This window comes from Marinobacterium aestuariivivens (assembly GCF_042661465.1).
Lineage (GTDB): Bacteria > Pseudomonadota > Gammaproteobacteria > Pseudomonadales > Balneatricaceae > Marinobacterium_A > Marinobacterium_A aestuariivivens.
Genome location: NZ_JBHSWE010000001.1, coordinates 4,980,264 through 5,434,578 on the forward strand (window position 1 = coordinate 4,980,264; position 454,315 = coordinate 5,434,578).

Here is a 454,315-nt window from a genome sequence, read left to right on the forward strand (position 1 = left end):
CCGGAATTCCGCAACCGCCTCGACGGCATCATTCAGTTCAAGTCGTTGACGCCCGATATCATCCGCGGTGTGGTCGACAAGTTCCTCACGGAGCTGCAGGCGCAGCTCGACGAGAAGAAGGTCGTGCTGCATGTCGATGATGCGGCCTGCGCCTGGCTGGCCGAGAAGGGTTATGACGACACCATGGGCGCCCGCCCGATGAAGCGTCTGATCCAGGAGCACCTGAAGAAGCCGCTGGCCGAGATGATCCTGTTCGGTGAACTGGCCGAAGAGGAGGTACCGTGGAAATCGGTGTTGGCGAAAGCGGCGAGCTGGAGCTGAATGTGGTAACGGAGCAGCCGGAAGGCTGTCACTGAACCTGGGTTGGGTGGAGGCCTGTAAGGCCGAAGCCCAACGCAACGAATCCGGCGCCGGTCTCCAAGGGTGCTGTACTAAGGTGACGCGTTACGCGTGACAGTTCGTAGGCTGGGTGAAACGGCGCCTGGGCACGGAATATTCGATCATGGTTCGGCCTGGGCGTCATGCAACCCATCCTGGGAAGGCGGATCAGGTCGCAGTCGCTTGAGTCGGCGATGGGTTCCGCCGCATCCAGTCCCTTGCGCTCCGACAGCGAAAGGTCATTGCGGCTCCACCCATCCTGCGGATTTCAGAGCAGCGACACTCGGCTGTCGCTGCATCGGAAGATAGCCTGAAGGAAGGGCGTATTAACGGGCGCGGTAAACAATACGACCCTTGGTGAGATCGTACGGAGTCAGTTCCACTTTGACCTTGTCGCCGGTGAGGATGCGGATGTAGTTCTTGCGCATCTTGCCGGAAATGTGCGCTGTCACGATGTGACCGTTTTCGAGTTCTACCCGGAACATGGTGTTCGGCAGCGTGTCGATAACGGTGCCTTCCATTTCTAAGCTGTCTTCTTTGGCCATTCAATACCTACCTTGTTACTAACCCGGTCTTTAGGGAGTCGCCGACCTCAGGTTTGTCGAGTGTCTGTCAGCGGTTTCCCGACGAAGCGCAGTATTTTGCCCTAAAACCGGCGCTATATCAAAGACATTCCGCGTTGTGGCACCTTTATCGCAGTGAAACCCAGTGGCCGTCCAGTAGCAGCTGCAGCGGGCGGTAGGCGATCTTGTAGTTCATCTTTCTGCACTGTTTGACCCAGTAGCCGAGATACAGGTAGGGCAGGCCGAGCTGGCGGGTCTGATCGATCTGGCTGAGGATGCAGTAGGTGCCGAGGCTGCGTTTGGCGGCGTCGGGATCAAAAAAGGTGTAGATGGCCGAAAGGCCCTGGCGCAGCTCGTCGGTCACGGCAACCGCCAGCAGGCGGTCATGTTCTCGGACCTCGAAGAAGAAGCTGCAGTCGTGTCCCTCGACGAGGAAGGCCTTGAACTGCTCCAGCGATGGCGGAAACATGTCGCCGTCCGAGTGGCGGGAATGGATGTAGCGCGAATAGAGGTCGTAGTGCTCGTCGGTGAGAATTGGATCGATGCGCTCGACGCTCAGGTCGCGGTTGCGGTTCAGGATGCGCTTCTGGCTCTTGCTGGGCCTGAACTCGCCCACCGGTATGCGTACCGAGACACAGGCCTGGCAGTCTTCGCAGTGGGGGCGATAGATATGCCGGCCGCTGCGGCGAAAACCCAGATCCGACAGTTGGCTGTAGGCATCGGTCGTGATGATCGCCTGGGGGTCGACAAAGAGCGTACGCGCCATCCGGCCCGAGATGTAGCTGCACTCGTGCTCAGGTGTCGAATAGAAATGCAGCTGTCGCAGCGTGGTCACGGCGCTTCTCCTCCAAACACACCGACATCGATGTCGAATCTCCAGCTCGGACTGCAGGGGGCGTCTACAAGTCTGTCGAGTTCCCGCAGAAAAGTTTCCCGCGCAATCTCCTCGGCTCCCAGGGTGACGAGATGCCGACTGTGGACCTGGCAATCTATTAAAGGATAGCCCCAGATTCTGAGTTGTTCGACCAGCCAGGCAAAGGCTATCTTCGAGCCGTCGGGCGCGCGGCTGAACATCGATTCGCCGTAGAACATTCGCCCGATCGATACTCCATATAGACCGCCGATCAGCGAATTTTCTCGCCAGACTTCAACGGAATGGGCATGACCCAGTCGATGCAGCTGCGAATAGGCCAGTCGCATCTCGTGACTGATCCAGGTGCCGCTTTCCCGGGCGCGGGGGCGGCGCAGGCATCGAGCACGGCATTGAAGGCCGTGTCGAAACTGACGCGGTAATCGGCCCGCTTCAGCCGCTTGCGCAGGCTGCGGGAGATGTGCAGGCGGTCGGTATAGAGGACGCAGCGCGGATCGGGGCTCCACCAGAGTATGGGGTCGCCCGGGCTGTACCAGGGGAAGATGCCGTTGCGATAGGCCTGTAGCAGGCGCTGCGGGCTCAGGTCGCCGCCGGCTGCCAGCAGGCCATTGGGGTCCTGAAGCGCCGCCGATGCGGGCGGGAACCGGTCGGAGTCCCGGGAGAGCCAGGCAATCATCGAGGTCCCCTGCGTCGGAAAGGGGGCGGCAGATAGCGCCGCCCCGCAGTGATGTTACTGGTCGAGGTCGTCCAGGTAGCGCTCGGCGTCGAGGGCTGCCATGCAGCCGAAACCGGCCGAGGTGACGGCCTGGCGATAGACGTGGTCGCAAACGTCGCCGGCGGCGAAGACGCCCGGCACGGTGGTGGCGGTGGCGTTGCCGTCGAGACCGGAGCGGATGCGGATATAGCCGTCCTTCATCTCCAGCTGGCCTTCGAAGATATCGGTGTTGGGCTTGTGGCCGATGGCGATAAAGACGCCGGCCAGGTCGATATCCCGGGTGCTGTCGTCCTGGGTGCTGCGCACGCGCATGCCGGTGACGCCGCTGTCGTCGCCCAGAACCTCGTCGAGGGTGTGGTTCCAGAGGATGCGGATGTTGCCGTTCTCGGCGCGCTCGAACAGCTTGTCCTGCAGGATCTTCTCGGCGCGAAGGCTGTCGCGACGGTGCACCAGGGTCACCTCGGAGGCGATGTTGGAGAGGTAGAGTGCCTCCTCGACCGCAGTGTTGCCGCCGCCGACGACCGCGACCTTCTGACCGCGGTAGAAGAAGCCGTCGCAGGTCGCGCAGGCCGAAACGCCCTTGCCGGCGAAAGCTTCTTCGGACGGCAGGCCCAGGTACTGGGCCGAGGCGCCGGTGGCGATGATCAGGGCATCGCAGCTGTACTCGCCCATATCGCCCTTGAGGCGGAACGGGCGGCTGCGCACGTCGGTTTCGTTGATGTGATCGAAGATGATCTCGGTGTTGAAGCGCTCGGCATGGGCCTGCATGCGCTGCATGAGCTCGGGGCCCTGAACGCCCTCGGCGTCGCCCGGCCAGTTGTCGACGTCGGTCGTGGTGGTCAGCTGGCCGCCGGCCTGCATGCCGGTGATGATGACCGGGTTCAGGTTGGCGCGCGCGGCATAGACGGCGGCGGTATAACCGGCGGGGCCGGAGCCGAGGATAATAAGACGGTGATGTTTGACTTCGCTCATGATCGATCCATGTCGGTGATTCGGTTGACTGCAATTAGCGGGCATCGGTCCAGCCGGGTCCGAAGCGGCCTGGTTCGCAGCGGGCGGTGCGTGTTTCGGTGCGGCGGATCCGGTTTGTCACCCTGGATGGGGGCGTCGCAGTTCCTTTTCAACCCCGTGCAAGACCCGGTCGCGTACCCGGGTGGTGGTATTCAGCCGGGCGTCATCGTCGGTCTGTATCCTCAAGGGAGCCTGCGAGAGGGGTTGCAGAAGCTGCCGCAACAATGCGGCTAACTATCTCGCATTCGCTTTCGGGCATCAATAGCGGGAGGGATGATGACTGCAATCTGCATCAAAAGAGGATCGGTTTATGGTATGTTGTCTGGCGCAAAAAGCGAGACGCATCAGACCTTTGCCGGCGGTTTGGACGGCGGCGGTATTGCGAGTGGCAAGCTGTTTGTTTTCAATAGATTAGGTTAAGTTTTAAATCCAGATGGTAGCGGGATCCGTTGCCGTCCGGTTTCAGGTGGCGGTTGGTGCCGCATCTGTCGCGATCTGCGGCGAACCTCAGGGGTTGCCGGAGTTCTGCCGTGAAGGGTGCCGCCAGTCCCTGGATACCAGTCTCCAATGAATAATCCGGGCTAAGGGTTTGTTGTTTGAGTGAACAGAAGTTGAAAGCGTCACTGTCGTTTGTCGAGTTGCTGACGCGAATTGCCAAGGAGTCGGCCCTGGTTCTGGTGCTGGGGGCTGTCTTTATCTGATGCTGGCGGTCTTCGGCTACGATAGCCGGGACCCCGGCTGGTCGCATCTGGGCTACCACCCCGAGGTGGCGAATCTGGCCGGTGCCGCCGGTGCCTGGGTGGCGGATCTGCTGTTTTCCGTTGCCGGGCTGGCCGCCTACATGGTGCCGCCGCTACTGGCCTGGCCGACACTGCGTTTTCTGATGCGCCGCTCGGTGTCCCTGCTCGACGGCATTCCCTATCTGATTCTGCGGGCCAGCGGCGCCCTGGCTTTCCTGTCCGGGTTCTGTGCCCTGGCGTCGTTGCACCAGTCCAACGACTCTCTGGACTATCCCTTTACCGCCGGCGGCCTGATCGGTCAGGCGCTGTCCGACTGGACGGTCTCCTGGTTCAGCATTCCGGGCAGTTCGGTACTGCTCTGGACGCTGATGCTGCTCGGGTTGACCTGGTATCTGGAGGTTTCCTGGCGTCAGGCACTGGAATGGCTCGGTGGCGCGCTTTTGAACGGCTGGCGTCGGATACCGGCGTTTTTCGCCGCCATCGGTGCCCGCCTGCGACGGCAACGCGAGCCGCGCAGTCGTGCCGCCGTCGCGTCGCCACCGCCGGTTGCGTCCTCGAGCCTTTCCAGGGCGCGTCTGCAGCGTCCGGAGCCCGAGACCGAAAGCCGGGAGCCCGCGGCGCTGTTCCTTACCGATGCACCGGAGCCGGTGCGGGATGAACGTACGGAACCGCGCTTCGCATTCGAGCAGCAGGCGGCTGCGGTCGAGCCGGACGATATCCCGCCCTGGGCCGAGGAGACGTCCGTGCCGCCGGCCCCGGAAGAGGGGCCCCGCGCCGTTACCGGGCTGGTCGACGAGGTGGTGAGCCGGGTCGAGGCGCCTGCGCCGGTCATTGACGAGGTCGTGATGCCGGCCGGGGAGGCGGTGCGCAAGGGTGTTCGTATCGTGCCGCTGGCCGAAGCCCACCGTCCGATGCAGGACAGTGACCTGGGGCTGGATCACGATCTGGCGCCGGCTCGCAGGCAGCCGCCCCGTCAGGCTATACCGTCGCTGGATCTGCTGGATCCGCCGGAGCTGCACCAGGAGGCGGGTTACAGCGAGGATCAGCTCGAACAGATGTCGCGGCTGCTGGAGGACAAGCTCAAGGACTTCGGCGTCGTGGCGGAGGTCGTCGAAGTGAATCCGGGGCCGGTCATCACCCGTTTTGAACTGCAGCCGGCGCCGGGCGTCAAGGCCAGCAAGATCACCAACCTGGCCAAGGACCTGGCGCGCTCGATGGCGGTCCTGAGCGTGCGCGTGGTCGAGGTGATACCGGCAAGTCGGTGGTCGGCATCGAGATCCCCAACGAATACCGCCAGATGGTGCGCCTGAGCGAGGTCCTCAATTCCAAGCCCTACAAGGAGGCCTCGTCCAAGCTCACCCTGGGGCTTGGCAACGATATCGCCGGCAACCCTGTGGTGGCGAACCTTGCCAAGATGCCCCATCTGCTGGTGGCCGGTACCACCGGCTCCGGCAAGTCCGTCGGCGTCAATGCGATGCTGCTGAGCCTGCTGTTCAAGGCGACGCCGGACGAGGTGAGGCTGATGATGGTCGATCCCAAGATGCTCGAGCTGTCGATCTACGAGGGCATTCCGCACCTGCTGACCCCCGTGATCACCGACATGAAGGAGGCCGCCGGCGGTCTGCGCTGGTGTGTCGCCGAAATGGAGCGCCGTTATCGCCTGATGGCGAAGATGGGCGTGCGCAACATCACCGGTTTCAACGACAAGGTGGTCAAGGCGCGCGAGCAGGGGCAGGCGTTGCGCGACCCGCTGTGGAATCCGGAGCAGGAGGGGCTGGCGCAGGACGCGCCGGCACCCGAACTCGAAACCATGCCCTATATCGTCGTGGTGATCGACGAGTTCGCCGACATGATGATGATCGTCGGCAAGAAGGTCGAGGAGCTGATCGCCCGTATCGCCCAGAAGGCGCGGGCCGCCGGTATCCACCTGATCCTGGCGACACAGCGTCCGTCGGTCGACGTGATCACCGGCCTGATCAAGGCCAACGTACCGACCCGCATCGCCTTCCAGGTCTCGTCGAAGATCGATTCGCGTACCATTCTCGACCAGTCCGGCGCCGAGAACCTGCTCGGCAACGGCGATATGCTGTACCTGCCGGCGGGTGTCAGCGTGCCGAACCGCGTCCATGGCGCCTTTGTCAGCGACGATGAGGTCCATCGCATCGTCGAGGCCTGGAAGCAGTACGGATCACCCCAGTACATCGACGATATTCTCGACGAACCGGGCGCCGAGGGCGGCGGCGGTGGCGGTGGCGGCGGTCTGTTCGACGACGAGCAGGACCCGCTCTACGACGAGGCGGTCGCTTTTGTCACCGAGAGCCGCAAGGCGTCGATCTCCAGTGTGCAGCGCAAGCTGAAGATCGGTTACAACCGCGCCGCCAGGATGATCGAAACCATGGAAGCCGCCGGCGTCGTAACGCCGGCCGGCAGCAACGGTCAGCGCGAGGTCATGGCACCTCCGCCACCCAGAGACTGATTATGAAACAGTTGCTTAGCGCATGTATCTTAAGTTTTTTCTTCGTGCTGTCGACGCTCTCGGAGGCGGCCGATGCCGGTGAAAATCTGCAGCAGCGGCTGCAGGGCTACCGGACCTTCAGCGCAGAGTTCGAGCAGTACTCGGTAACCGACGGGCGACGCACCGAAGCCTCGCGCGGCACCCTGGCGCTGCGCAAGCCCAACCTCTTCCGCTGGACCAGCGAGGAGCCGTTTCCGCAGACGATCGTCAACGATGGCACCTATCTCTGGATCTACGACCCCGATCTGCTGCAGGTCACCCGCAAGCCGTTCGACCGCAACAACAACAGTGCGCCGGCACTGATCCTCAACGGCCAGATCGACCGCCTGGGCGAGGACTTCAGCATCAGCCTGCTGCACGAGAACGAGTCCGAAGCGCTGTTCGAGCTGCTGCCCCGGCGTGCGGAGCAGAGCGCCTTCACCCGTATCCGGCTGTTTTTCCAGCAGGAGCGGGTATCGGAGCTGATGCTCGAGGATTCCCTGGGACAGCGTACGACGATCCGTTTCTTCAACCAGCAGCTGAACCCGGAACTGCCGGGGGACCTGTTCAGCTTCGAGGTGCCGGAAGACGCCGATCTGATCGTTGACCCGGGGGTGTAATGGACGACCTTTTCGCCGACAGCTCGCCGGGTTATCAGCCGCTGGCCGCCCGGATGCGGCCCCGTACCCTGGACGAATACGCTGGCCAGCAGCATCTGCTGGCACCCGGCAAGGCCCTGCGCCTGGCGCTGGAGCAGGGGCTGGCCCACTCGATGATCTTCTGGGGGCCGCCGGGCGTGGGCAAGACCACGCTCGCGAAACTGATGGCCCACCAGGTCGATGCGCATTTTCTGACGATCTCGGCGGTGTTGTCCGGGGTCAAGGAGATCCGTGCCGCGATCGACGAGGCCCGGGTGGTCAAGGCCCAGTCCGGGCGCAAGAGCATCCTGTTCGTCGACGAGGTGCACCGCTTCAACAAGTCGCAGCAGGACGCTTTCCTGCCCTATATCGAGGACGGCACCGTCATCTTCGTCGGCGCCACGACCGAGAATCCGTCGTTCGAGCTCAACAATGCGCTGCTGTCCCGGGCCCGGGTCTACCTGCTGCGCGGTCTCGAAACCGCGGACCTGCTGGGCCTGTTGCAGCGCGCCCTGAACGATCCTGACCGGGGACTCGGACAGCGTCCGCTGAAATTCGCCGACGGCATCCTCGAACATCTGGCGCAGGCAGCCGATGGCGACGCGCGCCGGGCACTGAACCTGCTGGAGATCGCCTCGGACCTGGCGCAGCCCGACGGCGGGGTCGAGGTGGTCGATGCGGCCGTCATGACCGAGGTGCTGGGCGCGGGCGGCCGGCGTTTCGACAAGCAGGGCGATCTCTTCTACGACATGCTGTCGGCCTTCCACAAGTCGGTGCGCGGCTCGTCGCCCGATGGCGCCCTGTACTGGTACTGCCGCATGCTCGACGGCGGCTGCGACCCGCTTGTGGTGGCGCGCCGGCTGGTGGCGATCGCCTCCGAGGATATTGGCAATGCCGACCCGCGGGCGATGCAGGTGGTACTCTCGGCCTGGGATGCGTTCGAGAGGGTCGGGCCCGCCGAAGGCGAAAGGGCCATCGCCCAGGCGGCGATCTACTGCGCCTGCGCACCGAAGAGCAATGCGGTTTACCGCGCCTTCAATCAGTGCCGGGCCGATGTGGCGAAAGAGTCCGGTTACGAGGTGCCGGCGCACCTGCGCAATGCCCCGACCAGTCTGATGAAGGATCTCGGCTATGGCGCCGGGTACCGCTATGCACACGACGAGGAGGGGGCCTATGCGGCCGGCGAGGCCTACCTCCCCGAGGAGATCGCCGGGCGGCGCTATTACGCACCGAACCGTCGCGGTCTCGAGCAGAAAATTGCGGACAAGCTGGACTATCTCGCGTCCCTCGACGCCCGGAGCCCCAACCGTCGTTACCTGAAAAAGGACCGCTGATGCTGCATCTGGTATCCGTTGCGCTGGGAGGCGCCCTCGGGGCCCTGGCCCGCTACTGGGTCAGCGGCGTGCTCAACAACGCCGCCTGGCGCCTGCCGCTCGGGACCCTGGCCTGCAATGTCGCGGGGTCGCTGCTGATGGGGGTGCTGTTCGTGCTGGTGCTGGAGCGGGCGCGCTTAAGTCCCGAGCTGCGGCCGCTGCTGATGGTCGGCTTCCTGGGGGCCTTTACCACCTTCTCGACGTTCTCGCTGGAAACGGTGGCGATGTTGATGGAGGGGCATGTCATGTCCGCCCTAATCTATGTATTATTGAGCGTTATTCTGTGCCTTGCCGCCCTGTATGCCGGCATATGCATAACCCGCCTGTTCTGATCTGTAAGGTGCTTTGAGAACCCATGCTAGACCCCAAATACGTCCGCTCCAATCCTGAAGAAGTTGCCCTGCTGCTGAAGAAGAAGGGCTTCGAATTTCCGGTCGAGCGTTTCAGCGAACTGGAACATGAGCGCAAGGAAGTGCAGGTCCTCACCGAAAACCTGCAAAACGAACGCAACAGCCGCTCCAAGCAGATCGGCAAGGCGATTGGCGCCGGCGAGGATCCCGAGCCGCTGAAGGCTGAGGTGAAGGCGCTGGGCGAACAGCTCGATGGCGCCAAGCATCGTCTGGGCGAACTCCAGGAAGCCCTCGACGAACTGCTGCTGGGCGTGCCCAACCTGCCCGACGCCAGCGTGCCGGAAGGCGCCGACGAGGACGACAATGTCGAAGTGCGTCGCTGGGGGCAGCCGCGGGCGTTCGACTTCGAGCCGCAGGATCACGTCGCCATCGGCGAGCGCCATGGCGAGCTGGACTTCGAGACCGCGGCGAAACTGACCGGTTCGCGCTTCGCGGTGATGAAGGGCAAGATCGCGCGGCTGCACCGTGCGCTGATCCAGCTGATGCTCGATACCCACACCGGCCAGCACGGCTACAACGAGATCTACGTGCCCTACATGGTCAACGCCGACTCGCTGTACGGCACCGGCCAGTTGCCGAAGTTCGAGGCGGACCTGTTCAAGGTGCCGTTCGGCGACCGCGACTACTACCTGATTCCGACCTCGGAGGTGCCGGTCACCAACGTGGTGCGCGACGAGATCGTGCCGGCCGAGCAGATGCCGCTGAAATTCACCTGCCATACCCCCTGTTTCCGTTCCGAGGCCGGCGCCTCGGGCAAGGACACCCGCGGCATGATCCGCCAGCACCAGTTCGAGAAGGTCGAGCTGCTGCAGCTGGTCGAGCCGTCCAAGTCCTGGGACGCGCTGGAGGAACTGACCGGCCATGCCGAGAAGATCCTGCAGCTGCTGAACCTGCCGTACCGGGTCGTGACCCTGTGCGGCGGCGACCTCGGGTTCGGTGCCGCCAAGACCTACGATATCGAGGTCTGGCTGCCGGGGCAGGGCAAATACCGCGAGATCTCTTCCTGCTCCAACATGCTCGATTTCCAGGCCCGCCGCATGAAGGCGCGCTGGCGCAACCCGGAAACCGGCAAGCCCGAACTGCTGCATACCCTCAACGGTTCGGGCCTGGCGGTCGGCCGCACTCTGCTGGCGATCCTGGAAAACTACCAGCGTGCCGACGGCAGTGTCGAGGTGCCCGAGGTGCTGCATCCCTACATGGGCGGCGTCACCGAAATCTGAGGGTGACAGCCCGCTGCACAGGCGGTGGGCTGGAATTCGATTCGCCCGGAGGCCGGGCGCCTACAGGGAATGAGTGGAACCTGGATGAAACCTCGCTATGACATCCTGATCGTTGGTGGTGGCATGGTGGGCGCGGCCCTGGCCTGCGCCCTGGGCAACAGTGCGCTGTCGGTGGCGGTGCTGGAGCGGGACTTTCCGCCCGCCTTCGAACCCGAACAGCCCTGGGACCTGCGGGTCTCGGCACTGAGCGCCGCGTCGCGCAACATTCTCGAAGCGGTGGGCGCCTGGGACGGCATTCGCAGCCGGCGCCTCTGTCCCTACCGGCGCATGAAGGTGTGGGAGACCAGCGAGGTCCAGGCGGCGACCGAATTCCGGGCTGAAGAGATCGGCCGCGAGGCGCTGGGTCATATCGTCGAGAACCGTATCGTGCAGCTGGCGCTGATCGAGCGGCTCAAGGCGTTCGCCAATATCGATCTGATCTGCCCGGCGCGTACCGAAATGATCGAGTACGCCCCCGGCAGCAGCCTGGTGCGGCTCGACGACGGCCGCGAGATCGTCGGCCGGCTGCTGGTGGCGGCCGACGGCGGCCAGTCCCGGGTGCGAGAGGCGGCCGGTATCGGCGTGCACCAGTGGGATTACGATCAGCACGCCCTGGTGGCCACGGTCGAGACCGGCTACGGCCAGCAGGACATCACCTGGCAGCAGTTCACCCCGACCGGCCCGCTGGCCTTCCTGCCGCTGGCCGGCGCCAATGCCTCGCTGGTCTGGTACGAGCGGCCCGATGCGGTCAAGCGCCTGATGGCGCTGAACGAGGATGCTTTCCTCGACGAGCTGCACCGGACCTTTCCGGAATGTCTCGGCAGGATCACCCGGGTGGTGGCTCGAGGCTCCTTCCCGCTGCGTCGTCAGCATGCCCAGCAGTACGTCGCCGAAGGCGTGGCGCTGGTCGGCGATGCAGCGCACATGATTCACCCGCTGGCCGGGCAGGGCGTCAATATCGGCCTGCTCGATGCTGCCTCTCTGGCCGAAGTGCTGCTCGAGGCCGAGGCTGCGGGCCAGCGCGTCGACGCCCTCGACGTGCTGCAGCGCTACGAAAGCTCGAGGCGCCGGCACAATCTGATGATGATGCAGCTGATGGATACCTTCTACCGGGTCTTCGGCAACGACAGCCTGCCGCTCAAGCTGCTGCGCAACCTCGGTCTGGGCCTGGCCGAGCACTCCGGCCCACTCAAGCGCCGGGTGGTCCGCATGGCCATGGGGCTGGAGGGAGACCTGCCACGGCTGGCCAGAGGCGAGGGGATCCTCAAGACCTGAGTCATCGCAAGACCGGAACCCCTGTAGGGTGGATTAAGGGCCGAAGGCCCGCATTCCACCGGTGCTTTCCGGTTTGTCCGTGGCCTGTGTCGGGTGCCCGCGCCGCTGTGATAAAGGGCCCCCATCAAATCGATTGCAGGATGCAGGCTGGACCAGGCAATCGACGCCCGGCCTGTCTTTCCATTCCCCGGCAAAGCACTTATACGGTTTACCCCGCCGCATTTCGCCGCTAGTCTGTTCAGACAGTGGCTGTCGTGCAAATGGAGTGCATTCCCCCAAAGGACTGAAAGCGCGCTGTCGAAGTGACGCCGGTATCAGGCGTTATTCACCGTATCGGTCCTGCCGGGCCAAACCCGCCCCGGCCCGTGAAGCCCTTTATGCACGATCGCCCGATCGTCACGGCGCAAATCCGCGTCCACACTCGAGATCGGCTTTCCGCACCACCGCACGGACGGGCGGTAGCGTGCCCGCCTGGCGCCGTCGCGATTGTAGGGGGCCGGTCCCCTGCGAACCCGCTGCCTGCAGGCACTATGGTTTACAGGCTGCTCAATGGGCTTTTCACATCCTCTCCTTGACCCGCAGGCGTACCCGTTCGATGCGGAACCAGGAGCCGTACAGCAGCGCAGCCATCAGGTAGTGAACGCCTTTCAACTCGGCGAGCAACGCCGCGACCTCGTTGCCGGTCAAGACCACCGGCAGTTTGCGCTGTCGCTGGGAGCGGTTGAAGCCCGACAGGTCGCCCGGGGTCTGACCCGGAAACCTGGTCTTGAGGAATACGATCGCGTTAAGTGTCAGGCCCCGGGTGCCTGCCGAGACATTCCGCTCCGCCGCCAGGAACGTAAGAAAGCGCTTGATCGCGTCACCATCGAGAATTGATGGATGCTGTTTACCGCTGAACAGGATGAAGAACTTGATCCAGTACAGGTAGGAGTCAATCGTTCGGCGACTATAGCGCTGAACCCGCATGAAGTCCTCGACGGACTGGAGAAAAGGAGACTTCGCCATCTTCGACACTTCGTCCTTGAAATGTTCAGAAGAGCCTATACTAATACCTTTTGGTCGAGATGGTGTCGAGGTGAAATACCTTTTCACGATCATGCAGGCTTCTTAAAGAAGCGATATTTTAAAGGAAATCAACGTGTTGCGCATGCGTGCTGTTTTGTGACAAAAAATTAAAGGTATACCTTCTTATAATTATTATGAGGCCGGAGGCCTCATTAACAGACTGTTAGAGCCTTCAATGGAGTGTCCGCAAGACATGTCTGAACTCGGTAACCTATCGACAATTGCCGGCATTATTGCCGCGTTTGGTATCGCAATGCTGTATTTCCGAATCCAGCGCGAACTCCAAATGGATAGCAGTGACGAGCCGATTTGGATTCCTTATGCGGAACGGTTGTTGATCGGGGCGACTCTCCTCTGTTTGGTCCTTGTGTTGCTGCCGGTAGCATCTCAGCTACCTCTTTCAGGAAGTCTCGGTCGGCTTCCGTTTGCCGCCGCAACCGCGGCGCTGATCTTGGTGATCGGGTATGTGCCCGCCATTTTTGCACATTACAGACTTCTTCCTGGTACGCGAAGGGAGGGTCTCTATGAGAATCCCGAGCCGGCCGAGTCTGTAATAACATGGAGCACGGTCTTTCTTGCGGGCGCTGGTTTCTTGGTTGTCATGATGAGGCTATGGTGATTCACAGCTCTAACAACCACATGAAATTCGCTCCCTACGGTCGCCGGACCTCCGCTTCGCTGCGGCCGTTTATGTGAAACGTTATGTGAAGCAAGAAAGGTGGTGTTTTTAGGCCGATAGGGGTAATAGGTGGGGGACTGGCAATCCCCATGACGATTGTTGCTTCTGTAGCCCTGCTGTTGTTTTTGTTGCGTTACGTAAGTATTAGTAAGCGTTGACTGCTTACACCCTAGATGGCCTCAGCAACCTGCGAGTCGTCGAGGTTGATGTTCCAGGGGAGCAGGCTTTCGACGTCTGATGCCCTGGTATTGTTGATCCGTTTCAGTACGGCTGTCAGGTAAGCTTTCGGATCGATACCGTTCAACTTCGCTGTACCCATGATGCTGTAGAGCGCCGCACCGTAATGCCCGCCATCCTCAGATCCAGCAAAAAGATGATTTTTCCGCCCCAAGGCCAAGGGACGGATGGCACGTTCAGCGGCATTGTTATCGATCTCGACTCGACCATCGTTGAGATACAGCGTCAGGCTATCCCACTGCTTACGGGCATAGTTGATCGCTCTCCCCAGGGCAGAGCCTTTAGAGCATTGCCGAAGCGTCTGATCCAGCCAGGCATGCAGATCATCCATTAACGGTTTGGCCTGTCCTGCTCGATAAGCTTGCCGTTCATCGGGTGGCCGGCCATTGATCTGTTTCTCTACGCTATACAGCGCGTTGATTCGATCAACGGCCTCCTGTGCTACAGGACTTTGTGTGGATTCTGCCAGTTCAAAGAACTTTCTTCTCACATGCGCCCAACAACCGGCTCTCGTGATGCCTGATTGAACCGCCAGGTTGTAACCCGCATAGGCATCTGCCTGGATAATGCCGCAATACCCTTTCAGGTGAGCGGCTGGCTCTTTCCCAGATCGCGTTGTGCTGTATTGGAACCAGACCGCCGGTGCGGCATCACCAGCCCAGGGACGATCATCACGCACATAGTTCCAGTAGCGTCCCGTCAGGGTTTTACTGTTCCCAGGCTTGAGCGTGGGCGCTGTGGTGTCGTCGGCATGGAGCTTGTCCGCATCCATGACATGGCTGCGGATTGCCTGGACCAGGGGTTCCAACAGTGCACCGGCACGACCCACCCAGCCCGCCAGCGTGGAGCGATCCAGATCGATACCCGCACGCCTGAAGCGCTCTTCCTGACGGTAGAGAGGTAGATGATCAGCGTATTTATCAACGATCACTTGCGCGATCAGCGCCGCCGAAGCGATCCCCTTATCGATCACACGCTCCTGTGCAGGTGCCTGGGCGATTCGATCGCAGGCACTACAGCTATATTTAGGCCGAACCTGCCGGATAACGACATACTGTTCTGGAACCACATGCAGCATTTCAGAGGTATCTTCTCCGATCAGCTTCATATCCCCACCACAGTCGGGGCAGTTACAACTGGAGGGTTCGTAACGACGCTCCTCGCGGGGAAGCGATTCGCTGAAGCGTTTGCGGCTGCGCGAGGTAGACGGCAGCGTTGCCGAGATGTTGGAACTCGGTGATATTTGCGCGAGGGCCGTTTCGGTATCTTCGATCAGAAGATCGAGCTGGTCTGAGCTTCCAGATCGTTCGCTGGAGCGACCAAAGCGATTCCGAAGCAATGCAGCCAGGCGGAGTTCGAGGCGCTCTGTCCGAGTCTTCTCTGCGGTGAGGTCCTGCTGCAAACTGGCCATGTCCTGCTGCATAGCAAGTACCATCTGCTTAAGCAGTTCTGGATCACTTGGCAGGGAGTCAGCGGTCAATTTCATGGCGTTAATTTTACCATGAACCTGCCTGGAGACCCCGTATTTATTGGGTTTTATGCTGATAGAACAGGGCGTTCAGTGCGCCTCGGCGTCCGCCAGTCGATCCCTTCGAGTAGCATGGACAGCTGTGCAGACGACAGGTGAATGACACCGTTCTGTGCCTGCGGCCAGACAAAACGTCCCTGCTCAAGACGCTTGTAAAACATGCAGAGCCCCTGACCATCCCACCAGAGCACTTTGATGCGATCACCTCGCCGACCTCGGAACACGAAGAGATGCCCTGAGAAGGGATCTTTATCGATCTGGTACTGAACATGGGCGGCAAGACCGTCAAAGCCCTTTCGCATATCCGTATAGCCTGCGACCAGCCAGACGTGCGTTCCGGAGGGTAAACCGATCATGCCAGTGTACTCAGTATTTGGCGGACCAGGGTCTCGCTCGGATTGCTGACGGTTATTTGATGGCCTGAGGTGAATTGGATCGTCAGGGTCGCTTCGATTGGCCGGATCGGTTCCGGTACATGAACCTGTGTTGCTGGTGTTAATGCTGTGGGATCAGCCGTGGCCGCATCATCCACGACAATAGGCAATATCGGTGCCTTCGCTTTTTTGACCCAGCGCGCCTCGTCGCGATACTCACGAATCCAGTTCGACACCATATTGGCATTGATGTTGTATTTGCGGGCAACAGCGGCCTTGGACAGAGGCCCATCCAGCGCTTCGCGGACGATTTTCAGTTTGAGTTCTGGCAGGTATCGACGGCGAGGCGGTAGTGTGGATTCAGGCATGTTACGTTCCCATCTATTTTTAAATGGGAACTTCACATCTCACGTATTCTGAAACAACGTGTAACCAGTCAACGCTTACAAGTATTAGATTGATTCCATCGGATCAAGACAACATTAAGGAGGTGTCTATGGTTAAAACATTAAAAGCTCGTACTCGTATTTTTTCTAGCTCAGTGGTTGAAAGTATATGGGCTACAGGAGTCGGGGTCGTTGCAGGACACCTATCGACCTAAGTGCATCAATCACATAACAAGCAAAGGCACTGGACGGCTACGCCGCCCGTGCTTTGAGCGTTACAAGGCAAGGGAGAGAAATCACTATGATCGCTAGGGAATGGAAATGTCGTGTACCGTTAACTCATAGTGAGAGCTTCACGAAATACCTCTATGAAACCGGAATTAAGGATTCATCCGCAACACCCGGTTATCTCGGTGCACAGATATTCCGACGTTCTGTTTTTAAAAATATTGAACTTACCCTCATCACTTACTGGGATAAACTCGAATCAATTAGTACATTTGCCGGTGAGGATATTTCACAAGCACGGTTGTATCCAGAGGATGAGGTTTATGAGCTGGAACCCGACTTGTCAGTGCAGCACTATGAAGTTATCGAGCATCAGTTTAATGTTGGAATTCCTGGGGCGCAGGGTGACGTTGCCTTGTAACAAAGTGGTGTTGTTCGCCGCTATCGCGGCTGGGACCTCCACTGCGCTGCGCTTCGTTCCGGCCCCAAACCACGGCGTTAAGCATGCAATCAAAATCTGAGGCTTTATGAGTAATTCTAAGCACCCATTACGACCTGATGAGACAATTCATAAGATACTTATCTCAACTACTAGTAGAATGGTTGGAGAGTTTGTAAGTGATGAAATTCTTATCTGTCATGCTTGGCAGAATTTCACAAACTCATCTGGCACAATCAGGATGGAGGAAAATCCGGTATCTAGGTCAGGTTTTATTATTGCTTTTCAAACTGAGCCACATAATAAAGAATCTGGTATCGTAATTCCTGATTACTCTCCCGTTGGAGAAGTTGTGTGTTCTTATCTATCGGTGTTATTTGGAAAACGATTTGACTGTCACGGGTTGGTAGAAGGCAGTGGTTTCTACAATACTCCTGACTTATTGGCATACAGCAGCATATGTAACCCTAAGCTGCCATTTAATACCCACAAGCAACGAGGCTGCTTTAAAATCCCTTTAAATCTATCTAGCTTTTCTCCTTTGTCGAAAATTTTAACAGGTTCAGATATTGATCCCGCTTTTCAATCAAAATTGAATGCCGCGTGTAAGTTCTACATGCAAGCACTTCAGAATGTAGAGTATGAGCCAGAAGTGGCGTATCTTCACTTAATCACATCAGGGGAAATCCTAGCAGGATTTTTTGAATATAAAAAAGAAGAAGTATTAGACCAACAGATATTGGATGTCTTAAATATAATTGAGGGTGGACTTGAAAACGGACAAAAGATATCTAGGCAGCTTTCGAATAGACTTTTGGGTATTAAGAGGAGCTTTGTGAAGTCTCTCTGTTCATTAGTTGATCAGAGATTTTTTGAGTCCAGGGAGTCTGAAGTCGAATTTGGATGCTTTAAACCTGATTTTATAGAGCGAAATATTGGTGCAGCATATGATTTACGTAGCAAGTATGTTCACACTGGAGTCCCTTTTGGCAACTGGATTCAGCCTAGAGGTCATCATACCGATCTCCAGTGCGGTCGTCCTGTAGTTAGCGATAAAGACTTCTCAAAAATACTAGAGAAAGCTCCAACCTTTCTAGGTTTAGAGCGTTTTATTCGATATTGTTTATTAAATTTCATGGCGTCAAATGGTTTTCCTGAGATCATGGAGTGCCGAGACAGTGCTTAACAAGAGCCTGATGTTCGCCGCTATCGCGGCTGGGACCTCTACTTCGCTGGCGCTACGTTACGGCCCCATAGGCTGGCGTTAGCTATATGGAGTACTCATGATGTCTGGATATTCGCTTCTTGCTCCGGTTCCGATCATGCATATCCAAGGCGCTATCGATATCCTCAAGGACAAGGATTTTGTACTGTTCGGATCGGAGGCGTTTGATGTGTTCGAGAAGACCGATATCGGGGCAAAAGTCCTGATTTATGCCTCCCACGACGAATCAGAACCAGTAGTTAGCTACGTTGGGATTTTCGAGGGGATCATCGGGGATCCGATGGAGATGCGCCGCCTAGAGAAGCGGGGCTATCGGCCCAAGTCGACCGCGGGTGAGAAATGGGGGTTTTACTGGAAGGTTAAGGGAATAGAGCCCTTGGATCAGCCAGTCCGTTTGTCGGAGGTACAGCTTGCCTCTGGTAAATATCTAGATGGTTACCCGAGAGGGCCGCTTCATGTTCTCAGCTAACAAGGCCAAGCAATTCGCAGCCATAGGCTGCCGGACTCGCTACGCTCGCCGTTGTTAGCGGCGTTAGCTGTCTAAAGGAGTAAATTTGAGCAACAAGGAATCTCACCCAATCCGTAATGGTGCAATTGCGTCTGTAATCGGCGGAATAATTCTCTCCTTCTGGGCACCGTTTAGAGCGCTTCTGGTCAAGGCAGCGTTGTTGTGCTGGGGGCTGCTGACCGCAGTATGGGAATGGCTTTCGTCCTCACACGAAATATACGGATGGGTTTTAGTGCTACTAATTGTCCTATCAGTTCCAGTATTAATTGATTTGGTTTCCTTAATTTCAAGAAAGAAAGAGCACGGTGTAGAAGACCTATATAAATCAGATAGCTTATTTGGGGCTAATTGGCACTGGCATTACGTAAACGGCTCAATTAAAAACCTTTGGTGTTTGTGCCCGTCCTGTAAGAACGAACTCGTATACTCTGAATTCGTACCAGACAGATACAACTACATGCATGATGGTTTGGAGCCAAAAATAGATTTTATTTGTGAGCGGTGCAATACGACAAGGTGTTCACTGAAGGGAGATAAGCGATATGCTCTCGGTACTGTTGAGAGAGAAATCCGCAGAAAGATTAGAAACAATGAATGGTAAAACAGATAGAGCAGCTAACAAAGTGGTGTTGTTCGCCGCTATCGCGGCTGGGACCTCCACTACGCTGGCGCTTCGTTCCGGCCCCAAACCACGGCGTTAGTGCGTCAAGCGAAGCTTGATGCATCTTGCAGGGTGAAAGTCCCTGTCTGGTAAGGGCTAACCACCCACCAGTATCGAGTGTTGCGCGTTGTGCGGAATCTGAAATCAGGAATATTTGTGTAGCAGGAAGCACGGATGAACAAGCAGCGTGAAGCGTACACAGAGAATCATGTAGGCCACAGGGAGTGCGTGCTCCTGAAGTGCTGGTATCGCCTCGATAATAAAGTGAGTTCTGACTGACGAGGTTCGTAACGCCATCGAAGTCCATGCAAAGCAGCCGTTCTGGTAAGGCTGTGGCGAGTCAGCGGGGTTATCAAGCCGTGGCATGTATGAAGAGATGCATCAGGAACTTGAGAGAGCCAGGCGCGTTCCACCGGGACGTGGTAGGGAAGCCGAGCGTAACAGCAGGCCAACGATGACGCCCTGGCAGTCGGATCAGCTCATAGTAGTCCGGGAGCGGGAAAGCCGTTCACATGGCGAAGGGGCTGACAGTTATAACAGGCATGTAGCCGATACATAGGCCGGACGAAGTAGGGCTGGAACCACTATGACAACTGCACTGCATGCCATCGCATTTAAAGCACAGACCCACCCCGGACACAGGTTTCAGAATTTGAACGGACTGCTGAATTCGGATCTCCTGTACCAAAGCTGGGGTCAGCTGAACAAGCAAGCTGCTGCCGGTGTGGACGGGAAGCGATTCCCGGAATACCGGCAGCAGTTGCCGCAACACATCGCACGGCTGAGCCGAGACCTGAAGCAGAAACGCTACCGGGCGTCGGCGATCAAGCGCGTCTACATTCCCAAGGGTAATGGCAAACAGCGACCGCTGGGATTGCCGACGATAGACGACAAGCTGGTGCAACAGGGCGTCAGCCAGATCCTGCAAAGCATCTGGGAGCAGGACTTCCTGCCGAACAGTTACGGCTATCGGCCCAATAAGAGTGCCCACCAGGCGGTCCACAGCCTGGGGCTGAACCTGCAGTTCAAAGGCTATGGCTACATCGTAGAGGCCGATATCAAAGGCTTTTTCGACAACATGGATCACGACTGGCTGATGCGTATGCTGGCCCAGCGGATCGATGATGACGCCCTCCTGAGCCTGATCAGACAGTGGCTGAAAGCGCGGATCAAATCGCCGGAAGGAGATTACACCAAGCCCACCAGTGGCAGCCCACAGGGCGGGGTGATCAGTCCGATCCTGGCGAACATCTATCTGCATTACGCCCTGGATCTCTGGTTCGAGAAGGTGGTGAAGCCACGCATGGAAGGCCGGGCGATGCTCATCCGCTATGCGGATGATTTTGTCTGCGCCTTCCAACTCGCCGGCGACGCGGAACGGTTCTACCGGGTACTGCCGCAACGGCTGAAGAAGTTCGGCCTGGACACGGCGGCGGAGAAGACCAGCTTACAGCGATTCAGTCGCTTCCACCCCGGACGTAAACGACAGTTCCAGTTTCTGGGATTCGAGTTTTACTGGGGCAAGGATGTCAACGGCAAGCCTCGACTCAGACGGCGGACTGCGTCAAAGAAGCAGCACGCGACGATGAGCGAGTACTGCCGCTGGATCAAATATAAGCGGTTTACCGCGCTGAGGGCGTGGCTCCCCGAACTGAAGCGGAAGCTGATGGGGTTCAGGAATTACTTCGGCCTGCCGGACAACAGCAGGAGTTTGCATCGCCTGTATGGTCATGTGCTGAAAAGCCTCTATAAATGGCTGAACAGACGTAGCCAGCGACGGAGCTACAACTGGAGTAGTCTGAAGATGATGCTGGGGTGTTTCGGTATTGAGCAGTTGAGAGTCAGCAAACGGACGATCCATGTTGACTGGTATTAGGGTCGTGTTCTACACGAGCGAGCGTATAACTGAGGAGCCGGATGCGGTAGTTCCGCACGTCCGGATCTGTGTGGGGGCGGTCTGGTAACAGGCCGTTCTACCACGACGCGATTTATAGAACTATCGGAGATAGAAATGAAATACCCGATCGAAGGTTCCTGCCAATGTGGAGGAGTAAAATATCAATTGTTTTCGGCGCCTCTGATGATTGTTGCGTGTCACTGCAAAGAATGCCAGAAACTCTCTACAAGCGCGTTTAGCATCACCGCGGTTGTAGGTGCTGACGTGGTTGAGTTTCAAGGCGAGATGGTTGAGTGGAGCAGAGTTGCGGACAGCGGCAACACAAATGGAGCAAAGTTTTGCCCAACCTGTGGAAATCGAATATATCATTTTGATCCGAAGGAACCTGAAAAAATCAAGCTCAAACCGTCAAACCTTTCAGATACCAGCATCATTCAGCCGACCGCTCATGTTTGGGTGAGCGAGAAGCAAGACTGGTACCCTATACCAGAAGGCGTAGCGGTGTATGACAAACAGCCATAACTCAGCTGTCGCTAACAAGGTTAGGCACGGCGACGGCTTTTCCGTTGCGGCTTCGCCTACACTACAAAGCCGTGTTTACTGGCAGCGTTAATTTTTTCTAGCAGGAAACAGCTATTCGAATGGAAAGTATAAAATTATTAGCTTTGTCCGGGAGCTTGAGAAAGGCTTCGTACAATACCGCCGTTATTGAGGCGTTACAAATTTTGGCGCCTGCCAATATAAAAGTTGTGATCGGTTCCATAGGTGATTTGCCTTTATTTAATCCCGATCGGGAGGAAGAATACATTCCGGCTTTAGCAGAGTTGACTCAGTCTTTGAAACTGTCTGATGGATTGATATTGGCAAGTCCGGAATACGCGCATGGAATTAGTGGTCCCATGAAAAACGCTCTTGATTGGTTGGTAAGCGGAGTAGATTTTCCAGATAAACCTGTCATGCTTATAAATACATCATCACGAGCATCGCATGCACTGGAAGCCTTGAGGGAAGTTGTTAAGACTATGTCAGGGATAGTAGTTGAAAAGGCGTATGTATCTATACCTCTCTTGAGTAGTGGGTTAGATGTTGGCGGAATAGTCGATAATCGAGAAATTTCTGGCGCTTTAAAAGCCGGACTCAATCAGTTTTGCCGTGAAATTGAAGTTCAGAAACTTAACAATCGCGTCAATTAGGGCGCTCAAAAGCTAGTGACTATTACGCGAGCGTTAGCTGTAAGAAAAATATATCGAGGTGGCAAATGACGCACCATGAAGTACATAGGTCACATCGCGTAGGCTGGTTACGTGCAGCTGTTTTAGGTGCGAATGATGGCATTGTCTCTACTGCCAGTCTTATTATTGGTGTTGCAGCCGCAAGCACTACTCAAGAAAACATACTTCTAGCAGGCGTTGCTGGCTTGGTTGCAGGTGCCATGTCTATGGCGGCTGGTGAGTACGTGTCTGTCAGTTCTCAGTCCGATACAGAGAATGCGGATTTAGCGCTCGAAAAGATATCATTAGAGAACAATATTGAGTTTGAAAAAGATGAACTCGCAAAAATATACCAAAATAGGGGGCTTGAGCCGGGTTTAGCAAAACAAGTTGCTGAACAGCTAATGGCTCACGACGCGCTAGGAGCGCACGCCCGAGATGAAATTGGTATATCGGAGAGTATCAGTACCAAGCCAGTTCAAGCAGCTTTCTACTCAGCCGGTACATTTACAGTCGGTGCAGCACTTCCGTTAATTGTGGCATGGGTCACGTCATATGATTATATAATATCCGCCGTTGCAGTTTTATCCCTTGTATTTTTAGCCCTTCTTGGTGGCGTAGCGGCGCGCGCTGGCGGCGCCACGATTACTGTCGGTGCAATCAGAGTGACTTTTTGGGGTGCTATTGCCATGGCATTAACGGCAGGAGTTGGTCGTATTTTTGGAGTGGTTATATGACGAAGCATCTATCAATTGCGCAAACGTAATTCATTAAATGAAGCTAACGATTAGATCAAGTTGACGCCAAAAAGCGGCCCAGCTTACTTAGATATTTGGAGGCATCTTGAAAACGGCTTTTTTGATTATGTGTGCGGCTTTACTTAGTGGCTGTCTGGGAATGCCGGAATCAGTAAAGCCAGTATCGGGGTTTGAGCTGAACAACTATTTGGGTAAATGGTATGAGGTGGCTTGCCTTGACCATTCATTCGAAAGAGGCCTAAGTCAGGTTACTGCTGAATATAGCATGCGAAATGATGGTGGCATTTCGGTACTCAATCGTGGTTACTCCGAGGCTGAAAATGAGTGGGAAGAGGCGGAAGGTAAAGCCTACTTTGTTAATAGTATGACGCACGGTTATCTCAAAGTCTCATTTTTTGGTCCTTTTTATGGCTCTTACGTGATTTTTGAATTAGATCGTAAAAATTACAGCTACGCCTTTGTTTCAGGGCCTAATACAGACTATCTGTGGTTACTATCGCGAACTCCGTCAGTTGAACCAGAAGTAATGGAAAAATTTATTCAAATGTCGGCAGAACGTGGTTTTGATACGAATCGGCTGATTTACGTTCAGCACCCATAAATACCTAACACCTATGAGCCGTCACCATGTCAATAGGCATTAAAATATTCCAGGCTTTTCGCCCTTAGTTGCTCTTTAACAACGCCAACGGGGTCACCTATTAGCACGGCCGCCTGACGCTCGTATACACAACGCCGCTGTGCTTTGTATTAGGCCTTTGCCGAACGCATTAGCACCCGTAAGGACATTTACGCAATGGACATCCCACGCATATTCAACATCATGGAAAGTGCGCACCGCATCCATAACCCGTTCACACCCGATAAGTTTGCTGCTCTCGGCGCGGCGTTGCGTCTGGAGCCGGGAGCGCGAGTGCTTGATCTCGGCAGCGGGTCGGGAGAGATGCTGTGTACATGGGCACGTGATCACGGTGTTGTTGGCATCGGTGTCGACATGAGCCAATTGTTCAGTGAGCAGGCCAGGCTTCGTGCCGAAGAACTGGGCGTGGTAGATCAAGTCAAATTCATCCACGACGATGCCACAGGCTATGTCTCTGACGAAAAGGTCGATGTCGCGGCCTGCGTGGGTGCTACCTGGATCGGTGGGGGAGTTGCCGGGACGATTGAGCTTCTGGCACGGAGCCTGCGCACTGACGGAATCATCCTCATCGGCGAGCCTTACTGGCGGCGATTGCCACCAACGGAAGATATTGCCAAGGGGTGTCTGGCCAACGCAACCTCTGACTTCCTTGTGTTGCCGGAACTGGTGGCGTCTTTCGGCCGCCTGGGTTACGACGTTGTTGAAATGGTTCTGGCTAACCAGGACGGTTGGGACCGATACGAAGCGGCCAAATGGCTCACCATGCGCCGATGGCTTGAAGCCAATCCCGACGATGAGTTAGTGGAAGAGGTTCGATCTAAGCTGGCCTCGGAACCTGTGCGCCACACTGCTTACACGCGCGAGTATTTGGGCTGGGGAGTGTTCGCGTTGATGCCGCGGCTCTGCCTCAAGCAGGCCTAATATTGCATTTCACGTGACAAACCGGTGATTGCCGGCGTCAGGCGTCAACAAAAAATGGAGGATGAAAATGTTGCTCGAAGGTTCATGTCATTGCGGTACCGTACGCTTCTCGGTTCATTCCTCTCATCCTTATCCATTCAATCTGTGTTACTGCTCGATCTGTCGGAAGACTGCGGGCGGTGGTGGTTATGCCATTAATCTGGGTGGCGATTACGAGACACTGAAGATTCGCGGGAAAGAATATATCAGAGTCTACCAGGCCAGAATCAAGGATCCCGCGACCGGTAAAATCAAGGAGAGTCCCGGGCAGAGGTCTTTCTGTAAAAAGTGCGGAAGTGCCCTCTGGGTTTGGGACCCGAGATGGCCGGATCTCGTACATCCATTCGCCTCTGCTATCGATACCGATCTGCCGGTACCTCCAGAGCATACGCATATGATGTTGAATTCGAAGGCCAGGTGGGTTGAGCTCCATATCGGTCCAAAGGACCAGAAGTTTGACGAGTACCCGCAAGAGTCTCTTGCGGATTGGCACCGGAGACTGGGGCTTGTCTCCGACTCAGCCCCTCGCTGATCAGGGGATTTACCGTCGTCCCTGTTTTTGACTACTACAATTGGTTCGCTTGGATCGAGGGCGAGACTCGTCCCGCAACGAGAGGATATTTGCGATGACCTACTATACCGGCTCGATCGCGGCCGTCCCGACCGCGAATAAACAGCAATACGTCGAACACGCGACGGCCGCCTGGCCGCTGTTCAAATCCTATGGTGCCATCCGCATGGTCGAGACCTGGGGCGTCGACGTGCCAAAAGGCAAGGTCACCGACTTCTATGGTGCGGTGAGCGCGACGGATACGGAATCCATAGTGTTCTCGTGGATCGCATGGCCTGACAGGGCGACGGCGGATGCTGCGTGGAAGAGGATGGAAAACGATACGGCGATGAAAACGTTGCCGGAAATGCCATTTGACGGCGGTCGCATGATCTTTGGCGGCTTCTCCCCCGTCTTCGAGCAGGGCAGCCACACCGGTGCGGGCTATTATCAGGGCTTCACGCTGGCGGTGCCGGAAAAGAACAAGGCCGCCTATGTCGAGATGGCAAGCCAAGGCTGGCAGCTGTTCAAAAAGGGAGGCGCACTGGGGATGATCGAGACCTGGGGAGAGGATGTACCGCACGGCAAGCAAACCGACTTCTACCGCGCCACCAAGGCCGAGGAAGGTGAGATCGCGGTCTTCAGCTGGATTGCCTGGCCCGACCGCGACACCTGCGACGCCGCCGCCAGGGCGATGGAGGCCGGGATGGGCGACATGGACATGTCAGAGATGCCGTTCGACGGCATGCGCATGATGTGGGCCGGATTCGAACCCGTTTTCGACTCGGGTGCAACGTCATGACGCTCCCACGCTATATCGATGACCACGCCGCTAGCGGCGCGGCTGAATCCGCCGAAGTATAAGAAGCCAACACCGGAGGAACGGTACGATGACCAAGCGCTTTCATGGCAATCCCTGCTGGTACGAACTGGCGACCAGCAAGGGCAGTCTGCAATCCGCCGGGGACTTCTACGGCAAGATCCTTGGCTGGACGGTCGAAGACGCCGGGATGCAGGGGTTCGATTATCACCTTGCCAAATCCGCTGGCGACAATGTCGCAGGCCTGATGGTCATGCCCGAGGACGTGGCCGATATGCCCCCTTCTGGATGATCTATTTCTCCGTCGATGACGCCGACCGGTTCGTCGCCGATGCCAGGGCGGCCGGGGCCAGCGTCCACCGCGAACCCGCCGACATTCCGCAGACCGGACGCTTTGCCCTGCTGGCCGATCCCCAGGGCGCCGGTTTCGGCGTCCTTCAGCCGGATATGAGCACGATGTCCGACGCGGACATCGCCAGGGCCGAGGCCGGCGAGGGTGCGTTCAACCAGAACAAGGCCGGCCATGGCCACTGGAACGAACTGATGTCGAGCGACCCGGAAGCGGGTTTCGCCTTTTATTCCAGGCTGTTCGGCTGGACCAGGGGGACGCGGTCGATATGGGCGCGATGGGCACCTACCAGCTCTTCCGTCACAATGGTATCGATATCGGCGGCATGATGGGTCTTGGCGATGCGCCGATCTCCAACTGGTTACCCTATTTCGGCGTGGATGGCGGTGTCTCGGAGAGGATCGAGGTGATCAGGGCCGCAGGCGGCAACGTCCATCACGGACCCGTCGAGGTGCCGGGCGGCGCCTATATCGCCGTCGCCCAGGACCCGCAAGGCGCCTGGTTTGCCGTGGTCGGCGCCAGCAAGTGACTCGGCAAGCCGGGGCCCATAAGGGCCCGGCTATCCAGGCTGCATGCCTGGCTACCGTCAGGATTTGCAGGATCCGAACGGCCATGGCGTCTACTGCGAAGTGCATGGCGAACTCGCGCAGATGATCGAGCGTCATACGAAAAAAGGCAGGCCGTTGGGCGCCACGGGCTTCGTTGAGAATCTTGGGGTGTGACTGGAAAGGTAATTGGCCCGGGGCGCCCGGGACGAAAGGCAAAGGCGTAGATGGAAATAGGTCTACTGTCCCTGGTGATCGCTGGGACAGCCAAAACGCTGCGCTTATTTGCCCAGGGCACTATGCTCGAGAATGTAGGGGAGAACGCTATGACAGAATCGCAAACTCCGCAAATCGTTACACGTGACGAGTGGGAGCGGGCTCGTGCTGAGCTACTGGTCCGCGAGAAAGCGCACACGCGCGCTGGTGACGAACTGGCCGCGGCTCGGCGGCGCTTGCCAATGACGCGGATGGAGCCGCTTACGGTGGTGGGTGCGGACGGCCCCGTCGCTCTGCACGATGTGTTTGCAGGCCGGCGCATGTTGATCGTGTACCACTTCATGTGGAAGAGGAAGGGCATGCCCCACCAGCAGTGCGAGGGCTGCACGCATACTCAGGCAGCGATGAGCTCCGCTGTCTGCGCCTATCTGGCCGAGCGTGACGTGACCTATGCCGTCTTCAGCAGCGGTCCGTGGGACGAGATCGCCGCCTACCGGGACTTCATGGGCTGGACGATGCCGTGGTACTCGACCGCCGGTTCGACGGACGTGCTTGCGACCCGAGACGGTGGCGACGTGCGCTGCTACCTGCGGGACGGCGATCAGGTGTTCCAGACGTATGAAACGAAGTTACGAGGGGTCGAGGCTATGATGCCCACACTGCAGTTGCTCGATCTCACGCCCTACGGCCGGCAGGAGACTTGGGAGGACTCGCCCGACGGCTGGCCGCAGCAGGACCAGGCCGGATCCTGGTGGCGGCGTGACGGCCGGCCATTGGCTCAGTGGACGCGTACCGACGTGCCGGTCGAAAGAGAAACCAGTTGTTGCACTGAAAAGAAGCAATGACGCCTAACCAAACAGATCACGTCGCCCGCAAAAGGCGCGATCTGGTTCGGCTTCTACTTCGTCCCAGCCGCCGCATATCATGGGCGTTAGGCGTCATTTGGGGGAATCGTGGGAATTTCCGACGAACACCTGATTGAACTGCAGCAGGCGAAGTTCATGCTCGAAAACCCGAGCATCGCTGCCAGGTTTGCCAATGTTCTGGCTACGCCAATCGGGAAGGGTATGGCGCTTTTACCGCAAGGTGCGCAAGATCAGATATTGGCGATCTCAGAAAAATCCCTGAGTAGTGCATTGAAGCTGGCGTTATTCACACTAGGCGACGAAGTCAAGTCAGCTGCCAATTTCACTCATAAGGCTGGCAGCGCATTCACGGGGGCCATAGGTGGTGCCTTTGGGCTTCCTGCGTTGGCTGCCGAACTTCCAATCTCCACAACAATCATGCTCCGCTCAATCGCGGACATTGCGCGTAGTGAGGGCGAGAACCTCGGAACCCCGGAAGCTAAACTGGCCTGCATGGAAGTCTTTGCGCTGGGAGGAACCTCCCCGGAGATGACGCTGCGGAGTCTGGCTACTTTGGAGTTCGCACAGCACTAGCTGCGGCAGTTACCGAAGCCCTGGGTTACGCAGCATCCGCCGGCGCGGTAAAAGAGACCGCGCCAGCCATGATCCGGCTAATTGGCCAGATCGCTGCTCGTTTCAGCATACCCGTAACCGAGAAGGCTGCTGCCCAGGCGGTTCCGGTGGTTGGGGCGGCCGGTGGTGCAATCATAAACATTCTCTTCATCGACCATTTCCAGGATGCAGCTAAGGGCCACTTCGTAATCCGCCGCCTTGAGCGCATCTATGGTCAGGGACCGGTTTTGGAAGCCTATCGTGCTTGTACCTGTACCGTCGGCTAATGGGCGACCCCATTAGCAGCAGTGGTTTCACTCATTTGTCAAGGATGAACAATACTTTTCTCCGGGACTAAAGGGAAAGGCGTAGATGGAAATAGGTATACTGTCCCCGGAATTGGCCCAGGATGCAGCTAAGGGTCACTTCGTAATCCGCCGCCTTGAGCGCATCTATGGTCAGGGACCGGTTTTGGAAGCCTATCGTGCTTGTACCTGTACCGTCGGCTAATGGGCGACCCCATTAGCAGCGGTGGTTTCACTCATTTGTCAAGGATGAACAATACTTTTCTCCGGGACTAAAGGGAAAGGCGTAGATGGAAATAGGTATACTGTCCCCGGAATTGGCCATGATTGACATTCGACGACCGAGGGATCTGACGCGATTGCGTCGCCTTGCCTTGGGCGCTCAGGGGTTGTTGCAGGCTCAAGCCTTTGGGCGTGGTCTGGCAGGGGCACGGAGAGCCATCAAGCACATGGGGTATGTGCAGATCGACACCATCTCGGTGGTGGAGAGAGCGCACCATCATGTTCTTCACTCGCGAGTACCCGGATTCGAGCCGGCGATGATCGACCGGATGTTGCGCGATCGCGATATCTTTGAGTACTGGTCGCACGCTGCCGCTTTCCTGCCGATCGACGATTTTCGTTTCTCCTTACCCTACAAGCACGCTATTAAAAGCGGGCAAACCCATTGGTTCCGCACCCGGGATAAAAAGCTGATGGCCGAGTTGCTGGCCCGCATAGGTTCAGATGGCCCGCTAAGGTCCCGGGATCTCGAATCTGGCACCAGAAAACAGGCCGGTTGGTGGGACTGGAAGCCCGCCAAAAGGGCCCTCGAACAGTTGTACATGGAAGGCGACCTGATGGTCAGCGACCGCGAGGGTTTCCAGAAAGCGTACGATCTGACCGAGCGGGTGCTGCCAGCGCACGTCGACACACGGATGCCCACCATGGCTGAATTTGCCACGCACCTTGTCGATCAACAGCTGCGCTGCCATGGCCTGGTGTCACTCAAAGGGCTGACTTACCTGCGTCGCAACACGGGGCTGCGCAATGCCGTGAAAGCCTTGGTCAACGAACGGCTGGCGCAGCGTACCTTGGAGCAGGTTCAAGTGAGCGGTGGCGAGGTTTTCCTGTTGGAAACGGGCGCGCTCGACGGTCCTCTTCCGCGGCTGAACAACCGGTTACGGATTCTGTCTCCGTTCGACAACAGCGTCATTCAGCGCGACCGGCTCAAGGCCCTGTTTCAGTATGACTATCAGATTGAATGTTACGTGCCCGAAGCCAAGCGGCAGTACGGCTACTTTTGCCTGCCGTTGTTGTACCGCGATGAATTTATTGGCCGGATGGATTGCAAGGCTCACCGAAAAATCAGACAGTTGGAAGTAAAATCGCTTCATCTGGAGTCGCACTGCTTTGACGACGATGCGGTCATCCGGGCCCTGGTAGATGCCATCGCGCATTTCTGCCGGTTTCAAAGCTGTGATTCCGTGTCGCTGACCCGGGTTTATCCGAAGCCGCTAACCGAAGGGTTGCGCAGTGCCCTGACTTCCGGGGACAGTATGCCTAATTCTGGGAGTTGATCGAATTTTCTTGTAGCAGAGAGCCATCGTTGAACAAGGAGGTTGTATATGCCCGGGATGGCTCGAGTTGTTGTACCAGGGTAACCACATCATGTAACGAAACGCGGTAATCAGATGATAATCAGGCAAATAACCGAGAAGGATCTCGATATCGCAAGCGCCATTTGCATGGCCGCCTTCAATGAATCGGTTGCAGGGTCTTTGTCCGAAGAGGGCATTTCGACCTTCGAGAAAATAGCTTCGCCGGATGCTTTCCTGAAACGAATGCAGGAAGATAATGTCATTCTTGTTTCAGAGGAGCAGGGCGAAGTAAAGGGTATTGTCGAGTTGAAGGAAGGACGTCATGTTGCGATGTTCTTTGTCGACCCCCGTTGCCAGCGTCGAGGTGTTGGGAAAAGGCTGTTGTCATCGGCTTTGGAACATGCGCGAGCCGATGTTATATCGGTAAGCGCGTCGCTATCGTCGGTGCCGGTTTATATCAGTTGCGGTTTCGAGTGCAAAGGCGGTGTGGCCGAGCTGTCGGGCCTGATTTATCAGCCGATGGAACTGAAAATGTCAACGCCGCCGGGCGCTGAGCTGTCGGGTGATTGAAGCGCGTATTGTAAAAAAGGCTGCCGGGAGGCAGCCTCGAAATAGATTCGGCGGGGCCGAACCTGAGTGGTTGGGGGCGGGAGCCCCCAGAGAGCATCGTTACGCAGCGGTGCTGGCGGAAGCAGCCGGTGCTGCCTTGCGCGGAGCGACCTTGGCCGGAGCCTGCGGCTCTGCCTTGGCGGCTTCGAAGAAGGACGGCACGGACGATACGTATTTGCCAAAATCCGGGAAATAGGTGGTCGGCAGTTCGGCGATGTCGAAGAAGTTCTTCTCGAAGATTTCGGTCAGCTGGTCGCGGGCTTCGGTCAGCGCGGCGATTTCCTGCTCGGCCACGTCGGTCAGCTTGGCTTCGACTTCCTTGTAGAACTGAACCTGCAGTTCGACGGCAGCCTTCGGCTCGCGGATCTCGGTCAGGGCCTTGGCCTGGGAGAGGCCGAAGTTGAACAGTTCGGTGACGCAGGAGGTCTGCAGCGCAATCAGCTTCTCGGCGGCTTTCTTGTTGATCTCGGTGATCTCGACGACCGGCTGCATTTTGTCTTTCAGATCCTTCATCATATCTTCGTACATGCTCTTTACCTCAAATTGATATAGCGGCGGTGAAATTCGTTCGATTTGTGCGCTGCAACATTAGGGTTGACTATAGTAGCGCCGCAGGGGGCTGTCAACCGGTAAATGATGCACTGCACAATCTTTTTTGGCGTCGCATAATGCGTGCCGAAATTCCTGACTTTTCCGGATATGCGGGCTCGCAATCGAGCCCCGCTACCCAGCGACTTTGATACCATAACGCAGTTGCAGAAACCATGTCGTGAATCAATTTCACATTTGTGCATCAGCACTGTCCCAGGGCATTCGCGAGCTAAGGATAGCAGCCAAATGCAACAGTTTTTTGAAACCGCCGGCCAACCCGATAGAATGGGGCATCAAGTCAACGACGGCCGGCATACGGCCACGGACAGGTTGAGGCACAGGCGCTCCATGCAGACACATTCCAGCTTTCGTTTTCTCCGCAGCGAGACCATCGAGTCCCTGAACATCGAGATGCACGAATTCGAGCATCTCAAGACCGGTGCCCGGCACTACCACATCGCGGCCGACAACGAGGAAAATGTTTTCCTGGTGGCGTTTCGCACCGTGCCGATGGACTCCACCGGGGTGGCCCACATTCTCGAACACACGGCCCTGTGCGGCAGTGAGCGCTATCCGGTGCGCGATCCCTTCTTCATGATGACGCGCCGTTCGCTGAACACCTTCATGAATGCGTTCACCAGTTCCGACTGGACCGCCTATCCCTTCGCCAGTCAGAACCGCAAGGACTACTTCAACCTGCTCGACGTCTATCTCGATGCCACCTTCTTTTCGCGTCTGGATCCGCTGGATTTCGCCCAGGAAGGCCACCGTCTGGAGTTCAGCGAGGACGGCAACCCGGATTCGCCGCTGGTATACAAGGGGGTTGTGCTCAACGAAATGAAGGGTGCGATGAGCTCGGCGGTCTCGACGCTGTACCAGACCCTGGGCAAGCACCTGTTTCCGACCACCACCTACCATTACAACAGCGGCGGCGATCCCGAGTGCATCACCGATCTCAGCTACGAGCAGCTGCTCGAGTTCTATCGCAGTCACTATCATCCGAGCAATGCGGTCTTCATGACCTTCGGCGACATTCCGGCCCAGGAGCTGCAGCAGCGGTTCGACGAGCAGGCGCTGCAGCGTTTCGAGCGTCTTGACAGCCATATCGAGGTGACGGACGAAAAACGGCTGCACGCCCCGATCCGGGTCGAGGAGGCCTACGCCCTGGACGAGCCGGAATTGAGCGGCAAGACCCACCATGTACTGGGCTGGCTGCTGGGTCATTCCATCGATCTGGAAGCCCAGCTCAAGGCGCACCTGCTGTCCCGGGTGCTGCTCGACAACAGCGCGTCGCCGCTGCGCTATGCGCTCGAATCCAGCGACCTGGGCAGCGCCCCGTCGCCGCTGTGCGGGCTCGAGGATTCGAACCGCGAAATGAGCTTCATGTGCGGTCTGGAAGGCAGCGAGCCGGAGCATGCCGCCGCGTTCGAGCAACTGGTGCTGGAGACCCTCGGCGAGGTGGCCGAGAAGGGCGTGCCCCAGGAAATGCTCGAGGCCCAGCTGCATCAGCTCGAGCTGACCCAGCGCGAGATCAGCGGCGATGGCTATCCCTACGGCCTCAACCTGATCATGTCGTCGATGTCGGCCGCCATGCACCGTGGCGATCCCATCGCCGTGCTCAATCTGGATCCGGTGCTGGAAAAGCTGCGCGAAGAGATCGAGCAGCCCGACTTCATCCAGACCCTGGTGCGCGAGCTGCTGCTGGACAACGCCCATCGGGTGCGCCTGACGCTGCGCCCCGACAATCAGATCACCGCGCGGGCCGAACAGGCCGAGGCCGCACGTCTCGAGGCGATCCGGCAGGGCCTGAGCGACAGTGAAAAGCTGCAGTTGATCGAACAGACCAGTGCCCTCGAAGCGCGCCAGATGCAGCAGGACGATGAAAGCATCCTGCCGAAGGTCGGGATCCCCGACGTACCGTCCGACATGAAAATTCCGCAGGCCGACGCTCGGCGCGAGATGCCGCTGCGGCTCGACAGCTACACCCAGGGGACCAACGGTCTGGTCTATCAGCAGCTGATCCTCGATATGCCGGAACTCGATGCCGACGAGCGCCGCCTGCTGCCGCTGTTCAGCCACTGCCTCACGGAGCTGGGCTGCGGCGAGCGCGATTACCAGCAGAACCAGCAGTACCAGTCCCAGGTCTGCGGCAGCCTCAGCGCCTACACCGAGGTGCGCGGTGCCATCGACAACGAACAGCAGGTCAGCGGTTACCTGGTGTTGTCGGGCAAGGCGCTGGCGGCCAGGAGGCGCTGGCCGATCTGATGCACGAAACCCTGCACCGTGCGCGTTTCGACGAGCTCAAGCGCCTGCGCGAGATCGTCTCGCAGCAGCGTACCCGCAAGGAGCAGAGCATCACCGGTCATGGTCATGCCCTGGCGATGAACGCCGCGACGGCCCGCATGAGTCCGGCGGCGCAGCTGGCCCACGAGTCCCGCGGACTCGAGAGCATCCGCTTCGTCAAAACCCTGGATGCGGCACTGAAAGAGGAGCCGGCGCTGCAGCGTCTGGCCGATCAGCTGGCGACGATGCGGGACAAGTTCCTCGCCGCGCCACGGCGTTTCCTGCTGGTGGGCGAAGCCGAACAGCAGCAGCCGATGCAGCAGGCCGTGACCGCGCGCTGGCAGCAGGAGGCGTTTGCCGCCGACTTCGCGGCTTTTGCCCTGGAACCCGTGCGCGAGGCGGTACGCCAGCTCTGGACAACCAGCACCCAGGTGAACTTCTGCGCCAAGGCCTACCCGACCGTGCCGGTCGAGCATCCGGATTCGGCCCCGCTGACGGTACTCGGAGACTATCTGCGCAACGGCTTCCTGCACCGGGCGATCCGCGAGAAGGGCGGTGCCTACGGCTCCGGCGCCGGTCAGGACTCCGGCGATGCGGTGTTCCGCTTCTTCTCCTATCGCGACCCGCGCCTGACCGAAACCCTCGACGATTTCGATGCCTCGGTGCGCTGGCTGCTCGACAGCGAGCAGGATCCCCAGAAACTCGAGGAGGCCATTCTTGGCGTGGTCAGTTCGATCGACAAGCCGGGGTCGCCGGCGGGCGAGGCCAAGCAGGCCTACCATAGCGCGCTCTTCGGCCGCACGGCGGAACAGCGCAAGGCGTTCCGCCGTCGCATCCTCGAGGTCGGACTGGACGACCTGAAGCGGGTGGCGCAGAAATATCTGACCGGTGACAACGCCAGCATCGCGGTGGTGACCAACCCGAACCGCGCGACCAAGCTGGCCGACGACTTCGAGATCGTCGCGATCTGATGGCACTCCCGGGGTCGTCCGGGCGCCGAACGACAAGGAGGCCGGGGCGCCATCGCGGCTCGGCATCGCTGCTGGCGCTGGTGCCGGTCGTGCTGGCGGTCCTGCTGCTGGCGCTGTTCGCGGCCTACCGGGCCCGCGACTGGACGCTGCAGCAGCTGCAGCAGCAGGGCTCGGAGGCGCTGCTCGAACGCGTGGGCGAGATACGCCAGTGGCTCGACGGTTACGACTACCTGCCGTTTCTGCTGACCCAGAACCGCGACGTGCCGCGCCTGCTGCTCTATCCGAATCAGGAAATGGGCGTCCGGGTCAGCCGTTACCTCGAACAGACCAATCTGGTCGCGGGCTCCACGGCGCTCTTCATTCTCGATGCCGATGGCCGCGCCGTGGCCTACAGTCACTGGCGCGACCAGCAGGACTTTTACCTGCGCAATCACGGCCGCCGGGACTATTTTCTCGATGCCCGGCGCGGCGAGCAGGGACGGCGCTTCGCGCTGGCGGAAGGCAGCCTCAGCCCGGCATTCTACCTGTCGGCACCGATCTATGATCAGCAGCGTTTTATCGGCGCCGCGGTGGTCAGGCTTAACCTGCAGCTGCTGCAGCACCGCCTCGGCCCGGGTTTGCCCTGGCTGCTCGGCAGCGGGGACGGCAGCCTCATCGCGGCGTCCGAGCCGGACTGGGTGGGGCGCGAGCGGGCGGAACTTGCGCAGGACGAGCAGGTGCGCACGCTGCTCAACGGCACCGAGATCCATATCTGGCCGCAACTGTTCGAGGGCCACCGTCTGGCGCAGACCGTGGCCCTCGACGATCTCGGCTGGAGCCTGACGGTGTTTCAGGACCGTCGCGCCGCCGCGCGCAATGCACGCGCCGTCGGTCTGGTAACGCTCGGTGGCGGCATCGCCCTGGGCCTGTTGCTGCTGCTGCTGCGTGAACGGCGTCTCAAGCAGCGTTCGCAGCAGGAGACCCGGCGCGCGCTGGAGCGCAGCGAACAGCAGCAGCGCGATATCATCGATACGGCTCAGGTGGGGCTGATCACCGTCGATGCCGGCGGCCTGATGGGCTTTCTCAACGGTACCGCGCTGAAACAGTTCGGCCTGTCCTCCAGCCTGGCGCTGCAGCAGCCGCTGCGTCGGCTGTTCCTCGAGCCGGAGGCGGACGGACCCTGCAACTGGCGCTGACCCGCCTGGGCAGCCGGGCCTTCGCCCCGCTGATCGGCCAGGAGGCCCTGGGCCAGCGTGCCGACGGCTCCTGTTTTCCGCTGATGTTTTCGATTCGTCAGATGCGCGAAAGCCTGGCGCCGCGCTACCTGGTCACGGTCATCGACATCACCCGGCGCAAGCGCCTGGAGCAGGCACTGCGCGAAGCGCGGGATTCGCTCGAGGACAAGGTGGTGGAACGGACCCGCGAGCTCGAGGCGATGCAGCAGGAGCTGGTGCAGGCCGAAAAACTGGCGGCGCTCGGAAGGATGTCCAGTGCCGTGGTGCATGAGCTCAACCAGCCGCTGACGGCGATGCGGACCTATCTCGCGATCTGTCGCCAGCAACTCGATCAGCCACTGTTGCTCGGTGAAAGTCTCGGCCAGGTGAATTCGCTGGTCGATCGCATGGCGCTTATTACCCGGCAGCTGAAAACCTTCGCTTTCCGCAAGCCGGAGCGGATGGAGCCGGTGGCCCTGGGCGCCTGCATCGATCAGGCGCTGTCGCTGTTCCGCGGGCGCCTGCAGGAACAGGGCATCGAACTTCAGGTCGAGCGCAACTGCGACGACGACAGGGTCGCCGGGGACAGTGCCCGTCTCGAACAGGTGCTGGTCAATCTGATCCGGAATGGCTGTGATGCGATGGCGGACCGGGGCGGGCCCCGGATCCTGAGTCTGAGGCTGGCCGCCGAGGGGGACTGGTTGCAGCTGGAGGTCGGCGACAGCGGTGGCGGGATCGACCCGAGCGCACGGGAGAAGCTGTTCGAGCCGTTCTTCACCACCAAGTCGATCGGCAACGGTCTCGGTCTCGGGCTGTCGATCGTGCGTTCGATCGTCCGTGACCTCGGGGGCGAGATCCGTGCCGACAACCGACCGCAAGGCGGCGCCGTCTTCAGCCTGCGGTTGCCGAAGTATGTCGAAACAGCCTGAAGTACAAAGAGGAGACAGGATGGGTGCGAAGGGGCGGGTGCTGCTGGTCGATGACGAAGCCATGGTGCGCGATGCCACGCAACAGTGGCTGTCGATGGCGGGCTTCGAGGTCGAGGCGTTCAGCCAGGCCCAGGGGCGCTGGCACGGCTGCAGCCGGGGTTCGACGGCATCCTGGTGACCGACGTGCGGATGCCGGGCATGGATGGCCTCGAGCTGATGCACGAAGCGCTGACCCGGCTGCCGGGGCTGCCGGTGGTGCTGGTCACGGCCCATGGCGATATCGACATGGCGACCCGGGCGATGCGCGACGGCGCCTACGATTTCATCGAAAAGCCCTTCGTGCCGGAGCGGCTGGTCGAGACCCTGCAGCGCGCCTGTGACAAGTGGCGGCTGCTGCTGGAAAACCACCGTCTGCAACAGGACCTGGCCTCCAGGTCCGGCATCGATGCCCGGCTCATAGGGCTGTCGCCGCCGATGCAGCGGCTGAAACAGGAGCTGCAGACGCTGGCGGCGATCGATACCAGCGTCATCATCTACGGCGAGACCGGCACCGGCAAGGAACTGGTGGCCCAGTGCCTGCACGATTTCGGACCGCGCCACCGGCGCCATTTCGTGCCGATCAATTGCGGTGCCATTCCCGAGTCGCTGATCGAGAGCGAGCTGTTCGGTCACGAGGCCGGTGCCTTTACCGGCGCGACGAAAAGGCGCATCGGCAAGCTCGAATATGCCGATGGCGGCACCCTGTTCCTCGACGAGATCGAGAGCATGCCGCCCCATCTGCAGATTCGCCTGCTGCGCGCGCTGCAGGAAGGAGTGATCGAGCGTCTCGGCGGCAACGAGCCGATCAGGGTCGATTTGCGGGTCGTGGCGGCGGCCAAGACCGATCTGCGCACCGAGGAGCAGTTTCGCGAGGACCTCTACTACCGCCTCAACGTCTCCCAGCTGCATATCCCGGCACTGAGGAGCGCCTTGACGATGTGCCGCTGCTGTTCGATTACTATGTCGGTCGCTGTGCCGCCCAGCACGGACGCGAACCGCGCCGGCTGTCGGAGCTGGACCTCAAGACGCTGCAAAGCTACGGCTGGCCCGGCAATGTCCGTGAACTGCGCAATATCGCGATGCGTTTCGCCCTCGACGACCGCGTTCAGCTCAGCGAGCTGCTGTTTCCCCGCCAGACGCCATTGCAGCAGCGCCGGCCCGCCGATACGGTCATCCAGCCGCTGGCGGTGCAGGTCGGTGCCTTCGAGGCGGATCTTATCCGCGCGTCCCTGCAGCGGCATCAGGGCAATATCAAGGCCGTGCTGGAAGAGCTCGACCTGCCGCGTCGCACCCTGAATCAGAAGATGATCCGCTACGGCATCAACCGTGCCGAATTCACCGGCGATATGAACGCCTGATACCGCTTTTCGGCCATTTATTGCCTATGGTTGATGCTGAGAGCCGTAGCCGGAGGCGAAATACCCCGGTAAAGCGGCTTTTCGAGCCGTATCGGCCATATTTGGCCCAAGCGTTGGCGTCCCGATAAGCCAAAAATGGCCTATCGGTCCGTCGTTGTTCGATGATTGGGAAAATAATCCTTACAAATCAATCGTTAAGGATTTTCTTAAATATTGGCATTCGGCTTGCTTTATCCGCTGTCGAGTTTCACCTCGATGACAACAACAGCAATAAGCAGGTAACAGCATGAAAAAACGCACGCTTCTGAAAGGCATCGCGATGGCCCTGACCGCGGGTACCCTGGGCGCGACGGCCTCCCTGGGTCAGGCGGCCGAGAACCGCTCCTATATCCTGGCGACCGCCTCGACCGGCGGCACCTATTATCCGGTCGGCGTCGCGCTGGCAACTCTGGCCAAGGTCAAGCTCGAACCGACCCAGGGGCTCGCCATGTCGGCGATCAACTCCGCCGGCTCCGGCGAAAACATCAAGCTGATGCGCGAGAACGAAGCCCAGTTCGCGATTCTGCAGGGGCTCTACGGCGCCTGGGCCTGGGACGGAGAAGGGGATTTCGCGACCTCGGGGCCGCAGAAGCAGCTGCGCTCCGTGACCATGCTGTGGCAGAACGTCGAACAGTTCGTGGTGCGCAGCGAGTATGCCAAGACCGGCACCATCCAGGACCTCGAGAACCTGGCCGGCAAGAAGTTCTCGATCGGGCCGAAAAATTCCGGTACCGAGGGGTCCGGGCGCACCATCCTCGGCAACCTGGGCATCGATGCCGAGCAGTTCGATATGGCCTACATGGGGTACGGCCCCTCGGCCGATGCGCTGCAGAACGGCACCGTCGAGGGCATGAACATTCCGTCCGGGGTACCGACCTCGGCGATCACCCGGGCCTTCGCGGCGCTGGGCAGCGATATCCGCATTCTCGATTTCACCGACGAGGAGATCGAGAAGGCCAACGGCCGCTACAAGCTCTGGACCCGTTTCACCATCCCGGCCAACACCTATCCGGGACAGACGAAGGACGTCCAGACGATGGCGCAGCCGAACTTTCTCGCGGTGCGCGACGACATACCGGAAGAGGATGTCTACCAGCTGACCAGGACGATCTACGAAAACCTGGCGTTCCTCAACGGCATCCACAAGGCCACCCAGGCGATGGCGCTGGAGAAGGCGATTGCGGGCATGCCGGTACCGCTGCATCCGGGTGCGGCGCGTTACTATCGTGAAGCCGGGATCGAGATTCCCGAACATCTGATCGCCGAGTAAACAAAGAACGTAGGATGGGTGAAGCCGCAATGGCACACCGCTGACGTAATGCAGCGCAGTTTACGCGGCGCAACCCATCATCGGCGCCTCAGGCGTCTGTCTCGTTCGGCACGAGTGTCGATAGGCCGCACCCTGAATCCATCGATGGGTTACGGTGCGCGTCCAGGGCACGCAGGGCCGGTAATCGCGAGCTGAGCGCACCTCCACCCATCCTACGAAGTGTCAAAAACTTCCAGCCGGTACCTTCGGTTACCGGTTGCCTCTCCCGTTCCAAGATTACGGATAGACCTATGAGTACCGAACCCCAAGTCAGCGATCAGGAAACGGCGGACAAGCTAAAGAGTCTGGAGTTGACCCGACGCCCCGAAAAGTCCGTCACGGGACGCTTTATCTACTGGATCGGCGTGCTGTTTTCGCTGGCCCACATCTATTTCAACACTCTCGGTACCTGGTCCGAGCTCTATGTCTCGGCCGTTCATTTCGGCGGTTTCGCGCTGATCTGTGCGTTGATGGTGCCGGGCATCGGCAGTGCGACGCCGGCCGGCCAGAAAGCGGTGCTGCTGCTGGATATCCTGGTGGGACTGGCCGCCATCCTCTGTGCCCTCTATCTGATCGGTTTCGAGGATGCGCTCTATGACCGCGGCGTCGATTTCGTGGCCTCGGACTGGGTGTTCTCGCTGCTGGCGATCCTGGTGGCGCTGGAGATGGCACGCCGTACTACGGGCTGGTTCATTCCCTGCCTGATTGTCGTGGCCCTGACCTACGTGTTCTGGTGGGGGCCTCTTGTCGGGGGCATGTTCGGCTTTGCCGGCCTCAGCCTCGAGACGCTGCTGTACCGGTCCTATTTCGGTTCCGACGGCATGTTCGGCTCCATCGCCCGGATCTCCTGGACCTATGTCTTCATGTTTATCCTGTTCGGCGCCTTCCTGGTGCGCTCCGGTGCCGGCGATTTCATCATCGAGCTGTCGCGCTGCGCCGCCGGGCGCTTCGTCGGCGGACCCGGTTTCGTCGCGGTGCTGGGCTCCGGACTGATGGGCTCGGTGTCCGGCTCCTCGGTCGCCAATACGGTGTCCACCGGCGTCATCACCATTCCGCTGATGCGCCGCGCCGGCTTTCCGGCCCGCTTCTCGGCCGGCGTCGAGGCGGCCGCCTCCACCGGCGGACAGCTGATGCCTCCGGTGATGGGGGCCGGTGCCTTTATCATGGCCTCCTATACCCAGATTCCCTATGTCGACATCATCGCCATCTCGGCGCTGCCGGCGCTGATGTACTTCCTCTCGGTCGGTTTTTATGTCCGCGTCGAGGCGATGCGCAGTCATGCCCATGCCGTCGAGCTGGATACCCGCCCGCTGAAGGAGGTGCTGAAGGAGGGCTGGCACTTCCTGCTGCCCCTCGGCGTGCTGGTCGCGCTGCTGATCTACGGCTTCACACCGACCTATGCCGCCGGCATTTCGATTATCGCGGTGGTGGTGTCGTCCTGGCTGTCGAAGAGTCCGATGGGGCCGCGGGCGGTGTTCGATGCGCTGGCCCAGGAGCCCGCAACATGGCCACCACCGCGATGCTGCTGGTGGCCGTGGGACTGGTGGTCAATGTCGTCGCGATGACCGGTATCGGCAATACCTTCTCGCTGATGATCAGCGACTGGGCCGGCGGCAGTCTGCTGATCACCATCCTGCTGGTGGGGCTGGCATCGCTGGTGCTGGGCATGGGGCTGCCGGTGACGGCGGCCTATATCGTGCTGGCGACCCTGTCGGCACCGGCGCTGTACAACCTTATCGCCGAAACCCGGCTGGTCGAACTGATGATGAGCGGCGGGCTGCCGGAGGCGGCACGGATGATCTTCATGCTGGTGGATCCGGAGAAAGTCACGGCGCTGGCGTCGCCGATGTCCGAGGCCGATGCGCGGGCGCTGCTGGCCCAGGTGCCGCAGGACTTCACCGGTCAGTTGCTGTCCCAGGCACTGGATCCGACGGTGTTGTCGATGACCCTGCTGTCGGCCCATATGATCATCTTCTGGCTGTCCCAGGACTCCAACGTCACGCCACCGGTCTGCCTGACCGCCTTCGCCGCGGCCGCCATCGCCAAGACGCCGCCGATGGCCACCGGCTTTACCGCCTGGAAGATCGCCAAGGGGCTCTATGTGGTGCCGCTGCTGTTCGGCTATACCAACCTGATCGGCGGCAGTGCCGACGAGGTGCTGCGGGTCTTCGTCTTCGGTGTCTTCGGGCTCTATGCCTTCGTCGGTTTCATGGAAGGCTACCTGGAAGGCCGGCTGAACCTGGTGGCCCGTCTGGTCAGTGGCCTGTCCGCCCTGGCCATGCTCTGGCCCCATGACAATCTGCTGATCGACCTGGCCGGGCTTGCGGTCTTCATTGCCCTGTTCGTCTACAGCCGCCGCGGTATCGGGTCTGCAGCTGCGGCCGCCTGAAGTGAAGGAGTCTTCCATGGACAAACACTACGACTTTATCGTGATCGGCGGCGGCATCCTCGGGATGTCGACCGCCTGGCAGCTGCAGCAGGCCTGGCCCGGGCGTTCTGTGCTGGTGCTGGAAAAGGAAGAGGGGCCTGCGCGACACCAGACCGGACACAACTCCGGCGTGATCCATGCGGGCGTCTATTACAAGCCCGGCAGCCTCAAGGCGCGCTTCTGCAAGGAGGGTAACGCGGCGACCACGGCGTTTTGCGACGAACATGGCATCCGCTACGATCGCTGCGGCAAGTTGCTGGTGGCGACCAGCGATATCGAGTACCAGCGCATGATGAATCTGGTCGCGCGCTGCGAGCAGAACGGCATCGCGATCGAGGTGCTGTCGCAGCAGCAACTGCACGCGCGCGAGCCCAACATCAGCGGTGTCGGTGCCATCTTCGTGCCCTCGACGGGCATCGTGAGCTTCACCGAAATCACCGCCAGGATGGCCGAACTGGTGCAGCAGCAGGGGGCGAGATTCGCTACTCAACCGAGGTCACCGCCATCGACGAACAGGAGAGCGGGGTCGAGGTCATCACCGCCGGGGCCGCGTCGGCGGCGATTACCTGGTGGCCTGTGCCGGTCTGATGGCGGATCGGGTGGTACGCATGCTGGGGCAGGAGCCGGCGTTTCGCATCATTCCGTTTCGCGGCGAATATTTCCTGTTGCCGCCGCAGCACAACCGCATCGTCAACCACCTGATCTACCCGATCCCGGATCCCGAGCTGCCGTTCCTCGGCGTGCACCTGACGCGGATGATCGACGGCACCGTGACCGTCGGACCCAATGCGGTGCTGGCGTTCAAGCGCGAAGGCTATCGCAAGCGCGATATCAGCCTCTCCGATACCCTCGAAATGCTGCGTTATCCGGGTCTTCGCAAAGTGGTGATGAAGAACTTCAGGGCGAGCCTGACGGAACTGAAGAACTCCCTCAGCAAGCGCGGCTATCTCAAGCTCGTGCAGAAATACTGCCCGCAGCTGAGGGTCGAGGACCTGAGGCCCTATCCGGCCGGCATCCGCGCCCAGGCCGTGAGGCCGGACGGCAGCCTGGTCGACGACTTCCTCTTCGTCAGTACCGGGCGGGCGCTGGTGGTCTGCAATGCGCCGTCGCCAGCGGCCACATCGGCGATTCCGATCGGCAGGCATATCGTCGAGCAGGTAAAAGCGCTGGTTTCGTCGGTTGGGTCAATCGGTAGGGTGGAATGAGCCTAAGGCGAATTCCACCGGGATTGTCGGGTTCTGCGTGAAACACCCGGTGGAGCGCCGCCCGGAGCGCGACCCACCGGAGTGCGACCCACCGATGCAATTCCGCCGGGGTTGTCGGAATTCCTGCGGCGACTCGATCTGTGATGCGATCGATATGACGGGTTCCGCGATGCCCGAATCCGGCGAGAAACGGTCAATTGCTGCAGACGCATCGCTGCACCCATCCTACGCTATTAGGCAGAACGGGAGGGGCCGACAGTGAGTGAGAGCACCATAATCCAATGGCGGCGGCGCTATCTGAGCGCACCGCTGCTGCGCAGGATCCGCAGGCTATTGCCGCCGATCTCCGATACCGAACGCGAGGCGCTGGAAGCCGGCGGGCTCTGGTGGGATGCCGAACTGCTCAGCGGCAAGCCCGACTGGGACAGCCTCCTCGCCGCCGGTCCGCCGCGGCTGAGCGACGAGGAGCAGGCCTTCCTCGACGGGCCGGTCGACGAGCTGTGCCGGATGATCGACGACTGGGCCATCAATGCCGAGCTCAGGACACTGCCCGAAGCCATCTGGTCCTTCCTCGCCGGGCAGGGCTTTTTCGGCATGATCATCCCGAAGGACCAGGGCGGTCTGGGCTTTTCCGCCTTCGCCCATTCCGAGGTGGTGATGCGGCTGTCGTCGCGCAGCATCGCGGTGGCCGTCACAGTGATGGTGCCGAACTCCCTGGGGCCCGGCGAGCTGTTGCTGGAGTACGGCACCCAGGCGCAGAAGGACTGGTACCTGCCGCGTCTGGCCGATGGCCGTGAGATTCCCTGTTTTGCCCTGACCAGTCCCGAGGCTGGTTCCGATGCGGCGTCGATGGTGGATCGTGGTGACGTCTGCTATGCCGAGCACGAGGGCAGGCGAACACTGGGCATGAGGGTCAACTGGCGCAAGCGCTATATCACGCTTGGTCCCCGCGCCACCCTGATGGGGCTGGCATTCAAGCTCTACGACCCGGACCATTTGCTTGGTGAGCGCGACGCTCTCGGCATTACCCTGGCGCTGGTGCCGACCGGCACGCCGGGCGTCGAGATCGGCGACCGTCACTATCCGGCGCTGCAGGCGTTTCTCAATGGTCCCAACGAAGGCCATGACGTCTTTGTCCCGATGGACTGGGTGATCGGCGGTCAGGCGCGCATCGGCCAGGGCTGGATGATGCTGATGAGCGCGCTGGCGGCCGGGCGCAGCATCTCGCTGCCGTCGCTGAGTACCGGTTCGGCGAAATTGGCCTGCAGGAGCAGCGGCGCCTATGCCCGCATCCGGCAGCAGTTCGGCGTGCCTGTCGGTCAGTTCGAAGGGATTCAGGAAGCCCTCGGGCAGATGGCGGCCGAGCTTTATCTGATCGATGCCGCGCGTCGGGCAACGGCCCAGGCACTGGATCAGGGACAGATTCCCGCGGTGATATCGGCCATCCTCAAGGTCCAGGCCACCAGCCGGATGCGGCGGATCGTCTTCGACGCCATGGATATCCATGGCGGCAAGGCGATCTGTGACGGTCCCGGCAATTATCTCGGCAACCTGTTTCGCGCCATACCGATTGCCATTACCGTCGAAGGGGCCAACATTCTGACCCGCAGTCTGATCGTCTTCGGCCAGGGAGCCGTGCGCTGTCACCCCTTTCTGCTCGGGGAGATGGAGGCGGCCGGGGAGGCGGACGAGACGGCCGGCATCGAGGCATTCGACCGGCTGCTGTTCGGCCACTTGCGGCACCTGCTGGCCGCACTGGGCCGCAGCCTGGGGCATGGCCTCAGTCTCGGGCGCCTGGCCGCCGCGCCGCGGGGCGCCGGGGGACTCGCCGGCCACTACCGGGCGCTCAGCCGCTATGCGGCCACGCTGACCTGGACCACGGAGGTCGCCCTGCTGGTGCTGGGGGGCGCGCTCAAACGCCGGGAGATGCTCTCGGCCCGTCTCGGCGATGTGCTTGGCGAGCTGTTTCTGCTCAGCATGATGCTCAAGCACCACCGGGATGGCGGCAGTCCCCTCGAGGAGCGGCCGCTGGTGGATTACTGCATGCAGAGTGGCTGCCACCTGGTTGAGCAGCGTCTGGGCGAGGTGTTCGACAACTTTCCGTCGCCGGTCTGGCGCTGGTTGCTGCGGCTGACCGCCTTTCCGCTGGGGCGCTGGCGGCGGCGTCCGGATGACGACCTGACCCGTACCTGTGCCGGGCTGCTGACGCGGCCCTGTGCCACCCGCGAGCGGCTGACCGGCGGCATCTGCCTCGGCAATACCGGCGACGGTATCGATCTGGTGGAAGACGCCTTCAATCGTGTCGTGGCGTGCGAACCGCTGCGCCGGCGCATGACGGAGGCGGGGCTCGAGGATCCGGACGAGGCGCAGCGCCAGGGCCTGCTGTCGCCACAGGAGGCCGGACAACTGAAACAGGCCGATGAGGCCGTTGCCCGGGCGATCGAGGTCGATGTGTTCAGCTCTCTGGATCCGGTGCGGCAAAAATGAGGAAACAACGCCGCATCGCTGATGCCTAAAAAGGAAGCAAGACGTGAGTTCGTAGGATGGGTGAAACGACGCAGTGCAACCAGATACGTGATACTTACGCAGCCTGGGCGTCGTGTAACCCATCTTAAGGTGTCGGTTTAGTAACGCGGACGCCGGAGTTATTGATGGGTTACGCCGCAAACGATCTCCTGCGCGCGGACAGTAAAGTGCTGTTGCGGCTCCATCCATCCTACAGACTGTTAAATCAACGTGGAGCCCTTCCGCTCACGGCCGACGGCTTGCAGCGTTCGGGCGGAGGTGAATCATGCGGCAGAATCTTGCCCGTAAATTGATAGCAACACACCTGCTGGACGGCGATATGACGCCCGGCGAGTCGATCGCGCTGCGTTTCGATCAGACCCTCTGCCAGGACGCCACCGGTACCCTGGTGATGCTGACGCTCGAGGCGATGGGGCTCGATCGGGTCCAGACCGACCTCTCGGTGCAGTACGTCGATCACAACCTCATCCAGGAGGACAGCAGGAATCCGGACGACCACCGCTTTCTCGAAAGCGCGGCGCGGCGCTTCGGACTCTGGTTCAGTCGCCCGGGCAACGGCATCAGCCATCCGCTGCACATGCTCAATTTCGGCGTGCCGGGCGCGACGCTGATCGGCTCCGACAGCCATACCCCCGCCTGTGGTGCGATCGGCATGCTGGCGATCGGCGCCGGCGGTGCCGATGTCGCCACGGCCATGGCCGGCGAGCCTGTCTGGCTGCAGATGCCGGAAATCTGGGGCGTCGAGCTGACCGGCCGGCTGCCCGACTGGGTCAGCGCCAAGGACGTCATTCTGGAAATGCTGCGCCGCCACGGTGTCTCGGGCGGGGTCAACCGCATCATCGAATACCGGGGCCCGGGACTACAGAGCCTGAGCGCCATGGACCGTCATGTGATCGCCAATATGGGGGCGGAACTGGGCGCGACCACTTCTGTATTCCCGTCCGATGCCGAAGTACGGCGGTTCCTCGAAAGCGAGGGGCGGGGCCATGAATGGCGCGAATTGTGCGCCGATGAAGGCTGCGACTACGATCATCACGACAGTATCGATCTCGGCAGTCTCGAGCCGCTGATCGCGAGGCCCTCGAGTCCGGGCAATGTCGTGCCGGTGACCGAGGTGGCCGGCGAGCCGATCTATCAGGCCTATATCGGTTCGTCGGCGAATCCGGGCTTTCGGGACTTTGCGATTGCCGCCGAGATGGTAAAAGGGCGGCAGGTCGCCGATGGGGTCTCGTTCGATATCAACCCGACGTCGCGGCAACTGCTGCAGCGACTGATCCGCTCCGGGTACCTGGATGTGCTGATCGCGGCCGGCGCGCGCCTGCATCAGGCCGGCTGCAACGGCTGTATCGGCATGGGGCAGGCACCGGCGACCGACCAGAACAGCCTGCGTACCACGCCGCGCAATTTTCCCGGCCGCTCCGGCACGGCCGAGGACCGGGTCTGGCTGTGCAGCCCCGAAACCGCAACGGCCTCGGCCCTCGAAGGGGTCATTACCGACCCGCGCGGCCTCGGCCTCGACTATCCGGCCTTGGCGCCGCCCGAAGGCTGCGAACTGGACGCCCGGCTGTTCGAAGCGCCGCCCGTGGACGGGCGCGGCATCGAGCTGATCAAGGGACCCAATATCGTTTCGCTGCCGGTATTCGAACCGTTGCCGCAACGGCTGGAACTGCCGCTGCTGCTGAAGCTCGGGGATGACGTCTCGACCGACGAAATCATGCCGGCCGGCGCCCGGGTGCTGCCGTATCGCAGCAATATCCCGAAGATCGCCGAGTTCGTATTCGAAAAGCTGGCGCCGGAATATGTCGAAGAGGCCGGCAGACTGAAGGAGCAGGGCGGGCATGCACTGCTGGCCGGGCGCAACTACGGCCAGGGCTCGAGCCGCGAACATGCCGCCATCGCGCCACGTCATCTCGGCCTTCGACTGGTGATCGCGAAAAGCTTCGCCCGCATCCACTGGCAGAACCTGGTCAACTACGGCGTCCTGCCGCTGACGCTGAAAGACGAAGCCGATTACGAGCGGCTGCAGCCGGGCGATGTGCTGGTGCTGGAGGAGCTGCAGAACCTGGCTCCGGGGCTGAGGCTACAGGCCCGGATCAAGGACAGGGAGGGGCAGCTGGCGCTCGAGCATCAGCTGTCGGAGCGCCAGTGCGCGCTGATCCAGGCCGGCGGCCTGGTCAACTGGTTGCGAAACAAGGCTTCGTAGGCGGGCCGCCGCGGTGCGAATGACCGCGGTGCCAAATCTATTCGCCTCGGGGCGAGGCTCCTACGATCAGGTGTTACGGCTTTGGCTGTAGGCGCGCTGCCGCGTTGCGAATGACCGCGGTGCCGACTGTGTTCGCCTCGGGGCGAGGCTCCTACAATTATTCCTCCGGCTCGTAGCCGAGGTTCGGCGCCAGCCAGCGTTCCGCCTCGGTCATCTCCATGCCGGTGCGCTGGGCATAACTCTCGACCTGGTCCTCGCCGATCTTGGCAACGCCGAAATACTGCGCCTGCGGATGACTGAAATACCAGCCGCTGACCGCGGCCGTCGGCAGCATCGCATAGGACTCGGTGATGGTGATGCCGGCGTTCCGCTCGACCTCGAGCAGCTGCCACAGCAGTCCCTTTTCGGTATGGTCCGGGCAGGCCGGGTAACCGGGCGCCGGACGGATGCCGGCGTATTTCTCCCGAATCAGGTCCTCGTTGTCGAGCTGCTCGTCGGCCGCGTAGCCCCAGAACTCGCGGCGCACGCGGGCGTGCATGCGCTCGGCGAAGGCTTCGGCCAGACGGTCCGCCAGCGCCTTGACCATGATGCTGTGGTAGTCGTCGTGGTCGGCCTCGTATTTGGCCACCAGTTCGTCGACGCCGATGCCGGCGGTGACGGCGAAGGCGCCGTAGTAGTCCTTTTTGCCCGATGCTTTCGGCGCGATGAAGTCGGTCAGGCACATATTGGCCTTGCCGGCGACCTTCTCGGTCTGCTGGCGCAGGTGATGCAGGCGCATCAGTACTTCGCTGCGGGAATCGTCGGTGTAAAGCTCGATATCGTCGTCATCGACGCTGTTGGCCGGGAAAATGCCGATCACCGCGCGGGCCCTGAGCAGCTTCTCGTCGACCAGTTGCTTGAGCATCGCGCGGGCATCGTTATAGAGCTTGGTGGCTTCCTCGCCGACCACCTCGTCGCTGAGGATGCGCGGAAAGCGGCCGGCCAGCTCCCAGGACTGGAAGAACGGTGTCCAGTCGATGTAGTCGACCAGTTCCGACAGGTCGTAGTCGTCGAACACCTGGATGCCGAGCTGTTTCGGTACCGGCGGGGTGTAGCTGTCCCAGTCGATGGCGAACTTGTTGGCGCGCGCGGCCTGCAGCGAGACGCGGCGCTTGTCGTTCTGGCGCGCGGCGTGGCGCTCGCGGATCGCGGCGTACTCTTCCTGCACTTCCCTGACGAAGGCCGCCTTGCGGGTCTTCGACAGCAGGGCGGAGGCGACGCCGACGGCGCGCGAGGCATTGGTGACATGGACCACCTGGTCGCGCTTGTAGCCTTTCTCGATCTTCACCGCGGTGTGGGCCTTGGAGGTGGTGGCACCGCCGATCAGCAAGGGAATCTCGAAGCCCTGGCGTTCCATCTCCTGGCGACGTGAACCATCTCGTCGAGGGACGGCGTGATCAGGCCGGACAGGCCGATCAGGTCGGCATTTTCCTCGCGGGCGGTCGTCAGGATCTTCTCGGCGGCCACCATCACGCCAAGGTCGATCACCTCGAAGTTGTTGCACTGCAGCACGACGCCGACGATATTCTTGCCGATATCGTGGACATCGCCCTTGACCGTCGCCATCACCACCTTGCCGGCGGAGCTGCTGACGTTGTCGGCCTTTTCCGCCTCGATAAAGGGCATCAGGTAGGCGACCGCCTTTTTCATCACCCGGGCGGATTTCACCACCTGCGGCAGGAACATCTTGCCCGAACCGAAGAGGTCGCCGACCACGCCCATGCCGTTCATCAGCGGACCTTCGATCACCTCGATGGGGCGGTCGTGGTTGCAGCGGGCCTCTTCGACATCCTCGTCGATGAATTCGGTAATGCCTTTCACCAGGCTGTGGCTGAGGCGCTGGTTCACCTCCCAGGAACGCCACTCCTGGGCTTCGGGGCTTCGGCCGCGGCACCATCGCCGCGGTATTTCTCGGCGATCTCGAGCAGCCGCTCGGTGCCGTCGTTGCGGCGGTTGAGGATGACGTCCTCGACGCGCTCGCGCAGTTCCTCGGGCAGGTCGTCGTAGATCGCCAGCTGGCCGGCGTTGACGATGCCCATGTCCATGCCTTTCTGGATGGCGTGGTAGAGAAAGACGCAGTGGATCGCCTCGCGCACCGGGTTGTTGCCGCGGAACGAGAAGGACACGTTGGAGACGCCGCCGGAGATCTTGGCGTAGGGCAGGTGCTGCTTGATCCAGCCGGTGGCCTCGATGAAGTCGACGGCGTAGTTGTTGTGTTCGTCGATACCGGTGGCGACGGCGAAGATGTTGGGGTCGAAGATGATGTCTTCCGGCGGGAAGCCGACCTTGTCGACCAGCACCCGGTAGGAGCGCTCGCAGATCTCCTTCTTGCGCGCGAAGGTGTCGGCCTGGCCGGTTTCGTCGAACGCCATGACGATGACGGCGGCACCGTAGCGGCGCACCAGCCGCGCCTGTTCGATGAACTTGTCTTCGCCTTCCTTGAGGGAGATGGAGTTGACCACACCCTTGCCCTGGATGCATTTGAGGCCGGCTTCGATCACCTCCCATTTCGACGAGTCGATCATGATCGGCACCCGGGAAATATCGGGCTCCGACGCGATCAGGTTGAGGAAACGCACCATCGCCGCCTCGGCGTCGAGCATGCCCTCGTCCATGTTGATGTCGATGATCTGGGCGCCGTTCTCGACCTGCTGGCGCGCCACGTCGAGCGCCGTTTCGTAGTCGCCTTCCTTGATCAGGCGCTTGAACACCGCGGAGCCGGTGACGTTGGTGCGCTCGCCGACATTGACGAACAGGGTATCCTCGCCGATGTTCATCGGCTCGAGCCCGGCCAGCCGGCATTCCGGCTTGATCCCGGGCAGGGCCCGGGGCGCCTGCGGTTCGACGGCCTCGCGGATGGCGCGGATATGTTCGGGGGTGGTACCGCAGCAGCCGCCGACCAGATTGAGGAAGCCGGAGCGGGCCCACTCGGCGATCTCCCCGGCCATCTCCTCCGGCGTCTCGTCGTACTCGCCAAAGGCGTTGGGGAGGCCCGCATTGGGGTGTACCGAAACATGGGTTTCGGCGATGCGTGCCAGCTCCTCGACGTACTGGCGCAGCTCCTTCGGCCCCAGGGCGCAGTTGAGGCCCACCGAGATCGGCCGGGCGTGACGCACCGAATTCCAGAAGGCTTCGGTGGTCTGGCCCGACAGGGTGCGGCCCGAGGCGTCGGTAATGGTGCCGGAGATCATCACCGGCAGGCGGAGGCCGTTGTCGTCGAAATACTTCTCGACCGCGAAGATCGCCGCCTTGGCGTTGAGGGTATCGAAGATGGTTTCGATCAGGATGATATCGGAGCCGCCCTGCACCAGGCCGTCGATCGATTCCAGGTAGGCCTCGACCAGTTCGTCGAAACTGACGTTGCGGTAGCCCGGGTCGTTGACGTCCGGCGAGATCGAGCAGGTGCGGTTGGTCGGCCCCAGCACCCCGGCCACATAGCGCGCCTCGCCGGTTTTCGCTTCGACCTCGTCGCAGATGCGGCGTGCCAGGCGGGCGGCTTCGACGTTGATCTCGTGGCTCAGCGACTCCATGTCGTAGTCGGCCATCGCGATGCGGGTGGCGTTGAAGGTGTTGGTTTCGACGATATCGGCCCCGGCAAGCAGGTAGTCCCGATGTATATCGGCAATCAGTTTCGGCTGGGTCAGCACCAGCAGATCGTTGTTGCCCTTGACGTCGGTATGCCAGTCGGCGAAACGCTCGCCGCGATAGTCCTGCTCTTCAAGCCGGTGCTGCTGGATCATGGTGCCCATGCCGCCATCGATGATCATGATGCGGTTGTTGAGCGTGTCCTGCAGTGTCTTGAAACGATTTACTTCTGTCACCTGTTCGGCCCCGGTCGAATATCAATCCATAAGGTTCGCTATTGTAAATCAAAAGCTTGCCGCTTTTCCTGAGTGCTGTTCAAGGTGAGTTGAAAAAAATTGCAAACAGACAGGCACAAAAGGGCCTCATTCTGCGCCCGGCAGGGGCGCCGTGATCGTGCCGGGGCCCGTTGTCGAGCCGGCAGCTGCAGGCATGACGGCCCGGCAACCCTTTCCGGTTTCGGTGTCGCAATGCAAAAAAATGAGCACGTCCGGCCAATTTGAGTGTAAAAAAGGTAGAATTCGATCGCCCGCCGCGGCAGTCAAGGTATGGCAGAAGGTAGCGAACATCCATGAACAGAAAATCGAAGCCAGCGGAGGTCAGCATGGAAAACCTGCTGCGGATCTTCACCGTTCCCGAAGCCCCGGGGTCGACACTGAGCCGGCTGGAGAACCATATTTCCGCCAACCTTGCCGGGTTCCTGCAGGATCATATCGTTGCCGAAGAGACCGATCTGGTAAAGATCGAGCGCGATTTCAACGACACCGAGATCCCGGAGCAGCCGGTGTACGTGTCCGATCAGGCCCAGTTCCTGCTCGAGAAGGTGGTCGCCCAGTCCGTGCATACCTCCTCGCCGAGTTTCGTCGGGCACATGACCTCGGCGTTGCCCTATTTCATGATCCCGCTGTCCAAGATCATGATCGCCCTGAACCAGAACCTGGTGAAAACGGAGACCTCGAAGGCCTTCACGCCGCTCGAGCGCCAGGTGCTGGGCATGCTGCACCGTCTTGTCTACGGCGAGCCGGAGGCGTTTTACGACCGCTGGCTGCACGACAGCCACAGACACCTGGGGCTTTCTGCTCCGGGGGCACCGTCGCCAATATCACCGCGCTCTGGGCGGCCCGTAACCGGGCCTTCGGTCCCGATGGCGACTTCCCGGGCATTACGCGCAGCGGGGTATTTGCCGCGATGCGTCATTACGGCTGTGAAGGCACTGCGGTGCTGGTATCGGAGCGTGGCCACTATTCGCTGTCCAAGTCCGCCGACGTGCTCGGGATCGGGCGCGATCAGATCGTCACCGTCGAGACGGATGGTCACAACCGGATCCGTCCGGATGCCCTCGAGGCGAAGCTGAAACAGCTGCAGCGGCAGAATATCCGCCCCTTCGCGCTGGTCGGCGTGGCCGGCACCACCGAGACCGGCAATATCGACCCCTGGACAGGCTGGCCGATATCGCCCAGGAACGGGGAATCCATTTCCATGTCGACGGCGCCTGGGGGCCGACGCTGTTCTCCGACCGTTACCGCGGCCGCCTGAAGGGCATCGAGCGCGCCGACTCGGTGACCATCGACGCGCACAAGCAGCTCTATGTGCCCATGGGCGTCGGGCTGGTGCTGTTCCGCGATCCCTCCGCGCTCGGCAGTATCGAGCACCACGCCCAGTACATCATCCGCCAGGGCTCGAAGGATCTGGGCAGTGCCACCCTTGAAGGGTCCCGTCCGGGAATGGCGATGCTGGTGCATTCGGCGCTGAAGATCATCGGTCGCCGCGGCTACGGCCTGCTGATCGACAACGGCATCGAAATGGCCCGGCGCTTCGCCAGCCGGGTCGACACGCTCGAGGACTTCGAACTGGTCTCCGAGCCCGAACTCAATATTCTGACCTACCGCTGGGCGCCGGCCCCGGTGCAGGAAACGCTGCGTGGCGCCGATGCCGATCTGTGCCGGCGGATCAACGAGGTGCTCAGCCGCATCACCCGTACCGTGCAGAAAACCCAGCGCGAGCACGGCAAGGCGTTCGTCTCCCGCACCCGCCTGACGCCCGAACGCTACGGGCGCCAGCTGATCACGGTGTTTCGCGTCGTGCTGGCCAACCCCTGACCACCGACCAGGTGCTGCAGGACGTTATCGAGGAGCAGCGCGAGATCGTCCGGGGCATGGCCGGGGATGCCGACATTGCCGAACTGAACCGGCTGGTCAGCTGCCCGGTCGCCTGAGTTCCAGTTTACAGACCCATCGCATCAATAACTGTCGACAGTTTGTGATGGCCCGAAATCGCAGTTATGCACCGATACTTGCCCAGGATCAACAAACCAAGGGCCTTTAGCCTTTCGTCTAGGTTAAAATTCAGCCGTTTTTCAGTATGGTTGAGCCTAGATGCGGGGCTAACTGTCAACAATCATAACAAGGCCCCTGAAACCTCAGGTGATAACAATAAAGGGGCCGGACAATGTCCTACCAAGCAGAGTACGCACAATCGATCGCGAATCCCGAAGACTTCTGGGCCGAAAAGGCCGCCGCGCTTCAGTGGTTCAAGGCACCGCAACGCATCCTCTCGCAGGACGAAAACGGTATCGATCGCTGGTTTGCCGACGGCGAACTCAATACCGCCTACCTGGCGCTGGATGTTCACGTAGAGGAAGGGCGGGGCGACCAGACGGCGCTGATCTACGACTCGCCGGTGACCGCTACCCGGCGCCAGTTCAGCTATCGCGAGCTGCGTGACCAGGTGGCCCGCTTTGCCGGTGTGCTGCAGGCGCAGGGCGTCGCCAAAGGCGATCGGGTGGTGATCTACATGCCGATGATCCCGGAAGCGGTGGTGGCGATGCTGGCGGTCGCCCGTCTCGGTGCCGTCCATTCGGTGGTTTTCGGCGGCTTCGCAGCGCCGGAGCTGGCAATGCGAATCGAGGACGCCGAGCCCAAAGTGATAGTGTCCGCGTCCTGCGGCATCGAAGTCGACAAGGTCATCCCCTACAAGCCGTTGCTGGACGAGGCGATCGAACGTTCCAGTCACAAGCCTGAGCGCTGTGTGGTGTTCCAGCGCAGCATGATCACCGCCTCGATGGTTCCGGGGCGGGACCTGGACTGGGTCGAGGCGATGAAGGATGCCCAGGACGCCGGCTGCGTGCCGGTGAAGGGGACCGATCCGCTCTATATCCTCTATACCTCCGGCACGACCGGCAAGCCCAAGGGGGTCGTGCGCGACAACGGCGGTCATGCGGTGGCGCTGCGCTATTCGATGAAGGCCATCTACAACATGGATCCGGGCGAGGTGTTCTGGGCCGCGTCCGATGTCGGCTGGGTCGTGGGACACTCCTATATCGTCTATGCCCCCTGCTGGCCGGCTGCACCACCCTGGTGTACGAGGGCAAGCCTGTGCGTACCCCTGATGCCGGCGCTTTCTGGCGCGTCTGTGCCGACTACGGTGTCAAGGCGCTGTTCGCTGCGCCGACCGCTTTTCGCGCCATCAAGAAGGAGGATCCCCGGGGCGAACGGCTGCGACAGTATGACCTGTCGAAACTGGAAACCATTTTCATGGCCGGCGAGCGCCTCGATCCACCGACCTACCACTGGACCCTCGAAGTCACCGGCAAGCCGGTCGTGGATCACTGGTGGCAAACCGAGACCGGCTGGGCGATCTGCGGCAATCCGACCGGTATCGAGATGCTGGAGCCCAAACCCGGCTCGGCCACCGTGCCGGTGCCGGGCTTCAACGTGCAGATCCTCGATCCCGCGGGTCAGGAAATGCCGGCCGGGGAGCAGGGCAGTGTGGCACTGAAGCTGCCGTTGCCGCCGGGCTGCCTGCCGACCGTCTGGGGCAATTTCGAACGTTTTCGTGCCGGCTATCTGAGCGATTTCCCCGGCTTTTACTGCTCGGGGGATGGCGGTTACAAGGACGGGGACGGCTATGTCTTCATCATGGGGCGGACGGACGATGTCATTAATGTCGCCGGGCACCGGCTCTCCACCGGTGAAATGGAGGAGATCGTCGCGGCCCATCCGGCGGTAGCCGAATGCGCGGTGATCGGCATCAACGACGAGCTCAAGGGTCAGCAGCCGGTCGGCCTGGTGCTGCTCAAGGATGGCGTCGAGGTCGACGAGGCGGCACTCGAGGCCGAGCTGGTGGCCAGCGTGCGCAAGGAGATCGGAGCGGTCGCCTGTTTCCGGCGTGCGGTGGTGGTGCAGCGCCTGCCCAAGACCCGTTCCGGCAAGATCCTGCGCAAGCTGCTGCGCCAGATCGCCGACGGTCAGGCATACAGCGTGCCGTCGACCATCGATGACCCGACCAGCCTGTCGGAAATCGAGGCGGCGCTCGACAGTCGCGGGCTGGTGGCCCGAAGCTGAGGACCGGCGCCGACAGAGGCCCGTCCCGGGCCTTTGTCGCCATGTGGAGACAATTAAATATCTTTGTAAATCAGTTAATTAAATTAACTTATTCAGAAAATACAACTTTTCCGTATCGATATTCCATATTCATCTAATTATTGAACGACCGTTTTTGCTAGCATCCATCCGACAGAGTTGAATCTGTCCTGAATGACGTGGGCCAGCCGCCGACGACCGTTCCGGGCGCCAAGGATCAACTCAGAAAGATCCTCTCCCGAAATGGCAAAATCCGGGCAACCGGATGACGCAAAGTCACGGGTCCCTCGCTGGATAGCCGGACTACCGAACGAGAGTCACGCCTCTTCAGCCGGTAGCTGTGGGTCTTTCGCGCAAGCGTTGTTCAGGATTCACAGGTTGCCGGTATTTGCCTGCCGTATGCCGCCGATCCGCAGCCGGGTCGATTATCCGTTATCGCTTGCGGAAATTTCCGATTTGTCACGCTACCCTTTGCAGGGGCGGTCTCCGGCCGCACCGAGGATGCGAAGGACAGAAATACACTCGAAAAGCGAGCCCCGCACACCGGCTTTCGGGGCGAGCAGGGAGACTAAGGATGAATATCATACGCACAGGCTCTCTTGCCGGATGCCTGCTATCCGTTTTCGTCAGTTGCAGCACCCTGGCCGCACCGGGTCAGGGCGGCGCCGCCGCCTTCTCCGGTGATCCGGACCGGCTGCCGCCGGGACGGCTCAAATCCCAGATCGAGAAACTGCCGCCGGCCGCGCAGCAGCGTGCGCTGGAATGGCTCGAGCGCTTCGATATACCGGTCGAGGATTACGAATTTCTGCACGTCGACGGTGACGGGGCCATCTTCTATGCCGATACGGTGCTGCCCGACGAGGCCGACGGCACCACGGAACCGAGCGAGCCGGGCGTCGAGGCGATTGCACCGGAAGACGCCTTCCTGTTGCATAGCCGGCCGGGCGCGAGCCAGGTGGTGTTTCTCGACTTCGACGGTCATGTGATCACGGACACCGCCTGGAACAGCGGCGGCGCTTCGTCCTACTTTGCGCGCCCCTACGATACCGATGGCAATCCCACCGGTTTCAGTGACAGCGAACGCAACCAGATCGCCGAGATCTGGCACCGGGTCGCCGAGGACATGGCGCCCTTCGACATCGATGTCACGACCGAGGACCCGGGCGGTTTCGGCCCGACCACCGGCCATGTGCTGATCACGGACAGTACCGACGAAACCGGCTCGCCGATGCCCCACTCGTCGGCGGGCGGGGTGGCGTATGTCGGAGTCTGGGGGCTTCGTACTATACCTACTATCAGCCGGCGCTGGTCTATTACGACAACCTCGGCGGCGGTTTCCCGCCCTATGTCTCGGAAGCCTCGAGCCACGAGTTCGGGCATAACCTGGGGCTCGGTCACGATGGCACCTCGACGACGGGTTATTACAGCGGCCATGGCTCCGGTTACATCTCCTGGGCCCCGGTGATGGGCGTGGGTTACTACAACAACGTCACCCAGTGGAGCAAAGGCGAGTACGCCGATGCCAACAATACCCAGGACGACGTTGCGATCATCAGCGGCCAGCTCGGCTACCGCAGCGATGATCACGGCAACAGTCCCGGCAGTGCGACGGCGCTGCAGGTCGATGCCGATGGCATCGTGGCGGTGACCTTCCCCGAGATCGATCCCTACAACCAGGATCCGGCCAACAAGGGGGTGATCGAGACGCGTAGCGACGTCGACCTGTTCTGGTTCGACACCGCCGAAGGCTACGTAACCTTCAACCTGCTGCCGGCCTGGAAGCTTTCTACCGCGACAGCCGGCGCGGCGCCAATCTCGATATCGAGGCCAAACTTTATGACGCTCTGGGCAACCCCGTGGCCAGCAGCGACCTGAGCGGCGATACTATGGCTCAGCTCGATCAGTACGTACCGGCTGGCCGCTACTACCTGCAGATCAGCGGCGTCGGCAGTGCCGCGAGCCCCTACAGCGACTATGGCAGCCTCGGTTTCTATTACATCTCTGGCACTGTCCAGCCGGCGGTCACCGACGATACGCCGCCGACGGTGAATTCTGCAGGCTGGTGGGCCACGTTGCCCGCTGCGAGCAGTACCAGCAGTATCGATATGGCCGTCAATGCCGCCTCGGATGACTCCGGCGTCGTCGAATACTGGTTCCAGTGCGTGACCGGCGGCAGCGGCTGCGGTTACAGCGGCTGGCAGGGCAGTACCCAATACAGCGCGACGGGACTGGCGCCGGGGACCCTCTATAGCTTCCAGGTCAAGGCACGGGACGCTTACGGCAACGAAACCGCCTGGTCGTCGATACAGAGTGCGACGACCTACGCCAATCAGGTGCCGGTGGCAAACGACGACAGCGCCTCGACCGACGCGGGGGTGGCCGTTTCGATCCCGGTACTGGCCAACGATACCGATGCCGACGGTGACAGCCTCAACATCGAAACGGTTGGCGCCAGCAGCGATGGTAGCGTCGTCGCCAGCGGGGGCGAGCTGGTCTACACGCCCGCAGCTGGCTTCAGTGGCACCACCAGCTTCACTTATACCGTTACCGACGGGCTGGCGGAGTCCGCTCCGGCGACCGTGACGGTCACCGTCCATGCGGTGAACGGTGCGCCGGTGGCTGCCGATGACAGCGCCTCGGTCGGACTGAACAGCAGTGTCGTGATCGATGTGCTCGCCAATGACAGCGACCCCGACGGCGACAGCCTGACGATCGCCAGCGTCACCGGCGCCAACAAGGGAAGCCTGACCCACGACGGCAGCCAGGTCACCTACAGCAGTGGCAACAGGCGCGGTGGCGACAGTTTCACTTATACCGTTATCGACAGTAACGGCGGTTCTGCAACTGCCACCGTCTCGGTCAACATCAGTCCGGACGGCGGCGGTGACAGCGGGGGAGGTGATGGTGGCGACACCGGCGGTGGCGGCAAATGTCACCCGAAGAAAGGCTGTTGAATCTAACCCGGCATACGAATACTCCGTATGCCGGGTAACCGTAGGAGCCCGGCCTCCGGGCGAACCGAGTGCCTGCCCAGGCCTGTTCGCCCACGGGGCGGGCTCCTACAAAGCTGTCACCGATTCTCCCGATCCGAAATCGCATTCAGGACCCGGTCGAGCATCAGGCTCGACAGCATCCGTTTCAGGCCGCCGAGCAGATAGGTCGGGGTCGTGACGTAGTAGCGCGGCCGCGCGCGCGGCGCTTCCAGTGCCAGGATCACCTTTTCCAGCACGGCCTCCGGCCTTTTGGTGAACCGATCCTTCTTCTGGGTACCTTCGGCGGCCAGGCGCCGTTCGACCGCTTCGTAGGTCTGGCGATGGGCGCTGGCCTCGACATCGATATGCTGCTTGAACATGCGATAGGCGTTTTCACGGAAGCGGCTGAGCACAGGTCCCGTATCGATCAGCGAAACCTGAATGCCGCTACCGTCCAGCTCCTGGCGCAGGGTGTCGGTCAGCCCTTCGAGCGCGAACTTGGAGGCGTTGTAGGCGCCGCGGTACTTCAGCGTGATCAGTCCCAGTACCGAGCTGTGCTGGATGATCCGCCCGTAGCCCTGGCGGCGCATGACCGGCAGCACCCGGCAGGTCAGCTCATGGGTGCCGAAGAGGTTGGTCTCGAACTGGGCGCGCAGCACCTCGCGGCTGAGATCCTCGACCGCGCCCGGCTGTCCATAGGCGCCATTGTTGAACAGCGCATAGAGTGTGCCGCCGGTCTGCGCCAGCACCCGGTCGACCGCCGCGGCGATCGAGGCCGGGTCGTCGAGGTCGAGCCGGCAGGCCTCGAAGCCCTGCTCGCGCAGGTGTTCGACGTCCTCGGGTTTGCGCGCTGTGGCGAAGACACGGTAGCCGCGCTCGCGCAGCGCCAGTGCGACATGGTGTCCGATTCCGCTGGAGCAGCCGGTGATCAGGATGCTCTTTTCCATTTCTTGGTGCCCTGGTGATCCCTGGAGAGCGCATGCTACCAGAACCGGCCGCCGACTTCAGAGGTAGAAGGCGGACAGGAGCATGACGGCGAGCAGCGACAGTGGCATCGAACAGAGGATGACGGCGGCAATCAGGTCCTTGGGCCCCTGGTACTGGCTGGCCAGGATGTAGCTCAGTACCGCGACCGGCATGCAGGCCTGAATCAGCAGCGACTCTGCCAGCAACTCGGGCATCGGCAGCAGTTGCAGGACGATCAGCGCCGCAGCGGCCCCGATCAGCACCCGACCGGCACTGAGCAGCCCGATCAGTCCGAAACCGATGTTGCCTCCGAGGCGGATCGACGCCAGCGAGCGGCCGAGCAGCAGCAGCATGATCGGCACCGTAATGCCGGCCAGCAGGTCCAGGGTATCCATAATCGGCGCCGGTACCGGGATATCGGCGAGCAGCAGCAGGACGCCAACCAGCAGCGCGATCACCGAGCCGTTGGCAAGCAGCGCCCTCGGGTCGAGCCGCCCGGACATCAGCCAGGCGCCGAGGGAGAGATTGCTGAGGCCGACGGTGGTCGATACGACCACCGCATAAGGCAGGGCATCGGGGCCGAGCAGCGCATAAACCACCGGGATGCCGAGGTTGCCGGTGTTGGGGTTTGACAGCACCGGCACCAGAAAACGCAGCGGCTGACGGGCGATCTTCAGCAGCGCAGCCGCCATCAATACCGACAGGGCCAGCATGGCGAGGGTGGCCAGGATTGTCTGCGACAACTGGCTGATACCGGCGTCCATGCGCAGCAGCGAGTTGAGCAGCAGTGCCGGCAGACCGATGACCATGACCAGCTGGGGCAGGTCGGGGTCGTCGAGCAGTCGGGTACGCCGGCTCAGTATCCAGCCAAGGCCGGTGCAGACCAGTACCGGCGTCAGGCTGGCCAGAAAGGGAATCACCATCGTCTATTGCTCCCGCGGGACGCAAAAGGCGTGATGATAACGCTAACGCCTTTCTTGCTGAAGAGGGTCTTGCTGAAGGGGTTCCGGCAGAAGGGGGCCGGCGGCCGGCGGCGGCTGGCGGGCAGTCGTACCTCGAAGCAGCTGCCGGCACCGGGGGCGCTGGTTTCGCTGACGCAGCCGTGATGGGCTTCGGCAATGGCCCGCACCAGGCTGAGCCCAAGCCCGAGCCCCTTGCTGCTGCGGCTGCGATCGCCGCGGAACAGGCGCTGGTAGATATGCGGACGGTCGGCGGCGGCAATACCGATGCCGCTGTCGGAGATCCGGAACAGCACGGCGTCGGTCCCGGCGTGGGCCTCGAGCCGGACCTCACCGCCGGCCGGCGTATATTTGATGGCATTGTCGATCAGGTTGGCGAGCACCTGTCGGAGCCGGTTCGGATCGGCCTCGAGCGGGATCGGACCTTCGGCCCTGAGATGGACCGAGATGCCGGCGTCCTCGGCGCTGTACTGGTAAAGTTCGGCCATTTCCCGCAGCAGGCGGGCGCCGTCCAGCGGCTGGTAGTCCAGTTGCAGCAGGCCGTATTCCGCCTCGGCGATATCCATCAGGGTTTTCAGCATCGATTCGATGCGTCCACATTCCTCGATGCTCTCGCTCAGCGCCTGGATCTGCTGGGCTGTCAGGGTCTCCTGCGGTTGCAGCAGTTGCTGCTCGAGGTTGAGGCGCAGACGCGCCAGCGGAGTGCGCAGGTCGTGGGCGACATGGTCGAGCGATTCCCGCATGCCGTTGACCAGCTGGCCGATGGTCGCGAGCATGGCGTTGACCTGGACCGAGAGGCGCCCGAGTTCCGAGCGGTCATCACGCACCGGCACCCGGGCCGACAGTTCCCGGCTCGAGCGAATGGTCTCGACGGTGTCGATGAGGTCGCGGATCGGTCTCAGGGTGCGCCGGTTGATGTAGACCATCAGCGCCACGGCCAGTATCCAGATCGGCGCGACCAGGGCCGCCATGGCCCAGCGATACTCCACGCGCTGAGACCGTCGCGCCGCCGCATCGAGCCCGATCAGGATCTCCCGGCCGGCGCCGAGCGAAGCCCGTCCGAGCAGCCAGCGGCTGCCATCGCCGGCGCTGGTCTCGACCCAGCCGTCGCCTGGCGCGGCCGGTGGCTCGAGCGTCTGCCAGCGGCCCGCGCCATAGATCGCGCCGGAGGGCATGCGGATAAGCCAGTTGCCGAGCAGGCCTCCTGCTGCTCTTCATCGAGTACGCCGTACAATTTGGCGAGCTCGCCGTGGCCGGCAATGCGCTGATAGTTCTCGAGGCGGGCCTTGAGCAGTTCACGGTCGCGGTCGGCCAGGGAGCGCCCCAGAAGCTGATCGACGATCAGCCCCATGCCGAGTATGGCGATGCCGAGCACGGCACCCAGTCGCAGGCTCAGCAGCCAGCCCGTGGCACGGCGCCGGTCAGTCGGCACGCAGGACATAGCCGACACCCCGGATGGTATGCAGCAGTTTGGGTTCGAAGTCCTTGTCGATCTTGCCTCGCAGCCGGCACACCAGCACATCGACGACGTTGGTCTGGGGGTCGAACTGATAGTCCCACAGCTGTTCCAGAATCATCGTCTTCGACAGAATGCGTCCGGGGTTCTGCAGCAGGTATTCCAGCAGCGCGAACTCCCGCGGCTGCAGCTGGATCGGCGTGCCGGCGCGCTGAACGCTGCGATCGAGGCGGTCCAGCTCGAGATCGGCGAGTTGCAACCGGCTGCAGCCGGCGGCTGGCTGGGTGCGTCTGAGCAGCGCCTGGATGCGGGCCTGCAGCTCGACGAAGGAGAAGGGCTTGACCAGGTAATCGTCACTGCCGCTGCGCAGCCCCGTAACGCGGTCATCCACCGAGTGGCGCGCACTGAGGATCAGGATCGGCATCGTCTGGCCGCGGGCGCGCAGCTCGCGGATCAGGCTGAGGCCGTCGAGGCCCGGCAGCATCAGGTCGATGACGGCGGCGTCGTGGGCCGTCTGCTCGGCGATATCCAGGGCATCGCGGCCATCGGCGACATGGTTGACGGTAAAGCCGTCCTCGCGAAAGCCGTTCTGAATAAAGCGGGCGATGGTCAGGTCATCTTCGACCAGCAGCAGTTTCAATTTGGGTTCGGCTCCGTATCGGTAGAGGCCTTAAGCTAACATCTGCTGCAAACGGGCCCAAGAGCCGGCGGCCAACCTTTCAGAATTGTAATGGGCCGGCAAGGTTCGGGTAAGGCTGTGGGCTTAAGCTCAGGCCATCGACATTACCCAACCAGGAGAACGACGATGAAAAAACTGATGCTCATTCCGCTGCTGCTCGCAGGCTCCCATGCTCTGGCCGACCAGCCCCGTCTGGCGGTCGTCTCCCACGACCAGGCGCGCGAACTGGCCGCTGCGGCGGTTGCCGAGTGCCAGGCCCAGGGCTATGCGGTCTCGGCCGCGGTGGTCGATCGCAGCGGTGTGCTGGCAGGTTTTTCCCGCCACGAGCAGGCCGGTCCCCATACCGTGACCAGCGCCCAGGGCAAGGCCTTCACCGCCGCCAGCATGGGCCGTCCGACCGGTGACATCGCCAAGGCCGTGGCCGGCAACGCCGAGCTGGAAGGTCTGAGAGACATGCATCCGAACCTGCTGATTCTCAACGGTGGCCTGCCGCTGAAGGTGGGCGACGCCAAGATCGGCGGTATCGGTGTCGGTGGCGCGCCCGGCGGCCATCTGGATGCCGCCTGCGCCCAGGCCGCCATCGACAAGGTGCTCGGCGCCTGATCAGGGCAGATCATCGTAGGAGCCTCGCCGCGAGGCGGACAGCGCCTCATTCGGAGATCGTGCCACGTCATTCGCGGCGAGGCGCGCTTCCTACGGGGGACTGGTCAAATACAGTAGGAGCGCCGCCCCGGTGCGAATAACGACCGTGCTCTATTGATTCGCACCGGGGACATGCCCGTTGGGTACGGAGGCGCCCAGGGTGTTATTCCTCGATTTTCAGGATTACCGTTCGACCGGCAGGACGTCCGGATTACGGATTTCGGCGACGAAGTCGTAGGCATCCCCCGGGAACCAGGAGCGGGTGAATTCCACCGGCGTGTCGTCGGCCAGCAGCCCGAGACGCTCGATGTAGAGCACGGCGCTGTTGACCGGTATGCCCAGGTGGTGGGCGCGCGCCTCGTCGATCGAAATCGCCCGCAGCCGCTGCAGCGCCTTGACCGGCCGCAGCCCCTTCTCCGACATCACCTGGTACAGCGAGTCCTCGACCACGAAGGGATTCTCCAGATAGCGGCGGGGAATCGACGCCATCTCCAATCCCATTGGCTGGTCGTCGACCAGCCGCAGCCGGTGGAAACGCACCACCTCGTCGTCCGGCCCGAGCCGCAGCGCCTGCTGCTCCTCCTCGGTGGCCAGGCCGAGCGAGCGGTCCAGCCACTTGGAGCCGGGTGTGCGGCCGCGCTCGCGCATCACCTCGGAAAAACTCTTGAGGAAATTCAGCGGCTGCTCGACACGGTCGCTGACGAAGGTGCCGACCCCTGGCGCTGGATCAGCAGGCCTTCCGTCACCAGATCGTCGATGGCCCGTCGCACCGTGACGCGCGAAACTCCCATGGTGCCGGCGATTTCCCGCTCCGGCGGTATGGCGTCGCCATATCGCAGCACGCCATTGCGAATGGCGTCGCGGATCCGTTGCTGCAGCTGCAGATACAGCGGCCTGGCTTCGCGGGCGCTCTGTACCGGGGTGTCGAAGATCTTGTGTATCAGGCTGTCGTTTCTGTCCATGATGGATTCCGGTTGACGGCTGTGCCGGCACGGCCGGCAGCGGTTTCAGGATTCCTGGCCCACCGTTTTCATCTGTGCCAGTTCCGCGGTGGAATGCACGTTACCGGCTTCGAGGCGCCGCAGCGACCTGCCGTCGGCATCGAACAGGTGGGCATTGCGGGGAGCGAAGGATACCTCGATTCGCTCGCCGGTGGTAACGGTGCTGTCGCCGCTGCCGCGCACCACGATTTCGGAGCCGTCGGCCAGGGTCATGTAGATGTAGCTGGCTTCGCCGAGCCGCTCGACCAGGGTCACGTCGCCGACCAGCACGGTGCCGGCCCCGGCCGACTCGAGCAGGTGCTCAGGCCGTACGCCGAGGGTCACCGGATCGCCGATCTTGAGGGTGCCGGTTTCGACACAGGCACGGCTGCGGCAGCCGTTGCCGAGCTGGATCTCGACATGGCCGTTGCCGATCTCGGCGACCTTGCCGTCGAGGAAGTTCATCTTCGGCGAGCCGATGAAGCCGGCGACGAAGCGGGTGGTCGGATGCTGGTACAGCTCCAGCGGGGTGCCGCACTGCTCGACCCGGCCCTGGTTCATCACCACGATCTTGTCGCCGAGGGTCATCGCCTCGACCTGGTCGTGGGTGACGTAGATGATGGTGGCGCCGAGCTCCTGGTGCAGCTTGCCGATCTCGACCCGCGTCTTGACGCGCAGCGCGGCATCGAGGTTCGACAGCGGCTCGTCGAACAGGAACACATTGGGGTCGCGTACGATGGCCCGACCGATCGCGACGCGCTGGCGCTGACCGCCGGACAGTTCCCGTGGCAGACGGTCGAGCAGATGGTCGATGTGGAGGATCTTCGCCGCTTCGCGCACCTTGGCCTCGATGTCGGCCTTGCTCTTGCCGGCGATCTTGAGGCCATAGGACATGTTTTTGTATACCGACATGTGCGGGTAGAGCGCATAGGACTGGAACACCATGGCGATACCACGCTGCGCCGGCGGCAGCCTGTTCACCACGCGATTGCCGATCTCGAGCGTACCGCTGCTGATCTCCTCGAGACCGGCGATCAGGCGCAGCACCGTCGACTTGCCGCAGCCGGAGGCGCCCACCAGTACCACGAACTCGCCGTGTTTGATATCGAGGTCGATGCCGTGCAGAACCGGCACGTCGCCGTAGCTTTTCTTGATGTTGTCGAGTTTGACGTCAGCCATGATAAATCTCTCGGGTTGTCGTTATTGTTTCGTCGATCCGTCCTACTTCACGGCACCGGAGGTGAGGCCGCGAATCAGCTGACGGGAGAAAATCACGTAGAGCACCAGTACCGGCACGATCGCCAGGGTCAGGGACGACAGCACCGCGTTCCAGTCGGTGACGTACTGGCCGATGAACTGCTGCACGCCCAGGGTGATGGTCTGGGTTTCGTTGCTCGGCGCCAGGATCAGCGGGAACCAGAGGTCGTTCCAGATCGGGATCATGGTGAACACTGCGACCGTCGCCATTGCCGGCCGGATCAGCGGCAGGATGATGGTGAAGAAGATCTTGTATTCGCTGACGTTGTCGCAGCGCGCCGCCTCCTTGAGCTCCTTCGGCACCTGGCGGATGAACTCCGACAGGATGAAAACCGCCAGCGGCAGCCCCTGGGCGATGTAGACCAGCACCAGCGCGGTGCGGGTGTTGACCAGGTGCAGCGTCGACATCAGCTCGAGGATGCTGACGGTGCCGAGGCGGATCGGGATCATGATGCCCATCGCGATCAGGATGGCGATGAAAAGGTTGCCGCGGAAGCGGTACTCGGTCAGTGCCCAGGCCGCCATGGCGCCGAACAGCAGCACGAAGAACAGCGCGGCGACGGTGACGATCAGGCTGTTGCCGAAATAGAGACCGAAATCGGCGCGCCCGAGCACCTCGGCGAAGCCCTCGACGCTGAAGGAATCCGGCGTCGGCAGGGCCAGCGGATCGTTGAAGATCGCACGCCGGCTCTTGAACGAGTTGACGATGATCACCAGGATCGGGAACAGCGCGATGACGGTGTAGGTCAGCAGCACCGCATGGGTCATCAGGGCCTTGCCGGCGCTGTGCGTCAGTCCGAGCCGGTGCATCAGCGAAGGTCTTTCCAGTGCGGGATTGAGCATGTGGGTTCTCCTCAGAGCTGGAAGCGTTTCAGGCGGCGCTGGATCACGAACAGGTAAAGCATCACGCCGACCAGGATCACCAGGAACATCAGGGTCGCGACGGCGGCGCCCATCGTCGTGCTGCCACTTTGCAGCTGGAAGCCGAAGAAGGTGCGGTAGAAGAGGGTGCCCATAATGTCGGTCGAGAAGTTTGGCCCGGCCAAAGCGCCCTTGACGGCATAAATCAGCTCGAAGGCATTGAAGTTGGCCACGAAGGTCAGGATCGACACCATCGCGATGGTGGGCAGGATCAGCGGCAGCTTGATGTTCCAGAAGGTCTGCCAGGCGTTCGATCCGTCAACGACGCTGGCGTCGATCAGGTCGTCGGGAATGCTGAGCATGGCGGCATAGATCAGCATCATCGGGATGCCGACGAACTGCCAGACCGAAATCAGCGCCAGGGTGATCAGCGCGGAACTCTCCTTGCCGAGCCAGGCATCGAAGTACTGTCCGAGGCCGATGCTGTACATGAACTCCTCGCTGATACCCCAGATCGGGCTCAGCAGCAGTTGCCAGACGAAGCCGATGATCACCACCGACAGCATGGTCGGCATGAAGATGAGCGTGCGGTAGGTATTGCGCAGGCGCAGCTTCGGCGAACTGAGCAATGCCGCCAGGAAGAGGCCGATCGGATTCTGTACCAGCATGTGAATCAGGAAGAACTTGGTGTTGTTCCAGAGCGCATTCCAGAACGGCTCGGACCAGACCGCATCGAGCAACAGGGTGCGGTAGTTGTCGAGCCCGGCGAAGACGCGCTGTCCGCCCTCGGTTTCCTGGAAGAAACCGAGCCACAGGGTATCGAGCAGCGGGTAGACGCTGAAAGTCAGGTAGATCAGCAGGCCCGGCCCGAGGAAGACCAGGATGTGCCAGGGAAACTGGCGTGGTTGATAGTCGGACATGGTTGGGTACCGGTTATTAGTCTGTCGAATCGTAGGAGCGCCGCACCCAAAGGGCACTTCCCCGGTGCGAATGAACCCGGGGCAGTGCCAACCCTGTTCGCCGGGAGGCCCGGCTCCTACGTTGAAGCAGGGCCGGCGGCGCCGGCCCGCCTGCCTTACTGGTGCGGTCCGTACCACTGCCTGAGACCGTTCTCGACCTGTTCGGCAGCCTGTGCCGGCTTCAGGGTGCCGTTGAGCACCTGGGCGCTGACGTTCCAGAGTTCGTTCTCCATACTCGGCGTGCCGCGCGAGAGGATCTGGTAGGAGTTGCGAATGGTCTGTTCGCAGTTCTGCCGCCAGCTCAGGAACTGCTGTGCGACCGGGTCGCGAATCTCGATCTGGTGATTCGACAGCGAGAAGAAGCCGGGCAGCTGATTGGAATAGAGTTCGGCGAACTGCTGGCTCGCCATCCAGTCGACGAAGGTGCGTGCGGCGTCCTTGTTCGGGCTGTTGGCGTTGATGCCGATGGCGATATCGGTATGGTCACTGATGTAACAGCTGTCCTGGCCATCGGGTACCGGCGGCGGGAAAGCGCCGAATTCGAAGTCTGCCTGGTCATTGAAGGTCGGAATGTCCCAGGAACCGGCCGGGTAGATGACGCCGCGGCCGAGGGTGAAGAGGTTCTGGGAGTCGGCGTACTTTTGTGCCTGGTAGCCGCGGCCCATGTAGGGGCTCCATTTCGCCATCTGCTCCCAGACCTGGACGTACTGCGGGTCGGTCAGCTTTTCCGTGCCCTCGATCAGCGCCTTGCGGCCGGCCTCGCCCTTCCAGTAATTCGGACCTATGTTCTGGAACCCCATGGTGGCGGCTTCCCACTGGTCGGAGGTGCCCATCACCAGCGGCACGTAGCGGCTCTCGCTCTTGATGGTCTCGAGCACCTTGAAGAATTCCGATTCGGTTTTCGGGATCTCCAGGTTCAGCTCGGCAAACAGCTCCTTGTTGTAAATGAAGCCGTGGATGACCGAGGCCATCGGCAGGCAGAAGCTCGTCTGGCCATCGTCGGTCTGCCAGGCGCTGCGGGCGAATTCGGAAAAATGTTGCATCCCCGGCAGGTCGTCGAGCGCTTCCAGGTGACCCTTGTTATAAAGGTCCAGCGAGACGTCGAAGGGCCTGCAGGTGATCAGGTCGCCGGCGGTTCCCCCTGCAGTTTGGCCTGCAATGCCGAGTTGTAGTCGCTCGGCGGCGTCGGCGAGAACACCAGTTCGATCTCCGGGTGGGCCTGGTTGAAGGCTGGAATAATGACGTCGTTCCAGATTTTGCTGTCGTCGTTGCGCCAGCTTTCGATGACCAGCTTGTCGGCCGAGAGGGCACTGGCCGAAGCGCCGCTCAGTGCGATGCCCAGGGCAAGGGTCGTTGCGAAGCGGTGAGGTGTGGGAATGTTCATTATTGTTCTGTCTCCGTGGCTGTGATGTAAACAGGGGTGGTATGAACCTTTCCTGTCTGTCGCAGGTGTTGATAGGACCAATGTAGACCAGTGGTATGGGTCTATGCAATACCATTGACGCTGTTTTTTTCGCTCCCCATTAGACCCTGTAGCAATAAAGACGCCGAAAACATCACTAAAAAGCCTCTTGTGCTGATGCCGTTAACTGGTATTGTATAGGTATTGTTGTGGCCTGGCCTGGCCTGCTCGCAGCATAAAAACAACACCACAGGTATCGATGACTCAACCAAAAGGTTCCGCAGGGAGCCGGGAGACGACATGCAGGTAATCATTGCCGAATCGGCGCAGGAGGTCGCGACACTGGGTGCCGACCAGGTAGCTGAGCTGGTGCAGAGCCGGGTCGACGCCGTGCTCGGGCTCGCCACCGGCAGTACGCCTATAGCACTCTACCGCGAATTGATCCGTCGCCATCGCCGGGGAGACCTGAGCTTCAGCGGGGTTCGCTCCTTCAATCTCGACGAGTATCTCGGGCTTGGACCCGAACACCCGCAGAGTTACCGCTATTTCATGAACCGCGAACTGTTCGACCATATCGATATCCAGCCGGAGAATACCCGGGTACCCGATGGCCTCGGCGATGCCGGGACGGTGGGGGACGAATACGAGGCGCTGATCGAGGCGGCCGGCGGAATCGACCTGCAGGTTCTGGGTATCGGCCGCAATGGCCATATCGGCTTCAACGAGCCGAGTTCCAGTCTTGGCTCCGGCACCCGCATCAAGACACTGTCGCCGGATACCGTTCGCGACAACAGCCGTTTCTTCGGCCCGGACGAGTTTCAGCCCCGTCTGGCAATCACCATGGGCATCGGTACAATCCTGCGTGCGCGCCGGGCCATGCTGCTGGCCACGGGGGCAGCGAAAGCGGACGCCGTGCGGGCCATGGTGGAAGGTCCGCTGTCGGCCAGCTGTCCGGCGTCGGCACTGCAGTTGCATCCCCGTGCGCTGGTGATCCTGGATCCCGAGGCGGCGTCGGCGCTGGAGCATCACGACTATTACCACTGGGTCCGGCGCGAGACCGACAGGCTTGCAGTCAGGGGTTGAGGAAAGCAATGCGATGAACAATGACCACTCGTTTCTGCTGGGTGTGGACGGTGGCGGGACCTCCTGTCGCGTCCGGCTCTGCGATGCCTCCGGGCGTACCCTCGGTGAAGGCCGCGCCGGCAGCGCCAATGTGCGCCTGGGTGTCGACCAGGCCTATGCCGCCATCCTGGCCGCCACGGACGAGGCGCTCTCCGTTGCCGGGCTGGACCGGTCGGTGCTGGTCCGTACCCGCGCCGGTTTCGGTCTGGCCGGGGCGGTGGATGAGGCACGCAAGAATGCCGTGCGTCAGTACCGCCATCCCTTTGCCGCAGTTGCAGTCGAAACCGACGCCCATACGGCCTGCCTCGGTGCCCACGGGGGCGGCAATGGCGCCATCCTGATCCTTGGAACCGGCTCCTGCGGCGTCTTTCACCAGGATGGCCGCTTCCAGAATGTCGGCGGCTGGGGGTTCATGATATCGGACCAGGGCAGCGGCGCGGCTGGGCCTGAACCTGGTGCGTCAGGCGCTGCTGGCCCATGATGGCGTGATCGGCGCCTCGCCCCTGAGTCGGGCGCTGATGGCACGGTTCGACCACTCGCCGGCGTCGCTGCTGGACTGGTCCGAGACGGCGCGTCCCAGGATTATGCGGCCTTCGCGCCGCTGGTGCTGGAATTCGCGGGCGAGGGCGATGCGCTGGCGGTCAGGCTGTTGCAACAGTCGGCGGCCGAGGCCTCGGCGCTGATCGGACGGCTGACCGACCTGGGTGCCACACGCCTCTGCCTGATGGGCGGTCTCGGCGAACCGCTGCGCCCCTGGCTGCCGGCCTCCGCGCTGCGCCATCTGTGTCAGCCGCTGGGCGACGCCATGGACGGGGCCGTCTTGCTGGCCCGTCAGCAACCGAATTCAATACTGTCATGAGGACTGTCTGATGCTGTTTGCATTGAGCGAAGGCCGCATTTTCGACGGCGATCGGATTCTCGAGGGGCGTGCCGTACTGATTCGCGACGGCCGCATCGAGGCGCTGCTGCGGCCATCGGATCTGCCGGCCAATATCCCGTGTTTCAGCCTCGGGGGCGCCTGCTGGCGCCGGGCTTTATCGACACCCAGGTCAACGGCGGAGGCGGCGTGCTGTTCAATGACCGGCCCGAGCCCGAGGCCATCGCGATCATCGGGCGGGCGCACCGTCGCTACGGTACCACCGGTTTCCTGCCCACCCTGATCAGCGACCGGCCCCAGACGATGGCCCGCGCCATCGATGCCACCCGGGAGGCGATTGCAACGGTACCGGGCGTGCTGGGTATACATCTCGAAGGACCCTATCTCAATCTCGAGCGCAAGGGGATCCATCCGGCCGCGAGTCTGCGGGTGCCGGAGAAAGATGCCTTTTCGCTGCTCACCGGGCTGGGTCAGGCGGGCTGTACCCTGGTAACGCTGGCGCCGGAGCGGGTGCCGCCCGGCTTTATTCGCCAGCTAAGCGAGGCCGGCGTGCTCGTGGCGGCCGGGCATACCGCCGCCCGCTACGAGCAGGTGCGGGAGGCCCTGGGGCAGGGGCTGAGGGCTTTACCCATCTGTTCAACGCGATGTCGCCGCTGACCAGTCGCGAGCCCGGCGCCGTCGGTGCGGCCCTCGAAGATGCCGACAGCTGGTGCGGGCTGATTGTCGACAACCACCATGTGCATCCGGCAACGTTGCGCATTGCGATGCGCGCCAAGGCTGAGGGCAAGATGATGCTGGTGACCGACGCGGTCCAGACGGTCGGTGTCGAAGGCCGCGAGTTCAGGCTGCTGGGGCAGAAGATCATTCGCGAGGCGGGGCGTGTCAGCTCGCCCGAAGGAACCCTGGCGGGCTCCGATCTGGACATGGCATCGGCGGTACGCAACTGCGTCGAGTTGCTCGGCCTGCCGCTGGAGGAGGGATTGCGCATGGCGTCACGCTATCCGGCCCGGTTCCTGCGCCTGGACCGGCGCTACGGGTGCATTGCCCCCGGCTTCAGCGCCGACATGGTACTGCTAGACGATGCACTGCAGGTACACCAGACCTGGATCGCCGGGCAGGCCGACCCCGGTCAGCCGTCACTGTCGTGCGTCGGATCCTGATGACATCGAAATGCTTGAGCACTTTAGGGAACTATCCCAAGTGTCTGATACAGAACGATGTCATGAGTAGCAATAGTATATTTATACCGTTATCTAAAATGTTCGATTCAAGTCAACGCCGGCCTGGGTTGAACAGCAGGTAGGGTGGAATAAACGTCGAAAGCGGGCATTCCACCGGGAGCCACAGGGACGGGTGGTGCATAATACAGATCTTCGTTTCATGGGCAGGGAAGAGGACGCATGACATCGAATGAAACGCCTGCTGAACGGCGCGCTCGCATCCGTCTTTTTATCTTGCTGGGCCTGGCGGCTCTCGCCGGCAGCGCCACCATCCTGCTGCTCGAGTTCAGGCGTGACTGGCTCGAAGCCTGGCTGCTCGACAATGCCGATTTGCTGCTGGAATACCCCACCCGAAGCGCGCTGTTGTTGCTGATTCCGGGGCTTCCGGTGCTATTGGCCAGTGTCTCGCTCTGGCGGCTCGGGCAGCGCTGCTGTCGTGAAAAGCGCTTCCCGCCAAGCGATACCCTGATGTTGCGGCAGCGGGCAGAGGTCAACGGCCGCGCCGCGATCCTTCGCGGGCGGATGCTGCAGTCGATGGCATTGCTGATCGGATTGGCCTGTTTTGGTCTGCCGCTGATGCTGGCCCTGAGTCTCTACCGGATTGCCGGCGGCGCCTGAGCCGCTCAGTGGCGGGTCTTATGGTCGTAAAAGTAATCTTTCAGTTCGGTTTCGGTGGGGTGGTAGCGAAAGGCGAGTTCACCGTCGATCAATATGTTGGGTGAGTGCCGAATATTGTGCCGGCTAACGAGGTCGGGATGGTCCTCTATATATTCCACTTGATATCCGATTCCTAAGTGTCTGAATTCCCTCTCTATATTGGGCACCGAAAAGTCCGTCTTGGTGACCAGCAACTGAACTTTCATGATGCTGTCTCCACTGGATTGACGCTCTGGGTACTTGGGTCTCACTGGTTTGGATTTCCGGATTGTCTCGGGGTTCAGGGATTCGCTGGCGGTTCGACTAAGCTATAAGCGCTTGTCGATGCTCCCGGGAAAGCCGCCATCTTGAAGCACATGGCGCCCGGACAACTCATTCGGGCAGGGATGCCGGTTCTGTTTCAACCGGAGGCTTCAATGTCTCACTATAGCCTGAAACTGCTCGACGGGGGGACTGCCGAGGTTCCTTGCGCAGCCGTCGATGTGCTCGCTGCCGGTTTGCGGGGAGATCTTCTGACCCCGGAGTCGAGCCACTATGACTGGGCCCGGTCGGTCTGGAACGCGATGATCGACCACCGGCCCGGATTGATCGTCCGTTGTATCGTGCCCAGCGATGTACGCAGCGCGGTCGATTTTGCCCGCGAACACCGGCTTCTGGTCTCGGTCCGCGGAGGAGGCCATAACATCGCCGGTCACGCGGTTTGCGAGGGTGGCCTGATGATAGATGTGTCGCCGATGCGCTGGGTGCATGTCGACCCCGAGGCCTCGGTGGCCCTGGTGGGTGCCGGAGCTCTGCTCGGCGATCTCGACCGTGAAACCCTGACGCATGGACTGGTGACGCCGCTCGGTATCAATTCCACTACCGGCATTGCCGGGCTGACCCTTGGTGGCGGTTTTGGCTGGCTGTCGCGGCGTTTTGGCCTGGCGGCGGATAACCTCAGATCCGTCGATTTGGTGGGCGCGGACGGCCAGTTGCTCCATGCCAGTGAAGATGAGAACCCGGAGCTGTTCTGGGCACTGCGCGGCGGCGGCGGCAATTTCGGCATTGTTACCAGTTTCGAGTTCACACTGCACCGGTTCTGGCCCGAGGTGCTGACCGGGTTGCTTGTCTATCCGCTCGATCAGGCTCGCACCGTACTTCGGGCCTACCGTGAATTCGTTGCCACGGCGCCGGACAGTCTCAGCATCTGGGGCGTTCTTCGCAAGGCGCCACCGTTACCCTTTCTCGAAGAAAGGTATCGCGGGCAGGAGGTTCTGATACTGGCCGTATGTTATAGCGGGGACATGAAAAAGGCCCCGCAACTGGTCGAGAGCCTGCATCAGTTCGGAACACCCCTGGGGAACACCTGGGCCGCCAGCTGTACAGCAACTGGCAGACGGCGTTCGATCCGCTGTTGTCGCCGGGGGCGCGCAATTACTGGAAGTCCCACAACCTGAAAGCATTGCCCGATGCCGTGATCGATCCGCTCGTCGATGCCGCCGGCCGGTTGCCGTCGGATCAGTGCGAACTGCTCATCGCCCAGATGGGCGGTGTGACCAACCTTCGGGCGCCCGACGCGACGGCGTATCCGCACCGCGACGTCGAGTTCATCGTCAATATCCATGGCCGGTGGGACAATGCCGGTGACGACCAAAGCTGTATCGGCTGGTCGAGACGGCTGTTCGACAGCCTGAGCCCGCACGCGGCAGGCAGTGTTTACGTCAACTTCATGACCGCCGATGAGGAGGCCCGGGTCGGGGCGGCCTACGGTCCGAATCAGCATCGCCTGACATTGCTCAAGGAGCGGTATGATCCTGACAATCTATTGCGCATGAACCAGAACATCCTGCCGCGGACATAAGCGCGGAAACTGATCTGGCGCAAGGATTTGCCGCGACGGGCTGGTGGGCGTCGAAAAAAGGCGATTCAGATCAATGTTTTGGCACCCGGAAAGCTCTGTAATGTCCCCACATTTTATAGAGACTTTTCAAGGGGAGTCCAAAGTCATGAAAAAATCCGTTATGTCCGTACTGCTTGCGGCCGGCCTCGTATCGGTACCTGCCGTCAGTCAGGCCTATGAGGCCGGCGATGTTGTGCTGCGCGCGGGCATCGCCTCGGTGCAGCCTGATTCAGATCCGCATGGCACCATGGATGCGCTTGGGGTCGATGTCGATGATGGCGAGGCGCTGGGGATTACTGCCGCTTATATGCTGACCGATACGATCGGTGTCGAGCTGTTGGCCGCTACACCCTTCAATCACGACGTGACGGCAGAAGGGCTGGGCAAGATCGGCGATACCGATCAGCTCCCTCCGACGCTGTCTCTGCAGTGGGTGCCGCAGCTGGATATGGGGGCTTTCAGCCCTACGTCGGTGTCGGCGTCAACTACACCACTTTCTTTGACGAGCAGTCGCGTCTCGGCGACCTCAAGCTGGAGGACTCCTGGGGTATCGCCTGGCAGACGGGCGTCGACTTCCAGATCGATCAGAACTGGCTGCTGAATGCCGCGGTCTGGAATATCGATATCGATACCGACGTCAAGCTGAATGGCGCCGATGTAGGCAGTGTCGAAATCGACCCCTGGGTCTACATGCTGGGTCTCGGTTACCGCTTCTGACCGTAGCGGGCGGGGAAAATCGCAACGATGCGCCCCGCCAGGATCAACCAGAGTCTTCCTGGCTGAACTAGACTTGGGTGCGAGGCGTATACGGTTATCACCGGGCGCGTCGCCCCAATCCTGTCAGGGAGCAAAGATCCATGAAACTCCAAAGCTGTGTTCTTTCGTTTGTTCTGGTTTGCGCGAGTCTGGCCGCACCGGCTGGCTGGGCGCAAACCGATGCCACCCGAACGATTGCAACGATACTCTACAATCTGAACCACTTTCCGTCCGAGAGCGAGAAGGCTTCACTCGAGGTGATCACGGCCGACGCCGCCAGCAGCGAGGCGGAAAAGACCGTCGCCAGGGCGCTGATGAATATGCAGCACAAGGTCGGCGAGGAGGATGCTGCCGCATTGGAAAAGGTTCTGGCCGACGAATCGGCATCGCCTGAAACCCGTGAGCTGGCAAGGATTCTGCTGAGCGTCATGCACAAGCCTGCCGAAGCGGATCGTGAAAAACTCGAAACCATGATGTAAGGCCGGCTTCGGCGGCGGTTGGCAGTTACGCTTGCGGTGCAAACAGGGTAATATTTTCAGTCAGTTGCAACCAAAAGTTAACTGCCATCATGTCCCGTTCCGCCACCGTTAGCATCGATTTCGTCGAAAGCCTTCTCCTGCACGCCGAGCAGAAGGGTTATAACGTGAATTCTCTGCTGGGCTCGATCGGCATGTCCCGTAGCGATATCGACGGGCGTGACGACTTTCCCGCCGACCAGTTCAACCAGCTGTACCAGCACATGATGTGGCTGGTGCAGGACGAATCCTTCGGCCTGCTGTCGGGCGGTACCATGCCCAATGGCACCTTCCGCATGATGTGCTTCAGCATGATCACCTGTTCAACCCTCGGCGAGGCGGTGCGCCGCTGCAGCCAGTTCTACGAGATCTGCAAGGGGCCGACCGTCAAGCCGGTGGTCGAGATGGAAGGCGACAGTGCCATCTTTCGCTACATCGCGCTCAATTCGATGCCGGCCGATACGGTCAAGCGGCTGGTGTCGAACGAAACGCCGGCAGTGATCCGTACCTCGATGTCTATCTGGCATCATTTCATGAGCTGGATGGTCGGCTATCGTCTGCCCCTGAGGCATGCCTGTTTTACCTTTGCCGAGCAGCCCAATCTCAGCGATTATCAGAACCTGTTCCAGTGCCCGCTGGCGTTCAACCGGGCGGAGAACTGCCTGATCTTCCCGGCAGAGCAGCTCGAGATGCCGATGATGCAGAACGCCGAATCCCTGCGCAGCTTTCTGCGTACCGCCCCCTATCAGCTGATGGTCATGGTCAATGGCGACCGTTCGGTCAGTGCCCAGGTCAAAGGGCTGATCGGACGCGATTTCAGTCGTCCACCACCGCCGATCCAGAATGTGGCGGCGGCGCTGAACATGTCCTCGCGAACCCTGCGGCGTCATCTGGACAAGGAGGGGACCACTTATCAGGCGCTGAAGGACCAGAGCCGGTTCACGGCGGCCCAGGACTATCTCAGTTGCCCCAACGTCTCGGTTCAGGAGGTCGCCTCATTGCTGGGATTTACCGAGCCCAGTGCTTTCGTGCGCGCCTTTCGCAAATGGAGCGGGATGACGCCGGCCGTCTATCGCGACCGCTATCAAGAGCACGAGGCGCCGCGATAGCACGCAGAGCGGGTGCGGTCAGATGATTTAAATACAGGATACGTATTGAATGATACCTAAGCGTTACGGGGGCGGGTCTATACTGCAGGCCAGTATGTCCAGCGTTGCGAGGGTTTGCCCGTGCCTGCTGCGTTTCTCGTCTGGTTGTTGCTTGTCAGCATTCCAGTTGGCGCCTCTACCTACCGGATCGCGATTATCGATCGCTTTTTTCCGCCGGCCGAGTTCTTCGCCTCGGAGCGGGAGAGGAAGTGCAGCTCTGGATGCATGGACTGCTCGACGCCGATAACGACCGCCGCAAGGAGCCGTATTACCACGGCGATCTTATCCGCCTGATCGCATCTCATCCCGATTTTATCTTTCTACTGTATCCGATCAGCGGCCACGGGCACGCACTGGAGTCGATCCTGCAGAACCTGCGGGAGTTGCGGGCCCGTCTACCGAGTCAGAACGTGGACGCCGTCCTGCTGGCCTGGGAGTCCTCGACCCTCGTCAGCGCCTTCGAGAAACCGCTGCGCCGGGAACGCAAGAGTCAGTACAAGGCGCAGTTGCAGGCCTGGGCCGGGCAGGGTAGCGACTGGAACAACACCCTGGCAATCATCGACCAACTGGAGGCGCTGGCCGAAAGCGGTGTTGCCGTGATCACCATTGCCGGTAACGGTGGGCGTGGCATGGTGAATACGTTTTCCTTCGCCAGGGGCGTGGTGACTGTCGGCGCGATCGAGGACGAACTCGGGGATTTCGTCAGCGACAACGCCCTGGTCGATCGTCACGAACAGGCGGCCTATTTTGCTCTCCGCGTCGACAGCGAGAACGGCGAGCCCAAGGGCTACGATCTCGACGGTGATGGCTGCACCGATATTCCGCTGTCTTCGCTGTCGGGCCATCGTGCCGGGCGGCAAGATTATCCCGCCCGATCCTGGCCGCCGCTCAAGGGATCCTCCTTTGCTGCGCCACGAGCCCTGAAAAAGATACTGCTGGAAGGGCGCAGTCAAAGAGGTTGCCGCTAGAGCGCAAATCCTGTTTCAAGGCCTCAGACCCTCAAAGGTGCCGATAACGCAATTTATCGGCACTTAGGTATAACTATATGATTTAATTGGTTTATAGATCCCAAAAACGGAACCGTCCCGATGTATGAAATGCCGCCGGTCATGCCGCTGTTCGATTCGATACGCCATGTGGAGTTCGGCAACCCCCACGTCAACCAGTACCTGGCGGAAGTCATGCTGGATGCCGTTCCGGATGCCGGTCTCGTCTACGAGTACGCGCTGGAGTGGCTGCTCGAACAGAAACACAGCGAGAACAACTACAAAACCTACCGGAGCGAGCTGACCACCTTTCTGCACTGGTGCTTCGACGTCGAGCGCATATCGGTAACCGATGCCGGCCGACGTCATCTGAGCCGCTATATCGACTACTGCATGCAGCCGCCGGCACAGCTGATCGCATTTCGCAACGTTGCCCAGTTCATCCACTCGAAACATCTCGATGAACGCCTGCCGAACCCGCTGTGGCGGCCTTTCCTGGGCAAGCGGATCGGCGGAGAAGAGCAGCCATACCGCATCACCGAGCGGGCGCTGAAGACCAAGCTGGCAATCCTGTCGTCTTTCTTCAGCTATCTGATTCACGAGGAATACACGGAACGAAATCCGGCGCTGATGCTGATAAAGAACGGCCGTTTCCGGGTCGGCCAGGCAGGCCCGCTGGACGATACCGAGGAGCTCAAGGCATTCACCGACCTGCAGTGGTCCTACGTGATGGCGGCTGCAGACCGCCTGGCGGCCCGAGATCCGGAGGAGCATGAGCGCACCCGGTTCCTGATTTGCCTGATGTACGGCTGCTATCTGCGCATCTCCGAAGTCTCTGCGAGGCCGGGTTTCGCGCCGGTCATGGGACAGTTCCGTCGCGACCGCAAAACCGGTGTCTGGGGGTACTTCGTGCCGATCAGCAAGGGTGGCAAAAAGCGCACCGTAGCGGTTTCCAGGCGTCTGCTGCAGGCGTTGAAGCGCTATCGGAGTCACCTGGGAATGAGCGAACTGCCGGCACCCAACGACAAGACGCCGCTTTTCGTACGCCACCGTGCTGCAGGACGCGGACGCGACGCGGGCATCCTCAACGCCAACCTTGGCATTCGCCAGTTGCGCGACGAGATCTCCAGCGTGATCGCCCAGGCCGCCGACCAGGCCGAACAAGACGGATTCAGCCAGGATGCCCGGGAAATGCGCACCATGACACCGCACAGCATTCGCCATACGGGCATCTCCCACGATATCAATTTCAACGGCCGGCCGCTGTCTCACGTCCAGGCTGACGCCGGACACGACAGTATCGAAACGACATCCCAATACCTCCACACCAGCCGGGCAGAACGACACGAGTCCGCCGCCAACAAGCCTCTGGATCGTCTTTCCGGCGACGAGTGAAAGTCGCGTATAGAAGCTTTGGCTGGTAAGCACCAGCCGGCTGTCAAACCCCTTTATTACGCCAATATCGTATTGCATATAATATATATTATGTTAAATACAGAATATGTCTTTGGAGTTGGCTGCCCCTGTGTTATTTCAAACTAAGGATGAGATCCGATCTCATCGCTATTTGATTTCGTCCAGACCACGCCTGCTCTAGGCTTTAGCGCTATCAGCGCTGCCTGGTCGAAACCCGATAATCAAGCTAACGATGAGATTCTGCGGTTCTGGCGCCTACCCGTGCGGAGAGTCGCGAAGAATTCGTTTTCGTGGGATAAGTACCGCGTAACGCAATGTAGCGCACGTTGCTGCCGACTGACTCGGCTCGACTATGAAGGTCCGTTGGTCCGTTGCCAGACAGCCTACGCTGGAAGCTGCTCGAGCAGCTTCAGCATCTCCTTGTGCGGCCACAGACATTCCGTCTCTTTCATGCCCTTGATGCGGCTCGGCCGTTCGGACAGCTTCGCCGACAACGAGTACGGACCGAGCGCCATGATGTCGCTGCCGTCCCAGGTGAACGATTCCAGGTCCTGTACCGCGACCCTCAGCGTGCCTTGCACGGATCGATCGCACTGGGTATCGAACGCCAGCGGTGTCAGGTATCTGGTCGTTCGTTCCACGAGCTCGCTCGGATACCCGAGCTTCATCATGCTGTTGACCAGCATGTCGTCGAACCAGCGATCGATCTGCTTGAGATCCTTCTGCGTCATGCCGATCAGCGCGACGGCATAGCGTGTCTGGTCATGGATAAAAAGCATGCAGTTGCGGCGCTGAATGACCACCAGGTTGGCATGCCAACCATCCAGCAAGCTGTCTTGTCGCGCTGGGCCATCAACAATCAGATGCCCTGCTTTCTTCAGTTTGTCAGCGAGCTTCCTGGTAACGTGAATTCTCACAAATTCAGCCAACTCATTGGTTATTGGAGACTTTTGACGACTGCATCAGCATGTCGAACACGACCCGAGCGAAGCCCTGGGCGATCTGCGGGCTGCTCAGAATCTGCATCATCTGATTCTGGTGCGCATCCGAACTGCCGAGAACGGCATCATCGATGGCCTGCGGGAACTCGCCCAGGAACGCCTGCTCAGGCGAGTTGTTCCGTATTTGCTGCATGACCCGCTCGTTCTCCCGTACCTTGTCGGTGATCGTTCGGGCGTAGTTGAGCATGTCGTCGTCCGTAAGGTTGTCGGTGACGAACAGCTCGTTGAGCCGTCTCAGGATGGTCGAAAGGAACTCCTCCTTCTTGTCCTTTGCCCTGGCGGTGCCCATCTCGTTGCCAGGCTCCAGCCCATATTCGCCAGCGTCGTCCTTCAGTTTCAGGTCCTGCTGACGAATCTTCGACAAGCGGTAGTGACTCAGCGTCACGTTACCCAGGTCGATCTCGTCGTCCTCGTCGATCTTCTCGCGCAGCATGGGTCTCAGGTGGCGGGCATAGAGACTGAGCTTTTCCAGTTCCTTGTCGTCGTAGTCGACAATCTGGGACATGAATTCGTAGAAGCGCACGTAGCTGCCGAGGTCTTTCTTGAAGATCTCCAGGGCATCCTTTTCCTGCTTGCACTCCCTGAAGCTGTTCTCGGCGTTCGCGATCAGTACGGCATCGCCCGAGGCCTTGCAACGCTCGAACATCTCTTTCGCTGTCTTGTAGGCTTCGGTGGCCGAGGCATAGCGTTTCTGCCAGCGTTCGACGGCGGGTTTGCAGATGTTGGCGATGGCGGCGTTGCTTTTGTTCGGAATGAAGAACGCCGTGCAGAACTGCTCTACTTCGCTCCAGGAGAAGATGCCCTGTGACTTGAGCTTCTCGAACAGGTCGTACACCCGATTGGGGTCGGAGACATCGGTGAGCTCCGCCGTTTGATAGTACGGCTGGAAGGCATCCAGAATGTCCTGCGGATCGTTGAAGAAGTCGAGCACGAAGGTGCCCGATTCCGCTTTACCTTGATAGGTGCGATTCAGCCGCGACAGGGTCTGTACGCACTCGACGCCAGCCAGCTTCTTGTCGACGTACATGGCGCACAGTTTGGGCTGGTCGAACCCCGTCTGGAACTTGTTGGCGACCAGCATCACTTGGTAGTCGTCGGTGTCGAAGGCCTTGCGCATATCGCGGCCCTTGAGGGCAGGATTCATATTGATCTCGGTGAACTTTTCGCCCAGCAGGCCCGCAACGTTCGGGTCGTTGTCGGAGAATTCGACTTCACCCGAGAAAGCGACCATCGCATGTATTTTCTGGTATTTCTTCTCGGCCACGTACTTGTCGAACGCCAGCTTGTAGCGCACGGCTTCCTTGCGCGAACTGGTCACGACCATCGCCTTGGCCTGGCCGCCCAGCAATCCCATGACGTTGTCCTTGAAGTGCTCGACGACCACCTGCACCTTCTGCGCGATGTTGTAGTCATGCAAGCGCACCCACTGGTTCAGTTTGACCTTGGCCTTTTTGGCGTCGACCTCGGCATCCTGCTCCCGCACCTTCTGCGCGAGCTGATAGGCCACCTTGTAGCTGGTGTAGTTCTTCAGCACATCGAGGATAAACCCTTCCTCGATCGCCTGGCGCATGCTGTAGACGTGCCAGGCTTCGGGCTTGTTCGTGCTCGAAGGCGGGCTGTCGGGATCAGGACAGCGACCAAACAGTTGCAGCGTTTTCGGCTTGGGGGTGGCCGTGAACGCAAAGAAGCTCAGGTTCTGCGAACCACGACGTGCCGCCACGGTGGCATCCAGCATATCTTCGGACGTCAGACCTTCCTGGTCTTCGTCGGCTTCCAGCATCAGGACTTCCTTGAGCTGACGTGCCGTGGAGCCTGACTGGGACGAGTGCGCCTCGTCCGCGATCACCGCGTAGTTGCGCTCCCTGAGACTGACGCTGTTCTCAATGGCCTTGAGCACGAACGGAAAGGTCTGGATGGTGACGATAATGATCGGCTGGGCGCTTTCCAGGGCGGTGGCGAGCTTTTCCGACTTGGAGCCTTCGCCCTCTTTGGTGTTGATCCGCCCTACTACACCGTCTGCGTGCTCGAACTGGTAGATGGTGTCCTGAAGCTGGTCATCCAGCACGGTACGGTCGGTGACGACGATGACCGAGTGGAACCGCTTGTCGCCCTGCTCATCATACAGCGACGCCAACTGGTGCGCGGTCCAGGCGATGGAGTTGGACTTGCCCGAGCCCGCGCTGTGCTGAATCAGGTATTTCTGGCCTGGGCCGTTTTCGCGGGCATCGCCCACCAGTTTGCTGACCACGTCCCACTGGTGATAACGGGGGAAGATCAGCGTCTCTTTCTTGGTTTTCTTGCCCTGCCAGTCCTCTTTCTCTTCGATCTGCAGATGAACAAAGCGGGCCAGAATGCGCAGGATATTGTCGGGGGCCAGCACCTCCTGCCAAAGGTAGGCGGTGGCGTATTCGTCAAGGTTCGCGGGCACATCGTTGCCTGCACCTCCCTCTTTCGTGCCCCTGTTGAACGGCAGGAAGAAGGTGTCGTTACCCTCCAGCCGAGTCGCCATATAGACCTCGTACTGGCTGACGGCAAAATGCACCAGCGCACCGCGCTTGAAAGTCAGCAGTGGCTCGGGTTTGTTAGTGGCTGGGTCCTTCGGCAGACGGGTCTGTTTGTACTGCTTAATCGCCCTTTCAACCGCCTGCTTGAATTCCGATTTCAGCTCCAGCGTGGCGATGGGCAGGCCATTCAGAAACAGCACCAGATCAATCCGCCACGCCTTCGCCTGCTTCCCCGTCAGTGCCAGATGTTCTGCTGTCGCGTAAGGACTGTAGACCAGCTCGGGCACCACGCGCAGACGGTTCTGCTGATAGCGGGCCAGCGTCTCGGGGTTCAGGTCGTGATCGGGCTTGAACTGACAGAGACGGAAACGGGTGCCGCGATCCTTCAGCTCATGACGCAGCACACCGAGCGTGCCGAAGGTGCGCAGCTCCTTGTTGGCGGCGTTCGGGTCCGCCTTGCTAACTTGGTTGGTGACCCGCTCCAGAAACGCCTTTTCAGGATCATTCGGATAGAGCTTGCAGTACTTCTGCCACTGCTCGGGCTGGGTCTCCTGCACAAAGCCGAGCAGATCGGGCTCATAGAGCGCCCGTTCGCGGTTGTAACCAGCAGGCTCACCCAGCAGCCAGCCGTTGTCCAGCAACTGCTCGATAATCTCGTTCTGGAAGACCGATTCTTTTGATTTGCTGGCGTAATTGCTCATATCCAACGTCCTTGTGGTTCTGTCAGGGTGTTGCGGCGGCAACTGTTACAGCAGCGGCAATCGGCGGCGCTTCAGGGGCAGATTGGGGTTTCCAATCACGCACGTCAATTTTTCCTGTAACGACTGAAGAAATTAACGCCCTTCTCTTCTCTTCCAAAAGGGTGATTGCCGACTCGCTCTTTCTGGTGGCTTTCTCGTATTTACTTTCAATACTTTGCAAATAACGGATCAGTTTTCTTTGCTCTTCAATGGGGGAGATTATTATTTTTAAATTCCCGATAACTTCGGAGTTCAACCCTGAAAGTATCGCGCCACGACGCTCACGCGATATTTGCTCTTGGATGTAGAAAGAGTTATGTAGCAAAAATGACAAAAGCTCTGGATTTAAAACATTGTTATTTAATCTTATCCTTATTGTATCAGAATCAATAATTCCTTTTATTTTAAGATCTCGAATAATTCTGGCTTTTCCAAGGCTACCCTTCCGCGTTATAACTATATCCCCGTTATGGAGATGATAGTTTTCCAATTGCTGGTATCGTTTTTCAGATATCCATCGGCTGCCTTTAGAGAAGTCGCCTGATATCGTATTCTCTTGACCATACACTTTATAGCCAGTCACTTCGTAGTCTAGATCTTTTAGCATCCCCCCAAATGGCCCCATTTGAATGCCAGTATGGTCAAAGGTGCAATGCTTTAAGGGTATTAGATCCCAATGCTCAGGCACTTCCCCCAACCACTCCACACCTGAATCTTTCATCGGCGCATTAGGGTTGAGGCCCTTGGTGACGGCATGACTGATCACCGCCTGACGCTTCTCTTTCAGCAGCTTGATCAGTTGCTGCTGCATATCGATCAGCGTGTCGATCTTGGCGGTTTCGTAATCGAGGAAGTTAGCGATTTTAGTCTGTTCCTCTTTAGGTGGAACGGGATATTCAATTTCATTAAATTCCTCAGTTGGTAATCGCCAGCGCCCAAGGTGAGCACTACCTTGTCCCAAATGGTAGAAAAGCTTTTGTTTGTACCCCATTTGGAGAAGGTATAAATAGTATTTTTTTCGAAAGCTATTTCATCTTTTATAGTGAAAACACGATAGTCAGGACTTGTGACACCAAGGTGCTTTGAGATATCAACAAAGCCAGTTAAAAGGTCCATGTGATTCATTGCAAAATCACCCACCTCAACCAATTGATATTTTGAGTAGTCCATTGAAAGCTGACCTTCGCCAGTCTCAATATCTTTGACTCGTATACCCTTCTGTGTGATTGATAAAACATCGAAACCAATAGTGCCTGCTATTCTTTTTTTAATATCGAATATCAGCTTAAGGCGATACAAACTCCAATGACTTGGAATAGAACCTAGCCACTCAATATGTGAGGATTTATAGTCTTGGTAGTCTAGATACTTCCTCATTACGAATGGACCTCACTTAGAAGCGCCATAATCTCAGCACTCACCTTATCCAAATCCGCATCAATCTCCTCCAGACTCCTCGGCGGCTGGTACACATAAAAATGCCGATTAAACGGAATCTCGTAACCGACTATACCGATCTCTCCGTCCTTGTCGTCACGCTTGTTGGCGTCGATCCAGGCGTCGGGAACATGGGGTACCACTTCGCGTTCGAAATACTCCTCGATCAGCGTCGCCACCCGTTTAGACGGGTCCAGCGGTACGTTCTCGTTATCACGCAGGTCGCCATCGGACTGGTATTCGACTACAGCGGGCTTGCCGTTGATGATGGTCTCGAACGCGCCGTATTTGGGTTGTGCCTCTTCCTTCAGCACCTTCTTGATGATCCGTTCGGCCTCGGGGTTCTTCCAACTGATGGCGTCCAGAAGCTGTTTTTTCTGTTTGGCATCCAGCTTGATGCCAGTGGCCTTCAACGCCTTTTTCAGCTCGTCTTCGAATCGGTTGAAGTCATCGCACTGGCCCGTAACGATGGCGCCCTCGCACATCTGCTGCACCAGTTGGCAGCGCAGCGCTTTGGCGTCATCGAGGAGAGCTTTCTGCTCGCGCCAGAGTTTGGGGCCGAGCAGGTCTTTGACCTGTTTCTCTTTCAACTCGGGGAAGTTGGCTTTCATCTCCACACGGATTTCTTTCTCCATCGCCGTGAGATCGCCATAGCTTGGGTCTGAGGCATGGTCGTTCCACTGATAGCCGAACTGCTCCCAGATCCACTGCATGGGGGCATTGAACGGTTTGGGCGCAAAACGCAGCGCGGCCAGACGCTCGTCATCCATCTGTACCGACAGGCGCAGGGGGCGCTCGATGGTGAGGCGGCGGTAGCCAAAATCGGTGGTGCTGAAGATCTTGGTCAGCGGCTGCCCATTGGTTGGATCAATTGCGCTGGCCTCATCGAAGGCACCGAATTCACGGGTGATGGTGCGGATATCGTGCTCGGTGAGGTATTTGCGCTTGGAACCCAGCGACTTGCGCATCTTGCTGCCAAGGTTCACCGCATTGATCAACTGTACTTTGCCCTTGCGCTCGGCGGGCTTTTTGTTCGAGAGCACCCAGACATAGGTGGCGATGCCTGTGTTGTAAAACATATCTGTGGGCAGCGCGACGATCGCTTCCAGCAGATCCGCTTCCAAGATGTAGCGACGGATCTCACTCTCGCCGCTGCCAGCGCCGCCTGTAAACAGCGGCGAACCATTAAGGATGATGCCGATACGGCCACCGCCTTCGATAACATCCGCCTGATTCGGGGTGCGGTCACGTAGCTTACTGATCAGGTGCATCAGGAACAGCAGAGAACCATCGGAAACACGGGGCAGGCCTGGGCCAAAGCGTCCATCGAAGCCTTTGATAGCGTGCTCGTCCTTGATCTCCTTCTCGACCTTCTTCCAATCCACACCAAACGGAGGATTGGAGAGCATGTAGTCGAACTTGTCGGCGTAGAGCTGATCGTTGGAGAGGGTGTTGCCGAGCTTGATGTTGTTGACCTCCTGCCCCTTGATCAGCATGTCCGCTTTGCAGATAGCATAGGACTCGGGATTCAGCTCCTGGCCAAACGCCCGAATCACCGCGTTGCTGTTCATCTGCAGCACATACTCCATACCGCTGGAGAGGAATCCGCCCGTGCCTGCCGTCGGATCGTAGATGGTGCGGATAATGCCCTCCTTGGTCAGGGCCTCGTCGTCTTCCATGAACACCAGTGACGTTGTCAGTCGCACGATGTCACGGGGCGTGAAGTGCTCACCTGCAGTATCGTTGGAGCTTTCGGCAAAACGGCGAATCAGTTCTTCGAACACCAGTCCCATTTCATGGTTTGAGATCCGCTGGGGACTGAGATCGGTATTGGCAAACTTCTGCACGACCTTGAACAGCAGGTTGGCATCGCTCAGGAGCCCCACGAACTCATCGAAGTGGAAGTACTCGAAGATCTCCCGTGCATCTTTCGAGAAACACCGAACGTAGTTCTCCAGGTTGTCCTTGATGCCCGACTCGCCCAATTTCGACAGGGACATCGGCGAGGTATTGAAAAAGCTCTGGCTCGTCGCCCTGAGAATTAGCTTCTCGGCGGCGTCTTCAGGCAGACTCATACCTTTGACTCGCTCATGTTCCGACAGAACCGCTTGCTTGTCTGCTTCCAGCGCGCACTCGAGGCGTCGTAGCAGCGTGAACGGCAGGATGACCCGTCCATACTGACTTTGCCTGAAATCCCCACGAAGAAGGTCGGCAACCGACCAGATGAACGCTGCCGTTTGCGAGAAGTTTTCCATTGATGCTTATGCCTTGTCCATGTCGGCAGGAGGATGTTGCGATGATGCGGTCCCTGCCTGATTCTGTTTGAAAATCAGTGTACTACATCAGCCCCGCTCGAAGGCAGAGAATGACGCCTCAACAGCATGATGCGGGCGCCCTGGCAGCAGTGATTCCGCCTGCCTGTGGCACCTGAGCCTCTTGGATGGCTTTCAGCGTTCTACCTGCCTGGTCCGACCATTCGATACGTCCATTGGCTGAGCGTCCCAGAATGATGCACGCTGCTTGTGACGGCGATGAGAAGCTGTAGTCTTGGGTAAACTTCAATGTGCCGTCGACATCTCCGATGACGCCAGCGGCTCTCAACTTTGCCCTGATCTGTGTGATTGTAACGGGGATAGAGGCCACCTCTGTTGGGCTGACATCGCTGCCTTCAAAGACCGTGAAGCCCTGGGACGACTCTGTCCCCGAGCCCTGTATCCCTTTGTTCGGTGCGCTGAGATACAGCCTGGATGCCGCCGAGACCCTCTTCACGGGCGGTTGCTCGAACGCGTGAATCCCCAGTACAGGTAGAATGCCGAGAATGTATTCGAGAAAGACCTCCATATCGGCCTGATCGGCCTCAGCCAGTGTCGGCCTTGAGGGTGTCTGAATGTTGTCCAGCGCCATCCGCTTGGCATCTTTGGCAATCTCGATCAGGCGATGCTCCAGGTACTGGACATGCGCCTTGTTCGGTTGCCCCGCTGACGATACAAAGAAGACTGCTCGAGTCCAAAAATCCTTCTTGGCGAAATGACTCTCCAGACGCGGCAGTACGGGGTCGCCTTCACCGATATAAAGCATATCGCTATCACCCACCTCTTCAGGCCCCAGAAGCAGATAGACGCCTGTTTGCTGAAACTCGTCCCTTTTCTTGACTTGAGGCAGGTGCGAACGCGGGAACAGCGGCGCTTTACCCACCCAGTTGGAGCATTCAACGAGGCGTAGCCCATCGGGATCACCATCGGCAACGAATATTCGGATTGAGAACGGAGATTGGGGCATAACACAGATCCTTGTTGTCTGCAGCGATCACGATTTAGTCGGAATTCCACTAAGGCTCCGTCTGTCACTGTTCTGGTATCGTCTTTTCATTCTGAACTATAACTATTTAGATAAACATATCCATGTTTTTTAAAGCGTTCTCAGCATGGTTTGAAATACGCAAATTAAAACCATAGTTATGATTTAAGACATCGTCTTGAGTAAGCTCATCAGCTATAACCCTAAGGGTAACAAGCTTAACGGAATTTTCATTTAACATCGGTATTGGAGCGGTCTTATATGTTGTTTTCATGCACGCAGTCTGTATTTGTGGTGGATTTTTAAGGTACTTTGATAGATTTTGTTGTAGCTGATCGAAATTATTGTATAGCTCTAACCAAACTAAGTGCTCATAGATCTGATTGCCGCTTATAAGCGGACAAATATTATCTTCAAGATAAAGCGACAAGATTCTTTCATCTACAACAGGAACATCCCCTAAATGTGACCCTACAAACATCCTGCCACTATTAGCAACGAAGCTTATAATTTTATATTCTCGCTCGTTATGATACTCCCAACTCATTATACTAAATACTTCACACAGATTGTTCTTTATGAAGTGAGCCTTTCTTTCCACTTGATCAAATGCTTTCAGCAACGTCTCCTTAGAGCGAAATTTGGAAATTGGGGAGTCTGATGTAACTATTGATTTAGCCTCTCCTACCAAAATCAAATCGCCGATACGTGCTATACAGTCTATTTCTTCTTGGCCACTCTTTACCTTTATTGTTTTGTTAGTGGCTGTTTCATAATCCGTTATTAGTTTGTTGTTTATAATGCTTTCGTTTATGCTTTGTAATATTGTATTTTCATAGATCTCTCCTTTGTCTTGCAAGTCTATATAAAGACTAACCATCCAATGTTCTACAACACGTTCAATAACTGGTGTGATTAATGCGCTTGTTAGTAATATGTATTCTGTTTTGGAGATGGATAGTATAGGATGGCACCAAATATCTTTTTTATCTTTAGTATCAAACTCAATAAAGTCTAATATTTTGATAATTTTTGCAAAGTTGTACCCCGTCGCCTCTTTTAATCCTTGTCGCAACTCAACCTTATTGACAGAAGGACAAAATGACTTGAGCTTGTTTGTAGTAAAAACCTCGTTATTTTCAGGGTAGCTTTCAGAGAGTTGGTATGAAAAAATCATGAGGCATCTAAATACATTAAGTGCCTCCTTAATTGAAAACCCTTTTGGTCTAAGATTTGTTATGATGTCGAACGGATAATGATCCCTCAGAGCTTGTTCGCTCGCCCTCCAATGAGTGTTCGATATTTGTACTTCGTGACTGAGTTTTTCTAAATTTATTTTTTTGATCTTTTTTAGTCTTTTATTCTTTTTTTGGAATATAGCTGTGTCACTTTTCGTTAGGTTATGAAGGTCGCCTTGTAAAATTATTGCAACTGATTGGCTTCCAAGCCTTTGTTTTCGAATACTGCTAGCAAGGTAACCTATTTCAAAGTCTGTCGGCTTTTGTATTATATAATATAATTTTTCATCCTGTTCTGACTCCAGTAATTCATAGTCACCCCATAACATAGCATGCCAATAACTTTCGTATATCCCGTATAACTGAGAGAGGTGTACTTCTCTAGAAATGAATTCGATAAGACTTATTGGTTCTCGTCCAGGAAGGATGTTAATTTCTTTGTTTTTCCGATCTTTACAAAAATATATTGCTTTTTCTATTAGATCAACACATCCGTCGGCTACTTCTTGAAGTGTCATTTCAGATTTGTTTGAATTATTATCTATGGTTACGCTAAAAATATTCTTATTATCATAACTTCCTCTCTTTTTTTCAAGTATAAATCTATCTCGGTTTGACATAGCAAAATAATATTTCATTAGTTCTTCATTGCTGGTTTTAGGCGCATTTTCTTTATATAGCCTCGCCAGCTCATCTCTTATCGATCCTAACGCATCAAATATTATTAATCCCGCTTTATAAAGATTTTTGCATTCCTCCGACTTCGACTCAGAGTTCTCCCAGAATTTAGTCCATTCTGATAACTTAAATCCTTTTTGAGTGGGCTGCTTCACTTTCCCTTTTTGAACAAGCTCTTTAAAACTTCTTTTCATTGGTTTTTAATGCCTATATGATTTATACGTGCAAATGTCGATCAATAGCAAGCACTGATACTCTACGTACGTTATTATGTTTTCGGCTATCGACGTGGGCGATTCAGCGAGAACCCTGCGAGTGCACGGTCTATGAAGTCGCCTCTACTCGGCTTGCGATTGCCATACGGCGTGGTGTCGGCTCTAGTTGAAAGCTCACGCATTAGCTCCTCCCTCGCCGTGGCTGCATAACTCGGTAGTCTTGGATGATAGAGCCATTCAAGGTTGGTTCGGTCACTGAAAATGTACTCATCGAGACGTTCTTTGAACGGCTGCTGACTTCGCTGCTTTTTGTTATAGAAGAGCTTCAATGTCTCTGTCAGATCAACCCGCAGCACACCTACACGTTCACCCTCAAGACCCTCAAGATTTCCGACTTCAATTTCATACTTTCTTTCTGGGTGATGGAACCCGATGATCAGAGGCACGCCGTGCACTAGTCCAAGGACATCGCCCTTCAGAGACTTCCAAGTGGCTTCAAGCTTGACGTCTTCCAGCACTGCGTCGGACGCCAATGTGACGGTCACATCCTTCGACAACCTGCCACCACTGATCGGATGCAACTCTTTCACAGTGTATACAAAGTCAGGCAGCGCTAGATCCAGTTGCTGCTTCTCGGCGAAAAGCTGCTTTGCCATCTGGGTGACGGAAACGTAGAAAGAGAACTTGCAGTCCTGTTTGGTCTCTTCCGATGTTCCCCGAGTGGCGTGAGCAAAGTGCCATTCATTGACATCGCCCTGGCGAGCAGTCAACGGCGTATCACAGGAGGGACAAATGCATTTGCACTTGCGTCCTCTTTCCACGTCGTGGACGTCAACGTACTCCTTTGTCTCGATGTGGAGCGCGAAGGGTACCTTGTTCATCGATGCCTCCTGCTTGACGCTATCCCAATGTCCTGTCGGCATACCATAGCTCGGTCGCTGTCCTTTCAACCTTCACGCGTTATTAAACCGTATTGATCCCGAAAATTACCGCAGCAGTTGGAGGCTCGGCGTAACCCTGCCTGAGAGCAGGCTCTGTCGCTTTACGGAACCGTTCGAATTCGATCGGTTGCTGTTTGAGCTTGCTGAGCAAGTCGCGATACCGCACGAGCTGTTTGTTCCCCATGCGCTTTAATCGCTCCGTCCTCAATGGCTGCAGCAGTGCCTGGAACGCATCAGCGAGACTCTCCAACAATCTGAAGTTACCTGTGTCGGGTGGATCGTCTAACAGACTACCAGGTACCCCTGGCAGCAGCACTTTGATCGAGTGATAGTAGTCGATCTTCTGCTGATCCTGCTCTTTCGCCGAGACTTGGAGCATATGGTTTACATATTGCGCCAGCACCTCAAGGACAGCGAGGCGGTTTCGACTGAGATTGATACCTGGATTGTCCCGTAGTCGCTCAACCAGTCGTTCCATTTGAGCCACGCTTGATTGAGTCGGTTTAAGGTCTCGGGTGTCTGGCCCTAGGTGTCCTTTCAGAAAGGCGACAATCTCATCGAGTTGAGCGGTCATTTTCTCCTCGTCCTCACTGATGAGGAGCCACCGTGCAGGCTGTTGATCTGTACCGCCCTGGCAAACAAACACCCACTGTGCGTCGTCTCTTGTTTCGACCAGGCTGACGCGTGACACCACCATCCCTGTCGCGGCTTTCATTTTATCTACCAGATGTTCTGGGATCAGGGCGCCCTCACCTGCAAACAGTGATCTCACCGCGTGGAACGCATCGCCAGATCCTGCCGAAATCTCGTCCAGTCTGTTACGTGCCAGCTTCTCGATGAGGTCTTGGCTAGTTGCCTCGGTCATCGACTCTAGATCGTCAGCACAATACTCGTCGGGCACTTCGAAGTTGGAACCTATCAGCCGTTTGGCATCTTGCAATCGGGTGATGAATTTCTGGTCGCGTTTAAGACGAAAGGCGTCAGCATCAAGTGGCCAATGCACCTCCGCTTTGCTGTGCGGCGAGTCCAACCGTTCGATACGGCCAATCCGCTGTTCGGCGATGCGAATGACAGAGGGACGATCCAGCATGATGAGACAGGAAGCAGACTGAAGGTTAACGCCCTCCGCCATCACGTTGGAACAGAGGGCGATATGAGCGCCCTCTTTGCCCTTAAGACCCATGATGTCACAGATCTCCGCCTTGCTTTTGGCGGTACTGCCGATTGCCAAGTGTACCTTGTGGCGTGGCTTCATCTTGCTCAGGAGACTACGAATCACTCGGAGTGCGGTAATTCGCTCCTCGAAGACCAGTAGTTTCTCGTGCCTGTGAGCGGCTTGCAGAATCTGTTGTGCTTTGGCTCGCTCTCGCGCAAGACTGAGCTGCTGTGTGAGACCCACAATCGCTTCGTAGAGTTTGATCTCGTTTTCGACTGTCTGTGCATAGACCTCTGGCGCTGTAAGGAATGATGGGAGCAGGTCGGGAGCCACCGCAGGCTCTGGCATTCTGCGGCAGTTTCGGCGGATTTTTTCGATCAATCCGACGTGGTCTGCGTTGTGGTCCAGGGATTCAAGTCGTGCCGCATTGCAGGCGGCATCGTGCCCTTGAATCACTTCCATCAGCACATATTTCGAAGCTCTCAACGCATGCATGACGGTATACGCCGCGAGGAAGCGCGCTGCATCCACGCGCCAGGTGACATAACGTTGCAGCGCTTCCCGATCGCTACCCAGATCAAAATCATCTTTGATGGGCTTGATGAGGTAGTTGATACCTGCAAGCTGGCTGGCGAGCTCGGCGATCTCCCTTGCGATCTGGCAATCAGCATCTGGCTCGTTGAGCGAATACACCAGGTTACTGATTTCAGGGTAGCTACAGTTCTGGTCTAGGGCGTTTTTATACGCATCTGGTTGCGCGGCGATATAGGACTTGAGTTGGCTGATGGTTCGACGCACGGTGAACTGCCTGATCTCGGCCGCCAGCTTGGCAGTCACTTTCGGGTCGAGCTGAGAGATCCGTTTGCGTCCTCCTAGATAGCCTTCAAGCTGCTTCAGCGTGTGATCATGCAGGTTATCCGCCCCCAGCAGATTGACGATGACAAGCAAATCACGGGCAGAACGATTGATAGGCGTCGCGGTGAAGAGCAACAGATCGCTAGCGACGCTCTCCAGCAGCGCCTGAGAACGATTTGACTTCAGGTTGTGATAGTTATGGGCCTCATCGACGAGAAGGATATCCCCCTGGGCCAGTATGCGCTCAATCCGCAGAGCGTCCTTCGATTTGCGCCCCAGCATACCGCTTGACCCAACTCGCACATTGGGCCCTGGCCGATCCACTTCTGCTACCCAGTTGTCGATGACGCTGGGCGGACAGACAATGCCACACATACTGCTGAGACGACCCATAGCGCGAGCACGTGCCGCAATCGCTTGGATCAGAAATGCCCCCATGCGCGTCTTGCCCGATCCCGTCGCATCGGCGATCAACACCGCACCCGTGTTATCCAGGATATAGAGCGCCTGTGCGATACCGTCCCTCTGACTAGGCCAGAGCCTTCCGCTCTCATGTTCCATGCTCAGCAGCAGATCAACCCACTCGCCCGACAATAACTCGTTACAGGCGCGCGCCAAGGCTTCTTGCCAGGTGACGACTTGCATCAGCTTCTCAATCAGGTCGGCAAGCCATTCATTGCAACACTCACCCGTTTCCCAGATGGCTTCGGCAAGATCCCATGTTTCCTGATGACGTTTTTTGTCCTTCGTACGATTGAAAACGACGTTGCCTTCGATCTGGTGATGGAGACCCGCGGCTGTATAGTTCGATGAACCAAGCAAAGTGTTGTCATCAGCACAGTAGAGCTTGGCATGCACGCCACGCTGGCCTCGAGCTGGCATTCGTACTTCTACATCATGAGCACGAAGTCTTCTAACCGCGATCTCGATTAATGGACATTGTTCAATGGACAGGCCCTTCTTGAGCCAGTAGTCACGCATTTCGTCGGGCACGGTACGGGTTTTCCGTTCGCGACTGACCGACTGGGGTTCGTTGCCGAAGTAAATCCGAACCTGTTGTTGATCAGGAAATGTCCTGGCAATCAGGTCGATGACTTTGTCGAGGCTCGCATAGCCAGAGACCAACAACAGGTGGCGAGACTGGTTGAACCAGCCCTTGATAGAGGCGAAGACTGTATGGTGTGTACGGTTTGTGGGAAACCGATCTTGGTCAGGCCACGCCATCGACTCATTCCCTGCTCGTGCTATACCCGTCGGGCAACATCCTGTCCCTGCTCAGCGCGAACTGCCCCTCAACGAGCAGTCATAGCCCGTGGTTGAATAGTTATCCCTTATTTGAATGCCGTCTTCAATCACCGACAGTCAATATATGGGTGATTTCTCGCGATTGTGCAACGATCAAGCAGAAAACGTAGCTTAAAATTCCGAAATTACCGTTTTTTCTACAGGTCTGAGATATGAGCTTGCGGACAGTGGCCGAACCCTCGACGGGGGCTTTTGGTGGATTCGCGACTCGCCTGAACGCTATACTGTATAGATATACAGTTTTATTAGGATTTTCTATGGTCGCCGTACTTCTAGGCCGATTTGGTGAGCCTCAAACACTCAAGATCCCTCTCTTCATGGAACGGGTGGCGGCAGGGTTTCCGTCACCAGCACAGGACTACATCGAGTGTAGCCTGGACCTCAATGAGCTATGCATCAAGCGTCCTGCCGCTACTTTCTTCGTTCGCGCAGAGGGCGAGTCAATGGTTGAGGCGGGAATCTTCTCGGGAGACATCTTGATCGTTGACCGCTCGCTCAACCCAGTGCACGGCGATATCGTCATCGCGAGTGTAGACGGCGAGTTCACGGTGAAACGGCTTTCTCTGCGGCCCTCACTGCGCTTGGAGGCCTCCAATACCTTGTATTCCCCCATCGAATTAAGCGATGAGTCCGAGCTCGAGATTTTCGGCGTCGTCACCAACGTCATTCACTCTCTGAGGTAGCCGATGATGACGCGTGTGTTTGCGCTGGTGGACTGCAACAATTTCTACGCCTCCTGCGAGCGGCTGTTTCGGCCAGACCTCAAGGCGAAGCCGATCGTCGTCCTGTCCAACAATGACGGTTGCGTCGTTGCTCGCTCCGCTGAAGCGAAAGCGCTTGGCATCAAGATGGGCGTGCCGTTCTTCCAGATTCAGGAGCTGGTACGAGTGCATGGTATCCAGGTGTTTTCATCAAACTACGCGCTCTATGGTGACATGTCCGCCCGCGTCATGAGTCTTCTGGAACAGATGGCGCTCAGGGTCGAGGTCTACTCAATCGATGAAGCCTTCCTGGATCTCAGTGGAGTGTCGGCCTGTATTGAGTTTGAGGCTTTCGGTCAACAGGTACGGTCCGAGGTACAGAAATGTACGGGTATCCATGTATGCGTCGGGATCGCGCCGACAAAGACCTTGGCTAAGCTCGCAAACCATGCGGCTAAACGCTATCCGAAAACGGGCGGCGTCGTGGATCTGACGGATCACGAACGACAGCGGAGACTGCTCGCGATCACGCCCGTCGACGAAGTTTGGGGCGTCGGGCGGCGGTTAGCTCCTCGCCTGAATGCCGTAGGGATTCGCACAGCTCTTGACCTGGCTGACGCGAATCCGAAAGGTCTTCGACAACAGTTCAGTGTCGTGCTCGAGCGGACCATTCGGGAGCTCAACGGTATTTCGTGTCTGGAGCTCGACGCCGTGCCTGCGTCAAAGCAACAGATCGTCTGTAGCCGTTCGTTCGGCGAGCGCGTCACTGACTATGACAACATGCATGCAGCGATCTGCAAGTACGTTGAACGCGCATGCGAAAAGCTCCGAGCCCAGCGATCGACCGCCAAGATGCTCAACGTTTTCGTTCGGACCAACCCCTTCAATGCCAACGAGCCGTATTACGCGAACAGCGCTAACATTGGGCTGCCAGAACCTTCCAGCGACACACGTGAATTCATAGAGGCGGCTGTTAGAGGATTACGGTCGATCTGGAAGCCTGGGTACCGCTACATGAAGGCGGGCGTGATGCTGAGCGACTTCTACGAGCCTGGCAACTTTCAGCCGTCCCTGTTTGAAGCGACTGCCCGTCAGCCAACTTCCGAGGCGCTGATGGCGACTTTGGATCAGATCAACCGAAGCGGTTTGGGCCAAGTTCGGTTCGGCGGGCAGAGCCGAGCGAACAACTGGACGATGAAGCGACAGCGGTTATCGCCCAGTTACACAACGCGTTGGCACCACCTACCTATCGTGCATCTTAAGTAAAAACCAGGGTGTGGAGATTTATAAAAAAGTGCTGGCGTTCAACTATATCTCATAGATTCGTGCATCGCGTATGCTAATATAAAATATTCGATATGGCTGTGCTTTACATTAATAATATGAGCGCCAGATGGGAATCCTGTCTCTTGGCGCTCATTCTTGCTTTTTCTTCAGTCCAAAGAACTTAAATACGATATTGCGTTTTCGGATTTCCACTCTTTTGCTATCGCTAGAGCAGTCCGCCCCAAGCTATCAGTCGCTTCGATGCAAGCTCCATGACTAACAAGGAGCTCTAAAGTGGATACATCATCAAGCTCAGCAGCAAGCATCAAAGGTGTAAACTTTTTCAGCTGTCCAATCTCGTATTGAATATTGGGGTTTGCTCCAAACTTCAATAGCTCCTTTAAAATATTTTTAAAAGACTCAATCGAAGTATGCTCCAAAAAGCGTCGAATGCAAAATTCAATGAAGGATTCTCCTATGAACCTCTGTACATCATGATCCGCTTCCTTCCGGCCTTCCTGGGAGTTCGCGAACATCAAACCGTTACCAAAACGTCGCGCAGCCTCAATATTTTCGATACTCGGTGTTTGGTTATAATATTTATCCTTAAGTTTGTAAGGATGGCGAACTAAATCTAGAAGGCTAATGCATTCTACTAACGGAGATGTGCCTTCGACTCCAGATATCTTGTTGACGTCTGCTCCAAGTTCAATAACCTTCTTGACGACTTTATATCGCCCCGTGTTCACGGCACACTTTAGCGGAGATAAGCGCCTTTTAACGGTAAGTGTGTTCAAGGTCTCAGCCTTGTGCGGATAACTTGCAATTGCATTAAAACAAGCATCCGACATTGAATTACTACCACCAAACGGGTCCATCTCATTAATAGCACATAAAATGGCAGAGTCCTCTGAAGAAGACAGTTCATCAACACTCGCGCCTGCGTTCAACAATGCCTCTACTTTTGCTACATCATTAAATTCTGAGAAAAATACCAATTGTGGCCATCGTTTACCTTCTATAATAATATATTTATTAGGTTTTGTAAGATTGAGTTCTCTCTCAATCTGGTCCATAGAAAGAAATATAGGTCCAAAGGAGGCTTTGAATTTTGTGGGCATCGTCTTGAACGAGGGAAGGCGTTTTTCCTCAGGAAATCGCAAATTAAATCCATGCACCCAGTTTTTAATTTCCCAGTCCTCAATTATATCATTATTTGAACGACTCTTTTTATTTACTAAATCGGTATCAGAACGATAACTTGGGGCTTGTACAAAGCCAAACGAAATCAACTGATTTTTGATGGCTTTCATCCAAGGACGATCGCCTAAGTAAGCAGCAAGACAAAGTGCATCTGTCAAGATAACCTTCTGATTCTCGCCAGCACGATATAACGATTTAGTGACTGCTTCTTTATAAAAGGCTGCGCCCTTTTCAAGCTCCCCTTTAAGAACGCTGAAACGACCATCAAGCCAGTCAATATAGTACGTGGTGGTATTATCCCGATCAATCTCCGATGCCATCTGGCGTACAGCAGCCAATTGTTTTTCAAGTACACCTTCATCAATTACAATATCTTTATTGTATAACTGGTGATGGATGAGGATATTGAGATCTTTGTAGTCCTCAAGTCCAAGGCTGTTTTCGTACACGGCGATTGATAAGGCGGCACCTACATCAAACCCTGTTGGATCTTTCAGATGAAAACTGACAGGCCTGATGATATCAACTGTCTTGACCTCTCTAGAAACACGTTTACACCGCTCGACAGAAACGGCAGTAAGAAGCAGCATACAGTAGTGGGAATGATGCTCCTTTTTGTCTGCCTCAGACTCATGATAGGGCCAATTATTGACAAGTTCTGTAGTAAAATTATAGATGCCAGGCGCATCGGGAAGCGCCGCATTCGGCTCTTCGCTTCCGCGCGTCCATCGCTTAAACTTGTCTTTAGTATCTTTGTCTAATTTTTTGAATGCCTCCGTGTATTCTGGAACACACTTGGAGAAAACCGTATCCAGCGTTGCGACAGCAGATGAGCCGCCGTTAAAAACTAGTTCGCAAATTACTGGACTGTCGAACTCTTTGGTGAGATAAGTTACGCAAAAAGCAGCCCAAGCGCCGTAGTAGTTATCTATCAGTAAATCAAGAGCCTTCGCTCTCGACATGCCTTCAAGTGGAATATTTACGACAAGATTTGTATAGTGATTCAAGAGGTTATGCAGGCAGTCAAGCACGATATTGGAAAAGTGATGCCCCAAATACCTATTAAGTTGATTCTGAATATCTTCCAGATAGCGTCGCTCTAGCTTGTAGTTAAAGTCACCCTGAGCGAATCGATCAAGCTCTTTGTCTGGCTTTGAAAGACCCAACATTTTGTAAACGCATCGAATAATTTCGCCTTTCGTTGGGTACGCTGTCTGAAATTTAGAGTCGATGTTAGACATTATTACTTTCCCTGTCTGTTATAGCGCGATACTTCGCTTTTCAGGTTGTACAAGCTTCGACGATCGCTCGGTGTCTTTGGCAAGGTGACGTTACCACCGCGAGGTGACACTAGGCGATTATGCTTTGTAAGGCGTATAAATTGCCACCCTGAGCGCACCATGTGACGAACAAACTTATCAATATCTTTGTTGTTTGAATACTTAGGCATCATCAACGTCCTTCGCAACCCAAAAAGGGGTCGACACTTGGTGGGTTGCTGTTCATTACAGGCTGTTCTTGGAGGCAGCTTTTTGAGCACGGGACGGAAAACTACGCTTTAATACCTTTCCACCGACCTTCTTGGCTTCGATACTCTGAATAGCGGCAGCACGTTCAAGTGTCATAGGCTTCATTTTTTTACGCATTGTGGAACCCTCATATAGGTTATTTGCAGCTCATTCCGTGCTCTGTCGATTTCACTTCATAAGCCGTTCAATGTCGGCGGCGTGAAGACCGCAAAAAATGCGCTGGTGTATAAGTCATTGAAATATCGAGCTTTCGCATACTCACTGGTGCAGTCTGAGCTGATGACAACCACCACAGGACGACACGACCTTGCGAACTTCTATTTGGAGCTGGTCTATACACATCTCGGATAGCGCCAGGCCGTACTGGCCTGGCGACTGCCTGAGTTACTTGCTGTTCTTGGCCGCTGCCCTAGTGGCTCGAGCCGCAAAGCTACCCTTGCTCACCGTCCCACCGCACTTCTTGGCAGTAGCGCTCTGTACGGCGGCTGCACGTGCGGGCGTCATCGGGGTTGATTTCTTAGTCATTACAGTAATCCTCTTGTTGGTCAGATGCGTGTCCTCGGGGGACGAGCCCCATTACAGGAAAACGCTCGTGTAATCGCCACGGCGCAAGTGGCGCAAGAATCTCACGCTGACGTAACCTTTTGAATGTATTGAGTTAATTGATAGGCTGGGTGGTTGCATCGACCTGGCATCAAGTCGTGACTGCGTGGTGCCGTTATAGGTCTATGGGGAAAATGTTGGTTTCACTTTCTCTACGCAGCATAGTCTTCGGAGTTATTGTCAAATCTGGTGTACGGGATCAGGCAGCGTTCCTGTCTGACTGATCCTGTACTTGCTCGCCGTCCTTGAACTTCACGTTGTTGACCACGAGGGTCAGCAGATTAAATCCCTTGATCCGCTTCCAGTTCTTCTGTGCCGATTCCAGCAGCTTGTAGACCATCGCCAGCGTGGTCTCACGTGAGCCGCAGTTCCGGGCTCTCTTGGTCCGCAGCCGGGCGGTCGAGAACGTCGACTCGATCGGGTTGGTCGTCCGGATATGGACCCAGTGCTCTGCTGGGAAGTCGTAGAACGCCAGCAGTTCCTCCCGATCCTTGCGCAGCCGTTCCATGGCGCCGGGATACTTCGATTCGAAGCGCACCAGCGCCCGGTCAAACGCCTTGTACGCCTCGTCCCGCGTCTCTGCCATCCAGATCTCATGCAACGCCGCCTTCACCTTCGGCTGCACTGACTTCGGCAGCGCGGACAGGATGTTCGCGGTCTTGTGCACCCAGCAGCGCTGATGGCGGGTATCCGGATAGCACTTGGCCAGCGCCTTCCAGAAGCCCAGAGCATCGTCACCGATCGCCAGCTTCGGACTGGTCGTCAGGCCTCGGGCGCGCAGCCCCGACAGCAGTTCTGACCAGCTGGCTTCCGACTCTCGGTAGCCGTCCTCAACCGCAACCAACTCCTTGCGCCCGTGCTCCGTCACGCCGATGATCACCAGCAGACAGAGGCGGTCATCCATGCGCACGTTGCTGTACACGCCATCGGCCCACCAGTACACGTACCGGCTGCGGCTCAGGTCACGCTGGCACCAGTCCCGATGCTCATCGACCCAGTGTTGCTTCAACCGGCTGATCGTGTTCGCGGACAAGCCCTTGGCCTGATCACCGAGCAACGCGGCCAGCGCCTCCTGGTAATCGCCGGTGCTGACACCCTTCAGGTACAACCAAGGCAGTAGCTCCTCGACACTCCGGGCCCGTTTCAGGTACGGCGGCAACAAGGTGCTGTTGAAGCGAATCCCGGAACCGCTCCGATCCCGCACCTTCGGCACCTTGATCTCGACATCGCCGATACCGGTCTGGACGGTACGCTCCGGCAAATAGCCATTGCGCACCACAGCCTGACGACCATCCGGGAGCCGGTGTTCGGCATGCTGGGCCAGGAGCAGCTGAAGCTCGGCCTCGACGGCTTGTGCGATCAGCTCGCGCGCAACAGTTCGGTTAGTGGATCGGCTGCCTGTTCCTCTGGTTGTGAAAGAGCCTTCAGGGTAAAATCGGCCATGGCGTATCACCTTCTGTTGATTGAGATCTTGGTCGTGATCAATCAACAGGATACGCCATCCTCCCTATCTCCCCGTACACCAGAAATCACCATAACTCTCAGACGCTTCGGCAATGTTCTAAAGGCTCTGCCCTGGGGAGAGCGATCAACTATGCCCGTAAGCAGTGGGATAGCCTGACGCTGTATCTCAACGATGGTCGAGTCGAGATCGATAACAATGCCGCTGAACGTGCCATCCGTCCCTTGGCCTTGGGGCGGAAAAATCATCTTTTTGCCGGATCTGAGGATGGCGGGCATTACGGTGCGGCGCTCTACAGCATCATGGGTACAGCGAAGTTGAACGGTATCGATCCGAAAGCTTACCTGACAGCCGTACTGAAACGGATCAACAATACCAGGGCATCAGACGTCGAAAGCCTGCTCCCCTGGAACATCAACCTCGACGACTCACAGGTTGCTGAGGCCATCTAGGGTGTAAGCAGTCAACTCTTACCCATATTCGAGTATATCGAGGTGTTTTATAACCGGGTGCGGCTGCACTCCAGCAACGACTACATGAGTCCGGTGGACTATGAATCAGAGCTACGAGCAGCTGCTTGAAAATGTGTCCGGAAAACTGTTGCCAGATCACTTCTTTGTAACGTCAATTCTCACAAATGAAGACAAGGCATTGATTATTCAAATTATTTACGAACGCCTTTGCCGTAGCACACGGACCTTCTGCCTGCAGTTGGTTTTAATGGACCCTGCTGGCATTGTTCATCACCTGGTGTAGTTCATTGCTTGATTTCAGACACAGAAAGCACGGAAATAACCTTCTGGTGATGCCCACTCCAGACGTACCGGAAGTGCTGACCCTGCACCGGGATGGTGACCGCCTTGGGGCGAAACGCCGCAACGCACTCACCGCCATCATGACGGACACTGCGATACAGCAGGCCGTTGCTGCCGCTCTCTCTCAGCACTTTTGCAAAGGCCTGTGGCGCATCATATGAATCCGGATCGTACAGCTCTCCATACCCGACATCCCGTACATCATGCAGCTCCAATGCGACTTTGTTGATGTACTGCCGCATTGTCAGCTCGGTGTCGTGTTCCCGGGTAGCAGACAGGAATCGTTCACGGTGATAGACCGTTTCGGCAATTGCCGTTTCCAGGTCGCGGGCCCCGTAGTACACGCCGTAGCGCCCACCGGTGAAGCGACTGGGCAGACCTGTGTGCGTGAACGCAGCCATTACCGGCGTCGATCCCGGTCCTGCTATGCGCTCATCGGCAGGCACCAGGGTCAGGTCTCCCACTTCATCCCGTAGCCGGTCATTGGTCAGGGCTTCGATCGCATAGATGATTTCGAGGTCTTCGGGATCGGCAACGGTCTCGAACAGACCAATCGGCGGGAAGTGACTGGGAACCAGCCGATGAAGTCGTTCCCAGTCCGGCAATACCTGTTTTGGCTCCAAATCCATCATCAGCCTCGCATGGCATCCAGATAGCGACGTACGTCTGCCAGGTTGATGACACTGCCCTTGAGCATCACGCCCAATGCAGACTCTCCGCCAAAGTCGCGGTTCGGCTTCCTGGGCCAGGCATTTGCCTGATCTTCTGTCGGGAAGAGCAAGCGCAGCGCCTTGTAGATCCCCATCACATAGGAGATCCGCTCCAGCGTGTCCTTGGGGATGACGGGCCCGTCACCATTGCGCCACTTGTAGAAGGTTGAACGCGCAGGATCACCGAGCAAGGTCATCTCATCCTGGGATGAAAGCCCCCACTCCTTTGCGATATTGAAAAAGACCTTGAGGGCCGTGTTGGATACGACCTTCGGGTCTTTTTGATCCAGGATGTCTCTTGCTGCCAGCATGGCACGCCCCTCTTGCATAGCTGTCTACCAATCTTTCCTGATTATAGTCCCCACAGGGACGAAATACAAAACCAATCCACAAGAAAACAGGCAAGGATGTGTAGGTGTTCTAGTTGGTGCTACTTGGACGCTATGGACGGTGCCGCCACAATGCCCCCAAAGCGCACCTGGTTTAAATCGCCGGTGTACAGCTATTTCGCACCGGCTCCGCTAAACCTATTTACCCTGTGTCCGCTCCGGATGTGTCGCCACGAAATGCACCAGTACCTTGCGCAACGCATCCGCATGTTGGTGGTTACCCTGCCTCTGGGCTTTCTTGATGTCATCCAGAATGATGCTCTTGATCCGGCGTTCCTGCCGGTGCGTGATGAGGTACTGCCCCAATGCCATCGCTGCGATGGGTTCCAGGTGTTCGTGTTCGGCGATGGCTTCGATTTCCTCCTCCGACAATCCGCACATGTCGAGGCACTCTTGATAGGTCAACATTGTTTGCCTCCTTCAGCTGCTTCAAGGCGTCCTGAGCCTGACATTTCCCGTCCCTGCTATCAGTCTACGCGATGCAGACGAAGCGGGCCGTATATCTGGATTGACTTGTGTTCAAGAGGCTCGAGGGGTGGCTGCCACGTATCCAAGGTACAGGTTGGGTGGACCTGGCCCGCTTCGGATGGGCTTTGCCCCGCGGGCAGGAGAACAGGACAGTTGGCGATTACCGGTCTTTAAGCTGGTCTGCGAACGGATCCGATGAGGCCAACAACAGGCTCAACTGTTGCGCCTCCACCGGTCGGTGGAAGTAGTATCCCTGAACTAGCGGACACCCGGCTTGTTTCACGAATGCCATCTGCTCCCGGGTTTCCACCCCTTCTGCCACCACCGTCAACCCCAGATGCTGCGCGATTGAGATCACGGATCGAACAATGGCGATACTGTCCTTCCCCTGGGGCAAATCCTCGACAAACTCCCGGTCGATCTTCAAGGCGTCCACCGGAAATCGCTTGAGATAGCTCAGGCTGGAGTAGCCTGTCCCGAAGTCATCGAGGGATATCCGGATACCGGCATCGGAAAGCGTGTGGATGATCCTCCATGTCTCGTCCTGATCGTGCAGCAGTGCGGATTCTGTTATCTCTATTTCCAGGGATGCCGGCGCCATTTCGTGTGCATTCAGCGCGCTGGTGATCAACAGCGGCAGATTCCGCTGCCGGAACTGAAAGGGTGAAACATTGATGGCCATGCGTGGCGTAATTTGCGCCCCCAGGTCGGACACCCAGGCTTTGTGCTGTCGGCATGCTTCCGTTAATGCCCACTGGCCGATCGGCAATATCAGCCCCGACTCCTCCGCGATCGGAATAAACTCCGGAGGAGGGACCGGGCCGAACTCGGGGTCTGTCCAACGTATCAGAGCTTCCACCGCCACGATTTCGCCACTGCGCAGATCGACCTGGGGCTGATAGTGCAAAGCGAACTCCCCATGCTCAGTGGCTCGGCGCAACGCCCTTTCCATCCGAGTGCGCTGATGCATCTTCTCGCGCATCTTGGGGTCGAATAGCTCCAGGGTTTTGCCCCCACCTTGCTTGGCATGATGCATCGCCAGACTGGCACTTCGTTGTAACTGGTCGATATTGTCTCCATGCAGAGGCGAGACACTGACCCCTGCACTTGCGCCAATACAGAGGTCGTATCCCGAAACGGAATATGGCCCCTGGAAACAGGTAAAAATGCTCTGCACCGAATCGTTGAGCGCCTGCTGGTCACCTATGTCAGGTATGACGACAGCGAAATCGTCACCGGCAAGGCGCGCCACCAGGTTATCGGGTCCGGCGCACTCGGTTAGCCGCCGGGCTACGTCTCGCAGTAGCTGGTCACCTGCATCGCTGCCAAAGCCGTGGTTGATCTCGCGGAACCCGTCCAGGTTGATATGCATGATTCCCGTCATACGACCGTTATCTGCTCCACGAGCGATGGCCTGATGCAGATGCCGCATATACAGTGCCCGATTCGGCAATGAGGTCACCTCATCATACTTGGTGAGGTAGTCCAGCTGAGCTTCCACTTCGCGCCGCTTGCGCCTGTTTTCCGACTCCCGCAACTCACGAGGGATCGCCGCATGCAGGCGCTTCAAGCTGCCCTTGACGATATAGTCCTGTGCCCCTTCCTTGACGGCCTGGACCGCCTTGTCTTCCCCCAGGGTGCCGGACACAAAGATGAAGGGAATATCTGCATTGTGTTGCCGGACCAGTTTGAGCGCCTCCAAACCGTCAAAAGCAGGCATCGTGAAATCCGAGAATACAACCTGCCAACCCATCCGCACATCGTTGAGGGCTTCAATCAAGTCGGCCATATTATCGACGCAGCGGTAACACACCTTGTAGCCAATATGCTGAAGCTCGCGCACCAGCATGATCACGTCATCCTCGGTGTCCTCGATGATCAGTGCCACCAATGTCGACTTATCCATACCCATACCAAGTCCCTTTAAATTCACATCTCGGGGTCAACCGCTTTGCATGCACAGGTACCGCTGTGGTGAAGTCGCTATCGGACCGGTCTCAATGCAGACCGGCTGCTTAAATAGCTGCAGGCTATCAATAAACACCTCCCAATATCTAATCTCGCCTTTTTGGCAGACTATTCAATCGTTTCAGTGTATAAGGGTGTCGCCATTTCGCTACCGCAATACACAATTATTTCATGGCTTCGAAATATTGATCGCCGTGTATAAGCGTGAACAGAAACTCGAAGCCTCCCCTCTCCTTCTCCTTCTGCGACAAAGACCGCAACCCCGACCTCCAAGGCCATCGCGCCGGACGGCATTCAGCAAGGCTTGAAAGCCGGGATGGACGCGTGGATGGCACGGAACCGCCGGGCACACACCTCCGAACCCGCCATAGTCTTGAAGCGGTTACGCAGGACAGCATATAGAGCCTGGGTCACGTGCTACATAGCGAACTGGAAGGCGGCTGGTTCCTGCTGCAAGGTTTCGGTCACGCGCTCAGGGGGAAATTGCGTCATTGCCTGACCGACCTGCTGCGCCGGGTCGGTGAAGGCTATCAAACAGGGTGAGTTCCCAAAACCCCATTGTCGTATCATGCCGCAGGATATAGATATTGCCAGCCGGGTCGCTCACCTTAAAATAGGCATGCTCGGGGGCCAGCCATCGGTCGAGAATCTCGTTGACGTCGACAGGGCGCCGTCCGAGATATAAACGGCGCGGTTCCTGTTCTCCCTTATAGCCGGCATAACATTCGACACGAATATGCATGCGCTCCCCCAGTGTGCTCTGAACGTAAGACCGACGGGCGGCTGGAAAAGTGCAGCGGGCAAGTGGAGAGAACCGGAACCCGGTCAAACCCGGCCAGGAAGGCGTCCGCTGCCATTCCCGGTCGGGTACCGCGTCAGAACTGAAAGACCGTATTGCTATTGGTCTGACTGACGTTCTGGCTGTTGACCACAATGTTGAGCTGATTCGACACGTTGGTCAGGCTCTTCTTGTTGAACAGGTGTCCAGGCAGGATCACGGCCGGGCCATGGCCCTTCGGCCCGGGGCCGAAGTGATGTGCCTGCTTGTTGGCAAAGATCGCCATCCCGCCCCGCACCTGGGTCATGGCCTGGGCGTCCAGCTGATCGTTTTTGTCGAGGTCGTTGATGAGAAGTGACATGGTGAAGCTCCTGAGAATGGTGAGTGCCGCGGGGGCTCTCGCCCCTGGTTAATCCGACTGAGTCCGCCGGTTACATCGCCCACATGAGGGGGCGCCCTGGCTCACGGTGTTCGCGTTGCCCTGATATACACCGGCACTGCCGACCGCAATGTTGAGCTGTTCACTGATATTGGTCAGCTCCTTGATGTTGGTGAAGCTCGGACCGAAATAGGCAGGCTTGTACATGTAGCCGCCACGGACGCGGGTCAGGGCCTTGGAATCCAGGGTCTTGCTTTCGTGCAGGTCGTTGATGGCAATAGTCATGGCTGTATCTCCGGTTGTTCAGGTTGGTGAGAGCGGAAGTCACCGTTGTTGTTCGCTCTGACCGGTATACAGCGAACTCTGTGCCAATCTTGTATTTGCCATCCCATAAATCCATTAATGCCTTGTTCTAAATGGAAAAATATTTAGACGACAGCGGAAATGGTGAACCATGATCCCGGGTTTTCTCCCATGAAAGTTCCTTTATGGAAAACGTATTTTTCGACAGCTGTTGGCATATATCGAACAATTATCGATCACTGGCACAGTAATCGTTTTAAACCGGGATACTTTCGGCATTTGCAGCACAAACAAGAAGGTCTAGAACGCTTGTGCCCACTCGGGCAAGGGATCCATATGGAGGGTCCGCAGCCCTCCCCGTATGGTCAAAACAGGCAGAAAAGGCTGGTCCAGCCGGGAGTTGTCCAGGGCACGCACCTGGTCGCAGAGCGGGATGGCCAGGCGGACATGGTCCAGCATACGGGGGATCCGCGCGAGCACTTTCTCGTCGGGTACCCGGTGCCCGCCGTCGATGACGCGCTGCGCGATTCGCGCACGGTTCAGCGCACTATTGCCGACATGAATCACGACGAGGATGACCTGATAGCCGAAAGCTTTGGCCCGGGCAATGAAATCGATCTTGGACGGATGGGAAAATACGGTTTCGAAACAGAAGCTGTCACCGCTTTCCAGGTGCTCATTGCGCAGGTTTTCGGCAAGTTTTGCCGCTTGGTAGCTCATGGCCTCGGGGTTGTCCGGATACAGGTCCCGGGCAATCAGGTCGGCGTTGATGAACGGCATGCCGAGTGGTTTCAGAACCCGATCGTAAAAGGTGCTCTTGCCTGCGCCGTTGCCGCCGACCAGCATCCACAACTGCTTCATGCTTGCCGGGGCTCGAAGCGACCCTCTTTGAACTCACCGACAACGACCCTTCCATCAGGGTGCACCTGTTCCAGAAGACCGGTATGTTCGCGGGATGCCTGATATCGAAGGCTGCCACTGGCAATGGCTTCCTGCAGGGCACCGGACCGGCGCTGCTGATCCAGGGTGGCGAACAGGGCGTCGGGATCGATCGTGACGGGTTGTGTCTTCTCTACCGCCAGTTTCGCCAGACCCGCCTGGACCTCCAGCAGGGTTTCCGGCGTAATGACCCGGGCCACCTTCCGCCCCAGGTCCGCCCAGTACTCTATCTGCTCGGCGGCACTGCGATGCAGGGTGCTGCCCGCCAGGGCGGCCGCTTCCATCAGGCCGCTGTCCAGTCTTACGGGTGAGGACGCTTTAGCCATGGCATGACCTCTTCGGGCTGGTTGAGATGTCCGAAATTGTAGCAGACTGCTACAAAATAGGCATCCTTCTCCAGGCCCTGCTGCCATATCAGGCCTACAGAGTCCCGGTGCCATGCATCTTCTCGGCACTGCGCCGATGTCCTTTATCCGGATGTTCCCCTGTCACGTTCAGGATGCGTCGCGAGGAAGTGTTTCAGCACCTTGCGCAGGGCCTCGGCGTGCCGCTGGTTCCCCTTGTCCTCCGCCCGCTGGATGTCATCCAGTATGATGCGCTTGATCCGACTTTCTTCCTGATGAGTGACCAGGTACTGTCCCAGCGCCATCGCAATGATCGGCTCCAGATGTTCATGTTCGGCGATGGCCTCGATTTCGTCCTCCGAAAGGCCACACAAATCGAGGCATTCCTGATAGGTCAACATGATTGAAGTCCCCTCTCCTTTGCTTGAAAGGGCATCCCGGGCCCGAAGTACGTCTCTCCCTGCTCTTTGAGTGTAACCAAAGGAAATGACGGAGTTTTGAGCCTGATCATTGATTGGGTAACAAGTTGGCGATCCGGCTGCCCTGCGATTCAGGTCCATTGGCCGGCGAACCTGGCCCGCTGCCGTCAGGGCGCCGCCTGGCAGCGTTCGGCAATCTCCTGTGCAGCGGCGCGCAACGTTTCGAGGTGGCGAGCGGCAAAGTCGCTCTCGCTGAGATAGTCCCTGACCCAGAGGAGGTTGAGGCAGGCCTGGACCCGGCCTGCGAAGATGACGGGCACCGCGATCGCCCTCAACCCGTCGTCCGGACGGCTTTCCCCGTAATAGTCGGGATGGCGGACGCCGTACCCCTGCCTTCGGGTCTGTTCGATCATGCGCCTTATGCCTTCCTCGGTCATCACTTCGGGGCTTTGCTCCAGTGCCCGCGCAATCAGCAGCTCCCGCTCATCATCCGGGCAGTAGGCCAGATAGGCCCTGGCAGCGGCCGACAGCAGCATGCTGACCTGGGTACTGAGCTTGCCGCGGTAGAGCGAAATCGGGCTGCAGGAGCGCGAACTTTCGACGATGCGCATGCCCGTACCGACACGCACGAAGAGGTCGGAGGGCCAGCGAACCTGGTCGGTCAGGCGTCGCATCACCGGTGCCGCGATGTCGCACAGGCGCCAGCTGTGGCGCGGGAGTTCGTAGTCGGTTTCGAGGGGCAGCAATACCGCGGAACGGTAAAGACCATCGGCCAGGCTTTTGCGGACCAGCCGCTGCTCGACCAGGGTGGTCAATAGCCTTCTGACCGTCGTTTTCGGCAGGTCGACGGCGCGCGCCAGTTGACTGAGCGTGGCGCCATCGAGCTGGTCGAGGGCTTTCAGCAGCTGGATGCCGCGCTCGAGGGAACGGCTGGTTTCGGCATCCGACATCGGTTACCTCACAGACGTGGATCGGTCGAGGCCGCCGCCGGTTGGACGGCCCTACTCGAAAACATCCAGATCGCTGGCCAATACGACCTTGCCGTCATAGGCGGCCTGCACCTCGGACAGCGCTGTCTCGATCGGCGCACTGTAGTGAAGAATATGGGTCAGCACCAGCAGCCCCGGCTTGGCTTTATTGGCGAGACGCGCCAGTTCGCTGGTGCGGGTATGCGCCGCCGCATGGTATTGCTGCCAGTTCTCCGGCAGTTTAGACCAGCCTGCCTCGCTGATCACCTCGTGCACCAGGATATCGGCGCCCTTCGCCACCTCCGCCAGGGTATCGCTGTAGGTGGTATCGCCGGAAATCACCACCGTCTTGTCCGGGGTGGTCACACGATAGGCGAAGGACGGCTCGATATCGCCATGATTGACGTCGAATGCCTCGATCGTGACCTCGCCGTCCTGAATTTTCCAGCCACCCTTGTCGAACTCGTGGGTCTTGACCTGATAGAAGGTCGGGTTCTTGACCGGCTGCAGGCCGCTGGTACGCAGCTCGATATCGCGCTGCATCATGTCGTAATAGCCCTGCGTCATCGCATCCAGGCCCGAAGGGCCGTAGACACTCAGCTGATCGGTTCGACGCCACCAGTAGGTCGAGGCCAGCACCGGGTAGTCGAGGACATGGTCGCTGTGCAGGTGGGTGATGAAAAGGTGCTTGATGTTGGTCGGATACAGCGCTTCGATGCCCTTTTTCTGCGCGGCTTCAATCGCCCGGCGCACCATCCCGGCTCCGCTGTCGAACACATAGGCCTCGCCGTTGTAGATCACGGCAGTCGAGGGACCCGAGCGGTCCGCATCCGGCACCGGGGTACCGGTGCCGAGCATCACCACCTGCGTATCGGCCTGCACCGAGGCAACGCCAACGGCAATGCCGAGCAGGCCAGCGCGAACAAGGCGTGAAATCAGTTTTTTCGGGTTCATGGCTGTCATTCCTTATTGTTGTTGATGTCACCGGGACGCCCCCGTACTGCCTCTGGCAAGGGTACGAACGCTGTTGGTTTCACAATAAGGAACGCAGGCAGGCGTTAAAACTGTTTACTGCTGTCTGGTGCGCCAGGCGGAACAGATTGGTCGTACGATCGAGTACCGGGGTATTCGTTCCTGCCCCGGCCATGCCAGCCAATCCCCGTAAAATGCAGCCGGACTACCACCGCGTAGCCGCTGTAGCCGGCGGCGGCGCCGATCATGTTGTCGCTGCATCAGCGACCGGGATAGTAGTCGATCTCCCGGCTATCCGGCTGCATGCCGACCTTTTTCCAGTCCGACAGCTTCTCGACTACCCGCACCGGCTGGATCAGGGGCGGGCGGATGCTGCGCGACTCGATCTCCGTCCGCTTCAGCTCACCCGCTTCGACGGCGGCCATCAGGTTTTGCCGTGCAGCGGCCGGCAGTTGTTCGGGCGGTATGTGCGCCAGGCAGGGATTGGCGTGGTCGAGCGCCACGCCATTGACCAGCCCGCGCTGCACCTGCAGCGAATAGTCGAGCGGTCGCATCGGCGGTGACGACACCGGCGGATCGGCCGGCACGCAGAAATCGGGCGGTGTCGTCATCTGGCCGAAGGGCTCGCTGCCGGAGAGGTTCCGGAACCAGTGCTGCTGCTGCAGCGCGCTGCAGCTGTTGTCCGGCAGCAGGCGCGCCGCCGTATAGGCACCGACGGACGAGGTCGCGCCGTCCCGCACCTGGGCCGTCGAATGACAGCTCATGCAGGCGGATTGCGGATTGTCGACCGGTCCGTTCAGGCGTCCATGCAGGCCGACATGATCGTTGAACGGGGCCGGCACGGCGGGGTTGATCCAGGTCTGGTCGAGGTCCGGATCACCCTCGAAGGTCACGTCCGGATCGTTGCCCCAGGCCAGTCCGACCGGCGTCAGGTTGTACCAGCGCTGATCGGGTGTCGCGGCCGGCAGGGACTCGTCGTAGACGAAGGTCGCGAACACCCAACCGGTCTCGGTGGCGCGCGGATCCTTTACGGCCACGTCCATCTGGATCAGCCGCACCTCGAAGGTGCCGTTCGAATTCGACAGCGGATCCTGTATCTGCCAGGCCGGTGCATGGGCCAGCGGGTCCGGCCCGGTGATGGCGGCCGGATCGTATTCGGCGAACAGGATCTTCACCACCAGAGTGCCGTCGATGAACTGGGATGCGGCCGCGTTGGCGTTGCTCGGTTCGGGATCGTCGAAGACCTGGCCGATGGTATAGCCTCCGAGACGGTTGTAGAGGCCGATACCGAAGGCGCCCACATCCGACGTCAGCCAGGGCTGCTCCGAGGCGCGCAGTGACCGTTCCCGGGTAAGGCCATGGCGCGGCTCGCGCGGAAAGAAGCCCGACGTCATCATCGGCACATGGAACCAGTGCTTCTTGCCGAGTGTCTGGTTCTGCGGCACGAAATCGTGCGGCACCAGGTCCGACAGTGCATAGTCCTTCAGCGCCTCGAGGTACTGCAGGCGCTCGGCCGGTTCCTGGAAATCGAAACTGAGCCAGGGCGCACTGCTGAAGGGGCTCGGGGGTTCCAGCCGGTCAGCTCGCCCTCGTCGTTGAACTGGGGCACCCCCAGCGGGTAGCCCTGGGCGAGCTGGAAGGTGGAACTGCCGGCCGGCGGCGCCGCCCGCGCGATCCAGTCCGGAAACCAGCCGGAGCACTGCACCGAATAGTCGTTGCCGGGGCCGCCGTCTTCGCCGGTGGTATCGGTGACGGGCTCGTCGAAGGTGGGTCGGCAGCCCAGAGCCGCCGCGACGGCTGTGCCGAGCGCCAGGCTCAGCAGGGTCCGGTTCATCCTATGGTAATCCATCGTCCCTCCGAAGGTACGCGCTGATCGTTGATGATGAACAGCAGGTAGTGCCCCGGCGGCGCGACATTGCCGTCGGGCGGTGCATCCACCTGCAGGCTGCCGGCGCCGGCACTGAAGGAGCATTCGACGACGCGCTGAGTCATGTTGAAGCCATGGGTCACGGCCCCGGGGAACAGCAGATGCACGGTCAGGATGTCGTCGGCATCGGCGCTGTCGACGCCGAAGGTGCCGCCGTAGGCGACGTTCGCCGGGGCATTGTCGATCACCGGCCGCGGCTGATCGAAGTAGCCGGGCCGGTAGCGCTCGAAGACGCTCGAATTCGGGTCGCCGCCGACCAGCACGCTGCCATCGGCGAGCAGAATCGCCGCCGAGTGGTAGCCCCGGTGGTAGGTCATGACCGGGCCGAGTGTGAAGCCGGCCATCGGGCTTTCGGAATCGAGCAGCTCCACCGGGCCGCCACCGGGAACCGCATTGGCGCCGCCGACGACCAGCACCCGTCCGTCCGGCAGCAGCACGGAGTTGACCTGCTCGGCGCGTTCCTGGTTGAGATTGGGCAGGCTCTGCCAGGCCGGCATCGGCTCGGACAGGTCGATGAGTTCGGCGGTATTCCGAGCCGGTACCGTATTGCCGCCCAGGACCAGGACCCGAGGCGCGTAATCCGGTGGCCGCAGCGGCAGCAGCACCGAGGTCCCCTTCTCTCCGCCGGTGCTGCGGTTGCCGGCGATGGTCGGGAAGGTCTCGAGGCCGCCGATCGGCTCGATAGTGAAGCGATGGGGCGGATCGTGGGGGCCGGCAATGAACAGGCGCCCGTCGGGCAGCAAGTAGGTCCAGGGATAGTACTGGTGATGGTCCATCTGCGGCGGAAACGCCGCCGGTGCGCTCCGGTGCCGGTACCGGCATTCCAGATCTCGAGGGACTTGGACGCCGAGCCGTAGAGGGTGGCGATGCGCCCGTCGGCCAGCGTCAACGTCGAGGCGTAAAAGCGCGCCTCGTCGGTGGAGCCGGTCTGCTGCCACTGTTCGCTTGCGGGATCGAACAGGAAGGCGTTGACGTAGTTGGCGCCGGGACCTGCAAAACCACCGTGGCCGAGCACGCGCCCGTCGGCCACGAACGCATGGGCCGCAGACCAGAGATCCGACAGCGACGCATCCATGCCGGGCAGTGCCGCCGGTTGCGGAGCCGGTGCGGTCACCGCAGGTCCTGCCGGGTCGTAGAGCCGTGACTGGTCGGGCCGGGTGTAGCCCCAGTACAGCACCTTGCCGGTGTTGGGCAGCAGGCAGGCATGCATGAAGGTCACTTCCGGGTCGAGCGCAAGCTCTTCCCAAGTGCCGGGGCCGAGCTTGCTGCAACGACCCATTTCAACCTCGGGAATCGGATTCGAGTCGTCGAACAGCTGAATACGGCCATCGTCCAGCAGGCTCTGCTGCATCGCTTCGGTCAGCCAGACATCCTGGTAGGCGCGAACCACCGCGATCATGCCGTTCTTCATGTGGTGTTGCACATGGCAGTGCACCAGGAAGTCCCCCATCAGGCGCACCTTGTTTGCCTCCGGGGGCCGTTTCGATGGTGGCTGAATGGCCGCGACATCGTCCGGCAACAGCAGCACCGGCGGTGCGACGGCATCGACCGTGAAGGACTCGGCCGGCCCCAGGGAGCGGACGTCGAGATTCTCGCCGGCCAGGCTCCAGCGCATGTCGTGGGGGTGGAAGTTGTGCCACTCGTGGCCGAAATCCAGGTTGAATACGTACCAGCGGATCCGCTGGCCGCTGCGTGCGACGATCGTTGGCGTATTGCCGACGAACCCCCGTCCGTTGATGCAGTGGGTCGCGATCGCGGCCCTCTTTCGAGGTGACGGTGTGGTGCTGCATGCTGAGGTTGTTCCAGGTCAGGGTGCCGCCCGGCGCGATATCGACCGTGTCCGGGTAGAACCCCATGGCCGGGGCATCGAGGATATTGACCGTGGCCACCGCCGGCGCGCCCGAAACCACGTTGACCGTACCGGTCATCATCGGGTGGAAGGCGCAGAAATAGTCGTAGCTGCCGGCATCGTCGAACACCCGGGCGAAGGTGCCGGCCCCGTTCTCCTCCAGGTCGCCGCTGTCGAACAGGGGCTTGGCCTCGTCGCTGACCATCTGGTGCAGGAAAAAGGGAACGTGCAGCGTTTTCCAGTCGGGTCGCGGCCAGAAATGAAGGCGCAGGTCGCGTATCAGCCACTCGCGCAGATCCTCGTACTGGTGCTCGAGGATCAGTGCCTGGCGCCGGGTCAGGCGTGCGCGGGTCGGCCGGCGAACGGCACAGTTCGCGACGGGCCTGGGGCCGGGAAGCGCGAGGCGCCGGTGGACCAGCTCCTCGAAATGATCGGGCAGCGGAATCGGAATCGGGAACCGGAAAGGCCGCTTGCGGATGATGATCGCGCCAAAGAGACCCAGCTTGAAGCCATGGCTGGGGCTGGGCGAGGTGTGGTCGTGAAACGGCCAGGCACCGATCATCTCTTCGCGCACCTCGTAGCGGTAGCTCCAGGACTGCCCCGGGCAGATCTCGTCGGAACGACGCCCGTCCGCCGACTGGGTCCCCATGGGCCAGGCGCCGTCGGAATCGATGCCGTATTCGATTCCGTGGATATGGAACGAATGCGGCCGGATGTCCGCGTTGTGCACATGGATGCGCAGACTGTCGCCGACATAGGCGTAGAGCACGCAGCCCGGTACCCGATGGTTCCAGACCGGCTCGTTGATATCGGCGTTGATGATCTTGGTGGTTTTCGGAATCAGATAGCCGGCATCCAGGTACTCGCGGTAGACGACCGCCCTCAGCGCGCGGGCTTCGCGCTCGGCGTCGGGTATCACGCCCAGCGGGTGGCCCATGTTGTACATGCCGTCACGCTTGTACTGGAGGGTGGTATGGCAAAAGGGTCCGGCTCGACCGGACTGTAGTCCTCGATTGCCTCGATCCGGAGATAGATATTGCGTTCAGCCATGGACGCCTCCCCTGCGAATCATCCTGAGCGTTGGGGATACAATCCCGGCGCCCCGTCCTGAGGGCGGCGTTCCGTCGGGATTCCGGTGGGAAGTAAGGCGGGCTCTTCCTGTGTGCTTAAAGGGTATAGATTCGGAACGCTTCGAATTCAAACAAACGTTTAGTTGAAATCGCTATTACTTCAGTACCCACGATAATATCGGCCAAGGCGGGCAGGGAAGATTGGGCTCGACAGGGGACGACGATCCCTGGCAGGCGGGTGGCTAATCCCCCGCCACCACCGGGTTGCGCAGAATGCCGAGCTTCTCGACCTCGCACTCGACGATATCGCCGGGCTTCAGATACCAGGCATGGGGATCCTCGTGGAAGACGGCGCATCCGCTCGGTGTGCCGGAACTGATCAGGTCGCCGCCAACATAGCCCTGGCCCGAATAGTAAGCGACGATTTCCGGCATGCTGCGGCACAGGCGGGCCGTGGACGAGTGCTGGCGGATTTCACCGTTGACCCTGAGCGTCATCTCGAGGTTGCCGACATCGCCGATCTCGTCGCAGGTGACGATGCAGGGCCCGATCGGGCAGAAAGTGTCCAGTGCCTTGCTGTAGCCGTAGCTGCGGTTCGGAAATTCGGTCGCCTGGATGTCGCGCGCCGTTACATCGTTGAAGATCAGGTAGCCGCCGATCGCCTTTTCCGCCTCTGCCGGCGACAGGTCCCTGTGCCTGACGCCCTTGATCACGGCACAGATCTCCAGCTCGTAATCGAGCTCGCGGGTCAGGTGGTGCGGATAGCGGATCGCCTCGTCCGGCCCGATGCAGGCCGTGGTGTTCTGGTAGAAGCCGATCCAGGGCTTCTCGGCCTCGTATTTGAAACCCGCCTCGCCCATTTCGTCGATATGTTCGAGGAAGTTGCCGGCGGTATGCCAGAGCTTGGCCGGCTGGATCGGCGCCAGCAGTCTGACCTCGTCGCGACCGAACACCAGCTTTTCACCGTTGACGCCCCGCCGTTGCGGATCCCGCCTTTCGATGGCAAAGGCCTCGGCCGCCCGGGCCGCATCCAGGCTGCGGTCGCCGCCGGCGAAGAGTTCGCGCATGTCGGCCGGCACCAGGGCATCCGCCATCGGCTGGGGGCGTGGATCCCCGTTCACCTGGAGTGCGTAAGCCGCGTAGGCGTAGTTCAGGTCCACGACCTTCTCGCCCTCGGTATCCACGAACAGCGAGCCGACGCGCCTGACGCCAACAGGGTTTAGAAAAGTGACGAGCTTCATTCGGGGGCCTCGAATAATGCGGCGTTCCGGTCAGCGCGCCTCGGTGCCGGTTCTGGGACGCCTGTGGTTGTTGTTATTAAGAATAGAATCACGTAATTAGTAATTATTTGTAAGCGCGCTGTCAACCGTCGGACTCAGAATAGGCCCGGCGAAGCGGCCTGTCCCGCCAGGGATGGCAATGGTGTTCGTTCCTTCGCGCTAGCGTGCAGATCCCGGCCTCTGGTTGAAATTTGGCCACAAATCGTGCAAAATATGACCACTTTTTTGGGGAGCAGACATGCCTTATCAATCGATCGAACGAACCGTCGAACAACTTTTTGATCTTCATTTCAAATCCCGTTTTCCAGCTGAATCCCAGAGTGAACCCCCGAATCCTGAAGTTCATCTTCTGCTGGGGGATACCTGTTACGATTTGTCTGAAACCCTCTCATCCGTCCAGGCAAGGCTGGCCAGCAGCACCCGGGAGCCCGGTCTGCTGCCGGATCATCTCGATGCATCCGATGTGGCCCTGGGACTGGCGTCCAACTGGCTCGCCCGGGTTGTCAGTGAAGTTCAACCGGATGCCGTGGCGGTTTTCAGGCACGGCGATACGCCGCGGCAGGTGAGCTATACCCTGCAATGCCGGGGCAACGGGGTCACTACGCGACACACCGAAACGGCCAGCACCAATGCCGCCGGACAGACCGACTTCAGTGCCGGGGTACATGAATCGCTGGAGCACGATCAGGTCGACTGCGCGTTTCGTGATCTCTACGCCATAGATTCCCCGCACCGCCCCTTCCAGCACCGTATCGAGCTGCTGGAGCAGCATGCGCGGTCTGTTACGGCGCACATCCTGCAACAGTCCGCCTAGCTTGCCCGTTTTGCTGCCGTCGAAGTTCCTCGTCCCGGCGCTGCCGGGCTGAGGCCCCCGGCGTGAAAATCTTCCCGGTGTTTGACGACAGATATTTCGGGTATCATTGCGAGCTCGATTAAACTCGTTGAATTTCTGGAGAAAATTGCGTGAACACCGATATCCTCAAAGCTGTTGCCGCCATCAAGCAATCTGTTTTGAGCGACTGGGAGCAATTGAGCGCCGCTGGACAAAATTATGTGTACGATGACTATGTCCAGACAGCCAACGACAAGGTCGAACGGGTTCTGCACGACACCCTGATGCAGATGTACGATGTCTACGGCACCAAATACGTCGTACTCCAGGCCTTCATGCAGCTCGACGGCCTGCTGTCGATGGAACTGGCCGACATCCTGCCCGCCCGCGGCGACCTGGAGCACCTGTGCTTCAATGAACTGCTGCATATCCTGCTGCTGAACTACATCATGGATGACCTCGTTGCGATCGGCGAAGATCGTCGTTATTTCAATGCCGACGACGAAGGCATGGGTAGCAGTCACGGGATGAAACCCGGTCAGCGGCATCACTGAGCCGCGCGGATGGACAAGGCCGCTGTCTTTTGATGCCGGCGCGGCCAAACCGGTCCGAACCGGCACCCTTCGTGCCGGAAAAAATATTAAGTTTTTGTTAAAGCGTTGATTTCGCGTCCAAGCCCGACTATTCCTGTCTGGTGTATATACAAGCGATGTACATTCCGGCCCTTTTGTTTGCTGTATGAGTCGTTGACCGGTTGCCGAAACGCTGGTGCGAAACCATGGAAAAACGCAATAGAGCAAAGAAAAACAGCCAGCTGGTGATTCGTATCAACGACGAAGAGCGCGACCGCTTTGTCGCGCTCTGCGAGGAGATGGACACCAGTGCCGCACGCGAGGTACGTCGGTTTATACGCCTATTTCTGGCAAGGCACGAGTCTGTTACCAGCAAGCAGTAACGGCCAGCGGACCAGCCGCCGGAACCGTCACGAAAACAGCAGGAGCGCATCCGTATGGCCAAGGTCAAGACAATCAAGAAGGATATCAAGGCACGCAAGGCGAAAATCGCCAAGCACGAAGGTAAACTCAAGAAACTGAAAAAGTTGCTCAAGAAAGCGTCCTAGGTACCGCTGGACGGGAGTGGCCCGGAGCCGGTGCCACTCCCCTGCTTCACACCAGGTGCAACCCTCCCCTCACATCTGACCGGTTTGGCTGACCTTTCCATCGATACACGCCTATCTTCATTTAGTTGTCATCTGCGCCGAGATAAACAGCGGTAGAATCTTCTCAGTTTGGACAGCCAGGGCAGACCACAAAATGAAGTTCAGCAAGACACAGAAAGCATTTGTGATCGAGTGGATCGAAAAACAGTTTGCATCCGATCAGTTGTTTCCCTGCGACTGCGCCGCCCAGGTCGATGGTGAACCCCATATCTGCACCGCTCACATGAAGGCCTACAAGGCCTGGAGCCGCACCCCGCACAAGCGCTCTCATATCCGGGACTGGATCGACGACTGGATGAACCCGGCGGAGCAACAGGCGCTGGAGGGTGCGCTGAAGAAACAGGCCCTGCGGTGCGGCGAACAGATCGAGTGAGGCCCCCTACTCCGTTTCCTGTCATCCTCGACCATACTCTAGGGCAACGTTGCGAAAACGGAGCCGGTCGTGAATCTTCTCCTTTATAGATCAACAAGCTTCCGTCTTGCCCTGGCTGTCAAAGGTTTGTCCTGATGAAATCCCGGGCCGAGATCGTCGACGAGAACTTCCGGCACCGCATTCTGGCCGGTGACCTGCCCTCGCCCAGAGTTCAATTGACACTGGACGAGTCGGGCCTCGATGCGGACAGGCTGTTGCAGCTGTTCGACAGCCAGTTGCTCAGTCGCCAGTTGGATCTCTGTTCTCGGCGGCTGCAGGCCCGGGGTGAATCCTTCTATACCATCGGCAGTGCCGGCCACGAGGGCAATGCCGCGGTGGCCGAGGCATTCAGACCCGGCGATATCGCATTTCTGCATTATCGGGATGCCGCCTTTATGATCCAGCGCGCCCGCCAGCTCGAAGGGGAGGATCCGCTGCGGGACCTGCTGCTCTCCTTTACCGCCTCGCGTGACGACCCGATCGCGGGCGGACGGCACAAGGTACTGGGCAGTAAAAGCCTGCTGATCCCGCCCCAGACCAGTACGGTCGCCTCCCATCTGCCCAAGGCGCTGGGCGCGGCCTACAGCATTCCGCTGGCGCGCCGGCTCGGGCTCGGGGGCCCTCTGGCTCACAATAGCGTGGTGATCTGCAGTTTCGGCGATGCCTCTGCCAACCATTCGACGGCACTCGGAGCGATCAACAGCGCCAGCTGGGCCGCGTACCAGCAGGTCCCCCTGCCGCTGGTGATGGTTTGCGAGGACAACGACATCGGCATCTCGACGCCGACACCGCAAGGCTGGATCAGGGCCGCGTTCGGCAACCGTCCGGGCCTCGCCTACCTGTCGTGCGACGGCCTGAACCTGCTCGATAGCTATCGCACGGCACGGGAAGCCGCGAGGCTTGCGCGGGTTCACCACCGTCCGGTCTTTCTGCACCTGAGCTGCGTCCGCCTGCTGGGCCATGCCGGCTCCGATGCCGAAAGCGCCTATCGCACCAGCCAGGAGATCGAGGCGATCGAAGCACGGGATCCGCTGCTGTACTCGGCCCGGTTGCTGATCGACGAAGGCCTGTTGCGCCCGGACCAGGTCCTGGATCGTTACCTTGACTGTGGCGACGAGGTCGAGCGAGTGGCCCGGCAGGTCGTCGAGCGGCCGAAGCTGAAGAGCGCGGTCGAGGTCATGGCCAGCCTGATACCCCCACGCCGCGACGCGGCACCGGTGCAGCCCCTGGATGACGATGCGCGACAGACGCTCTTCGCCCGCGAACAGGTGTTGATGCGCGAACCCCAGCCCATGGCACGGTTGCTGAACTGGACGCTGGCGGAGCTGATGGCGATGCATCCCGAGATCATTTTGATGGGCGAGGACATCGGTCCCAAGGGCGGGGTCTACAACGTCACCGGCAAGCTCAGCGAGAAATTCGGCCGTCACCGCGTGATCAATACGCTGCTCGACGAGCAGAGCATACTGGGGCTCGCGATCGGTGCGGCCCATAACGGTTTCGTGCCGATTCCGGAGATCCAGTTTCTCGCCTATGTCCACAATGCCGAGGACCAGATCCGCGGCGAGGCGGCGACGCTGCCGTTCTTTTCGTGCGGCCAGTACAGCAATCCGATGGTGATCCGCATCGCCGGTCTCGGTTATCAGCGCGGTTTCGGCGGTCATTTCCATAACGACAACAGCCTGGCGGTGTTTCGCGACATTCCCGGTCTGATCCTGGCCTGCCCGAGCAACGGTCGGGATGCGGTTGCGATGCTGCGCGAAAGCATCCGGCTTGCCCGCGAAGAGCAGCGGGTGGTGGTGTTCGTCGAACCGATCGCGCTCTACATGACCCGGGATCTGCACGAGGCCGGCGATGGCCTCTGGAGTTTCGACTACCGCTCCGCCGACCGGCTGCCGGCGCTGTCCTTCGGGCAGCCGGCGGTGGTGGGCGATGGCCGGGAGCTGGCGATCCTGAGCTACGGCAACGGCTATTACCTGAGCTGCCAGGCGGCCCGGGTACTCGAGCGCGAGCATAGCGTCCGGCTGCGGCTGGTCGACCTGCGCTGGCTGGTACCGCTGAACGAGGCCGCCATCCTCGATGCGATCCGCGACTGCAAGCGGGTGCTGATCGTCGACGAATGCCGGCGCAGCGGCTCTGTCAGCGAAGCCCTGATGACACTGGTCGCCGAGCGGATGGCGCCGATGCCGGCCCTGAAACGGCTCTGCGCCGAGGACAGCTTTATCGCGCTGGGACCGGCCTATGCCGCCACCCTGCCGTCGAAGGACGGCATCGTCGCCGCGGCGCTTGAGCTGTTGCAATAGCCAGGCGACGGGGCTTGGCCGTTGCGTAGACGCTGCGGACCCGAAGGGCACTTCCCCGGTGCGAATGCTTTAATTCCGAGCCAAACCTGTTCGCAGCTCCCACAGCGAATCAGGCCTCCAGCAGACCCTCGAGGTGCTGTTCGACCGAACGGCCCAGCGCCTGGAGACTGTAGCCGCCCTCGAGCACCGAGACGATTCGCCCGCCGGCGGAAGGCTTCGATGCATCGACGATCAGGTCGGTGATCCAGCGAAAATCCGCATCCTCCAGCCGCAGCTGCGCCAGCGGGTCCTCGCGGTGGGCGTCGAAGCCGGCGGAAACGAAAATGATGTCCGGCCGGTGACGGCGCAGCGCCGGCAGCCAGTCGGCTTCGACCGCGAGGCGAAATTCATCGCTGGCGGTACCGGCCGGCAATGGCGTATGCACGATATTCGGGCGGCGGATATCCTGGTAGCGGAACGGATAGAAGGGATACTGGAAACTGGAGCAGACCAGCACTTCCGGCCTGTCCTGAAAGATGTCGACGGTACCGTTGCCGTGATGGACATCGAAATCCAGCACCGCGACGCGCTCGGCGCCGCCTTCCCTCAGCGCCCACTCGACGCCGACGGCGACATTGTTGAACAGGCAGAAGCCCATGGCACGTTCCTGTTCGGCATGATGCCCGGGCGGCCGGATGGCACAGAAGGCGTTGTCGACCTGGCCTGCCAGCACCCGTTTCGCGGCCTGCACCACGGCGCCGGCCGCCAGATGAGCCGCGCCGAGGCTGTGGGGGTTCAAAGCCGTGTCGGGATCGGCCCAGGCGAGGCCATGGCTCGGCAGCAGCGCTTCGATCTCGCGCACGAACTCCCGGCCATGCGTCCAATACAGCAGCTCAACCTCGACCGGCGTCGCCAGCTGTATATCGAGGCGCTGGCGCAGATCCGATGCATCGAGTTGCCGCTCTATAGCCTGCAGGCGCTGCGGGCTCTCCGGATGTCCTGCGCCCATTTCATGCAGCTGGCAGTCGGGGTGGCTGATAAAGGCGGTGGTCATAATATCAAGGTTACGGGTTACGGGTTACGGGTTACGGGCAGCTTAACGCCTGTCCTTGAGTCTAGTCGCTTGCCTTTGGTTGGGTGGCCACCAGCAGCCGGCCGTTTTCGACACGGACCTCGAAGCGCAGCAGGTCCTCGAAGGCTGGCGGTTTCAGTACCTCACCGGTCCGGAGGTTGAAGCAGGCGCCGTGACGCGGACAGGTGACCCGGTCACCCTCGATCAGTCCGCCGCCCAGTTCCCCGCCGTCGTGCGGGCAGAGGTTCTCCACGGCATGGAAGGTACCGTCGACATTGACCACCAGCACGCTGTAGTCGGGCAGCCCGGCGACCAGGTGCTCGCCGGGTGCCAGGGTGCGGGCCTCGCCCAGATCCTGCCAGTCCATCTCGCTCATTCCTTACAATAACCCCAGTTTCAACCGTGCGGCCTCCGACATCCGGCTCTGATCCCAGGGCGGATCGAACACCAGATGCACATCGACCTCGCGGACATCGGGCAGCCGTAGCAGTCGCTGCCGCACCTCGGCCACCAGCACCGCCCCCATGCCACACCCCGGTGCGGTCAGGGTCATGTCGATGTCGACCCGAACGTGCCCGTCGGGCAGCGGCTCGACGTCACAGCGATAGACCAGGCCCAGCTCGAGAATATCCACCGGGATCTCCGGATCGTAACAGCTGCGGAGCACCCGCTTCACCGCCGTTCCGCTATCGTCACCGGGCCGGATCCACACCGGGGGCCGGCGGCGATCAGTCCCAGCGCATCGGCGTCGGCGCCGTCGATACGGGCCGTGGCGCCGTCGGCCTCGACGGTGTAATGACCGCCGAGCGACTGCACGATACCGACTTCGGTGCCCTCGGTAAGCCGGATGATACGGCCGGACGGGATCGCTATGGCATCGCAGTCTCGGGTGAGCCTCAGCCTGGTACGTTCCGTCATCCGGGTGCTACTCCGTACTGACCGGGTCGTCGGCTTCGTGCGGCTCCAGTGCCGACAGGAGCGCATGCCAGGACAGGGTCGCGCATTTGACCCGGCTCGGAAACTCCCGCACCCCGGCCAGCACCCGCAGCTTGCCAAGCTGGCTGTCGTCGGCCAGCGCCTCGCCGTGCAGCATGCGCTGGAGGGCATCGACCAGTGCCCGCGCCTCGGGCCCGGTCATGCCCCTGACCGTTTCGGTCAGCAGCGAAGCCGAGGCCATCGAGATGGCGCAGCCCTGGCCCTGAAAGGCGACATCGTCGATCCGGCCATCGTCGGACAGATGGATGCAGAGTTCCAGCTGATCGCCGCAGATGGGATTGTAGCCCTCCCGGCAGCGACCGGCACCGTCAAGCCGGCGGAAATTGCGCGGATGACGGCCATGGTCGATGATCACCTCCTGATAGAGTTCGCGCAGTTCCGGGTCCATCTCAGCGGCCTCCCGCCGGACGGCCAAAGAGCCGCACCACCTCGTGCAGGCCCTCGACCAGGCGGTCGATATCGTCGCCGGTGTTGTAGAGCCCGAGTGAGGCCCGGACGGTACCGGGGATCCGGTAGTGGCTCATCAGCGGCATGGCGCAGTGGTGGCCGGCACGGACCGCGACACCGAAGCGATCGAGCACCGTGGCGATATCGTGGGGATGGGCCTGTTCCATCACGAACGACAGTATGCCGGTCTTGTGCCGCGCCGTGCCGACAAGACGCAGCCCAGGGATCGAGAGCACCGCCTCGGTCGCATGGCCCAGCAGCCGCTGTTCATAAGCCCCGATTGCCGCCAGTCCCGCCGACTCGAGGTAATCGATGGCGGCGCCGAGACCGATGGCGCCGGCGATATGGGGCGTGCCGGCCTCGAAGCGATGGGGCGGCGCCGGAACTCGCTGTCGGTCAAGCTGACCCGGGTGATCATTTCGCCACCGCCCTGCCAGGGATCCATCGCTTCCAGCAGTGCCAGGCGGCCGTAGAGCACGCCGATACCGGTCGGGCCATAGACCTTGTGACCGGAAAAGGCATAGAAGTCGGCGCCGAGCTGCTGTACGTCGATACGCAGATGGGGCGCAGCCTGGGCGCCGTCGATCAGCACCGGGATGCCCTTGGCATGCGCCCTGGCGACCAGGTCCTGTACCGGATTGACGGTCCCCAGGGCATTTGAGACATGGGTCAGGGCCAGCAGTCGCGTACGCGGACCGAGCAGCGCCTCGGCGGCGCCGAGGTCCAGTTCACCGTGCGGCAGCAGTGGAATCGCCTGCAGCCGCGCGCCGGTCTGCCGGCACAGCAGTTGCCAGGGCACAATATTGGAGTGGTGCTCCATGACGCTGATCAGGATCTCGTCGCCGGGCCCGAGGTGCGGCCGGAACCCGGCCTGGGCCACCAGGTTGATCGCCTCGGTGGTGCCGCGCACGAAAACGATCTCCTCGCGCTGCCCGGCATTGATGAAAGCCTTCACCCGGTCCCGCGCCTTCTCGTAAGCGGCCGTTGCCTCTTCGCTGAGGCAATGCACGCCGCGATGGACATTGGCATTGAAGTGGCTGTAGTAGTGCTGCAGGCAGTCGAGCACCGGCTGCGGCTTCTGCGTCGTGGCGGCATTGTCGAGATAGACCAGCGGCCGGCCGTGGACCTGGCGCGCGAGAATCGGGAAGTCGGCCCGCAGGGCCTGCGGGTCGAAGCTCTGGGGCAATTGTAGCTTCATGGCGATCCGCTCCCGCCCGGCAGGCGTTCCAGAGCCTGCTCGATCAGCGTTTGCAGATACTCCTGCAGCGTGCCGGAAGGCACCCGCTGCAGTGACTCCCGGGCGAAAGCGAAGGTCAGCAAACGGGTCGCCAGTTGCGCCGACAGGCCGCGGCTGCGCAGATAGAAGAGCGCATCCTCGTCGAGATAGCCGACGGTGGCGCCATGGGAGCATTTGACGTCATCGGCCTCGATCTGCAGCTCGGGCTTGGTATCCATCTCGGCGCCTTCGGACAGCAGCAGGTTGCGGTTGATCTGGCGGGCATCGCTGCGCTGGGCACCGGGATGCACCACCGCCAGACCGTTGAAGACACCGCGGGCATGGTCCCAGAGGATGCCCTTGTAGAACTGGTCGCTACGCCCCCGGGTGCCAGGTGATCGACCCGGAGATGGTTGTCCAGATGCTGATGCCCGCCCAGCAGGTAGAGCCCGTCGAGCTGTGCTTCGGCCCCCTCGCCGCCCAACCGGACCTGCAGGTCGTTGCGGCACAGGGCGCCGCCGAGGTTGAGGCTGAATGTCCGGTAGCGGCTGCCGGGGGCCTGCTCGACATGGATGCCGGCAAACTGCTGTGCCCTGTCGCCTTCGCGCACCAGGCGGCCATGGAACAGCTTCGCCCCTCGCCCAGGCGAATCTCACAAAGCAAATCGGTGAGATGCGGCGCTTCACCCTGTCCGGTCGACTCCTCGATCAGCAGCGCTTCGCTGCCGGCTTCGAGCACGATCAGCAGGCGCGGGAAAGCGGCCGCGGGCGCCTCTTCCGGAGCGCCTTCGAAGCGGCAATGGATCGGCTGCTCCATGCGGGTACCGGCCGCCAGCCAGAGCAGCAGGCCGTCATCGAAGCGACTGGCATTGAGGGCGGCAAAGGGATGACCGTCGAGCCGGGCGATTTGCCCGAGATGAGATTGCAGCAGCGGGCGCTCCGTGGTCAGGGCCTCATGAAGCGACAGCAGCTTGACACCCGGCGGCAGCGGCATCCGCCGGGACTGCCGGGCGCAGTAACGTCCGCCCCTGAACAGCAGCAGATGACCGCCCAGGGGGTATCCGCCGGCTGCGCCCCCTCATCGGGGACACCGTCCCGTCCGATCATGAAGCCGCGCGCGGGCAGGTCGTCCAGGCGGGTATATTTCCAGGCTTCCACATGGGGCTCCGGCAGGCCGGCCGCTTCGAACAGACGCCAGGCCTGGCGCCGCTGTTCCTGCAGCCAGGGCCAGCCAGCCGCCGGCAGTCGCGACCAGTCCGGACATTCGCCCAGGCGCTCAGTCATGGCCGGTCTCTCCCGGCACGGCCCGCCCGTACCCGGACTGCTCGAGTTCGAGCGCCAGCTCAGGCCCGCCGGAGCGGCCGATGCGACCGTCCTGCAGTACATGAACGAAGTCGGGCCTGACATGGTCGAGCAGGCGCTGATAATGGGTCACCAGGATCAGTGCCCGATCCTCGCGCCTGAAGGCGTTGATGCCCGCCGCGATACGCTTCAGCGCATCGATGTCGAGGCCGGAATCGGTTTCGTCGAGAATCGCCAGTTGCGGCTCCAGCACCAGCATCTGCAGGATCTCGTTGCTCTTCTTCTCGCCGCCGGAAAAGCCCTCGTTGACGCCCCGGTACAGCAGCGCCTCGTCCATCTGCATCTGCTGCATCCGCGCCTTTACCGTATCGAGAAACTCCAGTGCATCGAGTTCGCTTTCTGCGCGCTGCTTGCGCAGACTGTTGAGGGCGCTCTTGAGAAACTGGATATTGCTGACACCCGGAATCTCGACCGGGTACTGGAAGGCGAGAAAGAGCCCCGCCGCGGCGCGCTGCTCCACATCCAGCGCCAGCAGATCCCGGCCGCGATAGCGTACCTCCCCACCCTTGACGTCGTAGCCCGGATGACCCACCAGGACATGGGCAAGGGTGCTCTTGCCGGAGCCGTTGGGCCCCATGATGGTATGCACCTCACCGGCGTCGATCTCGAGATCCAGGCCGCGGAGAATCGATTTGCCCTCGACCTCGACGCAGAGGCCGCGGATCGACAGCAGAGGCTCAGCCATTGCGCACCTCCCGCCGCCGCGCGCTCCAGGGACGGAACTTTTCGAGCCAGCGCAGCAGCCAGCGGATGAACGCCAGCAGCAGTTCCAGCAGGCCGGGCTTTCGCGTCCACAGAGTCATCGCGTTCTCCCTAGCCGATTGCGCCTTCGAGGCTGACTTCCATCAGCGCCCGGGCTTCGACGGCGAACTCCATCGGCAACTTCTGGAACACCTCCCGACAGAATCCGTTGACCAGCAGCGAGACCGCCGCCTCCGCATCGATGCCGCGCTGGCGGCAGTAGTACAGCTGCTCATCACTGATCTTCGACGTGGTGGCCTCGTGTTCGACCCGGGCGTCGGGACGCAGCACTTCGATATAGGGCAGCGTATGGGCGCCGCAGCGATCGCCCAGCAACAGCGAGTCGCACTGGCTGTAGTTACGCGCATCGACCGCCCTGCGCCCGACCTTGACCAGGCCGCGGTAGGTATTCTGGCCCTGGCCGGCCGAGATGCCCTTCGACAGGATCGTGCTGCGGGTATGTTTGCCCAGGTGAACCATCTTGGTGCCGGTGTCGGCCTGCTGGTAGTTGTGGGTCAGCGCCACCGAATGGAACTCGCCCACCGAATAGTCGCCCTTGAGGATCACGCTCGGGTACTTCCAGGTGATCGCCGAGCCGGTCTCGACCTGGGTCCAGGATATCTTGCTGTGATGACCGGCGCAGAGCCCGCGCTTGGTGACGAAGTTGTAGATGCCGCCCCGGCCCTGCTCGTCGCCGGGATACCAGTTCTGCACCGTCGAATACTTGATCTGGGCATTATCCAGCGCGATCAGTTCGACCACCGCCGCATGCAGCTGGTGCTCGTCGCGCATCGGCGCGGTACAGCCCTCGAGGTAGGAGACCGAGGCGCCGTCTTCGGCAACGATCAGGGTGCGCTCGAACTGCCCGGTACCGGCGGCGTTGATGCGAAAATAGGTCGACAGTTCCATCGGGCACCTGACGCCGGCCGGGATGTAACAGAAGGAGCCGTCGCTGAACACCGCCGCATTCAGCGCGGCATAGAAATTGTCGGTCCAGGGCACCACCGTGCCCATGTGGCGGCGCACCAGTTCCGGGTGCTTCTGCACCGCCTCTGAGAAGGAGCAGAAGATGATGCCCAGGGCCTCGAGCTCGTGCTGAAAGGTGGTGGCCACCGAGACGCTGTCGAACACCGCATCGACCGCGACGCCGGCCAGGCGGGCCCGCTCGTGCAAGGGCACGCCGAGGCGCTCGTAGGTGCGCAGCAGTTCGGGATCGACCTCGTCGAGGCTCTTCGGGCCGTCCTCCCGCGCACGGGGCGCCGAATAGTAGCGTATGGCTTCGAAATCGATGGGGTCGTAATGAACCCGCGACCAGGTCGGCGGTTTCAGGGTGCGCCAGTGGCGATAGGCGGCCAGGCGCCATTCGAGCATGAAGTCGGGCTCCTGCTTTTTCGCGACGATCGCCCGGATGACGGACTCGTCGAGCCCCGGTGGCAGGCTGTCCTCGTCGATCTCGGTGACGAAACCCTGGCTGTAGCGGCGCCCGATCATCTGCTCGAGCGAAGATCTGGAATCGGCCATGTTGCCGACCTCCCCCTGCACTAAACAGGTTTTCTGAATACCCCTTATTGCGTCCTTCAGTACCAGTGTAGGGTGGAATGAGCCTGCTGGCGAATTCCGCCGGCGGATCGAAATCGGTCATAGACCTCGCGGTAGTCCGGCAGGCCCGGCGGAATTCGCACGCTCATTCCGCCCTACGGACTATTGTTGAGGTACGGGCAGTACCCGGTCGCCGGATGCAAGACCGGCCAGAACCTCGAATTCACCGGGCGCCACCTCATCGCCCAGGCGCAGAATGCGGCGCTCTGCCCGGCCCCGGACCTCGACCCAGGCAAGGCTCAGTTGACCCATCCGGGCGATGCGGTCCGCGGGAATGCGCAGTTGGGTCTCGGTACCGGCCGGCACCACAAGCCGGGCGTACATGCCCGGCAGCAGCCGACTGTCGTAGTCGATCTGTACCTTGACCAGGAAGCTGCGCGAACCCGGATCGGCGGCCGGCACCCGTTCCTCCAGTGTCGCCGGCAGTTCGATGCCCAGCGCCGGAATCTCGACGACCAGGGGCTGGCCGTTTTCGAGCGACAGTGCCAGTGATTCCCGGACATGGGCCTCGATGCGCAGCGTCAGCGGGTTGTAGATCGACAGCAGCCGGGTGCCGGGCGTTGCGGTATCGCCGGGTTCGGCGAAGCGGTCAACCACCCGCCCCCGTATCGGCGAGACGATGCGGGTGTAACTGACGGCGGTACGGACCTCTTCGAGCGCCTGTTCAGCGGCGGCCTTTTCCGCCACCAGGGCATCGTAATTGGACCGGGCACGGTCCAGATCGGCCCGGGCCAGTACCCCGCGCTGAATCAGGTCCTGTGCCCGGCGCAGGTTCTGTTCCGCTTCCAGCAGCCTGGCGCTGGCCGCCCGCACCTGCTCGGCTGCCTGGGATTCGCGCGAACGCAGGTCCGACTGTTCCAGTTCGATCAGCAGCTGGCCGGGTTCGACGCTGTCACCGGCCCGGACCTGAATGGCGGTGATTCGCGCCAGCAGGCGCGATGAAATGTCCGTCGCCTCCTTCGCCCTGACGCTGGCCGGTACCGACTCGTAGAGCGGCTGTTCAATGGCCCTGACCTGCAGCGACGCCTCCAGCGCCGGAGCCGGCAGCGGCTCGAGGCCGGGCTCGATGCGCGGGCTGAATACCCCGGCCATCCAGGCCACCATCAGAATCAGGAAAACCAGGGCGACCAGCGGTGCCAACACCTTGCGCATCATTTGCGCGCCTCCTCGACAGGCCGGTCGAAGACCAGCAGATAGACAATGGGGATCACCAGCAACGTAAAGAGCGTCGATGCGAGAATGCCGAAAATGATCGCCAGCGCCAGGCCGCTGAACACCGGATCGAGAGTGATCACGAGGTTGCCGAGCAGAGTCGTGCCGGCAGTCAGCAGCACCGGCCGCATACGCACCGCACCGGCCTGTATCAGCGCTTCCTTCAGTTCCAGGCCGCGGTTCAGGGCCTGGCTGATGAATTCCACCAGGATCAGCGAATTGCGCACGACGATGCCGGCCAGGGCAATCATGCCGATCATCGCGGTGGCGGTGAACAGCACCGGCTCCGGCGCGCCGGCAATGGTACGCTCGCCAAACTGGTTGAGCAGCCAGAACCCCGGCATGATGCCGATGACGGTCAGCGGGATCGCCGACATGATGATCAGCGAAAGGCCGGCAGAGCCGGTCTGCACCCGCAGCACGAAGAATATGGCCACCAGCGCGAAGGCGAAGGCCAGTCCCATGTCGCGGAACACCTGCAGCGTGATGCGCCACTCCCCTTCGCCGCTCCAGCGCAGCTCCGTACCCTTCGGCAGCGACCAGCTGTCGCCGCCACCCGGCGCGAAGAAGCTTCGGGCCTGCCAGTCGACCTGCTGCCGCCCGGGACCGGCATTGCGGTCGGCACCGAGGTCGGCGATCACCTCGGCCGGCGTGCGCCCGTTGAGTTCGGCCATGACGTAGACCACCGGCCTCAGGTCCTTGCGAAAAATGGGCGCGTCCGCCGGGACCGGCTCGAACCGCCCCAACTCGCCGAGGGCGACCAGGGTTGCGGTGCGCTGTCGAGACCGGTGGCGCTCTGCTGCTGCACGATACCGGGCCGCCCCTTGAGCTGCAGTCGCTCGAAGTCGTGCAGCGATCCTCGCTGTTCTGGCGCCAGGCGCAGCTCGATCGGCAAGGGGCGCGCTTCGCGGGGCAGGTTCAGGTAGGAGGCGACCAGGCCGTCGTTGGCCATCATCAGGGTCTGGTTGATATCCTCGGTGGCGATGCCGGACAGCGCCGCCTTCTGTTTCTCGGTGACGAAACGCAACCGCGGCTGCGATGCCACCAGCGTCGAGTCGACCTCGACGACATGGGGTTCCCGCCGCAGCCGGGCCATCAGGGTTTCGGCGGCCTGCTGCTGCAGGCTGTAGGGCGCCAGGCCGTCAGCGTAGATCTCGGCGACGAGGGTGCTGAGCACCGGCGGCCCGGGCGGCACCTCGATCACCTTGACCTCTAGCCCGTCGCGGTTCATCGGCGCCAGCAACTGTCTCAGCCGCAGCACCACGGCATGGGACTGGTGCAAGCGCTCCGTCTTGTCGACCAGCGTCAGGCGCAATTCGGCCAGATGGGGTGCCTGGCGCTGGTAGTAACGCCGTACCATGCCGTTGAAGTCGATCGGCGACGGTACCCCGACGAAGGCGGCGATTGCCCGCACTTCGGGCAGTTGCTTGACCTGCTGTGCGATATGTTCCGTGACCGCCGCGCTCCGTTCGAGGCTGGCGCCTTCCGGCAGGTCGATCAGAATCTGCACCTCGTTGCGGTTGTCGAAGGGTAGCAGCTTCAGCGGCACCAGCCGGAACAGCGGAAGTACCGCCGTGGCCAGGAAAAGCCCGAGCAGGGCCCAGAGCAACCACTTCGCACGCCGCCGGTTGCCCAGCAGCGGTTGCAACAGGCCGCGGTAGAAACGCAGCAGACCGGGCGCTGCCGCCACTTCGCCGCCGCCAACGTTCGCGATCGGTTTGAGCAGGCGCGACGCCAGCCAGGGTGTCACCAGGAAGGCCACCAGGGTGCTGACAGCGACGCTGACCGGCACGTTGAAGGCCATCGGCGCCATATAGGGACCCATCATGCCGGTGATGTAGGCCAGCGGGACGAAGGCCAGCACGATGGTCAGGGTTGACATCAGCAGCGGGATGCGGATCTCCGCCATCGAGGCGACGATCCGCTCGGCCGTGCTGCCCTGCCCCTGGCGCAGGAAACGCTCGATATTGTCGACCCCGGTAATGGGGTCATCGACCAGCAGGCCGAGCGAGAGGATCAGGGCGAAAAGGGTAACCCGGTTGATCGTATAACCGAAATACAGGTCCAGCGCCAGGGTGACGCCGTAGCAGATCGGCACCGCCAGGCCGACCACCAGGGCCGCGCGCCAGCCAAGGAAAACGCCGATGAAGACCACGACCGTGAGCACCGCGAAGCCGAGGCTCGAGGTCAGGTTGTCGACCTTTTCGTCGGCCGTCTGGCCATAGTCGCGCAGCACCTCGACGTTCACCTCGGCCGGCAGCAGCTGGCGCTGGAGTTCGGCGATGCGCTGGTGCACCGCTGCGGCGACGGATACCGCGTTGCTGCCGCGCTGCTTGGCGATGCTGATCGCCACCATCGGCCGGTAAGCGCTGCCGGGGTGAAAATCCTCGTGGCCGGGCGCGAAGTCGATCCAGCTGTAGTGTTCGGGTTCGCCGGGGCCGTCGACGAGGGTCGCGACATCGCGCAGGTAAACCGGCACGCCATCGACCACATTGACCACCAGGGTCTCGAGTTCGCTCAGTTGACGCAGAACGTCGCCGCTTTCGAGCAGGATGGCGTCGTTGTTCAGTGTCCAGAGGCCGGCGTTCTGCAGCCGGTTGGACAACTGCAGCGCCCTGACCAGGTCCATCGCCGTGGTCTTGCGAGCCCCCATGCTCTCGGGATCGAAGCGTATCTGAACGGTACGCGGGCTGCCGCCGACCACCTCGATCTGGCTGGTCAGCGGGATGCCCTGCAGATTGGTGGTGATCTCCTCGGCCATGCGGCGCAGTTCGTAGTCGCCGTAACGGCCCGGGTCATCGCTCCAGAGCGCGAGCATCAGGATCGGTACGTCGTCCACTTCGACCGGTTTCACCAGCCAGTTGCTGACGACGGCCGGCACCCGGTCCTGGTTGCTATAGAGCTTGTTGTAGGTATTGAGGATGGACGCTTCGCGGTCCTGGCCGACATGGAAGCGCAGCGTCGCCGCGACAAATCCCTGGGACGTCGTCGAATAGACGTGCTCGACACCGGGTATCTGTGCCAGGAGTTTTTCCAGCGGTACCGTGACCTGACGCTCGACCTGCCCGGCGCCGAGCCCCGGCGCATGCACCAGCACATCGACCATCGGCACCACGATCTGAGGCTCTTCCTCCCGCGGCGTGAACTGCAGGGCGATCATCCCGGCCAGCAGCGACAGTGTCAGGATCAGCAACGGCAGACCGCCTTTGAGCGCGGCGGCAACGACCTTGTCCAGCGGGTGTTCCGACGGCATGTTCCCTTATTCCCCGATAAAACGTTGTCCCCGGCCGCTGCCGGACGTCGTGAGTGCCTGCAAAGGCGAAACGGTTAAGAGATCCTCAGGGCTCGATGCGGGCGTGAAACACAAAACGCCCGTCCTCTACCCGCAGGATGGTGGCACTTTTGACCGGGTCACCGGAGCCAGTATAGGTAACCTCGCCGGTCACGCCCTGATACCGGTCAAGGGTTGCGAGGCTATCGCGGATCGCGCCGGGTTCCAGGCTGCCGGCCGCGCTGACCGCCGCCGCCAGCAGACCCACGCCGTCGTAGGTCAGTGCGGCGATATCGGTCGGTTCCCGCTCGTAGCGTTCTCGGTAGCGGGCGACAAACTCGCGCACTTTGGGCTCGTCGCTGTCGGCAAAGAACAGCGCGCTGAAGTAGGCGCCTTCCATCAGCCGCCGGTGCACCGGCGGAATCTGGGCCCAGGAATCGCTGCCGATCCAGACCGGATCCATGCCCTGTGCCCGCAGCTGCCGTATCTGTTGCGGCACTTCGTTGTAGTAGTTGGGCAGGAAGACGCCTTCGGCGCCGCTGCCGGCGATGCGCGCGAGGGGTTCGCCGATGTCGGGCGCATCGCGGGTATAGGCCTCGAAGGCGACGATCTCGCCGCCCAGGGCCCGAAAGCGGTCGCGAAACTCCTCGGCGAGATTGCGGTTGTAGGCGCTGGCGATATCGAACAGCACCGCAACCCGCTGCATGCCGAGGTATTCGCGACTCAGCCGTGCCAGCACCTGGGCCTGGAAGCTGTCGGTGAAGGCGACCCGGAATACCCAGTCGTGGTGGCGGGTGGTCTCGGGATGGGTCGAGGCGGGGCTGATCAGCGGAATCTTCAGTTCGTTGGCGGCACGGGCGGCGGGAATCGCATTGCGGCTGGCCTGAGGGCCGACAATGACGGCCACGCCCTCCTGATTCACCAGCTTGAGCACGGCGCTGACGGCGGCCTCGCTGCGGTCCTCGTTGTCTTCGGTCACCAGCACCAGGCGCACCTGTCGTCCCTCGACGCGCAGCGTGCCGTTGCGGTTGATTTCGGCCACTGCCAGTTCGGCCCCTTCGAGGGTCGTGCGCCCGGTGTCGGTCAGGGCGCCGCTGATTGGCGCGATCAGGCCGATGCGCAGCTCCAGCGGTTCATCCTTCCCTGCGCCGCAGCCGGTAAGCCAGAGGCCCAGCGCCAGCAGCATCAGGACACGCATTCCGCCTCCGGAATCCTGCGTCCCTTAAGCATGTAGGTGTGCATCTGTCCCTTGCCCTTGATCTTGACCAGCCCGCGGTCCTCGAAGACGTACTGATGCTTGAGGTGCTGGTAAGTGCTTTCGGTCACCTGGATGCAGCCGCCGATACCGTGGGACTCCATGCGAGCCGCGGTATTCACCGCATCGCCCCAGATATCGTAGATGAATTTATGGGTGCCGATGACGCCGGCCACCACCGGTCCGCTATTGATGCCGATGCGCATCTTCAGGTCGGACTGATGGCGCCGGTTGAAGGCGTCGATGGCATCGAGCATGTCCAGGGCAAACTCGGCCACCACCTGGGCGTGGTCCGGCCGGACAACCGGCAGACCGGCGCCGACCATGTAGGCGTCGCCGATGGTCTTGATCTTCTCGAGACCGCGCACCTCGCCGAGACGGTCGAACTCGGAGAAGATCTCGTTCAACCGGCCGACCAGTTCGTGGGCCGGCAGGCCGGCCGACATCGGCGTGAAGTTGACGATATCGGCGAACAGGATGGTCACCTCGGCGAAACTGTCGGCGATATTGCTCTCGCCCTGCTTGAGTCGTTCGGCGATCGGCTGCGGCAGTATGTTGAGCAGCAGGCGTTCCGATTTCTCCTGCTCGGCCGCGAGGTCCTCGAGCGTCTGGCGCAGACGGTCGATCATGCGGTTGAAGTTGCGCGCCAGGATGCCGGTTTCGTCTTCGGTCATCACCGGTGCCCGCTGGCTCAGGTCGCCTTCGGCAATCTGCTCGGTCGTCGCGCTGACCGCCAGGATCGGGCGTGCGATGCGGGCCGTGATCAGATAGATGCCGACGGCCAGCAGTGCAATGGCGATGAATCCGATGCTCAGTATCATCCAGCCCAGTCGCGTGGCCGGCTGCAGCGCCTCGCTGACGCGGATTTCCGTCAGCAGCGCGAGGCCCAGCGCGGGCATCCAGCGATAGCTGCCGATGACCGGCTGACCTGCATAGTTGCGGTAAATGCCGGCGCCGGTCTCGCCCTGCACCGCAGCATCGATCCCCTCGCTGTGCGCACCGCGGGGAAAGGCCTCGTCGCCAAAACGTGCCACCGACAGAAAGCGATTGTGGCTGTCAATCAGATAGGATTCGCCGGTTTCGCCGAGCCCGGTACGGTCGCTGACGATATCGACCAGCACCGGTACCCGCACATGGGCCGCCAGCACGCCCAGGGTTCGCCGTCCAGCCCGGTTAGCGGGGTCGCCACCGTCAGCGTCGGCAGGCCGGTATCCGGTGCCGGATAGACCGGTTGCACATAGGTGCGCTCGCGACCGGCGCGGAAGAATTCGTCGCTGAGGCGGTATCTCTGCTCGTGGTCGGGGTTGGTGGAAAAGAACACCTGGCCGCCGGTCTGGTTGAGCAGCATCAGTTCGGTCAGGTCCGTCGCCGCCGCCGAGCCATAATCGAGAAAGGTCGAGCGAAACAGCCGGTCGGCCATGGCCATGTAAGCGGACTCGTACGCCGGGGTGCCGGGCGTCTGGCGCAACAGTTGGCTGACGGCGTCGCGCAATCCGTCGAGATTGGCAATCTTGCTGATGATATCGGCCTGATCGGCGACGAAACGGTTGATTTCCCGCTGGCGCTGGTCGGCGATGACCTCGAAACGGTCGATCGCCATCTGCTGCAACTGGGCGGCGGACAGCATATAGGAGGCCCCTGCGAGTGCCACGACCACCGGCAGCGACACCAGCAGGAAGTAGGCGGTCATTCGCGCCTTGAGGCTTTTTTCAGCAATGTAAGGCCGGGAAATTGCATCTTTCGGGTTCTGCCGTTTTTCTCCTAACTAGAGGTTAGCGGCTTTTTGCCGTCCGGGCTGAGCTAAGCTTGGGATGGATTGGCCATAAAGAGGTGAAGATGCCGTATTCCAGCCGCCCGCAGGCAAGTGCAGAATACCGGGGTATCGGTCGCCGGCGTCTCCTGCTCGGCTCGGCGCTGGGAACGGCGTCGGTACTGCTCGGCAGGACCGACCCTTCATTCGCCAGCGAACTACCGCTCAGGATCGGCTTCGTGGGACCGTTCACGGGACCGGCGCAGGACACCGGCCTCGAGATTCGCCGGGGGTGCTGATGGCGCTGATGGATGCCCGCGACGAGGGCGAGCTGCCGCTGCAGCGCAATGGCCTGGAGCGACCGGTCGAGCCGGTATGGGTCGACAGTGCCTCGGATCCCGAACGGGCCGTTGCCGCGATGACCGAGGCGGTCACCCGCGACAGGGTCGCGATGCTGGTGGGTGGCTGGCATTCCGATGTGGCGCTGGCGCTGATGGATGCCGAATCGGCATTCAGGATCATGCACCTGGGACACAGTGGCGAGGCCCTAGCCATCGCCGACAAGATCAATCGCGCCTACGGCAAGTACCGTGGCTGGTTCAAGGGCTGGCCGACGCCCTCGATGCTTGGGGCCCGTTACGGAGAACCGCTGCAATACCTGCGCCTGCAGGGTCTCTGGCGACCGCCCAATAATCGCGCCGCCGTCATGGTCGAGAATACCGCCTATGGCCGCGGCTGGGGCAAGGCGTTGCACGACAGCCTGCAGGCAGTGGGCTTCCAGGTCGGCCCTCCGGACCTGACAGCGCTCGAGCAGAACGACTTCCGTGCCCTGTTGGCGCGTTACCGCCGCGACGGCGTTTCGCTGGTGGTCATGACCACGACGGGCATCCAGGCGGCGGCGGCCTTCGTGCGCCAGTTCCAGGAAGAGCAGGTGCCCGCCCTGTTCATAGGCCACGGGCTGCGCTGGAACCGCGACTGGTACGCCCATACCGGCGATGCCTCCAACTACCTGCTGGCGATGGACACGGCCATGCCGATCGCGCTCTGGCAGCAGTGGTGGGTGAGGCGCTACCGCCGGTTGTTCGGCGACATGCCCAGTATCGCCGCCGCCGGCCTGCATTACGACTACACGCGCATGGCGATCCGGGTACTCAATGCCAGCGCCAGCCTGAAGCTCGACGACCTGATCCGAACCGTCTATCGCATGCCCTATCGCGGCGTCTGGAACCGCTACCAGTTCGCCAGCGAACCGACGCCGAACTCGGTATCGGCCAACGAGGTGCAGACGGGCGGCTTCATGGAGGGGTTCTTCTTTCCGATGGCGCAGCTGATGGAGGGCGAGGCGCGGATCATCTGGCCGCCGCGCTATGCCGATCAGCGCTTCATCCCGCCACCCTGGCTGTAACTGGTGATGCGCTTTGCTGGCATTCGCTCCTGCAATGCCAGGCTTTGCACCCTTCATGGTGGTTGTTGCGCTCTACGGCATTCTGCGGTGCTTTTAAGATCTTTTTACGATTTGCTGAGGGAAGTCTTAACAACCGCGATCGCTGGATGCCGGTAGGCTGTAACGGTCATCCACCACTACGAGAGCGATAGCGATGTTCCCGAAAGTCTTCTGCATCACCACCCTGTTGGCCTCCCTCGCGGCAGCGGGCATGGCGGCGGGCGATCCGACCGAGATCGAGCGCGGCCGCTACCTGGTCGCCATCGGAGGCTGCAACGATTGCCATTCCCCCGGTTACGAAACGCTCGGCGAGGCCATGCCGGAGTCGCAGCGGCTACTGGGTGCCGAACTGGGTTTTGCCGGGCCCTGGGGCGTCAGCTATCCGGCCAACCTGCGGCTGTCCGTCGCCGGGCTGTCGGAATCGGCCTGGATGAACCGGGCCCGCGCCGGCGGCCTGCCGCCGATGCCCTGGAACGCGTTGCGGGCAATGAGCGAGAGCGATCTGAGGGCGCTCTACCGTTACCTCGCGATGCTGGGACCAGCCGGACAGACCGCGCCGGCTGCAGTGGCGCCCGGGCGGCCGGTCGAAACGCCCTATCTATCGTTCGAACCGGTGATGCCGGGCGGCGGTCAAACGATCACCAGACATTAGGAAGATGGGAAACGGGGGCGGGTCAGTCCCGTTTCCCGAGGATACAGCCATGCGCAGACTGCGTTGTCGTTACGGCCGTCTCTGGCGTCGCCTGCGACGCTCCGGACCGGCCCGGGAGCAGCAGCCGAAACCCCTCCCGCCGGCCGAGGTGAAGACGCCTCAGGAAGATCGTCTCTGGCATCAGGCCTCATGACCGCCGATGCAACTGGAGCGGGCGCTTCAACGTCAGGCGGAATCGGCCTCGTCCGCTCTTTTCCAGCCGCACGGGCGCCTGGCGTTCTACCAGGCGCCGTGTCAGCAGAATCAGCCGAGCCTCGAGATTGTCGCAGATGTCGGGCAATCCCAGCCGGGGATTCCTGCGTAGCTCGCGGTTGCTGAACTCGGTGCGGCCGCGGTCACGGTATTCGTGCAGCAGCTCCCAGAGAATGGCACCGGCCACGCCCTTGATCAGATAGTCGCCATCCATGAACAGACTGTGGTCGCGGGGGTAGTATTCGATCTGCAGGGCCGGTCCTTGCGGCGCCCGGCGTGTCGAGGCCACCGGGGCTTCGAGCGCCTCTTCCCCCTGCAGTTGCAGCAGGCGCAGCGCATGTCCGGCCTGGGCGCACAGCGTGACCAGTGCGTCCTCGATATCGTAGCCGAAGCGGCATTCCTCGAGGCTTTCGCTGTACAGCACCCCTGCCAACTCCTTGCCGCACAGCAATGGAATCGCGAGCTGGCTCTGTGGATCGGGCAGGCCAGGCAGCGGTATCACCTCCTCGAGCGACCGGACCAGCCCACTGCGAATCGCTTCTTCCCGCACGGCGCGGGTGTAGGCGTACTCGGCGGCCGCATACATGATGCGGATCGGCACGCGTTCGCGCGCGGCGATACCGATCACGCCGACGCCCAGTGGAATTTCTGCGCCGATGCCGGAATGCGGGTAACCGCGGCTGGCCACGACATAGAGGGAGCTGGCCGCAAGATCGGCAATCAGCAGCATCGCGTGCTGCAGGCCGAACTCGCGCAACAGGCAGTCGAGCAGCCCGTCAAAGAGGCTGTCCAGCGTCCTGCAGCCGTTCAGCGCATCGCTGCTGCGGCGCAACGCCGGCAGGATCGCAGGCGCCGGCAGGTTGGCCGGCAGTTCCCGGCCGGGGATCGCCTCGATCCCGAGCACCCGGTAGATATCGGCCCCGCGCAGGCGGAAAACCCCGGTCATTCCCTCATGGGACGCGATACCCGCAAGCCGCGCCTTCATGCCTTCGAACAGGGGGCCGCATGTTTCGGTGCGCAGGTAGCGCAGTCGCAGGCGGTAACGGGCGGCGGTGTCCGGATCCAGCACCAGTGCCGTCGCCTGGGGATTGGCCAGGATATTGGCGCGGGTCTTGTTGAAGAACTGATAGGACAGCGCCACATGTTGGGGGTCGACGTACATCACCTGGGATACATAGGTCACATTGGGCATGCCGTGATCGTCACAGGTTGCCACGCCGGCCGGCACCACGCCCTCGAGGCAGTTGCGCAGCCGGTCGAGACTGAGCAGCGCGTTCATGGCGCCCCTGTCCCCGTCTGGCACCCCGGATGAGAGCCCGGCCTCACGTCCTTGCCGCTCCGGCAGGCAAGGGCTCGCCGGCCTGGGGACCCGGTGTCTGGCCATAGGCTTCGCAGGGGCTGAAACTGACCGCGACGAGATCGTCGTCGGCCAGGCTCAACAACGCCCGGCTGAAGGCTTCTGGGACCTGGAAATGCTGCAGACGGCGGCTGAGGGTATCGACATAGGCCGGCAGCGCGGCCCGGTCCCGCTCCGTCGCCGGTTCGACCTGGGCGTCGCGCCCCTTGAGCTGGACGCTGCGATGACTTTCCGGTTCGTTGAAGAGCACCGCGATACGGCCACTGGCCTCAATATCGCGCAGCAGCGCGTCGGACTGGCTGCAGGCAAGCAGCACCCGGACACGACAACGGTCCGGCGAGACCTGGGCGCCGTAGCCGCGTGCCAGCGTCGCCAGCCCGCGGGCATCGCTGCTGGCCACTTGAATCGACAACCGGCTCTCGATGAAGGCCGCCAGCGCTTCGTCGAGCGGTTCTGTCGCCGCCGTCTTATGGGTCGTCATCGGATCTCCCGGCCGGATTATAAGCCTGATGCTGACTAAGCATCGCCAACGCCCGTCGATTCGGCAATGGCCAGCGGGAAAAATCACTGCTCAGTTAAAAGGTCGGGGGCGTATGGGCGCTGACGATGCGGCAGACCTTGCGGCTGCGGTTGCGGAAACGGTGGGGGATCTTGGTGGAAAAGGAGTAGCTGTCGCCGGCGCCCAGGGTATGGACCTCGCCGCCGATGGTCACCTCGATCGTACCCTCGATGACAGTGCCGGCCTCCTCGCCTTCGTGGGACATCATCTCGGTGCCGGTGTCGGCGCCGGGCTCGTAGGTCTCGATCAGCAGTGCCAGGCTGGATTTGTTCTCGACAGTGCCGACCAGTTTCAGTTCGATGCCGTCACTGCCGATATCGATCAGTTCGTCGGGGCGGTACACCACCTTTTCATGCTCGCTGAAATCCGCGGTAAAAAACTCGGTGACCGACATCGGGATTCCGTCGAGGATCTTTTTCAGCGAGCTGACCGACGGGCTGACCCGGTTCTGCTCGATCATCGAAATGGTGCTGTTGGTCATGCCGACCCGCTTGGCCAGCTCACGCTGCGAAAATCCGTAGATCTGCCGAATTTTTTTCAGTCTGTCTCCAACGTCCACCCTGCGCCTCCCCTGACGATGATTATATTGATCGCTCGCGATGTCCGGTCAGCATCATAGCATGGCAACGGGAGGACGTAGAAATCCCTCGCCGGCATCGCGGCCGCACCGGGCCGATATTCAGCATATCGATCAGATGACCATCGCTACCGGGGAAGCCGCGCGTCACAAAAAACGTGATCACGTATCGTATATAAAATCATAAATACCTATTAGTGGGTATCTGGGCACATTTATGTTGTTTTATTTGATCACAAGCCTATTGACCCCTCCACAAGCGGGCCTCTAAACTGATCGATATAACAAACACTTTTGGGAATCCATTCGGACTCCCGGCCATTGTTGGCCAGACCGCGATCCGGACTTCGCGTCCCGGACGTGATTACAAAAACGAAGGACAGGACCATGTCTTCCCACACGCAATACCAAGAAGCCGCTGATTTTCTGCAACAGCACCCCGGGGTCGAAGCGATCGACCTGTTGATTCCCGACCTCAATGGCGTCATTCGCGGCAAGCGCATCGAGCGCGACAGCCTCGACAAAGTCTACAGTCAGGGGGTCAACCTGCCGGCCTCCATCTTCTCGCTGGACATTACCGGCACCACCGTCGAAAGCTGCGGTCTCGGCCTCGAAATCGGCGAACCGGACCGCCTCTGCAGGCCCGAAACCGGCACCCTCAAGGTCGCGCCCTGGCAGCGCCGGCCGATGGCACAGCTGATGATGCACATGTACGAGGAGGACGGCTCGCCCTTTTTCGGCGACCCGCGCCATGTACTGGCCAGGGTGTTGAAAAATTTGACGCCCTGGGTCTGAAGCCGGTGGTCGCCGTCGAACTGGAGTTCTACCTGATCGATCAGGAGCGGGACGAGGAAGGCCGCCCGCAACCGCCGGTATCGCCTCGCAGCGGCAAGCGCGACGAGCACACCCAGGTGTACTCGATCAACAATCTGGACGATTACGCCAATCTGCTCGAAGAGATCGCCGAGTATACCGCGGCCCAGGACATTCCGGCCGATACCGCGGTGGCGGAGAATGCGCCGGGGCAGTTCGAGATCAACCTCAAGCATCAGGACGATGCGCTGGCCGCCTGTGACAATGCCCTGCTGCTGAAAAGGGTCATCAAGGCGGTGGCCGAAAAGCACGGCATGGAAGCCTCCTTCATGGCCAAGCCCTATGAAGAGGAAGCCGGCAATGGCATGCATATCCATATCAGCCTGCTCGACGGCCAGGGCAACAACGTCTTCGCCCAGCATGCACGGATGCTGGAGCAGGCCGTGGGCGGCCTGCTGACGCTGATGCCCGCCTCGATGGCGCTGTTCTGTCCCAACGTCAATTCCTACCGCCGGCTGCAGCCGGGCTATTACGTACCGATCGCGCCGAACTGGGGTTACGACAACCGTACCGTCGCGGTGCGCATTCCGGCGGGCCCCGAGGACGCGACCCGCATCGAGCACCGGGTGTCCGGTGCCGATGCCAATCCCTATCTGGTAATGAGCGCGCTGCTGGCAGGCATCCATTACGGCCTGCAGAACGAGTGCGCGCCCGGTGCCGAAACCGAAGGTAACGCCTTTGCCGACGAGGAAATCGGACTGCCGATCCGTATGCCCGACGCTCTGGAGGCGTTTCGCGCCAATGAAGCGCTTGCCTGCTACCTGGGTCGCGATTTCGTCGAGCTCTACGACGCCTGCAAGTCGGACGAGCTGAGCCGCTTCGAGCGCCATGTCAGCGAACTCGAGACCCAGTGGTACCTGTCGACGCTCTGAGACCGCCACTGCCCTGATTCCGATCGCGCCCGGCAGGGTGCGTCGGGTCTCCAAAACCGAACCACACCGTAGCGATGGCGCCGTCAGGCGAAGGGTCAGTCGGCCCTGGCCCGGACCGGCGCCGTTCAGAGGTTACTCAAGAAAAAATTAACAAGAGAGTACGAACGCCATGAATACAACCGTCATGAGCCTGCCTGGTGCGACCCGATGGAAACCGCTGCTGTTCTGCGTCCTGGTCGCTCTGGGCTTCGGCTACATCGCGCTGCAGAAACCGGACGACGAGAGTTACGGTGCCCTCAGTCTGTTGCCGTCACTGCTTATTCTGGCCACGGCCGTTGTCAGCAAGCGGCCGCTGGAATCGATCTTTGCCGGCATCGTTTCCGGCCTGCTGCTGCTCGACCCGGCCAACCTGGTCGGTGGCCTCGCCGATCTCTCCCTCGAGGTGATGATGAACGAAACCATCGTCTGGATCGTGCTGGTCTGCGGCATGATGGGAGGGCTGATCAATATGCTCGAGCGTGGCGGCAGCGTGCTCTGCTTCAGCGAGCTGCTGATCCGACGGCTGAAAAACCGGCGCCAGACGCTGCTCTGCACCTGCGCCCTGGGTCTGCTGGTGTTTATCGACGACTATCTCAATTCACTGGCGGTCTCGGCGTCGATGAAGAACCTCACCGACCGTTACCGCATCTCCCGCGAGAAGCTCGCCTACGTGGTGGACTCCACCGCCGCGCCGGTCTGCATTCTGGTGCCGGTGTCGACCTGGGCGGTCTATTTCGCCGCACTGCTGGAGGAAAACCACGCCGTGGCGTCGGGTGGCGGCATGTCGCTCTATATCGAGGCCATTCCCTACATGGCTTATGGATGGGCGGCGCTGCTGATCGTCGGTCTGGTGGTGATGGGCCTGCTGCCGGACCTCGGTCCGATGAAGGCCGCAGAACGACGCGCCCGCAACGGCCAGCCGGTGCCGGACGGTATCGCCCAGGACGGATTCGACACTGACAAGCTGCCCCGCACCTCGGCGCTGCGCGGACTGATGAATTTCCTGCTGCCGATGGCAGTGCTGGTGGCGGCCAGCGTCTGGTACGAGATCGATCTGCTCAAGGGTGCCCTGGTCGCCTCGCTGTTCACCATGGTGCTCTATTTCTGGCAGCGGCTGCTCGATTTCGGTCAGTTGGTCGATGCGATGCTGGACGGCTTCAAGGTGATGCTCTACCCCATCGCCGTCGTCGCCGCCGGCTTCATGGTCAAGGAGATCAACGATCAGCTGGGCATGACGCCCTTTATCATCGATTCCGTGGCGCCCTTCCTTTCCCGCGAAATGCTGCCTGCCATGGTTTTCACCCTGATGGCCGCCGTGGTCTTCGCCACCGGTTCGAGCTGGGGCGTTTTCGTGGTGTCGCTGCCGATCGTGATTCCGCTTGCCCAAAGCCTGGAGCTGTCGATGCCGCTGACGGTCGGCGCCCTGCTGTCGGCGTCCGCCTTCGGCAGCCATGCCTGCTTCTTCAGCGATTCGACGGTGCTGTCGTCCCAGGGGTCGGGCTGCACCACCATGGGCCATGCCATCACCCAGCTGCCCTATGCCCTGCTCGGCGGTGCCCTGGCGATACTGACCTTTCTGGTACTGGGCTTTGCGCTGAACTGAGCGCGGCCGCGATGCAACCCTTTTGCCCCGCAGCCCGTCGGTCGGGCTGCCAGCGAGAACCAAGATGACCAAGCACCATACCACTTCCTATTATGCCGCCTCCGCCAACGACACCCGCCAGCGCCCGGCGCTGGAGGGCCATGAAACGGCCGACGTCTGCGTGATCGGCGCCGGCTTTACCGGGTTGTCGAGCGCCCTTCACCTGGCCGAGAAAGGCTATCGGGTGCGGGTGCTCGAAGCCAGCCGCATCGGCTTCGGCGCCTCCGGACGCAACGGCGGCCAGATCGTCCACAGCTACAGCCGCGACCTGGACTTTATCGAACAGCACTACGGCATGGATACCGCCAACGCCATGGGCCAGATGGCCTTCGAGGGTGGCCGCATCATTCGCGACTTCGTGCAGCGCCATGACATCCGCTGCGACCTCAAGGACGGTGGTATCTTCGCCGCCTGCACCGGCAAGCAGCTGCAGGCACTCGAAAGCAAGAAATCCCTCTGGGAGCGCCACGGCCACGACCGGCTGGAGCTGCTCGATGCCGGTGGAATCCGCGCCCGGGTCGGCAGCCAGCGTTACGTCGGTGGCCTGATCGATCACAGCGGTGGCCATTTCCATCCGCTGAACCTGGTACTCGGCGAAGCGGCGGCGCTGGAATCCCTCGGCGGGGTCATTTACGAGGACTCCGCGGTCGAACGCGTGCAGGAGGGCGACAAGGTCCGGCTGTTCACGGCCCGCGGCAGCGTGACCGCGGACTTTGTCGTCGTGGCGGGCAATGCCTACCTGGGTGGCCTGATACCGCAGCTGGCGCAGAAATCGATGCCCTGCGGCACCCAGGTGATCACCACCGAACCGCTTTCACCGGAAATGCAGCGGGCCCTGCTGCCGCAGGACAACTGTGTCGAGGATTGCAACTATCTGCTCGACTATTTCCGCCTTTCCGGCGACGGGCGCCTGATCTACGGTGGCGGCGTCACCTACGGTGCCCGCGACCCGGGTCGCGTCGAGGCACTGATCCGGCCCAATATGCTGAAGACCTTCCCACAGCTTCGCGATGTCAAAGTCGATTTCGCCTGGACCGGCAATTTCCTGCTCACGCTGATGCGCCTGCCCCAGTTCGGCCGCATCGGCCGTAACATCTATTACGCCCAGGGCTACAGCGGTCATGGCATTGCCAGTTCGCACCTGGCCGGCCGCCTGATCGGTGACGCCATCGGCGGCCAGGCGGAACGCTTCGATGTCTTTGCCGGGTTGCCGCAGTACACCTTCCCGGGCGGACGCCTGTTCCGGGTACCGCTGACGGCGATGGGCGCCTGGTTCTACAGCCTGCGCGACCGTTTCGGCGTTTGACGCGACCTTCAGCCGGAACAGTCGCTTTCGAGGGTCGCCAGCATCTCGCTCCAGGTATCGAGATCGACGTCCAGCACCCGGCTGTCGAAGGCGTCGGCGCGCTGGAACGGCTGACGCTTGAGCCACTCGTTGATACAGGCCTGCTTGCTGCCCTGCTCGGCATCGAGAAAGGCCTGGCGATCGATATGCACCCCCAGCACATCGAGGCGGTCGGTCTTGAAGTTGTAGGACTTGACCAGCTGGCCGGCGCAGGCAGTGGCGCTGTCGGCGACATCGCGGCCCGGCTGCCAGCCGAGGAAGGGGGCGGGTTTGGCGCCCGGATTGGCATCAACGTGGTTCTTGAGATCCAGCAGGTGCCAGCTGTCGTTGCCGGTCGGATTGAGCAGCCGGAACGGCGTTGCGGCGGACAGGTAGACAAGGCGGTCCGAAGCGACTTCGCTGACACGCAGCGCGCCGTCGTTGCAGCGGTCGCCCCCGGCAAATAGAGCAGTGGCTCGACGATCTCCTCCCCGCCCGGCCGCATCAGCAGCCAGATCGAACTGTAAAGCCCGACGCCACCGTAATTGGTGGTCACTTCGAACAGGGTCCACTGGGTGTCGTTGGCGGAGCTGGGCCAGTGCCCGGCCACCGCATAGGCGACGAAGCCCTCTCTCAGCCCGCGGTCACTGACCACTTCGGCGGCATAGGTCAGGTCGGCGGCATCCTGCCCGGGCAGGATCTGCACAGGCTTGCTGCCCGGAAGGCCGTCGCAGGTCACCGGCGCAAAAGGGTTGTCGCTCTGCAGGGCCGCGAAAAGCTCGACGAAGCAGAGCGGATGAATGCCGGCGCCCGGGGGCTGTACCGGAACGTCTGCCTGCGCGAGGCCGAAAAGACCGCTCAATGCCAGAGCGGCAATCAAGGATCGCATGGATCACCTCCCTGACAGCCTGCGCAGTCCTGCCCCAGAGGCGGTCAGTGGTTGGGTCGGTCGGGTGTCCCTGTTTGTACAAGTGTTGTACGAAAGCGCCCAATTGGCCAGAAAACAACCGGCCCATGACATCGCAAACACTTCAAGATACGCATCCATCTCATTGTTTATTGGATGCTTTGTAACCCGTAAAGTTTAACCTATCAGCTCCAGCGGATAGCGATCCCGCAGCAGCTCTGCGACGAAGGGCGAGAGCCGCGACGCATCGCCCAGCAGGTACACCCGCTGCCGCGCCCGGGTCAGGGCCACATAAAACAGCCGCCGCTCCTCCGCCTGCTCGAAATCCTCGCCGGGCGGCAGCAGCGCCTCGAGCAGCGGATGCTCGACCTGGCCTGACGGAAAACCCCAGGGCCCGCCATCGAGCCCGAGCAGCACCACGTAATCCGCTTCCCGCCCCTTGGCGCCATGACAGGTCTGGATTTCGAACGCCAACGATGGAAAGCGCTGCTCCAGCGCCTGCCGCCGCGCCGCGTCCGGAAGACGAAACCGGTGGCGCGCCAGTATCAGCACCCGGCTTCCCGCCTCGGCCCGGCACCGGATAGCGTCGAGCACCCGCTCCAGCGCGCCATCAGCGTCTCCGGAATGACGCAGCAGCGACAGCGCCGGCTCGTCCTGCTGGCGAACCGTGGCAAGCGTTTTGCGCAACTGGTGGGGATTGCGCATCACGAAGCCGGAGGCAACCTCGTTGATGCGGTTGTTGAAGCGGAATGTAAGATCCAGCGCGCTGCAGCGGGCATCGCCGAAATAGTCGGAGAATGCGGTGGTCAGGCGGATATCGCTGCCGTTGAACCGGTAGATCGACTGCCAGTCGTCACCGACGGCGAAGAGCGAGGCACCGGTCACGGCGTTCAGGAGCGCCCTGATCAGACGGGCACGCGGCTCGGAAAGGTCCTGGAATTCATCGACCAGTACAAAGCGCCACCGGGGCCGGTAGCGTCCCTGCTCGACATAGGCCAGGGCCCTCGCGATCATGGCGTCGAAGTCGATTTCACCGCGCGCCTCGAGCTCGGCCTGGTAGGCATTCAGCAGCGGCATCAACAGTTTCAGCGTCGCTTCGAGGCGCGCGGGCTCTTCGCTGCGGTCGATCAGCCCGGGATGGTCGGACGCCTCGAGACCGGATGAGCGATAACGCCGCAGCAACTGAGCCAGAAACGAGACCTGCCGCCCCTGGCGGCGCTGTCGCCCGGGGGCAGTGGCGGCTCTGTGGGGCTCAGACATTGGCTGCTGAGGGCCTGGTGATAGCCCGGGTCGCGCAGCATCACCTCGAGGTGCCCTTCCAGCCAGCGCTCGAGCGCGCGATTCTGGGATGCCAGTGTACTGATCGCGGGGCGAGCCCCTCGACAGCGGCGATAATGCGCTGTCCCAGCGCATGGAAGGTGGTGGCGGTGACCGGGATGCCGAGCCGCTGCTGCAGACGCTGCTGCATCTCCGTCGCCGCTTCGCGGCCATAGGCCAGCAGCAGGATCTCGTGCGGCTGCGCCTGCCGGCTTGCCACCAGATAGGCGACGCGCGCAATGAGGGTACTGGTTTTGCCGGTACCGGCGCCGGCCAGCACCAGGTTGCGGTCGTCGTCGATAATGCAGGCGCGCTGCTGCGCAACCGTCAGGGGCTGGCGCTCGACGCGTGCGAACAGCGAACCGAAAGCACGCTGCTGTTGCGCAATATAGTGTTCGCGATAGCGTTCCAGCAGGCTGTTGTCGGCGGTCGCGATCTGGCGCAGGCGCCGAACCAGCGGGTCTTCCCCGGCCGATGGCGATGAGCCTTCAAAGGGTGCCAGCACCTCGTCTGCCTGCCGAGAGAGCCCCAGCCAGAGGGACTGCCTGGGGTAGCGCGACTTCAGCTGCGCCTCGATCTCCCTGAGGGTGGATTCAACCAGCGGCTGGCGGTGCGCCTGAAGCCGTGCCTCGAAAGCGCGCCAGAAGCCGCGCTTCCAGCCTGGCAGCCAGCCCAGCACGGCTGCGTGCTGCGGCAGCGACAGGCGCCGGAACAGCCAGCCCCTGTGCAGCCGGCCGTCCTGCGCGATAGCCTGCCAGTCGATCGACCGCTCGCCGTCGGACGTGAACAGCCGGAGGCCTTCCATGCCAAGTTCAAGCCGGTGCCAGTCGCAGCCCAGCAGGCGCGCCAGCCTTGGCGGGGAAATACCGGTCGCGTCGGAGCGACCCCGGTCATGGGGGGAATCGAGGTCGTCAAACCGTTGTCGCGCTCCCTGTCGAATGCTGGCGTACCCGGAGTGACAGCCCCGGGCCTGGGCAGACGTTATAGGGTGTCGCGCGACCGAACGCAAGTCAGGCCGCCGCCTGGCTTACCTGACGAATCCAGTCTTCGAGGTTGTAGTAGTTGCTGATGCGCGCGACCTTGCCGTCGCGGATATCGAAGAAGGCTCCGGCCGGCAGCCGGTATTGCTGGCCCCGTGCTTCGGGCAGCCCTTCATCGGACTTCAGGTAGGTACCCAGCACCACGAATTCGGCGGCCGCGCGGCTGCCATCGCCATTGACCATTACCTCGATATCCTCGAGTTCCTCGCGGTAGCTGCCGTTCATCCGCTCCATGAAGGCGGCGAACGCCTCCTTGCCGACTTCACGGCCGCCCTGATTGATGTCGTGAATGACATCATCGGTCAGCAGGTCGAGAAACCGCGCCATATCGCCGGCATTAAAAGCCGCATAGTAATCCTGAATCAGCTTGAGAGTCGCTTCACGCATGGCAGGGTCCTGTTTCTGAAAGGAAAATGCAGAAGCTACCACGGCGAGGAAGCGGGATTGGGCCTGGCTGCGACACCCTGCTTTGTGGAAACGTCAGTTGGCATGCGACTGAAAAAAGATGGAGGACTTAAGGGGGTGACCGGTTACGCGTGACGGAGGCACTGCCACGCCTCACGCCTCACGCCTCACATGATCCTGGCCGGCTCCGGACTGTTGTCATAGCTGCTGACCAGAAACGGATGGACATAAACGAGGTCGCCGGTAACGTCCGACTGGACGACAAAGACCTGATTGCCGGGTGCCAGATCAAGCTTTGCCAGCACCTCGTACGGGTGGTCATGGCGAAGCTGTAGCACGCCATCGTCCTCGAGGTTCGCCTCTAGACTGATGAGGTCGCCGACCCGGATTTCATGCCAGATAAAGTGGCTTTCGAGCAGGATGTCGCTCGAGCCTTCCATTTGTCTCATCGTATTACCCTGTCAAACCGGCTTGTCGGATCCCTGAACTGCGAATCGGCCCGGTCAGGTGAAGGCCTAGTACGGGCCTGGTTACAGTATGGACCAGGCCGTCCCGGGCTGCGCCGCTCAGGGCTCGACCAGCCCGTGGCGCAGTGCCAGATGCACGATTTCGGAATTGGTCTTCAGGTCGAGCTTGCGCTTGATGTTCGAACGATGGGCGTGGACCGTCTTGGGGCTGAGAAACATCTGCTCGGCTACCCGCGAGACCGGATGTCCCTCGGCCAGCAACACGAATATCTGAAGTTCCCGCGGACTCAGCACCTTGATCGGCGACGCATCGCTGCTTTCCGGATGATCCAGCTGTTCCTGGATCGAGGCGGAATAGAAGTTTTCGCCCTTGCTGACCTTCACCACCGCTTCGATCAGCTCCGCCGGGGCGCAGCGTTTGGTCAGGTAGCCCTTGACCCCGGCCCCGATCACCTGGGTCGGATAGGGCTTGGTTTCACAGCTTGTCAGCACCAGCAGCCGGGCCCGGCCATCGAATGCGAGAATGCGCCGGATCGCCTCCATGCCACCGGAGATCGAAGAGCTTTCGCCGCTGCTTTCCTGGCTCGGCATCGTGAGGTCGAGCACCACCACATCCGGCTCCGCGGCACGATACTGCTCAAACGCTTCCTGACCATTGCTGGCGCTGGCAATGATCCGGATACGTTGGTCGGATTCGAGTATACGTTGAAACCCATCCCGGACAACCGCATGATCGTCCACTAGAAGCACCCGAATAAGACTCATATTTTGCCTTTTAAAACATAAACTTGAAGATAATACTTAACGAAATCGGTCACTAAAACCCGCGCCGGATTCGGATAAAAGCGCATCGGCGCCCCGGTATGCGCCCTGGGTATCGATGTCGAGTGCGCAGGCCGAGGCCACCTCTTCGGGTCTGATATGGGCCGGCAGCGCAACCAGTTCGTCACTGTAGCCGATCAGCTGAATACCCTCCTTGCGACAATAGGAGAGTACCTTCTCCAGCGCCCGGATCACGGCTATCTGGCGATCATTGAGCCGGTCACGGGACGCCGACTGGTCGTCGCGGCGCCGACTGGTCACCTGACGCACGGCATAGCCATCGGCGTCGAGCAGCTGGAGGGTGACGCCGGTGATCTTCTCCCGCACCAGCGCACCCTTGGCCAGGGCGAACAGGGCTTCGCTGCGACAGCAGACCGCATCCTCGGCAGTACAGCGCTTGAGCGCCGCGACGACGGTGGCATAGCTGGCATCGTTCTCGAGCGTAATATCCATTTGTCTATCCAGAGAGCAGATTCCAAAATAATGCAGGGCCATCCGGAGTGCGCCGCAACGGCCGCGGCGGACGACCACTGCGCTATCAGCGGGCGAATGCCTCGCGGCGGCTTTCCAGGCGTGCCAGCTCGAGCTCGAGCTGGTGGATACGTGTCACCGAAGCGCGTTCCTGCTCCTGCAGCTGTTGCCGCAGGCGGGCATTCTCATCGGCCAGGCGGTCGTTGCTGGCCTGCACGCGCTTGGCCTCCTCCTCCTGAATGCGCAGCCGGACCCTTGCATCCAGCAGTTCTTCGGTATCCAGACCGCCGGCATCGCGATGCTGCAGCCGCTCATGCTGCTTCAGCAGCCGTGCCTTGTCCTCGTTGTCCGATACCAGCCGAATGATGCGCTCTTCAAGGCGCAGTCTTTCGCCCTGGGACTCGTCCAGCTGAGCCGACAGCTGCTCATTGCGTTCGAGCAAGCGGGCATTCTGCTCCTGCAACTGGCGCACCTCGGCACCGCGACTGCGGTCGTCCCGCTGCAGCTGTTCCAGGCGCTCGCGGTAATCGGCCTCCAGTGTTCTGCACTGTTCGCCGAAGCGCTGCTCGGCATAGGCAAGCGCCTGGTCCCAGAGCTTGCCTGCCGCCGCCAGCACGGGCTCCGGCAGCTCCGGGTGCTGATTGCGACGGCTGACGCGCTCGCCCAGCGATTGCCACCAGTCTCCCAGCGCCTTGTTGATGGTGGTGAGACTACCGCTGCCGATCAGATCGCGCACATTCTGTTGCGTAGGCTTTACCCCCGCTCCAGCAGCTGATCCGCGGCGACGAAGACTTTTTGTCGTGTATCGGAACCCGGCTTCATATCAAAAAATACAGTGTACGTATTATTCGGAACGTTTCCTGACCTGCGATGCCGTAGAGACAGACACAGGGCCAACAGATTCAGCAGGATAACCTAAAGTCGCTGCAGCGTCGCCAGAAGATAACAAAAGACGCAGCGACTGTACCCTGGTCGGTATCAGGCTTGGGGTAAAGGGTAGAAGACAGGCGTCTGGCGCCAGGACATATAGAGCGGGCAGGTGCCGTTGATGGCAGAAACGAAGCTCGAATGGAGGCTGGAGTCGGAATCGAACCGGCGTACACGGAGTTGCAGTCCGCTGCATGACCACTCTGCCATCCAGCCCTCGAGGCGCTGCATAATACAGTATTGGCGGCGCAGGTCAACCGCGATGGCGGCGATCATCTATGCTAACCATGAGCACAGCCAGTCAGGAGAGAGCCTATGGCCATCAGAGCAGCCATCAATGGATACGGACGCATCGGTCGCAACATCCTCAGGGCGCTTTACGAGTCCGGTCGAACTGACCAGATTCAGATTGTCGCCATCAACGATCTCGGCGACACCGCCATCAACGCCCACCTGACGCGCTTCGACTCCGTCCATGGTCCTTTTGGTCATTCGGTATCGATCGAGGATCAGCAGATGGTGATCGCAGGCGACGCTATCGCAATCTACAGCGAGCCGGATCCGCACAGGCTGTCCTGGGGCGATCTGGATATCGACCTGGTATTCGAGTGCACGGGACGCTTCACGAACCGGGGGCTGCCGCCATACACCTCGACCGGGGTGCGCGCAAGGTAATCATCTCGGCACCCGCCGCCGATGCCGACGCCACCATCGTTTACGGGGTCAATCACCGTCGCCTGCAGTCGACGGACCGCATCATATCCAATGCCTCCTGCACCACCAACTGCCTGGCCCCGCTTGCAAGCGTACTGCACGAAAAGGTCGGCATCATCGAAGGGTTGATGACGACGATCCATTCATACACCAACGACCAGCACCTGACGGACGTCTATCACAAGGACCCCTACCGCGCACGGTCGGCCACCCAATCGATGATTCCGACGAAAACCGGCGCGGCCGAAGCCGTGGGCCTTGTGCTGCCGGAGCTCGCGGGCAGGCTCACGGGCCTTGCGGTCAGGGTGCCGACGATCAACGTGTCGCTGCTCGATCTGAGCTTTATGCCCGAGCGGGCAGTGACCACTGGCGAGATCAATTGCCTGATGCGCGATGCCGCCAACGGCGACATGAAGGGCATTGTGCGTTGCAACGAGCTGCCGCTGGTCTCGGTCGACTTCAATCACGATCCCGCCTCCTGCATCTTCGACTGCACCCAGACCCGCACGCTCGATCAGATGGTCAAGGTCTTCGCCTGGTACGACAACGAATGGGGGTTCTCGAACCGGATGATCGATACCGCGTTGGCGGCGATGGAGAACGGGTGACGCCATTGGTCCCGTACCGACACGGGATGACCGGGCCTGTCGCCACCTGCATCTAGGGAAAAAGCCCGGCCGGGCGCTATGACTGTCGCGACCGGCCGGGCAATAGGCGCTGTGATTCAGACCGCCGCCAGAACCCCTTTGAAGTAGCCTTCAAGACCAGCAAAGTCGTCCAGCGGCAGCACCTCGGCGACGTACTGATCGGGGCGCACGATGACGATGCAGCCCTTCTCCTTGTCGATGCCGCGCATCTCATAGATGTTCTTGCCGCCACCGGACGATTCCGGTCGCTTGTCCACGCAGAAAACCTTCTCGTGGTCCTGCAGGCCGTACCTGCCCTTGGGAGGCATCAGAACCGGGTGCAGGCTGCCGGTCTCGATCGACTGGTGATGCTGCTGGAAGACCGCACGCACATCGATCACGGCATCCGGGTCCGACTTGACGGGTGTGTACTTCTTCAGCGGTGAGCTGGCGTCGTTCTGCAGGTAGTCGCAGAGCGCCTTGACACCACAGTCATCGGACATGGCTTCGACATTACCGGCAAAGGCAAAGATGCGGTATGCGCCGTTGGCTGTGATGCAATGCCCCAGCTGCATCGGCCTGGCGTCGCAATGGCGTATGACGGGCGCAGAGTGGAAACGTTTGCCAACGGTCAGGCCTTTCGCAAGGTCCTGGTGACCACCCTCACCGACCATAATCGATGGCTTGTACTGGATTGAGACCCCGGCGGTATACTGGCCAAAAAGTTGGAAGTAGCGCTGGAACTCGGCGGGATCAACCCCATCCGGGTTCTCGGCGGACTTCGGCTTGGCGCTGAACATCCTGGAGAACTCCCGGTCGAAATCGATCAGCGCCTGACCATATTCATGACGTTCTGCCGAGTAGGTTTTGAGAATCCCGGGCCCGGCACGGCCGGTCAGTACGTGCGCCAGCTTCCAGCCAAGGTTCCAGGTATCCATCACCGAGGTGTTCAGCCCCTGCCCCGCCTTGGGGCTGTGGGTGTGGCAGGCGTCACCGGCGAGGAATACATGTGCCGGGCGACCCTCTGCGGAATCGTCAAATGCAGTGGTGATACGCTGGCCAATCTCGTAAACACTCCACCAGGCAACCTCTTTCACATCGACCGTATAGGGCTGCATGATGCGGTTGGCGGCCGCGACCAGCACGTCGGGGCTCATCTGGTCGCGTGCGACGCGCTCGTTTTCCCTGAGCTTGTCCAGCTCGATGTACAGACGGACCATGTAACCACCCTCACGCGGGATGATCAGCATGTTGCCTTCGTTGTTCGAATGGATCAGAGACTTCAGGCGGATATCCGGAAAATCGGTATTGAGCAGAACGTCCATGACGCCCCAGGCCTGGTTCAGAGCATCGCCCACCAGCTCCTTGCCAATAGCCGTGCGAACGCTTGAACGGGCACCATCGCAGCCAACCACGTACCTGGCTTTAACCGTCTCGATCTCCTGAGAGTACTGTGAATAGTTCACCAGACGCTCGAACTTCAGGGTAACCGGGTACTCGCCGCCATCCGGGTCGACTTCAAGACCCAGCAGCTTGCGCTGGTAGTGAGGCACGATCTTGCCGGGGCCCTGACGCATCACATCGAGGAACATATCGTGCACACGTGCCTGGTTGATGATCAGGTGAGGCATCTCCGACAGATCGTCCGCCACGTCCTGAACCTTGCCGCTACGCGCGATCTGATTCGGCTTGTCTGCATCCGGTTTCCAGAAAGCGGCTTCGCTGACCTGGTAGGCTTCCTGCCTGATCTGATCCGCGAAGCCGTAGGCCTGGAACATTTCCATCGTGCGACAGGCGATACCATCCGCCTGGCCTACCAGCAGACGGTCGTCCTTCTGGTCGACGATGGCGACCTTGATGTCGCCGAACTGTGACAGCTGTGCCGCGAGGTTGAGACCGGCCGGACCGCAACCGACGATCAGGACGTCAACTGCTTCGGGAAGGGGGCGCTTAATCGGTGGCGGTACGACGCGATCCTGAGGGTCGTCGAAACGGGGGTCGCCGGGATGAAAACCGTTGAGATGAAACTGCATGTCGTGGCTCCTCTTGTTTTTTGTAACCTTATACAATCCTTGATATAAGTAAAAATTGGTTTTTATCTTAAGACTAAAAGAATTTGCATACATGAACCCCAACCTGTTGAAGCAATTGGCCATCGTCGTCAAGCAGGGTTCCCTCAGCCGCGCCTGCGAGCAGCTGTACATCACTCAGCCAACGCTTACGCGCGCGATTCAGCAGATAGAGGCCAAGGTCGGAGCACCTGTGCTGACACGCACCAGGTACGGTGTGGCACCGACTGAAATCGGCGCCCGGCTGGCCCGGATCGGCGAGCGCATACTGGCCGAGTCAGAGCATGGCGAGGAGGTCATCCGCCAGTGGCACAGTGGCTATCAAAGCGAGTTCGCGATCGGCATCGATCCGCTCTGGGAGTTCGCGACCTTTAAGAGCCTGACCGAAAGCCTGTTGCGGGAGAGACGTTATGTCTTTCATCTGCGCACCGGGTCGGCATCGGTACAGATGAGACTGATGCAGGAGGGGCAGCTGGATTTCCTGCTGGCGCCGGCTCATTTGAGCGTCGCCCAGGGCGCCCTGGCGCGCAAGCTGCTGTTCCGGGACCGCTCGGGCGTCTTCGCCGGCAAAAAATCGAGCCTGGCCGGTACCCGACAGCCGGTATCTCGCGAGGTGCTGGAGCAGCAGAACTGGATGATCGCGGGTGCCAGCGCCGGATTTCTCGATGGCCGGGGAGCTGGCCGGCCCCACGGCGGCGCGCATGGCCTTTACCGGCAGTATCCGCTCGGTCCTGCACCTGCTCGACACCACCGACATGCTGGTGCGTCTGCCGGCGCGACTGGCACTGATGACCGGCGAGGTCGCGCCCGGGCAGCTGATCGAGGTGGAGGGCCGGCCTGGACCGCGGCGCGATATCGCGCTCTGGTCACAGCTCGAGCATGACGAACGGCCGGAGTTCGTGAAGGTCCGGGAACTGATCAGCGAGTTCGTGACGCGACTGGATCGCGAAGCGCCGACCTTTGGTCTGGCGCTGTGACGGGTCCGCGGGCTAGAGTGGCGACCACTACTACGCCTTGGGGATTGATCATGGCTTATAGGGACTGGGCGTCCGTCGCTTCGGCCTGGATAACGTGGATCTCGGCCGCTTGCTCCTTTTTACCGGCGAAGATCTCGGCGTAACGCAGGGTGGCCTGGGCGTGTTCCCGCATGATGCCTTCGGCCCGGGCACCCTGACGATGATCGATGGCATCGAATACGGCGTGATGCTGCATATGGGCGAAATTGAAGCGCCTGTACTCGCGTTCGAGATTGTTGCGGTCGACGGTCAGTGAACTGACCGAGGCGAAAGGCAGATGCTCGTTGCGACTCAGTGCCGAACTGATGGCGGGATTGCCACTCGCCTCGATGATCAGGGCATGAAAGCGCCGGTTCAGATCGTGATAGGTCTCCAGGTCTTCCTCGGTGACATGGCCCTTTTCGAACAGGGTGTCGCCCAAGGCGAGGGATTCCAGCAGTCCTTTGCGCTGCTCCGGGGACAGCCCGCGCTCGGCAGCCTGGCGGGCGGCCAGCCCCTCGAGCACGCCACGCACTTCGACGGCGCCGCCGACCTCCTCGGGCGTCACTTCGCGCACCCGGTATCCCCGCCGCTCCAGCTTGGTCAGCAGCCCTTCCTGCTCCAGCGCCCGGAAGGCGATACGCACCGGCGTGCGGGAGACCCCCAGCCGCTCGGCCGTTGGAATCTCGGCCACCCTTTCACCGGCGGCCATCTCGCCGGAAATGATCATCTGTCGCAATGTGCTCAGCACACGCTGCCCTGCTTTGCTCATACAAAACCTCATGCCCCGGGAAGTCTGGATACATTAAGACCGACGTTGTCTCCAGAGCATATCATACTGGATCCAATCAGGCTCGATCGGGGTGCATCGACTGGCTGTCGCCAAGGCCGTTGGGAGATGGCGCTTAGGGACGAAATCCCTATAACGGGGCTATAAAGCCGGATTGAAGTCGATATATAGCTATTTCTTATAATCATTGGTTATTAAATGGAAAGATTTTATTGCGAATAAATGGATCCAATAAAGCACCTAAACCTTGATATAGATCAAGACTTGGCCTAGATTGGATCCAAACTATAACAAGCCACCCCGAGGAGCCCGAGATGTTTCCGAAAAATGCCTGGTATGTCGCCTGTACCCCGGACGAATTCGTCGAAAAGCCGCTGGGCCGCCAGATCTGCGGCGAAAAGATGGTGTTCTACCGTGGACCCGAAGGCCAGGTAGCCGCCGTCGAGGATTTCTGCCCGCACCGCGGCGCGCCGCTGTCCCTCGGCTACGTCGAAGACGGTTTGCTGGTCTGCGGCTACCATGGCCTGAAAATGGGTAGCGACGGCAGGACCGCGGAGATGCCCGGCCAGCGCGTCCAGGGTTTTCCCTGCATCAGGAACTATCCGATAGAGGAGCGTTTCGGCTTCGTCTGGGTCTGGCCCGGCGATCCCGAGCAGGCCAACAGAGACGAGATTCCGGTGCTGGAGTGGGCCGACAACCCGGAATGGGCCTACGGCGGCGGCCTCTACCATATCAACTGCGACTACCGCCTGATGATCGACAACCTCATGGATCTGACCCATGAAACCTATGTCCATTCAACCAGCATCGGTCAGAGGGAGATCGACGAAGCGCCGGTGTCCACCAAAGTGGACGGCGAGACGGTGATCACCAGCCGCTACATGGACAACATCATGGCGCCGCCGTTCTGGCGCGCCGCACTCAAGGCCAATCACCTGGCCGACGACGTGGCGGTGGATCGCTGGCAGATCTGCCGCTTCACGCCGCCGAGCCATGTGATGATCGATGTCGGCGTGGCCCATGCCGGTCACGGCGGCTACGCGGCGCCCGACGCGCACAAGGCCGCCAGCATAGTCGTCGATTTCATCACCCCGGAAACCGAGACCTCGATCTGGTACTTCTGGGGCATGGCGCGCCACTTCAAGCCGGGAGATACCCATCTCACGGCCCAGATCCGCGACGGCCAGGGCAAGATCTTCGCCGAGGATCTGGAGATGCTGGAGCGCCAGCAGCAGAACCTGCTGGATTATCCGCAGCGCAAACTGCTTAAGCTGAACATCGATGCCGGTGGCGTTCAGGCCCGCCGCTTACTGGATCGACTCATCAAGGCGGAACAGCAACAGAACGAATCCGCCGCCACCGGCCGCTGAGCCCTGCACAGGAGACCGACCATGATCGAAGTCGAAGTCGTTTCGAAAACCAGCGACGCCGAGGATATCTGCCTGTTCGAACTGGCACGTCCGGATGGCGCCGCCTTGCCGGCCTTCGGCGCCGGCGCCCATATCGACGTCCAGCTGCCGAACGGACTGGTACGCCAGTACTCGCTGTGCAACCATCCGGACGAGAGCCATCGCTACGAGATCGGCGTGCTGAAGGATCCGTCCTCGCGCGGCGGTTCCCGGGCCATGCACGAACAGGTGCAGGCCGGCGACCGACTGCTGATCAGCGAGCCGCGCAATCACTTCCCGCTGGCCCACCATGCCACACGGAGCCTGCTGTTCGCCGGCGGTATCGGCGTCACGCCGATTCTCTGCATGGCCGAGCGGCTGGCCCATACCGGCGGTCCTTTCGAAATGCACTATTGCACCCGCTCCGAAAGCCGCACGGCCTTCCGCCAGCGCATCGCCGGCAGCGGCTTCGCCGACCGGGTGCAATTCCATTTCGACGACGGCGACGAGGCCCAGAAGCTGGATGCCCGCAGTCTGCTGGCCAAACAGGAACCCGGCACCCATCTCTACGTCTGCGGCCCCAAGGGCTTCATGGACCACGTGCTCGAGACCGCCGAGCAGCTCGGCTGGCCGGCCGAACAGGTGCACCGCGAGTATTTCGCCGCGGTGCCGATCAGCCACGACAGCGATGGCCCCTTCGAGGTACAGCTTGGCAGCAGCGGCCAGGTGCTGGAGATTCCGGCCAACCAGAGCGTGCTGCAGGTGCTGATGGACCACGACATCGACATTCCGTATTCCTGCGAAGACGGCGTCTGCGGTACCTGCCTGACCCGGGTGCTGGAAGGCGAGCCGGATCACCGCGACTTCTTCATGACGCCGGCCGAGCATGCGAAAAACGACCAGTTCACCCCCTGCTGCTCGCGAGCCAGGAGCAAGCGGCTGGTGCTGGATATCTGATCACCACACTGCACAGTCAACCCAATAGCGATAACAAGAGGAAGCGATGCATATGAAACTGAAAAACTGGGCGGCCGCCGCCGCCATCGCAGGCGTTACGCTGAGCGCCGTTCCAGCCCAGGCCGCCGATGTCACCCTGCGTTTTGCCCATCCCTGGCCCGGCACCTCCGATATCGCCAGGGGACTCGAGGCCTGGGGCGACTCGCTGGAACAGGCGTCCAATGAGCGGATTGAGGTCGAGTTCTACCCGGCCCAGACCCTGACCAAGGCCGCCAAGGGCTATGACGCGGTGGTCGGCCAGATCGCCGATGTCGCGGCAACGGTGCAGGGCTATACGGCCAACCGTTTTCCGCTGACCCAGGTGATCGAACTGCCGGGCCTGGTCGACAGCGCCGCCCAGGGCTCCTGCGTCCTGCAGCAGCTCTACGATGCCGGCGATATCGCCGGGGAGTACGAGGACAGCCATGTGCTCTTCGTCTGGACCAACGGCCCCGGCCATCTGCACATGAAAGACAAGCAGGTGACCAAACCCGAGGATGTCTCGGGCCTGCGCATCCGCCGGCCGACCACTGTGGTCGGTCAATTGCTCGAGAACCTCGGTGCCCAGCCGGTCGGCATGCCCGCCCCCGATGCCTACACGGCACTGCAGCGCGGCGTGATCGACGGCGTCGCCATCTCCTGGGACGGTGCCCTGGTGTTCCGTCTCAACGAGGTCGCCAGCCACCATACCGAGCTCAACCTCTACTCCCTGAGCTTCGTCGTGACGATGAACAAGGGCGTCTACGACCGGCTGCCGGACGACCTGAAACAGGTCCTGGACCAGCACTCGGGCGAGAAGTGGTCGCAGTTCATGGCCAGGATCTTCGACGACCTGGACCAGCAGTCGCGGGCCGATGCAAAAGCCATGGGACACGAGGTAAAGGAACTCGACAGCGAAATCCAGGCCGCCTGGCAGCCGGCGCTCGAGCGTGTAACCGAGAGTTACCTCGACGAACTCGAAGGCCAGGGCCTGCCGGCCCGAAAGGTCTACAGCCAGGCCCAGTCGCTGAGCCAGAGCTGCGGCACCTGAAACGTCCGATAACAGCCAAGCCCCCGCGCCCTAAGGGTCCGGGGGCTTTTTTCGTGTTCTTGATCGCTGTAGCCTGGAATGAGCCGAAGGCGAATTCCGGGATCCAACCGCAAGGCGCCTCCCCTGTGGCGCGCCACCCTGTCGGAATTCGCCCCTGCGGGGCATCATTCCAACCTACGGTGCCTGACACGCCTTGCGCTTGTGAAGGAAAAGTACAATTCTTTAAGGGGAAACTGCATACCGTTAGGCCGGCCTGAAAAGCATGATGGACGTACACCCGGTCAAGCGACCGTCGACCCAACTTGCAGATAAGGTCTCTACCCATGAAATCGATAAAAACCCAGGTAGCCATTATCGGTGCCGGCCCGTCCGGCCTGCTGCTCGGCCAACTGCTGGCGCGTCAGGGAATCAGCAACATCATCGTCGAACGCGTCACCGGCGACTACGTACTCGGCCGTATCCGTGCCGGCATTCTGGAGCAGGGTTTCATCGATCTGGTGCGTGAAGCCGGCGTCGCCGAGCGCATGGACAGCGAAGGCCATGTTCATGAAGGCTTCGTCATCTCGAACAACGGCAACGCGACCCGCATCGACCTCAAAGAGATGACCGGCGGCGATGTCGTCGTCTGTTACGGCCAGGTCGAGATCACCCGCGACCTGATGGAGGCCCGCGTCGCTGCCGGGCTGGAAACCTTCTACGAAGCGAAGGACGTGCAACCCCATGACGTCAAGTCCGACAAGCCCTACCTCACTTTCGCACACGAGGGCGAAGAGTACCGTCTGGACTGCGACTTCATCGCCGGCTGCGACGGCTTCCACGGCGTCTCCCGCCAGACCATCCCGGCCGAGATCCGCACCGAGCACGAACGCGTCTACCCGTTCGGCTGGCTCGGTCTGCTGGCCGACACCCCGCCGTGCCACGACGAGCTGATCTACGCCAAGAGTGAGCGCGGCTTCGCCCTCGCCAGCCAGCGGTCTGCAACCCGCTCGCGCTACTACATCCAGGTGCCGCTGACCGACAAGGTCGAGGACTGGAGTGACGAGGCCTTCTGGGACGAGCTCAGGAAACGCCTGCCGCCGGAAGCCGCGGCCAACATGGTCACCGGCCCAAGCCTCGAGAAAAGCATCGCGCCACTACGCTCCTTCGTCTGCGAACCGATGCAGTACGGCAACCTCTTCCTGGTCGGTGATGCCGCCCATATCGTGCCGCCGACCGGCGCCAAGGGCCTTAACCTGGCGGCATCGGACGTCGCGACCCTCTACAGGATCCTGACCCGTGTCTACCAGACGGACGATCGAAGCTGCATCAGCCAGTACTCGGAAATCGCGTTGCGCCGGGTCTGGAACGGCGAGCGTTTTTCCTGGTGGATGACCAACATGCTGCACGACTTCGGCGCCGAAATCGGCGCGAACGGCCTCGAGGGACAGACCTTCAACCGCTTCATGGAATCGGAACTGAACTACTACCTCGGCTCCGAAAACGGCCGCCGGGTGATCGCCGAGCAGTACGTCGGTCTGCCCTACGAGGAGCTCAAGGACTAACCCCGCGTCCGGGGCCGACAGCTTCCGGCCCCGGTCAATCATCGACCTGCCCGGGGGTTGCACTTTTCGCTCGCAGCCCCTTCCCCTCGCCTCTGGCACCCTGCATCTCTGCCCCGCTTCACACCGGCGTTCATTTGCCGGGGGCAACCGCGCTACAATCGGGTCTGTACTGTACAAATCGACGCACAACGCCCGACGACCGACGCCCGAATGAAAGACTTCGCGACCCAAGCTCCAGATCCGCAGGCCATTCCGCAATTCGGCCTCTATGGCGAAGCGGCGGTCGAAGATCCGGCCTTCGTCCATATCGAGAACATCATCAGCCGCAGCAGCCTCAACGGCTGGGTCATCAGGCCCCACCGCCACGGCCGCATGTTCCAGCTGATCTGCCTGTATGAAGGCGAGGTCGAGGTGCGTCTCGAGGACGAGGTCCACTGCCGCGACGAGCCCTGCGTCATCTCCATTCCATCGGGCGCGGTGCACGGTTTCCGTTTCGCCCCCGGAACCGAGGGGCGGGTGCTGACACTGGCCGAACCGCTGCTGAGCGACGAGTCCTACAGCCGATGCCAGCCCTATTTCGAGCCGCTGTTCGCCCGTCCGCTGATCACCGCATTCGCCCCCGGCTCGGCGCTGTTGCTCCAGTTACAGCAGTTCCTGCAGCAGATCGAGCGGGAGCTGAACCGACCCGATACCGGGCGGGCACTGATGTGCGAATGGCTGGCGCGGGCGGTGCTGATGACGTTGCGACGACAGCTCGAGATCCAGGGCCAGTCCGATACCCGCGGACCGATGTCGAGCGCCCCCTCGCGGCCTTCCGCCGGCTGATCGAAAGCCGTTTCCGCGAGCACTGGACCGTCGAGCAATATGCCGACGAACTCGGCATGTCGCCGGCGCGCCTCAACCGGCTGTGCAAGCAGCTGCTCGGCAAGACCGCCAAGACCCTGCCGCAGGAGCGCCTGCTGCTGGAGGTCAAGCGCCGGCTGATCTATACCCGCAGCAACCTCGACGAAATCGCCTGGGACCTGGGCTTTCGCGACCCGGCGTACTTTTCCCGCTTCTTCAAGCGCGCCACCGGCAGCACGCCGGGCAACTTTCGCAGCGAGAACAACTTCGATACCACCGAGGCGTAGATTAAAGTAGGTAGGATGGGTGAAACGGCGCCATCGCAAGGGACGGCCGGACCTCAGACACAACCAGAGCGCCGTGTAACCCATCTTCGGGTGTCGCTTCCCCATCGAGGAAGCCGGCGACATTTTATTGATGGGTTCCGCCGCGGCTGACCCACTGCGCACCGGGTGCCCGGTACCATTGCGGCTCCACCCATCCTACTTTTTTCGCAAGGTTCCAGCGGCTGCATGGGCCGAAAACAAAAAGCCCCGGACATGATGCCCGGGGCTTTCGCTTGCAGCTTGCCGCTTTCCTTCCCTACACCAACCCGAGGGCCAGCACCGGGAACAGTACCAGCAGCAGCAGGCGGACGATATCGGAGAGCACGAACGGGAAGACGCCCTTGAAAATCTGCCCGATCGTCACGTCCGGCGCCACGCTCTTGATCACGAAGACGTTCATCCCCACCGGCGGCGTGATCAGGCCCAGTTCGACCGTAATGACCGCGACGATGCCGAACCAGACCGGGTCGAAACCCGCTTCCGTAATCAGCGGCATCACCACCGGCACCGTCAGCAGCAGCATCGCGATGGCGTCCATAACGCAGCCAAGCAGGATGAACAGCGCCAGCACCGCGAAGAGCACCGCATAGGGCGGCCAGCCCAACTGCCCCACCAGATCGGTGAGATAGAAGGAAATTCGTGACACCGACAGGAAGTAGCCGAAGATCTCGGCGCCGACGATCATGAAGAAGATCATCGCCGACAGCGCCAGCGTCTCCTCCACCGCATCGATCAGATCGCGCCAGCCAACACCCCGGAAAAGGGCCACCACCAGGGTCGCGAAGGCGCCGATGGCGGCCGCCTCGGTCGGGGTGAACAGGCCGCTGTAGATGCCGCCGATGATGATCGCGAAGATGAACATGAAGGGCGCGAAGCCCCAGAGACCGGTGATCTTCTGCCTCAAGCTGGTCGGCTCGCCTGCGCGTGCCAGTTCCGGGCGGTAGTGCACCAGGAGTGCGATGGTTACGCAGTACAGAACCAGTCCGAGCAGCCCCGGCACCAGGCCGGCGATGAACATGTCGCCGACCGACTGCTCGGTGATCAGCGCATAGAGCAACAGCGCGATGCTCGGCGGAATCATGATGCCGAGGGTGCCGCCGGCCGCCAGGGTGCCGGTCGCCGGGAATCGGCATAGCCGTGCCGGCGCATTTCCGGCAGCGCGACCCGGGACATGCTGGCCGCCGTGGCGACCGACGAGCCGGAGATCGCAGAGAAGGTGCCGCAGGCCGAGACCGCCGCCAGCGCCATACCACCGCGCCAGCCGCCGAACAGCGAGCGGGCGGCGTTGAACAGCTCGCTCGACATGTTGGCCTTGGACGCCAGTACGCCGAGCAGCAGGAACATCGGGATCGGACTGAAACTGTAGTTGCTCAGGGTCTCGAAGGGACCGGCCTCGAGAATCGACACCGCCGGCTCGAACGCGACGATGATGCCGAAGCCGATCACGCCGGTCGCCGCCATCGCCAGGGCGATCGGGGCACGCAGCGCTATCATCGCCAGCATCGCGGCAAGACAGAGCAGTCCAATAACGGGTGCACTCATGATGTACGCTCCTTGAGGCCCAGCAATTCGAGGATGCCGCAACTGAAACCGCGCAATGCCATCAGCGCCAGCGCGGCGGACGAAACCAGATAGATCGGCGCCATCGGCATCAGCAGATCCTGGGTCAGCTCGCCGCTCATCCGGGCACCCTCTGCGGCGTGGTAGAAACGCCAGCACAGCAGTGCGCCGAAGACACCGAAGCAGAGGGTGTAAACGCCGTCGAACAGCTGCAGGGTGCGTTCATGCAGTTGGTGGGTGAAGAGGTCCACCACGATCTGCCCCTTGTCGACCGCATAGGGAAAGGCGAACAGCATCGTGAACAGCAGCCCGAACTTCACCAGCTCGATGCCGCCGTTGAACGTCAGATCGACCGTGCCTCCGCTCATGGCGAAGAGACTGCGGGCGCCGACATCGGCGACCACGCAGAACATCATTCCCAACAGCAGCAGTCCGCTGATCCGGTACAGGACCAGCGCCAGGCCGTCGATAGCCTTGATCAGCCATTTCATCGTACTAGCCCCTCGTTCGGCATTCAGCTGCCGCAGCTCTTGCTCAGCTCGGTGGCACGGGCGTAAACGTCACGCGCCGGCAGGCCACGCTCTTCGAGTCCGGACAGGTACTTTTCGGTGGCCGCATCCAGCACCGGTTTCCAATCCGGGTTACCCGCACCGCCCTCGAGGGTGATGATAGTATGTCCGGCAGCCACCGCTTCCTCCCGGCCCTGACGGTCCTGATCGTCGAACGCGGCCGCCATTTTCTGCGACCAGACCTGGCCCGAGTGCTCATCGACGATCTTCTTGAGGTCGTCGGGCATCTCGTCGTAGACGCCCTTGTTCAGGGTGACGACAAACGACAGGGTGTAGAGACCGATCTCGGTATGATAGTTCGTCTCTTCGTTGAGACGGAACGCCTTGATACCTTCCCAGGGCATCGATACGCCGTCGATCACGCCGCGCTGCAGCGACGGGTAGGTTTCCGGTGCGGGCATGCCGACCGGCTGGGCGCCCAGACCTTCGAGCAGCTCCGCGACGACAGTGGTCGGACGGCGGATCTTGAGACCGGCCAGGTCCTCGGGCTTGTGGATGGCCTTTTCCCGGGTATGGATATCGCCGGGGCCGTGGGTGAACACGTAGAGCACGTGGGTATCGTCGTATTCTCCGCTGATCAGGCCTTCATCGTAGAGCGACTGGATCACGCAGGAGCCCTGGGCGGCGGTTTTCGCCATACCCGGAAGCTCGACGACCTGGGTCAGCGGAAAGCGGTTGGCGCTATAGCCCTGCACCGTGGCGGTGACATCGGCGATGCGGTTCTTGACTGCATCGTAGCTCTGCGGCGCCTTGGTCAGGGTCTGGGAGGGATAGAATTCGACCGCGATACGACCGTCCGAGGCTTCCTCCAGGGACGTGCCCCAGGATTCGAAAGCCGCGTGCAGGCCGGAGGTCGCGGGCCAGAAATGAGCGAAACGCAGATTGAAGTCGGCCGCCTGGGCGGTTGCCAGCGGCAGCAGGCTCATGGCGGCGGTAGCGGCAATGGCAGTCAGTTTTTTCATGGTTTTATCCTTTTCTGGTTATTTTTTCTGGCGCTTGCAAGGGCTTGGCCTCAAGCTGCAGGATGGATCCCGTTCGAACCTTCCCCCGGGCTTTAACGACCCGCCGACCTGCCTTGGCGAACAGCTCGGCGGCCCCTGTATCGCTTCTGCTATTCGTTGATCAACAGCTGCATACCAGCACCGGTGTTGGAGATCGGCGCCACGTAGTTGCGGCGGACCTCCCTGACCTTGCCCAGCAGGCAGCCGCGCATCGCCAGCCACATGTTCAGCTCGACGGCCTGGGCACCGCCGATCTCGATCAGGTCGTCGTTGCTGTATTTCGTCAGCGCCTGGGGATCCGAAACCAGCTTGTCCATGCACTCATTGTCGAAGTCGGCGTTGATGAAGCCGGCGCGTTCGCCATCAAGCTGGTGCGACAGACCGCCGGTACCGAAGACCACGACCTTTTGATCGCCCGCGAATGACTCGACGGCACGGCCGATCGCCTGTCCGAACGCGTAGCAGCGTGAGGGCTTGGGCATCGGATGGCGCTCGCAGTTGATGCAGACCGGAATTACCTTCAGGTGCTGGTACTTGTGGCCCGGATACATCAGCGACAGCGGTACGGTCAGACCATGGTCGACCTTGATGTCCTGGCAGATGGTCGGATCGAAGTCGTGTTCGATCAGCTCGTTGGCGATATGCCACGACAGCTCGGTCTCGCCGGTGACCGGTGGAATGGTGGCGATGCCCCAGCCCTCGTCGGCATTTTCATACTGCGGTGCGCAGCCGAGCGCAAAGGTAGGTTTCTTGTCCAGGAACATCTCGAGGCCATGGTCGTTGTAGAATACGATGGCGATGTCGGGCTGCTGTTCGTTGAGCCACTCGCGAACCGGCGGGTAGCCGGCGAAGAAGTCGCGCCAGTAATCGGTGTCTTCCAGCCCGCGGTCCATCGCGATGCCGATGGCGGGAATATGTGATGTGGTGATACCACCGATAATCTTAGCCATTGTGTTTGCCCCTCCCCTGGCTGTCCAGGTACGCCTTGAACTCTTCGGTGGTCATGCCGGTCTGCAGTCCGCCCACATCCTGTACGTTCAGACCCAGAATGCCGGCAAATTTTGCCAGGTAGTAGATGCTGCCGCCTTCGCGCAGCAAGCTGATGATGTCGCGCTTGAGTACCGCTTCCTTCTGCGCCGGCGTCAGGCCGAACTTGTCACAATAGGCGGCTTCATCGGCCTTGAACGCTTCACGACCTTCGGCGCTGTTGAAGGTGAAACACATCTTGTTCAGTCCATAGCCTTTGGTCGCCATCGGGCCATCGAACTTGTAGGTACCGGGAATCTCTTTTTTGTCACTGGATGACATGGGGTCACCTCCTGTTTTATTCGGACCAGTAGAGCCGCATCGGGTTGTCCACCAGCAGCTTTTGCTGCAACTCGGCGGTCGGTGCGATCTGCGGGATAACGTCGACCAGCTTGCCGTCGTCCGGTACGTGCGACTTCATGTTAGGGTGCGGCCAGTCGGTGCCCCAGAGCACCCGGTCCGGGAATTGCTCGACCAGGGTGCGGGCAAAGGGCACCACGTCGCTGTAATCCGGCGCCTGCAGGGTCAGGCGCTCCGGGCAGCTGACCTTGGTCCAGACCTTGTCGTTGTCACGCATCAGTTGCACGAAGCGTTGGAAGTCCGCATGGTCGACGCCGTTGGCGACATCCGGCCGGCCCATGTGGTCGACGACGATGGTGGTGTCGAGTTCGTTGAGGAAGGGGATCAGGTCTTCCAGATCCGGCGCCTCGAAGTAGACGACGATGTGCCAGCCCAGCGGCTTGATCTTCTCGGCGATCGACAGGAACACCTCTTTCGGGGTGGTGTCGACCAGACGCTTGACGAAGTTGAAGCGCACCGCCCGCACGCCGGCGCGATCCATCGCCTCGAGCTCCTCGACGCTGATCGCAGGGTCGACCACTGCGACACCGCGGGCCCGTTCGCCGGCGCTTTCCAGGGCATCGATCAGCGCCGCGTTGTCGGTACCGTGGCACGAAGCCTGGACAATGACGTTGCGCTCGAAACCGAGATAATCACGCAGTTCGAACAGCTTCTCCTTGGGCGCATCACAGGGCGTGTACTTGCGCCTGGGGTGATACGGGAACCGGTCCGCCGGACCGAACACGTGGCAGTGCGCATCGACGGCGCCGGCCGGCGCCTTGAACGCCGGCTTGCTGGGGTTCGGGTGAAACGGTAGATAATCTGCATCCATCATGTTAGCTGCACCACTCTTTCAATTGTTATGTACGAAGACTTCGCCATCGAACAGTTTGCGCGCTGTACGCAGCAGCGCCGCCGGACCCAGATTGCCGGCCTCGTCGACATCCAGTATCACGGTCATCTCGCCGATCGGATGCTCCACTGCCAGCGACTTGCGTCTACCCTCGGGCACGCTGGCAACCTCGGCCGCGGGAGAGCCGGGCAGCACCGCCGCGGTGGCGACGCTGACCGCACCGAGCACACCGATCGAGGCATGGCAGCGATGCGGGATGAAGGTCCGGGTCGACAGTGCACCGCCCCGGCTGGCTGCGCTGACCATGGACATCTTCGGCACCGACTTGTCCTTGACGTCGCCAAGGTTCATCAGCGGGCCGGCCTGGAGGCGGATCGACTCGAGCTTTGCCCGCAGTTCTTGGTTCGCCTCCAGCTCCTCGCGGGTCTCCTGACCGCTGATACCCATGTCTCCGGCGCGCAGGATCACCACCGGCATGCCGTTGTCGATCAGCGTCACCTCGACGCCGTCGATCACGTCGACGACATTGCCGGTCGGCAGCAGCGCACCGCAGCTCGAACCCGCCGTATCGGCGAAGGTGATCGGCACCGGTGCGCTCGTCCCCGGCACGCCATCGATGCGTGCATCGCCGACATAGCTGACTTTGCCGTTCGGCGTCGACACCCGGGCGATGGCGATCTGGCCGGTGTTTTCCATGAAGATGCGCACCTCGGTCTCGCCGTCCTGCGCCGCCACCAGGCCGCGCTCGATCGCGAATGGCCCGACGCCGGCAAGGATGTTGCCGCAGTTCTGGGCATCGGTGACGACCGCCTGGTCGACGAACACCTGCAGGAACAGGTAGTCGACGTCGGCATCCTTGCGCTCGGAACGTTTCACCACCGCGACCTTCGAGGTCAACGGATCGGCGCCGCCCATGCCGTCGATCTGGCGCTCGTCCGGCGAGCCCATCACGCGCAGCAGGACGCGGTCGCGCTCGGCCGTATCGGCCGGCAGGTCGGAGGCGAGGAAGTAGCCCCCTTGGAGGTACCGCCCCGCATCCAGATGCAGCGGATGCCGTCAGACATACTTCAGGCCCTTCTCTTTCAGGCGCGGGCGCATGTCATAGATGTCCAGCCCCAGCTCGCCGTTGGCCAGGCGTACGCGCTTGCCCTCCTCGCGCGCCATGCGTTCGCGCGCCTCCTTCAGCACTTCGGCCGCGTGTTCGCGGCGAACGACGACGACGCCGTCGTCGTCGGCGACGATGACGTCACCCGGATTCACCAGGGCGTCGGCGCAGACGATCGGCACGTTGACCGAGCCCAGGGTTTCCTTGATGGTGCCCTCGGCGAACACCGCCTTGGACCAGACCGGGAAATCCATCTGCCGCAGGTCGCGGGTATCGCGCACGCCGCCGTCGATCACCAGACCGACGACACCGCGCGCCTGCGCCGAGGTGGCCAGCAGGTCGCCGAAGAAGCCGTGCACCGACGGCGAAGTCGGCGCGAACACCAGCATGTCGCCCGCTTTGCACTGCTCGATCGCCACGTGCATCATCCAGTTGTCGCCGGCAGCGCCGGAGATGGTCAGCGCAGACCCGGCCACGCACTTGTCCTGCTGGATCGGGCGCATGTAGTGCGCCAGCAGGCCGACCCGGCCCTGGGCTTCGTGGATGGTGGCGACGCCGCACTGGGCCAGGCCATCGATGACCGCCTGGTCCGCGCGCTCGATATTCTGAACGACTAGATTCTCTCTCATGGTGCTCTCCCAATGCTCTTGCGCGGGCCGGCGATTCAGGCCGGGTTCTTCATGCGGCTGAAAACACGACGGGCGTTGTGCTCGAAGATGTCCTGCTTCTGCTCGGCACTCAGCGCCTGGTTGCCGTCGATGTAGCGCTTGGTGTCATCGAAGTAGTGTCCGGTTTCCGGGTCGATGCCGCGTACCGCGCCGATCATCTCGGAGGCGAACAGGATGTTTTGGGTCGGGATGATGTCGAGCAGCAGGTCGATGCCACGCTGATGGTAGACGCAGGTATCGAAGTAGATGTTGTTCAGCACCCGCTCCTCGAGCTCGAAGCCCTGGTCCAGCGCCAGACCGCGGAAACGGCCCCAGTGATAGGGCACGGCGCCGCCGCCGTGTGGGATGATGATCTTCAGTTCCGGGAAGTCCTTGAAGACGTCGGACATCATCAGCTGCTGGAAGCCGGTGGTATCGGCGCCGAGGTAATGGGAGCCGGTGGTGTGGAAGCAGTCGTTGCAGGCCGCGCTGACGTGGACCATCGCCGGAATATCGTACTCGACCATCTTCTCGTAGATCGGGTAGAAGGCGCGGTCCGCCAGGGAGCTGCCGTTCCAGTGGCCGCCGCTCGGGTCCGGGTTCAGGTTGATGCCGATAAAGCCCATCTCCTCGACGGTACGGATGATTTCCGGTACCGACTTGGCCGGATCGACGCCGGGCGATTGCGGCAGCTGCGCGACCGGCACGAAGTTGTTCGGGAAAAGGTCGCAGACACGGCGGATCAGATCGTTCTGATGCTCGGTCCAGAACTGGCTGGTATATTCATTTCCGATATGGTGACCCATCCAGCTGGCGCGCGGCGAGAAAATGGTGAGATCGGTGCCGCGTTCCTGCTGCAGGCGCAGCTGGTTCTTCTCGATGCTCTCGCGGATCTCGTCGTCGCTGATGATGATCTGCCCCTTTTCACCAACGAAGGATGGATCCCGGGCGACGGCCGCCTTCTGCTTCTCGCGGTACTCGCCTACCTGAGGCGGGGTGGTGGTGTAATGGCCATGACAATCGATGATCATTGCTGGACTCTCTGTTGTGGGTCTGTTCAACGTTGTGCTGACGGTTGCTTCGAATCGTCGCGCACCGTTCGAAAATTGGGAAAGCGGTGAGCTGGAATATTGGATCCCGTCCGCTTTGCATGATCTCAGTATTGACCCATAGCGCCGACATTGGCCATTTCATTTTGTCCGTTAAGGTATTAGATTTTGAGATAGCACCTGCAACCCGCCTGTCTACAAGGAGCCCGATGAGCTTTCCGATCCCCAACCTCAGACACCTGCGGGTGTTTCGCGAAGTCGCCGAATGCAGGAGTATCAGCCAGGCCGCCCCGCGGGTGTTCCTGTCGCAACCGGCGATCACCCAGGCGATTGCAAAACTGGAAGCCTTGCTCGAGAGCGAGTTGTTCGAACGCCAGACCGACGGCATGTTTCCGACCGACGCGGGACGGCTCTGGCACAACCGTGTCGATCGCTGCCTGGGCTATATCGAAAAAGGGATTCGCGAGGCGCTGAAAAGCCGCTCCGGCAGCCGCCCCACCTCGGCACAACAGATACTGGCCCTGCTGACCACCACCCAGCTCAAGGCCCTGGTCGCCGTCACCGAGGCACAGAACTTCAGCATCGCCAGCCGCAATATCGGCGTCTCCCAGTCCTCGCTGCACCGGGCGGCCCGGGAGCTGGAGCAGTTGCTGGCGATCCCGCTGTTCGAGAAGACCAGTACCGGCATCAGCACCACCAAGGCCTGTCAGGCGCTGGCGCGGGCCGCCAAGCTGGGTTTTGCCGAGATCCGCCAGGGCTATTACGAACTCGGCGCACTGCGCTCGCGGGAGGTGGGCCGGATCGTGCTCGGTAGCATGCCGCTGGCGCGTACCTCGATCCTGCCCGAAGTGATCAACCGCTTCAGCATTCAGCACCCGGATATCGGCATCAGCGTCGTCGATGCGCCCTACGACGACCTGCTGCAGCACCTGCGTCATGGCGATCTCGATTTCCTGGTCGGCGCGCTGCGTTTCCCGGCTCCCGCCGACGATATCGTGCAGGAGGAGCTGCTCGCTCCGCCGCTGGCGATCGTCGCGCGCAAGGGCCACCCGCTCGCCTCCAGCCCGAAGCTCGATATCGCCACCCTGGCGGACTATCCCTGGGTGGTGCCGCGCGCCGGCACCCCGACACGCGCCTTCTTCGACTCGCTGTTCGTCGACAAGGGGCTGCCGACGCCGCGCCGCCTGGTCGAAACCAGTTCGCAAATACTTATCCGCGAACTGCTGCGCGGCAGCGACCGGCTGACCCTGATCTCGACCCACCAGATCGAGCACGAGCTGCGTCTGGGCCTGCTCTGCGTGCTGCCCTATGCCCTCAGCCACACGCGACGTCCTATCGGTATCACCCTGCGCCAGCACTGGCAGCCGACCCCCGCGCAGGGGCAGTTTCTGGAGATGTTGAGAGACGCCGCCGGCCGTTATGCGGAGCAGTAACGCAGCAAGCGCTATGCAAAAAATGAATACCCTGAACCCAGATTCAATTATTCAGGCCAGGTCCACGGTGCTAGATTGAAGGGCATCACGGCACCTCGCAAAACCGTAACGAGAGGTTCAGAGGCAAGGCGCACGGCGCGCAGGAACCGCAGTGTATTTTGGTATACATGAGGATTCCGAGCACCGCGCAACGCAGCCTATGAGCCGCGCAGTAGGTTTTTCGAGGTGCCCATCACGGATTCAGCGGGAGCGGCTGTCAATGTCCAGCAATGCTGCACAACGCCTTGCCTTTATCGGTTTCGGCGAAGCCGCGACGGCGATCGCCGCCGGCTTGATCGACGACGGCGCCGCCGTCGAGATGCGCGCCTACGATATCAAGTCCGACAGCCCCGATCCGGCGATACGCGACCGGATCCGGCGCCATTACGAAAGCGCCGGCATCCAGGGCAGCGCGACTCTGGCCGAGGCGATCGCCGGTGCCGACCTGGTCTTCTCTCTGGTCACTGCCGACCAGGCGGCGGTCGCGGCTGCAGCGGCGGCACCGCTGTTGCAGCCGGGACAGCACTTTCTCGACTGCAACTCCTGTTCACCCGGCTGCAAGGCGGCCTCGGCGGATATCGTCGCCCCTACCGGCGCCCTGTACAGTGATGTTGCGGTGATGGCGCCGATCCATCCGGCACGCCAGCGTACGCCGCTGCTGGTCAGCGGTGACCACAGCACAGAGCTGCTGTCGCTGCTGGAGCGCCTGGGCATGAATGCCCGCCCGATGCCCGGCGCCGTCGGCGCCGCCTCGACGGTGAAGATGCTGCGCAGCGTCATGATCAAGGGTATGGAGGCCCTGAGTGCCGAGTGTTTCCTGGCGGCACGCAGGGCCGGTATCGAAGAGGACATCCTGCTGTCCCTCGAGAAGAGCTTTCCCGGATTCGGCTGGCGCGAGCGCGCCGGTTACAACCTCGAGCGCATGCGCCGCCACGGCATCCGCCGCGCCGCCGAAATGCGCGAGGTCGCGACCACCCTGACGGAACTGGGTATCGGCAACGACATGGCCAGCGCCACGACCGCCGGCAACAGCGGATCGGCGAGCTGCAGATCCGCGACGACTCGACCGACCTGGCACAGCAGGCCGATGAGATCCTGGAGCGCCTCGGCGGCGCCTCCACCCGCAAGCATTTATAACGAACCCGACGACTATAGGGAGCAAACTGATGAGAATCTGTATCGCCGGCGCTTCGGGCGCCTTCGGCATGAAACACATGGATGCCATCGCCGCCATCGACGGCGCCGAAGTCACCTCGGTGGTCGGCACCAAGCCCGATGCGATCCGCGCCTTCGCCGAAGAACGCGGCGTGCCCCACTACTGCACCGACCTGGCCGAAGCCCTGGCGCGCGACGATGTCGACGCCGTGATCCTGGCGACCCCGACCCAGCTGCACGCCTCCCAGGCGATCCAGTGCCTCGAAGCGGGCAAGCACGTCCAGGTCGAGATCCCGATGGCCGACAACATCGAAGACGCCCGCCGGCTGGTCGAGACCCAGAAGCGTACCGGCCTCGTCGCCATGGCCGGCCATACCCGCCGCTTCAACCCGAGCCACCAGTGGATCCACAACAAGATCCAGGCCGGCGAGCTGAAGGTGCAGCAGATGGACGTCCAGACCTACTTCTTCCGCCGCACCAACAAGAACGCCCTGGGCCAGGCGCGCTCCTGGACCGACCACCTGCTGTGGCACCACGCCTGCCACACCGTCGATCTGTTCCAGTACCAGACCGGCGAAACCGCGAGCAAGGTGCAGGCCCTCGAAGGCCCGATCCATCCCGAACTCGGCATCGCCATGGACATGAGCATCGGCTTGAAGGTGCCGAGCGGCGCCCTCTGCACCCTGTCGCTGTCGTTCAACAATGACGGTCCGCTGGGCACCTTCTTCCGCTACATCTGCGACAACGGCACCTATATCGCCCGCTACGACGACCTGGTCGACGGTCACGAAAACAAGATCGATCTTAGCGGTGTGGCCGTCTCCAACAACGGCATCGAGCTGCAGGACCGCGAGTTCATCGCCGCCATCCGCGAAGGCCGCGAACCCAACTCCAGCGTCGTCCAGTGTCTGCCGGCGATGGAAACCCTGGACCGCCTGGAGCAGTGCCTGAAGGCGGATTGCTGAATGCGATGATGCGTGACAGGTTACGCGTAACCTGTCACCTGTGACCGCCATGGATGGCGGAAACCCTGATAACGCAGGAGCGGTTTTCAGGGAACGCGTAACCATCTGATAAAGGTCTTTACCAATGCAGAATGAGAACCCCTGTTCGATACCCCCGGAATCGGCCTGGGCTGCATGAACCTGTCCCATGCCTATGGCACACCGCTGTCGGAAGGCGACGCCCTGCGGGCACTCGATGCCGCCTTCGACCTGGGCTACCGGCACTTCGACACCGCCACCCTCTACGGCGGCGGTGCCAACGAAAAGCTGCTCGGCAAGGCGCTGAAGGCCAAGCGCAGCCAGCTGTTCCTGGCCAGCAAATGCGGCATGGCGATCGGCCGTGAAAGCGGCAAGAAGGAAATCGACGGCCGCCCGGATACCCTGAAACGCCAGTGCGAGGAAAGCCTGCGGCGCCTGCAGACCGACTGCATCGATCTCTACTACCTGCACCGGCTGGACCCGCAGGTCGCGATCGAGGAGAGCGTCGGCGCCCTGGCCGACCTGGTTCGGGACGGCAAAATCCGCGCCATCGGTCTGTCCGAAGTCTCCGCCGCCACCCTGGCAAAGGCGCAGCGCGAACATTCGATCATGGCGGTGCAGTCCGAGTACTCGCTCTGGACCCGCAATCCCGAAATCGCCCTGCTCGATGCCTGTCGCGACAGCGGCACTGCCCTGGTCGCCTTCAGCCCGCTGGCCCGCGGCTTCCTGACCGGCAGCCTGCGCGATATCGCGTCCCTCGAGCCGAAGGATATCCGCAACAACATGCCGCGTTTCAGCGCCCGCCACTACCCGAAGAATCTGGCGCTGCTCGAGGAATACGGCCGCATTGCCGAGGCCATCGGCTGCACGCCGGCCCAGCTGGCGCTGGCCTGGGTGCGGAGCAAGGGCGAGTTCATCGTGCCGATTCCGGGCACGCGCTTCATCGACCACATGCGGGAAAACCTGCTGGCCGAAAGCGTCCGCCTGGAAGATGACGTGGTCGCGCGCCTCGACGTCCTGATCAACCAGATCACCGTCTCCGGACCGCGCTACAACGAGGCCCAGCAGGCCGAGATCGACACCGAAGAGTTCGCCTGAGGCTCTTCCCCCGGAGCCTCTCGCTGATTGCCGGGAGGCCCTCCCCTGCGTTGTTTGCACCCGCCCGGCCCCGGGCGACGATATGAAGCTATTAGCGGTATTGAACCGGCTCGCTATCGCGCGCAGAATTGGCGCAAAGGATACTGCAACCAGAGCAGAAACATGCAGCCACTATCGGCAAAGGCGATTTTCGATGAACTGGATGCCTACGGGCTTCAGAGCGGCTCCATTTTCGGCGCCATCTCCCGCGAGGCGATTCGCTTTCTGGTAGAAAACGGCAAGGTCTACAGCGTCCGCCAGCATGAGGAAATTTTCCGAAGCGGCGATCCGGGTGGCAGTTTTTTCGTCGTCTGCAGAGGATCGGTCGACTTCTTCAAGCATCATCAGGGGAAGTATGCCTATACCCGCACCTCGATGCCCGGCGAGGAAGTCGGTTTCGTGGCGATGATCGCCCTGCACGACCATGTCGGCAAGGCTGTCGCCCACGAGGACAGCATCGTACTCGAAATCTCGTCCGAACTCTTTGCCGACCTGCATGAAAAGTACCCCTTCGATTTCGGCATCATGACCCTCAACCTGGCACGTGACCTGGCACGAATCGTCCGCAAGCTCAGCAATATCCTGGTCGAGCACGCCATCGACCACTGACCCTCGGCAATCTTTCTTCAACACGCAGGCGGTATCCCGGCTGCCCAGTAACGGCAAAGCCCGGCGCCCCCTGTAGCGGGCGCCGGGCTTTCCAGTTGGCGCGCTGCCGCGCCCTGGTTCTGGTGCGATTACGTTACAGCATGCACTCCTTCGACGCCGGAGGATAGATCGACGGCTGGTAGCTGAGCTCGACCACCGGCTGCAACCGGTCGCCCACCTGCTTCACCTGGCCGACATAGTTCGGGATTACCAGCTGATGGTCCCGGCGCATGGTCGCCGGGCCGTAGATGGTCTCGTACTCGGCGCCGACGAGGGCTGTCGACACCGCTTCCGGTTCTGTGCTGCCGGCTAAACGCACGCCTTCGAATATCGCCTGCACGCCATTGTAGGCCTGGCCCTCGTTCTCGGTCGGAACGCGACCATACTTCTGCCTGAAGCCCTCGACGAACGCCTTGTTGCGCGGCGTGTCGATACCGGCGCCATAGCCGATATTGCCCCAGACCCCGGCGGTGGCATCACCGGTGGCGTCCACCAGGTAGTTGAAGATCAGCGCGTGGCCGATCAGCTGCCTGTCGGTCAGGCCGAACGCCTTGGCCTGCTTGACGAAGCCGATGGCATCACGCCCCACCATTGCGACCCAGATGGCGTCGACATCGGCGGCGCGCAGCTGGGCGATGTAGGGCGCGAAGTCCTTGGTGCCCATCGGCACGTACAGCGTCTCGGCGACGTCCTTGCCCTGCGCCCTGGCGGTCTTCTCGAAGAACTCGGCCGAGCCGTGGCCCCAGGTGTAGTCGGCGGCGATCACGGCGAATTTCTTCGCTTCGACCCTTTCCAGCCACTTGCCCATCATTGCCAGGTCCATGCTGTCTGAGTGGTTGGTGCGGAACATGCGGGCGTTGCACGCCTTGCCGGTCAGATCATCGAGCTTGCTGGCGACGGCGACGTACAGTGCATCCCAACGCTCGAGGCTCTGCGACAGCGTCAGCGAAATCGACGAGGAGATCGGGCCGATCAGGAACGGGAAGCCGTCACGCGCCAGTTTCTCCGCCACCCGGCGGCCGGCCTCCGGCGTACTCTCGTCGTCGGCGGTCTTGAGCTCGACCGGGTGGCCGGCGATACCGCCGCCGGCGTTGGCCTCCTCGACGGCGAATTGGATCCCGCGCAGCACCTCTTCGCCCTGTTGCGCGAACACGCCGGTTATCGAGCTGACGGCGCCGATGCGGATCGGGTCCTGGTCGGCAGCCTGCGCCGCCGTCGCCAGCGCCGCACTCAGCAGCGTCGCTGCACCCAGTCGAAACAGTTTTTTGCCAAAATGGGTCATGGGGTTATCACCTTTTGTTGTTGTATTGCGTTCTTCTGTCGTGTCGATCGGGATCAGATCGTCACGTGTCGCTTGAGCGATTCGATGTCGTCGGCATCGACCGCGCCCTCGGCCACCACCGTACCCTTGTCGAGGGCGTAATAGCGCCGCGTGACGCGGGCGACGAGACTGAGGTTCTGCTCGACCAGCAGCAGCGCAGTGCCCTGGTCGGCAAGCTGGTTGAGGCTGTCGGCCAGCAGGTCGACGATGACCGGCGCCAGCCCGTCGGTGGGCTCGTCGAGGATCATCAGCGACGGGTTGGCCATCATCGCCCGGCCGATCGCCAGCATCTGTTGCTGGCCGCCGGAGAGCGCGGTGCCGGGCGTATGGGCCCGCTCCTCGAGAATCGGGAACAGTCGGTAGACGCTGTCGAGATGCCAGGGACCGGGCCTTTTCACCGCGGCGCCGAGCCGGAGGTTCTCCTCGACGCTGAGGTTGGCGACGATGCGCCGCCCCTGTGGCACGATCATCACTCCCTGGTTCGCCGCCCGGTAGGGGCGCGGACGCCCCTGTACCCTACCGTTGATCGACACCCGGCCGGCGCGCACCGACGCCACGCCGAGCAGCGAGTTGACCAGGGTGGTCTTGCCGACGCCATTGCGGCCGATCAGCGCGACCCGGTCGCCTTCGGCGACGTCGAGGTTGAGGTTGTGCAGCACCCTGGCCGCACCGTAACCGGCGTTGACGCCGTCAAACGAAAGCAACTGTTTCATGCCGCACTCCCCAGATAGGCTTCACGTACACGCGGGTTGGCCCGCACCTCGGAAGGCACACCCTCGGCCAGCACCTTGCCGAGCTCGAGCACGGTGATGCGGTCGCTGACGCCGAACACCACTTCCATGTCGTGCTCCACCAGCAGCACCGACACGCCGCGCTCGTTGGCGAGTTTTTTCAGGTGCTGCGCGAGTTCCAGCGACTCCGGCACGGTGAGGCCGGCCATCGGCTCATCAAGCAGCAGCACCGACGGCGACCCCACCAATGCCAGCGCCAGATCGAGGCGGCGTTGCTCACCGTAGCCGAGTTCACCCGCGGTCAATTCGGCGACGTCGAGCAGGCCCAGCTCGGCGAGGCTGTCGTGACAGTCCCGTTCCGGATCGGTGGCTCCGACCTTGACCGCCGCCAGCTCCACCTGTTCCCGCACGCCCATGCCGGCGAAGATGCTGGTACGCTGGAAGGAACGCGACAGACCGAGACGGCGCCGTTCGAGCACGCCGAACCGGGTGATGTCGGTACCATCGAGGCTTACGCTGCCTGCGGCCGGGCGCCGACGTCCGGAGATGCCATCGATCAGCGTCGATTTGCCGGCGCCGTTCGGCCCGATCAGGCCGCGGATCTGCCCCGGCTGCAGCGACAACGTCACGCCATCCACTGCCTTGACACCGCCGTACTGCACCGTGAGACCGGTGACTTCGAATATCGGTTTCAGCATGACTTGCCCCCTCCAGGTTCGGCCCGATCAGGCCGCGGATCTGCCCCGGCTGCAGCGACATCGTGACGCCATCCACTGCCTTGACGCCGCCATACTGCACCGTCAGCCCGGTAACTTCGAATATCGGCTTCAGCATGACTTGCCCTCCTCCAGTCGGGTCAGCGCGGCGGTACGCGCCGGCCGGCGAAGACGCTGGTAGACCTGGACCAGGGTCCCGGACAGTCCATCCGGGGCGTAGACCACCGTCAGGATCAGCGCCGCGCCCAGCAGCGCCATCCAGTAGTCGGTGACTTCGCCGAGGTAGTCCTTGGCCAGGAAATAGAGCATGGCGCCCAGCACCGGCCCCCAGAGCACCCGGAAGCCGCCGAGGATGACCATCATCAGCGCCACACCGGAGACGCTCCAGTGCAGGCTTTCCGGCGACACGAAGCCGGTGTACAGCGCCGACAGGATGCCGGCGACCGCCGACACCGCGGCCGACAGACCGTAGATGGCGGCGCGGGGTACCAGCACGCGGATGCCGATGTAGCGCGCGCGTTCCTCGTTGTCGCGGATTGCCGCGGCGGTGCTGCCGAAGCGGCTGCGCACCAGCCACGCCAGGGCAGCGGCGATCAGAACCAGCGTCACCCAGCAGACCAGGAACATGGTGCCCGGGTCGTACAGGGCCCTCATCGGCGCGCCGAACAGCGTATCCAGCCAGGCGATATTGAGACCGTCGGCGCCGCCTAGCAGGTCGCGGGATTTCAGCGTCGACAGGTACAGCGTCTGTCCCACCGCCAGCGTCAGCATGCCGAAGGCGATGCCGGGGATGCGGCCGATGACCAGGCCGAGCAGGAAGGCCGCGACGCCGATGATCAGCACGGTGGCGAGAATCGCCGGCCCCGCTGCCAAGTCGGCATACTTGAGCAGCAGCGCGACCAGATAGCCCGCCGAGCCGAAGAAGGCCGCATGACCGAAGCTGACCAGACCGCTCTGGCGCAGCAGCAGTCCGACGCCGAGGGCGAAGATGGCGTAAATGGTGGCCTGGGTCAGCAACGACAGCAGCGTCGCGGAACCGGTGCCGGCGTAGAGTGCCAGGCCGCCCAACAGCGCCAGCGCCATGCCCGGCAGAATGGATTTTCGGGTCGTCTTGATCATGAGCGGTTCCCGGCGATGCCCGCCGGCCTCCACAGAAGAATGGCTATCATCAGCAGGAACGGCGTTGCCGTTGAAAGCAGCCTCTGCGTCTTTCCTGTCGTTAGCGGGCTCATAAGCGGTTCCCCGACAGGCCCGCCGGCCTCCACAGAAGAATCGCTATCATCAACAGGAACGGCAGCACCGCCGACAGCGACGGCAGGTAAAGGATGCCGAACGACTGCACCTGGCCCAGCAGCAGCGCGGCGACGAAGGCACCGCCGAGGCTGCCGAGACCGCCGATCACCACCACCACGAAGGAATCCACCAGGATGTCGCTGCCCATGCTCGGCACCAGCGACAGCATTGGCGAGGCGGCGACGCCGGCCAGCGCGGCCAGCCCGGTGCCGAGGCCGACGACGGCGGCGCTGACGCGGTCGGTATTGACCCCCTGCATCGCGGTGGTGAGCGGATCCGTGCTCAGCGCGCGGACGAACAGGCCGAGCCGGCTGAAGCGGATCCAGGCCCAGAGTCCCAGCATCGCCGTGGCGCCGAGCGCCACCACCAGCACGCGGTACAGCGGTACCGGCGCACCGAACAGTTCGACGCTGTTCTCCAGCAGCGCCGGCACCTCGACCGAGAGGTTTCCCCGCCCCCAGACGGCATGAACGAAATCCTCGATGATCAGCAGCAGTCCGAAGGTCACCAGCAGCACCGACAGCGGGTCGCGGTCCTGCAGTGGCCGGAACACGAAGCGGTCGAGCGCGACGCCGAGCAGCGCCATGATCAGCGGGCTCAGCAGCAGCGCGCCCCAGAAGCCGGTCAACTCGGCAAGGCTGTAGCCGAGATAGGCGCCCAGCATGTAGAGCGCGCCGTGGGCGAAATTCACGACCCGCCGCAGGCCGTAGATCATGGCCAGGCCCGAGGCCGCCACCATCAACAGCGCGCCGTAGACCAGGCCGTTGAAAATACTGATTGTCAGCACGATTTAACTCCTCATTATTGTTATGGCTTGAATGTGTCGGGTTACTCGAACGGGATTACACCTCCTTCGGATCGAGGGTGGATTCGGGCGCGCCGAGCGCCAGCCAGCCGCCGTCGGCGGCCAGGGTGGTGCCGGTGATGTAGCCGGCGCGGGGCGACAGCAGAAAGGCGATGCTGTCGGCGATCTCTTCAGGGTCCGCCAGCCGCCCCATCGGCGTGCGGCGCTCCAGCGCCGCCAGATCGATGGCGCCGCGACGGGCCAGCTCCGCCACCAGCTCGGTGCGCACATAACCCGGCGCGACCGCATTGACGCGCACGCCCTGCCGCGCCCACTCGCAGGCCATCGACCGGGTCATGGCGACAATGCCGGCCTTGGCGGCGCCGTATGCATTGCGGGTCGGGATGCCACCGAGGCCCGCGATCGAACTCAGGTTGACGATGGCGCCGTCCCCTGGCGCAGCATCTCCCGACCGACGCATCGGCTCATGACGAAGGTGCCGCGCAGGTGCACCTGCAGCACCCGGTCGAAGGCGTCGGCGCTCTGATCCAAGGTCGCGCCCGGCTGGTCGCCGATACCGGCGTTGTTGACCAGCGCGTCGATGCGGCCGCAGGTCTCGACCACCGTCATGACCAGGGCTTCCACCGAGGCTTCCTTGGTAATATCGACAGCGATGCCGAGGTGATCCGCGCCCAGGCGTCCCGCGGCCCGCTTGGCGGCAACGCCGTCCAGATCCGCCAGCACCACCCGGTAGCCGTCGGCGGCCAGACAGCGGCCCGTCGCCAGACCGATGCCGCCGGCGCCGCCGGTAATGATGGCGACCGGGCGCATCAATCCCGGCTCCGCCAGCTGGGCATCTCGACCGCCTGCAGCAGCCGGTTTTCCTGCGCCTCGATCAGGTGCCCGGAGGCCTGCAGATAGGCGGGGAAATCCGGATGCGTATCCCGTGCATGACAGCGGCGCTCGTAGTCTGCCAGCGACGCGTAGGCCCAGAGATGGACGAACTGGTTCAGCGCCCCGACCTGGCTCTGGTAGAACCCCACCGGATGGCCGAGGGTCTCGAGCAGAACCGGCATCGCCATGCGGTCGAACACCTCGATGAATTCGCCCATCTTGCGCGGCTTGATGGTGTAGATGCGATGATCGATCAGCGGTTTGTCGGTCATTGAGACTTCCTCGCGAGTGAGCGTTTTGTCGAATCGAGCAAGCGGTCAGCCATTGGCCACCTCCTGATTCGGAACAGCGTGCAACTGCGGCTCGAGCAGATTCTCGACGCCGGCGATATGACGCCCGGTGATGTAGCCGAAGGTCATGATCGGCCCCAGGGTGATGCCGGCGCCCGGGTAATTGCCGCCCATCATGCTGGCGCGGTCGTTGCCGACGGCATAAAGGCCGTCGATCGGCGCGTCGGTGCCGTTCAGCACCTGGCCGACGACGTTGGTGCGGATGCCGTCGAAGCTGCCGAGGTCGCCCATGTACACCTTGACGGCATAGAAGGGCCCTTTGGCGACCGGGGCCACACAGGGATTGGGCTTGCGGTCCGGGTCCGCCAGGAAACGGTTGAAGCTGGTGCTTCCGCGACCGTACTGGCTGTCCTGGCCCCGCTCGGCGCCCTGGTTGTACTCGCGCACCGTGGCTTCGAGACCGGCGGCGTCGATACCGGCTTTTTGCGCAAGTTCCACGAGGGTGCGCCCCTTGAGCAGGTAGCCGTTGCGGATCAGCGGCGTGGCCGGCATCGGCGCAGGCTTGGCGTAGCCCAGGCCGTATTTACCCAGCGCCGTCTGGTCGCAGATCAGCCACATCGCGGTTTCACCCTGTTCCTCACAGGCGCGGATCATCGCGGCGCCGACGTCATGGTAGGACTCCGATTCGTTGCAGAAACGCTGACCGTTGCGCAGCACGCCGATCACGCCGGGTTTGTAGCGGTCCAGCAGGTGCGGGAAGACGCCATACTGGCCGTTGCCCATCGGCACCCGCGAAACCGGCATCCAGGCCGAGGCATCGCGGTAGCGCAGTTCGACGCGACCGCCGGCACGCTCGGCCATGCGTCCGCCGTCACCGGTATTGCCGGTGGGTACCGGCGAGTGGTGCTCGCCGCCGCGCTTGAGGTGCGGATAGGCCTGACGGATGCGCTCGACATCGTGGGAGAAACCGCCGCAAGCCAGCACCACCCCCTTGCTGGCACTGATGCGACGAATGCCCTGCTCGCCCTGCACCAGCGCGCCGGTGACCCGGCCGTTCTCGTGCAGCAGCTCGCGGGCGGAGGTTTCGGTCAGAATCGGGATGCCAAGATCCAGCGCCGATTTCGCCAGACGCGCCGCCAGCGCATTGCCGCTGGTGACCTGGACACCGCGACGATACAGCACCAGCTCCCTGATATGGGTCGCCAGTCGCTTCACCACGTAGACGAAGGACGTCAGCGAGCGGGTGGCGTTGAAGAAGTGCTTCAGATCGGCGTTGGAGGAGTTGAACATCATGCCGATGAAGGTGATGGTCTTGAGCGGCGGCCGCATGCGCTTGATGTCCTGGCCGAGCTTGCGGATATCGAACGGCGCCGCGAGAATCGAGCGGCCGACGTCGACGCCGCCGTCCTGGGTCGGATGGTAGTCCGGGTATAGTGTCGGCACGAACTTGACCTCGGTCTCGCGTTGAAAGAACTCCACCATCTCCGGCCCCTTGTCGAGAAACGCCTCGACCGCCTCGGCATCGTAGAAGTCGCCGGTCTCCGCCTGCAGGTAGCGGCGGGCGGCGTCGCGGCTGTCCTCGATACCCTGCTCACGGCTCACCGGATTGCCCGGCAGCCAGAGCACGCCGCCTGAGAAGGCGGTGGTGCCGCCGAACACCGGCGCTTTCTCGATGACCACCACCTCGAGGCCCTCCTTGCGGGCCGTGATGGCGGTGGAGAGACCACCGGCGCCGGAGCCGATGACCAGCAGGTCGCAATGGATCGTTTCGGTCGTCATGGACAAGTCTCCTCAGTCAGTCTCACGCAGGTTGGAATAACCGGGACGGGGAATGGCATCCATCAGCATGCATTCCAGTCCGCCGTCCACCACCAGCTCGGCGCCGTTGATATAGGCCGCCCGCGGGCTCAGCAGATAGAGCACGGCGTCGGCGATATCCTGCGGCCGGCCGATACGCTTGCTGGCGGTCAGGGCTTCGCGCGCCACCTTGATCTGCGGATCGGCGTAGAAGGACTCCGACAGCGCCGTGCGGATCATGCCGGGACAAACGACGTTGCTGCGGATGCCGGTGGCGCCGAGTTCCGCGGCGATCTGCTTCGACAACAGGCTGACGCCGGCCTTGCTCGGGCTGTAGGCGCCGCTGAAGGTCTGCGGATGGTGCGCCGAGACCGATGCGACGTGAACCAGGCTGCCGGCGCCCGCTGCCAGCATCGGCTCGACGAAGGTGCGGCTGCAGAGCATGGCGCCGGTCAGGTTGACCCGCAGCACCATCTCCCAGTCGTTGATATCGATGTCGCGGATTCCGGCCGGACGCAGCACACCGGCGCAGTTGACCAGCGCCTGGCACGGTCCCAGCGCCTCGGCCACCCGGTGGGCCGCAGCGCGCACCTGGGCTTCGTCGCCGATGTCGCAGGCCAGGCCGATTACCTCGCCCCGCCCCGCCAGCTCCCGACGCAGTGCCTCGACGCCGTCGCGGTCGCGGTCCAGCAACGCCACCCGGGCGCCGGCATCGACCAGGGCACTGGCGATGGCCGCACCGATGCCGCTGGCCGCGCCGGTCACGACCGCGACCCTGCCGCGGAGTTCGAGCCAGTCCGCTGTGAAGTTTTCGTGATTCATTTCTATATCCTCAACGGTGCGACCTAAACAGCAGCCGCCTAAAAGAGTCTTTATTCTTTGCACCGCAATACATTCAATTTAAATAGGCAATGCCGTGTAGAGAATTTAAAAAACGCGCTTTTATCAGGACAAAACAGGCGGATATTCGGTGCATTCAAAAGGCAAAAAGAGCCCCTGTCTTTAATTAAATGACATTTAAAAAGATTGAAACGAGTATTAAACAAATTGCGCTATCGGTTTTCCTGCACCGGCAAAAAACGCATACCGGGCCGACCATAACAGGCCCGGTCGCGGAGCGGCGCTGGAAGGAGTTCAGGCGCCGCTGCAGCTTTCGGACAGTGCCTGGGCGCGCTGGTAGATGGCGTTGGCCGGCTTGCCCTTCGCCTCGAGCTCCTTCAGGTAGCTGTCGGTGACCTGGTCGAGTACCGGCTTCCAGTCGGGGTTGTTGACGCCGCCCTCGATCACCGTGAAGCTGTGATTCAGCTCCTTCGCCTGTTCGCGCCCGGTCACGTCCAGCTCGTCATAGGTGGTACCGAGCTTGTCCGCCCACTTCAGGCCCGAATTGTCGTCGATCACCTTTTTCAGGTCGTCCGGGAGCTCGTCGTAGACACGCTTGTTCATCGCCACGACAAAGGCGGTGGTATAGAGGCCAATCTCGGTGTGCTGTTCGGCCAGTTCATTGAGACGGAAGGAGCCCATCGCCTCCCAGGGCAGCGTGACGCCGTTGATCACGCCGCGCTGCATGGCGCCATACATCTCCGGAGCCGGCAAGCCGATAGGCTCGCCGCCGAGCCCTGTCAGCAACTCCCCGACCACCACCGTCGGCCGACGGATCAGCATCCCGGCGAGGTCCGAAGGTCTGGTGACGGGCTTGTCATGGGTGTGGATATGGCCGGGACCGTGGGTGAACATGAACAGTACCTGGGCATCGTCATACTCGCCCTTGAACTGCCCCTCGTCATAGAGGGTCTGGACAATGCACGAGCCCTGCTCCGCGGACTTCACCAGTCCGGGCAGCTCGACGATCTGGGTCTGGGGAAAGCGGTTGGCGGTATACCCCTGGATGGTGGCACCGATATCGGCGATGCCCGCCACCACCGAGTCGTATATCTTCGGTGCCTTGGCCAGCGTTTGCGACGGGTACATCTCGACCTGAATACGGCCATTCGATTCCTTCTCGACGGTTTCGCCCCAGAGCGCCAGTGTTTGCGCCAGACCGGAACTGGCCGGCCAGAAATGGGCAAAACGCAGATTGACGTCGGCGGCCTCGGTGATCGGCGCCAGCGCCAGACCGGCAGAAAGGTAAAGACCGGCAAAAAGGGATTTATGTTTATTCATTGGGATACCTTTAATTATTATTACCAGGCTCCTGGGAACCTTTTGATTACTTTTGCAACACCCTGAATCAATATATCTGCATGACGCTTATACTAGGCAATACCGGTATGAAACTGAATTGACAAAACAGGCGAGCAGCAGGACAATCCGTGCATAAGGGCTTGCATCGACGATGAGCAGGAACCTCAAAAGCCGACATTCTCCTTGAATCATAAAGAGTTTTCCGCCGCTTTCGCGAGCGGGAGTCTGAATTTTTTCGTGCGCCAGCCGCATGTTTTTCAGGATAGCGCTTATGTCCACCGTGCCGAACTATGCCCTATATGGCGAAAACCCCGAACAACGCTGGTTCGAATCGCTGCACTACGAACCCATCTCGCGGCGCGCCAAAAGCTATAAATGGAAGATCCAGCCACACCAGCACGATGCACTGATCCAGCTGCTGTTCGTCGAACAGGGTTCGGGCACCGTGTTCTTCGATGGCAACCGGGTCGCCTTCCGGGCGCCCTGCTTCATTCTGATCCCGGCGCGGACCGTGCACGGCTTCGATTTCAACCCGGGCATCGACGGCTCGGTGGTCACTGCGGCCCAGAGCCCGCTGGAATCACTGATTGGAATCGCTACGCCTGAAATGGCCGCGATTCTGCAGAAGCCGACGGTGACCGATGTGCCGGCGGCATCCAAATTCACCGGTGCACTGCAGAAGCTGTTCGAACTGATCGAGTATGAAACCCTGAACTGTACCGGCGGCGAAGTCAGCGCCGCGATACCGCTGCTGGTGGCGTTGCTGGTTCAGGTACAGCGATTGGCGCCATCGGCCCGTGCCACCTACCAGCCGGTGGGTTCGCGCAAGGCCGAACAGGTCGAGCGGTTTCGCGCGCTGGTGAACGACTGGCTGGGCGCGTTGCGGCCGGTGGAGGCCTATTCCGACGCCATCGGCGTTACCGCCGGGCAGCTGCGGCGGATCTGCAAGGAGGTGCTCGGCCAGTCACCGCTGGAACTGATCAATGCCCGTATCATCCATGCGGCGCAGCGGGATCTGGCCTACTCCACGATGAGCGTGCAACAGGTGGCCGAATCCCTGGGATTCGATGATGCCGCCTACTTTTCCCGCTTTTACCGCAAGCAGACCGGACTGACACCGAGCGAATTCCGCGAGCGGGTCCGAACCCATCAGCCACTGCCCGGAACAGAGGGCTGAAGGGGGTTCGCAACTTGCAAAAGTCATCCGGCTGAGGCCAAATAACGGAACCTAGTTCAAATTTGAAACTTAAAGGACCCTGCATGGCCGCCAGTCAGATCACCCGCGCCCTCAGCGTGATCGAACAACTCGCACTCGAAGCGCAGGGCCTGGGACTCCAGGCGATCGCCGACGGCGTTCCAATGCCCAAAAGCAGCTGCCAGCGCCTGCTCAACGACCTGATACAGCAGGGTTACGTCGCCTGGGATGCACACAGGGACCGCTATCAGCTGACGACCCGACTGGCGGCACTCAGCCAGCGCCACCTCTCCGTCAACGGCGTCGATGACCCCGCCCAGCCCCATCTCGATCAACTCGCCGAGATCTGCGGCGACCTGGTCCGGCTTGCGGTTGTCGACGGCGACCGGCTCGTGTTCGCGGCCAACGCCCAGGGCGCCCGCTCGGGTTTGCGTTATCAGGCCCCGGCCGGCGAGGTGCCGCCACTGTTCTGTACCGCCACTGGCTTCGCCTGGTTGGCGGGCTTCTCCGACGACGATGCGCTTAAGCTGATCGCCGCGCAGGGCCCGATGGATCCGGAGAACCGCGGCCCGCGGGCGCCGCAAAGTTTCGCCGAGATCCTCCCGCTGCTGCAGCTGACCCGCGAGCGGGGCTACAGCCAGGTGATCGACATGTCGGCGCCGGGCATGTCGGCGATCGCCGCTCCCGTCACCGATGCCGCAGGCGCCAAGGTGATCGGCGTGCTCGCGATCGGCGGCCCGACGGCCCGCCTGACCGAAACCCTGATGAATGAACTGGCGCCTTTCCTGCAGCAGACCGCCCGAGACATCTCCGCCATCAGCGTCCTGTCCGACTATCTTCGCCGCCCGCCGTCCGCGCGTTAATAAACGCCGGCGCTACGGCCCATCCGCGTAGGAGCGCCGCCCCCGGTGCGAAGTTTTTTTACCCCGGTGCCGAATTTGTTCGCCGCGGCGCGCGGCTCCTACGGGAACCTCAGCCCCCCACTGCCTTGAGGACCGGCTCCTCCTCCACTCCCATTGCCCGTTCGCTGGCGTGTCGCGCAACAATGTAGCCGAAGGTGATACCCGGGCCGAGGGTAATGCCCGGTCCCGGATAGGTGCCGCCCATGATCGACTGCATGTCGTTGCCGCAGGCATAGAGTCCCGCGATCGGCCGGTCGCCCTGCCCCAACACCCGCCCGTCGGTGTCGGTCACGAGTCCCGCCGACGAGCCGATATCGCCCGGATAGACTCGGACCGCATAGAAGGGGCCTTTTTCCAGCGCGCCCAGGCAGGGATTCGGAGTGCCACGGGTCGGGTCGCCATTGGCCCGCTGGTAGATGGTGCTGCCGCGATTGTAGTCCTTGTCGATACCGGCCTGCGCGTAACCGTTGAAGGTATGCACCGTCTGCTCGAGCCCGTCGGCATCGATACCCAGGCGTTCCGCCAGTTCGCGCAGCGAACGCCCCTCGGTCAGATAACCGTCGCGCAGGAAGGGCCCGAGGCCGCGACCGCCTGGCCGTACCATGCCCAGACCGTACTTTTTCAGCCCTTCGCTGTCGGTGATCAGGTAGGCCGGCATGCAGTCCGCCTGCCGGTTGGCACGAAACATCTCGCGGCCGAACAGGTGATAGGAGGTCGACTCGTTGACGAACCGCTGCCCCCTGACGTTGACGGTGATCATGCCGGGCTTGCCGCGGTCGAGCAGAAAATGCGGAAATACCGCGGTGGTGCCGTCCGCCCGCTTGCGTACCGAGACCGGCGCCCAGAAGGCGTTTTCCAGGTGACCCTCGCCGTAGCGCGCGCCCAGCTGCAGCGCGAGGTCATGGGCCTTGCCGGTATGTCCCGGCGCTCCGGGGCAGTATAGCGGCGTCGGCTGCGGCAGCATTGCCTTGCGCCGCTCCGGATGGCGGGAAAAGCCGCCACTGGCGAGCACGACGCCACCGCGCACGCGAATGCGCCGCGTTGTTTCGCCCTGCGTCAGCTTGAGCCCGACCACGGCCTCCCGCTCATGCAAAATCTCGTCGACGCGGGTCTGCACCAGCAGCTCGGCGCCACACCGACGCAGCGAATACAGCAGCCGCCCGATCATGGCGTTGCCCATCACCAGCCGGGTTCCCCGGGCGTAGCGCATCCGGTCGGACAGATGGCGCAGCACCAGTTTCATGCCGTGCCCGAACGAGCGAAACGACGTTGTCAGGCGCAACAGGTGCGCGATATCGTCACGGTCGATCATCATGCCGCCGAGCACGGTGAACTCGGGAATCGGCGGCCGCACAAGGTCGAAGTCCTGGCCCAGCAGCCGGCCGTCGAACGGCAGCGGCTCCAGCGCCCGTCCGAACTCCGTCGAACCTTCGAGTTCGGACAGGTAGTCCGGATGGTAGGGACGGGCGCGGAATTTCATTTCGGTCTGGGTTTCCAGCACTTCGACCGCCTCGGGGCCGGCATCGAGAAAGGTCTCGCGCATTGCCTTGGGGCGCGCTCACCGACCGCCAGATCGAGAAAGCGCGAGGCCTTTTCGCGACTGTCGTCGGCGCCGATCCGATGCGAATGCAGGCTGTTCGGTATCCAGGTGGTACCGCCGGACAAGGCGCTGGTTCCGCCGACATATTCGGTGCTTTCGATCAGCAGCACCCGCTGGCCGCGCAGCGCGGCGAACAGCGCCGCTGCCATGCCGGCGCCGCCTGCGCCCACCACGGCCACATCGTAGGTTTCGTTCCCGGCAAGGTCTTGCAGTGATTTCGCGATAGAGGTCATAGCTCGGATCTCCCGGTACCCGGCACCCGCACAGGGAACCGCGTACGCCTGGTTATTGTTGCATCCCGCAACGTGCGGACGGCCGCATCCGACCGTCACTCCGACGCTCAGGCGGGATCGGCCTGGCGTAGAAACTGCGCCATCAGGCGCTGCGCCTCGGCAAACATCACCGCGCCCCCTGGGTGCGACAACCAAGTTCGGCCGCGGCCTGCAGCAGAGGCGTGACCTCCGGCCGGGTAATGACGTCGGCGACGTACATCCGGGACTCGAGCCTGCTGATATCGACCGGTAGCGGATCGCCTTCGCGCATGCCGCAGGGCGAGGCATTGACGACCAGGTCGCAACCATCGGGATCACCGGTTTCGGCCCGCTGGATCCGTGCCGCCCAGTCGCCGAGGCGCTGCGTCAGAATCTCGAAGCGCTTATCGTCGAGCTCGCAAATGCGCAGTTGCGCCACGCCGGCCAGCAGCAGCGAATGGGCGATCGCGATACCGGCACCGCCGGCGCCGACTAGCAAGGCAGTACGGCCATCGAGCTTGCATCCGCTGGCGAGAATCGGATTCACCATGGCATCGCCGTCGCACATATCGCCGTACCAACTGCCGTCTGCATCGCGGCGGATGACGTTCGCCGCACCGAGCATCGCCGCCCGAGCAGTTAGCCGCCCGCAGACTTCACTGGCACGAACCTTGTGCGGCACGGTCGCGATTACCCCGGATACGTTGATCATCTTGCCGGCCAGCGTCATGAAGTCGTCGACATCCTCCGGCTGCACGTGACAGGGAACGATGACGGCATTGCGGCCGTGGGCCTGCATCTCCTGCGTCATGCCGGCGGGCGATCGCACCTGGGCGATCGGCGAGCCGATGATCGGGATCAACTCGGTGGCGCCGTTGAGCTGAATGCAAAGGTTCTGGGTGTTCGCACCTGGGTTGTCCATCGATTTACCTCTGGGTTCACAAGGTCTTGTTGAATACCTCCGGGCGGACGGACGGCGACCGCGCCGGTTTAAAATGAATACTCTACAATAATGAAACATTGTTCAAGAATAATATTTAATTCTCAAAAACACCGTGTTAAGGTGAATGCCAATCCGGTCGAGCTTCCACCCGGACGTATCCGACCGAATAACAACGAGAGGCATTTATTGATGCGCGATCAGAACATCGGCCTGATCGGCGCCGGCGCGATCGGCCAGACCCATATCAGTACCCTCGACTGCCTGCCCGGTTTTCGCCTGGCGGCGATCGCGGACCCCGGCCCCGCAACGGCGGCTATTGCCGAATCGTCGCAGGCGTCCTGGTTCGCCGCTTACCGAGATATGCTCGAGAAATGCGAACTGGATGGTGTCATCGTCGCCACCCCGAACGAGCTGCACGTCGATGTCTGCATCGACTGCCTCGAACGGGGTTGCCGGTACTGCTGGAAAAGCCGATCGCCAACAAGGTGGCCGACGCCATGCGCCTGGTTGAGGCCAGCGAGCGGCTCGGTGTACCGGTACTGGTGGGCCATCACCGGCGTCACAATCCGGTAATACAGGCCGCTAAAAAGCTGATCGCCGAGGGCGCTCTGGGCCGGTTGGTGATGGTGTCGGTCTGTTGCGCCCTGATGAAGCCCGAGCGCTACTTCCAGATTCCCTGGCACCGCGAGCGCGGTGTCGGCGGCCCCTTCCTGATCAACCTGATCCACGAAGTGGACCTGCTGCGGCACCTGTGCGGCGAGGTCGACAGCGTCTCGGCGATGAAATCGAACGCGGTCCGTGGACTCGACGTCGAGGACACTGGCGGCGTGCTGCTGCGGTTCGACAGCGGTGTCATAGCATCGATTGCCATTTCCGACTCGGTCGCAGCGCCCTGGAGCTGGGACCTGACGTCCGGCGAGGTGGAGCGTTTCCCGACCCATGAGGCCCTGTCCCACTACCTCTGCGGCACCGAAGGCGGCCTGAGTCTGCCGGCGCTGGAACTCTGGCGCCATGACGGCGATATCAGTTGGACCGGGAAAATGGCCCGAATCCTCTGCCCACACCAGAGTGGCGATCCCTATGTCGCCCAGCTACGGCATTTCGGCGAGCTCATAAAGGGCCTCGCGACGCCGCTGGTGTCGGCGCGCGAAGCGACTCGCAACCTCGAGATCGTGATGGCCATGCACGAGGCCGCGACCCGCGGCACCCGCGTAAAACTGTCCTGAACCCGACAGCGAGAACCTCATGATGAACAGCAAGACAAAAACGCCCCCTACCGCGCAGACTGACTGCGACGTGCTGGTAATCGGGTCCGGCGCCGCCGGCCTGTCCGCCGCCGTGCGCGCGGCCTGGCAGGGACTCGATGTGGTGGTGGTGGAAAAAGAACCGGTGTTCGGCGGCACCTCGGCCTGGTCCGGCGGCTGGCTCTGGATCCCACGCAACCATCTGGCGCGCGAGGCGGGTATCGATGAAGCGCCCGAGGCGCCGAAAACCTACCTGCGCAACGAACTGGGCGACGGCTATGACGAAGCGCGCGTCGATGCATTCCTCGAGGCCGGCCCGGAAATGGTGGCGTTTTTCCATCACAACACCGCGCTCAGCTTCCTGCCGGGCAATGCCGTTCCGGACTTCCATGGTCATACCGAAGGCGCCGGCACCGGCGGGCGCAGCGTCACCGCTGCGCCTTTCGATGGCCGTGAACTGGGGCCGATGATCGACAAACTGCGACCGCCGCTGCGGGAGATTTCGTTCTGGGGCCTGGGGATAGCTTCGGGGGCCGATATCGGTCATTTTCTGAAGTTTCTGCGCAGCCCGGCATCGACCTGGCACGTCTGCAAGCGCATGACCCGCCACCTTTGGGATCTGGCGCGGTACCGTCGCGGCATGCAACTGGTGAACGGCAATGCGCTGGTCGCCCGGCTGGTTCGCTCTGCGCTGGATCTGGGCGTCGACATCCGCGTCTCGACCCGGGTGAGCGCCCTGCTCAGCAATGAATCGGGACGTGTTGAAGGCGCCCGCCTGGTGACAGAAAACGGTCCCGTGGAGATACGCGCGCGCAGCGGCGTAGTGCTGGCGTGTGGCGGCTTCCCCACGACCCGTCACGTATCCGGCAGCTGTTCCCCCACGCGCCAACCGGTACCGAGCACTATTCCGCGGCACCGAAAACCAATACCGGCGACGGCATCCGCCTTGGCGAAAGCGCCGGCGGCGTGATGGAAACCGGCTATCCGGCGGCGGGCGCCTGGGCACCGGTCTCGCTGGTACCACGCAGCCCGGTCGAAAACGCCCATTTCCCGCACCTGCTGGAAAGGGCCAAACCCGGCGTGATCGCGGTCACCGCAAGCGGCAGACGCTTCGTCAATGAAGCGGACTCCTATCACGACTTCATTCAGGCGCTGATCGATACCACCGAGCCGGGCCAGCCGCCGCAGGCCTGGCTGATCTGCGACCACCGTTTCCTTCGCCGTTACGGCCTCGGCCACGCCAAACCGTTTCCGCTGCCGATCGCTCCGCACCTGCGCAGCGGCTACCTGAAACGTGGACGCACGCCCGCCGAACTCGCGATGGCCTGTGGCATCGACGCCAGCGCCCTGCAGCAGACGCTGGACCACTACAACCAGCACGCCCGCCATGGCGAGGATCCGGCATTCGGGCGCGGCGACACGGCTTACAACCGCATCCAGGGCGATGCCGACTGCACGCCCAATCCCTGCGTCGCGCCGATCGAAAAGGGCCCCTTGTACGGCGTCGAGATTCGGCCCGGCAGCCTCGGCACCTTTGCCGGCCTGCGCACCGATGCATCGGCGCGGGTGCTGGCGGCCGACGGCTTCCCCGTGGACGGTCTCTATGCGGTCGGCACCGACATGGCCAGCATCATGGCCGGCCGCTATCCCGCCGGCGGTATCAATCTGGGTCCCGGCATGACCTTTGGCTATATCGCCGCAAACCATATCAAAAGCCGATACACCTCATTCACCCACGAGAAACCCGCGTCCTGAACGCCTGGAGGAACTCCGATGAAACGCTACGAAATCGCAACGCTGACCACCAAACTCTTTACCGCCGGCAAAGTCGCCGAAGGCGTGAAAAGCTTCTGTGAAGCCCCCGAGGCCGAAGGCCGTCTGCTGGGCTGCTGGTTTTCCGATATCGGCGATCTGAACAAGGTCATGGTGTTGCGGGGCTTCGACAGCAGCGAGGCGATGGAACGGGAACGCGAGCGCACCCGTCGTTCCGACAACCCCTTCCACTGCAGCGAGTATCTGATCGACATGGCACTCGACTCCTACGCCCCCTTCCCCTTCCTGCCGCCGGTCGAGGTCGGCGACTTCGGCCCCATCTACGAACTGCGCACCTACCAGCTCAAGCAGGGTGGCCTGGCGCCGACCATCGACGCCTGGTCGAAGGCCGTCCCGGAACGCATCAGGTTTTCGCCGCTGTGTATTGCCCTCTACGCACTCGACGGCAGCCAGCGCATCACCCAGATCTGGCCCTACCGCAGCCTCGAGGAACGCACCCGGGCCCGCAGCGAATCTGTCCAGGCCGGCGCCTGGCCGCCGAAAGGCGGCCCCGACTGGTTGACCACCGACATGACCTCGGCGATCTATCTGCCGACCGCGGTTTCTCCCCTCAGATAACAATCATCACTCAGGGGCGGCCTGCCGCCCTGCAGGAGGCATCATGAACACTTCAAGACCCCTGGCGCTCGGCGCCCTGACGGTGCTCGGCATGACGCCGCCGGATATCGTCAGCCTGGCGGCGGAGTGCGGCTACGACTACGCCGGCCTGCGACTGCTGCCGGCCACCCCCGGCGGTATCGCCCACCCGCTGATGCACGACCGCAAAATGCTCGACGAGACCCTGGCCCGCATACGGGACACCGGCGTCGGCATCTTCGATCTGGAAATCGTGCGCATCGACGCGCAGTTCGACAGCAAGGCGATGCTGCCCTTCCTCGAAACCGGCGCGGAACTCGGCGCCCAGTGCATTCTGGTGGCGGGCGACGATCCTGACCTGGGACGATTCAGCGACAACTTCGCCGCCTTCTGCGATGCCGCCGCGCCCTTTGGCCTGAAGCCGAACCTCGAATTCATGCCCTGGACCCGGGTGCCGGACCTGGGTACGGCACTGGAGATTCTCGCCGCGATCGACCGTGACAATGCCGGCCTGCTGATCGATGCCATCCACTTCGGCCGGTCGGCCAGCCGACTCGACGACCTTGGCAGAATCCCGGCCCGGTGGTTGCAGTACGCACAGATCTGCGATGCGCCGGTGCAGACCCCGCCTACCACCGAGGAGATCATCCGCGCCGCCCGCGAGGAACGACTGCTGCCGGGAGATGGCGGCCTGCCGCTGGCCGAGTTGTTCCGACGCCTGCCCAGGGCCCTGCCGCTGTGCGTCGAGGTCCCCAACTCCGCGCTAGGTAGCGATGCCGAGCGCGCCCGTCGCGCGCTCGCGGCGACCCGGACCTGCTCGCGGAAAACCTCGAACCGGCAACCGTTACGGAGGCATGAAGCATGAGAGCACTCATTACCGGCGTCAGTGAAGGCATCGGCGGCGCCATCTGCCTGCGCCTGGCTCAGGATGCGATTGCCCGCGACCAGCCACCGACCCTGGTTCTGTCTACGTCCGGCCGCAAACCGGCGCCGGAAGGCATCCTCGGCCGGCTGGAAGCACTCGGCGCCCGCACGCTGCTGATCAGCGGCGACCTGGCCGACCCCGAGGTCCCGCCGCGTCTTGTCGCCGAAGCCATCGAATTCTGCGGCGGTCTCGACATCCTCGTCGCCAACGCCGGGATGATGGCGCCGGGTCGGCTGAGCGAACTGTCGCTGGAGGCCTGGGACCGGCTGTTCGACGTCAATGTCCGCGCGACCTGGCTGCTTGCCAGAGCGGCACTGCCGGCGCTGCGGCTTAGCCGCGGTAACGTCGTCGCGATCTCGTCGATGTCCGGTCAGAACCCCCACGCCGGCAGCGGCGCCTATTCCGCCAGCAAGGCCGCGATGAGCATGCTGTGCCGACAGCTGGCGCAGGAGGTCGCCGCCGACGGCGTACGGGTCAACGCCGTTGCCCCCGGCATGATCCATACACCGCTGACCGACGGCATCTACCGTGATAGCGAAGTCACTGCACGGCGCAAAACGCTGGTCCCGCTGGGACGCATCGGCAGCCCCGATGACATTGCGGCCGCGGCCGCTTTTCTCGCCAGCCCGGATGCCGCCTATATCACCGGCCAGATCCTGACCGCCGATGGTGGTTTCAGCGACGGCATCATGGGGCAGATTCCCGGCCTGCCGCATCAATAGTCTCAATAACTACGAATCAAGAGGACGCACCATGAAGCGGAAATCGATTCTCGGACTCACTGCAGCGGCGCTGCTGCTGTCGACCCAGAGTTTTGCGGACTATCCGGAACGCAATCTGCAGGGGGTCATCCAGTGGGGCGCCGGCGGTGAAACCGATCGCGTATCCCGCACCATCAGCAAACTGGCCGAGCCCTACCTGGGAAGCGAAATCGTACTGGCCAACCATCCGGGCGGCAGCGGCGTGATCGCCACGACCTTCGTCAACTCTCGCCCCGCCAATGGCTACACCCTGTTGTTCGGCGCCGAAAACCCGCAGCTCTATGGCGTGCTGGGGCTTTCGGACCTGGACTATCGCGACTACCATCCGGTCAACATCATGTCCCGTAACGTCGGCGTCATCCTGGCCCGCAAGGACGCGCCCTGGGATTCGTTCAAGGCACTCGTCGACGATGCCAGGGCCCACCCGAACAGCATCAAGATGGGCACCAACGGCCCCGGCACCCTGCCGTTCGTGATCGATTCGATGATGCAGACCATTACCGGCTACGAGGTGCGCAAGGTGCCCTTCGACGGTTCAGGGCCGGGTGTGACGGCACTGCTGGGCGGGCACATCGACTTCATGGCCATCGGCCTGTCGACGGCGAAGGAATACATCCGCTCCGACCAGCTCAAGGCGCTCAGTTTCATAGCCGACGAGCCCGTTACCGGTTTCGACAACATTCCGCTGATCACCGAGGAATACCCGGCGTTCTCGAAATTCCTACCCTGGGGCTCGTTCTTCGGAGTCTTCGTCCACCGTGACACCCCCGATGACATCAAGGCCAAGCTGGAGACCGCCTTCCACCAGGCTGCCCAAAGTCCCGAATTCCGGGAATTTGTCGATAACTCGGGATCGATCAGCGTCGACCTGAGCGGCGAAAAGGCCAATGAGTTTTTGAACCACTGGCAGTCGGTTACCACCTGGCTACTGCATGAGAGCGGTGCGACCAAGAAATCGCCGGACGAACTGAACATACCCCGGCCCTGAGCGACCGGCGGGCGGCCGGACCTTCGGCCCGCCCCACCCCAACAGCAGTAACAACCGAGAGGACTGCAGATGAAACTCAAATCCCTGCTTTGCGGCATCACGCTTATGCTGTCCAATGCCGCCAGCGCCGACTACCCCGACCACAGCCTTCAGGGCATCATTCAGTGGGGCGCGGGCGGTTCGACCGATACCGTCACCCGCACCGTCAGCACCCTGGCCGAAAAACACCTGGGGCAGGATATCGTGCTGGTCAACAGGCCCGGCGGCACCGGCGTGATCGCCACCACCTACGTCAACAGCCGCCCCTCCGACGGCTACACCCTGCTGTTCGGCGCCGAAAATCCGCAGCTGTACGGCGTACTGGGTCTGTCCAAACTCGACTATCGCGATTTCTATCCGGTCAGCGTACTGGCGCGAAACATCCCCGTGGTACTGACCCGTGCCGACGCGCCCTGGAACAGCTTTGCCGATCTGATCAAGGCCGCACAGGCCGAACCCAACTCCATCAAGATGGCATCGACCGGTCCCGGCGGACTCTCGTTCGTGGTCGAGAAGATGATGCAGTCGGTCACCGACTTCGACGTTCGCAGCGTGCCCTTCGACGGCACCGGCCCGGGCGTCACCGCCCTGCTCGGCGGCCATGTCGACTTCATGCCGGTGGGGCTCTCGGCCGCACGTGAAAACATTCGCGCCGGTCGCGCCAAGGCACTGGCGGTGATTTCCGATTCGCCGGTCGAAGGCTTCGACGGCGTACCGCTGATCACCGAACTCTATCCGGCATTCGATCGGTTTCTGCCCTGGGGCCCCTTCTACGGCGTATTCGTCAACCGCGACGCGCCCGACGAGGTCAAGAGCCAGCTCAGCGACGCCTTCCACAAGGCAGTCAATGAGCCCGAGTTTCAGGCGTTTCTCGACAATTTCGGCGCCATTCCGGTCGACCTGAGCGGTACCGAGGCCGATGAGTTTCTCGCTCGCTGGCAGTCGGTCACCACCTGGTTGCTGCAGGATGCCAAGGCAACCAAGAAGTCACCGGACGAGTTCGGTATTCCGAAGCCCTGAGACCGGAGCATGCCGCGTCCTCCCGTAGGAAGCGCGCCCTCGCCGCGAACGCTTTGTTTCGGCGCCGGGCCCATTCGCCTCGAGGGCGAGGCTCCTACGGTTGGTTGGCAGATCACCGGTCCCCCGTAGGAAGCGCGCCCTCGCCGCGAACGCTTTGTTTCGGTGCCGGGCCCATTCGCGGCGAGGGCGAGGCTCCTACGCGAAATTGCCCGCCCCTTGCGGGTGCAGATAAAATGAGGCCAAATAGATGAACCCTGTTCCAATTCACTAGAGGTTACGCATGGCGGCGAATCTGTTGACCCGGGCACTTGGCGCTCTCGAACTGCTGGCACAGAACGGCCGGGGTTTGGGACTGCAGGTGATCGCAGACACTGTCGATATGCCCAAAAGCGGCGCGCACCGGCTCCTGGCAGAGCTGACGCGACTCGACTACGTGGTCCAGGATCCGGACAGTGGCCAGTACCGCCTGACCGGCAAGCTGCCTTCGCTCGGCATGCGCCACCTGGCCGGCACCGGCATCATTGGTGCCAGCCAGCCGCTGCTCGATCGTCTGGCGAGATACAGCAGCGAGCTGGTGCGTCTGGCGGTCGTCGACGGCGACCGGCTGATCTTTATCGCCAAGTCCCAGGGCGCCCGCACCGGCCTGCGTTATGACCCGGAGTCCGGCGGCGAGGCGCCGCTGTTCTGTACCGCGACCGCCTTCACCTGGCTGTCGGGCTTTTCCGACGACGAGGCGATACGGCTGATCGCCGCCCAGGGCGCCATGGATCCCGAGAACCGCGGCCCCAGAGCACCATGCAACTTTGCCCAAGTCCTGCAGCAACTCTCGGAGACCCGGGAGCGCGGCTACGGACGTGCCATCGACATGTCATCTCCCGGCATGTCCGCCATTGCCGCCGCCGTCACGGCGGAGAGTGGCTCCCAGGTACTCGGCATTCTCAGCATCGGCGGCCCCACTGCGCGCCTGACCGAAGACAAGATGAACGAGTTCGCGCCGGAGCTGTTGGAAACCGCTGCCGAACTCTCGTCCCTGCCTGCACTCGAGCGCTACCTGAGCCCGCTGGGTCGCTGCGCGCGCTGATCCAACGACTTCGACACATCGTCCTCCACCTTCCATAGGCGGCCTTGCCACGGCGAGCCGGTGCTGCACCGTGGCTATTCGCACCGGGGGTGGCACTTCTGCGCGGACAACACTCACCTTCAGTGGGAGCGGCTTTAGCCGCTAATCGCGACCATCGGTGCAATCCCCTTTCGCGGCTGTAGCCACATCTCCCACAAAAGTCCGTAGAGACAAACTGGGCTTGACTCCATAACAGCAATATAGTCCTATATTTGAACTATGTTCTATTATGCGCAATACAATAACGAAAGGTTTAGCCATGACGCAGACCCGAAAACTTCATCCCGGCGAACTCGCCATCAGCTGGCTGCTGCTGGCTTTCAGTCTATTTGTCCTCTACCAGGCCCACCGGATCTCCGGCTTTTCCGGCATCAGCTCCGCCGGCGCCTTCCCGCTTGGCGCGGCCACCCTGATGAGCGGCTGCATGCTGTACCTGGTTGTCGCCAATATCCGCATCAGCCTCAAGACACCGGCCGACGAAAAGCACCTGGCCTGGGTCGTGATTGGTGAACTGCTGCCACGGCGCATCGTGCTGTTCACGCTACTGATCGTCGCCTACATGCTGCTGCTCCAGCCGCTGGGCTTCCTCATCAGCACTTTCCTGTTCCTCGGCTGCGGCTTCATCTATCTACGCGGCAGTAGGCCGGTCCGCGCCGTGCTCATCGCCGCCGCGGCCGTCGCCGTGATCTACGGCATCTTCCACTACCTGTTCCAGGTCGTGCTGCCCTGACCCGCGGCCCGACAGAGGAGTCTTTTCATGTCTGAATCTATGTTCGGTTACTTTACGATGGCGTGGTTCGACCCGTCCCTGCTGGCGCTCACGGCCCTGGGCACCCTGGCCGGGATCTACGTCGGGGCCATTCCCGGCCTGTCCGTCACCATGGCGGTGTCGATTCTGATCTCCTTCACCTTCTCCTGGGACGTCAACGATGCGCTGGCGCTGATGGTCGGCATCTATATCGGCGGTGTCTACGGTGGTTCCCGTACCGCCATTCTGCTCAATATTCCCGGTGCGCCTTCCGCCATCGCCACCGCCTTCGACGGCTTTCCGCTGGCCAAGCAGGGCCTCGCGGGCCAGGCCATCGGCATCACCACCGTGGTCTCGGTGATCGGCGGCTTCGTCGGCATCCTGGTGCTGGCCGTCGCCGCGCCGATGGTGTCGGACGTGGCGCTGATGTTCGCGCCCCGCGACTACCTGCTGCTGGCGCTGATGGGCCTGCTGCTGGTGAGCAGCCTGTCCGGCGAGTCGATGGCCAAGGGGATCTTCTGCGCCGCGCTCGGCGCCTGTATCGGTATGGTCGGCATGGATCCGATGACCGCCGAAGGCCGCTTCACCTTCGATACCGTGATGCTGCTCGGCGGCATTCCCTACGTGGTCGCGATGATCGGCTTCTTCGGCGTCTCCGAGGCGCTGTACCAGCTGCACCATATCGGCCTGAAGCCGATCAAGCAGGACGTCTCCAAGATCATCCCGTCCTGGAAGGTGGTGTCTAAATTCATTCCGCTGTCGCTTCGCACCTCGGCGATCGGCGTCTTTATCGGCGCCCTGCCCGGCACCGGCGGCGACATCGCCTCCCTGATGGCCTACGACCACGCCAAGCGCTCGGTCAAAAACCCCAGCAAGCCGTTCGGCAAGGGTGCCTACGAAGGCCTGGTGGCGCCGGAATCGGCCAACAACGCCGCCGTCGGCGGCGCCTATGTCCCGATGCTGACCCTCGGCATGCCCGGCGATGCGGTGACCGCAGTCTTTATCGGCGCCCTGTACATCCACGGCCTGAAACCGGGCCCGATGCTGATGATCGAAACGCCGCACCTGTTCTGGTTCACCGTCGGCAACCTGGTGCTGGCCAACATCTTCCTGCTGATCTTCGGCCTCACCGGCATCCGCGTCTTCGCCAAGATGGTGGAACTGCCCAAGGGCATCCTGCTGCCGCTGATCGTCATTCTGTCGGTGGTCGGCGCCTATGCCATCAACAACAATATCGCCGACATCTTCTGGCTGCTGGGCTTCGGCATCTTCGGCTACTTCCTGAAGATGGTCGGCTTTCAGGTCGGGCCGATCATTCTCGGCGTGATCCTCGGACCGCTGATGGACGTCTCCTACCGGCGCGCAATGATCTCGGTCGGCGACAGCGCGGCGGCACTGGGCATGGAACTTCTGACCCATCCGATCTCGCTGGTACTGAGCCTGGTTGTGATCCTGCTGCTGGTCGGCCAGACACCGTTGCCGCGGTTGATCGGCTCCCGCCTGCGCTCGACACCCGTCGGCAATTGACAGGAACGCCCCGATACCGGGGCATTTTCTTTTCCGGCGCAAGCGCTCGGATTGATCGCACTAACGCCGAGAAGAAACGCAACTGCCACTGCGACGGACAAGCAGCGATTAGCGCCATCTGAAAGCGACGGTTTTCCCGGATCAGGCCGACGTTTACAATACTCGGCTCAGGCGCCCGACGAGGATCGTTACGCAGCGCCTATACTGTCTCAGTCCGCCATCGAAAATCAGGGAGCCGTTCACCCCATGCCAGACCGTCCGCTCAGTACCGGCCAGGACCTGCTGTCCATTCGCATCGAAGGCTTCGAGTTCGTCGAGTTTGCCGCACCGGATCCGCAGCCACTGATCCAACTGCTCGAAAAGATGGGATTCAGGGCCACGGCCAAACATCGTAGCAAGGACGTCACCCTGTACCGTCAGGGTGAGATCAACTTCATCGTCAATGCAACCCCGGGAAGCTTCGCGCAGTCCTTTGCCCAGGAACATGGCATCTCGATCTGCGCCCTGGCATTCCGTGTCGCCGATGCCACCGACGCCTATCAGAAGTTGCTGGCGCAGGGCGCCTGGGAAGCCAGCACCTCTGCCGGGGCCATGGAGCTGAACATTCCGGCGGTGGAAAGCCTCGGGGGCACCCAGATCTATCTGGTCGATCGCTATGGCAGGGACCTGAGCATCTACGACGTGGATTTCAAGCCTCTGCCGGAAGGGGCGACCACGGGCCCGATGCTGCAGCGCGTCTCGAGGCTGACGCTGTCGGTCGGTTCCGGACGTACTGCCGAGTGGCGGGATTTCTTCTGTCGCCTGTTCGGGTTCGAAGACCTGACGGACAGCCGCATCCGCAGCCCGGACGGGAGTTTCGAGCTGAGGTTCGCCGAGATAGCCGACGCTGAATTCGATCTGTCCGACGAGGGCATCAGCGCCATTCACCTGGCGACGGACGAACCGGCCAGTGCCTGCGCGGCTCTTGGCGCAGCCGGTATTGACTGCAAGTCCCTTGATCAGGACGGCTGGAAGCTCGAGCACGACGCTCTGGTCGAGGCCGTGGATTTTCTTATCGAACGCTAGGCGACAAACAAAACAAGGCAAACGATGTCAGCACCCCAATTTTCCATCAGCACCCTGAGTCTGACCGGCTCACTGGAACAGAAACTCGATGCCATCAAGCATGCCGGCTTCGGTTCGATCGAGCTCGGCGCACTCGATCTGTCCGGCTCCGGCGACGGCGTCAGCGGTTCGATTGAACGGATACGTAACAGCGGCCTGCGCATCAGCGCACTGCAGGAAGTGAAGGATTTCGGCGGCCATTCGGGCCGGATCCTCGCCTACAAGCTGGAGCTGGCCAAGTCCTATCTGCGGCAGATGGTGCGCCTTGGCTGCCGGCAGCTGATCGTCACCCCCGCCACCTCGACCCATGCGGCGCCCGAGCCCGACCGTATCGCCGAGGATCTTCGCATCCTGGCGACACTGGCGACACCCTGGGCGTCAGGATCGCTTTCAAACCGCTGTCCTGGGCACCGGGTGCCAAAAGCTATGCAGCGGCCTGGGACATCCTGCAGCGCGCCGGCAACGCGAACCTCGGCCTGGTGATCGACAGCTTTCACCTGCTGGCGCAGCTCGAGGGCCCCGAGGATCTGAGGGACATTCCCGCTGCCCGCTTCGCGCTGGTGCATCTGTCCGACTTCGCGATGAGCACCATTCCGGCACTCGAAGACCGTATCGACATCGCACGCCACTATCGCCTCTATCCCGGCGAAGGCAGCCATGGCGAAAGCATCCGTGAGCTGGTGCGCTTCTGCCAGTCTGTAGGCTACGAGGGAGATTATGTCTTCGACGTCTACAACGACAAATACCTGGCCCTGAGTCCGGAGGCGTCGCTGCAGCACGCCATCCGCTCCCGGCAGTGGATTCTCGACGGGCTGGAGTAACGTAGGGTGGAATAAGCGCCGCAGGCGCGAATTCCACCGATTGCCTGGTACGCCGGCGGCGTTTGATCGAAACGAACAGCCGAGTAGCCTGAAAACGCCGGTGGAATTCGGTTCCCTCATTCCACCCTACCCTGAAGAATCATTTCGGTTCTGATCGCCTCGACGAAGCTGTCCGCGAAGCTCGAAAGCTCCTGATCCCTGCGACTGGCCACGTAGGTGTCGAAGCGGGCTTCCTCGTCGATCGGTATCACCCTCAGCTCCCCGGCCGAAAGCCCGAGATCCGATAGCGTGAAACTGTCGAGTACCGCGATGCCGAGATTCTGTCGCACCAGACTGATGATCATCGAGCCGTAACGGACGCGGATCACGATGTCGAAGTCCAGTCCCTGCCGCTCGAAGATGCTCGCCAGAATGCCGCCGTAGGGATCCCCCGGATCGATCCCGATCAGCGGATAGCGCGCGATCTCCCGGGCGCTGACCGCGGGCCGGTCGGCGAGGGGATGACTGGCGTGCACCAGGCAGGCGAGCTCCCCCGCACCGAGCGGTTGAAAACTGATGGCCGGATGATCGAAGCGGTAACTCATGCAGACGAACTCGCCTCTCTCCAGCAGCAGATAGTCGACAGCCTCTTCCAGTTTCAGGGTTTCCAGGTTGATGCGCAGCTGCGGATACTGCTCCTTGAGCCTGCGAATCGCTCGCGGCACCATCGAGTGGCCGATACTCGGCACCGAGCCGAAGCAAAATTCGACGTCCAGCCCCTGCTCGAGCTGTTCGATCGAGAATTGCAGATCGTTGAGCTTCTTGTAGACCTCGTTGAGCTGGGCGAAGACGCTCTGCGCCTCGGGACTGGGCGTGTACTTGCCGCCACTGCGCGAGAACAGCTTGATCTTCAGCATCGATTCGACGTGCTTCATCGTCCGGCTCAGGCCGGGCTGGGAGACGTTGAGCAGCCGGGCAGCCCCGGCAATGGATCCCGCCACCATAATGGCCCGAATCACCTCGATCTGGCGCAGTGTCAACTGGCGTTTCGGCATGCCATCCCCCTTGATTTTTCCATTGACCATCCCCCCGCTGGGCTACTTTTAATAAAAGGATCAGCGCGAGCAAAACTTAACATTATGTTATAGATATGGCCAATATAGGTATTTGACCTTTAGTCGCTATCGCGGAGAATACAACCCCATGCAGTTGGTTCTGCTGCGAAGAGCGATGCCGACGACCGCTAACAGGACGATCGGCGCCTCGGAAAACAGGACAAGCCACCCCGATAACAACAAGGACCTACAACAATGAAAAAAAATCTGATCAAGACACTGGCCTGCACCGCCCTCGCAGGGTTTGTCGCCGGCAACAGCCTGGCTGCCGACTTTCCGGACAAGGATCTTCAGGGTGCGATCATGTGGGGCGCAGGTGGCGCCACCGATAACGTCGCCCGCGCCATCACGCCGCTGGTCGAACCCCACCTCGGAAAAAGCATCGTCCTGACCAACCGATCGGGCGGTGCCGGTGCCATCTCCACCAACTTCGTCAATGCCCGCCCCAGCGACGGCTATACCCTGTTGTACGGCGCCGAAAACCCGCAGTTGCACAAGGTACTGGGGCTGTCCAAGATCGACTACGCCGACTTCTATCCGGTCAGCATCCTGGCCCGGGGCGTTGTCGTGATCGTCGCCAACAACGATAAGCCCTGGAACTCGGTTAAGGACCTGGTGGCCGATGTTCAGGCCAATCCCGGCGAGATCAAGATGGGCTCGACCGGTCCCGGCGGCTTGCCCTTCGTCGTCGGTGCCATGCTGAAATCCTCCGCCGAGTTCGATGTCCGCGCCGTGCCTTTCGACGGCGAAGGCCCGGGTGTTACCGCACTGCAGGGCGGCCATGTCGACTTCATGCCGGCCGGCCTGACTGCGGTACGCGAACATATACGCGCCGGTCGCGTGAAGCCGCTGGCCGTGGTGTCCGATGAGCCGGTGCCGGGACTCGAGGATATTCCGCTGATCACCGAGGATCTGCCGGAATTCAAGAAATTCCTGCCCTGGGGCCCCTTTTACGGCATCTTCGCCAAGCAAGATATTCCGGACGAGGCCAAGGCGAAGCTGACCGAAGCCTTCGGCAAGGCGGCGGCCGACCCGAAGTTCGCCAAGTTCATGGAAGACTTCGGGGCCGTGGTGATGAATATCAGCGGTAACGAAGCCGATCAGTTCCTTAAACACTGGCAGTCCGTGACCACCTGGTCGCTGCATAATGTCGGCGAAACCAAGGTATCGCCCGAAGAGTTCGGCATTCCCAAACCCTGATATCCCCAGCCGGCGGACGCCTTGGGCGTCTGCCGGACCCGGCCGCTCCCCAACCGGCCCCCGTCCGACAGACGTCCCGCCGCTGCCTAACCTGTGGTACCCGCTATGAAAAGCGCACGCAAACTTCATCCGGGCGAGCTTAGCATCAGTATTCTGCTGCTGATATTCAGCTTTTTCGTCCTCTTCCAGGCCTACCAGATCTCGGGCTTTTCCGGCCTCAGCTCCGCCGGCGCATTCCCGCTCGGTGCGGCCGTTATCATGACCCTGTGCATGATCAACCTGGTGGTTGCCAACATTCGCATCAGCCTCAAGACACCGGCCGACGAAAAACATCCGGCCTGGGTCGTGATCGGTGAACTGCTGCCACGCCGGATCGTGCTGTTCACGCTACTGATCGTCGCCTACATGCTGCTGCTCCAGCCGCTGGGCTTCCTCATCAGCACCTTCCTGTTCCTCTGCTGCGGCTTCATCTACCTGCGCGGCAGTAGGCCGGTCCGCGCCGTACTCATCGCCGCCGCAGCCGTAGCCGTGATCTACGGTATCTTCCACTACCTGTTCCAGGTCGTGCTGCCCTGACCCGCGGCCCGGCAGAGGAGTCTTTTCATGTCTGAATCTATGTTCGGTTACTTTACGATGGCGTGGTTCGATCCCTCGCTGTTGCTGCTGACGGCGCTCGGCACCCTGGCCGGAATCTATGTCGGCGCCATTCCCGGCCTGTCCGTGACCATGGCCGTGTCGATCCTGATCTCCTTCACCTTCTCCTGGGACGTCAACGATGCCCTGGCGCTGATGGTCGGCATCTATATCGGCGGCGTCTACGGCGGTTCCCGCACCGCCATCCTGCTCAACATCCCCGGCGCCCCCTCGGCCATCGCCACCGCCTTCGACGGCTTCCCGCTGGCCAAGCAGGGACTCGCCGGCCAGGCCATCGGCATCACCACCGTGGTCTCGGTGATCGGCGGCTTCGTCGGCATCCTGGTACTGGCCGTCGCCGCGCCGATGGTGTCGGACGTGGCGCTGATGTTTGCACCGCGGGACTATCTGCTGCTGGCGCTGATGGGCCTGCTGCTGGTCGCCAGTCTGTCCGGCGAATCGATGGCCAAGGGGATCTTCTGCGCCGCGCTCGGCGCCTGTATCGGCATGGTCGGCATGGATCCGATGACCGCCGAAGGCCGCTTCACCTTCGATACCGTGATGCTGCTTGGCGGCATTCCCTACGTGGTCGCGATGATCGGCTTCTTCGGCGTCTCCGAGGCGCTGTACCAGCTGCACCATATCGGCCTGAAGCCGATCAAGCAGGACGTCTCGAAGATCATTCCGTCCTGGAAGGTGGTGGTGAAGTATCTGCCGCTGTCGATCCGCACATCTTTCATCGGTGTCTTTATCGGCGCCCTGCCCGGCACCGGCGGCGACATCGCCTCCCTGATGGCCTATGACCACGCCAAGCGCTCGGTCAAGAAGCCCAGCAAACCGTTCGGCAAGGGTGCCTACGAAGGCCTCGTCGCGCCGGAATCGGCCAACAACGCCGCCGTCGGCGGCGCCTATATCCCGATGCTGACCCTCGGCATGCCCGGCGATGCGGTGACCGCGGTGATCATCGGAGCCCTGTACATTCACGGCCTGAAACCCGGCCCGATGATGATGATCGAAACGCCGCACCTGTTCTGGTTCACCGTCGGCAACCTGGTGCTGGCCAACATCTTCCTGCTGATCTTCGGCCTCACCGGCATCCGCGTCTTCGCCAAGATGGTGGAACTGCCCAAGGGCATTCTGCTGCCGCTGATCATCATTCTGTCGGTGGTCGGCGCCTATGCCATCAACAACAATATCGCCGACATCTTCTGGCTGCTGGGCTTCGGCATCTTCGGCTACTTCCTGAAGATGGCCGGCTTCCAGGTCGGGCCGATCATCCTCGGCGTGATCCTCGGGCCGCTGATGGACGTCTCCTACCGGCGCGCGATGATCTCGGTCGGCGACGACCCGGCCGCACTCGGCCTCGAGCTGCTGACCCACCCGATCTCGCTGATTCTGACCCTGGTCGTGGCGGCCTTGCTGCTCAGCCAGACGCCGCTGCCGAAACTCATCAAAAGCCAGCTGAAACAGCCCACCTCCTGAGTGGCAAGCCGCGACCTTTCTCAACCCAACTTCAGACGAAGCACGCCCCGGGGACCGCCTAAGCGGTTCCCACCAGTGCCGTCCGCCCCTCTTTCAGCGGAGACAGTCATGGAAAATCTTCTGATACCGAGCCCACAGGGCACGACCCGCGTCTTTGTCGTCCTCGGGGATCCCGTCGCTCAGGTCAAGGCGCCGGAATTGATGAACCGGGTTTTCGTCGCCAACGGCGTCGATGCCGTCATGGTACCTGTCCATGTCCACCCCTGCGAACTGCCGACGGTGATGCCGGGGCTCAAGCAGATCGCCAATCTCGACGGCATGCTGATCACCATTCCGCACAAGTTCGACGTCTGTGCCCATATCGACACTGCCAGCGAGATGGTCAGCTTGTCGGGCGCCGCCAATGCGCTGCGCCGCGAGATCGATGGCAGTTGGAGCGGCGAAAACTTCGATGGCCTGGGCTTCGTGGCGGGCCTGATGCAGCAGGGCCATGACCCGGCCGGCAAGATCGTCACCCTGGTCGGCAGCGGCGGTGCGGGCGTCGCCATCGCGGCCGCGCTCCTGCAGGCCGGCGTCCAGCGCCTGAATGTGACGGACCTGTCGAAGGAGAAAGCGTCCCGGCTCGCACAGCGCCTCAATGCCAGGTACAACGGCAGGGTCGACGCCAGCGTAACGCCCCAGCTACAGGATGCCGACATCGTCATCAACTCGACCCCGATGGGCCTGCGCGAAACGGACCCACTGCCGTTCGATGTCGACAGGCTGCACAACGAGACCCTGGTGGCCGATATCATCATGAAGCCGGCGCAAACGCGGCTGCTGAAGCATGCGGCCCAGCGGGGCCTGCGCGTCCATCAGGGTATCCATATGCTGGCGCCGCAGATCGAGATGTATCGGGAGTATTTCCGGGTGCCGTTTGTGGGAGAGCACTCCGTGGGCGAAAATCCCCGGTACTAAAACAGGTTCGCCCAAAGACCAAGCTCCCACCAGGTCTGCTTTTGTGGGAGCCCACTCCGTGGGCGAATATCCCCGGTACCCAAGCAGCTCGCCCGGAGACCGGGCTCCCACGGGCGAGCTTTTCGGGCACCCCGGTCAATACTCAAACATCGTCTTCCCGGCGGTACTCCCGGGCCTGGGCCGCCAGGCGGATATGGGCGTTGGCTTCACCGTAGCGATTGTAGCCGCCGAGGCGCTGCACCACCTCGAAGAAGACACCATGCACTTCCCGGGTATAGAAGTGGAAGAATTCGCCGTCGTCGTTGCGGTCATATAGGATGTTCAGACCCTGTAACCGTTCCAACAGTTCGGCATCGAGACCAAAGCGGGCATCGAGGTCACGATAGTAGTTGTCCGGAACCGGCAGCAGATTTTCAGCGCCGGCCTGGCGGGCAGCCGCGAAGATATCGTCGCAGCCGAAGGCGATCTGCTGCACACCGGAGCCCTTCGACTTGCTGATGAAGCGCTGGGCCGAGGCTTCCCGTGCCGCCGTCATGTTGATCGGGATCCGCACGCGGCCGTTCTTGCTGATCGCAACCCGGCTGACCACCAGGCCGTAGATGTCCGGCAGGTCGGTACTGGCCTCGATGTCGAAGCCGAACAGCGACTTGTAGAAGAAAGCCGCCGAGAGGAAGTCGGTGTTGGACACGGTCTGGCCGATATGGTCGATCCGCTGCAAGCCGATATCCCCGGCCTCCTCGCCTGCCACCGACACGAAATCGATGTCAAAGAAGCGAAACCTGGCCCCCGCTCGACGAAATAGACCAGGCTGTCGCCAATACCGCGGATCGCCGGTATGTTCAGCTCGCCGGGACCGGCCTGATTGGCGAAGCGGCTGCAGTGGTAGTGCTCGGTCCGGGCGAGTGTCCGTTTCAGGTCGGAAGTGGCAAACGCCAGTGCACAGACCGAGACGCCATGGGCCTGATAGTGTTCGTGGGCCAGGCTCTGCGGCTCGCGGTTCAGCACCAGGTTGATATCCCCTGGCGCATCAGGCTGACGTTCTTCGAGCGGTGACGGTGGGTCTCGCGAAAGCCTAGACACCTGAGCAGGCCGATCAACTCTTCGCCGCTGTCGCCCTCGACCGCGAACTCGATGAACTCGACATCGGTGATTTCGGGCTGATCGGACCGCCCCCGAAGTCTGCTCGTCGAGCCAGATCAGCGAACGCATGCCGTCGACGGCCTTTTCCTGTGGTGCCGAGGCGCGGAATTCATCATTGAAGATCTCGTGGGAGAGATAATCGTCGAACCCCTTGTCCCTGAGGCACTGCACGAACTCCACCACCGGCAGATCCCCCTGTCCCGGGAAGCAGCGGAAGTGGCGGCTGTAATGCAGCACTTCCATCTGCAAACGCGGCGCGTCGGCGACCTGGACCAGGGCGATCTTCTCGATCGGGATCTCGTCGCGCAGACAGTCCAGGGTATTGCCGCGGGCGAACATGTGAAAGGTGTCGAGATTGATGCCGAGGTTCGGGTGGTCGGCTCTCTTGATAATGTCCCAGGCGACCTCGTAGTCGGCGACGTAACGGCCCCAGGCCAGGGCTTCGTAACCGAGCATGATGCCCTCCTGGCTCGCCAGCCCGGCGAGTTCGTACAGATCGGCGGCGGCCCGGTCGCGGTCGTCGATCGCATGGGGCGAGACGTTGCTGCAAATCAGCATGCGCCGGCAGCCGAGTTCGTGCATCGTTTCGAACCAGCAACGCGCCCGGTGGAAGTTCTGGCTGCGCCAGGGCTCCGGCATCGCCTCGAAATCGCGGAAAGGTTGCAACGCGATGATTTCGAGCCCGAGGTCCTCGGCCATCCTGTGCACATCGCCGGGGCTGCCGTCAAACTGGGTCAGATCGTTGTGGAATATTTCGACGCCGTCGAAGCCCGCCTTGGCAATCGCCAGAAGCTTTTCGCGCAGCGTGCCGGAAATGCTGACCGTTGCCAGTGCCGTTTTCATGTCGTGGTTCTCGTCGTCTGGTTCAGCGTGGGCGCTGTGGACATTGCCGGCACAGCACCGCCATTGCCTGCAGCTAAAGGAATTTTCTTTCTGGATGCCTTAACAGTAGCCCGAAGATCCAGGCAATAAAAATGAATAATGGACGTACTTACATATCGTTATTGATATACCAAAAGCGCTATCATTCAGTGTTATCTGGCATAAAAAGAATGCGTTCAATTATCTTTGACTCATCCTATATTTTCTGGAATCAAGGTCATGCTCGAAAATCGCATCAAGTATCGACATCTGCAATGCTTCCTGGAAGTGGCACGTCAGGGCAGCGTCGGCCGTGCCGCCGGGATGCTGGCGCTGACTCAGCCGGCGGTATCGAAAAAGCTCAAGGAGCTCGAGGAAATGCTGGGCGTTCGCCTGCTGGAACGCAGCAAGAAAGGGGTCGAACTGACCCAGTTTGGTGAGGTGTTCCTCAAGTATGCCGGCGCAAGCGTCGCCGCGTTGAGAGAAGGCGCCGACAGCATCGCCCAGGCCAGGCAGAAGAGCAAAACCCGTCTCGGTGTCGGGGTCCTGCCGACGGTGGCGACCAGCATCATGCCCCGGGCCGTCAAGTCGCTGTACGATAACGACCTCGGTATCAGACTGAATCTGGTCTCGGGCCCGAACGCCCAGTTGCTCAACCAGCTCAGGGTGGGCGCTCTGGATCTGGTGGTCGGGCGCCTTGGGGCCGTCGACCTGATGTCCGGACTGTCCTTCCAGTATCTCTATTCCGAGGGGGTCGCCTTTGTCGTACATCAGCGGCATCCGCTGGCACGAAAGGGCGCCCTGATGATCGCCGCCATCCACGACTACAGAATCCTGTTGCCGCCGCCGGAATCCACCATCGCACCGGCCATCGAGCGACTGTTGCTGGCCCATGGCATCGCCACCCCACAGGATCCGGTCGAGACGACGTCGGACTCCTTCGGCAAGGAGTTTATTCGCCAGACCGATGCCATCTGGGTCGTTTCGCGTGGCGTCGTGGCCCGTGAACTGGGGACCGGCGAGTTCGTCGAACTGCCGCTCGACACCGATGATACCCAGGGACCGGTCGGGCTGACGACCCGTGCCGACGCCACGCCGTCGCCGATGCTGCAGTTGCTGATGAACGCCATCCGGGAAGCCGCCACCCACTATGCCGACTCATACTGAAATCGATATATAAACCCGATCAAAAGTGAATTTACATATCGTTTTGAAACTTTGACAATATCTGGCTGCAATAGCGGTGGCACCGACACGGCCATTCCGGCCCGTTCGACTGCGGCCCCTCCATCCCGCCCCCGGTCCCGTGATTCCGCCCGGATCGAACGTTGCGACGCACAACCGGAATCAGCCTTCACGGAGAGATACCATGCTTGAGATCATGGCCACGACGGCCCCCATTTTCATGCTGATTGCGCTGGGCTTCGCTGCCGTCAAAACGACGCTGATGCCGCAGGACGCCATACCGGGGCTCGGCCGCTTCGTGCTCTACTTCGCAATGCCGGCGTTGATCTTCAGCACCCTCGGCACCATGGAATTCTCAGAGGTGATCGATCCTGCCTATATGCTGATCTACGGCGGTGGTTCGGTACTGGCCCTTGCCCTCGGCATTCTGGTCAGCAAGACCTTGCTGCGCAACGATCTCAAGGGCAGCGGGGTCAAGGGCATCGGCATATCGATCTCCAACAGTGCCTTTTTCGGCTATCCGGTGCTGCTGCTGGTTTTCGATCACCCGCCGACCAACGCCTTCGCGATGTGTCTGATCGTCGAAAATATCCTGATACTGCCGCTGGCACTGGTCACCATCGAATACAGCATCGGCCGCCAGAACGGCACCACCCTGGTCGAAGCCTGGCGCGCCGTTCTCTCTCGGGTGCTACGCAACCCGCTGATTATCGCCATCGCCGCCGGCATATCCGCATCCGCCGTCGACCTGCAGCTACCCGGGGTGTTCGAGCAGAGTCTGCAGATGCTGGCACGTACGGCTGCCACCCTTGCGCTCTTCGTGGTAGGCGGTTCGCTGGTCAGTGCCTCCCTGCGCGGCAACCTCGGTGAAATCGGCACGGTGGTCGCCGGCAAGCTGGTGCTGCATCCGCTGCTGGTCAGCCTGATGATCTGGTTGGTACCGGGCCTGGACCCGCAACTGAAGGTCGCCGCGATCCTGATGGCGGCGATGCCGATGATGAGCATCTATCCGATCATCGGCGGCAACTACGGTTATCGCAACCTGTGCTCGAGCATGCTGCTGGCGACAACGGTGCTGTCGTTCGCGACCATCAGCATCACGCTGGGGGTCTTGCTTTAAGATGTCATCGGTTCGCCCGCAGAGCGGGCGAAGGAGAAATTAATATCCGAATTAGGGGGCGGGCACTCAGACCGGCAGTTCGCGGCCGGCGATGATATGGGCGGTCAGCAGGCTCTCGGCCCCCTGCTGATCATCGTTCATGATCAGGTCCAGCAGTTTCTGATGGTCGTCGATACTGGCCTGGCCGCGGAACGGGCGCTTGTTCAGCGCCAGCACCTGGTAGCGCATGAAGAGTTCGATAACGGATGCATGGTAGCGGCGCAACTGTTTCGAGCCGCAGTGCGAGACGATGGTCATGTGGAACTCGCGGTCGGCTCTTTCCCACTCCTGTACATGGGCCGTCTCATCTTCCATCATCAGCTTTTCCATGCAGCCGAGTCGATAGTGGGCGCTCAGCAGCCGGGACTTCCAGTCCATCAGGTTCTGCGTATTGGCCATCGACTTCCTCAGCCCCAAAGTTTCCAGCGTCACCCTCAGCTCCACCAGCTCTTCGAGATCGGTCGTCGAGACCGGATTGACCCGAAACCCTTTCTGGTCCTCGAACAGCACAAAGCCGTCCGAAACCAATCGCATCAGCGTCTCGCGAAGCGTATTGACGCTGGCCCCGTAGCGGGTGCGCAACTCGTTGAGTTTGAGCTTCCCACCAGGCACCAGCTTGCCGGTCACGATATCGTTGCGAAGACTTTCATAGACGGTCTGACCGACCAGCTTGCGATCGACGGCAGTATTCATAAGTTGTCCGGGAATATAGGAGTGTTTTCGGTTCGTCCTATATTACACGAATAGCGCGGCAGGACGTAGGGCATGACGACTGTCACATGACGGGAGCATCCTGCCAGGCGACAGTCTCGTCAACAGCTTCGCTTCAGCCGATAAGCTTACTGCTGATCGCAAACTGCTGCTTGAAGCGTTGGATAAGGGGGCGGGATCATCGACAGCGATGCCACTGAAGATCTCGAACGCATCGATACCCTGATAGATAAAGAGGTCGAAACCGGACACGATTCGCACGCCCTGGCGATGGGCCTGGATCAGGAACTCGGTATCGAGCGGTGTATAAACGGCATCGAAGGCCCAGCGCTGGCGGCCGATCAGCTCGGCCGGGACAGGACTGCCCGGCGTCTTGTAGTGCCCGACCGGCGTGCAATTCACCAGGCCATCCGCCATCCGGACCGCTTCGTCAAAGCGATCCTGCCCGATGGCGGTTGCGTTGTAGCCAGCAGCCTTGAGTGCGGCGGCCAGGGAGCGGGCACTGTCATCGCTGAGGTCGAATACCTGCACCTCGGTCGCCCCCAGTTCGAAGAGCGCGAAGGCGATCGCCCGCCCCACCCCACCGGCGCCGACCAGCAGCACGCGACCGGCCGGCAGCTCGCCTACCCGGCCGCGGTAACCGCGGATAAAGCCGGTGTAATCGGTATTGTAGGCCTCGACGCGATCCCCCAGCGACAGCGTATTGGTGGCGCCTGTGCGGGCCACGGCGGTATTGACGCTATCCGCCTCGGCAACCGCCAGTTGCTTGTACGGGAAGGTCACATTGGTGCCGCGATAACCCTGCTCGCGCATCTGCCGGAGCGTCGTGGCGAACGCCTGGGCGCTGGTGTCCGCCGGCTCATGCAGCGCGTAGGCCACCGGAATGCCATAGATCTCGCCGAGCATTTTGTGCAGGGCCGGCGCGCGGGACTGCGCGATTGACTGACCGATAAGTCCGAGCTTCAACATTCTTATTCTCCAGAATCCGAGGATGGTGACTCGCGAAGGCATCGCCCGATAAAAGCTGCATCGCACCGGAACGCCTGAGCTCTATCTACATGCCAGCCTGCCGCGCGAAGTTTAGCCGGATCATATCCATATCAGAGTTCAATCGTCAATATATACTTTGTTTTTGTAAATATAGGATATTTATGAAAGCATAACCAGGCTGAACCCGGCAGGTAACGACAACATCGGGTCGGAGTGACGCTTCGTTCCAACCCGGTCTATCCTTTTTGCGACGACAGAACGGCCAGCCAGGCTACAGGGATGCCAGCGTGCGACCGTTATCCAATCCATCGACTCGATACCTTCGGGTACCCGGCCAGCTGTTTTTTGCGCATTCGTCACGCCCCAAGCGCCTGAATTCAAAGTTCTATATCGATAACGATATATGAAACAATCAAAACCTCATTTTTCATAACGAATCCATTGATACAGAGTAGGTGCGACCGACAGGAAGCCGTATCGAAGGCGGCTCCCGCGTTACGGAAAAAGCCTGTCCATTGGAGGATCGCATCGGTAGTGAACAGCCCCCACTGACCGAGTCCCGCGATCGTCCAAAACCAAAAGTATAGGGTATTTATTCTATAACCCCATATAATTGACTATAGTCAACAACCTTGATAGCCTCCGAACATCGCTGGATGACTCTGCATCTTTCGACATCGCGAGCGAAGAACAACAACCAGAGCGGCCCAGGTCGCCCGAAGGAGATACAACAATGCAACTGCCGACAAAAAAAATAACCCTCGCCATTGCCGCTGCCGCCACCGTTCTCGGCCTGCAGACCCAGGCGGCCGAGATCGAACTGACCCTCGGCCATGTCGATCCGCAGGAGTGGACCACCTCGAAAAAAGGCGCGGCCGGCAAGGTATTCAAGGAGCTGGTTGAAGGTCAGACCGGTGGACGCATCAGCGTCAACGTCTATCCGGCCGGCCAGCTCGGTGGTGAAACCGATCTGCTGCAGTCCGCCCAGGACGGCACCCTTAGCATGGCGATGGTTTCGGGCCCCTTCTCCCAGCTGTGTCCTGAAGCCGGTGTGCTGGACGTTCCCTACCTGTTTCCGTCCGCGCCGGTTGCCTGGGAAGTGCTGGATGGCCAGTTCGGTCAGGACCTGAGCGCCCACTGCCTCGAAAAGACCGGCCTGCGTACCCTGGCCTATGCCGAAACGGGCTTTCGCAACTTCACCAACTCGAAACGTCCGATCGCCGAACCCAAGGATCTCGAGGGCCTGAAGATCCGCGTCATGACCGTTCCGCTGTTCGTCGAGATGGTCAAGTCCATGGGCGGCGAACCGACCCCGATCGCCTGGCCGGAAGTCCCGTCCGCTCTGGCCACTGGCGTGGTCGACGGACAGGAAAACCCGGTCAGCGTTATCTACGGCAACAAGCTCTATGAAATGCAGAAGTATCTGACGCTGGACGGCCACGTCTACGGCACCGACTTCCTGGTCATCAACGAAGACCTGTATCAGAGCCTGAGCCCGGATGATCAGACGCTGATCAGCAACGCCGCCAAGACCGCCGGTCTCGTCGGCCGCGCCATCCAGCAGGTCAACTCCGCTGAAGGTCTGTTCAAGCTGTCGGAAGCGGGCATGGAGATCACCAGCCCGACCGCCGAGCAGATGGAAAAGTTCAAGGCGGCCGCCCAGCCGGCGGTCCTTGAGTGGCTGAAGACCCAGCTCGACCCGAGCTGGATCACCAAGGCACAGGATGCCGTGAAGGCTGCAACCGCGGACTGAGGTTCGTGACGGCTGCACCGGGGTTCTGGCCCCGGTGCCCTTCCCTCCATACCTGTCGTCTGGGATCTCGTTATGAAACTGCTCTACAAGAAAGTCCTGTCCTGGCTGACAGGCGGTTCCCTGTTCATTGTCTTCGCAGTCGTGCTCGGCAGCAGTCTCAGCCGTTACGCACTGAATGCCCCCATCCAGTGGAGCGAAGAGATCGCCAAGTACGCGATGATCTACGGTGCGATGTTCGGCACCATCCTTTGCTATCTCGAAGGCATCCATATCAGGTTCGGCTTCGTCGCCGACGCCGTCCCGGTTCAGGTACAGAGACTTTTCAACATCCTGGTCGACATCACCACCCTGGGATCGGGTGTCGTACTGGTCTGGTCCGGTTACCTCTTCGTGCTCAAGCGTGGCGGCATCCTGGCCACCGGTACCGGTCTGCCGATGTACGTCTTTCAGTCGGCCATGATCGTGGGCGGTATCGGTCTGACCCTGGCCGCGCTGATCAAACTTATGGAACGCTTCGGCCACCGGACAGAGGCCCAGGCTCAACCCCAGCAGAGCGAATAAGATCATGGTTGGATTTCTGACACTCTTCGTGCTGCTGGCCATCGGCAGCCCCATTGCCTTTGCAATTTTGCTGGCCATCGTCAGTTATGTGGGCCAGACGCCCTTTTCGATCAGTCTGGTCAGCCAGCGTATCTTTGCCGGCATGGATTCCTTTGCAATCCTCGCCATTCCGCTGTTCGTGCTCGCCGGCGAGCTGATGAACGAAAGCGGCATCACCGGCCGCATCATCACGTTCGCCAATGCCCTGGTCGGGCATATGAAAGCCGGCCTCGCCCAAGTCAACATCTGGGCTTCGGTGATCTTCGCCGGGCTGTCCGGCTCGGCGGTCGCCGACACCTCGGCTCTGGGAAGGATTTTCATTCCGGAAATGGAAAAGGAAGGCTATCCGCGCGACTTCGCCGCGGCCCTGACCGCCGCCTCATCGGTCATCGGCCCAATGATTCCGCCGAGCATCCCGGTCATCATCTATGCGCTGATCACCAGCGGCGTTTCTGTACCGGCACTGTTCCTCGCCGGCGTGGCGCCGGGCGTCCTGCTGGCGATCGGTCTCTCCGTCTATGTGCGCATCTACGCCGGACACTATGCGCCGATGCAGAAGAAGTTGTCGGCCAGGGAGCGTTTCAAGGCATTCGTCGATGCGTGGATTCCGCTGTTCATGCCGGTATTCATCGTCGGCTCGATCCTGACGGGTATCGTCACTCCGACCGAAGCGGCTGCGCTGGCCGCCGGCTACGCCCTGGTAGCCGGCATGTTCGTGCTGCGTAGCCTCAAGGTCGCCCAGTTGCCGAAAATCTTCATTCGGGCGATGCGCGATTCGTCGATCATTCTGATCATCATCGCCGTGGTCGCCGCCGCCAACTGGCTGCTGACGTTCTCCCGCGTACCGCAGAACATCAGCGCCATGGTGCTGGAACAGATCACCAGTCCCTGGGCCTTCCTGCTGCTGGTCAACGGCATCCTGCTGATCGTCGGGCTTTTCCTGGAAGGCATCGCGGCAATGCTGATCCTGCTGCCGATCCTGCATCCGATCGCGATGAGCCTGGGTATCGATCCGACACACTTCGGTATCGTGGTAATCTTCAACCTGATGATCGGCCTGGTGACACCGCCGATGGGCATCTGCCTGTTCGTCTCGAACTCGATCGCCAACGTCGGCATGGGCGCCATCTCGAGACGCATCATGCCGCTGTTCCTGGTCGAACTGATCGTGCTGGCCATCATCACCTTCGTTCCGCAGACAGTGACCTTCCTGCCGCGGATCTTCGGTTACTGATTTCAGGACACTTGAATGAGCAAGCTGATCTATGTTTTGAACGGCCCGAACCTGAACCTGCTGGGCACCCGCCAGCCGGAGGTTTACGGGCATGAAACCCTGGCCGACGTTCAGGCCATGGTGGAAGAAAAAGCCGACGAATTCGGACTCGAGATCGAATTTTTCCAGAGCAATCACGAGGGTGTGCTCGTCGAGAAGATTCACGAGGCCCGGGAGAAAGCCGCCGGTATCATCATCAATCCGGCGGCCTACACCCATACCTCGGTGGCGATCCTCGACGCGCTGAACACCTTCGAAGCGCCGGTGGTCGAGGTACATATTTCCAACGTGCACAAGCGCGAAGCTTTTCGCCACCACTCCTACGTCTCGGTCCGTGCCGATGGCGTTATCGCCGGCCTCGGCACCCGCGGCTATCTGGCGGCCCTGGACTACCTGGCGCACCGGCTCGGGTAAAAAGCAACTTCGCTTTACCGTTCGGCCCGGCATCTCCGAATTTCGAGCAGGGGGTGCCGGGCTTTTTTCTGAAGATTTTGCACCTCGGCATCAAGCGTAATCCTGGCCGACATATTTCATGAGGTTAGGGTCCATGCCTTGTCAGGTTCGTTGTCGTGCAAGTTGACCAATTGGCTGAGGGACCGAATATGGCCGCCTCAGGCCGTCGAGCGCAAAGGGTGGTGCGGGCAGCACGGTTCGTGATGCTGCGTCACACCTGAGCAAAGCCGAAGAAGGAGGACAGAGAGGGCACCGGACCGGAATGGTATGACGTCGGCCTCCGCTGTCAGGCTATTGGAAGTTTCTTGAGATGGCTTTCGATGGTGGAAATGACATCACTGGAAAGCGGCAAGTTAGCCTTTTCCGATTGCCAGTAGTGATGGAACAGGGCAACCGTCTCGCGCGCTGTATCGAGTGTCAGCTTTTCCGGCAGCAACGCCAGCTTTACGCATGTTGTTTTGCAGCTATGCACCGTCATTCCCGCGAACGCCAGCATTGGCGTGCATTTACGAATACAGGGGTGATGGCTTGTGCAGAAATACGTGACGTACTCGCGCAGAAAAAGCTGCGCGGGAACTTCCAATCAAGCCGCAATTGGTTGCATGAGATAAAACCCAGAGCGGCGCAGCCGGAGAGCCCCGCCCCCATGACCGTGCCAAACGAAGCCAATCGATCTGCAATACGATCGATTCGACGGGTTTCGTGATGCCTGTATGACGTGCAATGCGTTCGAGGTCATCAGGATGCATCACTCAACCCATCCTACCTGGCCGGCGCTACGGTCGTGACCCCGACCAATGAACAGCGGGTCGCCCACCAGATTGGTGGTGTTTTGCGGTACATGAGAGGATGTATTGGAGCGGGAAACGAGATTCAACCGGCCGGCGCTCCGGTCGCGGGCCCGATAAATAAACAGCGGGTCGCCTGCCAGACAGGCACTTGCTTCGAGGTATATGAGAAGAAAAATTTGGAGCGGGAAACGAGACAAGCATTAGAGTTCTAAATCGTTGATCTCTAAGACTTCTTTCCCTACCTCTGCTGTAAGGCGGCCGCAATATTGGCCTTGTTTTTTGACTCCGTCAAGCAATCGAGTCCAACAAAATCTACGAAGATCCAGCATGGTTCCCAGAGTGTATACTGACAGCCAACGCTATCGAAGCGGTCGCAGATAGTTCGACTTCAATCAGTTGGCGAGCAATGGAGACCTTCTCCTCTAGGACAGCGGGTAGAAAAGGTCGCGAGGCAGAGTCTCGTGCCATTGGGCTCACGCCCGCCAACCATAGCAAATACTGATTCGCCCCTCCAGGAGGCGCCGTGCAGTTCGCCACTAGAAAGAAGAAGAACCTGCAGGCTGGGTCGCGATATATGTTTACATTTATCGAGGCGCGCGTTATCGAGGCGCGCGCGAATCTGGCTGACGACCATGCCACAGACGGGCTTAGAGTCGGTCTCCAAATGGCGAGTGACCGGCTGCTAGTCTGGGGGCCGCTAGCGGCACCTATGTAAAGTTCCGAACTATGTATAGTTGTTGCACTAGGACGGCCGTCAGCTCTAGTTTACAGCGACCTAGACAAGGTACCGAATCAGATGTGGTCTGCGGCGTAAACGGCAAGATGCCGTTGATCTGACCGGTACCGGAGCTGCCGAAGCACGCCCAGCTCCCGGCCACGACGGCCGATTTCTATGTGATCGTCGATGGCGGCCTGGCGGCACTACCAATCCGGCGACAGCGCTGGGCAGCACCGGCGCAGGCCTTTTCTTCGCCCATACCGGTCGAACATTCGGAGAACGCCAGCAACCTCCTGGATGAAGATTCCCGGCGCTCTGAAGATTCAGGCCTCGCGACGACCGCCGCTGGCCCTCTGGCTGTAGGCGCGACGCGCTTCGCGAATAGCAGGGTGATGGGTGTCCGCCCAGGCGACCAGCAGCTTCATCGGCTCCAGGAAAGAGCGGCCCAGGTCCGTCAAGTCGTACTCCACCCGCGGCGGCACTTCGGCATAGACGGTACGGCGGATGTAGCCATCCTGTTCCAGTTGTTTCAGCGTCCGCGAGAGCATCTGCTTGGAGATGTCGCCGATTTCGCGCATCAGCACATTGAAACGTTTCGTCTCGCCCTGAAGCGTCAGCAGGACCAGAAGGCTCCATTGATCGCCAATACGGTCGAGCACATCTCTGACCGGACAGGGTTGTTCGAATTCCGTCGAGGCGGCGTCGTTGCGGTGCTTGGACATGGTGGATCCCTCGCTCAATGGTCAGCTCTCGGTGACCTGATGACATTCTGGTGACTTCTTGCGAAAGCCATTTCGCTTCCTGATAATCCCCTAGGTCTATATTTTAGACCAGATCTCCAATTCATACTAAGGACACAGAGATGGCACGCATCGCTCTTATCGGCGCATCCGGCAATGTCGGATCGCGCATTCTTCGGGAACTCGCTTCACGGGGTCACAGTGTCACCACGATCGACCGTAATCCGGACAAGGTCGAGCGCCTTGACGGCGTCAAGGCCCAGGCCGGCGATATCCGGGATTGCGAAGGACTTGCCGCACTCCTAAAAGGACATGATGCAGTGGTCAGCGCCCTACGCTTTCTGATCAGCAATCCGGCCATCCTGATCAGAGCCGTGCGCCTGTCCGGTGTAAAGCGTTATCTGGTAGTGGGCGGCGCAGCCAGCCTTGAGGTGGCCCCCGGCGCCATACTGCTCCACACGCCGGACTTCCCGGAAATCTATCGCGACGAAGCGACAAGCGGCGCACAATTCCTCGGCCTGCTGCGCGAGATTGAGGATCTCGAGTGGACCTTCCTCTCCCCCTCGGCCCTGTTCGTACCCGGCGAGCGCACCGGCGACTTCCGCCTCGGCAAGGATCAGTTGCTCAGCAACGATAATGGCAGCAGCATTTCCTACGAGGATTACGCCATTGCCCTGGTTGACGAAATCGAGAACCCGCAGCATGTTCGCCAGCGCTTTACGGTAGGGTATTGAGATGCACCGGATCCTGTATCTGCTCGACCCCCTTTGCGGCTGGTGCTATGGCGCCGCCCCTATGCTGGACCGGCTGATGGCGCAAGAGGACCTTGCGGTTGAACTCATCCCGACGGGCCTGTTCGCCGACGACGGCGCCTTCCCGATGAACGACGCCTTCGCACGCCACGCCTGGGAGTCGGACCTGCGCATCGCGCAACTCTCCGGTCAGCGCTTCACCGAAGAATACCGCCTGAAGGTTCTGGGCGACCGCAGCGCCCGAGTCGACTCGGGTCCGGCGACGCTTGCACTGACCGCCGTACGCCTGACGACACCCGGACGGGAATGGGAGACGCTCAAGGCCATCCAGCAGGTGCGCTATGTGGACGGGCGTGACAACGGCGACCCGGCGGTCATCGCGGATGTGCTCTCCGGGCTGGGGCTTGAAGAGGCTGCCGCACGTTTCGCCACGGCGGATGACGAACTGCTGTCCGTCTGTCGCATCCGCATCGCGGAGGGCCAGGTCCAGATGCGCCACTTCGGTGCCCGGGGCGTCCCCACCCTGATCGCCGGTGATGGACAGAGTCCTCGTATGGTGAACGCCAGCGCGCTTTTCGGTGACCTGGATTCGCTGATGACGGAGTTGAAGGCGACATAGGAGCATTTTTCACGGAGCCCCATGGACGGGGCGTCTGGCGCTTCCAGGCCCCCTGTCGTGGGTCTTTATCGAGCGCCCCGTTAATTTGCGATTGAACCCTCTGGCCGCGGCTTGATCCGTCAAGCCGTTATCGCCAGTACCTGCGTCGGTGGCACCATGCCGTCGACGATGACGTGACGCTGGCCGCGGGAACAGGCTTCGATGCGTGCCTCGACCTGATAGACGCTTTTCAGCAGCGACGGCGTGACGATATGCTCGACCGCGCCGCAGGCGTGCAGGCCGCCCTCGGCGATCACCATCGCCTGATCGCTGAAGCGCAGCACCTGATTGAGGTCGTGCAGCGCGATCAGGATGATCATGTTGCGCTCCTTCGCCAGCCGGCGGACCAGCGACAGCACCTCGACCTGACGATGGAGGTCCAGCGCCGAGGTCGGCTCGTCCATCAGCAGGATCTCAGGTGCGCGCACCAGCGCCTGGGCGATCCCGACCAGTTGCCGCTGACCGCCGCTCAGGTCGCCGACGCTGCGGGCGCTGAGCGCGGCGATGCCCAGCACGGCCAGGGTCTCGTCGACCGTCACGAGATCCCGCTCCGACACCCGCAGCGAGCTCCCCTGTTTGCGCGCCAGCATCACCGCTTCGAAGACGCTCAGGGCGGTATTGCAGGCGGTGTCCTGCGGCATGTAGCAGATCGCCAGCGCAGACGCCGCCCCCTGCAGCCACACCGCGCCGGGACCGGGCAGCAGACCGGCGATGCGCTTGAACAGGGTAGACTTGCCGGCCCCGTTGGGACCAATCACGGCGACGACCTCGCCGGCCTCGAATGTCGGAGTGGTGATGTCCGAGAGGATCCGGCTCGCGCCGTAACCGGCGCCGATACCGTCCAGACGCAGGGTTACCATGAGCGCCTCTGATTGCTGAGAATGAGGGAAATGAAGAAGGGTATGCCCACCAGCGACGTCACCACGCCGATGGGAAAGATCGTGCCCGGAATCAGGCTCTTGGACACCACCGAACTCGCCGACAGGATTAGCGCGCCGGAGAGCGCCGAGGCCGGCAGGAAGAAGCGCTGATCCTCGCCGATCAGCATGCGCGCGATGTGGGGCCCCACCAGGCCGACGAAGCCCACGGTGCCGACGAAGGCGACCGGGATCGCGGCCAGCAGGCTGACCAGGATCATGGTTTCGAGGCGCAGGCGGGCGATCTTGATGCCGAAACTCTCCGCCTTGGCATCCCCCAGCCGCATAGCGGTGAGCGCCCAGGCACGCCGGAAGAAGAACGGCAGCACGACCGCCACCACGGCCAGGGTGATCCAGAATTTGCCCCAGGTCGCCTTGGTCAGGCTGCCCATGGTCCAGAACACCACGGCCGCCAGCGCCTGCTGGGTGGCGAAGAACTGCACCAGGGCGATCAGCGCATTGAAGGTGAACACCAGGGCAATCCCCAGCAGGACGATGGTTTGCACCGTTACGCCACGGCGCATGCTCACCAGGTGGATCAGAAAAGCAGCCAGCATCGCGACGGCAAAGGCATTGATCGGCACCACGTATTCGATCGCCGCGGGGATCAGCGTCACGCCGAACGCCAGTGCCAGCGCCGCCCCGAAACTGGCCCCGGCGGAGATGCCCAGGGTAAAGGGGCTGGCGAGGGGGTTGTTGAGGATGGTTTGCATCTGGGCGCCGGCGACCGACAGCGCGGCGCCGACCACCACCGCCATCAGTGCGATGGGCATGCGGATCTCCCAGAGCACGACCTGCACCTGCACCGGCACCGAATCCGGGGCCAGCAGCGCCCGTATCACCTGCTCCAGGCTGTAATTGGACGGGCCCAGCGCAAGGTCGACGCAGAGGCTGACCAGCAGGGCGATACCGAAACCGGCCAGCATGAGCTGCCGGCGCCGCACCAGGGCGCGGTACTGACCGCGCCCGGATGCCGGGTGACTAATCGTATTACCGTTCGACATCGGACAGCGAGACCCAGTAGCCGGGAGTGTAGGAAACCGGAAGGAAGCGCTCGTGCAGCTCGACGAAGGTCGCCGCCGGATCCAGGTCGGCGAACAGCTCCGGGTGCAGCCATTTGGCGAGCTGCTGAATGGCGACGAACTCGTAGGGGCTGTTGTAGAACTGATGCCAGATGGCGTGGAACTGACCGTGCTCGACCGCCGGAATTCCGGTCATGGCGGCACGACGGGTCAGCCCCTCGAGCTTGCGGCGCGCTTCCCCGGTATCCGATCCCGGACCGACGCCGACCCAGTTGCCGCCGGGCACGTAGGCATCCCAGTTGCCGCCGGTCACCACCACTTGGTCCGGGTTGGCGGCAATGATCTGCTCCGGATTCAGATTCCCAAACGTTGTCGGTATGATGCCCCTGGCGATATTGCGGCCGCCGGCCATTTCGACGTACCGGCCGAAATTGCCGTCACCGAAGCTCATGCAGCATTCTTCGGAGTAACCACCCGCGCGGTCGATGAAAACGGACGGTCGCTCGGGGCTGGCGGCCTCGATCACCTCGGTGACGCGCTCGATCTGCCGGTCGCGGTACGCAATGAATGCCTCGGCCGCCTCTTCCTTGCCGAACAGCTGGCCGATCAGGCGCATGCTCGGTTCGGTATGGGCGAAGGGGTCTTCGCGAAAGTCCACGTAGACCAGCGGAATGCCGACGGCTGCCAGCTTCTCGATATACTGCGCCGATTCGGTCGCGGTTTTGGCTTCGATGTTCATCAGGATGACATCGGGATCCAAGGCGATGGCCTGCTCGACGTCGAAGGTGCTGTCCTTGAAGCCGCCGAAGGTGGGGATGTCCGTCATCTGCGGAAACTGATGCAGATAGGCCGCATAATTGTCCGGGTCGGCCTGGGAGAAATCTTCTCGCCAGCCGACCACCCGCTGGAAGGGATTTTCGGGCTCCAGAACGCCGACCAGATAGATCTGTCGGCCCTCGCCGAGGATGACCCGGTCGACGGGGGCATCCACGACCACCTCGCGGCCGGCCACGTCCGTGACGGTGATGTTTTCGGCCAGGGCCGGCGATATCATCGCGGCGAGCCCCAGACCGGCCAGCGCTGCCAACTGCCTCACTTTCATTTGAACTCCTGTTCCCGAGACACCCCGGCACCGATGCAGCGCTCTTCCCTCTTGGATATGATGCCTGCGAAATTGACGATGCCGGACAAGTAACTGATACGCATTCGCGAATGCGCGGCAATATAACCGCAAATCATTCTCATTACAATATTCAGCCCTGGCGACCCGGAAAATGGCGTGCTCCCCTTAGCCGCTGTGCCCTGAAGCCCTTCCTCGGTCACGGAGTGCGACGGCATCGACCGGGAAGCGGGCATGCATGCACCGGCACGAAACCGTGCGGGCCGGGAACTGCCGCAAAAGACGGCAGCCGTGCAGGCGACCCGATACCCCTGGTTCGGTAGCACGCCCCCCGCAGCGGCGGTCCGGCCCGGAATGAACGCTTATATATGCTGCGAGCGCGCGGGAAAGCGAAGTTTATTGCCGTTTCGGCACCATGCATCGAACAAATCTGTTTGCGCCACCATGTTGTAATGGCTTTACGGTGTGAAAGTGAAAGTACCCAACTCAGGTCTCATGCCTCCGGGACGCCGCTTACGCCGGGCGAACTTTACGTCACTAATCGACAGAACAGGAAAAACCGACCTATGAACATCTTCAAGCCCAAGTACATCACCTTCGATTGCTACGGCACCATGACGAATTTCGAGATGGCGCCGTCGGCGCGCAAGATCTTTGCCGATCGAATCGCCCCGGAGCAGATGGAAGCCTTCGTCGAAGACTTCAGAGTGTTTCGCCTCGATGAGGTCCTGGGCGACTGGAAACCGTTCAGCGAAGTCGTCCGCAACTCGGTTGAGCGCACCTGCCGCAAGTGGAAGCTCGAGTTCCGCGAAGAGGAAGCCATGCAGATCTACCACGCCGTGCCGACCTGGGGCCCGCACCCGGACGTGCCTGAAGGCCTGTTGAAGATCGCCCATGAGATTCCACTGGTGATCCTGTCGAATGCCGACAACGACCAGATCCATCACAACGTCGAAAAGCTCGGCGCCCCGTTCGCCCATGTCTTCACCGCCGAACAGGCCCGCGCCTACAAACCGCGCCTCCAGGCGTTCGAATACATGTTCGACCAGCTCGGCTGCTCACCGGAAGAGTGCATGCACGTCTCCAGCAGCTTCCGCTACGACCTCATGTCCGCCAGCGACCTCGGCTACGGTGCCCGCGTGTTCGTCAATCGCAACCATGAGCCGAACCTGGTTCCGCATTACGCGACTCACGAGATCAAGGACTTCAGCGGCCTGGCCGCAACGGTCGGCCTCTAAGCGCGCCACCAGCCTGTCGGTCTGACACCGATCAACGGCGGTCAAGACCGACAGGCTGCCAGCGAAAGCGCTCTCCCCTGCCTCACCGCTCCCCCGGCCTTAGTTATATTCGCAAAGGCCGGGCGATCAGCGGCGACGTTCGAATCTTTCTGACTTGCCCCGCGCAGTTTCGCACCAAGGGACAGCCCCCTGACTTGATAAGTGCGATTTATCCCATATACCGTGCGCTTCCAGCGATGTACGGCGCTAAAAAAGGTTCTTCGCAGATTGGAGGGAAGCCAGACGACAATATCGTAGTCAGTTATAACTGGGGAGAAATTCTGGTAGGAAGGGGGACCCTCGAGGGTCGTCATCGAAATAACGACCCGTTCCAAGCGAAGTAAGGAAGCAGAAGGTGTCCCCCAGATGAGCAAGCGTAAATTTCGCAGCACAGCTTTGCAAGATGTTGACTGGGCCAATGTCCGTGAGAAGCTGAAGAACCAGCCGGTCGTGGTGGCTGTCGATGTTGCCAAGATTGACTTCTACGCCACCCTGATGACGCCTGATCGTCAGATGCACGTCATCCTGCGCTGGAAGCACCCGCTCCAGACACGGGCCCTGGTGGAGACGCTGCAGGCGCAGCTGGCAGGCATGAACTTCGTGGTCGTCATGGAGCCGACCGGCACCTATGGCGACCCGCTATTCGATCTGCTGCATCAGGCCCGGATCCCGGTCTACCGAGCGGCCCCCAATCGCACTAATAAGGCGGCGGAACTCTACGATGGCGTGCCTAGCATGCACGATGCCAAGGCCTGCTACGTCATCGGCCGGCTGCACCTGGAAAATAACACCGAGCGCTGGATCGAGCCGACGGCACAGCAACGCGAGTTGAAAGCCGAGCTGAAGTTGTTGGAGATGTACCAGGAACGCAGCCAGCGCAGCCTGAATCGGCTGGAGGCGCTACTGGCCCGGCACTGGCCGGAGGCGCCCCACATCCTGTCACTGGACTCCGTCACGCTGCTGCAAACCTTGGCACACTACGGCTCTCCTGCCGCCGTGCGGGCAGCTCCGGAGGAGGCGCTGCAGCTGATGTGCCGAACCGGGCGCTCCGGGTTGAAGCCCGAGACCAGCGCACAGCTGCTGGCCAGTGCCGAGACCACCATTGGGAGGGCGTGCGAGGACGCCGAGCGGTACCTGCTGCAGACACTGGCCGAGGACCTGCTGGCCCAGCGTTTGGCGATTAGGGAGCTGGAGCGGCGTCTGGAGGCCCGCCTGGCCGATGATGAGATGCTGTCACGCCTGCACACCGTCGTGGGCCGTGTCACAGCCCTGATGCTGCTGGCTGAGCTAGGCTCGCCACAGGACTATCCCAGTGCGGCCCATTACCTGAAGGCACTGGGCCTCAACCTGAAAGAGCGCAGCAGCGGCAAACACAAGGGTCAGCTGAAGATCACCAAGCGCGGCCCCAGTATTGCCCGCCGCTACCTGTACTGGGCGGCGCTCAGGTGGCTCAAACACAACCGGGTGGTGAAGCATTGGGCCGAGGCAAAGGCGCAACGGGATGGTGGCAGCAAGAGCAAGGCGATCACCGCCATCATGCGCAAGCTGGTGCGGGCACTCTGGCACGTCGGGCGCGGAGCGATCTTTGATCCGAACCGCTTGTTCAATGTCGCGGCGCTACCCGCACTCAAGGCGGCCTGACGACTGAGTCGACAATGGCGCCAAACGCTACAACCGAACGGAAGCAATCGACCATGCGTTAACACCAGACGATACGAGCAACCCTTTGTGTCCTTGGGCGTGACCTTCGACCCATCCTGAGGCCCTTGCAGGCCCTTCCGGAGTCACGAGGCACGCCCCGGGATACTTCATGGACCGACATGCCCAAGGTAACTGAGTCGATGCCACCAAGCGGACATCCGATACTGAGAGGTTAGGCGTACCCCATGAAGGTCAATCCGGGACAGAAAGACCGCTCTTGGCACCCTGGCAAACAACACGGACCTCAATCTGCAGCAGTCTAACCGCAGGTCACAAATCCGTGTTGCCAAGAGACACCGTAAAACAGTGAGAAACAGGAGTTGACTAAGCTATGAGAGGATGGGTGAAACGACGCCGGGATACGGGATATCCGATCCCGATGCAGCCAGGGCGTCGTGTAACCCATCTTCGGGCGTCAAGTCAGCACCGCGGATGCTGAAGTCATTGATGGGTTGCGCCGCGCCACCTACGTTGCCTATCGACAACAGAGTGCCATTGCGGCTCCACCCATCCTACGAATGATGCCTTCTTCCCGCTAAAGCACGAAGAACCAAAAAAGCGGAAACCAGAGCATAGCCCTGGTTTCCGCTCAGGATAACCGCGGCAGCGGTCGAGCGATCAGTCTTTACGCTCAGGCACTCAGATGGCGTTCGACGAGCGAAACATGCAGGCGGATCCCGGTCGACAGCACCTCGTCGTTGAAGTCGTACCGGGGATGATGTAAGGGTACTTCGTCGCCACCGCGTCCCTGTCCCAGCCAGATGTAGGCACCCTCGCAGGCCTGGAGCATGAATCCGAAATCCTCCGAAGTGAAGGCCGGCTGCGGCGCCAGCTCCGCGCGGGCGAAGCCGGCCGCGGCGGCCAGGGCTTCCTCGGCGGCTTCGGCGCTATTGATCGTCGCCGGATAGTAGCGTTGGTAATTGACGGTGACGCGGGTGCCGCTGGCCAGGGCCACGCCGTCGGCGACCTGTCGCAGGGATGCCTCGATTTTGTCCTGCACCGCTGTATCGAAAGTGCGCACCGTGCCGACGACGCGAACGGCGGCGGGAAGGACGTTGTGCGAACTCCCGCCCTCGATCTGGGTGATTGAAAGCACGGCCGTGGACATCGGCGGTATACGACGGGATACCAGGCTGTTGAGCTGGGTGACCAGGTCGCTGGCCGCCAGGATCGCATCCGGCGTCTTGTGCGGCATGGCGGCATGGGCGCCGCCGCCCTCGACCAGAATCTCGAACTTATCCGCCGCCGCCATGATCGGCCCGGGCCTTGTCGACACCGTACCGGCCGGAAGATCCGGCCAATTGTGAAAGGCATACACCCGGTCGCAGGGAAAACGCTCGAACAGGCCGTCCTCGACCATGGCCCGGGCCCCGGCCTCGCCCTCCTCGGCCGGCTGGAAAATGAAGTGGGCGGTGCCGTCGAAGCGACGGCTACGGGCAAGATACCGGGCGGCGCCCAGCAGCATCGCGACATGGCCGTCGTGACCGCAGCCATGGAAGACACCCGGGGTACAACTGGCATAGGGGAGCCCGGTCTCCTCCTGGATAGGCAGTGCATCCATGTCGGCGCGCAGGCCGATGCTGCGATCGGAGTCCCCCACTTTCAGCGACGCGACGACCCCGGTGCCACCGATACCGGTGTGCACCTCCAGCCCGAGTTCACGCAGTGCTTCGGCAACCTTGTTCGCCGTGCGGTGCTCCTGGTATGCAAGTTCGGGGTTGGCGTGAAGGTCGCGCCGGAACGACACCAAAGGCGCCACCAGATCGTCGATTTCCATTCTGTCTCTCCTTTATATGGCTCGGATCGGGTATATCGATCAGGGAAGCATGTCCTTCATGCGGTAATAGGCTCCGACGATGGGCAGGAACCAGGGCTTGCCGGTGTGCATCGGCACCGCATTCCAGGTCAGGCCGTCGAGCGGATTCGTGTTGCTGCGGCCCATGGCGATGTCCGCCAGCACTTTGCCGATCAGGGTCGATACCTGGGCACCGTGCCCCGAATAGCCCATGCCGTAAATCACGCCATCCGCGATGCCGGCCCGGGGATAGCGATCCTGCGTGCAGCCGACGAGGCCACCCCAGCAGTAGTCGATCTCGACGTCGGCAAGCTGCGGAAAGATGCTGAGCAATTGTTGGCGCAGCAGCTGCCCGGAGCCGGTGTCCGTTTTCTGGTTCGACGCCGCCGAGAAACGGGCCCGTCCGCCGAACAGCATCCGGTTGTCCGGGGTGAGGCGGAAATAATTGGCGATATTGAGCGAATTGGTATAGTTCCGGTTGCCCGGCAGGGTCGCGGCGACCTCCTCCGCGGTAAGGGGGCGCGTGACGATGATGAAGGAGGCGACCGACATCATCCGCCGGCGAAAGTAGCCGAACGTCTCGGTCGTATAGGCATCGGTCGCCAGGATGACCTGACGGGCGGTCAGGGATCCTGTCGGTGTGGTCAGCCGCCAGCCGTTCGGCAACCGCTCGCGGCCGGTGACGGCATTGTGCTCCCAGATCGTCGCGCCATGACGGTGGGCTGCCTCGGCCAGGCCGTTGACATAGTGGCCCATGTGCATCATCGCGGACTTCGGCGACAGTACCGCACCGTGGAAGGCATCCGATCCCAGCTCCTGGCGGATGTCGTCGCGGGACAGCCATTCGACCGTAGGGTCGACCTCGCGGCGGATCTCTTCGCACATCGCCTGCAGCCCCTTGACGTGCGAGGGCTTGGAGGCAAGCTTGAGCTTGCCGCCCCTGCGGAAGTCGCAGTCGATCTTCTCTTCGTCGATGATCGCCTCGATCAGGTCGATCGAGTCATCGTAGGCCCGCCACAGGCGCCGTGCCTGGGCATCGCCGAAGCGGGCCTTGATGGCACCGAAGCTTGCGAAATGACCGCTGTTGAGGTGCCCGCCGTTGCGGCCCGAGGCACCGTAGCCGACGTGTTCGGCTTCCAACAGCGCCACTTTCACGCCGGATTTCGCGAGCACGCGCGCGGCGTTGAGACCCGTGAAGCCGGCACCGATCACCGCCACCTCGAAATCCCCCTCGACGGGCCCGGTCATGGCCTTGTCGAACGGTGCCGAAGTGTCATGCCAATAGGACGCAAATTTCATTGCTGCATCTCCCTCGAGCTCGCCCGAGCCCGATTCGAGTATATAGAGTATGACCGCAGTTGCCGCTGCAGTGCGGCGCCAGCGGACTATTCCGAGAAATCGACCAGCACGCTCTTGGTGCGCAGGTTGGCTTCGTACGCCTGACGACCGAGATCCTTGCCGATGCCGGAGCGCTTGTATCCGCCGGTCGGAATCACGAAGTCGGCCGTGCGCCCGTATCGGTTGATCCAGACGGTCCCCGCCTCGATGCCGCGCGCCAGCCGCAATGCACGACCGATATCCGCGGTATGGACACCCGCCGCCAGGCCATAATCGGGATGGTCGGCGAGCGCCAGCGCCTGCGCCTCGTCGTCGAATGTCTGCACGCTGATTACCGGGCCGAAGATCTCGTTCCTGATGGCTTCCATGTGCTGATCGACATCGGTCAGGATGGTCGGCTGGTAGAAGGCGCCGCCGTTACCCATCGAGATGCCCTGCCCGCCGGTGACGATCCGCCCGCCCTGGGCGGCGGTGCGCTGGACGATGCCGTCGATGCGCTCCATTTCCCGGCTCGAGATGATGGGGCACAGGGTCGTCTCCGGCTCCCAGGTACTTCCCGGTTTGAGTTCCGCGAAGATCGCGCTGAGCCGCTCGACAAACTGGTCCGCGATGGACTTTTGCACGATCAGACGCGAGCCGGCCACGCATACCTGACCGGCGTTCGTCGTGATGGCGCGCGCCACGGTGCGGGCCGTTTTTTCCAAGTCGTGCACGTCGGCGAAGACCACCTGCGGGCTCTTGCCGCCGAGCTCGAGCGTCACCGCCTTGGTGCCGCTTTCCGCGCAGGCCGCCATGATGGCCGCTCCGGTCCGGGTCGAGCCGGTGAAGGTCACCTTGGCAATCCCCGGGTGGCGACAGAGGGCATCGCCGGTCGTGCGGCCGTCGCCCTGCACGACGTTGAAAATACCTTTCGGCACGCCGGCCTCGACGGCCAGCTCGGCCATGCGCAGCACGCTGAAGGGCGTCATCTCGGAGGGCTTGAGCACCATCGCATTGCCCGCGGCCAGCGCCGGCCCCACCTTCCAGGACGTCGTGACCAGCGGGAAATTCCAGGGCACGACGGCGCCAATGACGCCGTAGGGTTCCGCGATCGTCATGCCGAGATGGTCGGCACGCGTCGAGGCGACCTCGCCGCCGATCTTGTCCGCCCACTCGGCATAGAAGCGGATGCCTTCGGCGGTAAAAGGTAGGTCCCAGCCTGCCGCGTCGCGGATCGGTCGCGTCGAGCCCAAGGCTTCGAGCGGCGCCAGTGTCTTGACGTCGGCTTCGATCAGGTCCGCCCAGCGCCGCAGGATGCGCGCGCGTTCGCGCGGCGCGCAGCGCGCCCAGTCGCTGTTTTTGAATGCGTTCCGTGAATCCTGCACCGCCTGGTCGACGAGGTCGGCGTCCGCCACCGGCAAGCCGGCATAGTTCACGCCGTCCGAGGGACGCTTCACATCGATGGTGTTGGAGCCGCCTTCGACATAGCGGCCGCCGATGAAGTGTGCACTACGGACGCTAATCCGATCCGGGTCAAAGCCTTGCATAAACAAATCCTCTCGAGAAATGGGTATAACCGGCACCGGCGCTGCGCGTCGGTTTGAATGAATGCGCGACTGTCAGGCCGTCCGGGTCCATCAGCGGCTGGCGCGCCATAGCGCGATGCGGTCCTGCATGCCATAGCCCCGAATGATGGCCGGCATGAACCACGGATTGCCCCGGTAGAGGGGCACGAAGGCCGGCGGCCGGAAGTCGAAGGCCGTGCGCGCCTGTGCGCTGTGACCCATCAGCTTGTGGGCGGCACGCATGCCGAGCCAGGGCGCCCAGACCACGCCCGAACCGCAGAAGCCGGTGGCATAGACCACGCCCTCCTTCTCGAAGAGGCGGGGCAGCATGTCGCGGTTCATCGCCACGTTGCCGAACCAGCTGTGCGTCAGCCGAACCTTCTCCAGTTCCGGGAAACGTTCCACCAGGCCATTGCGCAGACGCAGCGTCGGTTCCGCCGGATCGCCTACGCGGGAGCTGTCGCGCCCCCCAGCAGAATGCGCTTGCCGTCGGGCGAGGGGCGGTAATAGAAGCCCAGCTGGAGACCCTCGCCCATCATCATCCGCTTCGGCATCAGGTGAGCCATCACCTCGGGCGCGAGTTCCTCGGTGGCGATCATGCGGCTGCGCACCGGCACCAGGCGGCGGCGCAGGTAGGGACTCGCGCCATCGGTATAGCCGTTGGTACAGACCAGCACCTGCCGCGCCTGCACCGTCCCGGCCGTTGTCAGCACGCGGAAGCCGGCGCCGTCCCTTGCTATCGAAATCACCGGCGTGTTTGAATGGACGCGCACGCCCGACGCGAGCGCCACCCGCAGCAGCTCGGAGTGGAACTTGGCCGGATGCAGCCCGCCGATGTCCATCCGCACCGCACCGCCGCGGTAAAAGTCGGTGCCGATATAGCGGCGCTGTTCGGCATGCGGAACGGCGTAAGACTCGACCCCCAGTTTCTTCGCCAGGGCGTCTGCGCCACGGGCCATCGACCCGTACTGTTCGTAGCCGACGGCACCTCTGAACAGGCCGGTCAGCTGGAAGTCGCACTCGAGCCCCTCGGTCCTGATGAAGTCATACAGGAAGTCGCGTGCGACCTTGCCCTCCGCCTCGATGGCCAAGGCCTTGTCTTCGCCGAAGCGACGACTGAGGGTGGCGAAATCCGGCCGGATGCTGGCACTGGTAATGCCTCCGTTGCGCGATGAGGCACCCTCGCCCGGGTTCATCACATCGAAGGCCGCAACCGACCGCCCCGCCCGCGCGAGCACGAGTCCCGCCGAAAGCCCGGCATAGCCTGCCCCGACGATCAGGACGTCGAGTTTCGTGGCCAGCCCCAGCCCCAGCCGCGGCACCGGCTTGACGGGCGCCGCTTCCCACCAGTAAGCCGTGTTCTTTTCGGCGACTCTTAGCTCTCGCATTTAATGGACCTCTCGCTGAATATTCCCGCTACTGCTCAGATCGCGGCCGCAACTGCACTCGACAGATCGATCATTGAGCGGAGTGTACTGTCGAGTATGACCATTTCTGTGAGAGCGGATTTGCCGAAAGCCACCCCTCGGACAGCAGGAAGCATTGTAAAAAACACCCGTATTGGCATATCAGTCTACGTCTGTTGTTCGCTTCGCTCGGTGCGCCCTAAGGGGCCAGCCACGGGGTGCCGGATAAATGCAAGGCGCCCCCTCACGTCCGATTCAGGCGCTTTTCGATCAGGTCGTCGACCACGCTCGGATCCGCCAGTGTCGAGGTGTCGCCGAGGCTGCCGAAATCGTCCTCGGCGATCTTGCGCAGGATGCGGCGCATGATCTTGCCGGAACGGGTCTTGGGCATGCCCGGGGCGAACTGGATCAGGTCCGGCGAGGCGATCGGGCCGATCTCGCTGCGCACCCAGTTGCGCAGCTCCTTCATTAGCTCATCGGACTGCTCGAAGCCGGCCTGCAGCGTGACGTAGACATAGATGCCCTGGCCCTTGAGGTTGTGCGGATAGCCCACGACCGCGGCCTCGGCGACCGCCGGGTGCGCCACCAGCGCCGACTCGATCTCGGCGGTGCCCATGCGGTGGCCGGAGACGTTGAGGACGTCGTCGACACGACCGGTGATCCAATAGAAGCCGTCCTCGTCGCGACGGGCGCCGTCGCCGGTGGTGTAGCAGCCCTTGAAAGTCGAGAAATAGGTCTGCACGAAACGCTCATGATCGCCCCAGATCGAGCGGCTCTGGCCCGGCCAGGAGTCCTTGATCACCAGGTTGCCGTCGACGGCGCCCTCGAGTTCGTTGCCCTCGTTATCCACCAGCGCCGGCTGCACGCCGAAGAACGGACGGGTGGCGGAACCCGGCTTGGTATCGGTCGCGCCCGGCAGCGGCACGATCATGATGCCGCCGGTTTCGGTTTGCCACCAGGTGTCGACGATCGGGCAGCGCCCCTGGCCGACCACGCGGTGGTACCATTCCCAGGCTTCGGGGTTGATCGGCTCGCCGACCGAGCCGAGCAGCCGCAGGCTGGACAAGTCCGAATCGCCCAGCACGTCCTCGCCCTTCTGCATCAGCGCACGGATCGCGGTCGGGGCGGTATAGAACTGGTTGACCCTGTGCTTCTCGATGACGCGGCCGAAGCGGCTGTTGTCCGGATAGCTCGGCACGCCCTCGAACATCAGGGTGGTGGCGCCGTTGGCCAGCGGGCCGTAGACGATGTAGCTGTGGCCGGTGACCCAGCCGACGTCGGCGGTACACCAGTAGATATCGCCTTCCTGGTAGTCGAAGACGTATTCGTGGGTCATCGACGCATAGACCAGGTAGCCGCCGGTGGTGTGCTTGAGCCCCTTCGGCTTGCCGGTGGAGCCGGAGGTGTAGAGGATGAACAGCGGATCCTCGGCGTTCAGCTCCTCGGCCGGACACTCGACCGAGGCCTGCTCGGTGATGTCGTGGTACCAGAGGTCGCGGTGATCGTGCCAGGCCAGCTCGTCGCCGGTGCGCTTGACCGGGTGGCGCTCCACGACCACGACCTTCTCGCAGAACCTGGCGGCGGCCGGGTCGGTCAGGGCCTTGTCGACATTCGCCTTCAGCGGCACGACCTTGCCGCCGCGCAGCGAGTAGTCGGAGGTGATAACGAGTTTGGATTCGGCGCCCTCGATACGGTTGGCCAGGGCTTCCGGCGAGAAGCCGCCGAACACCACCGAATGCACGGCGCCGATGCGGGCACAGGCCAGCATCGCCACGGCAGCTTCCGGAATCATCGGCATGTAGAGGGTGACCACGTCGCCCTTCTCGACGCCCTGGGCCTTGAGTGCATTGGACAGACGGCAGACCCGCTCGTGCAGGTCGCGGTAGGTGATCTTCTCGTCTTCGCTGGGGTCGTCGCCCTCCCAGATGATCGCGACCTGGTCGCCACGGGTTTCCAGATGACGGTCGAGGCAGTTGTAGGCGGCGTTCAGGGTGCCGTCCTCGAACCAGCGGATATCGACGTTATGGGGATCGAAGGACGTATGCTTGACCCTGGTGTAGGGGGTGAACCAGTCCAGACGCTTTCCGTGCTCGCCCCAGAAGGCGTCCGGATCCTTGATCGATTGTTCGTACATCGCCTGGTACCTGGCGTTGTCGATGTGCGCCTTGGCGGCGAATTCCGGATCGACCGGATAGACCTTCACTTCACTCATTTCTGGTATCCATGATTGGCTTGGCTGGCCTATTAACCAGGCTGACAACCAGGTTCCCTAACTATTTGTCAGCAACGCCACAAAAGCTGACGCAAGTGCGCGGACATGCTGGCTTTTGTGGCGTTCGCACTGGCCTGCGGCCAATGATGAAGCACCCCTGCTTCATCTATTAACGCTCCAGGTTAATAAAAAGCGCCAAGATGTGTTATTTGAAAAACTCGTAGTAGGTACCGAGCCCCTTATCAAGGGCAGCCTTGTACAGCATGGCAACGGTTACATTGTCTTGAATCGCCATACCAACGGAGTCGAATATGGTGATCTCTTCCGGATTCTCACGACCGCTCTTTCTTCCCAGCAAGATCTCACCAATCTCCGCATGAATATCCTCAGGCCTGATCAATCCATCCTTGACAGGATGCTGGGTATCGCCGTATTTGATGCAAAGCTCGACAGAGTCGTTGACCACTTTTGCCTCTTTGAATATATCGGCATCAAGCTCCTGCTTGCCCTGCATATCGGAGCCGATAGCGACAATATGTGTACCAGGCTTTACCCAGTCTTTTTTGACGACGGCGCCTCGATGGCCGCGTGTGACGGTTACAACGACATCGGCCGCTCGAACCGCCTGCTCCGCGGTTTCGCATTTCTGGATATCAAGGCCCGTTTCGGCAGCCATTTCCCGTACGTAGGCATCGAGCTCATCCGAAGAGGCATTCCAGACAAGCACCTTGGTAAAGTCCCTTACCCTGATAATGGCTCGCAACTGTCTGCGTGCCTGGTTTCCGGCACCGATAATACACAGCGTTCTCGCATCCTCTCGCGCAAGATATTTGACCGATATGGCACCCGCGGCAGCGGTACGGCAGCCGGTAATCCAGGTGCCGTCCATAATGCACTTGAGCGCACCGGTATTTGCCTCGAAGAGCATAACGGTGTTCATACCGGTCGGCAGGCCCAACGCGGGGTTTTTATAATATCCGCCGGCGGAGGACTTCAGGGTTATATAGCCTCCATCCAGGTCAAGCCCCGCCTTGAAATCGATACAGGCATGTGAGTCGGGCAGCTCTACGCCCATGAAGTCCGGCTGAATGACCTTTCCGCTGTTGAATGCTCTGTAGCCGTTTTCAACCGCCGTTAATACTTCGTCCAGGTCAAAGACCGCTCCCACTTCATCCTTGTTCAACAGCAACGTTTTCATATTCAACCCCTTACCGATGCCTTGTCAGAAAATGCCTTTCACATGTTCTCCCTTAAGGAGACTTCCGATCCTGTCCAGGTCCCAATTTCCGGAGGTCAGTACCACACAGACCTTTTCATCCGGACGAGTCTCCACGAGACCCGCTTGCAAAGCGGCTATTCCCACGCAAGAGGAAGGCTCCGCTATGAGCTTGGCGTCATTGGCGACAACCCTTACCGCTTCTTCAATCGCTTCTTCGGAGACGGCAACGATATCGTCCACATACTTCTCGATAATGGGATAGGGGTTGTTTCCGGGCCAATCGCACGCGAGACCGTCGGCGATGGTTTGCTTGACCGTCACCCGGGTCCGTTCGCCGTTCTGTCGGCTTCGATAGTAGGGACAGCAGGCTTCAGCCTGAACGCCAATGACCCTGATATCCGGTTTCGATTCCTTTATGGCGGTGGCAATGCCTGAAATAAGGCCACCCCCGCCAATCGGGACGAGCACGGTATCTACATCCGCCAGATCCTCCATGATCTCCAGGGCCATGGTGCCTTGACCGGCCATGACATCGAAGTCTTCATAGTTATGGACGATGGTGTAACCATGCTCCTCGACCTCGGCATGCACCTTCTTCCAACGTTCCGTATAGGAGCGATCCCATAGAATGACATTGGCACCCATTGAGCGGGCATTTTCGACCTTCACCAATGGCGTATCTTCCGGAACGATGACCGTGGCGGGAATACCCAGCAGCTGTCCTGCATAAGCGCATGCCTGACCATGGTTGCCCGATGAGCTGGTGACAATTCCTTTATTCAGCTCCTCCTGAGTCAAGGACAGGATTTTACTCAAGGCCCCTCGCAGCTTGAACGCACCCGTTATCTGAAGCATTTCCGGCTTGACATAGACCTGGCAGCCCAACGCCTTATCCATCTTGCTTTCTCTGAGCAGTGGCGTACGACGAATATAGGGCCGGATGCGCTCTGCCGCTTTTTTAATATCCTCGAGCGTTACTGTTGTTCTTTCCATTATCCCCTCCTGATTGTTTTGTTCATCGCGCTTTAGCGGGAAGAAGGCATCAAACGTAGGATGGGTGGAGCCGTTATGGCACTCCGTTGTCGGTAGGCAACGCGGGTAGTGCGGCGCAACCCATCAATGACTTCAGCTTCCGCAGTGCTGAGGTGCCCCCCAAGATGGGTTACACGACGCCCTTGCGGCCGCGGGATCGGATATCCCGTTCCTCCGCGTCGTTTCACCCATCCTACGAATTTGGCGCCTGGCTTCCCTCCAATCTGCGAAGAGCCTGATTTTTTGTGATTCTAAGGAACTACTAGATATTCCAGGTGACGGTCGAGGCAGTTGCAGGCGGCCGGTGTTCGAGCCCGCGGACCAGTTCATTGTCCTGCCGCCTGCAGACAGCGGCTTCTGTATTGCCGCGGCGTCATGCCGCACAGACGCTTGAAATGCCTCGCCAGGTGACTCTGGTCGAAGAAGCCGACCTCGCTGGCGATGTCCGTCGGCCGCTGCCCCTGCTCCATCATCGATTTCGCCTGCCGGACCCGCACCAGACAGACATAGCGATAGGGAGAGACACCGAATCGCTGGCGGAACTTCTTGGCGAGGCTGAAACGCGTCAGGCCGACGCGTTCCGCCAGATCGTCGAGATTGATCGGCTCGAAGAAGTTTTCATCGATGTAGTCCCTGGCCATCGCGATGGCCTGTGCCGTATCGAATTCGAATCGAGAGCCCCCGGGCACAGGGCTGCAATCTTGCCATACAGAAGAATGGTCGCCTTTGTCGTTCATCTTCAACGTCCTCATACCAGAGTCATCGGTGGCCGGGCCCGACCGGCCGGACACCGGCCTGTCTTCAGCCGTTTGCCGCCAACACCGGTGCCGCCACCTCGAGTCGACGCAGTTCGACGTCGCTGTGGTGACAGAGTATTTCGTTGCCTTTGTCGAGCCGGGCCCGCGGCGGCGGCAAGGTGTTGCATTTGCCATCGATGCGGACCGGGCAGCGATCGAGAAAAGGGCACAGGTCCACCGCCGAAGAGGCGGCAGCGATCGATGGCAGCACGCCCCGCCCGGCCCCCGTCTCCTCGAGCCAGCCCTGATGCATCTCCGGCACCGAATCGATCAGCAGATGGGTATAGGGATGGAAAGGCGGCGCCTGGAACGTCGAACGCTCGCCCTGCTCCACCTTGGCACCGGAATACATCACCACCACCTCGTCGCAGATCGCCCGCACCGTGCTGATATCATGGCTGATGAAGAGGTAGGAGACGTTAAGCTCCCGCCGCAATTCCGCCATTAATTCGAGGATGGCGGCACCCACCACGGTATCCAGCGCCGAGGTCACCTCGTCGCAGAGAATCAGTTCCGGCTCCGCAGCCAGCGCCCGTGCCAGGTTGATGCGCTGCTTCTGGCCGCCCGACAGTGCACCGGGCGAGCGCTGCGCAATGCTCGCCGGCAGATGCACAAGATCCAGCAGTTCGGCCACCCGCTTGCGTCGCTGCGCGCCCTTCATGCCGTGATAGAAGCTGAGCGGGCGCCCCAGGATATCTTCGATACTGTGCCGCGGATTCAGCGCCGTATCGGCGTTCTGGAACACGTACTGGATCCGCCGGAACTGGTCGCGGGTCCGCCCGGCCAGGGTTCCGCTGAGCGGTTCACCGTCCAGCAGAATCTGCCCTTTCGAAGGCTCGACCAGGCCGGCAATGGCCCGCGCAACGGTGGTCTTGCCCGACCCTGATTCGCCGATGACCCCAACAGTCGCACCGCGACGGACCTTAAGATCAATATTCTCCAGTACCCGCTTTTTGCCGTAGCAGACCTCGAGGTCGCGCACGTCGAGTATCAGGTCCTCGTCCGGGTCGTTCGCCGCCACCCTGTCCTCGGCCGGGCGTGCGGCCGGTTTCATCGCCGCCAGCAGGCTGCGGGTATAAGGATGCTCAGGGGCTTCCAGGATCTGCTCGGTGGGGCTGTTCTCCTGGATTTCGCCGTTGCGCAGCACCACGATGCGGTCGGCCATCTGCGCCACCACCGCCAGATCGTGCGAGACGTAGACCGCCGTGGTGTCGAGTTCACGCACCACTTCCTTGAACGCCCGCAACACCTCGATCTGCGTCGTCACGTCGAGCGCGGTGGTCGGTTCGTCCAGGATCACCAGCGCAGGATCCGTGATCAACGCCATCGCCGCCATCAGCCGCTGCAGCTGCCCGCCGGAGACCTGGTGCGGATAGCGGGCGCCGATGCGCTCGGGATCCGGCAAGGCCAGCGCCCGGAACAGCTCGACGGCCTTGGCCTGTGCCTGCGGCCGTGACAGGGTGCCATGGATCAAGGCGCTCTCGATCACCTGGTCCATGATGGTCTTGGACGGGTTGAAGGCCGCGGCCGCGCTCTGCGCGATATAGGCCACGGTGCGCCCGCGCAGCTTTGCAAGCTCCGCATCGGACAGCTTGAGCACGTCGACATCGCCGACCCGTACCGAGCCGCCGACGATATGGCAGCCGGAGCGGGCGTAGCCCATCAGCGACAGTGCTATGGTGGTCTTGCCGGAGCCGGACTCGCCGATCAGCGCCAGTACCTCGCCTTTCCTGAGGCTGAAATCGACACCGTGCACGATCGGCAGATCGACACCCTCTTCCGTACGCGCCGCCACGCGCAGACCGCTTACCTTGACAATTTCGCTCATATCAGTTCTCCGTCCCGCGTTTCGCCCGCCCGCCGAGGCTGTCAATGAGCAGGTTGACCCCCATGGTCAGGGTGGCGATCGCAATCGCCGGCGCCAGCACCGCCGGGGCTCCGATTCCAAGCGCCTGGATGTTCTCCCGTACCAGCGAACCCCAGTCGGCATCGGGCGGCTGCACGCCCAGCCCGAGGAAGCTCATTGCGCTGAGCAGCAGCACGACGTAGACGAAGCGCAGGCCGAAGTCGGTCAGCACCGGACGTAGCATGTTCGGCAGCACCTCGACGAAGATGATGTACGGCATGGCTTCACCCTGGTGCGCGCAACCTGGACATAGTCCATCGTCATGACGTTGACCGCGAGTGCACGCGCGATACGGTAGGAACCCGGCATATAGGCGATGGCGGCCATGACGATCAGCAGCGGTACCGAGGAACCGAACGAAGCCACCATGATGAGCGCGAATATCTTGTTCGGGATGGCGATCAGGGCGTCCTGGCAGCGGCTGATGGCACCATCGGCCCAGCCGCCGGCGGCGGCCGCCACCAGCCCGAGCACCACACCGGACAGACAGGCAAGGGACGTCGCCAGCAGCGCCACGCCGAGGGTGTAGGGCGCTCCGTTCAACAGCCGGCTCAGGATATCCCGCCCCAGGTAGTCGGTACCCAGCGGGAACTGCAGGCTGAGCGGACCGAAGACGTCGTCGCTGACCAGACCATTGGCATCATAGGGCGCGACCCAGGGGCCGATCAGTGCCATCAGCAACCAGAAGCCCACGAGCAGCAGCCCCAGGATACCGCCGATGGACGGCAGCCGGCGGCGGCGGCGAGGTGCGTCGGCCGGTGCCGTTTCTTCCAGCAATTCTTTTTCCGTAGCGGCCGGTGCCGCCAGGTTCGGCGAAGTCGGTGGAATGATATTCGGATTCATTTGCGCAGCCTCGGGTTGGATACGATTGCACAGATATCGGCTACCAGCACCAGCAGCAGAAAGCCCAGGGAGAACAGCATCACGCACGCCTGCACCAGCGGCATGTCACGCGTGACTACGCCGTTTATCATCAGCGTCGCGATGCCCGGATAGTTGAAAATCGACTCGACGATCACGACCCCGCCCAGCAGATACGACAGGCTCAGTGCCACGGCATTGGCGATCGGCCCGACCGCGTTCGGCAGTGCGTGCCGAAGCACCACCCGAATCGGCCGCGCGCCCTTGAGCACGGCCATTTCGACATAGGGGGCGCTGAGCTGATCGATCACGGCCGCCCGCGTCATGCGGGCCATCTGCGCGACCAGCACGCAGCACAGCGTCATCACCGGCATGGCATAGACACTGACCAGTTCAGCGAAAGATTCAACCTCGACCGTGCGCGACAGCGCCGACAGCCAGCCCAGCTTGACCGCGAAGATCAACACCGCGATGGTGGCGATCAGGAATTCGGGAACCGAGACCGCGAACACAGCCGCCATATTGGTGTAGCGATCGAATGCCGAACCGCGGTACATCGCCGACAGAATGCCGATCGTCAGCGCCAGCGGCACCGAGACCAGGGCGGTTACCGCCGCCAAAGCCAGGGACTTGGGCAACCGGTCGGCGATCATCTCATCGACCTCCATGCCGTTGACCAGAGAAGTGCCGGGATTGCCGGTAATCAGGCCTCCGAGCCAGTTCAGGTAACGCAGGTGTATAGGCTGGTCCAGGCCGAGCTGGGCGCGCAACGCCGCCACGGCTTCCGGAGTCGCCGCCTGGCCGAGTTGTTCCTGCACCGCATCCCCGGGCAGCATGCTGGTGAGAAAAAGACCACCAGCGAGACGATAAGCAGCGTGAGCACTCCGATACCCAAACGGCCGATTACGAGCCGTGCAATAGTGCTGTTCATACTTCACCCTTTTTCAATGCCCCCGGGCGTCGCCTCGACGCACGGGGCCGCTTTATTATCGAGCTGTCGTTATGGTATTCGCTCAAGCTTCCAGCCAGACGTGTTCGGCGAACATGTAGCCCATCAGGCCGCCGAGCGGGTGCGGGGAAAGACCTTTCAGCTTGGCATTGTGCCCATCAAGACTGCTGTTAAACTGCGGAATGCCGATACCGCAGTGCTCATGCACCAGCACCTGCATGTCGGCGTAGAGTTGCTTGCGCTTGACGCCGTCGATCTCGGCCCGGGCCGCGAGCAACAACTGGTCGAACTGCTCGTTTTTCCAGCCCGACTCGTTCCAGGCCGCATCGGACTTGTAGAACAGGCTGAACATCAGGTCGGCGGTCGGGCGCGCGCCAATGTTGGAGAAGTGCAGCGGGTGCTTCATCCAGTGATTGGACCAGTAGCCGTCCGCCGGCACCCGCTTGATGTCGAGCTTGAGCCCGATCTGCTGACCGGAGAGCTGAAGCAGCTGGGCGATATCCAGCGAGCCAGTGGCGGCTTCGGAAGCGACGATGGGCAGCGATCGTCCGCTCAGACCGGCCTTCTGCAAGTGAAACTTCGCCTTTTCCGGGTCGTACTCACGCTGCGGCAGACCGGCGTAATAGTACTGGTGACTGGGCGCGATCGGCTGGTCGTTGGCAATGGTGCCGAAGCCGCGGAAGGCGACCCGGTTGATCTGTTCCCGATCGAGCAGATGCTTCATCGCCAGCACGAAATCCGGATTCTGGTTCGGCCCCAGGTCGTCGCGGATCACCAGATTGGTGTAGCCACCGGTCGCGGATTCCATCACCTTCGCATTGGCGGTCTCGGTGATGCGCGGTACCGAGCGCGGATTGACCGGGTTTATGAGGTCAACGTCTCCGGCCAGCAAGGCGTTGATGCGGGCCGCTTCGTCCGGGATCGAGAAGAACTCGATTTCGTCGAGGTAGGGCTGCCCCGGTTTCCAGTAGCTGTCGTTGCGCACCGCGACCGAGCGCACGCCTGGCTGGAATTCCGCGCACTTGAACGGGCCGGTGCCGTTGGCGATGGCGAAATTGGTGGTGCCGTCGCGCAGGATCAGGAAATGGGAGGTGGCGAGAATCGCCGGCAGGTCTGCATTCGGACTGGACAGCCGGACCTGCACCTCGTGCGGGCCCGCAGCTTTCACCTCCTCCAACTGCTGGGCGACGCCGAGCACTTTCGAAGCGGTTTGCGGATCCTTGTGTCGGTTCAGCGTATAGACGACGTCGGCCGAGGTCAGCGGCTTGCCGTCGTGGAAGACGACATCCTTGCGCAGCTTGATGGACCAGGACATGGCATCGCTCGTATCGAACGCCTCCGCCAGTGCCATTCGCGGTACCAGGAATTCGTCGAGCGTCGTCAGGCCGTTGTAAAACATGAAGTGACGGCAATAGTCCGTGTAGTTCCCGCCGCGCGCCGGATCGAGGGTGTCGGCAGTCGAACCGGTCGCGCTGGCGACCTTGATTCGCCCACCGCGCCGGGGCGCCTGGGCATAGACGGATGTCGCACCGGCCATCAAGCCACCGGCGGTCGCGGCCAGGACGGTACCGGCCGCCAGCCCCCGCAGCAGATCACGACGCGAGACACCATGACCGGACACCTCTCCGACTTTTCCCGCCAGGCCCGAAGCGTCCTGATCACCCCATTTGCAGCCCTTATTCTTCATGCTATTGCCTCCATGAATCTGTTTATTATCGCACTAGCCATTGTTATGTCGGCCAGCGCCTCTGCCCTGAAGGTGCTACCGCCACCCCGATTCGGAGCGCATCCCGAGGGGATACGGGCCAGCTATTCGAACCATTACATCACCAACGAACAACGCTTTTGCCTCGTTTTGCCCCTGCTCGAGCGCAGAATCATCGGTATTGGCCGCTCCTCGCGGTAGGAACCACTGCACATCAACCCGACCTCCCGACAACCTGGCCGTCGCTCAGACCTGGACGAACAAACGGAGGGCCGTTAGATGCTCCCCAGGATGTAACCGAGGCGATTGACCTGACCTGCAACCGATGAGTCATGCATTAACCCGCCGGACCAAGAACAGCATAATTCGGATCGCGCAGACTATTGTTCCGTCCCGACAGCCCTCTGCGATATAAAGTCGTCATTTCGTTTCACGCCGCAACGCTTGATACCGCCCCTCCCCACGCAAGTCGCCACCGCCTCGACACGGCAAGAACGTCCTAGCAATGAGATTTCGTCGATGCCAAACTGGCAGCCCGCACACAGCAGAACCTGATCTGGAGATTCAAGTGTCCAACGAGACGTCAAAGCGCCTGCAAACCTATGAGCTGACGCTGAGAGACCTTCAGGACAACGATATCGACAAGCTGCATCAACTGTCGGTGGGTGTCGGCTGGCCGCACCGGCCGGATGACTGGCGCCTGCTGCTCAAGCTCGGCAAGGGATTTGCCGCATGCGACAAGATTGGGCGGGTCGTCGGCTCGGCGATGTGGTTTCCGATGGGGGTCGACTTCGCCACCGTCGGCATGGTCATCACCTCGCCACGCCTGCAGGCGCTGGGAGGCGGTCGCTGGCTGATGGACCACGTGCTGCAGCAATGCGATGGCCGGCGCCTCCAGGTCAATGCCCCCGCGCGGCCTATCGTCTGTTTCATGATGCCCTTGGCTTCAAGGCGGTAGCCGTCGTTCACCAGCATCAGGGCGTGGCGGTCGATCCCGGCGCGATTCCGCTGCCGGCCGATACCCGAATCCGCGCGCTGGAAGCAACGGATCTGGCGGACATCGCCCGTCTCGACCAGGACGCCTTCGGCGCTGACCGAACGGCCACTCTCTGTGAACTTCTCGAGCATTCCAGCGGCATGGTCCTGGAGCGCGACGGCCGTATCGCCGGTTTCGCGCTGTGCCGCCGCTTCGGCCGCGGTCATGTCGTAGGGCCGGTCGTCGCCAGGGACTGCGCCGATGCCATAGCGCTGACCACCCCCCATGTGGCGACGCATGCAGGCAGCTTTCTCAGGGTCGACACCGCTCAGTCAGAGGGCGGCTATACGGAATTCCTCAGCCGCTGCGGAATGCCGGAATTCGACCAGGTCACCACCTTGTCTCTGCCCCCAAGAATGCAGGCCGACAGCGGGGTCCACACCTTCGCGCTCGCCAGTCATACACTCGGCTAGGCCGTACCAGGGGGCACGCAACAGGCGACACAACCTCTATGAATGCCCCCGCCGGACCCCGGGGGCGGCCTTTATCGACGAACCCTGTTGGATATTCTGCCGAAAAAGCACGCCGTATCGGCAGCTTTTGGCGTCAGCTCCGTCTCGCTCGAACATTAGTACCGTATATTTTCCTTACCACGATCAAGCAGCCCCGGCGGCAAGAACGTCCTAGTAATCCCCTATATCAGGCGCCAGAGTAACAAGGGTCTACGGAGGAATTCTTTATGCCAATCCAGAACCTTGAAACCGAAATTACCTACCGGCGCATGCTGGACAGCGACCTGCCCGCCGCTCACCGGCTTTCCCAGGCGGTTCGCTGGCCGCACCGACTCGAAGACTGGCAGTTCGTTTTCCGTCTCGGCAACGGCTTTGTCGCCGAGCGTGACGGCGAGGTCGTGGGTACGGCTCTGTGCTGGAGCCAGGGCCAGCGGTTTGCATCGCTCGGCATGATCATCGTCTCGCCCGAGGCGCAGGGCAAAGGCATCGGACGCGCCCTGATGGAGTCCGTCCTCGGCGAAATCGGCCAACGCAATACCTTGCTGTACGCCACGCCTGCCGGGCAGCCACTGTACGAGCGGCTCGGTTTCAAGCCCATCGGCATGGTCCACCAGCACCAGGGTACCGTCGTGCAGCCCGAAGTCGTCGCGCCTCCGACCGGCGAGCGTATCCGCCCGCTCGGCGTGAACGACCGCGCCAGACTGATCGAACTGGCAGCGGGCGGTACCGGCATGCCCCGTGCCACCGTCCTGAACGAATTGCTCCGGGTCGCCGAGGGCGTCGTCATCGACAGCTATGGCGAGCTCGTAGGCTTCGCCCTGATGCGCCGTTTCGGTCACGGTTACGCGATCGGCCCGGTGGTCGCGCCCGATGCCGAAAGGGCCAAGGCAATGATCAGCTACTGGGTCGGCGCCCGAGTCGACTCCTTCGTGCGTATCGACGTCCACGACTCGAGCCAACTGAGCCCCTGGTTGAACGAACTCGGCCTCGTGCAGGTCGACTCTGTCGTCGCCATGGTCAGGGAGAGGCACCGGAGCCGGCCCCCGGCCTGCAGCAGTTCGCCATCATCAATCAGGCTCTCGGCTAATCGGAGGGCCCCGTCGCGCAGCGGGCAAGACTTCGAACAGGAAACAGTTGTGAAGAAAATCTTTATCGACGGCGAAACGGGTACCACCGGGCTGCAGGTACGGCAACGCCTGCAGCGCCACCCCGGTATCGACATCCTCAGCATCGACCCGGCCGACAAGCGAGATCCAGAGGTCAAACGCCGCCTCATGCAGGCGGCCGACGTCACCGTGCTCTGCCTGCCCGATGACGCCGCCCGGGAAAGCGCCTGCCTGGCCGCAGAAGCGGGCTGCCGGGTGCTGGACGCCAGCACCGCGCACCGCACCGCCAGCGGCTGGGTCTACGGCCTGCCGGAGCTGGCGCCGGAGCAGCGGGCGGCGATCGCCGGCGCCCGCCAGGTGTCGAATCCGGGCTGCTATCCGACCGGCGTGGTGCTGCTGCTGCGTCCACTGCTGGCAGCAGGGCTGTTGCCGACCACCGGCTTCTTCGCGATCAATGCGGTGTCGGGCTACAGCGGCGGGGGCAAGAGCATGATCGAGCGCTACGAAGGCGACGGCGATGGGGCGCCCCGCTTCGCCGCCTACGGTTTGGACTTCTCGCACAAACATCTGCCGGAGATACAACAGTGGTCGGGTCTCGCCCGGCAACCGGTATTCATACCCAGTGTCGGCCATTACGCCCAGGGTATGCTTGTTTTCATCCCAGTTCATACGACCGAGGGAATCTCCGTTGCTCAGTTGCATTACCATTTGATGCACACCTAATTAGCCGAGCCTTTCGTAAAGGTGACCCCTTTCAATGAAATCTCCGACGCATCGGCCCCCTTCGTAACACCCCACGGTCTGGAGAACAGCAATCGGATCGAGCTGTCGGTCTTTGGTTCGCAGGACCCACGCTCGGGTCTGCTCGTGGCCAAACTCGACAATCTCGGCAAGGGCGCCTCGGGCGCAGCCGTGCAAAACCTGAACCTGATGCTGGGATTCCCGGAGCACCTGGGGGTCGATCTGAACTGATACGCCGGTGCCCTGCGCACCGGTTTCGCCATGCTATTATTAATCCAGTAGCGATTTCCGAGATTGCCAGGCTTGGCCGGGACGGCGCAGGGGCACGCTGGCCGGTGCTGCGTCCCCATCACAACTCTCCCCTCCCCGCTGTGGGCGGCTTTAGTCCATCCCCGACCGCTCTGAGCGCACAGTAGTTTGTTGCCGGTAAAAAAAACGAGGTCCTGGCTGGCGCCTTCGCATTCAGAGCGCTTACGGCTGCGCGGCGTTAATGACTGCAGCCAAAGGTTATATTTTAGCCCTCATTCAATAGGTACGGTGCCCAGTTTTTACCGATCCACCCAAAGAGAAACCTCAATGCTCGCAAGATTGCTGTTCAGCCAATGTTTGCGCCGGAAATACGCAGGGCTTATAGCCATGCTTCTTCTGGCGGGCTTGCTCAACAGCTGCCAAACCGAAAACGAACAAAAGCCGCTTATGATTGGCGGCCCTTTCGAATTCACCAGCCTGGATCCGGCCAAGGACGGCTATATCTACCAACGCCTCCAGGTGGCCGAAACCCTGCTTGATGTGGATGCCCAGGGCGTGCTGCGGCCGGGACTGGCAAAGGCCTGGGCCGTCAGCGACGACCGCCTGAACTGGCGACTGGACTTGCGGCCTGACGTGACCTTTCACGATGGCAAGCCGATGGATGCCGATACGGTGGTCAAAAGTCTCGCTATCGCCCGCGCCAAGCCGGGGCCATTGAGCAAGGCACCTGTGCTCGCCATCACCGCCTCCGGTTCGCACCAGGTCATCATCGAACTGAGCGAACCCTACAGCCCGCTGGGCGCCGTACTGGCCCATTATTCCACCCTGATATTGTCGCCGGCAGCCTATGCGGCGAACGGCTCGGTCAACGTCCTTTCAGGCAGCGGACCCTACCGTCTCTCGCACTATGCGCCACCGCACAAACTTCATATCAGTCGAAACGACCAGTACTGGGGCGCAAAGGCAAGAATCGAAGAGGTGCGGTATCTCACCGGTCATCGGGCCGAAAGCCGCGCCTTGCAGGCGCGCAGCGGCCAGGCGGACATCATCTATACGCTGGACGCCTCAAGCCTGAAAAGTCTCTCAGCCTCCAACCATCTCAGGGTACATTCGGAGCTGATTCCCCGGGTCATTCTGCTGAAGCTCAACAGCGGCCATCCCTTTCTGAACGATGTCAGAGCCCGGCGGGCACTCAGTCTGGCGCTTGACAGGGCCGGCATCGCCACGAGCATCGTCGGCGTACCGGGATCCCAAGCGAACCAGCTCATCCCGCCGTCACTGCGCGACTGGCACCTCGACTCGCTCGCGCCGGCCGAACGGAACCCGTCCGAGGCACGCCGCCTGCTGGCCGAGCTCGGCTGGACACCTGGCGCATCAGGCATACTGATCCGTGATGGCCAACCCTTCAAGCTCAGGCTGATCACCTATGCGAACCGGCCGGAGCTGCCCTCCATCGCCACCGCGATACAGGCGCAGCTGGTCGAGATCGGCATCGCCGTCGAGGTCGAGATCACCAACTCCAGTGCCATCCCGTCAGGTCATCAGGACGGCTCACTCGAGATGGCGCTCATCGCACGCAACTTCGGCGTTATCGCCGACCCCTGGGAGTCATGCTGGCGGATTTCGGCGAAGGCGGCGGTGACTGGGGCGCCATGAACTGGCATCATCCGGAAGTCCATCGCTTGCTGACGGAACTCGGAAGCGAGCAGCGGGGACCTACCTATCACCGCAAGGCCCAGCACGTCGCGCAGCTGCTGGCCACCGAGCTGCCGTTGATTCCCGTCACTTTCTACACCCAGCAGACGGCGGTCAACACGCGGGTCAAGGGTTTCCGCTTCGACCCACTGGAGCGCAGCTACCACATCGCTGAAATGGAGCTGCAATACTGATGGGCAGGATCGTATTGCACCGTTTCGTCCAAGCGTTGATGGTGGCCTGGGGCGTCGGAACCCTGACGTTCATTCTGCTGCGTTCATTGCCCGGCGACATGGCCTTCCGTATCGCTGCAGGACGCTACGGCTACGACGCTGTCGACAGCGCCGCGGCCGAGGCGGTGAGAGCAGAACTGGGCCTCGATCGTCCGGCCCTGGAGCAATATCTCGACTGGCTAGCCGACCTGCTGCAGTTCAATCTGGGCAACACCCTGGTCAGCGGCGCCCCCGTCAGCCTGGAACTGCAGCACCAGCTCGGCCATTCCCTGCTGCTGGCATCTGCGGCCCTACTGTTGTCGGCGGTTATCGCCCTGCCACTGGGTATTTACTGCGCTCTGAAAAGTCACGGCAAACTCGATCTTGCGAGCCTGATCGCTTCCGCCCTTCTCAGGGCGCAGCCGGTGTTCGTAATCGGGCTGCTCCTGATACTGGCCTTCGCATTGCAGCTTGGCTGGCTCCCTGTCGCCGGCTTCGGCACGCCGGCGCATCTGGTCCTGCCCGCCATCGCCCTGGCGCTGAGCCTGGCTGCCGTCTCCAATCGCGTGATTCGCAACAGCACCTATGACGTATTGCATTCGGCCTATTTCGAGTTTTCCCGGATCAAGGGATTGACGGCATGGCAGACCTTCTTACGCCATGGGGTACGTAACATAGCAGTACCGGTCGTCGCTTTCATGGGCATCCAACTGGTGGGGCTGATCGAAGGCATCGTGATGATCGAATCCCTGTTTTCGTGGCCCGGGATCGGGCACGGTCTGGCGCACGCCATCTTTTCTCGCGACATCCCCATGATTCAGGGTGCCGCCCTGACGATGGGACTGATCTTCGTTTTTCTGAATACGTTGGTCGACCTGCTATGTCACTGGCTCGATCCGAGAGGTAACCGAGAATGAACACAGATTCGAAACGTCTGACAGCCTCGCAATGGGCCGGCGCTATCATCCTGGGCACACTTGCCACCTTTGCCCTGCTCGAATGGCTTCTGTTCGACCGGAATCCGGCCCAGCAGCAACTGGACGCCGTACTTGCGTTGCCCAGTTTGGAAGAGCCTCTGGGTACCGATCAGTTCGGTCGCAGCATGCTGGCCCGGATGGGCGCTGCGGTCCGGCTATCCTTCGCTCTCGGCCTGCTCTGCGTAATGACCTCAGCCCTGGTCGGCGTGCTGCTGGGGGTCTGGGCTGCTTGGCGGGGAGGCTGGGCAGACCGGTTGATGGATATCCTGCTGAACACGCTGCTCGCCCTGCCGGGGCTCGTTCTGGTGCTGCTGCTGGTCGCACTGGTACCGGGTTCCTTCGCGATGCTGTATTTCGCCATCTCGATGGTGCTCTGGGTGGAATACTACCGCGTCGCTCGCGCCGTCACCCTTACAGTGGTTACGGGCCCCCAGATGCAAGCATCGAAACTGCTGGGGTTCGGTCGCTGGTATCTATTCAGACGGCATATCTGGCCCACCGTCGCACCGCCAGTGCTGGCACTGAGTGCCTTCGGTGCCGGCAACGCCATCCTGGCGCTGGCCTCGCTCGGCTTCATTTATGTAGGCCTCCGCCCTCCGACGGCCGAGCTTGGACTGATGATGGTGGAACTGTTTCCTTACTATAGTGAAGCCCCTGGATCCTCGCTCAGCCGCTGGTAGCCGTGTTCATGCTGGTGCTGGGATTCAATCTGCTGGCTGGAAAAAAGCATGGCGCCACTGATTGAGATCAATAGCCTCGAAGTGCGAGCGGGCCGGACCGCTATCGTCGAAAAACTGAACCTGAAACTCAGGAAAGGCACACCTTTGACCATTCTCGGCGAAACCGGCTCCGGCAAAAGCCTGCTGGCCCAGGCCATTATCGGTTTATTGCCCAAGGGACTGACCGTCTCGGGACAGATCCTGATCGATGGGCGAGACCAGGCAGGCCTCAGCCGTGCGCAGCGTGAGCGCCAATGGGGCCGCGACATTGGCATGCTGCCGCAGGAACCCTGGCGCGCTCTCGATCCGCTGATGCCTGCCTTGCCCCAAGTCTCGGAAGTCTACGAACTGGTGGGCAAAATGGAACCGGAAGCGGCCTGGCATCGTGCCAGTGGCGATCTCGACCGACTACAGCTGGCCAATGCGGGTAACAAGATCCCGGCCCAGCTTTCCGGCGGAATGGCGCAACGGGTTGCCTTTGCCGCTGCGACGGCCGGTGGCGCCAGAATCATTCTCGCAGACGAGCCAACGAAAGGCCTCGATGCCAGACGACGGGACCTGGTCGTGGCGCAGCTAAAGGATAGATCGGCAAATGGCGGCCTCTTGACCATCACTCACGACATCGAGGTCGCGCGCCAGCTGGGCGGCGACACCATCGTCATGCGGCAGGGGGTCGTCGTCGAACGCGGTACGACCGAGCAGATCCTGTCATCACCGAAATCGGCCTACGCCAGGGCGCTGGTTGCAGCCGCACCGCAAAACTGGCCCGATTTGCGCGCTGCCGCGGTAGGCCAGCCCGCCAAAAGGCGGGTGTTGGCGGGGTGTGGACTCAGCCTTATGCGAGGAAACAAGAAGCTTTTTTCAAACCTCGATATCAACATTGCCGCCGGCGAGGTGCTGGCCCTCAGCGGCGACAGCGGTACCGGGAAAACCAGCCTGGGCGACGTCTTGCTGGGGTTGCTCCCACCCAGCTCGGGCCAGGTCTTACGCGAAGTCGAGGCTGCACGTTACCAGTACCAGAAGCTGTACCAGGATCCCCCTGCGGCCTTTGCCCCCCAGGTGACGCTGGGGCGCCTGATGGAAGATCTGATTTGCCTGCACCGCCTCGACCGCGGCCGGCTGTTGTCATTGATGGCGCGGCTGAATCTATCCAAGAAGCTGCTTGGGCGCTATCCGCATCAGGTCTCGGGCGGCGAGCTGCAGCGGCTGGCCATAGCCCGGGTGCTGATGCTGGACCCAGTATTACTCTTTGCCGATGAGCCGACATCGCGACTGGACCCCATCACCGCCCGCGACACGACGCTGATGCTGGTCGAACTGGCCAGGGAGTCGGGCTGCGCCCTCCTGCTCGTCTGTCACGATCCCCTGCTGGTGGAAAAGGTCGCGGACAGGCATCTGCATTTGGGGGCCGTGGCTGAGGACTGATAACGCTGGAGTAAAAAAATCCCCGGGACAGGTAGAACCGGGGAGTTGAAACTCGACATCAATGTCGAGGAGTGAGCCGTTTGGAGACGGTAATCTAGATGCGGGATCTATATTAAAGCGAGGCTCCGGCACAGGATGTTATTTTCGACGGATCTGGCCGACATAAAGTTGCTTTGCTATCGCCGAGGCGACAGTTCGTGCCGAAGGCTCACGGACATTGCGGATCCTGGATCGAAGCTGAAATAACCGTGCCGCTTTCGGACTCGATACCATCCTCATTCATGCCGAAAACAGCGAACAGAACAAAAGGATCCTCCTTTCTTTGCGGGCAATTCGGTCAGTCCTGATGCGGATTCATCGCTAGACTGCGGATTAGCCCCTAACCGATCGGAGATAGTCCATGTCGCAGATGTTCGGGCAGCAACAGGCTGCCACCCGCCCATCGTATCCGTCCTTCATCGACCTGCGCCAGTTCGCGCGGGACCTCGTCTCGGGTCCCGTTCGCCGGGTCGATGGCCAGCTGGACGCCTTCCTAGCCAACCGTACGCCCCTGGAACTGCCTCCCGGCCCGGTCGAAATTGGCGCCATTCGGCTGGAAGCGGGCAAAGGGTCCGTCGCTGAGCTGGCGGCCGACGAGTTCATCATCCTCTGTGACGGCGCCTTGACTCTGACGCAGGAAGAACGGACGCTGGAGCTTGTCGACGGCGCCAGTGCGGTGCTCAGCGCCGGTAGCCGCTTCGACTGGCACTGCCCGGCCTCGGCCACCCTCCTCTATATGCGCTATCACGGGGAAACCGCAGGCGACGCCAGCCTGATTGCGGTCGACGAGTCGGCGGTGCTCGAGCCCTCGGGTACGCCGGCGGCCGAGCTGCTGATCGGCGAGACGCCCAGTTGCCGCAATCATACCGACTATCGCTCCACCGACGGCGAGTTCGTCTGCGGCACCTGGGACGCGACGCCCTATCACCGCCGCGCCATGGAATCCCGTCAGTTCGAGCTGATGCACCTGCTGCAGGGCGCCGTCAACGTCGTGGACGACACCGGGGTCTCGCGCACCTTCGTCAAGGGCGACATCTTCCTGGTCGAGAAAGGCGCGCAATGGAGCTGGGAAAGCCGCGAAGTCGTGAAGAAGGTTTACGCCATCTACCGCCCGGCCTAGTGCCGTCGCGTGACAACAGAATGCCACCAAGAGAATAAAGATGAACAACTACCGCATAGCACTGCTTCCGGGCGACGGCATCGGCACCGAAGTCCTGGAAGCCGCCTGGCCGGTGCTCCAGGCCGTTGCCAAGCAACACGACTTCAACCTCGAGGGCACCTGGTTGCCCTGGTCGTGCGAATACTATCAGACCCACGGCACGATGATGCCGGCAGACGGCGTCGAACAACTAAAGGCCTTCGACGGCATCTATCTCGGCGCCGTCGGCCTGCCCGAGCAGGTGCCGGATCACATTTCCCTGCGCGAACTGCTGCTGGCGATCCGCCAGGGCTCGACCTATCGGTCAACGCCCGGCCGCACCGACTGCTGGCGGGCGTGCCGGGACCGCTGCGCTCGACCGAACCCTTCGATATTCTCTGCATCCGTGAAAACACCGAAGGCGAATACAGTGGCGCCGGCGGCCGTGTTCACCGCGGCGGCGACCTGGAAGTGGCGGTCGAAACCTCGATCTTCACCCGCGCCGGCGTCGAGCGGGTATTGCGGTACGGCTTCGAACAGGCCCGCGCCCGCAGCGGCAAGCTGGCGTCGGTCACCAAGTCCAACGCCCAGCGCCACAGCATGGTGTTCTGGGACGAGATGACCGACCGCGTCGCCTCCGACTACCCGGACGTCGAAGTGACCCGCTACCATGTCGACGCCATCGCCGCGCGCATGATCACGGCACCGGAAACCCTCGATGTCGTCGTCGCCTCGAACCTCTTTGGTGACATCCTTACCGATATCGGCGCCGCCATCCAGGGGGCCTCGGCTTTGCGGCCTCGGCCAACATCAACCCTCTCAGCGAAGGACCGGGCATGTTCGAGCCGGTGCACGGCTCGGCACCGGACATCATGGGCAAGGGCCTGGCCAATCCGCTGGCGACCCTCTGGGCCGGCGCCCTGATGCTCGAGCACCTGGGCGAGAGCGCCGCGGCTGCAGACCTGATGGACGCGATCGAAACCGTCACCGTCACCGGCGCCGGAACCCCGGATATGGGCGGCACTCTGAGTACCGGCGAACTGGCCCGACAGGTCCAGGCGGTACTCGGAAACTGAGCCGAAGCAAGGCGGAGCGCCGCCCCGCGGAAGACTGCCGGCCGGCAGTCTTCCGCGAGCAGCCTGTCGGACTTGACCGATCGTAGCGAGGGAAAGTCCGTTTTGAGATAGTTTTTGAGGTCTTTTGAGGCGAATAGTGGTTCTATTTAACGAAAAAGGGCTCACAAAATAGCCAAAACCGGCTTTTCCGCAGTAGATCAGCGTTAAGTCCGACAGGCTGCTAGAGATCAGTCGAGGATCCAGTAGGTCGCCAGCGGCCGATCGATGCCCTTGACCTGGATGGGACCGCGCGGCTCGCAGCGCATCTCCGCCTCGATGCGCGCGCGGGTGCTTTCGGAAATCAGAATTCTGCCCGGCTCGGAGTGTTGTTCCAGCCGGGCCGCCGTGTTCACCACCTTGCCGAGGATGGTGTACTCCATGCGCTCGTCGCTGCCGAAGTTGCCGACGGTACATTCGCCCGAGCAGATGCCGATGCGAATATCGATGTTCAACGCCCGCGCCCGTTGCTGCATTTCCAGCGCCATACGGGCGCAGGCGACTGCATCTTCGCGTATCCCCCGCGACTCCGGGTCGCCGAAGAAAACGATCACCGAATCGCCGACAAACTTGTCCAGGGTGCCGCCGTGGCGGGCGCAGATTTGGGCCATCTCGTTGAGATAATTGTTGAGCCAGCGCGTCAGCTCGCGGTGATCGACTTTTTCCGCTCTTTCGGTGAAACCGACGATATCCGAAAACATGACGGTCAGGTCCCGTGTATAGGACTCGATTCGCGCATCGGTCTTGCCGGCGAATATCGAGTCATACACCTGCGGCGGCAGGTATTTCGACAGTTTCAGCGACAGCGCCTGCAGTTTTGCCCGCGCGGCCTGCAATGCCAGATGGGTATGCACGCGGGACAGCAGTTCCGGCGGGTTGAACGGTTTGGTGACATAGTCGACGGCGCCGACGTCGAAGCCCTGGACGATGTCTTCGGTTTCCGTCCTGGCGGTCAGGAAAATAACGGGAATGTCCCGGCTGGCCGCATCCTGCTTCAGCCGACGGCAGGTCTCGAAGCCGTCCAGCTCTGGCATCATCACATCCAGCAGTATGAGATCCGGGGGCGCCTTGGCCACGATGTCCAGTGCCTGGAGGCCGTTGCGGGCCACATTGATCTGATAGCCTTCCTGTTTCAGCAGGGTGCCGAGCACCTGGATATTCTTCGGTGTGTCGTCAACGATGAGGATGCGGAAGTTGTCTGGCAACTGATTCATGACGATGACCTTGGGAGCGGATTATCACCAATGTCAGCCGGGCCCCGTTCGGGATCAATGCACACCGGGTGACGCCTCTTCTTTCAGCAAGTTTTCGAGTGCCTGGCGTTCCTGGCTCAAACGACTCAGTGTCGAGCTGATGCCGTCGAGGTCGAACAGCTCGGTCTGCTCTCTCAGTCGACGCCCCCAGTCGACCAGAGGAGGATAGCGGAATTGCTCTCCCAGAGATTGCATCTCCCCGGCGAAAGCCTCGATATCGTTGATGGGCATGGTCTCGCAAAGCAGGTCGCATCGGGCCTGCAGCCCGTGCCACTCCTCCAGCAGCTGTGCCAGTTGTTGCCGTTGATCCGTATCCAGTTCAGCCGGCGGCCAGGGCGTCGCCTCCTCCGGCAACAGGGTGGCGGACGCTTGGGCCTCGGCGACGCTATGCGACAGAAAACGCCCCAGCTCGAGGACCAGTTCCTGCTGGCTGACCGGCTTGCGCAGATAGCCGTCGCAGAGGCTGCCGATCTCCCGGGCATCCCGCTCCATCGCCGATGCCGTCAGCGCGATCACCGGTATATCCCGGGTGCTGTCATCCTGCTTGAGCCGCTCGCTCGCCTCATAACCGTTCATCACCGGCATCCGCATGTCCATCAGCACGAGGTCGGGTTTTCGTTGCCGGGTCATCTCGACCGCTTCCCGCCCATTCTCCGCCTCCAGAAACTGGAAGGCGTATCGGCTCAGATAGCCCCGCAGCAGATCGCGATTGATCGCGATGTCGTCGACCAGCAACAGCGTGGCCGGGGCGAAGCTGATCGCATCGAGGTCGACGACGGCGCCGGCCCGAGCAGACAGTTCCGATACCGACGCCACCCTGATCCCGTGCAGCAGCACCGTAAAGCGGCTGCCCCGCCCCTCTTCGCTGTCGAGTCGAATCTCGCCATTCATCAGCTCGACCAGGCGTTTGCAGATCGCAAGACCCAGGCCTGTACCGCCGTAGCGCTCGGGACTCTGGCCGCTGCGCTGCTCGAAGGCACCGAAGATCGTCGTCTGTTGTTCGGCGGGAATGCCGATACCGCTGTCTTCGACCTCGATCACCAGATCCGGAGTGCTCTGCGCACCGCCCGGAGATTCACAGCGGACCGCCAGCCGGATTAGGCCCTGCTCCGTGAACTTGACCGCATTGCCGATCAGGTTGATCAGGATCTGCCGCAACCGGACTTCGTCGACAAGCAGTGCCGGCGGCAGGCTGGGGTCGATATCGAGCACGAAGTCGAGATTCTTTTCGGCCAGTTTCTGCGAGAACAGCGGTTCCATCTCGGCGCACAGCTCCTTCAGATCGACCGCCGAATAAATCAGCTCCAGCTTGCCCGCCTCCACCTTGGACAGATCCAGAATGTCGTTGATCAGCGTCAGCAGGGACTTGCCGCTGGTCTGAATCGACTTCAGGTATTGACGTTGCTGTCGATCCCGCACCAGCCCTGCCAGGATGTCGGTGAAACCGAGGATGGCGTTCATCGGCGTTCTGATTTCGTGACTCATGTTGGCGAGAAAGGCGCTCTTGGATCTGTTGGCGCGCTCGGCCTGGCGGGCCGCCTGCAGCGCCGCATCCTTGGCCTCTTCGAGTTCAGCGGTGCGCTGCCGTACGCGATCCTCCAGTTCTCGGGCCGATTGAGCCAGGGCGCGATCCCGCTCCCGCACCCGGTCCGCCATCTGGTTGAATGCCTGGCCCAGTACGCCGAATTCGTCCTCACGTGGCAGATCGACGCTGACCTGATAGTCTCCGGCCTCCAGCCGCCGGGTTGCGCCCAACAGATGGGACAGCGGTGCATCGAGCTGCCGGCGCATCACCCAGTACAACACCAGGCCCTGCAGCAATAGCGCCAGCACGCCCAGCAGCAGCACCATCCGTGCGCCGCTGAAGGCAAGATCGGCCAGTATCGACTTGGGAAACACGGTCACGAAGTACCAGCCGACGCTTTCGAGACGGGCGATGGCGAGGAACTCATCGGCACTGGGATGATCGACGACAAAGGCTTTCTCGGTACCGGACATCGCCGCTTCGTAGACCCCTTTGAGCTGGGTATCGCCCATCGTCGGAATATCGAAATAGCCTTCCTTGCGCGTGATCTGCTCGATCAGCCGGGGGTGCAGTATCAGACGGCCGTCGTCACGCAGCAGGATATTGTAGGTACCCTCGAGACGCTGCTGCAGTGCGCGTTCGAGCAGCTCGCCCGCCAGGATGTCGTGACCGAGGGTGGCAATCTGGCGGTCGTTCCAGTACACCGGCGTCTCGGCGGATACGCGCCAGGAGGCGGATACCCGGTCGTAGAAAGGTGCTGTCCAGACGGTCTCCCGCTCCACCACCTCTGCGCCGTCCCCTCCGTCCACGAACGATTCCACCGGCCGATAGCGGAACGGGGACGATTCCAGGCACCAGTTGGGCACTTCGGGCCAGTACATCAGCATGATGTTTTCGGGCGTGGAGATATAGGTGTTCTGGAAGCGGTTGTGCCAGGCCGGTCCATACTGGTTGACCAGGTCGTAGAACACCAGCATGCGTCGGCGCACGGCGTCTGTCAGTGGCAGCCGGGCATTGAGGATGCAGCCCCCGGCCATGCGGGTGCCGTCATAGCCATCCGGGCGGCTGCGGACAAAGCCGTCGCTGTCGCGCACGAACAGCTGCTCGAAGCGGTCAGCTGGATCCCCGTTTTCGGCCATGTCCAGCCGGTACAAAAGGTCTTTCTTTATCAGGGCGTGGTTGTCCGCTGCCAGCTTGAAGATGGTTTCCTCATTGGCGCCGCGTTCGCGGATATAGGCCCCGAGCTCCGCCACCGTCCGGCTCTCGAGGCTGGCCAGCACATAGAGATAGGCGATGGTCATGCCGATCAGAGTCAGGACCGTCAAACCGAACACCAGTCGCAAGAGGGTGCTGCGGAATATCGAGCGTTTGAGGCGCCGTCTCGTCGAAACAGACGCCTGGCCGGAAGCAGTCATAGGTTGAACGCCTGCCCAATATCAGAAAAGCCGGAAGCCATTCTTTCTCTTGGTTAAGACTAGACGGCAACGGTGCTTTCCGCTTGTGCTGACTGGCGTCGGCGAGCACCCGGAGCGGCTACCGGGTGCTCGCAGAAGGCTTCTAGCCCTGGCTGTCGCGCCGCTCGAATCGACGCGGGCGGGTCATGTGTTCCGGCGCCAGGATATCGTCGAGATCGGCGACGGTCAGCAGGCCCTCCTCGAGTACCAGCTCGGTCACGCCGCGCCCGTTCTCCAGCGCCTTCTTGGCAATCCGCGTTGCATTCTGGTAGCCGATGTACGGATTCAGCGCCGTGACTATGCCGATGCTATTGGTTACGAGGGAACGGCAATGCGCTTCGTTGGCAGTGATACCGACAATACAGCGCTCGGTCAGCACTTCCATCGCCCGCGTCATAATGCGCAGCGACTGGAGGATGTTGAAGGTAATGACCGGCTCGAAGGCATTCAATTGCAACTGCCCGGACTCGGCAGCAAGGGTCACAGTCAGGTCGTTGCCGATCACCTGGTAGGCTACCTGATTGACGACCTCGGGGATCACCGGATTCACCTTGCCCGGCATGATCGACGAACCCGGCTGCCGGGCCGGCAGGTTGATCTCGCCGAAGCCGGTGCGCGGACCGCTCGACAGGAGGCGCAGATCGTTGCAGATCTTCGAAATCTTGACCGCGATGCGCTTGAGTACGCTGGAGAAGGTGACGAAGGCACCGGTATCCGAGGTCGCCTCGATCAAGTCCGTCGCCAGCGTCAGAGATTCTCCGCTGATCTCCGACAGCTCGGCCACCACAAGCGCCGCATAATCGGGGTCGGTGTTGATACCGGTGCCGATGGCTGTCGCACCTAGGTTGACCTCGCGGAACAGCCGCACCAGTTCGTGGACCCGCTCCACATCTTCGCCCACGGTGGTGGCGAAGCCGATGAACTCCTGGCCGAGCGTCATCGGCACGGCGTCCTGCAGCTGGGTACGTCCCATCTTGATGACGTGCGCGAACTCCTCGCCCTTGGCCCGCAACGCCGCACAGAGCGCATCCATCGCGCTCGTCAGGTCAGCATAGCTGATCAGAATGCCGAGGCGCACCGCGGTCGGATAGACATCGTTGGTCGACTGCGACAGATTGACGTGGTTGTTCGGATGCAGCTTGTCGGATTCGCCACGCCCATGGCCGAGCAGCTCCAAAGCGCGGTTCGCGATCACCTCGTTGGCGTTCATGTTGGTCGAGGTGCCCGCCCCGCCCTGGATCATGTCGACCACGAAATGCTCGTGCCACTGCCCGGCGATGATTTCGTCGCAGGCGCTGCTGATCGCCTGCTCCAGCGAGGCGGGCAGATTGCCGAGCTTGCGGTTGGCCCGCGCCGCCGCCTGCTTGACCATCGCCAGCGCTTTGATGAAATTGGGGAAGTGTGCCAGCGGAATGCCGGTGATGCGGAAGTTGTCCAGGGCGCGTGCGGTCTGTACACCATAATAGGCATCGGCCGGTACGGCCAGGTCACCGAGCAGGTCATGTTCGATACGCACCGCCGCGGGGAAGCCAGACCATCTAAGGGATTGCTGACCATAATGAGGGTTTCCTACATTGATTTATGCAAATAAACGACGGGAGCAACCACTTGAGTGGTCGCTCCCGGAAATCGACGCTTGGCTATTGAGCCCAAGGCGCTATGGCGTCAGAGCCTCGGACCGGATCTGTGCGCCTCACCACTGTCTGTCGACACTGGATACAACCCGCCCTCAGGCCTCCAGCCAGACATGCTCGGCGAACATGTAGCCCATCAGGCCGCCGAGCGGGTGCGGGGAAAGACCTTTCAGCTTGGCATTGTGCCCATCGAGACTGCTGTTGAACTGCGGTATGCCGATACCGCCGTGCTCATGCACCAGCACCTGCATATCGGCGTAGAGCTGCTTGCGCTTGGCGTCGTCGGTCTCGGCGCGGGCGGCGAGCAGCAACTGATCGAACTGCTCGTTTTTCCAGCCCGACTCGTTCCAGGCCGCATCGGACTTGTAGAACAGGCTGAACATCAGGTCGGCGGTTGGACGCGCGCCGATGTTGCCGAAGCCCAGTGGATGCTTCATCCAGTGATTGGACCAGTAGCCGTCCGCCGGCACCCTTTTGATGTCGAGTTTCAGCCCGATCTGCTGTGCCGAGAGCTGCAGCAGCTGGGCGATATCCAGCGAGCCGGTGGCGGCGTCGGAAGCGACGATGGGCAGGGAACGTCCAGCCAGACCGGCTTTCTGCAGGTGGAACTTCGCCTTCTCCGGGTCGTACGGACGCTGCGGAAGATCCCCCATATAGTAGCGATGGCTGGGCGCGATCGGCTGGTCGTTGGCAAGGGTGCCGAAACCGCGGAAAGCGACGCGGTTGATCTGTTCGCGATCGAGCAGATGCTTCATCGCCAGCACGAAGTCCAGATTCTGGCTGGGCCCCAGGTCATCGCGCATCACCAGATTGGTGTAGCCACCGGTCGGGGATTCCATCACCATGGCGTTGCCGCTGCTGGTGACTTGCGGGACCGAGCGCGGGTTGACCGGGTTGATAAGGTCAACCTCACCGGCCAGCAGGGCATTGATGCGCGCGGCCTCGTCCGGGATCGAGAAGAATTCGATTTCGTCGAGGTAGGGTTGACCCGGTTTCCAGTAACTGTCGTTGCGCACGCCGACCGAGCGCACGCCCGGCTGGAACTCCGCGCACTTGAACGGGCCGGTGCCGTTGGCGGTGCTGAAATCGGTGGTGCCGTCGCGCACGATCAGGAAATGGGAGGTGGCCAGCGTCGACGGCAGGTCGGCGTTCGGGCTGCTCAACCGGACCCGCACCTCGTGCGGTCCGGCGGCCTTGACCTCCTCGAACTGCTGAGCGATGGTCAGAACCTTGGAGCCGACCTGAAGATCCTTGTGACGGTTCAGCGAATAGACGACGTCGGCCGAGGTGAACGGCTTGCCGTCGTGAAAGACGACATCCTTGCGCAGCTTGATGACCCAGGAGATCGCGTCCGCGGTGTCGATCGATTCCGCAAGCGTCATTCGCGGCACCAGGAAGGCGTCGAGTGTCGTCAGGCCGTTGTAAAACATGAACTGACGACAATAATCGGTATAGTTCGCACCGCGCGCCGGATCCAGGGTATCGGCGGTCGAACCGGTCGCGCTGGCGACCTTGATGCGCCCGCCGCGCCGGGGCGTCTGGGCATAGACGGACGTCGCCCCGGTCATCAAGCCGCCGGCGGTCGCCGCCAGCACGGTACCGGCCGCCAGCCCCCGCAGCACATCGCGCCTCGAAACGCCATGACCCGACACTTCGTCGGCCTTTCGCACCAAGTCAGAAGCAGCCCGACCAAAGGGCAGTTTGTTGTTTTTCATCTCTTGCCTCCATGTGTCTACAGTTACGCTCTGTGCGTTAACTGCATTACAACACCCAGCCCGAGATCATCCGCCCCGTTTTCAACACTAACAATGACTATTTCTGCGGCTTTTCAGCGCTTCTACAGCAGATCATATCGATAGTGTGTCAACATCGGATAAGCCCGAAGCCACCGGCCGGGGCGGGCACTGATCAGGGGACGGAAATCCAAGCTGCGGGAACAGGCAAGAACGTCCTAGCCATTGTCCCGGGGCATTGCCAGAGTAAACAAGAAGCCAGCGAATACCGCGACATTCCGAACTTCGCGAAGCCGCATGGGTTCTGACAGCAAACGACAACGGGGCACGCAATCGCGTGGGCCTTCGTATACACCCTCGACCGCCAGATGCATGGCGAGTCACCTTGAAGGTATATAGATAGATGAGTTTTCTGTACAAATCCGAGCCGGTTCGCGGTGCACGCTGGGCAGAACTGTTCGCTGCACGCGCACCGGAAATCGATTTCCACATCTGGCCTGCCATCGGCAACCCGGAGCAGGTGCGCTATCTCGCCGCCTGGCAGCCGCCGGAAAACATTGCCGAGACCTTTCCCAATCTGGAGCTGGTGTTTTCGGTCGGCGCCGGCGTCGACCAGTTCGATATATCCCAAATACCGGAGCATGTGCCGGTCGTGCGGATGATCGAATCCGGCCTGGTGGCGGGCATGGTCGAATTTGCGACGCTGGCGGTGCTGGCGGCCCACCGCGACTGGCTGACCTATGCGGCCCAGCAGCGCGAGGGCCTGTGGAAGCCGCTGCAGGTACGCACGGCGGACACACGCCGCGTCGGAGTGCTGGGGATGGGTACCCTGGGCACGGCGGTGCTCGAAAAACTGCGCGACTTCGGGTTCCGGTGCGCGGGCTGGAGCCGCTCCGAACACAGCCTGCCCGGCATCGAATGCTACGCCGGCGAGCAAGGGCTGGAGGATTTCCTGGCACGCAGCGACATCCTGGTCTGCCTGCTGCCGCTGACAGGCGAGACCCGGGGCATCCTGTCGCAGAAGCTGTTTCGGCAAATGCCGCAGGGGGCCGTACTGATCAACCTGGGGCGGGGCGACCATCTGGTCGAAGCCGACCTGCTGGATGCTCTCTACCGTGACCGTCTGTCGGCAGCAATTCTCGACGTCTGCAGTGTCGAGCCGCTGCCGAAGAGCCATCCGTTCTGGCGTCATCCACGTATCCTGCTGACGCCCCATGTCGCCAGCATGACGCAGCCGGACACCTCCGCCGAAGCGGTGCTCGACAACCTGCGCCGGCACAAGGACGGGTTGCCGCTGGTCGGATTGGTCGATAGAGCGCGAGGTTACTAGCTTCCGGCCTCGTGCACGCCGCAGAAAATGTCACGCGGGCTCCAAATCGAAAAGGAATCTGCCTGAGTCTCGCCACAATAAGGCATCTCCGCAGCGCCGGTATCCATAGACTTGTATTCAACGAGCTGTGATCCACCCGTAGGAGATAAATCCAATGACTTATAAACCGAAATTCATCAGCTTCGATTGCTATGGAACGCTCATCAACTTCGAAATGGGGCCGACTGCAAAAAGGATTTTCGAAGATCGTGTCCAGACCGCAACGATGAAAAGAGGCGCATGATGTCGGAAAATCATCCGGTTGCGGCAGCCGCCTTGAGCACGGCGGTGCCCAGCCTAGCCCTGGACGAGGTGAGAGCCCTGGTCAACCGTCTCTACGGTATCGATGGCAGCGTCAAACCGCTGGCGGGCGAACGCGACCAGAATTGTCGCATAGAGAGCGCGGACGGCAGGCGTTACGTGTTCAAGATCAGCAATCCGTCCGAGCCGGTGTCGGTCGTCGATTTCCAGATCGCCGCGCTCGAGCACATCGCCCGCGTATCGCCGCACCAGCCGGTGCCGCGCGTGGTGCGGACGCTTGGCGGCAGTACGCGCGACACCCTGACCTTGCCCGACGGGGTCCAGACCACCGTGAGGATGCTGACCTATCTCAACGGCGTCCAGATCCGGGAGACTCCCCGTACCGCCGCTCAGCGGCGGGCAATGGGAACCGTGCTCGCCAGGCTGGACCTGGCGTTGCGCGATTTTACCCATCCCGCGGCGATGCACGAGGGTTTGCTGTGGAATGTATCCACAGCGCACCAGCTGATAGACAAGCTCGATGCCATCGTGGACGGCCCGCGCCGCAAGCTCGCCGAATCGTTCATCACCCGCTTCACCGAGCATGTGCTGCCGCGCCTGGATTCGGTAAGGGCGCAGGTGATCCACAACGATTACCACCTCTACAACGTGCTGGTCGCACCTGAGGATCATGAGCGCATCGTGGGCATTATCGACTTCGGTGACATGGTACATGCGCCCCTGGTGGGTGAAGTCGCCACCGCGGCGGCTTTCCAGATGACGGGCGGCGACGACGATCCGTTCGAAGCGCCGGCGCAGTTCGTCGGCGCCTATCACGACACGCTGCCACTGACCGATGCCGAGCTGGAAATCGTCACCGACCTGATGGTGACGCGTCACCTTATCACTGTGTTGATCACGGAATGGCGCGCCGCGCGCTACCCCGAGAACCGCGCCTACATCATGAAGCACAATCCCGCAGCATGGGAAGTTTTGTCCCTGATGGCGGATCTTTCCCGCGCTGAAGCGCGCGACCGACTGCTGGCCGAAGTACGAAGAGGATAAGCCAATGAAAAGCACCACTGACCTCAATATGGTCAACGCCTATATTCCCGGACGGGCCAATGTGGACCCCGCCACCGCGGCCATGATCGAGCGCCGCGACGCCCTGCTCGGCCCGGCCTATCGGCTGATGTACGAACATCCGCTGCACATCGTACGCGGTGAGGGCGTGTGGCTGATCGATCCGCAAGGCCGCCGCTACCTCGACATCTACAACAACGTGGCATCGCTCGGGCATTGTCACCCGGCGGTGGCCGAGGCGATCTGCCGTCAGGTGCAGACGCTCGCGACCAACACACGCTATCTGCACGATACGATTCTCGAGCTGGCCGAGCGCATGCTCGCGACCGTGCCCGAGACCGACCTGGCACATCTGATGTTGACCTGCACGGGCAGCGAGGCCAACGACGTCGCCTATCGTATCGCTCAGGTCCGCACCGGCGGCACCGGCGTGATCGTGACCGAGACCGCCTATCATGGCTTTACCGATGCGGTGTCGAAATTCTCGCCATCGCTCGGTGTGACGGTCGACCTCGGCGCGCATGTTCGCCTGGTCCCGGCACCGAGCCGCTATCATGCCGTGGGGGCCGACCTCTCCGAACGTTTCACGCGCGATGTCGAGGCGGCGATCGCCGACCTGCGTCGTCACGGCATCAAGCCGGCGGCCCTGATTGTCGACTCCCTGTTCACCAGCGACGGCATCCTCCCTGAACCCGCGGGTTTCCTGAAGGGCGCGGTCGACGCCATCAAGCGGGCTGGTGGCCTTTTCATCGCCGACGAGGTCCAGCCCGGTTTCGGGCGGACCGGCGAGCATATGTGGGGCTTCCAGCGTCACGGCATCAACCCGGATATCGTCACCATGGGTAAGCCGATGGGTAACGGTCAGCCGGTCGCGGGACTGCTGGCCACCGCCGACGCCCTGGCGGAGTTCGGCAAGAACTCTCGCTACTTCAACACCTTCGCCGGCAATACCGTATCCTGCGCGGCGGCGCTGGCGGTGTTGGATACGATCGAGAAAGAAGGCCTGGTGCAGCATACGGCCAGGGTCGGGACAATCCTGCGCGAGGGCATCGCCGAACTCGCCAACCGGCACGAGGCCATTGGTGACGTGCGCGGCGTGGGCATGTTCGTCGGCGTGGAGCTCGTCTCCGACCGCTCAACGCGCGCCCCGGACCGCGGCTTCACCAGCCGGGTGGTCAATCGCATGCGCGACAAGGGCGTCTTGCTCAGCGCCTGTGCGAAGGGACACAATGTGCTCAAGATTCGACCGCCGCTGGTGCTGTCATCGGAACAAGCCGGCATGGTGATCGACGTGCTCGACGAAGCGCTGACCTTCGCGCGAACGGCAAAAGGCTAAACACAACCGTCACTGATGGTGATCTCGACTCATGCGCTCTTCGACCGCCCTCGACAAGTTCGACATCAAGATTCTCGAGCATCTTCAGCGCGAGGGACGCTGTTCGAACGTCGAACTGGCGGCGGCCGTTGGCCTCAGTGAGAGCCCATGCCTCTCCCGTACGAAACGGCTTCAGGAAATCGGCGTTATCCGGGGCTACGGCGCGGATGTCGCGCTGGAGAAGCTGGGTAGCCACGTCATCGTCTTTTCAGAGGTAACGCTCGGCAGCCACCGGGTGCCCGACTTCCGTAAATTCGAAGCAGGGGCCGGCAAGTACCGCGAGATCATCGAATGCTACAACGTCAGTGGCGGTTACGATTACCTTCTGAAAATCGTGGCGCCCAGTATTGCCTGTTTTCAGGCGCTCATGGAGCGGCTGCTGGAAGACGATATCGGGATCGAGAAATTCTCCAGCCGAATCGTATTGCGCCAGCCGCTCGACCGACGCGAATATCCACTGAGCATTCTGATAACCGGAGAGCCAGGTTGGGACTGATATTGTTCTCGACCGGCGCCGGAACGGACCACTTCGACAGCACTTAGAGCAAAGAGCGGTGGCGGCTCCATTGCGGCGACAGGATGACTTTCGACAGAATCTTCCGAACGAGGGACGATTACAAAATTTTTGGTCATAGCGGCACGAGCAGTCGCAATAAAACGTTGCCGACAGCGGGCTATCATGAGCCAAGGTGCATTGTGCCGCACGCCTCTGGGAAACAGGCAGGCCGACACTCGCGCTAAACCACCCCGGCTCGAACCAGGCCTAACGCTCACTCCACATACGGTGAAATGACCATGCAAACAGATTCCCTCGTTACACTGGACCGCGATCATCTCATCCATCCGGTCGTCAACTACCGCACCCATGAGCAACGCGGCGTAGCGGTGCTCGAAGAAGGCCGGGGCGCCTACCTGCGCGACAGCAACGGCCATGAACTTCTTGACGCCTTCTCCGGACTCTGGTGCGTCAATACCGGCTACGGCCAGGAGAGTATCGTGCGCGCAGCCGAAGAGCAGATGCGCCGCCTGCCCTATGCAACCGGCTATTTCCATTTTGGCTCCGAGCCCGCGATCAGGCTCGCCGCCAAACTGGTCGAATTGGCGCCCGCCTCGCTGCAGCGCGTCTATTTCACCCTGGGCGGCTCCGATGCGGTTGATTCGGCGATCCGCTTCATCGTCAATTACTGGAACGCCCTGGGCAAAAGCGGGAAAAAGCATTTCATTACTCTCGAGCGCGGCTATCACGGTTCCTCGTCCCAGGGCGCGGGCCTGACCGCCCTGCCGGTGTTCCACCGCAACTTCGACCTGCCGCTGCCCAATCAGCACCGCATCCCATCACCTTACCCCTACCGCAATCCGCTCGGCTCCGATCCCGCCGCCATCATCGATGCCTCCGTCGCGGCGCTGCGGGCCAAGGTGCAGGAGCTCGGCGCCGACCGGGTCGCCGCCTTCTTCTGCGAACCGGTCCAGGGCTCTGGCGGCGTGATCGTGCCGCCCAAAGGCTGGCTGAAGGCGATGCAGGACTGCTGCCGCGAGCTCGGCGTACTGTTCGTCGTCGACGAGGTGATCACCGGTTTCGGACGCACCGGCCCGATGTTCGCCTGCAAAGCCGAAGGCGTCACCCCGGACCTGATGACGGTAGCCAAGGGACTGACCGCCGGCTATGCGCCGATGGGGGCCGTGCTGATGAGCGAGGCGGTCTACCAGGGCATTGCCGAAGGCGGTGCGGACTCTCCGATCGGCCACGGCCACACCTATTCCGCCCATCCGGTCAGTGCGGCGGTCGCACTGGAGGTGTTGCGTCTGTATGAAGAAGGCGGTCTGCTGCAGAACGGCATCGACCAGGCGCCGCGTTTCGAGGAAGGTCTGCGCGCGCTTCTGAATCACCCGCTGGTCGGCGACGCCCGCAGCCGCGGCCTGCTGGGCGCGCTGGAACTGGTGGCCGACAAGGAAGCCAAAACCCGTTTCGATCCCGCCCTGAAACTGGCCGACCGCATTTTCGAGACCGCCTACCGTAACGGCATCATCCTGCGCGCCTTCGCCGACAACGTGCTAGGCTTTGCCCCTGCACTCTGTTATACGGGTCAGGACTTCGATCTGCTGTTCGAACGCCTCGAATGCACCCTCAATGCGGTGCTCGATCAGCCCGAGGTACGTCGCGCCCTGGGTTGATGTCTGACTGCGGCGCACCCGGATGATGGTGCGTCGCATTTGCGCCTGTTATTATCCAACTGATTAATCGAATATTCCCGGAGCTTTCGATGAACGGCACCCCCAAACTGGACCGCATCGATATACGCATTCTGAGTCATCTGCAGCGTAACGGCAGAATATCGAACGTCGATCTGGCCGATGCCGTCGGCCTCTCCCCCAGTCCCTGTCTGACCCGTGTCAAACGCCTCGAAAAGGCCGGATACATTACCGATTACGGCGCCCACATCCAGCTCGAGAAGCTCGGCAGCATCCAGCGGGTCTTCACCCAGCTCACCCTGTCCGACCACAGGCTCGAGGACTTTTCCCGCTTCGAGGCCTACATCCGCAAGGTGGACGAAGTGCTCGAGTGTCACCTGGTGAGCGGCGGCTTCGATTATCAGCTGACCTTCCTGACCCGCAATGTCGTCCACTACCAGAGCGTCATGGAGGACCTGCTCGAGCAGCGCATCGGCATCGACAAGTATTTCAGCTACATCGTGATCAAGTCGCCCGTCGTTAAAAAATTCTATCCGATCGAAAAGTTGATCAGCGACCAGGATTGACCTCCCGGCACAGAGCGCTCCGCCCCCTACAGCACAAACTTCCGAGCACTGCCTCGAAAACGCCCGATTCTGCGATCGCGCACTGCCGATACGACAGCACCCGCCGGCCCCAAGTGCCTAATATAGGTACAACGCGACGGCATTGGCGACCGGGCTGAAACCGGTCACAGCCCGCTCCGCCACCGCGAATCGACCAACAACCGACATTACGAGGCAGCAGGCATGGCGCTCAATCTCGATCGTCCCGATCTTCTACGTACCGATAACTTCATTGGAGGGCAATGGCGTCACGGCATCGACGGCGCCGACTATCCCGTTTGCGATCCGGCGACCGGCGAAGCCATTGCAATGGTTGCCGACAGCACGGCGGCAGACGCCGAGGCCGCCACGTCCGCAGCACACCAGGCGTTCGCCAGTTGGCGTCAGCAGCCGGCCGCGGCGCGTGCACAGATTCTCAAACGCTGGCATGCCCTGATCCAGGCACATGTCGAGGACCTCGCCCGGCTGATTTCCCGCGAGCAGGGCAAGCCGCTCGCGGAAGCGCGCGGCGAGGTCGCCTACGGCGCCTCCTATGTCGACTGGTTCGCGGCGGAAGCGGTGCGCAGCTATGGCGATATCATCCCCGCGGCCGTACGCAGCAAGAAAATGCTGGTCACCAAGGAGCCGGTCGGGGTGGTGGCCGCGATCACGCCCTGGAACTTCCCGCTGGCGATGATCGCCCGCAAGATCGCCCCGGCACTTGCCGCCGGCTGTACCGTCGTCGCCAAGCCGGCCGAGGACACGCCCCTGACCGCCCTCGCCCTGGTCGCCCTGGCGGAGGAAGCCGGGCTGCCGGCCGGCGTACTGAACATCGTCACCTCGTCCCGCGAGCGGGTCTCCGAGGTCGTGGGCGCCTGGCTGAAGGATTCCCGGGTACGCAAGATCACCTTCACCGGCTCGACGGCGGTCGGCAAGCTGCTCGCCCGGGAGTCGGCGCCCACTCTCAAGCGCCTCTCGCTGGAGCTGGGCGGCAATGCGCCCTTCATCGTCTTCGAGGATGCCGATCTCGACGCGGCGGTCGAGGGCCTGATGGCCGCCAAGTTCCGCAACGGCGGCCAGACCTGCGTCAGCCCGAACCGCATTTACGTCCACGACGCCGTCTACGACGCCTTCGCCGATAAACTGGTGACCCGCGTTCAGTCGCTGCGCGTCGGTCCCGGCGATCGCGACGACAGCCAGATCGGCCCGATGATCAACGCCCGCGCCGTCGACAAGATCGAGCGCCACGTGCAGGACGCCCTGGCCCGCGGCGCCACCCTGCTGACCGGCGGCCGGCGCCTGAACGAAGGCGCCGCCAACGGGCCTAACTACTATGCCCCCACCGTGCTCGGCGACGCCAGTCACGAGATGGAGCTGGCGCAGGACGAGACCTTCGGGCCGGTGGTGCCGCTGTTCCGCTTCCAGAACGAAACGGAAGTGGTGGACGCCGCCAACGATACCCCCTACGGCCTGGCCGCCTATTTCTTCTCCCGCGACGTCGCCCGTATCTGGCGTCTCGCCGAGCAACTGCAGACCGGTATCGTCGGGATCAACGAGGGCGCGCTCGCCGCCGAAGCGGCCCCCTTCGGAGGCATCAAGGAATCCGGTTACGGCCGTGAAGGCTCGCGTTACGGCCTCGACGACTACATGGCGACCAAGTATCTGTGCCAGGGCAACCTGGCTTGAAACAATAGATAGTCAGGCCAGGAGAAGCGTATGCCGGCCCCGTTGTTGACAATTCCATCCACACCAGAGTTGCCGAAGAGCGCCGATGCAGTCGTCATCGGCGGCGGCATCATCGGTGTCTGCACCGCCTATTACCTGGCCCGCCAGGGCCTGAGCGTGGCCCTGCTCGAAAAGGGCCGCATCGGCGCCGAACAGTCCAGCCGCAACTGGGGCTGGTGCCGCCAGCAGAACCGTGACGCGCGAGAACTGCCACTGTCGACCAAGAGCCTCGCGCTCTGGGAGGAGATCACCGCCGACCTCGGCGAGGACCTCGGTTTTCGTCGCTGCGGGCTGCTCTACCTGTCGGATAACCAGGCCGAGCTGGACGGCTGGGCGAAATGGCGCGACTTCGCGATCACCCAAGGGGTCACGACCCACATGCTGAGCGGGGCCGAAGCGACCGATCGCGGCGCCGCGACCGGCAAGTCCTGGCGCGGAGGGGTGTTTTCGCCATCCGACGGTATCGCCGACCCGGCGCGGGCGGCGCCGCTGATCGCCAAGGGCGTGCTCAAGCATGGCGGTTCGCTGCATCAGTTCTGCGCGGCCCGCGGCCTCGAGACCGAGGCCGGCCATGTCTCGGGGGTGGTGACAGAAAAGGGTGTCATCAAGACCCGTCAGGTGGTGATGGCCGGCGGTGCCTGGGCCTCGTCCTTCTGCCGCCAGCTCGGGATCCGCTTTCCGCAGGCCTCGATCCGCTCGTCGATCCTGTCGGTCATGCCGGGGGCCCAGGGTCTGCCCGATGCGCTGCACACGACGGAGATCACCGTCACCCGACGCGGCGATGGCGGCTATACGCTGGCCACTTCGGGAAGGGCCAGCGTAGATCCGACGCCCCAGCAGCTGCGATTCGCGACGAAATTCCTGCCGATGTTCGCCAAACGCTGGCGCATACTCTCGCCCGGCGACCTGCAGGGCTGGCAATACGGTCACGAGACCGGCAGCAAGTGGGCGCTCGACCGGCCCACCCCGATGGAACGCGTCCGTATCCTCGACCCGCGCCCGTCGCAAGCGATCGTGAACGAAACCCTGGCCCGGGCACGACGGCTGCTTCCGGCACTCGGGGCTGTGCCGGTCCAGGCCAGCTGGGCGGGCTATATCGACAGCACCCCCGACGGCGTACCGGTCATCGACGAGGCGGCGAACCTGCCCGGCTTCCTGCTGGCCGCCGGCTTTTCGGGACACGGTTTCGGTATCGGGCCCGGCGCCGGGCGCCTGATCGCCGAACTGGTAACGGGCAAAACGCCCTTCGTCGATCATACCCAATACGGACTTGCCCGCCTGAACAAAGGCGCCTGGGGCAAGGTTTCCGAGTTCTGACGAACCTCCCTCGCTGTGTTGGCGGGAGCCCGGCTCCCGCCTTTTTTGGTTCATCGCAGATCAGCGGGACAACGGTGTCATTCGTAGGATGGGTGGAACGACGCCTGGGCACAGGATATCCGTTCCTGACGCCCTCAAGGCGTTGTGTAACTCATCTTGGGCGCAGGACCGCGTCATTGCTGATGGGTTACGCCACAACAAAAGCGCTGCGTACCGACAGCACCGTGCCATTGCGACTCCACCCCATCCTACAGTTTCGCCCCGGGCTTTCACTCTAATCCGCGAAGGGCATTTCGGGGCGCTCCAATTGATGGTCCGTGGGCTGTGGGGTTACGGTCATTACTTTGAGCTTCCTGGACCCTTCGAACCTGTGCCAGGTATTGGCCGGTACCACACACAGCTCCGATTCCGTGAGATGGACAGGTTCCTCCCTGTCTCCAACCAGCAGCACCAGGGTCGTGCTCCCCCCAGGACCATGACGATCTCGTCCCCATTGGAATGTCGCTCCCAGTCACTTCCTCCGGAGTAGTACCCCACGAAAATAGCGCCATCTCTATATTTTGATACTTCCGCGAACGCCTTCCCTATTTCTCCGCTATGCGCCACCTCCGGCGTCCGATTGGGCAGATAGGTGACGCCCGCAAGAAGGTCAGCTATTGATTTCTTCACCGTGACTCCTTCAGCTGAGATTAACGAACGCAGGCATCAAGTATGGAGGCGCGATAGCGCCTAAATACCGTGCACGCCTTTGTTGGACTAATTAATCTTTGTGCAGAATGTCATGTCTTCGGAACGCTGATCAAGCATCGAGAATCCCGACCTTTCGGCCAGTCATCAGCTTTTGTCGCTCATGTCAGGTGACTGCATTTTGGGATGATCTTGCAGACACTGCGAATGATCGCTCAGAACCTCGATGACGCGGCATTCGGAAATGCGCCCGCTATGGCATTGCCTCAGCATGCGCTGCAATTCCTGCTGCAGCGATTGCAGTTGCCTTATCCTGCGTTCGACCGCCACCAGCTGGGCACGGGCGATCTCGTCGGCCGCATCGCAGGGCTGGTCCGGATGGTCCGCAAGGCTGAGCAGGTCGCGGATGCCATCGAGCGAAAACCCCAGCGCGCGGGCGTGATGGATAAAGGCCAGCCGCTCGACCATCGACGGAGGATAGAGCCGCTGATTGCCTTCGCTGCGCGCCGGTTCCGGCAGCAGGCCGATCTTCTCGTAGTAGCGGACGGTCGGTACCTTGACGCCCGTGTGCCGGGCAAGCTGTCCGATTGAAATCATGAAAAAGCCCTTGAACCTCTAGTCACTATAGATATTAGGATGACCTGGACAATCGTGACAAGGGCGCGCCGAAGGGGCCGCCACCTTTGACTTGGAGGGGGACATCGAATGAATGACATCGAAACGAACTCTACTGCCGAACTCTGCTGGAACGTCGCCGGCATGGACTGTGGCGGCTGTGCGGCCAAGATTCGCAGTGCTCTCGAGCGCCTGCCGGGTGTCAGCGAGGTCAGAGTGTCGGTCATGTCGGAAAGCTTGAGCCTGCACCTGGAGGAATCCGGCACCTCACGGAGCGGTATCGAAGCCACGGTCAAAAAGCTGGGGTACGACCTGACCCCGGCCGCGGCCGGTCAGGCCCAGCCCGCCGCGGCGTGCCAGGCGCAAGCCTGCTGCTCCGCGGCTTCGCATCCGACGCCGGAATCGATGGAGCCGTCCGCCGCACCCAAGCACGGCCATGCCTCCGCCGCGGTCGAGCAGCGCTGGTACCGGACGGCGAAGGGGCGCTTCGTCCTGGGCACCGGATTGCTGCTGGCGCTGGCCTGGGCGACGAAGCTGACCATAGCCGACGCCACCGCCTTCTGGGCTTTCTCGCTGGCCACTCTGATCGGCGTCGCGCCGATCGCCCGACGCGCCTTCGCCGCCCTGCGGGCCGGCATGCCCTTCACCATCGAGATGCTGATGACCATAGCCGCCAGCGGCGCCCTGCTGATCGGCGCGGCGGAAGAGGCCTCGCTGGTCGTGTTCCTCTTTGCCGTCGGCGAGGTGCTGGAGGGTTTCGCGGCCAATCGCGCGCGCGCCGGGATACGGGCACTGGGCGCATTGGTGCCGAAAACCGCGCGGCTGGAGACCGATGGCGGCATCGTCATGGTGGATGCCGAACGCCTGGAAGTGGGCCAGGTGGTGCAGGTCAGACCGGGCGACCGCATTCCGGCCGACGGCGACATCATCGAAGGCACCTCGGGTATCGACGAAAGCCCGGTCACCGGCGAATCGGTGCCCGTGACCAAGACACCGGGGGACGCGGTTTTCGCCGCCTCGATCAATACCGAGGGCACGCTGCGGGTAGTCGTCACCCGGCCAGCCGCCGACAACACCATCGCCCGCATCATCCGCCTGGTCGAGGAAGCGGAAGCCAGCCGGGCGCCGACCGAAAGGTTCATCGATCGTTTCAGCCGCTACTACATGCCCGCGATCGTCGGCGTTGCAATCCTGGTCGCGCTGCTGCCGCCGCTTCTTTATGGCCAGCCCTGGGACACCTGGATCTACCGCGCCCTGGCCCTGCTGCTGATCGGCTGCCCCTGTGCGCTGGTGATCTCGGTCCCGGCCTCCATCGCCTCGGCGTTGTACGCCGGTACCCGGCGTGGCCTGCTGATGAAGGGAGGCGCCGTCATCGAAACGGCCGCCAAAACCCGTTACGTCGCCTTCGACAAGACCGGAACCCTGACGCGGGGGCGTCCCGCGGTAACCGACGTCGTCGGCCTCGCCGCCGGGGACAGGGAGGTGCTGCGCCTGGCCGCGGCTGTCGAGGCGGGCTCCAGCCATCCCCTGGCGGAGGCGCTGCTCGCGCATGTCGAATCGAAGGCCATTCCCGTTCCGGCCGCGACCGGCGCCCGGGCGCTGGCGGGCCTGGGCATGGAGGCCGAAGTCGAGGGCGACCTTGTCCGCGTGGGTTCGCCGCGCTTCGCGACCCGGCAGGACGCGATGAATCCAGAGGCCGAGTCCGCGATCGCCGCGCTGGAAAACGACGGCAAAACGGTGGTGGTGGTCTTCCGCCGGGAAACGCCGCTTGGACTCATCGCCCTGCGGGACGAACCGCGACCGGATGCCGCCGCCGCGATCGCCGGACTCAAGTCGCTCGGCATTCAACCGCTGATGCTGACCGGCGACAATCCGCGCACGGCCGCGGCCATCGCGGACCAGTTGGGGCTGGATTACCGCGCCGGCCTGATGCCGGACGACAAGGTCGCGGCGGTGCGGGAACTGGCGGCCAGGGGCCGGTCATGATGGTCGGCGACGGCATCAACGACGCCCCCGCGCTGGCGTCGGCGCACGTCGGTATCGCCATGGGCTCAGGTACCGATGTGGCGCTGGAAACGGCGGACGGTGCGCTGCTGCGCAATTACGTCGGAGATGTAGCCGGCAAGATCCGGCTGGCCCGCGCCACCATGCGCAATATCCGTCAGAACGTGGCGCTGGCCCTTGGTCTCAAGGCCGTTTTCCTGCTGACAACGGTACTCGGGTTCACCGGGCTTTGGATCGCCGTGCTCGCCGATACCGGGGCCACCGTCCTGGTCACCCTGAATGCGCTTCGGCTGCTGTGCTTCAACCCGGCCGAACCACCGCAGCCGATGCCACGTCGGGCCGGCGCGAATGCATCCAGCCCCAGCTTGCAGCCCGGCACGCAGTTCATGACCGGCGGAGAATGAAACCGCCGGGAACTCCGGTGCCGTGCACGACTGAGGAACACTGCACTAGACCGGCGCCACCGCCTCTGCGGTACCGGCGGTTGCGCCGTTCAGGCGCGCCGCCCGACCATATCGGCCCTGACGATCCTGTCACCAGTGCGATTGCCCTGGTACAAGGGTCCCGGCCAAGTGCCCACCCCCTGCTCCGCTCAGATATCCTCTGCACCCAGGCCACCCAGAATCGGGCAGTCGGGCCGCTGGTCGCCCTGGCAGCGATCTGCCAGGCACAGCAAGGTCTGCCGCATGCTGTTGAGCTGGTCGATCTTGGTCTCGAGTATTTCGATATGTGTCTGGGCAACCGCCTTCACGTCCGAGCTGGCGCGATTGCGGTCCTGCCACAGAGTGAGCAGACTACCCATCTGTTCCACCGTAAACCCAAGGCTTCGTGCACGGGCGATAAAGCGCAGCCTTTTGATATCCATTTCGCTAAAGTGCCTGTACCCCGAGTCGGTGCGGTTGACCTGGGGAATGAGGCCGACACTTTCGTAATAACGAATCATCTTGCCCGAGATGCCGGACGCCTTGGCCGCCTGTCCGATGTTCATCTGATACCTCCTACTTGAAACGCCCTAAGATGTGGGAATGCTTCAGCCCCACTCGTTAAACCATTCCTGCTCGAGACATGCCCTTTCTTTCTGCCTTTATCACCCGAGTGCGCCTGTTCTGGCCAGTGCCGGCGCGTCAGCGACTACCCCGCTATACCCCTTCCCCGCCTGCACAACTCCCAGGCTACACCTGACACGAAACCGACGCTTGACATTCCAACACTAGGAAGCTTTACGCTGGGTTTTCCTAACCACTACGGAGAAAGATCATGCTGACATTCAATGTACCCAAAATGACCTGTGGACACTGCAGCTCGACCGTCACCACTGCGATCAAGACCCTGGATGCAGATGCCAAGGTTGAAATCGATCTCAAAAATCAGCAAGTGACGATCGAGAGCACTGCCGATGCAGCAAGCATTGCTGCCATCCTCGAAGAAGCCGGTTATGCCAATACCCTAGTGTAGCGGCGACTGCAGCGCCGGAAGCTGCGCTCAGCGGCTTCCGGCCCTCAGCCCTCCCTGATTGTTCCCTCGAAACCCGCCCAAGTGCGCGCACGCCGAGCATCACCCGGCGCCGGCGCAACTCACAGCGCCGGCAAAGGCTCCCGATGACGTCACCGACGCCCGGTAAGTTCAAAGTCCGAACGTTTCCGTGCGCCCCGTAAGCCCGGCACCGCACCGTTGTACCGCCTCTTTTCTGCATGCCGCATTGCCGGTACGACCGGCCCGTTCTGAAAAATAGATCAGGGCGCCGGCGACTTGCCGCCCGGTGCCCTGCAAAGTTTCAGCCTGTGGGCGGGCAGCATCAGTACCCGCAAGAACGAAACGTTACTCTATTCGCTTATTCTGAGTATGCCAGGCGGCGCCTCCCTGCCTTCCGCTTCGGCAACTGCGTGGTATGGACAGCGAACCAGGTGCGTATCGTCGATCGCAATCAGCTCGGGGAGCGCCCGTGCACACTCGGCCCTGGCAATGGGACAGCGTGGATGGAAGCTGCAACCCGGCGGCGGGGCGAGCGGGCTCGGCGGTTCCCCCGCGTCATGGCGCAACCCTCCAGACCCATCTCCTCAAGCATGGATGCATTAATCAGCGAGCGGGTATAGGGATGTCGCGGATTCTCGAACAGCTCCTTGCTGTCGGCAACTTCCACGATGCGACCCAGATACATCACGGCGACCCGTTCGCACAGGTAATGAACCACGCGCAGGTCGTGGGAAATCACCACCAGGGTAAGGTTGTAGCGTTTCTGCAACGACGCCAGGAGATTCAATATCTGGGCGCGCATGGAGGAGTCCAGGGCAGACGTCGGCTCGTCGCATACCAGCACCTGCGGATCGAGCAGGAGTGCGCGTGCGATCACGACCCGCTGCAACTGACCGCCCGAGCATTGACCGGGATAGCGGTTGACGAAGCTCGAATCCAGGCCCACGTCGTTCAAGGCGCGGATGATCCGCTGCAATCTCTCAGGCCTGGTCCCCAGTCGATTCTGGGCCAGTGGAGCATCGAGGCTTCGTCCCAGCGTCATTCGCGGATCCATGGCGCTGAACGGGTCCTGGAATACCAGCTGGACGGTGCGTCTGAGGTGGTTGCGCGCCTCCCCTTGGCCGAAGAGACGTCAATACCGTCGATATCGATATGTCCCGATGTCAGCGACGACATGCCGAGAATCAGCCGGGCCAGCGTGCTCTTGCCGCAGCCCGATTCGCCCACCAGGCCCAACGACTCGCCCGGTGCAACGGAGAGGCTGATACCGTCCACGGACCGCACCCGCCGACGCCGGCCCAGCAGACCACCGCGCAACTGATAATGTTTGACAGCGTCCTTAATCTGAAGAATAGCGGACGCGGAGTGGGACGCGGATCGTGCTTTAACATCCATCACGACTTATCCTCCGTAGCAGAATGACAGATCCTGATGGCCTGGGCCTGCATATCGTCGGGGGCACCAATCCAGCACCGTGCGCAGCAGTTGGGACCATCATGCTCAACCACCGGTGGCGCAACCCGCGAGCAGATTTCGGGGTGTCCCCACTTTTCGCTCACCTGGCAGCGCGAACGGAATCGGCACCCTGGAACCTTGGACAACAGCTCCGGCGGATTGCCGGCAATCGCATACAGATGACCGGAATCATCCTCTTCCAGCAGTGCGCAGTGGACCAGCGACTGGGTGTAGGGGTGCTTGGGACTGTGCAGGACCTCCTCGGTCGTCCCCTGTTCCACGATCTCGCCCGAGTACATCACGGCGACACGGTCTGCGATGGCCGAGACAACGCCAAGATCGTGCGTAATCAACAAAATGGAAAGGCCGGTCTCACGGCGCTTGCGATCCAGGAGCTGCAGAATCTGTGCCTGAACGGTAACGTCCAGTGCAGTAGTGGGTTCATCGGCGATAAGGAGGTCGGGGTCGCCACTCAGCGCTGCGGCGATCATCACGCGCTGCGCCATCCCCCGGACAACTGATGCGGATAGCTCTTCATCCGCTCTTCGGGTTCCGGAATGCCCACATCGCGGAATAACTGCACGACCCGTTCGTGTTCCTCTGCCGCCGTCAACCTTTTGTGTACGTGCAACGCCTCGCCGGCCTGGGCACCCACGGTGCACGTCGGGTCCAGCATCACGTGTGGCTGCTGGAACAGCATGGCGATCTTGGACCCGCGAAACTTGTTGAAGCGGCTCTCGGGCAGGCCCAGTACCTCTTCACCGCCAAGCCGTACCGAGCCATCGAGTATCGAGATACCGGAAGGCATCAGGCGCATCAGGCTGCGAGCGGTCATACTCTTGCCGGACCCGGACTCGCCTACGAGGGCCAGAACCTCGCCCCGCCGAATCGTCAAGTTCAAGTCGCTGATGATGGCTCCGACGCCGGGAACGCCTACCGTGAGATGTTCGACTTCGAGAACCGGTTGCGCACAGACCTCCGGATGAAACGGATGCTGCGTTTTTATTGTATTTGCAAGCATTGGACCCCCTGATCGTTCAGGTACTTATGATAAGCCTTGGCCAACGGCTTCGGATTTACCGATTTAGCCCCGGCGACGACCCGTGGCAGCTCTGCTCACGGACTTTTGTGGACGTTCGTTTTCCCAGGCATCGACAATGGTTTCCACCGGATCCTGGAGATGATGGTTCATGGTCTGCAAGAGTTGCTGCTCGTCACCGCTCGCAATCAGCTCCGCGATCTCCTCATGCTGCTCGACCAGTCCCTCACGGCCGCGATAGATCCCGAGCAGTTGGTTGAGACAGAGTCCCGCTTCGGCCGTGAGGGTGTCGAACAGTCGCGACAATCTCTTGCTGCCGGCGGCATTCACCAGCTCGGTGTGGAAGCGCATATCCAGACTGGCGACTTCGGCCCACTCCTCCCGCTCGGCGGCCAGCTTCATGGACTTCGCGATCTGCATGAGCTCGACCGAAAGCGCCTGTCGGCAATCGGAGCGGACGATTCGGCGCAGTGCGGCCTGCTCGACCGCATCGCGGGCGAAATAGATATCCTCGATGGCTTCTTCCGTGAGCTCCACCACAAACACTCCGCGGTGCGGTTTGCTGACGAGCAGTCCTTCCTGCAGCAGGCGCTGGATGGCTTCCCGGATCGGTCCGCGACTGACAGCGCAACTATCGGCGACCACCTGCTCATTCAACTGCGAACCAGGTGGATAGACGCCGGCGAGTATGGCATCGCGGATTTGCTGGGTGACTACGCTGGACATGGTCTCGCGAACGACAGGTTGCGGACCCCGGTTTAACTTGTTGTTCATTGCCTGCCTCTCCTTGAGCGGATCATTTCAGCTCTTAGTGTCATGCTGCCACTTCATTTTCCTGTCCATGTGAGCCTCGAGTCCTTGCCCGATCAGAGTAACACTCAAAGCCGTTACGAAGATCGCCAGACCGGGAATCAGCATCAGCAAAGGGGCACGATCCAGGTACGGAAGCGCCTCCGAAAGCATTGCAGCCCAGTCGGTGTCAGGCGGTTGAACGCCGAGCCCCAGGAAGGACAGGCTGCCCACCGTGATCAGTTTGTGACCGAAACGCAGAAAGGCTATCGTTGCCAGGGGCCTCAGGACGTTCGGAATCACATGGTGGATAATGATAAAGCTCCGTGAACAGTTGAGTATCTCAGCCGCCCTGATGTAGTCCTTGGCATTGATTTCCAATGCCAGCCCCCGCGCCAGGCGGGCGAAGGGTGTCCAGCCGGTAACGACGAGCGCTAGAATCAGCGTGCCGTAACCCGGCCCCAGAATGGCGACCAGAAACAGCGCCACGAGCACATCGGGAAACGAGATCAGCAGATCGACGGTGCGCATGATGAGTTCGTCGACGATACCGCCGACCCGGCCGCTGATCGTGCCCAGCAGCGTACCGACCACGGCCGACAGCACCAGGGTAATGGCCGCGATGGAAACCGAGAATTGGCCACCGTAGAGCAGCCGGCTGAACACATCCCGGCCCAGATGGTCGAGTCCCAGCCAATGTTCCGCACTGGGGCCGGCGAAACGACCTGACAGTGACATGACCGAAGGGTCGTGTGGCGCTATCCAGGGGTGAGCAGCAACAGGACGATCACGGTGCCGAACACGCCGCTGGCAAGTAAAAGCACAGGGTTGTAAGTGGCAAGACGGGCCACAAAGGCCCCGAGCATCCGCATCCCGGCCGTCCTCGAGCGCTTGCCCGGTACCTTACCCAGAGTTATGGGGGTGTCAAGTTGCAGCATTGTCGATCCTCACTACTGGATTGAGAGCGGTGTAGGCCAGGTCCGTCAGGGTATTGATCAGGACGGCGCAGGTCACAATGGCCACCAGCCCCGCCTGAAGCACCGGTATGTCGCCATTGATGATCGCCGAGTACAGCAGCCGCCCCATGCCGGGCACCGCGAAGATGACCTCTATGACGACCGCACCGCCCAGCAGGCCCGCCATCCAGCAAGCGAACAGCGTGATCACCGGCAAGAGTGCATTACGCAGGCCGTGTGCGATCAGCGTACGCCGAACGCCCAGACCGCGACTGTACGCCGCTACGATGTGGGGCGAGTTGAGCACGTCGATCATCGACGCCCGCATGACCTGCGTGAAGTAGCCCATGGGGCGCAGGGACAGTGCCAGGGCCGGCAGGATCACCGACTCCGGCCCACGCCAGCCTGCTGAGGGCAGCCACCCCAGATAGAGGGCAAAAACCAGAATGCTCATGGGGGCAAGCCAGTACTCGGGCACTGCCACGAAGGCCTGATTGAGCGACTTGACGACGGAATCGAATCTGCCGCCCTGTCGCAGGGCCGCAATGCTGCCGCAGGGTACGGCTACCGCGAAAGCGAACCCCAAAGCGGTCAGCGTCAGCACGATGGACACCTTGAGAGCCGCCCAGATTTGCGCCATGACCGGTTCACGACTCATGTACGAGCTGCCAAAATCGCCGGTCACGGCCTTACTCAGCCAGTCCAGGTACTGAACCAGCAAGGGCCTGTGCATGCCCAGTTCGATGCGCAAGGATTCGATGGCGGCCGCCTCGAGATCCAGACGACCGAAGCGTGCCCGGGCAATTGCCCGTACCGGATCCGTATCGCCCAGATAAGGAATCAGGAAAACCAGAAACGATATAATCAGTACAGCCAGCACAAGCAGCGCGAGTCGGCGCAGTATGAATATCGACATGCCGTCAACCCTCCCAGTGTCCGAGTAAGCCGGTATCCGGCACGGCCGGAACCAGGCAGCGTGAAGAAACCAGAAATCTCACCAGCACCACCTCCCCGCGACACGCCGTCGCGGCCTTTCACCGGGATTCGCGACCGACGGCTGTTGGAGGCCAGACGTCGAAGGCTGACGTGGGCCGTACTGCGGCCGAAAGCTGATAGTGTTCATCGGGGTCTCCGCTTATTGTTTTTATGGGTTTCGGGACATGCCGGCAGGCCATGCCCGCCGGCATGTCCCATCGGGAGCCGCTAGGGTGCGTTGATCTTCAGGTCCTTGTGAAAGGCCGTGCGCTCATACGCATGCACCTGGTAGTTCTCCACCTGGTTGGATACCGCCTCGCTGATGGTTTCGTGGATCAGGAACACATTCACCGCCTCCTCCTGCAGGCGTGCGGCAATATCCCGATAGATGGCATTGCGATCCTCGGCCTTCGCCATACTTCTCGCAGCGCTCAACTGGGCATCGACTTCCGGGTCACAGTAGCCGGCCATGTTGTAGCTGCCGCCACAACCGTAGTCCGCTTCCAGCGCACCGATCGGATCGGCGATATCGGTGAGGTAGCCTCTCGACATCAAGAGCATGTCGAAATCGCCGGCGAGCAGCTGCGGTTCAATGGCTCCCCATTCCGAGACCCGAATGTTGACTTTCATGCCCAACTGCTGGAGCTGGAACTGTATGACCGCGGCAAGATCTGCCAGTACCGGTCGCTCCTCATAAGCCAGCAATTCGAACGTCAGCTCGCTCGCCGGTACCCCCGACTCCTCCAGCAACTGACGTGCCCGCTTCAGGTCCTGGGGCATTACCGATGCATTCTCCGGTGCCCAGAGGGTGTTCGGCGAGAATTGCCCCACCGCCGGTTTCACCGAGCCTTCGTAGACCGCCTCGGCGATGCCCGTCACGTCGATGGCACTCTGGATCGCCTGGCGCACCTTCATGTTATTCAGCGGTGCTGTCCGATTGTTGAGATAGAGGGTGGTCGTTCGCGGCGCCTCGATGGTCTTCACCTGCAGCGTCTTCGAGCGCCCCATCTTTTCCAGCGCCGACGCCGGTATCTGACGAGCGATATGAATCTCCCCGGTTTCCACCATCACGGAACGCACCTTCCCGTCGGGGATGTAGCGTACCTCCGCTTCGGCCAGTTGCACCTCGCCGCCCCAATAATTCTCGTTACGCTTGAGCTCGAGCCCCTGACGGGGAATCTCGCGAACGATCTCGAACGGCCCGGTGCAGTGTCCGACCGGGTCGATGCGGCCATTGGCGAACGCCGCCGGTGCGAGAATGCCGGTTTCAGCGCTGGCCAGTCGGTTGGGCACGAAGACGTCCGGTGTCTTGGTGACGACACGTACGGTGCGTTCACCCGCCGGTTCCACGGACTCGATCACACTGGAATTGAATGGTCGCGGCGGTGAAGGCAGGGTCAGCAGCCGGTTGAGCGCAGCGCTGACCACTTGCGGCGTCAGCGCGGTGCCGTCGTGAAATGACACCCCTTCGCGCAACTGGAACTCCCACACCGTCGGTGATACCTGCGCCCAGGATTCCGCCAGCGCCGGCTTTATCGAGGCGTCGTAGTCCATGTACGCGAGCGACTCCAGGCAGCCGGCGCGCGACAGCACGTAGGAATCGACAGTCTCCGGCGCCCACCCCGAGGCCGGGGTGTACAGCTCGCCGAAAACGACCTTTCCGCCGGAGGCGGCCGAAGCCGAAGCGGCCACAGGGCCGATCATGGCAGCCACCACCACGCCTTTGACCAGGCAGGGAATCCCTGCAAGACAGTTTCGAATACTTACCACAGGTTAATCCTCTTGCTTCGGCCTATCGATAACTCGAAAACCACGAACTTACCGAGCAGGCCTTGGTTGCTTATGGTTATTTTTGAACCAAGCGAGTTTCAAACATCAGTGGCCACGAAATGTTCGTAAACAGTATTTTGTAGACAATATACAATTGTCAAGAGAAAAATCATCGCATGGAAATCGCCTCGCTGTTAAAACCGCCCGCCTCTTGACTTTCCCACCATGGGAAGGTCTAGCGTGATCCAGACACTCACTTCGGAACACCAGAGGAGCTTGGATTGTGGCAACCGACAACTTCACCAAGATTGGCTCGAGAATGGGGTCCATCCGGGACACCGGCGACACTTTTTCGTTGGGAATCGAGGGCATGAGCTGCGCCTCCTGCGTAGGTCGGGTCGAGAAGGCGATTCACAAGGTGCCAGGGTTACGGATGTCTCCGTGAACCTGGCCACCCAGCGTGCACGGGTGGTATTCGCGTCCGGTAAAACCGATATCGCTGGGGTTGCCCAGGTGGTGGGGGCCGCCGGCTACCCGGCAGCTACCGAAACTCTGGAGCTGGCCGTCAAAGGCATGACCTGCGCCTCCTGCGTGAGCCGCGTGGAACGCAAGCTCGCCGGCGTAGCCGGCGTGCTCGATGCCAGCGTCAACCTCGCCACGGCGACGGCAACGCTGAAAGTGGTCGTCGGGGCCGTGACCCCGCTACACCTGATCGAGGCCGTGCAGGCCGCGGGGTACGATGCCGAAGCCGCCAGTGACGCACCGGATCGCAGCGACCGCGAACGGGAGGCCCGCGAGCGGGAAATCGGCGAGCTGAAGCGTTCGGTCCTGACAGCCGGCATTTTCACCCTGCCGCTGTTCGTGCTGGAGATGGGTTCGCACCTCATCCCCGCGCTTCACCACTGGCTGCAGATGAACGTGGGCCAGCAGAACCTGTTCTACCTGTTCTTCGTCCTGGCGTCGGTGGTGCAGTTCGGTCCCGGCCTGCGCTTCTACCAGAAGGGCTGGCCGGCACTGCTGCGCGGCGGCCCGGACATGAACTCGCTGGTGATGCTGGGGACCTCTGCCGCCTGGGGCTATTCGGTGGTGTCCACCTTCCTCCCCCGGGTGCTGCCGGCCGGCACGGTGAACGTGTACTTCGAAGCCTCGGCCGTGATCATCACGCTGATTCTCGCCGGTCGCTATTTCGAGGCCATCGCCAAGGGCCGGACCAGCGAGGCCATCAAGGCGCTGATGAAACTCCAGGCCAAAACCGCCCGCGTCGTCCGTGACGGCCAGGAAATGGAGATCGCCATTAACGAGGTGCGCCAAGGGGACAACGTGCTGGTGCGGCCGGGCGAGAAGATCCCGGTGGACGGCCAGGTCATCGACGGCAGTTCCTTCGTGGACGAGTCCATGATCACCGGCGAGCCGGTGCCGGTGCGCAAGGAAACCGGCGCGGACGTGGTGGGCGGTACCATCAACAAGGTAGGCAGCTTCACTTTCCGGGCCACCAAGATCGGCGCCGACACCCTGCTCGCCCAGATCGTACGCATGGTGGAGCAGGCCCAGGGCTCCAAGCTGCCCATCCAGGCCCTGGTCGACAAGGTCACCAACTACTTCGTGCCGGGGGTGATTAGCGCGGCTCTCGTCACCGTGGGCATCTGGCTGATCTTCGGACCGGCCCCCGCCCTGACGTTCGCCCTGGTCAACGGCGTGGCCGTTCTGATCATTGCCTGCCCCTGCGCCATGGGCCTGGCCACCCCCACCTCCATCATGGTGGGTACCGGCAAGGCCGCGAAGATGGGCGTACTGTTCCGCAAGGGCGAAGCCCTGCAGTCGCTGCGGGACGCCAAGGTGATCGCGCTCGACAAGACCGGCACCCTGACCAAGGGCCGCCCCGAACTCACCGATCTGGTGGTGGCCGGTGACTTCGACGAAGTCGAAACGCTCAGGCTGGTGGCGTCGGTGGAACGCCAGTCGGAACATCCCATAGCTGAAGCCATCGTCAACGCGGCCAAGGCGCGCGGACTCGAGCCTGTCGCGGTGCAAAGTTTCCAGGCCGAGCCCGGCTTCGGTGTTGCGGCGCAGGTAAACGAACACCGCGTGGAAATCGGTGCCGACCGCTACATGCGCAAGCTCGGCCTGAACGTGGAGATGTTTTCGACCACCGCGAACCGGCTTGCCGACGAGGGCAAGAGCCCGCTCTATGCCGCCATCGACGGCCGACTGGCGGCGATCATCGCCGTTGCCGACCCGGTCAAGGAGTCGACGCCTGCCGCCATCCGCGCGCTTCATGCCGAGGGGCTGCAGGTGGCCATGATCACCGGCGACAACCGGCGCACCGCCGAAGCCATCGCCCGCCATCTCGGGATCGACAAGGTGGTCGCCGAAGTGCTGCCCGACGGCAAGGTGGACGCGGTGAAAAGCCTGCAGGGCGAAGGCGGTCTGGTAGCCTTCGTGGGCGACGGCATCAACGATGCGCCGGCGCTGGCCCAGGCGGACGTGGGCATCGCCATCGGCACCGGCACCGACATCGCCATCGAGTCCGCCGAGGTGGTGCTGATGTCCGGGGACCTGCGCAACGTTCCCAACGCCATCGCGCTATCCCGGGCCACCATCCGCAACATCAAACAGAACCTGTTCTGGGCCTTCGCCTACAACACCGTTCTGATCCCTGTAGCGGCCGGCATGCTGTTTCCCGCCTTCGGGATTCTGCTCTCGCCGATCTTCGCGGCCGTGGCGATGGCCGCCTCGAGCATCTGCGTGCTCAGCAATGCACTGCGTCTCAAGGGCTTTCGGCCGCCGATCGCGATCGAAGCGGACGGTTCCGCCCCGCCGGCCTGCCCGGTCTCCCAAGTCGCCTGATTACTGGCAACGGAACTCGCACCCATTTGGCAGCTCCATGAACAACCCGAGGAAAACAGCAATGAAACACAGCGTGCAAATAAAAACAGCAGGCACGACCGTCACGGTGGAACAGGGAGATACCGTTCTCGATGCGGCCATCGCGGCAGGCGTCGCCTACCCCCACAGTTGCCGTACCGGCCGTTGCGGCGCCTGCAAGTCGCGTCTGGTGGAGGGTGAAGTCGAGATGCGCCCCCATACGCGCTTTTCGCTTACCGAGGAAGAACGCGACGCCGGCCTGGTGCTTGCCTGCTGCGCAATGCCACGCAGCGACTGCACCATCGCCTGGCTCGGCGAAGACGAAGAAGTCGCCACCCACCCGCTGCAGCAGCTGCACTGCGTCGTAGCCGAACTGGACGACGTCACTCATGACATCAAGCGTGTCCGTCTTCGCGTAGAAGGTGGCGGATCCTTTGCCTTTTCCGCTGGCCAATATGCCCGGGTGACCTTCCCTGGCTGCCCACCGCGGGAATATTCCATGGCAAACCGGCCGGATGAAGCCGTCATCGAGTTCCATGTGCGGCATGTACCGGGAGGGATCACCAGTGCCCGTGTAGCCCGGGAGCTGGCGGTGGGAGACGCGGTGCTGGTTGAAGGGCCATATGGCGCGTCGCATCTGCGCGAACGCCACAGCGGCCCCATCCTGCTGGTCGCCGGCGGTTCCGGCCTGGCGCCGGTCAAGTCGATCCTGGAAACGGCATTGGCCGCTGGCATGCGTCAGCCTATTCACCTCTATTTCGGGGCCCGGGATGAGCGCGACATCTACCTCGAAGCACACTTCCGGGCATTGGCCGAGCGCTACGGCAACCTGAGCTTCAACATCGTGCTCTCGGCCCCCACCGGTCCTACCCGGCGCAGCACCGGTGCGGTGACCGAAGTCGTGGCGAACGACTGGGACAGGGCGAATGGCTGCCGGGCCTACCTGGCCGGTCCCCCGCCCATGGTGGAAGCGGCGACCGAACTGCTGCAGCTTCGAGGTGTGCCAGGGGATAACATCCACGCGGACGCCTTCTACACAGCGGCCGATCGCGACTCGGCGGCGGTCACGCTGAATGAACGGGATACCCGTAGCACGGAAGGCAAAGCTTGTTCCTGCTGCCACACTTAATCCTTGGGACGCCGCAAGGAAGGGTGTCGCCGAACACTACGACCTGGGGACCGGGTGCCTCTAACAAACCGGGCACTCCGGCTCCCAGGACGGGCAGCGGTTTACCGCACAATTTTCTGGTGGCGGTTCGCCACTCTGATCCATCGTCCGCCGGACTCAGGTAGTGACCGCTGACGTACAACAGCACCCTTCTCTGGTCTTCCTTCTATATATAGAAGGTTGGCAGGTAATATCGCCGACCTGATCGTGATCAAGGTTTCTCAACTGGGCGATTCCGATCCTGAAGGTTCCAGCTCGATATCCGCTTTCCGCAGGCTTCGATTCGTTTCTCAACCCCGCTCATGCCCGGGGGCCAAAAGGAATGCCCGCTGCGCCTCATACGACAGAGCTACAGGACGCGTCCCACAGCGCTCACGTCCGCCCACCGCACAAGATTTACTGAATCAACTCACACGACAACTGACTTGAAAAATGCTGCCAACTTGACACGGCGGGATAATCCAACCTGACAAAGAAGTAAACTCCACGTCAGCTTGGCGACAGGTAGCAGCCAGTACACTAGACACTCAACTTTGGTAATCGGAGAATTCACCATGACGTTCATCAAGCACCTCGTTGCAGTGCTCTGTTTGTCGGCGGCCACCCCTCCGTTCTTGCAAGCGAAACCCATGGCAACGGCCAGCATGGCACCGAAGCGAATATCGGCCAGCCAGGCTCCGCTGCCGAGGTCTCCCGCACCGTCGAAGTGACCCTGCATGACAACTACTACGATCTGGACACCATCAGCGTGGAGGGCGGCGAGACCGTTCGCTTCGTACTGAAAAACGAAGGCGCGCTGCTGCACGAATTCAATATCGGCACCTCCAAGATGCATGAAGGGCATCAAGCGGAAATGGTCAAGATGATGGAGCACGGCATGATGACGCCCACTGGCATGAATCACGACATGGCCGGTATCGATCATGGTTCGATGCCTGGTATGGAAGGCATGAGTCACAACGACCCCAACAGCGTGTTGGTCGGACCCGGCGAAACCGGGGAGCTGATCTGGACCTTCTCTGGAGATGCCGAGCTACAGTATGCATGCAACATGCCAGGACATTACCAGGCGGGCATGGTCGGCGAGTTCAAACACGACTGATGTCTAACATTCAGTTAACAGGAGATCTCGATGTATCTCAGTAGTATCAAACGAGGACTGCTGGTCGCCGGCTGTTTGATGTCGTTCGGCGCCCTGGCCGGCACCTACGACCTGGTCATCGACCAGCAGCGGCTTGCTATCGATGGCAAGGCCAAGAACGCCATGACCCTCAACGGCGGCATACCGGGACCGACGCTTCGCTTCACCGAAGGCGAAGAGGTCACCATCAATGTCACCAACAAGCTCGACGTCGATTCCTCGATCCACTGGCACGGGCTGTTGTTGCCCTATACCCAGGATGGCGTACCGGGCATCAGCTTCCCGGGTATCAAACCCGGCGAGACCTTCAGCTACCGCTTCCCGATCGTACAGGCCGGCACCTACTGGTACCACAGCCACTCGGGCTTCCAGGAACAGGAAGGCGTTTATGGGTCGATCGTGATCGAACCGAAAAAGCGCGAGCCGTTCAAGTTCGATCGGGAATACGTCGTGATGCTGTCGGACTGGTCGGCCGAGACCGGCGAGCAGATCTTCTCCAACCTCAAGGGCCAGAGCGACTATTACAACTACAATCAGCAGACTGTAGGCACCTTTTTTCGCGATGCCAAAGAGAACGGCTTTGCGGCCACGGTGCGCGACCGCCTCGACTGGGGCGGCATGCGCATGATGCCGACCGATATCGCCGACGTCTCCGGCTACAGCTTCCTGGTCAACGGCAAGGCCCCCGACGATAACTGGACCGGTTTGTTCGAGCCTGGCGAGCGGGTACGGTTGCGCTTCATCAACGGTTCGGCGATGAGCTATTTCGATGTGCGCATTCCCGGCCTGAAGATGACGGTGGTACAGGCCGACGGCAACAGCGTGCAGCCGGTCACGGTCGATGAGTTCCGCATCGCCGTGGCCGAGACCTACGACGTCATCGTGCAGCCGAAGGAGGATCGCGCTTTTTCGATCCTCGCCGAGTCGATCGACCGCTCCGGTTTCGCACGCGGCACCCTGGCGCCCCGGGAGGGCATGAAAGCCGACCTGCCGGCGCTGCGCGAACGGCCCCTGCTGACGATGGCCGATATGAGCATGGCCAGCATGGGCGGCATGGATCATGGCGCCATGGGTCATGGTGACATGGCCGGGATGGATCATTCCCGGATGATGGCAAGCGCGGAAGATTCGCAAATGGCGGAGATGGACCACTCGCAGATGCAAGGCATGGATCACTCCCAGATGGCGGGTATGGATCATTCCCAGATGAAGGGCATGGATCATTCCCAGATGGCGGGTATGGATCACTCGCAGATGAGTGCCGCCAACCCGCACAACAGCGACTATGCATCGGGCAGTGGCCTTACACCTTCGGCAGCCAATGGCGGCAAATTCCTGGTCTACGGTGACCTCAAGGCGATGACGCCGTTCGAGGATTACCGCGCGCCCGACCGCGAGATCGAACTGCGCCTGACCGGCAATATGGAACGCTATTTCTGGTCGATCAACGGCATCAAGTTCTCCGACGCCGAACCGATCCGGCTGACCCATGGCGAACGGGTCCGCATCAAGTTCGTCAACGACACCATGATGATGCACCCGATGCACCTGCACGGCATGTGGATGCAGCTCGACAAGGGCAATGGCCGCTTCAATCCCTTGAAGCATGTCGTCAACGTCGCACCCAACACCACCCTCACCGTGGATGTTCCAGTCGACGCCCTCGGCGAGTGGGCCTTTCATTGCCACCTGATGTACCACATGGCGTCGGGCATGTTCCGCAAGGTGATCGTCGAACCACCGGCCGCCCAGGCCACGGCACTCTAGGTAAGGACGTAAAGATGACAGTAAAGATGACAAGCCGGACAGCAGCACCGATCGCCCTGACGATACTGACGCTGGGCTTTTCCGGCATCGCTGGTGCTGCAGAAAAGGACGATGCGTTAAGGACCACGTTTTTACTCGATCGCCTTGAAGTCCGTGATCTCGATGGCGACGAAGAGGTGGGCTTCTGGGAAGGCCAGGTCAATGTCCGCGCCGATTATCAGGGACTGGCATTCAAGACCAGCGGAGAGCGCCCGTCAGGCGGGCCGACCGAAAGCTCCGAGTACCAGCTGTTGTACCAGCGTCTGGTTTCGGACTTCTTCGATGCCCAGTTCGGCATCCGCTATGACGATCAGCCGGGGCCGTCCCGCAGCTATGCGGTTGCCGGCCTTCAGGGCCTGGCGCCCCACTGGTTCGAAGTCGATGCCAACCTGTATCTCAGCGAAGACGGCGACCTGTCGGCCGCGCTCGAAGCCGAATACGACCTGCGGCTGACCCAGCGCCTGGTGCTGCAGCCGGCCGCGGAGCTCAATGTCGCCTTCAGCGACGACGAGGAGATTGGTGTCGGCTCTGGCGTGAGTTCGGCCGAACTGGGGCTGCGCCTGCGCTATGAATTGCACCGCAAGTTCGCGCCCTATGTCGGCATCAATTGGGAGAAGAAGTTCGGCGATACCGCTGATTTTGCCCGCGACGAGGGCGACGACACCGAATCGACTGCATACCTGCTGGGCGTTACCGCCTGGTTCTGAGTCGAAAGTCCGGGCCATTGGGCCCGGACGACATTTCCCGTGCACATCGCACCGATACGGTATTAGATGTGAACCGCCCAGGGTTCTCTGGAGACCGTTTGTGTCTGAGTAAGGCAGCCTCTCCTGATTCATTTAACTGGCGATAGTACTCCATTTCCCGCTCTGCCGGTGTAATGTTGCCAATATGCTTGAGCATGTTATGTTTTCCCAAGCGAAAAGTTGACCAATTTTGAGTAGGTAGCCGTTTTTGGCCGCATATTGCCACTTGCAGCAAGTGAAACTTGCGTTAGCAATTGGCCGCAGGCCGAGCAATGCAGACATGATCTGCAGGACAACTGGGGGTTACTACCGGCACAGAGCGGCCGCTGTAGTAGCACGCTATAAGGGCACCCAGACAAAGGGCGGTGGCTCCGCATCCAGCGCTGCCCATATATGGGTGTCGGGATTCGAAAAACTAATTTCGCTCTGCCACTTCGTCAGTCGACATGAACGGAAGCCTTTCCCAGACATCCAGGGCGGCACCATGATGCCAATGTCAGCGAAATCCTCTCCGCTGCCGCTGTTCAGCTGCTGCCGACCGATGTTTTGTCGAGATTCTGGAAGTAACGCTTCAGACGCTCCGCGACATCCATCACGTCCGGGCGCTCAAGGTTGCGCTGAGGAATCCAGAGGGCAATGTCCCGCTTTGGCAACAGGGTTTTGACGCTCAACACGTGATCGTCGTTGAGACGCTCGGAGAGCATGGTCAGGCGGTAAGGCAGCGTCACGACCACATTACTGCGCTGCAACAGCGATATCACCATATCGATCCCGCCGGTGAAGATCATCCGGGCCGGGCCGCTGAAACGTCCTGCATCGAGGGCTTCGAAGATTCCTGAGCTGGCGCCCGACGCGATCCAGGGCTGAGATTTCAACATCTCGGGCTCAATGGACGATTTACGGCCATAAAAGGGGAGTCGACGCCCGCGAAGATACGCATTTCGTCGTGGAAGATGATCTGCCGGGTCAGGTTGTCCTGTACCACGTCGATATTGGCTGGGGTCAGCACCAGATCCAGGTCACCTTCATGCAACTGCCTGATCAGGGTGGAAGCCGTTGCCGTGACAAAATGAAGTACCGAGCGGGTGTTCGTAATCGCTTCCGTAAAGAAGCCGTTGATCGCACCCAGGGCGATGAGAGGACCGGCACCGACACGGATCTCGCCGCCAAGCCCCTGTTGCCACTGCTCGATCAGAGTCGTGGTGTGCTCCGCATAGTCGCTGATCCGTTGACCGACTTCTGCAAGGCGGGCGCCTATTTCGGTCGGGCGTACACCACTGGACGTTCGCACCAGCACCGGCCCCCAACCTTGTGCTCAATGGTCTGAATCGCACGGGTCAGTGTGGGTTGGGTTACATTGAGTCGTTCAGCGGCCCGGCTGAGCGAGCCATGCTTCACGATTACAGCAAGTTGTTTGAGTAAGCGCGGATCCATCTATAAATTTTTGTATAGCCGTACCATAAAATGTAATTTCATTTATATCTCACGAAGGTTCTATGATCAACGTATCCAACAAGTCCAATTAAAACGATAAGAGGAATTGCACAGTGAACTTTCTCAAAAACACCGTCGCTGCAGGCATCCTGTCCTTAGCTGCCCTTGGTGCCCAGGCACAGTCCCTGGGCTTCGAGGGGGCGGCTCCGCTTCCCTGACCGGCATAGTGCCACAGTCGATGGCGCCCTACGCCGCCAGGGAGGGTGTCGACCTGCAGGTCGTGCTGGGACAGTCCCTGACCAAGTCGGTCATGAAGGTGGCCGCCGGCCGACTGGATCTTGCCGTTGCACCGCCGCCCGCCATCAGCGAAATGAAGGTCGGCACCGGCCCCTACAAGGGCAGCCCCGAACAGGCGAAAAAGCTGTCGGGCGACCTGCGGGCGCTGTTCGGCTTCTTCGCCAGCGCCATGCACGGCATCGTCTGGGCGGATTCCGGCATCGAAAGCTGGAAAGACCTCAAGGGCAAGCGTGTCTTCATCGGTCCGCCGGCGGGTTCTGCCGCAGGCCAGGCCGCCGGCATGATCGCGGAGGCCTCAGGCGGTCTGCAGGCCGGAAGCGACTATGAAGGCATCAAGCTGCCCTGGGGCGCGGCCGTTCAGGCGTTCCAGGATGGCCAGTTCGACGTGTACGTCGGTTTCTATCCGGTCGGCTCCCAGGCGCTCAACGAGCTGAGTCTGCAGCGCCCGATCCGGATTCTTTCGGTCAGCGACGAGGTCATCGCCTCCCCGGGCTGGGCCGATTACAGCCGCCAGCAGGTCACGGGTCTTGCGACCATTCCGGCCAACACCTATTCCGGCCAGGTCAACGCCGACCAGGCGATCAAGACCGGTACGACCCTGATGATGGTGGTCACCAACAGCAAGCTGGATGACGACACCGCCTACAAGGTCACCAAGGCGTTCTGGGACAACATCGACGCGATGAAGCAGGCCAACGCCCTGATGACGCCGATCGATGCCGCCGATCCCTTCACCGGCGTGAACGTGCCGCTGCATCCGGGTGCGGTGCGCTACTACCGGGAAAAAGGCATCGAGATCCCCGCCGATCTGATGTAACGGCTCCTTCGCTCGCGCGGATACGCCGGCCGGCATCCCCAAGGCTGCCGGCCAGATCCCACCTCAGCTTTCAGGTTCCACCATGCTTTCTACTCACTACTCTCGCTTCAGCTTTTTGGTCGGGCTGGTGATCGCGCTGATCGGTCTTGGCAATGTGCTGCCGACCTTCGACGTGCTGCCGCGCATCGGCCCCTTCGCGATCGAATGGTATCGGCCGCTGTTTTTCTGGTTCTGCATTCTGGCCTTCCTGAGCCACCGCCTGATCCGGCATCACCGCCCGCTCGACCTGCTGCTGTTCGCGGTCGTGGCGCTGGCGGCAGCCTATGTCAGCTGGGACAGCTACCACATCGGCCAGGTCCTGGTGGACGAGATTTACTTCTTCGGTCCGCGTGAAGGTATCACCGCCGCCTTTGCGGCCGCGTTGACGATCTTCATCTGCTGGAAACAGTGGGGTGCGCCGATTGCGATTCTCGGCATGATCGCCGTGCTTTACCTGGCCACGGGCCAGTACTGGCCCGGCGTCTTCGCGACGATTCCGGCCGATATCAGCGAAACGCTGGCCGCCAATCTCTGGTACAGCGCCGATCAGGGCATTCTCGGATCGATCATGGGCATCGTCCTGACCACGGTGCTGCCGTTCATCGTGCTGGGCGCCGTGCTCGAAGGCGCCGGTGCCGGCAGCTCCATGATCCGCATCGCCTTCTACTCGATGCGCCGCTTCCGCGGCGGCCCGGCCTACGCGGCCATTTCCGCGTCCGCACTGTTCGGTACCGTATCCGGCAGTGCCGTGGCAAACGTGGTCGGTACCGGGGTGGTCACCATTCCGATGATCCGTCGCCGGGGCTTTTCGGCCAACTTCGCCGGCGCCGTGGAAGCAGCGGCTTCGACCGGCGGGCAGATTCTGCCGCCGATCATGGGCGCGGCAGCGCTGGTGATGGCCGATATCGTCGGCGTCAGTTACCTCAGCGTCATCACCGCGGTGCTGTTACCGGCGCTGGCGTACTACGTCAGCCTGTTCATGTCGGTCTATTTCGAGGCCCAGCGCCTCAATATCAGCGCGACCGATGACGAGCAGATCGAGAAGCCGCAGACCCAGGACTGGCTGAACCTGATTCTGGTGTTCGGCCCGATCTTCCTTATCGTCTGGCTGCTGATCAGCGGCATGTCGCCAGCCGGCGCCTCGATCTCGGCGATCCTGCTGCTGTTCCCGCTGAGCCTGATCAACCCGACGATTCGCCAGAAACCGTTCAGGCTGCTGGAAGCCCTCTCGTCCGGCGGTCATACCGTCGCGCAGCTGATCATCGCGATCTCGATCGTCGGCATCGTCGTGGCGACGCTGGAAGCGACCGGCATCCCGTCCAAGCTGGCGGTACTGCTGACCGAGGCGGCGAGCTCGTCGCTGCTGATGGCACTTATCATCGCCGCCATAGGCTGCGTGGTACTGGGGATGGGCATGCCCACCCTGCCGGCCTACATCGCCATTATCAGCGTGATGGGCATCACGCTGCAGCAGCTGGGGCTGGACCTGCTGACCGCACACATGTTCGTGTTCTTCTTCGGCGTGGCGTCCGTCATCACGCCGCCCGTGGCGATCGCCGCCTACGCGGCCGCGTCGATTTCACAGGGCAGACCGATCGGAACGGCGGTCGAGAGCTCGCGCATCGGCGCACTGATCTTTCTGATCCCGTTCGCCTTCGCGCTGGATCCGGCACTGCTGCTCGGTGCCGCATCCGACGCCCCGCTGAATCCGCTGCACCTGGCGATGTCCATCACTGGCCTGCTGGCCGCCATCTACCTCGCCGCCAGTGCGCTGATCGGTTTCGACCGCTGCGAACTGGGCATACCGGAGCGGCTGGCCCTGTTCGCATTGGCGCTGGCGCTGCTGTCGCCCTTTGTTATCGCCAAGCTGGTGGCCCTGGTTATCGGCGGCCTGCTGGTGGCACGACGCATTCTGGCATCCAGGACAACCCCGGCGATCAAGGAGGTATGACATGAATCGCAGGCCCAATTTCGTACTGATAGTATCCGACCAGCAGCGTGCAGACTGGCTGGGATGTTACGGCCACCCGGTCCTCAACACCCCCCATATCGACCAGCTGGCGGCCCAGGGCATTCGTTTCGAGGAATTTCACACCGCATCGCCGGTGTGCATGCCCAACCGGGCGAGCATTCTTACCGGGCGCTATCCCAGCGTCCATGGCTTGCGTTACAACGGCTGCGCGCTCTCGAGTCGTGCCAACACCTTCGTCGAAGTGCTGCGCGCCTCGGGCTACCAGACTGCAGCGATCGGCAAGAGCCACCTGCAGCCGTTCACGTCCAACGATGCGCCTTTCGGCGATGCCCTGGCGAAAAAGTACCAGGGCCCGATCGCCGAGGCCTGGAAAGACGACTTTAAGCCCTACGTGCATGAAGAGCCGAGCCAGTACGAGTCGGACGAGCGCTACGACTTCCCGACACCCTACTACGGCTTCGATCATGTCGACATGGTCACCGACCACGGTGACAGGGCCGGCGGTCACTACCTGCAGTGGCTGCGCAAGCAGACACCTGACTGGGAGCGCTTTCGCGACCCGAAGGAGCAGTTCGAGCACGGTTACACCTGCCCCCAGGCGAAGAAGACCAAGCTTCCCGAGGAGCTCTACCCGACCCGCTACATCGAGAACCAGGCCGTGGAGTGGATCAATGAACAGACGGACGCGGAGCAGCCGTTCTTTCTGTTCGTCTCCTTCCCGGACCCCCATCACCCGTTCAACCCGCCCGGGAAATACTGGGACCGATACCAGCCCGAGCAATTCGAACTGGACGTCAGAGCCGAGGACCTGACGATACCGGTTCCGCTGGTCGAGTTCGCCCGCCAGCGGCTGGCGAAAGGCGAATACCCGGATACACCCCAGGAAGCCTTCGCCGCCACCGAGCGGCACTGCAAGGAGGCCATGGCGCTTACCGGCGGCATGATCGACATGATCGACGACGCCGTGGGCAGCATCACGGCCGCCCTCAGGGAACGCGGGCTCGACGACAACACCGTGGTCATCTATACCGCCGACCACGGGGATTATCTGGGCGACGCCAACATGCTGCTCAAGGGCCCCTGGATGCGCAAATCGATCCACCGCGTACCTTTTATCTGGCGCGACCCCGCGGCAACGGCCGGACTGGTCAGCGATCATCTTGGCAGCGCCATCGATATCGGCCCGACGATCATGGCCCGCGCCGGCATCGATCCCTATTTCGGCATTCAGGGACGCGACCTGTTGGCCGACGTGGCTGCCGGAGACGGCCGGGCGCAACTGCTGATAGAGCACAACGACAATGTGCCGCGCTTGGGACTGAAACGGGCATCCCGCAGTCGCACCCTGTACAGCCACGACTGGCGCCTGACGCTGTACCCGGGAGAGGAATGGGGCGAACTGTACGACACCCAGTCAGACCCGTTGCACCTGCATAACCTGTGGTTCGATCCAGACTACAGCCGCAAGAAAGGCGAACTGATGGAACAGCTGGCGCTGGAAATCACCGCGACCATGGACGAAAGCCCGCGCGCCATTCGCAGGGCCTGAGGCACAGCCCACGCCGGCAGGGCCCGGACAGCGGCTCCGGGCCCTGCCAACGAGAGACTACGTCTGCCCCGCCTGTTCGCAGGCTCACTCCACCCCGGTCGAGTGCCGCTCCGCCGTTTGTAACGTTCTGCCGGCAAAGGTTTCGGCATAGCGCCCGAAAGGCGATGCGCACCGGCGTCCGGGAAGCTCCCAGCCGTTCGGAGGTCGGAATCTCGGCCAGTCGCTCGCCCGCGGCCAGCTCACCGGACATGATCATCTGTCGCAATGTGCTCGGCACAGGCTGCCCCGCTTTGCTCATATCAAACCCTCAAGCCCCGAGAGCTGTTAATTCATCGGGCCCCCTTAGCTCCAGTCATCACACCTTTGGATCCAGTCGCTCTCGCCCGGTACAACCGACTGTACTCCTGGCGGATGGCGGCGGCGCCCCGCACCTTCAAATCCTGAATAAATTGCCATAAATCGCAACAAACAGGCCCGTATATAACCACTAAAGACCAATGTGGCATTTTCTTATAACCATAAAATGGATCCAATATTGAATAAAAAGCTTGATATGAATCAAGATCACCCTAAAATTGGATCCAAACTAGAACAAACACCCAGAGGAGCCTCAAATGTTTCTGAAGAACACCTGGTATGTCGGCTGCACCCCGAACGAATTCGCAGACAAACCGCTGGGCCGCCAGATCTGCGGCGAGAAGATGGTTTTCTACCGTGGCCCGGAAGGCCGTGCAGCGGCCGTTGAAGATTTCTGCCCGCACCGCGGCGCTCCCCTTTCTCTGGGCTACGTCGAAGACGGCCTGCTGGTCTGCGGTTATCACGGCCTGAAAATGGGCAACGACGGCAAGACCGCCGAGATGCCCGGCCAGCGCGTTCGGGGTTTTCCGTGCATCAAGAACTATCCGGTGGTGGAGCGCTACGGCTTCGTCTGGGTCTGGCCCGGCGATGCATCCAAGGCCGATCCCGAGCAGATTCCGGTACCGGAGTGGGCCGACAACCCGGACTGGGCCTACGGCGGCGGACTCTACCATATCAACTGCGACTACCGCCTGATGATCGACAACCTCATGGACCTTACCCATGAGACCTACGTTCACTCCACCAGCATCGGCCAGCCCGAGATCGACGAGGCGCCGGTCGCCACCGAGGTGAACGGCGAAGAGGTGATCACCAGCCGCTATATGGATAACATCACGGCGCCGCCGTTCTGGCGCATGGCCCTGAAAGCGAACCACCTGGCCGATGACGTACCGGTGGACCGCTGGCAGATCTGCCGTTTCACGCCGCCGAGCCACGTCATGATCGAAGTCGGTGTCGCCCATGCCGGTCACGGCGGTTACGACGCCCCGGACGAGTACAAGGCGGCCAGCACCGTGGTGGACTTCATCACCCCCGAAACCGAGACCAGCCATTGGTATTTCTGGGGCATGGCCCGCAAATTCAAGCCGGAAGATACCAACCTCACGGCCCAGATCCGCGAAGGCCAGGGCAAAATCTTCGGCGAAGACCTGGATATGCTCGAACAGCAGCAGCAGAACCTGCTCGACTATCCCGAGCGCAAGCTGCTGAAACTGAATATCGATGCCGGTGGCGTCCAGTCACGCCGCATCCTGGATCGGCTCCTCAAGGCGGAACAGGAACAGAACGAGGCCGCGGCCCGCGGCAACTGACCCCGAACAGGAGACCTGACCATGATCGAAGTCGAAGTAATTTCCAAGACCCTCGACGCCGAGGACATCTTCCGGTTCGAATTGGCACGTCCCGACGGCGCCGCGCTGCCAGCTTTCGGCGCCGGCGCCCATATCGACGTCCATTTGCCGAACGGCCTGGTACGCCAGTATTCGCTGTGCAACCACCCGGAGGAGAGCCACCGTTACGAGATCGGCGTGCTGAAAGATCCATCCTCCCGCGGCGGCTCGGCAGCGATGCACGAGCAGGTACAGGCCGGCGACCGGCTGCAGATCAGCGAGCCGCGCAATCATTTCCCGCTGGCCCACGAGGCCGCGCGCAGCCTGCTGTTCGCCGGCGGTATCGGGGTCACGCCGATTCTGTGCATGGCCGAGCGGCTGGCCCACAGCGGCGGCGAGTTCGAAATGCACTACTGCACGCGCACCGAAAGCCGCACGGCCTTCCGCCAGCGCATCGCCGACAGCGACTTCGCCAAGCGGGTACAGTTCCATTTCGATGACGGCGACCCGACACAGATACTGGATGCGGCCAGCCTGCTGGCCCGCCCGGAAACCGGCACCCATCTCTATGTCTGCGGCCCCAAGGGTTTCATGGATCACGTACTGGACACCGCCAAGCGCCTCGGCTGGCCGGCGGACCAGGTGCATCGGGAATATTTCGCGGCGGCGCCGATCAATCACGACGCCGACGCTGCCTTCGAGATCCAGCTTGGCAGCAGCGGCCAGATACTCGAGGTTCCGGCCGACAAGAGCGCGCTGCAGGTACTGCTGGAACAGGATATCGACATTCCCTATTCCTGCGAAGACGGCGTCTGCGGTACCTGCCTCACCCGGGTACTGGAGGGGGAACCGGATCACCGCGACCTGTTCATGGAACCCGCCGAGCATGCTGCGAACGACCAGTTCACGCCCTGCTGCTCGCGGTCAAAGAGTAAACGTCTGGTGCTGGATATCTAAGCTGCGGCGCCTGAGCGCACCGTCACTCAGGCATCCTGCAATGCTTGCTCGATGGTGACGCGGATGTTTTCGACCAGCTCCCGGAACTTGCAGTCCCGGCGGTGCCAGAGGTAGATATCGCGCCGGCCGAAGTCGGCGTCGACGGGTAACCGCCGAATCCCGTAATCCCGCTGCGCCAAAGCGGTCAGCCGCACCGGCATCAGGCTGAGGTAGCGTCCCGTCATCATCGAATTCAAGCAGATCATTACATCGCCGCTGAGCGCGATCGCGGTGTTGAAGCGCTGAACGCCGGCGCGCTGCAACAGCTCGACCGGCGACTCGCCGAAAAAGGCGTAGGTCGCCAGATTGATCCAGTCATAACCGTCGAGGTCGGAAACTTCCACCCTGTCGGCACCCGCCAGCGGATGTGACGCCGAGGCGAACACCGCCAGCTCGTCCTCGAACAGGCGCACGCGCTCGAGCTCGGGCCGCGCCGTCGGCACCTCCGGACCTATGACCAGATCCAGCTGGCCGCGATTGAGCTGATCGAGCGAACGCGACGGCGTTTCGACCTGCACCACCACCGACAGCTGCTGCATCTGTGACTGGAGACTCTCGGTCACCCGGTGCATGAGCAGCGATGCCACCATAGGACCGACGCTGATGCGCATCTCCGACTGCATGCCTAGACGGTGGCGCACGGCTATCTGCTGCGCGGCCCAGAGCGCATCGCCGATCACCCGCCCCTCGCGCGCCAGCGCCTCGCCCAGTTCGGTCTGGCGCACGCCGTGACGGCTGCGGCTGAACAGGCTGGCGCCGGCCTGCATTTCCAGCGTCTGCATGTTCTTCGTGAGCGTCGGCTGCGTGACGTTGAGCTGCTGCGCCGCCAGGTTGATCGAGCCACAGTCGAGAATCGTTGCCAGTTGAATCAAATGCTTGGGTTCCATCGCTACGCGCCTGCTCTTGTATTCATTTTTTTATGTTTAAAACCTTAAAAAGTCATTATACGAATTGGATCCAGTAATGCACACTGGCAATCACGACATCGCACCATACAAACAATCAAGAGGTCGTCATGAAAAAAATAATCGCCGTTATCGGCACACTCTGCACACTTCACCTGACACCCACCAGCGCCGAAACCCTGCGTCTGGATGCCGGCGGCGCCTCTTCGGTCACCGGGATACTGCCGCAGGCAATCGCCCAGTACACCGCCAGGGAAGACATCAACCTCGAGGTCATTCTGGGACAGACCCTGACCAAGTCGATCATGAAAGTCGGTGCAAACCGGCTCGATGCATCCCTGGTGCCGCCTCCGGCATTCAGCGCCATGCGCAACGGCACCGGCCCCTACGCCGAACAGGCCGAAGCGGCCAGGAAGCTGGCCGGCGAGGTCCGCGCCCTCACGGGGCTCCCCGGCAGCACCTACCACGCCATCGCCTGGGCCGATTCCGGCATCGAGGACTGGGATGACGTGCGCGGCAAACGCGTCTTCGTCGGACCACCGGCCGGCGCCGCCAACATGCAGATCATCGGCATGATCGAAGTGGCGTCGGGACTGAAGCCCGAAAGCGACTACGAGGCCATCCGCGCGCCCTGGAATATCGCCATCCAGGGATTCCAGGACGGCCAGTACGACGTGCTGGTCACCAGCGCGCCCATCGGGCAGCAGTCGATCAACGAACTGAGCCTGCAGCGCGAGATCCGCATTCTCGGTATTCCCAAAAGCGTTACCGGCACCGATCAGTGGCGCGAATACAAAGACAAGGCCTACATGACCAGCTCGGTGATTCCGGCCAACACCTACGCCGGCCAGGTCAACGGCGACCAGAACATCCTGACCGGGTCGAATATCATGTACCTGGCGGTCAACCGCAACATGGCTGACGACGTCGCCTACCGCTTCACCAAGGCGTACTGGCAGAACATCGATGCCATCAAGGCATCCAACGCACTGCTCGGCGACACCAACACCGCAGACCCCTTCGCCGGCGTCAATGCACCGCTGCACCCCGGCGCGGTCAAGTACTACCGCGAAGCCGGGATCGAGATCCCGCAGCAGCTGCTGACCGACCGGTAACCCGGTCGGCACTTAAGCTCGACGACCTGTGAAGGCGTCTGCAGCCGGGGCCCGACGGGCCCCGGCGAATCCCACGCGCAACCGAGAATTCCCATGTCCAATCGCATCAACAAACTGCAGTACCTGATCTGGGTGCTGGGGGGCCTGCTGGCCTTTTTGGGCCTGGCCAACGTCATGCCGGGTTATGCCTCCATACCCCGCATCGGCCCGTTCGAGCTCGAATGGTTCCGGCCACTGTTTTTCTTCCTCTGCGTCGCCATCGCGATCGTCTTCGGCTGGCAGCGCAACCTGACCACCGGAAGGCCGCTGCCGGTCTGGCGCATCCTGCTGGATCTGATCGCGCTGGTACTGGTCGCCTACTGCTGCGTGCGCTACTACCAGGTCGGCATGCAGATGATCCGATCCATCGTCTTCTTCGATGCCGCCGATGCCCTGGTCGCCGTCGCCGCCGTGGCCGTGACCACCTTGCTGTGCTGGCGCCTCTGGGGCGCGCCCATCGCCATCATCGGCCTGCTGGCGTTCGCCTACCTCAGCACCGGCGACTACTGGCCCGGCATACTCAGGACGTCCGGCGGCAACCTGGTCGACGGCCTTGCCGAGAACCTCTGGTTCGGCGCCGACAACGGCCTGATGGGCAGTATTTTCGGCATCATTCTCAGCACCGTACTGCCGTTCATCATTCTCGGCTCGGTACTCGAAGGCTGCGGTGCCGGCGATTCCATGATCCGTATTTCCTTCGCGCTGATGCATCGTTTCCGGGGTGGCCCCGCCTACTCCGCCATTATCGCCTCCGGCATGTTCGGTACCGTCTCCGGTAGCGCGGTCGCCAACGTCGTGGGTACCGGCGTCGTCACCATCCCGATGATCCGCAAGCGCGGCTTCTCCGGCAACTTCGCCGGCGCCCTCGAGGCGACCGCCTCGGCCGGCGGGCAGATTCTGCCGCCGATCATGGGCGCGGCGGCGCTGGTGATGGCGGACTATGTCGGCGTCAGCTATCTGACCATCATCATCGCGGTGCTGATTCCCGCGCTCGCCTATTACGCCAGTCTGTTCCTGGCGGTCTACTTCGAGGCGCGCAAGCTCGGCGTCGAAGCCAATGATCAGGAGATGCCAGAACCGATAACGCGCCAGGACTGGATCAACCTGTCGCTGATCGTCGCGCCGCTGGCCATCATCGTGACGCTGCTGATTCAGGGCGCCTCTCCCGCGGGCGCCTCGATCACCGCGATCTTCGCGCTGCTGCCGCTGAGCCTGATCAACCCGCAGATCCTGCGCCAGCCGTACCGCCTGCTGGGCGCCCTGGCCGAAGGCGGCATCACGGTCGCACGTCTGAGCATCGCCATCGCCATCGTCGGCATCATCGTCGCGTCGATGTCGTCCACCGGCATTCCGACCAAGTTCGCCGTGCTGCTGTCGGGCGCCTCGGAATATTCGCTGCTGGCGGCGCTGCTGATCACGGCGATCGGCTGCATCGTGCTGGGCATGGGCATGCCGACACTGCCGGCCTATATCGCCATCATCGTCGTCATGGGCCCCACCCTGCAGGCGTTCGGGCTGGAGATGATCACCGCGCACATGTTCGTGTTCTTCTTCGGCGTCGCTTCGGTCATTACGCCGCCGGTCGCCATCGCCGCCTTCGCCGCCGCGTCGATCTCCCAGGGCTCGCCGATGGCAACGGCGCTGGTCAGCACCCGTATCGCGGCGATGCTGTTCCTGATCCCGTTCGCGTTCGTTTACAACCCGCTGATGCTCACGGTGCCCGAGGCCGGCGGCGTATTCAGCCTGGGGGCCTATCTGTGGATGCTGGCGCAACTGGCGCTGGCGCTCTATCTGGCCGGCAGCGCCCTGGCGCGCTTCGATCAGCACTCGCTGGGAACGCTGTCGAGCCTGTTGCGGCTGGCGCTGGCGATAGTGCTGTTGTCTCCCTTTCAGTTGCCGAGCCTGGCCGCTGCCGCCCTGGGTCTCGGCGTGCTGATTCTGCACCGCATCAATCAAGTCAAACCTCAAGAGGCGCTTAGCTGATGTCCGCCAAGAACATCCTGTTTATCATGATCGACCAGCTGCGTTGGGACGCCCTGTCCTGCTACGGCAACCCGGTGGTCGAGACTCCCAATATCGACCGGCTGGCAGCACGGGGCGTACGTTTCACCAACGCCTACACCCAGGGTACCAGCTGCGGCAACGCGCGGGCCTCGATCTACACCGGACGCCACGTGCGCTCCCACGGCGCGACTTGGAACGACTGGCCCTTCCGGCTCGACGAGTGGACCCTGGCCGATTACATGCAGGCACAAGGACGCCGGGTGGTGCTGCTGGGCAAGACCCACATGAAACCGGACCGCGAGGGCATGGATCGTCTGGGTATCGACCCGGAGTCGGACCAGGGGCGCGCCCTGGCCAACGCCGGCTTCGTCGAGGGCGAGCACGACGACGGCATCCATCCGGAGGGGCCGGCGGGTCCCTACTCGAGCCGTGAACCGCGCTACAACGACTACCTGCGCGAGCAGGGCTTTACCGGCCGCAACCCCTGGCTCGAATGGGCCAACGCCGCCGAGGGCGAGGATGGTACCCCGCTGTCCGGTTTCTACATGGAAAACGCGCACCGCCCGGCCCGGATACCGGCCGAACATTCGGAAAGCGCCTACCTGACCGGCCGCGCGATCGAGACCATCGAGGCGCTCGGCGATACGCCCTGGTGCCTGCACCTGTCATACATCAAGCCGCACTGGCCCTACCGGCGCCGGCGCCCTATCACGACCTGTACCGCGGCTGCGAACTGCCGCCGCCGGTACGCTCGGAGCGGGAACTCGAGAACCCGCACCCGCTGCTACAGGCGTACATGCAGCTGGGCGTCGCCCGCACCTTCCAGGACGTCGACAAGCGCAATCACGTGCTGCCGGCGTACTACGGCTTGATCAGAGAGCTGGACGACCAGCTCGGCCGGCTGTTCGCGTACCTCGAGCGCAGCGGTCAGGCCGAACACACCCTGATCGCGCTGACCGCCGACCACGGCGACTACTTCGGCGATCACTGGCTCGGCGAGAAGGACCTGTTCCACCAGCCGTCGGTGAAGATTCCGCTGATCATCCATGACCCCGCCACCGCCGCCGACGGCACCCGCGGCAAGACCTGCGACGCCCTGACCGGCGCCATCGACCTGCTGCCGACTTTCATCGAGTCGCTTGGCGGCACACCGCCGGAGCACAGGCTGGAAGGTCATTCGCTGCGGCCCTGGCTGCACGGCGAAGCAGAGGCACCCGCGCGAGCGGTGATCTTTTCCGAAGGCGACTACGGACGCCTGCCGGTGGCGCAGCAACTCGGCGTCGACCCGCTGAAAGCCCGCACGACGATGGCATTCGACGGCCGCTACAAGCTGGTCCACTGCCTCGGCCTGCCGGACATGCTGTTCGACCTGCAAAACGATCCGAACGAGTTCGTCGACCTGGGCCGGGATCCCGGATACGCGGCGATCCGCGCACAACTGCGCGGACAGATGCTCGACTGGAGCACCGGTCTGCGCAACCGCTCCACCGTCAGCCGGGAGAAAGAGCGATCGCTGACCGGGCTGTCCCGTCGCAAGGGCATCCTCGTCGGGGTCTGGTCCGGCAGCGAGCTGACGGACGATGTGCGCCCGCCGGCGGAAGTCGGAGTGTTCTGACCATCCCGCAGCGAATGAACGACCGAATACCGCTGCCCGGAAAGATGCATGACCAATCCCCGTGCATCACTCCGTGGTCACACAAGAGGCAACCCAACCCAACCCAACAAAAATACCAACAACAATACCAACAAGAAGCGGAGACTATGCTCGATGACTTACATCAAACCGACCCGACAGAACAGCACCCAGTCCGTAAACCGACTGCAACCGCGCCTCCTGGCCTCGGTGATTGCAGCAACCTGGCGACGGCGGCTGCCCAGGCCAGCGCCGAAACGGAACAGGGCTTTGCGCTCGAAGTCGGATTAGGTGCCCATGCCGGCGTCTCGTCGGTCGACTACAGCGACAGCACGGCACCAAACCCGGACAAGGAAGAGATCAACAGCGGTCTGCCTTATTACTACACCGCGACCACCACGCTGGACCCGATCTACAACTTCCTCAGTGATCGCCACGGACAGTTCCAGCTGAAGCTGCACAGCGCCATTCAACTGGACGACGCCTGGCTCGATGACGACCAGATCGACGAACTGTCGATCGAACTCAAGAGCGACCGCTACGGCAACGTCTATCTCGGCGAGGATGACGGTGCCGCCGACCGGCTGAAGCCGAAACAGTCGGGCCGCGTCGGCATTGCCGTCGGCCACGGTGCCTTTACCGGCATCATTCCCTGGTGGGGCAACCTGCCCTTCGCCGGCGGTACCATCCGTGAGGGAGGAAACCCTTACAACTGGGACTGGCCCAACGGCATCGTCGGCGGCGACTGGCGCGCCTTTTCAAGGGACACCTCGGATGCCATCAAGATCGGATACGAGTCTCCCGCCTGGAATGGCTTCCTGTTCGGCGCCTCGATCAACCTGCAGGATACCTACGCCGGATTTGACGGGTTCCGCGGCAGCATCGCGGACGAGCAGGACAGCTGGAGCGATCTCGGGCTCAAGGATGACGAGTACGAGCTGGCGCTGCAGTGGAATGGCAAAACGTCGGCAGGCTATGCGCTGAGTGCCGGTATTACCCATACGTCCACGCAGATCATTAATGAAGACATGCTGCAGGAGAACACCGATGTCGGATTCAAGATCGGCAAAAAGCTCGATTCCGGCGCGCTGATCAGCGGCAGCGCCTACTACGCCTACGAGGATTACAACAACGACAAGGCGGACATCCACGTCGATGATGAGCAGGTCCACGTCGGCTTCGACTGGTCGAAGGGTAAATGGAAAGTCGGCGTGAACTACACCCAGGCCTGGGATTCATACAACCCGGCCGGGACGGTACAGCTCGGCGGTGGCGGTAACGAAGGCTACAGCATCGGCGCCAACTACCAGCTTGCCAAGGGGTTGACCCTCGGCGGCGGCATTCTCTACGCCGAGAACGACAACGGCGAAGAGGCCACCGAGGTGGGCATGAACCTGACCTACCGTTTCAAGACAGTCCTGTTCTGACAGGGTCTTGACCACTTAGTCCACCCGGCGCCCTCAGGTCGCGACCTGAGGGCGCACCGTTATCAGGAAGGAATCCATGAAGTCTCTGTTGTTACTGCCGGGCCTGCTCTGTGACGATGCGGTCTGGCGCGACCAGGTCGCGTCCCTCGGCGACTGGCGCTGCCTGGTGCCGGACTACGGGCTGGCCGACTCGATCGAGGACATGGCCGCGCGCGCCCTCGACAAGGCTCCGGAGCGCTTTGTACTGGCCGGCCATTCGATGGGCGGACGGGTGGCGCTGGAAATCTATCGCCAGGCCCCGGAGCGGGTCTGCCAGCTGATTCTGCTGGATACCGGCTACGCCGGCCGTCCCGCAGGAGATGCCGGCGAGCATGAAAAAGCGGCCGGCTGGCGCTGCTGCAGCAGGCCAGGGAGGCCGGCATGCGCGCCATGGGCCGGACCTGGCTGGCGGGCATGGTGCATCCGTCCCGCCTCGACGACTCGGAGCTCGTCAACGACATCCTGGCGATGATCGAGCGCAAGACGCCCGAAATCTTCGCCGCCCAGATCGTGGCCCTGCTCCACAGGCCCGACGCCACCGCGCAGCTTGGCGAGATCGACTGCCCGACGCTGCTGCTGTGCGGCCGGGAAGACTGCTGGAGTCCGCTGGCGCGCCACGAGGAAATGGCGAGTCTGATACCGGGCAGCCGCCTGGAAGTAATCGAAGACGCCGGTCACATGAGCACCATGGAACGGCCGCAGGCCGTGACATCGGCGATCCGCGACTGGCTGGAGGCACAAGCATGACATTGCCGACCCCGGAGCAGCAGGAAGCCTGCAAACGGCTGGTGCTGGAGGCGGCGTTTCGCGCCGACCAGCAGGACTACGCAGGACTGGCGGCGCTGTTCGCCGAAGACGCGCAGCTGTACCGCCCGAGCGCGCCCCGGACACCGCTGAAGGGCCGTAACGCCATTCTGAACAGCTACCTCGACCGACCGACGACCCGAATCACGCGCCATCTGTGCAGCAACTTCCGCTTTAGCCTGGAATCGGCCGACTGCGTACGGGTCCGCTGTTACGTTCAGCTGTACGCCTCGAGCGGCCCCACCGAACCCGGCGACCCTTTCGGCGCCCCATTGGACGGCAAGGTACTGATCGGCGAGCTCGACGATCTCTGCCGAAACGGCAGCGACGGCTGGCGCCTCGCCGAACGTCGCGCCTGTTTTGTTCTGTACGGCGAATGACACTGGGAGAATTCAACAATGTCAGATAATCGGGACCGCTGGGGCATCCCCGGCACCTACGTATTCGACTTGCAGCTGTCCCGACGGGGATACGCCATCAACAAAATGTGCCACTCGCTGAGGCTTGCGGAAAACCGCGACCTCTATCTCGCCGACGAGGACGCCTACATGACCCGCTTCGGGCTCGACGCCGAACAGAAGCAGGCGGTGCGCGAGCGCAACTGGCTGCGCCTGACGCAGCTGGGCGGCAACCTGTTTTTCTTCCTCAAGCTCGGCGCCACCCTCGGCCACGGCCTATACCCGATCGGCGCCCAGATGCGCGGCGAAAGCTTCGAGGACTTCATGAAAACCCGCAACGTTCCAGGAGCGACCTGATGGCCAGGATAGTCGCCGGTATCGGCTCTTCCCACGTCCCCTCCATCGGCCGGGCCTACGATCAGCAGAATCAGGCGGACCCCGCCTGGCAACCGCTGTTCGACGGCTATGAGCCGGTCAAGCGCTGGCTCGCCGAAGAGGTCAAGGCGGACGTCGTTATCCTGGTCTACAACGACCACGGCACCGAGTTTTTCCTCGATCGTTATCCGAGCTTCGCGCTGGGCGTCGCCGAAAGTTACAGGGTCGCGGACGAGGGCTACGGCCGGAGACCCCTGCCCGACTTCCCGGGCGCACCGGATTTCTCCGAACACCTCGCCAACTCGCTGGTCGCCGACGAATTCGACCTGACGCTGTGCCAGGAAATGGACCTGGACCACGGATTCCTGACCGCGATGCCGCTGCTCTGGTCGCACGATGACGACAGCTGGCCGGTACAGGTGGTGCCCCTGCTGGTCAACGTAATCCAACATCCCATGCCCAGCGGCAGGCGCTGCTACAAGCTCGGACAGGCGCTGCGCCGGGCCATCGAAGCCTACCCTGAGGACCTGCGCGTTGCCGTCGTGGGTACCGGCGGCCTGTCGCACCAGCTCAATGGCGAACGCTTCGGCTTCATCAACGAGGAGTGGGACCGCCAGTGGCTGCAGGACATTCAGCAGCGACCGGAAACACTGGCGGACCTGTCGCACCGCGAGGTCATGACCGCCGCCGGCGCCGAGGGCGGCGAAGTCATTATGTGGCTGGTGATGCGCGGCGCCATGGCGCCACAGGTACGCGAGGTACACCAGTTCTACTACGCCCCGATGACCACCGGCATCGGCCTGCTGGCGCTGGAAGACGCCTGCTGAGAACAAGTCTCAAGCAGCCTCCGGGACCTGTTCGCAGATTCCCCGGAGCAAAAAAAGGAGAACAACATGAGTGCATCCACAGAAAACCGCGGTGTCGTCTACAAGGGGCCGGGAGAGGTCGCTGTCGAGTCGATCCCCTATCCGGAACTCGCCATCGGCAATCGCAAATGCGACCACGGCGTTATTCTGAAAGTCGTTACCACCAACATCTGCGGCAGTGACCAGCACATGGTTCGCGGCCGCACCACGGCGCAGTCCGGTCTGGTACTGGGTCACGAAATCACCGGCCTGGTCGTCGAAGCGGGCCGCGATGTCGAGTTCATCAAGCCCGGCGACCTGGTCTCCGTGCCGTTCAACATTGCCTGCGGCCGCTGCCGCAACTGCAAGGAAGGCAAAACCGGCATCTGCCTGAATGTGAACCCGGCACGCCCCGGCGCCGCCTACGGTTACGTCGATATGGGTGGCTGGGTCGGCGGCCAGACCGAATACGTCATGGTCCCCTACGCCGATTTCAACCTGCTGAAGTTCCCGGATGCCGATCAGGCAATGGAAAAGATTAAGGACCTGACCCTGCTGTCCGACATTTTCCCGACCGGTTTCCACGGCTGCGTCACCGCCGGTGTCGGCCCGGGCTCCACCGTCTACATCGCCGGCGCAGGCCCGGTTGGCCTGGCGGCCGCCATTTCCGCCCAGCTGCTGGGTGCCGCCTGCGTTATCGTCGGCGACATGATCGAAGACCGCCTGGCCCAGGCCCGCAGCTTCGGTTGCGAAACCATCGACCTGACCCGGGAAGGCGACATGGCCGACAAGATCGAGGCGATCCTCGGCGAGCGCGAAGTTGACGCCTTCGTAGACTGCGTCGGTTTCGAAGCCCACGCCTGCGGCTGCAACCATGGCAAGGAAGCGCCGGCCACCGTACTGAACTCGGCGATGTCCGTAACCCGCGCCGGCGGCCAGATCGGCATCCCGGGCCTGTACGTGACCGAAGACCCGGGTGCGGTCGACGACGCCGCCAGGCACGGGAGCTTAAGCATGCGCTTCGGCCTCGGCTGGGCCAAGTCCCACAGCTTCCACACCGGCCAGTGCCCGGTGATGAAGTACCACCGTCCGCTGATGCAGGCGATCCTGTTCGAGAAGGTGAAGATCGCCGACGCGGTCAACGTCCAGGTCATCAGCCTCGACGAGGCGCCCAAGGGCTACGCCGACTTCGACGGCGGCGCGGCGAAGAAATTCGTCATCGACCCGCACGGCACCGTCGCCGCCTGACCCCTCCGGCGACAGGGCGATCCCCGGTCCTGTCGCCACCCCGCCCGACCACCGCAACCAGCCCGGTAGCGGCACAATGCAGATCGCTTCCTGGGCCATGGAAAGCCAGCAGCAGGATTGGCAGTGGATACAGAAGCGCTTCGAGAAACTGGATCTGCACCGAAAAAGAGCCGAACGGGTTGAATATCTGGACCTGTGAAGTAACGGGGCCGCGCAAGTCACGTCGCTTGCATGGATATCTATTGCAGGACTCGAGTAATCTGTTCGATGAGATTCCGCCAAATAATCCCTACCTGACAGTTAACGAAGTCTGAGCGTCAGCTAGCAGCACCTATGTATAGCTTTACATAGCGGCACTTAGCGGCCGCTGCTGTAGTGCAACAACTAGCCTTCACACCGCTTACCTACTGCCCGAAAGCAGGTGAGCCAAATCAGTGGTAATGTGACCGTATTTCATACCGATAGGCCTTGATAGAAGCTTAGCCCAGTTCTGCTGCTCCGGGTCTTAGGACTCGGAACGTGAGCGACTACACAGCCGTCTGCTGTCGTCCAAGCGGTGCCAGAATCCAAAGCTGAGAACGGCCCAATCAAATATCACGGGAATTGATACCGGAACCAGGAAGCACGGTCTGAGTACTTCCTGCGCTCAAAAGCCGGCAGTTTACATGTAGAGTGTTTTAAGATCCGAGGCGGATATTCACATACCTGACCGAATAGTTAGGAGTCCGCACCTGGCCGTTCGGTGGCAGTCGTACATGAACGTTCGAAGCGCTGCCCTTCCCCACAGCTGCAAGTGGAATACATACCTCAGGGCTCCAGGACTTGGGATTCCAAGTAGCAGCGGACGGCACAATGCGGCCCTCGATTCGGCACATCAATAACGTGCTACCTGTTCTTCGGATGAGCGAGAGTCGTGCACCGTCACATCGCCAGCAAAAGCGATCTCGACGGGTCGTATCGCAATCAGCCGTTCCGTACTGGGAGATTATCCGTTCTGCAAGATCCGTCTTGTTTCAACAAGCCGACCGGAATCGATAGACTGGTGAGTGTATCGACCCGGCTTTACCGGAACCTCCAACCTCTCAAGGTTTGGAGTCTCCGGCAAAGCCGGGTCGATTCAAAATGACTATTTCTGCGACCGCATGCACGTTGTCTGGTATGACATGGTCTATCCACACCTTGGGATAGCCGATTTCGTTCAGCGCCGTGGAAATCGTGCCGCGGATGCCATGGCCGGTGAGACGATCTTCATAGCCCATCCGACGCAAGGCACCGTTCAGCGTATTTTCGCTGATGGGCTTCTTCGGATCGCTACGCTGCGCAAGGAGATAGCGCTGGGCCGGCTTGACCTCGTCCAGCAGGTAGCGAACGACCTCGACAGCCTGAATAGACAGCGGCACGATGTAGGGCGGCAGGTCCTGCGGTCGCCTGCCGGCTTTACGCATGTTGTTCTGTACCTGCTTGACGTTCTGTGGCGGGATAAGCCATAACCCCCGCTCCAGGTCGAATTGATCGGGCGTGGCCGAGTGCAACTCGCCGGTCCGCACGCCCGTCAACAGCAACAACCGGATGCCGAGCTGGGTTTGCAATCAGATCGGAGAGTGCCATCTCATAGCTCCTAAGCTGAGACTTAGGCTCTATGCTCGTCACGGCTCCCGCCCGAACCCAGCAACAATCCGGAACTGACACCACCCCTTTAGTTTGGCCTCAATTCTGGCCTCAAAAAGGCTGGCCGTCGGTGGTTTTCAGCAGACTTCGCTGGAACGAAAAAGGGGCTTTCGCCCCTTCTTTCAACGACTTACAGACTTCAGTGGACGTCTGTAGATCAAAATTTGGAGCGGGAAACGAGACTCAACCGGCCGGCGTTCCGGTCGTGACCCCGACATAGAAACAACGGGTCGCCAACCTATTGGCAACGGTCTTAACGTAACTTGAAGAGATGAATTGGAGCGGGAAACGAGACTCAACCGGCCGGCGTTCCGGTCGTGACCCCGACATAGAAACAACGGGTCGCCAACCTATTGGCAACGGTCTTAACGTAACTTGAAGAGATGAATTGGAGCGGGAAACGAGACTCGAACTCGCGACCCCGACCTTGGCAAGGTCGTGCTCTACCAACTGAGCTATTCCCGCTTTGTGTTGCCTGAGTGATATTGGTGCCCGGGACCGGAATCGAACCGGTACGCCTTTTCAGGCGGGAGATTTTAAGTCTCCTGTGTCTACCAATTTCACCACCCGGGCGAAAATGGAGGCTGGAGTCGGAATCGAACCGGCGTACACGGAGTTGCAGTCCGCTGCATGACCACTCTGCCATCCAGCCTCGGATAGCGCCTTACTTCGCAGTATTGAAACTGGAGCGGGAAACGAGACTCGAACTCGCGACCCCGACCTTGGCAAGGTCGTGCTCTACCAACTGAGCTATTCCCGCCTGCGCTGTAAGTGGTGCGTATTATAGAGACCTCGCGGATTGTGTCAACACTGAAATAAAAATATTTTTGCTTAAAGATTAAACACTTACCGCAAAAAAGCCTCAGGCTTCAAACAGCAAGCCCCGGGCTGCAAGTGGCGGATGCCGCTTAGGGCCTGCCAAGTTCTTGATCGTCGGTTCCCGTCCCATTGCGCGGGCGCCGGTCAGATATCCTCGACCAGCAGCGGCCAGGCGGCGCGAAGATAGATCACCATCGACCACAGGGTCAGCAGGGTTGCACCGTACAGCGCGACTATTCCCACCCAGGACAGCATGCTGTAGGGCGTGAATGCCACGAGCAGCAGAATGGCAATCATCTGCAGAGTCGTCTTGATCTTGCCGATATAGGACACCGAGACGCTGGCGCGCTCGCCGATTTCGGCCATCCACTCCCGCAGAGCCGAGATCACGATCTCGCGACCGATGATGATCGCGGACGGAATCGTCACCCAGGGGTGGTCGAAGGTCTCGACCAGCAGCACCAGTGCCACGACCACCATCAGCTTGTCCGCCACCGGATCGAGGAAGGCGCCAAAGGGCGTAGACTGATCGAGGCGGCGCGCCAGGTAGCCATCGAACCAGTCGGTCAGCGCCGCGGCGCCGAATACCAGCGCCGCGGCGAGGGGCGACCAGGCCTGGGGAAGATAGTAGAGCAGTACGAATACCGGGATCAGCAGGATTCGCGCAACGGTCAGAAGATTCGGGATTTTCATGGACAACAGCTTACCTGCCGCAATAGTGCCTGATACTCAGGGGTCGGGATGGAGCGCGGCATAGATTTCTTCCGCGAGTTTGCGGCTAATGGTAGAGACTTTTGCAATTTCTTCAACACCGGCACGTTCGATCTCCTGCAGGCCGCCAAAGTGGCGCAACAATTCCCGGCGCCGTTTGGGCCCAACCCCGGAATACCTTCCAGCCGGGACTGCCGCCGCGCCTTGCCACGCCGGCTGCGATGCCCGGTAATGGCGAAGCGGTGGGCCTCGTCACGAATATGCTGAACCAGGTGCAGCGCCGGCGCATCGCCCGCCAGTGTCACCTCGTCGCCGCTCTCGGCCATCACCAGCACCTCGAGCCCCGCCCGCCGGCTCGGTCCCTTGGCGACACCGACAATCAGCACCTCGTCGATCTGCAGTTCCTGGAGCACTTCCCGCGCCTGGGTCACCTGCCCCTTGCCACCGTCGATGAGCAGAATATCCGGCAGCTTGCCCTCGCCTTTCTTGAGCCGCGTATAGCGACGGCTCAGTGCCTGACGCATGGCGGCATAGTCGTCGCCCGCGGTGATACCCTCGATATTGAAATGGCGGTAATCCGACTTCAGCGGCCCGTTGCGGTCGAACACCACGCAGGAGGCCACCGTCGCCTCACCCGAGCTGTGGCTGATATCGAAACACTCGAGGCGTTGCGGCACCGCATCGAGCCCCAGCGCCTCCTGCAGCGCCAGAAAGCGGTTGTAGACGTTCTGCTTGCTGGCCAGGTGGCTGGCCAGCTGCTGCTCGGCATTGGTCTGGGCCAGGCGCTGCCAGCCGGCCTTTTCGCCCCGCACCCGGAACTGCACCGCGACCTTGCGGCCACGACGCTGTATCAGCGCCTGCTCCAGCACTTCGGCGTCCTCCAGCTCGAACGGCACGATCACCTGTTCCGGCACTTCGCGATTCGAGCCGAGATACCACTGGGCGAGAAAGGCCGAGAGCACGCCGGACTCGGACTCCTCCACCGACACCTTCGGGTGAAATACCTTGCTGCCGACAATGCGACCACCGCGCACATAGAGCATATGGATGCCGACGCCCCCGGCCTTGAGTGCACAGCCGACCACGTCGGCATCGCCGCTGAAGCCACTGACGTACTGCTGCTCCTGGATTTTCTGCAGATGACTGATCTGGTCGCGATAACGCGCCGCCTGCTCGAAATCAAGCGCCGCCGCCGCCTTTTCCATTTCGCCGGCCAGCTCCTGCATCACCGCCTGGCTCCGCCCCTCGAGAAACATGGTGGCGTGACGCAGGTCCTCGGCGTAGTCGTCGGGCGGGATCAGCCCGACACAGGGCCCGCTGCAACGCTGGATCTGGTACTGCAGACAGGGACGCGTGCGGTTGCGGAAAAACTGTCCTCGCAGGATCGGATGCGGAACAGCTTCTGCATCAGGTTGAGGCTCTCGCGCACCGCACTGCCACTGGGGAAGGGGCCGAAATAGCGCCCTTTGCCACGACGGGCACCGCGATGGAAACGTACCGCAGGATAGGTATCCCGGTCCGAGACGAAGATATAGGGATAGGACTTGTCGTCCCGCAGCAGAATATTGTAGGGCGGGCGCTGCTCCTTTATCAGGTTCTGCTCCAGCAGCAGCGCCTCGGTTTCGCTGTTGGTGACGGTCACCTCGACGTTGCAGATGCGTGCCACCAGGGCCTGCGTCTTGGGCGCCAGGCCGCTGCTGCGAAAATAGCTGCTGACCCTTTTTCTGAGGTTTTTGGCCTTGCCGACGTACAGGATCTTGCCGTCATCGGCATACATCTGATAGACACCGGGCCTGGACGTCAGGCGGGCAAGAAAGGCCTTGGCATCGAAGGCCTGGGTTGCGGTTTCGGTCACGGCGAATCTACTGCTCGGAATGGAGACGCTCAGCCGGCACTGGCTGCACGGTCGGTCTGAATGAGATGATCGGCCTTGTTTGCCGCCATGTGCAGGTGCACCGCCTCCTTGTGAATGTCCTGCAGCGCCTCGCGCGTATCATCGGTAATGCCCGCGCCGCGAGACAGGGAGACTTCCAGAAAAACACCGATCTCGGCAAAATAGTAGAGCCTAGCATCGAAGCTCTTGGCTCGCTTGAGTTTGCTGAGCGACAGCTGGGCGCCATTGACGAGGATATAGTTGATATCGGTATCGGACACCATCAGGCGCCGGTCGCGGGCGCTGATCGGTGTGGTGTTGGTGGAGCTTTTCTGAACGAACGTCATGGCGACAGATCTTCCTTATCGACTTTCGATGGCAATCTTCAGGGAGTTTACCAAGCTTTTGAACCTGACGGATACGGCAAAGGCCGAACACCCCCTCAGAGCCAGGCTGCTGCGGGAACCCGATGACCGGCGCCGCGACTGCCTCTGGGCGCTTGACGCCCCTCCGCTGATGAAGGACGCCCTGCCCGGCCTGGCCGGACTGCTGACGGAAGGTTTCTGCCCGCAGGGCAGCCTCGCCCCGTCCCGGCACCGGCGCCTGGGACTCTACTTCGAGGACGTTGTCGGCGACATCCTGGCGGCCAGCCCGGAAACGGGCCGGCTGTACCGCAATGTTCAGTGCCGCGAACAGGGACGCACCCTCGGCGAATTCGATTTTCTGTTTGCGGCGGGCGCACGCTGGTATCACCTCGAAGCCGCGGTCAAGTTCTACCTCTGCGTTGGCGACGGCAGTGCGTTGAACCATTTCGTCGGCCCCGGGCTGCGCGACCGCCTCGATATCAAGTGGCAGCGCCTGCAGCAGCATCAGCTTTTGCTTTCGCGCCTGTCCGCCGGGCAGGAAACGATTGCGCCGCTGGGCATCAGCAGGCCCGATGCGAAGCTGCTGATGCAGGGCTATCTGTTCTACCGCGGCGGCGAGGTGCCGGGTGAATCACTGCATCCCGCCATCAACCCGGGTCATCTGCGGGGCTGGTGGTGCACCCGGTCCGAACTCGCGGCCCGGCCCGCGAAAAGCGGCCGGCGTTATGCCCTGCTGCAGAAACTGCGCTGGCTCTCCCCCGCCCGGCTCCCGCTGGACGATACCTGCGATCTCGACGAACTGAGGGAAAGACTCGGCCGGCGTGACCAGCCGGCAATGGTCGTTGAACTGGAACTGCTCGGCGGGCCGGACCTGTGGGGCGAGTGCGGACGCGGCTTCGTGGTGCCCGACCCCTGGCCGGAGAAGGCTGCCGGCGCTTCGATTTAGATTGGGCGTTTCCGCAATCAATCGATCCCGCCGGATCGATATGGCGGATTACGCGGAGCCCGAACCGAGATGGCGGCGTTTGATATGTCGAAGTGCTCCGCTAATCCGCCCTACGGCGAACGCGGCCCGGCTATCCGGAACGCCAGAACGCAAAAGGGACGCCGAAACGTCCCTTTTCGTTTCTGCAGCCAAGCTGCAAATCAGTCTTCCGCCGCGGCCCGGGGGCTGTTCGGTGGATTCGTAGATCAGCAGCGGCTCCGATTCGCCCTCGATCACACCTTCGTCGATCACCACCTTGCTGACGTTCTCGAGCGACGGCAGCTGGTACATGGTATCGAGCAGCACCGCTTCGAGAATCGACCGCAGGCCACGGGCACCGGTGCGGCGCTGGAGGGCCTTGCGTGCCACGGCACGCAGCGCGTCCTTGCGGAAGTCGACTTCGGCGCCTTCCATCTCGAACAGTGCGGCATACTGCTTGGTCAGGCTGTTCTTCGGCTCGGTCAGAATGGTGATCAGCGCTTCCTCGTCCAGCTCGGACAGCACCGCGACCATCGGCAGACGCCCCACGAACTCGGGGATCAGGCCGTATTTCACCAGATCGTCGGCTTCGATATCCAGCAGCGTCTCGCCGACAGACTTGCCATCTTCCTTGCCCTTGACCGAGGCACTGAATCCGATCGAGCTCTTTTCGGAGCGGGCACGGATGATCTGCTCGAGGCCGGCAAAAGCGCCGCCGCAGATAAACAGGATATTGGAGGTATCGACCTGCAGAAACTCCTGCTGCGGATGCTTGCGTCCACCCTGGGGCGGAACCGAGGCAACGGTGCCCTCGATCAGCTTGAGCAGCGCCTGCTGAACACCCTCACCCGATACATCGCGGGTGATGGAGGGGTTGTCCGACTTGCGGGAGATCTTGTCGATCTCGTCGATATAGACAATACCCAGCTGTGCCTTCTCGACATCGTAGTCGCACTTCTGCAGCAGTTTCTGGATGATGTTCTCGACATCCTCGCCGACATAGCCGGCCTCGGTCAGCGTCGTGGCATCGGCAATGGTGAACGGCACGTTCAGCATGCGCGCCAGTGTCTGGGCCAGCAGCGTCTTGCCGCTGCCGGTCGGACCGATCAGCAGAATGTTGCTCTTGCCGAGTTCGACCCCCTGCTCGCGGCGTTCCTTGAAACGCAGGCGCTTGTAGTGGTTGTAAACCGCGACCGAAAGCACCTTCTTGGCCTGCTCCTGGCCGATCACATAATCGTCCAGATTTTTCTTGATCTCGGCCGGGATCGGCAGCCGGTCGCTCTGCTCCTGGCTTTCGATCTCCTGGATCTCTTCACGAATGATATCGTTGCACAGATCGACACATTCATCACAGATAAAGACCGAAGGACCAGCAATCAGCTTGCGAACTTCGTCCTGGCTTTTGCCACAGAACGAACAGAACAGCTTGCTGCCATCTCCGCCTTTACCTTTCATCACGTCGGACATTCGACTACCTCAACTGTGCGATGGCATAAACCTAATACATAACGGCATGGGCGCGCGATTTCAACCCGTACGCCCAATATTAACCGCCCGGTTTCGCCCTCAGCTTTCAATTACCCTCTGATCCAGCACCGCATCGATCAGGCCATACTCCTTCGCCGCCGTCGGACTCATGAAGAAGTCGCGATCGGTATCGCGGGCAATGGTTTCGAAATCCTGACCGGTGTGGTGAGCCAGAATTTCGTTCAGTTTCTGACGGATCGACAGGATCTCCTTGGTGTGGATCTCGATATCGGTCGCCTGTCCCTGATAGCCACCCAGCGGCTGATGGATCATGACGCGGGAGTTCGGCAGTCCGTAACGCTTGCCCGCCGCGCCGCCCGCCAGCAGGAAGGCCCCCATGCTCGCGGCCTGACCGATGCACATGGTGCTGACGTCAGGCTTGATAAACCGCATGGTGTCGTAGATTGCCAGGCCCGCCGTTACGGAGCCGCCCGGCGAGTTGATATAGAGATGAATATCCTTGTCCGGGTTCTCGGCTTCGAGGAACAGCAACTGGGCGACGATCAGGTTGGCCATATGATCTTCCACCTGGCCCACCAGAAATATCACGCGCTCCTTCAGCAGCCGCGAGTAGATATCGTAGGCGCGTTCACCGCGCGCGGTCTGCTCGACCACCATCGGCACCAGGTTCGAGGTAATGGTGGATCCCGCCTGCCCTTTAAAGATATCTGACATCCAAATCTCTCCTTAGCCTGAAAAGCGAAAAAAACGACAGTCAGCCTGCGCCAACTGTCGTTTTTCCTTGACTTGTTAGAGCGATACCGCGGCTGGTCTTATTCGGCCGCCTGTTCTTCGCTCTCGGCTTCAGCTTCGGGCTGAGCCGGCTTGATCGCGTCTTCGTAGCTGACTTCAACTACTTCGACTTTAGCAGATGCGAGCAGCTGATCAACCACCTGCTCTTCCATCACCAGGCTCTGGATCTGGTTCAGCATCTCGTTATTGCCGTAGTACCAGTCGATGACCTGCTGCGGTTCCTGGTAGGTCGCGGCCAGTTCTTCGATCATGGCGCGAACGCGGTCGTCGTCAACCTTGATTTCGTTGGCCTTGATCACTTCCTGCACCAGCAGACCAATGCTGACGCGACGTTTGGCCTGCTCTTCGAACAGTTCCTTCGGTAGCATGTTCGGGTCCAGGTTGGCGTTGCCGCCACCGAACTGCTGAACGGCCTGCTTGCGCAGGTTGTCGATTTCGCTGTCGACCAGCGCCGACGGAACGTCAATGTTGTTCTGCGTGATCAGCTTGCCGAAGACCTGCTCCTTGAGCTTCATCTTCAGCGCCTGCTTCAGCTCGCGCTCCATGTTGGCGCGCACTTCGGACTTGAACTCTTCCTCGGTCTTGCCTTCGAGGCCGAACTTGGAGAAGAACTCTTCGTTCAGTTCCGGCAGCGAGGACGCGGAAACGCTCTGCACCTTGACCTTGAAGACCGCATCTTTGCCCTTCAGGTTTTCAGCCTGATAGTCTTCCGGGAAGGTGACGTTCAGCTCTTTTTCATCACCGGCGGACGCACCGATCAGGCCGGCTTCGAAGCCCGGGATCATGGTGTTGGAGCCCAGCACCAGGTCCATGCCCTCGCCTTTGCCACCGTCGAAGGCTTCGCCATCGACAAAGCCTTCGAAATCGATCTTGACGCGGTCGCCGTCTTCGGCAGCGCGCTCGACCAGGTCCCAACCGGCCTGCTGCTTGCGCAGCGTGTCGATCATGTTCTCGAGGTCGGCGTCGGTGACACTGGCGGTCTGCTTCTGGATTTCGACTTCGGAGAAGTCGGCCAGCTTGATTTCCGGGTACACTTCGAAGGTGGCGGTGAACTGGAAGTCTTCGCCGGCCTTGTCGTTCTTGAATTCGATGTCCGGACCGCCGGCCGGAACCAGCTTCTCCTGCTGCGCGGCTTCATAGAAGCTCTGCTGCACAACTTCACCCAGCACTTCCTGGCGGATCCCGGCGCCGTAACGCTTCTGGACAATCTTGACCGGCACTTTGCCCGGACGGAAGCCATCGATACGGACGCGACGGGCAGTTTCCTGCACGCGCTTGGCTACATCATTATCGATACGCTCGGCCGGAACAGTGATCGTCATCTGACGCTCGAGGCCCGAAGTCGCTTCAACAGAAACTTGCATGGAATTCCTCACAAAAAACTTGCAGCAGTATTGGATCGAGATCTGCGGGCACGCATCCGTCCCCAGTGTTCGCTAGGCGGTAAAATCGTTTCCCGACCTGACACAGACGCCGCAGAACCTGAATTCTAAAGCGCGAAATTCTGTGCCAGTTACCCCGAATAGTCAAGGGAGCCTTCGAACAAGTCCCAATTGTCCTCTGCGGGCCCTGAAGCGTGCAGCTGCAAGGCGCAGTGTGCAGGCAATGGCCTTAGTCCTTGCCAAACACTGCAACAACGCAGATGCATGCTTCAGGGTCCGCCCTACGGGGCTTACAGCGCAAACCGGATTCTGCGTTGCAGCTTCTCGACAGGCCACCAGCATGCCGTCAAAGCTGCGCCTTGATTCCGGCCTGCGCTGTAAGCCAGAAACTCATTGGGGCTTGTTCGAAGGCTCCCTAGCAGGAGCGCCGAAATACAAGCGATCACCGCTACCCTAGAGAGACGGGAGAATTCAGCCAGATCAGAGATATAGAGGGGGGAACGCAAAAAACGAGGCGATAAAATGGGGTGGACGATGGGACTTGAACCCACGACCACAGGAGTCACAATCCTGGGCTCTACCAACTGAGCTACGCCCACCACAGCGTATTGCAAAACATGGTGCGGACGGAGAGACTCGAACTCTCACACCTCTCGGCACCAGAACCTAAATCTGGCGTGTCTACCAATTTCACCACGTCCGCTTGAAGCAGTTCAGGAATGGGGTGGACGATGGGACTTGAACCCACGACCACAGGAGTCACAATCCTGGGCTCTACCAACTGAGCTACGCCCACCACTACCTGAAACTTTTGACCGGACCAGCAAGGTTGCAAGTGGCACGCCCGGCAGGACTCGAACCTGCAACCTACGGCTTAGAAGGCCGTTGCTCTATCCGGTTGAGCTACGGGCGCCTTGCTTTGCTGCCCGCCTCCCGATGAGCGTCAGAACCAGTTGGCTGACGACCCGTCCGAAGGAGGTGCGTATACTACGGCGAGGACTTGCCGGCGTCAACACCCAATCTGAATTTTTTCAGCAAAATCATACTGGTTAGAGAATAACCACCGACTTGAAAAGCCGCCTGGGCCACCCGGGGTAACAGTCACCGTCTATTTATCGAAATCCCCACTTGGCCATCTAGCTGTAACCATGAGAAAATTCGCCGCAGATCACTTTCCGGTTTCGAGGAAGACAGCCAAACGATGACTGCACACATTATAGACGGTAAGCGGATAGCAGCCGAAGTTCGCCAACAGGTCGCCGAAGACGTTCAGCAGCGCCTCGCGGCGGGCAAGCGAGCCCCCTGCCTGGCAGTAGTACTGGTCGGCACCGACTCCGCTTCCCAGGTCTATGTCCGCAACAAGAAAAATGCCTGCAAGGAAGTCGGCATCGAATCCATTTCGTATGACCTGCCCGCCACCACCGGTCAGGAGCAGCTGCTCGAACTGGTCGACGAGCTCAACGCCAACAGCGCGGTCGACGGCATTCTGGTTCAGTTGCCGCTGCCGGAGCAGCTCGACGCCAATGAAATCCTCGAACGCATCCGTCCGGACAAGGATGTCGACGGTTTCCACCCGTTCAACCTGGGTCGTCTGGCACAGCGCCTGCCGGCCCTGCGCCCCTGCACCCCCAAGGGGGTGATGAAACTGCTTGAATCTACCGGTATCGAATTCCACGGCAAGGAAGCCGTGGTGGTGGGCGCCTCCAACATTGTCGGCCGGCCGATGTCGCTGGAACTGCTGCTGGCTGGCTGCACCGTCACCACCACCCACCGCTTCACCCGAAACCTTGCCGAGCACGTCGGCCGCGCCGAGATCGTGGTCGTCGGTGTCGGGCTCCCCGGGCTGGTCAAGGGCGAATGGATCAAACCGGGCGCCGTGGTCATCGATGTCGGCATCAACCGCCTTGACGATGGCAGCCTGGTCGGCGATGTCGAGTACGAGACCGCCGCCGAGCGCGCCAGCTGGATCACGCCGGTCCCGGGCGGCGTCGGCCCGATGACGGTTGCCTGCCTGATGGAAAACACCCTGGAAGCCGCCAATCACTTCTGTCAAAAGTGACCCGGCCTTTCGCTGAACTCGCCTGCCCGCTCTGCGCGGCGGGCGACTGCCGGCCCTATCACCGCGACCGGCGCCGGGATTACTGCCAGTGCCGCCTCTGCGATCTGGTCTTCGTGCCGCCGGCGCAACGCCTGACCGCCGCGGAAGAAAAGGCCATTTACGACACCCATCGGAACGACCCGAAGGATGCGGGCTACCGGCGTTTTCTTTCACGCCTGTTCGATCCCATGTGCGCGCGTCTGGCGCCGGACAGCCGGGGACTGGATTTCGGCTGCGGCCCGGGACCGGCACTGGCGATGATGTTCGAGGAGGCCGGCCACGACGTCAGCCTCTACGACCCCTTCTATGCCCCCGACGGCACGACACTGGAACGGCAATACGATTTCGTCTGCGCCACCGAGGTTGTCGAGCACCTGCACGCCCCCGGAAGGGAGATCGAACGACTGCTGACCCTGCTGCGCCCCGGCGGCCTGCTCGGCATCATGACCAAGCGCGTCATCGATGCCGACGCCTTCAGCCGCTGGCACTACAAGAACGACCCGACACACGTGTGTTTTTTCAGCGAGCGGACCTTCGAATACCTGGCGCAACTGCACCAATGCCAACTCGAATTCGTGGCGAATGACGCGGTGATACTGAAAAGCAGAGTGGAATAAATGGTAGGGTGCCGGTGAACGAATTGAACCGCACCGTCTCCGGATATGACCATACGGATGGTGCGGTGCGCTTCGCTTACCAGCACTACACAGACGTTTTTACGCCTTACGCCTCATGCCTTACGAGACATTCACTCCCGGTCCAGGTGCCCCAGATTCATATCGGGGTCGAGCCTGTCCCTGACCCGCTGCTTGAGCGCCTTGACCTCCGGAAAGCCGCCATTGCGCTTGCGACACCAGATCAGATCGCCGTCGAAGCGGACCTGATAGGTGCCCGGCACCCGGCTCGGCTGCAGCGCGACTTCGCCCAACTGACCTTCGAAGGTGCTCAGCAGCTCCTGGGCCATCCAGGCCGCACGCATCAGCCAGCGGCATCCGGCGCAGTACTCGATTTCGATACGGGGACCTTCGACAGGTGCTGTCATGTTTCTTCCAGTATGTGTTCGTATCAATACCGGCGCAGTATCACCAGCCGCAGCCATTGCGGCAGTGCCTGACGCAGCCAGCGCCACTGGTACAGCAGTGTCAGCCTCAGCCAGCCCTGACGGCGGTACTTGCTGGCACTGGTGGTCAGGACCGCATCGATCCCGTGAAGGCCGATACCCGCCTGCCGCGCGCGCCACACCAGCAGGTGATCCTCGCCATAAGCGACCTCTTCAGGATAGCCTCTGAGCCGGCGAAAGTCCGACGCCCTCAGGCACAGGCCCTGGTCGCCAAACGGAACGCCCAGCCAGCGCGAGCGAAAATTCGCGCCCCAGGCATTCAGCGACAAAGGCCCCTTGCCATCGGCGGCAAAGCCAAGACGGAAATAATGCAGCGCCTCGGGTTGCGACAGCAACGCCTGCCCGATCTCCCGTACCATGGCCGGGGTCAGCGTCGAATCCAGATGCAGAAACCAGAGCCACCGCCCCCTGGCCACCTCGGCGGCACGATTCATCTGAATGGCGCGGCCAGGACTTGAGATAACGGTATAAATATCGCCGTGAAACGACGGCTCCAGATCATCTCGCGGTTCGCAAAGGGCGAGAACGACCTCCCAGTCCGCCGGCAGGCGTTCCAGTTGCGAAAGCAGCCCGAAAGGCCCCCGCTCCTGCGGTCCGACCGGCACGATAACGCTGACCGCGGGCGCCGGCTCCGAGGACTCAGACCTCACTGCAGGAGGCGCCGTAACGGAAACAGGAAAAGCAGCGATGGTGCTTCATGCTGATCTGCTGCTCCATCGCCTCACGCAGCGTCGCCCCCAGGTCGTACTCGGGATCGTCGTCGACCAGGGTGCAGGCATAGACCCGCATGCGGCCGTTCTGCTTGACCACCATCTTGCTGAAGGCGCACATGAAGGCACGACGACTCTCCTCGGTCTGGTAGGCGGTCATGCAATGGGTGGTGACCGCCGGCACGGAGGCTTCGCTGCCGGGCGGCAGAAAATCCGGGAAAGCCACCAGCCTGATATCCACGGGAAGCCCCTTTTCCCGCATCAGCGCCCGGTACCGCGCCTCGACCGCAGCGCGGTCCTCATCGGGCTTCATCTGGCGAGCAACGGAGACATGGAACCCCCGGCCATCGAGCAGTTGCAGCCCCGCCAGGGCACTGTCGAAACTGCCCTCGCCCCGCCCGGCATCGTGGGCCTCGCGCTCGGGATGATCGATGCTCACCCTGAAGCTGACGGGATGCCGGCCGCCCCGAAGCTGTTGCAGCTGGGCGGCACGCTGCTGCAGCGCCTCGGTACCATTGGTCAGTACCAGGCAGGGCGCGATATCGCTGGCCCGGCACAGTATCCGGATCAGATCCTTCGCCACGAAGGGTTCGCCGCCGGTAAAGGACAACTGCTCCACCCCCAGCGCCCGGGCTTCGAGCAGAAAGGGCTCGACATCCTCCAGCCGGAGAATCTGGAGGCGATTGTCGCCCGGCTTCGACCCTTCGAGACAGAAGGGACAGCTGAGATTGCAGGCCGTACCGGTATGAAACCAGAGCTCGCGCAGCGCATGGGGGCGAATATAGCCGCGCGGTTCGCCCTGCGGCGTACTGTACCAGTTGCGACTGCGGATCAGCTTCATCGAAGTAGCTCCCGTATCAGTTTATGCAGCGCCTGCTGGGGTTCACGCAGGTCCGTCGCCAGGGTCGTCCGCAGCCGCTCCAGATCAGCCCATTCGTCGACATCGGCACAGGGCGTCATGGTGCCGACCTCAAGCCCGGCGCCTGTACAACGTTCGGCCAGCGCCCGCCCCAGTTCAGGGGTACTCCAGGGCAGATCGGCAAGGTCCGGCCAGGGGCAGCGGCTCGCCATCAGGGTTACGCCGCCATCCTCGGCCGGCGACAGTACCACATCCTGTCGCCGCAGCAGCGCCGCGGCCTCCAGGAGCATTTCCGGGGTCTGCTCCGGCATATCGGAGCCTATGATGATCTGCCCCCGGCAACCCCGGCGCGCAGCATCCGATCGATCCGATTGATACGCAGCCCCAGGTTGCCCGGCGGCTGCACCAGCAGCCGGTCGATCCAGGGGAAGGCGTTGCGGTACCCGTCCAGATCGGCGCGGTCAGCCGTTGCCAGCACTTTCGGGCCCGGCCAGCTCCGGAGCTGTTCCAGCGCACAGCGGTGGAGCAGCTCGGCGATGCGCCAGGCGGTATCGGCGCCCAGCGCCCTGGCAAGACGCTGCTTGCCGATACCGGGGCCGGGTTTCTTGCAGAACAGAACCAGGGTCACAGCCATCAGACTAGGCAATCCAAATGAAACAAAGCTGAATCGACCCACCCGGAATCGCTCTCAGGACAGGCCGCCTTGCGGCCCGCTCGCCTTTCAGCGCGCGCAGGCAGCCACGGCTGTTACGGAAGAACGGCAGATAGGGTTCCCTGCCGGCCAGAAACGGAAAAGGCGGCCGGAGCCGCCTTTTGGTCGCGCGATCAGCTTTCCCGGTACCAGCTGGTACCCTCCCGGCTGTCCTTGAGGATCACGCCCCGGGCCGCCAGCTCGTCGCGGATACGGTCGGACGCGGCGAAGTCCTTGCTGCGACGGGCTTCATTGCGCTGTTCGATCAGCGCTTCGATCTGTTCGGACGAAAGCTCGCCGGCCCGGTCCTCACCCTGCAGGAAACCATCGGGATCCTGCTGCAGCAGACCGATGATCCCCCGAGACGCCTGAGTTGCGCCGCGAACTGCCCGGCTTCCGCAGCACCGTCGCGACGCGCCTTGTTCAGCTCGGTGACGAGCTCGAACAGCACGGCCAGCGCCTTCGGCGTATTGAAGTCGTCATCCATCGCCTCGACGAACCGTGCCTCGAAATCGTTGTCCGGCTCCCTGCCCGCCAGCTCCACACCGCGCAGCGCCTGATAGAAGCGTTCGAGCGCGCTGTGGGCCTCCTTGAGACTTTCCTCGCTGTAGTCGATGTAGCTGCGGTAATGGACGCTGGCCAGGAAATAGCGCACCACCTCCGGGTTGTACTTCTCGAGCACGTCGCGGATGGTGAAGAAGTTGCCGAGCGACTTCGACATCTTCTCGCGGTTGACCCGTACGGGCCCTGCGTGCATCCAGGTATTGACGTACCTGACACCGTTGGCGGCCTCGGACTGGGCGATTTCGTTCTCATGGTGCGGGAACGGCAGGTCCGGCCCGCCGCCATGAATATCGAAGGTATCGCCGAGGCAGCACTTGGACATCGCCGAACATTCGATATGCCAGCCCGGCCGTCCATCCCCCAGGGCGACGGCCAGCTCACCTCGCCGGGCTTGGCCGCTTTCCAGAGCACGAAGTCCAGCGGACTTTCCTTGGCCTCGCCGACCTCGACCCGGGCCCCGGAGCGCAGCTCGTCGACATTCTGACGCGTCAGCTTGCCATACTCGGCGAACTTCTCGACACGGTAGTAGACATCGCCATTATCGGCCCGGTAGGCATAGCCTTTGTCGATCAGGGTCTGCACCAGCGCGACGATATCGTCCATATGGGCGGTGGCCCGGGGCTCGCGATCGGGGCGCAGGACGCTGAGACGCTCTTCGTCCTCATGCATCGCCGCGATCATCCGCGCCGTCAGCTGATCCGGCGTCTCGCCGTTTTCCGCCGCGCGCCGGATGATCTTGTCGTCGACATCGGTGATGTTGCGTACATAATCGACGTCCCAGCCCCGCGCCCGCAGGTAGCGGGTAATGACATCGAAGGCGACCATGACCCGGGCATGACCGATGTGACAGTAGTCATAGACGGTCACACCGCAGACATACATCTTGATTTTGCCCGCTTCGAGCGGCTCGAAGGGCGCCTTTTCCTTGCTCAGAGTGTTATAGATTTGCAGCATCAAACCAGCTTTTGCATCAGGGTTGCCGATCCACCGGCCCGCTATTCGGCAGCCGATGGCACACATTTGGGTCATTATAAATCAATTAATTGCATCCTGGCGCGGCCCTTTTTGCCCGCTACCAGGGATCGTCGGCCAGGGCGGCCCCGCGAGCCCGCAACGGCTCGCCCGCCTCATCCAGCCGGATCTCGCCGAGCGCCGCATCCCCCAGGGGTTGCGTTCGGTGGTCAGGAGCAGTCGTCGCGGACCGTCCCAGCTGATCGCCTCCCATTGCGAATAGGTTTCCAGCCGGTAGCGCCTGGCACCGGACCAGTCCGGTGACGCGTCCAAAACCGGTACCAGCCAGAGAAAACTGTGCCCCGGCATGCGCTCGCGACTGTATCCGAGCAATACCAGTCGACGGCTGCCGGGATCGTAGTCGGCAGCGGTGACCAGGCCGTCCACGGGATAGCGGGCGCTCGAAAACACCTCCTGTTCGGCCGCATGGCTGTCCAGACGATAAAGACGGCTGTGGCCGTCGCCGCGGTTCTTGCTGAAAAGCCAGAGCTCGTCACCGACCGCGCCCAGGGCTTCACAATCGTAATCATGGTCCCTCGACGCCCTGACCTCGAGGCGCTCGCCGTAGGAAAACCGCATGCGACGGTAGCCGATTCGGCTGCGGTCGGGCGCCGCCAGAAATTCGACGGGAACACGGTAGAGATCCAGCACCGGGCGATCACCGCGATTGTTGCCGCAGTCGGCGATATAGAGCGCGCGGCCATCGAATGCCAGCGCCTCCCAGTCGACATTCCTGGCCCCCTCGAGGAACAGCTGCTTTTCGATTCCGGTTGCAGCCTCGTCGAGCTGGTAGATCACGGCGCCATCACCACTGTCGTTGATCGTCCAGAGACGCCCCTCGACCAGGGCGAGCCCCGAGGTCTCCAGCACCCCCTCCGGCAACAGCGCCAGACGCCGCACCGCGATATCGCCACGCAAGCCACCCGCTTCAGGCCCGGACAACTCGACGGACGCGCAGCCCGCCAGCAGCGCCGGCGCCAGGATGCCGGCACAGAACCATCGCCGGGTTGCATGTTTCAAGATGCCGCTCCTCTGATTTCAACCGCCCCGGAGCATAGCAGCTAAACTGGAGCCTGATAAACCCGACCCCGAGAACCCGAGACAGCATGCCATCACTGCCGGCCAGCGCCCGACCCGACGCCATCGACGAGACCCTGTCGCAGACCCGTTACTATCGCCGCCGCCTGCCGGAACTGCATCGCCTCGAGCGGCTGATCCGCAAGGGCGGCCAGCATATCGAAACGACGGTGCTGGCCGAGATCCGGGACGGCGACCTGGCCCTGCCCCTCTATGCGCTCAGGCTGGGCAGCAGGCGCAGCGATGCACCGGTACTGTTGCTGACCGGCGGCATTCATGGCGTCGAACGGATAGGCTCCCAGTTGCTGCTGTCGCAGCTGGCGACACTGATCAGCCGCCTGCAGTGGGACGAAGGTCTGCAGCAGGATCTCGAGCGGATACGGCTGGTTTTCTGTCCGCTGATCAACCCGGTGGGCATGGCCCATGGCTGGCGCAGCAACGGCAATGGCGTGGACCTGATGCGCAATGCCCCGCTCGATGCCGAAACGCCCGGCCCCTGGCCGCTGGCCGGGCACCGTATCGGCCGCTGGCTGCCCTGGTACCGGGGGCGTCGCGACACCCCCATGCAACCGGAGGCGCAGGCGCTCTGCGAACTGGTCAGAAGCGAGATCGATGGCGCCCCCTTCAGCCTTGCACTGGACTGTCATTCGGGCTTCGGCATGCGCGACCGGCTCTGGTTCCCCTATGCCGGCAGCAACCGCCTGCTCGAGCATGCGGCCGAAGTCCATGCCCTTGCCCGCCTGTTCGAGCGTGCCCAGCCGCACCACCCCTATGTATTCGAGCCCCAGTGCCACCAGTATCGCACCCACGGCGACCTCTGGGACTACCTCTACCGACAGCAGCTCGCACACCGGGAGCAGGTTTTTCTGCCGCTGACGCTGGAAATGGGCTCCTGGCTCTGGGTGAGAAAAAACCTCAGACAGCTCACCAGCTTCACCGGCCTGTTCAATCCGCTGGTGCCGCATCGCCACAAACGCATTCTGCGCCGCCACAGCCTGCTGCTGGATTTCCTGATCCGCGCCACCCGCTCCTGGCAGTACTGGCTGCCGCAGGATGACGAGCGTGTCTTCCACCAGCGCCAGGCACAAAGGCGCTGGTCACGGACGGGAAATGGCTGAATGATGCGCGCCGCCGCCGAATTCCGCCCCCGGGGACCGACGCCGCATGAAGCGGTGCCCTGGGTGTTGCTGCGGGGCCTGGTGCGGGAAAAGCGCCACTGGGGCGATCTGCCGCAGCAGCTCGCCAACCGTCTGGGAACGCGGGTGTACTGCCCGGATCTGCCGGGCAACGGCGCGCTGTTTCGCGAAACGAGCCCGCTGCGACTGGAACAGACCCTGGAGACCGTTCGCCAGGCACGCGATGACGACGGTCCCGTCAATCTGCTCGGACTGTCGATGGGCGGCATGGTCGCATCCCTCTGGGCATGCCACTATCCGCACGAGATCTCGGGACTGGTCCTGATCAACAGCAGTTTCGGCGATCTCAGCCGCCCCTGGCAGCGCATCCGGCCCCGGGCACTGCTGAGGCTTCTCGGCGCCCTCTTCGCTTCGGTGGAAAACCGCGAGCGGGCGATCTATCGCCTGACCTGCCACCTCAGGCGCGACGAAGCAGCCACGCTGGCGCAATGGTGCCGTTTTGCGCATGAATGCCCGGTCAGCCCCGGCAACTTCTTGCGTCAACTGATCGCCTCCGCCCGCTGTCGCACGGGCTCCGAAGTGCCGATAGCGCCCGCGCTTGTCCTCGCCTCCGACGCAGACCGGCTGGCCGATCGCAGCTGCAGCGCCGCCATCGCCAGGCGCTGGGGCGCACCGTTGCTGCGCCACCCGGACGCCGGCCATGACCTGCCCCATGACGACCCGGACTGGATGCTGGAGAAGATAGCGCATTGGCTGGCGCTGATCGGGCAGCCGGTTCCGCCCCGTCCCGGCACCCCATACCCCTGTAGGGTGGAATGAGCGAAGCGAATTCCACCGGTGAGTCGCATTCGATGGCGCAGGCGACCTGCAGGGTATTAACTCCCGGTGGAATTCGCAGGCTCATTCCACCCTACAAAGAAAAGGCCCCGTTACAAACGGGGCCTTAACGAGAACGGCTTTCAGCCTGCCGCCTGGAGCTTAACGTTCTACTTGCCCTGAATCTTGGCCCAGCAAATTGCAACAGTCGCAGCGTCAGGACCTGTCAGCAACCTACTTGCCCTGGATCTTGGCCCAGGAGTCGCGCAGCGTCACCGTGCGGTTGAAGACCAGGCGGTTCTCGTCGGAGTCCCGGTCGACGCTGAAGTAGCCCAGGCGTTCGAACTGGTAATGGGATTCGGCGACAGCATGCTTGAGGCCGATCTCGACGCGGCTGTCGGTCAGCACTTCCAGCGACTCGGAATTGATGAAGTCGTGGAAGTCGCGCTCCTTGTCACCGTCCGGATTCGCCTCGGTGAACAGCCGGTCGTAGAGACGGACTTCGCAGGGCACCGAGTGATCGGCCGAAACCCAGTGGATCACGCCATTGGGCTTGTAGCCTTCCGGATTCTCGCCGCGGGTGGCGGCATCGTAGCTGCAGATCAGCTCGACGACATTCCCCGACTCGTCCTTGATCACCTCGTTGCAGGTGATCACGTAGGAGCCGCGCAGACGCACCGCATCGCCCGGCGCCAGGCGCTTCCACTTGCGCGGTTTCTCTTCCTCGAAGTCCTCCTGCTCGATCAGCAGGTTGCGACTGAAGGGCACCTTGCGCAGCCCCATCGATTCGTCCTTCGGGTGGGCCGGCAGTTCGAACCACTCCTCCTCGCCTTCCGGGAAGTTGCTGACGGTGACCTTGAGCGGACGGGTCACGCACATGGCCCGCGGTGCGTTGGCATCCAGGTCGTCGCGCACCGCGGCCTCCAGCATGCCCATGTCGACGATGCCGTTGGAGCGGGTCACCCCGATCATCTCGCAGAAATTGCGGATCGATGCCGGCGTGTAGCCGCGGCGACGCAGGCCGGAAATGGTCGGCATGCGCGGATCGTCCCAGCCCTGAACGTGCTTCTCCTCCACCAGCAGCTTCAGCTTGCGCTTGCTGGTAACGGTATAATTCAGGTTCAGCCGGGCGAATTCATACTGGCGCGGACGCGCCGGCACCGGAAGGTTCTCGATGAACCAGTCGTACAGCGGACGGTGATCCTCGAACTCCAGGGTACAGATCGAATGCGTGATGCCCTCGAGCGCGTCGGACTGGCCATGGGCGAAATCGTAGGACGGATAGATGCACCACTTGTCGCCGCTCTGATGATGATGCGCCTTGCGGATGCGGTAAATGACCGGGTCACGCAGGTTGATGTTCGGCGCCGCCATGTCGATTCTGGCACGCAGCACGCAGTCGCCTTCGTCGAACTCACCGTTGCGCATGCGCTCGAACAGCTCGAGGTTTTCCTCGACACTGCGCTCGCGATAGGGGCTGTTCCTGCCCGGCTCCGTCAGGGTACCGCGGAACTCCCGCATTTCGTGTGCGCTGAGACTGTCGACATAGGCCAGCCCCTGCTCGATCAGATAGACCGCCCACTGGTGCAGCTGATCGAAGTAGTCGGAGGTATAGCGGATATCGCCGTTCCATTTGAAGCCCAGCCAGCGCACATCCTCGGCAATGGCGTCTATGTACTCCTGGCTCTCCTTCTCCGGGTTGGTGTCGTCGAAACGCAGGTTGCAGACACCCTGGTACTTCTCGGCGGTGCCGAAGTTCAGACAGATGGACTTCGCATGGCCGATATGCAGATAGCCGTTGGGCTCCGGCGGAAACCGGGTCACGATCTGGCCGTCAGCGACCTTTTCGTTCGCGATGTCGTTTTCGATAATCTGATGAATGAAGTTCGTCGGCTTGACGGTTTCGTTTTTGCTCATAATCGGCTGGGCGTCCAAGTCTGTCCTGACTGCGGGAAAAAAGTCGCCACATTATAAACGGATCCTGCCGCCGAGCGCACTAACAAGGCCGTACAGGAATGGATGCGATTCGCGCTCGCTTCGGTATAATGTGTTGATCTACAAGACACTTCAGGAAGCGAGACCATGGTCATCCTCTCTACCAACCACGGCGACATCAAAATCGAGCTCGATCACGAAAAAGCGCCGAAAACCGCCGCCAATTTCGAGCAGTACGTACGCGACGGCTTCTACGACGGCGTGATCTTCCACCGCGTCATCGACGGCTTCATGATCCAGGGCGGCGGTTTCACGCCGAACATGGAGCAGAAGGAAACCCGCGACTGCATCGAGAACGAAGCCGACAACGGCCTCTCCAACAAGACAGGCACCCTGGCGATGGCCCGCACCATGGACCCGCACTCCGCCTCGGCCCAGTTCTTCATCAACGTCAACGACAACAGCTTCCTCGACCATACCGCCAAGAACAGCCAGGGCTGGGGTTACGCGGTGTTCGGCAAGGTCGTCGAGGGCATGGACGTCGTCAACAAGATCAAGGGCGTCAAAACCACCTTCCGCGCCGGCCACCAGGACGTGCCGGAGCAGGACGTCGTGATCGAATCCGCACGCATCGCCGATTAAGCCGCCCGGCATGATCCGGCTCTTTGTCGCAGACCTCCATCTGCGCCCGGAACGCCCCGACCTGATCGGGGCTTTTCTCGGGTTTCTCGGGAAACAGGCCCCGGGGGCCGACGAGCTCTATCTGCTGGGCGATATCTTCGAGGCCTGGATCGGCGACGATGGCCCGATGCCCGGTCTCGAGGAGGTCTATGCGGAGCTGGCCTCGCTCGCGGGCCATGGCACCCGGCTGTTTTTCCAGCACGGCAATCGCGACTTTCTGGTGGGCCAGGCCTTTATGGACCGGATCGGCGCGACGCTGCTACCGGAACGGCAGCTGATCGAACACCCCGGTGGCCCGATCCTGCTGATGCACGGCGATCAGCTCTGTACCGACGACACCGAGTACCAGGCATTTCGTGCCCAGGTCCGGAACCCGGCCTGGCAACAGGCCTTTCTGTCGAAATCGATGGAAGAGCGCATGGCGATCGCACGCCAGTTGCGCGAGGCCAGCAAGGCCCGCGGCATGGAAAAGTCCGACGCCATCATGGATGTAAACCCGCAGGCCGTCGCCAAAGCCATGCAGGATGCCGGCGTCGACAGGCTGATCCACGGCCACACCCACCGGCCGGCCGTTCACCGCAACCAGATCGGCGATGGAATCGGCACCCGCATCGTGCTCGGCGACTGGGACAGGTCGGGCTGGTATCTGAAGCTGGACGACCGCGGCTTCGAGCTGATCGATTTCCCGATCGATTGACGGCCTTTGTTGTGGGAGCGGCTTTTGTGGGAGCCGCTCCCACGATCAAGGGTTGTCAGGCCGCCGCCGGCGCGCCACTGTGGAACCGGAACTCCTCGTCGGCAGACAGGATCAACTCATTCTCGATCCGGCGGAAGGTCTCGATACGCGCATCGATCGGCTCGCCGGACGCATCCCGCGCAAGGCCCAGGTAATCCTGGTAATGACGCCCCTCGGACTTGAGCAGCGAACGGTAGAATTTCGCCAGCTCGTCATCGAGGAAAGGAGCCAGTTTCGCAAAGCGCTCGCAGGAGCGCGCCTCGATAAAGGCCCCGACAATGAGCACATCCACCAGCCTACCCGGCTCATGGGTCCGCACCTCGGCGCGAAGACCACCGGCATAGCGCGCCGGCGACAGATGATCGTAGCGAATCCCGCGCGCCTCCATGATCGCCAGCACCTGCTCGAAGTGGATCAGCTCCTCCCGCGCCAGGCGTGACATCTTGTTCAGCAGATCGGTCCGATCGACGTAGCGGAACATCAGCGTCATCGCCGTCGAGGCCGCCTTCTTTTCGCAGTGGGCATGATCTATCAGCAAAAGGTCCTGATTGTTCAGTGCCGCCGCTATCCAGCTGTCGGGTGTTTCGCAACCAAGAAAATCTTTGATCTCGTCGAGGGTATCCATGGAGTCCGCCGTTATTCAAAAACGGCCGGAATTATACAGGAACAGCAGCGGCAAACTGCAAGTGGTGAAACCAGCGCAATCGCCAGGCAAGGAGCCATCAGCTTGCTGGATCCGGAACCCAGATCCACTGACGGCCAAGCGCAGTAAACACGACCGGGATCAGGCGTTCATTCTTTGGTTGCTGCTAGGCTTGAAGACTGGAGACGAACCTGAGACCGGCACCATGTGCGGACGCTACAACATTATCGATGACCCCTTTACCCGCGACCTGCTCGAGGCGCTCGATATCGAAGCCCGGCTGACGACCCGGTACAACATCGCCCCCACCGAGGAGGTGCCGGTGATACGCCGGCGGGAGGACCACTACGAGCTGGTGTCGATGCACTGGTGGCTGATCCCGTCCTGGGTCAGGGAGCCCGGCACGCGCTATTCGATGTTCAACGCCCGGGCCGAGACGCTGAACGAAAGCCCGGCCTTCCGGGCGCCCTTCCGCCACCAGCGCTGTATCGTACCCGCCTCGTCCTTTATCGAATGGCATACGGAACCGGGCGGCAAACAGCCCTGGCTGATACGTCCCTGCGACGGCGCCATCGCCTTCGCCGGCATCTGGGACCACTGGGGCCAGGGCCAGGATTCAATCCTGTCGTGCTGCATCGTGACCTGCGAAGCGGTGGCGCAGTTCCGGGATATCCATAACCGCATGCCGGTAATGTTGCGGCCGGATCAGTTCGAGCGCTGGCTGGATCCGGCGTCGGACAGCGGCTCGCTGCTGCCCTGGCTGCTGCCGCAGCTCCCCGGCCCGTTCGAACTCTGGCCCATCGACCCCCACATCAACAACGCACGACACAAGGAAACGCCTGTCATGATCGGAGACAGGCGGCAGATCCGGGACGACTGAGGCCGCACCGCCAGGGGAGCGACTGTCGCCAGTCAGCGCTAAGTCATTGATTGATGAAAATTGCAACCCCACTATAAATAGCAAAAATGTTTAATATAATATGAGAGGTATATTACCTATCATATTGATTTATATATGATTTTAACAATATATCGGCCTGACCTATGGCCAAAGTCTAACCAGCAGGATTGTCGACAAATCTTAACTTTAGAAGCGCCTTGGGCTAAAATGGCGGCCGCCAATCAACAATCGATCTCCAGGGCAACCCGGGACAAGTCGCTCGGATGCGATCAGGCTTGTTCCGATGTGCCAGGGTCGACAAAACGCCAAAGCCCATTATTAAGCGAACGACTATAAGGCTTTGGCAGCGACAACTGATGAGGGCTATATCGTGCTTGAAGCTTACCGCAAACATGTAGAGGAACGCGCTCAGGAAGGCGTGCCGCCGAAACCGCTGGATCCTGAACAGACAGCTGCCCTGGTTGAGTTGCTGAAAAACCCGCCGGCCGGCGAAGAAGAGTTTCTGCTGGACCTGCTGAGCAATCGCGTCCCGGCAGGCGTCGACCAGGCCGCCTACGTAAAGGCCGGCTTCCTGGCCGCCATCACCAAGGGTGAGGCCTCTTCCCCGCTGATCGACAAGATCAAGGCCACCGAACTGCTTGGCACCATGCTGGGCGGCTACAACATCGAGCCGCTGGTCGCCTGTCTCGACGATCAGGAACTGGGCGCCACCGCCGCCAAGGCGTTGTCGCACACCCTGCTGATGTTCGACGCTTTCCACGACGTCCAGGAAAAAGCCGAGGCCGGCAACGAATTCGCCAAGCAGATCATGCAGTCCTGGGCCGATGGCGAATGGTTCACCAGCAAGCCGGAAGTGGCCGAAAAGATCACCGTTACCGTCTTCAAGGTACCGGGCGAAACCAACACCGACGATCTCTCGCCGGCGCCCGATGCCTGGTCCCGCCCCGATATCCCGCTGCACGCCAATGCGATGCTGAAAATGGCCCGCGAAGGTATCGAGCCGGCGAAGCCGGGCGAAGTCGGCCCGCTGAGCCAGATCGAAGACGTCAAGGCCAAGGGCTTCCCGGTTGCCTACGTCGGTGACGTGGTCGGTACCGGCTCGTCCCGCAAGTCCGCAACCAACTCCGTGCTGTGGTTCTTCGGCGATGACATCCCGCATGTGCCGAACAAGCGTACCGGCGGCTACTGCTTCGGCGGCAAGATCGCACCGATCTTCTACAACACCATGGAAGATGCCGGCGCCCTGCCGATCGAAATGGACGTCGACAAGCTCGAGATGGGCGATGTCATCGATGTCTACCCGTACGAAGGCGTGGTGAAAAACCACGAGACCGGCGAAGAGCTGTGCCGGTTCGGTCTGAAGACCCAGGTTCTGCTGGACGAAGTTCGCGCCGGCGGCCGTATTCCGCTGATCATCGGTCGCGGCCTGACCGAGAAGGCGCGCGAGGCGCTGGGGCTTGGGCACTCCGACCTGTTCCGCAAACCGGAACAGCCGGCCGACACCGGCAAGGGCTTCACCCTGGCACAGAAAATGGTCGGCAAGGCCTGCGGCCTGGAAGGCGTCCGTCCGGGCATGTACTGCGAACCGAAGATGACTACCGTCGGCTCCCAGGACACCACCGGCCCGATGACCCGCGACGAGCTGAAAGACCTGGCCTGCCTCGGCTTCTCCGCCGACCTGACCATGCAGTCGTTCTGCCACACCTCGGCCTATCCGAAGCCGGTCGACGTCAACACCCACCACACCCTGCCGGACTTCATCATGAATCGCGGCGGCGTATCGCTGCGTCCGGGTGACGGCGTTATCCACTCCTGGCTGAACCGCATGCTGCTGCCGGATACCGTCGGCACCGGCGGTGACTCCCACACCCGCTTCCCGCTGGGCATCTCCTTCCCGGCCGGCTCCGGCCTCGTGGCCTTCGCCGCCGCAACCGGCGTCATGCCGCTGGATATGCCGGAGTCGGTACTGGTGCGGTTCAAGGGCCAGCGTCAGGAAGGCATCACCCTGCGCGACCTCGTGCATGCGATCCCCTACTACGCGATCAAGGAAGGCCTGCTGACCGTGGCCAAGGCCGGCAAGAAGAACATCTTCTCCGGTCGTGTGCTGGAAATCGAAGGCCTGGAAGAGCTGACCGTCGAGCAGGCGTTCGAGCTGTCCGACGCCTCCGCCGAGCGTTCCGCCGCCGGCTGCACCATCACCCTGTCGGAAGACTCGGTGGCCGAGTACCTGCAGTCCAACATCGTGATGCTGAAGTGGATGATCGCCGAAGGTTACGGTGACGTGCGTACCATCTCCCGCCGCATCAAGGCGATGGAAGAGTGGCTGGCAAACCCGAGCCTGATGCGTGCCGATACCGATGCCGAATACGCCGCGGTCATCGAGATCGACCTGTCCGAGATCAAGGAGCCGGTTCTCTGCGCTCCGAACGATCCGGACGATGCCCGCCTGCTGTCGGACGTCGCCGGTGAGAAGATCGACGAGGTCTTCATCGGTTCCTGCATGACCAACATCGGCCACTTCCGCGCCGCCGGCAAGATGCTGGAAAACGCCAAGCAGGCCCTGCCGACCCGCATGTGGGTTGCGCCGCCGACCAAGATGGATGCCGCCCAGCTGACCGAGGAAGGCTACTACGGCATCTTCGGCCGCGCCGGCGCCCGCATCGAAACTCCGGGATGCTCGCTGTGCATGGGCAACCAGGCACGGGTCGCGGACAACGCCACCGTGGTTTCGACGTCGACCCGCAACTTCCCGAACCGCCTCGGTACCGGCGCCAATGTCTACCTGGCATCGGCCGAACTGGCGTCCGTCGCCGCGGTCATGGGCAAGCTGCCGTCCGTCGAGGAGTACAAGCAGTACGCCGCCAACATCAACAGCATGTCGGGCGAGATCTACCGCTACCTGAACTTCCATCAGATGCCGAACTACGTCGAGAAAGCGTCCAGCGTGATCCCGACCGTCGAAGCCTGATCGAAGTCGGTCAACGGCAGAACAAAACCCCGCTCCGGCGGGGTTTTTGCTTATCTACTCTAGATTAACCCACTGATTTTCCAAGATTTCGCGACGTTGGTGTGTCACCCCGGTGTGACACCGTTATTGACGTTCCTGTAAGCGGTCAGTGTAGCGCAGTCAGGTTCTCGGCGTCAGCAGCCCTTGACCAGTGCTTGCTGATCAGGCTCCAGCGGCTTACCAGGAAGAAGGAGTGGTCCATCTGTACTATCCTCAAAACGGGTGCCACGATATTTCCGTGAAATGAAAGCCTGCTCGGAATTCTCCTTCGGCATCTGACTCCGGTCATAAAAGGCTCTTGTGCGCCGCAAGAATAACCCCGCTAACGCCGGCGGAAGTGCGTCGGTCCTCGTTCAAAAATGTTCTTGTACGCCACAAGAATATCCCCGCTAACGCCGGCGGAAGTGCGTCGGTCCTCGTTCAGCCTGGAGGTGATATGAACATGTCCAGATTTAAGCTAGCCGTAATCATACTGCCCGCTTTGTGTATCCATGGGACGGTTGCCATGGGCGTCCCCTTCGAACCTCCCCCGAAGAACCACCACCAGATCCGACTGTCGGCCCCATCATTACCGAGGCCCGTATCGATTTCGTGGACGACAGCCTTACGATCGTTGGCGATGGGTTCATGCCTGAAGGAAATCCCGGTATTCGTGTTCTGCTCGGTGGCCCTCTGGGCATCGGGGAAGGGCCGGAGGACATCACGGCGCTGTGTGCCGCCGCCGAACCGACGAACAACCTCATCCTGTGCGACCTGTTCTCTATCGCGCTATCCCCGGCGAATTACCTGTTGACGGTCCAGACCGGCGAAGGGCGTTCCGCCGACATCTCCCTGACTTACGGCGCGATGGGTCCGCAGGGAGAGAAGGGCGACAAAGGCGAAAAGGGGGACAAGGGCGATAGAGGCGACACAGGGCCCAAGGGAGACAAGGGCGACACCGGAGCGGCGGGAGCGGACTTTCAATTCGATACAGACCCAAACAGTCAAATGCCAAACCCTAGCTATGAGTTTTCGGATAACGGAGACACACAGGTGCTCTGCGGTCCGGGCTACACGATCATCGCAGGGGGCGGAGCCTGCGCGAATTTCTCCCAGAGAGTGGTAGTTGACCGCCCCATCTTCATCGGCGATCAGCAGGGCTGGAGTTTCAACTGCGGAGAGTTGTTCGGCGACCAGGTGAATCCGTCGCAAGTCTACGCAATCTGCCTCCGACCCTAACGCAGTCAAAACGGGAGACCATGACATGAACCTGTTCAATCAGCGAATGGCCGCTTTCGTTCTGACCGCACTTTGCATCCACGGCGCTCCCGCCATGGCCGCTACTCCCGCCGGGCCCAGCATCAGGGAGGCTCACGTCGATTCCCTTTCCGGCCTCCTCTCGATCTTCGGCGATGGCTTCAGTCCGAAGGGCAATGACGAGATATTCGTCTGGCTGGGTGGACCCGAAGGTGTGGGAGAAGGTCCGGATGAGATCACGGAACTTTGCAGTCTGTCACAGATCAACGTCATCGAGTGCGACCTGGGCCTCATAGCGCTCCCCCCGGCGATTATCTGCTGGCGGTGCAGACCGGCGCGGGGCTCTCCGATGATTTCCCCGTGGCGTTCGGCGAGATCGGTCCGCAAGGGGCGAAGGGAGAAACGGGCGACAAAGGCGATCAGGGTGACAAGGGCGACACCGGCACCAAGGGACCCAAGGGCGATACGGGTGATCAGGGTCCGCCGGGCGTCATCGACACGGGCAATATCTATACACGCATGACGGGCTTCACGGACAGAGTCTTCTGCAACGAGGGAGACATCGTCCTCGGGGGAGGCGGTGCTTGCAAGAGCTTCTTCTCCATTAGGGCGGTCATCGACCGGCCTATCCTGGATGTCGATCCGCCGGGCTGGGAATACAATTGCGGCGAGGCAGGACTCCCGGACGACGCCCAACAGGTGTGGGTGACGTGCGCAAATCCTTGAGGCGGTGGTGATCTGTCCATATCCAACGCGCCGGTTACGGCGCGTTGGCCCACGGTCGATTTATTGACGAATGGTTGATCCTCCGGAACGGGAATCCAGCAGGCGCTCTGCACCTGGACATTGCCAGCAAGCGAAGCGCACCGATCGCTGAGTATGGCGGTGCGGTTCACTTCGTTCACCAGCACCCTACATCCAGGAGAACAACGTGGCGGTTTGAAGTACAATACCCCGGCAATCTAGCAGGAGGCCCCATGTCCGAAACCGACACCCCCGCCAGCGGCGACACCAACCAGACCAAAAACGGCTTTCTGGCCCTGGTCTCGCGACTGGTATTCGAAGAGCAGCTGCCGGTGCGCTTCATGTACAAGACCGTACCCGAGCATCTCAACGATACCGGCTGGCGGCTCTTTACCGGCTACGAGGACGACAGCTTTCTCGAGGACGAGATCACCAACCTGCTGCCGGTGGCGCTGGAAAAGCTCTACGCCCTCGATGACAGCCTCGAAGAGAAGCTGGCCTACAACGCCGGCACCGTCTGGGAACGGGTGCCCGGGGCCGACTGGGAGCGGATCTACGACTTCCGCATCCCCACCCGCAGCGTGGACGTCTCGATCACCAACGACCCGGACCGGTTCGACCCCAAGGCTTGAATCCGCATTCCAAGTCCTCATATAGGTATCAGGACGCAGTCGCTTCGATGAAGGTCTGCGCTCCCCGAAGGCCCCGGGGCTGCACCATCATATTGCTCCATGAGGATATGCAGATGAGAGACTTCGACCTGTCCCCGCTTTACCGTTCCGCCATCGGCTTCGACCGCCTGGCCTCGATGCTCGACAACGCCAGCCGCAACGAGCAGAGCCAGCCGGCCTATCCGCCCTACAATATCGAGCTGCTCGACGAGAACCATTACCGCATCACCATGGCCGTCGCCGGCTTTCGCAATGACGAGCTCTCGATCCAGAGCGAACAGGGCATGCTGATGATCGTCGGCAAGAAACAGCAGGACACCGGAGAGCACAAGTACCTCTACCAGGGCATCGCCGCCCGCAGCTTCGAGCGACGCTTCCAGTTGGCGGACCATGTCAAGGTGGTACGCGCCAGCCTCGACAACGGCCTGCTTCACGTCGACCTCGAGCGCGAGATCCCGGAAGCGATGAAACCGCGCACGATCGAGATCGAAGGGGTTTAAACGCCAACTCCTTTTGCTGTTCGCGCCCTGTATCGACACTGCGTAGGGTGGAATGAGCCGAAGGCGAATTCCACCGGGTGGCAGAATCAAAACCCGTGCGGTCTGAATCATCTGGTGGAATTCGCACGCTCATTCCACCCTACGCCTCGCCCAGCTCTTTGCGGTAGAGTTGAGCCAGTTCATCGCCGAAGCAGCAGAACAGCACCCGCGGCGGGTCCTCCATGCCTTCGAGCTCCTCGCGCACCGTTGCGACCGCTATCCTGACCGCTTCCTTCAGCGGATAGCCATAGACGCCGCAACTGATCGCCGGAAACGCCAGCGACTTCATCCCGTGCTCCCGCGCCAACTCCATCGCATGGCGATAGCAGCTGACCAGCAGCTCGCGTTCGCCACTGCCGCCGCCGTGCCAGACCGGCCCCACGGTATGGATGACCCATCGGGCCGGCAGCCGGTAGCCCTGCGTCAGTTTCGCCTCACCGGTGGCACAACCGCCCAGCGTACGGCATTCGGCCAGCAACTCGGGACCTGCGGCACGATGTATGGCGCCATCGACGCCGCCACCGCCCAACAGGCTCTGGTTGGCGGCATTGACGATCGCATCGACATCGAGACGCGTAATATCGCCCTCGACGACTTCGAGCCTTTCATTCGTCTTCATCGCTCTCCTCCGCATTCAGGTGCAGCGCCAGCCACAGCGTCACCTGCCCGGGACGGGTCCGGGCAACCCGGTGGCGACAGCGGGCCGGCAGCATCACCGCGTCCCCGGGCTCCAGTTCCAGGCGCCGTCCCTGCTCGAATTCGAGTTCGGCTTCACCCTGCAGCAACAGCACCCACTCGTCCTGCGCCTGGTCGTACCACTGGCCATCGGGGGTACTCTGGCCAAACGACAGGATACGCTCCAGGCGCAGCCCCTTGCGTTTGAGCAACGGCTCGAAACGCTCCTCGTCCAGCCGCTGGGGCAACCCGGCCAGCAGATTCTGCTTGACCGGTACCCCCTGTTCGGCCTCCACAACCTTGATCGCCCGATAGCGCCAGCAGCGCAGGTCAGGATGCCAGAAATCGGACGCCAGGCCGGCCTTGTGCTTGAGATTGGCCCAGAACGCGCCCAGTTCCGGCAGCTGTTCCCAGACCGACGGCAGGAAAGTACCCCGGCGCCGGCCATACTGGAGCAGCAGCCCGTCCCGCCCCGGAACGATCTGCGCCAGCAGGTCCTGTTCATCGCGAAACACCAGCGGCTCCAGTGGCGTCAGAATCGACAGCTCGATCTGCAGCCCGGGCAGCTCTTCGGCTGTCACGGGTGCAAAGCGCGGATCCCGTGTCGCAGCATGCCAGGCATTCACTGCCACGTCGCACAGCAGCGGGCGGCTGGCTTCGAGACTGCCGATACAGCCGCGCAGCTCGCCCTGCTTTTTCAGCGTGACGAAACAGGCGCGCGGGCATCGCAGCGCCTGCGGTGCCGTTTCCGGGTCCGGCATCTCCGGCTCGCCGGTTTCGAGCCCCCGGGCAATCGCCGCCCGGGCCGTTCTCAGCAACAGCGCGCGTTCGGACGCGCTGTATTTGTCTCGCAGGGGCCGCGACGGCTCAGTGGACGCTGTAGGCGCCATAGCCCACCACCTGGTCCCGGGGGCCGGCGGTGTCCCCGGAATTGCGCAGGTCGAGCCGCTCGACATGAAGACCGCGCCTCGCTGCGGCGTACAGCAGACCGTTCAGGGCATAACAGCCGCACGCCAGCTCGGGGGACAGGCTCGGCTGCAGCCCCTCGATGCGCCTCGAGGTGACGTTGTCGATGCGCCGCGCGGTATCGTAACCATGGTAGTGACTCAGATCGCTGCTGATCAGCACCAGGGTGCGGGGGCTGTCCAGCCCTTCGCCGACCAGCCGGGCAACCGCTTCGGTCTCGACCTGCCCCACCACGACCGGGATCAGGGTCCAGTCCGTTTTAAGGCGCAGCAGAAACGGCAGCTGCACTTCGAGACAGTGCTCCAGCCGGTGGGGCTCGTCATCGTACTGCAGCAGGCCCTGGGCGACCCAGCGCTCGATCTGATCGGTATCGAGCGCCATTTCGCCCAGCGGGCAGGAAAAACGCTCGGCCGTCGGCACCGCCATCGCGGCCAGCGGTACCCGGTGATTCGGCCCCAGCAGCAGGACCCTGTCGTATCGGTTGCACCAGGGGCGCAGCAGGCTGTAGGCATGAGCGGCGACGGGGCCGGAATAGACGAGCCCCGCGTGGGGCACCACCAGAGCACGGGGCGCCTGGCCACGGTGCGGATTGTCATCGAGCAGGCGGTCGACCAGTCGTTCGAGCGCGGCGGGTTCATCGGGATAGAAGACACCGGCCACGGCCGGCGGACGTATCTGCATGATCGTTCCTCCCGTTCAGAATGCCTAAATTATAGTCAGCCGCCGGCACTCGCATAGCGACGAAAGCAACTGCGCGATTGAGCGCGGACGCACATGCGATTGTCTATTCTTTAAGCAGTTAACCAACGGAGAGCGTCATGCAAGGCGATGAATTCAAGCCGGTGCCAACCCGCTACTGGCATCGCGTCGAACGCGACAAGATTCAGTGCGATGTCTGCCCGCGCTTCTGCAAGCTCAGCGAAGGCCAGCGCGGACTCTGCTACGTGCGCGGCCGCGAGAACGATCAGATCATGCTCTACACCTACGGCCGTTCGAGTGGATTCTGCATCGACCCGATCGAGAAAAAACCGCTGAATCATTTCCTGCCCGGCACCCCGGTGCTGTCGTTCGGCACCGCCGGCTGCAACCTGTCGTGCAAATTCTGCCAGAACTGGGACATGAGCAAATCCCGGCAGATGGATACCCTGGCCGACTCCGCCTCCCCCAGGATCTGGTCGAGGCCTGCGAGCGCCTGGGCTGCCGCTCGATCGCCTTCACCTACAACGATCCGGTAATTTTCATGGAATATGCCATGGACGTGGCCGATGCCTGTCGCGAGCAGGGTATCAAGGCCGTCGCGGTCACCGCCGGCTACATCTGCCCCGAGCCGCGGGCCGAGTTCTACCGCCACCTGGACGCCGCCAACGTCGACCTCAAGGCCTTTACCGAACACTTCTACAAGAAGATCTGCGGCGGCGAGCTGGCGCCGGTTCTCGATACCCTGAAGTACCTGCGCCACGAGACCGATGTCTGGTTCGAGATCACCACCCTGCTGATTCCCGGGGAAAACGATTCGAACAGCGAACTGACGGCGATGAGCCAATGGCTGATGGATAACCTGGGGCCGGACGTACCGCTGCATTTCAGCGCCTTTCACCCGGACTGGAAGATGCTCGACAAGCCGTCGACCCCTCAGGCGACCCTGACACGGGCACGGAAGATCGCGATGGATGCCGGGCTGCACTACGTCTATACGGGCAATGTGCATGACCGCGAGGGCAGCTCGACCTGGTGCAGCAGCTGTGGCGCCCTGCTGATCGAGCGGGACTGGTATCAGCTCGGGCACTGGGGCCTGGACGAGAGCGGCTGCTGCCTCGGCTGCGGCACCCGCCTGCCGGGCCGTTTCGAGGCGCGCCCCGGCACCGGGGGCCGAAACGTCTGCCGGTGCAGCTGCACCCCGCCTTGCGTAGCCGGACTGCGTGATCTTTTGCGCCCGCGGGCCCCGAATCGCGTTCCGGCCGCGCCGGTATCAGGCGGCGGCGACCGTCTGCAGCCCGAGCACCCGTCGCAGGGCGTCGAGTTCGCGCAGCCGCTTGATCTGGCCGAACAGCACTTCGGCCTCGGGATAATGTCTTTTCATCTGGTTGAGCCACTGCTTCAGTCGCCCGTGGACATAGCCCGGCGCCATCTCCCGGACCATGCGCTCGAAATAGCCCTGCAGAATCGGCTCCATCTGCGACCAGCTGAGGCACTCTTCCGGCCGCCCGTCAAGCCGCCGCCTGATGGAACGGGCAAGATCCGGCCGCGACACCAGCCCGCGTCCGATCATCACGTCGCTGCAGCCACTGGCTTCGCGGCAGCGGCAATAGTCGTCCCAGCTCCAGACCTCGCCGTTGGCCACCACCGGCAGCCCGGGCACCGTCTCGCGAATTCGGGCAATCCACTCCCAGTGCGCCGGCGGCCGATAACCCTCGAGCTTGGTGCGGGCATGGACAGCGAGACCATCGGCACCGGCATCGCGGATCGCGCGGGCATTGTCGAACGCCAGTGCCTTGTCCTGGTTGCCCAGGCGCATCTTGGCGGTCACCGGAATCGATGCCGGCACGGCACGGCGCACCGCCGCGACGATAGCGTGAATATCCTCGGGCGTATCGAGCAGCACGGCCCCGCCGCGATTCCTGTTCACCGTCTTGGCCGGACAGCCGAAATTCAGGTCGATGCCGGGCGCGCCGAGTTCGGCCGCACGCACGGCATTCTCGGCCATCAGCTGCGGCTCGCTGCCGAGCAGCTGCACCACCACCGGCACGCCGGCCTCGGTGCGTCCGCCGCGGCTCAGCTCCGGCGCGAGCTTGTGGAACACATGCTCGGGCAGCAGCCGGTCGCTGATTCGGACGAACTCGGTGACACAGAGGTCGATGCCGCCGATGCGGGTCAGCACATCGCGCATCACCGGATCGACCACGCCCTCCATCGGTGCGAGGATGATTTTCATTGCAGGCTCGATATCAAGAAAAACGCTTATTATAAGGATTGGAGATTCGCGGGCGCCACCGGAACGCAGGCGCCCACGCTATGGGCGAGCCGCCGGCAGAAAGGATTCGCTCGCAGAGCGAGCTCCTACAGTGTCCCAATCTTCGGAAAGTCGCCAGGAGTTCTGTATATGCGCCTATTCGTCGCCATCGATCTGCCGGGCGAGCTTCAGGATACCATCGCCGGGCTTCAGATCCCGGTGCGTCACCTGAAATGGACGCCGCCGGAGCACCTGCACATCACGCTGCAGTTCCTCGGCGACCAGCCAGACCAGCGGCTGCCGGATATCTTCGAGGCTCTCGAGACCGTCGAGTTCGAACCGATGACGCTTTGCTGCCAGGGCATCGGCCAGTTCCGCTCCGGCGTGATCTGGCTCGGCATCGATCAGCTTCCGGCGCTGGAACAGCTGCAGCGCCGCATCCAGAGCGCTTTACGCCAGGTCGGCATTCAGGGCGAACAGCGGCGTTTTCATGCCCACGTCACCCTCGGACGCTGCGACAGGCACCGGCTGATCCCGGTGCTGGAGCGGGTCGCCGAGCAGTTCTACGGCCGGAGCTTCCGTTTCGACTGTGATACCTTTTGCCTGAAAAGCAGCATCCTCAGACCCAGCGGCGCCCTGCACCGGGTCGAGGCGCTGTTTGGCGCATGAATAGAACCGTACGTAGCCTGGAATGAGCGAAGCGAATTCCGGGTTTCCAATTCCGGGAAATACCCCGTCGGAATTCGCCCCTTCGGGGCATCATTCCAACCTACGTTCTAGTTCAGGTTTGAAAACGCCGCGAAATCAAACCGCCGCCAGCCCCAGCGCCAGGTCGCGCTTGAGATCCTCAAGGTCCTCGAGGCCGACCGACACCCGGATCAGGTTGTCGCGGATACCGGCGCGGGCACGGTCTTCCGGCGTCATGCGGCCGTGGGTCGTGGTGCCGGGGTGGGTGATGGTGCTCTTGGCATCGCCGAGATTGCCGGTGATCGACAGCATCCGGGTCGCGTCGATGAAGCGCCAGGCCGCATCGCGGTCGCCCTTGACCTCGAATGACACCACCGCCCCGAAGGCCTGCTGCTGCCTGATGGCCAGCGCATGCTGCGGATGGTCTTCGAGGCCGGCATAGTAGACCCGGTCGATCCCCTCCTGCCCGTCGAGCCAGCGGGCCAGCGCCAGTGCGCTGCGGCAATGGGCTTCCATGCGCAGCTTCAGGGTTTCCAGCCCCTTCATGAACACCCAGGCGTTGAACGGGCTCATGCAGGCGCCGCCGGTACGGATAAAGCCGTATACCTCTTCCATCAGCCTGTCCGGGCCGACCACGGCACCGCCGACACAGCGTCCCTGGCCATCGAGGAACTTGGTCGCCGAATGGATGACGATATCGGCGCCGAAGTCCAGCGGGCGCTGCAGCGCCGGGGTGCAGAAGCAGTTGTCGACCGCCAGCAGTATGCCGTGCTCGTGGGCAATCTCGGCCAAGGCCTCGATATCGGCCAGCTGTGCCAGCGGGTTCGAAGGCGTCTCGAGGAAAAACAGCTTCGTTTCCGGCCGGACTGCGTCACGCCAGGCGTCGTTGTCGGTCGGATCCACATAGGTGGTCTCGATGCCGGCCCGGCTCAGGTACTTGTCGAACAGCGATACGATGGAGCCGAATACGCTGCGGGAGCTGACGAGGTGATCGCCCTGCTTCAGCAGCGACAGCCCGACACTGAGGATCGCCGCCATGCCGGAGGCGGTCGCGACCGCGCGCTCGCCGCCTTCCAGCGCCGCGATGCGGCGTTCGAACGCCTGCACCGTCGGGTTGGTGAAACGGGAGTAGATATTACCCTCCTCCTCGCCGCCGAAGCGGGCCGCCGCCTCCCGCGCACTGGAGTAGACGAAGCTGGAGGTGGTGAAGATCGGGTCGCCGTGCTCGCCCTCGCTGGTGCGACGCTGCCCCGCGCGCACCGCCAGTGTCGAGAATTCACAGCCGTCCGGATCGAACTGAATGCGTTCTTCGCGCTCGAAGTTGCTCATGCCGCGCGTTCCCCTGTTATTCAATCTTGTTGTGCAGGTCGTTGGAGGAGTTGCTCTCCGACTCGGGACCGTCGCCCGCCTTGGCCGCATCGTTGCGCTTGGCCTCGAGACGCGCCAGGTAGTCGCCGTCGACATCGCCGGTGATGTACTGACCGTCGAAGACCGACGTATCGAAGTGACGGATGGCATCGTTGCCGGCACTGACACAGTCCTTGAGGTCTTCGAGATCCTGGTACAGCATCCAGTCGGTGCCGATATAGGTGCCGACCTCGTCCTCGGTGCGACCGTGGGCCACCAGCTCCTCGGCGGACGGCATGTCGATACCGTAGACATTGGGGTAACGCACCGCGGGCGCTGCCGAGGCGAAATAAACCTTCTTGGCCCCCATGTCGCGCGCCATCTGCACGATCTGCTTGGATGTGGTGCCCCGCACGATGGAATCGTCGACCAGCATCACCACCTTGTCGCGAAACTCCATTTCGATCGGGTTGAGCTTGCGGCGTACCGATTTCTTGCGCTCGACCTGGCCCGGCATGATGAAGGTGCGGCCGATATAGCGGTTCTTGATGAAGCCTTCGCGGAAATCGACCTTCAGCGCCTTGGCCATCTCCAGCGCCGCGGTACGGCTGGTGTCCGGAATCGGGATAACGACGTCGATATCGTGATCGGGCCGCTCGCGCAGCACCTTGGCGGCCAGTTTCTCGCCCATCAGCATACGCGACTTGTGTACGTTGACGTCATCGATGATGGAATCGGGACGCGCCAGGTAGACGAATTCGAACAGGCAGGGGTTGTAGGAGGTGTCACGGGCACACTGCTGGGTATGGACATTGCCGTCCATATCGATGTAGATCGCCTCGCCCGGCTCGATATCGCGCACACGGGTGAAGCCACAGACATCCAGCGCGACGCTTTCGGAGGCCACCATGTATTCGCAGCCCCGCGCGGTCTCGCGCTTGCCGTAGCACAGCGGACGGATGCCGTGGGGGTCGCGGAACGCCAGGATGCCGTAACCGGTGATCATCGCCACCACGGCATAGCCGCCGGTACAACGCTCGTGCACCCGTTCGACGGCGGTGAAGATATCCTCGGCGCTGGGCCGAAGTTTGCCCTGACGTTGCAGTTCGTGGGCGACAACGTTGAGCAGCACTTCGGAATCGGAGGTGGTATTGATGTGTCGCAGGTCGGCACGGAACATCTGTTCGGCCAGGGCTTCGGCGTTGGTCAGGTTGCCGTTGTGGGCCAGGGCGATGCCGTAGGGCGAGTTGACGTAAAAGGGCTGTGCTTCGGCGGAGCTGGAGCTGCCCGCCGTCGGATAGCGTACGTGACCGATACCGACGTTGCCGGCCAGACGCTTCATGTGCCGGGTACGGAACACTTCGTTGACGAGGCCATTGTCCTTTCGCAGGAAAAACCGGTTCCCTTCACAGGTCACCATGCCGGCCGCATCCTGTCCGCGATGTTGCAACACCGTCAGGGCGTCGAAAATCGTCTGGTTAACGTAGGATTTGGCAACAATGCCGACAATACCGCACATGCAACGCACCTCGAACGGGTTCAGAAAAGCCTAGATAAAGTCTGGAGAGCCATCAGCGTCCGACGTTCCATATCGCACGTACTGCATCCTGCGCCAGGTCGCGCGTCCAGGACTCCATTTGAATGAAATGAGGGATCAGGCGGGACTCATGCCACCAGGGGTCCTGCACCGCCGGCGTGATGCCCAGCAGCGCGACCAGCACCACGATCAGCAACGCGCCGCGGGCGATGCCGAAACCGACGCCGAGGATGCGGTCGGTGCTGCTGAGGCCGGTCGCCTGCACCAGCGCGGCAATCAGGGCGCTGATCATCGCACCGACAATAAGGGTCGCAAGAAACAGAATAGCAAAAGCGACGGCGATACGCGCCGAAGGGGTCTGGATATAGTCCTGCAGCACCAGGCTCAGCGGTGCCGTAAACAGCCGGGCAACGACAAAGGCCGCCACCCAGGTCGCCAGCGACAGCGCTTCCCGCACGAAACCCCGCTTCAGGCTGAACAGCCCGGAAACGGCGACAATTGCGATGATGGTCCAGTCAGCCCAGTTCATGTTTCCGATCGGATCCCGAAATCAGCGCGCATTCTAGCAGAGGGTCCTGCACAACCCAATGCTCACTGCGTGGTAAAACGAACGATAATGCCGTTGAGGCCGAAGTCTTCCTTGAGTTCCGTCTGCAGGGCTTCAAGCTTGCCGCGCTGGATGTCCGGCCCGACATAGACCTTCACCAGATCGCCGATCTTGCGTGTATAGACCTTGTGACCGGCCCCGACCAGCTTCTTGCGCAGCGTCTTGGCATTGGCCTCGTCGCGAAAGCTCGCCAGCTGCAGCGTCCAGGCCACCGGCACGTTCTGCCCGTCGAGCACCGGCGTATCCTCGGGCAAGTTCAGGTCCGGCAGCGCCGGCTGCGGCGGCAGCACTTCCGGTGCCGGTTCCGGTTCGATCTCCCGTGCCTGCTGCGGCGGCGCCAGCTCGCCGGTATCCGGCAGTGCCGGTAGTTGCGGTTCGATCGTCACCACCTCCGGCAACTCCGGCGCCGCGGGAATATTGCTCGGCAGATGCCGTTCCCGGTAGCCTTCGCCATCGAAGACCAGCGGGAAGAACACCAGCGCGGCCACCAGGATGGCGGCCCCGCCGATGAGTCGCTGTCTGAATCCATCGTTCATCGGTCAACCTTCGAGTTTCAGCTGCGCCAGCGCCTCGCTCACGGTAAAGAACGACCCGGCAATCAGCACCTGATCGTCCGCCGTCAGCTCACCGCGCAGGCCCTGCAATGCCGAGGCGACGTCAGGGTACAGTGCCCGGCTGGCGCTATCGTCGACCCGATCAAGCGTTTCGGCCAGCCTGTCGCTGCTCTGCCCCCGGGCACCGGCGAGCCCCGCCAGATGCCAGCGGTCGGCCAGCGGCGCCAGGGCCGCGAGCACACCGGCCACATCCTTGTCACCGAGCATGCCGAGCAACAGGTGGCGCCTGCCCCTGACCGGCATTGCGCGAAGACGCGCCGCGATATACCCCGCCGCCTCGGGATTATGGGCCACATCCAGGATGCAGTCGCTGCCGTCAAGACTGATGCGCTGCATGCGGCCGGTCATCCGGGCGTCCTGCAGCCCCCGTTCGATTGCCTGGCGCGGCACTGGGTCGGGCAACAGGTGCAGGACCTGCAGCGCGGTCGCCGCATTGGGCAGCGGCAAGGCGGGCAGCGGCAGACCCGACATTTCCACCGCTTCGCCCCGGGCATTGAGCCCCTGCCAGTCCCAGCTGCTGTCACCGGACTGCCAGCTGAACGTCTGCCCCACCTGATGCAGACAGGCACCCAGCTGCGTCGCGACTTCTGCGACCGTCACCGGCGGCTGCGGATCGCCGCATACGGCCGCACGGCCGGCACGAAAGATACCGGCCTTCTCGCGGCCGATCAGCTCGCGGCTATCGCCCAGCCAGTCGGTATGGTCCAGCGCCACCGTGGTGACGACCGCCACATCCGCATCGATGATATTGACGGCGTCGAGACGGCCGCCGAGCCCGACTTCCAGCAACAGATACTCCGGCCGGGCATCGGCGAATATCTTCAGCGCCGCCAGGGTACCGAATTCGAAATAGGTCAGGGGCGTCGTTCCGCGCGCGCGCTCGACCGCCGCGAAGGCATCACAGAGCAGCCCGTCGGATACCTCTTCGCCATTCAGCCGCACCCGCTCGTTGTAGCGCAGAAAGTGCGGCGAGCTGTAACAGCCGGTGCTGTGTCCGCCGTGGCGAAGGATGCGGTCGAGAAATGTCTGGGTCGAGCCCTTGCCGTTGGTGCCGGCAATGGTGACCACGCGGGTGGCACCGAAATCGAGCGCCAGTTGCCGGGCAACGTCACGGATGCGGTCGAGACCCAACTCGATCTCGCTGGGATGGCAGGCTTCGATTCGGCTCAGCCATTCGTTCAGGGTCAATTCGGTTACAGCTTGCATATCGATTCACCGGAAACCAATGGCCGGAAATACGGCGGCCGGCACACCCGAACACGCTGCCCGGGAGTGGCCGCCTGTTGTGGCGGGCGCTACGCGTCCGCCTCCACGTCCTGATGGGTCAGTTTGCGCAGGATCGAGGCGACACGGGGGCGCAATTCCTTGCGCTCGATGATCATGTCGACCTGACCGTGTTCGAGCAGGAACTCGCTGCGCTGGAAACCTTCCGGCAGCTTTTCCCGCACCGTCTGCTCGATCACGCGCGGGCCGGCGAAGCCGATCAGCGCCCGGGGCTCGGCGATATTGAGGTCGCCCAGCATCGCCAGACTCGCCGAGACACCGCCGTACACCGGATCGGTCAGCACCGAAATGAACGGAATACCGGCACGGCGCAGTTTTTCCAGCGCCGCCGAGGTCTTGGCCATCTGCATCAGCGAGGTCAGCGCCTCCTGCATGCGGGCACCACCGGATGCCGCGAAACAGATCAGCGGAATCCCCTCTTCCAGACTGATGTTCGCCGCGCGCACGAACCGCTCGCCGACGACCGCGCCCATGGAGCCGCCCATGAAGCGGAACTCGAATGCGACCGCCGCGACCGGCATGCCTTCGAGCTCGCCGCGCATCGCGATCAGGGCATCCTTCTCGCCGGTCTCCTTCTGCGCCGCGGCCAGACGGTCCTTGTATTTCTTGGAGTCCCGGAACTTCAGGCGGTCGACCGGCTCGACATCGGTGCCGATCTCGCGCAACGTTCCCTCGTCGAGGAACACTTCGAGGCGCTTGCGCGCGCCCAGGCGCATGTGATGGTTGCACTTGACGCAGACGTTGAGCGCCTTGTCCAGCTCCGGACGGTACAGGACCGCTTCACATTTGGGACATTTCTTCCAGAGGCCCTCCGGCACGTTCGAGCGCCGGTTCTGCGCGTTACGCGCCAGGGAAGGGACGATTTTTTCCAGCCAGTTACTCATCTTGCTCCATCCGCTGTGCGGGAAAACTGTTTTGCCGTTCAACCCTGCCAACAGCCGCCATTCGGACTTACCGCTGAACTCGTGCGGTCAAGCCCGCCAAGCGGCCAGACAGGGCCAAACTCTCAGGCATCCATCGCCGTGCGCATGGCCGCGATGATGCCGGAAACCTGTTCGGGGATTGCGTCGGGCGTGCCGCTCAGTTCGGCGATGCGGTTGACCAGCACACTGCCGACGATAACGCCGTCCGCCACCTCGGACACGGCGCGCGCCGATGCCTCGTCACGGATACCGAAACCGACGCCCACCGGCATGTCGGTATGACGGCGCACCTGGGCGAGCTTGTCCTCCACCGCCTTCACATCCAGCGCCGCGGAACCGGTAACGCCCTTGAGCGAGACGTAGTAGATGTAGCCGCTGCCCTTGTCGCAGACCGAACGGATACGGGACTCTTCGGTTGTCGGCGCCAGCAGGAAGATCGCATCGAGACCTTCTTTCCCTAGCACCTCGAGCAGGTCGTCCGCCTCTTCGGGCGGCAGGTCGACGGTCAGCACGCCATCGACGCCGGCGGCCTTCGCCCGGGTTGCGAAGTTGCCGTAACCGATCGCCTCGATCGGGTTCAGATAGCCCATCAGCACGACCGGCGTCCCGCTGTCCCGCTCCCGGAACTCGCGCACCATCTCGAGGATATCCAGCAGCCGGGTGCCATGGGACAGCGCCCGCTCGCAGGCCAGCTGGATCACCGGGCCATCGGCCATCGGATCGGAAAAGGGCACGCCCAGTTCGATGATGTCGGCGCCGGCCTCGACCAGCGCGTGCATCAGCGGTACCGTCACAGCCGGCGCCGGATCTCCGCCGGTGACATAGGGAATCAGCGCCTTGCGCCCGGCACCCTCGAGGCGGGCGAAACAGTCCTTGATACGACTCATGTCTAATCTGTACTCCAGCAGTTGGCTCAGAACTCGATGCCGTCGAGACTGGCAACGGTGTGAATATCCTTGTCGCCCCGACCGGAAAGGTTGACGACGATGACGTCGTCCCGGTCCATCTCGCGGGCCAGCTTGAGCGCATGGGCCACCGCGTGGCTGGACTCCAGTGCCGGCATGATGCCTTCGACCCGGGTCAGGGTGCGGAACGCCGCCAGCGCCTCTTCGTCGGTCGCGGCGACATACTCGGCACGACCGCTGTCCTTGAGCCAGGCGTGCTCGGGACCGACCCCCGGATAATCGAGACCCGCGGACACCGAGTGGGTACCGAGAATCTGACCGGCATCATCCTCCATCAGGTAGGTGCGGTTGCCATGCAGTACGCCGGGGCGCCCGGCCGACAGCGGCGCCGCGTGCTGACCGGTCTCGAGACCGTAACCGCCGGCCTCGACGCCGACCATGCGCACGCCCTCGTCCTCGATGAACGGATGGAAAAGACCGATGGCGTTGGAGCCGCCCCCACGCAGGCCACCAGGGCATCCGGCAGGCGCCCGACCTGGGTCAGGCACTGCTGCCGCGCCTCGCGGCCGATAATGCACTGAAAGTCGCGGACCAGTTTCGGATAGGGGTGGGGGCCGGCCGCCGTGCCGATGATGTAATAGGTGCTGTCGACATTGGTGACCCAGTCGCGCATCGCTTCGTTCATCGCATCCTTGAGGGTACGGGTGCCCGATTCCACCGGAATGACCTCGGCGCCCAGCAGCTTCATGCGATAGACGTTGAGCGCCTGGCGGCGGACGTCCTCGATGCCCATGTAGACCTTGCACTCCAGACCCAGGCGCGCGGCCACGGTCGCGGAGGCCACACCGTGCTGGCCGGCGCCGGTTTCGGCGATCACCCGCGGCTTGCCCATCTTCTTCGCCAGCAGCGCCTGGCCGATGGTGTTGTTGACCTTGTGGGCGCCGGTATGGTTGAGGTCCTCGCGCTTGAGGTAGATGCGCGCACCGCCATTTTCGCGGGACAGCCGTTCGGCGAAGTAGAGCGGAGACGGACGGCCGACATAGTGAGCCAGGTCGGCATCGAACTCCGCCTGGAACGCCGGATCAAGGCGCATGGACTCGTAGGTACGGTCCAGCTCCTGCAGGGCGCAGATCAGCGTTTCGGAAACAAAGCAGCCGCCGTAGGGACCGAAATGTCCGCGATCATCCGGCAACTGCATCAGCGCAGCCAGTTCAGCTTTTGTCGGCACGTGCCACCTCTTCGATAAACTGCTTCATTTTGTTGTGATCCTTGATGCCCCTGGACGCTTCGACGCCACCGCTGACATCGACGGCGAAGGGCCGGACCCGCTCGACCGCCGCCCGGACATTGTCCGGCCCCAGTCCGCCGGCCAGGATGATGTCCGACCGCAGGGTCTGTGGTATCAGTGACCAGTCGAAGGCCTCGCCGGTTCCGCCCGGGACCCCGGGGCGGTAGGCGTCCAGCAGAATCGCCCGGGCGCTGGGATATTCCGCGACTGCCGCCTCCGGGTCAAGGCCTGATTTCATTCGTAACGCCTTGATATAGGGGCGTTTAAATCGGACACAGTCGTTTTCGGTTTCATTGCCGTGAAACTGCAGCAGGTCGATACCGGTCAACGCCATGACCTGCGCGACCTGTTCCGGCGGCGCATCGACGAACAGCGCCGTGGTCGTCACGAACGGCGGTAGGCGGGCGATGATCTCGGCGGCCACCTCGGGTGCGACATGGCGTGGACTGGGTTCGTAGAAGACGAAGCCGAGTGCGTGGGCGCCGAGATCCACCGCGGCGCGGGCATCTTCGAGACGCGTAATGCCGCAGATCTTGATGCGTGTCGTCACTTGGGACCCTTTCCTGAAAACGACTGATAGTACCAGATCGGCCGGATCAAAGTCAGTCCGGGCGACCGAGGAAATAGGGACCGAGGTCCGACGGCGGCAACCCGAACGCCTCCGGATAGGCGACATCGACGAAATACAGCCCCCAGGGCGGTGCGGTGATGCCGCCTACGCGCCGGTCCCGAGCCTGCAGCACCTCCCGGGCCCAGACCGGTTCCGCCTCCCCTGCGCCAATCTTCATCAGCACGCCGGCGATGTTGCGCACCATATGATGCAGGAAGGCGTTGGCCCGCACGTCGATCACGATCAGTTCGCCACTGCGATAGACCTCGAGCGAGCGCACCTCCCTGATGGGGCTTTTGGCCTGGCAACCGACCGCGCGGTAGGAGGTGAAGTCGTGTTCGCCGACCAGATGGACGGCCGCGTCATTCATGCGCCCGATATCCAGTGTCTTGTAGGTCCAGGTCACGCCGCGCGACAGCAGCGCGGGCTTGACCGGCGCACTGTGGATCAGATAGCGGTAGCGTCGCTCCCGGGCCGAGAAACGGGCATGAAAGCCGTCATCGACCGGACGGGCCCAGCGAATCGCGATATCGTCCGGCAAATGGCTGTTGGTACCAAGCACCCAGGCACGCTCGTCGCGTCGGGCCCGGGTATCGAAATGAATGATCTGGTAGGTGCCATTGACACCGGCATCGGTGCGGCCGGCGCAGACAACGCTGACCGGCTCGTTGGCGATCCGGCCCAGCGCCTTCTCGACGGCTTCCTGAACACTGGGAACATGGTCGGCCTTCTGCGTCTGCCAGCCCCGATAGGCGGCCCCCGCATATTCGACACAGAGGGCATAACGGACGGGGGCGATCGAAATCGCCCCCGTGGATTCTTCTGTTTCAGACTTCATCTGTCGCTCTTGAAAAACCCGGCACAGACCGGGGGATGGCCGGGCGCGCAGCCCGGCAGTCACTGCCTGACCTAGGCCAGACTCTCCATCAGTTTGCGTGCTTCCTGCTGCTGCTGGTTACTGCCCTCCTGCAGAATCTCGGCGAGAATATCCTTGGCGCCGTCGCGGTCCTCCATGTCGATATAGGCCCGGGCCAGATCGAGCTTGGTCTCGACCTCGTCGGTACCGTCGAGAAACTCGAGACCGAGATCCTCATCTTCGGCTTCGCTCTCGTCCAGCGCAATCTCGTCATCGACCGAACCGAGCAGAGCCTCGAGTTCGGAGTCGAGATCCGAGTCCTCGTCGAACGATGACTCGAGGTCATGGGCGATATTGGCGGTCAGCTCTTCCTCGACCGGACTGATCAGCGTGTCGTCGTCCTCTTCGTCCAGCGCCTCGTCGGGAAAGTCCTGACCCAGTTCCGCGAGCATCGCGTCCAGATCGGCATCGTCATCCGACAGCGAGACCGCCTCGTCATCCTCGAGCGTCAAGTCATCGTCGTCCGAGGCATCGCCGCCGGAGGCCAGCAACGCTTCGAGCTCCGGGTGCAGGCTCAGACCGTCGTCCTCCCCGACTTCGGCTTTGGATGTCGCGTCCGGCTCGGCCGGGGGCGCGTTTTCCGGCTGAGCCTCATCCGACGCCGGCTGCGCTCCGGCTTCGGCCAGTATCGCATCGACATCGGGCGCGTCTGCGCTCTCCAGGCTATCGTCGGGCCCGGTATCCAACGCTTCTGCGTCCTCGTAGAAGTCGTCCTCCAGCTCCAGTTCAAGCGGCTCATCGGACGAAACCCCGGCCTCCGCAGCCGGGACCTCGATGTCCTCCGGCGTCCCGGCTGCGGCCTCGGGCTCGGCCTCCGGCGCTTCTTCTGCACCGGTCGACACCGTCGCGCCTTCCCCGTCCTCTTCGAGGCCCTCCTCACCGGGGGCTTCGGGCGGGACAGCACTTTGCGGGGCGGTTTCCGGCTCGGGCTCGCCCTCCTCCGGCTGAATCATGTCGACCGTCTGGTTAAGGCGAAAATCGAGGGCATCGTCTTCGCTGTCATCGACGCCCTGCGCGCTGTCACTCCGGGAGAAATCGACTTCCTCTTCCTTGGGCTCTTTCGGTACCTCGCTGGCATCGATGACGGAGCTCAGCCCCAGGCTTTCGAGGGTGTCTTCCGGCTCGTCATCGAGGGTTTCGAACGCCTCGAGCTGACCCATGCCGGAACGCAGATCAGAGCGCTCCGCCTCCTCTTCGTCACCCTCGGCGTCGCCGAGAATATCGTCCAGGCTGTCGTCGAAGCTTTCATCCGCCTCGGCCTCGGCCGGCTGCGACGGAGGCTCCTGCTCGAACTCGCTCTCGAAGCTCAGGTCGAACTCGTCGTCGGCATCCTCGTCGATACCCGCAACCTGATCATCGGGCAGCGTTTCTTCCTCGAAGGCGCCGTCCAGACTGAGGTCGAAGTCGTCATCTTCGAACGTCGGCTCCGCGGCCTCGACTGCACCCCTCTCAGCACCTGCGGCCGCCTCGTCGAGCGGCAGATCGAGATCGAGATCCATATCCAGATCGAGGTCCGCGTCCGCCACCGATGCCGAGGCGTCCTCCGCCCGGGTATCGGCCACGCCGGATTCGACCTCCGGCTCTTCCTCGTCGGCGGCCGCCAGGGCACCGCCGGCAACCGCGGCCGCAGCGGCCGCACCCACCGCTGTCGAAGCGGAAGCCGGCTGCTCGGGTTCGGCATTGAAGGGTTGCGAATCGTCCCGGCGACGGCGCAGAAGACCGAGCAGGCCGACCAGCAGGCCGCCTATTACGGCACCGATGCCGGCCATATAGGCCGGCGAGGACATCAGTTTATCGACCAGGCCGGCCGGAGGCGGGGGTGGGGGCGCCGATGGCTCAGCCGAAACGGGAGGTGCCTGCTGCACCTGCTGCAACTGATTCTGCAGCGCCGCCATCTGCTGGTCCTTCAGTTCCAGCAGTCGCTGCAAGGTTTCCAGCTGCTGCGAGATCGCGGTGAGCTTGTCGTTGAGCTCGGTATTTTCCCGCTCGATGCGATCGACGGACTCCTGGGTGACCGCAAGCTGGTTTTCCAGCTCCTCGTTGCGCTGTAGCAACTCGGCCTTTTCCGGGTCGACCGGTTGTGACTGCCCTGCTTCTGCGGCCCCGGCTTCATCCTGTACCTGTTCGCCGCTGTTCGGATCCTCGGGCGAGAGGATCTTCAACTGGGCCTGCGGCGCCGGCGGCGCCGCGGCTTGGGATTCAGACGGGGCTACCGGCTTTTTTGAGCCGTCCGCCTGAGGCGTGCTTGCCGCCGGTGCGCTGCGACCGGCCCGCCAGCTTTGCATCTGGCGCGTTACTTCCCTCGCCGCCTCGCTGGCGCTGATGGCCCGCACCTCTTCCAGGCTGGGCAGGTTCAGCACCACCCCCGCCTTGAGAAAGTTGATATTGCCGCTCGGGAACGCCTGGGGATTCTTGCGCTGCAGCGCCAGCATCATCTGATTGAGATCGGTGCCGCCACCGGGAGAATGCCGCCGGGCCAGCTGCCCCAGGGTATCCTGGGTTTCGACGAACACCTGGGTCTGCGGATCGGTGCGCGTCCGGATGTTGTCGACCGGTCCCGACGGCCGGGCACGCGTCGGCAACGCCGGCTGCGGCGGGGCGGGCCGCGTCGCCGCAGTGGTCACCGGCGGCGCAGAGCCGGCCACCGGAGCTGCCTCGAACACCGGAGGGTCGAGCAGCAGCGTGTACTCCCGCACCAGCCGGCCATTCGGCCAGTTCACCTCTACCAGCAGATTGAGAAAGGGTTCGCGTACCGGCTGCCTGGATGTCAGGCGAATGCTTCCGGTACCGTTGGGATTGACGTTGACCTGGAACTGCACATCGGAGAGCAGACGGGAGCGATCCAGCCCCGCGATGGCGAACTGATTCATATCGGCCATCTGCGGCTGTATCTGCTGCGGATCCAGATCACGCACCTGCAACAGCTGAATTTCCGCATCGAGCGGTTCGTTCAGTGCCGATTTGATTCGGATCTGTCCCAGCCCAAGCGCATTCGCTTGAGTGGCGCCCAGAACTCCCGCTACAGCTAGACTAACAGCAAGTTTGCGCAACATCTGTCTGTTCCTTTAAGTCCACTCCCCGAGATACACCGGCAAATCAGGAAGTTGCGATTCCGAATACCGCACAAAGTATTATTTATAAACCTTGAAACGGTCAAGGCAGACGACTGTCGAATCAGCCACGCTGCAGCCAGACCCATGCCGTCCACCAGCGAAACACCGAATGCCGGAGACTTCAACCCCCGGCACTTGACATCGATCAGAGTCCGGGCTGAATCAGTTGCTCGGCGATCTGAACGGCATTCAGCGCCGCCCCCTTGCGCACATTGTCGGAGACGACCCAGAGGTCGATGCCGTTCTCGCTGGAGATATCCTCGCGGATCCGGCTGACAAAGACCGCATCCTTGCCGGCGCCCTCGGTCACGGCCGTGGCCCAGCCACCGGCCTGCTCCGGCTCGTCGACGACTTCGACACCCGGCGCCTGCTCGAGCAGTTCGCGCACTTCGAGCGCGCTGATCTGATCCCGCGTCTCGATGTGCACCGCCTCGCTGTGACCGAAGAAAACCGGCACCCGCACACAGGTGGGATTGACGCCGATCTCGTCATCTTCGAGGATTTTTCGGGTTTCCCAGACCATTTTAAGCTCTTCAGCGCTGTAGCCGCTGTCGTCGAGACTGTCGATCTGCGGTAGCACGTTGAACGCCATCTGCTTGGCGAACAGCTTGTTGTCGATATCGCGGGCATTGAGCAACAGCGCCGTCTGGCGCGCCAGCTCCTCGACGGCGTTGCGCCCGGCGCCGGAGACGGCCTGATAGGTCGCGACGTTGATACGGCGGATACCGACGGCACGGTAGATCGGCGCCAGCGCCACCAGCATCTGAATGGTCGAGCAGTTGGGGTTGGCGATGATGCCGCAGTGCTCCTGAATGCGTTCCGGATTGATCTCGGGCACCACCAGCGGCACCTCGGGCTCATTGCGGAAACAGGCACTGTTGTCGATAACGACACAGCCAGCGGCGACCGCCTGGGGGCATATTCGGCCGCGACCTCACTGCCGGCGGAAAACAGCGCGATCTGCACCTGAGCGAAGTCGAACTCCGCCAGATTGCCGACGCGGCGGGATTTGCCATTGAAATAGACCACCTTGCCGGCGGAGTTCTCGCTTCCCAGCGGGTAGAGATTCTCGACCGGGAATTTACGCTCTTGCAGCAACTCGATCATTGCCTCGCCCACCAGCCCGGTGGCACCAACGACGGCAACGTTGTAGGTCTGACTCATCACATCTCCAAACGCAGACCAGCCCGAACAGGTCGGGCTGGTGACAGCGGGGACCGCGAACGTGCGCCCCGCTACAGTTTTTCGATGGCCGCCGTATCTGTCCGCCGGCCATCGGGATCCGCCTGCCAATGACGGACAGACGTCTCAGCCCGCCATCAGGATCCGAAGCATACGGCGCAACGGCTCGGCCGCGCCCCACAACAACTGGTCGCCGACACTGAAGGCGTTCAGGAACTGCGGCCCCATGTTCATCTTGCGAAGACGACCGACCGGTACGGACAGGGTGCCGGTAACCTTGGCCGGTGTCAGTTCCTGCATGGTCAGGTTACGATCGTTCGGAACCACCTTGACCCAGTCGTTGGCCTCGGCCAGCATACCCTCGATCTCGTCGACCGGGATATCCTGCTTGAGCTTGATGGTGAAGGCCTGGCTGTGGCAGCGCATCGCGCCGATACGCACGCAGGTGCCATCGATCGGAATCGGCTGCTCGGACAGACCCAGGATCTTGTTGGTCTCGGCTTGCCCCTTCCACTCCTCGCGGCTCTGCCCGTTCTCGAGGGCGCTGTCGATCCAGGGGATCAGGCTGCCGGCGAGCGGAACGCCGAAATTGTCGACCGGCATCCTGTCGCTGCGGATCGTCTCGGCGACCAGACGATCGACTTCGAGAATGGCGCTGGCGGCATCGAGCTTGTCGGCAACGGACGCATGAATGATCCCCATCTGACTGATCAGCTCACGCATGTGACGCGCACCACCGCCGGACGCCGCCTGGTAGGTCATGGAGCTCAGCCATTCGATCTGGCCGGACTTGAACAGACCACCCAGGGCCATCAGCATCAGCGATACGGTGCAGTTGCCGCCCACGAAGTTCTTCACACCGCGGGCCAGACCGTTCTTGATAACGTCGAGGTTGACCGGGTCGAGGATGATCAGGCTGTCATCGTCCATGCGCAGCGACGAAGCGGCATCGATCCAGTACCCCTGCCATCCGGCTGCGCGCAGCTGCGGGAAGATCGCCTTGGTGTAGTCGCCGCCCTGACAGGAGATGATCGCATCCATCTGTTTCAGTTCGTCGATGCTGTTGGCGTCTTTCAGAGCCGGAATGGACTTGCCAATATCGGGGCCGGCCTCGCCCACCTGGGAGGTGGTGAAGAACACCGGCTCATCGATCAGATCGAAATCCCGCTCGTCCCGCATACGCTGCATCAGCACGGAACCGACCATGCCTCGCCAACCCACAAAACCTACACGCTTCATTATCTACCCCAATGTTGATCGGAAGGCGGCTGGAGTCCTCGCGAGGATCTCCGATACCGTTTTGCCGGCCCTCCAGGTGACACAAATGACGACCCCGGCCCCATCCCTGCCCGGCCCGGGCACAAAGTCCATACACAAAAGCCGGTCCCTCTTGGAACCGGCTCTCGTTACGGCCGTAACAGCCCCTTTTACCTGAGCAAAAAGGGCAACGCTCGTCAGGCGTTCAGTGCGGCCAGTACCGCATCTCCCATCTCGGAAGTGCTGACGCGGTTCATGCCAACGGACATGATGTCGGCGGTGCGCAGGTTCTGGTCCAGTACCCGGCTGACCGCCGCCTCGATTTTGTCCGCGGCCTCTCCCGCATCGAGAGAATAACGTAACATCATAGCGACTGAGAGGATGGTTGCCAACGGGTTGGCGATTCCCTGGCCGGCAATATCGGGTGCGGAACCATGGCAGGGCTCGTACATGCCCTTGCCGCTTTCATCCAGAGAAGCCGACGGCAGCATGCCGATCGAGCCGGTCAGCATTGCCGCGGCATCGGAGAGGATGTCGCCAAACATGTTGCCGGTCACCATCACGTCGAACTGCTTCGGTGCGCGCACCAGTTGCATCGCGGCATTGTCGACGTACATGTGAGACAGCTCGACGTCCGGATACTCCTTCGCCAGCTCGGTCATGATCTCGCGCCAGAGCACGGTCACTTCCAGCACGTTGGCCTTGTCGACGGAACACAGGCGCTTGTTGCGCGCGCGGGCGGCCTCGAAGGCGACACGGCCGATACGACGGATCTCGTTCTCATCGTAGACATAGGTATTGAAACCTTCGCGAATACCGCCCTCCTTCTCACGCACGCCACGGGGCTGGCCGAAGTAGATGCCGCCGGTCAGCTCGCGCACGATGAGGATGTCCAGGCCCGACACCACCTCGGGCTTGAGGCTCGAGGCATGCGCCAGCTGCGGATAGAGAATCGCCGGGCGCAGATTGCCGAACAGGCCCAGCGCGGAGCGGATGCCCAGCAGCCCCTTCTCCGGGCGGATCGAGAAATCGGGAATGCTGTCCCACTTCGGACCGCCGACGGCGCCGAGCAGGATCGCATCGGCCGCCCTGGCGGCCGCCAGCGTCTCATCGGGCAGCGGTTTGCCGGTGGCGTCGATCGCCGCCCCGCCGACCAGCTGCTCCTCGAGCTCGATACCGAGGTCGAACTGGCTGTTGACGCTCTCCAGCACCCGGCGCGCTTCGCGAACGATTTCCGGACCGATGCCGTCTCCCGGCAGAATCAGAACTTTCTTACTCATCTGAAAAAATCCTATTTGATGGTATCGAACAACCAGGGCGCGCTGGCGCGGCGTTTGGCCTCGTAGGCCTTGATATCATCGGCATACTGCAGTGTCAGGCCGATATCGTCGAGTCCGTTGAGCAGGCAGTGCTTGCGGAAGGCATCGACGTCGAACGGGATCTCGCTGCCGTCCGGCTTGCACAGGACCTGACGCTCCAGGTCGATCGACAGCTGATAGCCTTCGTTCGCCTCTGTTTCGCGGAACAGCTGGTCGACGATGGCCTCATCGAGCACGATCGGCAGCAGGCCGTTCTTGAAGCAGTTGTTGTAGAAGATATCGGCAAAGCTCGGCGCGATGACCGCGCGAATACCGAAATCCTCCAGCGCCCAGGGGCGTGCTCGCGACTCGAACCGCAGCCGAAGTTCTTGCGCGCCAGCAGAATGCTGGTGCCCTGATAGCGCGGCTGATTGAGCACGAAGTCGGGATTCAGCGGACGGCCGCTGCAGTCCTGGTCAGGCTGCCCCTCGTCCAGGTATCGCAGTTCATCGAACAGGTTCGGGCCGAAGCCGCTGCGCTTGATCGACTTGAGAAACTGTTTCGGAATGATCAGGTCGGTGTCGACGTTGGAGCGGTCCAGCGGCGCGACGATACCCTGGTGCTGAGTAAACTTGTTCATCGGGAATCTCCCTCGCGGTTACTGTTTGACGAATTCGCGCACATCGACGAAATGACCGGCGATCGCGGCCGCCGCTGCCATGGCCGGGCTGACCAGATGGGTGCGACCACCGAAGCCCTGACGCCCCTCGAAGTTGCGGTTCGAGGTCGAGGCGCAGTGTTCACCCTGACCGAGCTTGTCCGGATTCATCGCCAGGCACATGGAGCAGCCGGGTTCGCGCCATTCCAGACCGGCTTCGATGAACACCCGGTCGAGCCCCTCGGCTTCGGCCTGCGCCTTGACCAGACCGGAGCCCGGAACCACGAGCGCCTGCTTCAGGGTCGCCGCCACCTTGCGCCCCTTCACCACGGCCGCAGCTTCACGGAGGTCCTCGATGCGTGAGTTGGTGCAGGAGCCGATGAAGACCCGGTCCAGCCGGATATCGGTGATCCTCTGATCGGCCGCCAGCCCCATGTACTGCAGAGCGCGACTGTAGCCTTCGCGCTTGACCGCATCCGCCTCGGCATCCGGGTTCGGCACCAGGCCACTGACACCGGTGACCATCTCCGGCGAGGTGCCCCAGGTGACCTGCGGTTCGATATCGGCGGCATTTATCTCGACCACCGCATCGAACTCGGCGTCGTCATCGGACACCAGGTCCTGCCAGGCCTCGACCGCGCGGTCCCAGTTTTCGCCGGTCGGGCTGTAGGCCCGGCCCTTGACGTAGTCGATGGTGGTCTGATCGCAGGCCACCAGGCCGACGCGGGCACCGGCCTCGATCGACATGTTGCAGATCGTCATGCGTCCTTCCATCGACAGTTTGCGGATGGCCGAACCGCCGAACTCGATCGCGTAGCCGGTGCCGCCGGCGGTGCCGATCACGCCGATGATGTGCAGGATGATATCCTTGGCCGTGACGCCGGTACCGAGCTCACCCTCGACCCGGATCAGCATGTTGTTCATCTTCTTGGTGATCAGGCACTGAGTGGCGAGGACATGCTCGACTTCGGAGGTGCCGATACCGTGGGCCAGGGTCGCGAAGGCGCCATGGGTCGAGGTGTGGGAGTCGCCGCAAACCACGGTCATCCCGGGCAGCGTCGCGCCCTGCTCCGGGCCGATCACATGCACGATGCCCTGACGCTGGTCGTTCATCTTGAATTCGGTGATGCCGAAGGTGTCGCAGTTCTCGTCCAGGGTCCGGACCTGGATGCGCGAGACCGGATCGACGATGCCCTCGACACCGCCTGAACGGTCGGTGGTGGGCACGTTATGGTCCGGCACCGCCAGGTTGGTATCGATGCGCCAGGGCTTGCGACCGGCCAGACGAAGGCCTTCGAACGCCTGCGGCGAGGTCACTTCGTGAAGCAACTGGCGATCGATGTATATGAGGGCGCTGCCATCTTCGTTCTGCCGGACCAGATGGTCCTGCCACAGCTTGTCGTAAAGCGTTTTACCGGCCATCGTCTGCTCCTCTCAAGCGTTGCTCGTGGTACGGCGGGTAGGTCCCCGCTTCTATGACCTGCATGCTAAGGCAGCGGGTTTCACAAAACAAATTCATTATTTTTATACTTTGAATTCCAAAATGGAATAGATTGGCTCTTCAGGCAGCATGTCCGTGTAGATTTCAGGTCTTCATCGGATCGATCCCACCATTGTTGAAAACGCTGAAAGCCGCATGGTACCTGTACCGTAGCCACGTTAGCCGACTCTCGGGGCAGAGGAGATTTTAATAGTTCGTGGGATTCGGCGGTAACGGGGCAGCTGTGCCCGAGGGGATGGCGCTAGACCTTCACAAAGGGTGCAACAACAAACCCCAGCTCCCACAAGCTGCAGGGAGCTGGAAGCAGATGCTCCGGCCACTCGGAAACTTGCCGACGTGTGTCAGCCTGAACGTGGCTTTGGGAGTCGCTTACGGGCGCAAAGCCGACATTGATGAACCGGGTAACAGGTATACTGTCCCCGGAATCCCGCATTGATGAACCGGGTAACAGGTATACTGTCCCCGGAATCCCGAACATATCCGGAATCTATAGCGAAAGACACGGAACCGGAGCCTCGCCGATATGACTGCTCCGGTGCTTGATACCCTGAGTATGCCGGTGGAAGAGGACACGCAGAACCGGTTGCAGCCAGCAGACGGGCAAGCCTTCAGAAATTATTGCACCTATCACCATGAATTTTTCAATTATCTATGATGTCTACTTAATGGATTTGACATCAATCTTCTCGCATGCCGCCCGATCACTTCTCATTGATGCGCTTCGGGTGTAATTTATGTAGCCTAATCGATACACTTGTGTATCATCAATCCTGTACGTTAATCTTCGGAAATCATCTTCAAAGAGGAAAATAAATGGATTGGGACTCGTATTTTAAAAAAGCCAAAAAACTCAGCACGCTCGAACGCATGATTATGTCCAAAGTTGAAGAGATGGGCATACGATATAATCCTGGCAGAGAATCCCTTCGGGTTGTAGCGGATACCTATCGGCGTTTACGCCCATCTGCCTACGAAATGCTGGCCGCCGCGTATAAGCGCGAGCAGGAACTCGAAGCCACCCCCTCCCCTTCAACGACAAAGACCACCAGCACCAGAACCGAATCCACAGCCACAGACAGCATTCAAAACGGCCTCGAAGCCGAGATGGAGGCATGGATGGCGCGCAATCGCCGAGCACTGTCATGATGTCTTTTCACACCGGCGAAGGTTTTCAGGTGGATGCACGAAAAGGCTTTTAGGGTCTGCAATTGGCTCTATAGAGGGCTCCGGAAGTTGCCGTGGTTTCTGCTCTTCTATGTGATCTATTTCGTACTCCCGTTTCTATTAAAGCCCACTTATCAACTACTGCAGAATCTTGGCGAGCCCAGCTCATGAGTTCGTGCAACGCTGTATATTCGCCCGGCTACGAACTGTCACCTGAAGTGATAATACCGCCTCGGCCGCAATTTCGGTGGCACGTAGACATCCAGCAGCCGCTTCCGTTCGGCAATAGCCTTTTTCCCCGCCGCGACATCGACTTCTGACAACTCCAAGTGTCCCCGTGAAGTCAGCGGCACGATATGCCGGATGAAGTGGATCTCGCCTGCATTGCACTCAAATGAATAGCGCATGTTCATGTATGCCGGTGCATGGCTATTGGCGCGCAGATTGTACCGATAGGGCTGAAGGCGCCACATCAGGTAGCCACCTTTGCCGTGGGTGACACCGGCCAGATGGCGGTTGAGGTAGATTCTGATCTGGAAAGGGTTATGGTTGGCTATCCACGGGCTCTCCCGGTAGTAGTAGAGTGTGCAGGTTCCACTATCGACAGGAAAGCGTTTGGCCTCTGCGTCGTCACCCGGGGGCGTCAAGGGCGATAGCCAACTGGTACCCTCGAAACAGATCTCGTATTTGAAGCAAAAATTCGGTTTCGATGAGGCATCCCATGTCTTGAGTTCAAACGCCTCAGCCTCGCGGTCGTCGTTGAAATGCACGGCTACCATGTGACTCTCATAATGCACCGCGTCGGTGACTCCGAAGCCATAATATCCTATCAGGTGTCCTGCTTTTCGGTATTCATGAAAGTAGAAGCTCTTGTCTTCGAAGACTCCGACAGGATCCCCCAGAGCCTTCCTGACTTCCTTGGGGCTGGCGCGGCCAGCGACTAGGCGCTTAAGCTCATTGGCATCGAAAGGATCCTCGCTGGAGGAAGGGATGAAAACGCAGCCGGTCAAGACGAGCGCAATGAACACCAGGAAAGTTCCGGCGATCAACACCCTCGAAGCGAAGCGTCCCATGGATGGCAAGCAGGTCAAGTCCGCCGGCACTCAGTGCACCGACAGTTCTATGAATTCACTTGCCTCTCGACGGCGCATTCCCCCGCCCACCACCGGAGGGGTTCGGAGTCGTGCTCGGCCAGTTACCGCCGGGGCCGGGGTGACTGGACGGGCCGCGACCGCCACCTTTCGAACCGCTGCTGCCTTTTGACATGGTTCTACCCTCCTCTGCCGTACTCAAAGGATAGCCAAGCGTCTGGCCTTCGGGCTGCTCTCCCTGGCATCGTTATGCGGACACCTTTATGCGTCACTCGTCCGGGCATCGTTCGCCGGTTAACACGTCGATGATCGGACAGTCTGCCCCATCGCCCCCTGATTCACACTGTTTAACCAAACCGCTTAACGCCTGCCGTATGGCAGCAAGGTCAGCCATTTTATGTTCAATCAGTTCCAGCTTTCGTTCGGCCAATTCTTGCGTCTCGGCACAGGCACAATTTGGATCGAGTCTCATTAGTGTTCCCACTTCCTCCAGAGTAAAGCCCAGCGCCTGAGCCCGCTTGATGAAACGCACGTGCCTGACCTGCTCCGACGCATAGCGCCGATGGCCCCCCAACGGTTTGGGTGGCTCTTCCAGTAGACCGCGCCGCTGGTAGTAGCGGATCGTCTCGATGTTCACTCCGGCCGCTTCCGCCAGCTTTCCGATGGTCAGCTCTGTCACCATCATCCCCTTGATTCCGTACCCAGGTACGGGAGTTAGAGTAGTGACTATGCTGACAGGTTCAAGGAGACAGCAATGAAGCAATTCACCGGCAAAGGATCACTGATTGCGGGTGTTCTGGCCACCATTGGTGCGTCGGTGTGCTGCGTGGGCCCGCTCGTGTTGCTGGCGCTCGGTATCGGCGGTACATGGATAGGCACCCTGACCGCAATGGAGCCGTACCGGCCTTTCTTCATCGTCCTGACGTTGCTGTTCCTCGGCCTGGCCTTCCACAAGCTCTACCTGGTGCCGCAAGCCTGCACACCGGGCGCTGCGTGCGCCATTTCACGCACAGTCCAGCGGCAACGACGTATATTCTGGATCGTCACCGTGCTGCTGCTGGGCCTGCTCGCCGTGCCGTGGCTGGCCTTACTGTTCTACTGAAAGGAGATTGCCATGCGCAAACTGCTGATTGCCATGTTCGTCGGTCTGCCGCTGGCGGCGTTTGCCGCCCCGCCGAAAAAGGTCACGCTGGACGTGCAGAACATGACCTGCGCGTTGTGTCCCGTCACAGTCAAGCTGTCGCTTGAGAAGGTGTCGGGTGTCAGCACCGTCAAGATCGATTTCGACAAGAAAACAGCCACCGTGACCTACGACCCGGAACAGGCTCAGCCTGATGCCCTCACCGAGGCCACAGCGAATGCGGGCTACCCGTCAACCGTGCAAGGGATGGCACAATGAAAACCGTCATCCTCGAGTCCGTACTGACCTGTCCCCATTGCGGTTTTGCCAGGAAAGAGACCATGCCCGAAGATGCCTGCCAGTTCTTCTACGAGTGCAGCCAGTGCAAGACACTGCTAAGACCGAAACCGGGCGACTGCTGTGTGTTCTGCTCCTTCGGCTCGGTGCCGTGCCCACCTGTTCAGCAACAGCGAGGGTGCTGCGGGCATAGCTGAACCTACTGCCCCAGGAGCAGCAATGGCGAAGGTGGTGGAGAAAGGAAATGGAACGGTATAGGCGCTGTGGAAAGGCCGCAAACAGTGATTTTCCAACGGTGGCCTAGCGCTCTGGTGGTCAGTTCAGATGAGCTGGTCCAGGTTGAAGGACAATCGCCAGCGGGTGCGGCGCCATAACTCGGCGGTCAGCAGCACGTGCAAACACAACAGCAGCGTGAAATTCCAGGCAAAGGCATTGGTGACTGCCTCGTACAGGCGCGGTGCCGCAATGCCGAGCAACACGTGCACGAGGCCCAGGAGCAGATTTAGCAGCATCAGGACCAGCAGCCAAAACAGCAGTCCACCGTGCTCGACGCGCATGGTTTGTCGCTCATGCAACAGCCAGGTGATGATCAACTGCGCCAAATAGGTCGCACCGAAGAAGGCGATTACGCCCGTGCGGCGCGGCCCCCGATACTCGGGGCCGATGGAGCCGAGCAGCGTCGAATAGATGATCAGACCGCAACCGGCCAGCAGGCCCAGAATGACGAGTAGGCGATGCCACCTATGACGCTGGCAGCCCAGCCGTCGGAGCCAACAGGCGTTGAGAATCCAATAATGAACCAGCAGCACAGCGGCGGGAATCATCAATCCCTTGAAGACAAAAGCGGCCGGTGGCAAGCGGCCGGTGGCGCTAATCGAGGTACAACTGTCGATATACGGCAGGCACCAGGGTACCTGGCCGGCATTGGCCGCCAGCACGTAGCTGATATTGATGGCCGCCAGGGGCAGCAGACCGGCAGCCAGCGCGAGTGGAAACAGCGGCATTACGGCGTTCGACTTATCATAGTTCCGATTATAGCGCCATGAGTCCGCCCGGTATCTGACTGTGGCCTACGGCTCAGCACCGGCGTGAGTGTCGGAGACCGAGACGTCGGTGATCAGCATGTGTTGGGGCACTCTCCATGCCTTGGAGGTCCGTCTCCAGCATGCCAGGCATCGCCTCAATACCGGTGCCCGACCATGATCATCACGCCGTCGTCGCCTTCGCTGGCATCAACCTATGCCATCGAATCCAGGTGATCCAAAACCGACTTGAGTTCACGGCGGATGGTCTTGCTCGATCGCACGTTCAGTCGAAGCAGGTGTGACCCGCCCTACCTATTTGCACATTATGTACAGGACGTACTGTATGCCGCGCACGTATGGATGAAGTGGCTATAGTTTCCCGGACGGTAAGATCACCTGCCCATTAAGGTGTGTGTCATGAGTCAGAAGAAAGCCACTTCCTATACAGCTGAGTTTAAAGAGGCCGCCGTCAAACTGGCGGTGGAGTCCGAGCAACCGGTCACCCAGACCGCCAGAGAGCTGGGCGTCAACGTCAATACGCTGCATTCATGGACCAGGAAGTACCATGCTCAGCGAGATGTCAGTGCCGGTGGCTCGGTTGATGATCAGCACCTGTATGAGGAGTTGAAACAGCTTCGGCGAGAGAACGCGCGGCTCAAGGAGGAGCGTGAGCTGTTAAAAAAGGCGGCTGCCTTCTTCGCCAAGGAGTCTCGCTGAGATACGCCTTCATCGACGCCCATCAGGACGAGTTCAACACTGCCCTGATGTGTCGGGTGTTTGAGGTGTCTCGCAGTGGCTATTACGAGTGGCGGTCCAGCCGTCCAGCCAGCGCGATCAGCAGGATGAGGCGTTGAGGGCAAGGATTCGTGGGCACCACGAAGAGAGCCGGGCAATCTATGGAACACGGCGTATTCAGAAGAAGCTGGCCGGCGAGGACAAGACCGTCAGCCGGCGCCGGATCGCCCGGCTGATGAAGGAGGAAGGCGTTGAGTGCAAGACGCGGCGGAAGTTCAAGGCGACCACGAACTCGAAGCACGACAAGCCGGTCGCGCCGAACCTTCTGGATCGCAGTTTCTCAGCAGAGACGCCGGATCAGGCCTACGTCGGTGACATCACCTACGTACCGACACGGGAAGGATGGCTCTACCTGGCCGTCTTTATTGACCTCTGCTCGCGGGCAGTCGTGGGCTGGTCGATGGGCAGTCGCATGCCGGCGTCTCTGGTGAACGATGCGCTGAGCATGGCGATCTGGAAACGGCGACCCGCTGCCGGACTATTGGTCCATAGCGTCCGAGGCAGCCAGTATGCTTCGGATAGCTTCCAGCGGTTGCTCAAACAACATGACTTCCGATGTAGCATGAGCCGCAAGGGAAATTGTTGGGATAACGCCCCTTCAGAGAGTTTCTTTCACCGAGCTGATCTATCACGAGGACTTCGAGACACGGGAAGAAGCGAAGCAGGCCATCTTCGAGTATATCGAGGTGTTTTATAACCGGGTGCGGCTGCACTCCAGCAATGACTACATGAGTCCGCTAGATTATGAGTCAGAGCTGCAAGCAGCTGCTTGAAAATGTGTCCGGAAAACTGTTGCCAGATCAGCCTGGGCGATCTGCTCCCGCCCAGGTCCGGCTTCGAACATGCGGATGGCCTGCTTTCGGTTGTGTTGCTGAAGCTCTGAACTCAGCTTCCGTGCATCTAATTTTCCATGCCCGGGAGTATACATTTGCTTGCGATGTGGGCACGGGCTTCAGAGTCCGTATGGATAATTGGCCGTCGCATATAGCGGCGAAGCGGTGATGGGTGGTTAGGTACTCATACGGACCGTGAGACCGAGCTCTCCAGTCGCGCGGGAGCGATTCCTTTCGCCCCGCGCACCTGCCGATCGGTCAGAACTGGAAAACGGTATTGCTGTTGGTCTGGCTGACGTTCTGGCTGTTGACAACAATGTTGAGCTGGGTCGAAGCGTTGGTCAGGCTCTTCTTGTTGAACAGGTGGCCGGGCAGGATCACGGCCGGGCCATGGCCCTTCGGCCCCGGGCCGAAATGATGTACCTGCTTGTTGGCAAAGATCGCCATTCCGCCCCGTACCTGGGTCATGGCCTGGGTGTCGAGCTGTTCGTTCTTTTCAAGATCGTTGATGAGAAGGGACATGGTGAAGCTCCTGGGAATGTTGTGTGCTGCGGGGGCTCTCGCCCCCGAGGTCATCGGTTGGCGTCCGCCGGTCACATGGCCCACATGAGGGGTGCGCCCTGGCTCACAGTGTTAAAGTTGCCCTGGGACACGCCGGCGCTGCCGACTGCGATGTTGAGCTGTTCGCTGATGTTGGTCAGCTCCTTGATGTTGGTGAAGCTCGTGCCGAAATAGGCAGGCCTGTACATATAGCCCCCACGGACCCGGGCCAGAGCCTGAGTATCCAGGGTTTTGCTTTCGTGCAGATCGTTGATGGCAATGGTCATGGCTGTTTCTCCGGTTGTTTGGCTTGGTGAGAGCGGGGATCACCGTTGTTTGTCGCTCTGACCGGTTTACAGCGAACTCTGTGCCAGTTTTGAATTTACCATCTCATGAATCCACTAACACTTTGTCTTAAAAGGGATAACATCTCAACGACTGTGGAAGGCTTGGAACTTTCACCCGAGAAAGCTCGGGTGAAAGTTCCATGATGAAAAACAGCTTTGACAGCCAATGTTGGTCAGTAACAAACAGCATTCATTCACAGGTACAGTCATCAATCGCGACTCGAGTAGCCTTTCGAAGGCTGTTCTTTTCCTCAACCCCTGCCGACTTTTATGGTTTAGACAAACCCACTTCTATCGCCGCACCAAAATGTGGCAAACGAATGAAATATCTCCTGTACCTATGTGCCGACTGCAACGGGATCAGACGCAGGCCTTAATTGCTTCGCGGATAGGTTCACCACAGATAACAAGCTTGCTCAACTGGCTGCCAGGACGACAAGGTTCAGACATGAACACAGAACACGATTTCGATGAACTTGAACGGACACTCGGGATCACCTTCGGGCTGGGCATTGATTTCGAAGCCCAGCATGAAGCCTTCGAACTCTACTCGGCTCTTGGTGGCCAGACGGGAATAACCGATGCCCCGAGATTGGAGCCTGACGACATAGCTGTGGTGGAATGATCGTGACCTCGCGATGAGTCAGTCCTCTTTCAAAACCTCCAGCCGTTTCCGGTACTCGTCCTCATCGATCTCGCCTTTGGCAAACCGCTCGTCGAGTATCTCCCTGGCCGTCTTTTCCCGCGGTCGGTCACTGCCGTCGCGCCCTGAGAATAACCGGACCAGTGCCCAGCACAGCAGGATCAAAAGCAACAGCCACAGCAGCATTCCCCAGCCGTGGCCGTACATCATCCAGTCGAAGTCATGAAACATAGTGCAGCCCTCCTGTTCAGGCCCTGATGTCGATCCAGCTGACCATGCCGCTGACCTGGTGCTCGATCATGTGACAGTGCAGCAGCCAGCGTCCTTCGTTCCCGGCGACGAAACGGATCGGTACCCGGTCGCCCCTGGCCATGAGTAAAGTGTCGTGCCAGAGTCCGGACGGGTACAGTCCGGACTCGGCCAGGAAATGATGGCCGTGCAGATGCATGCCGTGGGGCCAGCGGGTGTCGTTGTGCAGCTCGATTTCGACCAGCTCTCCAGGCCTGGCGCGCAGCAGCGGCTGCTCCGGCAGGCCGGCGACACCGTTGAAAGCCCAGATCTGGCGCTGTTGCACCAGCGCGTCGATACCCAGCATCTGTCCCCGGTAAACCGCCTGGCGCAACGACCCCATGGCGCCGCCGGTCATATCCAGTTGCAGATGATGATCCGGCGCCCTTGCCGGCAAAGACGCCAGCGGATTGGCCGGCAAGGGCGCCGGTGCGGGCCGCGCGGCGGTCCCCGCCGACCCCGAGACCTGCAGGAGTGCGGTTTCGAGCGGGCGGTCGTGCGCCAGGTGATAGAGCGAATGGCCGCCCTCTGCGTCTTCGGGGATGTCGAGCACCAGGTCATAGCGCTCGGCGGGCGACAATACCAGCGGCCCCTTGTGCTCGCGCGGTGTTGCCAGCGGCTGGCCGTCCTTGGCCAGAATCCAGATTGGCCATTCGGGCAGCTGCAGCACCATAATGCGCGCATTGGCGGCATTCAGCAGCCGCAGTCGGACCCGCTCCCCGGCCCGGGCCCCGAGCCGGGGCCGGTGCTGGCGGTTGACGGTCAGGATGTTGCCCATGCGCCCGCCATGGGCCCACTCATGCAGATTGCCCAGGGAGCCGGTATCGAGCTGGCCGTCCCTGCCAAGCCGCCAGTCGTCGAGCACCAGCAGTTGCTCGCGGTCGGCGGCATAGGGTTCCGCCTCTTCGACGATCAACGGCAGGTAAAGCCCGTGCGCCAGCTGTTCGTAGGTGCGATGGTGGGCATGCGCCCAGAAGGTCCCGGCATCCTGAGGTGTCAATCGGTACAGGAATCGCTCCCCGGGCGGAATCGGCGCCTGGGTCAGGCCGCTGACGCCATCCATCGCATTGTCGACCCGCATCCCGTGCCAGTGCAGGGTCGTCGGCTCGGGCAGCAGGTTGATCACCTCGATCTCGATCGGCTGGTGCTGGTGCAGGCGCAGCAGGTCCCGGTTGGCGCCCCAGAGCGCCACCGGATCACCGCTGGGCGCAAACCAGTGGCGTTGCTCCCGCCGCAGCTCCAGCCGCAGCCGAGGCAGCTCAGCGATTCTGTCCGCCAGTGCCATTCCGGGAACCGCCAGCAGCCCTGCGGCGGAAAGTTTTAACAGATCACGTCGTTTCACTCCGAGTCTCCCTGATCTCATGTGGCGAGCCCGAACCGCCGAACGGGCATTGCCTGTATATCACCGCTCAACCGGTCCCGTGGCTTGGCGCAGGGCGCCGGTCAGATTATCGACCGTCAGCAGTTCCGGTAACAGCACACCTTCCGGTCTTCCCGGTCCGAACACGGCATTGAACGGAATACCGGAGCGGCCGTACCGCTGCAGGTAAGCCTCGATCACGGGATCCGGCAGACTCCAGTCCCCCTGCATGAAAACCACCTGGGCACGCTGCATCCGGGCCCGCACCTCGTCTGAATCCAGCACCGCCGACTGGTTGTATTTGCAGGTGATGCACCAGTCCGCGGTAATGTCGACCAGCACCGTCCGCCCCTGTTGCACCAGCGTGGCGATCCGGTCGGGTTCGAAGGCCGCGCTTTGCAGTGGCGAGAGCCGCACCGGGGTCGACTGCAACAGCGGGGTAACGAGCAGCAGCGGCGTCATTATCGTCAGCAGCAGTCGCCAGCGCCTTAACGGCGGACTCCAGAGGATCAGCCAGCACAGCGCCCCCAGCGCCATAACGCCGATCAACGTTGACGACAGATGATTGCTCAACAGCCAGAGCATCCAGACGGCGGTCAGCACCAATCCAAGCGCCAGCATACGCCGCAGTGCGGTCATCCAGCGCCCAGGCCTGGGCAGGCGCCGGACCATCCCCGGCCAGAGCATCAGAAGGCCATAGGGGGTGGCCAGGCCGATCCCCAGGGCGGTGAAGACCGCAAGGATTTCCGTCAGTCCCCGTCCGAGCGCGAACGCCACCGCCGTGCCCAGGAAGGGCGCCGAGCATGGCGTCGCCAGCAGCGTCGCCGCCATACCCTGCATGAAGGACGCAAACCGGGGTGAATGCCGCCGTCCGTCCCCGCTTTGCGCCAGCGCCGTCTGCCAGCGGCCGGGCAGACCGAATTCGAACCAGCCCAGCAGGTTGGCGGCGAACAGCAGCATCAGCAGCAGCATGAACAGCAGGAAATACGGATTCTGGAACTGTATTCCCCAGCCGACCCAGTAACCGGCGGCCTTCAACCCCGCGAGCACCAGTGCCAGCAGCGAGAAAAAGCCAAGGATGCCGGCGACGGTCAGCAACAGCTGCAAACGCGCCTCGCGTCGGGGCAGCGACGAGGCTTCGCTCAGGTGCATCAGCTTGATCGACAGCACCGGCAGCACACAGGGCATCACGTTGAGCACCAGGCCTCCGAGCCAGGCCATCAGCAACAGGCCGGCCCAGCCCGCGACAGCCAGATCCGAGGCCGGGCGCTGGCCGATGTCGGCCGTCACCTGCCCTTCCCGTGCCTGCAATCGGTCGACGTAGGTGAAGCGCAGCGGCCGGTCCGGGTCCTCGACCTTCGCACCTTCGGGCGCGTCCCACCAAGCCCGCACCCGGTTGCCCTCGATGCGAATCTGCGGATCCGGCCAGTCGTGCACCCAGTAGCCCTCGACGAAAAGATCCACCTCCGCCCCCGGATTCGGCACCTGCAGTTCCAGATAGAGGCCCCTGTCGTCGACGACCGCCCGCGGCTGTGCCTGCGCCGGATCGAGCGGCGCCGGCACCCGCGCCAGATACTGGTTCAACAGACGCTGACTGTCCCAGTCGACGCCGCTGTCGAGGGCCAGGTCGAGGCGGACCGGTATGTTCAGCGGCAGGCACAGTTCGTTGCAGGCATAGATCTGCGCTTCGCCCTTCAATGCGAGCCTTGATTGCGAGGTATTGAGGCGATAGCGCACCGGCAGCACCAGTTCGTCGCCGTAACCGTAGGCCTGCATGTCCAGCAGACTGTATCGGTGCGGCGCCGGCCAGAGCCATTCCGGTTCGGGTTCCAGTGCCGGATGCTCCAGCTTGAGTTCCGGTGCCGCACCGGCAGCGCCCGGCGTACGCCAGTAGGTTTTCCAGCCGGGCTCGAGCCTGATCTGCAGCCCCAGCATCAGTTCCGCCTGTCCGCTCAGGCCACGGTCGGCGGTTATCACGCGAGCCTGTACCGGTCCGCTCTGCCCCCAGGGCCCCGTCGCGGCCTGCAACGGCAGGGCGAGCAGACCAACCGCAAGCCAGAGCAACCAGACCGGCCATGCATGCTCGAACCTCATTGCCGCCCCACCCTCATTGCACCTGCGCCTTCATCATTTCCAGCGCCTGCTCAAGCCGCTCCAGCGGCTGGGCGCCGTTGATCACAACCGTTTCGCCGCTGGCGTTGTGGCGCAGAAAGTTGCCCGGTGTGCCGGCCACGCCGGACGCCTGGCCATTGGCGAACTGCTGCCTGACCTTGTCCGCGAATCGCTCGCTGTCGAAGCAGGACTCGAACGCTGCCTTCTCCAGACCGATCTCTTCCGCCAGCGGCACCAGGTTCCCGACCGGGAAGCCCTTGCCGTTGGAGCGGGTACGCTCGAAGATCAGGTCGGAGTATTGCCAGAACCGGTCATGGCCGCCAATCTCGCCGGCGCACTCAGCCGCCTCGGCCTGCTTCTGTGCGCCGGGGTTATGGAAGTCGAGCGGGAAGTGACGGTAGACCCAGTTGACCTCGGGATTATTCCCGATAAAACGCCGGGCCGTAACATGAAAGCGCTTGCAGTAGGGGCACTCGTAATCGGAATATTCGATCAGCGTGAAGGCGGCTTCTTCGGCCCCGCGAATATGGTCGCTGGCCGGATCGACCGGCGCGACGTTCCCGGCCTGTTCCTCCCGCGCCTTGCGCTGCTGGTTGGCCTGGGCTTGCTGCTGTTTGGCGATGAACTGCAGTATCACGTCCTCGACACGCTGTTCGAACGCATCGCTCTGCAGGTACTGCTGCCATTTCTGTTCGATTTTCTGTTCGATCAGCTGTTCGTCGCTGACGGATTCGGCCCGCACCGGGCCTGTTGAGAGCGCTGTCAGCATCAGCAGAACAACGCCGAGACAATGGGTGGCTTTCATTTTTCGATCTCCCGTATCAGGGTGTGCCGGGGTGATACCGGCGGAATCTGGAACACGGCTTTGGCCGCACAGGCTCGGGCGGCCAGCGGGGCTCAGGCCTGGGGCGGGTGATCGATGGGGGCGTGGAAACCGCTAAGCGTCTGCGCTGGCGCAGCCGGTGACACGCGTACCACGGCGGGGGAATACGGGATTGCAATGCCGGCAACAGCCGGTCTCAGCTTGCCGATGCAGCTTTGGGCACAGCCGTGTACGGCGCTGTCGCAGGATGCCCCGGCCTCCTGGCAAGTGTCGGCCAGTACGACCGGAAGGTCCGGCATGCAGGTCGACGGCATCGCCTGCACTGACGCCGACGGCTGCCACAGGATCGGTATCAGCAGCACCGCCAGCAGTAGAAACAGTTTCTTCATCGGGCCGTTGACGCCTGTTCGGGAAGCGAATTCTGTCCACATGCTGTTTTTCACAATAGCACCCTGGCCGGCAATGGCCAGCCTGTTGCGCCAGATGATTGAGCTGGATCAGTAAGCAATGGCAGCCCCGTCGAGATGCCGGGGCCGCCGCTTACCGGATCAGTCGGTCTCCGCCATCAGGTAGGTGGCGATCGCCTTGCGATCCTCGGCAGACAGGAAACCCGTGCCGTCACGGATCACCTCGCCCATTGAGCCGCCCAGCACATCGCCGTCCGGTGTGATGCCCGAGCTCAACGCATAGGCCAGCTGATCGACGCTCCAGCCGCTGGCCTTCAGCGCCCGGGCATGGATCGGGGGCGCCGAGCCACCGCCTGGAAGGCCGTCGGCCCCGGCCAGTGGCGCCTCTTCGTCCAGCGCGCCGAGCAGGTTGCGGGGGTATGGCAGGCGGCGCAATGGCCCGCCGCTTCCACCAGGTAGGCTCCGCGATTGTGCAGGTCGCCGCCGTCCGGGTTCGGTTCGAAGCGTTTGGGCTCGAAATACAGCGTTTGCCAGAGTCTCAGCCCCTCGCGGATACTGTACGGGAACGCCAGCGCCTGTTCCTTCGATGGCTGCGGGACCGCCGGCACCGTGCGGAACGCCGCCCAGAGATCGGCAATGTCCTGATCGCTGAACCCCGTGTAGAAAGTGTACGGGAAGGCCGGGTAGTAGGGAGAGCCGTCGGGCGCGATGCCGTGACGCAGGGCCCGGGCGAAGTCCTGCAGCGTCCAGGCGCCGATACCATGCTCCGGGTCGGTCGTCAGATTCGGAGCATGGAAGGTGCCAAACGGCGTCTCCAGCGGGGCCCCACCGGCCAGTGGCTGGCCACCGCCATCGACATCGGTATGACAGGCGATGCAGCCCGATGCACGCGCCAGGTAGGCGCCACGGGCGACATCGCCGGTCAGGTTTCCCAGCCCCGGGTCGGCCTGGGGAGTGGAAAAGGCCCCTGTTCCCATGAAGACGGCGGCCAGCCCCGCGAGGCCGGTCAGCCCGAGTATGATCCGCTTCATCAGTCCTCCTTCTCCACACGATAACGGGTATGACAGGAGGAGCAGGTATCGGTGACCATCTTGAACACCATTTCTGAGGGCATCTGCGCCAGGTGCTCGGCCGAGGGCGCGCCGCCCATCATGCCGCCTGTGCCCATCATGGACTGTCCTCCCATCATCGACCGAGTCCCCATCATCGTGCCGCTCCCCTGGCCGCCGGCACCGCCACGGTTGTCAGCGGATTCCGCCAGCGCCCGGCTGTAGACTCCCAGATCGTCGGCAAGCCCCTGAAAGCGTTCCCATTCCTGCCAGATCCCGGGCTTCGCTTCGGTCGGTCCATGCAGGCTGCCTTCGGGAAAGAGCCGCGTCATTGCCTCGCCGGAGGCGGCTTCCAGCACCGCCGCGGCTTCGCGCACCTTCGCGGCATCATAATCGGCCTTGCCGCTGAACATCTCGGACAGCGACTTCATCGATCCCTTGAGATCTTTCATCAGCTCCATCCGTTCCTTGACGACGCCGGTGGCACCACCGTGGGCCATAACCACGCCAGATGCGACGGTGGCGGACAGTACAACAGCGCTACCCCAGACAAATACGGTTTTCATATCGATACATCCTCGAATCTTGCACAACTATCGGGTTGCGGTTCCGATACCGGCACCGCAGGAATTTCCGTTGGGTGTGGAAAGACCGCTCAGACTATCGGAGGGGGTATCGACCGAGAGGTCCGGCGCCTGGTGCGCCGGTAATGGACGGATCACGGGTGCGGACGGCAGCTGCTCGCGGCCGGTCAGATGAAACTCGACCAACAGCAGGCTGTGTCCGCCATGGCAGGCATCGGCGTGCAGTTGATCCTCGAGCCCGTGGGCATGATGGGCGGGATCCGCCGCGCCGTCATGATCATGACTGTCGTGTTCGAGATGGAACTGCCAGTGCTGCCAGATCGCCTGGTCAGACTGCTCTGCCGCGTTCAGGGCCGCCATGGGCTGAACCGAGACGATTATCATCAGCAGCAGTCCCAGCAATGTTCGAAGCGGCGCTTTCATGGCAGTCCCGGCAATGGGTGAACCGACGATTCTAGGGGGCCGGCAAGGAGATTTCAATGCAACTATCGACTCGTTCCAACTGCGACCTTTGGCCGGTGCAATTGAATCCTGCCGGCTGTCCGTTCAAGACAGGCCCGGATACGGGTCAGAGTATAGAAGCGGTGGCCCAGGTCGCGGCGTTTCGAATCCCTGCACCACGATCAGGGTCCCGGCGACCATGGTCAAGATTTCCCAGCGGGAGCGTTCGGGCATGACCGGAAGGGTCAGACGCCCGGTTTCGCTCAGGCGGTCAACGTCATGAATGGCAAAGCCGACCAGCAGCATCACCAGGGTAACGTAAAAATACGGTAGCTTCGACCGTTCGCGTACCGTCCCCCGATCTGGCCTTGTTCAGAACTTGTATATCAGCGAAACGCCAACGGTATGAGCCCGGTAGTCGGGGCTATCTCCATTCAGGGTGAGTACCGACGGAATCGTATCCGGATCGATGCCGTCACGGGCAAAATCCTCGGTGTCGAGCGATTCATAGCGATACCCCAGGCGGGTTGTGAGATTGTCTCTCAGCTTGTAGTCGAGCCGGATATCGACACGGTGCAGTCGCGTGTTGAGGTCCGACAGGGGTTCGGCCTCCAGGGCCGATCCGGCATCGACGTCAATACCGGTCTCGGCAGTCGAAAAGCTGTAGGCGACATCGAGGTCGAGCTTGTCGTTGAGCAGACTCCACTTGGCGCCCACGCCGGCCGTGTACACCCGGTCTTCAGTGCCGGCGCTCCATCGTTGCGCCGGATCGGTCAGCGAGCTCAGGCCAAGGGGGTTATACGAGTGTCCGCGCTGTTCGTAACGCAGGTTTTCATGGGTCAGGAAAACATAGGCATCCACGCCCTGCTGCGTGCTGTAGGAGGCGTCCAGCGTGGTGCTGAAAATCCGGTTTTCGCCGAGACCCAGTGTCGTGCCTTCGTAGTCATCCCTGGTGTAACTGCCGTCCAGCCCGAAGCTCAAGCGGTCGTTGGGTACCAGGGTGATCCGTCCCCGGATCGCATCACGGTCCCGGTCCGCCAGATGGAATTTGCGCAGCGCCGGATGGTTTTCGAGGCGCTCGTCCTCGTCAAGGGTGTCCAGCAGGGCCTGGGTATGACTGTCCAGAAAAGGCCTGTTGTCGATGTAGCCGGAGCCATCACGGACGCCACGGGCGACCTCAACCCAGCCGCTGGCGGTGTCGAGCGGCGTCGCGTTCACGCGGGCCCTGAGCGTATGTTCCCGGGTCTTGTCGACCTCCTGGAAATCCCGTTGCCGCTGATCGTACTGATACCCGAGCGTCAGTTTGGTGCGCGGCCGGATGCGATAACCGGCATCCACCGAGAACCGGTGTTTCTCATACCCGTAGGGCAGATTGATGCGGGCATTTTCGTTGGCGATACCGCCCGGCTGCGTCTGGGCATCGCCGACAATGCCGACATAGATATCCCGGGGGTTTTGTTGTCCTGCTCCTCGTAGCGGTAATTGGCACGCAGATCGAGCTTGTGCAGCGGGCGCGACGACAGCCCCAGATCCAGCAGCAGCCGGTCGATGCGACCGTCGAGCGAATCCCTGGGCAACGGTGTGGTCACGCTGGCATTCAGCGCGGAAATGGCCGAGAACGGCAGGAAGGATTCGTCCTGCAACAGGCGCCCGAATACGAGGTTTGCCGTCATCCGGGTGCTGCTGCCGAGGTTGTAGCCGCCCGACAGGGTCAGATGATGGGCCTGGTTGTCGGGGGGCAGGGCCATCTGGCCAAAGCCCGTTGGAAAGCCGGTGTCGTCGGCCCAGCCGGCACTCCCGGCCGAGGCTGAATAGGGATTCTGGAACCTCAGGGAGGATTCCCGGTTACGGAACAGTGACAACTCGTACGCGAGCTGGAACTGCCCCCGCTCGTCGGCGTAACCCAGCGCAATATCCAGCGCATTGGTCTCGTAGTCGATCGGCTCGGGCAGGATCACGGCCGAGGGGTTGCCGCCATTGGTGGCAAAGGCGCCGGCGATGCTGTCGAGGCCTTCCTTGTTTTCATGACGAAAGCGGGTTTCCAGCGTCCAGTTCGCGTCCAGATTCCAGCGCAGCCCACCCTTCACCCGCTTGCGTTCGGTGTCGAGATCGATCGATTGCGCATCCGCAGCGAAGGTTGTCATCCCCGGCGTTGTCGTCGCGGCCTGCCAGGCTGGGGGCAGCGTCAGGCTGCCGCTACCGACGCCGTTGTAGGGCGTCAGGGCGCCTTCGGTCCGGAACCTGGGATCTGGTCGTAACCGATATCCACCCGGTAACGCCCCTGGTCGCCGTATTGCAGCCGCAACGACCGGGAGTCGAGGCCCAGGTTCAGCCCCTCGAGTTCGAGGTAGCGGGCCCGATCGCCATCTGCCGCTTCCTGTTGACGGTAGCGAACGTTGCCGATGACAAACGTTCCCTCCTCCTCGAGCCCGTTAAACTCCCCGTACTTGAAGGCATCGTCACTGTTGTGGCCCCCCCAGCTCCACCTCGCTCTGGTTCTCGGGCGCAGGTTCTTCCTCCTCCAGGGGCCCCAGCACGAATCCGCCGTCCTGGGCCAGACTCTGAGCCGAAAACAGGCAGGCAACTATTATCGATATTGCATACCGCATCGCCGTCTCCTCTTGTTGCGGTCACCTGGAGGCCTTTTTGCCCCCTAGCGCATGAATCGGACACCGGACGGATGGTTCGAGCCATGGACCTGCGAGTGGCAATTCAGACAGCCGCGCGCCAGAAGCCGGTCCGCCACACCCCGCGGAGGCACGCCGGTCCCGCTATAGAGAGTGCTCGGATGAAACGCCTCCATATGACACTGCTGGCAAAGCCAGGGGTTCTGGCCTTGAGCAAACTGGGCTGGGTCGAGCCGTGGGGGTTGTGGCAGTTGGTGCAGTCCTCCCTCACCGGCGCGTGCTCCCACAGGAAGGGGCCGCGTTTTTCCGCATGGCACTGGTAGCAGGTATCATTGACCGTCGTCTTGACCAGTTGCCGGGGCCCGAATGAACCATGCGGGTTGTGGCAGTCGCTGCAGGCCATTTGCTTCTCGTCGATCGGATGACTGGACAGCCTGTGGATCTGCGCGCGTTGCGTCTTGTGGCAGGTAAAACAGACGTCGGTCTCGGTACGCTTGCTCAGCACCCTGTCCTCCCGGGCATGTATCCGATGGCAGGACGCACAGGGGATGTCGGCGAACTGGTGCTGGCTCCCGGACCAGTTGATCCGCTTGTTTCCCTGGTGACATTGCAGACAAGCCCCGTTCTGCTCCGCGACCGGCGTGGTCGACAATTGCCCGAACAGGCGCTTGACCGGCGCGCGCGTCGCACCCGGCGCAGGCTTCTCGAGGTGTTCCGGGCTGACACCATGACAGGCCTCGCAGTCCTGCCTGGCAAAGGGCGTCCGCTTGTCGGCGCTGCGTGCATGGGCCGTACCCAGAATGTCGGTGACAGGCGAGTCATCATGACATTTGAGGCAGGTTTCGGCGCCGAGTGGGGCATATTGAGCGGTCTCCCCGGCTTGCGGGCTGGCCTGACTCTGCGCCGAGGCGGTCGGCAAGGCCGCGCAGAACAGCACCAGCACGAACAATGCGGCGGCTATGGCTTGCACGCGTGGCATCGGTGTTTGCCCTCCCTGTCGACAAGTCACTGTTGGGTCGCCACGAAATCCGCCTCGCCCTGATCCAGGACCAGCGTATGCTCGAGTGAGACGTGGTGGTAACGGCGCGCCGCATAGGCATCATGGATGGCGAAACCGATAAAGTAGGTTTTGCCAGCGACAATATCCTTGTGATAGGGATCACCGGGTTCCAGTTGGCGGCTGAACAGGGCCACCCACCTTCCGGCCTTATGGGTGGCCTCGACGGTTACGGCCGGAACGGGATTCGGCTGGTAACGAGCCAGGATATAACCATCGCTGACACGCGGTTCCTGGCCCCTGTTCAGCTCGGCGTGCCAGTATTCGTAGAATTGCCCCTGATTCAGCAACTTATCGAGTTCGGCCTGCGACCTGAAGTTTTCGCCGCCGCCCTGACGGCTGATGCCGATGCGTGACGCGACCAGATACTTGGTGATTTCCCTGGCCTCGGGCGCGCTGGGCATGCCGATCATGTCATCGTGACAGGCCGCCCAGCAGCCGGCGCGCAGCGCCTCTACGGTGTGACCGTCTTCGAGCATCACGGTGACCTTGACCTCGGCATCCGGATCCAGCTTGCGGCCGACGTTTTGATCACCATCGGGCCACTCCAGCCTCAGGTACAGACGCTCGCCTTCCCGGGCGACCTGAACTTTCAGGGGGATCCAGCCACGCTTGCCCTCGACCGGATCGGGCTCGAGCTTTCTCCCCGAAGCGATAAGGTCCCCCATTGCCGGCTCTTCGCCGTCGTGACATTCCCGGCAGTTCTTGCCTTCGCGGAATTTTTTCGCGCCGCTGTGATCGCTTGGCGTCAATGCCCACTCCCAGGATGCCTGACCGGGATAGAACAGAATCAGGTCCCTGGCCTCGACTCTGGTCCAGTCCAGTGCCCAGACAGACGCAGGCGTCAGGGCAAGCAGCGCAGCAATCCAAAAAAACCGGTGTGATGACTTCATTTGCAAAATTCCTGTCAGGTTCACAGGGCAAAGTCCCCCGATTCCGGTGTTTGTGGTTCAGGCAACGCCTGAACCGGCCTGTGGGCGATGCCTTTGTGACAATCGATACAGGTTTCACCTGCCTCGCGCGCGGACTCGTGCTGTCCCCGCGCCCGCGGCCGCTGCTTCTCCAGATCCATCGCCGTCATGCTGTGGCAGTTGCGGCAGGGCGCCGATTCGGATGCCTCCATCCGGCGCCAGACGCGCTCGGCCAGTTCCAGCCGCCTGGCCTCGAACTTTTCCTCTGTGTCCAGCGTGCCCCGGTAGTGGGCGAAAAGCTCCTGCATCTTGCCGATCTTGAAGAGTACGGTTGCGGCCCAGTTCCCCGGCGGGACATGACAATCGGAACAGATGGCGCGCACGCCGGCCGGATTTCGATAATGGAAGCTTTCCTGGTATTCCCGCTGCACGGTCTCCATCTCATGGCAGGAGGTACAGTAGGCTTCACTGTTGCTGTGTTGGACGAAACTGGCGAAGGCACCGGAGAAAACGGCGCCGATCAGAATACCGGCACCGATCAGCATTACGACCGGATATCGTATGCTGGGCCGCCAGAGGGCATGCCAGAGTTTCTTGATCCCCACCGGCACAGCCTTCGGGACTCAGGGGGTATGACGATCGCACAGCAGGAATTCACTACACAGTCCGGGTATCGACAATGCGGGCTGTAACACCCGCCACCAAATGTCTTCAAGCGTAGTTGCTTATTCCGAACCCGACCAACCGGCCGAACTCTCGCTTGATCCCGGTCAAAGACGCACCTGCGAGCCGGGCTAGGCACCGAAATCGTCATAACGGATGTTTTCCGGATCGACGCCCAGGCTGTCGAGGAGCGCGGTCACGGCATTGATCATGACCGGCGGACCGCAGAGGTAGTACTCGCAGTCTTCCGGATTGGGATGCTCGACAAGGTAGCGGTCATGCAGCACCTGGTGAATGAAGCCGACATCGCCCTGCCAGTCGTCCTCGGGCCCGGGCTCCGACAGCGCCAGATGCCAGCTGAAGTTGTCGTACTGCTGCGCCAGACGATCGAACTCTTCGACGTAGAAAAGCTCGCGTCGATTCCGGGCGCCATACCAGAAACTGATGGTCCGATTCGAGTGCAGGCGCCTGAGTTGATCGAAGATATGCGACCGCATCGGTGCCATGCCGGCTCCGCCGCCAACGAAGATCATTTCGTTGCCGCTCTCGGTGGCGAAAAAATGACCGTAGGGGCCCGAAATATCGACCTCGTCTCCGGGCCGCAGGCTGAACAGGTAGGAAGACACCGCCCCCGGAGGAATCGACTCGAAGGCATCGAGGGGCGGAATGGCCAGACGCACGACCAGCACCGCGACACCGGCCTCGTCGACGTAGTTGGCGAGCGAGTAGGCACGGGATTTCGAATCCGTGGATTTCGCCTCCAGTAGCCACAGGCCGAGACGGTCCCATTCGCCGCGGTATTCAGGCGCAATATCGAACTCGCGGTAGCGGACCTCGAAATCCGGAGCGGTGACCTGGATAAAAGCCCCCGCCCGGAAATCGATCGACTCTCCCGGCGGCAGCTCAAGGGTCAGCTCCTTCATCAGCGTGCCGACGCAGCGGCTGGAACTCAGGCGGCAACGCCAGTGCCCGACGCCGAACACCTCGTCCGGTACCTGAATATCGAGATCGTCGTGCACCGTCAGTTGGCAGGCCAGCCTTGTTCCGCCGGCCGTTTCCGCCACGTTGAGGAGCGAGCTTTCAGCTGGCGATACTGCGCTGCGCCCGGCCAGCACCCGAACCTTGCACTGGCCGCAGATACCCTTGCCGCCGCAGGCTGACGACAGGCGAATATCACGGCGCTCCAGGGCGCCGAGCAACCTGTCCCCCACCGGAATACGAAAGGACTGCTTGCCGTTGACCCTGACGGTCACGCCACTGGCCGGAATCAGCCTGGATCTGGCCAACAGTATCGCCAGTACCAGCGTCAGCACGATACCCGTAAAAAATATGACGCCCAAAAATATTTCAAGCATACGGTCTTATATTGGCTTAGTTTATTCAACGTCGTCGTCAATACCCCCTTCACCGGACAACTCCATTGCTTAATTTTCTTCAAGCGACATGTCAATTTATTCAGCAGCCGGGCTGGCGGTTCCGACCAGCGCCCTGCTGCGATCGCATCTGGTGGCTTTCGAACCGGTCGCCAGAAGCCCGGGCTTTTGGATATGGCTATTGAATCGGATGGTTGTTCCCTCTGCCAGGGCCTGTCACAACAGGGCACTGTCGAGGGAGACGGAGCCGGGACCTAATAAATATAGGCAGGAATGCCTATTTGATTGCCGGGTTGATACCTTCATGGCGGGCCGATACGCCTGATGGGAAAAGCCTCAATGCTGCTGGTACTGAATGTCGTTGGCATGCTGCATTTCGCGGATGAATTTCACGATGGCCGAGGACGCGTAGAAGCCGACCGCCTGTTTCGGCATGTCGCCGTAGGGCCAGTGATGTTGGCGCACGCCGTTGCGCATCGCGTTATAGATCGACTGATCGCTGTGGTGGCCGGGATTATAGATCTGATGAATCAACGGCGGCCCCTTCTCGGTACCGGCGCCGTTCTCGCCGTGACATTTTGCACAGGTCTCGTTGAACGCCGTCTGACCAAATGCCGCCATCTCGCTGAGTGCCGGTACCCTGACATCGACATGTCCCTTGCGATGGTCCGCCAGGGCGCCATCTGCCCATGCAATTGCGAGCGCCAGCCCCATCAGGCCGGACAAAAGTTTGCGTGCTGTCCCCTTTGACATCAATCCACCTCGTTAAACCGGTAAGGAAAGCTCCTGGCCTTGCATGCAACCAGGTCCGCCCTGCCTATTTGCAGGTCACGCCACAGAAACGGGCGCAGGTGCCGCAGCCCACCCGCCTGAAAGTCGGGGTCAAATATCCTCCAGCCGATTGCTGCCCTGCGCCATCTGCATCGCCTCGTGCTCTTCCAGCGCGATAAGGTTTTGCAGCAGATCCCTCGCCGAAGCCGCGCCGGACTGGGCCCGGAGATAACGGTACAGCTCGATCACCTGGTTGTGCTGTTCAAGAATCCGCGCCATGACACCTTCGGGTTCGAGCCTGTTGTAGTCCGTGTCGCAGATCTGCGCCATCGATTCGGGATTCTTGTCAAAGTATTCGTAACACCAGGTATTGAGCGCATTGCTGCTGGCCATTTCCTCGAAGCGGCTGACCACCCGGGCGAGTTTCTCTTCGTGCTGTTCCAGAAAGTCGAGCAACAGCCGGGCACGTTCATTGACCGCCCTGTTCTCGCAATCGGCCAGACAGCGGGACAGTTGACGGTGCAAATCGGCGGTCCAGTGGAGTACATCCTTCAGGGTTTCGATTTTCATGAGCCTCTCCTTAGAAAGTCAGGGTTGTTCCGTGCTCGGCCACCTCGACGCTGAAGCCCGTGCCGCGGCGCAGATAATCGCGCATGTATTCCAGAGCTGCGGGCTCGCCATGCACCAGCCGGATCGAGGTACCTGAATAGCCCACCGTATCTCTTGAGTCCTGCATCAGTGCCTGGACGCCATCGAACTTCGGCCCCTCAATCTCGGGAAGAACGCCGGCGCCTCTTCACGCCTGGCCAATCGAATGTAGACCACCACCAGAGCCGGAAACATGATCAGGATCAGGATTGTCGGCCATTGCAGCAAAAGCCCGAGCATGATCAGGATATAGGCCGAAAAACCGCCGAGGCTGCGCCAGTCGAGCCGCGTACGCGGTTTGGTGAAACTGAACGCGAAAAAGATAGAGATGGCCGAGTTGAACAGCCCCAGCATCCATAACCCATAGGCATCGTGATCCGACATCGTTTCGCTCCCGATTTCAGCTTAGCGCCTCCGCGGGGCGGGGCCCGAGTCTGGAGGCCTAGCGGCCATCGTCGTCGTGACGATGGGACCCGTGATCATGGCCGTGATGCATGAGCAGGTGCATCAGCACACAGGCCTTCCCTAGCCTAGTTATCGTCGACGACCAGCTCGCCGCGGTACATTTTCATCTGGCAGGTAAAGGCGTAGGTGCCCGCCTTCGCGACCTTCAGACGAATCTCCCGGGCTTGTCCACCGGCAACTCCTCGCTGATATCGAGGTCGTCGAAGATCACCATGGCGGCGCAGGGACTCGGGTCCTTGCGCAAAAAGCGCAGCATCAACGGCTCGTTCGGTCTGACGCGTACCCGGCTGGGGCTGTAGACACCGTCATCGACGGTGATGGTCACCACGCCGCTATCCGCCTTCTCGGCCGCCTTGGGCTGGTAGAGCCAGAACCACCAGATGATTAACGCGATCAGTGCCAGTCCGACCAGATTTACAAGAATACTCATGCTGTTGCCTCCTGGCTGCCGATCCAGAATCGCTCACACAGGGCAATTAACGTGATAAGCGTCAGTCCAACCAGATTGACGATAATGCTCATGCGGATTCCTCCCGGGACTTGAACAGGCGCAGACGGTTGGCATTGGTCACAACGGTCACCGACGAGAACGCCATCGCGGCGCCGGCGATCACGGGATTGAGCAGGATGCCGACGAAAGGATAGAGCACACCGGCGGCAAAGGGGATGCCCAGCACGTTGTAGACGAAGGCGCCGAACAGGTTCTGCTTGATATTGCGCAGCGTCGCCTTCGAGATCGCGATCGCATCGGCGATGCCGTGCAAAGACCCCCGCATCAGGGTGACATCGGCACTCTCGATCGCCACATCGGTACCGGTACCGATGGCGAACCCAACATCGGCCTGGGCCAGGGCCGGCGCATCGTTGATGCCATCCCCGACCATGCCGACGAGCTTGCCCTGCTGCTGCAACTGCGCGACCTTGTTCTGCTTGTCGTCCGGCAGCACTTCGGCGAAATAGTGCTGGATGCCAACCTTCCCGGCCACCGCCTTCGCCGTGGCCTCGTTGTCACCGGTGATCATCACCACCTCGAGCCCGAGCTTCTGCAAACGGCGAATGGCTGCGACCGAATCCTCCTTGACCGGATCCGCCACCGCGATGATGCCGGCCGCCTTGCCGTCCACGGCGAGATACATTGGCGTCCGAGCCTGGGCGGCCAGCTCCTGGGCCCTGGTACGCAGATCGCCGAGGTCGACCTCGCGGTCCTTCATCAGCTTGTAGTTGCCGAACAGCAGCATGCGCCCCGTTACCGAACCTTCTACACCGTGGCCGGCGATCGCATTGAAGCCCTCGAGGGAATCCAGCGTCAGTTCGCGGGCCTGGGCAGATTCGACGATGGCCTGGGCCAGTGGGTGTTCGGAACCCGCCTCGAGGCTCGCGGCCAGCTGCAGCAGTTCGCTTTCATCGAAGCCGTTGCGGGTGATCACCTCGGTCACTTCCGGGTGCCCGGCCGTGATGGTGCCGGTCTTGTCGAGCACCATGGTATCGAGCTTGCTGGCCTGCTGCAGCGCCTGACCGTTGCGGATCAGCACGCCCGCTTCGGCCGCCTTGCCGACACCGACCATCACCGACATCGGCGTCGCAAGACCCAGCGCGCAGGGGCAGGCGATGATCAGCACCGTGGTCGCTGTGACCAGCATGTAGGCGACCTGTGGCACCGGGCCGAAGTTGTACCAGGCAAGGGCCGCGAGCACCGAGATGATCATTACCGTCGGCACGAAGACCGACGCGATGGTATCGGCGAGCCGGCCGATCGGCGGTCGGGAGTTCTGCGCCTGCTTGACCATCGCGATAATCTGCGCCAGCGCCGTCTCCTTGCCGACCCGGGTGGCCCGGTAGAGGATGGAGCCGGACTTGTTGAGGGTACCGCCGACCACGTCGTCGCCGGCACCTTTCTCGACCGGCATTGGCTCACCGGTCAGCATCGACTCGTCGATGCTGGTGTGACCTTCGGTCACGACGCCGTCGACCGGTACCTTCTCACCGGGCCGGACGCGGACGATATCGTCGAGCTGCACCGAGTCGATCGGAATATCCTGCTCGCGGCCGTCCCGGACGACGCGCGCGGTCTTGGCCCGCAGGCCCAGCAGCCGCTTGATCGCCTGGGAGGTACGACCACGGGCCCGGATTTCCAGCGCAAGACCAAGGTCTATAAGGCCGATGATCATCGCCGTGGCCTCGAAATAGACGTGGCGCGCCAGTTCCGGCACGATGCCGGGCGCGATCACCACCACCATCGAATACAGCCAGGCGGTCCCGGTACCCAGCGCGATCAGCGTATCCATATTGGCGCTGTGCGCCTTGAACGACTTCCAGGCGCCGAGGTAGAAGTGGCTGCCGGCGAAGACCATCACGCCCAGCGTGACCAGACCGACCAGCAGCCAGACCAGCCGCTCACCGGTGGTCACGACGCTCATCTCGCCGCCAAGCAGGCCATAGGCCATCAGCGGCACGCCCAGCGCCAGGGCGATGGTCATCTCCCGCAGCAGTTTGCGGTAGTACGCTTCCTCGGCCTTCTCCTTTTCGTCGCTGGCCTGCTCTTCGTCGGTAATCTCCGAGGCGCCGTAGCCGGCAGCTTCAACCGACTTGATCAGCGCGGCGGCATCGACCTGGCCGTGTACCACCGCTTCCCGGTCGGCCAGGTTGAAGGCTGCGGCTTCGACGCCTTCCACCGCCTGCAATGCCTTCTCGATCTTGCTGACGCAACTGGCACAGGAGGCGCCGGTCACGGCCAGGTGCACCGAGTTTTCAGTGACCGCCTGAGGCGCTCTTTTCTCGGATGCCTGAGCACCATGGCAGGATGCGGCCGGTTTCTCGTTCGCGTCTGCCTGCGCGTCATCAGTGATTTCGGAGGCTTCGAAGCCGGCGGTCTCGATCGCCGCGATCAGTGCCGTGACGTCGACCTCGCCGCTGACTACCGCTTCCCGGTCAGCCAGGTTGAAGCTCGCGTTCTCGACGCCTTCCACCCCCTGCAACGCCTTCTCTATCTTGCCGACGCAACCGCCGCAGGACGCGCCGGTTATGGTCAGACGAATGCTCTGGCCACTTCCCTTTGCTCGACATCGGCCCGGTGGCCGGGCTCATGACAATGGGATGGATGGTTCATGATTGGGGCTCCGTGTTATGACTTTCGAATCCTTTCCCGTGCATCGGTCGGAATACCTCGGCCGCTTTTTCGTCGGCCGGACTCCAGGATTCAACCAGGTGGCAGATCATGTCGCCGCACGGCATCTGGTCGGGCATCTGGTCCCACTGCTCCAGCGCGCTTTCCATACGTTCGAACAGCGCCAGGGCTTCGCGCAGCTGCTCGCGCATGTCGTCGACACGCTGCACGATCAGACTGCGCACCAGCGGACAGGGCGAAGCGCCGCTGTCGGCATGGTCGAGAATCTGCTGGATATCCCGCAGCGTGAATCCCAGGAGTCTCGCCCGCAAGGCGAAGCGCAGGCGCTCTTCGTCCCGCGCACTGTACTGGCGATAGCCGTTTTCGGCTGATTTGCGGGGCTCCAGAAGCCCGATCCGGGTGTAATAGCGCACCGTATCCGGCGCGACTTTAAGCTTTTTGGCAAGCTCGTTAACGGTCATGACAACCACCTCTGTGCTGACTTACCCATAGCTTAGAACCTATGAGTCGCTCACAGGTCAAGCTCCGACGCGATTAATTTTTCGCAGCCGCAAGCAGATAACGAAGCGGGTACAGTGAGAATCGGACTCACACACCAGGATAACTCCATGCACGACGACGATGGCACGGCTGATTGCCAGCCCCTGAAGCTCCAGATAGGTAATCTCAGGGGGGATTGCTACGATAAATCTCAAACCAACCAACAAGGGGCCTCTGACATGACATTCATCCCGCTGATGCGCCGGGTGGTCGGCGTCCTTGCCTTTGCCGCCCTGTCGGTCTCGCTCGCGCTTCCCGCTATCGCCCAGACCCCGCCGGGCGTACTGGTCGTCGGTCAGATCGCCGAACCGAAGTCGCTCGACCCGGCAGCCGTCACCGCCGCCAACGACTTCCGAATTCTGTTGAACATCTACGACGGGCTGGCGCGCCACAAGCCGGGCACGCTGGAGCCCGAGCCGGCGCTCGCCGAAAGCTGGGACATTTCCGGGGACGGCACCGTCTACCGTTTCCACCTGCGTCCCGGCGTCAAGTTCCACGATGGCAGCGATTTCAACGCCGAGGCGGTGAAGTTCAACTTCGACCGGATGCTCGACGAGACTCACCCCTACCACGACACCGGCCCGTTCCCGCTGGCGTTCTTCTTCTCCTCGGTCGAGCAGGTAAACGTGATCGACGACCTGACCGTGGAATTCAAGCTCAAGGAGCCCTACGCGCCCTTTATGGCCAACATTACCTATGCCACCGGGCTGATCGTCTCGCCCGCGGCGGTGGAGAAGCACGGCAAGGCGTTCGGCCGCCATCCCGCGGGGACGGGGCCGTTCAAGTTCGTCGAGTGGCGCTCCAACGAGGCGGTGGTGGTCGAGAAGAACCCCGACTACTGGGACGGCGCGCCGCCGCTCGATGCAGTGGTGTTCCGCCCGATCACCGATGCCAACACCCGCACCGCCGAGATGCTCGCCGGCGGCATTGACGTGATGGTCGAGGTGCCACCCGATGCGCTGTCGGCGTTCGAAAACGACCGCTACAAGATCCTGGAAGCGGCCGGCCCGCACCTCTGGTTCCTGATCCTGAATCACAAGGAAGGCCCGTTTTCCGACGTGCGGGTACGCCGGCAGCCAACTACGCAATCAACAAGCAGGCGATCGTCGACAACGTGCTCGAAGGTACCGCGGACGTAGCCGCCGGCCCAACCCCGCCGGCCTTCGGCTGGGCCTACAACAGGGATCTGAAACCCTATCCCTACGACCCAGGGAAGGCGAAGGCGCTGATCGCCGAGGCCGACGCCGAAGGGGCGGAGCTTACCTTCTATGTCACCGAAGGTGGCTCGGGCATGCTCGACCCGATTCCGATGGGCACCGCAATCCAGGCCGATCTCGAGGCCGTGGGCTTCAAGGTCAAGATCGAGACCTACGAGTGGAACTCCTTCCTCGGCGAAGTGAACCCAGGGTTGGACAGCAAGGCCGACATGGCCGAGATGGCCTGGATGACGCAGGATCCCGACACGCTGCCGTTCCTCGCACTCAGGACCGATGCCTGGCCCGACAAGGGCGGGTTCAACTCCGGCTACTATTCCAACCCCAGGGTCGATGAGTTGCTGGAGAAGGCCCGCGTAACTACCAGCCGGGAAGAGCGCGCAAAGCTCTACAAGGAGATGCAGCAGATCGTGCATGACGAGGCGCCCTGGGTTTTCGTGGCCAACTGGAAGCAGAACGCGGTGACCGCCGCCACGGTCAAAAAACTGCAACTCGAGCCGTCCTTCTTCCTCATCCTCAGGGACGTCGAGAAGAACTGAATCCTCCAGCCAGCCGTCGGGAGCCAGCCATTGGGCAGCTACATCCTCAAGCGCCTCCTCGCCGCGATTCCCGTGATCCTCGGGATCACGGTCATCGTCTTTCTCATCATGTCGCTGATCCCCGGCGACCCGGCGACCGCCATCCTCGGCCCCTACGCGACACCGGATAACGTCGAGAAGCTGAACCGCGACCTGGGCCTCGACAAGCCGCTGCTCCAGCAGTACTTCATCTGGCTCGGCAACATTCTGCAGGGCGATTTCGGCCGCTCCTTCTCGCTCAACCGCCCGGTCCTCGACGAGGTGCTGGAGCGCTTCGGCGCGACGCTGATTCTCGCCGGCAGCTCGCTGGTGCTCTGCTCCATTCTCGGCGTCATCGCCGGCGTCGTCTCGGCGGCGCGGCAGTACGGGCTGGCCGACAAGGCGATCACCTTCGTCGTGCTGATCGGTATCTCCATCCCCTCCTTCTTCCTCGGCATGATGATGATCCTCGTTTTCGCCGTGGACCTGCGCTGGCTACCGGTCTCCGGCATGTACGCGATCTACGGCGGCGGCGATCTCCCCGACCTGCTCCACCACCTCATCATGCCCGCCGCCGCGCTCGCCGTCGTCGCCACCGGCGTCATCGCCAGCTCTCCCGCTCGGCCATGCTGGAGGTGCTGCGGCAGGACTTCATCCGCACCGCCCGCGCCAAGGGCCTGCGCGAGAGCCGCGTCATCTGGCGCCACGCGCTGAAGGCCGCGATGGTCTCGATCATCCCGGTGATCGGCGTGCAGGCAGGTTTCGTGCTCTCGGGCGCGGTCTATATCGAGACGGTGTTCCAGTGGCCCGGGGTCGGGAGGATGCTGGTGACCGCCATCCTCACCCGCGACATCCTGCTGGTGCAGGGCGGCGTGGTGATCGTCGCCACCTGCTACGTGCTCTTCAATCTGGCCGTCGACGTGACGCAGAGCCTTCTCGACCCGCGGGTGAAAACATGAGCGCGGGCGGGACCGCCGTCGCCCCGGCCCGCAGGGCGCCGCGCGCAGCGTTCCTGAAGCTCTTCGCCCGCAACCGGCTGGCCGCCGCAGGCGGGGTGATCCTGATCGCCGTGGTGCTGGTCGCGGCCCTCGCGCCGCTGCTGCCGCTTCAGGATCCCTACGCCCAGGACACCGCGCAGAAGTTCCTGCGGCCATTCTCCGCCGGCCACTTGCTCGGCACCGATCACCTCGGCCGGGACATCCTCTCGCGGCTGATCTGGGGCTCCGTGCTCAGCCTGATCGTCGGCGTCGTCGCGTCCGTGGGGGCGGCCTTCTTCGGATCCGTGATCGGCATCACCGCCGGTTACTTCGGCGGGCGCATCGACAACTGGCTGATGCGCGCGATCGACATGCTGATGGCCTTCCCCTACATCCTGCTCGCGCTCGCCATCGTCGCCGCTCTCGGCCCCGGGCTGACAAACGCGTTGCTCGCGGTTGCCGTCGTCAACATCCCGTTCTTCGCCCGCAATATCCGTGGCGTGACGGTCAGCCTCGCCCACAAGGAATTCGTCGACGCCGCGCGCCTCGCCGGTATGACCGACCTGCGCATCATGACCTCCGAGATCCTGCCCAACGTGCTGCCGCTGATCGTGATCGCCATGTCCACCACCGTCGGCTGGATGATCCTGGAAACCGCGGGCCTCTCCTTCCTCGGCCTCGGCTCTCAGCCGCCCGTGGCCGACCTGGGCTCGATGCTCGGCGAGGGGCGCAACGCGCTCATCACCGACCCGCACGCCTCGATCGTGCCCGGCCTGATGATCTTCATCATCGTCATCAGCGTGAACCTGCTGGGCGACGGGATCCGTGACGCCCTCGACCCGCGCCTGCGCTCCGGCGCGCTGACCCGGCCGATGGCCCGTACCCTCGTGGATCGCGAGGCGGCGCCCGAGCCGCCCGCCGATCCGGCGCTGCTCGACGTGCAGGACCTGCGTACCGAGTTCCGCGTCGGCTCCCGCACGTTGCAGGCACTCTCCGGCGTCACGTTCCGGTGCACAAGGGCGAATGTCTCGGACTGATCGGGGAATCCGGCTCCGGCAAGTCGGTCACCGCGCTCTCCGTCATGGGCCTCGTCGCCTCGCCCCCGGTGTCATCGCCGGCGGCGCGGTGCGCTACGACGGCCGCGAGGTGCTCGGCGGGCCGTTCTCCGAACTGCGCAAGCTCCGCGGCGACCGGATCTCCTACATCTTCCAGGACCCGCTGGCGACGGTCCATCCGCTCTACCGCGTCGGCGAGCAGATCGTGGAGGCGATCCAGTCCCACCACGCCATCCCGCACGCCGAGGCGCGCAAACGGGCGCTGGAGCTGCTGGAGGCGGTGCGCATCCCGAACGCCGCCAGCCGGATCGACGACTACCCCCACGCGCTTTCGGGCGGCATGCGCCAGCGGGTCGGCATCGCCATGGCGCTGGTCAACGAGCCCGACCTGATCATCGCCGACGAACCCACCACCGCGCTCGATGTCACCGTGCAGGCACAGATCCTCGCGCTGCTCGACGACCTTCGGCGTGAGCGCGGCGTGGCGATCCTCTTCATCACCCATGACTTCGGCGTGGTGGCGCAGCTCTGCGACCGGATCGCGGTGATGTATGCGGGCCGGATCGTGGAGACCGGGCCGACCGACGCGATCCTCTCCGACCCCGCTCATCCCTACACCCGCCGCCTGATCGCCTGCGTGCCAGAGCTCGGTGGCGGCCAACGGGCGCTGCATGCCATCCCCGGCCTGCCGCCGGCGGCGGACAACCTGCCCGCCGGATGCGCCTTCGCTCCACGTTGCGACAAGGCACAGGCGGTCTGCCGCAACGGCGAGATCGCGCTCGACCCCTTCGGCGACGACCGCGCCGTGCGGTGTCTGTTCCCCGAAAACGACGCGGCGGGAAATACGGCATGACCCCGACCTTGCGCATCCGGGACCTCGACAAGCGCTTCGGCGGTGGCCGGACGCTCTTCGGCTTCGGCAAGAAAAAGCCCTCGGTTCACGCCGTGCAATCCGTGAGCCTTGACGTCGACAGGGGCGAGACGCTGGGAATCGTCGGCGAATCCGGCTGCGGCAAGTCCACGCTGGCGCGGATGCTGGTGGGACTGCTGCCGCCGACCGACGGCAGCATCGAGATCGAGGGCACCGACTACGCCGACCAGGCGGGCAAGGATCCGGCCGCGTTCGGCAAGCTGATCCAGTACGTCTTCCAGGACCCGGCCTCCTCGCTCAACCCGCGCAAGACGATCCGCCAGATCCTCGAGGCGCCGCTGAAGCTGCTCCACGCCATGCCGGCAGACAAGTGCGCTGCCCGGATCGACGAGATCCTCGACGCGGTGAACCTGCACGCCGAATTCCTAGACCGCTATCCGCACGAATTCTCCGGTGGCCAGGCGCAGCGCATCGCCATCGCCCGCGCACTGGCCGCCGCCCCCGCATCCTGGTGCTCGACGAGCCGGTCTCGGCACTCGACGTATCGATGCAGGCGCAGGTGCTGAACCTGCTGGCACGGCTGAAGGACGCGTTCGATCTCACCTACGTCTTCATCAGCCACGACCTCGCCGTGGTCGAGGCAGTGGCCGACCGCGTCGCGGTGATGTACTTCGGCCGCATCGTGGAGCTCGCCCCGGCGCGTCAGGTCTTCGCCCACCCGCGCCACCACTACACCGCGCTGCTCGCCCGCAGCGCTCCCGCGGTCGGTCGGCCGCTCGCGGCCCCGGAGGGTGCCGATGCCGAACTGCCCGACCCGCTGAGCCCGCCGCGCGGCTGCGCCTTCGCCAAACGCTGCCCGGCCGCCACCGACGTCTGCCGCCGGGTCGACCCGCCCCTGGAGGATCATGGATCGGGACACTACGCCGCCTGCCATCACCCTGCCGGTTGAAACCCCTCGCATGAGCCGGCCGCAACGCGCGGCGGCCGCGATAACGGCTGGATGGCCTTAGGTGAACGTCCTCTTGACGCTGACTGTGGTACCATCGGAGCCGCAACTCCGTTCCTTTTTGGATGCGGTCGGCTCCCAGTTGCCGGATCCCAAGAGCGACTGAAAGGTGCCGCCCGGGTTGGACCGGAAAACGCACCGGTATCTGGCAACTTTCACCTGTTAACTGGCATTCATGGACACCCATACCCTTCAGGCCTTCGTCACCGTGGCGGAAACCGGCTCCTTCTCCCAGGCCGCCGGCCGGCTGTTCCTGACCCAGTCCGCCGTCAGCAAGCGGATTTCTCAGCTCGAGGAGCAGCTCGATACGCGCCTTTTCGACCGCATCGGCCGCCATATCGGCCTCACCGAGGCGGGTCAGGCGCTGCTGCCGCGGGCCCGCAAGGTGCTGCTGGAACTCGAGGATGCCAGCGCCTGATCGGCAATCTGTCCGGTGAGGTTCAGGGGCCGCTAAGCCTGGCTGCCAGCCACCACATCAGCCTTCACCGCCTGCCGCCTGTGCTGAAGGCCTATCACCGGCGCTATCCCGGCGTGACACTGGAGCTGAAGTTCGACGAGTCCGAACGGGCCTACGAGGGTATTCTCAAGGGTGAGCTGGAGCTTGCACTGATCACCCTCTCGCCCCACCCCCACACCTCGATCCGCTCTGAAACCGTCTGGCAGGACCCGCTGCGCTATGTCGTTTCGCGCGACCACCCCCTCGCGTCCCGCGACCAACTCTCGCTGCAGGAACTGACGCATTTCAATGCCATACTGCCCGGCAGCAATACCTTCACCCGTCAGCTCGCGGTCAGACAGTTCGAACGGCTGGGGCTGCCGCTTCATGTCGGCATGACCACCAATTACATGGACACCATCCGCATGATGGTCAGCATCGGCCTTGGCTGGAGCCTGCTGCCGCAAACCCTGATCGACGACAGCCTGAAAGTACTGGAGATCGGCTCGGCACCGATTGTGCGCCAGCTCGGATACATCTACCATCGCGACCGCACCCTGTCCAATGCCGCCCGACAGCTCGTCGAAATGCTGCAAGAGGTCGCCGACGGCTGAACCTGAAGCACTGCGGGACAAGCCGCTTCATACGCCTCGCCCCGCTGTATTATGATGGACGAACACGAACACGGAGAGCGCCCTTTGAGCGACGATATTCACAAACAGATGCAGGCCTGGCTCGAGCAGCAAAAGGCCTACTGGGCCAGGCTGGCCGAAGGCGGTACCGCCGCCGAAGCGCCGCAATCCTGGCAGCGTCTGTTCCGGGAGTATCAACAGTCGATGCTGAAGGAGCTGCCGGAACAGCAGGCACGCCTGACCTCCCTGCTGACCGCCAACGCCGGCCTGTTCAACCGCTTCGGCGAACAGGTTCTGCAGGCCCTGCAGGAACCCGGCGACGATTCGGGGCTCAAGCGGGCCATTGAGCAACTGACCACCGGCATGCAGCAACATGCCGGCGCCGCACTGCTGCAGCAGTGGCAACTGCCGGCGCAGCTTGCCGCCCTGGCCGGGACCTGGGGCTGCGGCGCAGACACGCCGTTCGAGAACCCCTTCGCCGGCGGCTTCGGCAACCTGTCGGGCGGTGCGCTCTTCGGCGGCGACCCACATTGGCAGCGCGAGGCCCGCAAGGGCTTTCGCCTGCTGCTCGACTATCAGGAGGCGCTGCAGCATTTCATCGAACTTCACGATGCCATCAATCGACAGGCGGGTGAACAGATGCTGGCGCGCCTCGCCGAGGACGACGCCGACGTCGAGTCCCTGGGCGAACTCCATCGCCTGTGGGTGAACTGCTACGAAAAGATCCACGCCGATACCAGTCTCAGTACCGACTTCCAGAGCGCTTATGGCCGAACCTCCAACGCCCTGATGCACCTGCAGAAGTTCTGCCAGGACTGGCGAGACAGCTATTATGAAGCGCTTGGGCTCGCCAGCCGGCAGGGGCTGGACAGTCTGGGCGAACGCCAGCACCGTCTGCGCAAGCAGGTGCGTGCAATGAGCCTGGAACTGGAGGCACTGAAAGCGCAGCTCAAGGACTCGGTTCCGGCGGGCGAGGTACAGGCCCTGCGTGCGGAATTCGAGCAATTCAGACTCGAGGTCAAGGATCGCAAGCCCGCTCCCGGGCGCCGGAGCACGACAGGGAAGCGACCGCGATGAAGGGATTCAATCTCGACCCGGCGCGGATTCTGGACGAACTTGGCGAGTTCAACCGCAAGCTGATCGACAGCTGCGACACCCTGGCCGATATCGACGAGATCGATGTCGGCCAGACACCCGCCGACCTGGTCTACCGCGAAGACAAGGTGCAACTGCTGCGCTACCGGTCACAGACGGCCACCGCCTGCCACACCCCGGTGCTCATCTGTTACGCCCTGGTCAACCGCCCCTACGTGATCGATCTCGAACCCGAGCGTTCACTGGTACGGGAACTGCTCTCGCTGGGTCTCGATCTTTACCTTATCGACTGGGGCTATCCGGATGCCGCGGATCGCTTTCTCGACCTCGACGACTACATCAACGGCTATCTCGACAACTGCGTCGACCAGGTACGCCGTCATAGCGGCAGGGACCGCATCAATCTGCTCGGCATCTGCCAGGGCGGCACCTTCAGTCTCTGTTATACCGCATTGAATCCGCAGAAGATCCGCAGCCTGATCACCCTGGTCACGCCGGTCGATTTCAAGACCGCGGACAACCGCCTCAGTCATCTGGCGCAACAGGTCGACACGGACCTCGCGGTCGATACCTACGGCAATATTCCGGGACAGGTACTCAACGAATGCTACCGCTCGCTGATGCCGATGCGCCTTGGCATCCAGAAACACCTGGCAATGTCGGAGCAGCTTGGAAGCCGGGAACAGGCGCTGAGCTTTCTGCGCATGGAGAAATGGATACATGACAGCCCCGACCAGGCCGGCGAAGCCTTCCGCCAGTTCATTCGGGACTGTTTTCAGCAGAACCGGCTGCTGCACAACGAAATGATCATCGGCGAGCGGCCGGTCGACCTCAGGGCGATCGACCAGCCACTGCTGAATATCTACGGCCGGTACGATCATCTGGTGCCGCCGTCGGCGTCGATCCCCCTCGAGGCGCTGACCTCGAGCCGGGATTACGAGGCGCTTTGCGTTCCGGCAGGCCATATCGGCGTCTTCGTCTCTCGCCGTGCCCGAACACTGGTAGCTCCGCGCATTGCCAGCTGGCTGATCGAACACGATTGAGGGCGCCGAATCCACGCAGGTCGCGGTCAACGACCGCTCATCAGCCCTTCTTCTTGTCCTTGTTGCCGGCCCCCGAACCGCTCGCTTCCTCCTCGGGTTCGGGCTTGGGCTCGTCCTGCTCCTTGCGCCCGGCCGGGTTGAACATGTTCCACATCGCCATGTTCTGATCGGCCAGCCGGTTCATCATGGTCAGCGGATTGGTCGCGCCGATCACATTCTGCATCTGTTCGCGAATCCGCTCCTGATGCTCGAGGAAGGCCCCCACACTCTGTTCGATGTACTGGCTCATCATGCCCTGCATGCTGTCGCCGTAGAAGCGGATCAGTTGCTGCAGCACCTGATTGGTCAGCAGGGTGCCATGCCCTTCGGCCTCCTGCTCGGCGATGATCTGCAGCAGAATGTTGCGCGTCAGGTCATTCCCGGTCTTGGAGTCCTGAACCTGGAACGGCTCGCCGCTTAGCACCAGCTGCTTGACGTCCTCCAGGGTGACATAACAACTCCTGGACGTATCGTACAGGCGGCGATTGGTATATTTTCTTAAGATTCGCAAGGCGCTCACTCTCTGGTTGCTTCCACTTGTATTGGTTCGGGGGTCTCTTGGGCAGGGTCAGTCCGATTTCTTGTCCGGGCCCTTTGCCGCCCCCTTGTACTGGCTCATCATGTTCATCATCAGTTGCTGCAGGCTGTCCATCGAGCCAAAACCGCCGGTCAACTGCTGCTTGAACAGCGCCATCGGATCATAACCCTCGGCGCCGGCCATCATCCGCTGTCTGATTTCGTCCAGCATCTCCTGCTGCAGCCCGGCCACATCGGGCAACCCCAGCAGCTGCCTGAACTCCTCGGGCGTCATTTCGACATCGATCTTGAACTTCATCCGGCTCTCCTGCTTTCATCCGGCCAGGTCCTGTCCGGGAACCACGGCCGCGCCGCCTGCGGTGACCGCCCATGGCGTCCGAAGTGCACAAAACGGGCAGCACGCCCGCCTGTCCGTACGCCTGTCGGGACGTCGATTCAATATAGTATAACGGCACTGCAATATAAATCTAACGCTCATTTTGCTGCAGTTTTTCCGGATGAATCCATAGCGTTGCCAGCACGATCGCGACAGCGCTTGCTGCGGCCGCGGCCATGAAGGTAACCGTCGCACCCTGTGTTTCCCAGAGCACCCCGGCCGCCAGGGCACCACAGGCTCCGCCCGCACCAAAGCCCAGACTGGAAAACAGCGCCTGCCCCCGCCCATGGCTGTGATCGAAGAAATACCGTTGCACCAGTGCGATGCCGGTGGCATGCAGTACGCCGAAAGTCGCCGCGTGCAGGCACTGCGCCAGCAACATCAGCGGCAAGACCTCCGGCACCCAGGCGGTCAGCAGCCAGCGCAGCACACAGAGCCAGAGACTGACCAGCATCAGCCGCCGCAGACCGAAGCGCAACACCAGCCGGTGCATGATGACGAAGACCAACACCTCGGCCACGACACCCAGCGCCCAGAGCAGTCCTATCTGACCACGGCTGTAACCGAGGGACTCCATCAGCAGGCTGAAAAAGGTGTAATAGGGCCCGTGGCCAAACTGCACCAGGAAGCAGATGGCGTAAAATGCCAGCACCTGGGGACGCAGCAGGCTTTTAACGAAACCATCGCCCGCCGCTTCGGTGTCCGGCCGTGCCTGGGGAGCGCCGATCAGCCAGCTGTTCATCCAGATCAGCAGCATCAGTCCGAGCATGACCACCGGCAGCGCCTCGACGCCGGTCAGGTCCAGCAGCCAGCCCAGCGCGAGCACCGCGACGATAAAGCCAATCGAGCCCCAGAGCCGGACCTGACTGTAACGCGCCGCCTCGTCGCCAAGATGGCGCAACGTGATCACCTCGAACTGGGGCAGTACCGCATTCCAGAAGAAGGAAAACCCGAGCATGACCCAGCCGATGCCGGGGGCGCTGTCGACCCAGAAGATCGCCAGAAACAGCAGCGCCGTCATGCCACTGCCAAAGCGCACAATTTCGATCCGCCGGCCGCTGCGATCGGCCACCCAACCCCAGATATTCGGCGCGACGATGCGGGACGCCTGGACGATCGCCATCAGCGCGCCGATCGTCCAGGCATCGAAACCGTGGCTTTTCAGATACAGCGGCCAGTACGGCACGATGGCACCGAGCAGTGCGAAATAGAACAGGTAGAAGCCGGACAGGCGAAGATAGGGGATCGGTTCAGACATCCGCGATCCAGAGCGACATCCCGGGGCAGATCTGCCGTAGCGGCAGGGAATCCCGGGCCGCTATCGCGGCCCGGGCAGACAGACGAACGTCAGGCCGTTTCCAGCGCATCGACCACAAACTGCGGCAGCGCGAAGCTGCCGCAGTGGACAGCCGGATTGTAGTAGCGGGTCTTGAAGCCGGCCCTGGCGAAGCGCTGTTCGATCAGGTCGACGGGAAGACGTCGCAGCGAGTCGTTGTCCGAGCCCCAGGCCAGGGTCATGACCCCACCGACATAGGTCGGCACGGCCGCACAGTAGAAGCTCTGGTCCGCAAAATAGGGGCCAAGACGCCGGCGGGTGGTCACCACCTCTTCGACCTGCATGTAGGCGACACCGTTCTGCGCCACGAACACGCCGCCATCGTTCAGGCAACGCTTGCAACCCTCGTAGAACGCACTGGAAAACAGCACTTCGCCCGGGCCGACCGGGTCGGTGCAGTCGGAGATGATAACGTCGAATTTATCCTGGCACTGCTGCACGTATTCGATGCCGTCGGCAATGACGATATTCGCCCTCGGGTCGTCGAACGCGCCCCGGGAGTGATTGGGCAGATAGGTCTTGCACATCTCGATCACCGACTGGTCGATCTCGACCTGGGTGACATGCTCCACTTCCGGATGGCGCAGCACTTCGCGCAGGATGCCGCCGTCGCCGCCGCCGATGATCAGCACACGCTTTGCATCGCCATGGGCGAACAGCGGTACGTGAGTGAGCATCTCGTGATAGACGAACTCGTCCTTCTCGGTCGTCTGAATGATGCCGTCGAGCGCCATCACGGTACCGAACTGGCGATTGCGGAAGATGATCAGATGCCAGGAATCGGTCTGCTGCTCGAACAGCACCTCGTCGATCTCGAAGCTCTGGCCATAGCCGTCATAAAGTTTTTCGGTGTAGGTCTTGGTCATCTCGTCGTAAAGCCCTTTGCACTGGTACGGCCGCCCCGCACTTGGGAAGCGGCCATTGACGCTTTGAATCGATTGCGTTCGTTCAAGAACATGGACCGGTATCACAATACCGGCAGATCCGTTTTCACATCGGCATTCTGGCCGCGATGGCGCAGATAGTGATCCATCAGCACGATTGCCATCATGGCTTCAGCGATCGGCGTGGCACGAATACCGACACAGGGGTCGTGACGTCCCTTGGTCACCACTTCGATCGGCTCGCCCCGGCTGTTGATGCTGCGTCCGGGCAGGCGCAGACTCGAGGTCGGTTTCAGCGCGATATGGGCGCTGATGTCCTGGCCGGTCGATATGCCGCCCAACACGCCGCCGGCGTGGTTGGAAACAAAGCCCCCGGGGTCATTTCGTCCCGGTGCTCGGTGCCTTTTTGCTCGACCACCGCGAAACCGTCCCCGATCTCGACGCCCTTGACCGCGTTGATGCTCATCAGCGCATGGGCCAGCTCGGCATCGAGACGGTCGAAGATCGGCTCGCCCAGCCCCACCGGCACGCCGCTGGCCACCACGGAGATCCGCGCGCCAATCGAGTTGCCCTCCTTGCGCAACTCGTCCATGTAGCTTTCCATCCGTTGCGCAGCATCCGCATCCGGCGAGAAAAACGGGTTGCGGGCCACCTCGTCCCAGCTGAACCGGGATTCGTCGATGCGGATCGGTCCGAGCTGGCTCAGATAACCGCGTACCGCTATCCCCTTGGCCGCCAGGAACTTCTTCGCAATGGCACCGGCCGCGACACGCATGGCGGTCTCGCGCGCAGACGAGCGGCCGCCACCCCGGTAATCCCGAAAACCGTATTTGTGGCTGTAGACGTAGTCGGCATGGGCCGGGCGAAAGGTATCCTGAATATTGGAGTAATCCTTGGAACGCTGATCGGTGTTCTCGATCAGCAGCCCGATCGGGGTACCGGTGGTACGCCCTTCGAACACGCCCGAGAGTATGCGCACCTGATCGGGTTCGCGACGCTGGGTGGTGTGGCGCGAGGTACCGGGTTTGCGACGGTCGAGGTCGGCCTGAAGATCCGCCTCGGACAACGGGATCCCCGGCGGGCAGCCATCGACAACACAGCCCAGCGCCGGCCCATGGCTTTCGCCGAAGGTCGAAACCGTAAAGAGTTTACCGAAACTATTTCCTGACATCTTTCGTTCCTGTCACAGCAAAAACATCCAAGGCCCGGCCGCCCGGCGGAGTCGAGCCCCGCCAGGCGGCGCATGGCCGGTCAAATCTCGTCCCGGTGCCGACGCAGTTCCTCGGCCGTGAGGGTGAAGACACCGTTACCGTGCTCGAGCTCGACCCAGATAAAGGGTATCTGCGGATACAGGTTCATCAGGTGAACCTCGCTGTTGCCCACTTCGACCACCAGCAGGCCATCGTCCGCAAGATAGTCACAGGCCTGGCGCAGAATGTTGCGGGTGACATCGAGGCCGTCCTCGCCGGACGCAAGCGCCAGCTCCGGCTCGTGCCGGTACTCGGCCGGCATGGCGGCGTAGTCGGCCTGATCCACATAGGGCGGATTGCTGACGATGAGGTCGTATTTACGGCCCTGCAGCGCACTGAAAAGGTCGCTCTGGATCAGGTGTACCCGATCCTCCAGTTCGTGACGACTGACGTTGCGGGCCGCCACCTCGAGCGCTTCGACGGAGATGTCGACCAGGTCGACCTCGGCCTCCTCGAAGGCATGGGCGCAGACGATACCGATGCAGCCGCTGCCCGTACAGAGGTCGAGAATGCGCTCGACCGGGCCCGGCCGCAACCAGGGCTCGAAGCGGTTTCGCACCAGCTCCGCGATCGGCGAGCGCGGGATCAGCACCTGTTCGCTGACGTAGAACGGCATGTCCAGGTACCAGGCTTCGCCGATAATGTAGGGCAGCGGCTTGCGCTCTTCCACCCGCTGGCGCAGAAAGTCAACCACGCGCTTGCGCTCGCCGTAGGTCAGACGGGCGTCGAGCACCGTCGGATCCGTGTCCCAGGGCAGGTCGACCGCCCCCAGCACGAGCTGCACCGCCTCATCCCAGGCATTGTCGGTCCCATGACCGTAAAATACCTGATGACGATGGAATTGACTCAGGCTCCAGCGCACGAAGTCGCGGATCGTAAAGAGCTCATTGACAACCTGTTCTTGATCGATGCTCATTCCAAAACCGATAATGTGGGGGACTCGATACCCGTGCACGCCCCTCGGACGTGCTGCGTAAAGGTCGCCTATGTTAATGAAAATATTGAAGTGACGCCATGTCGGACCAGCCAAGCCGCGTCGATGAAGACGCGAAATCCTTTGAAACGCTCATGCAGGGTGTCGAGCGCCACCGCCACGACCGTGCCGATATCGCCCGCCCGGCCGCAGATCCGGACGTTCTGGCCTATAAGCGAGCCGCCGCCACGCGCGAGCCGGAGCGCGTGATCGACGGACTGTCCAGCGAAGCCGTCGAGATCGTCGAGTCCGGCGAGGAGCTGCTGTTCGCCGCGCCGGGCATCCAGCTGCGCGTGATGAAGCGGCTGCGCCAGGGCCATATCCCCTGGGAACAGGGGCTTGATCTGCACGGCATGACCGTCGACGAGGCCCGGGACGAACTCAGCCGTTTTATCCGGGATGCCCAGCGCAGCGGTGCCCGCGCGGTTCTGCTGGTGCACGGCAAGGCCTTCTCCCAGGCCGGGCGCCAGCCGCGGCTGAAATCCCATGTCAATGACTGGCTGCGCCAGCTGCATGGCGTCCTCGCCTTCTGTTCAGCCCAGCCACGGGACGGCGGTACCGGGGCCCTCTATGTTCTGCTGAGACAGAAGAAATAGATTGAGCCATACTCTGACTGGCGCAACACAACCGGCTGCCCCGGCAGCCTTGACGGACAAACCAGAGAGGCCGACATGGAAAAAGCTTTCGCCGACATCATCGCAGGGCTGGGGGAGGACCTGTCCCGGGAAGGCCTGAGGGATACGCCAAGGCGCGCCGCCAAGGCGATGAAATTCCTCACCCGCGGCTACGAACAGACACTCGAAGAGGTCGTGAATGGCGCCCTCTTCCCGTCCGACAACAGTGAAATGGTACTGGTCAAGGACATCGAGCTCTATTCGATGTGCGAGCACCACCTGCTGCCGTTCATCGGCAAGGCCCATGTCGCCTACATCCCCCAGGGCCGCGTGATCGGGCTCTCCAAGATTGCCCGCATCGTCGACATGTACGCGCGCCGTCTGCAGATACAGGAAAACATGACCAAGGAGATCGCCGAAGCGATCATGAACGTGACCGATGCGGCCGGCGTTGGCGTCGTCATCGAGGCTCAGCACATGTGCATGATGATGCGCGGCGTCGAAAAGCAGAACGCCCTGATGAAGACATCGATGATGCTGGGCGCCTTCCGTGACAACCTGGCCACCCGCAACGAGTTCATGGCGCTGATCAAAGGCTGAAAAGCTGCCGCCCGGGCCTAGTGTACTGTTTCACCCTAATAGATACTTATAGAGCCCGCCAATTCGTGTCCAGCAAGGCGCCGTTCGCCGGGAATAGTGGCGCTCTTGCCAAGAACGGCAACGCCGCGGGGCGCGAATTGGCGGACTCCTCCAGGCGAGCCGCCAAGGGGCCGTCCGCGGTGTTGCATTTTCTCGACATAGGCCCACCATGCCTTCAAAAATGCGCCTTGCGGCCAGCCCCTTGGCGGCTCGCTATAAGTGCCTTTAAGGGTGAAACAGTACACTAGAGCGGCGATGGCGTCAGTCGTCCCTGCTCCAGCGCCGCCAGGCGCTCGCGGGCAATCTCCCGGCCCAGCTCTATCAGCTCGCCGGCGCGATGAAACTCGTAGAAGCTGCCGGCTTCCTTGGGTATGTTGATCGTCAGATCGGGCGGGTATCCGGCGATCTTGTATTCACTGAGCGAACTCTGCATCGCCTCGACGGAGCTCAGCAGGATATCCATGCGCCCCGCCAGCCGGTTGTTCGGATCTCTGCCATTGCGCTCCGCCCCGGCATCCGCTTCGGCCTTCGCTTTCCAGTCGTCCGAGTAGCCGGAATGCTCGAGATAGGCATTCTGTGGCATTTCCACCACGGGCATGCGGTACAGGCTGGTATTGAGATCGACCGCGACGATGATATCGGAATGGGCCGCGACGGTCGGAATGATCGGCAACGGGTTGAGCACCCCCGTCCACAAGCACGCGGTTGTCGCGGACCACCGGCGTGAAGAACCCCGGCACTGCCACCGAGGCGCGGATGGCATCGAGCATCGAGCCCTTTTGAAACCACAGCTCCTTCTGGTGCACAAGATCCGTCGCCACCGCCGTGTAGGCCAGCGGCAGCTCCTCGATCAGCGGATCACCCGCGATCGCCCGCAGACGGGTGAACAGCCGATCACCCCTGATCGCGCCACGACTGAAGGTCACGTCCATCAGCCTGAGGATATCGATGCGTTTGAGGCTGCGCACCCAGTCACGATAGTCGTCCAGCACCCCGGCGGCATAGAGCCCCCCACCAGGGCGCCCATCGAGCTGCCGGCGATCGCCTTGATCCTGTAGCCCCGCCGCTCCAGCTCCTCGATCACGCCAATATGGGCGTAGCCGCGGGCACCGCCACTGCCCAGAGCCAGGGACACCGTCACCTTCATTCCGCTACTCCCCTGTACGACGCACCACCACCAGGACACGCTCACGTCCGGCCAGCACCGAGGGCACCAGCGGCCCGACGCCGAAGACCTCGACCTGCTCATACCCTGCGCTGCGCACCACCGCCCCGACCTGGCGGGCATAGGCGCCCGAGGCCTCGATGGCAGCCTCCGCCTCGCTGCCCTGCCAGTGAACCACCAGCCAGAACCGCTCGCCGGGCGCGAACTCGGCCAGCAGCTGCACCAGCCGGTCCGCCACTTCCTCCGGCCCCCGCCCCTCCAGCGACAGCACGGCTGAACCGGACACCTGCAGCTGCTGCATCAGGTCGTCCGCCCCCTCCGGCGCAATGATGTCGAGCTGCAGATAGACCCGACGATTGCCGCGCTGGACCGAGTACAGTGCCAGGTAGTCGCTGCCGAGCTTCGCGGCCAGATAATACTGGGTACGGTCGAGGCCATAGAGCTGGGAGATACCGAAAAAGTCGTTGGCCCAGTAATGGCTGCTGCCGCAGTCCCGGCTGCTGCAGCGATAAAGGACCTCACCGCCCTGGGCTTCGATCTGGGCGCGAAAGTGTTCGAACGCATCCGCCGGCAGGTGCGGATCGGGTATCCGGTAGGTGATGCGTGTCAGCTCCCCCTCGAGCGGCAAACGCCGGTCGGCCACCACGACGTTGTTGGCCTTTTTCAGTTCCGACAACATCAGCAGATATTCGGGGGTCTCCCGCTGCTGATAGCCCTCGATCCAGGACTGCGGGAAACGTTTCAGCAAGGGGTAATCGGCGGATCCCCCGGCATCCGGCTGCGCCCAGACGGCCCAGGAGAACATCAAAGCGGTCAACAGCCACCAGCTTTTTTCAGCACAGTCAGACTCCATTCAGATAGCGGACACGCAGTGCAACTGCCGGACCGGGCTGCGGCACCGCAGAGGCAGTTTCAGGCGGCGCAATGCAACCTGTCGTTCATCAGTTTAGCAATCAGCACGGCGGCTTCCTGCTCGAGATGCAGATGATGGGTACCGGGCAGCACTCTGAGCTCGACATTGTCGATCAGCCCGACCTGCGCCTCCACCCGCTCAAGACCAATGCCACGGTCCGCCATCACCACCAGAACGGGCGCCGATATGCGCCGCAGGAAGGCCTCGATCTGCGCCTCGCACAGGCGCACAACCGACGGCAGCATCAGTGCGCTGTCACTGCGCCAGTACCAGCCCCCATCCTGCTCGCGCAGGCCTCGCTCGAGCAACCAGAGCGCCGCCTGCCGGGATACCGGCCAGCGCCCGCCCATGCGCACCTGCACCGCCTGCTCGAAACTGGTGTAGGGACGCAGCGTTCTGCGCCCCATGCGGGCGCGCTTGTCGATCGCCTGCGCCATCAGCACCGGAAGCTCGTCGGCGGCATAATCCAGCGGCGCCAGACCGTCGATCAGAAACAGCTGTTCGACACGTTCGGCAAAGGCACCGGCGATGAGCATCGAGATACCGGCCCCCATCGAATGACCGGCCAGACTGAAGCGCTTCAGTCCCAGCTGATCGGCGACGGCCAGCACATCGGCAACATTGTCCCAGATGTAGTAATGGGTACCTGCCGGACGATGGTCGGAAAAACCGTGACCGGCCAGATCGATGGCGATGAGGCGGCACTGCGGCAGATATTCGGACAGCCGGGTGAAGCTGGCGGCATTGTCGAGCCAGCCATGCAGCGCCAGTACCGGCGGCCCCTCCGGGCTACCCCACTCCATCGCCGCCAGGCGGCGGCCGTTCACTTCGAAAGACAACGACTTGTACATCCCTGATCCTTGTTTAAAGCGGCAGCCCTCAAGCGACACGACCGGCCCTGCCACTTGTCACCCACCACTTGCGCCTTATCGCTTGCGGCATTATAGGTTACCATCCCCGGAAGTCCGTCGCTCAACGACTATACGCTGCCGGCCCGGCGACGGATCGCTACTGCCAGCCAAGGAAAGCCCGATGTCGCGAAAGAAGTCCGCCAGAAAGCACCATCGATCGGCGAAACCCGCCTTCACCCTGAAACTCGAACGGGACCCGGAGCTGCTGCGTTCGCAGAAGCTTTTCTTCCTGCTGTTCGGCCTGCTGTTCCTTGCCGCGCCACTATATTACCAGCAGAACCTCGGCGGCGAGGGGCTTTATCTGCCCTATAACGCCAGCACCTGGTCCGCCGCCCTGCTGCTGACCGGTGCCGGCTGGCTGCTGGCACTGCGTCATGGCGAGCTCGGATTGCCCCAGTACTGGCCGGGGCTGGCTGCCCTGCCCGCAGGTTTCGTCATCAGCGGTTTCGTCACCGGTATCGACAACCCCACCGAATGGCTGATCAGGCTGGGATACGTGCTCGGCGGTTTCATGCTGCTGCTGGCGCTGTTCCAGTTCCGGCTGCAACGCCAGCATCGCGATATCGCCCTGATGGTGATCCTGTGCGGCATCATGCTGCAGGCGCTGATTGGCTGGATCCAGATCCAGCAACTGCCGCTGTTCCGGGATATTCTGCCGATCGCCAACGGCCAGCGACCGATTGCGATGTTCCAGCAGGTCAACCTGATGGCCAGCTACGTGGCCACCGGACTGCCGCTGGCGGTCTATCTCGCCACCCGCCCCGGCGCGCTGAGGGCACGGCCGATGATTCGCATCCTGCCCTACTGCGCCCTGGCCCTCTGTACCGGCATCCTGCTTGCCACCGGCTCCAGGATCGGCCTGATCGGCGGTGCCCTCGGACTGCTGCTGGCACTGCTGGCACGCAGCGCCTTTCTGCTGCGTCGGCGCGGCATCGCCCTCGGACTGCTGCTGTCGCTGGCGCTGGGCGGCAGCTTTCTGCTGTCGGAAAAGGTCGAACAGGGCTCCGCTTTCGCCGTCGGCAAACTCGAACGGCTGCAGGAAGGCGGGCATGCCGATGTGCGCTTCTCGGTGTACGAAATCAGTTTCGACACCATTGCCCGTGCGCCCCTTTTCGGTCATGGCATCGGCAGCTTCCAGTCGGTCTGGCAGGACGAGCGCGGCCATTTCCAGGACACGCACCCGGACCTCGACCTCGGACCACGCTATTCCCATCCCCATAACGAACTGCTGTTCTGGCTGGTCGAAGGCGGCCTGGTGGCACTGGCGGGGATCTTGATCTGCAGCCTGACCGTCCTCTGGCGTCTCGTGCGCCTCGGCCCCCAGCGGGGGCTGTTGCTGGCCGCAGGCCTGATTCCGATCACGCTGCACACCCAGGTCGAGCTGCCCTTCTACATCTCGTCGCCGCACTGGTTCGTGCTGCTGTTCCTGCTCTACCTGACGTTCGCCAGCCGCCCCCTGCAGCGGCAGGTGAAGCTCTCCCGTGCCGCCAACGGCCTTTGCACCGGACTGCTGATCCTGCTGCCGGCCGCGGGCTCCACCTTCCTGCTGCATTCGCTGATGGCCAATGCCGGCATCGTCAGTTACATGAAAAGCCGCGGCCAGCAATCCGCGTACCTGTCGCCGGCGCTGTCGAACCTGTACTTCTCGGGGCCCGCCGGCTACCTGCTGATGAAAGAGACGCTGATTGCCGGCTACTCGCTCGACAACAAGACCAACTCCAGACGCTTTGTGGGCTGGGCAGAGGACTATCTGACGCAGACCCCGGATATTCAGCTCTACTACGACCTGGCGGGCGCCTACGTCCATCTTGGCCTGCACGACAAGGCGGAACAGGCACTGCGCGAGGGCCTGCGGATCTACCGTCACAACGGCAAACTGGAGCAGGCACTGGCCGCGCTGAGCAAGGGCGAGATCGATGCGTACCTGCAGCGTCTGGCCTCGCAATATGCCCGCCGGGTGCAGCAGCAGGCCAGCGAGGCCCGGTAACCGAACGACCGAGGGAACGGGCCATGCCGGCGAAGATCCGGCGGACGGCTCAGGGATCGAGCCGGGCCAGCAGGCGACCGAGACCGGCGGCCGGCCAGTCGAGTTCGACGATGGCCAGGCTGCCGGGCATCATGGGCTCGGGGTAGCGGGCATCCCCGTGCACCAGCGTGGCAACGAGATTCCCCAACAACGGCTGATGAGACACCAGCAGCAGGTTTTGCCAAGGCGCCCGCTCGAGCGCCTCCAGGGCGTCGGCAACGCTTCTGTCCGGTGTGAAGGCGGCATCCGGCTCCAGCAACGGCACCCCGAGCCTTTTCTGCACCCGCTCGGCGGTCTGCAGGGCCCGCCGGTAGGGGCTGGAAAGAATGGCACTCACAGGCGAGAAACGCTGCGCCTCCCGCTCGACCAGCCGGTCCAGCGACGCCAGCCCGCGCGCTGTCAGGCTGCGCTCGATATCCGAAGCGGCATCGAAGCCGGCCTCGCCATGACGCATCAGGAAGATTCGGGAGGTACTCATGGGTGCCATTCGGTGTACGCGTGACGCGTTATGCGCTACCCGTCACGCCATCCTGGCTGCGCGGCAGCACAAACTCGACATCGCTGCTCTGCTCGTTGAGCATCAGCATCTTGGCGACGGCGGCCACGGGGGCGCCGTTGAAGACCACTTCGTAGAGGCCGGTGACCAGCGGCATGTAGATGCCCAGCTGCTCCGACTTTTCCTTGACCCGCTTCAGCGTATTGACCCCTTCCGCCACTTCCCCAAGGGCTTCGACCGCCTCGTCCAGCGTTTTCCCCTCGCCCAGCGCGAAACCGACACGGTAATTGCGCGACAGCGGCGACATGCAGGTCACGATCAGGTCGCCGACACCGGCGAGCCCGAGGAACGTCAGCGGATTGGCGCCCATGCTGACGGCGAACCGGCTCATCTCGGCGAGACTGCGGGTCATCAGCATGCTGCGGGTGTTCTCGCCCATTTTCAGCGCGGAACTGAGCCCCGCGGCGATGGCGTAGATGTTTTTCAGCGCGCCACCCAGCTCGACTCCGTACATGTCGCTGCTGGCATAGACGCGAAAATACTCGGTATGCAGTACGGTCTGCACCCGCTCGCGCAGCGCCGCATCGTCGCTGGCGACCACGGTTGCAGTCAGTTGGCGCGCCGCGACCTCCTTGGCGAGGTTGGGACCGCTCAGCACCCCGATGGACGCCTGCGGCAGCTCGTCGCGCAGGATTTCACTCATCAGGCTGAAGGTGTCCGCTTCGATACCCTTGGTGGTGCTGATGATCATCTGGTGCGGGCGCAACCAGGCCTTGGCATCCCGGATTACCTTGCGGAAGGCGCCACTGGGGATCGCCACGAACACCAGATCGGCGCCGTCGAGAACCTGGCCCAGCCGGGTATCGGCCTCCAGGCCTTCCGCCAGCCGGTAGCCCGGAAGGTACTTGCTGTTCTCCCGGTGTTCGCGAATATTGCGCACCTGCGCCTCGTCACGCAGCCAGAGCCGGACCGGAAGCCCCTTCTCCGCCACCATATTGGCCAGCACGGTACCGAAACTGCCGCCGCCCAGTACCGCAACCTGCGTCTTGCCACTCATCGAACAAACTCCTTGCTTGCCTTCGGATCGCCGCCAGCCCCAATTGCGCGAACCGCCCTCACCGGCGCGTACCGCATTGGACCCCGTGCGGCGATCGTCGTTGCCTCAGCGGCGCCGATCCAGGCTGTCGAGCAGCCAGTCGACACCACGAAACAGCGCCAGCACCAGACCGAACCCCACGACTGCCAGCGCCAGAAACAGCAGCAGCTGCAGCAGGTCTGCGGTTCGCTGATAGCCGACCACGCCGATCACTGCGAAAAACAGACTGACCAGCGTGGCCGCTATGCGGCTGATGCGGCGGGTACCGTGCGGGTCCGTCGCGCTCATCGAGACTCCGACGACTCTCCGGCCCGGCGCTCCTGCTCCTCGGCAGAAGCCGCCTCATCCGCCGCTTTTCCGGACGCGTCCGCTGCAGACTCTTCGGTTACCGGGGGCTGCTCCGCTTCCGGGGCCGCTTCGGCCTCGGCCGGTGGCTGCGGTTCGGTTCCGGTTTCGGTTTCGTGCCCGGCAGGCGCCGGGGTTTCAGACTGCGCCTTCACGGCGGCTTCAGTCGCTTCTGCAGCCTCTTCTGCGGCGTCGGCACCGGCCGCCTCGCCAGCCGGTTCAGCTGCCGCCTCGGGCTTCGCGGGCGCGTCCTTGACCTCCGGAACCTCCTTGAGCAGCTCGGCATCAGGATGCACGCACTCGAGCTTGACACCGGTTTCGGTCTCGATTTCCGGGATCAGGAAGGAGTCGTTCTCGCAGGCGAAGCAGACCGACTCGCCACTGGCGCCGGCACGGCCGGTACGCCCGATACGATGGACGTAATCGTCCGGTTCTTCCGGCAGCTGATAGTTGATCACGTGGGTCACGCCGTCGATATGGATGCCGCGACCGGCAACATCCGTCGCCACCAGCACCTGGATTTTGCCGCTGCGGAAGTCCTCGAGCGTGCGCAGCCTTTTGTTCTGCGGAATTTCGCCGGACATCAGCGCCGCCTTCAGGCCGTCCTTCTGCAGACGTTCCGCAAGCGCGCGGGTCTCGTGGCGGCGGTTGCCGAACACGATGACCTTCTCGATGTTGTTGACGCGGATATAGTTGCGCAGCAGCCGGTACTTCTGCTTGCTGGACACCAGAAACACGGTCTGACTGACATTGTCCGTGGTCTTGCGCTCGGACTCGATTTCGACCCGGACCGGGTCGACGGTCCACTGCTTCGCCAGATTCATGATGTCGTCGGAGAAGGTGGCGCTGTACAGCAGCGTCTGACGGTCCTCGCCCTTGCGCGGCGTCTGGCGGATAATGGTGCGCACGTCCGGTATGAACCCCATGCTGAGCATGCGATCGGCTTCATCCAGCACCAGCACCTCGACATTGTAGAGGTCGACCTCCTTGGACCGGACGAAATCGATCAGCCGGCCCGGCGTTGCCACCAGGATGTCGACCGGCCGCTCGCGCAGCTGCGCCCGCTGCTTGTCATAATCCATGCCGCCGACCAGTGCGACGACACCGATATCGGCATACTTGCCCAGCCCCTCGGCATCGGCGGCGATCTGCAGCGCGAGCTCGCGGGTGGGCGCGACGATCAGCGCCCGCGGCTCGCCCAGCTTGCGCTCCTCGCCAAGCGGGTAGTCCAGCAGGTCGGTGATGATCCCGGTCAGGAAGGCCGCGGTCTTGCCGGTACCGGTCTGGGCCTTGCCGATGATGTCCTTGCCGGCCAGGGCAGGCTCGATGGTCGCGGCCTGGATCGGCGTGCAGTACTGGAAGCCCTGATCCTGAATCGCGCGCAGGATGGCGTCGGGCAGATTGAAGTCGTGAAAGCGGCGCTTGCCTTCCACCACCGGCACCACGAAATCGGCGGGTGACCATTTCGCTGTTGCCGTATCCCGGCGCCGCCGGGAGGATCCGCCACGCTTGCGGGAGGAACCGCGCGACGGGCGTCTGCGCTTGTTGCTTTTGTCTTCGTTGCTCAAAGTTAAACCTTAAAATCCTGTTAGTTCAGTTTACGCCTGAAGGGTGGCAAGGCATCCAGCAACTGCCGGCCATAGCGCCTCGTCACCACCCGGCGATCGAGCAGTATCACGGTTCCGCTGTCCTGCTCCGTTCTCAGCAACCGCCCCACCGCCTGGGTCAGGCGCATAGAGGCCATCGGCACCGACCAGTCGATGAAGGCGTTGCCGCCGCGCTGTTCGATCCATTCCGCCATTGTCGCGTCGACCGGATCGTCCGGTACGCTGAATGGCAATTTGGTGACGATAACCTCGGTCAGGTAGCCGCCTGGCAAATCAACACCTTCGGCAAAGGATGCCAGGCCGAAAATGATGCTTGGCGCTCCGCGGTCGACGGCCGCCCGGTGCTGCTGGAGTATTTCGTTCTTCGAGTACTGGCCCTGCGACAGCACCGTATTCTTAATGGATTCGCTCAACTGTTCAAGCACGCCGCGCATCTGCCGCCAGGAACTGAACAGTACCAGAGTTGCGGTTGCCGATGACAGCCGTCGCTCGAGAAAATCCGCGACCTCCCGGGTATGGGCATCGGGGTCCGACGGGTCGGCCGCCAGCGGCGGCACCCAGAGTTCGGCGCTACGCTGATGGTCGAACGGGCTCTGCAGCCTTTCACAGGGCGTGTCGGGCGCCAGACCCAGGTCTGCCAGCAGGCGGTCGAACTGGCCGAGCGCGGTCAGAGTCGCCGAGGTGACGACCGCACCGTAGCAGTGCTCCCACAGGTGCTCCGAGAGGGTGTCGGCGGCCGATACCGGGCTCGAGCGGCATTCGTAATCGAGCCCGTCGGCCGTTTCGACCATGTTGATCCAGCGCGCCGTGGGCGAGCTGCCGGCCGGGTCTTCCTGACGATAGGAGCGCGCCAGCCAGTGAATCGACTGCATCCTCGCCAGCATCATGCCCATCTGCGGATACCAGCGCTCGGCCGGTGTCTTGTCGATCTCCGGTATGCCGCCGTCGATCGCCTCCTTCAGCAGATCGACGATCTGCTCGAATTTCTGCGCCGCCTTGGCGGCGGTCATCGCGATATCGCCGGACTCGATCCGCAGCACCTCCGGCAGCTGGCCGCCCGGAAACCGGAACCGCTCCGCCTTCGGGCTGCCGTCCTCGTTCAACAGCAGTGCCCGCAGGTGCGCTGCAGCCCCTCGAGGCACTGCTGCAGGTCGGCGAAGGGCCGGTCGAGCTGACCGACGTAGGTATTGAGCACCGAATGGTCGCCGCACTCGCCGCGCATCCGCTCGAGCTGGCGCCCGACACCCGCAAGCCAGCGGCCACTGGCCCCGACCCGCATGCTGTAGGCGAAATGACCGATCGCCTTGGCCGCCAGGTGGTGTCCTTCGTCGAAGACATAAATACTGTCGGCGGGGTCCGGCAGTATGGCGCCGCCGCCGAGGGCGAGATCGGCCATCACCAGATCGTGGTTGGCGATCACCACCTCGACCTGATCGAGGGATTCGCGGGCCCGGTAGAAAGGACAGGCGCTGAAGTTCGCACAGCGCCGGTTGCTGCATTGCAAATGGTCGCTGGTGAGCGGGTACCAGAGACTTTCCTCGAGTTCCTGCCTGAGGTTGTCGCGGTCGCCATCCCAGCGGCCGGCGGCGAATTCGTTGAGCAGATCCCGGTACAGCTCGACGGACGCCTCGTCGAGCTTGTGCGCCAGTTCGTCCTCGTACAGGGCCATCTGCCCCATCGACTCCTGGCTGTCGAGCAGCCGTTCGACCTTGTTGATGCACAGATAACGGCCCCGCCCCTTCGCAAGACTGAACTTGACCGGCAGTTGGGCATGGAGGGAGATGTCCGGCAGGTCCTTCATCACCAGCTGTTCCTGCAACGCCACCGTCGCGGTGGACAGGATCAGCTTCTTGCCCGCTGCCCGCGCGATCGGAATCGTCGCCAGCAGGTAGGCCAGGGTCTTGCCCGTCCCGGTGCCGGCCTCGACCAGGCAGACATGCGGGCCCGACTGGCGAACAGCCGAGGCATCGGCCTCGATATTGCCCAGTACCCGGGCGATATGGGCCACCATCTGCCGCTGGCCATGGCGCGGTTTCAGGCCCTTGGCGGCGAGAAAATCGCGATAAGCCTGCTGAATCTCTTGTTTGAGTGCCTCGGTTAGCACGGCAGCATCCGGTTCCGCTGAAGGGGGCACCGGATTCTAGCAAAACACTGGATATATCAACAGAATTTGCTTTACCCGTTTCCGTTACTGTATATACTTACACCTACTGTATAAACAAACAGGTTCCGATCATGAAACTGACCCGGCGACAAACGGAAGTGCTCGACTGCATCAAGCACCATATCGAAACCACCGGTTACCCTCCGACCCGTGCCGATATCGCCCGCGAACTGGGCTTTCGTTCCGCCAATGCGGCCGAGGAGCACCTCAAGGCACTGGCGAAAAAGGGCGCGATCGAAATCATCAAGGGCACGTCCCGCGGCATCCGCCTGCCGGAAGCCGGGCAGGAAGCCGCCAACGAAGGTCTGCCGATCGTCGGCCAGGTCGCTGCCGGTTCGCCGATCCTCGCGCAGCAGCACATCGAGGACCACTGCACCATTTCCTCCGACTTCTTCCACCCCAAGGCCGACTATCTGCTGCGGGTCCGGGGCCAGAGCATGCGCAACATCGGCATCATGGACGGCGATCTGCTGGCGGTGCATCAGTGCCAGGAAGCCCGCAACGGCCAGATCGTGGTGGCGCGCATCGAGGATGAGGTCACGGTCAAGCGCTTCAAGCGGGAAGGCAACAAGGTCTACCTTATGGCCGAAAACGAAGAGTTCGAACCCATCGTGGTCGACCTGCGGGAGCAGGAGCTGTCCATCGAGGGCCTGGGAGTCGGCGTCATCCGCCGCACGGGAGAATCGCTATGATCCAGCCAACCACCCTCAAGCGCCGCCATGCCGCATCGTCCCGCATGACGCGAAGCGCCGGCAATGCCGTCAGCGCCCCCCGGACCTGCAGCTTCGACGGAAAGCTGACGGAAATCATCACCCACGATACCGATATCGCCAGCATGCCGATGCTGATGCCGCTGCTGGCGCAGCTAAGCCGGGACGATCGCTGGTTCGCCTGGATAGCGCCACCGGCACGACTGCCCAAGGCCCTGCTCACCGAGGCCGGCATCGACCTGAACAAGGTGATCCTGCTGCATCCTGATGCCGAACACAGCGTGCTGGACCTGGCACGCCGCGCACTGAGTGCCGGCACCTGCCATGCGGTCATTTCCTGGCCCGGCTATCTTTCGGAGCCGCAGTTGAAAACCCTCGAGCAGGCTGCGCAGTCCGGCGCCAGCCACGGCATTCTGATACGCGGCCGCCAGCACGCCTGAGCCTCCGCAACCGTAGCTCGGATGGAACTCGGAACGACCGCAACCCAACATTCTTCGAGCCAACCGACACCAATCGATCTGCAACGCGATCGATATGACGGGTTACGCGATGCATGAGCCGCGAAAGCGACGTTAAGCTCCCGCCAATGCATCGCTTCACCCATCCTCCGCTACCACTCCTCCATGCCGGCGCGCAGGCGCTCCACCAGCCGGGCGAATTCGTCGAACCAGCGCTGGCATTCTGCCTGGACGTCTCTGTCCACGGCGTGACTGGGGTTGACCTGGCGCACCTGGATCTCGGAACGACTGTGCTCAGGCGTCGATGCATCGCGGCGGTCACTGGCCTGCCAGCAGGCGCGATAGGCCAGCTGCATCCGGTGCAGCCAGCTCCCGCTGTCCTGCTCCAGGGCGCTCAGCTCGTTGCGCTCAGGCGACTCCTGGCCGGACTGCTCCAGCAACCGCTCGAGATCCTCGAAGCCGTTGATCCGCTCGACCTCCAGTCGATAGCGTTCGGCAATTTCGCGCAGGAACGCCTGATAGCCCGATGCCAGATGAAAGAGCACGGACTCCTGAAAAGATTCGACCAGCGCATGCTTGCTCCAGCCGCTCGAGGCCTGGGCCAGCTCCAGCTGATGCAGGTGCAGGCGGGCAAAGTTCAGCTTCTGGCTGGTACGGGCAACATAGATACTCATCCCAACTCCCCTGACGGTAAAACCCCCGCCCGGCAGGCGGTCTCCATAGCAGAGACCCCGCCGGGCGCAGTGCGTTCAGCACCTTACTTGGTCTTTTTGGCCTTGTCTTCGACAACCCAGCGCCCGTTGTCGTAATAGGCGCGCCAGCCGGTGGCCTTGCCGTCGGCCTCGGTCATCACATATTGCTCCTTGGTCTTGCGACTGTACCGCACCTGGGCCGGATTGCCCTCGCTGTCCGCGACTGGCGCCGAGAACAGAAAACTGTATTTCGGGTCGATCTCGTCGCGGTGCGGCAGCAGTTCGCTGACCTTGGGCGGCCGGGTTTCGCGGTTCTTGGGAAACTGGCTGGCGGCCAGAAACAGGCCGCTGGCGCCATCGCGCAGAACGTAGGTATCCTCGACCTTCTCGCACTGCAGCTCCGGCATCGGCACCGGCTCCATCTTGGGCGGCGCCGGCTCGCCGCTTTTCAGCAGTTTGCGGGTATTCTTGCATTCGCTGTTGGTGCAGCCGAAGTACTTGCCGAAACGCCCGGTCTTGAGCTGCATCTCGGCGCCGCACTTGTCGCACTCGATGGTCGGCCCCTCGTAGCCCTTGAGGCGGTAACTGCCCTTCTCCACCTCGAAGCCGTCACAATCCGGGTTGTTGCCGCAGACATGCAGCTTGCGCGACTGGTCGACAAGGTAGGAATCCATCGCCGCGCCGCACTTCTGGCAACGATGCTTCTTGCGCAACAGCCGGGACTCGGCTTCGTCGTCATCATCCTCGCTGACGACCTCGTCCCCCGGTACCAGATTGATGGTCGCCTTGCAGCGCTCCTTCGGCGGCAACGAATAGCCCGAGCAGCCAAGAAAGACACCGGTGCTCGCCGTACGGATCATCATCGGCCGGCCGCAGTCGGGACAGGGAATATCGGTGGCGGTCGGGGTGTTGGGCCTCATGCCGTCATCGGGATTCTGGGATTCCTGCAGCTTGAGCACAAAATCGGCGTAGAAGTCGTTCAGGACCTGTTTCCACTCCTTGTCGCCGCTGGCGATATCATCCAGCGCCTCCTCCATGCGTGCGGTAAAGCCGTAATCCATCAAATCGGAAAAGTTTTCGGTCAGACGCTCGGTGACGATGTCGCCCATTTTCTGGGCGTAGAAACGGCGGTTCTGCACCTGCACGTAGCCCCGATCCTGGATCGTCGAAATAATGGAGGCATAGGTCGATGGACGGCCGATTCCCCGTTTTTCCAGCTCCTTGACCAGGCTCGCTTCGGTAAAGCGCGGCGCAGGCTTGGTAAAATGCTGCTTCGGATCCAGCTGCTCGAGCTTCAGCGCGTCCCCGGCCTTGAGATCCGGCAGGATCACGTCCTCGTCGCTCTTGCCCTTGGATGGCAGAACACGGGTGAAACCGTCGAACTTGAGGATGCGCCCACGGGTTCTGAGTTCGAAATCGCCCGCCTTGACCTGAATACGGGTACTCAGGTATTCGGCCGGCTTCATCTGGCAGGCCAGGAACTGGCGCCGGATGAGGTCATACAGACGCTCCGCGTCGCGTTCCATTCCGGACAGCGCCGAGGATTCGACCCCGACATCGGAGGGGCGGATCGCCTCGTGCGCCTCCTGAGCCCCCTCCTTGCTGCTGTAGGCAACCGGCTGATCGGGCAGATAGCGGCTGCCGAAATGATCGCCGATATAGTCGCGACAGGCCGCCACCGCCTCGGCACTGAGGTTGGTCGAGTCGGTACGCATGTAGGTGATGTAACCGGCCTCGTAGAGGCGCTGCGCCAGCATCATGGTTTTCTTGACACCAAAGCCCAGACGGGTGCTGGCCGCCTGCTGCAGTGTCGAAGTGATAAAGGGGGCACCGGGCCGCGTGGTGGTCGGCTTGTCTTCCCGGGTGACGACCTCGAAGGGTGCGCCTTCCAGCCGGCTCAGGTAGTCGCGGGTCTCGCTTTCGCTGGTGGGCCTGAACGCCTGCCCCTGGTGACGCGTCACCTGGAGGCGAACCGGCGCCTTCTCGGCGGTCAGGGTATCGGCGTGGACTTCCCAGTACTCTTCGGGCACGAAGGCGCGAATCTCGCGCTCGCGCTCCACCACCAGGCGCACGGCCACCGACTGCACCCGCCCGGCGGACAGGCCACGGGCGATTTTCTCCCACAGCAGCGGCGACAGCATGTAACCGACGACGCGGTCGAGAAAGCGTCGCGCCTGTTGCGCATTGACCCGCGCCAGGTCAAGGTCGGAGGGCTGTTCGAAAGCGGACTTGATCGCTTTCTTGGTGATCTCATTGAATACCACCCGACGAAAACGCGAATCATCGCCGCCGATCGCTTCGCGCAAATGCCAGGCAATGGCTTCCCCTTCGCGGTCCAAATCGGTCGCGAGATAGATTTCATCGGCACCCTTGGCCAGACGCTTGAGCTCCTCGACCACCTTCTCCTTGCCCGGCAGGATCTCGTAATGGGCGTCCCAGTCGTGATCGGGGTCGACGCCCATGCGCGCGATCAGTTGCTCGCGGGACTTGCGCGCCTTGTACTCGGCTTTCTCGTCCGGCGACATCTTGCGCGTCAAAGCGGCCTGCCGTGCCCGCTCCTTGGGATCGCTTTTGGTCGCGCTGCCGCTGGTCGGCAGGTCGCGTATATGACCGACGCTCGACTTAACGACAAACTGGCTTCCGAGATATTTGTTTATCGTCTTGGCCTTGGCCGGGGACTCGACGATAACGAGAGACTTGCCCATAGAATTCTGTTCCTTGGCACGGAATCGGCTTGGGAACCTGGTTCGCAGGTTCAATCAGCGTGCATATATAAGTGCTGGGAAATCGGGGGTCAAGCTGATGCCATGAAAAACTGCTTTTTTCCGTTCCCGGGCGCAAAGATTCTCGCCATGATGAAAATTTCTGACTTTACACTTTATAATTCAGACAGTTAATAACCAACCCCTGATGGCAACCAATGCTGCAAGACAATCTCAGCTTCATAATCCTGATTGCCGTCGTCGGCCTGGCCGCCCTGTTGACCAGCCACATCATCAGCAGCCGGGAAAAAGACGCCAAAGCCCGCGCCGAACGCCTTAAATGGCTGCAGCAGCAGGCCGAACACAGCCTTAACGCACTGATGGTGATGCGTGCCGCGGGCTGCAAGGCCGAGATCGTCGACCGTATCGATGCCCATGCCCAGACCCTGATCGAAGAGATCGGCGTGCTGGCACCCGATTCGGAGCTGCTCGGCAGCATCGGCAATCTCAAGGCCAGCGCAGACCGCGCAACGGCCTCGAGCGTGCCGATGAACAGCGACCGCGCGATCAAGCGGGCATCCATCTATATCAAGTTCGCCAGCCAGTTGCTCGAAGAGATGGCCAAGGCCAACCAGCTCAGCGGCCAGCTGGCGTCGAGCTATGCCCAGGACCTGCACTGGCTCAATGTCTCCATTATTGCCACCGCCCACCTGGCCCAGGGCCAGAAAAGCCTCAGCCTCGAAGACCGCCCCGCCGCGCTGTCTCACCTCAAGCACGCCAAGGCCGTGCTGACACGCGCCATGGTGCCACAGCAGCTGAAACAGGACCGCCTGCAGCAGATCCAGTCCCTGCTCGACAGCCTGGAACCCAGACCCGAGCGCTCAAGGGGCGGTATCCTCGCAGACGATCTCGAAGGCTATTTCAGGGATCGCTGATGCGACGAAAGCGCGGCACGGCGTTGCCTTCGGGCAAGACCACCTCTTCGATGAACATCGCCAGCGGGCGCACCCAGAGTCCGCGCTCCCCGTAACAGGGCCGGTAAACCACCAGCCACTCCTCCGTCTCGGAGTGACGGGCACAGCCCAGCACCTCGTAGTCCTCGCCCTTGTAGTGCCGGTAAAGCCCCGGCTCCGGCTGTTGTACTGTTTCCAACCGACCTTCCTCCCGTTGCGGTGTTCCTGAATCAGAATTGATGGGCAATGACGACCTGGAGCGCATCCCGGATCCGCTCCAGAGCCTCTAGGTCGCCACGCTCACCCCAGAGTGCACTGACATGCACCGGCGTCGACTCGACGGCGACGACATCGTCCGGCAGCTGCGCCAGCACGCTTCGCAGACACTCCAGTTGCGCGGGGGACAGCTGGCGTTCACCGATTTTCCAGCTCCAGCCGGACGGGAGACCGTCACAGGCCAGCGATCCGACACGGAACACCTGCCAGGGAATCAGTCTTTCGCGCACCCGCGCATCCACGCCGTGACGCAGCAGCCGGTAGGCCGGGCGCCGGTACTCCTCGGCTTCCGCCTCCCCCGACGCCCGGGGTCCCAGCAGCGTTACAAGCTGCACCTGAAAGCCCAGGGTGCGGGCGCGACTGCGCAACTGGGCCTGCTCCGTCTGGCGCCGCGTCGGCATCGCCCACATGACCGACCCGATCAGCGACATCATGATCAGCACTATGATCGCCCACTTCCACATCGCCTATTCCTTCCATACATTGATTGATGTCACTCGATCGCCACGCCCGTATGCTAATCTCAAATTACCTACTACCTGGAGGAACATCGCAAAGATGAGCGCTTATAAACGAATTCTGCTGGCTGTCGATCTCTCGGAGGAGTCGGACCAGCTGATCGAGAAGACCTGTGAGATCGCCGAGCGGAACGATGCCGAGCTGAGCCTCATACATGTCATCGAGCCTCTGAGCTTCGCCTATGGTGGCGATGTCCCGATGGACCTGACCACCATTCAGGAGCAGCTTGACGATCATGCCCGCAGCAAGCTCGACAGCTTTGCCGGACGCCTGACACACCCGGTCAAGAACAAGTTCGTGGTCAGCGGCCATACCGAATCCGAAATCCACCGCATCGCCGACGAACAGGACATCAACCTGATCATCGTCGGCAGCCACGGTCGCCACGGCCTCTCGCTGCTGCTGGGCTCGACGGCGAACGGCGTGCTGCACGGCGCGCACTGTGACGTCCTGGCCATCCGTGTCAAGCCGGTCGAGAAATAAATGCGACGGGCAACGCTCGAAGATGAAGACGCTTCGAGCGTCGCCAGTCGCAGCTACAAGCCTCTAGAACCAGCTCCTGCCAACGGCAACCAGGGTCAACGTGCAGCTTTTTACTCCTGCATCGCCTCCAGCTCCACCCAGCGCTCCATCAATTGCTCGAGCAGCTGCTCCTGCTGCTGCAGCGCCTCGAGCCGGGCACTGACCTGGTCGTGGGGACGGTCGTAGAAGTCCGCCGCCGCAACCTCCCGCTGTATCGCCTCCAGCGCCTGCTCCGCATCCTCCAGTTGCTGCGGCAGCGCATCGAGCTCGCGCTGAAGCTTGTAACTGAGCTTGCGGGTCGCCTTGGGCTTCGACTCGGCTGCAGACTCGGGCTTTTTCTGTGCCCCTGTGGCAACCGGCGCCTGCACGACGGGACGCTGCCGGAGCCAGTCCTGGTAGCCGCCGACATACTCGCGCACCCGGCCCTGCCCTTCGAATGCCAGGGTGCTGGTGACGACATTGTCGAGAAAGGAGCGGTCGTGACTGACCAGCAGCACCGTGCCCTGAAACTCGAGCAGGATCTCCTCCAGCAGTTCCAGCGTTTCGACATCGAGATCGTTGGTCGGCTCGTCGAGCACCAGCACGTTCGCCGGCTGACTGAATAGCTTGGCCAGCAGGACCCGGTTGCACTCGCCACCGGACAGCGATCGCACCGGCGTGCGGGCACGCTCGGCCGAAAACAGGAAGTCACTCAGGTAGCTGATGATATGGCGATCGCGGCCATTGATACTGATGCTTTCGCGCCCTGGGAAATATTGTCGATCACGGTCTTGTCCGGATCCAGCTGGCCGCGCAGCTGATCGAAGTAGGCGACCTCCAGCTTGGTACCACGCCGGATTTCGCCGCTGTCCGGCTCGATCTGCCCGAGCACCAGCTTCAGCAGGCTGCTTTTGCCGATGCCGTTGGGGCCGATCAGGCCGATACGGTCACCGCGCTGAATGCTGAGCGAGAGCCGGTCGATCAGGGTCCGCCCCTCGTAGGCCAGGGAGACGTCCTTCAGCTCGGCCACCAGCTTGCCGGATTTCTGCGCTGTTTCCAGGCCGAACTTTGCCTGCCCCTGGCGATTGCGCCGTTCGGAGCGTTCGCGCCGCAGCTGCTCCAGCGCCCGTACCCGCCCTTCGTTGCGGGTGCGACGCGCCTTGATACCCTGGCGTATCCAGACCTCTTCCTGAGCCAGCTTCTTGTCGAATTCGGCGTTGTGACGCGCCTCCTCGGCCAGCATTTGCTCTTTGCGCGCCTGATACTGCCGATAACTGCCCGGGAAGGAGGTCAGGATGCCGCGGTCGAGTTCGACGATCCGCGTCGCCAGCGCATCGACCAGGGCGCGGTCATGGGAGATAAACAGCAGACCGCCCCGGAACTCCTGAGCTGCTGCTCCAGCCACTCGATGGTCTCGATATCCAGATGGTTGGTCGGTTCGTCGAGCAACAGCAGATCCGGCTCCTGCACCAGTGCCGCCCCCAGAGCCGCACGGCGACGCCAGCCGCCGGAAAGCTCCGACATCAGCCGGTCCCCCGGCAGCCCGAGCCGGTCCAGTACACGTTCGACCTTCTGCTCCAGGTGCCAGCCGTCCACCGCTTCGATCTGCTGCTGCAGCGCCTCGAGACCGGCCATATCGTGCTGCTGCACCCGTTCGTCGTACTCGCGCCGCAGCCGGACGATATCCGACAGCCCGGCCATGACCACGTCGCGCACCCGCCGCTCGTCGGCGGCGGGCAGCGCCTGGGCCAGCTGCGCGATGCGGCAGGCGGGGTCGGTCCAGAACTCGCCGCCATCGGCGTGCAGCTCGCCGGCAATCAGCTTTAGCAGCGTCGACTTGCCGGCGCCATTGAGCCCGACCAGCGCCACGCGCTCGCCGGGTTCGATCTGGAAGCCGACCCGGTCCAGCAGCGTTCTGGGGCCAAAGGCGACCGAAATATTGTCTAGACGTATCAGTGGCATAGCGTCATGTATTCAATTCATTTGGGGACCATTATTCTACAGGAATAACCGCCCCAATATGAAAACTGTTCAATACTGTTTTTTCTGCTCGCCTCTGCTTTAGACTGGACAAAAAATTGCTTCCTGCGGTCTTCTACGTAAGCAGGTGAACAGGGGCCATCCTTGGCCCGGTCAGAAAATTGCTCCATGCATTTTCTGAACAGGGGCCATCCTTGGCCCGGACAACTCCAATTAAACAGGGCTGTGGATTGGCTATGAAACCTCTATCTCTGAAGCTCGCGTCGCTGCTGCTGTGTTCGATACCCCTTGTCTCAACCGGCACCCAGGCCGCAGTTTCGGACCCCTTTGCTCAGGACCGGGCCCTGTACCAGCAGGCCGGCGAGGCGCTGGACGCGGGCGACCTCAAACGTTTCCGGACGCTGAAGCAGAATCTGCATCAGTATCCGCTTTACCCCTACCTCGAGTTCGAGCAGCTCGATCGCAACCTTGCCGGCGCGAGCCGAGCACAGGTCGACGAATTCCTCTCCCGCTTCGGCGACACCCTGCTGGCATCGCGCCTGCAGCGGCGCTGGCTCAACGAGCTGGCACAGCGCAGGGACTGGACCGCCCTGCTGCAGGCAGCCGGCAAGCTGGAGATCACAGGCACGCACTATCGATGCCTCACCCTGGTGGCGCGCCTCAACACCGGCGATCGCAAGGGCGCCTTCAGCGAAGCGGCCGACCTGTGGGATGTCGGCGAATCACAACCGGACGCCTGCGACCCGCTGTTCGACAGCTGGATCAAGGCCGGGCAACTCAGTTCCGACATCGCCTACAGCCGCTTCTGGAAGGCCATCGACAGCGGCAACCCCTCCCTGGCACGCTACGTCGAGCGTTATATCACCCGGGCGGACCATAAAGCGGTAACCGCGAAGTTCTGGCAGGTCAGCGCCAAACCGGCACTGCTCGCCGACAGCACCACACTCAAAGGCGCCAATGCGGGTCACGGCCGCATTGCCGCCCACGGCATTCGGGCACTGGCACGCAAGGATCTCGAGCAGGCGTTTTCGCTCTGGCTGCGCGAACGCGAACGGCTCGAGATCGGCGCCCGGACGCGCGAGGAGCTGGATCGGTATTTCGGTGTCCGCCTGGGCAAGAACTTCCTGCCGGACCTCGAGAAGAAACTGCAACGCCTCGATCCGGACTATCGCTACCCGGATGTCACCGAATGGCGCATCCGCAACGCCCTGACACGACTGGACTGGCACCAGGTTCTGGACCAGATCGCCCGCCTGCCCGAAGATCTGCAGCAGAGCGACCGCTGGCGCTACTGGCGCAACGTCGCCGCCGAATCCCTGGGCGCAGAGCCCGCCGACAGGCGCCTGGACGATATCGAGAAACTCACGGCGGAGCGCAGCTTCTACGGCTTCCTTGCCGCCGAGACCCACGACCTGCCCTATGACCTCAATGACGAGCCGGCGCGATTCAGCCAGGCCGACCTGCAGCAGCTGGAACGCAGCGCTGCGTTCCAGCGCATGCGTGAACTGCTGAACCTGAAACAGGAGTATCCGGCGCGCTCGGAATGGAACCATGCCCAGACGCGGCTGAATCCGAAGGAGCGCCACGCCGCCGCTCATCTGGTCAACCAGTGGGGCTGGCACGATCAGGCGATCCGCGGGGCCATCAGCGCCCAGCGCTGGAACGACCTGAGCATACGTTTCCCGCAGCCCTATCGCGCCCTGTTCGACCAGTATGCCGACAGCCGCGGCATCAATCGAACCTGGGCGCTGTCGATCGCTCGCCAGGAGAGCGCCTTTCAGGCCAACGTTCAGTCCCGCGCCGGCGCCCGCGGCCTGATGCAACTGATGCCCAGGACCGCCTCCCAGACCGCGAAACGCTATCAGGTTCCCTACCGCTCGGTATCGGACCTGTACAGCCCGACCACCAATATCGCGCTGGGCACCGCCTATCTGGCGCAGATGCTCGAACGCTTCGACGGCAACCGCGTCTTCGCCACCGCCGCCTACAATGCCGGTCCGCATCGCATCTCCCGCTGGCTGGAGGAACGCGGCCGCCTGCCGCTGGATATCTGGGTCGAAACCATACCTTTCGACGAGACGCGAAACTATGTCCAGAACGTACTGGCGTTCGGCGTGATCTACGATGTTCGCGCCGACCGTGCGACCCGGATGCTGACCCCGAAGGAATCCTCCCAACTGGCGCTCTATCAGCACTGAGTCATGCGATCGTAAGGCCGGGGCTCAGCCCCGGCTGGCAATTCGGCTCCCGGCGGGCATAATGGCGGACCTGTTCGCAGGCGCCCGAGGACCACCATGCTGCCACCGATGATCGACATAGGGGTCAATCTGACCGACAAGAGTTTCGAGCGCGACCTCGACGCGGTGCTCGGTCGCGCCACCGAGGCCGGCGTCACCCGCCTGGTACTGACCGGCACCAGCCTTGCGTCCAGCGAGGCCGCGCAGACGCTGTGCCGGGAAAGCCCCGGACGCCTCTATCATACCGTCGGCATCCATCCTCACCATGCCAGCGACTACAGCAACGGGACCGGGTCACAGCTGCTGGCCCTGGCAAAGGATCCGGCCTGTGTCGCGATCGGCGAAACCGGCCTCGACTTCTTCCGCAACTTCTCGACACCCGAACAGCAGATCCGGGCCTTCGAACGCCAGCTGGAGCTGGCCTGCGACACGCGACTGCCGCTGTTTCTGCACGAGCGCGACGCCCATGAGCGCCAGATCGCGATGCTGCGCGACTGCCGGGATCACTTCAGCCGCGCGGTCGCACACTGCTTTACCGGCACCCGGGAAGAACTCTATGCCTACCTCGATCTCGACCTGCATATCGGCATCACCGGCTGGATCTGCGACGAGCGGCGCGGCGCCCACCTGCAGCCGCTGCTGCGGGACATTCCGCCCGACCGGCTGATGCTCGAGACGGATGCGCCCTACCTGTTGCCGCGGGACATCCGACCGAGGCCAAAGTCGGGCCGCAACGAGCCCTGCCACCTGCCCCATATTGCCCGGCGCGTTGCACAGGAAACGGGCGAGGACGAAGCGCGCCTGCGCCAGCGCCTCCTGAGCAACAGCCTGGAGTTCTTCGCTATACAACCCTGACGGTGGCTCAGGCGTCCAGTGACGCCAGAAAGGTACGCAGCCCCGCATGATCGAACGGCCAGCCCAGCTCGGCGCCGCTCGCCTCGTCCAGCAACACCGGGATACGCAGGGCATAGCGCTCCATAAGGCTGTCATCGAAGGCGATATCGACCTCGTCGACACTGTGCAGCGCCGGATCCAGTGTCGTGACGATCAACTCGACCGCCTCGTCACAGAGATGGCACCCCGAGGTGCTCATCAGCAGGAAATGTCTCATCTTGTCTCCCGGAGAGAGTGGCAGGTTTCAGGGCCTGTCGATTCTATAGACGCCTGCAAGCGACGGCAAAGGCGCTGCAACCCGCTTGTCACAATCAGCGGGCATGATTCTGCCTGCCCCATGCTTGAGCAACTGCAGCATTCCTTTCCCCCGAGACGTACCTGGCTGTACGCTAGGGGTTGTCAGGTCATCGAGCTGAACGATATGCTTGCAACCAGCAGTCTTTTAGCCCATGCACAATGCCGGCACGCCGGCATTGTGCACCCCATTCGCGGCTCAGCCCATCGCGGTTCAGAGCCGCCCCAGGAAAAGGCGGTACAGATGGATAAAAACAGCAACGTGCTTTCGAATCCCCAGGAGTTCATCGACTACCTGAACCAGGAGACACAGAAAGTCCTCGAGATGTTCTCCGCGACCGGCGGCGACGACATCTTTACCCAGTTCACCCAGTCCTGGACCGAACTTGCCACACGCTCCTTCGAGGATCCGACCGTCTGGATCCGGGCCATCACCGACTACCAGCAGGCGCAGTTCGATCTCTGGCGCAACCTGTTCACCGGCCAGCACGAGTCTTCGGTCGTCGAGGCGCCGCGGGGCGATCGCCGCTTCCAGGCCGAGGAATGGTCCAAGAATCCGGTATTCAGCTACATCAAGCAGTCCTACCTGCTGACCTCCAAGCTGCTCAATGAAATGGCCTCCAACGCCAAGCTTTCCGACGGCGAACAGCAGAAGCTCGAGTTCTACACCCAGCAGTATATCGACGCCATGTCGCCGACCAACTTCGCCGTCACCAATCCGGAGGTACTGCAGCAGGCACTCGAGACCAAGGGCCAGAGCCTGATCGACGGCCTGAAGAACCTGCTCGGCGACATCGACAAGGGCCACATCTCGATGACCGACGAAACGGCCTTCGTGCTGGGCGAAAACCTTGCGGCGACCGAGGGCGCGGTGGTCTTCGAAAACCCGATGTTCCAGCTGATCCAGTACAAGCCGACCACCGAACAAGTGGCCGAACGCCCGCTGCTGATCGTGCCGCCGAGCATCAACAAGTTCTACATTCTCGATCTGCAGGAGCACAACTCCTTCGTGCGTTACTGCGTTGACCAGGGGCAGACCGTCTTCCTGGTGTCCTGGGTCAACCCGACGCCGGAGCAGAGCCATCTCACCTGGGACGACTATGTCGGCGACGGCGTCATCAAGGCGATCGAAACCGTATGCGAGATCAGCGGCCAGCCGAAGCTCAATCTGCTTTCATGGTGCGTCGGCGGCACCCTCGCCGCCTCGGCGCTGGCGGTCCTGGCCGCGCGCAAGGACACCAGCGTCGCCTCGGCAACCTTCCTGACGACGCTTACAGACTTCAGCGATCCGGGCGACCTGAGGGTATTCATCGACAAGGAGCAGATCAATCGCCTGGCGAACAAGGTCAGCACCGAGGGCATCCTGCACGGCCGCGAGCTCGCGACCTCCTTCAACATGCTGCGCTCCAACGACCTGATCTGGTCCTACGTGGTCAACAACTACCTCAAGGGGCAGACACCGCCGCCGTTCGACATCCTTTACTGGAACAGCGACTCGACCAACCTGCCGGCCGAGATGTATACCTACTATCTCAACCGCATGTATCTGGAAAACAAACTGGTCGAACCGAACGCCCTCTCCATCTGCGGCGAGCCGATCGATCTGCGCAAGATCAAGATTCCGGTCTACTTCCTATCCACGGTCGAAGACCATATCGCCCCCTGGAAGGCGACCTTCAAGGGCTCCGAGAACTTCCGCGGCAATATCGAGTTCGTCCTGGGCGCCAGCGGCCATGTCGCCGGTGTTATCAACCCGGCTTCCAAGAACCGTCGCCATTACTGGATCGACGGCGAACAGGGCAAGGGCGCCGAGCACTGGCTCGACACCGCCTCCCAGCAGGAAGGTTCCTGGTGGAATCACTGGTCCGAATGGCTCAAGCGTCGCCAGGGCAAGAAAGTGGATGCACCGACCCTGCTCGGCAATGACGCCCACAAGGCGATCGAGCCGGCGCCGGGGAGTTACGTCCGCAACCGCATCGACTAACGGCCCAGCTCCAGGGGCTCCGGCGGTCCGAGTACCGTGGGAGCCCACTCTGTGGGCGAACGACTCCAAGCCCCCCCGATTCGCCCGGTGACCGGGCCCGTTCGACCTATAATCCCCCCTGCTTGCCGCCCCGCGTCCCGCCCTTTATCCTGAGGCCCCTTCAAGCACTCGGGGAACAACGGAATGCACAAGATCGACTGGAACCACTGCCTGGCTGCGGTCTGGCGCGCGCGCACCGGCCAGCTGCGGGAGATTCGGCGCATCGACCCGGTGCGGCTCGAACAGCTGCTCGGCGTTGAACGACAGAAAGCGGCGCTGTGCCTGAACACCGAGCGTTTCCTCGCCGGCAAACCCGCCAACAACGCCCTTCTCTGGGGCTCACGCGGCACCGGCAAGTCGTCTCTGATCAAGGCCCTGCTGCAGCGCTACCGGGACGAGGGACTGCGCATGATCGAGGTCGACAAGGACGACCTGGTCGACCTGCCCGAGATCGTCGACAGCATCCGCGAACAGCCCCAGCACTTCATCATTTTCTGCGACGACCTTTCCTTCGAGGAGGGCGAGAACAGCTACAAGCCGCTGAAATCGGCGCTGGAGGGCTCCCTCGAACTGCCGCCGGAGAATGTCCTGATCTACGCCAGCTCCAACAGGCGCCACCTGCTGCCGGAAAGGATGCAGGACAACGACCAGGCCCGAGTCCACAATACCGAGATCCATTTCGGCGACGCCATCGAAGAAAAGATCTCGCTATCGGACCGCTTCGGTCTCTGGCTGTCGTTCTACCCGATCAACCAGACGGAATACCTGGCCATCGTCGATCACTACTTCGCCGACTGGCAGGGCGACCGGTCCAGGCTCCATGCCGATGCGATCCGCTTCGCCCAGGGTCGCGGCGTGCGCAGCGGCCGGGTCGCACGCCAGTTCTTCAACAGCTGCAGCTGAGCGCGCGATTGACGAACTTCAAGACTCACCCCGGATTTCGGAAGCCCGCGCCCTGTTGCAACTGGGCGCTCCTATCATGGTGGCGCAGCTGTCGCAGACCGCCATGGGTTTTGTCGACACCCTGATGGCCGGACACGTCAGCGCCCGCGATCTGGCTGCAGTGTCGCTCGGCAACGGCATCTGGCTTCCGGTGTTCCTTGCCCTCTCGGGCGTCCTGATGGCAACCACGCCGATGGTGGCGCGCGAGGTCGGGGCCGGCCGACCGCGCGAAGCCGGCGCCCTGCTGCAGCAGGGGTTCTGGATCAGTCTGGCGGTGGGACTGCTGGCGTTCATCGCTGTGCGCAACTGCGAATGGCTGCTGGTCCGACTCGATGTCGCCCCGCCCCTGGTGGAACTGACCCAGGCCTACCTGCGAGGCATCTCCTGGGGACTGCCGGCAATCCTGCTCTACCAGTTGATCCGCAGCTTTTGCGAGGGCTTCGGGCACACCCGGGTGGTGATGAAGATCGGCCTGCTCGGGCTGATCTGCAACATACCGCTCAACTATGTACTGATCTACGGCAAGTTCGGCCTGCCGGCCCTGGGCGGTGTCGGTTGCGGCTGGGCGACCGCGATCGTAATGTTGATCATGCTGCTGTGCGGAAGCCTGTACCTGCTGCGCAACCCCGCACTGCGCGAAGCCGAGCCTTTACGCCGCTGGCAGCGCCCGAGCGCCGGCGCCAGCGCCCGTTTTCTGCGCCTGGGCTTGCCGATCGGCGTGGCGCTGCTGATCGAAGTCAGCATGTTTACGCTGATCGCACTGCTGCTGGCACCGCTGGGCGACATCACCATCGCTTCCCACCAGATCACTATGAGCTATACCGGCCTGACCTTCATGTTGCCACTGAGCATCGCGCTGGCCATTACCATCCGGGTTGGCCAGCTGATCGGCGCCGGCCAGCCCCGGCAGGCGCAACTGGCCGCATCGACCGGCATCCTTCTGGCGCTGCTGTGCGCCACCCTGTCCAGCCTCAGCATGCTGATCCTGGCCACACCCATCGCCCGCCTCTATTCCGGCAATGCCGAAGTGGTTCGACTGGCGGCGGAACTGCTGTCGATTGCGGCATTTTTTCAGTTTTCCGATGCCATACAGGTAAGTGCCGCCGGCGCGTTGCGCGGGTACAAGGATACCGCCGTACCGCTGATCCTGGTGTTTGTCGCCTACTGGCTGGTCGGTATGCCCGGGGGTTACGTACTGGGAATGACCGACCTGCTGCTGCCGGGCATGGGCGCCAGGGGCTTCTGGTACGGCCTGGTCGGCGGCCTGACACTGGGGGCCCTGCTGCTCGGAACCCGGCTCTATCGGATGACTAGACGTGTGGAAAGCCAAGAGGCATATTGCTGAATCACTGCTGACTGCCGCGCTCCTGCTGCTGGCGGGCTGCGACGGCTCCGGCCCCGAGGAGATGCTCGACGACTATGCCTCGCGGGTGTCCAATACCCTCGACGAACCGATCGAAACGGATTTCGATGTTGCCGGTCGCCTGCCGCTGTTTCCGGCCCGGCGGGAACGCTCGCTGCCGCTGACGGACCTGCGACAGGGACTGGTAGAGGTACTGGCGCTGCGGCACTGCGATCTGCTGCACCTGATTGCCGAACGCAACAGCTCGCTGGGCAAGGTCATGGCACCCTCTCAGCAGCTGGTTTACGAGATGCGCTTCCTCGCCCGGCTGCGTGACTGCCGCCGCGACCTCGATTCGGCACCCTCCCCGGACCCGGATCTGCTGGCGCAGGTCAATGCGATCTACAGCGTCAAGTCGCGGGAACTGCCGGTCGCGATCTGGAACGCCGTCTATGCATCGAGCGAAATGGAGGTCAATTTTTCCCGCGGCGATCCGCCCATGCCGCTTGAACCGGACGGCAGCGCCCTCGCCGCGCTGTCCAGCCTCGAGCAGCTGACCGACCTGGCCGCCCTGGCACAGCTGCCCGACTGGCCGCTGCCGGCACTGCTCGATGTTATCGAGCAGCCCTACCAGACACTCAATCGCAACCGCTTCGGAAGCCAGTGGCTGAAATCACTGCTGCTGCTTACCGAAACTCTCGAGCGCACCGCCCGCGGACTCGAAAGTCGCGAGCGGCGCTATCCGCTGTGCCCGCAATACAGGCCGACGCCCGACGCCCGGATCCTGCTCAATGTCTTCACCCAATACTATGCCGGCGCCGTGCAGCCCTATCTGGCCCGGGTCCACCGCGATGGCAGCCGCTGGCGCGACCTCCACCTGACACTGATGCATCAGCTGCCCGCCACCGAGGCGATGCAGCAGTACCGCTGGCAGGTCTTTGCCGGGGAGAACCCCGACAGCCTCTGGCAGCGCTATATTCTCGCCCGCGACCACCATACCAGCGCCTGGCAGGCCGTGCTGCGCCGCTGCGGACTGATGCCGGGTGTTGAGAATACAGCCGACAGTTAACAGCTCACAGCAACAGCCGGCTACCAATCGCTGTGAACTGCCAACGCCTATCTGTTAACTTCCAACCATTCAATTAATTTGAACCAATAACTGAGTTTATTCCGATTTTCTACTCGCCTCCATCACCCCATAATGGCTCCAACACTGAGACAACAACGGAGACATCAGCATGACCAAGGTACTCGTTCTTCAATCAAGCGCACTGAACGAAAACTCCAACACCCGGTTTATCGCCAACAAGCTGCTCGAGCGCCTTGGCCGCGACAATGCACTCGATGTCAGCACCCGCGACCTGGCCGGCAAGCCGCTGCCGCACCTGAACGAAGCAACGCTCGGCGCCTTCTTCTCGCCGGCCGATCAACGCACGGCCGAACAGCAGCAGGCGGTTGCGCTGTCGGACGAACTGATCGCCGAGCTGCTGGCCGCCGACGTCCTGGTGATCGGCGCCCCGATGTACAACTTCGGCGTACCCTCGACCCTGAAGGCCTATCTTGACCATATCGCCCGCGCCGGCATCACGTTCAAGTACACCGAAACCGGCCCGGTAGGCCTGGTCGAAAACAAAAAGGCCTATATCGTTGCCGCGGCCGGTGGCATCCACGCCGGCACGCCCCGCGACTTCGTCGCCCCCTACCTGAAAACCTTCCTGGGCTTTATCGGCATCGACGATGTCGAGCTGATCCAGGCGGAAGGCATGAGCATGCAGGATCAGAAAGAGGCGGCCATCGAGAAGGCGCTCGACGAGATCGAACGGATCTGACGTCCGGGTGACCAACTGAACAGAGCCCCTGTGCAGGGGCTTTTCGTCAACTCAACGCGGGAGGCAGCAACGATGGGATTACTGGTGAATGGGCAATGGCACGATCAGTGGTACGACACCAGCAGCCACGGAGGACGTTTCGAACGCGACCAGTCGCTTTTTCGCAACCGCATCGGCGAAGGCCCCTTCCGCGCCGAAGCCGGACGCTATCACCTCTATGTCTCGCTCGCCTGCCCCTGGGCCCATCGCACCCTGATCGCCCACCGGCTGAAAGGTCTGGACAAGATCGTCAGCATCAGCAGCGTGCATCCGCTGATGCTGAAAAATGGCTGGGAGTACCGCCAGGATCCTGCCTTCAAACATCCTCGATACGCCCTCGGCGACCCGCTCTACGGCAGCCGCTACCATCATCAGCTGTATACCCGCGCCAGGCCGGACTACAGCGGCCGGGTCACGGTGCCGGTACTCTGGGACCGAAAGGAGGCCACGATCGTCAACAACGAGTCGGCCGATATCCTGCGGATCTTCAACAGCGCTTTCGCCGGTCTGCAGAACCAGGGGCCCGACCTTTACCCCAAGGCCCTGCGCCGCGACATCGACAGCATCAACGAGCAGGTTTACGCCAGCATCAACAACGGCGTCTACCGTTGTGGCTTCGCCACCACTCAGGAGGCCTACGAGGAAGCCTTCGAGGCGCTGTTCGAGGCACTCGACGAGGTCGAGGCGCGCCTGAGCCGCCAGCGCTACCTGGCCGGCGACCGCCTGACCGAGGCCGACTGGCGTCTGTTCACCACCCTGGTGCGCTTCGATCCGGTCTACCATGGCCACTTCAAGGCCAATCTGCGCCGCATCGCCGACTATCCCAACCTGTCCAATTACCTGCGCGAACTCTATCAGTTGCCGGGTATTGCCGAGACCACCGATTTCCGCCATATCAAGCACCACTACTATGCCAGCCACCGGAGCATCAATCCGACCGGCATCGTGCCCAGGGGACCTGCGATCGAACTTGAGCGCGGACATGACCGCGCCCGCCTCGATAGTCCCGCCGAGCGGGCAACACCGGCATCGCCTCCCGCCCCTTGAGCGCCGGCCCGGCTTGATCCACTATAGGGCTATCAGGGAAGAGGACGCCACGAGTGCCTTCGCAGCCAGCCGCGCACAGGGAACCATCAAAACCCGGGCTACAGACCCGGGTTTCGCTGTTTCTGACACTGCTGCTGGTCCTGGCGGGCATCAGCGTCGGGCTGCTCGCCGACAACCACGGCATTCGCCTCAGCCAGCAGCAGATCAATGAGCTGGCCCGCACCTACGGCGAGCCAGCCAGGCGCCGGCTGACCGCCTGGCAGCAACTGCTCGTGGACCTGGCCGACGCCGACGAGATGACCAAGCTGCGCGAGGTCAACCTTTTTTCAACCAGGTCCGCTTCGTCGACGATATTCGTCACTGGAAAAAGAACGACTACTGGGCCACGCCGGTGGAGTTTCTGGTCAGCAACGGCGGCGACTGCGAAGATTTCTCGATCGCCAAGTACTACACCCTGAGGGAGCTGGGCGTTCCGATCGAGAAGATGAGCATCGCCTACGTCAAGGCACTGGAACTCAACCAGGCGCACATGGTACTGACCTACTACGAGGCGCCGGACCGCATTCCACTGGTGCTCGACAACCTGACCCCCGATATCAGCACCGCCGATCAGCGTCGCGACCTGCAGCACGTATACAGCTTCAATGGCGACAACCTCTGGCTGTCGAAAAAGGGCCGGCGCGCGGATCTCGTCGGCGCCTCGGACCGGCTCAAGCCCTGGGTGCAGGTACAATCAAGGATAGGACAATAGAAATGCCAGGCAGAGAAAGGAAACCTTCATGTCCCTCGTGAACCAGTTGATCGCCGCTGTACTCGCGGTACTGTTCGGACTTGCCTCCGTTACGCTGTATATCGTCTCGGACAGCTCCAAGCGCATGCTGATGAATCAGCTCGAGTCCCATGCCCTCGATACCGCGACGCACCTGGGACTCTACCTGGCACCCTATATCGCCAGTCATGACCAGGCCACGGTCGAAACCACGGTCAATGCGATCTTCGACAGCGGCTTTTACCGCCAGATCGATGTCGTCACCGCGAACCGGGAACGGCTGTTCAGCAAATCGACCGAGGCGGTGATCGACCAGTCGGTGCCGCAGTGGTTCGTCGACCTCGTGAAACTCGATCCCCCCTCGATGACGCGGGAGGTCACCTTCAACTGGAACAAGGTCGGCTCGATCTATGTACAGGGGCATCCGGGCTACGCCTATCAGGCCTACTGGCGTACAGCCAAGGAGATGCTGGTGTGGTTCGTGCTGCTGTCACTCGTGGCGAGCCTTGCCATCATGCTGCTGCTGCGGGTGATCCTGAAGCCGCTCAAGGGCGTCGAGCAGCAGGCCATGGCGCTCAGCCACAAGCAGTATATCGAGCAACCGTCGATTCCGGCCACACGGGAGCTGCGCCGGGTGGTGCTGGCGATGAACCAGATGGTGAAACAGGTGCATCAGATGTTCGAGGAGCAGAGCAAGAACATCGAGGAACTGCGTCGCAGCGCCTATCAGGATGAGCTCACCGGGTTGCCCAATGCCCGCGCCACCCGGGCCCAGCTCGGTGAACACCTCGACCACCGCGAAGACTTTGGTCCCGGCACCCTGTTCTATGTCCATATCGATGGACTACAGGAACTCAACCAGCGCCTGGGGCAGGAGAAAACCAACAACTTTATCCGCCTGGTTGCCGAACGGCTTGCCGACATCGCCGCGGGTGCGGCCCACCCCATCATCGGCCGTCTGAGCGGTGCCGATTTCGTGCTGCTGATCGAACGTCGACCCGCTGACGCCCTGCAGCGCCTGGTGAACGGTCTGCTCGCCGGCTTCGATGAGCATTACCGACAGCTGGCCCAGGACGCCACGCCACGACCGGCACCGGTACAGATCGGCATTGCACACGGTTCGGACAAGAGCAGTTCAAGCGAGTTGCTGTCCAACGGCCGCCTTGCCCTGGAGACTGCCGCGAAGGAACGCAAGCGCGAGCACCAGTACTTCAAGCCGGGGGCGAGATCGTCGATGAAAGCTGGCACCAGCATGTGGCCAGCGCCATCGGCAATGAGCAGATCTTCCTGCAGGCCCAGCCGGTCATCGGCGCCGATCGGCAGGCGCTGCAGCAGGAAGTGTTCGCCCGCATCCTCAACCGTGACAATGCTCCCTGCAGCGCCGGCGACTTTATCAGCGTGGTTCGGGAACTGGGCCTAATGGTGAACATGGATCGGGCGGTGGTGAATCATGTACTGAGCCACCTGCAGTCCCATCCGCAGCCCCCCACGATCGCGATCAATCTGTCGAACGATGCGGTCCGGGACGAGAGTTTCCACGACTGGCTGCTGGAACGGCTGGGCAGCTTCGCCCAGCCCGGGCGTTTCGGCATCGAGATAAACGAATCTTCGGTTCTGAACAACCTGGCCGGCATCGAGAAACTGCGCGCCGCACTGCGCAGTCTCGACTGCCTGTTCGGGGTCGACAACTTCGGCGTCCACCCCAGCGGTTTCGGCTATCTGTACCGGCTGCAACCGGACTACATCAAGATCGATGGCTCACTGCTGCAGGATATCGACAGCAACGCCCAGGACCAGTTTTTCGTCAGCAGCCTGATCAGCGTCGCCCACAGCCTCGACATCCGTGCCTACGCCGAGCGCATCGAGCGCGACAGCCAGCGCGACCAGCTGCAACAGCTCAAGATCGATGGCGCCCAGGGATATCTGTACGGCGCACCGAAGGCCCTCAGCTGAATCCGCAGGGTGGAATGAGCCGGCAGACTCCCCTGAGTTTTGCTCCTGCAAACTCAGGATTTCCGCCATCCCTGGCGGTCATTCCACCCTGCGGTGCAGCGATCAACGCTTGTTGAGATTCACCAGCTGCTCGAGCTTGTTATTGAGACGTTCGCTCTTCTCCTGCTCGCGCTGCTCTTTCTGTTTCTGTTTTTCGCGTTCGCGACGCTGCTTGTTGAGTTCCTTGAGCTTGCCCTTCGCATGCTCCGCCTCCTCCTCGGTCACCTGACCGGCCGGTTGGCCCTGGAGATCGATGCGGGCTGCGCCGGCCTGCAGGCTCCGGTAGTAGGCGAGGCTGCGCACATAGGACGCCAGCGCCCGCTTGATCTTGTTCTTGGAGACCTTGTCGTCGGCCAGCAGATCCTCCTGGATACCGATCTTCAGCGGCCGTACCTGATGGCGACTGAACGTCTTGGGATAGGTATCCATCAGCAGCTGTACGGCAGCCAGATTGGCGGCGCGGTTTTTCGATTTGGGTTTGCTGTTACCGCTGTTTGCCGCTTCGTTCACTTTGCTGTTCTCGGACTGTTGCATTGATTGTCGTTCGCGCCCCCGTTCGCGCGCTTCGAGTAAGCTGTCGAGCTCGCCGAGCAACTGCTCGGTTTCCTCGATTACGGTTTTGACTTCCATGGTGGCCAAGATCAACCGGCTCCCTTTCGTATCAGATATCTGAACTGGTCCGACTCGACCTCCTGGGACAGCAGTTCATGCCCGAGAAAGGTACAGAATTTCGGAATGTCCCGTTGCGTGGACGGATCGGTTGCGAGCACCTGCAGCGTTTCGCCGGGCGCGATTTCCCTGACCCTGTTATGCAACAGCATCACGGGCTCCGGACAGAAGAGCCCGCAGGCATCCATCACATGATCGGGTTTGATATTCGCCATCTCATTTCCACTTGTTCCCGGGGGACCCAGGCACAAGTCCCCATGACAGGGCCATTGTCGCAAATAAGACCGGCCAGAGAAAGGCACTGCGCGGTTGCGCTTGGCGACATTCCGGTTACGATTAGACAGGTAGGCAGTAGAACACAGGAGTGTTACCGATGATTCGCGTCTTGATCGAGCGCCACGTAGCAGACGGACTGGTCGAACATTACGAAAAAGCCGCCCGCGCCACTCTCACCAAAGCGATGCAGGCCCACGGCTTCATTTCCGGCGAGGCGCTGCACAATGTCGACGATCCCGACCACCGCGTCATTCTGGCGACTTACCGCACCGTGGAAGACTGGCAACGCTGGGCGCGATCGCCGGAACGCTTGGAAATGATGGCGGCCATCGGCCCGATGCTGCTGACCGAGGAGAAGATCACGATCCTCGAACATTGAGAGAAAGGTGACGGGTGACGCGTTACGCGTCACCTTGATAGCCAGCCGAGTCAGAGCCGCGCCACCATCGCAAATATCGTACTCAAATGCTGATGCTGGGTCAGACCCGAGCTTTTGCGCGGCTTCAGGTCGTGATCGCCGTCCTCGAGCCAGTGAAGATGCACCGCCGGCGACAGCGCGTAACCCTGCACCCGTTCCCGATTGCCCATCGGATCCCGGGTGCCCTGAAAAATATGCACCGGACGGGTCATGGACTGCAGATGCTCGATGCGCGGCCGGTCGAAGCGCCCCGCGGGGTAAAAGGGATACCCGAATACCAGCGCCCCCGCGCCTGCGTCTGTTCGACAATCAGGGTCGCGACGCGCCCGCCCATCGACTTGCCCGCGAGCCACAGCGGCGTGCCGTCGTCGAGCGCGATGACCTGCTCCATAAATGCCTGCTGCAGCCTCGGCATCGGGTTGGGCGGGCGGCGACGCCCATCCTCGCGCCGCACCTGCATGTAGGGGAATTCGAAACGGACCACTTCGAACCCCTGGCGCGCCAGCCCCTCGGCGACCACTTCCATAAAAGGCGAGTCCATCGGCGCACCGGCACCGTGGGCAAACAGAATGCGCCCCCTTTCCGGCTGTCCGTTAATTAGCTGCACGGCGTTGATTCCTCCCGATAAAGACTTCGATGCGCGCATTTTGCGCCCTTGACCTAAATCAAGCAAAGGCGCTTTTGGTTTTTCGACCAAGGTATGATCACACCGTACCAAAGTCTTGAAAATGCCGCCCCAACGACTGCAAAAAGTGTCGGATAATGATTATTTCGAAATTTTTCCCTTTACTTTTCAAAGGGTTGATCAACAAGTGATCGCAGATCATTTTATCGGCGTAAAAACGCTCACTATCTGCGCGGGTGCGACAAAGTACCGCATCCGGTACACACAGCTCATTGAAAACACAGGAGTGTTCCCAGATAATTGCCGCCGGAACGCACTTTCCCAATTTCATTAGCTTGTTGATGAGAGCCTGACATGAGCACAGCAACTGAACACCCGACGTACAACTACAGGGTGGTTCGCCAGTTCGCCATCATGACGGTGGTATGGGGCATCGTCGGTATGGCCGTTGGTGTCCTGATCGCAGCCCAGCTGGTCTGGCCTGCGCTGAACTTCGATACACCCTGGCTGACCTACGGACGTATCCGTCCGCTGCACACCAATGCGGTTATTTTCGCATTCGGTGGTTGTGCACTTTTTGCAACTTCCTACTACGTCGTTCAGCGTACCTGTCAGGTACGGCTGTTCTCCGACGCGCTTGCCTCCTTCACCTTCTGGGGCTGGCAGGCCGTTATTGTCGCAGCGGCCATTACGCTGCCGATGGGCCTGACGTCGTCCAAGGAATATGCCGAACTGGAATGGCCGATCGATATCCTGATCGCGCTGGTCTGGATCGCCTACGGCATTGTTTTCCTGGGCACCGTGAAGCTGCGCAAGACCTCCCACATCTATGTGGGCAACTGGTTCTACATGGCGTTCATCATCACCGTCGCGGTGCTGCATATCGTCAACAGCCTGGTCATCCCCGTCTCGGCATTCAAGTCCTACTCCATCTATCCGGGTACGGTCGATGCGATGGTGCAGTGGTGGTACGGCCATAACGCCGTCGGCTTCTTCCTGACGGCCGGCTTCCTCGGCATGATGTACTACTTCGTACCGAAGCAGGCCGAGCGTCCGATCTACTCCTACCGCCTCTCGATCGTCCACTTCTGGGCCCTGATCGCCACCTACATCTGGGCCGGCGGCCACCACCTGCACTACTCCGCACTGCCCGACTGGACCCAGTCCGTGGCCATGGTGATGTCCCTGATCCTGCTGGCACCGTCCTGGGGCGGCATGATCAACGGCATGATGACCCTGTCCGGCGCCTGGCACAAGCTGCGCACCGACCCGATCCTGCGCTTCCTGGTGGTATCACTGTCCTTCTACGGTATGTCGACTTTCGAAGGCCCGATGATGTCGATCAAGACCGTCAATGCACTGTCCCACGACACCGACTGGACCGTAGGACACGTTCACGCCGGAGCCCTGGGCTGGGTGGCGATGATCTCCATCGGCGCCATCTACCACATGATCCCGCGCCTCTGGGGCAAGACCCAGATGTACTCTGTCGGCCTGATCAACGCCCACTTCTGGCTCGCCACCATCGGCACCGTGCTCTACATCTGCGCAATGTGGGTCAACGGCATTCTGCAGGGTCTGATGTGGCGTGCGGTCAACGAAGACGGCACCCTGACCTACAGCTTCGTCGAAGCCCTGGCTGCCAGCCACCCGGGTTACTTCGTCCGCTGGATGGGCGGCGCCTTCTTCCTGACCGGCATGCTGCTGATGGCATTCAACACCTGGCAGACCGTCCGCAAGGGCAGCCGGGCACCGGTCGCTGATGCAGCCGCCCAGGCAGCCTGAGGCCGATAGGAGCTTTTTGAGATGATCAAACACGAAACGATTGAAAAGAATATCGGCCTGATGGTGCTGCTGATCATTATCGTGATCAGTGGCGGTGGCCTGGCGGAAATCGTGCCGCTGTTCTTCCACTCTTCCACCACCCAGCCGATCGAGGGCATGCGCCCCTATTCGGCGCTGGAGCTGGAAGGCCGCGACATCTATATCCGTGAAGGCTGCCACGTCTGCCACACCCAGATGATCCGCCCGTTCCGCGCCGAGACCGAGCGCTACGGTCACTACTCCACCGCCAACGAAGACGTCTGGGAGCACCCGTTCCTCTGGGGTTCCAAGCGTACCGGTCCGGACCTGGACCGCGTCGGCGGCCGTTACTCCGACGACTGGCACCGCGCGCACCTCTACAACCCGCGTGACGTAGTACCGGAATCGAAGATGCCGTCCTACCCCTGGCTGTTCGAGAACCGCGTGAGCGGTGCCGACACCGCCAAGAAGATGGAAGTCATGCGCAGGATGGGCGTGCCCTACACCGACGAGCAGATCGCAGAAGCTGCGGATCAGGTAAACGGCAAGTACGAGATCGACGCCCTGGTGACCTACCTTCAGGCGCTCGGAAAAACCCATTCCGAATACACCAACAAGCGGTAAATACCCTTGAGCTACGAAGTGTACGGCCCCTATCTGCCGGTGATCATGCTTATCACCTTCATCGCCCTGTTCGCCTGGGTCCTGCACCCGAAGAACAAGAAGAAGTTTGATGATGCAGCAAACCTTCCCTTCGAGGATGAGGAGAAGGCCACCGGCGACAAGGCCGATAACGGGAGAAAGGAAAAATGAGTGCTTTTTGGAGCGCATGGGTAACCGTGATTACCCTCGCAGTCATTTTGGGCTGCACCTGGTTGCTGTTCCAGACTCGCAAGAGCGAGACCTACAAGGAGTCGACCGACGAAACCGTCGGCCACGAATACGACGGTATTGCCGAGTTCGACAACCCGCTGCCCCGCTGGTGGTTCCAGCTGTTCGTCGCCACCATCGTGTTCGGCCTGGTCTACCTGGCGCTGTACCCGGGCCTGGGCAACTTCCAGGGCCTGCTGGGCTGGTCGTCCCACGGTCAGTGGGAAGAGGAGATGCAGCACGCCGAGGAGGTCTACAAGCCGGTATTCGCCAAGTATGCGGCACTGTCGGTCGAAGACCTGCAGCAGCCGGAGAACAGCACCGGCCTGCAGATGGGCCAGCGCATGTTCGCCAACAACTGTTCGGTTTGCCACGGCAGCGCCGGTACCGGCGCCTACGGCTTCCCGAATTTGACCGACGACGACTGGCTGTACGGCGGCGCACCGGACACCATCAAGCAGACCATCAGCAATGGCCGCAACGGCGGCATGCCGCCCTGGGGCGCAGTGCTGGGTGAAGAAGGTGTGCGCGATGTCGCCAGCTATGTGCTGAGCCTGAGCGGACGCGAAGTCGACAGCGAGTCCGCAGCACGCGGCGAAAGCCAGTTCCAGGCCCTGTGCACCGCCTGCCACGGCCAGGATGCCAAGGGCACCCAGGCCCTGGGCGCGCCGAACCTGACCGACGATACCTGGCTCTACGGCGGCAGCTTCGAGCAGGTCGCTCACAGCATCCGCAACGGCCGCGCCGGCGTGATGCCGGCTCACAAGGATCTGCTCAGCGACGACAAGATCCACCTGATCGCGGCCTACGTCTACAGCCTGTCGCAGAACTGATCGGCTGGCCAGCCCCAACCCCTAGGCGATATGATTCAGGTCATATCGCCTTTTTTGTTTCGTTTTTACAATATGCAACGAAACTAATACAGCAGTCTGCGGTCTTTTGGGCCGTGCAACAGTAACGGTGAGCATGGGCATGAATCAGATACCCGTCAAAGATGTATCCCCCAAGCCGAAACAGGGCAGCGGCCAGGTCGAGACCTACGACCTCTATGCCAAGCGCGAACATATCTACGTCAAGTACTACAAGGGACTGTTCAAAAACCTGCGCACCGCCGCCGGCTTCCTGATGCTGGCGATGTTCTTCGGCTTTTCCTGGCTGCAGTGGGACGGCCGCCAGGCGGTGCTGTTCGATCTGCCCAACCGCCAGTTTCACATTTTCGGCCAGACCTTCTGGCCGCAGGACTTCATGCTGCTGTCCTGGCTCCTGATCATCCTGGCCTTTCTGCTGTTCTTCGTCACCGTCTTCGCCGGCCGCATGTGGTGCGGCTATGCCTGCCCCCAGTTCGTCTGGACCTGGTTCTTTATCTGGGCCGAGCGCATTACCGAAGGCGACCGCAACAAGCGCATGAAGCTGGACAAGGCTCCCTGGAGCCGCGACAAGATCGCCCGCAAGGCGGCCAAACACGCACTCTGGCTGCTGATTGCCATCGCCACTGCGATCGCCTTCGTCGGCTATTTCAGCCCGATCCGCGAACTCATACCCGACATCCTGGCCTGGAATCTCGGCCCTGGGAAACCTGGTGGCTGGGTTTCTTCGCGGTGGCGACCTATGGCAATGCCGGCTGGCTGCGGGAACAGGTGTGCATCTACATGTGCCCCTACGCCCGCTTTCAAAGCGTGATGTTCGACCAGGACACCCTGGTGATCTCCTATGACGAGAAACGCGGCGAACAGCGCGGCAGCCGCAAGAAAGGCGCCGACTACAAGGCCCGGGGCCTGGGCGACTGCATTGACTGCGGCAACTGCGTCCACGTCTGCCCGGTGGGCATCGACATCCGCGACGGCCTGCAGTACGAGTGCGTGGCCTGCGGCGCCTGCGTCGATGCCTGCGACGACATCATGGACCGCATGGGCTATCCTCGCGGCCTCATCCGCTACACCACCGAGCACTCTCTCGAGGGCAACAGGACCAAGATCCTGCGGCCGCGTCTGATCGGCTATTTTGCGGTGCTCTGCGTCATGGTCGCAGCCTTTGGCTACACCCTCGCCAGCCGGGTCCCGCTGGAAGTCGATGTGCTGCGCGACCGCGGGCAGCTGTTTACCCGCACCCCCGACGGCTGGATCGAGAACAGCTACACCCTGAAGCTGGCCAACAAGGGGCAGCAGGCTCATCGCTACAGCATCAGCGTTCGGGGTCTCGACGGCGTCGAACTGGTGACGACCTCGGAGCTCGACATCCCTGCCGGACAGCTGATCGACCTCCCGCTGCGCCTGCAGATCGATCCGAAGCTGATGCCCCGTCCCAATGTCGAGATCCACTTCAGGGTCGAGACGATCGATGGCAGCGACATCGGCCTCGAAGCCGAAAGCCGCTTTATCGGTCCGGCACCGGGACGCTAGGAGCCTGTCGGACTTAACACTGATCTACTGCGGAAAAGCCGATTTTGGCCATTTTTTGAGCGCTTTCTTGTTAAATAGAACCACTATTCGCCGCAAAATCGCTCAAAAACTGACTCAAAACGGACTTTCCCTCGCTACGCTCGGCTAAGCCAGACAGGCTCCTAGGAGAGACACAGACTACAAACGCCCAGCCGCTTGCAGCCGGGAGTTTGTAGCTTGCCGCTTATCCCTTACAATAGCGTCCTGAACGCAGGGTGGGTCGGCGATGCACCAGGTGCAAAGCCCCCGATCGTCCTGACGCAGTGCGCAACCCACCGTTAAGAGCAGTCCAATGAAACAAGATAGCCCCGCCATCGCCCCCTGGTACAAGCAGCCCTGGCTGTGGTTCATCCTCGCCCCGGTCATCGCATCGATGATCTATGGCACCACTTTCCTGTACCTGTCCATCGTATCCGCCGATGGTGTGGTCAAGGACGACTACTACAAGGTGGCCCGGGGGCTCGAGATCGACAACAGCCGGTCCGAACGGGCCCGCGCACTGGATCTGGCGGGCAGCCTGCTGATCGATGAGGTGACCGGCGACATCGGTCTGACGCTTAACGGCACCCTGTCGGACGATCTTGCCGAACTGGAAATGGATATCATTCATCCCACCCACAAGAAATACGACCAGAAGGTCCGACTACGCCGCCTGGACGGCAGCAATCGCTACAGCGGCAACCTGCAGTCGCAGCTCGGAAGCGCCAAGCGCTACCTGGTCATCCAGCCACTCGATCAGGAATGGACGCTGCGCGCCGAGGTCCTGCCCCCTATGACCCGCTGACAATCGAGCTGTCGCCCGCGAAATGACGACCCGGGATGCCGCAGCCGGTGACCGGTCCGGCTGTTATCATTGTGGCCTGGCGATTCCTCCGGGCAGCGACTTCGTCACCCTGATCGACGGCAAACCCAGGGCCATGTGCTGTCCGGGCTGCCAGGCGGTTGCGCAGACCATTGTCGAGAGCGGACTCGACAGCTACTACCGCCATCGCACGGGGGTCTCGAGCGCACCGGACATTCCCGGCCGCGACCTGCCCGAGGCGATTCGCCAGGAGCTGGCGCTCTACGATCAGCCGAGCGTGCAAAAGGACTTCGTACATGTCCGCGACGACGATCTGCGTGAAGCCAGCCTTGTCATAGAAGGCATCACCTGC

Annotated in this window: 435 protein-coding genes, 9 tRNA genes, 46 pseudogenes and 1 riboswitch (2 of these 491 only partly in view); of the genes and pseudogenes, 234 read left to right on the top strand and 256 right to left on the bottom strand. The window is 61.7% G+C overall.

All coding sequences use genetic code 11. The annotated features are described in order from the left end of the window. Positions 1-356, top strand: a pseudogene (clpA, locus tag ACFQDL_RS26075) (ATP-dependent Clp protease ATP-binding subunit ClpA) (it extends 1,914 nt beyond the left edge of the window). A 348-nt stretch (positions 357-704) separates the two neighbouring features. On the opposite strand, the gene infA reads toward clpA, so the two are convergent. From infA to trxB, 4 genes and pseudogenes are all read right to left on the bottom strand, one after another. Continuing rightward, positions 705-923 carry a translation initiation factor IF-1 gene (gene infA, locus ACFQDL_RS26080; protein WP_379911551.1) on the bottom strand — a complete coding sequence of 73 codons (219 nt, stop codon included), beginning with the start codon at positions 921-923 and terminating at the stop codon, positions 705-707. Positions 924-1,068: 145 nt separating this feature from the next. Next, on the bottom strand, positions 1,069-1,776 hold the full coding sequence (locus ACFQDL_RS26085; RefSeq protein ID WP_379911552.1) for an arginyltransferase: 708 nt from the start codon (positions 1,774-1,776) through the stop codon (positions 1,069-1,071). After that, a pseudogene (aat, locus tag ACFQDL_RS26090) lies at positions 1,773-2,488 on the bottom strand (leucyl/phenylalanyl-tRNA--protein transferase). Before aat ends, ACFQDL_RS26085 begins: the two are co-directional and overlap by 4 nt. A gap of 54 nt (positions 2,489-2,542) precedes the next feature. Further along, positions 2,543-3,499 carry a thioredoxin-disulfide reductase gene (trxB, locus tag ACFQDL_RS26095; RefSeq protein ID WP_379911553.1) on the bottom strand — a complete coding sequence of 319 codons (957 nt, stop codon included), beginning with the start codon at positions 3,497-3,499 and terminating at the stop codon, positions 2,543-2,545. Between the two features lie 312 nt (positions 3,500-3,811). On the opposite strand from trxB, the gene ACFQDL_RS26100 reads away from it, so the two are divergent. The 7 genes and pseudogenes from ACFQDL_RS26100 (at position 3,812) to ACFQDL_RS26130 (ending at position 11,727) form a co-directional block, all read left to right on the top strand. Next, positions 3,812-3,958 (top strand): hypothetical protein, encoded by a 147-nt coding sequence (locus ACFQDL_RS26100; RefSeq protein WP_379911554.1) that lies wholly within the window; start codon positions 3,812-3,814, stop codon positions 3,956-3,958. 280 nt (positions 3,959-4,238) lie between these two features. Next, positions 4,239-6,754: pseudogene (locus ACFQDL_RS26105) on the top strand (DNA translocase FtsK). A 2-nt stretch (positions 6,755-6,756) separates the two neighbouring features. Further along, a complete protein-coding gene (gene lolA, locus ACFQDL_RS26110; RefSeq protein WP_379911555.1) occupies positions 6,757-7,392 on the top strand; it encodes an outer membrane lipoprotein periplasmic chaperone LolA in 636 nt (211 codons plus the stop codon). Then, positions 7,392-8,744, top strand: coding sequence for a replication-associated recombination protein A (locus ACFQDL_RS26115; RefSeq protein WP_379911556.1), 1,353 nt, complete (start codon positions 7,392-7,394; stop codon positions 8,742-8,744). Before lolA ends, ACFQDL_RS26115 begins: the two co-directional genes overlap by 1 nt. After that, positions 8,744-9,115: a fluoride efflux transporter CrcB gene (gene crcB / locus ACFQDL_RS26120; RefSeq protein ID WP_379911557.1), complete on the top strand. Its 372-nt coding sequence runs from the start codon at positions 8,744-8,746 to the stop codon at positions 9,113-9,115. The genes ACFQDL_RS26115 and crcB overlap by 1 nt, the downstream gene beginning before the upstream one ends. Before the next feature lie 23 nt (positions 9,116-9,138). Beyond that, complete coding sequence (serS, locus tag ACFQDL_RS26125; protein WP_379911558.1) at positions 9,139-10,413, top strand: serine--tRNA ligase; 1,275 nt, start codon at positions 9,139-9,141, stop codon at positions 10,411-10,413. 84 nt (positions 10,414-10,497) lie between these two features. Continuing rightward, complete coding sequence (locus tag ACFQDL_RS26130; RefSeq protein ID WP_379911559.1) at positions 10,498-11,727, top strand: UbiH/UbiF/VisC/COQ6 family ubiquinone biosynthesis hydroxylase; 1,230 nt, start codon at positions 10,498-10,500, stop codon at positions 11,725-11,727. A gap of 558 nt (positions 11,728-12,285) precedes the next feature. On the opposite strand, the gene ACFQDL_RS26135 is transcribed toward ACFQDL_RS26130, so the two are convergent. Continuing rightward, positions 12,286-12,732 (bottom strand): phage integrase N-terminal SAM-like domain-containing protein, encoded by a 447-nt coding sequence (locus tag ACFQDL_RS26135; RefSeq protein ID WP_379911560.1) that lies wholly within the window; start codon positions 12,730-12,732, stop codon positions 12,286-12,288. Positions 12,733-12,985: 253 nt separating this feature from the next. Here ACFQDL_RS26135 and ACFQDL_RS26140 point away from each other — a divergent pair, with 253 nt between their 5' ends. Further along, positions 12,986-13,411: a hypothetical protein gene (locus ACFQDL_RS26140; protein ID WP_379911561.1), complete on the top strand. Its 426-nt coding sequence runs from the start codon at positions 12,986-12,988 to the stop codon at positions 13,409-13,411. Between the two features lie 229 nt (positions 13,412-13,640). On the opposite strand, the gene tnpC is transcribed toward ACFQDL_RS26140, so the two are convergent. The 3 genes from tnpC to tnpA are packed head-to-tail and all read right to left on the bottom strand — an operon-like array spanning position 13,641 to position 15,978. After that, the gene (gene tnpC / locus ACFQDL_RS26145) at positions 13,641-15,194 is read right to left on the bottom strand and encodes an IS66 family transposase (RefSeq protein ID WP_379910172.1); all 1,554 of its coding nucleotides are present in this window, start codon (positions 15,192-15,194) and stop codon (positions 13,641-13,643) included. Positions 15,195-15,244: 50 nt separating this feature from the next. Beyond that, entirely contained in the window at positions 15,245-15,592 is a 348-nt protein-coding gene (gene tnpB / locus ACFQDL_RS26150) for an IS66 family insertion sequence element accessory protein TnpB (protein WP_379910171.1), read from the bottom strand. Beyond that, complete coding sequence (gene tnpA, locus ACFQDL_RS26155; RefSeq protein WP_379910170.1) at positions 15,589-15,978, bottom strand: IS66-like element accessory protein TnpA; 390 nt, start codon at positions 15,976-15,978, stop codon at positions 15,589-15,591. The genes tnpB and tnpA overlap by 4 nt, the downstream gene beginning before the upstream one ends. A gap of 319 nt (positions 15,979-16,297) precedes the next feature. Between tnpA and ACFQDL_RS26160 the strand changes: the two genes are divergently transcribed. The 21 genes from ACFQDL_RS26160 (at position 16,298) to ACFQDL_RS26260 (ending at position 30,915) form a co-directional block, all read left to right on the top strand. Further along, positions 16,298-16,645, top strand: a complete 348-nt coding sequence (locus tag ACFQDL_RS26160; protein WP_379911562.1) for an antibiotic biosynthesis monooxygenase — start codon at positions 16,298-16,300, stop codon at positions 16,643-16,645. A gap of 106 nt (positions 16,646-16,751) precedes the next feature. After that, positions 16,752-17,849, top strand: coding sequence for a hypothetical protein (locus tag ACFQDL_RS26165; RefSeq protein WP_379911563.1), 1,098 nt, complete (start codon positions 16,752-16,754; stop codon positions 17,847-17,849). A gap of 136 nt (positions 17,850-17,985) precedes the next feature. Further along, positions 17,986-18,357 (top strand): hypothetical protein, encoded by a 372-nt coding sequence (locus ACFQDL_RS26170; RefSeq protein WP_379911564.1) that lies wholly within the window; start codon positions 17,986-17,988, stop codon positions 18,355-18,357. Positions 18,358-18,442: 85 nt separating this feature from the next. After that, a complete protein-coding gene (locus tag ACFQDL_RS26175) occupies positions 18,443-18,997 on the top strand; it encodes a hypothetical protein (protein ID WP_379911565.1) in 555 nt (184 codons plus the stop codon). 646 nt (positions 18,998-19,643) lie between these two features. Further along, positions 19,644-20,933 carry a group II intron reverse transcriptase/maturase gene (gene ltrA, locus ACFQDL_RS26180; RefSeq protein ID WP_379911566.1) on the top strand — a complete coding sequence of 430 codons (1,290 nt, stop codon included), beginning with the start codon at positions 19,644-19,646 and terminating at the stop codon, positions 20,931-20,933. A gap of 135 nt (positions 20,934-21,068) precedes the next feature. Then, positions 21,069-21,476: a GFA family protein gene (locus tag ACFQDL_RS26185; protein WP_379911567.1), complete on the top strand. Its 408-nt coding sequence runs from the start codon at positions 21,069-21,071 to the stop codon at positions 21,474-21,476. Positions 21,477-21,595: 119 nt separating this feature from the next. Continuing rightward, positions 21,596-22,147 carry an NADPH-dependent FMN reductase gene (locus ACFQDL_RS26190; protein WP_379911568.1) on the top strand — a complete coding sequence of 184 codons (552 nt, stop codon included), beginning with the start codon at positions 21,596-21,598 and terminating at the stop codon, positions 22,145-22,147. A gap of 65 nt (positions 22,148-22,212) precedes the next feature. Continuing rightward, positions 22,213-22,902, top strand: coding sequence for a VIT1/CCC1 transporter family protein (locus ACFQDL_RS26195; protein ID WP_379911569.1), 690 nt, complete (start codon positions 22,213-22,215; stop codon positions 22,900-22,902). A 106-nt stretch (positions 22,903-23,008) separates the two neighbouring features. Next, positions 23,009-23,524, top strand: coding sequence for a lipocalin family protein (locus ACFQDL_RS26200; protein ID WP_379911570.1), 516 nt, complete (start codon positions 23,009-23,011; stop codon positions 23,522-23,524). Between the two features lie 195 nt (positions 23,525-23,719). After that, positions 23,720-24,484, top strand: a complete 765-nt coding sequence (locus ACFQDL_RS26205) for an SAM-dependent methyltransferase (RefSeq protein WP_379911571.1) — start codon at positions 23,720-23,722, stop codon at positions 24,482-24,484. Positions 24,485-24,551: 67 nt separating this feature from the next. After that, positions 24,552-25,055 carry a GFA family protein gene (locus ACFQDL_RS26210; protein ID WP_379911572.1) on the top strand — a complete coding sequence of 168 codons (504 nt, stop codon included), beginning with the start codon at positions 24,552-24,554 and terminating at the stop codon, positions 25,053-25,055. A gap of 94 nt (positions 25,056-25,149) precedes the next feature. After that, the gene (locus ACFQDL_RS26215) at positions 25,150-25,875 is read left to right on the top strand and encodes a DUF1428 domain-containing protein (protein WP_379911573.1); all 726 of its coding nucleotides are present in this window, start codon (positions 25,150-25,152) and stop codon (positions 25,873-25,875) included. An 88-nt stretch (positions 25,876-25,963) separates the two neighbouring features. Next, positions 25,964-26,185: a VOC family protein gene (locus ACFQDL_RS26220; protein ID WP_379913512.1), complete on the top strand. Its 222-nt coding sequence runs from the start codon at positions 25,964-25,966 to the stop codon at positions 26,183-26,185. Continuing rightward, complete coding sequence (locus ACFQDL_RS26225; protein WP_379913359.1) at positions 26,113-26,571, top strand: VOC family protein; 459 nt, start codon at positions 26,113-26,115, stop codon at positions 26,569-26,571. Before ACFQDL_RS26220 ends, ACFQDL_RS26225 begins: the two co-directional genes overlap by 73 nt. After that, positions 26,520-26,771, top strand: coding sequence for a VOC family protein (locus ACFQDL_RS26230; RefSeq protein WP_379911574.1), 252 nt, complete (start codon positions 26,520-26,522; stop codon positions 26,769-26,771). The genes ACFQDL_RS26225 and ACFQDL_RS26230 overlap by 52 nt, the downstream gene beginning before the upstream one ends. 43 nt (positions 26,772-26,814) lie before the next feature. Then, complete coding sequence (locus ACFQDL_RS26235) at positions 26,815-26,964, top strand: hypothetical protein (protein WP_379911575.1); 150 nt, start codon at positions 26,815-26,817, stop codon at positions 26,962-26,964. Positions 26,965-27,014: 50 nt separating this feature from the next. After that, positions 27,015-27,848 carry a DUF899 family protein gene (locus ACFQDL_RS26240; RefSeq protein WP_379911576.1) on the top strand — a complete coding sequence of 278 codons (834 nt, stop codon included), beginning with the start codon at positions 27,015-27,017 and terminating at the stop codon, positions 27,846-27,848. 108 nt (positions 27,849-27,956) lie between these two features. Next, positions 27,957-28,442: an EcsC family protein gene (locus ACFQDL_RS26245; RefSeq protein ID WP_379911577.1), complete on the top strand. Its 486-nt coding sequence runs from the start codon at positions 27,957-27,959 to the stop codon at positions 28,440-28,442. A gap of 68 nt (positions 28,443-28,510) precedes the next feature. Then, positions 28,511-28,747, top strand: coding sequence for an EcsC family protein (locus tag ACFQDL_RS26250; protein WP_379911578.1), 237 nt, complete (start codon positions 28,511-28,513; stop codon positions 28,745-28,747). 341 nt (positions 28,748-29,088) lie between these two features. Beyond that, a complete protein-coding gene (locus tag ACFQDL_RS26255) occupies positions 29,089-30,324 on the top strand; it encodes a winged helix-turn-helix domain-containing protein (protein WP_379911579.1) in 1,236 nt (411 codons plus the stop codon). Between the two features lie 114 nt (positions 30,325-30,438). After that, a complete protein-coding gene (locus ACFQDL_RS26260) occupies positions 30,439-30,915 on the top strand; it encodes a GNAT family N-acetyltransferase (protein WP_379911580.1) in 477 nt (158 codons plus the stop codon). A gap of 99 nt (positions 30,916-31,014) precedes the next feature. Here the strand turns inward: ACFQDL_RS26260 and ACFQDL_RS26265 are convergent, their stop codons facing one another. Next, entirely contained in the window at positions 31,015-31,482 is a 468-nt protein-coding gene (locus ACFQDL_RS26265) for a phasin family protein (protein WP_379911581.1), read from the bottom strand. A gap of 411 nt (positions 31,483-31,893) precedes the next feature. Here ACFQDL_RS26265 and ACFQDL_RS26270 point away from each other — a divergent pair. From ACFQDL_RS26270 to ACFQDL_RS26320, 11 genes and pseudogenes are all read left to right on the top strand, one after another. After that, positions 31,894-34,799, top strand: a pseudogene (locus ACFQDL_RS26270) (insulinase family protein). Beyond that, on the top strand, positions 34,799-35,974 hold the full coding sequence (locus tag ACFQDL_RS26275; RefSeq protein WP_379911582.1) for a cache domain-containing protein: 1,176 nt from the start codon (positions 34,799-34,801) through the stop codon (positions 35,972-35,974). The pseudogene ACFQDL_RS26270 and the gene ACFQDL_RS26275 overlap by 1 nt, the downstream one beginning before the upstream one ends. An 83-nt stretch (positions 35,975-36,057) precedes the next feature. Then, on the top strand, positions 36,058-36,921 hold the full coding sequence (locus tag ACFQDL_RS26280) for a sensor histidine kinase (protein WP_379911583.1): 864 nt from the start codon (positions 36,058-36,060) through the stop codon (positions 36,919-36,921). Between the two features lie 19 nt (positions 36,922-36,940). Continuing rightward, positions 36,941-37,099, top strand: coding sequence for a response regulator (locus ACFQDL_RS26285; RefSeq protein WP_379911584.1), 159 nt, complete (start codon positions 36,941-36,943; stop codon positions 37,097-37,099). Next, a pseudogene (locus ACFQDL_RS33075) lies at positions 37,096-37,821 on the top strand (sigma-54-dependent transcriptional regulator); the annotation flags it as partial. The gene ACFQDL_RS26285 and the pseudogene ACFQDL_RS33075, both read left to right, overlap by 4 nt. Positions 37,822-37,898: 77 nt before the next feature. Beyond that, on the top strand, positions 37,899-38,318 hold the full coding sequence (locus ACFQDL_RS33080; RefSeq protein ID WP_465264019.1) for an AAA-type ATPase lid domain-containing protein: 420 nt from the start codon (positions 37,899-37,901) through the stop codon (positions 38,316-38,318). A gap of 286 nt (positions 38,319-38,604) precedes the next feature. After that, the gene (locus ACFQDL_RS26300) at positions 38,605-39,627 is read left to right on the top strand and encodes a TAXI family TRAP transporter solute-binding subunit (RefSeq protein ID WP_379911586.1); all 1,023 of its coding nucleotides are present in this window, start codon (positions 38,605-38,607) and stop codon (positions 39,625-39,627) included. A gap of 290 nt (positions 39,628-39,917) precedes the next feature. Beyond that, positions 39,918-42,055 (top strand): annotated as a pseudogene (locus ACFQDL_RS26305) (TRAP transporter permease). Positions 42,056-42,071: 16 nt separating this feature from the next. After that, a pseudogene (lhgO, locus tag ACFQDL_RS26310) lies at positions 42,072-43,299 on the top strand (L-2-hydroxyglutarate oxidase). Between the two features lie 258 nt (positions 43,300-43,557). Next, positions 43,558-45,786 (top strand): acyl-CoA dehydrogenase, encoded by a 2,229-nt coding sequence (locus ACFQDL_RS26315; protein ID WP_379911587.1) that lies wholly within the window; start codon positions 43,558-43,560, stop codon positions 45,784-45,786. Between the two features lie 304 nt (positions 45,787-46,090). Then, positions 46,091-48,028, top strand: a complete 1,938-nt coding sequence (locus tag ACFQDL_RS26320; RefSeq protein ID WP_379911588.1) for an aconitate hydratase — start codon at positions 46,091-46,093, stop codon at positions 48,026-48,028. A gap of 157 nt (positions 48,029-48,185) precedes the next feature. Here the strand turns inward: ACFQDL_RS26320 and metH are convergent. Continuing rightward, positions 48,186-51,834, bottom strand: a pseudogene (gene metH / locus ACFQDL_RS26325) (methionine synthase). 419 nt (positions 51,835-52,253) lie between these two features. Here metH and ACFQDL_RS26330 point away from each other — a divergent pair. After that, on the top strand, positions 52,254-53,003 hold the full coding sequence (locus ACFQDL_RS26330) for a hypothetical protein (RefSeq protein WP_379911589.1): 750 nt from the start codon (positions 52,254-52,256) through the stop codon (positions 53,001-53,003). Here the strand turns inward: ACFQDL_RS26330 and ACFQDL_RS26335 are convergent. Next, a complete protein-coding gene (locus ACFQDL_RS26335) occupies positions 52,963-53,130 on the bottom strand; it encodes a hypothetical protein (protein WP_379911590.1) in 168 nt (55 codons plus the stop codon). The two genes, ACFQDL_RS26330 and ACFQDL_RS26335, sit on opposite strands and share 41 nt — an antisense overlap. Between ACFQDL_RS26335 and ACFQDL_RS26340 the strand changes: the two genes are divergently transcribed. The 5 genes and pseudogenes from ACFQDL_RS26340 (at position 53,119) to ACFQDL_RS26360 (ending at position 58,964) form a co-directional block, all read left to right on the top strand. Beyond that, complete coding sequence (locus tag ACFQDL_RS26340) at positions 53,119-53,748, top strand: pyridoxal-dependent decarboxylase (RefSeq protein WP_379913363.1); 630 nt, start codon at positions 53,119-53,121, stop codon at positions 53,746-53,748. The two genes, ACFQDL_RS26335 and ACFQDL_RS26340, sit on opposite strands and share 12 nt — an antisense overlap. 349 nt (positions 53,749-54,097) lie before the next feature. Beyond that, positions 54,098-55,992: pseudogene (locus ACFQDL_RS26345) on the top strand (propionyl-CoA synthetase). Positions 55,993-56,245: 253 nt separating this feature from the next. After that, positions 56,246-56,321: riboswitch (cyclic di-GMP riboswitch) on the top strand. Between the two features lie 263 nt (positions 56,322-56,584). Continuing rightward, positions 56,585-57,475: a hypothetical protein gene (locus tag ACFQDL_RS26350; RefSeq protein ID WP_379911591.1), complete on the top strand. Its 891-nt coding sequence runs from the start codon at positions 56,585-56,587 to the stop codon at positions 57,473-57,475. Between the two features lie 5 nt (positions 57,476-57,480). Beyond that, on the top strand, positions 57,481-57,885 hold the full coding sequence (locus tag ACFQDL_RS26355; protein ID WP_379911592.1) for a hypothetical protein: 405 nt from the start codon (positions 57,481-57,483) through the stop codon (positions 57,883-57,885). Next, the gene (locus ACFQDL_RS26360) at positions 57,867-58,964 is read left to right on the top strand and encodes a cadherin-like domain-containing protein (RefSeq protein WP_379911593.1); all 1,098 of its coding nucleotides are present in this window, start codon (positions 57,867-57,869) and stop codon (positions 58,962-58,964) included. The genes ACFQDL_RS26355 and ACFQDL_RS26360 overlap by 19 nt, the downstream gene beginning before the upstream one ends. Before the next feature lie 116 nt (positions 58,965-59,080). Here the strand turns inward: ACFQDL_RS26360 and ACFQDL_RS26365 are convergent, their stop codons facing one another. The 5 genes from ACFQDL_RS26365 to ACFQDL_RS26385 are packed head-to-tail and all read right to left on the bottom strand — an operon-like array spanning position 59,081 to position 63,003. Beyond that, complete coding sequence (locus ACFQDL_RS26365) at positions 59,081-59,929, bottom strand: SDR family oxidoreductase (protein WP_379911594.1); 849 nt, start codon at positions 59,927-59,929, stop codon at positions 59,081-59,083. Between the two features lie 57 nt (positions 59,930-59,986). Beyond that, positions 59,987-60,871, bottom strand: a complete 885-nt coding sequence (locus tag ACFQDL_RS26370; RefSeq protein ID WP_379911595.1) for an AEC family transporter — start codon at positions 60,869-60,871, stop codon at positions 59,987-59,989. Then, a complete protein-coding gene (locus tag ACFQDL_RS26375; protein WP_379913365.1) occupies positions 60,865-61,878 on the bottom strand; it encodes a sensor histidine kinase in 1,014 nt (337 codons plus the stop codon). The genes ACFQDL_RS26370 and ACFQDL_RS26375 overlap by 7 nt, the downstream gene beginning before the upstream one ends. A gap of 53 nt (positions 61,879-61,931) precedes the next feature. Further along, positions 61,932-62,348 (bottom strand): hypothetical protein, encoded by a 417-nt coding sequence (locus ACFQDL_RS26380; protein ID WP_379911596.1) that lies wholly within the window; start codon positions 62,346-62,348, stop codon positions 61,932-61,934. Then, positions 62,329-63,003 (bottom strand): winged helix-turn-helix domain-containing protein, encoded by a 675-nt coding sequence (locus tag ACFQDL_RS26385; RefSeq protein WP_379911597.1) that lies wholly within the window; start codon positions 63,001-63,003, stop codon positions 62,329-62,331. Before ACFQDL_RS26385 ends, ACFQDL_RS26380 begins: the two co-directional genes overlap by 20 nt. A 165-nt stretch (positions 63,004-63,168) precedes the next feature. Between ACFQDL_RS26385 and ACFQDL_RS26390 the strand changes: the two genes are divergently transcribed. Continuing rightward, the gene (locus ACFQDL_RS26390) at positions 63,169-63,645 is read left to right on the top strand and encodes a GlcG/HbpS family heme-binding protein (RefSeq protein ID WP_379911598.1); all 477 of its coding nucleotides are present in this window, start codon (positions 63,169-63,171) and stop codon (positions 63,643-63,645) included. Positions 63,646-63,867: 222 nt separating this feature from the next. On the opposite strand, the gene ACFQDL_RS26395 is transcribed toward ACFQDL_RS26390, so the two are convergent. From ACFQDL_RS26395 to ACFQDL_RS26425, 7 genes are all read right to left on the bottom strand, one after another. After that, positions 63,868-64,332 (bottom strand): GntR family transcriptional regulator, encoded by a 465-nt coding sequence (locus tag ACFQDL_RS26395; protein ID WP_379913367.1) that lies wholly within the window; start codon positions 64,330-64,332, stop codon positions 63,868-63,870. Between the two features lie 26 nt (positions 64,333-64,358). Next, positions 64,359-64,646 carry a GntR family transcriptional regulator gene (locus ACFQDL_RS26400; protein WP_379911599.1) on the bottom strand — a complete coding sequence of 96 codons (288 nt, stop codon included), beginning with the start codon at positions 64,644-64,646 and terminating at the stop codon, positions 64,359-64,361. 45 nt (positions 64,647-64,691) lie between these two features. Next, positions 64,692-65,843 (bottom strand): ABC transporter ATP-binding protein, encoded by a 1,152-nt coding sequence (locus tag ACFQDL_RS26405; RefSeq protein ID WP_379911600.1) that lies wholly within the window; start codon positions 65,841-65,843, stop codon positions 64,692-64,694. Positions 65,844-65,885: 42 nt separating this feature from the next. Continuing rightward, positions 65,886-66,764 (bottom strand): carbohydrate ABC transporter permease, encoded by an 879-nt coding sequence (locus ACFQDL_RS26410; protein ID WP_379911601.1) that lies wholly within the window; start codon positions 66,762-66,764, stop codon positions 65,886-65,888. Between the two features lie 11 nt (positions 66,765-66,775). After that, positions 66,776-67,702: a carbohydrate ABC transporter permease gene (locus ACFQDL_RS26415; RefSeq protein ID WP_379911602.1), complete on the bottom strand. Its 927-nt coding sequence runs from the start codon at positions 67,700-67,702 to the stop codon at positions 66,776-66,778. Positions 67,703-67,857: 155 nt separating this feature from the next. Continuing rightward, complete coding sequence (locus ACFQDL_RS26420) at positions 67,858-68,901, bottom strand: ABC transporter substrate-binding protein (RefSeq protein ID WP_379913369.1); 1,044 nt, start codon at positions 68,899-68,901, stop codon at positions 67,858-67,860. Then, positions 68,862-69,125 (bottom strand): hypothetical protein, encoded by a 264-nt coding sequence (locus ACFQDL_RS26425; RefSeq protein WP_379913514.1) that lies wholly within the window; start codon positions 69,123-69,125, stop codon positions 68,862-68,864. The genes ACFQDL_RS26420 and ACFQDL_RS26425 overlap by 40 nt, the downstream gene beginning before the upstream one ends. A gap of 318 nt (positions 69,126-69,443) precedes the next feature. Between ACFQDL_RS26425 and nagB the strand changes: the two genes are divergently transcribed. The 7 genes and pseudogenes from nagB (at position 69,444) to ACFQDL_RS26460 (ending at position 72,980) form a co-directional block, all read left to right on the top strand. Then, complete coding sequence (nagB, locus tag ACFQDL_RS26430; protein WP_379911603.1) at positions 69,444-70,226, top strand: glucosamine-6-phosphate deaminase; 783 nt, start codon at positions 69,444-69,446, stop codon at positions 70,224-70,226. A 13-nt stretch (positions 70,227-70,239) separates the two neighbouring features. Beyond that, positions 70,240-70,746 carry a glucosamine kinase nucleotide-binding domain-containing protein gene (locus ACFQDL_RS26435; protein ID WP_379911604.1) on the top strand — a complete coding sequence of 169 codons (507 nt, stop codon included), beginning with the start codon at positions 70,240-70,242 and terminating at the stop codon, positions 70,744-70,746. 123 nt (positions 70,747-70,869) lie between these two features. Next, entirely contained in the window at positions 70,870-71,124 is a 255-nt protein-coding gene (locus ACFQDL_RS26440) for a hypothetical protein (protein ID WP_379911605.1), read from the top strand. Between the two features lie 10 nt (positions 71,125-71,134). Beyond that, positions 71,135-71,224: pseudogene (locus ACFQDL_RS26445) on the top strand (hypothetical protein); the annotation flags it as partial. 38 nt (positions 71,225-71,262) lie between these two features. Further along, positions 71,263-71,799 (top strand): amidohydrolase family protein, encoded by a 537-nt coding sequence (locus tag ACFQDL_RS26450; RefSeq protein ID WP_379913516.1) that lies wholly within the window; start codon positions 71,263-71,265, stop codon positions 71,797-71,799. Beyond that, complete coding sequence (locus tag ACFQDL_RS26455; protein ID WP_379911606.1) at positions 71,787-72,302, top strand: amidohydrolase family protein; 516 nt, start codon at positions 71,787-71,789, stop codon at positions 72,300-72,302. Before ACFQDL_RS26450 ends, ACFQDL_RS26455 begins: the two co-directional genes overlap by 13 nt. 240 nt (positions 72,303-72,542) lie before the next feature. After that, positions 72,543-72,980, top strand: coding sequence for a hypothetical protein (locus tag ACFQDL_RS26460; protein ID WP_379911607.1), 438 nt, complete (start codon positions 72,543-72,545; stop codon positions 72,978-72,980). Between the two features lie 5 nt (positions 72,981-72,985). Here ACFQDL_RS26460 and ACFQDL_RS26465 read toward each other — a convergent pair whose 3' ends face one another. Further along, entirely contained in the window at positions 72,986-73,225 is a 240-nt protein-coding gene (locus tag ACFQDL_RS26465) for a hypothetical protein (RefSeq protein WP_379911608.1), read from the bottom strand. Between the two features lie 210 nt (positions 73,226-73,435). Between ACFQDL_RS26465 and ACFQDL_RS26470 the strand changes: the two genes are divergently transcribed. The 7 genes and pseudogenes from ACFQDL_RS26470 to ACFQDL_RS26500 all read left to right on the top strand — a co-directional run bounded on the left by ACFQDL_RS26470 (position 73,436) and on the right by ACFQDL_RS26500 (position 79,698). Then, entirely contained in the window at positions 73,436-74,455 is a 1,020-nt protein-coding gene (locus ACFQDL_RS26470) for an FAD-binding oxidoreductase (RefSeq protein ID WP_379911609.1), read from the top strand. Then, on the top strand, positions 74,413-74,859 hold the full coding sequence (locus ACFQDL_RS26475) for an FAD-binding oxidoreductase (RefSeq protein WP_379911610.1): 447 nt from the start codon (positions 74,413-74,415) through the stop codon (positions 74,857-74,859). Before ACFQDL_RS26470 ends, ACFQDL_RS26475 begins: the two co-directional genes overlap by 43 nt. A gap of 160 nt (positions 74,860-75,019) precedes the next feature. Beyond that, a pseudogene (locus ACFQDL_RS26480) lies at positions 75,020-75,615 on the top strand (OmpW/AlkL family protein). Between the two features lie 140 nt (positions 75,616-75,755). Then, complete coding sequence (locus ACFQDL_RS26485; protein ID WP_379911611.1) at positions 75,756-76,133, top strand: hypothetical protein; 378 nt, start codon at positions 75,756-75,758, stop codon at positions 76,131-76,133. Between the two features lie 164 nt (positions 76,134-76,297). Next, positions 76,298-77,278 carry an AraC family transcriptional regulator gene (locus tag ACFQDL_RS26490; RefSeq protein ID WP_379911612.1) on the top strand — a complete coding sequence of 327 codons (981 nt, stop codon included), beginning with the start codon at positions 76,298-76,300 and terminating at the stop codon, positions 77,276-77,278. Between the two features lie 248 nt (positions 77,279-77,526). After that, complete coding sequence (locus tag ACFQDL_RS26495; RefSeq protein ID WP_379911613.1) at positions 77,527-78,285, top strand: S8/S53 family peptidase; 759 nt, start codon at positions 77,527-77,529, stop codon at positions 78,283-78,285. A 120-nt stretch (positions 78,286-78,405) separates the two neighbouring features. Beyond that, positions 78,406-79,698, top strand: coding sequence for a tyrosine-type recombinase/integrase (locus ACFQDL_RS26500; protein WP_379911614.1), 1,293 nt, complete (start codon positions 78,406-78,408; stop codon positions 79,696-79,698). Positions 79,699-80,102: 404 nt separating this feature from the next. On the opposite strand, the gene ACFQDL_RS26505 is transcribed toward ACFQDL_RS26500, so the two are convergent. The 9 genes and pseudogenes from ACFQDL_RS26505 to ACFQDL_RS26545 form a co-directional block, all read right to left on the bottom strand. Then, positions 80,103-80,648: a DUF6933 domain-containing protein gene (locus tag ACFQDL_RS26505; protein WP_379911615.1), complete on the bottom strand. Its 546-nt coding sequence runs from the start codon at positions 80,646-80,648 to the stop codon at positions 80,103-80,105. A gap of 1 nt (position 80,649) precedes the next feature. After that, on the bottom strand, positions 80,650-83,925 hold the full coding sequence (locus ACFQDL_RS26510) for a type I restriction endonuclease subunit R (protein ID WP_379911616.1): 3,276 nt from the start codon (positions 83,923-83,925) through the stop codon (positions 80,650-80,652). A 22-nt stretch (positions 83,926-83,947) separates the two neighbouring features. Next, positions 83,948-84,775, bottom strand: coding sequence for a restriction endonuclease subunit S (locus tag ACFQDL_RS26515; RefSeq protein WP_379913371.1), 828 nt, complete (start codon positions 84,773-84,775; stop codon positions 83,948-83,950). A 24-nt stretch (positions 84,776-84,799) separates the two neighbouring features. Beyond that, a pseudogene (locus tag ACFQDL_RS26520) lies at positions 84,800-84,967 on the bottom strand (restriction endonuclease subunit S); the annotation flags it as partial. Between the two features lie 373 nt (positions 84,968-85,340). Further along, entirely contained in the window at positions 85,341-87,656 is a 2,316-nt protein-coding gene (locus ACFQDL_RS26525; protein WP_379911617.1) for a type I restriction-modification system subunit M, read from the bottom strand. 118 nt (positions 87,657-87,774) lie between these two features. Next, positions 87,775-88,680: a GIY-YIG nuclease family protein gene (locus ACFQDL_RS26530; protein WP_379911618.1), complete on the bottom strand. Its 906-nt coding sequence runs from the start codon at positions 88,678-88,680 to the stop codon at positions 87,775-87,777. Positions 88,681-88,786: 106 nt separating this feature from the next. After that, positions 88,787-90,808 (bottom strand): hypothetical protein, encoded by a 2,022-nt coding sequence (locus tag ACFQDL_RS26535; protein ID WP_379911619.1) that lies wholly within the window; start codon positions 90,806-90,808, stop codon positions 88,787-88,789. 86 nt (positions 90,809-90,894) lie between these two features. Beyond that, the gene (locus ACFQDL_RS26540; RefSeq protein ID WP_379911620.1) at positions 90,895-91,710 is read right to left on the bottom strand and encodes a competence protein CoiA family protein; all 816 of its coding nucleotides are present in this window, start codon (positions 91,708-91,710) and stop codon (positions 90,895-90,897) included. Positions 91,711-91,792: 82 nt separating this feature from the next. Continuing rightward, entirely contained in the window at positions 91,793-95,005 is a 3,213-nt protein-coding gene (locus ACFQDL_RS26545) for an SNF2-related protein (RefSeq protein WP_379911621.1), read from the bottom strand. Positions 95,006-95,343: 338 nt separating this feature from the next. Here ACFQDL_RS26545 and umuD point away from each other — a divergent pair, with 338 nt between their 5' ends. Both umuD and umuC read left to right on the top strand, forming a co-directional pair. Next, a complete protein-coding gene (gene umuD, locus ACFQDL_RS26550; protein WP_379911622.1) occupies positions 95,344-95,769 on the top strand; it encodes a translesion error-prone DNA polymerase V autoproteolytic subunit in 426 nt (141 codons plus the stop codon). A 3-nt stretch (positions 95,770-95,772) separates the two neighbouring features. Then, entirely contained in the window at positions 95,773-97,053 is a 1,281-nt protein-coding gene (gene umuC, locus ACFQDL_RS26555) for a translesion error-prone DNA polymerase V subunit UmuC (protein ID WP_465263996.1), read from the top strand. A gap of 167 nt (positions 97,054-97,220) precedes the next feature. Here umuC and ACFQDL_RS26560 read toward each other — a convergent pair whose 3' ends face one another. The 3 genes and pseudogenes from ACFQDL_RS26560 to ACFQDL_RS26570 all read right to left on the bottom strand — a co-directional run bounded on the left by ACFQDL_RS26560 (position 97,221) and on the right by ACFQDL_RS26570 (position 101,831). Further along, a complete protein-coding gene (locus tag ACFQDL_RS26560; protein WP_379911623.1) occupies positions 97,221-99,497 on the bottom strand; it encodes an ankyrin repeat domain-containing protein in 2,277 nt (758 codons plus the stop codon). Positions 99,498-100,169: 672 nt separating this feature from the next. Then, positions 100,170-100,310, bottom strand: coding sequence for a hypothetical protein (locus ACFQDL_RS26565; RefSeq protein ID WP_379911624.1), 141 nt, complete (start codon positions 100,308-100,310; stop codon positions 100,170-100,172). 277 nt (positions 100,311-100,587) lie between these two features. Further along, positions 100,588-101,831: pseudogene (locus tag ACFQDL_RS26570) on the bottom strand (IS256 family transposase). A 66-nt stretch (positions 101,832-101,897) separates the two neighbouring features. Between ACFQDL_RS26570 and ACFQDL_RS26575 the strand changes: the two are divergent. The 3 genes and pseudogenes from ACFQDL_RS26575 (at position 101,898) to ACFQDL_RS26585 (ending at position 102,606) form a co-directional block, all read left to right on the top strand. Then, entirely contained in the window at positions 101,898-102,302 is a 405-nt protein-coding gene (locus ACFQDL_RS26575; RefSeq protein ID WP_379913375.1) for an IS66 family transposase, read from the top strand. Between the two features lie 24 nt (positions 102,303-102,326). Next, a pseudogene (locus ACFQDL_RS26580) lies at positions 102,327-102,431 on the top strand (IS3 family transposase); the annotation flags it as partial. Beyond that, positions 102,403-102,606, top strand: a complete 204-nt coding sequence (locus ACFQDL_RS26585) for a hypothetical protein (RefSeq protein WP_379911625.1) — start codon at positions 102,403-102,405, stop codon at positions 102,604-102,606. The pseudogene ACFQDL_RS26580 and the gene ACFQDL_RS26585, both read left to right, overlap by 29 nt. A 1-nt stretch (position 102,607) precedes the next feature. Here the strand turns inward: ACFQDL_RS26585 and ACFQDL_RS26590 are convergent, their stop codons facing one another. From ACFQDL_RS26590 to ACFQDL_RS26675, 18 genes and pseudogenes are all read right to left on the bottom strand, one after another. Then, entirely contained in the window at positions 102,608-103,297 is a 690-nt protein-coding gene (locus ACFQDL_RS26590) for an RES family NAD+ phosphorylase (RefSeq protein WP_379911626.1), read from the bottom strand. Then, complete coding sequence (locus ACFQDL_RS26595; RefSeq protein WP_379911627.1) at positions 103,297-103,686, bottom strand: antitoxin Xre/MbcA/ParS toxin-binding domain-containing protein; 390 nt, start codon at positions 103,684-103,686, stop codon at positions 103,297-103,299. Before ACFQDL_RS26595 ends, ACFQDL_RS26590 begins: the two co-directional genes overlap by 1 nt. A 216-nt stretch (positions 103,687-103,902) precedes the next feature. Then, entirely contained in the window at positions 103,903-104,172 is a 270-nt protein-coding gene (locus ACFQDL_RS26600) for a hypothetical protein (RefSeq protein ID WP_379911628.1), read from the bottom strand. A gap of 220 nt (positions 104,173-104,392) precedes the next feature. Further along, on the bottom strand, positions 104,393-106,144 hold the full coding sequence (locus tag ACFQDL_RS26605) for an EAL domain-containing protein (protein ID WP_379911629.1): 1,752 nt from the start codon (positions 106,142-106,144) through the stop codon (positions 104,393-104,395). A 528-nt stretch (positions 106,145-106,672) separates the two neighbouring features. Then, positions 106,673-106,942 (bottom strand): hypothetical protein, encoded by a 270-nt coding sequence (locus tag ACFQDL_RS26610; protein ID WP_379911630.1) that lies wholly within the window; start codon positions 106,940-106,942, stop codon positions 106,673-106,675. Between the two features lie 133 nt (positions 106,943-107,075). Continuing rightward, positions 107,076-107,339, bottom strand: a complete 264-nt coding sequence (locus ACFQDL_RS26615) for a hypothetical protein (protein WP_379911631.1) — start codon at positions 107,337-107,339, stop codon at positions 107,076-107,078. Between the two features lie 48 nt (positions 107,340-107,387). Further along, a complete protein-coding gene (locus ACFQDL_RS26620; RefSeq protein ID WP_379911632.1) occupies positions 107,388-107,642 on the bottom strand; it encodes a hypothetical protein in 255 nt (84 codons plus the stop codon). A gap of 318 nt (positions 107,643-107,960) precedes the next feature. Further along, the gene (locus ACFQDL_RS26625; RefSeq protein WP_379911633.1) at positions 107,961-108,506 is read right to left on the bottom strand and encodes an AAA family ATPase; all 546 of its coding nucleotides are present in this window, start codon (positions 108,504-108,506) and stop codon (positions 107,961-107,963) included. Positions 108,507-108,517: 11 nt separating this feature from the next. Further along, the gene (locus tag ACFQDL_RS26630) at positions 108,518-108,925 is read right to left on the bottom strand and encodes a TA system antitoxin ParD family protein (protein WP_379911634.1); all 408 of its coding nucleotides are present in this window, start codon (positions 108,923-108,925) and stop codon (positions 108,518-108,520) included. A 143-nt stretch (positions 108,926-109,068) separates the two neighbouring features. Next, the gene (locus tag ACFQDL_RS26635; protein ID WP_379911635.1) at positions 109,069-109,344 is read right to left on the bottom strand and encodes a hypothetical protein; all 276 of its coding nucleotides are present in this window, start codon (positions 109,342-109,344) and stop codon (positions 109,069-109,071) included. A 185-nt stretch (positions 109,345-109,529) separates the two neighbouring features. Then, positions 109,530-110,312 carry a helix-turn-helix domain-containing protein gene (locus ACFQDL_RS26640; protein WP_379911636.1) on the bottom strand — a complete coding sequence of 261 codons (783 nt, stop codon included), beginning with the start codon at positions 110,310-110,312 and terminating at the stop codon, positions 109,530-109,532. A 51-nt stretch (positions 110,313-110,363) separates the two neighbouring features. Beyond that, on the bottom strand, positions 110,364-111,284 hold the full coding sequence (locus ACFQDL_RS26645; protein ID WP_379911637.1) for an MBL fold metallo-hydrolase: 921 nt from the start codon (positions 111,282-111,284) through the stop codon (positions 110,364-110,366). Positions 111,285-111,562: 278 nt separating this feature from the next. Then, the gene (locus ACFQDL_RS26650) at positions 111,563-112,762 is read right to left on the bottom strand and encodes a hypothetical protein (protein ID WP_379911638.1); all 1,200 of its coding nucleotides are present in this window, start codon (positions 112,760-112,762) and stop codon (positions 111,563-111,565) included. Between the two features lie 23 nt (positions 112,763-112,785). After that, a complete protein-coding gene (locus ACFQDL_RS26655; protein WP_379911639.1) occupies positions 112,786-113,136 on the bottom strand; it encodes a hypothetical protein in 351 nt (116 codons plus the stop codon). Then, positions 113,133-114,005: a galactose oxidase-like domain-containing protein gene (locus ACFQDL_RS26660; RefSeq protein ID WP_379911640.1), complete on the bottom strand. Its 873-nt coding sequence runs from the start codon at positions 114,003-114,005 to the stop codon at positions 113,133-113,135. Before ACFQDL_RS26660 ends, ACFQDL_RS26655 begins: the two co-directional genes overlap by 4 nt. A 662-nt stretch (positions 114,006-114,667) precedes the next feature. Further along, positions 114,668-114,982 (bottom strand): annotated as a pseudogene (locus tag ACFQDL_RS26665) (cupredoxin domain-containing protein); the annotation flags it as partial. A 574-nt stretch (positions 114,983-115,556) separates the two neighbouring features. Beyond that, a pseudogene (locus ACFQDL_RS26670) lies at positions 115,557-116,024 on the bottom strand (multicopper oxidase domain-containing protein); the annotation flags it as partial. Positions 116,025-116,390: 366 nt separating this feature from the next. Beyond that, the gene (locus ACFQDL_RS26675; RefSeq protein ID WP_379911641.1) at positions 116,391-117,389 is read right to left on the bottom strand and encodes a fumarylacetoacetate hydrolase family protein; all 999 of its coding nucleotides are present in this window, start codon (positions 117,387-117,389) and stop codon (positions 116,391-116,393) included. Positions 117,390-117,801: 412 nt separating this feature from the next. On the opposite strand from ACFQDL_RS26675, the gene ACFQDL_RS26680 reads away from it, so the two are divergent. The 5 genes from ACFQDL_RS26680 (at position 117,802) to ACFQDL_RS26700 (ending at position 122,194) form a co-directional block, all read left to right on the top strand. Beyond that, positions 117,802-118,242 carry a hypothetical protein gene (locus ACFQDL_RS26680; RefSeq protein WP_379911642.1) on the top strand — a complete coding sequence of 147 codons (441 nt, stop codon included), beginning with the start codon at positions 117,802-117,804 and terminating at the stop codon, positions 118,240-118,242. Between the two features lie 149 nt (positions 118,243-118,391). Next, positions 118,392-118,814, top strand: coding sequence for a hypothetical protein (locus tag ACFQDL_RS26685; protein ID WP_379911643.1), 423 nt, complete (start codon positions 118,392-118,394; stop codon positions 118,812-118,814). Positions 118,815-119,038: 224 nt separating this feature from the next. Next, complete coding sequence (locus tag ACFQDL_RS26690) at positions 119,039-119,215, top strand: hypothetical protein (protein WP_379911644.1); 177 nt, start codon at positions 119,039-119,041, stop codon at positions 119,213-119,215. Between the two features lie 358 nt (positions 119,216-119,573). After that, positions 119,574-119,852 (top strand): hypothetical protein, encoded by a 279-nt coding sequence (locus ACFQDL_RS26695; RefSeq protein ID WP_379911645.1) that lies wholly within the window; start codon positions 119,574-119,576, stop codon positions 119,850-119,852. A gap of 134 nt (positions 119,853-119,986) precedes the next feature. Next, complete coding sequence (locus tag ACFQDL_RS26700; RefSeq protein WP_379911646.1) at positions 119,987-122,194, top strand: dehydrogenase E1 component subunit alpha/beta; 2,208 nt, start codon at positions 119,987-119,989, stop codon at positions 122,192-122,194. A gap of 109 nt (positions 122,195-122,303) precedes the next feature. Here the strand turns inward: ACFQDL_RS26700 and ACFQDL_RS26705 are convergent, their stop codons facing one another. The 18 genes and pseudogenes from ACFQDL_RS26705 to ACFQDL_RS26790 all read right to left on the bottom strand — a co-directional run bounded on the left by ACFQDL_RS26705 (position 122,304) and on the right by ACFQDL_RS26790 (position 137,033). Beyond that, positions 122,304-123,227 (bottom strand): histone deacetylase family protein, encoded by a 924-nt coding sequence (locus tag ACFQDL_RS26705; RefSeq protein WP_379911647.1) that lies wholly within the window; start codon positions 123,225-123,227, stop codon positions 122,304-122,306. A 61-nt stretch (positions 123,228-123,288) separates the two neighbouring features. Then, entirely contained in the window at positions 123,289-123,612 is a 324-nt protein-coding gene (locus ACFQDL_RS26710; RefSeq protein WP_379911648.1) for a Rieske (2Fe-2S) protein, read from the bottom strand. Between the two features lie 12 nt (positions 123,613-123,624). Then, positions 123,625-123,921 carry an iron-sulfur cluster assembly protein gene (locus ACFQDL_RS26715; RefSeq protein ID WP_379911649.1) on the bottom strand — a complete coding sequence of 99 codons (297 nt, stop codon included), beginning with the start codon at positions 123,919-123,921 and terminating at the stop codon, positions 123,625-123,627. Continuing rightward, positions 123,918-124,163 carry a hypothetical protein gene (locus tag ACFQDL_RS26720; protein ID WP_379911650.1) on the bottom strand — a complete coding sequence of 82 codons (246 nt, stop codon included), beginning with the start codon at positions 124,161-124,163 and terminating at the stop codon, positions 123,918-123,920. The genes ACFQDL_RS26715 and ACFQDL_RS26720 overlap by 4 nt, the downstream gene beginning before the upstream one ends. A 7-nt stretch (positions 124,164-124,170) precedes the next feature. Then, entirely contained in the window at positions 124,171-124,629 is a 459-nt protein-coding gene (gene sufU / locus ACFQDL_RS26725; protein ID WP_379911651.1) for a Fe-S cluster assembly sulfur transfer protein SufU, read from the bottom strand. A gap of 1 nt (position 124,630) precedes the next feature. Continuing rightward, positions 124,631-125,886, bottom strand: a pseudogene (locus ACFQDL_RS26730) (cysteine desulfurase). Next, positions 125,883-126,514, bottom strand: a pseudogene (locus ACFQDL_RS26735) (SufD family Fe-S cluster assembly protein). Before ACFQDL_RS26735 ends, ACFQDL_RS26730 begins: the two co-directional pseudogenes overlap by 4 nt. A 248-nt stretch (positions 126,515-126,762) precedes the next feature. Beyond that, positions 126,763-126,897 (bottom strand): annotated as a pseudogene (locus tag ACFQDL_RS26740) (hypothetical protein); the annotation flags it as partial. Beyond that, entirely contained in the window at positions 126,849-127,187 is a 339-nt protein-coding gene (locus tag ACFQDL_RS26745; protein ID WP_379911652.1) for a hypothetical protein, read from the bottom strand. The gene ACFQDL_RS26745 and the pseudogene ACFQDL_RS26740, both read right to left, overlap by 49 nt. Continuing rightward, a complete protein-coding gene (gene sufC, locus ACFQDL_RS26750) occupies positions 127,180-127,938 on the bottom strand; it encodes a Fe-S cluster assembly ATPase SufC (protein WP_379913377.1) in 759 nt (252 codons plus the stop codon). Before sufC ends, ACFQDL_RS26745 begins: the two co-directional genes overlap by 8 nt. A 4-nt stretch (positions 127,939-127,942) precedes the next feature. Further along, complete coding sequence (locus ACFQDL_RS26755; RefSeq protein ID WP_379911653.1) at positions 127,943-128,068, bottom strand: hypothetical protein; 126 nt, start codon at positions 128,066-128,068, stop codon at positions 127,943-127,945. A gap of 10 nt (positions 128,069-128,078) precedes the next feature. Next, positions 128,079-129,527 (bottom strand): Fe-S cluster assembly protein SufB, encoded by a 1,449-nt coding sequence (sufB, locus tag ACFQDL_RS26760; protein ID WP_379911654.1) that lies wholly within the window; start codon positions 129,525-129,527, stop codon positions 128,079-128,081. Between the two features lie 180 nt (positions 129,528-129,707). Next, positions 129,708-130,760 (bottom strand): efflux RND transporter periplasmic adaptor subunit, encoded by a 1,053-nt coding sequence (locus tag ACFQDL_RS26765; RefSeq protein ID WP_379911655.1) that lies wholly within the window; start codon positions 130,758-130,760, stop codon positions 129,708-129,710. Continuing rightward, complete coding sequence (locus ACFQDL_RS26770) at positions 130,757-131,503, bottom strand: efflux RND transporter permease subunit (RefSeq protein WP_379911656.1); 747 nt, start codon at positions 131,501-131,503, stop codon at positions 130,757-130,759. Before ACFQDL_RS26770 ends, ACFQDL_RS26765 begins: the two co-directional genes overlap by 4 nt. A gap of 5 nt (positions 131,504-131,508) precedes the next feature. After that, the gene (locus tag ACFQDL_RS26775) at positions 131,509-134,070 is read right to left on the bottom strand and encodes an efflux RND transporter permease subunit (RefSeq protein ID WP_379911657.1); all 2,562 of its coding nucleotides are present in this window, start codon (positions 134,068-134,070) and stop codon (positions 131,509-131,511) included. 85 nt (positions 134,071-134,155) lie between these two features. Beyond that, positions 134,156-135,286 carry an ABC transporter substrate-binding protein gene (locus ACFQDL_RS26780; protein WP_379911658.1) on the bottom strand — a complete coding sequence of 377 codons (1,131 nt, stop codon included), beginning with the start codon at positions 135,284-135,286 and terminating at the stop codon, positions 134,156-134,158. Then, positions 135,274-136,491: an adenylate/guanylate cyclase domain-containing protein gene (locus ACFQDL_RS26785; RefSeq protein ID WP_379911659.1), complete on the bottom strand. Its 1,218-nt coding sequence runs from the start codon at positions 136,489-136,491 to the stop codon at positions 135,274-135,276. The genes ACFQDL_RS26780 and ACFQDL_RS26785 overlap by 13 nt, the downstream gene beginning before the upstream one ends. After that, complete coding sequence (locus ACFQDL_RS26790; RefSeq protein WP_379911660.1) at positions 136,404-137,033, bottom strand: cache domain-containing protein; 630 nt, start codon at positions 137,031-137,033, stop codon at positions 136,404-136,406. The genes ACFQDL_RS26785 and ACFQDL_RS26790 overlap by 88 nt, the downstream gene beginning before the upstream one ends. 146 nt (positions 137,034-137,179) lie before the next feature. Between ACFQDL_RS26790 and ACFQDL_RS26795 the strand changes: the two genes are divergently transcribed. The 4 genes from ACFQDL_RS26795 to ACFQDL_RS26810 all read left to right on the top strand — a co-directional run bounded on the left by ACFQDL_RS26795 (position 137,180) and on the right by ACFQDL_RS26810 (position 139,382). After that, positions 137,180-137,392 (top strand): hypothetical protein, encoded by a 213-nt coding sequence (locus ACFQDL_RS26795; RefSeq protein WP_379911661.1) that lies wholly within the window; start codon positions 137,180-137,182, stop codon positions 137,390-137,392. After that, positions 137,392-138,498 (top strand): ABC transporter substrate-binding protein, encoded by a 1,107-nt coding sequence (locus ACFQDL_RS26800; protein WP_379911662.1) that lies wholly within the window; start codon positions 137,392-137,394, stop codon positions 138,496-138,498. The genes ACFQDL_RS26795 and ACFQDL_RS26800 overlap by 1 nt, the downstream gene beginning before the upstream one ends. Positions 138,499-138,691: 193 nt before the next feature. Then, complete coding sequence (locus tag ACFQDL_RS26805) at positions 138,692-139,189, top strand: hypothetical protein (protein WP_379911663.1); 498 nt, start codon at positions 138,692-138,694, stop codon at positions 139,187-139,189. A gap of 49 nt (positions 139,190-139,238) precedes the next feature. Continuing rightward, positions 139,239-139,382 carry a hypothetical protein gene (locus ACFQDL_RS26810; protein ID WP_379911664.1) on the top strand — a complete coding sequence of 48 codons (144 nt, stop codon included), beginning with the start codon at positions 139,239-139,241 and terminating at the stop codon, positions 139,380-139,382. On the opposite strand, the gene ACFQDL_RS26815 is transcribed toward ACFQDL_RS26810, so the two are convergent. From ACFQDL_RS26815 to ACFQDL_RS26825, 3 genes are all read right to left on the bottom strand, one after another. Then, a complete protein-coding gene (locus ACFQDL_RS26815; protein WP_379911665.1) occupies positions 139,377-140,720 on the bottom strand; it encodes a pyridoxamine 5'-phosphate oxidase family protein in 1,344 nt (447 codons plus the stop codon). The genes ACFQDL_RS26810 and ACFQDL_RS26815 overlap by 6 nt on opposite strands. Before the next feature lie 43 nt (positions 140,721-140,763). After that, complete coding sequence (locus tag ACFQDL_RS26820) at positions 140,764-141,279, bottom strand: pyridoxamine 5'-phosphate oxidase family protein (RefSeq protein ID WP_379911666.1); 516 nt, start codon at positions 141,277-141,279, stop codon at positions 140,764-140,766. A 94-nt stretch (positions 141,280-141,373) separates the two neighbouring features. Continuing rightward, complete coding sequence (locus ACFQDL_RS26825; RefSeq protein ID WP_379911667.1) at positions 141,374-141,916, bottom strand: cupin domain-containing protein; 543 nt, start codon at positions 141,914-141,916, stop codon at positions 141,374-141,376. 405 nt (positions 141,917-142,321) lie between these two features. Between ACFQDL_RS26825 and ACFQDL_RS26830 the strand changes: the two genes are divergently transcribed. From ACFQDL_RS26830 to ACFQDL_RS26845, 4 genes are all read left to right on the top strand, one after another. Continuing rightward, the gene (locus tag ACFQDL_RS26830) at positions 142,322-142,729 is read left to right on the top strand and encodes a type I glutamate--ammonia ligase (protein ID WP_379911668.1); all 408 of its coding nucleotides are present in this window, start codon (positions 142,322-142,324) and stop codon (positions 142,727-142,729) included. A 5-nt stretch (positions 142,730-142,734) separates the two neighbouring features. Beyond that, complete coding sequence (locus tag ACFQDL_RS26835; protein ID WP_379911669.1) at positions 142,735-143,679, top strand: glutamine synthetase family protein; 945 nt, start codon at positions 142,735-142,737, stop codon at positions 143,677-143,679. Between the two features lie 169 nt (positions 143,680-143,848). Continuing rightward, positions 143,849-145,321, top strand: coding sequence for a Na+/H+ antiporter NhaC family protein (locus tag ACFQDL_RS26840; RefSeq protein WP_379911670.1), 1,473 nt, complete (start codon positions 143,849-143,851; stop codon positions 145,319-145,321). 64 nt (positions 145,322-145,385) lie between these two features. Next, on the top strand, positions 145,386-146,666 hold the full coding sequence (locus ACFQDL_RS26845; RefSeq protein ID WP_379911671.1) for an NAD(P)/FAD-dependent oxidoreductase: 1,281 nt from the start codon (positions 145,386-145,388) through the stop codon (positions 146,664-146,666). 8 nt (positions 146,667-146,674) lie between these two features. Here ACFQDL_RS26845 and ACFQDL_RS26850 read toward each other — a convergent pair whose 3' ends face one another. Continuing rightward, positions 146,675-147,256, bottom strand: coding sequence for a hypothetical protein (locus tag ACFQDL_RS26850; protein WP_379911672.1), 582 nt, complete (start codon positions 147,254-147,256; stop codon positions 146,675-146,677). Positions 147,257-147,282: 26 nt separating this feature from the next. Here ACFQDL_RS26850 and ACFQDL_RS26855 point away from each other — a divergent pair, with 26 nt between their 5' ends. Beyond that, positions 147,283-147,588 carry a hypothetical protein gene (locus ACFQDL_RS26855; RefSeq protein ID WP_379911673.1) on the top strand — a complete coding sequence of 102 codons (306 nt, stop codon included), beginning with the start codon at positions 147,283-147,285 and terminating at the stop codon, positions 147,586-147,588. Positions 147,589-147,768: 180 nt separating this feature from the next. Here the strand turns inward: ACFQDL_RS26855 and ACFQDL_RS26860 are convergent, their stop codons facing one another. The 8 genes and pseudogenes from ACFQDL_RS26860 to ACFQDL_RS26895 form a co-directional block, all read right to left on the bottom strand. Next, a complete protein-coding gene (locus ACFQDL_RS26860; RefSeq protein ID WP_379911674.1) occupies positions 147,769-148,851 on the bottom strand; it encodes a UvrD-helicase domain-containing protein in 1,083 nt (360 codons plus the stop codon). A 40-nt stretch (positions 148,852-148,891) separates the two neighbouring features. Continuing rightward, a complete protein-coding gene (locus ACFQDL_RS26865) occupies positions 148,892-149,713 on the bottom strand; it encodes a UvrD-helicase domain-containing protein (RefSeq protein ID WP_379911675.1) in 822 nt (273 codons plus the stop codon). Between the two features lie 205 nt (positions 149,714-149,918). Next, a complete protein-coding gene (locus ACFQDL_RS26870) occupies positions 149,919-150,335 on the bottom strand; it encodes a ketosteroid isomerase-related protein (protein ID WP_379911676.1) in 417 nt (138 codons plus the stop codon). A 185-nt stretch (positions 150,336-150,520) separates the two neighbouring features. Then, a complete protein-coding gene (locus ACFQDL_RS26875; protein WP_379911677.1) occupies positions 150,521-150,802 on the bottom strand; it encodes a hypothetical protein in 282 nt (93 codons plus the stop codon). Positions 150,803-150,919: 117 nt separating this feature from the next. Continuing rightward, positions 150,920-151,585, bottom strand: a complete 666-nt coding sequence (locus ACFQDL_RS26880) for a response regulator (RefSeq protein WP_379911678.1) — start codon at positions 151,583-151,585, stop codon at positions 150,920-150,922. A gap of 36 nt (positions 151,586-151,621) precedes the next feature. Next, positions 151,622-152,095: a response regulator gene (locus ACFQDL_RS26885; protein WP_379911679.1), complete on the bottom strand. Its 474-nt coding sequence runs from the start codon at positions 152,093-152,095 to the stop codon at positions 151,622-151,624. Positions 152,096-152,180: 85 nt separating this feature from the next. Next, positions 152,181-152,867: pseudogene (locus ACFQDL_RS26890) on the bottom strand (DNA-binding protein); the annotation flags it as partial. A 315-nt stretch (positions 152,868-153,182) separates the two neighbouring features. Beyond that, a tRNA-Cys gene (locus ACFQDL_RS26895) sits at positions 153,183-153,256 on the bottom strand. Between the two features lie 99 nt (positions 153,257-153,355). Here ACFQDL_RS26895 and gap point away from each other — a divergent pair. Next, positions 153,356-154,362, top strand: a pseudogene (gap, locus tag ACFQDL_RS26900) (type I glyceraldehyde-3-phosphate dehydrogenase). A 116-nt stretch (positions 154,363-154,478) separates the two neighbouring features. On the opposite strand, the gene ACFQDL_RS26905 reads toward gap, so the two are convergent. Beyond that, positions 154,479-156,536: an FAD-dependent monooxygenase gene (locus tag ACFQDL_RS26905; protein WP_379913379.1), complete on the bottom strand. Its 2,058-nt coding sequence runs from the start codon at positions 156,534-156,536 to the stop codon at positions 154,479-154,481. Between ACFQDL_RS26905 and ACFQDL_RS26910 the strand changes: the two are divergent. Next, positions 156,505-156,627: pseudogene (locus ACFQDL_RS26910) on the top strand (helix-turn-helix domain-containing protein); the annotation flags it as partial. The gene ACFQDL_RS26905 and the pseudogene ACFQDL_RS26910 sit on opposite strands and share 32 nt — an antisense overlap. A gap of 99 nt (positions 156,628-156,726) precedes the next feature. On the opposite strand, the gene ACFQDL_RS26915 reads toward ACFQDL_RS26910, so the two are convergent. Next, on the bottom strand, positions 156,727-157,152 hold the full coding sequence (locus ACFQDL_RS26915) for a hypothetical protein (RefSeq protein WP_379913517.1): 426 nt from the start codon (positions 157,150-157,152) through the stop codon (positions 156,727-156,729). Between ACFQDL_RS26915 and ACFQDL_RS26920 the strand changes: the two genes are divergently transcribed. Continuing rightward, entirely contained in the window at positions 157,115-157,426 is a 312-nt protein-coding gene (locus tag ACFQDL_RS26920) for a hypothetical protein (protein ID WP_379913519.1), read from the top strand. The genes ACFQDL_RS26915 and ACFQDL_RS26920 overlap by 38 nt on opposite strands. A 55-nt stretch (positions 157,427-157,481) precedes the next feature. On the opposite strand, the gene ACFQDL_RS26925 is transcribed toward ACFQDL_RS26920, so the two are convergent. Next, positions 157,482-158,216 carry a GntR family transcriptional regulator gene (locus tag ACFQDL_RS26925; protein WP_379911680.1) on the bottom strand — a complete coding sequence of 245 codons (735 nt, stop codon included), beginning with the start codon at positions 158,214-158,216 and terminating at the stop codon, positions 157,482-157,484. A gap of 332 nt (positions 158,217-158,548) precedes the next feature. Here ACFQDL_RS26925 and ACFQDL_RS26930 point away from each other — a divergent pair, with 332 nt between their 5' ends. The 6 genes from ACFQDL_RS26930 (at position 158,549) to ACFQDL_RS26955 (ending at position 164,319) form a co-directional block, all read left to right on the top strand. Beyond that, a complete protein-coding gene (locus ACFQDL_RS26930; protein ID WP_379911681.1) occupies positions 158,549-159,604 on the top strand; it encodes an aromatic ring-hydroxylating dioxygenase subunit alpha in 1,056 nt (351 codons plus the stop codon). A 21-nt stretch (positions 159,605-159,625) separates the two neighbouring features. Continuing rightward, positions 159,626-160,579: a PDR/VanB family oxidoreductase gene (locus tag ACFQDL_RS26935; RefSeq protein ID WP_379911682.1), complete on the top strand. Its 954-nt coding sequence runs from the start codon at positions 159,626-159,628 to the stop codon at positions 160,577-160,579. A 52-nt stretch (positions 160,580-160,631) separates the two neighbouring features. Beyond that, positions 160,632-161,648: a TRAP transporter substrate-binding protein gene (locus ACFQDL_RS26940; protein WP_379911683.1), complete on the top strand. Its 1,017-nt coding sequence runs from the start codon at positions 160,632-160,634 to the stop codon at positions 161,646-161,648. Positions 161,649-161,980: 332 nt separating this feature from the next. After that, the gene (gene pobA / locus ACFQDL_RS26945; protein ID WP_379913381.1) at positions 161,981-163,189 is read left to right on the top strand and encodes a 4-hydroxybenzoate 3-monooxygenase; all 1,209 of its coding nucleotides are present in this window, start codon (positions 161,981-161,983) and stop codon (positions 163,187-163,189) included. A 210-nt stretch (positions 163,190-163,399) separates the two neighbouring features. Then, positions 163,400-164,014, top strand: coding sequence for an AraC family ligand binding domain-containing protein (locus ACFQDL_RS26950; RefSeq protein ID WP_379911684.1), 615 nt, complete (start codon positions 163,400-163,402; stop codon positions 164,012-164,014). After that, positions 163,903-164,319, top strand: coding sequence for a helix-turn-helix domain-containing protein (locus ACFQDL_RS26955; protein ID WP_379911685.1), 417 nt, complete (start codon positions 163,903-163,905; stop codon positions 164,317-164,319). The genes ACFQDL_RS26950 and ACFQDL_RS26955 overlap by 112 nt, the downstream gene beginning before the upstream one ends. Positions 164,320-164,614: 295 nt before the next feature. Here ACFQDL_RS26955 and ACFQDL_RS26960 read toward each other — a convergent pair. From ACFQDL_RS26960 to ACFQDL_RS27000, 9 genes and pseudogenes are all read right to left on the bottom strand, one after another. Then, positions 164,615-165,900, bottom strand: a pseudogene (locus ACFQDL_RS26960) (TRAP transporter large permease). Continuing rightward, on the bottom strand, positions 165,897-166,409 hold the full coding sequence (locus ACFQDL_RS26965) for a TRAP transporter small permease (protein WP_379911686.1): 513 nt from the start codon (positions 166,407-166,409) through the stop codon (positions 165,897-165,899). Before ACFQDL_RS26965 ends, ACFQDL_RS26960 begins: the two are co-directional and overlap by 4 nt. Before the next feature lie 23 nt (positions 166,410-166,432). Beyond that, positions 166,433-167,449, bottom strand: a complete 1,017-nt coding sequence (locus ACFQDL_RS26970) for a TRAP transporter substrate-binding protein (RefSeq protein ID WP_379911687.1) — start codon at positions 167,447-167,449, stop codon at positions 166,433-166,435. Between the two features lie 149 nt (positions 167,450-167,598). Continuing rightward, positions 167,599-168,438 (bottom strand): class III extradiol dioxygenase family protein, encoded by an 840-nt coding sequence (locus ACFQDL_RS26975; RefSeq protein WP_379911688.1) that lies wholly within the window; start codon positions 168,436-168,438, stop codon positions 167,599-167,601. Next, complete coding sequence (locus ACFQDL_RS26980; protein ID WP_379911689.1) at positions 168,431-168,796, bottom strand: protocatechuate 4,5-dioxygenase subunit alpha; 366 nt, start codon at positions 168,794-168,796, stop codon at positions 168,431-168,433. The genes ACFQDL_RS26975 and ACFQDL_RS26980 overlap by 8 nt, the downstream gene beginning before the upstream one ends. 16 nt (positions 168,797-168,812) lie before the next feature. Next, entirely contained in the window at positions 168,813-169,688 is an 876-nt protein-coding gene (locus tag ACFQDL_RS26985) for an amidohydrolase family protein (RefSeq protein WP_379911690.1), read from the bottom strand. 18 nt (positions 169,689-169,706) lie between these two features. After that, a complete protein-coding gene (locus ACFQDL_RS26990; RefSeq protein ID WP_379913383.1) occupies positions 169,707-170,753 on the bottom strand; it encodes a 4-oxalomesaconate tautomerase in 1,047 nt (348 codons plus the stop codon). 9 nt (positions 170,754-170,762) lie between these two features. Then, positions 170,763-171,440 (bottom strand): 4-carboxy-4-hydroxy-2-oxoadipate aldolase/oxaloacetate decarboxylase, encoded by a 678-nt coding sequence (locus tag ACFQDL_RS26995; RefSeq protein ID WP_379911691.1) that lies wholly within the window; start codon positions 171,438-171,440, stop codon positions 170,763-170,765. 35 nt (positions 171,441-171,475) lie between these two features. Then, the gene (locus ACFQDL_RS27000; RefSeq protein ID WP_379911692.1) at positions 171,476-172,489 is read right to left on the bottom strand and encodes an amidohydrolase family protein; all 1,014 of its coding nucleotides are present in this window, start codon (positions 172,487-172,489) and stop codon (positions 171,476-171,478) included. Positions 172,490-172,716: 227 nt separating this feature from the next. On the opposite strand from ACFQDL_RS27000, the gene ACFQDL_RS27005 reads away from it, so the two are divergent. Together ACFQDL_RS27005 and ACFQDL_RS27010 are read left to right on the top strand one after the other, a co-directional pair. Next, entirely contained in the window at positions 172,717-173,940 is a 1,224-nt protein-coding gene (locus ACFQDL_RS27005; protein ID WP_379911693.1) for a LysR family transcriptional regulator, read from the top strand. Positions 173,941-174,199: 259 nt separating this feature from the next. After that, positions 174,200-174,940, top strand: a pseudogene (locus ACFQDL_RS27010) (NAD(P)-dependent oxidoreductase); the annotation flags it as partial. Here ACFQDL_RS27010 and ACFQDL_RS27015 read toward each other — a convergent pair. Beyond that, positions 174,886-175,110 carry a hypothetical protein gene (locus ACFQDL_RS27015; RefSeq protein WP_379911694.1) on the bottom strand — a complete coding sequence of 75 codons (225 nt, stop codon included), beginning with the start codon at positions 175,108-175,110 and terminating at the stop codon, positions 174,886-174,888. The pseudogene ACFQDL_RS27010 and the gene ACFQDL_RS27015 overlap by 55 nt on opposite strands. 35 nt (positions 175,111-175,145) lie before the next feature. Here ACFQDL_RS27015 and ACFQDL_RS27020 point away from each other — a divergent pair, with 35 nt between their 5' ends. The 3 genes from ACFQDL_RS27020 (at position 175,146) to ACFQDL_RS27030 (ending at position 177,863) form a co-directional block, all read left to right on the top strand. Next, entirely contained in the window at positions 175,146-176,099 is a 954-nt protein-coding gene (locus tag ACFQDL_RS27020) for a Gfo/Idh/MocA family oxidoreductase (RefSeq protein WP_379911695.1), read from the top strand. Between the two features lie 141 nt (positions 176,100-176,240). Beyond that, positions 176,241-177,215 carry an aldo/keto reductase gene (locus ACFQDL_RS27025; RefSeq protein WP_379913385.1) on the top strand — a complete coding sequence of 325 codons (975 nt, stop codon included), beginning with the start codon at positions 176,241-176,243 and terminating at the stop codon, positions 177,213-177,215. Positions 177,216-177,377: 162 nt separating this feature from the next. Continuing rightward, positions 177,378-177,863: a cyclic nucleotide-binding domain-containing protein gene (locus ACFQDL_RS27030; protein WP_379911696.1), complete on the top strand. Its 486-nt coding sequence runs from the start codon at positions 177,378-177,380 to the stop codon at positions 177,861-177,863. A gap of 133 nt (positions 177,864-177,996) precedes the next feature. On the opposite strand, the gene ACFQDL_RS27035 is transcribed toward ACFQDL_RS27030, so the two are convergent. The 10 genes and pseudogenes from ACFQDL_RS27035 to ACFQDL_RS27080 form a co-directional block, all read right to left on the bottom strand. Continuing rightward, complete coding sequence (locus tag ACFQDL_RS27035; RefSeq protein WP_379911697.1) at positions 177,997-179,184, bottom strand: ABC transporter substrate-binding protein; 1,188 nt, start codon at positions 179,182-179,184, stop codon at positions 177,997-177,999. A 53-nt stretch (positions 179,185-179,237) separates the two neighbouring features. Next, positions 179,238-179,936 carry an ABC transporter ATP-binding protein gene (locus ACFQDL_RS27040; protein ID WP_379911698.1) on the bottom strand — a complete coding sequence of 233 codons (699 nt, stop codon included), beginning with the start codon at positions 179,934-179,936 and terminating at the stop codon, positions 179,238-179,240. Continuing rightward, complete coding sequence (locus tag ACFQDL_RS27045) at positions 179,933-180,652, bottom strand: ABC transporter ATP-binding protein (protein WP_379911699.1); 720 nt, start codon at positions 180,650-180,652, stop codon at positions 179,933-179,935. The genes ACFQDL_RS27040 and ACFQDL_RS27045 overlap by 4 nt, the downstream gene beginning before the upstream one ends. A 129-nt stretch (positions 180,653-180,781) precedes the next feature. Then, positions 180,782-181,789, bottom strand: coding sequence for a branched-chain amino acid ABC transporter permease (locus ACFQDL_RS27050; RefSeq protein ID WP_379911700.1), 1,008 nt, complete (start codon positions 181,787-181,789; stop codon positions 180,782-180,784). Positions 181,790-181,898: 109 nt separating this feature from the next. Next, positions 181,899-182,750 carry a branched-chain amino acid ABC transporter permease gene (locus ACFQDL_RS27055; RefSeq protein ID WP_379911701.1) on the bottom strand — a complete coding sequence of 284 codons (852 nt, stop codon included), beginning with the start codon at positions 182,748-182,750 and terminating at the stop codon, positions 181,899-181,901. Positions 182,751-182,805: 55 nt separating this feature from the next. Next, a pseudogene (locus ACFQDL_RS27060) lies at positions 182,806-183,578 on the bottom strand (SDR family NAD(P)-dependent oxidoreductase). After that, the gene (locus tag ACFQDL_RS27065) at positions 183,578-183,913 is read right to left on the bottom strand and encodes an NIPSNAP family protein (protein ID WP_379911702.1); all 336 of its coding nucleotides are present in this window, start codon (positions 183,911-183,913) and stop codon (positions 183,578-183,580) included. The pseudogene ACFQDL_RS27060 and the gene ACFQDL_RS27065 overlap by 1 nt, the downstream one beginning before the upstream one ends. A gap of 45 nt (positions 183,914-183,958) precedes the next feature. Beyond that, positions 183,959-185,710, bottom strand: a complete 1,752-nt coding sequence (locus ACFQDL_RS27070) for an FAD-dependent oxidoreductase (protein ID WP_379911703.1) — start codon at positions 185,708-185,710, stop codon at positions 183,959-183,961. A gap of 12 nt (positions 185,711-185,722) precedes the next feature. Continuing rightward, a complete protein-coding gene (locus ACFQDL_RS27075; RefSeq protein WP_379911704.1) occupies positions 185,723-186,550 on the bottom strand; it encodes an SDR family NAD(P)-dependent oxidoreductase in 828 nt (275 codons plus the stop codon). A 312-nt stretch (positions 186,551-186,862) separates the two neighbouring features. Then, on the bottom strand, positions 186,863-187,888 hold the full coding sequence (locus ACFQDL_RS27080) for a TRAP transporter substrate-binding protein (protein WP_379911705.1): 1,026 nt from the start codon (positions 187,886-187,888) through the stop codon (positions 186,863-186,865). Between the two features lie 292 nt (positions 187,889-188,180). Between ACFQDL_RS27080 and ACFQDL_RS27085 the strand changes: the two genes are divergently transcribed. Beyond that, positions 188,181-189,086, top strand: a complete 906-nt coding sequence (locus ACFQDL_RS27085) for a helix-turn-helix domain-containing protein (protein ID WP_379911706.1) — start codon at positions 188,181-188,183, stop codon at positions 189,084-189,086. Between the two features lie 83 nt (positions 189,087-189,169). After that, positions 189,170-189,967: an IclR family transcriptional regulator gene (locus tag ACFQDL_RS27090; protein WP_379911707.1), complete on the top strand. Its 798-nt coding sequence runs from the start codon at positions 189,170-189,172 to the stop codon at positions 189,965-189,967. 109 nt (positions 189,968-190,076) lie between these two features. Here the strand turns inward: ACFQDL_RS27090 and ACFQDL_RS27095 are convergent. Beyond that, positions 190,077-191,839: pseudogene (locus tag ACFQDL_RS27095) on the bottom strand (FAD-dependent oxidoreductase). Between the two features lie 166 nt (positions 191,840-192,005). Continuing rightward, the gene (locus tag ACFQDL_RS27100; protein ID WP_379911708.1) at positions 192,006-192,779 is read right to left on the bottom strand and encodes a shikimate dehydrogenase family protein; all 774 of its coding nucleotides are present in this window, start codon (positions 192,777-192,779) and stop codon (positions 192,006-192,008) included. Positions 192,780-192,989: 210 nt separating this feature from the next. On the opposite strand from ACFQDL_RS27100, the gene ACFQDL_RS27105 reads away from it, so the two are divergent. The 15 genes from ACFQDL_RS27105 (at position 192,990) to ACFQDL_RS27175 (ending at position 205,506) form a co-directional block, all read left to right on the top strand. Further along, positions 192,990-193,373: a Gfo/Idh/MocA family protein gene (locus ACFQDL_RS27105; RefSeq protein WP_379911709.1), complete on the top strand. Its 384-nt coding sequence runs from the start codon at positions 192,990-192,992 to the stop codon at positions 193,371-193,373. Next, positions 193,298-194,026 carry a Gfo/Idh/MocA family protein gene (locus ACFQDL_RS27110; RefSeq protein WP_379911710.1) on the top strand — a complete coding sequence of 243 codons (729 nt, stop codon included), beginning with the start codon at positions 193,298-193,300 and terminating at the stop codon, positions 194,024-194,026. Before ACFQDL_RS27105 ends, ACFQDL_RS27110 begins: the two co-directional genes overlap by 76 nt. Before the next feature lie 22 nt (positions 194,027-194,048). Further along, positions 194,049-195,014 carry an FAD-dependent oxidoreductase gene (locus ACFQDL_RS27115; protein WP_379911711.1) on the top strand — a complete coding sequence of 322 codons (966 nt, stop codon included), beginning with the start codon at positions 194,049-194,051 and terminating at the stop codon, positions 195,012-195,014. Then, the gene (locus tag ACFQDL_RS27120) at positions 194,915-195,799 is read left to right on the top strand and encodes an FAD-binding protein (RefSeq protein WP_379913387.1); all 885 of its coding nucleotides are present in this window, start codon (positions 194,915-194,917) and stop codon (positions 195,797-195,799) included. The genes ACFQDL_RS27115 and ACFQDL_RS27120 overlap by 100 nt, the downstream gene beginning before the upstream one ends. Before the next feature lie 18 nt (positions 195,800-195,817). Next, positions 195,818-196,435 (top strand): NIPSNAP family protein, encoded by a 618-nt coding sequence (locus tag ACFQDL_RS27125; RefSeq protein WP_379911712.1) that lies wholly within the window; start codon positions 195,818-195,820, stop codon positions 196,433-196,435. 43 nt (positions 196,436-196,478) lie between these two features. Continuing rightward, a complete protein-coding gene (locus ACFQDL_RS27130) occupies positions 196,479-197,318 on the top strand; it encodes a sugar phosphate isomerase/epimerase family protein (RefSeq protein ID WP_379911713.1) in 840 nt (279 codons plus the stop codon). Continuing rightward, entirely contained in the window at positions 197,315-198,100 is a 786-nt protein-coding gene (locus ACFQDL_RS27135; protein WP_379911714.1) for an SDR family NAD(P)-dependent oxidoreductase, read from the top strand. Before ACFQDL_RS27130 ends, ACFQDL_RS27135 begins: the two co-directional genes overlap by 4 nt. A gap of 31 nt (positions 198,101-198,131) precedes the next feature. Next, the gene (locus tag ACFQDL_RS27140; protein ID WP_379911715.1) at positions 198,132-199,127 is read left to right on the top strand and encodes a tripartite tricarboxylate transporter substrate binding protein; all 996 of its coding nucleotides are present in this window, start codon (positions 198,132-198,134) and stop codon (positions 199,125-199,127) included. A gap of 69 nt (positions 199,128-199,196) precedes the next feature. Further along, positions 199,197-200,186 (top strand): Bug family tripartite tricarboxylate transporter substrate binding protein, encoded by a 990-nt coding sequence (locus ACFQDL_RS27145; protein WP_379911716.1) that lies wholly within the window; start codon positions 199,197-199,199, stop codon positions 200,184-200,186. Between the two features lie 280 nt (positions 200,187-200,466). Continuing rightward, positions 200,467-201,267 (top strand): IclR family transcriptional regulator, encoded by an 801-nt coding sequence (locus tag ACFQDL_RS27150; protein WP_379911717.1) that lies wholly within the window; start codon positions 200,467-200,469, stop codon positions 201,265-201,267. A 298-nt stretch (positions 201,268-201,565) separates the two neighbouring features. After that, complete coding sequence (locus ACFQDL_RS27155; protein WP_379911718.1) at positions 201,566-202,036, top strand: tripartite tricarboxylate transporter TctB family protein; 471 nt, start codon at positions 201,566-201,568, stop codon at positions 202,034-202,036. A gap of 27 nt (positions 202,037-202,063) precedes the next feature. Further along, positions 202,064-203,581 carry a tripartite tricarboxylate transporter permease gene (locus tag ACFQDL_RS27160; protein WP_379911719.1) on the top strand — a complete coding sequence of 506 codons (1,518 nt, stop codon included), beginning with the start codon at positions 202,064-202,066 and terminating at the stop codon, positions 203,579-203,581. Positions 203,582-203,827: 246 nt separating this feature from the next. Continuing rightward, complete coding sequence (locus ACFQDL_RS27165) at positions 203,828-204,646, top strand: hypothetical protein (protein ID WP_379911720.1); 819 nt, start codon at positions 203,828-203,830, stop codon at positions 204,644-204,646. A gap of 24 nt (positions 204,647-204,670) precedes the next feature. Further along, positions 204,671-205,168: a sugar phosphate isomerase/epimerase family protein gene (locus ACFQDL_RS27170; RefSeq protein WP_379911721.1), complete on the top strand. Its 498-nt coding sequence runs from the start codon at positions 204,671-204,673 to the stop codon at positions 205,166-205,168. Beyond that, on the top strand, positions 205,084-205,506 hold the full coding sequence (locus ACFQDL_RS27175; RefSeq protein ID WP_379913389.1) for a sugar phosphate isomerase/epimerase family protein: 423 nt from the start codon (positions 205,084-205,086) through the stop codon (positions 205,504-205,506). Before ACFQDL_RS27170 ends, ACFQDL_RS27175 begins: the two co-directional genes overlap by 85 nt. Positions 205,507-205,622: 116 nt before the next feature. Here ACFQDL_RS27175 and ACFQDL_RS27180 read toward each other — a convergent pair whose 3' ends face one another. Next, positions 205,623-206,540: a LysR family transcriptional regulator gene (locus ACFQDL_RS27180; protein WP_379911722.1), complete on the bottom strand. Its 918-nt coding sequence runs from the start codon at positions 206,538-206,540 to the stop codon at positions 205,623-205,625. Between the two features lie 255 nt (positions 206,541-206,795). On the opposite strand from ACFQDL_RS27180, the gene ACFQDL_RS27185 reads away from it, so the two are divergent. The 4 genes from ACFQDL_RS27185 (at position 206,796) to ACFQDL_RS27200 (ending at position 210,872) form a co-directional block, all read left to right on the top strand. Further along, positions 206,796-207,800: a Bug family tripartite tricarboxylate transporter substrate binding protein gene (locus tag ACFQDL_RS27185; RefSeq protein WP_379911723.1), complete on the top strand. Its 1,005-nt coding sequence runs from the start codon at positions 206,796-206,798 to the stop codon at positions 207,798-207,800. 105 nt (positions 207,801-207,905) lie between these two features. Further along, positions 207,906-208,376 carry a tripartite tricarboxylate transporter TctB family protein gene (locus ACFQDL_RS27190; RefSeq protein ID WP_379911724.1) on the top strand — a complete coding sequence of 157 codons (471 nt, stop codon included), beginning with the start codon at positions 207,906-207,908 and terminating at the stop codon, positions 208,374-208,376. A gap of 27 nt (positions 208,377-208,403) precedes the next feature. Beyond that, entirely contained in the window at positions 208,404-209,915 is a 1,512-nt protein-coding gene (locus ACFQDL_RS27195) for a tripartite tricarboxylate transporter permease (protein WP_379911725.1), read from the top strand. Positions 209,916-210,023: 108 nt separating this feature from the next. Beyond that, positions 210,024-210,872, top strand: coding sequence for a shikimate dehydrogenase family protein (locus ACFQDL_RS27200; RefSeq protein ID WP_379911726.1), 849 nt, complete (start codon positions 210,024-210,026; stop codon positions 210,870-210,872). Positions 210,873-211,014: 142 nt separating this feature from the next. Here ACFQDL_RS27200 and ACFQDL_RS27205 read toward each other — a convergent pair whose 3' ends face one another. Both ACFQDL_RS27205 and ACFQDL_RS33085 read right to left on the bottom strand, forming a co-directional pair. Beyond that, complete coding sequence (locus ACFQDL_RS27205) at positions 211,015-211,626, bottom strand: VOC family protein (RefSeq protein WP_379913391.1); 612 nt, start codon at positions 211,624-211,626, stop codon at positions 211,015-211,017. Positions 211,627-211,715: 89 nt separating this feature from the next. Beyond that, positions 211,716-212,855, bottom strand: a pseudogene (locus tag ACFQDL_RS33085) (sugar phosphate isomerase/epimerase family protein); the annotation flags it as partial. A 258-nt stretch (positions 212,856-213,113) separates the two neighbouring features. Here ACFQDL_RS33085 and pcaQ point away from each other — a divergent pair. Together pcaQ and ACFQDL_RS27225 are read left to right on the top strand one after the other, a co-directional pair. Then, positions 213,114-214,040, top strand: a complete 927-nt coding sequence (gene pcaQ / locus ACFQDL_RS27220) for a pca operon transcription factor PcaQ (protein ID WP_379911727.1) — start codon at positions 213,114-213,116, stop codon at positions 214,038-214,040. 202 nt (positions 214,041-214,242) lie between these two features. Further along, entirely contained in the window at positions 214,243-215,178 is a 936-nt protein-coding gene (locus ACFQDL_RS27225) for an AEC family transporter (RefSeq protein ID WP_379911728.1), read from the top strand. A gap of 66 nt (positions 215,179-215,244) precedes the next feature. Here the strand turns inward: ACFQDL_RS27225 and ACFQDL_RS27230 are convergent, their stop codons facing one another. Both ACFQDL_RS27230 and ACFQDL_RS27235 read right to left on the bottom strand, forming a co-directional pair. Next, a complete protein-coding gene (locus tag ACFQDL_RS27230; RefSeq protein WP_379911729.1) occupies positions 215,245-215,910 on the bottom strand; it encodes a GntR family transcriptional regulator in 666 nt (221 codons plus the stop codon). A 42-nt stretch (positions 215,911-215,952) separates the two neighbouring features. Next, complete coding sequence (locus ACFQDL_RS27235) at positions 215,953-216,897, bottom strand: shikimate dehydrogenase family protein (protein WP_379911730.1); 945 nt, start codon at positions 216,895-216,897, stop codon at positions 215,953-215,955. 754 nt (positions 216,898-217,651) lie between these two features. On the opposite strand from ACFQDL_RS27235, the gene ACFQDL_RS27240 reads away from it, so the two are divergent. From ACFQDL_RS27240 to aroQ, 4 genes are all read left to right on the top strand, one after another. After that, positions 217,652-218,671, top strand: a complete 1,020-nt coding sequence (locus tag ACFQDL_RS27240; RefSeq protein ID WP_379911731.1) for a DctP family TRAP transporter solute-binding subunit — start codon at positions 217,652-217,654, stop codon at positions 218,669-218,671. A 72-nt stretch (positions 218,672-218,743) separates the two neighbouring features. Next, positions 218,744-219,232, top strand: coding sequence for a TRAP transporter small permease (locus ACFQDL_RS27245; protein WP_379911732.1), 489 nt, complete (start codon positions 218,744-218,746; stop codon positions 219,230-219,232). A 4-nt stretch (positions 219,233-219,236) separates the two neighbouring features. Next, on the top strand, positions 219,237-220,505 hold the full coding sequence (locus tag ACFQDL_RS27250) for a TRAP transporter large permease (protein ID WP_379911733.1): 1,269 nt from the start codon (positions 219,237-219,239) through the stop codon (positions 220,503-220,505). A gap of 15 nt (positions 220,506-220,520) precedes the next feature. Beyond that, positions 220,521-220,958, top strand: a complete 438-nt coding sequence (aroQ, locus tag ACFQDL_RS27255; protein ID WP_379911734.1) for a type II 3-dehydroquinate dehydratase — start codon at positions 220,521-220,523, stop codon at positions 220,956-220,958. Between the two features lie 325 nt (positions 220,959-221,283). Here aroQ and ACFQDL_RS27260 read toward each other — a convergent pair whose 3' ends face one another. Both ACFQDL_RS27260 and ACFQDL_RS27265 read right to left on the bottom strand, forming a co-directional pair. Then, positions 221,284-221,493 (bottom strand): hypothetical protein, encoded by a 210-nt coding sequence (locus ACFQDL_RS27260; protein ID WP_379911735.1) that lies wholly within the window; start codon positions 221,491-221,493, stop codon positions 221,284-221,286. Between the two features lie 1,336 nt (positions 221,494-222,829). Further along, on the bottom strand, positions 222,830-223,228 hold the full coding sequence (locus tag ACFQDL_RS27265) for a winged helix-turn-helix transcriptional regulator (RefSeq protein WP_379911736.1): 399 nt from the start codon (positions 223,226-223,228) through the stop codon (positions 222,830-222,832). A gap of 140 nt (positions 223,229-223,368) precedes the next feature. On the opposite strand from ACFQDL_RS27265, the gene ACFQDL_RS27270 reads away from it, so the two are divergent. Both ACFQDL_RS27270 and ACFQDL_RS27275 read left to right on the top strand, forming a co-directional pair. Next, positions 223,369-223,980 (top strand): NAD(P)-dependent oxidoreductase, encoded by a 612-nt coding sequence (locus ACFQDL_RS27270; RefSeq protein ID WP_379911737.1) that lies wholly within the window; start codon positions 223,369-223,371, stop codon positions 223,978-223,980. Position 223,981: 1 nt separating this feature from the next. Beyond that, positions 223,982-224,617, top strand: coding sequence for a DsbA family protein (locus tag ACFQDL_RS27275; protein WP_379911738.1), 636 nt, complete (start codon positions 223,982-223,984; stop codon positions 224,615-224,617). Between the two features lie 119 nt (positions 224,618-224,736). Here ACFQDL_RS27275 and ACFQDL_RS27280 read toward each other — a convergent pair whose 3' ends face one another. From ACFQDL_RS27280 to ACFQDL_RS27290, 3 genes are read right to left on the bottom strand one after another with little or no spacing between them, the layout of a single operon-like run. After that, a complete protein-coding gene (locus ACFQDL_RS27280; RefSeq protein WP_379911739.1) occupies positions 224,737-225,516 on the bottom strand; it encodes an ABC transporter ATP-binding protein in 780 nt (259 codons plus the stop codon). Further along, positions 225,510-226,577: a FecCD family ABC transporter permease gene (locus ACFQDL_RS27285; protein WP_379911740.1), complete on the bottom strand. Its 1,068-nt coding sequence runs from the start codon at positions 226,575-226,577 to the stop codon at positions 225,510-225,512. Before ACFQDL_RS27285 ends, ACFQDL_RS27280 begins: the two co-directional genes overlap by 7 nt. Next, on the bottom strand, positions 226,564-227,697 hold the full coding sequence (locus tag ACFQDL_RS27290) for an ABC transporter substrate-binding protein (RefSeq protein ID WP_379911741.1): 1,134 nt from the start codon (positions 227,695-227,697) through the stop codon (positions 226,564-226,566). The genes ACFQDL_RS27285 and ACFQDL_RS27290 overlap by 14 nt, the downstream gene beginning before the upstream one ends. A 584-nt stretch (positions 227,698-228,281) precedes the next feature. On the opposite strand from ACFQDL_RS27290, the gene ACFQDL_RS27295 reads away from it, so the two are divergent. Together ACFQDL_RS27295 and ACFQDL_RS27300 are read left to right on the top strand one after the other, a co-directional pair. Next, positions 228,282-228,953 carry a haloacid dehalogenase type II gene (locus tag ACFQDL_RS27295; protein ID WP_379911742.1) on the top strand — a complete coding sequence of 224 codons (672 nt, stop codon included), beginning with the start codon at positions 228,282-228,284 and terminating at the stop codon, positions 228,951-228,953. A gap of 405 nt (positions 228,954-229,358) precedes the next feature. Then, on the top strand, positions 229,359-230,633 hold the full coding sequence (locus ACFQDL_RS27300) for an IS110 family RNA-guided transposase (RefSeq protein ID WP_379909925.1): 1,275 nt from the start codon (positions 229,359-229,361) through the stop codon (positions 230,631-230,633). Positions 230,634-231,324: 691 nt separating this feature from the next. Here ACFQDL_RS27300 and ACFQDL_RS27305 read toward each other — a convergent pair. From ACFQDL_RS27305 to ACFQDL_RS27370, 14 genes are all read right to left on the bottom strand, one after another. Next, positions 231,325-232,470, bottom strand: a complete 1,146-nt coding sequence (locus ACFQDL_RS27305; RefSeq protein WP_379911743.1) for a M20 aminoacylase family protein — start codon at positions 232,468-232,470, stop codon at positions 231,325-231,327. A gap of 39 nt (positions 232,471-232,509) precedes the next feature. Further along, complete coding sequence (locus ACFQDL_RS27310) at positions 232,510-233,787, bottom strand: NAD(P)/FAD-dependent oxidoreductase (RefSeq protein ID WP_379911744.1); 1,278 nt, start codon at positions 233,785-233,787, stop codon at positions 232,510-232,512. An 86-nt stretch (positions 233,788-233,873) separates the two neighbouring features. Beyond that, a complete protein-coding gene (locus ACFQDL_RS27315) occupies positions 233,874-235,352 on the bottom strand; it encodes an aldehyde dehydrogenase family protein (RefSeq protein ID WP_379911745.1) in 1,479 nt (492 codons plus the stop codon). A 90-nt stretch (positions 235,353-235,442) separates the two neighbouring features. Next, the gene (locus ACFQDL_RS27320) at positions 235,443-235,775 is read right to left on the bottom strand and encodes an FAD-dependent oxidoreductase (RefSeq protein ID WP_379911746.1); all 333 of its coding nucleotides are present in this window, start codon (positions 235,773-235,775) and stop codon (positions 235,443-235,445) included. 41 nt (positions 235,776-235,816) lie between these two features. Then, positions 235,817-236,758, bottom strand: a complete 942-nt coding sequence (locus ACFQDL_RS27325) for an NAD(P)/FAD-dependent oxidoreductase (RefSeq protein ID WP_379911747.1) — start codon at positions 236,756-236,758, stop codon at positions 235,817-235,819. Between the two features lie 262 nt (positions 236,759-237,020). Beyond that, positions 237,021-238,988 (bottom strand): acetate--CoA ligase, encoded by a 1,968-nt coding sequence (gene acs / locus ACFQDL_RS27330; protein WP_379911748.1) that lies wholly within the window; start codon positions 238,986-238,988, stop codon positions 237,021-237,023. Positions 238,989-239,193: 205 nt separating this feature from the next. Then, positions 239,194-240,186: an ornithine cyclodeaminase family protein gene (locus tag ACFQDL_RS27335; protein WP_379911749.1), complete on the bottom strand. Its 993-nt coding sequence runs from the start codon at positions 240,184-240,186 to the stop codon at positions 239,194-239,196. A gap of 24 nt (positions 240,187-240,210) precedes the next feature. Beyond that, on the bottom strand, positions 240,211-241,200 hold the full coding sequence (locus ACFQDL_RS27340; RefSeq protein WP_379911750.1) for a threonine ammonia-lyase: 990 nt from the start codon (positions 241,198-241,200) through the stop codon (positions 240,211-240,213). A gap of 365 nt (positions 241,201-241,565) precedes the next feature. After that, entirely contained in the window at positions 241,566-241,976 is a 411-nt protein-coding gene (locus ACFQDL_RS27345; protein ID WP_379911751.1) for a helix-turn-helix domain-containing protein, read from the bottom strand. A gap of 64 nt (positions 241,977-242,040) precedes the next feature. Next, entirely contained in the window at positions 242,041-243,864 is a 1,824-nt protein-coding gene (locus ACFQDL_RS27350) for an ABC transporter ATP-binding protein (protein WP_379911752.1), read from the bottom strand. 1 nt (position 243,865) lies between these two features. Further along, on the bottom strand, positions 243,866-244,162 hold the full coding sequence (locus tag ACFQDL_RS27355) for an ABC transporter permease subunit (protein WP_379911753.1): 297 nt from the start codon (positions 244,160-244,162) through the stop codon (positions 243,866-243,868). Further along, the gene (locus ACFQDL_RS27360; protein WP_379911754.1) at positions 244,108-244,785 is read right to left on the bottom strand and encodes an ABC transporter permease; all 678 of its coding nucleotides are present in this window, start codon (positions 244,783-244,785) and stop codon (positions 244,108-244,110) included. The genes ACFQDL_RS27355 and ACFQDL_RS27360 overlap by 55 nt, the downstream gene beginning before the upstream one ends. Further along, entirely contained in the window at positions 244,782-245,621 is an 840-nt protein-coding gene (locus ACFQDL_RS27365; protein ID WP_379911755.1) for an ABC transporter permease, read from the bottom strand. The genes ACFQDL_RS27360 and ACFQDL_RS27365 overlap by 4 nt, the downstream gene beginning before the upstream one ends. A gap of 195 nt (positions 245,622-245,816) precedes the next feature. Further along, positions 245,817-247,439 carry an ABC transporter substrate-binding protein gene (locus tag ACFQDL_RS27370; RefSeq protein ID WP_379911756.1) on the bottom strand — a complete coding sequence of 541 codons (1,623 nt, stop codon included), beginning with the start codon at positions 247,437-247,439 and terminating at the stop codon, positions 245,817-245,819. Between the two features lie 586 nt (positions 247,440-248,025). Between ACFQDL_RS27370 and ACFQDL_RS27375 the strand changes: the two genes are divergently transcribed. The 12 genes and pseudogenes from ACFQDL_RS27375 (at position 248,026) to ACFQDL_RS27430 (ending at position 258,322) form a co-directional block, all read left to right on the top strand. Beyond that, a complete protein-coding gene (locus ACFQDL_RS27375) occupies positions 248,026-248,415 on the top strand; it encodes a GNAT family N-acetyltransferase (protein ID WP_379911757.1) in 390 nt (129 codons plus the stop codon). Between the two features lie 23 nt (positions 248,416-248,438). After that, complete coding sequence (locus ACFQDL_RS27380; RefSeq protein WP_379911758.1) at positions 248,439-248,906, top strand: GNAT family N-acetyltransferase; 468 nt, start codon at positions 248,439-248,441, stop codon at positions 248,904-248,906. A gap of 266 nt (positions 248,907-249,172) precedes the next feature. Continuing rightward, complete coding sequence (argC, locus tag ACFQDL_RS27385; protein ID WP_379911759.1) at positions 249,173-250,774, top strand: N-acetyl-gamma-glutamyl-phosphate reductase; 1,602 nt, start codon at positions 249,173-249,175, stop codon at positions 250,772-250,774. Positions 250,775-250,795: 21 nt separating this feature from the next. Continuing rightward, positions 250,796-251,023: a hypothetical protein gene (locus ACFQDL_RS27390; protein ID WP_379911760.1), complete on the top strand. Its 228-nt coding sequence runs from the start codon at positions 250,796-250,798 to the stop codon at positions 251,021-251,023. Positions 251,024-251,488: 465 nt separating this feature from the next. Beyond that, on the top strand, positions 251,489-252,697 hold the full coding sequence (locus ACFQDL_RS27395; protein ID WP_379911761.1) for an ABC transporter substrate-binding protein: 1,209 nt from the start codon (positions 251,489-251,491) through the stop codon (positions 252,695-252,697). Next, positions 252,652-252,930, top strand: coding sequence for a hypothetical protein (locus tag ACFQDL_RS27400; RefSeq protein WP_379911762.1), 279 nt, complete (start codon positions 252,652-252,654; stop codon positions 252,928-252,930). Before ACFQDL_RS27395 ends, ACFQDL_RS27400 begins: the two co-directional genes overlap by 46 nt. Beyond that, entirely contained in the window at positions 252,930-253,865 is a 936-nt protein-coding gene (locus ACFQDL_RS27405; RefSeq protein WP_379911763.1) for an ABC transporter permease, read from the top strand. The genes ACFQDL_RS27400 and ACFQDL_RS27405 overlap by 1 nt, the downstream gene beginning before the upstream one ends. Continuing rightward, on the top strand, positions 253,862-254,605 hold the full coding sequence (locus tag ACFQDL_RS27410; protein WP_379911764.1) for an ABC transporter permease: 744 nt from the start codon (positions 253,862-253,864) through the stop codon (positions 254,603-254,605). Before ACFQDL_RS27405 ends, ACFQDL_RS27410 begins: the two co-directional genes overlap by 4 nt. Before the next feature lie 48 nt (positions 254,606-254,653). Next, positions 254,654-256,069 carry an ABC transporter ATP-binding protein gene (locus ACFQDL_RS27415; RefSeq protein WP_379911765.1) on the top strand — a complete coding sequence of 472 codons (1,416 nt, stop codon included), beginning with the start codon at positions 254,654-254,656 and terminating at the stop codon, positions 256,067-256,069. A gap of 400 nt (positions 256,070-256,469) precedes the next feature. Next, a complete protein-coding gene (locus ACFQDL_RS27420) occupies positions 256,470-257,228 on the top strand; it encodes a cupin domain-containing protein (RefSeq protein ID WP_379911766.1) in 759 nt (252 codons plus the stop codon). A 40-nt stretch (positions 257,229-257,268) separates the two neighbouring features. After that, a pseudogene (locus ACFQDL_RS27425) lies at positions 257,269-257,496 on the top strand (isocitrate/isopropylmalate family dehydrogenase); the annotation flags it as partial. A 107-nt stretch (positions 257,497-257,603) separates the two neighbouring features. Further along, positions 257,604-258,322: pseudogene (locus tag ACFQDL_RS27430) on the top strand (isocitrate/isopropylmalate family dehydrogenase). Positions 258,323-258,549: 227 nt separating this feature from the next. On the opposite strand, the gene ACFQDL_RS27435 reads toward ACFQDL_RS27430, so the two are convergent. The 4 genes from ACFQDL_RS27435 to ACFQDL_RS27450 all read right to left on the bottom strand — a co-directional run bounded on the left by ACFQDL_RS27435 (position 258,550) and on the right by ACFQDL_RS27450 (position 265,939). Continuing rightward, positions 258,550-259,572, bottom strand: a complete 1,023-nt coding sequence (locus tag ACFQDL_RS27435; protein ID WP_379911767.1) for an adenylate/guanylate cyclase domain-containing protein — start codon at positions 259,570-259,572, stop codon at positions 258,550-258,552. A gap of 54 nt (positions 259,573-259,626) precedes the next feature. Continuing rightward, positions 259,627-262,551 carry an ATP-binding protein gene (locus ACFQDL_RS27440; protein ID WP_379911768.1) on the bottom strand — a complete coding sequence of 975 codons (2,925 nt, stop codon included), beginning with the start codon at positions 262,549-262,551 and terminating at the stop codon, positions 259,627-259,629. Between the two features lie 142 nt (positions 262,552-262,693). Beyond that, entirely contained in the window at positions 262,694-264,106 is a 1,413-nt protein-coding gene (aspA, locus tag ACFQDL_RS27445; RefSeq protein ID WP_379911769.1) for an aspartate ammonia-lyase, read from the bottom strand. Positions 264,107-264,319: 213 nt separating this feature from the next. Continuing rightward, the gene (locus tag ACFQDL_RS27450) at positions 264,320-265,939 is read right to left on the bottom strand and encodes an ABC transporter substrate-binding protein (protein WP_379911770.1); all 1,620 of its coding nucleotides are present in this window, start codon (positions 265,937-265,939) and stop codon (positions 264,320-264,322) included. 421 nt (positions 265,940-266,360) lie between these two features. Here ACFQDL_RS27450 and ACFQDL_RS27455 point away from each other — a divergent pair, with 421 nt between their 5' ends. From ACFQDL_RS27455 to ACFQDL_RS27490, 8 genes are all read left to right on the top strand, one after another. Next, positions 266,361-267,287 carry a 2-hydroxyacid dehydrogenase gene (locus ACFQDL_RS27455; RefSeq protein WP_379911771.1) on the top strand — a complete coding sequence of 309 codons (927 nt, stop codon included), beginning with the start codon at positions 266,361-266,363 and terminating at the stop codon, positions 267,285-267,287. 279 nt (positions 267,288-267,566) lie between these two features. Continuing rightward, positions 267,567-268,631, top strand: coding sequence for a phosphotransferase (locus tag ACFQDL_RS27460; RefSeq protein ID WP_379911772.1), 1,065 nt, complete (start codon positions 267,567-267,569; stop codon positions 268,629-268,631). Between the two features lie 4 nt (positions 268,632-268,635). Then, on the top strand, positions 268,636-269,985 hold the full coding sequence (locus ACFQDL_RS27465; protein WP_379911773.1) for an aspartate aminotransferase family protein: 1,350 nt from the start codon (positions 268,636-268,638) through the stop codon (positions 269,983-269,985). A gap of 31 nt (positions 269,986-270,016) precedes the next feature. Further along, positions 270,017-270,520, top strand: a complete 504-nt coding sequence (locus ACFQDL_RS27470; protein WP_379911774.1) for an Lrp/AsnC family transcriptional regulator — start codon at positions 270,017-270,019, stop codon at positions 270,518-270,520. A 299-nt stretch (positions 270,521-270,819) separates the two neighbouring features. Beyond that, a complete protein-coding gene (locus ACFQDL_RS27475) occupies positions 270,820-272,196 on the top strand; it encodes an aspartate aminotransferase family protein (protein ID WP_379911775.1) in 1,377 nt (458 codons plus the stop codon). A gap of 89 nt (positions 272,197-272,285) precedes the next feature. Continuing rightward, a complete protein-coding gene (locus tag ACFQDL_RS27480) occupies positions 272,286-272,780 on the top strand; it encodes an Lrp/AsnC family transcriptional regulator (protein WP_379911776.1) in 495 nt (164 codons plus the stop codon). 222 nt (positions 272,781-273,002) lie between these two features. Beyond that, complete coding sequence (locus tag ACFQDL_RS27485) at positions 273,003-274,484, top strand: NAD-dependent succinate-semialdehyde dehydrogenase (RefSeq protein ID WP_379911777.1); 1,482 nt, start codon at positions 273,003-273,005, stop codon at positions 274,482-274,484. 30 nt (positions 274,485-274,514) lie between these two features. Then, on the top strand, positions 274,515-275,840 hold the full coding sequence (locus ACFQDL_RS27490; RefSeq protein WP_379911778.1) for an NAD(P)/FAD-dependent oxidoreductase: 1,326 nt from the start codon (positions 274,515-274,517) through the stop codon (positions 275,838-275,840). 834 nt (positions 275,841-276,674) lie between these two features. Here ACFQDL_RS27490 and ACFQDL_RS27495 read toward each other — a convergent pair. After that, entirely contained in the window at positions 276,675-277,124 is a 450-nt protein-coding gene (locus tag ACFQDL_RS27495) for a MerR family transcriptional regulator (RefSeq protein WP_379911779.1), read from the bottom strand. A 108-nt stretch (positions 277,125-277,232) separates the two neighbouring features. Here ACFQDL_RS27495 and ACFQDL_RS27500 point away from each other — a divergent pair, with 108 nt between their 5' ends. Together ACFQDL_RS27500 and ACFQDL_RS27505 are read left to right on the top strand one after the other, a co-directional pair. Beyond that, complete coding sequence (locus ACFQDL_RS27500) at positions 277,233-279,128, top strand: heavy metal translocating P-type ATPase (RefSeq protein ID WP_379911780.1); 1,896 nt, start codon at positions 277,233-277,235, stop codon at positions 279,126-279,128. Next, the gene (locus ACFQDL_RS27505) at positions 279,125-279,550 is read left to right on the top strand and encodes a hypothetical protein (protein ID WP_379911782.1); all 426 of its coding nucleotides are present in this window, start codon (positions 279,125-279,127) and stop codon (positions 279,548-279,550) included. Before ACFQDL_RS27500 ends, ACFQDL_RS27505 begins: the two co-directional genes overlap by 4 nt. 188 nt (positions 279,551-279,738) lie before the next feature. On the opposite strand, the gene cueR is transcribed toward ACFQDL_RS27505, so the two are convergent. After that, positions 279,739-280,134 (bottom strand): Cu(I)-responsive transcriptional regulator, encoded by a 396-nt coding sequence (gene cueR / locus ACFQDL_RS27510; protein WP_379911784.1) that lies wholly within the window; start codon positions 280,132-280,134, stop codon positions 279,739-279,741. A gap of 269 nt (positions 280,135-280,403) precedes the next feature. On the opposite strand from cueR, the gene ACFQDL_RS27515 reads away from it, so the two are divergent. Then, positions 280,404-280,601, top strand: a complete 198-nt coding sequence (locus ACFQDL_RS27515; RefSeq protein ID WP_379911786.1) for a heavy-metal-associated domain-containing protein — start codon at positions 280,404-280,406, stop codon at positions 280,599-280,601. A 368-nt stretch (positions 280,602-280,969) separates the two neighbouring features. Here ACFQDL_RS27515 and ACFQDL_RS27520 read toward each other — a convergent pair whose 3' ends face one another. From ACFQDL_RS27520 to ACFQDL_RS27560, 9 genes and pseudogenes are all read right to left on the bottom strand, one after another. Then, the gene (locus ACFQDL_RS27520) at positions 280,970-281,185 is read right to left on the bottom strand and encodes an oligopeptide/dipeptide ABC transporter ATP-binding protein (protein ID WP_379911788.1); all 216 of its coding nucleotides are present in this window, start codon (positions 281,183-281,185) and stop codon (positions 280,970-280,972) included. Between the two features lie 35 nt (positions 281,186-281,220). Then, positions 281,221-282,014: pseudogene (locus ACFQDL_RS27525) on the bottom strand (ATP-binding cassette domain-containing protein); the annotation flags it as partial. Next, entirely contained in the window at positions 282,014-282,565 is a 552-nt protein-coding gene (locus ACFQDL_RS27530) for an oligopeptide/dipeptide ABC transporter ATP-binding protein (RefSeq protein WP_379913393.1), read from the bottom strand. The pseudogene ACFQDL_RS27525 and the gene ACFQDL_RS27530, both read right to left, overlap by 1 nt. Then, positions 282,566-283,095: pseudogene (locus ACFQDL_RS27535) on the bottom strand (ATP-binding cassette domain-containing protein); the annotation flags it as partial. Positions 283,096-283,158: 63 nt separating this feature from the next. Continuing rightward, complete coding sequence (locus ACFQDL_RS27540; protein ID WP_379911790.1) at positions 283,159-283,887, bottom strand: GntR family transcriptional regulator; 729 nt, start codon at positions 283,885-283,887, stop codon at positions 283,159-283,161. A 27-nt stretch (positions 283,888-283,914) separates the two neighbouring features. Continuing rightward, positions 283,915-284,640, bottom strand: coding sequence for an ABC transporter permease (locus ACFQDL_RS27545; RefSeq protein ID WP_379911792.1), 726 nt, complete (start codon positions 284,638-284,640; stop codon positions 283,915-283,917). Between the two features lie 20 nt (positions 284,641-284,660). Next, positions 284,661-284,840, bottom strand: a complete 180-nt coding sequence (locus ACFQDL_RS27550; RefSeq protein ID WP_379911794.1) for a hypothetical protein — start codon at positions 284,838-284,840, stop codon at positions 284,661-284,663. Next, positions 284,827-285,774 carry an ABC transporter permease gene (locus ACFQDL_RS27555; protein WP_379911796.1) on the bottom strand — a complete coding sequence of 316 codons (948 nt, stop codon included), beginning with the start codon at positions 285,772-285,774 and terminating at the stop codon, positions 284,827-284,829. Before ACFQDL_RS27555 ends, ACFQDL_RS27550 begins: the two co-directional genes overlap by 14 nt. A gap of 287 nt (positions 285,775-286,061) precedes the next feature. After that, positions 286,062-287,603, bottom strand: a complete 1,542-nt coding sequence (locus ACFQDL_RS27560; RefSeq protein ID WP_379911798.1) for an ABC transporter substrate-binding protein — start codon at positions 287,601-287,603, stop codon at positions 286,062-286,064. A 370-nt stretch (positions 287,604-287,973) separates the two neighbouring features. Between ACFQDL_RS27560 and ACFQDL_RS33090 the strand changes: the two genes are divergently transcribed. From ACFQDL_RS33090 to ACFQDL_RS27570, 3 genes are all read left to right on the top strand, one after another. After that, positions 287,974-288,048 carry a hypothetical protein gene (locus ACFQDL_RS33090; RefSeq protein WP_465264020.1) on the top strand — a complete coding sequence of 25 codons (75 nt, stop codon included), beginning with the start codon at positions 287,974-287,976 and terminating at the stop codon, positions 288,046-288,048. Further along, positions 288,045-290,450 (top strand): heavy metal translocating P-type ATPase, encoded by a 2,406-nt coding sequence (locus tag ACFQDL_RS27565; protein ID WP_465263997.1) that lies wholly within the window; start codon positions 288,045-288,047, stop codon positions 290,448-290,450. The genes ACFQDL_RS33090 and ACFQDL_RS27565 overlap by 4 nt, the downstream gene beginning before the upstream one ends. A 61-nt stretch (positions 290,451-290,511) precedes the next feature. Beyond that, entirely contained in the window at positions 290,512-291,597 is a 1,086-nt protein-coding gene (locus ACFQDL_RS27570) for an NADH:ubiquinone reductase (Na(+)-transporting) subunit F (protein WP_379911800.1), read from the top strand. 448 nt (positions 291,598-292,045) lie between these two features. Here ACFQDL_RS27570 and ACFQDL_RS27575 read toward each other — a convergent pair whose 3' ends face one another. Next, entirely contained in the window at positions 292,046-292,354 is a 309-nt protein-coding gene (locus ACFQDL_RS27575) for a hypothetical protein (protein WP_379911802.1), read from the bottom strand. Here ACFQDL_RS27575 and ACFQDL_RS27580 point away from each other — a divergent pair. The 3 genes from ACFQDL_RS27580 to ACFQDL_RS27590 are packed head-to-tail and all read left to right on the top strand — an operon-like array spanning position 292,343 to position 295,290. Further along, positions 292,343-292,738 carry a cupredoxin domain-containing protein gene (locus ACFQDL_RS27580; protein ID WP_379911804.1) on the top strand — a complete coding sequence of 132 codons (396 nt, stop codon included), beginning with the start codon at positions 292,343-292,345 and terminating at the stop codon, positions 292,736-292,738. The genes ACFQDL_RS27575 and ACFQDL_RS27580 overlap by 12 nt on opposite strands. 30 nt (positions 292,739-292,768) lie before the next feature. After that, positions 292,769-294,544, top strand: coding sequence for a copper resistance system multicopper oxidase (locus ACFQDL_RS27585; protein ID WP_379911806.1), 1,776 nt, complete (start codon positions 292,769-292,771; stop codon positions 294,542-294,544). A 14-nt stretch (positions 294,545-294,558) separates the two neighbouring features. Continuing rightward, positions 294,559-295,290: a copper resistance protein B gene (locus ACFQDL_RS27590; RefSeq protein ID WP_379911808.1), complete on the top strand. Its 732-nt coding sequence runs from the start codon at positions 294,559-294,561 to the stop codon at positions 295,288-295,290. A 563-nt stretch (positions 295,291-295,853) separates the two neighbouring features. On the opposite strand, the gene ACFQDL_RS27595 is transcribed toward ACFQDL_RS27590, so the two are convergent. Genes ACFQDL_RS27595 through ACFQDL_RS27605 form a run of 3 tightly spaced genes read right to left on the bottom strand, consistent with a single transcriptional unit; the run spans position 295,854 to position 296,763 of the window. After that, complete coding sequence (locus ACFQDL_RS27595) at positions 295,854-296,207, bottom strand: hypothetical protein (RefSeq protein ID WP_379911810.1); 354 nt, start codon at positions 296,205-296,207, stop codon at positions 295,854-295,856. Continuing rightward, positions 296,201-296,626: a hypothetical protein gene (locus tag ACFQDL_RS27600; RefSeq protein ID WP_379911812.1), complete on the bottom strand. Its 426-nt coding sequence runs from the start codon at positions 296,624-296,626 to the stop codon at positions 296,201-296,203. Before ACFQDL_RS27600 ends, ACFQDL_RS27595 begins: the two co-directional genes overlap by 7 nt. After that, entirely contained in the window at positions 296,584-296,763 is a 180-nt protein-coding gene (locus tag ACFQDL_RS27605) for a LysR family transcriptional regulator (RefSeq protein WP_379911814.1), read from the bottom strand. The genes ACFQDL_RS27600 and ACFQDL_RS27605 overlap by 43 nt, the downstream gene beginning before the upstream one ends. 238 nt (positions 296,764-297,001) lie before the next feature. Here ACFQDL_RS27605 and ACFQDL_RS27610 point away from each other — a divergent pair, with 238 nt between their 5' ends. The 3 genes from ACFQDL_RS27610 (at position 297,002) to ACFQDL_RS27620 (ending at position 301,437) form a co-directional block, all read left to right on the top strand. Further along, positions 297,002-297,877 carry a TAXI family TRAP transporter solute-binding subunit gene (locus tag ACFQDL_RS27610; RefSeq protein ID WP_379911816.1) on the top strand — a complete coding sequence of 292 codons (876 nt, stop codon included), beginning with the start codon at positions 297,002-297,004 and terminating at the stop codon, positions 297,875-297,877. Positions 297,878-297,959: 82 nt separating this feature from the next. Then, positions 297,960-299,867: a TRAP transporter permease gene (locus ACFQDL_RS27615; protein ID WP_379911818.1), complete on the top strand. Its 1,908-nt coding sequence runs from the start codon at positions 297,960-297,962 to the stop codon at positions 299,865-299,867. Between the two features lies 1 nt (position 299,868). Next, on the top strand, positions 299,869-301,437 hold the full coding sequence (locus ACFQDL_RS27620; protein WP_379911820.1) for a sulfatase family protein: 1,569 nt from the start codon (positions 299,869-299,871) through the stop codon (positions 301,435-301,437). On the opposite strand, the gene ACFQDL_RS27625 is transcribed toward ACFQDL_RS27620, so the two are convergent. Further along, positions 301,391-301,735 (bottom strand): GntR family transcriptional regulator, encoded by a 345-nt coding sequence (locus ACFQDL_RS27625; protein WP_379911822.1) that lies wholly within the window; start codon positions 301,733-301,735, stop codon positions 301,391-301,393. The genes ACFQDL_RS27620 and ACFQDL_RS27625 overlap by 47 nt on opposite strands. Positions 301,736-302,051: 316 nt before the next feature. On the opposite strand from ACFQDL_RS27625, the gene ACFQDL_RS27630 reads away from it, so the two are divergent. Further along, positions 302,052-303,107, top strand: coding sequence for an aromatic ring-hydroxylating dioxygenase subunit alpha (locus tag ACFQDL_RS27630; RefSeq protein WP_379911824.1), 1,056 nt, complete (start codon positions 302,052-302,054; stop codon positions 303,105-303,107). A 21-nt stretch (positions 303,108-303,128) separates the two neighbouring features. Beyond that, positions 303,129-304,082, top strand: a complete 954-nt coding sequence (locus ACFQDL_RS27635) for a PDR/VanB family oxidoreductase (RefSeq protein WP_379911826.1) — start codon at positions 303,129-303,131, stop codon at positions 304,080-304,082. A gap of 26 nt (positions 304,083-304,108) precedes the next feature. On the opposite strand, the gene ACFQDL_RS27640 is transcribed toward ACFQDL_RS27635, so the two are convergent. Next, positions 304,109-305,008 (bottom strand): LysR family transcriptional regulator, encoded by a 900-nt coding sequence (locus ACFQDL_RS27640; RefSeq protein ID WP_379911828.1) that lies wholly within the window; start codon positions 305,006-305,008, stop codon positions 304,109-304,111. A 128-nt stretch (positions 305,009-305,136) separates the two neighbouring features. Between ACFQDL_RS27640 and ACFQDL_RS27645 the strand changes: the two genes are divergently transcribed. The 13 genes from ACFQDL_RS27645 to ACFQDL_RS33100 all read left to right on the top strand — a co-directional run bounded on the left by ACFQDL_RS27645 (position 305,137) and on the right by ACFQDL_RS33100 (position 315,267). Beyond that, the gene (locus ACFQDL_RS27645; protein WP_379911830.1) at positions 305,137-306,141 is read left to right on the top strand and encodes a TAXI family TRAP transporter solute-binding subunit; all 1,005 of its coding nucleotides are present in this window, start codon (positions 305,137-305,139) and stop codon (positions 306,139-306,141) included. Positions 306,142-306,234: 93 nt separating this feature from the next. After that, positions 306,235-308,163 carry a TRAP transporter permease gene (locus tag ACFQDL_RS27650; RefSeq protein ID WP_379911832.1) on the top strand — a complete coding sequence of 643 codons (1,929 nt, stop codon included), beginning with the start codon at positions 306,235-306,237 and terminating at the stop codon, positions 308,161-308,163. Beyond that, positions 308,163-309,056, top strand: coding sequence for a sulfatase-like hydrolase/transferase (locus ACFQDL_RS27655; RefSeq protein WP_379911834.1), 894 nt, complete (start codon positions 308,163-308,165; stop codon positions 309,054-309,056). Before ACFQDL_RS27650 ends, ACFQDL_RS27655 begins: the two co-directional genes overlap by 1 nt. After that, on the top strand, positions 308,981-309,799 hold the full coding sequence (locus tag ACFQDL_RS27660; protein WP_379911836.1) for a sulfatase-like hydrolase/transferase: 819 nt from the start codon (positions 308,981-308,983) through the stop codon (positions 309,797-309,799). The genes ACFQDL_RS27655 and ACFQDL_RS27660 overlap by 76 nt, the downstream gene beginning before the upstream one ends. Before the next feature lie 146 nt (positions 309,800-309,945). Then, complete coding sequence (locus ACFQDL_RS27665) at positions 309,946-311,244, top strand: porin (RefSeq protein WP_379911838.1); 1,299 nt, start codon at positions 309,946-309,948, stop codon at positions 311,242-311,244. A 76-nt stretch (positions 311,245-311,320) separates the two neighbouring features. Continuing rightward, a complete protein-coding gene (locus ACFQDL_RS27670) occupies positions 311,321-311,755 on the top strand; it encodes an alpha/beta fold hydrolase (RefSeq protein ID WP_379911840.1) in 435 nt (144 codons plus the stop codon). After that, complete coding sequence (locus ACFQDL_RS27675; RefSeq protein ID WP_379911842.1) at positions 311,698-312,030, top strand: alpha/beta fold hydrolase; 333 nt, start codon at positions 311,698-311,700, stop codon at positions 312,028-312,030. The genes ACFQDL_RS27670 and ACFQDL_RS27675 overlap by 58 nt, the downstream gene beginning before the upstream one ends. After that, positions 312,027-312,467: a nuclear transport factor 2 family protein gene (locus ACFQDL_RS27680; RefSeq protein WP_379911844.1), complete on the top strand. Its 441-nt coding sequence runs from the start codon at positions 312,027-312,029 to the stop codon at positions 312,465-312,467. Before ACFQDL_RS27675 ends, ACFQDL_RS27680 begins: the two co-directional genes overlap by 4 nt. A gap of 18 nt (positions 312,468-312,485) precedes the next feature. After that, positions 312,486-312,842, top strand: a complete 357-nt coding sequence (locus ACFQDL_RS27685) for a protocatechuate 3,4-dioxygenase (RefSeq protein WP_379911846.1) — start codon at positions 312,486-312,488, stop codon at positions 312,840-312,842. Beyond that, complete coding sequence (locus tag ACFQDL_RS27690) at positions 312,842-313,687, top strand: class III extradiol dioxygenase family protein (protein WP_379911848.1); 846 nt, start codon at positions 312,842-312,844, stop codon at positions 313,685-313,687. Before ACFQDL_RS27685 ends, ACFQDL_RS27690 begins: the two co-directional genes overlap by 1 nt. Before the next feature lie 66 nt (positions 313,688-313,753). Beyond that, on the top strand, positions 313,754-314,953 hold the full coding sequence (gene fdhA / locus ACFQDL_RS27695) for a formaldehyde dehydrogenase, glutathione-independent (RefSeq protein ID WP_379911850.1): 1,200 nt from the start codon (positions 313,754-313,756) through the stop codon (positions 314,951-314,953). A 76-nt stretch (positions 314,954-315,029) separates the two neighbouring features. Next, positions 315,030-315,152 carry a conjugal transfer nickase/helicase domain-containing protein gene (locus tag ACFQDL_RS33095; RefSeq protein WP_465263998.1) on the top strand — a complete coding sequence of 41 codons (123 nt, stop codon included), beginning with the start codon at positions 315,030-315,032 and terminating at the stop codon, positions 315,150-315,152. Next, positions 315,133-315,267 carry a conjugal transfer nickase/helicase domain-containing protein gene (locus tag ACFQDL_RS33100; RefSeq protein ID WP_465263999.1) on the top strand — a complete coding sequence of 45 codons (135 nt, stop codon included), beginning with the start codon at positions 315,133-315,135 and terminating at the stop codon, positions 315,265-315,267. Before ACFQDL_RS33095 ends, ACFQDL_RS33100 begins: the two co-directional genes overlap by 20 nt. Before the next feature lie 768 nt (positions 315,268-316,035). On the opposite strand, the gene ACFQDL_RS27705 is transcribed toward ACFQDL_RS33100, so the two are convergent. The 8 genes and pseudogenes from ACFQDL_RS27705 to ACFQDL_RS27740 all read right to left on the bottom strand — a co-directional run bounded on the left by ACFQDL_RS27705 (position 316,036) and on the right by ACFQDL_RS27740 (position 320,371). Next, positions 316,036-316,542, bottom strand: coding sequence for a tyrosine-type recombinase/integrase (locus ACFQDL_RS27705; protein ID WP_465264000.1), 507 nt, complete (start codon positions 316,540-316,542; stop codon positions 316,036-316,038). 468 nt (positions 316,543-317,010) lie between these two features. Next, positions 317,011-317,086, bottom strand: a tRNA-Gly gene (locus ACFQDL_RS27710). A gap of 21 nt (positions 317,087-317,107) precedes the next feature. Beyond that, a tRNA-Leu gene (locus ACFQDL_RS27715) sits at positions 317,108-317,194 on the bottom strand. Between the two features lie 5 nt (positions 317,195-317,199). Continuing rightward, positions 317,200-317,273 (bottom strand) — tRNA-Cys (locus ACFQDL_RS27720). Between the two features lie 32 nt (positions 317,274-317,305). Beyond that, positions 317,306-317,381: transfer RNA gene (locus ACFQDL_RS27725), tRNA-Gly, on the bottom strand. A 203-nt stretch (positions 317,382-317,584) separates the two neighbouring features. After that, complete coding sequence (pgsA, locus tag ACFQDL_RS27730) at positions 317,585-318,133, bottom strand: CDP-diacylglycerol--glycerol-3-phosphate 3-phosphatidyltransferase (protein WP_379911852.1); 549 nt, start codon at positions 318,131-318,133, stop codon at positions 317,585-317,587. 36 nt (positions 318,134-318,169) lie between these two features. Continuing rightward, positions 318,170-319,928: pseudogene (gene uvrC, locus ACFQDL_RS27735) on the bottom strand (excinuclease ABC subunit UvrC). A gap of 107 nt (positions 319,929-320,035) precedes the next feature. Next, positions 320,036-320,371, bottom strand: a complete 336-nt coding sequence (locus tag ACFQDL_RS27740) for an excinuclease ABC subunit C (protein WP_379911854.1) — start codon at positions 320,369-320,371, stop codon at positions 320,036-320,038. A 58-nt stretch (positions 320,372-320,429) separates the two neighbouring features. Here ACFQDL_RS27740 and ACFQDL_RS27745 point away from each other — a divergent pair, with 58 nt between their 5' ends. Continuing rightward, on the top strand, positions 320,430-321,335 hold the full coding sequence (locus ACFQDL_RS27745) for a DUF1853 family protein (protein WP_379911856.1): 906 nt from the start codon (positions 320,430-320,432) through the stop codon (positions 321,333-321,335). Positions 321,336-321,535: 200 nt separating this feature from the next. Here the strand turns inward: ACFQDL_RS27745 and clpX are convergent. The 7 genes and pseudogenes from clpX to ACFQDL_RS27780 form a co-directional block, all read right to left on the bottom strand. Further along, a pseudogene (gene clpX, locus ACFQDL_RS27750) lies at positions 321,536-322,820 on the bottom strand (ATP-dependent protease ATP-binding subunit ClpX). A gap of 99 nt (positions 322,821-322,919) precedes the next feature. Beyond that, the gene (gene clpP / locus ACFQDL_RS27755) at positions 322,920-323,555 is read right to left on the bottom strand and encodes an ATP-dependent Clp endopeptidase proteolytic subunit ClpP (protein WP_379911858.1); all 636 of its coding nucleotides are present in this window, start codon (positions 323,553-323,555) and stop codon (positions 322,920-322,922) included. A gap of 98 nt (positions 323,556-323,653) precedes the next feature. Next, on the bottom strand, positions 323,654-324,997 hold the full coding sequence (gene tig / locus ACFQDL_RS27760) for a trigger factor (RefSeq protein ID WP_379911860.1): 1,344 nt from the start codon (positions 324,995-324,997) through the stop codon (positions 323,654-323,656). A 541-nt stretch (positions 324,998-325,538) separates the two neighbouring features. Further along, positions 325,539-325,614, bottom strand: a tRNA-His gene (locus ACFQDL_RS27765). Between the two features lie 19 nt (positions 325,615-325,633). Next, positions 325,634-325,718 (bottom strand) — tRNA-Leu (locus tag ACFQDL_RS27770). Between the two features lie 17 nt (positions 325,719-325,735). Then, positions 325,736-325,811: transfer RNA gene (locus ACFQDL_RS27775), tRNA-His, on the bottom strand. A gap of 40 nt (positions 325,812-325,851) precedes the next feature. Then, a tRNA-Arg gene (locus ACFQDL_RS27780) sits at positions 325,852-325,928 on the bottom strand. Between the two features lie 288 nt (positions 325,929-326,216). Between ACFQDL_RS27780 and folD the strand changes: the two genes are divergently transcribed. Beyond that, positions 326,217-327,074: a bifunctional methylenetetrahydrofolate dehydrogenase/methenyltetrahydrofolate cyclohydrolase FolD gene (folD, locus tag ACFQDL_RS27785; RefSeq protein ID WP_379911861.1), complete on the top strand. Its 858-nt coding sequence runs from the start codon at positions 326,217-326,219 to the stop codon at positions 327,072-327,074. Next, the gene (locus ACFQDL_RS27790) at positions 327,071-327,730 is read left to right on the top strand and encodes a class I SAM-dependent methyltransferase (protein ID WP_379911863.1); all 660 of its coding nucleotides are present in this window, start codon (positions 327,071-327,073) and stop codon (positions 327,728-327,730) included. The genes folD and ACFQDL_RS27790 overlap by 4 nt, the downstream gene beginning before the upstream one ends. Before the next feature lie 131 nt (positions 327,731-327,861). On the opposite strand, the gene ACFQDL_RS27795 is transcribed toward ACFQDL_RS27790, so the two are convergent. The 9 genes and pseudogenes from ACFQDL_RS27795 to ACFQDL_RS27830 all read right to left on the bottom strand — a co-directional run bounded on the left by ACFQDL_RS27795 (position 327,862) and on the right by ACFQDL_RS27830 (position 333,088). Continuing rightward, positions 327,862-328,155, bottom strand: coding sequence for an Rdx family protein (locus ACFQDL_RS27795; RefSeq protein ID WP_379911865.1), 294 nt, complete (start codon positions 328,153-328,155; stop codon positions 327,862-327,864). 23 nt (positions 328,156-328,178) lie between these two features. Further along, a complete protein-coding gene (locus ACFQDL_RS27800) occupies positions 328,179-328,883 on the bottom strand; it encodes a glycosyltransferase family protein (RefSeq protein WP_379911867.1) in 705 nt (234 codons plus the stop codon). Beyond that, entirely contained in the window at positions 328,873-329,784 is a 912-nt protein-coding gene (locus ACFQDL_RS27805) for a radical SAM protein (protein WP_379911869.1), read from the bottom strand. The genes ACFQDL_RS27800 and ACFQDL_RS27805 overlap by 11 nt, the downstream gene beginning before the upstream one ends. After that, entirely contained in the window at positions 329,781-330,113 is a 333-nt protein-coding gene (locus tag ACFQDL_RS27810; protein WP_379911871.1) for a DUF2064 domain-containing protein, read from the bottom strand. The genes ACFQDL_RS27805 and ACFQDL_RS27810 overlap by 4 nt, the downstream gene beginning before the upstream one ends. 8 nt (positions 330,114-330,121) lie before the next feature. Next, positions 330,122-330,436, bottom strand: a complete 315-nt coding sequence (locus tag ACFQDL_RS27815) for a hypothetical protein (protein WP_379911873.1) — start codon at positions 330,434-330,436, stop codon at positions 330,122-330,124. Positions 330,437-330,627: 191 nt separating this feature from the next. Beyond that, positions 330,628-330,849: a CysS/YqeB C-terminal domain-containing protein gene (locus tag ACFQDL_RS33105; protein ID WP_465264021.1), complete on the bottom strand. Its 222-nt coding sequence runs from the start codon at positions 330,847-330,849 to the stop codon at positions 330,628-330,630. Beyond that, a complete protein-coding gene (locus ACFQDL_RS27820) occupies positions 330,759-330,980 on the bottom strand; it encodes a DALR domain-containing protein (RefSeq protein ID WP_379913395.1) in 222 nt (73 codons plus the stop codon). Before ACFQDL_RS27820 ends, ACFQDL_RS33105 begins: the two co-directional genes overlap by 91 nt. A 153-nt stretch (positions 330,981-331,133) precedes the next feature. Next, positions 331,134-332,086 (bottom strand): annotated as a pseudogene (gene cysS, locus ACFQDL_RS27825) (cysteine--tRNA ligase); the annotation flags it as partial. 6 nt (positions 332,087-332,092) lie between these two features. Beyond that, a complete protein-coding gene (locus tag ACFQDL_RS27830; RefSeq protein ID WP_379911875.1) occupies positions 332,093-333,088 on the bottom strand; it encodes a hypothetical protein in 996 nt (331 codons plus the stop codon). 86 nt (positions 333,089-333,174) lie between these two features. Here ACFQDL_RS27830 and ACFQDL_RS27835 point away from each other — a divergent pair, with 86 nt between their 5' ends. Next, positions 333,175-334,263, top strand: coding sequence for a DUF2817 domain-containing protein (locus tag ACFQDL_RS27835; protein ID WP_379911877.1), 1,089 nt, complete (start codon positions 333,175-333,177; stop codon positions 334,261-334,263). Next, positions 334,264-335,100, top strand: coding sequence for an alpha/beta fold hydrolase (locus ACFQDL_RS27840; protein WP_379911879.1), 837 nt, complete (start codon positions 334,264-334,266; stop codon positions 335,098-335,100). A gap of 231 nt (positions 335,101-335,331) precedes the next feature. Here ACFQDL_RS27840 and ACFQDL_RS27845 read toward each other — a convergent pair whose 3' ends face one another. After that, positions 335,332-337,014, bottom strand: coding sequence for a glutamine--tRNA ligase/YqeY domain fusion protein (locus ACFQDL_RS27845; protein WP_379911881.1), 1,683 nt, complete (start codon positions 337,012-337,014; stop codon positions 335,332-335,334). Positions 337,015-337,179: 165 nt separating this feature from the next. Between ACFQDL_RS27845 and ACFQDL_RS27850 the strand changes: the two genes are divergently transcribed. Together ACFQDL_RS27850 and ACFQDL_RS27855 are read left to right on the top strand one after the other, a co-directional pair. After that, positions 337,180-337,674, top strand: coding sequence for a peptidylprolyl isomerase (locus ACFQDL_RS27850; protein WP_379911883.1), 495 nt, complete (start codon positions 337,180-337,182; stop codon positions 337,672-337,674). Positions 337,675-337,684: 10 nt separating this feature from the next. Beyond that, positions 337,685-338,410 (top strand): UDP-2,3-diacylglucosamine diphosphatase, encoded by a 726-nt coding sequence (locus ACFQDL_RS27855; protein WP_379911885.1) that lies wholly within the window; start codon positions 337,685-337,687, stop codon positions 338,408-338,410. Between the two features lie 55 nt (positions 338,411-338,465). On the opposite strand, the gene ACFQDL_RS27860 is transcribed toward ACFQDL_RS27855, so the two are convergent. Then, the gene (locus ACFQDL_RS27860; protein WP_379911887.1) at positions 338,466-339,074 is read right to left on the bottom strand and encodes a MiaE family protein; all 609 of its coding nucleotides are present in this window, start codon (positions 339,072-339,074) and stop codon (positions 338,466-338,468) included. 178 nt (positions 339,075-339,252) lie between these two features. Here ACFQDL_RS27860 and ACFQDL_RS27865 point away from each other — a divergent pair, with 178 nt between their 5' ends. The 6 genes from ACFQDL_RS27865 to ACFQDL_RS27890 all read left to right on the top strand — a co-directional run bounded on the left by ACFQDL_RS27865 (position 339,253) and on the right by ACFQDL_RS27890 (position 346,151). After that, positions 339,253-339,972, top strand: a complete 720-nt coding sequence (locus ACFQDL_RS27865) for an SOS response-associated peptidase (protein WP_379911889.1) — start codon at positions 339,253-339,255, stop codon at positions 339,970-339,972. Between the two features lie 391 nt (positions 339,973-340,363). Next, positions 340,364-342,961: a bifunctional aconitate hydratase 2/2-methylisocitrate dehydratase gene (acnB, locus tag ACFQDL_RS27870; protein WP_379913397.1), complete on the top strand. Its 2,598-nt coding sequence runs from the start codon at positions 340,364-340,366 to the stop codon at positions 342,959-342,961. Between the two features lie 630 nt (positions 342,962-343,591). Beyond that, entirely contained in the window at positions 343,592-344,218 is a 627-nt protein-coding gene (locus ACFQDL_RS27875; protein WP_379911891.1) for a hypothetical protein, read from the top strand. A gap of 342 nt (positions 344,219-344,560) precedes the next feature. Beyond that, positions 344,561-344,962, top strand: a complete 402-nt coding sequence (locus tag ACFQDL_RS27880) for a hypothetical protein (RefSeq protein WP_379911893.1) — start codon at positions 344,561-344,563, stop codon at positions 344,960-344,962. A 251-nt stretch (positions 344,963-345,213) separates the two neighbouring features. Beyond that, positions 345,214-345,612 carry an immunity protein Imm33 domain-containing protein gene (locus ACFQDL_RS27885; protein WP_379911895.1) on the top strand — a complete coding sequence of 133 codons (399 nt, stop codon included), beginning with the start codon at positions 345,214-345,216 and terminating at the stop codon, positions 345,610-345,612. Positions 345,613-345,725: 113 nt separating this feature from the next. Then, on the top strand, positions 345,726-346,151 hold the full coding sequence (locus tag ACFQDL_RS27890) for an Hsp20 family protein (protein ID WP_379911897.1): 426 nt from the start codon (positions 345,726-345,728) through the stop codon (positions 346,149-346,151). A 139-nt stretch (positions 346,152-346,290) separates the two neighbouring features. Here ACFQDL_RS27890 and ACFQDL_RS27895 read toward each other — a convergent pair whose 3' ends face one another. The 3 genes from ACFQDL_RS27895 to amrB are packed head-to-tail and all read right to left on the bottom strand — an operon-like array spanning position 346,291 to position 348,512. Beyond that, on the bottom strand, positions 346,291-346,809 hold the full coding sequence (locus ACFQDL_RS27895; protein WP_379911899.1) for an O-acetyl-ADP-ribose deacetylase: 519 nt from the start codon (positions 346,807-346,809) through the stop codon (positions 346,291-346,293). After that, entirely contained in the window at positions 346,796-347,755 is a 960-nt protein-coding gene (amrA, locus tag ACFQDL_RS27900) for an AmmeMemoRadiSam system protein A (RefSeq protein ID WP_379911901.1), read from the bottom strand. Before amrA ends, ACFQDL_RS27895 begins: the two co-directional genes overlap by 14 nt. Next, positions 347,733-348,512 carry an AmmeMemoRadiSam system protein B gene (gene amrB, locus ACFQDL_RS27905; RefSeq protein WP_379911903.1) on the bottom strand — a complete coding sequence of 260 codons (780 nt, stop codon included), beginning with the start codon at positions 348,510-348,512 and terminating at the stop codon, positions 347,733-347,735. The genes amrA and amrB overlap by 23 nt, the downstream gene beginning before the upstream one ends. A gap of 137 nt (positions 348,513-348,649) precedes the next feature. Between amrB and ACFQDL_RS27910 the strand changes: the two genes are divergently transcribed. Both ACFQDL_RS27910 and amrS read left to right on the top strand, forming a co-directional pair. Beyond that, positions 348,650-349,066: a hypothetical protein gene (locus ACFQDL_RS27910; RefSeq protein WP_379911905.1), complete on the top strand. Its 417-nt coding sequence runs from the start codon at positions 348,650-348,652 to the stop codon at positions 349,064-349,066. Further along, positions 349,024-349,647 (top strand): annotated as a pseudogene (amrS, locus tag ACFQDL_RS27915) (AmmeMemoRadiSam system radical SAM enzyme); the annotation flags it as partial. The gene ACFQDL_RS27910 and the pseudogene amrS, both read left to right, overlap by 43 nt. A gap of 153 nt (positions 349,648-349,800) precedes the next feature. Here amrS and ACFQDL_RS27920 read toward each other — a convergent pair. After that, positions 349,801-350,763: a tRNA dihydrouridine synthase gene (locus ACFQDL_RS27920; protein ID WP_379913399.1), complete on the bottom strand. Its 963-nt coding sequence runs from the start codon at positions 350,761-350,763 to the stop codon at positions 349,801-349,803. Between the two features lie 168 nt (positions 350,764-350,931). On the opposite strand from ACFQDL_RS27920, the gene thpR reads away from it, so the two are divergent. Then, positions 350,932-351,450 carry an RNA 2',3'-cyclic phosphodiesterase gene (gene thpR, locus ACFQDL_RS27925; protein ID WP_379913401.1) on the top strand — a complete coding sequence of 173 codons (519 nt, stop codon included), beginning with the start codon at positions 350,932-350,934 and terminating at the stop codon, positions 351,448-351,450. Positions 351,451-351,585: 135 nt separating this feature from the next. Here thpR and ACFQDL_RS27930 read toward each other — a convergent pair whose 3' ends face one another. The 17 genes and pseudogenes from ACFQDL_RS27930 to leuC form a co-directional block, all read right to left on the bottom strand. Further along, positions 351,586-352,797 (bottom strand): O-succinylhomoserine sulfhydrylase, encoded by a 1,212-nt coding sequence (locus tag ACFQDL_RS27930; RefSeq protein WP_379911907.1) that lies wholly within the window; start codon positions 352,795-352,797, stop codon positions 351,586-351,588. Between the two features lie 16 nt (positions 352,798-352,813). Beyond that, entirely contained in the window at positions 352,814-354,334 is a 1,521-nt protein-coding gene (gene purF / locus ACFQDL_RS27935) for an amidophosphoribosyltransferase (protein WP_379911909.1), read from the bottom strand. A 52-nt stretch (positions 354,335-354,386) separates the two neighbouring features. After that, on the bottom strand, positions 354,387-354,881 hold the full coding sequence (locus ACFQDL_RS27940; protein ID WP_379911910.1) for a CvpA family protein: 495 nt from the start codon (positions 354,879-354,881) through the stop codon (positions 354,387-354,389). A 62-nt stretch (positions 354,882-354,943) separates the two neighbouring features. Then, complete coding sequence (locus ACFQDL_RS27945) at positions 354,944-355,495, bottom strand: SPOR domain-containing protein (protein ID WP_379911912.1); 552 nt, start codon at positions 355,493-355,495, stop codon at positions 354,944-354,946. A gap of 3 nt (positions 355,496-355,498) precedes the next feature. Beyond that, positions 355,499-356,779, bottom strand: a complete 1,281-nt coding sequence (gene folC / locus ACFQDL_RS27950) for a bifunctional tetrahydrofolate synthase/dihydrofolate synthase (RefSeq protein WP_379911914.1) — start codon at positions 356,777-356,779, stop codon at positions 355,499-355,501. An 89-nt stretch (positions 356,780-356,868) separates the two neighbouring features. Next, a complete protein-coding gene (accD, locus tag ACFQDL_RS27955; protein ID WP_379911916.1) occupies positions 356,869-357,741 on the bottom strand; it encodes an acetyl-CoA carboxylase, carboxyltransferase subunit beta in 873 nt (290 codons plus the stop codon). A gap of 122 nt (positions 357,742-357,863) precedes the next feature. Then, positions 357,864-358,667: a tryptophan synthase subunit alpha gene (gene trpA / locus ACFQDL_RS27960; protein ID WP_379911918.1), complete on the bottom strand. Its 804-nt coding sequence runs from the start codon at positions 358,665-358,667 to the stop codon at positions 357,864-357,866. A 26-nt stretch (positions 358,668-358,693) separates the two neighbouring features. Further along, positions 358,694-359,883, bottom strand: a pseudogene (gene trpB / locus ACFQDL_RS27965) (tryptophan synthase subunit beta). Positions 359,884-359,896: 13 nt separating this feature from the next. Beyond that, positions 359,897-360,523 (bottom strand): phosphoribosylanthranilate isomerase, encoded by a 627-nt coding sequence (locus tag ACFQDL_RS27970; protein WP_379911920.1) that lies wholly within the window; start codon positions 360,521-360,523, stop codon positions 359,897-359,899. 52 nt (positions 360,524-360,575) lie between these two features. Next, positions 360,576-361,421 carry a tRNA pseudouridine(38-40) synthase TruA gene (truA, locus tag ACFQDL_RS27975; protein ID WP_379911922.1) on the bottom strand — a complete coding sequence of 282 codons (846 nt, stop codon included), beginning with the start codon at positions 361,419-361,421 and terminating at the stop codon, positions 360,576-360,578. A 71-nt stretch (positions 361,422-361,492) separates the two neighbouring features. Then, the gene (locus ACFQDL_RS27980) at positions 361,493-364,552 is read right to left on the bottom strand and encodes a motility hub landmark protein FimV (protein ID WP_379911924.1); all 3,060 of its coding nucleotides are present in this window, start codon (positions 364,550-364,552) and stop codon (positions 361,493-361,495) included. 205 nt (positions 364,553-364,757) lie between these two features. Beyond that, complete coding sequence (locus tag ACFQDL_RS27985; protein WP_379913403.1) at positions 364,758-365,498, bottom strand: aspartate-semialdehyde dehydrogenase; 741 nt, start codon at positions 365,496-365,498, stop codon at positions 364,758-364,760. Then, a pseudogene (locus ACFQDL_RS27990) lies at positions 365,478-365,776 on the bottom strand (aspartate-semialdehyde dehydrogenase); the annotation flags it as partial. The pseudogene ACFQDL_RS27990 and the gene ACFQDL_RS27985, both read right to left, overlap by 21 nt. A 144-nt stretch (positions 365,777-365,920) precedes the next feature. Beyond that, positions 365,921-367,033, bottom strand: a complete 1,113-nt coding sequence (gene asd, locus ACFQDL_RS27995; protein ID WP_379911926.1) for an aspartate-semialdehyde dehydrogenase — start codon at positions 367,031-367,033, stop codon at positions 365,921-365,923. A gap of 215 nt (positions 367,034-367,248) precedes the next feature. Then, entirely contained in the window at positions 367,249-368,331 is a 1,083-nt protein-coding gene (gene leuB, locus ACFQDL_RS28000; RefSeq protein ID WP_379911928.1) for a 3-isopropylmalate dehydrogenase, read from the bottom strand. An 11-nt stretch (positions 368,332-368,342) separates the two neighbouring features. Then, positions 368,343-368,989 (bottom strand): annotated as a pseudogene (gene leuD / locus ACFQDL_RS28005) (3-isopropylmalate dehydratase small subunit). 18 nt (positions 368,990-369,007) lie between these two features. After that, the gene (gene leuC / locus ACFQDL_RS28010) at positions 369,008-370,429 is read right to left on the bottom strand and encodes a 3-isopropylmalate dehydratase large subunit (RefSeq protein WP_379911930.1); all 1,422 of its coding nucleotides are present in this window, start codon (positions 370,427-370,429) and stop codon (positions 369,008-369,010) included. 892 nt (positions 370,430-371,321) lie between these two features. Between leuC and ACFQDL_RS28015 the strand changes: the two genes are divergently transcribed. Continuing rightward, positions 371,322-371,654: a hypothetical protein gene (locus ACFQDL_RS28015; protein WP_379911931.1), complete on the top strand. Its 333-nt coding sequence runs from the start codon at positions 371,322-371,324 to the stop codon at positions 371,652-371,654. A gap of 227 nt (positions 371,655-371,881) precedes the next feature. Here the strand turns inward: ACFQDL_RS28015 and ACFQDL_RS28020 are convergent, their stop codons facing one another. Beyond that, complete coding sequence (locus ACFQDL_RS28020) at positions 371,882-372,700, bottom strand: hypothetical protein (protein WP_379911933.1); 819 nt, start codon at positions 372,698-372,700, stop codon at positions 371,882-371,884. Positions 372,701-373,031: 331 nt separating this feature from the next. After that, positions 373,032-373,448: an Hg(II)-responsive transcriptional regulator gene (gene merR / locus ACFQDL_RS28025; protein WP_465264001.1), complete on the bottom strand. Its 417-nt coding sequence runs from the start codon at positions 373,446-373,448 to the stop codon at positions 373,032-373,034. Between the two features lie 69 nt (positions 373,449-373,517). Between merR and ACFQDL_RS28030 the strand changes: the two genes are divergently transcribed. The 3 genes from ACFQDL_RS28030 to ACFQDL_RS28040 are packed head-to-tail and all read left to right on the top strand — an operon-like array spanning position 373,518 to position 374,377. Next, the gene (locus ACFQDL_RS28030) at positions 373,518-373,865 is read left to right on the top strand and encodes a mercuric transporter MerT family protein (protein ID WP_379911935.1); all 348 of its coding nucleotides are present in this window, start codon (positions 373,518-373,520) and stop codon (positions 373,863-373,865) included. A gap of 12 nt (positions 373,866-373,877) precedes the next feature. Continuing rightward, positions 373,878-374,162: a mercury resistance system periplasmic binding protein MerP gene (gene merP / locus ACFQDL_RS28035; protein WP_379911937.1), complete on the top strand. Its 285-nt coding sequence runs from the start codon at positions 373,878-373,880 to the stop codon at positions 374,160-374,162. Beyond that, positions 374,159-374,377 carry a GDCCVxC domain-containing (seleno)protein gene (locus tag ACFQDL_RS28040; RefSeq protein ID WP_379911939.1) on the top strand — a complete coding sequence of 73 codons (219 nt, stop codon included), beginning with the start codon at positions 374,159-374,161 and terminating at the stop codon, positions 374,375-374,377. The genes merP and ACFQDL_RS28040 overlap by 4 nt, the downstream gene beginning before the upstream one ends. Positions 374,378-374,500: 123 nt before the next feature. Here ACFQDL_RS28040 and ACFQDL_RS28045 read toward each other — a convergent pair whose 3' ends face one another. Beyond that, positions 374,501-375,184 (bottom strand): hypothetical protein, encoded by a 684-nt coding sequence (locus tag ACFQDL_RS28045; RefSeq protein ID WP_379911941.1) that lies wholly within the window; start codon positions 375,182-375,184, stop codon positions 374,501-374,503. A gap of 438 nt (positions 375,185-375,622) precedes the next feature. Between ACFQDL_RS28045 and ACFQDL_RS28050 the strand changes: the two are divergent. Then, positions 375,623-376,773: pseudogene (locus ACFQDL_RS28050) on the top strand (IS3 family transposase). Positions 376,774-377,091: 318 nt separating this feature from the next. On the opposite strand, the gene ACFQDL_RS28055 reads toward ACFQDL_RS28050, so the two are convergent. Both ACFQDL_RS28055 and ACFQDL_RS28060 read right to left on the bottom strand, forming a co-directional pair. Continuing rightward, positions 377,092-377,355, bottom strand: a complete 264-nt coding sequence (locus ACFQDL_RS28055; RefSeq protein WP_379911943.1) for a hypothetical protein — start codon at positions 377,353-377,355, stop codon at positions 377,092-377,094. Positions 377,356-377,426: 71 nt separating this feature from the next. Continuing rightward, positions 377,427-377,660 (bottom strand): hypothetical protein, encoded by a 234-nt coding sequence (locus ACFQDL_RS28060; RefSeq protein WP_379911945.1) that lies wholly within the window; start codon positions 377,658-377,660, stop codon positions 377,427-377,429. Positions 377,661-378,168: 508 nt separating this feature from the next. On the opposite strand from ACFQDL_RS28060, the gene ACFQDL_RS28065 reads away from it, so the two are divergent. After that, positions 378,169-378,345 (top strand): hypothetical protein, encoded by a 177-nt coding sequence (locus ACFQDL_RS28065; protein WP_379911947.1) that lies wholly within the window; start codon positions 378,169-378,171, stop codon positions 378,343-378,345. Between the two features lie 18 nt (positions 378,346-378,363). Here ACFQDL_RS28065 and ACFQDL_RS28070 read toward each other — a convergent pair whose 3' ends face one another. The 24 genes and pseudogenes from ACFQDL_RS28070 to ACFQDL_RS28185 all read right to left on the bottom strand — a co-directional run bounded on the left by ACFQDL_RS28070 (position 378,364) and on the right by ACFQDL_RS28185 (position 397,527). Then, positions 378,364-378,594 (bottom strand): SHOCT domain-containing protein, encoded by a 231-nt coding sequence (locus tag ACFQDL_RS28070; protein ID WP_379911949.1) that lies wholly within the window; start codon positions 378,592-378,594, stop codon positions 378,364-378,366. A gap of 16 nt (positions 378,595-378,610) precedes the next feature. Continuing rightward, the gene (locus ACFQDL_RS28075) at positions 378,611-379,993 is read right to left on the bottom strand and encodes a multicopper oxidase family protein (RefSeq protein ID WP_379911951.1); all 1,383 of its coding nucleotides are present in this window, start codon (positions 379,991-379,993) and stop codon (positions 378,611-378,613) included. Between the two features lie 60 nt (positions 379,994-380,053). After that, complete coding sequence (locus tag ACFQDL_RS28080) at positions 380,054-382,105, bottom strand: protein-disulfide reductase DsbD family protein (protein WP_379911953.1); 2,052 nt, start codon at positions 382,103-382,105, stop codon at positions 380,054-380,056. A 13-nt stretch (positions 382,106-382,118) separates the two neighbouring features. Continuing rightward, entirely contained in the window at positions 382,119-382,928 is an 810-nt protein-coding gene (locus ACFQDL_RS28085) for a DsbA family protein (protein WP_379911955.1), read from the bottom strand. A gap of 92 nt (positions 382,929-383,020) precedes the next feature. Beyond that, positions 383,021-383,335 carry a hypothetical protein gene (locus ACFQDL_RS28090; RefSeq protein WP_379911957.1) on the bottom strand — a complete coding sequence of 105 codons (315 nt, stop codon included), beginning with the start codon at positions 383,333-383,335 and terminating at the stop codon, positions 383,021-383,023. A 159-nt stretch (positions 383,336-383,494) separates the two neighbouring features. Beyond that, entirely contained in the window at positions 383,495-383,629 is a 135-nt protein-coding gene (locus ACFQDL_RS28095; RefSeq protein ID WP_379911959.1) for a hypothetical protein, read from the bottom strand. Positions 383,630-383,667: 38 nt separating this feature from the next. Beyond that, a complete protein-coding gene (locus tag ACFQDL_RS28100) occupies positions 383,668-384,384 on the bottom strand; it encodes a c-type cytochrome (RefSeq protein ID WP_379911961.1) in 717 nt (238 codons plus the stop codon). After that, a complete protein-coding gene (locus tag ACFQDL_RS28105; RefSeq protein ID WP_379911963.1) occupies positions 384,384-384,968 on the bottom strand; it encodes a c-type cytochrome in 585 nt (194 codons plus the stop codon). Before ACFQDL_RS28105 ends, ACFQDL_RS28100 begins: the two co-directional genes overlap by 1 nt. A 27-nt stretch (positions 384,969-384,995) precedes the next feature. Beyond that, positions 384,996-385,409, bottom strand: a complete 414-nt coding sequence (locus tag ACFQDL_RS28110; protein WP_379911964.1) for a hypothetical protein — start codon at positions 385,407-385,409, stop codon at positions 384,996-384,998. A gap of 123 nt (positions 385,410-385,532) precedes the next feature. Then, positions 385,533-385,733 carry a hypothetical protein gene (locus ACFQDL_RS28115; RefSeq protein WP_379911966.1) on the bottom strand — a complete coding sequence of 67 codons (201 nt, stop codon included), beginning with the start codon at positions 385,731-385,733 and terminating at the stop codon, positions 385,533-385,535. Between the two features lie 66 nt (positions 385,734-385,799). Continuing rightward, positions 385,800-386,765 (bottom strand): MtrB/PioB family outer membrane beta-barrel protein, encoded by a 966-nt coding sequence (locus tag ACFQDL_RS28120; RefSeq protein WP_465264002.1) that lies wholly within the window; start codon positions 386,763-386,765, stop codon positions 385,800-385,802. Beyond that, positions 386,726-388,011: pseudogene (locus ACFQDL_RS28125) on the bottom strand (MtrB/PioB family decaheme-associated outer membrane protein). The gene ACFQDL_RS28120 and the pseudogene ACFQDL_RS28125 overlap by 40 nt, the downstream one beginning before the upstream one ends. Positions 388,012-388,139: 128 nt before the next feature. After that, positions 388,140-389,033, bottom strand: a complete 894-nt coding sequence (locus tag ACFQDL_RS28130; protein WP_379911968.1) for a DmsE family decaheme c-type cytochrome — start codon at positions 389,031-389,033, stop codon at positions 388,140-388,142. A 26-nt stretch (positions 389,034-389,059) separates the two neighbouring features. Then, the gene (locus ACFQDL_RS28135; protein ID WP_379911970.1) at positions 389,060-390,004 is read right to left on the bottom strand and encodes an ethylbenzene dehydrogenase-related protein; all 945 of its coding nucleotides are present in this window, start codon (positions 390,002-390,004) and stop codon (positions 389,060-389,062) included. Between the two features lie 20 nt (positions 390,005-390,024). Beyond that, complete coding sequence (locus tag ACFQDL_RS28140) at positions 390,025-390,627, bottom strand: NapC/NirT family cytochrome c (protein WP_379911972.1); 603 nt, start codon at positions 390,625-390,627, stop codon at positions 390,025-390,027. A gap of 189 nt (positions 390,628-390,816) precedes the next feature. Beyond that, positions 390,817-392,040, bottom strand: a complete 1,224-nt coding sequence (gene nqrF / locus ACFQDL_RS28145; RefSeq protein ID WP_379911975.1) for an NADH:ubiquinone reductase (Na(+)-transporting) subunit F — start codon at positions 392,038-392,040, stop codon at positions 390,817-390,819. 354 nt (positions 392,041-392,394) lie between these two features. Then, entirely contained in the window at positions 392,395-392,811 is a 417-nt protein-coding gene (locus tag ACFQDL_RS28150) for a c-type cytochrome (protein WP_379911977.1), read from the bottom strand. Positions 392,812-392,940: 129 nt separating this feature from the next. After that, positions 392,941-393,399 (bottom strand): ATPase, encoded by a 459-nt coding sequence (locus tag ACFQDL_RS28155; protein ID WP_379911979.1) that lies wholly within the window; start codon positions 393,397-393,399, stop codon positions 392,941-392,943. A gap of 10 nt (positions 393,400-393,409) precedes the next feature. Further along, the gene (locus ACFQDL_RS28160; protein ID WP_379911981.1) at positions 393,410-393,565 is read right to left on the bottom strand and encodes a hypothetical protein; all 156 of its coding nucleotides are present in this window, start codon (positions 393,563-393,565) and stop codon (positions 393,410-393,412) included. Next, positions 393,565-393,861, bottom strand: coding sequence for a hypothetical protein (locus tag ACFQDL_RS28165; RefSeq protein WP_379911983.1), 297 nt, complete (start codon positions 393,859-393,861; stop codon positions 393,565-393,567). Before ACFQDL_RS28165 ends, ACFQDL_RS28160 begins: the two co-directional genes overlap by 1 nt. 58 nt (positions 393,862-393,919) lie before the next feature. Next, a complete protein-coding gene (locus ACFQDL_RS28170) occupies positions 393,920-394,015 on the bottom strand; it encodes a DUF2933 domain-containing protein (RefSeq protein ID WP_379913409.1) in 96 nt (31 codons plus the stop codon). Next, a pseudogene (locus ACFQDL_RS28175) lies at positions 394,008-394,372 on the bottom strand (cupredoxin domain-containing protein). The gene ACFQDL_RS28170 and the pseudogene ACFQDL_RS28175 overlap by 8 nt, the downstream one beginning before the upstream one ends. A gap of 88 nt (positions 394,373-394,460) precedes the next feature. Next, positions 394,461-396,977: a heavy metal translocating P-type ATPase gene (locus tag ACFQDL_RS28180; RefSeq protein ID WP_379913411.1), complete on the bottom strand. Its 2,517-nt coding sequence runs from the start codon at positions 396,975-396,977 to the stop codon at positions 394,461-394,463. 67 nt (positions 396,978-397,044) lie between these two features. Beyond that, positions 397,045-397,527, bottom strand: a complete 483-nt coding sequence (locus tag ACFQDL_RS28185) for a MerR family transcriptional regulator (RefSeq protein WP_379911985.1) — start codon at positions 397,525-397,527, stop codon at positions 397,045-397,047. Between the two features lie 276 nt (positions 397,528-397,803). Between ACFQDL_RS28185 and ACFQDL_RS28190 the strand changes: the two are divergent. The 11 genes and pseudogenes from ACFQDL_RS28190 (at position 397,804) to phaC (ending at position 406,492) form a co-directional block, all read left to right on the top strand. Next, positions 397,804-399,359 (top strand): annotated as a pseudogene (locus ACFQDL_RS28190) (ABC transporter substrate-binding protein). A 30-nt stretch (positions 399,360-399,389) separates the two neighbouring features. After that, a complete protein-coding gene (locus ACFQDL_RS28195; RefSeq protein WP_379911987.1) occupies positions 399,390-400,091 on the top strand; it encodes an ABC transporter permease in 702 nt (233 codons plus the stop codon). Continuing rightward, positions 400,013-400,336, top strand: coding sequence for an ABC transporter permease (locus ACFQDL_RS28200; RefSeq protein WP_379911989.1), 324 nt, complete (start codon positions 400,013-400,015; stop codon positions 400,334-400,336). The genes ACFQDL_RS28195 and ACFQDL_RS28200 overlap by 79 nt, the downstream gene beginning before the upstream one ends. Continuing rightward, positions 400,333-401,391 (top strand): ABC transporter permease, encoded by a 1,059-nt coding sequence (locus ACFQDL_RS28205; protein WP_379911991.1) that lies wholly within the window; start codon positions 400,333-400,335, stop codon positions 401,389-401,391. Before ACFQDL_RS28200 ends, ACFQDL_RS28205 begins: the two co-directional genes overlap by 4 nt. A gap of 88 nt (positions 401,392-401,479) precedes the next feature. Continuing rightward, complete coding sequence (locus tag ACFQDL_RS28210; RefSeq protein WP_379911993.1) at positions 401,480-402,262, top strand: ABC transporter ATP-binding protein; 783 nt, start codon at positions 401,480-401,482, stop codon at positions 402,260-402,262. Beyond that, complete coding sequence (locus tag ACFQDL_RS28215; RefSeq protein ID WP_379911995.1) at positions 402,259-402,846, top strand: ATP-binding cassette domain-containing protein; 588 nt, start codon at positions 402,259-402,261, stop codon at positions 402,844-402,846. Before ACFQDL_RS28210 ends, ACFQDL_RS28215 begins: the two co-directional genes overlap by 4 nt. Next, positions 402,840-403,229 carry an oligopeptide/dipeptide ABC transporter ATP-binding protein gene (locus tag ACFQDL_RS28220; RefSeq protein WP_379911997.1) on the top strand — a complete coding sequence of 130 codons (390 nt, stop codon included), beginning with the start codon at positions 402,840-402,842 and terminating at the stop codon, positions 403,227-403,229. Before ACFQDL_RS28215 ends, ACFQDL_RS28220 begins: the two co-directional genes overlap by 7 nt. A gap of 232 nt (positions 403,230-403,461) precedes the next feature. Then, on the top strand, positions 403,462-403,704 hold the full coding sequence (locus ACFQDL_RS28225) for a LysR family transcriptional regulator (RefSeq protein WP_379911999.1): 243 nt from the start codon (positions 403,462-403,464) through the stop codon (positions 403,702-403,704). Between the two features lie 71 nt (positions 403,705-403,775). Then, entirely contained in the window at positions 403,776-404,336 is a 561-nt protein-coding gene (locus ACFQDL_RS28230; RefSeq protein WP_379913413.1) for a LysR family transcriptional regulator substrate-binding protein, read from the top strand. 84 nt (positions 404,337-404,420) lie between these two features. Beyond that, a complete protein-coding gene (locus ACFQDL_RS28235; RefSeq protein WP_379912001.1) occupies positions 404,421-405,431 on the top strand; it encodes a poly(R)-hydroxyalkanoic acid synthase subunit PhaE in 1,011 nt (336 codons plus the stop codon). After that, positions 405,428-406,492: a class III poly(R)-hydroxyalkanoic acid synthase subunit PhaC gene (phaC, locus tag ACFQDL_RS28240; protein ID WP_379912003.1), complete on the top strand. Its 1,065-nt coding sequence runs from the start codon at positions 405,428-405,430 to the stop codon at positions 406,490-406,492. Before ACFQDL_RS28235 ends, phaC begins: the two co-directional genes overlap by 4 nt. A gap of 40 nt (positions 406,493-406,532) precedes the next feature. On the opposite strand, the gene phaR is transcribed toward phaC, so the two are convergent. The 6 genes and pseudogenes from phaR to prmB all read right to left on the bottom strand — a co-directional run bounded on the left by phaR (position 406,533) and on the right by prmB (position 411,830). After that, complete coding sequence (phaR, locus tag ACFQDL_RS28245; protein WP_379912005.1) at positions 406,533-407,042, bottom strand: polyhydroxyalkanoate synthesis repressor PhaR; 510 nt, start codon at positions 407,040-407,042, stop codon at positions 406,533-406,535. A 57-nt stretch (positions 407,043-407,099) separates the two neighbouring features. Next, a complete protein-coding gene (locus ACFQDL_RS28250; RefSeq protein WP_379912007.1) occupies positions 407,100-407,366 on the bottom strand; it encodes a DUF6489 family protein in 267 nt (88 codons plus the stop codon). A 169-nt stretch (positions 407,367-407,535) separates the two neighbouring features. Next, positions 407,536-408,702: an MFS transporter gene (locus ACFQDL_RS28255; RefSeq protein ID WP_379912009.1), complete on the bottom strand. Its 1,167-nt coding sequence runs from the start codon at positions 408,700-408,702 to the stop codon at positions 407,536-407,538. Between the two features lie 89 nt (positions 408,703-408,791). Continuing rightward, a complete protein-coding gene (speE, locus tag ACFQDL_RS28260) occupies positions 408,792-409,646 on the bottom strand; it encodes a polyamine aminopropyltransferase (RefSeq protein ID WP_379912011.1) in 855 nt (284 codons plus the stop codon). A gap of 101 nt (positions 409,647-409,747) precedes the next feature. Further along, positions 409,748-410,835: pseudogene (gene aroC / locus ACFQDL_RS28265) on the bottom strand (chorismate synthase). 80 nt (positions 410,836-410,915) lie between these two features. Beyond that, the gene (prmB, locus tag ACFQDL_RS28270; RefSeq protein WP_379912013.1) at positions 410,916-411,830 is read right to left on the bottom strand and encodes a 50S ribosomal protein L3 N(5)-glutamine methyltransferase; all 915 of its coding nucleotides are present in this window, start codon (positions 411,828-411,830) and stop codon (positions 410,916-410,918) included. Positions 411,831-411,928: 98 nt separating this feature from the next. Here prmB and ACFQDL_RS28275 point away from each other — a divergent pair, with 98 nt between their 5' ends. Together ACFQDL_RS28275 and folE are read left to right on the top strand one after the other, a co-directional pair. Next, positions 411,929-412,483 carry a Smr/MutS family protein gene (locus tag ACFQDL_RS28275; protein ID WP_379912015.1) on the top strand — a complete coding sequence of 185 codons (555 nt, stop codon included), beginning with the start codon at positions 411,929-411,931 and terminating at the stop codon, positions 412,481-412,483. A gap of 75 nt (positions 412,484-412,558) precedes the next feature. Continuing rightward, on the top strand, positions 412,559-413,101 hold the full coding sequence (folE, locus tag ACFQDL_RS28280; RefSeq protein WP_379912017.1) for a GTP cyclohydrolase I FolE: 543 nt from the start codon (positions 412,559-412,561) through the stop codon (positions 413,099-413,101). A gap of 283 nt (positions 413,102-413,384) precedes the next feature. On the opposite strand, the gene ACFQDL_RS28285 is transcribed toward folE, so the two are convergent. From ACFQDL_RS28285 to ACFQDL_RS28305, 5 genes and pseudogenes are all read right to left on the bottom strand, one after another. Continuing rightward, positions 413,385-413,825 (bottom strand): patatin-like phospholipase family protein, encoded by a 441-nt coding sequence (locus tag ACFQDL_RS28285; protein WP_379913521.1) that lies wholly within the window; start codon positions 413,823-413,825, stop codon positions 413,385-413,387. Positions 413,826-413,880: 55 nt separating this feature from the next. Beyond that, positions 413,881-414,072, bottom strand: a pseudogene (locus tag ACFQDL_RS28290) (patatin-like phospholipase domain-containing protein); the annotation flags it as partial. After that, on the bottom strand, positions 414,072-414,287 hold the full coding sequence (locus tag ACFQDL_RS28295; RefSeq protein ID WP_379912019.1) for a patatin-like phospholipase family protein: 216 nt from the start codon (positions 414,285-414,287) through the stop codon (positions 414,072-414,074). The pseudogene ACFQDL_RS28290 and the gene ACFQDL_RS28295, both read right to left, overlap by 1 nt. Positions 414,288-414,291: 4 nt before the next feature. Next, positions 414,292-415,122 carry a DUF4892 domain-containing protein gene (locus tag ACFQDL_RS28300; RefSeq protein ID WP_379912021.1) on the bottom strand — a complete coding sequence of 277 codons (831 nt, stop codon included), beginning with the start codon at positions 415,120-415,122 and terminating at the stop codon, positions 414,292-414,294. A gap of 95 nt (positions 415,123-415,217) precedes the next feature. Beyond that, entirely contained in the window at positions 415,218-416,069 is an 852-nt protein-coding gene (locus tag ACFQDL_RS28305) for an alpha/beta fold hydrolase (RefSeq protein WP_379912023.1), read from the bottom strand. Between the two features lie 181 nt (positions 416,070-416,250). Here ACFQDL_RS28305 and ACFQDL_RS28310 point away from each other — a divergent pair, with 181 nt between their 5' ends. After that, the gene (locus tag ACFQDL_RS28310; protein WP_379912025.1) at positions 416,251-418,116 is read left to right on the top strand and encodes a PglL family O-oligosaccharyltransferase; all 1,866 of its coding nucleotides are present in this window, start codon (positions 416,251-416,253) and stop codon (positions 418,114-418,116) included. 49 nt (positions 418,117-418,165) lie between these two features. Here ACFQDL_RS28310 and sixA read toward each other — a convergent pair whose 3' ends face one another. The 6 genes from sixA to ACFQDL_RS28340 all read right to left on the bottom strand — a co-directional run bounded on the left by sixA (position 418,166) and on the right by ACFQDL_RS28340 (position 423,803). Next, positions 418,166-418,633 carry a phosphohistidine phosphatase SixA gene (gene sixA, locus ACFQDL_RS28315; RefSeq protein ID WP_379912027.1) on the bottom strand — a complete coding sequence of 156 codons (468 nt, stop codon included), beginning with the start codon at positions 418,631-418,633 and terminating at the stop codon, positions 418,166-418,168. Positions 418,634-418,661: 28 nt separating this feature from the next. After that, complete coding sequence (locus ACFQDL_RS28320) at positions 418,662-419,708, bottom strand: NAD(P)H-dependent glycerol-3-phosphate dehydrogenase (RefSeq protein ID WP_379912029.1); 1,047 nt, start codon at positions 419,706-419,708, stop codon at positions 418,662-418,664. A gap of 105 nt (positions 419,709-419,813) precedes the next feature. Then, positions 419,814-420,035 (bottom strand): hypothetical protein, encoded by a 222-nt coding sequence (locus ACFQDL_RS28325; protein ID WP_379912031.1) that lies wholly within the window; start codon positions 420,033-420,035, stop codon positions 419,814-419,816. Beyond that, positions 420,032-421,660: an ATP-dependent RNA helicase RhlB gene (rhlB, locus tag ACFQDL_RS28330; RefSeq protein ID WP_379912033.1), complete on the bottom strand. Its 1,629-nt coding sequence runs from the start codon at positions 421,658-421,660 to the stop codon at positions 420,032-420,034. Before rhlB ends, ACFQDL_RS28325 begins: the two co-directional genes overlap by 4 nt. Positions 421,661-421,680: 20 nt before the next feature. Then, on the bottom strand, positions 421,681-422,802 hold the full coding sequence (locus tag ACFQDL_RS28335; protein ID WP_379912035.1) for a helicase C-terminal domain-containing protein: 1,122 nt from the start codon (positions 422,800-422,802) through the stop codon (positions 421,681-421,683). After that, positions 422,799-423,803, bottom strand: a complete 1,005-nt coding sequence (locus ACFQDL_RS28340) for a DEAD/DEAH box helicase (protein ID WP_379912037.1) — start codon at positions 423,801-423,803, stop codon at positions 422,799-422,801. Before ACFQDL_RS28340 ends, ACFQDL_RS28335 begins: the two co-directional genes overlap by 4 nt. A 131-nt stretch (positions 423,804-423,934) precedes the next feature. Here ACFQDL_RS28340 and lexA point away from each other — a divergent pair, with 131 nt between their 5' ends. Both lexA and ACFQDL_RS28350 read left to right on the top strand, forming a co-directional pair. Next, positions 423,935-424,555 carry a transcriptional repressor LexA gene (gene lexA / locus ACFQDL_RS28345; protein ID WP_465264003.1) on the top strand — a complete coding sequence of 207 codons (621 nt, stop codon included), beginning with the start codon at positions 423,935-423,937 and terminating at the stop codon, positions 424,553-424,555. Continuing rightward, positions 424,552-425,013, top strand: coding sequence for a cell division inhibitor SulA (locus ACFQDL_RS28350; RefSeq protein ID WP_379912039.1), 462 nt, complete (start codon positions 424,552-424,554; stop codon positions 425,011-425,013). Before lexA ends, ACFQDL_RS28350 begins: the two co-directional genes overlap by 4 nt. 170 nt (positions 425,014-425,183) lie before the next feature. On the opposite strand, the gene ACFQDL_RS28355 is transcribed toward ACFQDL_RS28350, so the two are convergent. Together ACFQDL_RS28355 and topA are read right to left on the bottom strand one after the other, a co-directional pair. Beyond that, complete coding sequence (locus tag ACFQDL_RS28355) at positions 425,184-425,705, bottom strand: DUF6586 family protein (protein ID WP_379912041.1); 522 nt, start codon at positions 425,703-425,705, stop codon at positions 425,184-425,186. A gap of 83 nt (positions 425,706-425,788) precedes the next feature. Beyond that, entirely contained in the window at positions 425,789-428,428 is a 2,640-nt protein-coding gene (topA, locus tag ACFQDL_RS28360) for a type I DNA topoisomerase (RefSeq protein WP_379912043.1), read from the bottom strand. A gap of 215 nt (positions 428,429-428,643) precedes the next feature. Between topA and ACFQDL_RS28365 the strand changes: the two genes are divergently transcribed. Continuing rightward, positions 428,644-429,360, top strand: coding sequence for a DNA topoisomerase I (locus ACFQDL_RS28365; protein WP_379912045.1), 717 nt, complete (start codon positions 428,644-428,646; stop codon positions 429,358-429,360). Here ACFQDL_RS28365 and ACFQDL_RS28370 read toward each other — a convergent pair. Further along, positions 429,347-429,577 (bottom strand): DUF1653 domain-containing protein, encoded by a 231-nt coding sequence (locus ACFQDL_RS28370; RefSeq protein ID WP_379912047.1) that lies wholly within the window; start codon positions 429,575-429,577, stop codon positions 429,347-429,349. The genes ACFQDL_RS28365 and ACFQDL_RS28370 overlap by 14 nt on opposite strands. 31 nt (positions 429,578-429,608) lie before the next feature. Next, positions 429,609-430,118: a hypothetical protein gene (locus ACFQDL_RS28375; RefSeq protein WP_379912049.1), complete on the bottom strand. Its 510-nt coding sequence runs from the start codon at positions 430,116-430,118 to the stop codon at positions 429,609-429,611. A gap of 94 nt (positions 430,119-430,212) precedes the next feature. Between ACFQDL_RS28375 and ACFQDL_RS28380 the strand changes: the two genes are divergently transcribed. Further along, on the top strand, positions 430,213-430,656 hold the full coding sequence (locus ACFQDL_RS28380) for a universal stress protein (RefSeq protein ID WP_379912051.1): 444 nt from the start codon (positions 430,213-430,215) through the stop codon (positions 430,654-430,656). 110 nt (positions 430,657-430,766) lie between these two features. Here ACFQDL_RS28380 and ACFQDL_RS28385 read toward each other — a convergent pair. Continuing rightward, positions 430,767-432,636: pseudogene (locus tag ACFQDL_RS28385) on the bottom strand (ATP-binding cassette domain-containing protein). Between the two features lie 254 nt (positions 432,637-432,890). On the opposite strand from ACFQDL_RS28385, the gene ACFQDL_RS28390 reads away from it, so the two are divergent. After that, positions 432,891-434,852 carry a transglycosylase SLT domain-containing protein gene (locus ACFQDL_RS28390; RefSeq protein ID WP_379912053.1) on the top strand — a complete coding sequence of 654 codons (1,962 nt, stop codon included), beginning with the start codon at positions 432,891-432,893 and terminating at the stop codon, positions 434,850-434,852. 96 nt (positions 434,853-434,948) lie between these two features. Beyond that, entirely contained in the window at positions 434,949-435,746 is a 798-nt protein-coding gene (locus ACFQDL_RS28395; protein ID WP_379912055.1) for a TatD family hydrolase, read from the top strand. Between the two features lie 7 nt (positions 435,747-435,753). Here the strand turns inward: ACFQDL_RS28395 and ACFQDL_RS28400 are convergent, their stop codons facing one another. Continuing rightward, positions 435,754-436,002: a glutaredoxin family protein gene (locus ACFQDL_RS28400; RefSeq protein ID WP_379912057.1), complete on the bottom strand. Its 249-nt coding sequence runs from the start codon at positions 436,000-436,002 to the stop codon at positions 435,754-435,756. Positions 436,003-436,323: 321 nt separating this feature from the next. On the opposite strand from ACFQDL_RS28400, the gene ACFQDL_RS28405 reads away from it, so the two are divergent. The 10 genes from ACFQDL_RS28405 (at position 436,324) to ACFQDL_RS28450 (ending at position 446,023) form a co-directional block, all read left to right on the top strand. Then, positions 436,324-438,063, top strand: a complete 1,740-nt coding sequence (locus ACFQDL_RS28405; RefSeq protein ID WP_379912059.1) for a PHA/PHB synthase family protein — start codon at positions 436,324-436,326, stop codon at positions 438,061-438,063. A 183-nt stretch (positions 438,064-438,246) separates the two neighbouring features. Beyond that, positions 438,247-439,005, top strand: a complete 759-nt coding sequence (locus tag ACFQDL_RS28410) for an ATP-binding protein (RefSeq protein ID WP_379912060.1) — start codon at positions 438,247-438,249, stop codon at positions 439,003-439,005. 76 nt (positions 439,006-439,081) lie between these two features. After that, complete coding sequence (locus ACFQDL_RS28415; protein ID WP_379912062.1) at positions 439,082-440,389, top strand: MATE family efflux transporter; 1,308 nt, start codon at positions 439,082-439,084, stop codon at positions 440,387-440,389. Further along, on the top strand, positions 440,361-441,455 hold the full coding sequence (locus tag ACFQDL_RS28420; protein WP_379912064.1) for a DUF3080 family protein: 1,095 nt from the start codon (positions 440,361-440,363) through the stop codon (positions 441,453-441,455). Before ACFQDL_RS28415 ends, ACFQDL_RS28420 begins: the two co-directional genes overlap by 29 nt. A 169-nt stretch (positions 441,456-441,624) precedes the next feature. Next, the gene (locus ACFQDL_RS28425) at positions 441,625-442,215 is read left to right on the top strand and encodes an FMN-dependent NADH-azoreductase (protein WP_379912066.1); all 591 of its coding nucleotides are present in this window, start codon (positions 441,625-441,627) and stop codon (positions 442,213-442,215) included. Positions 442,216-442,287: 72 nt separating this feature from the next. Beyond that, the gene (locus ACFQDL_RS28430) at positions 442,288-443,301 is read left to right on the top strand and encodes a glutathione S-transferase family protein (protein ID WP_379912067.1); all 1,014 of its coding nucleotides are present in this window, start codon (positions 442,288-442,290) and stop codon (positions 443,299-443,301) included. A gap of 53 nt (positions 443,302-443,354) precedes the next feature. Continuing rightward, positions 443,355-443,759: a hypothetical protein gene (locus tag ACFQDL_RS28435; protein ID WP_379912069.1), complete on the top strand. Its 405-nt coding sequence runs from the start codon at positions 443,355-443,357 to the stop codon at positions 443,757-443,759. Continuing rightward, positions 443,693-444,052: a transglutaminase-like cysteine peptidase gene (locus ACFQDL_RS28440; protein ID WP_379912071.1), complete on the top strand. Its 360-nt coding sequence runs from the start codon at positions 443,693-443,695 to the stop codon at positions 444,050-444,052. The genes ACFQDL_RS28435 and ACFQDL_RS28440 overlap by 67 nt, the downstream gene beginning before the upstream one ends. A 28-nt stretch (positions 444,053-444,080) precedes the next feature. After that, entirely contained in the window at positions 444,081-445,490 is a 1,410-nt protein-coding gene (locus tag ACFQDL_RS28445; RefSeq protein ID WP_379912073.1) for a LapD/MoxY N-terminal periplasmic domain-containing protein, read from the top strand. After that, on the top strand, positions 445,376-446,023 hold the full coding sequence (locus tag ACFQDL_RS28450; protein WP_379913417.1) for an EAL domain-containing protein: 648 nt from the start codon (positions 445,376-445,378) through the stop codon (positions 446,021-446,023). The genes ACFQDL_RS28445 and ACFQDL_RS28450 overlap by 115 nt, the downstream gene beginning before the upstream one ends. 102 nt (positions 446,024-446,125) lie before the next feature. On the opposite strand, the gene ACFQDL_RS28455 is transcribed toward ACFQDL_RS28450, so the two are convergent. Together ACFQDL_RS28455 and tusA are read right to left on the bottom strand one after the other, a co-directional pair. Continuing rightward, the gene (locus ACFQDL_RS28455) at positions 446,126-446,692 is read right to left on the bottom strand and encodes a ProQ/FINO family protein (RefSeq protein WP_379913419.1); all 567 of its coding nucleotides are present in this window, start codon (positions 446,690-446,692) and stop codon (positions 446,126-446,128) included. An 11-nt stretch (positions 446,693-446,703) separates the two neighbouring features. Then, positions 446,704-446,946: a sulfurtransferase TusA gene (gene tusA / locus ACFQDL_RS28460; protein WP_379912075.1), complete on the bottom strand. Its 243-nt coding sequence runs from the start codon at positions 446,944-446,946 to the stop codon at positions 446,704-446,706. Between the two features lie 158 nt (positions 446,947-447,104). Here tusA and ACFQDL_RS28465 point away from each other — a divergent pair, with 158 nt between their 5' ends. Further along, positions 447,105-447,386 (top strand): antibiotic biosynthesis monooxygenase family protein, encoded by a 282-nt coding sequence (locus tag ACFQDL_RS28465; protein WP_379912077.1) that lies wholly within the window; start codon positions 447,105-447,107, stop codon positions 447,384-447,386. A 50-nt stretch (positions 447,387-447,436) separates the two neighbouring features. On the opposite strand, the pseudogene ACFQDL_RS28470 reads toward ACFQDL_RS28465, so the two are convergent. Beyond that, positions 447,437-448,071 (bottom strand): annotated as a pseudogene (locus tag ACFQDL_RS28470) (alpha/beta family hydrolase). 333 nt (positions 448,072-448,404) lie between these two features. Here ACFQDL_RS28470 and ccoN point away from each other — a divergent pair. The 8 genes from ccoN to ACFQDL_RS28510 form a co-directional block, all read left to right on the top strand. Beyond that, the gene (gene ccoN, locus ACFQDL_RS28475; RefSeq protein WP_379912079.1) at positions 448,405-449,835 is read left to right on the top strand and encodes a cytochrome-c oxidase, cbb3-type subunit I; all 1,431 of its coding nucleotides are present in this window, start codon (positions 448,405-448,407) and stop codon (positions 449,833-449,835) included. Between the two features lie 21 nt (positions 449,836-449,856). Then, positions 449,857-450,477 (top strand): cytochrome-c oxidase, cbb3-type subunit II, encoded by a 621-nt coding sequence (ccoO, locus tag ACFQDL_RS28480; RefSeq protein ID WP_379912081.1) that lies wholly within the window; start codon positions 449,857-449,859, stop codon positions 450,475-450,477. 6 nt (positions 450,478-450,483) lie between these two features. After that, positions 450,484-450,666, top strand: a complete 183-nt coding sequence (locus ACFQDL_RS28485) for a cbb3-type cytochrome oxidase subunit 3 (protein WP_379912083.1) — start codon at positions 450,484-450,486, stop codon at positions 450,664-450,666. After that, entirely contained in the window at positions 450,663-451,556 is an 894-nt protein-coding gene (gene ccoP, locus ACFQDL_RS28490) for a cytochrome-c oxidase, cbb3-type subunit III (protein ID WP_379912085.1), read from the top strand. Before ACFQDL_RS28485 ends, ccoP begins: the two co-directional genes overlap by 4 nt. Positions 451,557-451,695: 139 nt before the next feature. Continuing rightward, positions 451,696-452,403, top strand: coding sequence for a 4Fe-4S binding protein (locus tag ACFQDL_RS28495; protein WP_379912087.1), 708 nt, complete (start codon positions 451,696-451,698; stop codon positions 452,401-452,403). Then, the gene (gene ccoG, locus ACFQDL_RS28500) at positions 452,322-453,122 is read left to right on the top strand and encodes a cytochrome c oxidase accessory protein CcoG (RefSeq protein ID WP_379912089.1); all 801 of its coding nucleotides are present in this window, start codon (positions 452,322-452,324) and stop codon (positions 453,120-453,122) included. The genes ACFQDL_RS28495 and ccoG overlap by 82 nt, the downstream gene beginning before the upstream one ends. Positions 453,123-453,453: 331 nt before the next feature. Further along, entirely contained in the window at positions 453,454-453,945 is a 492-nt protein-coding gene (locus ACFQDL_RS28505) for a FixH family protein (protein ID WP_379912090.1), read from the top strand. A gap of 22 nt (positions 453,946-453,967) precedes the next feature. After that, a protein-coding gene (locus ACFQDL_RS28510; RefSeq protein WP_379912092.1) for a heavy metal translocating P-type ATPase crosses the window boundary here: on the top strand, positions 453,968-454,315 show its 5' portion. The gene runs 2,175 nt beyond the window's last position; only the first 348 of its 2,523 coding nucleotides appear in the window; the start codon lies at positions 453,968-453,970; its stop codon lies off the right edge, out of view.

Coding starts and splice junctions, on each gene's coding strand:
- ACFQDL_RS26195 (WP_379911569.1), top strand. CDS start 22,213: ATGACGCACCATGAAGTACATAGGTCACATCGCGTAGGCTGGTTACGT.
- ACFQDL_RS26250 (WP_379911578.1), top strand. CDS start 28,511: ATGATCCGGCTAATTGGCCAGATCGCTGCTCGTTTCAGCATACCCGTA.
- ACFQDL_RS26590 (WP_379911626.1), bottom strand. CDS start 103,297: ATGATGGATTTGGAGCCAAAACAGGTATTGCCGGACTGGGAACGACTT.
- ACFQDL_RS26535 (WP_379911619.1), bottom strand. CDS start 90,808: ATGAAAAGAAGTTTTAAAGAGCTTGTTCAAAAAGGGAAAGTGAAGCAG.
- ACFQDL_RS26300 (WP_379911586.1), top strand. CDS start 38,605: ATGAAAAAACGCACGCTTCTGAAAGGCATCGCGATGGCCCTGACCGCG.
- ACFQDL_RS26700 (WP_379911646.1), top strand. CDS start 119,987: ATGAAATCCCGGGCCGAGATCGTCGACGAGAACTTCCGGCACCGCATT.
- ACFQDL_RS26625 (WP_379911633.1), bottom strand. CDS start 108,506: ATGCTGGTCGGCGGCAACGGCGCAGGCAAGAGCACCTTTTACGATCGG.
- ACFQDL_RS26515 (WP_379913371.1), bottom strand. CDS start 84,775: ATGCAGCAGCAACTGATCAAGCTGCTGAAAGAGAAGCGTCAGGCGGTG.
- ACFQDL_RS27015 (WP_379911694.1), bottom strand. CDS start 175,110: ATGCTTGCGGGTGGAGGCGCCGCCGAGGCGCTCCAGGATCTCATCGGC.
- ACFQDL_RS27300 (WP_379909925.1), top strand. CDS start 229,359: ATGAGCAAGCGTAAATTTCGCAGCACAGCTTTGCAAGATGTTGACTGG.
- ACFQDL_RS27200 (WP_379911726.1), top strand. CDS start 210,024: ATGGAAAATCTTCTGATACCGAGCCCACAGGGCACGACCCGCGTCTTT.
- ACFQDL_RS27630 (WP_379911824.1), top strand. CDS start 302,052: ATGTTTCTGAAGAACACCTGGTATGTCGGCTGCACCCCGAACGAATTC.
- ACFQDL_RS26240 (WP_379911576.1), top strand. CDS start 27,015: ATGGAAATAGGTCTACTGTCCCTGGTGATCGCTGGGACAGCCAAAACG.
- ACFQDL_RS26425 (WP_379913514.1), bottom strand. CDS start 69,125: ATGAACATTCCCACACCTCACCGCTTCGCAACGACCCTTGCCCTGGGC.
- ACFQDL_RS27090 (WP_379911707.1), top strand. CDS start 189,170: ATGGCCGCCAGTCAGATCACCCGCGCCCTCAGCGTGATCGAACAACTC.
- acs (WP_379911748.1), bottom strand. CDS start 238,988: ATGAGTGAAGTGAAGGTCTATCCGGTCGATCCGGAATTCGCCGCCAAG.
- umuC (WP_465263996.1), top strand. CDS start 95,773: ATGATGACGCGTGTGTTTGCGCTGGTGGACTGCAACAATTTCTACGCC.
- accD (WP_379911916.1), bottom strand. CDS start 357,741: ATGAGTAACTGGCTGGAAAAAATCGTCCCTTCCCTGGCGCGTAACGCG.
- ACFQDL_RS26335 (WP_379911590.1), bottom strand. CDS start 53,130: ATGGAAATGGATTCCCCGTTCCTGGGCGATATCGGCCAGCCTGTCCAG.
- ACFQDL_RS27655 (WP_379911834.1), top strand. CDS start 308,163: ATGTCCGCCAAGAACATCCTGTTTATCATGATCGACCAGCTGCGTTGG.
- ACFQDL_RS27940 (WP_379911910.1), bottom strand. CDS start 354,881: ATGAACTGGGCTGACTGGACCATCATCGCAATTGTCGCCGTTTCCGGG.
- ccoP (WP_379912085.1), top strand. CDS start 450,663: ATGAGTGCTTTTTGGAGCGCATGGGTAACCGTGATTACCCTCGCAGTC.
- ACFQDL_RS28085 (WP_379911955.1), bottom strand. CDS start 382,928: ATGAAAGCCACCCATTGTCTCGGCGTTGTTCTGCTGATGCTGACAGCG.
- ACFQDL_RS26135 (WP_379911560.1), bottom strand. CDS start 12,732: ATGGCGAAGTCTCCTTTTCTCCAGTCCGTCGAGGACTTCATGCGGGTT.
- ACFQDL_RS26970 (WP_379911687.1), bottom strand. CDS start 167,449: ATGAAAAAACTGACTGCCATTGCCGCTACCGCCGCCATGAGCCTGCTG.
- ACFQDL_RS26765 (WP_379911655.1), bottom strand. CDS start 130,760: ATGATGCGCAAGGTGTTGGCACCGCTGGTCGCCCTGGTTTTCCTGATT.
- ACFQDL_RS28400 (WP_379912057.1), bottom strand. CDS start 436,002: ATGAGACATTTCCTGCTGATGAGCACCTCGGGGTGCCATCTCTGTGAC.
- sufB (WP_379911654.1), bottom strand. CDS start 129,527: ATGGCCGATTCCAGATCTTCGCTCGAGCAGATGATCGGGCGCCGCTAC.
- ACFQDL_RS27945 (WP_379911912.1), bottom strand. CDS start 355,495: ATGAACGATGGATTCAGACAGCGACTCATCGGCGGGGCCGCCATCCTG.
- ACFQDL_RS26115 (WP_379911556.1), top strand. CDS start 7,392: ATGGACGACCTTTTCGCCGACAGCTCGCCGGGTTATCAGCCGCTGGCC.
- ACFQDL_RS27550 (WP_379911794.1), bottom strand. CDS start 284,840: ATGCTGCAACTTGACACCCCCATAACTCTGGGTAAGGTACCGGGCAAG.
- ACFQDL_RS26390 (WP_379911598.1), top strand. CDS start 63,169: ATGAAAAAACTGATGCTCATTCCGCTGCTGCTCGCAGGCTCCCATGCT.
- ACFQDL_RS27680 (WP_379911844.1), top strand. CDS start 312,027: ATGACATTGCCGACCCCGGAGCAGCAGGAAGCCTGCAAACGGCTGGTG.
- ACFQDL_RS26585 (WP_379911625.1), top strand. CDS start 102,403: ATGAATCAGAGCTACGAGCAGCTGCTTGAAAATGTGTCCGGAAAACTG.
- ACFQDL_RS26230 (WP_379911574.1), top strand. CDS start 26,520: ATGGGCACCTACCAGCTCTTCCGTCACAATGGTATCGATATCGGCGGC.
- ltrA (WP_379911566.1), top strand. CDS start 19,644: ATGACAACTGCACTGCATGCCATCGCATTTAAAGCACAGACCCACCCC.
- ACFQDL_RS27360 (WP_379911754.1), bottom strand. CDS start 244,785: ATGAATCCGAATATCATTCCACCGACTTCGCCGAACCTGGCGGCACCG.
- ACFQDL_RS27660 (WP_379911836.1), top strand. CDS start 308,981: ATGCAGCTGGGCGTCGCCCGCACCTTCCAGGACGTCGACAAGCGCAAT.
- purF (WP_379911909.1), bottom strand. CDS start 354,334: ATGTGCGGTATTGTCGGCATTGTTGCCAAATCCTACGTTAACCAGACG.
- ACFQDL_RS28160 (WP_379911981.1), bottom strand. CDS start 393,565: ATGCAGGACTCAAGAGATACGGTGGGCTATTCAGGTACCTCGATCCGG.
- ACFQDL_RS26185 (WP_379911567.1), top strand. CDS start 21,069: ATGAAATACCCGATCGAAGGTTCCTGCCAATGTGGAGGAGTAAAATAT.
- ACFQDL_RS28365 (WP_379912045.1), top strand. CDS start 428,644: ATGCTGCAAGACAATCTCAGCTTCATAATCCTGATTGCCGTCGTCGGC.
- ACFQDL_RS27370 (WP_379911756.1), bottom strand. CDS start 247,439: ATGAAGAATAAGGGCTGCAAATGGGGTGATCAGGACGCTTCGGGCCTG.
- ACFQDL_RS28425 (WP_379912066.1), top strand. CDS start 441,625: ATGACCAAGGTACTCGTTCTTCAATCAAGCGCACTGAACGAAAACTCC.
- ACFQDL_RS27235 (WP_379911730.1), bottom strand. CDS start 216,897: ATGTTGAAGCTCGGACTTATCGGTCAGTCAATCGCGCAGTCCCGCGCG.
- ACFQDL_RS27410 (WP_379911764.1), top strand. CDS start 253,862: ATGAACACAGATTCGAAACGTCTGACAGCCTCGCAATGGGCCGGCGCT.
- ACFQDL_RS26795 (WP_379911661.1), top strand. CDS start 137,180: ATGCCGTATTCCAGCCGCCCGCAGGCAAGTGCAGAATACCGGGGTATC.
- ACFQDL_RS27040 (WP_379911698.1), bottom strand. CDS start 179,936: ATGAAACAGTTGCTTTCGTTTGACGGCGTCAACGCCGGTTACGGTGCG.
- ACFQDL_RS27105 (WP_379911709.1), top strand. CDS start 192,990: ATGCGCGATCAGAACATCGGCCTGATCGGCGCCGGCGCGATCGGCCAG.
- trpA (WP_379911918.1), bottom strand. CDS start 358,667: ATGAGTCGTATCAAGGACTGTTTCGCCCGCCTCGAGGGTGCCGGGCGC.
- ACFQDL_RS27645 (WP_379911830.1), top strand. CDS start 305,137: ATGAAAAAAATAATCGCCGTTATCGGCACACTCTGCACACTTCACCTG.
- ACFQDL_RS27355 (WP_379911753.1), bottom strand. CDS start 244,162: ATGCCGTACATCATCTTCGTCGAGGTGCTGCCGAACATGCTACGTCCG.
- ACFQDL_RS27485 (WP_379911777.1), top strand. CDS start 273,003: ATGGCGCTCAATCTCGATCGTCCCGATCTTCTACGTACCGATAACTTC.
- ACFQDL_RS26980 (WP_379911689.1), bottom strand. CDS start 168,796: ATGTCATCCAGTGACAAAAAAGAGATTCCCGGTACCTACAAGTTCGAT.
- asd (WP_379911926.1), bottom strand. CDS start 367,033: ATGAAGCGTGTAGGTTTTGTGGGTTGGCGAGGCATGGTCGGTTCCGTG.
- ACFQDL_RS28090 (WP_379911957.1), bottom strand. CDS start 383,335: ATGAAGAAACTGTTTCTACTGCTGGCGGTGCTGCTGATACCGATCCTG.
- ACFQDL_RS26265 (WP_379911581.1), bottom strand. CDS start 31,482: ATGTACGAAGATATGATGAAGGATCTGAAAGACAAAATGCAGCCGGTC.
- ACFQDL_RS28110 (WP_379911964.1), bottom strand. CDS start 385,409: ATGAAAGCGCCGCTTCGAACATTGCTGGGACTGCTGCTGATGATAATC.
- ACFQDL_RS26565 (WP_379911624.1), bottom strand. CDS start 100,310: ATGACTAAGAAATCAACCCCGATGACGCCCGCACGTGCAGCCGCCGTA.
- ACFQDL_RS28415 (WP_379912062.1), top strand. CDS start 439,082: ATGGTGGCGCAGCTGTCGCAGACCGCCATGGGTTTTGTCGACACCCTG.
- ACFQDL_RS27005 (WP_379911693.1), top strand. CDS start 172,717: ATGAGCTTTCCGATCCCCAACCTCAGACACCTGCGGGTGTTTCGCGAA.
- speE (WP_379912011.1), bottom strand. CDS start 409,646: ATGACCAAGACCTACACCGAAAAACTTTATGACGGCTATGGCCAGAGC.
- ccoO (WP_379912081.1), top strand. CDS start 449,857: ATGATCAAACACGAAACGATTGAAAAGAATATCGGCCTGATGGTGCTG.
- ACFQDL_RS27465 (WP_379911773.1), top strand. CDS start 268,636: ATGAAAAGCACCACTGACCTCAATATGGTCAACGCCTATATTCCCGGA.
- ACFQDL_RS27395 (WP_379911761.1), top strand. CDS start 251,489: ATGATTGGCGGCCCTTTCGAATTCACCAGCCTGGATCCGGCCAAGGAC.
- ACFQDL_RS27650 (WP_379911832.1), top strand. CDS start 306,235: ATGTCCAATCGCATCAACAAACTGCAGTACCTGATCTGGGTGCTGGGG.
- ACFQDL_RS27540 (WP_379911790.1), bottom strand. CDS start 283,887: ATGAACAACAAGTTAAACCGGGGTCCGCAACCTGTCGTTCGCGAGACC.
- ACFQDL_RS27610 (WP_379911816.1), top strand. CDS start 297,002: ATGGCGCCCTACGCCGCCAGGGAGGGTGTCGACCTGCAGGTCGTGCTG.
- ACFQDL_RS27460 (WP_379911772.1), top strand. CDS start 267,567: ATGATGTCGGAAAATCATCCGGTTGCGGCAGCCGCCTTGAGCACGGCG.
- ACFQDL_RS27640 (WP_379911828.1), bottom strand. CDS start 305,008: ATGGAACCCAAGCATTTGATTCAACTGGCAACGATTCTCGACTGTGGC.
- ACFQDL_RS26255 (WP_379911579.1), top strand. CDS start 29,089: ATGATTGACATTCGACGACCGAGGGATCTGACGCGATTGCGTCGCCTT.
- ACFQDL_RS27665 (WP_379911838.1), top strand. CDS start 309,946: ATGCTCGATGACTTACATCAAACCGACCCGACAGAACAGCACCCAGTC.
- folC (WP_379911914.1), bottom strand. CDS start 356,779: ATGCAAGCTGTAACCGAATTGACCCTGAACGAATGGCTGAGCCGAATC.
- ACFQDL_RS27810 (WP_379911871.1), bottom strand. CDS start 330,113: ATGCCGGAGCAGACCCCGGAAATGCTCCTGGAGGCCGCGGCGCTGCTG.
- ACFQDL_RS27295 (WP_379911742.1), top strand. CDS start 228,282: ATGAACATCTTCAAGCCCAAGTACATCACCTTCGATTGCTACGGCACC.
- ACFQDL_RS26170 (WP_379911564.1), top strand. CDS start 17,986: ATGCATATCCAAGGCGCTATCGATATCCTCAAGGACAAGGATTTTGTA.
- clpP (WP_379911858.1), bottom strand. CDS start 323,555: ATGTCAGATATCTTTAAAGGGCAGGCGGGATCCACCATTACCTCGAAC.
- leuB (WP_379911928.1), bottom strand. CDS start 368,331: ATGAGTAAGAAAGTTCTGATTCTGCCGGGAGACGGCATCGGTCCGGAA.
- sufU (WP_379911651.1), bottom strand. CDS start 124,629: ATGGACCCGGAACTGCGCGAACTCTATCAGGAGGTGATCATCGACCAT.
- ACFQDL_RS26845 (WP_379911671.1), top strand. CDS start 145,386: ATGACCAAGCACCATACCACTTCCTATTATGCCGCCTCCGCCAACGAC.
- ACFQDL_RS27085 (WP_379911706.1), top strand. CDS start 188,181: ATGTCCACCGTGCCGAACTATGCCCTATATGGCGAAAACCCCGAACAA.
- ACFQDL_RS27895 (WP_379911899.1), bottom strand. CDS start 346,809: ATGAAGACGAATGAAAGGCTCGAAGTCGTCGAGGGCGATATTACGCGT.
- ACFQDL_RS26610 (WP_379911630.1), bottom strand. CDS start 106,942: ATGCATATTCGTGTCGAATGTTATGCCGGCTATAAGGGAGAACAGGAA.
- ACFQDL_RS26190 (WP_379911568.1), top strand. CDS start 21,596: ATGGAAAGTATAAAATTATTAGCTTTGTCCGGGAGCTTGAGAAAGGCT.
- ACFQDL_RS27435 (WP_379911767.1), bottom strand. CDS start 259,572: ATGAATCAGTTGCCAGACAACTTCCGCATCCTCATCGTTGACGACACA.
- ACFQDL_RS28070 (WP_379911949.1), bottom strand. CDS start 378,594: ATGTTTCATGACTTCGACTGGATGATGTACGGCCACGGCTGGGGAATG.
- ACFQDL_RS26975 (WP_379911688.1), bottom strand. CDS start 168,438: ATGGCTAAGATTATCGGTGGTATCACCACATCACATATTCCCGCCATC.
- tusA (WP_379912075.1), bottom strand. CDS start 446,946: ATGGCGAATATCAAACCCGATCATGTGATGGATGCCTGCGGGCTCTTC.
- sixA (WP_379912027.1), bottom strand. CDS start 418,633: ATGAGTACCTCCCGAATCTTCCTGATGCGTCATGGCGAGGCCGGCTTC.
- ACFQDL_RS27280 (WP_379911739.1), bottom strand. CDS start 225,516: ATGGTAACCCTGCGTCTGGACGGTATCGGCGCCGGTTACGGCGCGAGC.
- ACFQDL_RS28350 (WP_379912039.1), top strand. CDS start 424,552: ATGATCCAGCCAACCACCCTCAAGCGCCGCCATGCCGCATCGTCCCGC.
- ACFQDL_RS27740 (WP_379911854.1), bottom strand. CDS start 320,371: ATGACGTTCGTTCAGAAAAGCTCCACCAACACCACACCGATCAGCGCC.
- ACFQDL_RS26955 (WP_379911685.1), top strand. CDS start 163,903: ATGGCTGGCGCGGGCGGTGCTGATGACGTTGCGACGACAGCTCGAGAT.
- ACFQDL_RS26720 (WP_379911650.1), bottom strand. CDS start 124,163: ATGACGGAACGTACCAGGCTGAGGCTCACCCGAGACTGCGATGCCATA.
- ACFQDL_RS26645 (WP_379911637.1), bottom strand. CDS start 111,284: ATGAACCCGAAAAAACTGATTTCACGCCTTGTTCGCGCTGGCCTGCTC.
- ACFQDL_RS27795 (WP_379911865.1), bottom strand. CDS start 328,155: ATGACAGCACCTGTCGAAGGTCCCCGTATCGAAATCGAGTACTGCGCC.
- pcaQ (WP_379911727.1), top strand. CDS start 213,114: ATGCTCGAAAATCGCATCAAGTATCGACATCTGCAATGCTTCCTGGAA.
- ACFQDL_RS28250 (WP_379912007.1), bottom strand. CDS start 407,366: ATGAAGTTCAAGATCGATGTCGAAATGACGCCCGAGGAGTTCAGGCAG.
- ACFQDL_RS28015 (WP_379911931.1), top strand. CDS start 371,322: ATGGATTGGGACTCGTATTTTAAAAAAGCCAAAAAACTCAGCACGCTC.
- ACFQDL_RS28065 (WP_379911947.1), top strand. CDS start 378,169: ATGAACACAGAACACGATTTCGATGAACTTGAACGGACACTCGGGATC.
- ACFQDL_RS26220 (WP_379913512.1), top strand. CDS start 25,964: ATGACCAAGCGCTTTCATGGCAATCCCTGCTGGTACGAACTGGCGACC.
- ACFQDL_RS27170 (WP_379911721.1), top strand. CDS start 204,671: ATGTCAGCACCCCAATTTTCCATCAGCACCCTGAGTCTGACCGGCTCA.
- folD (WP_379911861.1), top strand. CDS start 326,217: ATGACTGCACACATTATAGACGGTAAGCGGATAGCAGCCGAAGTTCGC.
- tig (WP_379911860.1), bottom strand. CDS start 324,997: ATGCAAGTTTCTGTTGAAGCGACTTCGGGCCTCGAGCGTCAGATGACG.
- ACFQDL_RS27405 (WP_379911763.1), top strand. CDS start 252,930: ATGGGCAGGATCGTATTGCACCGTTTCGTCCAAGCGTTGATGGTGGCC.
- ACFQDL_RS26690 (WP_379911644.1), top strand. CDS start 119,039: ATGGAAAAACGCAATAGAGCAAAGAAAAACAGCCAGCTGGTGATTCGT.
- crcB (WP_379911557.1), top strand. CDS start 8,744: ATGCTGCATCTGGTATCCGTTGCGCTGGGAGGCGCCCTCGGGGCCCTG.
- ACFQDL_RS27555 (WP_379911796.1), bottom strand. CDS start 285,774: ATGTCGATATTCATACTGCGCCGACTCGCGCTGCTTGTGCTGGCTGTA.
- ACFQDL_RS27820 (WP_379913395.1), bottom strand. CDS start 330,980: ATGGATGACGACTTCAATACGCCGAAGGCGCTGGCCGTGCTGTTCGAG.
- ACFQDL_RS26865 (WP_379911675.1), bottom strand. CDS start 149,713: ATGGAAGGCCTCCGGCTGTTCACGTCCGACGGCGAGCGGTCGATCGAC.
- ACFQDL_RS27250 (WP_379911733.1), top strand. CDS start 219,237: ATGGTTGGATTTCTGACACTCTTCGTGCTGCTGGCCATCGGCAGCCCC.
- ACFQDL_RS26375 (WP_379913365.1), bottom strand. CDS start 61,878: ATGGCGGCCCTGGTCGCGCCGATCTGGATACTGGCCGTGGCGCTGATG.
- ACFQDL_RS28045 (WP_379911941.1), bottom strand. CDS start 375,184: ATGCCGCTGTTTCCACTCGCGCTGGCTGCCGGTCTGCTGCCCCTGGCG.
- ACFQDL_RS27310 (WP_379911744.1), bottom strand. CDS start 233,787: ATGAAATTTGCGTCCTATTGGCATGACACTTCGGCACCGTTCGACAAG.
- ACFQDL_RS26615 (WP_379911631.1), bottom strand. CDS start 107,339: ATGTCACTTCTCATCAACGACCTCGACAAAAACGATCAGCTGGACGCC.
- ACFQDL_RS26940 (WP_379911683.1), top strand. CDS start 160,632: ATGAAACTGAAAAACTGGGCGGCCGCCGCCGCCATCGCAGGCGTTACG.
- ACFQDL_RS27245 (WP_379911732.1), top strand. CDS start 218,744: ATGAAACTGCTCTACAAGAAAGTCCTGTCCTGGCTGACAGGCGGTTCC.
- lexA (WP_465264003.1), top strand. CDS start 423,935: ATGAAACTGACCCGGCGACAAACGGAAGTGCTCGACTGCATCAAGCAC.
- ACFQDL_RS28430 (WP_379912067.1), top strand. CDS start 442,288: ATGGGATTACTGGTGAATGGGCAATGGCACGATCAGTGGTACGACACC.
- ACFQDL_RS26210 (WP_379911572.1), top strand. CDS start 24,552: ATGTTGCTCGAAGGTTCATGTCATTGCGGTACCGTACGCTTCTCGGTT.
- ACFQDL_RS27130 (WP_379911713.1), top strand. CDS start 196,479: ATGAACACTTCAAGACCCCTGGCGCTCGGCGCCCTGACGGTGCTCGGC.
- ACFQDL_RS27855 (WP_379911885.1), top strand. CDS start 337,685: ATGATCCGGCTCTTTGTCGCAGACCTCCATCTGCGCCCGGAACGCCCC.
- pgsA (WP_379911852.1), bottom strand. CDS start 318,133: ATGAAAATCCCGAATCTTCTGACCGTTGCGCGAATCCTGCTGATCCCG.
- ACFQDL_RS26605 (WP_379911629.1), bottom strand. CDS start 106,144: ATGGGTATGGATAAGTCGACATTGGTGGCACTGATCATCGAGGACACC.
- ACFQDL_RS26870 (WP_379911676.1), bottom strand. CDS start 150,335: ATGCGTGAAGCGACTCTCAAGCTGATTCAGGATTACTATGCGGCTTTT.
- ACFQDL_RS26405 (WP_379911600.1), bottom strand. CDS start 65,843: ATGGCTGACGTCAAACTCGACAACATCAAGAAAAGCTACGGCGACGTG.
- ACFQDL_RS26920 (WP_379913519.1), top strand. CDS start 157,115: ATGGCCGGGGAGCTGGCCGGCCCCACGGCGGCGCGCATGGCCTTTACC.
- ACFQDL_RS26860 (WP_379911674.1), bottom strand. CDS start 148,851: ATGTCTGAGCCCCACAGAGCCGCCACTGCCCCCGGGCGACAGCGCCGC.
- ACFQDL_RS27850 (WP_379911883.1), top strand. CDS start 337,180: ATGGTCATCCTCTCTACCAACCACGGCGACATCAAAATCGAGCTCGAT.
- ccoN (WP_379912079.1), top strand. CDS start 448,405: ATGAGCACAGCAACTGAACACCCGACGTACAACTACAGGGTGGTTCGC.
- ACFQDL_RS26880 (WP_379911678.1), bottom strand. CDS start 151,585: ATGAGTCTTATTCGGGTGCTTCTAGTGGACGATCATGCGGTTGTCCGG.
- ACFQDL_RS27505 (WP_379911782.1), top strand. CDS start 279,125: ATGATGGTCGGCGACGGCATCAACGACGCCCCCGCGCTGGCGTCGGCG.
- ACFQDL_RS28455 (WP_379913419.1), bottom strand. CDS start 446,692: ATGGAAGTCAAAACCGTAATCGAGGAAACCGAGCAGTTGCTCGGCGAG.
- ACFQDL_RS27140 (WP_379911715.1), top strand. CDS start 198,132: ATGAAGCGGAAATCGATTCTCGGACTCACTGCAGCGGCGCTGCTGCTG.
- ACFQDL_RS26630 (WP_379911634.1), bottom strand. CDS start 108,925: ATGGCTAAAGCGTCCTCACCCGTAAGACTGGACAGCGGCCTGATGGAA.
- argC (WP_379911759.1), top strand. CDS start 249,173: ATGCCAATCCAGAACCTTGAAACCGAAATTACCTACCGGCGCATGCTG.
- ACFQDL_RS26985 (WP_379911690.1), bottom strand. CDS start 169,688: ATGATGGATGCAGATTATCTACCGTTTCACCCGAACCCCAGCAAGCCG.
- ACFQDL_RS28405 (WP_379912059.1), top strand. CDS start 436,324: ATGGATAAAAACAGCAACGTGCTTTCGAATCCCCAGGAGTTCATCGAC.
- ACFQDL_RS27340 (WP_379911750.1), bottom strand. CDS start 241,200: ATGGAAAGAACAACAGTAACGCTCGAGGATATTAAAAAAGCGGCAGAG.
- ACFQDL_RS27490 (WP_379911778.1), top strand. CDS start 274,515: ATGCCGGCCCCGTTGTTGACAATTCCATCCACACCAGAGTTGCCGAAG.
- thpR (WP_379913401.1), top strand. CDS start 350,932: ATGCGCCTATTCGTCGCCATCGATCTGCCGGGCGAGCTTCAGGATACC.
- truA (WP_379911922.1), bottom strand. CDS start 361,421: ATGAAGTCTGAAACAGAAGAATCCACGGGGGCGATTTCGATCGCCCCC.
- ACFQDL_RS26455 (WP_379911606.1), top strand. CDS start 71,787: ATGTCGCCGCTGACCAGTCGCGAGCCCGGCGCCGTCGGTGCGGCCCTC.
- ACFQDL_RS27415 (WP_379911765.1), top strand. CDS start 254,654: ATGGCGCCACTGATTGAGATCAATAGCCTCGAAGTGCGAGCGGGCCGG.
- prmB (WP_379912013.1), bottom strand. CDS start 411,830: ATGAGCATCGATCAAGAACAGGTTGTCAATGAGCTCTTTACGATCCGC.
- ACFQDL_RS28185 (WP_379911985.1), bottom strand. CDS start 397,527: ATGACCGTTAACGAGCTTGCCAAAAAGCTTAAAGTCGCGCCGGATACG.
- ACFQDL_RS26465 (WP_379911608.1), bottom strand. CDS start 73,225: ATGAAAGTTCAGTTGCTGGTCACCAAGACGGACTTTTCGGTGCCCAAT.
- ACFQDL_RS27080 (WP_379911705.1), bottom strand. CDS start 187,888: ATGAATAAACATAAATCCCTTTTTGCCGGTCTTTACCTTTCTGCCGGT.
- ACFQDL_RS26775 (WP_379911657.1), bottom strand. CDS start 134,070: ATGCCGTCGGAACACCCGCTGGACAAGGTCGTTGCCGCCGCGCTCAAA.
- ACFQDL_RS26830 (WP_379911668.1), top strand. CDS start 142,322: ATGTCTTCCCACACGCAATACCAAGAAGCCGCTGATTTTCTGCAACAG.
- ACFQDL_RS27890 (WP_379911897.1), top strand. CDS start 345,726: ATGAGAGACTTCGACCTGTCCCCGCTTTACCGTTCCGCCATCGGCTTC.
- ACFQDL_RS26930 (WP_379911681.1), top strand. CDS start 158,549: ATGTTTCCGAAAAATGCCTGGTATGTCGCCTGTACCCCGGACGAATTC.
- umuD (WP_379911622.1), top strand. CDS start 95,344: ATGGTCGCCGTACTTCTAGGCCGATTTGGTGAGCCTCAAACACTCAAG.
- ACFQDL_RS27230 (WP_379911729.1), bottom strand. CDS start 215,910: ATGAATACTGCCGTCGATCGCAAGCTGGTCGGTCAGACCGTCTATGAA.
- ACFQDL_RS26755 (WP_379911653.1), bottom strand. CDS start 128,068: ATGACTCTGTGGACGCGAAAGCCCGGCCTGCTGGAACTGCTGCTGGCG.
- ACFQDL_RS26815 (WP_379911665.1), bottom strand. CDS start 140,720: ATGAACGCGCTGCTCAGTCTCGACCGGCTGCGCAACTGCCTCGAGGGC.
- ACFQDL_RS28105 (WP_379911963.1), bottom strand. CDS start 384,968: ATGAAAACCGTATTTGTCTGGGGTAGCGCTGTTGTACTGTCCGCCACC.
- ACFQDL_RS28390 (WP_379912053.1), top strand. CDS start 432,891: ATGAAACCTCTATCTCTGAAGCTCGCGTCGCTGCTGCTGTGTTCGATA.
- ACFQDL_RS26215 (WP_379911573.1), top strand. CDS start 25,150: ATGACCTACTATACCGGCTCGATCGCGGCCGTCCCGACCGCGAATAAA.
- ACFQDL_RS27495 (WP_379911779.1), bottom strand. CDS start 277,124: ATGATTTCAATCGGACAGCTTGCCCGGCACACGGGCGTCAAGGTACCG.
- ACFQDL_RS27590 (WP_379911808.1), top strand. CDS start 294,559: ATGACAGTAAAGATGACAAGCCGGACAGCAGCACCGATCGCCCTGACG.
- ACFQDL_RS27180 (WP_379911722.1), bottom strand. CDS start 206,540: ATGCCGAAACGCCAGTTGACACTGCGCCAGATCGAGGTGATTCGGGCC.
- ACFQDL_RS27100 (WP_379911708.1), bottom strand. CDS start 192,779: ATGGACAACCCAGGTGCGAACACCCAGAACCTTTGCATTCAGCTCAAC.
- ACFQDL_RS27400 (WP_379911762.1), top strand. CDS start 252,652: ATGCTGGCGGATTTCGGCGAAGGCGGCGGTGACTGGGGCGCCATGAAC.
- ACFQDL_RS26695 (WP_379911645.1), top strand. CDS start 119,574: ATGAAGTTCAGCAAGACACAGAAAGCATTTGTGATCGAGTGGATCGAA.
- ACFQDL_RS26500 (WP_379911614.1), top strand. CDS start 78,406: ATGTATGAAATGCCGCCGGTCATGCCGCTGTTCGATTCGATACGCCAT.
- ACFQDL_RS28310 (WP_379912025.1), top strand. CDS start 416,251: ATGTCGCGAAAGAAGTCCGCCAGAAAGCACCATCGATCGGCGAAACCC.
- ACFQDL_RS26160 (WP_379911562.1), top strand. CDS start 16,298: ATGATCGCTAGGGAATGGAAATGTCGTGTACCGTTAACTCATAGTGAG.
- ACFQDL_RS26620 (WP_379911632.1), bottom strand. CDS start 107,642: ATGACTATTGCCATCAACGACCTGCACGAAAGCAAGACCCTGGATTCC.
- ACFQDL_RS26320 (WP_379911588.1), top strand. CDS start 46,091: ATGCGGCAGAATCTTGCCCGTAAATTGATAGCAACACACCTGCTGGAC.
- ACFQDL_RS27930 (WP_379911907.1), bottom strand. CDS start 352,797: ATGAGCAACTTCGAGCGCGAAGAACGCATTCAGTTCGATCCGGACGGC.
- ACFQDL_RS27000 (WP_379911692.1), bottom strand. CDS start 172,489: ATGATCATCGATTGTCATGGCCATTACACCACCACCCCGCCTCAGGTA.
- ACFQDL_RS28320 (WP_379912029.1), bottom strand. CDS start 419,708: ATGAGTGGCAAGACGCAGGTTGCGGTACTGGGCGGCGGCAGTTTCGGT.
- ACFQDL_RS26640 (WP_379911636.1), bottom strand. CDS start 110,312: ATGTCGGATGCCGAAACCAGCCGTTCCCTCGAGCGCGGCATCCAGCTG.
- ACFQDL_RS27260 (WP_379911735.1), bottom strand. CDS start 221,493: ATGCTGGCGTTCGCGGGAATGACGGTGCATAGCTGCAAAACAACATGC.
- ACFQDL_RS28100 (WP_379911961.1), bottom strand. CDS start 384,384: ATGAAGCGGATCATACTCGGGCTGACCGGCCTCGCGGGGCTGGCCGCC.
- trxB (WP_379911553.1), bottom strand. CDS start 3,499: ATGAGCGAAGTCAAACATCACCGTCTTATTATCCTCGGCTCCGGCCCC.
- ACFQDL_RS27110 (WP_379911710.1), top strand. CDS start 193,298: ATGCGCCTGGTTGAGGCCAGCGAGCGGCTCGGTGTACCGGTACTGGTG.
- ACFQDL_RS26710 (WP_379911648.1), bottom strand. CDS start 123,612: ATGGACTGGCAGGATCTGGGCGAGGCCCGCACCCTGGCACCCGGCGAG.
- ACFQDL_RS27670 (WP_379911840.1), top strand. CDS start 311,321: ATGAAGTCTCTGTTGTTACTGCCGGGCCTGCTCTGTGACGATGCGGTC.
- ACFQDL_RS28165 (WP_379911983.1), bottom strand. CDS start 393,861: ATGTCGGATCACGATGCCTATGGGTTATGGATGCTGGGGCTGTTCAAC.
- ACFQDL_RS26435 (WP_379911604.1), top strand. CDS start 70,240: ATGAACAATGACCACTCGTTTCTGCTGGGTGTGGACGGTGGCGGGACC.
- ACFQDL_RS27185 (WP_379911723.1), top strand. CDS start 206,796: ATGAAAAAAAATCTGATCAAGACACTGGCCTGCACCGCCCTCGCAGGG.
- ACFQDL_RS27350 (WP_379911752.1), bottom strand. CDS start 243,864: ATGAGCGAAATTGTCAAGGTAAGCGGTCTGCGCGTGGCGGCGCGTACG.
- leuC (WP_379911930.1), bottom strand. CDS start 370,429: ATGGCCGGTAAAACGCTTTACGACAAGCTGTGGCAGGACCATCTGGTC.
- ACFQDL_RS28410 (WP_379912060.1), top strand. CDS start 438,247: ATGCACAAGATCGACTGGAACCACTGCCTGGCTGCGGTCTGGCGCGCG.
- ACFQDL_RS27270 (WP_379911737.1), top strand. CDS start 223,369: ATGGCACGCATCGCTCTTATCGGCGCATCCGGCAATGTCGGATCGCGC.
- ACFQDL_RS27045 (WP_379911699.1), bottom strand. CDS start 180,652: ATGCTGAAACCGATATTCGAAGTCACCGGTCTCACGGTGCAGTACGGC.
- ACFQDL_RS26915 (WP_379913517.1), bottom strand. CDS start 157,152: ATGCGCGCCGCCGTGGGGCCGGCCAGCTCCCCGGCCATCGAGAAATCC.
- ACFQDL_RS26780 (WP_379911658.1), bottom strand. CDS start 135,286: ATGCGTGTCCTGATGCTGCTGGCGCTGGGCCTCTGGCTTACCGGCTGC.
- ACFQDL_RS27480 (WP_379911776.1), top strand. CDS start 272,286: ATGAACGGCACCCCCAAACTGGACCGCATCGATATACGCATTCTGAGT.
- infA (WP_379911551.1), bottom strand. CDS start 923: ATGGCCAAAGAAGACAGCTTAGAAATGGAAGGCACCGTTATCGACACG.
- ACFQDL_RS28205 (WP_379911991.1), top strand. CDS start 400,333: ATGAGCGCGGGCGGGACCGCCGTCGCCCCGGCCCGCAGGGCGCCGCGC.
- ACFQDL_RS28380 (WP_379912051.1), top strand. CDS start 430,213: ATGAGCGCTTATAAACGAATTCTGCTGGCTGTCGATCTCTCGGAGGAG.
- ACFQDL_RS27030 (WP_379911696.1), top strand. CDS start 177,378: ATGCAGCCACTATCGGCAAAGGCGATTTTCGATGAACTGGATGCCTAC.
- ACFQDL_RS28395 (WP_379912055.1), top strand. CDS start 434,949: ATGCTGCCACCGATGATCGACATAGGGGTCAATCTGACCGACAAGAGT.
- ACFQDL_RS28295 (WP_379912019.1), bottom strand. CDS start 414,287: ATGAAGGTGACGGTGTCCCTGGCTCTGGGCAGTGGCGGTGCCCGCGGC.
- ACFQDL_RS27920 (WP_379913399.1), bottom strand. CDS start 350,763: ATGAAAATCATCCTCGCACCGATGGAGGGCGTGGTCGATCCGGTGATG.
- serS (WP_379911558.1), top strand. CDS start 9,139: ATGCTAGACCCCAAATACGTCCGCTCCAATCCTGAAGAAGTTGCCCTG.
- aroQ (WP_379911734.1), top strand. CDS start 220,521: ATGAGCAAGCTGATCTATGTTTTGAACGGCCCGAACCTGAACCTGCTG.
- ACFQDL_RS26800 (WP_379911662.1), top strand. CDS start 137,392: ATGGCGCTGATGGATGCCCGCGACGAGGGCGAGCTGCCGCTGCAGCGC.
- ACFQDL_RS26280 (WP_379911583.1), top strand. CDS start 36,058: ATGTTTTCGATTCGTCAGATGCGCGAAAGCCTGGCGCCGCGCTACCTG.
- ACFQDL_RS27160 (WP_379911719.1), top strand. CDS start 202,064: ATGTCTGAATCTATGTTCGGTTACTTTACGATGGCGTGGTTCGACCCG.
- ACFQDL_RS28225 (WP_379911999.1), top strand. CDS start 403,462: ATGGACACCCATACCCTTCAGGCCTTCGTCACCGTGGCGGAAACCGGC.
- ACFQDL_RS27845 (WP_379911881.1), bottom strand. CDS start 337,014: ATGAGCAAAAACGAAACCGTCAAGCCGACGAACTTCATTCATCAGATT.
- ACFQDL_RS26350 (WP_379911591.1), top strand. CDS start 56,585: ATGAATATCATACGCACAGGCTCTCTTGCCGGATGCCTGCTATCCGTT.
- ACFQDL_RS27625 (WP_379911822.1), bottom strand. CDS start 301,735: ATGAGCAAAGCGGGGCAGCCTGTGCCGAGCACATTGCGACAGATGATC.
- ACFQDL_RS28130 (WP_379911968.1), bottom strand. CDS start 389,033: ATGCCACGCGTGCAAGCCATAGCCGCCGCATTGTTCGTGCTGGTGCTG.
- ACFQDL_RS26705 (WP_379911647.1), bottom strand. CDS start 123,227: ATGACCACCGCCTTTATCAGCCACCCCGACTGCCAGCTGCATGAAATG.
- ACFQDL_RS26540 (WP_379911620.1), bottom strand. CDS start 91,710: ATGAACAAGGTACCCTTCGCGCTCCACATCGAGACAAAGGAGTACGTT.
- ACFQDL_RS26905 (WP_379913379.1), bottom strand. CDS start 156,536: ATGGCCAATTGCTTCAACAGGTTGGGGTTCATGTATGCAAATTCTTTT.
- ACFQDL_RS26545 (WP_379911621.1), bottom strand. CDS start 95,005: ATGGCGTGGCCTGACCAAGATCGGTTTCCCACAAACCGTACACACCAT.
- ACFQDL_RS28325 (WP_379912031.1), bottom strand. CDS start 420,035: ATGAGCGCGACGGACCCGCACGGTACCCGCCGCATCAGCCGCATAGCG.
- ACFQDL_RS26820 (WP_379911666.1), bottom strand. CDS start 141,279: ATGACGACCCATAAGACGGCGGCGACAGAACCGCTCGACGAAGCGCTG.
- ACFQDL_RS27575 (WP_379911802.1), bottom strand. CDS start 292,354: ATGCAGGGTCACTTCGACGGTGCGGGAGACCTCGGCAGCGGAGCCTGG.
- ACFQDL_RS28465 (WP_379912077.1), top strand. CDS start 447,105: ATGATTCGCGTCTTGATCGAGCGCCACGTAGCAGACGGACTGGTCGAA.
- ACFQDL_RS27620 (WP_379911820.1), top strand. CDS start 299,869: ATGAATCGCAGGCCCAATTTCGTACTGATAGTATCCGACCAGCAGCGT.
- ACFQDL_RS27050 (WP_379911700.1), bottom strand. CDS start 181,789: ATGATCAAGACGACCCGAAAATCCATTCTGCCGGGCATGGCGCTGGCG.
- ACFQDL_RS26875 (WP_379911677.1), bottom strand. CDS start 150,802: ATGAGACAAATGGAAGGCTCGAGCGACATCCTGCTCGAAAGCCACTTT.
- tnpC (WP_379910172.1), bottom strand. CDS start 15,194: ATGAAATTGACCGCTGACTCCCTGCCAAGTGATCCAGAACTGCTTAAG.
- ACFQDL_RS26530 (WP_379911618.1), bottom strand. CDS start 88,680: ATGCCCCAATCTCCGTTCTCAATCCGAATATTCGTTGCCGATGGTGAT.
- ACFQDL_RS28375 (WP_379912049.1), bottom strand. CDS start 430,118: ATGTGGAAGTGGGCGATCATAGTGCTGATCATGATGTCGCTGATCGGG.
- fdhA (WP_379911850.1), top strand. CDS start 313,754: ATGAGTGCATCCACAGAAAACCGCGGTGTCGTCTACAAGGGGCCGGGA.
- ACFQDL_RS27315 (WP_379911745.1), bottom strand. CDS start 235,352: ATGCAAGGCTTTGACCCGGATCGGATTAGCGTCCGTAGTGCACACTTC.
- amrA (WP_379911901.1), bottom strand. CDS start 347,755: ATGGCGCCTACAGCGTCCACTGAGCCGTCGCGGCCCCTGCGAGACAAA.
- ACFQDL_RS26965 (WP_379911686.1), bottom strand. CDS start 166,409: ATGAAATGGCTGATCAAGGCTATCGACGGCCTGGCGCTGGTCCTGTAC.
- ACFQDL_RS28135 (WP_379911970.1), bottom strand. CDS start 390,004: ATGAAGTCATCACACCGGTTTTTTTGGATTGCTGCGCTGCTTGCCCTG.
- ACFQDL_RS27910 (WP_379911905.1), top strand. CDS start 348,650: ATGCAAGGCGATGAATTCAAGCCGGTGCCAACCCGCTACTGGCATCGC.
- ACFQDL_RS27860 (WP_379911887.1), bottom strand. CDS start 339,074: ATGGATACCCTCGACGAGATCAAAGATTTTCTTGGTTGCGAAACACCC.
- ACFQDL_RS27585 (WP_379911806.1), top strand. CDS start 292,769: ATGTATCTCAGTAGTATCAAACGAGGACTGCTGGTCGCCGGCTGTTTG.
- ACFQDL_RS28255 (WP_379912009.1), bottom strand. CDS start 408,702: ATGTCTGAACCGATCCCCTATCTTCGCCTGTCCGGCTTCTACCTGTTC.
- ACFQDL_RS27530 (WP_379913393.1), bottom strand. CDS start 282,565: ATGATCGCCGCAGCGCTGAGTGGCGACCCCGACCTCCTTATCGCCGAT.
- merP (WP_379911937.1), top strand. CDS start 373,878: ATGCGCAAACTGCTGATTGCCATGTTCGTCGGTCTGCCGCTGGCGGCG.
- ACFQDL_RS27020 (WP_379911695.1), top strand. CDS start 175,146: ATGAGAATCTGTATCGCCGGCGCTTCGGGCGCCTTCGGCATGAAACAC.
- ACFQDL_RS26275 (WP_379911582.1), top strand. CDS start 34,799: ATGGCACTCCCGGGGTCGTCCGGGCGCCGAACGACAAGGAGGCCGGGG.
- ACFQDL_RS27420 (WP_379911766.1), top strand. CDS start 256,470: ATGTCGCAGATGTTCGGGCAGCAACAGGCTGCCACCCGCCCATCGTAT.
- folE (WP_379912017.1), top strand. CDS start 412,559: ATGGAAAAAGCTTTCGCCGACATCATCGCAGGGCTGGGGGAGGACCTG.
- ACFQDL_RS27240 (WP_379911731.1), top strand. CDS start 217,652: ATGCAACTGCCGACAAAAAAAATAACCCTCGCCATTGCCGCTGCCGCC.
- ACFQDL_RS33095 (WP_465263998.1), top strand. CDS start 315,030: ATGCAGATCGCTTCCTGGGCCATGGAAAGCCAGCAGCAGGATTGGCAG.
- ACFQDL_RS26365 (WP_379911594.1), bottom strand. CDS start 59,929: ATGGAAAAGAGCATCCTGATCACCGGCTGCTCCAGCGGAATCGGACAC.
- ACFQDL_RS26460 (WP_379911607.1), top strand. CDS start 72,543: ATGACATCGAATGAAACGCCTGCTGAACGGCGCGCTCGCATCCGTCTT.
- ACFQDL_RS27285 (WP_379911740.1), bottom strand. CDS start 226,577: ATGTCGAACGGTAATACGATTAGTCACCCGGCATCCGGGCGCGGTCAG.
- ACFQDL_RS27805 (WP_379911869.1), bottom strand. CDS start 329,784: ATGAAGCTGATCCGCAGTCGCAACTGGTACAGTACGCCGCAGGGCGAA.
- ACFQDL_RS27155 (WP_379911718.1), top strand. CDS start 201,566: ATGACGCAGACCCGAAAACTTCATCCCGGCGAACTCGCCATCAGCTGG.
- ACFQDL_RS27275 (WP_379911738.1), top strand. CDS start 223,982: ATGCACCGGATCCTGTATCTGCTCGACCCCCTTTGCGGCTGGTGCTAT.
- nqrF (WP_379911975.1), bottom strand. CDS start 392,040: ATGCTTGAAATATTTTTGGGCGTCATATTTTTTACGGGTATCGTGCTG.
- ACFQDL_RS27500 (WP_379911780.1), top strand. CDS start 277,233: ATGAATGACATCGAAACGAACTCTACTGCCGAACTCTGCTGGAACGTC.
- ACFQDL_RS27125 (WP_379911712.1), top strand. CDS start 195,818: ATGAAACGCTACGAAATCGCAACGCTGACCACCAAACTCTTTACCGCC.
- ACFQDL_RS27065 (WP_379911702.1), bottom strand. CDS start 183,913: ATGACCGACAAACCGCTGATCGATCATCGCATCTACACCATCAAGCCG.
- ACFQDL_RS27075 (WP_379911704.1), bottom strand. CDS start 186,550: ATGAATCACGAAAACTTCACAGCGGACTGGCTCGAACTCCGCGGCAGG.
- ACFQDL_RS26635 (WP_379911635.1), bottom strand. CDS start 109,344: ATGTTGACCTATCAGGAATGCCTCGATTTGTGTGGCCTTTCGGAGGAC.
- ACFQDL_RS27615 (WP_379911818.1), top strand. CDS start 297,960: ATGCTTTCTACTCACTACTCTCGCTTCAGCTTTTTGGTCGGGCTGGTG.
- ACFQDL_RS27835 (WP_379911877.1), top strand. CDS start 333,175: ATGCCATCACTGCCGGCCAGCGCCCGACCCGACGCCATCGACGAGACC.
- ACFQDL_RS27325 (WP_379911747.1), bottom strand. CDS start 236,758: ATGCGAGAGCTAAGAGTCGCCGAAAAGAACACGGCTTACTGGTGGGAA.
- ACFQDL_RS26660 (WP_379911640.1), bottom strand. CDS start 114,005: ATGGACCATCACCAGTACTATCCCTGGACCTACTTGCTGCCCGACGGG.
- tnpA (WP_379910170.1), bottom strand. CDS start 15,978: ATGCCTGAATCCACACTACCGCCTCGCCGTCGATACCTGCCAGAACTC.
- ACFQDL_RS28060 (WP_379911945.1), bottom strand. CDS start 377,660: ATGACCATTGCCATCAACGATCTGCACGAAAGCAAAACCCTGGATACT.
- ACFQDL_RS26600 (WP_379911628.1), bottom strand. CDS start 104,172: ATGTTGACCTATCAAGAGTGCCTCGACATGTGCGGATTGTCGGAGGAG.
- ACFQDL_RS27305 (WP_379911743.1), bottom strand. CDS start 232,470: ATGGAAATCGACGATCTGGTGGCGCCTTTGGTGTCGTTCCGGCGCGAC.
- ACFQDL_RS26595 (WP_379911627.1), bottom strand. CDS start 103,686: ATGCTGGCAGCAAGAGACATCCTGGATCAAAAAGACCCGAAGGTCGTA.
- ACFQDL_RS26380 (WP_379911596.1), bottom strand. CDS start 62,348: ATGTCCTGCGTGCCGACTGACCGGCGCCGTGCCACGGGCTGGCTGCTG.
- ACFQDL_RS27815 (WP_379911873.1), bottom strand. CDS start 330,436: ATGGCTGTGACCCTGGTTCTGTTCTGCAAGAAACCCGGCCCCGGTATC.
- ACFQDL_RS26140 (WP_379911561.1), top strand. CDS start 12,986: ATGTCTGAACTCGGTAACCTATCGACAATTGCCGGCATTATTGCCGCG.
- ACFQDL_RS26470 (WP_379911609.1), top strand. CDS start 73,436: ATGTCTCACTATAGCCTGAAACTGCTCGACGGGGGGACTGCCGAGGTT.
- topA (WP_379912043.1), bottom strand. CDS start 428,428: ATGGGCAAGTCTCTCGTTATCGTCGAGTCCCCGGCCAAGGCCAAGACG.
- cueR (WP_379911784.1), bottom strand. CDS start 280,134: ATGAACATCGGACAGGCGGCCAAGGCGTCCGGCATCTCGGGCAAGATG.
- ACFQDL_RS26415 (WP_379911602.1), bottom strand. CDS start 67,702: ATGTCCGACTATCAACCACGCCAGTTTCCCTGGCACATCCTGGTCTTC.
- ACFQDL_RS26330 (WP_379911589.1), top strand. CDS start 52,254: ATGGAAAACCTGCTGCGGATCTTCACCGTTCCCGAAGCCCCGGGGTCG.
- ACFQDL_RS26285 (WP_379911584.1), top strand. CDS start 36,941: ATGGGTGCGAAGGGGCGGGTGCTGCTGGTCGATGACGAAGCCATGGTG.
- ACFQDL_RS27145 (WP_379911716.1), top strand. CDS start 199,197: ATGAAACTCAAATCCCTGCTTTGCGGCATCACGCTTATGCTGTCCAAT.
- ACFQDL_RS26410 (WP_379911601.1), bottom strand. CDS start 66,764: ATGCTCAATCCCGCACTGGAAAGACCTTCGCTGATGCACCGGCTCGGA.
- ACFQDL_RS27690 (WP_379911848.1), top strand. CDS start 312,842: ATGGCCAGGATAGTCGCCGGTATCGGCTCTTCCCACGTCCCCTCCATC.
- ACFQDL_RS26370 (WP_379911595.1), bottom strand. CDS start 60,871: ATGGTGATTCCCTTTCTGGCCAGCCTGACGCCGGTACTGGTCTGCACC.
- ACFQDL_RS27165 (WP_379911720.1), top strand. CDS start 203,828: ATGCCAGACCGTCCGCTCAGTACCGGCCAGGACCTGCTGTCCATTCGC.
- ACFQDL_RS26790 (WP_379911660.1), bottom strand. CDS start 137,033: ATGACCGCCTACTTCCTGCTGGTGTCGCTGCCGGTGGTCGTGGCACTC.
- ACFQDL_RS26655 (WP_379911639.1), bottom strand. CDS start 113,136: ATGAACCGGACCCTGCTGAGCCTGGCGCTCGGCACAGCCGTCGCGGCG.
- ACFQDL_RS26510 (WP_379911616.1), bottom strand. CDS start 83,925: ATGAGCAATTACGCCAGCAAATCAAAAGAATCGGTCTTCCAGAACGAG.
- ACFQDL_RS26810 (WP_379911664.1), top strand. CDS start 139,239: ATGCGCAGACTGCGTTGTCGTTACGGCCGTCTCTGGCGTCGCCTGCGA.
- ACFQDL_RS26805 (WP_379911663.1), top strand. CDS start 138,692: ATGTTCCCGAAAGTCTTCTGCATCACCACCCTGTTGGCCTCCCTCGCG.
- ACFQDL_RS27345 (WP_379911751.1), bottom strand. CDS start 241,976: ATGAACGACAAAGGCGACCATTCTTCTGTATGGCAAGATTGCAGCCCT.
- ACFQDL_RS27475 (WP_379911775.1), top strand. CDS start 270,820: ATGCAAACAGATTCCCTCGTTACACTGGACCGCGATCATCTCATCCAT.
- ACFQDL_RS27070 (WP_379911703.1), bottom strand. CDS start 185,710: ATGACGACCGAAACGATCCATTGCGACCTGCTGGTCATCGGCTCCGGC.
- ACFQDL_RS26925 (WP_379911680.1), bottom strand. CDS start 158,216: ATGAGCAAAGCAGGGCAGCGTGTGCTGAGCACATTGCGACAGATGATC.
- ACFQDL_RS28040 (WP_379911939.1), top strand. CDS start 374,159: ATGAAAACCGTCATCCTCGAGTCCGTACTGACCTGTCCCCATTGCGGT.
- ACFQDL_RS27455 (WP_379911771.1), top strand. CDS start 266,361: ATGAGTTTTCTGTACAAATCCGAGCCGGTTCGCGGTGCACGCTGGGCA.
- ACFQDL_RS26840 (WP_379911670.1), top strand. CDS start 143,849: ATGAATACAACCGTCATGAGCCTGCCTGGTGCGACCCGATGGAAACCG.
- ACFQDL_RS28055 (WP_379911943.1), bottom strand. CDS start 377,355: ATGTCCCTTCTCATCAACGATCTTGAAAAGAACGAACAGCTCGACACC.
- ACFQDL_RS26235 (WP_379911575.1), top strand. CDS start 26,815: ATGCCTGGCTACCGTCAGGATTTGCAGGATCCGAACGGCCATGGCGTC.
- ACFQDL_RS26260 (WP_379911580.1), top strand. CDS start 30,439: ATGATAATCAGGCAAATAACCGAGAAGGATCTCGATATCGCAAGCGCC.
- ACFQDL_RS28155 (WP_379911979.1), bottom strand. CDS start 393,399: ATGAAAATCGAAACCCTGAAGGATGTACTCCACTGGACCGCCGATTTG.
- ACFQDL_RS27035 (WP_379911697.1), bottom strand. CDS start 179,184: ATGACCCATTTTGGCAAAAAACTGTTTCGACTGGGTGCAGCGACGCTG.
- ACFQDL_RS26395 (WP_379913367.1), bottom strand. CDS start 64,332: ATGCGCGAGCGCGGCCGCACACCCGGCTCCAAGTGGCTGGACCGCTCG.
- ACFQDL_RS28445 (WP_379912073.1), top strand. CDS start 444,081: ATGTCCCTCGTGAACCAGTTGATCGCCGCTGTACTCGCGGTACTGTTC.
- ACFQDL_RS26995 (WP_379911691.1), bottom strand. CDS start 171,440: ATGAGAGAGAATCTAGTCGTTCAGAATATCGAGCGCGCGGACCAGGCG.
- ACFQDL_RS26485 (WP_379911611.1), top strand. CDS start 75,756: ATGAAACTCCAAAGCTGTGTTCTTTCGTTTGTTCTGGTTTGCGCGAGT.
- ACFQDL_RS27980 (WP_379911924.1), bottom strand. CDS start 364,552: ATGTTGCGCAAACTTGCTGTTAGTCTAGCTGTAGCGGGAGTTCTGGGC.
- ACFQDL_RS26560 (WP_379911623.1), bottom strand. CDS start 99,497: ATGTCTAACATCGACTCTAAATTTCAGACAGCGTACCCAACGAAAGGC.
- ACFQDL_RS28495 (WP_379912087.1), top strand. CDS start 451,696: ATGAATCAGATACCCGTCAAAGATGTATCCCCCAAGCCGAAACAGGGC.
- ACFQDL_RS27265 (WP_379911736.1), bottom strand. CDS start 223,228: ATGTCCAAGCACCGCAACGACGCCGCCTCGACGGAATTCGAACAACCC.
- ACFQDL_RS26400 (WP_379911599.1), bottom strand. CDS start 64,646: ATGGACAGAAACGACAGCCTGATACACAAGATCTTCGACACCCCGGTA.
- ACFQDL_RS27570 (WP_379911800.1), top strand. CDS start 290,512: ATGAAACACAGCGTGCAAATAAAAACAGCAGGCACGACCGTCACGGTG.
- phaC (WP_379912003.1), top strand. CDS start 405,428: ATGAAGGGATTCAATCTCGACCCGGCGCGGATTCTGGACGAACTTGGC.
- ACFQDL_RS27685 (WP_379911846.1), top strand. CDS start 312,486: ATGTCAGATAATCGGGACCGCTGGGGCATCCCCGGCACCTACGTATTC.
- ACFQDL_RS26525 (WP_379911617.1), bottom strand. CDS start 87,656: ATGGAAAACTTCTCGCAAACGGCAGCGTTCATCTGGTCGGTTGCCGAC.
- ACFQDL_RS28030 (WP_379911935.1), top strand. CDS start 373,518: ATGAAGCAATTCACCGGCAAAGGATCACTGATTGCGGGTGTTCTGGCC.
- ACFQDL_RS27675 (WP_379911842.1), top strand. CDS start 311,698: ATGGTGCATCCGTCCCGCCTCGACGACTCGGAGCTCGTCAACGACATC.
- ACFQDL_RS27440 (WP_379911768.1), bottom strand. CDS start 262,551: ATGACTGCTTCCGGCCAGGCGTCTGTTTCGACGAGACGGCGCCTCAAA.
- ACFQDL_RS26950 (WP_379911684.1), top strand. CDS start 163,400: ATGAAAGACTTCGCGACCCAAGCTCCAGATCCGCAGGCCATTCCGCAA.
- ACFQDL_RS28115 (WP_379911966.1), bottom strand. CDS start 385,733: ATGCTGCTGGTCGGCTTTGCCATTCATGACGTTGACCGCCTGAGCGAA.
- ACFQDL_RS26130 (WP_379911559.1), top strand. CDS start 10,498: ATGAAACCTCGCTATGACATCCTGATCGTTGGTGGTGGCATGGTGGGC.
- ACFQDL_RS27115 (WP_379911711.1), top strand. CDS start 194,049: ATGAACAGCAAGACAAAAACGCCCCCTACCGCGCAGACTGACTGCGAC.
- ACFQDL_RS27515 (WP_379911786.1), top strand. CDS start 280,404: ATGCTGACATTCAATGTACCCAAAATGACCTGTGGACACTGCAGCTCG.
- ACFQDL_RS27885 (WP_379911895.1), top strand. CDS start 345,214: ATGTCCGAAACCGACACCCCCGCCAGCGGCGACACCAACCAGACCAAA.
- ACFQDL_RS27290 (WP_379911741.1), bottom strand. CDS start 227,697: ATGAAAGTGAGGCAGTTGGCAGCGCTGGCCGGTCTGGGGCTCGCCGCG.
- ACFQDL_RS27450 (WP_379911770.1), bottom strand. CDS start 265,939: ATGAAAAACAACAAACTGCCCTTTGGTCGGGCTGCTTCTGACTTGGTG.
- ACFQDL_RS27150 (WP_379911717.1), top strand. CDS start 200,467: ATGGCGGCGAATCTGTTGACCCGGGCACTTGGCGCTCTCGAACTGCTG.
- ACFQDL_RS28215 (WP_379911995.1), top strand. CDS start 402,259: ATGACCCCGACCTTGCGCATCCGGGACCTCGACAAGCGCTTCGGCGGT.
- nagB (WP_379911603.1), top strand. CDS start 69,444: ATGCAGGTAATCATTGCCGAATCGGCGCAGGAGGTCGCGACACTGGGT.
- ACFQDL_RS27470 (WP_379911774.1), top strand. CDS start 270,017: ATGCGCTCTTCGACCGCCCTCGACAAGTTCGACATCAAGATTCTCGAG.
- ACFQDL_RS27545 (WP_379911792.1), bottom strand. CDS start 284,640: ATGTCACTGTCAGGTCGTTTCGCCGGCCCCAGTGCGGAACATTGGCTG.
- ACFQDL_RS26165 (WP_379911563.1), top strand. CDS start 16,752: ATGAGTAATTCTAAGCACCCATTACGACCTGATGAGACAATTCATAAG.
- ACFQDL_RS28275 (WP_379912015.1), top strand. CDS start 411,929: ATGTCGGACCAGCCAAGCCGCGTCGATGAAGACGCGAAATCCTTTGAA.
- ACFQDL_RS28150 (WP_379911977.1), bottom strand. CDS start 392,811: ATGTCAAAGGGGACAGCACGCAAACTTTTGTCCGGCCTGATGGGGCTG.
- ACFQDL_RS27225 (WP_379911728.1), top strand. CDS start 214,243: ATGCTTGAGATCATGGCCACGACGGCCCCCATTTTCATGCTGATTGCG.
- ACFQDL_RS27635 (WP_379911826.1), top strand. CDS start 303,129: ATGATCGAAGTCGAAGTAATTTCCAAGACCCTCGACGCCGAGGACATC.
- ACFQDL_RS26745 (WP_379911652.1), bottom strand. CDS start 127,187: ATGACTGAGCGCCTGGGCGAATGTCCGGACTGGTCGCGACTGCCGGCG.
- merR (WP_465264001.1), bottom strand. CDS start 373,448: ATGATGGTGACAGAGCTGACCATCGGAAAGCTGGCGGAAGCGGCCGGA.
- ACFQDL_RS27595 (WP_379911810.1), bottom strand. CDS start 296,207: ATGTTGAAATCTCAGCCCTGGATCGCGTCGGGCGCCAGCTCAGGAATC.
- lolA (WP_379911555.1), top strand. CDS start 6,757: ATGAAACAGTTGCTTAGCGCATGTATCTTAAGTTTTTTCTTCGTGCTG.
- ACFQDL_RS26675 (WP_379911641.1), bottom strand. CDS start 117,389: ATGAAGCTCGTCACTTTTCTAAACCCTGTTGGCGTCAGGCGCGTCGGC.
- ACFQDL_RS27190 (WP_379911724.1), top strand. CDS start 207,906: ATGAAAAGCGCACGCAAACTTCATCCGGGCGAGCTTAGCATCAGTATT.
- tnpB (WP_379910171.1), bottom strand. CDS start 15,592: ATGATCGGTTTACCCTCCGGAACGCACGTCTGGCTGGTCGCAGGCTAT.
- ACFQDL_RS27335 (WP_379911749.1), bottom strand. CDS start 240,186: ATGAAAACGTTGCTGTTGAACAAGGATGAAGTGGGAGCGGTCTTTGAC.
- ACFQDL_RS27840 (WP_379911879.1), top strand. CDS start 334,264: ATGATGCGCGCCGCCGCCGAATTCCGCCCCCGGGGACCGACGCCGCAT.
- ACFQDL_RS28305 (WP_379912023.1), bottom strand. CDS start 416,069: ATGTACAAGTCGTTGTCTTTCGAAGTGAACGGCCGCCGCCTGGCGGCG.
- ACFQDL_RS26100 (WP_379911554.1), top strand. CDS start 3,812: ATGATGACTGCAATCTGCATCAAAAGAGGATCGGTTTATGGTATGTTG.
- ACFQDL_RS26885 (WP_379911679.1), bottom strand. CDS start 152,095: ATGGATATTACGCTCGAGAACGATGCCAGCTATGCCACCGTCGTCGCG.
- ACFQDL_RS28080 (WP_379911953.1), bottom strand. CDS start 382,105: ATGAGGTTCGAGCATGCATGGCCGGTCTGGTTGCTCTGGCTTGCGGTT.
- ACFQDL_RS27195 (WP_379911725.1), top strand. CDS start 208,404: ATGTCTGAATCTATGTTCGGTTACTTTACGATGGCGTGGTTCGATCCC.
- ACFQDL_RS28505 (WP_379912090.1), top strand. CDS start 453,454: ATGAAACAAGATAGCCCCGCCATCGCCCCCTGGTACAAGCAGCCCTGG.
- ACFQDL_RS28355 (WP_379912041.1), bottom strand. CDS start 425,705: ATGAGTATCTATGTTGCCCGTACCAGCCAGAAGCTGAACTTTGCCCGC.
- ACFQDL_RS26205 (WP_379911571.1), top strand. CDS start 23,720: ATGGACATCCCACGCATATTCAACATCATGGAAAGTGCGCACCGCATC.
- ACFQDL_RS27135 (WP_379911714.1), top strand. CDS start 197,315: ATGAGAGCACTCATTACCGGCGTCAGTGAAGGCATCGGCGGCGCCATC.
- ACFQDL_RS26935 (WP_379911682.1), top strand. CDS start 159,626: ATGATCGAAGTCGAAGTCGTTTCGAAAACCAGCGACGCCGAGGATATC.
- amrB (WP_379911903.1), bottom strand. CDS start 348,512: ATGCAGATACGTCCGCCGGCCGTGGCCGGTGTCTTCTATCCCGATGAA.
- ACFQDL_RS27605 (WP_379911814.1), bottom strand. CDS start 296,763: ATGGATCCGCGCTTACTCAAACAACTTGCTGTAATCGTGAAGCATGGC.